General features: G+C 60.1%; 415 protein-coding genes, 2 tRNA genes, 1 other RNA gene and 4 pseudogenes (1 of these 422 running past the window's edge). 207 read left to right on the top strand and 215 right to left on the bottom strand.

The window, feature by feature from the left end; translation table 11 throughout:
• Window positions 1-413 precede the first annotated feature (413 nt).
• The 10 genes from A3OQ_RS0106590 to A3OQ_RS0106540 form a co-directional block, all read right to left on the bottom strand.
• Entirely contained in the window at window positions 414-2,096 is a 1,683-nt protein-coding gene (locus tag A3OQ_RS0106590; protein WP_026595568.1) for an Hsp60 family chaperonin, read from the bottom strand.
• Between the two features lie 177 nt (window positions 2,097-2,273).
• On the bottom strand, window positions 2,274-2,618 hold the full coding sequence (locus A3OQ_RS0106585) for a hypothetical protein (protein WP_020174576.1): 345 nt from the start codon (window positions 2,616-2,618) through the stop codon (window positions 2,274-2,276).
• A 36-nt stretch (window positions 2,619-2,654) separates the two neighbouring features.
• Complete coding sequence (locus A3OQ_RS0106580; protein ID WP_020174575.1) at window positions 2,655-4,751, bottom strand: sigma-54-dependent Fis family transcriptional regulator; 2,097 nt, start codon at window positions 4,749-4,751, stop codon at window positions 2,655-2,657.
• A 33-nt stretch (window positions 4,752-4,784) separates the two neighbouring features.
• Window positions 4,785-5,837, bottom strand: coding sequence for an aromatic/alkene monooxygenase hydroxylase FAD-binding subunit MmoC (gene mmoC / locus A3OQ_RS0106575; protein WP_020174574.1), 1,053 nt, complete (start codon window positions 5,835-5,837; stop codon window positions 4,785-4,787).
• Between the two features lie 207 nt (window positions 5,838-6,044).
• Window positions 6,045-6,353, bottom strand: a complete 309-nt coding sequence (mmoD, locus tag A3OQ_RS23425) for a soluble methane monooxygenase-binding protein MmoD (protein WP_020174573.1) — start codon at window positions 6,351-6,353, stop codon at window positions 6,045-6,047.
• An 82-nt stretch (window positions 6,354-6,435) separates the two neighbouring features.
• Window positions 6,436-6,948: an aromatic/alkene monooxygenase hydroxylase subunit gamma gene (mmoZ, locus tag A3OQ_RS0106565; protein ID WP_020174572.1), complete on the bottom strand. Its 513-nt coding sequence runs from the start codon at window positions 6,946-6,948 to the stop codon at window positions 6,436-6,438.
• A gap of 24 nt (window positions 6,949-6,972) precedes the next feature.
• The gene (gene mmoB, locus A3OQ_RS0106560; protein ID WP_020174571.1) at window positions 6,973-7,386 is read right to left on the bottom strand and encodes a methane monooxygenase regulator MmoB; all 414 of its coding nucleotides are present in this window, start codon (window positions 7,384-7,386) and stop codon (window positions 6,973-6,975) included.
• Between the two features lie 12 nt (window positions 7,387-7,398).
• Window positions 7,399-8,580 (bottom strand): aromatic/alkene monooxygenase hydroxylase subunit beta, encoded by a 1,182-nt coding sequence (mmoY, locus tag A3OQ_RS0106555; protein WP_020174570.1) that lies wholly within the window; start codon window positions 8,578-8,580, stop codon window positions 7,399-7,401.
• A gap of 112 nt (window positions 8,581-8,692) precedes the next feature.
• Window positions 8,693-10,273, bottom strand: a complete 1,581-nt coding sequence (mmoX, locus tag A3OQ_RS0106550) for an aromatic/alkene monooxygenase hydroxylase subunit alpha (protein ID WP_020174569.1) — start codon at window positions 10,271-10,273, stop codon at window positions 8,693-8,695.
• 738 nt (window positions 10,274-11,011) lie between these two features.
• Window positions 11,012-11,386, bottom strand: a complete 375-nt coding sequence (locus A3OQ_RS0106540) for a c-type cytochrome (RefSeq protein WP_020174567.1) — start codon at window positions 11,384-11,386, stop codon at window positions 11,012-11,014.
• 38 nt (window positions 11,387-11,424) lie between these two features.
• Here A3OQ_RS0106540 and A3OQ_RS23420 point away from each other — a divergent pair, with 38 nt between their 5' ends.
• Both A3OQ_RS23420 and A3OQ_RS0106530 read left to right on the top strand, forming a co-directional pair.
• Window positions 11,425-12,027: a TetR/AcrR family transcriptional regulator gene (locus tag A3OQ_RS23420; protein ID WP_020174566.1), complete on the top strand. Its 603-nt coding sequence runs from the start codon at window positions 11,425-11,427 to the stop codon at window positions 12,025-12,027.
• A 1-nt stretch (window position 12,028) separates the two neighbouring features.
• Complete coding sequence (locus A3OQ_RS0106530) at window positions 12,029-12,397, top strand: hypothetical protein (RefSeq protein ID WP_020174565.1); 369 nt, start codon at window positions 12,029-12,031, stop codon at window positions 12,395-12,397.
• Between the two features lie 73 nt (window positions 12,398-12,470).
• On the opposite strand, the pseudogene A3OQ_RS23975 reads toward A3OQ_RS0106530, so the two are convergent.
• Window positions 12,471-12,742, bottom strand: a pseudogene (locus tag A3OQ_RS23975) (SOS response-associated peptidase); the annotation flags it as partial.
• 261 nt (window positions 12,743-13,003) lie between these two features.
• Window positions 13,004-13,080, bottom strand: a tRNA-Arg gene (locus A3OQ_RS0106520).
• A 224-nt stretch (window positions 13,081-13,304) separates the two neighbouring features.
• Between A3OQ_RS0106520 and A3OQ_RS0106515 the strand changes: the two genes are divergently transcribed.
• Window positions 13,305-13,913 carry a DUF938 domain-containing protein gene (locus A3OQ_RS0106515; protein ID WP_020174563.1) on the top strand — a complete coding sequence of 203 codons (609 nt, stop codon included), beginning with the start codon at window positions 13,305-13,307 and terminating at the stop codon, window positions 13,911-13,913.
• A 142-nt stretch (window positions 13,914-14,055) separates the two neighbouring features.
• On the opposite strand, the gene A3OQ_RS0106510 is transcribed toward A3OQ_RS0106515, so the two are convergent.
• The gene (locus tag A3OQ_RS0106510) at window positions 14,056-14,244 is read right to left on the bottom strand and encodes a YdcH family protein (protein WP_020174562.1); all 189 of its coding nucleotides are present in this window, start codon (window positions 14,242-14,244) and stop codon (window positions 14,056-14,058) included.
• A gap of 366 nt (window positions 14,245-14,610) precedes the next feature.
• Here A3OQ_RS0106510 and A3OQ_RS0106505 point away from each other — a divergent pair, with 366 nt between their 5' ends.
• The 6 genes from A3OQ_RS0106505 (at window position 14,611) to A3OQ_RS0106475 (ending at window position 22,193) form a co-directional block, all read left to right on the top strand.
• Window positions 14,611-14,829 carry a YdcH family protein gene (locus A3OQ_RS0106505; RefSeq protein ID WP_026595567.1) on the top strand — a complete coding sequence of 73 codons (219 nt, stop codon included), beginning with the start codon at window positions 14,611-14,613 and terminating at the stop codon, window positions 14,827-14,829.
• 91 nt (window positions 14,830-14,920) lie between these two features.
• A complete protein-coding gene (locus A3OQ_RS21515; RefSeq protein WP_020174560.1) occupies window positions 14,921-17,980 on the top strand; it encodes an O-linked N-acetylglucosamine transferase family protein in 3,060 nt (1,019 codons plus the stop codon).
• A gap of 370 nt (window positions 17,981-18,350) precedes the next feature.
• Window positions 18,351-19,232 carry a helix-turn-helix domain-containing protein gene (locus tag A3OQ_RS23415; RefSeq protein ID WP_161607309.1) on the top strand — a complete coding sequence of 294 codons (882 nt, stop codon included), beginning with the start codon at window positions 18,351-18,353 and terminating at the stop codon, window positions 19,230-19,232.
• Window positions 19,233-19,327: 95 nt separating this feature from the next.
• Entirely contained in the window at window positions 19,328-20,323 is a 996-nt protein-coding gene (locus A3OQ_RS0106485; protein ID WP_020174557.1) for an AraC family transcriptional regulator, read from the top strand.
• 176 nt (window positions 20,324-20,499) lie between these two features.
• Window positions 20,500-21,558: a hypothetical protein gene (locus tag A3OQ_RS21505; RefSeq protein WP_020174556.1), complete on the top strand. Its 1,059-nt coding sequence runs from the start codon at window positions 20,500-20,502 to the stop codon at window positions 21,556-21,558.
• Window positions 21,559-21,587: 29 nt separating this feature from the next.
• Complete coding sequence (locus tag A3OQ_RS0106475; RefSeq protein WP_020174555.1) at window positions 21,588-22,193, top strand: hypothetical protein; 606 nt, start codon at window positions 21,588-21,590, stop codon at window positions 22,191-22,193.
• 90 nt (window positions 22,194-22,283) lie between these two features.
• Here A3OQ_RS0106475 and A3OQ_RS0106470 read toward each other — a convergent pair whose 3' ends face one another.
• The gene (locus tag A3OQ_RS0106470; RefSeq protein WP_020174554.1) at window positions 22,284-23,093 is read right to left on the bottom strand and encodes an alpha/beta fold hydrolase; all 810 of its coding nucleotides are present in this window, start codon (window positions 23,091-23,093) and stop codon (window positions 22,284-22,286) included.
• Window positions 23,094-23,216: 123 nt separating this feature from the next.
• Between A3OQ_RS0106470 and purE the strand changes: the two genes are divergently transcribed.
• From purE to A3OQ_RS0106445, 5 genes are all read left to right on the top strand, one after another.
• The gene (gene purE, locus A3OQ_RS0106465) at window positions 23,217-23,753 is read left to right on the top strand and encodes a 5-(carboxyamino)imidazole ribonucleotide mutase (protein ID WP_020174553.1); all 537 of its coding nucleotides are present in this window, start codon (window positions 23,217-23,219) and stop codon (window positions 23,751-23,753) included.
• Window positions 23,754-23,758: 5 nt separating this feature from the next.
• Entirely contained in the window at window positions 23,759-24,886 is a 1,128-nt protein-coding gene (locus A3OQ_RS0106460) for a 5-(carboxyamino)imidazole ribonucleotide synthase (RefSeq protein ID WP_020174552.1), read from the top strand.
• A 309-nt stretch (window positions 24,887-25,195) separates the two neighbouring features.
• Window positions 25,196-25,438: a 30S ribosomal protein S21 gene (gene rpsU, locus A3OQ_RS0106455; protein ID WP_020174551.1), complete on the top strand. Its 243-nt coding sequence runs from the start codon at window positions 25,196-25,198 to the stop codon at window positions 25,436-25,438.
• A 195-nt stretch (window positions 25,439-25,633) separates the two neighbouring features.
• Complete coding sequence (locus A3OQ_RS0106450; protein ID WP_020174550.1) at window positions 25,634-26,542, top strand: tetratricopeptide repeat protein; 909 nt, start codon at window positions 25,634-25,636, stop codon at window positions 26,540-26,542.
• A gap of 246 nt (window positions 26,543-26,788) precedes the next feature.
• Window positions 26,789-27,064, top strand: a complete 276-nt coding sequence (locus A3OQ_RS0106445; protein ID WP_020174549.1) for a hypothetical protein — start codon at window positions 26,789-26,791, stop codon at window positions 27,062-27,064.
• A gap of 40 nt (window positions 27,065-27,104) precedes the next feature.
• On the opposite strand, the gene folK is transcribed toward A3OQ_RS0106445, so the two are convergent.
• Both folK and folP read right to left on the bottom strand, forming a co-directional pair.
• A complete protein-coding gene (gene folK / locus A3OQ_RS0106440; RefSeq protein WP_020174548.1) occupies window positions 27,105-27,623 on the bottom strand; it encodes a 2-amino-4-hydroxy-6-hydroxymethyldihydropteridine diphosphokinase in 519 nt (172 codons plus the stop codon).
• Window positions 27,604-28,419: a dihydropteroate synthase gene (folP, locus tag A3OQ_RS0106435; protein WP_026595562.1), complete on the bottom strand. Its 816-nt coding sequence runs from the start codon at window positions 28,417-28,419 to the stop codon at window positions 27,604-27,606. The genes folK and folP overlap by 20 nt, the downstream gene beginning before the upstream one ends.
• A gap of 155 nt (window positions 28,420-28,574) precedes the next feature.
• Here folP and A3OQ_RS24665 point away from each other — a divergent pair, with 155 nt between their 5' ends.
• The gene (locus A3OQ_RS24665) at window positions 28,575-28,772 is read left to right on the top strand and encodes a hypothetical protein (RefSeq protein ID WP_161607308.1); all 198 of its coding nucleotides are present in this window, start codon (window positions 28,575-28,577) and stop codon (window positions 28,770-28,772) included.
• A gap of 91 nt (window positions 28,773-28,863) precedes the next feature.
• Here the strand turns inward: A3OQ_RS24665 and A3OQ_RS23410 are convergent, their stop codons facing one another.
• Complete coding sequence (locus A3OQ_RS23410; protein WP_020174545.1) at window positions 28,864-29,667, bottom strand: L,D-transpeptidase; 804 nt, start codon at window positions 29,665-29,667, stop codon at window positions 28,864-28,866.
• Window positions 29,668-29,699: 32 nt separating this feature from the next.
• On the opposite strand from A3OQ_RS23410, the gene A3OQ_RS24660 reads away from it, so the two are divergent.
• A complete protein-coding gene (locus tag A3OQ_RS24660) occupies window positions 29,700-29,867 on the top strand; it encodes a hypothetical protein (RefSeq protein ID WP_020174544.1) in 168 nt (55 codons plus the stop codon).
• A 46-nt stretch (window positions 29,868-29,913) separates the two neighbouring features.
• On the opposite strand, the gene A3OQ_RS0106415 is transcribed toward A3OQ_RS24660, so the two are convergent.
• From A3OQ_RS0106415 to A3OQ_RS24655, 3 genes are all read right to left on the bottom strand, one after another.
• Entirely contained in the window at window positions 29,914-30,537 is a 624-nt protein-coding gene (locus A3OQ_RS0106415) for a L,D-transpeptidase family protein (RefSeq protein WP_020174543.1), read from the bottom strand.
• A 218-nt stretch (window positions 30,538-30,755) separates the two neighbouring features.
• Window positions 30,756-31,913: an SGNH/GDSL hydrolase family protein gene (locus A3OQ_RS21495; RefSeq protein WP_020174542.1), complete on the bottom strand. Its 1,158-nt coding sequence runs from the start codon at window positions 31,911-31,913 to the stop codon at window positions 30,756-30,758.
• 84 nt (window positions 31,914-31,997) lie between these two features.
• A complete protein-coding gene (locus A3OQ_RS24655; RefSeq protein ID WP_020174541.1) occupies window positions 31,998-32,162 on the bottom strand; it encodes a hypothetical protein in 165 nt (54 codons plus the stop codon).
• A 277-nt stretch (window positions 32,163-32,439) separates the two neighbouring features.
• On the opposite strand from A3OQ_RS24655, the gene A3OQ_RS0106400 reads away from it, so the two are divergent.
• The 3 genes from A3OQ_RS0106400 to A3OQ_RS0106390 all read left to right on the top strand — a co-directional run bounded on the left by A3OQ_RS0106400 (window position 32,440) and on the right by A3OQ_RS0106390 (window position 35,560).
• Window positions 32,440-33,873: a circularly permuted type 2 ATP-grasp protein gene (locus A3OQ_RS0106400; RefSeq protein WP_020174540.1), complete on the top strand. Its 1,434-nt coding sequence runs from the start codon at window positions 32,440-32,442 to the stop codon at window positions 33,871-33,873.
• 5 nt (window positions 33,874-33,878) lie between these two features.
• Window positions 33,879-34,838 carry an alpha-E domain-containing protein gene (locus tag A3OQ_RS0106395; RefSeq protein WP_020174539.1) on the top strand — a complete coding sequence of 320 codons (960 nt, stop codon included), beginning with the start codon at window positions 33,879-33,881 and terminating at the stop codon, window positions 34,836-34,838.
• Window positions 34,839-35,260: 422 nt separating this feature from the next.
• A complete protein-coding gene (locus A3OQ_RS0106390) occupies window positions 35,261-35,560 on the top strand; it encodes a septal ring lytic transglycosylase RlpA family protein (RefSeq protein ID WP_152428594.1) in 300 nt (99 codons plus the stop codon).
• A gap of 82 nt (window positions 35,561-35,642) precedes the next feature.
• On the opposite strand, the gene dnaN is transcribed toward A3OQ_RS0106390, so the two are convergent.
• Window positions 35,643-36,761 (bottom strand): DNA polymerase III subunit beta, encoded by a 1,119-nt coding sequence (gene dnaN / locus A3OQ_RS0106385; RefSeq protein ID WP_026595560.1) that lies wholly within the window; start codon window positions 36,759-36,761, stop codon window positions 35,643-35,645.
• A gap of 277 nt (window positions 36,762-37,038) precedes the next feature.
• Here dnaN and A3OQ_RS0106380 point away from each other — a divergent pair, with 277 nt between their 5' ends.
• Window positions 37,039-39,339 carry a transglycosylase domain-containing protein gene (locus tag A3OQ_RS0106380; protein WP_083931511.1) on the top strand — a complete coding sequence of 767 codons (2,301 nt, stop codon included), beginning with the start codon at window positions 37,039-37,041 and terminating at the stop codon, window positions 39,337-39,339.
• Between the two features lie 27 nt (window positions 39,340-39,366).
• Here the strand turns inward: A3OQ_RS0106380 and A3OQ_RS21490 are convergent, their stop codons facing one another.
• From A3OQ_RS21490 to A3OQ_RS0106365, 3 genes are all read right to left on the bottom strand, one after another.
• The gene (locus tag A3OQ_RS21490) at window positions 39,367-40,080 is read right to left on the bottom strand and encodes an EAL domain-containing protein (protein ID WP_244427101.1); all 714 of its coding nucleotides are present in this window, start codon (window positions 40,078-40,080) and stop codon (window positions 39,367-39,369) included.
• A gap of 345 nt (window positions 40,081-40,425) precedes the next feature.
• Entirely contained in the window at window positions 40,426-40,752 is a 327-nt protein-coding gene (locus tag A3OQ_RS0106370) for a BQ00720 family protein (RefSeq protein ID WP_020174534.1), read from the bottom strand.
• 117 nt (window positions 40,753-40,869) lie between these two features.
• On the bottom strand, window positions 40,870-41,298 hold the full coding sequence (locus tag A3OQ_RS0106365) for an Hsp20 family protein (RefSeq protein ID WP_026595558.1): 429 nt from the start codon (window positions 41,296-41,298) through the stop codon (window positions 40,870-40,872).
• A 197-nt stretch (window positions 41,299-41,495) separates the two neighbouring features.
• Between A3OQ_RS0106365 and A3OQ_RS0106360 the strand changes: the two genes are divergently transcribed.
• Window positions 41,496-43,313, top strand: coding sequence for an ATP-dependent nuclease (locus A3OQ_RS0106360; protein ID WP_020174533.1), 1,818 nt, complete (start codon window positions 41,496-41,498; stop codon window positions 43,311-43,313).
• A gap of 35 nt (window positions 43,314-43,348) precedes the next feature.
• Here the strand turns inward: A3OQ_RS0106360 and A3OQ_RS21485 are convergent, their stop codons facing one another.
• Both A3OQ_RS21485 and A3OQ_RS0106350 read right to left on the bottom strand, forming a co-directional pair.
• Window positions 43,349-43,705, bottom strand: a complete 357-nt coding sequence (locus A3OQ_RS21485; RefSeq protein WP_020174532.1) for a PilZ domain-containing protein — start codon at window positions 43,703-43,705, stop codon at window positions 43,349-43,351.
• A 406-nt stretch (window positions 43,706-44,111) separates the two neighbouring features.
• Window positions 44,112-45,107, bottom strand: coding sequence for a 2-hydroxyacid dehydrogenase (locus A3OQ_RS0106350; protein ID WP_020174531.1), 996 nt, complete (start codon window positions 45,105-45,107; stop codon window positions 44,112-44,114).
• 263 nt (window positions 45,108-45,370) lie between these two features.
• Here A3OQ_RS0106350 and A3OQ_RS0106345 point away from each other — a divergent pair, with 263 nt between their 5' ends.
• Window positions 45,371-45,886: an SH3 domain-containing protein gene (locus A3OQ_RS0106345; protein ID WP_020174530.1), complete on the top strand. Its 516-nt coding sequence runs from the start codon at window positions 45,371-45,373 to the stop codon at window positions 45,884-45,886.
• Between the two features lie 50 nt (window positions 45,887-45,936).
• Here A3OQ_RS0106345 and irrA read toward each other — a convergent pair whose 3' ends face one another.
• Entirely contained in the window at window positions 45,937-46,422 is a 486-nt protein-coding gene (irrA, locus tag A3OQ_RS0106340; protein WP_020174529.1) for an iron response transcriptional regulator IrrA, read from the bottom strand.
• Between the two features lie 332 nt (window positions 46,423-46,754).
• Between irrA and fabA the strand changes: the two genes are divergently transcribed.
• From fabA to A3OQ_RS0106320, 4 genes are all read left to right on the top strand, one after another.
• A complete protein-coding gene (gene fabA, locus A3OQ_RS0106335) occupies window positions 46,755-47,312 on the top strand; it encodes a bifunctional 3-hydroxydecanoyl-ACP dehydratase/trans-2-decenoyl-ACP isomerase (protein WP_020174528.1) in 558 nt (185 codons plus the stop codon).
• 86 nt (window positions 47,313-47,398) lie between these two features.
• Window positions 47,399-48,622, top strand: a complete 1,224-nt coding sequence (gene fabB, locus A3OQ_RS0106330) for a beta-ketoacyl-ACP synthase I (RefSeq protein WP_026595556.1) — start codon at window positions 47,399-47,401, stop codon at window positions 48,620-48,622.
• Entirely contained in the window at window positions 48,615-49,472 is an 858-nt protein-coding gene (fabI, locus tag A3OQ_RS0106325) for an enoyl-ACP reductase FabI (RefSeq protein WP_020174526.1), read from the top strand. Before fabB ends, fabI begins: the two co-directional genes overlap by 8 nt.
• Window positions 49,473-49,493: 21 nt before the next feature.
• Complete coding sequence (locus A3OQ_RS0106320) at window positions 49,494-50,147, top strand: alpha/beta hydrolase (protein ID WP_020174525.1); 654 nt, start codon at window positions 49,494-49,496, stop codon at window positions 50,145-50,147.
• Window positions 50,148-50,159: 12 nt separating this feature from the next.
• On the opposite strand, the gene A3OQ_RS23405 is transcribed toward A3OQ_RS0106320, so the two are convergent.
• Together A3OQ_RS23405 and A3OQ_RS0106310 are read right to left on the bottom strand one after the other, a co-directional pair.
• Window positions 50,160-50,723 (bottom strand): energy transducer TonB, encoded by a 564-nt coding sequence (locus tag A3OQ_RS23405; protein WP_020174524.1) that lies wholly within the window; start codon window positions 50,721-50,723, stop codon window positions 50,160-50,162.
• Between the two features lie 278 nt (window positions 50,724-51,001).
• Entirely contained in the window at window positions 51,002-51,304 is a 303-nt protein-coding gene (locus tag A3OQ_RS0106310) for a hypothetical protein (RefSeq protein WP_020174523.1), read from the bottom strand.
• A 394-nt stretch (window positions 51,305-51,698) separates the two neighbouring features.
• Here A3OQ_RS0106310 and ppc point away from each other — a divergent pair, with 394 nt between their 5' ends.
• Window positions 51,699-54,434: a phosphoenolpyruvate carboxylase gene (gene ppc, locus A3OQ_RS0106300; protein ID WP_020174522.1), complete on the top strand. Its 2,736-nt coding sequence runs from the start codon at window positions 51,699-51,701 to the stop codon at window positions 54,432-54,434.
• 261 nt (window positions 54,435-54,695) lie between these two features.
• Here the strand turns inward: ppc and A3OQ_RS0106295 are convergent, their stop codons facing one another.
• The 7 genes from A3OQ_RS0106295 to A3OQ_RS23400 form a co-directional block, all read right to left on the bottom strand.
• On the bottom strand, window positions 54,696-55,160 hold the full coding sequence (locus A3OQ_RS0106295; RefSeq protein WP_020174521.1) for a chemotaxis protein CheW: 465 nt from the start codon (window positions 55,158-55,160) through the stop codon (window positions 54,696-54,698).
• Between the two features lie 74 nt (window positions 55,161-55,234).
• Window positions 55,235-57,070, bottom strand: coding sequence for a methyl-accepting chemotaxis protein (locus A3OQ_RS0106290; protein ID WP_083931659.1), 1,836 nt, complete (start codon window positions 57,068-57,070; stop codon window positions 55,235-55,237).
• A 420-nt stretch (window positions 57,071-57,490) separates the two neighbouring features.
• Window positions 57,491-58,651 carry a phosphoserine transaminase gene (locus tag A3OQ_RS0106285; protein ID WP_020174519.1) on the bottom strand — a complete coding sequence of 387 codons (1,161 nt, stop codon included), beginning with the start codon at window positions 58,649-58,651 and terminating at the stop codon, window positions 57,491-57,493.
• 81 nt (window positions 58,652-58,732) lie between these two features.
• Window positions 58,733-59,575 carry an outer membrane protein gene (locus tag A3OQ_RS0106280; RefSeq protein ID WP_020174518.1) on the bottom strand — a complete coding sequence of 281 codons (843 nt, stop codon included), beginning with the start codon at window positions 59,573-59,575 and terminating at the stop codon, window positions 58,733-58,735.
• Between the two features lie 332 nt (window positions 59,576-59,907).
• Complete coding sequence (locus A3OQ_RS21475) at window positions 59,908-60,726, bottom strand: outer membrane protein (RefSeq protein WP_040580667.1); 819 nt, start codon at window positions 60,724-60,726, stop codon at window positions 59,908-59,910.
• Window positions 60,727-60,874: 148 nt separating this feature from the next.
• Window positions 60,875-62,578 carry a lysine--tRNA ligase gene (locus A3OQ_RS0106270; protein ID WP_040580665.1) on the bottom strand — a complete coding sequence of 568 codons (1,704 nt, stop codon included), beginning with the start codon at window positions 62,576-62,578 and terminating at the stop codon, window positions 60,875-60,877.
• 306 nt (window positions 62,579-62,884) lie between these two features.
• Window positions 62,885-63,718 (bottom strand): AprI/Inh family metalloprotease inhibitor, encoded by an 834-nt coding sequence (locus tag A3OQ_RS23400; protein WP_020174515.1) that lies wholly within the window; start codon window positions 63,716-63,718, stop codon window positions 62,885-62,887.
• Window positions 63,719-64,530: 812 nt separating this feature from the next.
• Between A3OQ_RS23400 and nifK the strand changes: the two genes are divergently transcribed.
• On the top strand, window positions 64,531-66,090 hold the full coding sequence (nifK, locus tag A3OQ_RS0106250; protein ID WP_020174513.1) for a nitrogenase molybdenum-iron protein subunit beta: 1,560 nt from the start codon (window positions 64,531-64,533) through the stop codon (window positions 66,088-66,090).
• A 167-nt stretch (window positions 66,091-66,257) separates the two neighbouring features.
• Here the strand turns inward: nifK and A3OQ_RS0106245 are convergent, their stop codons facing one another.
• The 4 genes from A3OQ_RS0106245 to A3OQ_RS0106230 all read right to left on the bottom strand — a co-directional run bounded on the left by A3OQ_RS0106245 (window position 66,258) and on the right by A3OQ_RS0106230 (window position 70,095).
• Window positions 66,258-67,229, bottom strand: a complete 972-nt coding sequence (locus A3OQ_RS0106245) for a 2-hydroxyacid dehydrogenase (protein ID WP_020174512.1) — start codon at window positions 67,227-67,229, stop codon at window positions 66,258-66,260.
• Between the two features lie 91 nt (window positions 67,230-67,320).
• Window positions 67,321-68,106 carry an ABC transporter permease gene (locus A3OQ_RS0106240; protein ID WP_020174511.1) on the bottom strand — a complete coding sequence of 262 codons (786 nt, stop codon included), beginning with the start codon at window positions 68,104-68,106 and terminating at the stop codon, window positions 67,321-67,323.
• Window positions 68,106-68,885: an ABC transporter ATP-binding protein gene (locus A3OQ_RS0106235; protein WP_020174510.1), complete on the bottom strand. Its 780-nt coding sequence runs from the start codon at window positions 68,883-68,885 to the stop codon at window positions 68,106-68,108. Before A3OQ_RS0106235 ends, A3OQ_RS0106240 begins: the two co-directional genes overlap by 1 nt.
• A gap of 205 nt (window positions 68,886-69,090) precedes the next feature.
• The gene (locus A3OQ_RS0106230) at window positions 69,091-70,095 is read right to left on the bottom strand and encodes an ABC transporter substrate-binding protein (protein WP_020174509.1); all 1,005 of its coding nucleotides are present in this window, start codon (window positions 70,093-70,095) and stop codon (window positions 69,091-69,093) included.
• 107 nt (window positions 70,096-70,202) lie between these two features.
• Between A3OQ_RS0106230 and A3OQ_RS0106225 the strand changes: the two genes are divergently transcribed.
• From A3OQ_RS0106225 to A3OQ_RS0106205, 4 genes are all read left to right on the top strand, one after another.
• Window positions 70,203-71,015 (top strand): creatininase family protein, encoded by an 813-nt coding sequence (locus A3OQ_RS0106225; RefSeq protein ID WP_020174508.1) that lies wholly within the window; start codon window positions 70,203-70,205, stop codon window positions 71,013-71,015.
• 127 nt (window positions 71,016-71,142) lie between these two features.
• Window positions 71,143-72,078, top strand: a complete 936-nt coding sequence (locus A3OQ_RS24310; protein ID WP_152428333.1) for a hypothetical protein — start codon at window positions 71,143-71,145, stop codon at window positions 72,076-72,078.
• Window positions 72,079-72,094: 16 nt separating this feature from the next.
• Window positions 72,095-72,601, top strand: coding sequence for a hypothetical protein (locus tag A3OQ_RS0106210; protein ID WP_020174506.1), 507 nt, complete (start codon window positions 72,095-72,097; stop codon window positions 72,599-72,601).
• 8 nt (window positions 72,602-72,609) lie between these two features.
• Complete coding sequence (locus tag A3OQ_RS0106205; RefSeq protein WP_020174505.1) at window positions 72,610-73,116, top strand: hypothetical protein; 507 nt, start codon at window positions 72,610-72,612, stop codon at window positions 73,114-73,116.
• 58 nt (window positions 73,117-73,174) lie between these two features.
• Here the strand turns inward: A3OQ_RS0106205 and A3OQ_RS0106200 are convergent, their stop codons facing one another.
• Window positions 73,175-73,642 carry a GNAT family N-acetyltransferase gene (locus A3OQ_RS0106200; protein WP_020174504.1) on the bottom strand — a complete coding sequence of 156 codons (468 nt, stop codon included), beginning with the start codon at window positions 73,640-73,642 and terminating at the stop codon, window positions 73,175-73,177.
• A gap of 252 nt (window positions 73,643-73,894) precedes the next feature.
• Window positions 73,895-75,457 (bottom strand): OpgD/OpgG family glucan biosynthesis protein, encoded by a 1,563-nt coding sequence (locus tag A3OQ_RS0106195; protein ID WP_020174503.1) that lies wholly within the window; start codon window positions 75,455-75,457, stop codon window positions 73,895-73,897.
• An 851-nt stretch (window positions 75,458-76,308) separates the two neighbouring features.
• On the opposite strand from A3OQ_RS0106195, the gene A3OQ_RS0106185 reads away from it, so the two are divergent.
• The 3 genes from A3OQ_RS0106185 to A3OQ_RS0106175 all read left to right on the top strand — a co-directional run bounded on the left by A3OQ_RS0106185 (window position 76,309) and on the right by A3OQ_RS0106175 (window position 79,836).
• On the top strand, window positions 76,309-77,439 hold the full coding sequence (locus tag A3OQ_RS0106185) for a type III PLP-dependent enzyme (RefSeq protein ID WP_026595549.1): 1,131 nt from the start codon (window positions 76,309-76,311) through the stop codon (window positions 77,437-77,439).
• A gap of 171 nt (window positions 77,440-77,610) precedes the next feature.
• Window positions 77,611-78,258: a GNAT family N-acetyltransferase gene (locus A3OQ_RS0106180; RefSeq protein WP_020174501.1), complete on the top strand. Its 648-nt coding sequence runs from the start codon at window positions 77,611-77,613 to the stop codon at window positions 78,256-78,258.
• Window positions 78,259-78,399: 141 nt separating this feature from the next.
• On the top strand, window positions 78,400-79,836 hold the full coding sequence (locus A3OQ_RS0106175; protein WP_020174500.1) for a homospermidine synthase: 1,437 nt from the start codon (window positions 78,400-78,402) through the stop codon (window positions 79,834-79,836).
• Between the two features lie 117 nt (window positions 79,837-79,953).
• On the opposite strand, the gene A3OQ_RS0106170 is transcribed toward A3OQ_RS0106175, so the two are convergent.
• The 3 genes from A3OQ_RS0106170 to A3OQ_RS0106160 form a co-directional block, all read right to left on the bottom strand.
• Window positions 79,954-80,832 carry a hypothetical protein gene (locus A3OQ_RS0106170; RefSeq protein ID WP_026595548.1) on the bottom strand — a complete coding sequence of 293 codons (879 nt, stop codon included), beginning with the start codon at window positions 80,830-80,832 and terminating at the stop codon, window positions 79,954-79,956.
• An 83-nt stretch (window positions 80,833-80,915) separates the two neighbouring features.
• Complete coding sequence (locus tag A3OQ_RS0106165; RefSeq protein ID WP_020174498.1) at window positions 80,916-81,818, bottom strand: TauD/TfdA dioxygenase family protein; 903 nt, start codon at window positions 81,816-81,818, stop codon at window positions 80,916-80,918.
• Window positions 81,819-82,013: 195 nt separating this feature from the next.
• On the bottom strand, window positions 82,014-82,880 hold the full coding sequence (locus A3OQ_RS0106160) for a TauD/TfdA dioxygenase family protein (RefSeq protein WP_020174497.1): 867 nt from the start codon (window positions 82,878-82,880) through the stop codon (window positions 82,014-82,016).
• 231 nt (window positions 82,881-83,111) lie between these two features.
• Between A3OQ_RS0106160 and A3OQ_RS0106155 the strand changes: the two genes are divergently transcribed.
• Complete coding sequence (locus A3OQ_RS0106155) at window positions 83,112-83,567, top strand: Lrp/AsnC family transcriptional regulator (RefSeq protein ID WP_026595547.1); 456 nt, start codon at window positions 83,112-83,114, stop codon at window positions 83,565-83,567.
• Window positions 83,568-83,823: 256 nt separating this feature from the next.
• On the opposite strand, the gene A3OQ_RS0106150 is transcribed toward A3OQ_RS0106155, so the two are convergent.
• The 8 genes from A3OQ_RS0106150 to A3OQ_RS0106115 form a co-directional block, all read right to left on the bottom strand.
• Window positions 83,824-86,493 carry a nitrate reductase gene (locus A3OQ_RS0106150; RefSeq protein WP_020174495.1) on the bottom strand — a complete coding sequence of 890 codons (2,670 nt, stop codon included), beginning with the start codon at window positions 86,491-86,493 and terminating at the stop codon, window positions 83,824-83,826.
• Window positions 86,493-88,079 (bottom strand): sulfite reductase subunit alpha, encoded by a 1,587-nt coding sequence (locus tag A3OQ_RS0106145; RefSeq protein WP_020174494.1) that lies wholly within the window; start codon window positions 88,077-88,079, stop codon window positions 86,493-86,495. Before A3OQ_RS0106145 ends, A3OQ_RS0106150 begins: the two co-directional genes overlap by 1 nt.
• The gene (locus A3OQ_RS0106140; RefSeq protein WP_020174493.1) at window positions 88,076-89,839 is read right to left on the bottom strand and encodes a NirA family protein; all 1,764 of its coding nucleotides are present in this window, start codon (window positions 89,837-89,839) and stop codon (window positions 88,076-88,078) included. The genes A3OQ_RS0106145 and A3OQ_RS0106140 overlap by 4 nt, the downstream gene beginning before the upstream one ends.
• Before the next feature lie 8 nt (window positions 89,840-89,847).
• Window positions 89,848-91,050, bottom strand: a complete 1,203-nt coding sequence (locus A3OQ_RS21460) for an NAD(P)/FAD-dependent oxidoreductase (RefSeq protein ID WP_083931507.1) — start codon at window positions 91,048-91,050, stop codon at window positions 89,848-89,850.
• Window positions 91,051-91,098: 48 nt separating this feature from the next.
• Window positions 91,099-92,454, bottom strand: coding sequence for an MFS transporter (locus A3OQ_RS0106130; protein WP_020174491.1), 1,356 nt, complete (start codon window positions 92,452-92,454; stop codon window positions 91,099-91,101).
• Window positions 92,455-92,496: 42 nt separating this feature from the next.
• Complete coding sequence (locus tag A3OQ_RS24650; RefSeq protein ID WP_020174490.1) at window positions 92,497-92,658, bottom strand: hypothetical protein; 162 nt, start codon at window positions 92,656-92,658, stop codon at window positions 92,497-92,499.
• Window positions 92,659-92,871: 213 nt separating this feature from the next.
• Window positions 92,872-93,948: a CmpA/NrtA family ABC transporter substrate-binding protein gene (locus tag A3OQ_RS0106120; protein WP_020174489.1), complete on the bottom strand. Its 1,077-nt coding sequence runs from the start codon at window positions 93,946-93,948 to the stop codon at window positions 92,872-92,874.
• Window positions 93,945-94,529, bottom strand: coding sequence for an ANTAR domain-containing response regulator (locus A3OQ_RS0106115; protein ID WP_026595546.1), 585 nt, complete (start codon window positions 94,527-94,529; stop codon window positions 93,945-93,947). Before A3OQ_RS0106115 ends, A3OQ_RS0106120 begins: the two co-directional genes overlap by 4 nt.
• Window positions 94,530-94,802: 273 nt before the next feature.
• Between A3OQ_RS0106115 and A3OQ_RS0106110 the strand changes: the two genes are divergently transcribed.
• The 7 genes from A3OQ_RS0106110 to A3OQ_RS21455 all read left to right on the top strand — a co-directional run bounded on the left by A3OQ_RS0106110 (window position 94,803) and on the right by A3OQ_RS21455 (window position 99,199).
• Entirely contained in the window at window positions 94,803-95,438 is a 636-nt protein-coding gene (locus tag A3OQ_RS0106110) for a hypothetical protein (protein WP_020174487.1), read from the top strand.
• A gap of 117 nt (window positions 95,439-95,555) precedes the next feature.
• Complete coding sequence (locus A3OQ_RS0106105; RefSeq protein ID WP_020174486.1) at window positions 95,556-95,744, top strand: hypothetical protein; 189 nt, start codon at window positions 95,556-95,558, stop codon at window positions 95,742-95,744.
• Between the two features lie 159 nt (window positions 95,745-95,903).
• Window positions 95,904-96,188, top strand: a complete 285-nt coding sequence (locus A3OQ_RS24805) for a hypothetical protein (protein ID WP_020174485.1) — start codon at window positions 95,904-95,906, stop codon at window positions 96,186-96,188.
• A gap of 203 nt (window positions 96,189-96,391) precedes the next feature.
• Window positions 96,392-97,330 (top strand): metallophosphoesterase family protein, encoded by a 939-nt coding sequence (locus A3OQ_RS0106090; protein ID WP_020174484.1) that lies wholly within the window; start codon window positions 96,392-96,394, stop codon window positions 97,328-97,330.
• Between the two features lie 23 nt (window positions 97,331-97,353).
• The gene (locus tag A3OQ_RS0106085) at window positions 97,354-97,719 is read left to right on the top strand and encodes a c-type cytochrome (RefSeq protein WP_026595545.1); all 366 of its coding nucleotides are present in this window, start codon (window positions 97,354-97,356) and stop codon (window positions 97,717-97,719) included.
• Between the two features lie 134 nt (window positions 97,720-97,853).
• Window positions 97,854-98,393 carry a sigma-70 family RNA polymerase sigma factor gene (locus A3OQ_RS0106080; protein WP_026595544.1) on the top strand — a complete coding sequence of 180 codons (540 nt, stop codon included), beginning with the start codon at window positions 97,854-97,856 and terminating at the stop codon, window positions 98,391-98,393.
• Window positions 98,390-99,199 carry an anti-sigma factor family protein gene (locus tag A3OQ_RS21455; RefSeq protein WP_020174481.1) on the top strand — a complete coding sequence of 270 codons (810 nt, stop codon included), beginning with the start codon at window positions 98,390-98,392 and terminating at the stop codon, window positions 99,197-99,199. Before A3OQ_RS0106080 ends, A3OQ_RS21455 begins: the two co-directional genes overlap by 4 nt.
• A gap of 6 nt (window positions 99,200-99,205) precedes the next feature.
• On the opposite strand, the gene A3OQ_RS0106070 is transcribed toward A3OQ_RS21455, so the two are convergent.
• Both A3OQ_RS0106070 and A3OQ_RS23970 read right to left on the bottom strand, forming a co-directional pair.
• On the bottom strand, window positions 99,206-99,475 hold the full coding sequence (locus tag A3OQ_RS0106070; protein WP_020174480.1) for a BrnA antitoxin family protein: 270 nt from the start codon (window positions 99,473-99,475) through the stop codon (window positions 99,206-99,208).
• Entirely contained in the window at window positions 99,462-99,749 is a 288-nt protein-coding gene (locus A3OQ_RS23970; protein WP_020174479.1) for a BrnT family toxin, read from the bottom strand. Before A3OQ_RS23970 ends, A3OQ_RS0106070 begins: the two co-directional genes overlap by 14 nt.
• 123 nt (window positions 99,750-99,872) lie before the next feature.
• Here A3OQ_RS23970 and uvrB point away from each other — a divergent pair, with 123 nt between their 5' ends.
• Window positions 99,873-102,467: an excinuclease ABC subunit UvrB gene (gene uvrB, locus A3OQ_RS0106060; RefSeq protein ID WP_020174478.1), complete on the top strand. Its 2,595-nt coding sequence runs from the start codon at window positions 99,873-99,875 to the stop codon at window positions 102,465-102,467.
• Window positions 102,468-102,502: 35 nt separating this feature from the next.
• Here the strand turns inward: uvrB and A3OQ_RS0106055 are convergent, their stop codons facing one another.
• The 3 genes from A3OQ_RS0106055 to A3OQ_RS0106040 all read right to left on the bottom strand — a co-directional run bounded on the left by A3OQ_RS0106055 (window position 102,503) and on the right by A3OQ_RS0106040 (window position 105,440).
• Window positions 102,503-103,234, bottom strand: a complete 732-nt coding sequence (locus tag A3OQ_RS0106055) for an Imm52 family immunity protein (protein ID WP_020174477.1) — start codon at window positions 103,232-103,234, stop codon at window positions 102,503-102,505.
• Window positions 103,231-104,058, bottom strand: a complete 828-nt coding sequence (locus A3OQ_RS24645) for a hypothetical protein (protein WP_161607307.1) — start codon at window positions 104,056-104,058, stop codon at window positions 103,231-103,233. The genes A3OQ_RS0106055 and A3OQ_RS24645 overlap by 4 nt, the downstream gene beginning before the upstream one ends.
• Window positions 104,059-105,152: 1,094 nt before the next feature.
• Entirely contained in the window at window positions 105,153-105,440 is a 288-nt protein-coding gene (locus tag A3OQ_RS0106040) for a GIY-YIG nuclease family protein (protein WP_020174474.1), read from the bottom strand.
• A 337-nt stretch (window positions 105,441-105,777) separates the two neighbouring features.
• On the opposite strand from A3OQ_RS0106040, the gene A3OQ_RS0106030 reads away from it, so the two are divergent.
• From A3OQ_RS0106030 to A3OQ_RS0106020, 3 genes are all read left to right on the top strand, one after another.
• On the top strand, window positions 105,778-106,230 hold the full coding sequence (locus tag A3OQ_RS0106030; RefSeq protein WP_020174473.1) for a TIR domain-containing protein: 453 nt from the start codon (window positions 105,778-105,780) through the stop codon (window positions 106,228-106,230).
• Window positions 106,231-106,456: 226 nt separating this feature from the next.
• Window positions 106,457-107,962 carry a S10 family peptidase gene (locus A3OQ_RS21450; RefSeq protein ID WP_020174472.1) on the top strand — a complete coding sequence of 502 codons (1,506 nt, stop codon included), beginning with the start codon at window positions 106,457-106,459 and terminating at the stop codon, window positions 107,960-107,962.
• Window positions 107,963-108,119: 157 nt separating this feature from the next.
• Window positions 108,120-108,404: a hypothetical protein gene (locus tag A3OQ_RS0106020; protein WP_020174471.1), complete on the top strand. Its 285-nt coding sequence runs from the start codon at window positions 108,120-108,122 to the stop codon at window positions 108,402-108,404.
• 115 nt (window positions 108,405-108,519) lie between these two features.
• On the opposite strand, the gene A3OQ_RS0106015 is transcribed toward A3OQ_RS0106020, so the two are convergent.
• The 3 genes from A3OQ_RS0106015 to A3OQ_RS21445 form a co-directional block, all read right to left on the bottom strand.
• On the bottom strand, window positions 108,520-109,506 hold the full coding sequence (locus A3OQ_RS0106015; RefSeq protein WP_020174470.1) for a beta-ketoacyl-ACP synthase 3: 987 nt from the start codon (window positions 109,504-109,506) through the stop codon (window positions 108,520-108,522).
• A gap of 145 nt (window positions 109,507-109,651) precedes the next feature.
• A complete protein-coding gene (locus A3OQ_RS0106010; RefSeq protein ID WP_152428332.1) occupies window positions 109,652-109,924 on the bottom strand; it encodes a hypothetical protein in 273 nt (90 codons plus the stop codon).
• A 64-nt stretch (window positions 109,925-109,988) separates the two neighbouring features.
• The gene (locus A3OQ_RS21445; protein ID WP_020174468.1) at window positions 109,989-110,333 is read right to left on the bottom strand and encodes a CsbD family protein; all 345 of its coding nucleotides are present in this window, start codon (window positions 110,331-110,333) and stop codon (window positions 109,989-109,991) included.
• 360 nt (window positions 110,334-110,693) lie between these two features.
• Here A3OQ_RS21445 and A3OQ_RS0106000 point away from each other — a divergent pair, with 360 nt between their 5' ends.
• The 4 genes from A3OQ_RS0106000 (at window position 110,694) to A3OQ_RS0105985 (ending at window position 114,142) form a co-directional block, all read left to right on the top strand.
• Entirely contained in the window at window positions 110,694-111,677 is a 984-nt protein-coding gene (locus A3OQ_RS0106000; protein WP_020174467.1) for a magnesium transporter CorA family protein, read from the top strand.
• A 61-nt stretch (window positions 111,678-111,738) separates the two neighbouring features.
• Window positions 111,739-112,032, top strand: a complete 294-nt coding sequence (locus tag A3OQ_RS0105995) for a winged helix-turn-helix domain-containing protein (protein ID WP_020174466.1) — start codon at window positions 111,739-111,741, stop codon at window positions 112,030-112,032.
• A gap of 112 nt (window positions 112,033-112,144) precedes the next feature.
• Window positions 112,145-112,894 (top strand): SDR family NAD(P)-dependent oxidoreductase, encoded by a 750-nt coding sequence (locus A3OQ_RS0105990; RefSeq protein ID WP_020174465.1) that lies wholly within the window; start codon window positions 112,145-112,147, stop codon window positions 112,892-112,894.
• A 267-nt stretch (window positions 112,895-113,161) separates the two neighbouring features.
• Complete coding sequence (locus A3OQ_RS0105985; protein ID WP_020174464.1) at window positions 113,162-114,142, top strand: LLM class flavin-dependent oxidoreductase; 981 nt, start codon at window positions 113,162-113,164, stop codon at window positions 114,140-114,142.
• Window positions 114,143-114,222: 80 nt separating this feature from the next.
• On the opposite strand, the gene A3OQ_RS0105980 is transcribed toward A3OQ_RS0105985, so the two are convergent.
• The 3 genes from A3OQ_RS0105980 to rph all read right to left on the bottom strand — a co-directional run bounded on the left by A3OQ_RS0105980 (window position 114,223) and on the right by rph (window position 116,183).
• Complete coding sequence (locus A3OQ_RS0105980) at window positions 114,223-114,522, bottom strand: hypothetical protein (RefSeq protein WP_020174463.1); 300 nt, start codon at window positions 114,520-114,522, stop codon at window positions 114,223-114,225.
• Between the two features lie 166 nt (window positions 114,523-114,688).
• Complete coding sequence (gene rdgB / locus A3OQ_RS0105975; protein ID WP_020174462.1) at window positions 114,689-115,315, bottom strand: RdgB/HAM1 family non-canonical purine NTP pyrophosphatase; 627 nt, start codon at window positions 115,313-115,315, stop codon at window positions 114,689-114,691.
• 154 nt (window positions 115,316-115,469) lie between these two features.
• A complete protein-coding gene (rph, locus tag A3OQ_RS0105970; RefSeq protein ID WP_020174461.1) occupies window positions 115,470-116,183 on the bottom strand; it encodes a ribonuclease PH in 714 nt (237 codons plus the stop codon).
• Window positions 116,184-116,325: 142 nt separating this feature from the next.
• Between rph and A3OQ_RS0105965 the strand changes: the two genes are divergently transcribed.
• Entirely contained in the window at window positions 116,326-116,673 is a 348-nt protein-coding gene (locus A3OQ_RS0105965) for a hypothetical protein (protein ID WP_020174460.1), read from the top strand.
• Window positions 116,674-117,174: 501 nt separating this feature from the next.
• On the opposite strand, the gene pqqE is transcribed toward A3OQ_RS0105965, so the two are convergent.
• The 4 genes and pseudogenes from pqqE to pqqA all read right to left on the bottom strand — a co-directional run bounded on the left by pqqE (window position 117,175) and on the right by pqqA (window position 120,531).
• The gene (gene pqqE / locus A3OQ_RS0105955; RefSeq protein WP_020174458.1) at window positions 117,175-118,308 is read right to left on the bottom strand and encodes a pyrroloquinoline quinone biosynthesis protein PqqE; all 1,134 of its coding nucleotides are present in this window, start codon (window positions 118,306-118,308) and stop codon (window positions 117,175-117,177) included.
• Window positions 118,305-119,362, bottom strand: a pseudogene (gene pqqC / locus A3OQ_RS0105945) (pyrroloquinoline-quinone synthase PqqC). Before pqqC ends, pqqE begins: the two are co-directional and overlap by 4 nt.
• 152 nt (window positions 119,363-119,514) lie before the next feature.
• Window positions 119,515-120,411 (bottom strand): pyrroloquinoline quinone biosynthesis protein PqqB, encoded by an 897-nt coding sequence (gene pqqB, locus A3OQ_RS0105940; protein WP_026595540.1) that lies wholly within the window; start codon window positions 120,409-120,411, stop codon window positions 119,515-119,517.
• Between the two features lie 42 nt (window positions 120,412-120,453).
• Window positions 120,454-120,531, bottom strand: coding sequence for a pyrroloquinoline quinone precursor peptide PqqA (gene pqqA, locus A3OQ_RS25330; protein ID WP_152428592.1), 78 nt, complete (start codon window positions 120,529-120,531; stop codon window positions 120,454-120,456).
• Between the two features lie 288 nt (window positions 120,532-120,819).
• Between pqqA and cysG the strand changes: the two genes are divergently transcribed.
• Complete coding sequence (cysG, locus tag A3OQ_RS0105935; protein ID WP_051116081.1) at window positions 120,820-122,277, top strand: siroheme synthase CysG; 1,458 nt, start codon at window positions 120,820-120,822, stop codon at window positions 122,275-122,277.
• A gap of 37 nt (window positions 122,278-122,314) precedes the next feature.
• A complete protein-coding gene (locus A3OQ_RS21440; protein ID WP_020174453.1) occupies window positions 122,315-123,640 on the top strand; it encodes a TAXI family TRAP transporter solute-binding subunit in 1,326 nt (441 codons plus the stop codon).
• A gap of 6 nt (window positions 123,641-123,646) precedes the next feature.
• Here A3OQ_RS21440 and A3OQ_RS0105925 read toward each other — a convergent pair whose 3' ends face one another.
• On the bottom strand, window positions 123,647-123,865 hold the full coding sequence (locus A3OQ_RS0105925; protein ID WP_020174452.1) for a hypothetical protein: 219 nt from the start codon (window positions 123,863-123,865) through the stop codon (window positions 123,647-123,649).
• A 392-nt stretch (window positions 123,866-124,257) separates the two neighbouring features.
• Here A3OQ_RS0105925 and typA point away from each other — a divergent pair, with 392 nt between their 5' ends.
• On the top strand, window positions 124,258-126,066 hold the full coding sequence (typA, locus tag A3OQ_RS0105915) for a translational GTPase TypA (RefSeq protein ID WP_020174450.1): 1,809 nt from the start codon (window positions 124,258-124,260) through the stop codon (window positions 126,064-126,066).
• A 39-nt stretch (window positions 126,067-126,105) separates the two neighbouring features.
• On the opposite strand, the gene A3OQ_RS0105910 is transcribed toward typA, so the two are convergent.
• The 3 genes from A3OQ_RS0105910 to A3OQ_RS0105900 form a co-directional block, all read right to left on the bottom strand.
• A complete protein-coding gene (locus A3OQ_RS0105910) occupies window positions 126,106-127,314 on the bottom strand; it encodes an NnrS family protein (protein WP_020174449.1) in 1,209 nt (402 codons plus the stop codon).
• 160 nt (window positions 127,315-127,474) lie between these two features.
• The gene (locus tag A3OQ_RS0105905) at window positions 127,475-128,062 is read right to left on the bottom strand and encodes a cupin domain-containing protein (RefSeq protein ID WP_020174448.1); all 588 of its coding nucleotides are present in this window, start codon (window positions 128,060-128,062) and stop codon (window positions 127,475-127,477) included.
• 258 nt (window positions 128,063-128,320) lie between these two features.
• Window positions 128,321-128,950, bottom strand: coding sequence for a PadR family transcriptional regulator (locus tag A3OQ_RS0105900; RefSeq protein ID WP_020174447.1), 630 nt, complete (start codon window positions 128,948-128,950; stop codon window positions 128,321-128,323).
• 226 nt (window positions 128,951-129,176) lie between these two features.
• Between A3OQ_RS0105900 and A3OQ_RS0105895 the strand changes: the two genes are divergently transcribed.
• The 3 genes from A3OQ_RS0105895 to A3OQ_RS25325 all read left to right on the top strand — a co-directional run bounded on the left by A3OQ_RS0105895 (window position 129,177) and on the right by A3OQ_RS25325 (window position 130,543).
• Window positions 129,177-129,929, top strand: coding sequence for a L,D-transpeptidase (locus tag A3OQ_RS0105895; RefSeq protein WP_020174446.1), 753 nt, complete (start codon window positions 129,177-129,179; stop codon window positions 129,927-129,929).
• 81 nt (window positions 129,930-130,010) lie between these two features.
• On the top strand, window positions 130,011-130,244 hold the full coding sequence (locus tag A3OQ_RS0105890) for a type II toxin-antitoxin system ParD family antitoxin (RefSeq protein WP_020174445.1): 234 nt from the start codon (window positions 130,011-130,013) through the stop codon (window positions 130,242-130,244).
• An 8-nt stretch (window positions 130,245-130,252) separates the two neighbouring features.
• Entirely contained in the window at window positions 130,253-130,543 is a 291-nt protein-coding gene (locus tag A3OQ_RS25325) for a type II toxin-antitoxin system RelE/ParE family toxin (protein WP_020174444.1), read from the top strand.
• Between the two features lie 9 nt (window positions 130,544-130,552).
• Here the strand turns inward: A3OQ_RS25325 and mutM are convergent, their stop codons facing one another.
• The 3 genes from mutM to A3OQ_RS0105870 form a co-directional block, all read right to left on the bottom strand.
• Complete coding sequence (gene mutM, locus A3OQ_RS0105880) at window positions 130,553-131,434, bottom strand: bifunctional DNA-formamidopyrimidine glycosylase/DNA-(apurinic or apyrimidinic site) lyase (protein WP_026595538.1); 882 nt, start codon at window positions 131,432-131,434, stop codon at window positions 130,553-130,555.
• 70 nt (window positions 131,435-131,504) lie between these two features.
• Window positions 131,505-131,762, bottom strand: a complete 258-nt coding sequence (locus tag A3OQ_RS0105875; RefSeq protein ID WP_020174442.1) for a hypothetical protein — start codon at window positions 131,760-131,762, stop codon at window positions 131,505-131,507.
• Window positions 131,763-131,891: 129 nt separating this feature from the next.
• On the bottom strand, window positions 131,892-132,326 hold the full coding sequence (locus tag A3OQ_RS0105870; protein ID WP_020174441.1) for a CHRD domain-containing protein: 435 nt from the start codon (window positions 132,324-132,326) through the stop codon (window positions 131,892-131,894).
• 233 nt (window positions 132,327-132,559) lie between these two features.
• Between A3OQ_RS0105870 and ubiE the strand changes: the two genes are divergently transcribed.
• The 7 genes from ubiE (at window position 132,560) to cysK (ending at window position 139,766) form a co-directional block, all read left to right on the top strand.
• A complete protein-coding gene (gene ubiE / locus A3OQ_RS0105865) occupies window positions 132,560-133,339 on the top strand; it encodes a bifunctional demethylmenaquinone methyltransferase/2-methoxy-6-polyprenyl-1,4-benzoquinol methylase UbiE (RefSeq protein WP_020174440.1) in 780 nt (259 codons plus the stop codon).
• 234 nt (window positions 133,340-133,573) lie between these two features.
• Window positions 133,574-135,139, top strand: coding sequence for a 2-polyprenylphenol 6-hydroxylase (gene ubiB / locus A3OQ_RS0105855; protein WP_020174438.1), 1,566 nt, complete (start codon window positions 133,574-133,576; stop codon window positions 135,137-135,139).
• 273 nt (window positions 135,140-135,412) lie between these two features.
• A complete protein-coding gene (gene coaBC / locus A3OQ_RS0105850) occupies window positions 135,413-136,651 on the top strand; it encodes a bifunctional phosphopantothenoylcysteine decarboxylase/phosphopantothenate--cysteine ligase CoaBC (RefSeq protein ID WP_020174437.1) in 1,239 nt (412 codons plus the stop codon).
• Window positions 136,648-137,142, top strand: coding sequence for a dUTP diphosphatase (dut, locus tag A3OQ_RS0105845; protein WP_020174436.1), 495 nt, complete (start codon window positions 136,648-136,650; stop codon window positions 137,140-137,142). Before coaBC ends, dut begins: the two co-directional genes overlap by 4 nt.
• Entirely contained in the window at window positions 137,139-137,582 is a 444-nt protein-coding gene (locus A3OQ_RS0105840; protein WP_020174435.1) for an RrF2 family transcriptional regulator, read from the top strand. The genes dut and A3OQ_RS0105840 overlap by 4 nt, the downstream gene beginning before the upstream one ends.
• A gap of 305 nt (window positions 137,583-137,887) precedes the next feature.
• Complete coding sequence (locus A3OQ_RS0105835; RefSeq protein ID WP_020174434.1) at window positions 137,888-138,523, top strand: peroxiredoxin; 636 nt, start codon at window positions 137,888-137,890, stop codon at window positions 138,521-138,523.
• A 250-nt stretch (window positions 138,524-138,773) separates the two neighbouring features.
• Complete coding sequence (gene cysK, locus A3OQ_RS0105830; protein ID WP_020174433.1) at window positions 138,774-139,766, top strand: cysteine synthase A; 993 nt, start codon at window positions 138,774-138,776, stop codon at window positions 139,764-139,766.
• Between the two features lie 80 nt (window positions 139,767-139,846).
• Here the strand turns inward: cysK and A3OQ_RS25320 are convergent, their stop codons facing one another.
• Window positions 139,847-140,098 carry a DUF2934 domain-containing protein gene (locus tag A3OQ_RS25320; RefSeq protein WP_020174432.1) on the bottom strand — a complete coding sequence of 84 codons (252 nt, stop codon included), beginning with the start codon at window positions 140,096-140,098 and terminating at the stop codon, window positions 139,847-139,849.
• A gap of 180 nt (window positions 140,099-140,278) precedes the next feature.
• On the opposite strand from A3OQ_RS25320, the gene A3OQ_RS0105820 reads away from it, so the two are divergent.
• Window positions 140,279-141,277 carry an adenosine kinase gene (locus A3OQ_RS0105820; RefSeq protein ID WP_020174431.1) on the top strand — a complete coding sequence of 333 codons (999 nt, stop codon included), beginning with the start codon at window positions 140,279-140,281 and terminating at the stop codon, window positions 141,275-141,277.
• 133 nt (window positions 141,278-141,410) lie between these two features.
• Here the strand turns inward: A3OQ_RS0105820 and A3OQ_RS0105815 are convergent, their stop codons facing one another.
• The 5 genes from A3OQ_RS0105815 to A3OQ_RS0105795 all read right to left on the bottom strand — a co-directional run bounded on the left by A3OQ_RS0105815 (window position 141,411) and on the right by A3OQ_RS0105795 (window position 146,395).
• Entirely contained in the window at window positions 141,411-142,217 is an 807-nt protein-coding gene (locus tag A3OQ_RS0105815; protein WP_020174430.1) for a formylmethanofuran dehydrogenase subunit C, read from the bottom strand.
• Entirely contained in the window at window positions 142,214-143,122 is a 909-nt protein-coding gene (gene fhcD, locus A3OQ_RS0105810) for a formylmethanofuran--tetrahydromethanopterin N-formyltransferase (RefSeq protein ID WP_020174429.1), read from the bottom strand. The genes A3OQ_RS0105815 and fhcD overlap by 4 nt, the downstream gene beginning before the upstream one ends.
• Window positions 143,110-144,747: a formylmethanofuran dehydrogenase subunit A gene (locus A3OQ_RS0105805; protein WP_026595536.1), complete on the bottom strand. Its 1,638-nt coding sequence runs from the start codon at window positions 144,745-144,747 to the stop codon at window positions 143,110-143,112. The genes fhcD and A3OQ_RS0105805 overlap by 13 nt, the downstream gene beginning before the upstream one ends.
• Before the next feature lie 2 nt (window positions 144,748-144,749).
• Complete coding sequence (locus tag A3OQ_RS0105800) at window positions 144,750-145,838, bottom strand: molybdopterin-binding domain-containing protein (protein ID WP_020174427.1); 1,089 nt, start codon at window positions 145,836-145,838, stop codon at window positions 144,750-144,752.
• 176 nt (window positions 145,839-146,014) lie between these two features.
• Window positions 146,015-146,395 carry a 4a-hydroxytetrahydrobiopterin dehydratase gene (locus A3OQ_RS0105795; protein WP_020174426.1) on the bottom strand — a complete coding sequence of 127 codons (381 nt, stop codon included), beginning with the start codon at window positions 146,393-146,395 and terminating at the stop codon, window positions 146,015-146,017.
• 130 nt (window positions 146,396-146,525) lie between these two features.
• On the opposite strand from A3OQ_RS0105795, the gene A3OQ_RS0105790 reads away from it, so the two are divergent.
• The 7 genes from A3OQ_RS0105790 (at window position 146,526) to fae (ending at window position 153,055) form a co-directional block, all read left to right on the top strand.
• A complete protein-coding gene (locus A3OQ_RS0105790) occupies window positions 146,526-147,515 on the top strand; it encodes a beta-ribofuranosylaminobenzene 5'-phosphate synthase family protein (RefSeq protein ID WP_020174425.1) in 990 nt (329 codons plus the stop codon).
• Between the two features lie 5 nt (window positions 147,516-147,520).
• On the top strand, window positions 147,521-148,408 hold the full coding sequence (locus A3OQ_RS0105785) for an NAD(P)-dependent methylenetetrahydromethanopterin dehydrogenase (protein ID WP_020174424.1): 888 nt from the start codon (window positions 147,521-147,523) through the stop codon (window positions 148,406-148,408).
• Between the two features lie 13 nt (window positions 148,409-148,421).
• Window positions 148,422-149,546, top strand: coding sequence for an ATP-grasp domain-containing protein (locus A3OQ_RS0105780; RefSeq protein WP_020174423.1), 1,125 nt, complete (start codon window positions 148,422-148,424; stop codon window positions 149,544-149,546).
• Window positions 149,543-150,514 (top strand): methenyltetrahydromethanopterin cyclohydrolase, encoded by a 972-nt coding sequence (gene mch, locus A3OQ_RS0105775; RefSeq protein ID WP_020174422.1) that lies wholly within the window; start codon window positions 149,543-149,545, stop codon window positions 150,512-150,514. Before A3OQ_RS0105780 ends, mch begins: the two co-directional genes overlap by 4 nt.
• Entirely contained in the window at window positions 150,498-151,457 is a 960-nt protein-coding gene (locus A3OQ_RS0105770) for a RimK family alpha-L-glutamate ligase (protein ID WP_020174421.1), read from the top strand. Before mch ends, A3OQ_RS0105770 begins: the two co-directional genes overlap by 17 nt.
• Window positions 151,454-152,314 (top strand): triphosphoribosyl-dephospho-CoA synthase, encoded by an 861-nt coding sequence (locus tag A3OQ_RS0105765; RefSeq protein ID WP_020174420.1) that lies wholly within the window; start codon window positions 151,454-151,456, stop codon window positions 152,312-152,314. The genes A3OQ_RS0105770 and A3OQ_RS0105765 overlap by 4 nt, the downstream gene beginning before the upstream one ends.
• A gap of 231 nt (window positions 152,315-152,545) precedes the next feature.
• Entirely contained in the window at window positions 152,546-153,055 is a 510-nt protein-coding gene (fae, locus tag A3OQ_RS0105760; RefSeq protein ID WP_020174419.1) for a formaldehyde-activating enzyme, read from the top strand.
• Window positions 153,056-153,111: 56 nt separating this feature from the next.
• On the opposite strand, the gene A3OQ_RS0105755 is transcribed toward fae, so the two are convergent.
• Window positions 153,112-153,807 (bottom strand): HisA/HisF-related TIM barrel protein, encoded by a 696-nt coding sequence (locus A3OQ_RS0105755; RefSeq protein WP_026595535.1) that lies wholly within the window; start codon window positions 153,805-153,807, stop codon window positions 153,112-153,114.
• 216 nt (window positions 153,808-154,023) lie between these two features.
• On the opposite strand from A3OQ_RS0105755, the gene A3OQ_RS0105750 reads away from it, so the two are divergent.
• A complete protein-coding gene (locus A3OQ_RS0105750) occupies window positions 154,024-155,064 on the top strand; it encodes a hydantoinase/oxoprolinase family protein (RefSeq protein WP_020174417.1) in 1,041 nt (346 codons plus the stop codon).
• On the opposite strand, the gene A3OQ_RS0105745 is transcribed toward A3OQ_RS0105750, so the two are convergent.
• Genes A3OQ_RS0105745 through ccmA form a run of 5 tightly spaced genes read right to left on the bottom strand, consistent with a single transcriptional unit; the run spans window position 155,058 to window position 157,941 of the window.
• Window positions 155,058-155,681, bottom strand: a complete 624-nt coding sequence (locus A3OQ_RS0105745; protein WP_020174416.1) for a DsbE family thiol:disulfide interchange protein — start codon at window positions 155,679-155,681, stop codon at window positions 155,058-155,060. The two genes, A3OQ_RS0105750 and A3OQ_RS0105745, sit on opposite strands and share 7 nt — an antisense overlap.
• Window positions 155,678-155,833 (bottom strand): heme exporter protein CcmD, encoded by a 156-nt coding sequence (ccmD, locus tag A3OQ_RS0105740; RefSeq protein ID WP_020174415.1) that lies wholly within the window; start codon window positions 155,831-155,833, stop codon window positions 155,678-155,680. Before ccmD ends, A3OQ_RS0105745 begins: the two co-directional genes overlap by 4 nt.
• Window positions 155,830-156,597 carry a heme ABC transporter permease gene (locus A3OQ_RS0105735; protein ID WP_020174414.1) on the bottom strand — a complete coding sequence of 256 codons (768 nt, stop codon included), beginning with the start codon at window positions 156,595-156,597 and terminating at the stop codon, window positions 155,830-155,832. The genes ccmD and A3OQ_RS0105735 overlap by 4 nt, the downstream gene beginning before the upstream one ends.
• 40 nt (window positions 156,598-156,637) lie before the next feature.
• Window positions 156,638-157,327, bottom strand: a complete 690-nt coding sequence (gene ccmB, locus A3OQ_RS0105730; RefSeq protein WP_020174413.1) for a heme exporter protein CcmB — start codon at window positions 157,325-157,327, stop codon at window positions 156,638-156,640.
• The gene (ccmA, locus tag A3OQ_RS0105725; protein ID WP_020174412.1) at window positions 157,324-157,941 is read right to left on the bottom strand and encodes a heme ABC exporter ATP-binding protein CcmA; all 618 of its coding nucleotides are present in this window, start codon (window positions 157,939-157,941) and stop codon (window positions 157,324-157,326) included. The genes ccmB and ccmA overlap by 4 nt, the downstream gene beginning before the upstream one ends.
• Before the next feature lie 140 nt (window positions 157,942-158,081).
• Between ccmA and acnA the strand changes: the two genes are divergently transcribed.
• On the top strand, window positions 158,082-160,814 hold the full coding sequence (acnA, locus tag A3OQ_RS0105720) for an aconitate hydratase AcnA (RefSeq protein ID WP_020174411.1): 2,733 nt from the start codon (window positions 158,082-158,084) through the stop codon (window positions 160,812-160,814).
• A 212-nt stretch (window positions 160,815-161,026) separates the two neighbouring features.
• Here acnA and A3OQ_RS24300 read toward each other — a convergent pair whose 3' ends face one another.
• Window positions 161,027-161,920, bottom strand: coding sequence for a hypothetical protein (locus A3OQ_RS24300; RefSeq protein ID WP_152428329.1), 894 nt, complete (start codon window positions 161,918-161,920; stop codon window positions 161,027-161,029).
• Window positions 161,921-162,407: 487 nt separating this feature from the next.
• Here A3OQ_RS24300 and A3OQ_RS24295 point away from each other — a divergent pair, with 487 nt between their 5' ends.
• On the top strand, window positions 162,408-162,878 hold the full coding sequence (locus A3OQ_RS24295; RefSeq protein WP_152428328.1) for a hypothetical protein: 471 nt from the start codon (window positions 162,408-162,410) through the stop codon (window positions 162,876-162,878).
• A 292-nt stretch (window positions 162,879-163,170) separates the two neighbouring features.
• Here the strand turns inward: A3OQ_RS24295 and A3OQ_RS0105700 are convergent, their stop codons facing one another.
• From A3OQ_RS0105700 to A3OQ_RS0105690, 3 genes are all read right to left on the bottom strand, one after another.
• Window positions 163,171-163,764 carry a TetR/AcrR family transcriptional regulator gene (locus A3OQ_RS0105700; protein ID WP_020174407.1) on the bottom strand — a complete coding sequence of 198 codons (594 nt, stop codon included), beginning with the start codon at window positions 163,762-163,764 and terminating at the stop codon, window positions 163,171-163,173.
• 6 nt (window positions 163,765-163,770) lie between these two features.
• On the bottom strand, window positions 163,771-166,905 hold the full coding sequence (locus A3OQ_RS0105695; protein WP_020174406.1) for an efflux RND transporter permease subunit: 3,135 nt from the start codon (window positions 166,903-166,905) through the stop codon (window positions 163,771-163,773).
• Window positions 166,906-166,988: 83 nt separating this feature from the next.
• Window positions 166,989-168,095, bottom strand: coding sequence for an efflux RND transporter periplasmic adaptor subunit (locus tag A3OQ_RS0105690; protein ID WP_020174405.1), 1,107 nt, complete (start codon window positions 168,093-168,095; stop codon window positions 166,989-166,991).
• Window positions 168,096-168,416: 321 nt separating this feature from the next.
• Between A3OQ_RS0105690 and leuB the strand changes: the two genes are divergently transcribed.
• The gene (leuB, locus tag A3OQ_RS0105685) at window positions 168,417-169,523 is read left to right on the top strand and encodes a 3-isopropylmalate dehydrogenase (protein WP_020174404.1); all 1,107 of its coding nucleotides are present in this window, start codon (window positions 168,417-168,419) and stop codon (window positions 169,521-169,523) included.
• Between the two features lie 237 nt (window positions 169,524-169,760).
• On the top strand, window positions 169,761-170,516 hold the full coding sequence (locus A3OQ_RS0105680) for a TonB-dependent receptor plug domain-containing protein (RefSeq protein WP_020174403.1): 756 nt from the start codon (window positions 169,761-169,763) through the stop codon (window positions 170,514-170,516).
• Between the two features lie 211 nt (window positions 170,517-170,727).
• Here the strand turns inward: A3OQ_RS0105680 and A3OQ_RS0105675 are convergent, their stop codons facing one another.
• The 3 genes from A3OQ_RS0105675 to A3OQ_RS23395 all read right to left on the bottom strand — a co-directional run bounded on the left by A3OQ_RS0105675 (window position 170,728) and on the right by A3OQ_RS23395 (window position 172,624).
• Complete coding sequence (locus A3OQ_RS0105675; RefSeq protein WP_020174402.1) at window positions 170,728-171,159, bottom strand: DUF3597 domain-containing protein; 432 nt, start codon at window positions 171,157-171,159, stop codon at window positions 170,728-170,730.
• Window positions 171,160-171,325: 166 nt separating this feature from the next.
• The gene (locus A3OQ_RS0105670) at window positions 171,326-171,715 is read right to left on the bottom strand and encodes a hypothetical protein (protein WP_020174401.1); all 390 of its coding nucleotides are present in this window, start codon (window positions 171,713-171,715) and stop codon (window positions 171,326-171,328) included.
• Window positions 171,716-171,796: 81 nt separating this feature from the next.
• Entirely contained in the window at window positions 171,797-172,624 is an 828-nt protein-coding gene (locus tag A3OQ_RS23395; RefSeq protein WP_152428327.1) for a hypothetical protein, read from the bottom strand.
• A gap of 300 nt (window positions 172,625-172,924) precedes the next feature.
• Between A3OQ_RS23395 and A3OQ_RS0105660 the strand changes: the two genes are divergently transcribed.
• Entirely contained in the window at window positions 172,925-173,959 is a 1,035-nt protein-coding gene (locus A3OQ_RS0105660) for an aspartate-semialdehyde dehydrogenase (protein WP_020174399.1), read from the top strand.
• Window positions 173,960-174,044: 85 nt separating this feature from the next.
• On the opposite strand, the gene A3OQ_RS0105655 is transcribed toward A3OQ_RS0105660, so the two are convergent.
• Window positions 174,045-174,821, bottom strand: a complete 777-nt coding sequence (locus A3OQ_RS0105655) for a carbonic anhydrase (RefSeq protein WP_020174398.1) — start codon at window positions 174,819-174,821, stop codon at window positions 174,045-174,047.
• A pseudogene (locus A3OQ_RS21430) lies at window positions 174,818-175,564 on the bottom strand (DUF429 domain-containing protein). The gene A3OQ_RS0105655 and the pseudogene A3OQ_RS21430 overlap by 4 nt, the downstream one beginning before the upstream one ends.
• 197 nt (window positions 175,565-175,761) lie before the next feature.
• Between A3OQ_RS21430 and A3OQ_RS0105645 the strand changes: the two are divergent.
• The 4 genes from A3OQ_RS0105645 (at window position 175,762) to A3OQ_RS0105635 (ending at window position 180,018) form a co-directional block, all read left to right on the top strand.
• The gene (locus A3OQ_RS0105645) at window positions 175,762-176,640 is read left to right on the top strand and encodes an HpcH/HpaI aldolase/citrate lyase family protein (protein WP_020174395.1); all 879 of its coding nucleotides are present in this window, start codon (window positions 175,762-175,764) and stop codon (window positions 176,638-176,640) included.
• 34 nt (window positions 176,641-176,674) lie between these two features.
• The gene (locus A3OQ_RS24640; RefSeq protein ID WP_161607306.1) at window positions 176,675-176,848 is read left to right on the top strand and encodes a hypothetical protein; all 174 of its coding nucleotides are present in this window, start codon (window positions 176,675-176,677) and stop codon (window positions 176,846-176,848) included.
• A 58-nt stretch (window positions 176,849-176,906) separates the two neighbouring features.
• Window positions 176,907-178,220, top strand: coding sequence for a COG4223 family protein (locus A3OQ_RS0105640; RefSeq protein WP_020174394.1), 1,314 nt, complete (start codon window positions 176,907-176,909; stop codon window positions 178,218-178,220).
• 211 nt (window positions 178,221-178,431) lie between these two features.
• The gene (locus A3OQ_RS0105635; RefSeq protein WP_020174393.1) at window positions 178,432-180,018 is read left to right on the top strand and encodes a heme biosynthesis protein HemY; all 1,587 of its coding nucleotides are present in this window, start codon (window positions 178,432-178,434) and stop codon (window positions 180,016-180,018) included.
• Window positions 180,019-180,108: 90 nt separating this feature from the next.
• On the opposite strand, the gene A3OQ_RS0105630 is transcribed toward A3OQ_RS0105635, so the two are convergent.
• The 4 genes from A3OQ_RS0105630 to A3OQ_RS0105615 all read right to left on the bottom strand — a co-directional run bounded on the left by A3OQ_RS0105630 (window position 180,109) and on the right by A3OQ_RS0105615 (window position 189,692).
• The gene (locus tag A3OQ_RS0105630) at window positions 180,109-183,435 is read right to left on the bottom strand and encodes an efflux RND transporter permease subunit (protein WP_020174392.1); all 3,327 of its coding nucleotides are present in this window, start codon (window positions 183,433-183,435) and stop codon (window positions 180,109-180,111) included.
• The gene (locus A3OQ_RS0105625; protein ID WP_020174391.1) at window positions 183,432-186,554 is read right to left on the bottom strand and encodes an MdtB/MuxB family multidrug efflux RND transporter permease subunit; all 3,123 of its coding nucleotides are present in this window, start codon (window positions 186,552-186,554) and stop codon (window positions 183,432-183,434) included. The genes A3OQ_RS0105630 and A3OQ_RS0105625 overlap by 4 nt, the downstream gene beginning before the upstream one ends.
• A gap of 27 nt (window positions 186,555-186,581) precedes the next feature.
• On the bottom strand, window positions 186,582-187,925 hold the full coding sequence (locus tag A3OQ_RS0105620) for an MdtA/MuxA family multidrug efflux RND transporter periplasmic adaptor subunit (protein ID WP_152428326.1): 1,344 nt from the start codon (window positions 187,923-187,925) through the stop codon (window positions 186,582-186,584).
• Between the two features lie 243 nt (window positions 187,926-188,168).
• Window positions 188,169-189,692 carry an efflux transporter outer membrane subunit gene (locus A3OQ_RS0105615; protein WP_161607305.1) on the bottom strand — a complete coding sequence of 508 codons (1,524 nt, stop codon included), beginning with the start codon at window positions 189,690-189,692 and terminating at the stop codon, window positions 188,169-188,171.
• Window positions 189,693-190,345: 653 nt separating this feature from the next.
• Between A3OQ_RS0105615 and A3OQ_RS21425 the strand changes: the two genes are divergently transcribed.
• From A3OQ_RS21425 to A3OQ_RS0105595, 4 genes are all read left to right on the top strand, one after another.
• Window positions 190,346-191,452: an FkbM family methyltransferase gene (locus A3OQ_RS21425; RefSeq protein WP_161607304.1), complete on the top strand. Its 1,107-nt coding sequence runs from the start codon at window positions 190,346-190,348 to the stop codon at window positions 191,450-191,452.
• 90 nt (window positions 191,453-191,542) lie between these two features.
• Window positions 191,543-194,530: an autotransporter outer membrane beta-barrel domain-containing protein gene (locus A3OQ_RS0105605; RefSeq protein WP_083931498.1), complete on the top strand. Its 2,988-nt coding sequence runs from the start codon at window positions 191,543-191,545 to the stop codon at window positions 194,528-194,530.
• Window positions 194,531-194,546: 16 nt separating this feature from the next.
• Complete coding sequence (locus A3OQ_RS23390; RefSeq protein WP_020174386.1) at window positions 194,547-195,251, top strand: VIT1/CCC1 transporter family protein; 705 nt, start codon at window positions 194,547-194,549, stop codon at window positions 195,249-195,251.
• Between the two features lie 137 nt (window positions 195,252-195,388).
• Window positions 195,389-196,147 (top strand): hypothetical protein, encoded by a 759-nt coding sequence (locus tag A3OQ_RS0105595; RefSeq protein ID WP_020174385.1) that lies wholly within the window; start codon window positions 195,389-195,391, stop codon window positions 196,145-196,147.
• Between the two features lie 139 nt (window positions 196,148-196,286).
• On the opposite strand, the gene A3OQ_RS0105590 is transcribed toward A3OQ_RS0105595, so the two are convergent.
• From A3OQ_RS0105590 to A3OQ_RS0105575, 4 genes are read right to left on the bottom strand one after another with little or no spacing between them, the layout of a single operon-like run.
• Window positions 196,287-196,487 carry a hypothetical protein gene (locus A3OQ_RS0105590; RefSeq protein ID WP_020174384.1) on the bottom strand — a complete coding sequence of 67 codons (201 nt, stop codon included), beginning with the start codon at window positions 196,485-196,487 and terminating at the stop codon, window positions 196,287-196,289.
• Window positions 196,488-196,506: 19 nt separating this feature from the next.
• Window positions 196,507-196,803 carry a hypothetical protein gene (locus tag A3OQ_RS0105585; protein WP_020174383.1) on the bottom strand — a complete coding sequence of 99 codons (297 nt, stop codon included), beginning with the start codon at window positions 196,801-196,803 and terminating at the stop codon, window positions 196,507-196,509.
• Between the two features lie 40 nt (window positions 196,804-196,843).
• Window positions 196,844-198,214 (bottom strand): allophanate hydrolase, encoded by a 1,371-nt coding sequence (gene atzF / locus A3OQ_RS21415; RefSeq protein ID WP_020174382.1) that lies wholly within the window; start codon window positions 198,212-198,214, stop codon window positions 196,844-196,846.
• 18 nt (window positions 198,215-198,232) lie between these two features.
• A complete protein-coding gene (locus A3OQ_RS0105575) occupies window positions 198,233-199,927 on the bottom strand; it encodes an L-lactate permease (RefSeq protein WP_020174381.1) in 1,695 nt (564 codons plus the stop codon).
• 351 nt (window positions 199,928-200,278) lie between these two features.
• Here A3OQ_RS0105575 and A3OQ_RS0105570 point away from each other — a divergent pair, with 351 nt between their 5' ends.
• Together A3OQ_RS0105570 and A3OQ_RS0105560 are read left to right on the top strand one after the other, a co-directional pair.
• Entirely contained in the window at window positions 200,279-200,581 is a 303-nt protein-coding gene (locus A3OQ_RS0105570; RefSeq protein ID WP_026595530.1) for a hypothetical protein, read from the top strand.
• A 307-nt stretch (window positions 200,582-200,888) separates the two neighbouring features.
• Entirely contained in the window at window positions 200,889-201,725 is an 837-nt protein-coding gene (locus A3OQ_RS0105560; RefSeq protein WP_020174378.1) for a DUF3108 domain-containing protein, read from the top strand.
• A gap of 10 nt (window positions 201,726-201,735) precedes the next feature.
• On the opposite strand, the gene A3OQ_RS0105555 is transcribed toward A3OQ_RS0105560, so the two are convergent.
• A complete protein-coding gene (locus A3OQ_RS0105555) occupies window positions 201,736-202,374 on the bottom strand; it encodes a TetR/AcrR family transcriptional regulator (RefSeq protein WP_020174377.1) in 639 nt (212 codons plus the stop codon).
• Between the two features lie 240 nt (window positions 202,375-202,614).
• Here A3OQ_RS0105555 and A3OQ_RS0105550 point away from each other — a divergent pair, with 240 nt between their 5' ends.
• The 7 genes from A3OQ_RS0105550 to pgi all read left to right on the top strand — a co-directional run bounded on the left by A3OQ_RS0105550 (window position 202,615) and on the right by pgi (window position 212,899).
• Window positions 202,615-203,526, top strand: coding sequence for an NADP-dependent oxidoreductase (locus tag A3OQ_RS0105550; protein WP_020174376.1), 912 nt, complete (start codon window positions 202,615-202,617; stop codon window positions 203,524-203,526).
• 139 nt (window positions 203,527-203,665) lie between these two features.
• The gene (locus A3OQ_RS0105545) at window positions 203,666-204,862 is read left to right on the top strand and encodes a TCR/Tet family MFS transporter (RefSeq protein WP_020174375.1); all 1,197 of its coding nucleotides are present in this window, start codon (window positions 203,666-203,668) and stop codon (window positions 204,860-204,862) included.
• Between the two features lie 138 nt (window positions 204,863-205,000).
• Window positions 205,001-205,741, top strand: coding sequence for a glutathione S-transferase family protein (locus A3OQ_RS0105540; RefSeq protein ID WP_020174374.1), 741 nt, complete (start codon window positions 205,001-205,003; stop codon window positions 205,739-205,741).
• Window positions 205,742-206,120: 379 nt separating this feature from the next.
• Window positions 206,121-209,477, top strand: a complete 3,357-nt coding sequence (locus A3OQ_RS0105535; protein ID WP_020174373.1) for a helicase-related protein — start codon at window positions 206,121-206,123, stop codon at window positions 209,475-209,477.
• 34 nt (window positions 209,478-209,511) lie between these two features.
• Window positions 209,512-209,709, top strand: a complete 198-nt coding sequence (locus A3OQ_RS0105530; protein ID WP_020174372.1) for a DUF3311 domain-containing protein — start codon at window positions 209,512-209,514, stop codon at window positions 209,707-209,709.
• A complete protein-coding gene (mctP, locus tag A3OQ_RS0105525) occupies window positions 209,699-211,183 on the top strand; it encodes a monocarboxylate uptake permease MctP (RefSeq protein ID WP_020174371.1) in 1,485 nt (494 codons plus the stop codon). Before A3OQ_RS0105530 ends, mctP begins: the two co-directional genes overlap by 11 nt.
• Before the next feature lie 66 nt (window positions 211,184-211,249).
• On the top strand, window positions 211,250-212,899 hold the full coding sequence (gene pgi / locus A3OQ_RS0105520) for a glucose-6-phosphate isomerase (protein WP_020174370.1): 1,650 nt from the start codon (window positions 211,250-211,252) through the stop codon (window positions 212,897-212,899).
• 66 nt (window positions 212,900-212,965) lie between these two features.
• Here pgi and A3OQ_RS21410 read toward each other — a convergent pair whose 3' ends face one another.
• A complete protein-coding gene (locus tag A3OQ_RS21410) occupies window positions 212,966-213,586 on the bottom strand; it encodes a Spy/CpxP family protein refolding chaperone (protein WP_020174369.1) in 621 nt (206 codons plus the stop codon).
• A gap of 12 nt (window positions 213,587-213,598) precedes the next feature.
• Window positions 213,599-215,407, bottom strand: a complete 1,809-nt coding sequence (locus tag A3OQ_RS21405; protein WP_020174368.1) for a hypothetical protein — start codon at window positions 215,405-215,407, stop codon at window positions 213,599-213,601.
• Between the two features lie 273 nt (window positions 215,408-215,680).
• Here A3OQ_RS21405 and A3OQ_RS23385 point away from each other — a divergent pair, with 273 nt between their 5' ends.
• The 4 genes from A3OQ_RS23385 (at window position 215,681) to A3OQ_RS0105490 (ending at window position 219,033) form a co-directional block, all read left to right on the top strand.
• On the top strand, window positions 215,681-216,145 hold the full coding sequence (locus A3OQ_RS23385) for a molecular chaperone DnaJ (protein ID WP_020174367.1): 465 nt from the start codon (window positions 215,681-215,683) through the stop codon (window positions 216,143-216,145).
• A gap of 191 nt (window positions 216,146-216,336) precedes the next feature.
• Entirely contained in the window at window positions 216,337-217,101 is a 765-nt protein-coding gene (locus A3OQ_RS0105500; RefSeq protein ID WP_020174366.1) for a LamB/YcsF family protein, read from the top strand.
• Between the two features lie 178 nt (window positions 217,102-217,279).
• The gene (locus A3OQ_RS0105495) at window positions 217,280-218,008 is read left to right on the top strand and encodes a 5-oxoprolinase subunit B family protein (protein ID WP_020174365.1); all 729 of its coding nucleotides are present in this window, start codon (window positions 217,280-217,282) and stop codon (window positions 218,006-218,008) included.
• A complete protein-coding gene (locus A3OQ_RS0105490; RefSeq protein ID WP_020174364.1) occupies window positions 218,008-219,033 on the top strand; it encodes a 5-oxoprolinase subunit C family protein in 1,026 nt (341 codons plus the stop codon). The genes A3OQ_RS0105495 and A3OQ_RS0105490 overlap by 1 nt, the downstream gene beginning before the upstream one ends.
• On the opposite strand, the gene A3OQ_RS24635 is transcribed toward A3OQ_RS0105490, so the two are convergent.
• A complete protein-coding gene (locus A3OQ_RS24635) occupies window positions 219,024-219,467 on the bottom strand; it encodes a hypothetical protein (protein ID WP_020174363.1) in 444 nt (147 codons plus the stop codon). The two genes, A3OQ_RS0105490 and A3OQ_RS24635, sit on opposite strands and share 10 nt — an antisense overlap.
• A gap of 285 nt (window positions 219,468-219,752) precedes the next feature.
• On the opposite strand from A3OQ_RS24635, the gene rpsO reads away from it, so the two are divergent.
• Window positions 219,753-220,022 carry a 30S ribosomal protein S15 gene (gene rpsO / locus A3OQ_RS0105480; protein WP_020174362.1) on the top strand — a complete coding sequence of 90 codons (270 nt, stop codon included), beginning with the start codon at window positions 219,753-219,755 and terminating at the stop codon, window positions 220,020-220,022.
• A gap of 536 nt (window positions 220,023-220,558) precedes the next feature.
• On the opposite strand, the gene A3OQ_RS24630 is transcribed toward rpsO, so the two are convergent.
• Window positions 220,559-220,699: a hypothetical protein gene (locus A3OQ_RS24630; RefSeq protein WP_020174361.1), complete on the bottom strand. Its 141-nt coding sequence runs from the start codon at window positions 220,697-220,699 to the stop codon at window positions 220,559-220,561.
• On the opposite strand from A3OQ_RS24630, the gene pnp reads away from it, so the two are divergent.
• A complete protein-coding gene (gene pnp, locus A3OQ_RS0105470) occupies window positions 220,698-222,845 on the top strand; it encodes a polyribonucleotide nucleotidyltransferase (RefSeq protein ID WP_020174360.1) in 2,148 nt (715 codons plus the stop codon). The genes A3OQ_RS24630 and pnp overlap by 2 nt on opposite strands.
• Before the next feature lie 296 nt (window positions 222,846-223,141).
• The gene (locus A3OQ_RS0105465) at window positions 223,142-223,486 is read left to right on the top strand and encodes a hypothetical protein (RefSeq protein ID WP_020174359.1); all 345 of its coding nucleotides are present in this window, start codon (window positions 223,142-223,144) and stop codon (window positions 223,484-223,486) included.
• Between the two features lie 29 nt (window positions 223,487-223,515).
• On the opposite strand, the gene A3OQ_RS0105460 is transcribed toward A3OQ_RS0105465, so the two are convergent.
• A complete protein-coding gene (locus A3OQ_RS0105460) occupies window positions 223,516-224,292 on the bottom strand; it encodes an AraC family transcriptional regulator (RefSeq protein WP_020174358.1) in 777 nt (258 codons plus the stop codon).
• Window positions 224,293-224,410: 118 nt separating this feature from the next.
• Here A3OQ_RS0105460 and A3OQ_RS21395 point away from each other — a divergent pair, with 118 nt between their 5' ends.
• Window positions 224,411-224,899, top strand: coding sequence for a hypothetical protein (locus A3OQ_RS21395; RefSeq protein ID WP_040579889.1), 489 nt, complete (start codon window positions 224,411-224,413; stop codon window positions 224,897-224,899).
• Window positions 224,900-225,006: 107 nt separating this feature from the next.
• Here the strand turns inward: A3OQ_RS21395 and truB are convergent, their stop codons facing one another.
• From truB to nth, 8 genes are all read right to left on the bottom strand, one after another.
• On the bottom strand, window positions 225,007-225,909 hold the full coding sequence (gene truB / locus A3OQ_RS0105445; protein ID WP_020174356.1) for a tRNA pseudouridine(55) synthase TruB: 903 nt from the start codon (window positions 225,907-225,909) through the stop codon (window positions 225,007-225,009).
• A complete protein-coding gene (rbfA, locus tag A3OQ_RS0105440; protein ID WP_026595527.1) occupies window positions 225,906-226,316 on the bottom strand; it encodes a 30S ribosome-binding factor RbfA in 411 nt (136 codons plus the stop codon). The genes truB and rbfA overlap by 4 nt, the downstream gene beginning before the upstream one ends.
• A 213-nt stretch (window positions 226,317-226,529) precedes the next feature.
• Window positions 226,530-229,241 carry a translation initiation factor IF-2 gene (gene infB, locus A3OQ_RS0105435; RefSeq protein WP_020174354.1) on the bottom strand — a complete coding sequence of 904 codons (2,712 nt, stop codon included), beginning with the start codon at window positions 229,239-229,241 and terminating at the stop codon, window positions 226,530-226,532.
• Between the two features lie 72 nt (window positions 229,242-229,313).
• Window positions 229,314-230,042, bottom strand: coding sequence for an RNA-binding protein (locus tag A3OQ_RS0105430; RefSeq protein ID WP_020174353.1), 729 nt, complete (start codon window positions 230,040-230,042; stop codon window positions 229,314-229,316).
• A gap of 11 nt (window positions 230,043-230,053) precedes the next feature.
• Entirely contained in the window at window positions 230,054-231,646 is a 1,593-nt protein-coding gene (nusA, locus tag A3OQ_RS0105425; RefSeq protein ID WP_020174352.1) for a transcription termination factor NusA, read from the bottom strand.
• 9 nt (window positions 231,647-231,655) lie between these two features.
• Entirely contained in the window at window positions 231,656-232,468 is an 813-nt protein-coding gene (gene rimP, locus A3OQ_RS0105420) for a ribosome maturation factor RimP (protein WP_020174351.1), read from the bottom strand.
• 265 nt (window positions 232,469-232,733) lie between these two features.
• A complete protein-coding gene (locus A3OQ_RS0105415) occupies window positions 232,734-233,858 on the bottom strand; it encodes a hypothetical protein (RefSeq protein ID WP_020174350.1) in 1,125 nt (374 codons plus the stop codon).
• A gap of 127 nt (window positions 233,859-233,985) precedes the next feature.
• Window positions 233,986-234,789, bottom strand: coding sequence for an endonuclease III (nth, locus tag A3OQ_RS0105410; protein ID WP_020174349.1), 804 nt, complete (start codon window positions 234,787-234,789; stop codon window positions 233,986-233,988).
• A gap of 243 nt (window positions 234,790-235,032) precedes the next feature.
• Between nth and A3OQ_RS0105405 the strand changes: the two genes are divergently transcribed.
• Window positions 235,033-235,575, top strand: a complete 543-nt coding sequence (locus A3OQ_RS0105405) for a DUF2244 domain-containing protein (protein ID WP_020174348.1) — start codon at window positions 235,033-235,035, stop codon at window positions 235,573-235,575.
• A 10-nt stretch (window positions 235,576-235,585) separates the two neighbouring features.
• Here the strand turns inward: A3OQ_RS0105405 and A3OQ_RS0105400 are convergent, their stop codons facing one another.
• Window positions 235,586-235,834, bottom strand: coding sequence for a hypothetical protein (locus A3OQ_RS0105400; protein ID WP_152428324.1), 249 nt, complete (start codon window positions 235,832-235,834; stop codon window positions 235,586-235,588).
• A gap of 399 nt (window positions 235,835-236,233) precedes the next feature.
• Entirely contained in the window at window positions 236,234-237,124 is an 891-nt protein-coding gene (locus A3OQ_RS21390) for a hypothetical protein (protein WP_152428323.1), read from the bottom strand.
• A gap of 423 nt (window positions 237,125-237,547) precedes the next feature.
• Here A3OQ_RS21390 and dnaK point away from each other — a divergent pair, with 423 nt between their 5' ends.
• The 8 genes and pseudogenes from dnaK to A3OQ_RS0105355 all read left to right on the top strand — a co-directional run bounded on the left by dnaK (window position 237,548) and on the right by A3OQ_RS0105355 (window position 245,470).
• Window positions 237,548-239,458, top strand: coding sequence for a molecular chaperone DnaK (gene dnaK, locus A3OQ_RS0105390; protein ID WP_020174345.1), 1,911 nt, complete (start codon window positions 237,548-237,550; stop codon window positions 239,456-239,458).
• A 336-nt stretch (window positions 239,459-239,794) separates the two neighbouring features.
• Complete coding sequence (gene dnaJ, locus A3OQ_RS0105385; RefSeq protein WP_020174344.1) at window positions 239,795-240,922, top strand: molecular chaperone DnaJ; 1,128 nt, start codon at window positions 239,795-239,797, stop codon at window positions 240,920-240,922.
• A gap of 214 nt (window positions 240,923-241,136) precedes the next feature.
• A pseudogene (locus tag A3OQ_RS21385) lies at window positions 241,137-241,721 on the top strand (class I SAM-dependent methyltransferase); the annotation flags it as partial.
• A gap of 233 nt (window positions 241,722-241,954) precedes the next feature.
• Window positions 241,955-242,659, top strand: a complete 705-nt coding sequence (gene pyrF, locus A3OQ_RS0105375) for an orotidine-5'-phosphate decarboxylase (RefSeq protein ID WP_020174342.1) — start codon at window positions 241,955-241,957, stop codon at window positions 242,657-242,659.
• A gap of 143 nt (window positions 242,660-242,802) precedes the next feature.
• The gene (dapB, locus tag A3OQ_RS0105370) at window positions 242,803-243,612 is read left to right on the top strand and encodes a 4-hydroxy-tetrahydrodipicolinate reductase (RefSeq protein ID WP_020174341.1); all 810 of its coding nucleotides are present in this window, start codon (window positions 242,803-242,805) and stop codon (window positions 243,610-243,612) included.
• Between the two features lie 40 nt (window positions 243,613-243,652).
• On the top strand, window positions 243,653-244,273 hold the full coding sequence (locus A3OQ_RS0105365; RefSeq protein WP_020174340.1) for a 2,3-bisphosphoglycerate-dependent phosphoglycerate mutase: 621 nt from the start codon (window positions 243,653-243,655) through the stop codon (window positions 244,271-244,273).
• Between the two features lie 63 nt (window positions 244,274-244,336).
• Entirely contained in the window at window positions 244,337-244,819 is a 483-nt protein-coding gene (locus tag A3OQ_RS0105360; RefSeq protein WP_026595525.1) for a response regulator, read from the top strand.
• 3 nt (window positions 244,820-244,822) lie between these two features.
• A complete protein-coding gene (locus tag A3OQ_RS0105355; protein WP_020174338.1) occupies window positions 244,823-245,470 on the top strand; it encodes an alpha-ketoglutarate-dependent dioxygenase AlkB in 648 nt (215 codons plus the stop codon).
• Window positions 245,471-245,669: 199 nt separating this feature from the next.
• Here the strand turns inward: A3OQ_RS0105355 and grpE are convergent, their stop codons facing one another.
• From grpE to gshB, 3 genes are all read right to left on the bottom strand, one after another.
• The gene (gene grpE / locus A3OQ_RS0105350; protein ID WP_026595523.1) at window positions 245,670-246,248 is read right to left on the bottom strand and encodes a nucleotide exchange factor GrpE; all 579 of its coding nucleotides are present in this window, start codon (window positions 246,246-246,248) and stop codon (window positions 245,670-245,672) included.
• A 65-nt stretch (window positions 246,249-246,313) separates the two neighbouring features.
• Window positions 246,314-249,079, bottom strand: a complete 2,766-nt coding sequence (locus tag A3OQ_RS0105345) for a [protein-PII] uridylyltransferase (RefSeq protein WP_020174336.1) — start codon at window positions 249,077-249,079, stop codon at window positions 246,314-246,316.
• An 85-nt stretch (window positions 249,080-249,164) separates the two neighbouring features.
• Window positions 249,165-250,118 carry a glutathione synthase gene (gene gshB, locus A3OQ_RS0105340; protein WP_020174335.1) on the bottom strand — a complete coding sequence of 318 codons (954 nt, stop codon included), beginning with the start codon at window positions 250,116-250,118 and terminating at the stop codon, window positions 249,165-249,167.
• Between the two features lie 230 nt (window positions 250,119-250,348).
• On the opposite strand from gshB, the gene A3OQ_RS0105335 reads away from it, so the two are divergent.
• The 7 genes from A3OQ_RS0105335 (at window position 250,349) to A3OQ_RS0105305 (ending at window position 258,712) form a co-directional block, all read left to right on the top strand.
• Complete coding sequence (locus A3OQ_RS0105335) at window positions 250,349-251,674, top strand: methyl-accepting chemotaxis protein (protein WP_020174334.1); 1,326 nt, start codon at window positions 250,349-250,351, stop codon at window positions 251,672-251,674.
• A gap of 195 nt (window positions 251,675-251,869) precedes the next feature.
• Entirely contained in the window at window positions 251,870-252,697 is an 828-nt protein-coding gene (locus A3OQ_RS0105330; protein WP_026595521.1) for a carbon-nitrogen hydrolase family protein, read from the top strand.
• A gap of 212 nt (window positions 252,698-252,909) precedes the next feature.
• On the top strand, window positions 252,910-254,436 hold the full coding sequence (locus A3OQ_RS0105325; protein WP_020174331.1) for a peptide ABC transporter substrate-binding protein: 1,527 nt from the start codon (window positions 252,910-252,912) through the stop codon (window positions 254,434-254,436).
• Between the two features lie 26 nt (window positions 254,437-254,462).
• The gene (locus A3OQ_RS0105320; protein ID WP_020174330.1) at window positions 254,463-255,383 is read left to right on the top strand and encodes an ABC transporter permease; all 921 of its coding nucleotides are present in this window, start codon (window positions 254,463-254,465) and stop codon (window positions 255,381-255,383) included.
• The gene (locus A3OQ_RS0105315; protein WP_152428321.1) at window positions 255,376-256,470 is read left to right on the top strand and encodes an ABC transporter permease; all 1,095 of its coding nucleotides are present in this window, start codon (window positions 255,376-255,378) and stop codon (window positions 256,468-256,470) included. The genes A3OQ_RS0105320 and A3OQ_RS0105315 overlap by 8 nt, the downstream gene beginning before the upstream one ends.
• Before the next feature lie 100 nt (window positions 256,471-256,570).
• Window positions 256,571-258,169, top strand: a complete 1,599-nt coding sequence (locus A3OQ_RS0105310) for an ABC transporter ATP-binding protein (RefSeq protein WP_020174328.1) — start codon at window positions 256,571-256,573, stop codon at window positions 258,167-258,169.
• A 159-nt stretch (window positions 258,170-258,328) separates the two neighbouring features.
• A complete protein-coding gene (locus A3OQ_RS0105305) occupies window positions 258,329-258,712 on the top strand; it encodes a cysteine rich repeat-containing protein (protein WP_020174327.1) in 384 nt (127 codons plus the stop codon).
• Window positions 258,713-258,860: 148 nt separating this feature from the next.
• Here A3OQ_RS0105305 and hemA read toward each other — a convergent pair whose 3' ends face one another.
• Window positions 258,861-260,153 (bottom strand): 5-aminolevulinate synthase, encoded by a 1,293-nt coding sequence (gene hemA, locus A3OQ_RS0105300; RefSeq protein WP_020174326.1) that lies wholly within the window; start codon window positions 260,151-260,153, stop codon window positions 258,861-258,863.
• 257 nt (window positions 260,154-260,410) lie between these two features.
• Here hemA and A3OQ_RS0105295 point away from each other — a divergent pair, with 257 nt between their 5' ends.
• Entirely contained in the window at window positions 260,411-261,421 is a 1,011-nt protein-coding gene (locus A3OQ_RS0105295; RefSeq protein ID WP_020174325.1) for an NAD-dependent epimerase/dehydratase family protein, read from the top strand.
• Window positions 261,422-261,481: 60 nt separating this feature from the next.
• On the opposite strand, the gene A3OQ_RS23955 is transcribed toward A3OQ_RS0105295, so the two are convergent.
• Both A3OQ_RS23955 and A3OQ_RS21375 read right to left on the bottom strand, forming a co-directional pair.
• Complete coding sequence (locus A3OQ_RS23955; RefSeq protein WP_083931656.1) at window positions 261,482-261,991, bottom strand: hypothetical protein; 510 nt, start codon at window positions 261,989-261,991, stop codon at window positions 261,482-261,484.
• 374 nt (window positions 261,992-262,365) lie between these two features.
• Window positions 262,366-262,824: a hypothetical protein gene (locus A3OQ_RS21375; RefSeq protein WP_020174322.1), complete on the bottom strand. Its 459-nt coding sequence runs from the start codon at window positions 262,822-262,824 to the stop codon at window positions 262,366-262,368.
• 225 nt (window positions 262,825-263,049) lie between these two features.
• On the opposite strand from A3OQ_RS21375, the gene A3OQ_RS0105275 reads away from it, so the two are divergent.
• The gene (locus A3OQ_RS0105275) at window positions 263,050-264,288 is read left to right on the top strand and encodes a cyclopropane fatty acid synthase (RefSeq protein WP_020174321.1); all 1,239 of its coding nucleotides are present in this window, start codon (window positions 263,050-263,052) and stop codon (window positions 264,286-264,288) included.
• Window positions 264,289-264,787: 499 nt separating this feature from the next.
• Window positions 264,788-265,636 carry a lytic murein transglycosylase gene (locus A3OQ_RS0105270; RefSeq protein WP_020174320.1) on the top strand — a complete coding sequence of 283 codons (849 nt, stop codon included), beginning with the start codon at window positions 264,788-264,790 and terminating at the stop codon, window positions 265,634-265,636.
• An 18-nt stretch (window positions 265,637-265,654) separates the two neighbouring features.
• On the opposite strand, the gene A3OQ_RS0105265 is transcribed toward A3OQ_RS0105270, so the two are convergent.
• The 4 genes from A3OQ_RS0105265 to uvrC all read right to left on the bottom strand — a co-directional run bounded on the left by A3OQ_RS0105265 (window position 265,655) and on the right by uvrC (window position 269,467).
• On the bottom strand, window positions 265,655-266,134 hold the full coding sequence (locus tag A3OQ_RS0105265) for a molybdenum cofactor biosynthesis protein MoaE (RefSeq protein WP_020174319.1): 480 nt from the start codon (window positions 266,132-266,134) through the stop codon (window positions 265,655-265,657).
• 4 nt (window positions 266,135-266,138) lie between these two features.
• Window positions 266,139-266,387 carry a molybdopterin converting factor subunit 1 gene (gene moaD / locus A3OQ_RS0105260; RefSeq protein WP_026595519.1) on the bottom strand — a complete coding sequence of 83 codons (249 nt, stop codon included), beginning with the start codon at window positions 266,385-266,387 and terminating at the stop codon, window positions 266,139-266,141.
• A gap of 181 nt (window positions 266,388-266,568) precedes the next feature.
• On the bottom strand, window positions 266,569-267,165 hold the full coding sequence (pgsA, locus tag A3OQ_RS0105255; protein ID WP_020174317.1) for a CDP-diacylglycerol--glycerol-3-phosphate 3-phosphatidyltransferase: 597 nt from the start codon (window positions 267,163-267,165) through the stop codon (window positions 266,569-266,571).
• A 211-nt stretch (window positions 267,166-267,376) separates the two neighbouring features.
• Window positions 267,377-269,467 carry an excinuclease ABC subunit UvrC gene (gene uvrC / locus A3OQ_RS0105250; RefSeq protein WP_026595518.1) on the bottom strand — a complete coding sequence of 697 codons (2,091 nt, stop codon included), beginning with the start codon at window positions 269,465-269,467 and terminating at the stop codon, window positions 267,377-267,379.
• 161 nt (window positions 269,468-269,628) lie between these two features.
• Here uvrC and A3OQ_RS21370 point away from each other — a divergent pair, with 161 nt between their 5' ends.
• From A3OQ_RS21370 to A3OQ_RS0105230, 4 genes are all read left to right on the top strand, one after another.
• The gene (locus tag A3OQ_RS21370) at window positions 269,629-270,279 is read left to right on the top strand and encodes a hypothetical protein (RefSeq protein ID WP_020174315.1); all 651 of its coding nucleotides are present in this window, start codon (window positions 269,629-269,631) and stop codon (window positions 270,277-270,279) included.
• 199 nt (window positions 270,280-270,478) lie between these two features.
• On the top strand, window positions 270,479-270,895 hold the full coding sequence (locus tag A3OQ_RS0105240) for a DUF2147 domain-containing protein (protein WP_020174314.1): 417 nt from the start codon (window positions 270,479-270,481) through the stop codon (window positions 270,893-270,895).
• Window positions 270,896-271,038: 143 nt separating this feature from the next.
• Window positions 271,039-271,971: a ribose-phosphate pyrophosphokinase gene (locus A3OQ_RS0105235; protein ID WP_020174313.1), complete on the top strand. Its 933-nt coding sequence runs from the start codon at window positions 271,039-271,041 to the stop codon at window positions 271,969-271,971.
• A gap of 135 nt (window positions 271,972-272,106) precedes the next feature.
• Window positions 272,107-272,325 (top strand): hypothetical protein, encoded by a 219-nt coding sequence (locus A3OQ_RS0105230; protein ID WP_020174312.1) that lies wholly within the window; start codon window positions 272,107-272,109, stop codon window positions 272,323-272,325.
• Between the two features lie 4 nt (window positions 272,326-272,329).
• Here A3OQ_RS0105230 and A3OQ_RS21365 read toward each other — a convergent pair whose 3' ends face one another.
• Window positions 272,330-273,208: a protein-methionine-sulfoxide reductase heme-binding subunit MsrQ gene (locus tag A3OQ_RS21365; RefSeq protein WP_020174311.1), complete on the bottom strand. Its 879-nt coding sequence runs from the start codon at window positions 273,206-273,208 to the stop codon at window positions 272,330-272,332.
• A gap of 197 nt (window positions 273,209-273,405) precedes the next feature.
• Between A3OQ_RS21365 and A3OQ_RS0105220 the strand changes: the two genes are divergently transcribed.
• Together A3OQ_RS0105220 and A3OQ_RS0105215 are read left to right on the top strand one after the other, a co-directional pair.
• Window positions 273,406-274,359: an acetyl-CoA carboxylase carboxyltransferase subunit alpha gene (locus tag A3OQ_RS0105220; protein ID WP_020174310.1), complete on the top strand. Its 954-nt coding sequence runs from the start codon at window positions 273,406-273,408 to the stop codon at window positions 274,357-274,359.
• Between the two features lie 147 nt (window positions 274,360-274,506).
• Complete coding sequence (locus A3OQ_RS0105215) at window positions 274,507-275,820, top strand: L,D-transpeptidase family protein (protein ID WP_020174309.1); 1,314 nt, start codon at window positions 274,507-274,509, stop codon at window positions 275,818-275,820.
• A 155-nt stretch (window positions 275,821-275,975) separates the two neighbouring features.
• On the opposite strand, the gene A3OQ_RS21360 is transcribed toward A3OQ_RS0105215, so the two are convergent.
• The gene (locus tag A3OQ_RS21360) at window positions 275,976-278,192 is read right to left on the bottom strand and encodes an ATP-binding protein (RefSeq protein ID WP_051116017.1); all 2,217 of its coding nucleotides are present in this window, start codon (window positions 278,190-278,192) and stop codon (window positions 275,976-275,978) included.
• Between the two features lie 522 nt (window positions 278,193-278,714).
• On the opposite strand from A3OQ_RS21360, the gene rpmH reads away from it, so the two are divergent.
• From rpmH to yihA, 4 genes are all read left to right on the top strand, one after another.
• On the top strand, window positions 278,715-278,849 hold the full coding sequence (gene rpmH / locus A3OQ_RS23950; RefSeq protein ID WP_083931494.1) for a 50S ribosomal protein L34: 135 nt from the start codon (window positions 278,715-278,717) through the stop codon (window positions 278,847-278,849).
• 62 nt (window positions 278,850-278,911) lie between these two features.
• Window positions 278,912-279,373: a ribonuclease P protein component gene (gene rnpA / locus A3OQ_RS21355; RefSeq protein WP_020174308.1), complete on the top strand. Its 462-nt coding sequence runs from the start codon at window positions 278,912-278,914 to the stop codon at window positions 279,371-279,373.
• A 111-nt stretch (window positions 279,374-279,484) separates the two neighbouring features.
• Window positions 279,485-281,302 (top strand): membrane protein insertase YidC, encoded by a 1,818-nt coding sequence (gene yidC / locus A3OQ_RS0105200; protein ID WP_020174307.1) that lies wholly within the window; start codon window positions 279,485-279,487, stop codon window positions 281,300-281,302.
• 157 nt (window positions 281,303-281,459) lie between these two features.
• The gene (gene yihA / locus A3OQ_RS0105195) at window positions 281,460-282,137 is read left to right on the top strand and encodes a ribosome biogenesis GTP-binding protein YihA/YsxC (RefSeq protein ID WP_020174306.1); all 678 of its coding nucleotides are present in this window, start codon (window positions 281,460-281,462) and stop codon (window positions 282,135-282,137) included.
• A gap of 180 nt (window positions 282,138-282,317) precedes the next feature.
• Here yihA and rpmE read toward each other — a convergent pair whose 3' ends face one another.
• Window positions 282,318-282,548, bottom strand: coding sequence for a 50S ribosomal protein L31 (gene rpmE, locus A3OQ_RS0105190; RefSeq protein ID WP_020174305.1), 231 nt, complete (start codon window positions 282,546-282,548; stop codon window positions 282,318-282,320).
• Between the two features lie 248 nt (window positions 282,549-282,796).
• Here rpmE and A3OQ_RS0105185 point away from each other — a divergent pair, with 248 nt between their 5' ends.
• Window positions 282,797-283,207, top strand: a complete 411-nt coding sequence (locus A3OQ_RS0105185) for a lysozyme inhibitor LprI family protein (protein ID WP_020174304.1) — start codon at window positions 282,797-282,799, stop codon at window positions 283,205-283,207.
• 12 nt (window positions 283,208-283,219) lie between these two features.
• On the opposite strand, the gene A3OQ_RS0105180 is transcribed toward A3OQ_RS0105185, so the two are convergent.
• Entirely contained in the window at window positions 283,220-284,587 is a 1,368-nt protein-coding gene (locus tag A3OQ_RS0105180) for an aspartate aminotransferase family protein (RefSeq protein ID WP_026595516.1), read from the bottom strand.
• Window positions 284,588-285,233: 646 nt separating this feature from the next.
• Window positions 285,234-287,717 (bottom strand): DNA topoisomerase (ATP-hydrolyzing) subunit B, encoded by a 2,484-nt coding sequence (gene gyrB / locus A3OQ_RS0105170; protein WP_020174302.1) that lies wholly within the window; start codon window positions 287,715-287,717, stop codon window positions 285,234-285,236.
• A gap of 273 nt (window positions 287,718-287,990) precedes the next feature.
• Here gyrB and A3OQ_RS0105165 point away from each other — a divergent pair, with 273 nt between their 5' ends.
• On the top strand, window positions 287,991-288,236 hold the full coding sequence (locus A3OQ_RS0105165; protein WP_020174301.1) for a hypothetical protein: 246 nt from the start codon (window positions 287,991-287,993) through the stop codon (window positions 288,234-288,236).
• A gap of 121 nt (window positions 288,237-288,357) precedes the next feature.
• On the opposite strand, the gene A3OQ_RS0105160 is transcribed toward A3OQ_RS0105165, so the two are convergent.
• The 3 genes from A3OQ_RS0105160 to A3OQ_RS0105150 all read right to left on the bottom strand — a co-directional run bounded on the left by A3OQ_RS0105160 (window position 288,358) and on the right by A3OQ_RS0105150 (window position 292,335).
• Window positions 288,358-288,846 (bottom strand): hypothetical protein, encoded by a 489-nt coding sequence (locus A3OQ_RS0105160; RefSeq protein ID WP_020174300.1) that lies wholly within the window; start codon window positions 288,844-288,846, stop codon window positions 288,358-288,360.
• Window positions 288,847-289,136: 290 nt separating this feature from the next.
• Entirely contained in the window at window positions 289,137-291,767 is a 2,631-nt protein-coding gene (clpB, locus tag A3OQ_RS0105155) for an ATP-dependent chaperone ClpB (protein WP_020174299.1), read from the bottom strand.
• Window positions 291,768-291,957: 190 nt separating this feature from the next.
• Window positions 291,958-292,335, bottom strand: a complete 378-nt coding sequence (locus A3OQ_RS0105150; RefSeq protein ID WP_020174298.1) for a response regulator — start codon at window positions 292,333-292,335, stop codon at window positions 291,958-291,960.
• A gap of 269 nt (window positions 292,336-292,604) precedes the next feature.
• On the opposite strand from A3OQ_RS0105150, the gene A3OQ_RS0105145 reads away from it, so the two are divergent.
• The 4 genes from A3OQ_RS0105145 to tal all read left to right on the top strand — a co-directional run bounded on the left by A3OQ_RS0105145 (window position 292,605) and on the right by tal (window position 297,852).
• Entirely contained in the window at window positions 292,605-294,143 is a 1,539-nt protein-coding gene (locus A3OQ_RS0105145; RefSeq protein ID WP_020174297.1) for a YifB family Mg chelatase-like AAA ATPase, read from the top strand.
• Between the two features lie 242 nt (window positions 294,144-294,385).
• Window positions 294,386-294,799, top strand: coding sequence for a lanmodulin LanM (gene lanM / locus A3OQ_RS0105140; protein ID WP_020174296.1), 414 nt, complete (start codon window positions 294,386-294,388; stop codon window positions 294,797-294,799).
• A 188-nt stretch (window positions 294,800-294,987) separates the two neighbouring features.
• A complete protein-coding gene (locus A3OQ_RS21350) occupies window positions 294,988-296,694 on the top strand; it encodes an ATP-binding protein (RefSeq protein WP_020174295.1) in 1,707 nt (568 codons plus the stop codon).
• A gap of 201 nt (window positions 296,695-296,895) precedes the next feature.
• Window positions 296,896-297,852, top strand: coding sequence for a transaldolase (gene tal / locus A3OQ_RS0105130; protein WP_020174294.1), 957 nt, complete (start codon window positions 296,896-296,898; stop codon window positions 297,850-297,852).
• 132 nt (window positions 297,853-297,984) lie between these two features.
• Here tal and rimI read toward each other — a convergent pair whose 3' ends face one another.
• The 5 genes from rimI to trpS form a co-directional block, all read right to left on the bottom strand.
• Window positions 297,985-298,563: a ribosomal protein S18-alanine N-acetyltransferase gene (gene rimI / locus A3OQ_RS0105125; RefSeq protein ID WP_020174293.1), complete on the bottom strand. Its 579-nt coding sequence runs from the start codon at window positions 298,561-298,563 to the stop codon at window positions 297,985-297,987.
• A 3-nt stretch (window positions 298,564-298,566) separates the two neighbouring features.
• Window positions 298,567-299,256 carry a tRNA (adenosine(37)-N6)-threonylcarbamoyltransferase complex dimerization subunit type 1 TsaB gene (gene tsaB, locus A3OQ_RS0105120; RefSeq protein WP_020174292.1) on the bottom strand — a complete coding sequence of 230 codons (690 nt, stop codon included), beginning with the start codon at window positions 299,254-299,256 and terminating at the stop codon, window positions 298,567-298,569.
• A 120-nt stretch (window positions 299,257-299,376) separates the two neighbouring features.
• Window positions 299,377-299,937 carry a NifU family protein gene (locus A3OQ_RS0105110; protein ID WP_020174290.1) on the bottom strand — a complete coding sequence of 187 codons (561 nt, stop codon included), beginning with the start codon at window positions 299,935-299,937 and terminating at the stop codon, window positions 299,377-299,379.
• Window positions 299,938-300,219: 282 nt separating this feature from the next.
• Window positions 300,220-300,804 (bottom strand): hypothetical protein, encoded by a 585-nt coding sequence (locus A3OQ_RS21345; RefSeq protein WP_020174289.1) that lies wholly within the window; start codon window positions 300,802-300,804, stop codon window positions 300,220-300,222.
• Between the two features lie 36 nt (window positions 300,805-300,840).
• Window positions 300,841-301,875, bottom strand: a complete 1,035-nt coding sequence (trpS, locus tag A3OQ_RS0105100) for a tryptophan--tRNA ligase (RefSeq protein ID WP_020174288.1) — start codon at window positions 301,873-301,875, stop codon at window positions 300,841-300,843.
• A gap of 221 nt (window positions 301,876-302,096) precedes the next feature.
• Here trpS and A3OQ_RS0105095 point away from each other — a divergent pair, with 221 nt between their 5' ends.
• Window positions 302,097-303,518 (top strand): pyridoxal phosphate-dependent decarboxylase family protein, encoded by a 1,422-nt coding sequence (locus A3OQ_RS0105095; protein ID WP_020174287.1) that lies wholly within the window; start codon window positions 302,097-302,099, stop codon window positions 303,516-303,518.
• 165 nt (window positions 303,519-303,683) lie between these two features.
• On the opposite strand, the gene hslU is transcribed toward A3OQ_RS0105095, so the two are convergent.
• Complete coding sequence (gene hslU, locus A3OQ_RS0105090) at window positions 303,684-304,991, bottom strand: ATP-dependent protease ATPase subunit HslU (protein WP_020174286.1); 1,308 nt, start codon at window positions 304,989-304,991, stop codon at window positions 303,684-303,686.
• A gap of 25 nt (window positions 304,992-305,016) precedes the next feature.
• Window positions 305,017-305,646, bottom strand: a complete 630-nt coding sequence (gene hslV, locus A3OQ_RS0105085) for an ATP-dependent protease subunit HslV (RefSeq protein ID WP_020174285.1) — start codon at window positions 305,644-305,646, stop codon at window positions 305,017-305,019.
• Between the two features lie 181 nt (window positions 305,647-305,827).
• Between hslV and hisB the strand changes: the two genes are divergently transcribed.
• The 7 genes from hisB to coaA all read left to right on the top strand — a co-directional run bounded on the left by hisB (window position 305,828) and on the right by coaA (window position 310,616).
• A complete protein-coding gene (gene hisB / locus A3OQ_RS0105080; RefSeq protein ID WP_020174284.1) occupies window positions 305,828-306,415 on the top strand; it encodes an imidazoleglycerol-phosphate dehydratase HisB in 588 nt (195 codons plus the stop codon).
• 204 nt (window positions 306,416-306,619) lie between these two features.
• Window positions 306,620-307,081: a DUF2628 domain-containing protein gene (locus tag A3OQ_RS0105075; protein WP_020174283.1), complete on the top strand. Its 462-nt coding sequence runs from the start codon at window positions 306,620-306,622 to the stop codon at window positions 307,079-307,081.
• A complete protein-coding gene (gene hisH / locus A3OQ_RS0105070; RefSeq protein WP_020174282.1) occupies window positions 307,078-307,728 on the top strand; it encodes an imidazole glycerol phosphate synthase subunit HisH in 651 nt (216 codons plus the stop codon). Before A3OQ_RS0105075 ends, hisH begins: the two co-directional genes overlap by 4 nt.
• Window positions 307,725-308,471: a 1-(5-phosphoribosyl)-5-[(5-phosphoribosylamino)methylideneamino]imidazole-4-carboxamide isomerase gene (gene hisA, locus A3OQ_RS0105065; RefSeq protein WP_026595513.1), complete on the top strand. Its 747-nt coding sequence runs from the start codon at window positions 307,725-307,727 to the stop codon at window positions 308,469-308,471. Before hisH ends, hisA begins: the two co-directional genes overlap by 4 nt.
• Window positions 308,464-309,249, top strand: coding sequence for an imidazole glycerol phosphate synthase subunit HisF (gene hisF / locus A3OQ_RS0105060; RefSeq protein ID WP_026595512.1), 786 nt, complete (start codon window positions 308,464-308,466; stop codon window positions 309,247-309,249). Before hisA ends, hisF begins: the two co-directional genes overlap by 8 nt.
• Window positions 309,250-309,252: 3 nt before the next feature.
• A complete protein-coding gene (locus tag A3OQ_RS0105055; RefSeq protein WP_020174279.1) occupies window positions 309,253-309,582 on the top strand; it encodes a phosphoribosyl-ATP diphosphatase in 330 nt (109 codons plus the stop codon).
• Window positions 309,583-309,653: 71 nt separating this feature from the next.
• The gene (gene coaA / locus A3OQ_RS0105050; RefSeq protein WP_040580604.1) at window positions 309,654-310,616 is read left to right on the top strand and encodes a type I pantothenate kinase; all 963 of its coding nucleotides are present in this window, start codon (window positions 309,654-309,656) and stop codon (window positions 310,614-310,616) included.
• Between the two features lie 522 nt (window positions 310,617-311,138).
• Here the strand turns inward: coaA and A3OQ_RS0105040 are convergent.
• From A3OQ_RS0105040 to A3OQ_RS0105020, 5 genes are all read right to left on the bottom strand, one after another.
• Complete coding sequence (locus A3OQ_RS0105040) at window positions 311,139-311,438, bottom strand: HigA family addiction module antitoxin (RefSeq protein ID WP_020174276.1); 300 nt, start codon at window positions 311,436-311,438, stop codon at window positions 311,139-311,141.
• 9 nt (window positions 311,439-311,447) lie between these two features.
• Entirely contained in the window at window positions 311,448-311,729 is a 282-nt protein-coding gene (locus tag A3OQ_RS0105035) for a type II toxin-antitoxin system RelE/ParE family toxin (RefSeq protein ID WP_020174275.1), read from the bottom strand.
• 62 nt (window positions 311,730-311,791) lie between these two features.
• Window positions 311,792-312,760 carry an Hsp33 family molecular chaperone gene (locus A3OQ_RS0105030; RefSeq protein WP_026595510.1) on the bottom strand — a complete coding sequence of 323 codons (969 nt, stop codon included), beginning with the start codon at window positions 312,758-312,760 and terminating at the stop codon, window positions 311,792-311,794.
• Entirely contained in the window at window positions 312,757-313,716 is a 960-nt protein-coding gene (gene argF / locus A3OQ_RS0105025; RefSeq protein WP_020174273.1) for an ornithine carbamoyltransferase, read from the bottom strand. Before argF ends, A3OQ_RS0105030 begins: the two co-directional genes overlap by 4 nt.
• Window positions 313,713-314,918, bottom strand: a complete 1,206-nt coding sequence (locus A3OQ_RS0105020) for an aspartate aminotransferase family protein (protein ID WP_026595509.1) — start codon at window positions 314,916-314,918, stop codon at window positions 313,713-313,715. Before A3OQ_RS0105020 ends, argF begins: the two co-directional genes overlap by 4 nt.
• Before the next feature lie 698 nt (window positions 314,919-315,616).
• Between A3OQ_RS0105020 and A3OQ_RS0105015 the strand changes: the two genes are divergently transcribed.
• Window positions 315,617-316,156 carry a GcrA family cell cycle regulator gene (locus A3OQ_RS0105015; protein ID WP_020174271.1) on the top strand — a complete coding sequence of 180 codons (540 nt, stop codon included), beginning with the start codon at window positions 315,617-315,619 and terminating at the stop codon, window positions 316,154-316,156.
• 69 nt (window positions 316,157-316,225) lie between these two features.
• On the opposite strand, the gene phoU is transcribed toward A3OQ_RS0105015, so the two are convergent.
• The 5 genes from phoU to A3OQ_RS21340 all read right to left on the bottom strand — a co-directional run bounded on the left by phoU (window position 316,226) and on the right by A3OQ_RS21340 (window position 322,099).
• On the bottom strand, window positions 316,226-316,930 hold the full coding sequence (gene phoU, locus A3OQ_RS0105010) for a phosphate signaling complex protein PhoU (protein ID WP_026595508.1): 705 nt from the start codon (window positions 316,928-316,930) through the stop codon (window positions 316,226-316,228).
• A gap of 22 nt (window positions 316,931-316,952) precedes the next feature.
• The gene (pstB, locus tag A3OQ_RS0105005) at window positions 316,953-317,729 is read right to left on the bottom strand and encodes a phosphate ABC transporter ATP-binding protein PstB (RefSeq protein WP_020174269.1); all 777 of its coding nucleotides are present in this window, start codon (window positions 317,727-317,729) and stop codon (window positions 316,953-316,955) included.
• A gap of 307 nt (window positions 317,730-318,036) precedes the next feature.
• Window positions 318,037-319,095 (bottom strand): ATP-binding protein, encoded by a 1,059-nt coding sequence (locus A3OQ_RS0105000; RefSeq protein ID WP_020174268.1) that lies wholly within the window; start codon window positions 319,093-319,095, stop codon window positions 318,037-318,039.
• An 87-nt stretch (window positions 319,096-319,182) separates the two neighbouring features.
• Complete coding sequence (locus tag A3OQ_RS0104995) at window positions 319,183-320,148, bottom strand: lysylphosphatidylglycerol synthase domain-containing protein (RefSeq protein WP_244427096.1); 966 nt, start codon at window positions 320,146-320,148, stop codon at window positions 319,183-319,185.
• A gap of 490 nt (window positions 320,149-320,638) precedes the next feature.
• A complete protein-coding gene (locus A3OQ_RS21340; protein WP_020174266.1) occupies window positions 320,639-322,099 on the bottom strand; it encodes a peptidoglycan-binding domain-containing protein in 1,461 nt (486 codons plus the stop codon).
• A 190-nt stretch (window positions 322,100-322,289) separates the two neighbouring features.
• On the opposite strand from A3OQ_RS21340, the gene A3OQ_RS0104985 reads away from it, so the two are divergent.
• Together A3OQ_RS0104985 and pbpC are read left to right on the top strand one after the other, a co-directional pair.
• Window positions 322,290-327,518: an alpha-2-macroglobulin family protein gene (locus A3OQ_RS0104985; protein WP_020174265.1), complete on the top strand. Its 5,229-nt coding sequence runs from the start codon at window positions 322,290-322,292 to the stop codon at window positions 327,516-327,518.
• Window positions 327,515-329,677 (top strand): penicillin-binding protein 1C, encoded by a 2,163-nt coding sequence (pbpC, locus tag A3OQ_RS0104980; protein ID WP_020174264.1) that lies wholly within the window; start codon window positions 327,515-327,517, stop codon window positions 329,675-329,677. The genes A3OQ_RS0104985 and pbpC overlap by 4 nt, the downstream gene beginning before the upstream one ends.
• Window positions 329,678-329,851: 174 nt before the next feature.
• Here pbpC and A3OQ_RS0104975 read toward each other — a convergent pair whose 3' ends face one another.
• Both A3OQ_RS0104975 and A3OQ_RS0104965 read right to left on the bottom strand, forming a co-directional pair.
• Window positions 329,852-331,213, bottom strand: a complete 1,362-nt coding sequence (locus tag A3OQ_RS0104975; RefSeq protein WP_020174263.1) for a hypothetical protein — start codon at window positions 331,211-331,213, stop codon at window positions 329,852-329,854.
• Window positions 331,214-331,449: 236 nt separating this feature from the next.
• Entirely contained in the window at window positions 331,450-332,748 is a 1,299-nt protein-coding gene (locus A3OQ_RS0104965; RefSeq protein ID WP_020174261.1) for an adenylosuccinate synthase, read from the bottom strand.
• A gap of 155 nt (window positions 332,749-332,903) precedes the next feature.
• Between A3OQ_RS0104965 and A3OQ_RS0104960 the strand changes: the two genes are divergently transcribed.
• From A3OQ_RS0104960 to A3OQ_RS21335, 3 genes are all read left to right on the top strand, one after another.
• The gene (locus A3OQ_RS0104960) at window positions 332,904-333,719 is read left to right on the top strand and encodes an NAD(+)--dinitrogen-reductase ADP-D-ribosyltransferase (protein ID WP_020174260.1); all 816 of its coding nucleotides are present in this window, start codon (window positions 332,904-332,906) and stop codon (window positions 333,717-333,719) included.
• Between the two features lie 2 nt (window positions 333,720-333,721).
• Window positions 333,722-334,633 carry an ADP-ribosyl-[dinitrogen reductase] hydrolase gene (gene draG / locus A3OQ_RS0104955; protein WP_020174259.1) on the top strand — a complete coding sequence of 304 codons (912 nt, stop codon included), beginning with the start codon at window positions 333,722-333,724 and terminating at the stop codon, window positions 334,631-334,633.
• Window positions 334,634-334,856: 223 nt separating this feature from the next.
• Entirely contained in the window at window positions 334,857-337,163 is a 2,307-nt protein-coding gene (locus A3OQ_RS21335; protein ID WP_020174258.1) for an alpha,alpha-trehalose-phosphate synthase (UDP-forming), read from the top strand.
• A 62-nt stretch (window positions 337,164-337,225) separates the two neighbouring features.
• Here the strand turns inward: A3OQ_RS21335 and A3OQ_RS23380 are convergent, their stop codons facing one another.
• The 5 genes from A3OQ_RS23380 to sdhC all read right to left on the bottom strand — a co-directional run bounded on the left by A3OQ_RS23380 (window position 337,226) and on the right by sdhC (window position 341,720).
• The gene (locus A3OQ_RS23380; protein WP_083931655.1) at window positions 337,226-337,846 is read right to left on the bottom strand and encodes a lytic transglycosylase domain-containing protein; all 621 of its coding nucleotides are present in this window, start codon (window positions 337,844-337,846) and stop codon (window positions 337,226-337,228) included.
• 209 nt (window positions 337,847-338,055) lie between these two features.
• Window positions 338,056-338,835 (bottom strand): succinate dehydrogenase iron-sulfur subunit, encoded by a 780-nt coding sequence (locus tag A3OQ_RS0104940; RefSeq protein ID WP_020174256.1) that lies wholly within the window; start codon window positions 338,833-338,835, stop codon window positions 338,056-338,058.
• 36 nt (window positions 338,836-338,871) lie between these two features.
• Window positions 338,872-340,710 (bottom strand): succinate dehydrogenase flavoprotein subunit, encoded by a 1,839-nt coding sequence (sdhA, locus tag A3OQ_RS0104935; protein ID WP_020174255.1) that lies wholly within the window; start codon window positions 340,708-340,710, stop codon window positions 338,872-338,874.
• A 159-nt stretch (window positions 340,711-340,869) separates the two neighbouring features.
• The gene (sdhD, locus tag A3OQ_RS0104930; protein WP_020174254.1) at window positions 340,870-341,262 is read right to left on the bottom strand and encodes a succinate dehydrogenase, hydrophobic membrane anchor protein; all 393 of its coding nucleotides are present in this window, start codon (window positions 341,260-341,262) and stop codon (window positions 340,870-340,872) included.
• A 44-nt stretch (window positions 341,263-341,306) separates the two neighbouring features.
• Window positions 341,307-341,720, bottom strand: a complete 414-nt coding sequence (sdhC, locus tag A3OQ_RS0104925) for a succinate dehydrogenase, cytochrome b556 subunit (protein ID WP_020174253.1) — start codon at window positions 341,718-341,720, stop codon at window positions 341,307-341,309.
• A 424-nt stretch (window positions 341,721-342,144) separates the two neighbouring features.
• On the opposite strand from sdhC, the gene A3OQ_RS0104920 reads away from it, so the two are divergent.
• On the top strand, window positions 342,145-343,029 hold the full coding sequence (locus A3OQ_RS0104920) for a CE1 family esterase (protein ID WP_161607303.1): 885 nt from the start codon (window positions 342,145-342,147) through the stop codon (window positions 343,027-343,029).
• Between the two features lie 117 nt (window positions 343,030-343,146).
• Here the strand turns inward: A3OQ_RS0104920 and A3OQ_RS0104915 are convergent, their stop codons facing one another.
• Together A3OQ_RS0104915 and A3OQ_RS0104910 are read right to left on the bottom strand one after the other, a co-directional pair.
• Window positions 343,147-343,464, bottom strand: a complete 318-nt coding sequence (locus A3OQ_RS0104915; protein WP_051116079.1) for a DUF167 family protein — start codon at window positions 343,462-343,464, stop codon at window positions 343,147-343,149.
• 8 nt (window positions 343,465-343,472) lie between these two features.
• A complete protein-coding gene (locus A3OQ_RS0104910) occupies window positions 343,473-343,763 on the bottom strand; it encodes a YggT family protein (RefSeq protein ID WP_020174250.1) in 291 nt (96 codons plus the stop codon).
• A gap of 220 nt (window positions 343,764-343,983) precedes the next feature.
• Here A3OQ_RS0104910 and A3OQ_RS0104905 point away from each other — a divergent pair.
• A tRNA-Ala gene (locus A3OQ_RS0104905) sits at window positions 343,984-344,059 on the top strand.
• Window positions 344,060-344,091: 32 nt separating this feature from the next.
• On the opposite strand, the gene A3OQ_RS0104900 is transcribed toward A3OQ_RS0104905, so the two are convergent.
• Both A3OQ_RS0104900 and A3OQ_RS0104895 read right to left on the bottom strand, forming a co-directional pair.
• Window positions 344,092-344,880 (bottom strand): bestrophin-like domain, encoded by a 789-nt coding sequence (locus A3OQ_RS0104900; RefSeq protein ID WP_020174249.1) that lies wholly within the window; start codon window positions 344,878-344,880, stop codon window positions 344,092-344,094.
• A 105-nt stretch (window positions 344,881-344,985) separates the two neighbouring features.
• On the bottom strand, window positions 344,986-345,189 hold the full coding sequence (locus A3OQ_RS0104895) for a hypothetical protein (RefSeq protein ID WP_152428320.1): 204 nt from the start codon (window positions 345,187-345,189) through the stop codon (window positions 344,986-344,988).
• 403 nt (window positions 345,190-345,592) lie between these two features.
• Between A3OQ_RS0104895 and A3OQ_RS0104890 the strand changes: the two genes are divergently transcribed.
• On the top strand, window positions 345,593-347,401 hold the full coding sequence (locus A3OQ_RS0104890; protein ID WP_020174247.1) for a glycoside hydrolase family 15 protein: 1,809 nt from the start codon (window positions 345,593-345,595) through the stop codon (window positions 347,399-347,401).
• Between the two features lie 111 nt (window positions 347,402-347,512).
• Here A3OQ_RS0104890 and A3OQ_RS0104885 read toward each other — a convergent pair whose 3' ends face one another.
• Entirely contained in the window at window positions 347,513-348,196 is a 684-nt protein-coding gene (locus A3OQ_RS0104885) for an OmpW/AlkL family protein (protein WP_161607302.1), read from the bottom strand.
• Window positions 348,197-348,564: 368 nt separating this feature from the next.
• On the opposite strand from A3OQ_RS0104885, the gene mscL reads away from it, so the two are divergent.
• From mscL to A3OQ_RS0104870, 3 genes are all read left to right on the top strand, one after another.
• Window positions 348,565-348,987, top strand: coding sequence for a large conductance mechanosensitive channel protein MscL (mscL, locus tag A3OQ_RS0104880; protein WP_020174244.1), 423 nt, complete (start codon window positions 348,565-348,567; stop codon window positions 348,985-348,987).
• Between the two features lie 92 nt (window positions 348,988-349,079).
• Complete coding sequence (locus A3OQ_RS0104875; protein ID WP_020174243.1) at window positions 349,080-350,321, top strand: pyridoxal phosphate-dependent aminotransferase; 1,242 nt, start codon at window positions 349,080-349,082, stop codon at window positions 350,319-350,321.
• Between the two features lie 80 nt (window positions 350,322-350,401).
• A complete protein-coding gene (locus A3OQ_RS0104870) occupies window positions 350,402-351,181 on the top strand; it encodes a hypothetical protein (RefSeq protein ID WP_020174242.1) in 780 nt (259 codons plus the stop codon).
• A gap of 15 nt (window positions 351,182-351,196) precedes the next feature.
• Here the strand turns inward: A3OQ_RS0104870 and A3OQ_RS0104865 are convergent, their stop codons facing one another.
• Window positions 351,197-352,084: a branched-chain amino acid aminotransferase gene (locus A3OQ_RS0104865; protein WP_020174241.1), complete on the bottom strand. Its 888-nt coding sequence runs from the start codon at window positions 352,082-352,084 to the stop codon at window positions 351,197-351,199.
• A gap of 395 nt (window positions 352,085-352,479) precedes the next feature.
• Here A3OQ_RS0104865 and A3OQ_RS0104860 point away from each other — a divergent pair, with 395 nt between their 5' ends.
• From A3OQ_RS0104860 to A3OQ_RS0104850, 3 genes are all read left to right on the top strand, one after another.
• A complete protein-coding gene (locus A3OQ_RS0104860; RefSeq protein WP_152428584.1) occupies window positions 352,480-352,959 on the top strand; it encodes a MarR family winged helix-turn-helix transcriptional regulator in 480 nt (159 codons plus the stop codon).
• A complete protein-coding gene (locus tag A3OQ_RS0104855; RefSeq protein WP_020174239.1) occupies window positions 352,956-353,696 on the top strand; it encodes a response regulator in 741 nt (246 codons plus the stop codon). Before A3OQ_RS0104860 ends, A3OQ_RS0104855 begins: the two co-directional genes overlap by 4 nt.
• A gap of 110 nt (window positions 353,697-353,806) precedes the next feature.
• Window positions 353,807-355,183: an ATP-binding protein gene (locus tag A3OQ_RS0104850; RefSeq protein WP_020174238.1), complete on the top strand. Its 1,377-nt coding sequence runs from the start codon at window positions 353,807-353,809 to the stop codon at window positions 355,181-355,183.
• Between the two features lie 6 nt (window positions 355,184-355,189).
• Here A3OQ_RS0104850 and A3OQ_RS0104845 read toward each other — a convergent pair whose 3' ends face one another.
• The 7 genes from A3OQ_RS0104845 to A3OQ_RS0104815 all read right to left on the bottom strand — a co-directional run bounded on the left by A3OQ_RS0104845 (window position 355,190) and on the right by A3OQ_RS0104815 (window position 361,893).
• Window positions 355,190-356,092, bottom strand: a complete 903-nt coding sequence (locus A3OQ_RS0104845; protein WP_020174237.1) for a glycosyltransferase family 2 protein — start codon at window positions 356,090-356,092, stop codon at window positions 355,190-355,192.
• Window positions 356,089-357,519, bottom strand: a complete 1,431-nt coding sequence (locus A3OQ_RS0104840) for a lipopolysaccharide biosynthesis protein (RefSeq protein WP_020174236.1) — start codon at window positions 357,517-357,519, stop codon at window positions 356,089-356,091. The genes A3OQ_RS0104845 and A3OQ_RS0104840 overlap by 4 nt, the downstream gene beginning before the upstream one ends.
• A 75-nt stretch (window positions 357,520-357,594) precedes the next feature.
• Window positions 357,595-358,923 (bottom strand): O-antigen ligase family protein, encoded by a 1,329-nt coding sequence (locus tag A3OQ_RS0104835; RefSeq protein ID WP_152428319.1) that lies wholly within the window; start codon window positions 358,921-358,923, stop codon window positions 357,595-357,597.
• Between the two features lie 168 nt (window positions 358,924-359,091).
• Window positions 359,092-359,820, bottom strand: coding sequence for a TetR/AcrR family transcriptional regulator (locus A3OQ_RS0104830; RefSeq protein ID WP_020174234.1), 729 nt, complete (start codon window positions 359,818-359,820; stop codon window positions 359,092-359,094).
• Between the two features lie 96 nt (window positions 359,821-359,916).
• Window positions 359,917-360,741, bottom strand: a complete 825-nt coding sequence (gene proC / locus A3OQ_RS0104825) for a pyrroline-5-carboxylate reductase (protein ID WP_020174233.1) — start codon at window positions 360,739-360,741, stop codon at window positions 359,917-359,919.
• Window position 360,742: 1 nt separating this feature from the next.
• Window positions 360,743-361,243 carry a type III secretion system chaperone family protein gene (locus tag A3OQ_RS0104820; protein WP_020174232.1) on the bottom strand — a complete coding sequence of 167 codons (501 nt, stop codon included), beginning with the start codon at window positions 361,241-361,243 and terminating at the stop codon, window positions 360,743-360,745.
• Window positions 361,244-361,602: 359 nt separating this feature from the next.
• Entirely contained in the window at window positions 361,603-361,893 is a 291-nt protein-coding gene (locus tag A3OQ_RS0104815) for an accessory factor UbiK family protein (RefSeq protein WP_026595504.1), read from the bottom strand.
• Between the two features lie 285 nt (window positions 361,894-362,178).
• On the opposite strand from A3OQ_RS0104815, the gene lgt reads away from it, so the two are divergent.
• From lgt to pgeF, 3 genes are read left to right on the top strand one after another with little or no spacing between them, the layout of a single operon-like run.
• On the top strand, window positions 362,179-363,024 hold the full coding sequence (gene lgt / locus A3OQ_RS0104810; RefSeq protein WP_020174230.1) for a prolipoprotein diacylglyceryl transferase: 846 nt from the start codon (window positions 362,179-362,181) through the stop codon (window positions 363,022-363,024).
• Window positions 363,021-364,118, top strand: coding sequence for a class I SAM-dependent methyltransferase (locus A3OQ_RS0104805; RefSeq protein ID WP_020174229.1), 1,098 nt, complete (start codon window positions 363,021-363,023; stop codon window positions 364,116-364,118). The genes lgt and A3OQ_RS0104805 overlap by 4 nt, the downstream gene beginning before the upstream one ends.
• On the top strand, window positions 364,115-364,888 hold the full coding sequence (pgeF, locus tag A3OQ_RS0104800) for a peptidoglycan editing factor PgeF (protein WP_020174228.1): 774 nt from the start codon (window positions 364,115-364,117) through the stop codon (window positions 364,886-364,888). The genes A3OQ_RS0104805 and pgeF overlap by 4 nt, the downstream gene beginning before the upstream one ends.
• Window positions 364,889-365,023: 135 nt before the next feature.
• Here the strand turns inward: pgeF and A3OQ_RS0104795 are convergent, their stop codons facing one another.
• The 4 genes from A3OQ_RS0104795 to recA form a co-directional block, all read right to left on the bottom strand.
• Window positions 365,024-365,830, bottom strand: a complete 807-nt coding sequence (locus A3OQ_RS0104795) for a class I SAM-dependent methyltransferase (protein ID WP_020174227.1) — start codon at window positions 365,828-365,830, stop codon at window positions 365,024-365,026.
• On the bottom strand, window positions 365,827-366,768 hold the full coding sequence (locus A3OQ_RS0104790) for an alpha/beta hydrolase family protein (protein ID WP_020174226.1): 942 nt from the start codon (window positions 366,766-366,768) through the stop codon (window positions 365,827-365,829). Before A3OQ_RS0104790 ends, A3OQ_RS0104795 begins: the two co-directional genes overlap by 4 nt.
• A 10-nt stretch (window positions 366,769-366,778) precedes the next feature.
• Window positions 366,779-369,454, bottom strand: a complete 2,676-nt coding sequence (gene alaS, locus A3OQ_RS0104785; protein ID WP_020174225.1) for an alanine--tRNA ligase — start codon at window positions 369,452-369,454, stop codon at window positions 366,779-366,781.
• Between the two features lie 172 nt (window positions 369,455-369,626).
• Window positions 369,627-370,700, bottom strand: a complete 1,074-nt coding sequence (gene recA / locus A3OQ_RS0104780; RefSeq protein WP_020174224.1) for a recombinase RecA — start codon at window positions 370,698-370,700, stop codon at window positions 369,627-369,629.
• Between the two features lie 268 nt (window positions 370,701-370,968).
• Here recA and A3OQ_RS0104775 point away from each other — a divergent pair, with 268 nt between their 5' ends.
• The 3 genes from A3OQ_RS0104775 to A3OQ_RS0104765 all read left to right on the top strand — a co-directional run bounded on the left by A3OQ_RS0104775 (window position 370,969) and on the right by A3OQ_RS0104765 (window position 372,839).
• Window positions 370,969-371,412, top strand: coding sequence for a hypothetical protein (locus A3OQ_RS0104775; protein ID WP_152428318.1), 444 nt, complete (start codon window positions 370,969-370,971; stop codon window positions 371,410-371,412).
• Between the two features lie 431 nt (window positions 371,413-371,843).
• Window positions 371,844-372,344, top strand: a complete 501-nt coding sequence (locus A3OQ_RS0104770) for a hypothetical protein (RefSeq protein ID WP_026595503.1) — start codon at window positions 371,844-371,846, stop codon at window positions 372,342-372,344.
• A gap of 180 nt (window positions 372,345-372,524) precedes the next feature.
• The gene (locus A3OQ_RS0104765; RefSeq protein ID WP_026595502.1) at window positions 372,525-372,839 is read left to right on the top strand and encodes a hypothetical protein; all 315 of its coding nucleotides are present in this window, start codon (window positions 372,525-372,527) and stop codon (window positions 372,837-372,839) included.
• Between the two features lie 456 nt (window positions 372,840-373,295).
• On the opposite strand, the gene cckA is transcribed toward A3OQ_RS0104765, so the two are convergent.
• The gene (gene cckA / locus A3OQ_RS0104755) at window positions 373,296-375,809 is read right to left on the bottom strand and encodes a cell cycle histidine kinase CckA (RefSeq protein ID WP_026595501.1); all 2,514 of its coding nucleotides are present in this window, start codon (window positions 375,807-375,809) and stop codon (window positions 373,296-373,298) included.
• A gap of 291 nt (window positions 375,810-376,100) precedes the next feature.
• On the opposite strand from cckA, the gene A3OQ_RS0104750 reads away from it, so the two are divergent.
• Window positions 376,101-376,361 carry a hypothetical protein gene (locus tag A3OQ_RS0104750; RefSeq protein WP_152428317.1) on the top strand — a complete coding sequence of 87 codons (261 nt, stop codon included), beginning with the start codon at window positions 376,101-376,103 and terminating at the stop codon, window positions 376,359-376,361.
• Between the two features lie 163 nt (window positions 376,362-376,524).
• On the top strand, window positions 376,525-377,478 hold the full coding sequence (locus tag A3OQ_RS0104745; RefSeq protein WP_020174217.1) for a flagellar biosynthetic protein FliO: 954 nt from the start codon (window positions 376,525-376,527) through the stop codon (window positions 377,476-377,478).
• 95 nt (window positions 377,479-377,573) lie between these two features.
• On the opposite strand, the gene dksA is transcribed toward A3OQ_RS0104745, so the two are convergent.
• Both dksA and A3OQ_RS0104735 read right to left on the bottom strand, forming a co-directional pair.
• Window positions 377,574-377,993, bottom strand: a complete 420-nt coding sequence (dksA, locus tag A3OQ_RS0104740; RefSeq protein WP_026595500.1) for an RNA polymerase-binding protein DksA — start codon at window positions 377,991-377,993, stop codon at window positions 377,574-377,576.
• 121 nt (window positions 377,994-378,114) lie between these two features.
• Window positions 378,115-379,326 (bottom strand): NADP-dependent isocitrate dehydrogenase, encoded by a 1,212-nt coding sequence (locus A3OQ_RS0104735; protein WP_020174215.1) that lies wholly within the window; start codon window positions 379,324-379,326, stop codon window positions 378,115-378,117.
• A gap of 183 nt (window positions 379,327-379,509) precedes the next feature.
• On the opposite strand from A3OQ_RS0104735, the gene A3OQ_RS0104730 reads away from it, so the two are divergent.
• Both A3OQ_RS0104730 and A3OQ_RS0104720 read left to right on the top strand, forming a co-directional pair.
• A complete protein-coding gene (locus tag A3OQ_RS0104730; RefSeq protein ID WP_020174214.1) occupies window positions 379,510-380,715 on the top strand; it encodes an acetyl-CoA C-acetyltransferase in 1,206 nt (401 codons plus the stop codon).
• A 191-nt stretch (window positions 380,716-380,906) separates the two neighbouring features.
• Window positions 380,907-383,117 carry a 3-hydroxyacyl-CoA dehydrogenase NAD-binding domain-containing protein gene (locus tag A3OQ_RS0104720; RefSeq protein ID WP_020174212.1) on the top strand — a complete coding sequence of 737 codons (2,211 nt, stop codon included), beginning with the start codon at window positions 380,907-380,909 and terminating at the stop codon, window positions 383,115-383,117.
• A 32-nt stretch (window positions 383,118-383,149) separates the two neighbouring features.
• Here A3OQ_RS0104720 and A3OQ_RS0104715 read toward each other — a convergent pair whose 3' ends face one another.
• From A3OQ_RS0104715 to A3OQ_RS0104700, 3 genes are all read right to left on the bottom strand, one after another.
• Window positions 383,150-384,028, bottom strand: coding sequence for an aldo/keto reductase family oxidoreductase (locus tag A3OQ_RS0104715; protein WP_020174211.1), 879 nt, complete (start codon window positions 384,026-384,028; stop codon window positions 383,150-383,152).
• Window positions 384,029-384,245: 217 nt separating this feature from the next.
• Window positions 384,246-384,452, bottom strand: coding sequence for a hypothetical protein (locus A3OQ_RS0104705; protein ID WP_020174209.1), 207 nt, complete (start codon window positions 384,450-384,452; stop codon window positions 384,246-384,248).
• A gap of 104 nt (window positions 384,453-384,556) precedes the next feature.
• Window positions 384,557-384,868 (bottom strand): ArsR/SmtB family transcription factor, encoded by a 312-nt coding sequence (locus A3OQ_RS0104700; protein ID WP_026595498.1) that lies wholly within the window; start codon window positions 384,866-384,868, stop codon window positions 384,557-384,559.
• 111 nt (window positions 384,869-384,979) lie between these two features.
• Here A3OQ_RS0104700 and A3OQ_RS0104695 point away from each other — a divergent pair, with 111 nt between their 5' ends.
• Entirely contained in the window at window positions 384,980-386,044 is a 1,065-nt protein-coding gene (locus A3OQ_RS0104695) for an alkene reductase (protein ID WP_020174207.1), read from the top strand.
• Window positions 386,045-386,126: 82 nt separating this feature from the next.
• Here A3OQ_RS0104695 and A3OQ_RS0104690 read toward each other — a convergent pair whose 3' ends face one another.
• Window positions 386,127-387,389 carry a penicillin-binding protein activator gene (locus A3OQ_RS0104690; protein ID WP_020174206.1) on the bottom strand — a complete coding sequence of 421 codons (1,263 nt, stop codon included), beginning with the start codon at window positions 387,387-387,389 and terminating at the stop codon, window positions 386,127-386,129.
• A gap of 442 nt (window positions 387,390-387,831) precedes the next feature.
• On the opposite strand from A3OQ_RS0104690, the gene rsmI reads away from it, so the two are divergent.
• From rsmI to aqpZ, 8 genes are all read left to right on the top strand, one after another.
• Window positions 387,832-388,743, top strand: coding sequence for a 16S rRNA (cytidine(1402)-2'-O)-methyltransferase (gene rsmI / locus A3OQ_RS0104685; protein ID WP_040580574.1), 912 nt, complete (start codon window positions 387,832-387,834; stop codon window positions 388,741-388,743).
• Window positions 388,706-389,116, top strand: coding sequence for a YraN family protein (locus A3OQ_RS0104680; RefSeq protein WP_020174204.1), 411 nt, complete (start codon window positions 388,706-388,708; stop codon window positions 389,114-389,116). Before rsmI ends, A3OQ_RS0104680 begins: the two co-directional genes overlap by 38 nt.
• A 53-nt stretch (window positions 389,117-389,169) precedes the next feature.
• Entirely contained in the window at window positions 389,170-390,135 is a 966-nt protein-coding gene (locus A3OQ_RS0104675) for an NUDIX hydrolase (RefSeq protein ID WP_020174203.1), read from the top strand.
• 58 nt (window positions 390,136-390,193) lie between these two features.
• Window positions 390,194-391,180 (top strand): quinolinate synthase NadA, encoded by a 987-nt coding sequence (gene nadA, locus A3OQ_RS0104670; RefSeq protein WP_020174202.1) that lies wholly within the window; start codon window positions 390,194-390,196, stop codon window positions 391,178-391,180.
• A gap of 60 nt (window positions 391,181-391,240) precedes the next feature.
• A complete protein-coding gene (locus A3OQ_RS0104665) occupies window positions 391,241-392,770 on the top strand; it encodes an L-aspartate oxidase (RefSeq protein ID WP_020174201.1) in 1,530 nt (509 codons plus the stop codon).
• A gap of 198 nt (window positions 392,771-392,968) precedes the next feature.
• Window positions 392,969-393,820, top strand: a complete 852-nt coding sequence (nadC, locus tag A3OQ_RS0104660) for a carboxylating nicotinate-nucleotide diphosphorylase (RefSeq protein WP_026595496.1) — start codon at window positions 392,969-392,971, stop codon at window positions 393,818-393,820.
• An 89-nt stretch (window positions 393,821-393,909) separates the two neighbouring features.
• On the top strand, window positions 393,910-394,695 hold the full coding sequence (queC, locus tag A3OQ_RS0104655) for a 7-cyano-7-deazaguanine synthase QueC (RefSeq protein ID WP_020174199.1): 786 nt from the start codon (window positions 393,910-393,912) through the stop codon (window positions 394,693-394,695).
• Between the two features lie 145 nt (window positions 394,696-394,840).
• Window positions 394,841-395,578, top strand: a complete 738-nt coding sequence (gene aqpZ, locus A3OQ_RS0104650; RefSeq protein ID WP_020174198.1) for an aquaporin Z — start codon at window positions 394,841-394,843, stop codon at window positions 395,576-395,578.
• Between the two features lie 57 nt (window positions 395,579-395,635).
• On the opposite strand, the gene A3OQ_RS0104645 is transcribed toward aqpZ, so the two are convergent.
• A complete protein-coding gene (locus A3OQ_RS0104645) occupies window positions 395,636-396,676 on the bottom strand; it encodes an LLM class flavin-dependent oxidoreductase (RefSeq protein WP_020174197.1) in 1,041 nt (346 codons plus the stop codon).
• Between the two features lie 132 nt (window positions 396,677-396,808).
• Between A3OQ_RS0104645 and ffs the strand changes: the two genes are divergently transcribed.
• The 4 genes from ffs to recR all read left to right on the top strand — a co-directional run bounded on the left by ffs (window position 396,809) and on the right by recR (window position 400,129).
• Window positions 396,809-396,905, top strand: an RNA gene (gene ffs, locus A3OQ_RS23945) — signal recognition particle sRNA small type.
• A 104-nt stretch (window positions 396,906-397,009) separates the two neighbouring features.
• Entirely contained in the window at window positions 397,010-398,860 is a 1,851-nt protein-coding gene (locus tag A3OQ_RS0104640; protein WP_020174196.1) for a DNA polymerase III subunit gamma/tau, read from the top strand.
• Window positions 398,861-399,031: 171 nt separating this feature from the next.
• Window positions 399,032-399,355, top strand: a complete 324-nt coding sequence (locus tag A3OQ_RS0104635; RefSeq protein WP_020174195.1) for a YbaB/EbfC family nucleoid-associated protein — start codon at window positions 399,032-399,034, stop codon at window positions 399,353-399,355.
• Window positions 399,356-399,523: 168 nt separating this feature from the next.
• Window positions 399,524-400,129: a recombination mediator RecR gene (gene recR / locus A3OQ_RS0104630; RefSeq protein WP_020174194.1), complete on the top strand. Its 606-nt coding sequence runs from the start codon at window positions 399,524-399,526 to the stop codon at window positions 400,127-400,129.
• A gap of 149 nt (window positions 400,130-400,278) precedes the next feature.
• Here the strand turns inward: recR and A3OQ_RS0104625 are convergent, their stop codons facing one another.
• Complete coding sequence (locus A3OQ_RS0104625) at window positions 400,279-401,205, bottom strand: DMT family transporter (protein ID WP_020174193.1); 927 nt, start codon at window positions 401,203-401,205, stop codon at window positions 400,279-400,281.
• 1 nt (window position 401,206) lies between these two features.
• Window positions 401,207-402,415 (bottom strand): DNA recombination protein RmuC, encoded by a 1,209-nt coding sequence (locus A3OQ_RS0104620; RefSeq protein ID WP_020174192.1) that lies wholly within the window; start codon window positions 402,413-402,415, stop codon window positions 401,207-401,209.
• Between the two features lie 184 nt (window positions 402,416-402,599).
• On the opposite strand from A3OQ_RS0104620, the gene A3OQ_RS0104615 reads away from it, so the two are divergent.
• The 4 genes from A3OQ_RS0104615 to A3OQ_RS21325 all read left to right on the top strand — a co-directional run bounded on the left by A3OQ_RS0104615 (window position 402,600) and on the right by A3OQ_RS21325 (window position 407,901).
• On the top strand, window positions 402,600-403,292 hold the full coding sequence (locus tag A3OQ_RS0104615; protein WP_020174191.1) for a glutathione S-transferase family protein: 693 nt from the start codon (window positions 402,600-402,602) through the stop codon (window positions 403,290-403,292).
• Window positions 403,190-404,434 carry a tRNA epoxyqueuosine(34) reductase QueG gene (gene queG, locus A3OQ_RS0104605; protein WP_244427094.1) on the top strand — a complete coding sequence of 415 codons (1,245 nt, stop codon included), beginning with the start codon at window positions 403,190-403,192 and terminating at the stop codon, window positions 404,432-404,434. The genes A3OQ_RS0104615 and queG overlap by 103 nt, the downstream gene beginning before the upstream one ends.
• Window positions 404,431-405,306 (top strand): SDR family oxidoreductase, encoded by an 876-nt coding sequence (locus A3OQ_RS0104600; RefSeq protein ID WP_020174188.1) that lies wholly within the window; start codon window positions 404,431-404,433, stop codon window positions 405,304-405,306. Before queG ends, A3OQ_RS0104600 begins: the two co-directional genes overlap by 4 nt.
• A 141-nt stretch (window positions 405,307-405,447) precedes the next feature.
• Window positions 405,448-407,901 carry a DUF3772 domain-containing protein gene (locus A3OQ_RS21325; protein WP_020174187.1) on the top strand — a complete coding sequence of 818 codons (2,454 nt, stop codon included), beginning with the start codon at window positions 405,448-405,450 and terminating at the stop codon, window positions 407,899-407,901.
• Here A3OQ_RS21325 and A3OQ_RS0104590 read toward each other — a convergent pair.
• The 11 genes from A3OQ_RS0104590 to tsaD all read right to left on the bottom strand — a co-directional run bounded on the left by A3OQ_RS0104590 (window position 407,896) and on the right by tsaD (window position 419,617).
• Window positions 407,896-409,923: a hypothetical protein gene (locus A3OQ_RS0104590; protein WP_020174186.1), complete on the bottom strand. Its 2,028-nt coding sequence runs from the start codon at window positions 409,921-409,923 to the stop codon at window positions 407,896-407,898. The genes A3OQ_RS21325 and A3OQ_RS0104590 overlap by 6 nt on opposite strands.
• Before the next feature lie 3 nt (window positions 409,924-409,926).
• Window positions 409,927-410,379 carry a GtrA family protein gene (locus A3OQ_RS0104585; RefSeq protein WP_161607301.1) on the bottom strand — a complete coding sequence of 151 codons (453 nt, stop codon included), beginning with the start codon at window positions 410,377-410,379 and terminating at the stop codon, window positions 409,927-409,929.
• Window positions 410,380-410,396: 17 nt separating this feature from the next.
• The gene (locus A3OQ_RS0104580) at window positions 410,397-411,893 is read right to left on the bottom strand and encodes an NAD(P)/FAD-dependent oxidoreductase (protein WP_020174184.1); all 1,497 of its coding nucleotides are present in this window, start codon (window positions 411,891-411,893) and stop codon (window positions 410,397-410,399) included.
• A gap of 109 nt (window positions 411,894-412,002) precedes the next feature.
• A complete protein-coding gene (locus tag A3OQ_RS0104575) occupies window positions 412,003-413,031 on the bottom strand; it encodes a peptidoglycan -binding protein (RefSeq protein ID WP_020174183.1) in 1,029 nt (342 codons plus the stop codon).
• Entirely contained in the window at window positions 413,031-414,005 is a 975-nt protein-coding gene (locus A3OQ_RS0104570) for a hypothetical protein (RefSeq protein WP_020174182.1), read from the bottom strand. The genes A3OQ_RS0104575 and A3OQ_RS0104570 overlap by 1 nt, the downstream gene beginning before the upstream one ends.
• A gap of 150 nt (window positions 414,006-414,155) precedes the next feature.
• On the bottom strand, window positions 414,156-414,947 hold the full coding sequence (locus A3OQ_RS0104565; protein ID WP_020174181.1) for an inositol monophosphatase family protein: 792 nt from the start codon (window positions 414,945-414,947) through the stop codon (window positions 414,156-414,158).
• Window positions 414,948-415,131: 184 nt separating this feature from the next.
• Window positions 415,132-415,698: an elongation factor P gene (gene efp / locus A3OQ_RS0104560; protein WP_026595492.1), complete on the bottom strand. Its 567-nt coding sequence runs from the start codon at window positions 415,696-415,698 to the stop codon at window positions 415,132-415,134.
• 166 nt (window positions 415,699-415,864) lie between these two features.
• Complete coding sequence (locus A3OQ_RS0104555; RefSeq protein ID WP_020174179.1) at window positions 415,865-416,857, bottom strand: aldo/keto reductase; 993 nt, start codon at window positions 416,855-416,857, stop codon at window positions 415,865-415,867.
• A gap of 129 nt (window positions 416,858-416,986) precedes the next feature.
• A complete protein-coding gene (locus tag A3OQ_RS0104550; protein WP_020174178.1) occupies window positions 416,987-417,409 on the bottom strand; it encodes an EVE domain-containing protein in 423 nt (140 codons plus the stop codon).
• Window positions 417,410-417,554: 145 nt separating this feature from the next.
• Window positions 417,555-418,559, bottom strand: coding sequence for an NAD(P)H-dependent glycerol-3-phosphate dehydrogenase (locus A3OQ_RS0104545; RefSeq protein WP_020174177.1), 1,005 nt, complete (start codon window positions 418,557-418,559; stop codon window positions 417,555-417,557).
• Window positions 418,556-419,617, bottom strand: coding sequence for a tRNA (adenosine(37)-N6)-threonylcarbamoyltransferase complex transferase subunit TsaD (tsaD, locus tag A3OQ_RS0104540; RefSeq protein ID WP_026595491.1), 1,062 nt, complete (start codon window positions 419,615-419,617; stop codon window positions 418,556-418,558). Before tsaD ends, A3OQ_RS0104545 begins: the two co-directional genes overlap by 4 nt.
• Window positions 419,618-419,743: 126 nt before the next feature.
• Here tsaD and hemC point away from each other — a divergent pair, with 126 nt between their 5' ends.
• The 6 genes from hemC (at window position 419,744) to A3OQ_RS0104510 (ending at window position 425,471) form a co-directional block, all read left to right on the top strand.
• Window positions 419,744-420,682 (top strand): hydroxymethylbilane synthase, encoded by a 939-nt coding sequence (gene hemC, locus A3OQ_RS0104535; protein WP_020174175.1) that lies wholly within the window; start codon window positions 419,744-419,746, stop codon window positions 420,680-420,682.
• 2 nt (window positions 420,683-420,684) lie between these two features.
• The gene (locus tag A3OQ_RS21320; RefSeq protein ID WP_020174174.1) at window positions 420,685-421,395 is read left to right on the top strand and encodes a uroporphyrinogen-III synthase; all 711 of its coding nucleotides are present in this window, start codon (window positions 420,685-420,687) and stop codon (window positions 421,393-421,395) included.
• A gap of 198 nt (window positions 421,396-421,593) precedes the next feature.
• Window positions 421,594-422,787, top strand: coding sequence for an ABC transporter substrate-binding protein (locus tag A3OQ_RS0104525; protein WP_020174172.1), 1,194 nt, complete (start codon window positions 421,594-421,596; stop codon window positions 422,785-422,787).
• Window positions 422,784-423,779: a YVTN family beta-propeller repeat protein gene (locus tag A3OQ_RS0104520; RefSeq protein WP_020174171.1), complete on the top strand. Its 996-nt coding sequence runs from the start codon at window positions 422,784-422,786 to the stop codon at window positions 423,777-423,779. Before A3OQ_RS0104525 ends, A3OQ_RS0104520 begins: the two co-directional genes overlap by 4 nt.
• Before the next feature lie 34 nt (window positions 423,780-423,813).
• Window positions 423,814-424,623, top strand: a complete 810-nt coding sequence (locus A3OQ_RS0104515) for an ABC transporter ATP-binding protein (RefSeq protein WP_020174170.1) — start codon at window positions 423,814-423,816, stop codon at window positions 424,621-424,623.
• Complete coding sequence (locus A3OQ_RS0104510; protein WP_020174169.1) at window positions 424,620-425,471, top strand: ABC transporter permease; 852 nt, start codon at window positions 424,620-424,622, stop codon at window positions 425,469-425,471. Before A3OQ_RS0104515 ends, A3OQ_RS0104510 begins: the two co-directional genes overlap by 4 nt.
• 66 nt (window positions 425,472-425,537) lie before the next feature.
• On the opposite strand, the gene A3OQ_RS0104505 is transcribed toward A3OQ_RS0104510, so the two are convergent.
• A complete protein-coding gene (locus A3OQ_RS0104505) occupies window positions 425,538-425,921 on the bottom strand; it encodes a c-type cytochrome (RefSeq protein WP_020174168.1) in 384 nt (127 codons plus the stop codon).
• A 338-nt stretch (window positions 425,922-426,259) separates the two neighbouring features.
• Here A3OQ_RS0104505 and A3OQ_RS0104500 point away from each other — a divergent pair, with 338 nt between their 5' ends.
• From A3OQ_RS0104500 to A3OQ_RS21315, 4 genes are all read left to right on the top strand, one after another.
• Complete coding sequence (locus tag A3OQ_RS0104500; protein ID WP_020174167.1) at window positions 426,260-427,249, top strand: ABC transporter substrate-binding protein; 990 nt, start codon at window positions 426,260-426,262, stop codon at window positions 427,247-427,249.
• 6 nt (window positions 427,250-427,255) lie between these two features.
• Window positions 427,256-427,993, top strand: coding sequence for an ABC transporter permease (locus A3OQ_RS0104495; RefSeq protein WP_020174166.1), 738 nt, complete (start codon window positions 427,256-427,258; stop codon window positions 427,991-427,993).
• The gene (locus tag A3OQ_RS0104490; RefSeq protein WP_020174165.1) at window positions 427,962-428,696 is read left to right on the top strand and encodes an ABC transporter ATP-binding protein; all 735 of its coding nucleotides are present in this window, start codon (window positions 427,962-427,964) and stop codon (window positions 428,694-428,696) included. The genes A3OQ_RS0104495 and A3OQ_RS0104490 overlap by 32 nt, the downstream gene beginning before the upstream one ends.
• A 385-nt stretch (window positions 428,697-429,081) precedes the next feature.
• Complete coding sequence (locus A3OQ_RS21315) at window positions 429,082-430,086, top strand: crotonase/enoyl-CoA hydratase family protein (RefSeq protein WP_083931487.1); 1,005 nt, start codon at window positions 429,082-429,084, stop codon at window positions 430,084-430,086.
• Between the two features lie 4 nt (window positions 430,087-430,090).
• Here A3OQ_RS21315 and A3OQ_RS0104480 read toward each other — a convergent pair whose 3' ends face one another.
• Both A3OQ_RS0104480 and A3OQ_RS0104475 read right to left on the bottom strand, forming a co-directional pair.
• Complete coding sequence (locus A3OQ_RS0104480; protein WP_020174163.1) at window positions 430,091-432,715, bottom strand: ATP-binding protein; 2,625 nt, start codon at window positions 432,713-432,715, stop codon at window positions 430,091-430,093.
• Between the two features lie 8 nt (window positions 432,716-432,723).
• On the bottom strand, window positions 432,724-434,862 hold the full coding sequence (locus A3OQ_RS0104475) for a two-component system response regulator (protein ID WP_020174162.1): 2,139 nt from the start codon (window positions 434,860-434,862) through the stop codon (window positions 432,724-432,726).
• Between the two features lie 165 nt (window positions 434,863-435,027).
• Between A3OQ_RS0104475 and ggt the strand changes: the two genes are divergently transcribed.
• Window positions 435,028-436,845 carry a gamma-glutamyltransferase gene (gene ggt, locus A3OQ_RS0104470; protein ID WP_020174161.1) on the top strand — a complete coding sequence of 606 codons (1,818 nt, stop codon included), beginning with the start codon at window positions 435,028-435,030 and terminating at the stop codon, window positions 436,843-436,845.
• A gap of 30 nt (window positions 436,846-436,875) precedes the next feature.
• Here ggt and A3OQ_RS0104465 read toward each other — a convergent pair whose 3' ends face one another.
• Window positions 436,876-437,448, bottom strand: a complete 573-nt coding sequence (locus A3OQ_RS0104465; protein ID WP_040579867.1) for a TetR/AcrR family transcriptional regulator — start codon at window positions 437,446-437,448, stop codon at window positions 436,876-436,878.
• A gap of 322 nt (window positions 437,449-437,770) precedes the next feature.
• Between A3OQ_RS0104465 and A3OQ_RS0104460 the strand changes: the two genes are divergently transcribed.
• The 3 genes from A3OQ_RS0104460 (at window position 437,771) to A3OQ_RS0104450 (ending at window position 442,241) form a co-directional block, all read left to right on the top strand.
• Window positions 437,771-438,946 (top strand): HlyD family secretion protein, encoded by a 1,176-nt coding sequence (locus tag A3OQ_RS0104460; RefSeq protein ID WP_020174159.1) that lies wholly within the window; start codon window positions 437,771-437,773, stop codon window positions 438,944-438,946.
• On the top strand, window positions 438,943-440,520 hold the full coding sequence (locus A3OQ_RS0104455; protein WP_020174158.1) for a DHA2 family efflux MFS transporter permease subunit: 1,578 nt from the start codon (window positions 438,943-438,945) through the stop codon (window positions 440,518-440,520). Before A3OQ_RS0104460 ends, A3OQ_RS0104455 begins: the two co-directional genes overlap by 4 nt.
• A gap of 212 nt (window positions 440,521-440,732) precedes the next feature.
• Window positions 440,733-442,241: an efflux transporter outer membrane subunit gene (locus tag A3OQ_RS0104450; RefSeq protein WP_020174157.1), complete on the top strand. Its 1,509-nt coding sequence runs from the start codon at window positions 440,733-440,735 to the stop codon at window positions 442,239-442,241.
• 16 nt (window positions 442,242-442,257) lie between these two features.
• On the opposite strand, the gene A3OQ_RS0104445 is transcribed toward A3OQ_RS0104450, so the two are convergent.
• The 6 genes from A3OQ_RS0104445 to A3OQ_RS0104420 all read right to left on the bottom strand — a co-directional run bounded on the left by A3OQ_RS0104445 (window position 442,258) and on the right by A3OQ_RS0104420 (window position 449,700).
• The gene (locus tag A3OQ_RS0104445) at window positions 442,258-443,031 is read right to left on the bottom strand and encodes a TIGR00266 family protein (RefSeq protein WP_026595486.1); all 774 of its coding nucleotides are present in this window, start codon (window positions 443,029-443,031) and stop codon (window positions 442,258-442,260) included.
• Window positions 443,032-443,096: 65 nt separating this feature from the next.
• The gene (locus A3OQ_RS0104440) at window positions 443,097-444,716 is read right to left on the bottom strand and encodes an ABC transporter ATP-binding protein (protein ID WP_020174155.1); all 1,620 of its coding nucleotides are present in this window, start codon (window positions 444,714-444,716) and stop codon (window positions 443,097-443,099) included.
• Window positions 444,713-445,897 carry an ABC transporter permease gene (locus A3OQ_RS0104435; protein ID WP_020174154.1) on the bottom strand — a complete coding sequence of 395 codons (1,185 nt, stop codon included), beginning with the start codon at window positions 445,895-445,897 and terminating at the stop codon, window positions 444,713-444,715. The genes A3OQ_RS0104440 and A3OQ_RS0104435 overlap by 4 nt, the downstream gene beginning before the upstream one ends.
• Before the next feature lies 1 nt (window position 445,898).
• A complete protein-coding gene (locus A3OQ_RS0104430; protein ID WP_020174153.1) occupies window positions 445,899-446,993 on the bottom strand; it encodes a microcin C ABC transporter permease YejB in 1,095 nt (364 codons plus the stop codon).
• Window positions 446,994-447,175: 182 nt separating this feature from the next.
• Window positions 447,176-449,050 (bottom strand): extracellular solute-binding protein, encoded by a 1,875-nt coding sequence (locus A3OQ_RS0104425; protein ID WP_020174152.1) that lies wholly within the window; start codon window positions 449,048-449,050, stop codon window positions 447,176-447,178.
• A 116-nt stretch (window positions 449,051-449,166) separates the two neighbouring features.
• Window positions 449,167-449,700, bottom strand: a complete 534-nt coding sequence (locus tag A3OQ_RS0104420) for a c-type cytochrome (RefSeq protein WP_020174151.1) — start codon at window positions 449,698-449,700, stop codon at window positions 449,167-449,169.
• Window positions 449,701-449,844: 144 nt separating this feature from the next.
• Between A3OQ_RS0104420 and A3OQ_RS0104415 the strand changes: the two genes are divergently transcribed.
• Genes A3OQ_RS0104415 through A3OQ_RS0104405 form a run of 3 tightly spaced genes read left to right on the top strand, consistent with a single transcriptional unit; the run spans window position 449,845 to window position 451,736 of the window.
• The gene (locus A3OQ_RS0104415) at window positions 449,845-450,579 is read left to right on the top strand and encodes a 3-deoxy-manno-octulosonate cytidylyltransferase (protein ID WP_020174150.1); all 735 of its coding nucleotides are present in this window, start codon (window positions 449,845-449,847) and stop codon (window positions 450,577-450,579) included.
• The gene (locus A3OQ_RS0104410; RefSeq protein WP_020174149.1) at window positions 450,576-451,430 is read left to right on the top strand and encodes a prephenate dehydratase; all 855 of its coding nucleotides are present in this window, start codon (window positions 450,576-450,578) and stop codon (window positions 451,428-451,430) included. Before A3OQ_RS0104415 ends, A3OQ_RS0104410 begins: the two co-directional genes overlap by 4 nt.
• Before the next feature lie 36 nt (window positions 451,431-451,466).
• Complete coding sequence (locus A3OQ_RS0104405; protein WP_020174148.1) at window positions 451,467-451,736, top strand: hypothetical protein; 270 nt, start codon at window positions 451,467-451,469, stop codon at window positions 451,734-451,736.
• Between the two features lie 178 nt (window positions 451,737-451,914).
• On the opposite strand, the gene A3OQ_RS0104400 is transcribed toward A3OQ_RS0104405, so the two are convergent.
• The 5 genes from A3OQ_RS0104400 to A3OQ_RS23375 all read right to left on the bottom strand — a co-directional run bounded on the left by A3OQ_RS0104400 (window position 451,915) and on the right by A3OQ_RS23375 (window position 456,350).
• Window positions 451,915-452,805, bottom strand: coding sequence for an energy transducer TonB (locus A3OQ_RS0104400; protein ID WP_020174147.1), 891 nt, complete (start codon window positions 452,803-452,805; stop codon window positions 451,915-451,917).
• A complete protein-coding gene (gene exbD / locus A3OQ_RS0104395) occupies window positions 452,802-453,287 on the bottom strand; it encodes a TonB system transport protein ExbD (RefSeq protein WP_020174146.1) in 486 nt (161 codons plus the stop codon). Before exbD ends, A3OQ_RS0104400 begins: the two co-directional genes overlap by 4 nt.
• A 5-nt stretch (window positions 453,288-453,292) precedes the next feature.
• Entirely contained in the window at window positions 453,293-454,222 is a 930-nt protein-coding gene (exbB, locus tag A3OQ_RS0104390; protein ID WP_244427092.1) for a tonB-system energizer ExbB, read from the bottom strand.
• A 138-nt stretch (window positions 454,223-454,360) separates the two neighbouring features.
• On the bottom strand, window positions 454,361-455,038 hold the full coding sequence (locus tag A3OQ_RS0104385; protein WP_020174144.1) for a Fe2+-dependent dioxygenase: 678 nt from the start codon (window positions 455,036-455,038) through the stop codon (window positions 454,361-454,363).
• A gap of 49 nt (window positions 455,039-455,087) precedes the next feature.
• A complete protein-coding gene (locus A3OQ_RS23375; RefSeq protein WP_020174143.1) occupies window positions 455,088-456,350 on the bottom strand; it encodes a PepSY-associated TM helix domain-containing protein in 1,263 nt (420 codons plus the stop codon).
• Between the two features lie 324 nt (window positions 456,351-456,674).
• Here A3OQ_RS23375 and A3OQ_RS0104375 point away from each other — a divergent pair, with 324 nt between their 5' ends.
• A protein-coding gene (locus A3OQ_RS0104375; protein WP_020174142.1) for a TonB-dependent receptor crosses the window boundary here: on the top strand, window positions 456,675-456,943 show its 5' end (the start). It continues 2,011 nt past the right edge of the window; the window shows 269 of its 2,280 coding nt (coding positions 1-269); it begins with the start codon at window positions 456,675-456,677; the stop codon falls past the right edge of the window.

The following is a 456,943-nucleotide window of genomic DNA, read 5'->3' as shown; positions in this document are numbered from 1 at the left end:
AATACTATGATTATTATATATGTTGTTGTTATATAATATATTTTTACAAAATTACACGTTAGCAAATTATGTATAGATCCGAGCACGACCTAGAATAGCTCCAAACTGTATAATAAATCGAAGATACACTGTATTCGAAATAAACAGTCTATACGGCGAGCCTTTCGGCTGCTGATCAATCCTCGAATTTCGTTTATCAGCAGAATGACAACGGCGACGCGCACGCGCCGATGGCTCGATTGCTCGACACTCATAGACCCGTGAGCGACAGCGCGCGTCAAAATACAGGAACTAACATCATGGATGTCATGCGCTACGCGGGCCCTGTGGACCGCAACCGAGGTAAACTGTTCCGGCTTGCAATTATAACGGCGCCATAGTCCTCGACTCGCATGCGCGCGATACGATCCCGATCAACGGCGCGGATCTTCTCTAGTTGCCGCCGCCCATTCGGCCGTATAGCCGAATGTAGGATCATCCGGAGGCAGGCTCGCAACGACGCATTCCGTCGTCATCAACGTGCTGGCGGTGGCGGTCGCACTCTGCAAAGCCAAGCGCGTGACTTTCACCGGATCGATGACACCCAGATCGAAGAGATTGCCAAATTGGCCATTTTGGGCATCGAAGCCCCACAATTCATCTTCCGCCGCGACCGTTATGGAGACGACGGCATAAGCGTCCACTCCAGAGTTCTTCGCAATCTGCCGCAAAGGCTCGCCCACGGCATCCGCGATGATGTCGATGCCATGCCGAACGGCGAGATCCGTAGAGGAAAGTCCTTTGAGCGCTTTGCGGCAACGCAATAGGCCGGCGCCACCGCCTGGCAGTCCACCTTCGGCAAGAGCCGCGGACACGGCGTTCCTCGCGTTTTCGACGCGTTGAAGACGCTCCCTTATTTCTGCCTCGCTATTGCCTCCGACCTCAATCGTCGCGGTGACGTTCGACAAATTGCCGATCCTTTCTTCGAGCTGTTCAAGCTCACGCGCGTTTCCTGTCGGAGAGCCCCTGCGCGAATGTCCGTTGCGAAGAAGGTCAGCTTCGGCGCGTAAGCCTTCGAGCCGGGCGGTAATCTGCGCCACATCGCCGGCACCGCCAAACAGCGCCGTGGAACTCTCGCCGATTTGGACCGATTGTGCCCGGCCAAGATCTTCGAGCTTCACTTGGCCGAGAGCATCGCCATTTTCTTCCAACAAGACACGGCCGCCGAGCAAACAAGCGAGGTCCGTCAGGGTTTCTTTCCGGTGATCCCCATAGGCCGGCGGTTTTACGGCAACGGCTTTGAGCACACACCGTATGTGATTGAGCAAAAGTCCGGTCAAGGCCGCATCCTCGACATTTTCGGCTATGATCAGGAGCGAGCCATCGACCTGACGAACCTGCTCCAAAATCGGGATCAACTCCTCGAAATGGCTGATCGTACGATCATAAAGCAGCACATAGGAATTTGAGAGCTCGGCGAGTCTGCGGTTTTTGTCGGTAACGAAATAGGGTGAAAGCCAGCCTTGTTCCCAGCATGCGCCTTCCTGAAAGGCGACGGTATCAGTCACACCATTGCCGGGCTTGATGCTGACGATGCCATTAGGACCGACTTTCGCAAAACTGGAAGCGAGGAGTTTGCCTATGCCGACATCACCATTGGACGCGGTGGCACCAATCTGAACGATCGAACGCTCGTCAGCGCAGTTCCGGGCGCGCCGGCGTAAATCGTCTATGGCGGCTTGGGTCGCAAGCTCAATTCCCATTCGCAACCCATTGGGATCGAGCCCCGCACTCATGGCCTGGAGCACTTTTCTCGCTATATGGCGCGCCAACACGATGGTGGTTGTTGTCCCATCACCACATTCTTTTGACACCGCCGTGGCCATCTGCCCGAACATACTGATTCCAGCGCTTTCGAAGTGATCCTTCACCTCGATCGACCGGGCGACCGTGACCCCATCCTTGGTAACGATCGGCGGAAAGCCCGCGGTACGATGCTCGATCATGACATTGCGACCACGGGGACCGAGCGTCACTTGGACGGCATCGGCCAAAAGATTGGCGCCAGCCAGCATCCTGCGGCGCGCATTGTCGCCGTAGCGAATGTCTTTTTTCATCGTTTCCTCCCATGGCTCGCAGCCATTCATTTTTATATGTTACTTTTACTTCTGGTTGCAGACCGCCGTTCACGCGCCGCCCGATTCCGTCGCATGCTTTCGCGTCCCGACAATCATCTGTCTGTCAACCGCGTCCTGCTGCCCTCGCCGCAGCTATCAGTGAAACAGGTAGAATATTCAGTCGCGTCCGCGAGGCTTGCGCATCGTCTCCCGGGGAGGAACTGATGCACTTGGCTGCTGACTATGAATCATATAGGCGCGGCCCGCGGCGGCTCGGCGCTCGCGCGAGCGTTCAAGGCGAGACCATGTCCAGATCAGCTCTTTATCGTTCCAATCCATGTAGCGCTTGATATCTTCTTCATCTGCGGGATCGAGTTCATTTGCCCAAAGCTGTTTCAGTTCTCCGGCTCTTTCTTGGCCGACGAGCGCGCGGAGTCTCGCCTCCTCTCGCTCAAGCTCCTGAGTGGTGGCATCCGCGCCGCGTGCCATTTCGGTGAGAAACTGCTGGATTTCGTCGCCCATTCCTCTGCCCTTCCATCAGGCCCGACAACCGGCCCTCTATTTTCTCAGTCCGAGACGCGCCATTTTATGATAGAGAGTCGCACGCGTGATTCCGAGTTCGCGTGCCGACTGCGAAATATTGCCGGATGTCTTCGCAAGCGCGGAACGGATCGCCTCAGCCTCCCAAGCAACCAACGCCTTGACCTCAGGTAGGGCGCGCGCCCTTGGCCACGAGACCAGTTCACTTCCGCCATCTTCTTCGCATTGCGTCGAATCATTCATTTCCCGGAGGAAATCTTCTGGTAGGTCCGAAACCTGCGTCTGATCACCAACCGTCATCGCCAAACAGGAGCGCAAAACATTGCGTAATTCACGAATATTACCTGGCCAGGGATGACGCTCGAAAATATCCCAGACCTCAGTGCTGAGCGTCTTGTCATTCTCAATGCTCTGGGCCTTAATCTCCTGGTTCCACATATATTGGACCAAGCCCAATTTATCGGGACGCTCTCGCAGAGAAGGCAACCAAAACTGCGCCCCGTTTAGCCGGTAGTAAAGATCACGCCGGAAGGTGCCTTTTCTCACGCAATCAGCAAGATCACTATTCGTCGCTGCGATCACCTGAACATCTACCGTCACAGGCTTTGATCCACCTACCGGCACAATTTCCGAACTATCCAGTGCACATAAAAGCGCGGTCTGAAGATCAAGAGCCATGTCTCCAATTTCATCGAGGAACAAAACACCCGTATGAGCCTCGACGAATTTGCCGGGTTTGCCGCCATTGCGAGCGCCGGTGAAGCTGCCGGGTGCATAGCCAAACAGTTCGCTCGATATGAGTTCGCGCGGAATTGCCGCGCAGTTGACGAGCACCAGGGGACGACCCTTCCGCATTCCATTCGCATGAATCATACGAACCAAATGATCTTTCCCGACACCCGACTCGCCCGTGATCAGGATCGGGATCTTCTGCTTCTGCAGATTGATCGCTTTCTGCAAGGCGGCCTCACCGACCGCGTCATGCCACGGCTCCTGAGCTGCGCGCTTTGCGACTTGTCCGGGCGCATAATAATTCGCGCGGCGCACAGCCCCTTTTGTCGCCACGAGGTCTCGAACAGGCTGCACGGCTTCGCCTGCGCCAGCTTGTCGAACAATAAGCTCGATCCTTAAACGCCAACCGGAGAATATCTCCAGCTCGACAGGCTCACAGCGGCGTGCGCAGGCACGTAATTCGTCCACTGCCACGCCCAGAACCATTTCTACGGGGCGGAAGAGAATTTCAGAATGGCGTTCGACCCGAAGGAGATTGAGCCCGGCGCGTGTGGCCCCAACGATCTTTCCCGCCGTGTCGAGAGAGATCAGCCCGTCGAGCAGACAATTCTGCTCGTCTGAGCCGACGCAGATTTTGTTTAAGCGGAGCCGGAGCATAAACGCTCCCGGCGCCTGACATTCGAACAGATTGGTTTCGATGAGGTAGCCAGCAATTCTGACAAATCCGAGAAGCGTTTGCGCAGAGGAGCGCTGATCCGTAATCAAGCCGAGTAACGCTACCAGCGAGCCGTCATGAGCGAACAGCGGATGTCCAACCGTCGCAAAAGGATGCAAGACAGAGGAGAAATGTTCCTTTCTTTCAAAGGCCACAGTCTCGCCCAGAACTGCGGCCGTCCCCAATCCATTGTTACCAATGATCCGCTCATTCCAACTTTCGCCGAGCCGGACAAGGCGACGGCCCATTGGCCCGAGGCTCGATCCCGATTCCATCGCATGGATAAGCGTACCCGCTCCATCAGCCAGGAGCAGGCTGACGCTCGTGCCTCGCAAGACAGGTTGCAGATTGAAGGCCATGGTCGCCAAAGCCGTGCGAACGTCCAGGTTAGTGGCAGGAGCGGTGCGCACCCCACTCGCAACGTCAATGATAGCGTGCGGCCATAGCTGGTTGACGCGTGGTATGAGGCCATAATCCTCGATGCATCGATCCCAGGCTTCGGCAACTTGAGGTCGAACCCAATCTGCCCCTTCCGGTGCTTGATTGGTTTGCACCATCCAATCCCAGGCGACGCCCGGGCGATCGACACCGAACAGCCCAGCGTCGAGCTCTGGCTTGTCCGCCTCCCACATTTTGAATTTGTTCGGCAACTCGACCACGGAATTCATCGCTGAAGCAACCTCCGCCTATGAAGCCAGAAGCTATTCTGCGGCCGCGGCTTGCCCACTGGCAAGGAACTTTTCGACATACATTTGTTCTGGGGGAACACCGTATATTGCTGCAGCCGCGAAGGCCGCATCGATCATCGGCGGCGGCCCGCATAAATAAATATCGGGCTTCGCCTTTGCGTCTTGCAATTGCTTGGTCAACTCGTCGACGACTGTGCCGGTGCCGCCCTGCCAGGCCGCGTCAGCTTTGATCACTGTCACGTATACCTTCAAGTTCGGCATTTCGGCTTCGAGCTTTTCCAGTTCGTCGAGATAGAAGAGTTCGTGCTGATGCGTCACGCCGAAAAACAACTTGGCTTCCTGCGGATGTTGCTCACGCTTCATGTAGCGGATCATCGACAGGACTGGGGCCAGACCTGTCCCGCCGGCAACGAAGTACCGGGCACGAAGTCCGTTCTCCCTTATGTTGAAACCGCCAAAAGGACCACGAAGCCTCATCACGATGCCCGGCTCAGCCTCGCTCGACAGAAATTGCGAAAAGCGACCGCCAGGCAAAATCCGGATTAGAAAATCAAGGCGGGGGTCGTCATCGATCGTTGCCATCGAATAGCACCTGCTCGCTTGCGTGCCAGGAATCTCGATGTCTAGATATTGCCCTGGCACGAACGGGATCGTGACAGCCTGACCATTCTCAGGGTCCTTCGGCACAATCTGCAGTTTCGCGACATTCGATGCGATCTTTTCGACCGCAACGATCTCACCCTTCCAGTCCGTGTTGACCTTCTGGAAAGAGATGCGTTCGAACGTATAGGGTACCTTGAACACGAGATCGCTTCGAGGGTAGGTCTGACAGAGAAGAACGACAGCTGCTTCTTCTTCGTCGGGAGGCAGGGCCTGCACGCTGCATCGTCCCAATTCATAGTCGCCTTCAAGGCATTCCGCCTTGCATGTGGCGCAGCCGCCCTCGTGGCAAGACGAAAGGAGAATCACGTCGCTTTTCACACCGGCGGAGATGACGTTCTCGTTCGGTGGACATTCGAACGTTACCTCGAAATCGTCTTCGGTAATAACGGACACTTTGTACATCTTTGCCTCTTCTGAAGTTTAACCGACGGCATTGGTTCGCGCCGGTGTCCAAATTCACGCTGTTTTCGCGTCTTTTAGGACCGCCATTGATGGTGCCGGCGCGCAACTAGAGACCGCCCATGCGAACCCGCATGCGCCATTGACGATTTGTTGATTTTTACCCGACCGGGCGAAACCGGACGCGACCCTAGAGCCGCGGGGCCGCGACTATTCGCAGATTGCCGGCTCGGCAGCCTGCCTCTCGTCGCGCCGCCGATAAAACGACATGACATAACCCACAGCTTCGCGGGATGATCTCTCGCTCAACGAACAGCCTTCCTGAACGAACTGGCCATCCCGGTGAATTTCCCAGCGCCAGACGCATTCAAGATCCTGAACGAAGGCGCTGTATCGGCCGTCGTTGAAGATTTCGACCGGCGCAATTGCCGCTTCTGCGAAGCCCGCGATTGCTGCGGACCCTGCGTTCCCCTGAAACGAACTCACCGATGCCGGGCCATCGGGATCCTCTTCGATCATCAGCCTTTTCATGGACCACCCTGTTTCGGTTTGTTCGGGCGCCTGGCGAAATCGCGCGGGCGCCCGAACGTTCAAGCGCCTGTCAGGCGGCGTTGCCGAGTTTCAACACTTTGACGCCGCGCTTCTTGCGCAACTCTTCCAGGGAATCCGCATAATAATCGGCATTGCGCAGTTCCATCAGGCGGCTTCCGAGATGCGTGTCGACTTTGAAAAACACGTTCACTGGAAGCACCGGCGGCTTATAGAGCTGCCGGAACGTAATCAGGATTTTTTCGGCAGCGAACTTGTCTTTCTCCGCGTCCATTTTGGCGATCCAGGTATCCGCGACCTTTTGGGCCGCTTCCCCGGTGGTAGCCATGGAAAAGAGGTCCGTCGCGGAGTATGTCGAAGTCTTCAGCACGGCCAGCCGCTCCTCGATCTTCGCCTCGATGAAGAGATAGTCGACGTCGAGTGCATAGCTGGTACGAAACGGCGACGTATATTTCTTCCGGAAGTCCTGTATGAACGCAGTAGCATCCTTCACGGACTTCAATTCACCGATCTTCTCCTGCCACTCAGAGCGGACGGGATTGTCGTGGATTTTGTAGTTGGGCATTTTCGTCTCCTCCCTTTCAATCCCTCAGATATCGGTGAGCTTACGATCGAGCCCCATCAATTCGGACGTGATCGTGAACGTGTTGCCAAGCGTGTAGGCCCGGCCGATGGTCGATGAGACATTCACGAGAAAATCGTAAATGCTATAAGTCTTACCGAGCAGATCGGCAGCCTTCTCGGTATCGACTTCGATCTTGCCGTCGGCCTTGATCCACCAGAAGCCGGCTCGATCCTCGACGACGAGAGTCGGGTTGCGCTTCGCCTCCTCACCCAGAATGATGTCTTCCACGATGGCATCGATCTCGTCGCTCTTCATGAGCACCAGAACGACCGTATTGGATTCATGGACGACCTGGTTTTCTTCGGCAAAGAATTCCTTGGCGAAAGCCTCGCCGTTTTTCTTCATGATGCCGGCGTTATATGCATTACGCGCTGTCATTTCAGTTTCCCTTCACTTGACGTCACGAGTGATGCTGGCGACGAGTTGATCGGCATCGACCTTGAAGTCGATTTTCTTGGCATAGTCCTCGACCCAATCGTTCACGACACGGGACACAGCGGCGATGATGCCGGCTTTGTCGCTGAGACCGGGTACTTTCTCGACCTTTGCGTAGATGCCGAGGAAGTCGTGCAAGGAATCCGCGGTCATCTTCAGCCATTTCTCCGTCCAGGCACGGAACCATGTCCGGTTGTGATCGCCGAACTCCGGGTCATCCCCCAAGGAGTAAAAGAAGAGATCGCTCATGGCGGCCTTGGTAGTCTGGAAGTAGGTCTGCGTCTGACTGAGGAAGAACGGCGTCAGCGAGTCGCCGTAATGGGCAGCCATTCGACCGAAGAATTCACGCCGAGCAAACTGACCGAACAACGGATCATAGACACCATGCACCGCCCATAGAATCTCGCTGAAATCCTGGATACCTTGCCAGAACTCTTCTACGGTCGTACGCGCCGACTTGTAGATCGGGTCGCTCAGCCAGATGTTCTTCGGACCTTCCGTGGATTCCGGGAAGCCGGGAACGACCTTGGCCAGGAAGTTGCGCTCTAGCTGAATCATTTGAGCGCAGTCGACCTTGTCGAGCGCGGCAAAGGTCGCCGTGGAGCGGATCGTATCCGAGAGCGCGTCACGCGCCACCGATGAGTGTGCGTTGAACTGTCCATATTCACTGAACAGAAGTGCGCCCCAATATTTGGCGAGAATTTCATCGCGCCATTTCGGATCGATGGAACGCACCGCGCCTTCCGCCGAATAGCCCTCGAGGAAGCGCGTCGTGTAGCGCCATTCTTCGGCTTTGTCCTTAACGTAGGGCGCATGCCACCGGCGCGCCGGATCGCGGTGACGGAACCAATCGGTCGTCCGAAGCTCGGTGCTCTCATTGCCCCACGACGGACGCCCGCCATGAAATTTCTGGGTCCAATCGCCCCAGTCGAGGCCGCCGGCGATCCAATCCGGGTTCGGCTGAGTATAGGACGTCAGGATTTCATATTCGCTGAGCCGCTTCCAACGCGGTTCAACAAAATAATTCATCCTGCGTTGTGTATCGAGTTCATGGTCTGGGATAGCTGCAAGGATCTTCGCGGCCCTTTCAGGGTCCGTGAGCCCACGCTTCGTCGTCGTCGCTGTGGCGATAGCCATCGGTCGTTTCCTCCGTTGATTTCTATTCATGGTCTTATGTCGACCATGCCGTTTATGTGTTTGATGCGTTCGTCAGACCGGCCCAACGCGGCCGGTCTGACGAGATTGTTGCTCAAAGATCGGCGAGCGGATCAGCGAAGACGCAATTGGCGCGCTTGAGATCTTCGACGGTCCACAATTGATCGCCGTGCACATGCGGCTGACCAATCAAGGTCTTGCCATCGGCTCGAACCCCATGACCTTCGACGACCACATCCGAGAGTTCACGGCCGCCATATTGCTCGAAGATGTTCTGGCATTCGTAGCGTTCGGGCTCAGCCAGCCATTGGCGCTCGCCCCAATCATCGGCGAAGGCGTGCTTCTGACCGTTGAACTCGTGTACCCTGAGCGACCCCGAGCACTTGGCGAGAGTCGGGCAGAACGGCACTTGCGACGGGCGATCGATATAAACCTTATGCCCGTGCTCGATGAGCCATTGGATCGGGAGGAAACCGCTCTTGGGATCCTCGCAGCCAAGCGCCTTCCATTCGCGAAGGATCTTGCCGTAATGCTCATCCCAGCCCGGATAATTGGCCTCGAACCATTCCATATCTTCTTCATCCGGCAGCGAAAGCCGGAAGAAGCCGGTCGGCCACAGAGCATAAGCAAGCAAGAACAGATCGTGGTGTGCCCAATAAGCATCCTTCTTTGCATCGCGGAGGCTTGGCGGTGAATTGACGCCGTATTTCGCGAGGCGGCCGATCCAGATCCCACCCCAATCCTCGTAGACCCAGCGATTCCAGGTCTTCACCCAAGGCTCCACCTTGAACTTCGAACCATATTCGAAGAGCATGCCGAGCACCGGCGTGAAATATTTCTGCTGGGTCCAGAATGCATTGTTGAGATCTGTGTTCAGATATTTCTGAGCCGCGGGATCATTGGCAATCGAAACAACCGTCTGATAGCCGTTTGCCATATGGCGCAGCTCGTCTGTTTCAATCGACAAAAACACCGTCGGCGTGATCTCGTCGCCATTGGCCGATGCCCATTCGGTGATAGCGACGATCAAAGGATTGGTGAAGCAAGCTTCGCCGACCAATTGAAGGTTGACCGAGCATTCAACCGCGTCGCCGGATATGAAGCCGTCGGCGAACACCCGCTTCATCCCTTTCCAAAGTGGTCCGATGGCACGGGTGCGACGGGCATCGTTATGTCCAGCCGGGTCATGGTAGTGCTTGGCAAAATAATAGTTGATGAAACCGCATTGATGCGTATGGCGGATCTCGTCGAGCACCTGTGCAAGATAGCCGTTCTTCTGCTCGGCGGCGGTCGCCGAATCCCACAGCATACCGGTGGCGGCGATCGCATTATATTCGCCGACTTCAAGGAAGTTCGACGCGACCTTCATCGTCTCGCCCCAGCGCGGATGCACGCGATTGCCGGCTTCGAGACGGGTCAGCCCATCAAGCAAGGTGCCGAACTGCCGTTCGTCCTTGACCGATTCCATCCGTGCATATTCCTTGGCGATGAGCTTGAACTGTTCCTTCGTGTCATTCGCCATATGATATTTGGTTGGATATTTCGTCCGGTTCTGAGCGAAATCCCAATTGAAACTCTGCAGCCAGCGGTGGACTTCCTGAGGATTGACGCTGGTCGGCGCGCGATTGACGCCGAGCGCGTCCGTCGCCGCTTTGGTTGCGGTACTTATTGCCATGAGTCTGGTTCTCCTCCCTTGCACAGTCATCGCTCTGGTGCTTTGACCAGATGCTTCACCTGTGACGCATCAAATTCAAACGGATGACGCGTACAAAGATTAGCGCAAATGCGGTGCCAATCTCTCGTGACGATGAAGTTCTGCCGACACTTCGAAGCTTGTCAAAGACTTAAACAGAATGCACGGAGAATCGAACGAAAGCGCATAGACGACGATCTGAATCGATCCCATCCATGCACGTGTATAAAAATTTGACACTGAACATGCCGGAAGAATTATTCGAACTCAGCTGCATTGTAACAATCGACTGTGTGCATCGCGGACAATCTTCCGCGTCGCAACAAATTGGGGCGATAGTCGTTACCTGAACACCACGATACTTTTAGACAGCGCCAACATCGATGATCGTGCCTCAAACAATGCCACGCCCGTAAAATAGCTAAGCACGTTAGGCCCCTGTTCGATCTCCTCGTCCAAGACCTCACCGAGTCGTGTGGCTATGGTGTATTGCTCGTCGGAGGCGCCTCGACGGGCGGTGCGGCGCGGTTTCGTCCGCCTGCACCTGCGCCGAAATGGAGCAGTGTTCTGGATGCGACGCGCACGCCAACGATCGCGCTATCGGGAGCCAGTCGTCATGTCGGCATAGCAGATTAGGCGCAGCCATCAGCGGTGCCAACGATGTTGGAAAGGGCGGACAAGCGTACCGGCAAGAATCATGTCGCCAGGCGACGAAGCCCTTCAAAGCGTCTTTAGATATTCGATCAGCGCAGCCCTTTCATCACCCGACAAGGCAGTGCCATATTCATGTCCGCAATTGCTGTCGCCGGAGTTGCGATCCTCGCAGCCAGTCGTTTTGAAAACAAAGCCGCCGGCTTGTTCGGTCGCGAGACCAACTGTCGGCGTATCGTATTTCGCACCCACTCTGAACTCTTTGACGCGTCGTACCGCCGGCTTCAGCAATTCGACAAGGCTGGGGACCGAACCATTATGAAGGTAGGGAGCCGCGGCCCAGATACTTGGCAACGCGCGCGCTTCATAAGCGTAAATGCTGTTCCATTTCTCCCACGTCCCAGCCGAAAAGGGAGCCGCTAAATAGCTCCTGCGCACTTCCATCCCTTGCCATATTAGACCATATGGTCTAATATGGCTTTATGAGAACCAAGACCTTTGATCCTGATGGCGCGACGAAGCGTGCGCTGGAGGCGTTCTGGCAGAACGGTTATGAGGCGACCAACTTGCCCGAGCTGCTGACGACAATGAGCCTCGGAAGGGCGAGCTTCTATAATGCGTTCGGGTCGAAGCATGAGTTATTCGTTCAAACGCTCGACCTCTATTTTCAGACGCTAAGAGAGCATTTCGGGCCGCTGATTTCGCGTGAGCCCACTGCGCGGCGGGCGCTCGAAATGTTGGTGGACGGTATCCTCACCGTCGCGCGAAGAGATGACGGGCAGACAGCGAATTGGCGCGGTTGCTTCATCGGCAATACCGCGCTTGAGCTCGGGTCAAGTGATCCCGACGTCGTGGCACGGCTAACGATTGGCGTCGACACGCTTCGCTCCCTTTTTGCAGCGGCATTGTCGCGCCCAGCGGCTGGGTCCTCGCGATTCTCGGACGTCATCGTTCGTCAACGCGCGCTGCAGTGTGTGGCAAACATCCAAGGAGTGCTGGTCTTAGCGAAATCAGGATTGTCCGACGCTGAGATCACAGAAATGCGCGACGCGATGATCGCGGCGGCGCTTAGAGGGGAGAAGTGAGATGAAGATAATATCAAGTGAAGCGCACGCAGCCCTCGACTATCTGACAGTCGTCATATTCACGCTCGCGCCGACGGTCATTGGATTGACTGGCACATCGGCAATAATTTCTTATGTACTCGCCGTTGTGCATTTGTCGATGACGCTCGTGACCGACATGCCATTTAGCCTGGTCAAAATCGTGCCTATTAGGTTGCATGCCCTTGTCGAATTAGTGGTCGGGCTGGTGCTGGTGATCGGCGGTTTGCTGTTGGAGTTGCCGACACCGGCTCGAATGTTTTTCGTCGCGATGGGCGTCATCATTTTTGCAGTCTGGCTCCTCTCGAGCTACTCCCGCTCGACGGGGCAATCGGGAGCGAAACTCGCATAGGGCGAGAAGTGGTTCGCTAGTATAATCTCGCGCTGGCGGTCCCGAGACCCCGCTCGGTCGTCGGTTTCGTCGGTCAGGCCGCTGGTCCGGCGAGATCTTCCTTGACGCCGCGCGCGACGATCCGAAGCGTCCCATCCGGCAACGGGCGCTGCAGCTTCAAGGCTTCATGCGAAGGCGCCGTCATCCAGGTTTCGACTTCTTCCGGCGTAGCAGGAAGGCGTAGATGTCGTTGGTGGTCTCGCCCTCCTTGACCTTCCGGACCGAGGTCCAGTTGGTCGAGATGCCAGCGAAACAGGCGAGGGGGCGCGATCCGTTCGATCGCGAACCGGATGTCCCACCCTCGGCCACGCTCCGCACTGGTCAGAAGCGTGGCGTCGATGACCGTCGAGCCGGTACGAGATCACTCCACATGTTGGCCGCTGCACAGCGGCCTTTCGTATTTGCATGGAAGCTCGATGAGCGGGGACCGTGTCGTCGACCAGCAAGAGCCGTTTTCCACAGCCTTCGAGGCTCCGCAAAAGCCCGCACCGCTACCCAAAAACAACCCTTGCGCTGCTTCCGTGACCGGTGAGGCGAAAATTTCAGAGTGGCTAAGTCATTGATTTCTGGCGCACCCGAGAGGATTCGAACCTCTGGCCTCTGCCTTCGGAGGGCAGCGCTCTATCCAGCTGAGCTACGGGTGCAAAAAGGCTTGAATAAGCCCCAGCACGTTAGCCGATCCGTCCGGCGGCGGCAACGGTCCAGACCGCGGCTTCGAAAACCCGCCGGATTTTCGCATGGATCCTTGAGGCGAGACATGTCCGCAGACCGCCCGCCGGCCGACCGGAACACACTATAGCGGCCCGTGCGTCATCAACGCGCCTCACTGCCCTGGTTTCCGCCAAAGGACCCCGATAAAACAACACCGATGGAAGAAGACCTTCGCCTCCACGCGCCCGCGGCGCTGCGCAACCGCGATCTCATCGTCGACGTCTTGCAGGATCATCTGCCACCGCACGGGCTTTTGCTCGAAATTGCCAGCGGCTCGGGGCAGCATAGCGTGCGGTTTGGCGAGCGCCTTCCCCGGCATGTGATTCAGCCGAGCGATCCGAGCCCGCAGGCGCGTGCCAGCATCGACGCCTGGGTGGCCTCAAGCGGCGTCACCAATGTGCGCCCTGCCCTCGACATTGATGCCAGCAAGCCCGATTGGCCAATCAGCCAGGCCGACGCAATCGCCTGCATCAATATGATTCATATTTCGCCCTGGGAAGCCACCACGGGGCTTTTCGCCGGCGCCGCCAGAGTGCTTGCGCCGGGCGGGCTGCTTTATACCTATGGGCCCTACATGCGCGACGGCGCGCATATGTCCGAAAGCAACGCGGCTTTCGACGCAGATCTGCGCCGGCAAAATCCGCAATGGGGGGTGAGATCGCTCGAAGCCCTGACCGCGCTTGCAGCGACCTGCGGCTTCGCGGCGCCGCGCACCACGCAAATGCCAGCCAATAACCTATCGCTGATGTTCACGCGCCGCAGCTAAGCGCGTATGGCGCTTGCCTCCCGAAAAGCCACGGCTTTCGGGATGGGTCTTCGGCATTCAAGCCTGGCACAGCGCAGGCGGTATCATCCGAGCCTCGGCCAAAGCCGCCGCCGGACGATCCTGCCCTGGTGGGCTGCTTGATTTAATGAAAGGTCGGGAGAGCGACTTCACATCGCAACTTGGCGATTTCGTCTTTGAGGAGAAGCTTTTTGCGCTTGAGTTCTGCTAGCCGCAGCTCATCCGTGGCCGGATGGATTAGTTCTTTGGAGATTTCCCGGTCCAGCGCGTCGTGACGCCGTTCCAGTTCAGCAAGATGGTTTTGGAGAGCCATGCAATACTCCTTCAAAAGCCTCTTAGAACGTAAGTCTGCCACAGCGCCGGACAAGGGCAAGGGTCGAATGGGGTCTCCACATCACATTTTTTTTAGTCCTTGTTCATAAGGTCAGGCTCACGCCAGCCAGCTCGGCGATTCCGCTCTGCAGCGTGGCTATGACGAGGTCCGCCGGTCGCTGGCGGCACCGCGGCATTTTTGCCTGAAAGTGGTTTTCACTTCGAAGGATTGATGCTTAGTCTGCCGCGCCTCTTTGGCTGGTTCATTGCATGGTCGTCGTGCGGGTTCGGGATCGATGAGTGACGCATGATCTCCTCCGGAAAGTCTGCAACTTTCCGGGATCATGCTGTGGGGGAAATGGGACATATGGCGAATAAGTTGAGCGATGAGGAACGGGCCTCGTTGCAAGCCGAACTCGAACATATGCGTGAGGAGCATCGCGATCTCGACGCGGCGATCGAAGCCCTGACCCACCTTCAGACCGGCGACCGGCTTCAGGTTCAGCGCTTGAAAAAACGCAAACTCGTGCTGCGCGACAAGATCGTCTTCATCGAAGACCAATTGACGCCGGATATCATCGCCTGACCTTGCCCAGGCATCGTCTTTGATCAAGGCAGCCCCGCGCAAGCCTAGGCTTTTAGGCCTTTGAGATGACCGATCATCGGCGATGGAGCCTATGAGCCTTTCTTCTCAGCGCGCGGAACAGGCCGAACAAGAGCCTTCCTCCGCTCAACTCCTGACGATCGCGCTCGACTTCCATCATGCGGGACTATTGCCCAAGGCTCGCGAAATCTACCTTCGCCTCATAGCCGAGGATTCGGCGCATCCTGTCGCCTTGCACCATCTTGGCCTGATCGCCCACCAGACCGGCGACAATGCGACGGCGGCCGGCCTTCTGCGCCAGGCAGTCGCCGCGAAGCCGGATTATTTTGAGGCTTTCTCGAACCTCGCCGCCATTCTACGGACAATGCGGCAGCCCAAGGACGCGATCGAAGCCGGGTTGCAGGCCATAGCGCTTAATCCGGCCTATGCTCAGGCCTATTCCAATATCGGCAGCGCCCATGAAGATTTGGGCAATGATGAAGAAGCGCTCGCCTATTATCAAAAAGCGCTCTCGCTCGAGCCGAATTTCGTGGAAGCTCAGACCAATGCCTCCAATCTCCTGCGCAAAACCGGGCGCTACGAAGAGGCCTTGTCGATCTGCGAGGGCATCATCCTCCGGCGGCCGGATGCCGCCGACCCCTATTTCCATCTCGGCAATATCCTGCGCGAATTGTGCCGCTCCGACGAGGCAATCACGGCCTATCGGCATGCACTCGCGCTCAGGCCGCAATTCGCCGAGGTCTATTGCGGTCTCGGCAATATTCTTCAGCAGCAGCAAAAGTTCGACGACGCGGCAGCCGCCTATCAGGACGCCATTGCCTTAAGGCCGGATCTTGTCGAAGCCCATTACAATCTCGGCGCGACGTTCGAAACCCAAGGCAAGATCGCGGAATCCATCGCCGCCTACCGGGCTGCGCTCGATCTGAAGCCGGACCTTCTCGATGCGCGCATCGAGATGCACCATCAGCGCCGGCATGCCTGCGATTGGGCCGGATTCGACGCGGAAGAAGCCGAACTTCTCGCGCGCATCGCCAATTACGATAAGCCGATACCGCCCTTCAGCATGCTCAGCATGCATGCGCGGCCGGACGAACAATTGCACGTCGCCCGCCGCTGGGCGCATTGCTTCGACAAATATAAAAGCAGGCGCTTCGATCACGCGCACCGGCGGCACAAGAAGGACGCCGCGCAGCGGATCAAGATCGGCTATCTCTCCGGCGACTTCCATCGTCACGCGACCGCGCATCTCATGGTCGAGCTTTTCGAACGCCACGACCGCCGGCATTTCGAACTGATCGCCTATTCGCACGGGATAGACGATCAAAGCGAGATGCGCTGGCGTCTGCGCGACGCCTTCGACCGGTTCGTCGACATCAAGGACATGAGTTTCACCGACGCGGCGCAGATGATCCATGACGATGGGATCGACATATTGGTCGAGCTCAAAGGCTATACGCAGCACGCCCGCAGCGAGATCGCATCGTTGCGGCCGGCGCCGGTGCAAGTGAGCTACATCGGCTTTCCCGGCACGATGGGCGCGGATTTCATCGATTACATCATCGCCGATCCCTTCGTGCTGCCCTTCGACCAGCAGGCTTTCTACGACGAGAAAATCGTTCATCTGCCGCATTGCTATCAGCCAAACGACACGCGCCGCCGGATCGCCGATCAAACGCCGACGCGCGCCTCCTGCGGCCTGCCGGAGAGTGGCTTCGTCTTCTGCTGCTTCAACAATGCCTATAAGATCACGCCGCAGATCTTCAGCATCTGGATGCGGCTCTTGAATGCGCTGCCCGACGCGGTGCTCTGGCTCTTCGACGCCAATCCGCTCGTCAAGGACAATCTGCGCGCCGAGGCCGGCAAACGCGGTGTCAACCCCGACCGCCTCGTCTTCGCGCCGCGTGCACCGAGCCCGGACCATCTGGCGAGGCAGCGCCTCGCCGATCTTTTTCTCGACACGCTTCCCTATAATGCCCATACGACGGCAAGCGACGCGCTCTGGGCCGGGCTGCCGGTCCTGACCTGCACCGGCGAGACTTTCGCGGGGCGCGTCGCCGGCAGTCTTTTGCATGCGGTCGGCCTGCCGGAACTCGTGACCCATTCTTTGCAGGACTATGAAACGCTCGCGCTCCGGCTCGCGAGCGAGCCCATGGCGCTCTTCGCCTTGCGGCAAAGACTTCTCGTCCAAAGGCTCACGGCGCCTCTGTTCGACATCACGCGCACGACGCGCGATCTGGAGACGGCCTATATGCGCATGTGGGACACTTGGACCTCCGGCGCCGAACCGCAGGCTTTCGCGGTCGAGCCCGTCGAAATCGACGCCGACGGAAAGCCGGTGCTGCTGAGAGAGCCGCCGCGTTTCACACGTATCGCATATGAGAGCTGCCCGCTTTGCGGCAGCCACGATATTCCGCAGATGCTCGGCGCCGATTGCACCAAACATCCCCTCTACCGGCCGGGCCTGCCCGAGACCATGATCTGGCATGAATGCGGCGCCTGCCATCATGTGTTTACCGAAGGCTATTTCGGCGACGATGCTCTGGCCGTGATTTTCGGCGACACGCATCAAAATCAGACGGTCGGCCATGACATGGAACGCCAGCGCGCCGTCTCGGCCCGCATGGTCGAGCGCGTCGCGCGCCATGTTTCAAGCGGCGATTGGCTGGATGTCGGATTCGGCAATGGCTCGCTGCTCTTCACGGCGGAAGAATGGGGCTATCGCCCCGTCGGCATCGATCTGCGCAAGGATGGCGTGGCGATGATGCGAAAGCTCGGCTACGAGGCGCATTGCATCGATCTTGAGGCTTTGGCCGAGGACGGACGCTTCAGCATCATCAGCATGGCCGATGTGCTGGAACATATGCCCTTCCCCAAAAACGGGCTCACAGCCGCGCACCGCCTGTTGCGGCCGGGCGGGATCTTGTTTCTCTCCATGCCCAACATGGACAGCATGGTCTGGAAGCTGCTGCACGCCAATAACGTGAACCCCTATTGGGGCGAGATCGAGCATTATCACAATTTCAGCCGCAAGCGGCTTTATGCGCTCTTGGCCGAGCATGGATTCAACGCGCTCGAATATCAGATCAGCGAGCGCTACCGCGTCGGGATGGAAGTGATCGCGGTGAAGGCGTGAGCGGGCAGCCGTGGGACTTCGCTCGGCCGGGTTTGACCCCTAGCACGCCGGTTTGAACGGCCGCTTGGCGCCGATGCCGGTAGAAGTCAGCCTTACCACCGCCCGGAAGTAGAGATCACGGATTGCCATACAGGAAGTTCGCGGTTGCGACTTCGGACAATCTTCAGCCGATGCCAGTTTGCACGGACTGATAGTCGTTTCTGCGCCGAATGAGACGACGACTTCGAATAGCTTGGTCATCATGCGCCTTTTCGCCCTCGCGAGGGCCAGCACCGGGCTGAGGGCGCGATTGCGCAGCATATTGACAACAGCGTCCTTTCGCGTTGCCGATCGATTTGAGGCTTGGGCATCTATCCAGAGCGAGCTGGGTATGAGCGTTGACCCTCCTGCTGGCGCTACCAGCTATCGCGCGAGTCTTTCTGTCTCGATCTTCGCGGCACTTTCCAAGCTCACCTTTAACGCTGACAGTTCCCCAATCCGACGGTTGCAAGCCACTATTCGGAAGGTTGCCTGGGACCAGTACTGGATCTATCGCGAGAACGGGCGTGGCGTCCAGTTTCAGTTCGGCGACCGCGCGTTCAATACGTTGCCCGGCGACATCATGGTCGCGGATGCCGATACGCCGTTCCATGCGCTGGCAACACATAGCTATCATCACGATCTCTGGATGATTCCGCGCCCGGTCCTGGACCGTCATTTGCCGCCGCTACCGCGTCCCCTCGCGATCCATCTGCCGGCATCCGCGGAATTGTCCGTGTTACTCGTCGCTTATCTCGATGCACTGTCACAGATGGATGATCTGTCGGACGAAATGAGCGCGCTGGTCGCGGATCACTTGGCCCGGCTCGTCGCAATCGCCTGCGGGAGCGTGTCGAGGGGTCATGGTGAAGCGCTTGGCGTGGCCAGGCTGGAACAGGCCCGGCAATATATCGAGCAGAACCTTACGTTGCATGATCTCGCTCCGGAAAAGGTCGCGGCGGCGCTCAAGATCTCGGTTCGCCAACTTCATCTCTATTTCGAGCCAAGCGGTGAAACATTCAGCCAATATGCCCGACGACGCCGTCTGGAGGAGTGCCGCGCCACCTTGGAAAACCCGCTGTTCGCCAGACGATCCGTCGCTGAGCTAGCCTTTGCGTCCGGCTTCTCCAGTCTTCCGACGTTCTATCGGGCCTTCCATAAGGCGTTTGGCATTGCGCCGGGTGATGTGCGCGTCATAGCGATGGAGAGCGTCAAACAGCGCGAGGAGGAATGAACTTTGAATATGGCGCCTATTAGATCATAGTTTTAAACAGACGGAACGCTTTTGTCAGTTTCCCGCCGTCGTTTATTCCTTCTGGCTCGTAACGGGTGACGCAATTGCATCAAGATACTGTCAGCCATTGGTCGACAGACGATGTCGATCCGAGCGAGCGCTTTGCCTATTGGCGCGAAACGTTAAGCGCCAATCTGATCGGTATCACGCCGGAGGCCCCGTCCGATCATCGGCGTCACTTCGAAGGATCGATCACCAGGATACCGATCGCCGACACCGGCGTCATGCAACTGCGGATGGATATTTCGCAATTACGAACCGAGCGGACCGCAGCCGATATCCGCAATGCGCCAGGTGACGGGCTTTTTCTCTTCCGGACGATCGACAACCCTATAAACTTCTTGTTCCCCGAACGGGACGGATTCATGACGCATCCCGGGATGACGACGATCGGCGGGCTCGATCGCGAGCGGTTTTCCGTGGCTGAAGAGCCTGTAGTGCACCGGGTCGAGGTGCTGCGCTTGCCGGCGGCGGCGTTTCGCGGAATCCTCGACAATCCGGAGCGTCTCGATCCGCGGCCCGTTGCGGAGGCAACGGGCGCCGACGCTCTCCTGCATGGCTTTTTCCAGTCGTTCATGCGTGAACTTCCACGGCTCGACGCTCAGGATCGCGGCGCGGCGCTTGCGACGCTCGCCAACCTAGCCATATCAGCACTACGGCCCGATCGCAGAACTGAGGAGCCGCAGCGCGAAGCCATACGCCGCGCAAAATTACAATCTGCTCAGGACTATATCGCACGCCATGCGGCAGACCCCGCACTGACGCCAGAGATCGTTGCAGCGGCGTTGGGCATGTCAACGCGCCAATTGCACGGTCTGTTCGAAACGTCCGCCAAGAGCTTTTCGCGCCATCTTGCCGCCGAGCGAGTCGATCGGGCGGTCCGTGCCCTGACATTCGACCCCTCTCGCAGCATTACAGAGATTGCCTTCGCCTGCGGCTTTGAATCGTTACCGACATTTTATAGGGCATTCCGAACGATTGTCGGGATGACGCCCACCGAGCTGCGCATTTCTGCAACTATCGCGCACTAACCGCCTATCTGCGCGGCCTGAGATTCCGCCCTGCGCGGATCGAGACGACAGCAACCCCGACCCTACGCGAATGTCGTCCGGCTTGGTCACGATTCCTGAAATCGCGGCCCGATGGTTTCGCGGGAGCTCGATGACACTCCGTCCGGCGATTTTGTTTGATTATACGAGGTTTCGATATGAAGGTGACGAACCACCTGATTTTAGGCTCGGCCGCTCTGGCTCTGTCCGTCCTAGCCCTGCCGCATTTGTCTTCGCCTGCGCGGGCGCAATTCGTCTGCGGACAAGCGACGACCGGCGACCCTCAGGGCGCTGCGGCGACTGGCGTGAATGCTTTCGCTTGCGGCGCCAATAGCAATGCCAGCGGAGCGGATACTACAGCCATCGGCTCCTTTAGCGCGGCGACGGGCTTGGCCGGCACAGCCACCGGCGCGGCTAGCAAAGCCAGCGGGACAGACAGTACAGCCAGCGGAACAAACAGCCAGGCCAGCGGCTTCAGCAGCACGGCCACTGGTGTATCTAGCACGGCCAGCGGCGATTTTAGCACAGCGACTGGCGCGGCCAGTATTGCCAACGGCAACTCCAGCACGGCCACCGGCTATTCCAGCTCGGCCAGCGGCATCAGCAGCACGGCAACAGGCAATTCGAGCTCGGCTAGCGGAATAGCAAGCACGGCATACGGCGCTGGCAGCTCGGCCGGTGGTGCTGGATCGGTCGCGATCGGCGCTTCAGCCTCCGCCGCGCAAGATAATACGGTGGCGATCGGCCAGAGCGTCGCGACAACGCGCACCAACCAAGTCGCGATTGGTAGCGCAACGAACACCTATACTCTCGCCGGCATCGCCTCAGCCGCGAGCCTCGCAGCGCAAAGCGGCCCAACGAAATATGTGACGACAGACGCCAACGGCAATCTCGCGGCCTCCAGCTTTGGGCCAGCTGACATCGCGGGTCTGAGCAATAGTATTTCGTCCTTGCAAGCCAATGTGGCCGCCCTGCAAGGGTCCGTACGCCGCGCCTATGAAGGCACCGCGATCGCCATGGCCATGTCGGGCGCGGCCCTGCCGGATAATAAGACCTACGCCGTCTCCGCCAATTATGGCACCTTCCGGGGTGAAAACGGCTTCGGTGCTATCGGCCAGGTCCGTATCAACGACTATCTCGTGGCCTCGGGCGGCATGGGTATCGGCACCGCGCGCGGCGGTGTCGGCGGCCGTGCCGGACTGACATTAGCGTGGTAGTTTTGAGGCGTGTTGAACATAGCCGCGTGATGGTCCGGCGCCTCATGTTTGCCGGCCTGCTTGCAAGCTTAGGAGGAAACGCGCTCGCGGAGCCGTCTAAGCAGGCTTTGAAGCCAGCACAGATCGATCGCAATGGTGTTTTGATACTTTTGCGATCCTCGCTGACGGCGCTCGATCAGGCCAACAAGACCGGTAATTACACCGTGCTGCGCGATCTCTCGTCGCCCGGTTTCGCAGCGGCCAATAGCGCCGCGAAACTGGGTGAGATCTTTGCCTCAGAGCGCAGCAGCCATCTCGATCTCTCCGGCACCTTGGTGCTCGATCCGCAGCTCACGGTTCTGCCGGAGACGGATGACATGGGGCACATGCGCTTTGCCGGGTTCTTTCCATCGGCACCGACGCAGGTGGAATTCCATCTGGCTTTCGAGCCAGTGAACGGTCAATGGCGGCTCTTCGAACTCGGCGTCAATCTGGTTCCATCTGGCCCGTCCGCGCCGGTGCCATCGGCTCCACCGCCGACCGCGGCTAATGTGGCGCCGACAGTCAAGGCACCCATTACCACCGTGCGGCAAGCACATCCGGCGATGCCCCCAGTAACGCAACCGCCGCTTGCGAACGCTGAGAAGGCCAAATGAATCACGGGCGCAATATTAGCCACAGGCCACGCATGTGCGCCTGACGTGTTGAGACTTGACCCGTCGCATGCCCCGCCGACTTCGCCTCGATCAACCCACCGCGACCAGCATCTGCGTCAGCTTCTCCGGCTCGATCACCATCGCGTCATGGCCAGATTCGATTTCGAGATATTGCCAGCCCGCCTGCGCCTTGGCATAGGCGCCGCCCGGGTCCATGCCGTGATAGATCGGCTTGACGCAGCGGATATAGGTCACGGGCAGATTATTGCCCGGCGCATGCGCGAGCTTCAACGGCGTCGTGTAGCTCGCGAGCGGATGCGGCACCAGCCTGCGTTCGACCCAGGCGGTGTCGTCCGGGTCGGTGACGCCGAAGGCGCTGGCCTTGGGCGGCGGCAGGATTTTGACGCCATTCACGTCCTGCACTGTCTTTAGACGCGCCTCGCGCGCTTCCGGCGCGATCGTATCGAGAAATGTCTGGCCGTCCTGCAAGATCGCCGCGTCAAGGAAAACGACGCGCTTCAGACGGTCGGGCACGCGGTCGGCGACGCCGATCACGATCGGCCCGGCGAAACTGTGGCCGACGAGATAGACATCCTTGAGTTCTTCGGCCTCGATGACATTGACGATGTCCTGGACGAAAAGATCGAGGGAAATGTCGGGGTAATTGATGAGGTGGTGGCGCTCCCCGAGCCCCGTCAATGTCGGCGCGAAGACGCGATGGCCTTGATCGCGAAGCCGGTCGGCCACTTTCCGCCAGCACCAGCCGCCATGCCAAGTGCCATGCACGAGAACATAAGTCCGGCGCGGCGTTGCCTGCGCGGCGGCGCGTCGAGGCGAGAGCGCCGTGGCAAGCATGGGCCCGATCGCGGCAAGTTGCAGCAGAAAGCGACGCGTAGCCATGCCATCCCCCGAAACGCCGTAATACCGGCCTTTTTTAACTTCTTTACAGGATGAAAGTATTTCGGCCAACCTGAAACGGGGTTCCCGCGGTTTCATCGCTTGCGCGGCTAGGGCGCTTCGTTTATGCCGCTGCCTTCCGAATCGAACCCCCACGGCCAGCCCTTGTCTTCCGCCGAAAAGCCGATCGCCCTCATCATGGGCAGCCAGTCCGATTGGGCGATCATGAAACATGCCGCCGATATTCTGGACGCGCTGGCGGTCGGCCATGAGGCGAAGATCATCTCCGCGCATCGCACCCCGGAGCGGCTCTACGCCTTCGCCAAAGGCGCCGCCGCGGCGGGTTTCAAGATCATCATCGCTGGCGCTGGCGGCGCCGCGCATCTGCCCGGCATGACGGCCTCCCTGACCGCCCTGCCCGTCTTCGGCGTGCCGATCGAAACGAACGGCTTTTCCGGCCAGGATGCGCTTTTATCGATCGTCCAAATGCCGGGCGGGGTACCGGTTGGGACTTTGGCGATCGGCAAGGCCGGCGCCATCAATGCGGCGCTCCTCGCCGCGGCCGTGCTCGCTTTGTCCGATCCGGCGCTCGCCGCGCGCCTTGCCCAATGGCGCGCCGCGCAAACCGCCGCCGTTTCCGAGCTGCCGTCGGACCCAAGCTGACCCACATGGCGCAGGAAATTGCTCCCGGCGCGACGATCGGCATCCTGGGCGGCGGTCAGCTCGGGCGCATGCTGGCGATCGCCGCGGCGCAGCTCGGCCTCAAAACCCATATTTATTCCCCCGACCCCGATAGTCCCGCTTTCGATGTTGCGGCCGCTCGAACAGTCGCCGCCTATGAGGACGAGGCAGCGCTAGCGGCTTTTGCCGGAAGCGTCGATGTCGTCACCTACGAGTTCGAAAACGTCCCGGCCCGCACGGCGGAAGTGCTGGCGGCGATCCGCCCGGTGCGGCCGAACCCGCGGGCTTTGGCGACGAGCCAGGACCGGCTGATCGAGAAGCAGTTTTTGAGCAGCCTCGGCATAGCGACCGCGCCTTTCGCGCAGGTCGACGATGCGGGCGCGCTCGCCCGCGCCGTGGGGCAGCTCGGCCGCCCCTCGATCCTGAAGACGCGGCGTTTCGGCTATGACGGCAAAGGCCAGACGATCGTGCGCGAGGGCTCGGATCTCGCTGTCAGCTTCCGCTCGCTTGGTGGCGTCGAAGCGATCCTCGAGGGCGTCGTGCCTTTCGTCAAAGAGGTCTCGGTCGTCGCAGCGCGGGGATTGGACGGCGCTTTTACGGCTTACGACGTCTGCGAGAACCAGCATGATCATCATATTCTGAGTGTCACCCGCGCGCCGGCGCAAGTGACGCCGGAGGCGGCGCAAACAGCCGTCGGCATCGCCCGGCACATTGCCGAAGCGCTGGATTATGAGGGCGTGATCGGCGTCGAGATGTTCGTCACCGAGGCACCGGATCGCACCGGCGTGTTACGCCAGTCGATCATCGTGAACGAGCTGGCGCCGCGCGTGCATAATTCCGGGCATTGGACGCAAGACGGCGCGGCGACCTCGCAGTTCGAGCAGCATGTCAGGGCGATCTGCGGCTGGCCGCTCGGGTCCACAAAGCGCCGCGGGGCCATGGTCGAGATGCGCAATCTGATCGGCGATGAGGTCAACGCCTGGCGCGATATCCTGCGCGACCCCGACGCCCATCTGCACCTCTACGGAAAGGCCGAAGCGCGGCCGGGCCGCAAGATGGGCCATGTCACCAGACTGATCGCCGCAGCCGAGACGGAAAAGCCGAAGGGCGGCTAGAGCATGCTGCGAAAAAGTGTAAGCGGTTTTTCGCGCAAAGCATGCTCTACATTTTTGAATCTAGATCATCTTGTCTACTTTTAGGTGATTCAACCTAAAAGCAGGATGATCTAGACGAAATAAACCCGCAAAAATAGCGGAAAATGTCCCATTCCAAGCCAGTTTCCACTCTGAACGACCCTGGACAAACCGGCCTTTCTTTGCTAGTTAACCACCCACGTGCAGGTGCTCGTTCAGCGCCCGCTTTTTTATTTCCCCATTCACGTCGGATGCCGCAGTTGCGGTGAGACCACAGATAAGGACTGATGCGTGCAAGTTCTCGTTCGCGACAATAATGTCGACCAGGCCCTGAAGGCGCTCAAAAAGAAGATGCAGCGCGAGGGTATTTTCCGCGAAATGAAATTGCGTGGTCATTACGAAAAGCCTTCCGAAAAGCGCGCTCGTGAAAAGGCCGAGGCTGTCCGCCGGGCCCGCAAGCTCGCCCGCAAGAAAATGCAGCGCGAAGGCCTCCTGCCGATGAAGCCCAAGCCCATGATGGGCGGCGCGCGCTAACGAGCTGCTTGCGCCCATCGGATTGCCTTGGGCCTCCTGAGCAGTTTCATTAAAATCGGCAGGATGAGTTTCCTTTACCTTGGCGATCGATTGGGGCGCTGGCGTCCCAATCTTGCCCGATTGAAGCGGCCTAAAGAGCGGGCTAGCGTGGATTTTAAAGATTCCCACGCCTGACGATAAGGCGGGGACACGAGCATGAATACATCCTCGGCGATCCATATGGCGAAAACGGCCACTCCAAACCTGCGCGCTCTTTCAGGGCGGCTTTCCCCAGCCGTCTTCGTGGCTGTGCTCGTCAGCGCGCTCGGTCTCGCCGGCTGCGAAAGCACCAGCTCGATTACCGGCATTCACGGCCCGGGCGTGGCGGAAGTCGAAACCAATCTCACCCCGGAAGAGCAAACAACCAATCTGAAGTCGTTGACCGATGTCGTGCAGCGCAATCCGACCAGCGTCGAGGCTCTGAACACGCGCGGCACCGCTTACGCCAAACTTGGCCGCTATCAAGAGGCCATCGCCGATTTCACCCAGGCGATCAAGCTCGACCCGAATAATGCGCCGGCCCTGACCAACCGCGCGCTCGCCTATCGGCAGACGCATCATGACGATGCCGCGCTCGCCGATTTCAACCGGGCGATTTCGGCCAATCCCCAGCATGCCCCGGCCTATCTCGGCCGCGCCAATCTCCTGCGCGCGCAAGGCAATCTTGCCGAGGCCCGCAATGACCTCGATCAGGCGATCCGCCTCAATCCGGAAAGCGCCCAGGCCTTTCACGCCCGCGGTCTGATCTTCCAGCGGGAGGGCAATCATGCGATGGCCATCACCGATTTCGACAATGCGATCGATCGCGACCCCTTCGCCAGCGCACCTTATGAGGCTCGCGGCCAAAGCCTGCTTGCCACCGGCAAGAACGACAAAGCGATCGAGGATTTCAACGCGGCGCTCAATGTCGACAATAAGAATGCCGACGCCTGGGCCGGATTGGGCCTCGCCTATGAGCATAGCGGCAATACGGCCAAGGCGATCGAATCCTATCAGCGCGCCTTGATCATCAATCCGAACAATCAGGTCGCCAAGGAAGGCGTCGCCCGCGTCGGACACGCGTAGGCCGTTGCTTCCTTCTCCCTGTGGGAGAAGGTGCCCTGCGAAGCAGGGCGGATGAGGGGTTACTTTCCCTCAATACTAAGACAGCACCCCCTCACCCGGTCAGCTCCGCTGACCACCCTCTCCCGCAGGGAGAGGGTTGGGTTGGCTAGCTCCCCATTCACCAAAGCTTAACCATCACGTGCGCCACAGCACAGCCGGTCTCGTCCCTCTCAGCCAATGTGGCTTCATCGAGAAGGGGAGACCACCATGTCCATCGAAGCCATGTATCCGAGCCGCACCCAGCCCCGGTCGCAGAACCCGCTGTTTGCCCGCGCGTTTCGCCGGCAGAGATTGTGCCTCATGCTGATCCTGGCGACCATTGGTTTCGGCCTGCTGCTGCTTCAGCTCTTCCCGATGACGGCACATGCCGACGCGCGGCAGACAACCGCCGCCGAGCCCGCGTCGATCCTGCCGATCAAGGCCGAAACGCCGAGCGCCAAGACCGTCCGGATGATCCAGATCTATGACGTCCCCGCGCGTTGATCCTGTCACCAAACCGGTATCCATTTCGCTCGAAAACGCTTTATTCCGGCTCCCATTTCCGCACGCTGCCGTCATTCAGTTCGGCAGCGGCTTCCCTGACCAAGCGGCCGCCCACCCGAAGCTCCGGCGCGATTTCAGCCAGAGGCACGAGCACAAAGGCCCGATTGAAAAGCTCCTTGTGCGGCAGAATGAGATCGGGCTCGGCCAGCGGCAGATCGCCGTAAAATAAAATATCGATATCGATCAGGCGCGGTCCCCAGCGGATGGTTTTTTCGCGGCCCATTTCCGCTTCGATTGCTTTTGCTTCCGCCAAAAGCGCGGCGGGAGAAAGCCTGGTCCGCGCCAGCGCGCAGGCATTGGCGAAAGCATCCTGGTCGAGATAGCCCCAAGGCGCGGTGCGATAGATCGACGAGATCGCTACAATTTCGACGGTCTTGCGCGCTTCAAGCAAATCGAGCGCGCGCCTTATATTGGCGGGCTTGTCGCCGATGTTCGAGCCAAGACCCAACCCGATCTCGACGGGAGCGGCGCCGGCCGGATCAGGCCCGCTCGATGGCATCGAAAACTTTAAAGGCCGTGACATGTTCGGCCGCATCATGCACGCGGAAGATCGACGCGCCATGCGCCGCGGCGGTGAGATTGGCGGCCAAAGTGCCGATGAGTTTGATCGCCGGATCATCGCCGAGCAGCGATCCCAAAAGCGACTTGCGCGACAGACCGACGAGAAACGGCAGTCCATAGTCCTGCAGCTTCGTCATGCCGGCGATCGCTTCGAGATTCTGCAGCTTGGTCTTGCCGAAACCGACGCCCGGATCGAGCATGATATGATGGCGCGGGATGCCGGCCTTCTCGGCGAGCCCCAGCGAATGATCGAAGAAGCGGCGCATGTCGTCGACAATGTCGCGCTTTTCATCGACATCCGCCCGGTTGTGCATGATGACGACGGCGGCACCGCCTACGGCGATGACATCGGCCATGGCGGGATCGCGCTGCAGCCCCCAGACATCATTGACGACGCAGACGCCGCGCGAAATGGCGTAACGCGCGATCGCCGCCTTCGACGTATCGATCGATACCGGCGCCTCGACGGCTTGCACCAAACCTTCAAGCAGGGGTTCGAGCCGCCTGAGCTCTTCGTCTTCGGGCACCGGCGTATGGCCGGGCCGTGTCGACTCGGCGCCGACGTCGACGATATCGGCACCCTCCGCGACAAGCTTTTGGGCTTGCGCCTTGGCGTTCTCCAAACTGTTGAAACGGCCGCCGTCGGAAAAAGAATCCGGCGTCACATTGACGATGCCCATGATGATCGACCGCTGGCCGAGAAGCGATAGAAAGCGGTCGCGCTTTTCAAACATCGTCTCTTGTATCGCGGTTTGTCCGTTCAAATCGGCTTGTCTTCCTGGTTCGGATAAGCGCAGCGCCATTTTATAATCTGCTGTCCCGGATGTTCGTTCGACCAAGCCGCCATATAGACAGGCGCCTCCATCTCGCATTGGGTCAAGGAGGCGCCTTGATCGACGAATTGGAGATGTTTTTCCTGACAGCCTCCAGGGTGCGCAAGGCTGCACACCGTCATTATCACTTCGATCAGTCCCATGTCAGTCCCCCCGGCTTGGCTTGCCGGCCCATTTTGATGGGCCTTATCCGTATGGAACAAGCCGAAACCGGGCGCGTCAAGCGCGCGCCGGGAACCATCTCTCAGTTTTAGAGACCAACCAGCCGATCCCTCATCCTGAGGAGCGAGCGCAGCTCGCGTCTCGAAGGACGAGGGAGTTTTTACCGATAATCCAGGTGCGATCCTAAAGAACAACCACGCGCGTTCCGACAGGCACGCGCTTATAAAGATCGATCACGTCGGCGTTCATCATCCTGATGCAGCCGGACGAGACCGCCTTGCCGATCGTGTCCGGCTCATTGGTGCCATGGATGCGGAACAGCGTATCCTTATTGCCCTGATAGAGATAAAGCGCCCGCGCGCCGAGCGGATTGTCGATGCCACCCTGCATTTTTTCGGGCAGATCGGGACGCCGCCTCAGCATGTCCTTCGGCGGATACCAGTCCGGCCATTCCTGCTTGTTGTGGACCTGCGCCTCGCCCTTCCATTCGAAACCCTGACGGCCGACGCCTATGCCATATTGCATCGCGTGGCCGTCGGCCTGCACCAGATAGAGATGCCGGCTATGCGTATCGATGACGATCGTCCCGGCCGGCTCGTGCGTCGGGTTCGGAACCATTTGCGCCGTCCTCCGCGACGTATCGATATTGGCTTCCGACGTGCCCGGGCTGGCAGGCTCTAAATTGGCATTGCTCGGCTCGCGATAGGGCGTTGCGTCATAGCCTTGATCGTAATTGTCCGGCACGCGCCGCGCATTTTGCCGCGTGCGCGGCGGTCCCGCCGGATAGGCTTCGTATCCTTCGCCGTAATAGCCCGAGCCGTCATAGGGCGACGGCGGTGCGGGATAGGCTGGATAGGCGGGATGGCCCGGATAGGGCGGCGGCGCATATTGATAGCCCGAATAATTGGACCATTGCGCCGCAGCGGGCCCGGCGCCCGCCAGAATTCCAACAGCGAGGAAACAGGCAGTCTTCAAATATGCGCGCATGATCTTAAACCCGCTCTTAGAGGCAGATCCCGATGATTTTGGATGAACCCAAAATCATCGTGACGGATTCCAATAGTTTAAAGCGGGATTTTAGCGAAAAACTGGTATCCACTTTTTCGCATCCCGCTTTTGCCAATCCAGCCGATAAAAAAGGCGAAAAAGCGAAGCGCCGCCGGACACATATCCGACGGCGCTCGTAATTTCAATTGCTCCAGATCTGCGAAGAGTCCTCCGCATGAGACCTCTTTAGATCACATTGACCGGAGCGCCGACCTTTACGCGATCGTAGAGGTCGATCACATCCGCGTTAAGAAGGCGGATGCAGCCGGACGAGACGGCCTGACCGATCGAGTCGGGCTCATTGGTGCCGTGGATGCGATACATCGTGTCGCCCTTCTCGTTGAAGAGATACATGGCGCGGGCGCCGAGCGGATTGGCGATTCCGCCTTCCATATGCTCGGGGAGATCGGGGCGGCGCTTCAGCATCTCAGCCGGCGGCGTCCAGGCCGGCCATTCAGCGCGGCGGGCGACGTGGGCGCGGCCCGACCAGGCAAAGCCTTCGCGGCCGACACCGATCCCATAGCGCATCGCCTTGCCCTCGCCGAGCGACAAATAGAGATAGCGGTTTTTGGTATCGATCGTGATCGAGCCCGACTTCTCACCCGTCGGATCGTTGACAACGGTGCGAGTCGGCTGCACGTCCCGGCTGGGATCGCTCGGAAGATTGGCCTGCTGGATCGGTTGGCTCTGCCCCAGGTCCGGCAGAATATTCAACCCCAGAAATTCGAAAGCATGCGCGCCCGTGGTGGCGATAAGGCCGAAGCAAGCGGCGGCAGCAAAAGCATTCACATTGAACTTGAACATGATCATTCCCCCTGAACACGAAAGTTTCGATAGCCCCCATGTACTGAGACTAAAACACGCAAGCTGTGCGTTTTGTTCCATGTGAAGAGAGAGTGTTCGAAAAAATCAAAAACCTAGGGTGAAGGAAGTTTCAACGCGGAACTTTGTTTGGGTTAACGCGTTAACCGCGTGCAGCCGGCGAAATCACGGCTCGCACTTTCTCACCCTTCAGCACATTTTAAACGCTAAGGACTGGGGCTCGTTTCGGGCCGCGGCCATGCGAAATTATCGGCGCGACCGGGCTTGGGGGCCGGCGGCTTTGCGTCGACCAGCGCATGGTCGATCAGAGTTCGATCAGCATCCGCCTTGTTTTTTACCCGCGTCACCAATTGGCCGCCCGGCGCCGAAGTGGGCCCGGTCAAAGGCAGCACTGGACCGGCCACGGGCTTGGGAGCCGGTACCGCCGCCACGGGCTGCGCTGCCGCCCCTGCCGGGGCGTCAGGAGACGGTTCCGCCGGGACCGTCACGACGGCCGGATCGACCTTTGGTTCGGTTGCATCGAGGGCGCGGCGAATATCGCTTTCGACGAAATGCGCCAGTTTGCGGGCGCCGGCCTTGGTGAAATTCACGCCGTCCGCCGTCCTTATCCGCACCGTCTGGCCGTTTACGTCCGGCCCGAACGCATCATATTGGCTGTGGTCATTCTCGAAAGCTTCCCAAATATCCACATAGGCCGCGCCCGCCTTCTCGGCCTGGGCGCGATAAAAATCATTGTAGGTCAGGAATTCCGCCGACAGGCGTTCGCTTTTCACGATGGGCAGTCCGACCCAGATCAGCGGAATGTTCTTTTCCTGGAAGGCCTGCGAGATATCGGCGATGCGCGCCGTATAGGTCTCGATCCACTTGGGCGAGCCCGGCTCATAAGTGACATTGCCGACGCGCATGGGCTGATGGTCGTTGCTGCCGATCAGAATGACCGCCATGTTGATTTTCTCGTTGCCCGCGAGAAGATCGTGCACTGTCTTCGGCCAATCGTAGAAATCGTCACGGACGAGGCCCGAGCTGTCGCGCGTTTTACGCGTAACCGAAACCTCTGGACGATCGGCGAAAGCTTCGACAAGCCCCTGCCCGAGCAGGTCGCCGAGAGCATCGCCCAGCACCGTCACGAAATAGCTCGGCGCCACGGCGGGCCTGTCTGGGGTTGCGACCTGGACGGCAGGTCTTGGTTGCGCCACATGGCGCTTTGGCGGCGCCGCGCGCCGGTAATAGTAATAGCCCGGAGGCGCGGCGGGGCGGCGCGGCTGCGACGGCGTAAACCATTGGTCGAACCAAGTGGAAGGGCCCGCGAATTGGGCATTAGCCGTCGGGCCGCCGGTCGTGAAGATCAGCAGGGCAATCAACAAAAGCTTGCCCAGAGATCTAGGCAGAGGCGAAGATCCGAGGCTCCGGTCCATACCCCCCATTCTAGAGGCATTTGCCGAAAAACTCTAGGTGCCGAGCAAGGACGGCAGGCTCAAGAGGCCTATGGCCAAGCCAAGGATGGTCATGACGCCGAGCATGCGCACGATCTGGCCGATTGAGAGAACTTCTGGGCATTCCGCGCTGCTGGAGTCAGTCAGCGCTAGAAATTTGAAACTCGGAGCAAGACTCATGCGTGCTCACCCGTCGGTTTGAAGATTGACGACCAATTCCGGCCCAGGCCGCCGATTCGATTCGGCCTATGCCGCCTGTCGCCCGTCCAGTGAAGAACCCGACGCTTGAGCCGGGCTTGCGTCCTACGTACGTACTGCTCCCTAGAGACCGTGGCACCGGCAGACAGCACCGGCCGCCTCTGTTATCCTTGCGGCAGAGGCGAGCCACTATTGCGCTCAAGCTTGCCGCAACGCGTATAGGAGACGGATTTTGAAAGCAGGGCCTTGTTTCGACGAGATGACCTTGCCGGACGGCGCCTCGCGTCTTCTGTATCGAAGGATCGCCCATTGGCTTGCCGGCGCTCCGCCCGGTCTCCTGAGCGCGCGCCGTGCCCATGCCGAACTGATGTTCCGCCGGATCGGCATCACCTTCGCCGTCTATGGCGACAAGGACGCGGCCGAACGGTTGATCCCTTTCGACATCATCCCGCGTCTGATCAGCCGCCGCGAATGGAAAAGGCTCGAAGCCGGCCTCGTGCAAAGGGTCAAAGCCATCAATCTCTTTCTGGCGGATATTTACGGCCCGCAGGAGATCATCAAGAGCGGCAAAGTGCCGGCCGACATCATTCTCACCAATCCGCATTTCCGGCGCGAGATGGTCGGCGCAAAGGTGCCGCATAATATTTACGTCCATATCGCAGGTATCGACCTGGTGCGGACCGGCGAGGACGCGTTTTACGTGCTCGAAGATAATGTCCGCACGCCATCCGGCGTCTCCTATATGCTGGAGAACCGCGAAGTCATGATGCGGCTGATCCCGGATCTTTTCGCCGAGCACCAGGTCGCGCCGGTTGAGAATTATCCGGATGCTTTGCTCGCGTCGCTGCGCTCGGTCGCGCCGCCGGCCGTCGGCTCCGAGCCCGTCATCGCGCTTCTGACGCCCGGTCAATATAATTCGGCCTATTACGAACATTCATTCCTGGCCGATAAGCTCGGCGTCGAATTGGTCGAGGGCCGCGATCTCCTCGTCCAGGACGATAAGGTCTATATGCGCACGACGCGCGGGCCGCAGCGCGTCGACGTGATCTACCGGCGCATCGACGATGATTTTCTCGATCCCGAGGCCTTCCGGGCGGATTCCGCGCTTGGCGTTCCGGGCCTGATGCGCGCCTATCTCGCCGGCAATGTCACGCTCGCAAACGCCGTCGGAACCGGCGTCGCCGACGACAAGGCGGTCTATACCTATATGCCCGACATCATCCGTTTTTATCTCGGCGAGACGGCGCTGCTCGACAATGTGCCGACCTGGCGCTGCCGCGAGGCCGACGCGCTGTCCTATGTGCTCGATCATCTGCCCGAACTCGTCGTCAAGGAGGTCAATGGATCGGGCGGCTATGGCATGCTGGTGGGCCCGCACGCCGCCAAAGCACAGATCGACGAATTCGCGGCGAAGCTTCGTGACAATCCCGAAAATTTCATCGCGCAGCCAACCTTGGCGCTCTCCACCTGCCCCGCTGTTTTCGACAAAGGCGTCGCGCCGCGCCACGTCGATCTGCGGCCTTTCGTGCTCTCGGGCGCCGACGGCATTCGCGTCATGCCCGGCGGCTTGACGCGCGTCGCCATGCAGGAAGGCTCGCTCGTCGTCAATTCGAGCCAGGGCGGCGGCACCAAGGACACGTGGATCGTCGAAGAGCCTGCGGCTGGCGGGATCCTCGAAGAGCCTGCGGGATAAAGACAATGCTTTCGCGCACGGCGGATAATCTCTTCTGGCTCGCCCGCTATATGGAACGCGCCGATTTCGTCGCTCGTATCGTCGAGGCGACGCAGCGGCTGGCGGCTCTGCCAAACAACTATTCCGATACGGGCACGGAATGGGAGAGCGCGCTTGAAGCCTCAGGCGCCGCCGAAGGCTTTCACGAAACGAAAGCGGCGATGGAAGAAGCCAACGTCGTCGAATATCTGACCTTCGCTGCCGATAATCCGTCGTCGATCCGCAATTGCATCGAATCCGCGCGGGCCAATGCGCGAGGCGTTCGCACCGCCTTGACGGTGGAAGTCTGGGAATCGATCAACGGCGCCTGGATCGAGCTGAAACGGTTCGAAAAGGGCAATCTCGCCTCCGGCCGCTACGATCGCGAGGATCTCTCGCGCTTCCTCGAATTCGTCAAACGGATCTCGCTCGATTACGATGGCGCGACCCATCGCACCATGTTGCGCAACGAAGCCTATTGGTTCTCGCGCCTCGGCCTCTATATCGAACGCGCCGACAATACGGCCCGTATCCTCGACGTGAAATATCACGTGCTTCTGCCGGAGACGGAAACGATCGGCGGTTCGCTCGACTATTTCCAGTGGACCGCGATCCTGCGTGCCGTCTCGGCGCTGACCGCCTATCATTGGGTCTATCGCGAAAGCATCAAACCCTGGCTCATCGCCGATCTTCTGATCCGCCGGATGGAGATGCCGCGCTCGCTGATCGCCTGCTACGACAATATCGCGCGCTTTCTCGACGAGATCGGTAAAGGCGAAACGGAGCCAGGCCGGGCCCAGCAATTCGCGCATCAGATCATGGCGCGGCTCGAGCAGGCGACGATCAAGGATATTTTCAAGATAGGCCTGCACGAGTTCATCACGGGTTTTGTCGAAGACAATAGTCTTTTGGGCCAGACCATCAGCGAGCAATATCTGCTCGTCTGACCGATATCGGCCGGTCCGACTTTTTCCCGGTAGCGTCGGTGGACTTGATCCGAGCAGCCATGCCGCCCGCATGGCCGGTATTATACAACCTCCTTGTCAAGCATAGCCCCAGAGGCGCGAAACACCCTCGTCTGATCGCCGAGCTTTGAGGCGTGGCCGCCGAATACATGGCCACGCCCACGTTTTGCTTGGTGCCTTTTTCGTTACCAAGTGTAACTCAGCACGTATACATAATTATAAAGTGTAATTAATTTGACATATGTTCGAATATATGTCGTATAGTTATAGACTATTTAAGTCTAGGCGAAACGTCGCAGACAAGAAATAGCCTCGCTTTTTCCACATCAAACCTCCAGAACCGCCACGCTCGGCCAAAACCGGGCGCGGTATAACAGTATGGAGTTGATGTATTGAAAAAAGTAATGCTAGGAGCGCTTGCTCTACTATCCATGTCGGCTGCGGCGGAAGCCCAGAGCTGGACCGGGCAGGCCTCCTACTATCGGGCGCCTCACGAAATGACCTGCGCGCACCGCTCGCTGCCCTTCGGGACGCGTCTGCGTGTGACGAACCTCAGGAACAACCGCACGGCGATCTTGACCGTCGCGGATCGTGGGCCGTTCATCCGGGGCCGGATTGTCGATGTATCCGTCGGCGCCGCCAATGTGCTGGGCTTCCGCTCCGCTGGCGTGGTGCCGGTCAAGATCGAGACGGTCTTGAACTGAAAGACCATTGGGACCGGTCCGGCGCGCCTGCCCTCGCTGTTGCGAGCTGCGCGCGGGATCGGTCCCTTCATTGCCTGGATGATTACACCCGCATCGGCATCAGCACGTAAAGCGCCGCCGCGCCGTCGCGATCGAGCACCAGCGTCGGCGAACCCGCATCGGCCAGTTTGAACAGAGCCGTATCGCTGTCGAGCTGTGCCGTGATGTCCAAAAGATAGCGGGCATTGAAGCCTATATCGATCGGCGCGGAATCATAATCGACCTCGAGTTCCTCGACCGCCGATCCCTGATCCGGATTGGTCACCGACAAAGTGAGCTTGCCATCGGCCAGCGCGAGTTTGACGGCGCGGCCGCGCTCCGAGGAAATCGTCGAGACGCGATCGACCGCGTCGGCAAAGGGCTTACGGTCGACGACGAGCCTTTTGTCGTTGCCGCTCGGAATAACCCGCATGTAGTCCGGGAAGGTCCCGTCGATGAGCTTCGAGGTCAGCACGACCTCACCGAATTTGAAGCGCGCCTTGGTCGCCGAAATCTCGATCGCGACATCCTGACTCGCATCCTCGATGAGCTTCAAGATTTCGGTCACGGCCTTGCGCGGCACGATGACCCCCGGCATGCCGACTGAGCCTTGCGGCGCCGGCATTTCGACGCGCGCGAGCCTGTGCCCGTCGGTTGCGACGGCCCGCAGCATGGCCGTGCCGTCGGCATCGACCGTGTGCATGAAAATACCGTTGAGGTAATAGCGCGTCTCTTCGTTCGAGATCGCGAATTGCGTCTTCTCGATGAGCTTTTTCAATTCCCCCGCGGGAAGGCTGAAGGCGTGGCTGAATTCGCCAGCCGCGAGATCGGGGAAGTCGCTTTCGGGCAGCGATTGCAGGCTGAAGCGCGAACGGCCCGAGCGCAGGGTCAATTGGCCCAATTCGCCGGTCGCCTCCAAGGTCACCTGGGCGCCATCGGGGAGCTTGCGGACGATGTCATAAAGAATATGGGCCGGCAGCGTGGTCGCGCCCTTCTGGCCGACGTCGGCAGCCAATTGCTCGGTCACTTCGAGATCGAGATCGGTTGCCTTGAGGCCGAGCGACTGGCCGTCGGCGCGCAACAGGACATTGGAAAGGATCGGAATCGTCGTCCGGCGCTCGACGACGCGATGCACATGGCCGAGCGATTTAAGCAACGCCGCTCGTTCGAGAGTGACTTTCATAAGGCGGGACCCGTCAGATCGAATAGAGCCAGATGCGCGATCCCGCTCCAAAACGCTTCCGGCCTCGAAGGCGACCGGGCCGGGACTCTGACGCGGCGCGAAAGGAATCGCAAGCTTGCCCCGCAAAAGACAGAGGTTTTCCGCAAGTTTGCGGAAATCTCCGTCCATGACGCCGCACAGCGCCCCTTTACCGGCCCTTAATCCGGCGGATTTAGGCTTCCAAAAGCCGGGCGCGACACCCGGGGAGGCCCTATGACCAGGCGGCGGCGTTAAAGCCATGAAAAAAGGCTCAGAAAACGCCCGTCGCGAACCGACTTTCGCGCCATCCGTGCGAATACCCCCCGTGCGGCCCGATTTCGAGGCCGAGGACGAGGGCCCCCCAGGCAAAACGCCAAGTCGGGCATCAAGCAAGGCGCAAAGCAAGGCCACAAGCCGCAAAAGCGCCGCCAAGCGCCGCGCCCGCAAGCCGGGGCGCTCGCTTTTCGGCCGGCTTTTCTATTGGTGCTTCACGCTCGGCATCTGGGCCCTGATCGGCGGCGGCGCCCTTGTCGCCTATTATGCCACGCAATTGCCGCCGATCGATCAGCTCGCGATCCCGAAACGGCCGCCGAATATCGCGATTCTCGGCGAGGACGGGTCGCCTCTTGCCAATAGAGGCGATACCGGCGGCGCGGCGATCCACCTCGCCGATCTGCCGCCCTATCTGCCGAAAGCTTTCGTCGCGATCGAGGACCGCCGCTTCTATTCGCATTATGGCGTCGACCCCGTCGGCATTTTCCGCGCGCTCACGCGCAATATCATCGGCCATGGCGGGATGCAGGGCGGCTCGACGCTGACGCAGCAGCTCGCCAAAAATCTGTTTCTGACGCAGGAGCGCACTTTCTCGCGCAAGATCCAGGAAGCGATCCTCGCGCTCTATCTCGAACATAAATATTCGAAGGACCAGATCCTCGAACTTTATTTGAACCGCGTCTATTTCGGCTCAGGCACCTATGGCGTCGAGGCGGCGGCGCTCAAATATTTCGGCCATGAGGCAAGCGCGGTCACGCTCCCCGAGGCAGCGATCCTCGCCGGCCTCATGAAAGCGCCGACCAAATATGCGCCGAACCGCAATCCGCAATTGGCGACCGAACGGGCCGCGCAGGTCATCGCCGCGATGGCACAGGAAGGCTACATCACGGAGAACACGGCGAAGATCGCCCTCGCCCTGCCCGCCCGCGCGGTGCACGACCAGCGCAATGGATCGGTCAACTACGCGGCCGATTATGTCGTCGACATGCTGAACGATACGATTGGCGCGATCGACGAGGATATCGTCGTCACCACCACGCTCAATCCCACGCTGCAAACGGCTGCGGAAAAATCCCTGACCGAAGAGCTCGACCGCAAGGGCGCCAAATTTGGCGCGAGCCAAGGCGCGCTCGTCGCCATCAATCCGGACGGCGAGATCAAGGCGCTCGTCGGCGGGCGTAATTACGCCGACAGCCAATTCGACCGCGTCGTCGCTGCGAAGCGGCAGCCGGGTTCCGCCTTCAAGCCTTTCGTCTATCTGGCCGCGCTGGAACGGGGTCTCACGCCCGACACGCTGCGCGAGGATGCGCCGATCAATGTGCGCGGCTGGCAGCCTGAAAATTATTCGCGCGAATATCAGGGCGCCGTATCGCTGACCAAGGCCCTGTCGCAATCGCTGAACACGGTTGCCGTGCGGCTCGGACTCGAGGTCGGCGCGAAGACGGTCGCCAAGGTCGCACACCGGCTCGGCATCACCTCGGATCTTCAGGCCAATGCCTCGATCGCGCTCGGCACGTCGGAAGTGACGCCGCTCGAACTCGTCACGGCTTACGCGCCTTTCGCCAATGGCGGCATCGGCGTGCAGCCGCATATCGTGACCAAGGTGACGACCGCGAACGGCAAACTGCTCTATCTGCGCAAGGGCTCGAGCAATGGCCGCGTCATCGATCCGCAATATGTGCCGATGATGAATACGATGATGCAGGAAACGCTTCTCACCGGCACGGCGCGCAGAGCCGATCTGCCCGGCTGGCAGGCCGCCGGCAAGACCGGCACGAGCCAGGATTTCCGCGACGCCTGGTTCATCGGCTATACGAGCCATATGATCACCGGCGTCTGGGTCGGCAATGACGATAATTCGCCGACGAAACATGCCTCGGGCGGCAGTCTCCCGGTCGAGATCTGGTCGCGCTTCATGAAGGTCGCGCATCAAAACATACCGCCGGATCAGCTGCCTCTCGGCATTTGGCGGGCCGTCCCGGCGCCGTCGGATAATCCGATCGCGTCTCTGCTGCCGAATTTCATGCGGCAGGAAACCGCCGCCAATCCGGCCCCGGCCCCAACGCGGCGCGATATTGATTACGGCAATGCGCCTGTGCCGATTGCGCCTGTGCCACGCGGCGAGCCGGTCTATCGCGATACAGCAGGACGAGATGCCAGCGCACGCGACGCCGCGCATGGCGGACTCATGCCGCCGGAAGGTATTCCCAACACGACGCCCTATCCGCGGCCGCGCCAGGCGCCGCCGGCGGAGCATAATTTCTTCAGCGATTTGTTCGGAGGATAAAGCCAGCTTGCGAGTGGCGCTCAAGCATTAGACCGGCGCCGCGCCTTGCAGATCCGGCCAATAGATTTCGGCATCGCGCGCCACACCCTCGAATACGGGCTTGGCAAAATAGAAACCCTGCATGAAGCGGAGGCCTATCCCGCGCAGCGCCTCGACCTCGTCAACCCGCTCGACGCCTTCGGCAATGATCTTGATTCCGGTGTCTGCCCCGAGCGAGACGAGGCTCGCCAAAACCGCCAGGCGCGTTTTGTCCTGATCGCAATCTTTCACCAGCTCGCGATCGATCTTGAGACTATCCGGCCTCAAAGACACAAGCCTTGCGAGATGCGAATAGCCGATACCGAAATCATCCAGCGAAATCTTGAATCCATGGCCGCGGTAAGCGCCGATGATGTTGAGAATATGCGCCGTATCGATGATCTCCTCGTTCTCGGTGAACTCGAAGGTGATCCGCTCGAGCGGAAATTTCGTCCGCCGCGCCGCATCGAGGGTGAGGCGGATACAGGCTTCCGGATCGTAGACGGCATTGGGCAGGAAATTAATGCTGAGATCGCCCTCGAGCCGAAGTTCCGCGGCCAATTCAATGGCCTTCACGCGGCAGGCTTGATCGAAGGCATAGAGATTGTCGTCATTGACCTGAGCGAGAACGGTGCCGGCCGGTTCGCCGCAAGTTCCGCGCACGAGCGCTTCATGCGCGACGATGCGGTGCTCCACCACGTCGACGATAGGCTGAAACGCCATGGTGAAAGGGAAGATCCGCGCCATATGCTCGCAAGCGCTGCAGCTTTCCGCGGTCTTGCGCAGATGCGTTTTCGAGGGTGCGATGGCGTGCTCTCCCTAATTGCGGTGCTCATGCGTCAAGCTTTGCTGGCTTGCAGCGCATGAAGGCCAAGGAGGCACCCGAATTCGCTAAAGCGACGCGCATCAAAACGCGATAAATTTACCCATCTCAGCAGAGGGCCAAGCAGACGCAGCCAATCAGACAAAGTCATGGCCGGGCGTAACCCGGCCATCCACGTACGAGGATCAGGCTTAAGCGTGGATGCGCGGACAAGTCCGCGCATGATGCACTCTCCAGACTTTGCCTTATTGCAGGCTCATTAGATCGAGATTGGCCTCGCGGGCATTGGCAATCGCCATGTCGCGGGAATCGCTCAAGATAAGCGGCGTGCCGTCGGCGCCGAGCAGCGCGAAGAGCTTGATGCCCGAGTCGATCGCCGGCGCATTCGGAAAGATCCGCTTCACCTCGTCCGAGAGCATGGGCTTGATATAGGCCAGCGTGCCGCCGCCCAAATGCGCGAATTGCTCGTCGGTGAAAAGCTTTTCGGCTTCCGGGGCTTCCGTCAAGGGCACCTCTGTCACGGCCACTTCGGGCGCCGCGGTTTCTGGCTTCTGGGTCTGTTCGTCCAACATGGTCTTTTCCTTTCCGCTCGCGGTTCTTTTCGAACCCGCCAGCTATCGCGAACCTTCAGTCTCGCAATTTCCGCTCTGCCGCCACATGATCTGGATCAGCTTTGGCGCTAAGTCTTTTTACTCTTTCAGCACGATGTCGATCTTCTTCACGGCCTTCTCAGGCTCCGGCCTAATCAGATCTACGGAGAGAAGACCATTCGTCAGATCGGCAGCGAAGACCTGCATTCCGTCGGCAAGAAGGAACACCCGCTGGAACTGGCGCGCCGCGATCCCGCGATGGAGATAGAGGCGTTCCTTATCGTCCTGCTGGCGGCCGCGGATGACGAGCTGCCCCTCTTCCACCGTGACCTCAAGCTGGTCACGTGTGAAACCGGCGACTGCAAGGGTAATGCGCAGGGTCTCGGCTTGGTTGCCCGCCTTGGCAATACGCTCGATATTATAAGGCGGATAGCCGTCGGTCGGGGCGCGTGTGACCCTCTCCAAGGCGCGTTCGATCTCGTCGAAGCCGAGGAGAAAAGGCGAGTTCAAGCTAGGCATTCGTGACATTGCGAAGCCCTCAAGGCACTTCGTGGGTGGGGCCCTCTCAGAGGCGCCCCGGTCCTTAACGATATGGCGATGGCGCCCTGGCGTTCAAGAGGGTTTTAACGGAAAATGCTCAGCTTTTAGGCAGGCGATGGTGCCTTGTCGGAAGCAAGCGCGGACAATACAGTCCTAAATAATTTTAGTCTTAGGCTTTGATCGCTATGCATTTAAAAAAGGTAAGAGTTATTGGATTCCAGTCGTTTGCCGATACAGGAGAAATCGAACTACAAGAAGGTATCAACCTTTTCATCGGCCAAAACAATGCAGGGAAAAGTGCGTTTCTCCGAGCGCTCCGGATCGAGCTACCGGATGACCGCCATAGGACTCCACAACGCTTTTTGGATTTTTCTTTGGCCCTGCCGGAGATCGATTTCTGGATCGACCTAACAGGTCTGGAGCTTTTGGAGGCAATTCTTCGAAAGGGCAGTCAAAGCGCCATTCCTGTTAGAGCATCAAATCCGCAAGCGGCGGCAACTGAGCTCCACAATCTCTTTACTTCTGCTCCCTTGACGGTTGAACTCCGTCATCACGCAGGCCACGCGTTCTCCTCGCAAAATTATTCGTCCCTCGGTCCACGCGATCCCACGGTTCCTCCAAGTAATGCCACCGTCGGTCCCAACGGGCGCGGAGGCTACAATATGCTAGGCTATGTGAATAACATCGCAGACGACGTGCCCGTGCTCATTCGAGAAATCTGGGCGCGGAATACGTTTTTCTTTAATGCAGAACGCTACGCGATAGGGAAGGCTCCGCACGCACACGCAACACGCCTTGACCCTTCTGCAGCCAACTTACCGGCAGTCCTGCATACACTTTCTGGAGATCGAGGCGCTTTGTTTCAAAAGCTAGTCGAGCACCTCCGACAAATTTTCCCTACTGTCGGCAACCTGAGTGTGCGGCCTATTCCGAATATTTCGAATACGAACGAGATACGGGTATGGCCGACAAAAGAGATGAGTCACCCTGAACTCAGTTTTCCGCTCAGTGAAAGTGGCACCGGAGTTGCTCAAGCGGTCGCGATACTTACAGCGATTATGACCATCGAAAAGGCAATTATAATTATAGATGAGATAAACAGCTTTCTTCACCCAGCCGCTGTGAAAGCGCTGCTCAGGATCATCCAAGCTCATTACGCGCATCACCAATATATTATTTCGACACATTCACCGGAAGTGATTGCCTTCAGCAACTGCCGTTCAATGCATATGATTAAACGTGACGGTTACGAGTCAACGATCCAACCTATAGACTTAAAGGATGTAGCAGCGTTTCGCGAGGTAGCCGAACATTTAGGCGTCGCCATGGCCGACGTGTTCGCGGCAGATCGAATCATATGGGTTGAAGGCCAAACGGAGGAAATCTGCTTTCCCTATCTCTACAATGCAACAATCGGCGCTCTTCCTCACGGTTTGATCATGACCTCTGTGATAGCCACTGGCGATTTTAATGCGAAGCGGCGGGATCGGGCACTCGTCTATGAAATCTATCAGCGCCTGAGCGCTGCCACTTCGCAATTAGCTGTATCTGTTGCGTTTAGCTTTGACGCCGAAGGTCTCACACCCGAACAGATGGACAAGATGAAGACTGACTCGAATGGGTTGGTTCATTTCCTGCCACGTCGTCATCTGGAGTCTTATCTCATAGACGCCGACGCTATCGCCGCCTTCGTCAATGACCGCCTTAGTGATGGCGTCTTATCAATTACTGCCGATATCGCAGCGGCTACCATCATTGAAGCAGCGAATGGTTCTGATTTCATCATTGATGATTGGAAAAACGATATACTTGATCCAAATTGGCAGCGCCGAGTTGACGCGGCAAAACTCATCAACAGTGTCTGCGAACGTCTTACCGAATGTCGGCTAACTTTCACGAAGAAGCACGATTCGTTATTTCTGTTAAAGCATATCCATGAGAACAAGCCGGAGCGCATAAAAGAGCTGTCGTCTTACGTAGAAGGCCTCGTCCCTGCGAGGTAGGCAACACCTCCGTCCCCAGAGCCGCTGCCCTCCCCTCACCCCAGGCTGACGGTGTAGGTGAACTGCACGCCGATCTCGTTCTTGTTACGCCAGCGCAGTTCGACCTCGACGAGCGTGCATTCGACGTCGTCGTGAAATTTGAAGACGGTCGGCAGGGAGATGTTGGACATCAGCCGCAGCTTCGCGCCGCCGACGGAGCGGTCGCGGACCTGGCAGTCGCAGAGGAAATTATTGCGCATGTCGTAGAGCTGGCCCGTCCGCAAAGACGTGCGGATGCGCCGCGATCGCCGCTTGTCGGCGCCATTGCCCGCCTTCTCGCCGGGGGCAGGCGCTTCCGCCACGGCGGCGCCAGGAGAATCCGTCTTCGCGGTTGGTTTTCCAAATCCGATCATGAGACAGTTCTGTGCGTTTTTAGGTCAGGTGCAGAGCTTATACCTCAACCGCCCTAAAGATTATATTTGCAATGTTTGCACTGCCTCGAAATTGCAAAGCCAAAGTAAATTATTGATAGATTCACTCGAAGAAAAACAATTAAACCCCGCCTTCCAATACGGCAGACGGACGGAAAATCTTGAAGCCGTTGCATGCGGGATGTTTTTCTTAACGCATTGGTACATGCCGAAAATACTGCCGAATAGGTTTTTAACCCTTCGTCATATTTGGAAAAGGTCTGCAACTTTTCGGACGACGGTTTTGACGGGCGCATCGCCTTATCCGAAAAGTCTGCAACTTTTCGGGGCGATGGTTTTGACGGGCGCATCGCCTTATCCGAAAAGTCTGCAACTTTTCGGGGCGATGCTACAGCATGCTCGGCAGCACGCGGTCGGGCGGGCGATGGCCGTCCATGAAAGCCTTCACGTTGATGATGACCTTCTCGCCCATGTCGACGCGCCCTTCGGTCGTGGCTGAGCCCATATGCGGCAGCAGGGTCACCTTGCCGGCCTGAGCGAGCTTGACCAGCTTGGTGGATACTGCCGGCTCATGCTCGAACACGTCGAGTCCGGCGCCGGCGATCTCGCCTGCGTCGAGCATCTTCGTCAGCGTGACTTCGTCAATGACTTCACCCCGCGCGGTATTCACCAGGATCGCATGCGGCCGCAGATATTTGAGCCGCCGCGCCGATAAGAGATGATAGGTCGCGGGCGTATGCGGGCAATTGACCGAAACGATATCCATCCGCGCCAGCATCTGATCGAGCGAGTCCCAATAGGTGGCCTCAAGCTCTTCTTCGACGGTCGCTGAGAGGCGGCGGCGGTTGTGATAATGTATCTGCAGGCCGAAAGCCTTGGCCCGCCGCGCCACCGCCTGGCCGATGCGGCCCATGCCGACAATGCCGAGCCTTTTGCCGGTGATGCGGCGGCCAAGCATCCAGGTCGGCGACCAGCCGCCCCATTCGCCGCCGGGAATGACTTGCGCCCCTTCGACCAGCCTGCGCGCCACGGCGAGGATCAAAGCCATGGTCATGTCGGCCGTGTCTTCGGTCAGCACGCCCGGCGTATTGGTCACCGTCATGCCGCGCTCATAGGCGGCCAGCACGTCGATATTGTCGACGCCATTGCCGAAATTGGCGATGAGCTTCATTTTGTCGCCCGCGGCGGCGATGAGGGCGGCATCGATCCGGTCGGTGACGGTCGGAACCAGGACATCGGCATTTTTCACGGCTTCGATGATTTCCGCGGCACTCATCGGCCGGTCATCTATGTTGAGGCGCGTGTCGAATAATTCGCACATGCGCGTCTCCACCACGTCCGGCAATTTGCGTGTCACCACAACGAGCGGTTTTTTCTTGGCCATGCGGCTTTCCCGTTTAGTGACGTGCCCGGCCTGTCGTGAGGCGTTGCGGCATTTTAGACGCCGCGAATGACGGCATTTTTCACCCGGCCTTAAACAATGCTCGGCGAAGGTCGCAAGACCTCGTCGATCATGCGTCATCCATACCGAGTCTCCAATCAAAGACAAGAAGTGGCCCACATTGCACTGCACAAGTGTTTTGAGGCCGGAAGCCAATGTCGGGACCCTTGAGAAGAATGTTCGTTCGTCCGCCGGAAAGCCCTGGAATGATCGCGCGTCTCATTTGGGGTTTCGCGACGGCTCTCTTGAGCTTTTTTCTGCTGCTGCCCGCCTGGGCCGACCAGCTCGGCTCGGCGAGCGGCCTGCCGGTGCCGCGCTATGTGAGCCTAAAATCCGACCGGGTGAACCTGCACGAGGGGCCCTCGAAGGATCATCGCACGATCTGGGTGTTTCAACGGGCCGGCCTGCCGGTGGAAATCACCGCCGAATCGGAGACTTGGCGCCGGATCCGCGATTCGGAGGGGACGGAAGGCTGGGTGCTGCACTCGCTTCTGTCGGGCCGCCGGACCGGCCTCGTCGCGCCATGGAAGAAAAACGAGGTTTTCCTTCTCTATAGTAAACCAAGTGATAAATCCGACCCAGTCGCCAAGCTGCAGACCAATGTCATCGCCGGCATCAATAAATGCGACGGGAGCTGGTGCCGGATTTCGGGCGAGGGATTCGACGGCTATATTCAGCAATCGAATCTCTGGGGCGTCTACCCGAACGAGAAGATCGAATAGCTTCAGGGCGAGCTTCTTCTCCCTGTGGGAGAGGGGCAGCACCGACCGGATCAGACGTTCCTGAGCCGGACGACCACGTCGACGGCCGCGATCTTCTTGCCGTCCGGCGGCTCTGGCAATTGCAGAAGATCCACCGAGACTTGCGGAATATCGATCAGCATATGGCTGTCTTCGACGAGAAAATGATGATGGTCCGAGACATTCGTGTCGAAATAGGTTTTCGACCCGTCGATGGCGATTTCGCGCAGCAGCCCGACCTCGGTGAACTGGTGCAGGCTGTTATAAATCGTCGCAAGCGAAATCGGGACGCGCGAGGCCTGAGCCTCTTCGAGCAGCTTTTCCGCCGTCAGATGCCGGTCGCCCTTGCCGAACAGGAGCCAGCCGAGCGCCACGCGCTGCGGGGTCGGCCGCATGCCGGCGGCCCGCAATTTGGTCCGCAATTCATGGACGGGGCACCCGGCGAGAACGGTGCCGAGCGCGCTACGCCGTGCGGCCTCGCGCCGGCGCGTCTTGGGAGTGCGTTTCGATTGCGCCATTTAAGCGACCTCTCGGCATGCCTCGAAAGCGACATGTCCATGACAGACAATATATGAAACCTTGTCCAGATGGGCAACCAATCTCGCTGGAGGACTCTCTTGGGCTTCGCTGCAGTGCGGTATCTCCCGCCGCTCCGAGTTCGGGAATTGGGAGAATTGGCATGGCCCGGAAACAACAGCTTCGCCTTCATTTGCGCCATATGGGACACAAGCGGGCCCTCCCCCGCTTTCAGCCTGCCGGTTGCTGTGATAGAAGGCCGCGTTTTCATGCCTCCGACATATTGTGACCGCGGTGGCTGGTTTTGGACAGCAGGCCGTTGGGCGAGCGTGAGATGGCGAAAGAGTCGATTGGCGAGAGCAATATCAGCATGAGCGAACGACGCTCCAGCTTCACCTACGAGGACTTGATCGCGTGCGCGCGCGGCGATCTTTTCGGACCGGGCAATCCGCAATTGCCTCTGCCGCCGCTCCTCATGTTCGACCATATCGCGGATATTTCCGAGTTAGGCGGCGCCAACGGCAAGGGCGTGATCCGGGCCGAGTTCGAGATCAAGCCCGAACTCTGGTTCTTCGGCTGTCACTTCAAGAATGACCCGGTCATGCCGGGTTGCCTTGGCCTCGACGCTTTGTGGCAGCTATTGGGCTTCTACCTCGGCTGGCTCGGCCTGCAGGGCCGCGGCCGGGCGCTGGGCGTCGGCGAAGTCAAATTTTCCGATCAAATCCTGCCGACTGTCAAAAAGATCATTTATGGTGTCGATCTGAAGCGGGTCTTCAAGACCAAATTGGTGCTCGCCATCGCCGACGGCTGGCTCGAAGCCGATGGTACCCGCGTCTATGAGGCAAAAGATCTGAAGGTCGGATTGTTCAAAGCCGCTGTCCCGACCACTTAACAGTCAGGACCGGCCGGCGCCGGACTCCATAGATCTTCGCATCCACAGGTCTTCGGCTGGCGCCAGGATCCTCCAAGGAGAAATGCATGAGACGGGTCGTCGTCACCGGGATGGGTATTGTTTCGGCTATCGGAAACAATACGCAGGAAGTCCTGGCCTCGCTGCGCGAAGCCAAATCCGGCATCGTAAAGGCTGATCGCTATGCCGAACTCGGGTTTCGCTGCCAAGTCCATGGCGCGCCCACGCTCGATCCCGAGCCCATGATCGACCGGCGCGCCATGCGCTTCCATGGCGGCGGCACGGCCTGGAACCATGTTGCAATGGATCAGGCGATTCTCGATGCGGGCCTTACGCCGGAAGAAATCTCGAGCGAGCGAACCGGCATCATCATGGGATCGGGCGGCCCCTCGACGCGCACGCTGGTCGAAGCGGCCGATACGGCCCGCACCAAAGGCCCGAAGAAAATCGGCCCCTTCGCCGTGCCGAAAGCCATGTCGTCGACGCCGTCCGCCACGCTCGGCACCTGGTTCAAGATCAAGGGCGTCAATTATTCGATCACGTCGGCCTGCGCGACCTCCAATCATTGCATCGGCAACGCCTATGAGATGATCAAATATGGCAAGCAGGATCTGATGTTTGCCGGCGGCTGCGAGGAATTGGATTGGACCTTGTCGGTTCTGTTCGACGCCATGGGCGCCATGTCGTCGTCCTATAACGACCGGCCAACCGTCGCCTCCCGCGCCTACGATAAAAACCGCGACGGCTTCATTATTGCCGGCGGCGCCGGCGTCGTCGTCTTGGAGGATCTCGACCACGCCAAGGCGCGCGGCGCCAAGATCTATGGCGAGATCGCAGGCTACGGCGCGACTTCCGACGGGCACGACATGGTGGCGCCGTCCGGCGAAGGCGCCGTGCGCTGCATGAAGATGGCGCTTGAAGATTTGAAAGTCCCGATCGACTACATCAACCCGCATGCGACTTCGACGCCGATCGGCGATCTCAGGGAGATCGAAGCGATCCGCGAGGTTTTCGGCCCCGGCGAGAAATGTCCCCCGATCTCGGCGACCAAATCGCTCACCGGCCATTCGCTCGGCGCGACCGGCGTACAGGAGGCCATCTATTGCCTGCTGATGATGCAGAACGGCTTCATCGCCGAAAGCGCCAATATCGAGGAACTTGACCCGGCCTTCGCCGACATGAACATTTTGCGCGCCCGCCGCGACAATGTGAAGCTCGGCGCGGTTTTGTCGAATTCCTTCGGTTTCGGCGGCACCAATGCGTCCCTCGTCTTCAAACATCTCGATGCCTGAGACAGCGGCACCTTCGACCGGCACAAGATTGATGGAGGGCAAGCGCGGCCTCATCATGGGCGTCGCGAACGATCATTCGATCGCCTGGGGCATAGCGAAGGCTTTGGCCGATCAAGGCGCCGAACTCGCCTTCACCTATCAGGGCGAGGCCATCGCCAAGCGTGTGAAGCCGCTCGCCAAAGGGCTCGGCTCGACTCTGGTGATGCCCTGCGATGTCGAGGATCTCGCATCGCAGGACACGGTCTTCGCGGCGCTCGCCAAAAGCTGGGACCGGCTCGATTTCGTGGTTCATTGCATCGCCTATTCGGACCGCGCCGAACTCAAGGGCCGATACGCCGATACCACGCGGGAGAATTTTACCCGCACCATGGTGATCTCGGCCTTTTCCTTCACGGAGATCGCGAAGCGCGCGGCGCCCTTGATGACGCAAGGCGGCGCGCTTTTGACGCTCACATTCGGCGGCGCCACCCGCGTCATGCCCAATTACAACGTCATGGGGATCGCCAAAGCGGCGCTGGAGGCAAGCGTGCGCTATCTCGCCGCCGATTTCGGCGCCGACGGTATTAGGGTCAATGCGATCTCCGCTGGTCCCGTGCGGACCCTAGCCGGAGCGGGGATTACAGATGCCCGCGCGATGTTCAATTTCCAGAAGACGCATGCGCCGCTCAAAAGCGAAATCAGCATCGCCGATGTCGGCGGCGCCGCGCTTTATCTTCTGTCGGATTTGTCGCGTGCGGTGACAGGCGAAATCCATTATGTGGATGGCGGCTATAATATTATTTCGATGCCGCGCCCCGAAGCCTTGAACGGCAGCAAAGGCGATTCGCAGCAAGACGAGGCGGCGCAGTAACGTCCGCGAGTGATGAGTCCCATGGCTTTCGCCGAACCGCTTGAACTGGGTGCCGATTGGGCAAAGCCCGACGGAAAGGCACCTGATGCCGTCGTCATGCTGCTGCATGGGGGAGGTCAGACGCCCGAAGAGATGGGCTCGCTTGCCATGGGTCTCGGCTGCCCCGATGTGCGCTATATCCTGCCGCGCGCGCCGGACGGCAGCTGGTATCCGAAGAGCTTTCTGGAGCCCTTCGAGGACAACCAGCCGCAGGTCAATGAAGCGATCGCGCATGTCTCGAGCCTGCTCGAAACCATTCGCGGCAAAGGCATAGCGCTCGACCGCATTCTGCTCGGCGGCTTTGCCGAAGGCGCTTGCATCTTGTCCGAGTTTTTGGTGCGCAATCCGAAATCCTATGGCGGGCTCATGATCCTGACCGGCGGTCTCATGGATCATACGGCCATCGGCAAACGCCCCGGCAGCGGGCTTCTCGCCGTGCCGACATATGTCAGCGGCAGCGAGAACGGCGAAGAGGTGCCGGTGCAGCGCATCCGCGATACGATCCGTACTCTGCAGGCGGGAGGCGCCTTGATCCGCTCGCATATTTTCACCGAGCGGCCGTTTCTCATCAGCGACGAAGAAAAAGTCGAGATGCGCAAGCTGATCTTGGAAGCGATCGCAGCGGCGGAGCCGTAAACATGGTGCGCGCTAATTCGCTTCCTTGGCAGGCGGCTCCGCGGGCGGGCTTGCATCATCCGGCTTCGGCGCTTCGGCTTTAGCCTTCGGCTTCGCCGCGGGCTTGTGCTGCGCGACCTTCGGCTTCGGCTTTGGTTTGTCCTGAACCTGCGCCGGTTGCGGCTTCTCCGCTGTCTTCAGCGAAAAATTGATCGGCAGATTGACGGTGGTCTCAATAGCCGCGCCGTCGCTCGTCGCTGGCGTGAATTGCCAATTCCGCACGGCAGCGACTGCCGCTGCGTCGAGGTCCGGGAAGCTGCTGCTCTTCGCCAGTTTGACATCGAGCGGCGCACCCTGCGCCGAGATCTTCACACTCAAAAGAACGACGCCCTCGCGATGCGCCTGGCGCGCCGCTGGCGGATAGACCGGCCAATTTTTCATGGCGGAGGATGGGATGGCGCGCGGCGCCACGAAACTGGGTTTTGCGGCCGTGCCAGCCGGCGGCACGGCGGCCGGTGCCGTCCATGCCTGGGATTGGAGGCCGGCAAGTCCAAAGGCCGCCACGATGACACGTCCCGTTTGACTCAAAAAGCGCATGCATGCCCCCGACGTCATTTTAACTTCTGTTTATAAACGCTCTATATTTGTGATGTTTTAGATTTATTACAATATAGTTGCGCAACCTTCGCTCATCCAAAGAGTCATTGCTATAAGACTTAAATATAGTCAATTCCTATTTTGTACTTGGCCCGTGCATATGACGCGATCGCGCCTCCAACATCTTCCAAAGGCACGCAAGCCATTTGGTCGAGACTGGAAAACACCCGATATGACCTGGAAAATGTCCCAGCCACCGTCTTAAGAGACGGTTTTGGTTAGACCTTGCTCCACCAGAAATAACGGCGAAGCGTGTAGTGGAAATATTTGAGCTGGGCGTCCTGGACGCTTTTCGCCGAACCCGGATGTTCCGGCCCATACATCACATAATTATCGACCGGCAGGCGCTTGGCTTCCTCCGACATGAAACGCGAGCGCAGGAGATCGGCGGAAATGCCCACATCAAGCGCTTCCGCGAACATAGTCGCGTCATTGTCGAAATTCGCATTCGCCAGCATCTCCCGCAATTGCGGGGGCAGCCGATCGTAGCAATCGAACTGGCGTTTGAGCCTGGCGCTCATGCCTCAAGCCTTCATCTTCGTCCTTGATACCCGCCAAGCAAATTCAAAACCATCGCGGCGCGGATCTGGCTTGCCGCGCCTTTTATGGGTCATTTTTGCAAGAAAGCCAGACACAGCGCGTCCGGCTGCGAGCCCGCAAGGCCCTGATCGTCGCAGTCGCGGCAGTAAAGCACGCTCGCACTGGCATGCCAAACTCGCCGCTTGACCTTGTCAAAACATTGGCTTTTCTACACGGAGTTCGCCTCTGTCAGAGGCCTTTCATGGAAATATGCATGCGTCTCTTCGTCATTCGCATGCGTTGTTCCAAGATTTAAAAGCGACCAGCAGATAGGCTTGCGCGATCAGCGAAGCCTTGATCGGGATTTCATCCGTCGAATTGAAAGCTGCTTAGCCTATGCTCCAAGCCAAACTCGTGACGCCTGCCTCTGAACGTAACGAAGCGGAAGCCGCGGTTTTCCGCACAGAAGTGCGCCGCCTCGGCCGCCTCTTGGGCGATGTCATCCGTGAGCAAGAGGGCGAGGATCTATTTTCCCGAATCGAAGCGATCCGCAGAGGATCGGTCGCGACTTTCCGCGAACATAAGGTCGATGCCGGCGTCGATACGATGCTCGATAAGCTCGCGCCCAAAGAGGTCGTGAAATTCGTCACGGCCTTCACCTATTTTCTGCATCTTGTCACCATCGCCGAAGACCGCCATCTCATCCGTTCGTTGCGCAATACCGCGGACGCCCATTCGGACGGATTGCAGGAAGCCATCCGCACGCTGGCCGAGAATGGCGTCAAGCGCGATTCCGTCATCGCGCTTTTCGAACAAGGCCTGATCTCGCCGGTGCTGACGGCGCATCCGACGGAAGTCCGCCGCCGCTGCATCATCGAGCGGGAAACGGCCGTCGCCGCGCTCGCGGCGCAGATCGAAACGGCTCTGCCGCAAGAGATCGATGCGCTCGAAGATCGATTGCGCGCCGAAATCACCGGCCTGTGGCAAACGCGCCTGCTGCGCCCGAAGCGCATCGCGGTCCAGGACGAAATCCTCAACATCATCGCCACTTTCGCGCGGACATTTCTGCCGGTCATGCCGCAGCTCTACCGGGCCTGGGAAAAACTGCTGCAAGTCGACCGCCTGCCGGCCGTCCTGCGGCTCGGCTCCTGGATCGGTGGCGATCGCGACGGCCATCCGCTGGTGACGGCGGAGGTTTTGGTCTTCGCCTTCGATCAGCAATCGCAATTCATTCTCGATCATTATCTGCATGAGCTGCACCGTCTCGGCGGTGAGCTCTCGACCTGCGTCACGCTGGTTCCGGTGACACCCGAACTTCAGGCTCTGGCCGATGCCTCCGGCGATTGCTCCGACCATCGCCGCGACGAACCCTATCGCCGCGCACTGACCTATATTTATGCGCGGCTCGCGGCGACACGGCTTCGTCTCGTCGGTAAGCCGCCGGCACGCCTGCCGCGCGTCACCGCGCCCGCCTATGTCGATGTCGCGGATCTCCTCGCCGATCTCAACACCGTGGACGCCTCGCTGCGCGCCGATCGCGGCGCACGTCTCGCCGACGGACGGCTCGGCATGTTGATCCGCGCCGCGACCTGTTTCGGCTTCCATCTCTTCACGGTCGATCTGCGTCAGAATGCCGAAGTGCACGAGCGCGTCGTCGCCGAACTTCTCGCCAAAGGTGGCGTACATCACGATTATCTCGCACTCGACGAGACCGCCCGCTGCGCCCTGCTCTGCGAAGAACTTTCGCATCAAAGGCTTCTGCATTCGCGTTTCCTGACCTATGGCGCCGAGACGACGTCGGAACTCGCCATCGTGCGCGAGGCTGCGAAGATTCACCAAAAGCTCGGCGCCGCCGCCATCGCCAATTACGTGATTTCGAAGGCGAGCGATGCCTCCGACATTCTCGAAGTCTTCGTGCTTTTGAAGGAAGTCGGGCTCTTTACCGGCGGCCTCGAGCCCCATTCCGCTCTGATGGTCTCGCCGCTTTTCGAGTCGATCGACGATCTGCGTCATGCCGATCGCATCATGTCGGATTTCCTCGCTCTGCCGCTCGCAGGCTCGATCGTAAGGGCGCAGGGCTATGTGCAGGAAGTGATGCTCGGCTATTCCGACAGCAACAAGGACGGCGGCTATCTGACCTCCGTCTGGGAATTGCGGCAGGCAACCGAACGTCTGATCGCGCTTTACGCCAGCAAGGGAATCAAGCCGCAGCTCTTCCATGGCCGCGGCGGCGCCGTCGGGCGCGGCGGCGGTTCGAACATCGACGCTATTTTGGGCCAGCCCAATCATTCGGTCGAAGGCCGTATCCGCGTGACCGAGCAAGGCGAAGTCATCGAAAGTAAATATGGGACGCCGGAGCTCTGCCAGCATAATCTCGATACGCTCATGGCCGCCACGGTGCAGGCGACCCTTCTGCCGCGCACGGACTCGCAACGGTTCAACGCATTGTTCGAGGCGCTGAGCCGGCGCGCCAACGCCGCCTATCGCGGGCTCGTCTACGAGACGCCGAATTTCCTCACCTATTTCCGGCAAGCGACGCCGATCCTCGAAATCGCCAATCTGCATATCGGCTCGCGGCCGCCGTCGCGTTCGGCGAGCGCGGTCTCGAGCATCGAAGCCTTGCGGGCCATTCCCTGGGTGTTTTCCTGGGCGCAGTCGCGCGTGATGCTGCCGGCCTGGTACGGCTTCGGTACCGCCGTCGAAGATCATATGCGCGAACATCCGGAAGATCGTCCGCTGCTGCGCGACATGTATCAAAAGCTGCGCTTTGCCCGCACCACCGTCGCCAATCTCGAAATGGTTCTGGTGAAATCAGACATGGATATCGGCGAAAGATATGCCGAACTGGTCGAAGATCTGGAACTCCGCCAGACGGTCTTCGGGCGCATCAAGGACGAATGGCAGCGCACGCATGATTGGGTACTGGAATCGACCGGCGCGACGGAGCTTCTTGCAAGCGACCCGATGCTTCTCGACTCGATCCACGGCCGTCTGCCTTATATCGAGCCCCTGAACTATCTGCAGATCGCCTTGATCAAGCGCTTCCGCTCCGGCGACACTCTGCCGGAAGTGCAGCAAGGCATTCATTTGACGATCAACGGCATCGCGGCGGGCTTGCGGAATAGCGGCTAAATCATCAGCAAGGGGGCAAATCTTCTCCCCCGCACGAGAGAGGGTTAGGCTGGGATGCGGGTTCAATAAGCTGATGTGATTTCATGCTCAAAGATTGAGCGCGCTTCCTTCTCCCCGTGGGAGAAGGTGGCCGGCAGAGCCGGCCGGATGAGGGGTTACAGCCTATTTCGGATGAGACCGTAACCCCTCACCCGGCTGCTTCGCAGCCACCCTCTCCCTCTGGGAGAGGGTGCACCCAACCCGCTTTTATGAGTTCATAACCTAAGCCGCCATTTCATCGTGCGGCAGGATGGCGTCGAGCGCGATCAGACTGATCATGCGACCTTCCGTGGCTATGATGCCGCTGACAAAATCCTTGGCAGCCTGCGAGGCGACGTCCGGCGTCGGCTGAATGATGTCCTGGCTGATCGTCAGAATCTCCGAGACTCCTTCCACGAGCAGGCCGATCGTCTGATCGCGGATCTGCACGACCAGAATCGCGTGGCGGGTCGTCGGCTCCGTCGGCTTGAGGCCAAGTCGCGCCGCGAAATCGATGATCGGCAGCACGGTGCCGCGCAGGTTGATCACGCCGCACACGAAGCCCGGCGCATGCGCGACCGGCGTCGCCGGCGCCCACACGCGGATTTCGCGCACCACCATAACGTCGATGCAGAACTCCTGGGTGCCAACCAGGAAGGTGACCATTTCGCGGGTCGCCGCGCCGTCTGTCTTGCCAAAATCTGACATGTTAGTTGACCTGTTGTTCTGGCTCCGCCACGCGAGCCGCACCTCATCCGAGATCATTTGCCGCCCGGCTGGTCTCAGAACTCCTCCCAGCTCGCGTCCTCGCTCACCGGCGCGCCGTTCACCACGGCCTTAAGCATGCCATGCGCGGGCTTTGACTGAAGCTTGCGCGCGCCACTGGCTCCGGCCGGCGCTTTAGCGGCTGGCCGCATCGCGTGCGACACGGCTCTTTGCGGCTCGCGGCGCATGGGTTTCACGTCTTTTCGGCCAATCTTGAACTGGCCGATCAGATTGGACAATTGCTCGGTTTCCAAAGACAGCGAATGGCTGGCCGCCGTCGATTCCTCGACCATCGCCGCATTCTGCTGCGTCACCTGGTCCATCTGATTGATCGCGGTGTTGACCTCGGCAAGCCCGATCGCCTGCTCCTTGGCGCCGGCTGCGATTTCTCCGACGACTTCGTTGATCTCGGCCACCTGAGTCATGATCCGCTCGAGCGATTTGCCGGTTTCGGCGACGAGCTTCACGCCATGATCCACCTGCGTGGTCGATGCCGAAATCAGACCTTTGATCTCTTTGGCCGCTTCCGCCGAACGCTGGGCAAGCGCGCGCACTTCAGATGCGACGACGGCGAAACCTCTGCCCGCATCGCCAGCCCGCGCGGCCTCGACGCCGGCATTCAGCGCGAGCAGATTGGTCTGGAACGCAATCTCGTCGATGACGCCGATGATCTGGCTGATCTGCTGCGAGGATTTGGCGATCGCATCCATCGCGTCGACCGCTTGCCGCACGACCAAGGCGCTTTTTTTGGCATCCTCGTCGGCAGAGGCGACGACCTGCCGCGCATGGCTTGTCCCGTCGGCCGATTTCTTCACGGTCGCGGTGATTTCATCGAGCGCGGCCGCGGTTTCCTCGAGGCTCGCCGCCTGCTGTTCGGTGCGGCGCGACAGATCGTCGGAGGCCGTCGATATTTCGAACGTGCCCGACTGGATCGTGTCGGTACTGTCGGCGATCCGCATCAGAGTCGATTGCAGCTTCTCGAGCGAGCGATTGAAATCGATGCGGAGCGGCTCGAAAGCCGGAATGAATGCCGTGTCGAGGCGGCGTTCGAGATTGTTGTCGGCGAGCTGCGCCAGCCCGCCCGCGATCTCGTTCACGGCCCGCACGCGATCGGTCACGTCGGTCGCGAATTTGACGACCTTGGTCACCTTCTTGTTCAGATCGAAGATCGGATTGTAGGAGGCCTGAATCCAGACTTCTCTGCCGCCTTTGCCGATGCGCTTGAACTCGGCGGCGACATATTCGCCGCTGTTCAGCTTCCTCCAGAACTCCTGGTAATCGGCCGATTGGGCATAGGACGGCTCGACGAACATGCGATGATGCTGGCCCTTGATCTCGTCGAGATGGTAGCCGATGACGCTGAGAAAATTCTCATTCGCGGTAATGACCTCGCCGCGCGGCGTGAATTCGATGATGCCTTGCACGCGCGAGATCGCGCTGAGCTTGCCTTCGAATTCGGCGTTCTTGAGTTTCTCCTCGGTGATGACCGTCGCCGCCTTGACCACCTTGATGACGGTGCCCTTGTCATCTTTCACGGGATTGTAAGAGGCCTGAATCCAAACCTCGCGGCCGCCCTTGCCGATGCGTTTATATTCGCGCGCATCGAACTCGCCGCGGCCGAGCTTCGCCCAGAAGGCTTTATAATCCGGACTGTGCACGTAATCCGGGTCGACAAACATGCTGTGATGCTGCCCCTTGATCTCGGACAGGCTGTAGCCGAGCGCGTTGCAGAAATTCTCGTTCGCCGTGAGAATTTTCCCAGTCGGATCGAACTCGATGATGGCAAGCGACCGGCCGAGAGCCTGAAGGACCCTGTTCGAGTCTGATACGGAACCGATATTAAAACCGAACATGATCATTCCCCCGAAAGCCTGATTTCCGTAGCGTCGCTCAAATAACGATATTGAATTGACGCAAATTCATGCATTACGATGCATAATATAGCTGCTTTTTTACTGACCATATTGGTCGTTTCATTTGTTAAATTTGAATGTAAGAAAGTTAATAGAAAGCTTCACAGTGGCGTGTTTCGAAAAATTATTTTAGGTAGATAGCCTTATGCCATGTATTTGTTTTCTACATTTACGGCAGTTGTGCTTATGCATCTTATTCAATCCATTGAATATTTGAGCAGTGTGTATATCGATCTGCGACCGATCGGTTTGCATTCAGCCGGACGCAACGTTTGATCGCTTCGCGAGAAGCGCAAACGGTCATCGAGGCCGCCCGGCAATGGCGCGGGACGGCTCGTCTCTATCGATTAAGAGCGGGTCTTATGGTGTGGCTTTGATCGTCTCGAAGGCAAAGTCGAGCCAAGGCGTCAGGGCCTCGAGATTGCCTGCCTCGACCGTCGGCCCGCACCATATCCGCAGGCCGGGCGGCGCATCGCGATAGGCGCCGATATCGAAGGCGGCCTTCTCCTGTTCGAGAAGATCGACCATGGCTTTCGTGAAGCGCCCCCGCGCATCGCTCGACTGCGCGGCAACGGCCGGATCGGCAATTTTCAAGCAGACGCTCGTGTTGGAGCGGACCTTTTCGTCGCGAACGAGAAAATCGATCCACAACGTCCGCATCACCCAATCGGATAGGATCTTCGCATTGGCGTCGGCCCGTGTGATGAGCGCTGGAAGACCGCCGATTTCCTTCGCCCAGTGCAGGGCTGCGAGATAATCTTCGACGCAAAGCATCGACGGCGTATTGATGGTCCAGCCCTCAAAAATCTCTTCGTTCAAAACGCCGTCCGAGACCAGCCGAAAGAGCTTCGGCAGCGGCCAGGGCGGCACATAGCTCTTCAGCCGTTCGACCGCGCGCTGGCTCAAAACGAGCATGCCATGGGCCGCCTCGCCGCCAAGCGCTTTCTGCCAGGAAAAGGTGACGGCATCGAGCTTCGCCCAATCGAGCTTCTGCGCGAAGGCAGCAGAGGTCGCATCGCAAATGGTAAGGCCCTTGCGGTCGGCCGCGATCCAATCGCCGTCAGGCACCCGCACGCCGGAGGTCGTGCCGTTCCAAGTGAAGATTACGTCATGCTCGAAATCGACGCCCGCAAGATCGGCGATCTCGCCATAAGGCGCCCGCAAGACGCGGCTGTTTTGAAGCTTCAACTGCGTGGCAATGTCATTTGCCCAAACCTCGCCAAAGGCCTCCCAGGCGAGCACGTCGATGCCGCGCGGACCTAACAAAGACCAGAGCGCCAGTTCCATCGCACCCGTGTCGGAACCGGGCACAATCGCGATGCGATAATCGGCCGGCACGCCCAAGATCTCACGGGTGAGGTCGATCGCCTCTTTCAATTTGGCGCGGCCGGTCTGGCTTCGATGCGAGCGGCCGAGATAGGCATCCTTAAGAGATTGAAGGCTCCAGCCTGGATGTTTCGCGCAGGGGCCGGAGGAAAAACGCGGATCGGCCGGCCGCACGAGCGGCGCTTTCAGCGTCATCGTCTCATCCTTAGTGCCCAGCCAGTCAGTCGCGCTTGATGCGCAAGTTACGCGTCGGCCTCGTGCTTTTGTGACGACCCGCTACATAAGAGAACCCATTCCGTCGATCATATATCTCACGCCGAAACGGAATTCTTGAACATCGTCTCTCTTTTTCGTGACCAGGCCAGTGATACCGGATGTCGTCGTGTATGTGCCGAGATTGACATAGCGGTAGCCAAAATCAAGAAAGGCATTATCGGTCAATTGATAAGCGACACCTGCCATGAGCGCCCAGGCGAATTGATAAGTTACGTTCTGCGTGGCGCTGTCCCAGTTGAAATAGAATCCGTCCGTGTTCACATGGTAAGGTAGGCCATTGCTCATAAACCAGTTGATTGTGCTCTTCGCTTGCGTGAAGCTCAAACCGGCGCCCGCGCCGACATAAGGCGTCAACCCGTACCATGTGCCTAGATCAAAATAGACATTCTGCAGCAAATCCCATCGCCACACGCTTCCCGCTCCCTGCGCGTTGCATAGATCGCTAGCGGTTACCGTCGGAAAATTGGCGATTGTCGTTAGCTGTGTCGTGCAGATCCTCGTGTCAATCGGACCACTCGCCTTATTCGGTTGACGGTAATCGCCAACGAGATCCGCGCGGATCCAATTGTTGAATTTATAGCCCATGCCGAGGCCCGCGCTAAAGGTTGATTGCCTTGCGGTTGAGACTATCGACAAATCCGGAAGGATAGGCGGCAGCGAATCGTTTGCGTAAGCGAGGTCGCCGCGAATATACCAGCCGGTGCCAAATTCAACCTTTGTCTGAGGCGTCGGTTCTTCGTTGAAGAGAGGCATGTCGGCGGCGATACCGGCGGATACACCTGCGCATGCATAGGCTGCCGCGCCAAACCCGGCGGCTCTCATCGCATGTCCCCATTTCGACATCGTCTATCCCTTTGACTGAAAGCCTCTAGAGCGGGACGGGGAAAAATGTGCAGCGGTTTCCGCCCGCATCCCGCTCTAAACTTTTGAATCGATCACGTTTCATCGTGATCGACGCGTAACCGGAGCTTTCGATTGAAAGGAATTGTGAACGTTATTTCTTAAGCACCACTTAACCATAAGAAGCGGTTCGCAATTTTTAACGGCGCATGCTCATGCCGCATGGAATGCTGAAACGCTCGAGCTTTCGGTAAGAAGCAGCGCAAAACAAATCGGCGGGCCAGAGGCCCGCCGATCGATATCTTCAAATGAATGTCTTCGGATGAAAGCGAGCTTCAATATTTGGCGATGAGCGGCGGCACCGGACGCCCAGGATCAGCGAACATATAGCGGAAGCCGATCCGCACATCGTTCGAAGCAAGGTTGAAGGACTGTCTTTCGAAGAAGCACCCGCCGAGCGCTCCGCAGCTGATCGGACCGCTCGTGAGCTTGCCCATATCGAGATAGCGATAGCTGATTTCGAGCTTCAGATTAGGCGTGATGTTGAAATCGAGACCGGCCATCGCCGCCCAGGCGAGGGTGTTTATGTTGCGATCTGATGAGAAACCGCTGCCAAGCCCAATATCCGTCAGCCCGCTGAACTTATGGATCGCACCGCCGACACCGGCGCCGACGAAAGGCGTCACGCCATACCAGGTGCCGATGTCGATATAGGCATTGGCGAGGAAGACGCCGGACGCCACATTGGCCGTATAGGAATCCTGGCAGAAGTTCGCGCCGGTGCAGAAGGCCGTATATGTATTGACCGCCCGATAGGCGGCCGAGGTGCGATATTCGCCAGTGGCGTCGAATCTGATCCAATTGTTGAATTGGTAGCCGAAGCCGACGCCGGCAATCGCCGCGTCGCCAATATTGGTTCCGACGCGCGCAATGACCGGTGCCGGGCCTCCCGCCGGATTGAACGGGTTCAAGGTCGAACGCGGGCTTGAGAGATTGCTGATGCCGACGCCGACATCGCCGCGGATGTACCAGTTGCCGAAAGCGACGGGTTCCGGCGGCGGCGGAGGCGGTGGTAGAAGGTCGGCCGCCTGAGCAAGGTCGGCCGCACCAAGAGCGATAACACCCGCGCAAAGGGTGGCTTTCAAACTGGCCATAACGATCATCCCCTTCTGAAGCTCGAACGAAGCCTTATGGCGTGAGCTCTGACATGATGAAGGAAGATGCCGGAAACGGGTTAAAAGGGGCTTAACCCTACCAATTAACGTTAATCGGGGCCAAAAAAGCTCGATTTTAACCGCTTATTCACGCAACCGCCGCGTGGCGCGAGACGAGTTCGCCGCTCAAGGCTTCGCCGATCAATGCCTGAGTTTCGTTAATGCCGTAAAGCGCGACGAAACTGCCAAAGCGTGGCCCTCGGCTTTCGCCGAGCAGGACGGCATAGAGCATGTTGAACCATTCGTTGGAGACGCCGGGCCGCTCCGGCGTCGCGCCCTTTGCTTTCAAATCCTGATAGCGCGGGATCGGCCGCGCGAGATCGTAAAGCGCGGTTTGAATCGCTTCGGCGCTCGCACCCTCTGGCAGGCGGCCGAGCATGTCGGAGAGCTTTTGCAAGGCCTCCTGCTCGACCTCATCCGGCGCACGATAGACCTTCGCAGGCCGCACGAAATCGCGGAAATAACGCACCGCATAAGTCACGAGCCTGTCGAGGCGCGGATGCGTCTGCGGCGTCACACTCGGCGCGTAGCGGCGCAAAAAGCCCCAAAGAACTTGCGGATCTTCGCTATTGGCAACGGTCGCGAGATTCAAAAGCATGCCGAATGAAATCGTCGTGCCTTTGCCATCGGCCGAAGTCTGCAGCACTTCGGGCGCGGGCGGTGCACCCGAATGAATGTGCCAGACCGGATTGCCCAATTGTTCCTTGATGTCCTGGCGCGGAAAGGCTTCGAGAAAGCCCAGGTAATCATCGACCGTGCGCGGGATGACGTCGAAATAGAGCCGCTTCGCAGCCGTCGGCTTCTGATACATGAAGAGCGACAGGCTCTCGGGGCTGGCATAGGTCAGCCAATCATCGATCGTCAGGCCATTGCCCTTCGACTTCGAGATTTTCTGACCCTTGTCGTCGAGGAACAATTCATAATTGAAGCCCTCCGGTGGCACGCCGCCGAGCGCCTTGACGATCTGGCCGGAGAGCTTGACCGACTCGATCAGATCCTTGCCCGCCATTTCATAATCGACGCCAAGCGCATACCAGCGCATCGCCCAATCGGGCTTCCACTGCAGCTTGCAGGCGCCGCCCGTGACTTTGGTGACGAACACCTCGTTCGTCTCCGGATCGTGCCAGGTGATGGTGCCGGCCGCGGCATCCGTCGCATCGATCGGCACTTGCATGACGATATTGGTCTGCGGATGAATCGGCAGGAAGGGCGAATAGGTCGCGGCGCGCTCCTGCCGGAAGGTCGGCAGCATGATCGCCATCACCTCTTCGTAGCGTTGAAGCAGGCGCAGCAGCGCCGCATCGAAGCGGCCCGACGTATAATATTCGGTCGAGGAGGCAAATTCGTAATCGAAGCCGAAGGCGTCGAGGAAGCCGCGCAGACGCGCATTATTATGCGCACCGAAACTCGGATGCGTGCCGAAGGGATCGGGCACCTGCGTCAGCGGCTTGTTGAGATGCGCTGCGACAAGCTCCTTGTTAGGGATATTGTCCGGCACCTTGCGCAAGCCGTCCATATCGTCCGAGAAGGCCAGAAGACGCGTCTTGATCTTATCTTCGGTCAGCACGCGAAAGGCGTGGCGCACCATTGTCGTGCGCGCCACTTCGCCGAACGTGCCGATATGCGGCAGACCCGAGGGGCCATAGCCGGTCTCGAACAAAACTTCCGTCTGCCCTGTGCGCTCGATCTTTTTGACGAGCTTGCGCGCTTCTTCGAACGGCCAGGCATTCGCCCGGGCGAGGGCCTCGAAAAAGGAAAGCGGCTCCGTGGCCGGCAGTTCGGCAGAGGACATTTTGTTCCCTAAAGATCTGGAAACGCGGAAGATCACCATGATTTTTGATCAAATCAATCAAAAATCATGAACGTGATCGATTTTAAAACCTAGAGCGGGATGCGGGCGGAAAACCGCTTACACTTTTCCTCATCCCGCTCTGCCTGCAAGCAGGCTTCGCGGCAGCGCACACTAAAGCACTTTGCCGTCGAATCAAATCAGGGATTTGCGGAGCCGGATGTCCGTTGACAAGGCCATGCTTGAAACCCTCATGCTTCGAGACGCGCGCCCCGTTTCGGATGCGGGCGGCGTGGACCGTTCGAAGGCTTATTGAAGCTTCTTCAAGCTGAGACCCTTGCCCTCTTTCGGGTCTTTGGCCCAGGTGCTGTTTTGCTGCAGATCGAGATGGGTCGTGTGACCCTTGCGCGCGGTGAGCACCAGCCGTCCGCCCAAGAGCTGCCATCCCATGGGATCAAAGATGACGATGCCTTGATCGCGGCAGGCTGGCGCCAGCGTCGCCCTGAAGCCGCCCTTGGCCGCGCGCGCCTTGTCGTCGAGCGTGATCATGCAGCCCGTGTCTTTATTATCATCGCGCAGCACGGCATAGCGGCCGGCGAGATCGCCGGGTTTCATGGCCGAGGTGATGCGGCTCGGCATGGCGCCCGACTCGGCCGGTTTGGTCTCGACCGTCTGGAAGCCCGGCGGCTTGGGCGCCGCTTGCGCGACGCGCTCGCTCTGCACGAAGGGGCCCGAAATCGCGACGAGATGATAGGTCTCGCCTTCCGGTCCATTGGCAATGAAGGAGAGCTTTCCATCCTCGGCGAAATCCAAGACAGGCTTGCCGGCCTGATCCGCCAAAGCGATGTGATCGGCGCGCGGTATGTCGAACGTGCCGACATTGGCAAGGATGGGCAAAGCGCGCCTGCAGCCGGCCGGCATGGTGACCGCGGGAGAACCCGCCGCCTCCGCCCGTAAGGTCATCCGGCAGCTACGATTGGAATCGGCAAGCGTGATGTCCCATTGGCCGGCTGCCGCCATAGGATTTGCGAGAACGGCGGCCGCATGCGCCGCCCCGACCCAAAATCCGAAGGCGAGGCCCAGACCCAAAAAGCGGGACCGCGCTTTTGGCGAGAGGTTTCGATCTTTCGGCACCCTGCGCATGGTTCACCCCTTCGATCATGGCAGTCATGACGTGATTCGGACTGATTTGGCTAGATCATCCTGCTTTTAGGTCGAAACACCTAAAAGCAGATAAGATGATCTAGATTCAAAAATGTAGAGCATGCTTTGCGCGAAAAACCGCGCACAGTTTTTCGCAGCATGCTCTAAAGCGCCGCGCCCTGCCTTTCCAATTTAACGCCGCGCCGCGCGGGCGGCGTATCGAATCGGAATCGAAAAAGGGAATCGGCTGCGGCAAAGCCCGCGAAAATCCTTGCGGCAAATCGCCTTCCCTCCGCTTTTTCCGCGCAGATGCGTCCGGTTTCTTCCCGTCCTGAAAACGACAGATGAACCGATACGTCCACAGCTTTCGTACCAACCATAACAAGATTGTCGAAATCGACACAGAAATCGCGCCGACGGGACCGGAGCACTTGCAGGCAAGATCACAAAGCCGACGCCACGTCTGTCATTTTACCTTCAAACGAGGCGCCACGCCGGCACCAATGTAGTTCATTCGACAGTACACATCCGACATTTTGAAATAGACTAAACAAAAATGTCAATTTTTGAAGTAAAAATAACATTTTGCGATGTAACTTGACCAAAAAACAGCGTTAGTCGCTATATAGTCATACTACGCCAAAACCGGCGGATACCGTCGAGCGATCAATGATCTACGCCGTTACGACCGGCGCGGTGCTCGATAAACGCGCCCTTTGTGACGCGCGAATATCAGGAAAAGACCGCCCTTCAGCGCCCGCATCGCTTCTGACACCAGGATGTCCCTTCAAGTATAGGATTGGAACTTCATCATGCCTCAGAATTCGGATTACGTACTCGACCATTTCGACTTGTTCAAACAGCCCGAATACAGGGAAATGCTGGCCAATAAGAAGAAGCAATTCGAAAACGCGATTGCCGATGATGAAGTCCAGCGGGTCGTGGAATGGACCAAGACTGTCGAATATCGCGAGAAGAACTTCGCCCGCGAGGCCCTGGTGGTGAACCCGGCCAAGGCCTGCCAACCCTTGGGGGCGGTCTTCGCCTCGTCGGGCTTTGAAGGCACCATGCCCTTCGTGCATGGCTCGCAAGGCTGCGTCGCCTATTATCGCAGCCACCTGTCGCGCCATTTCAAGGAGCCGGCTTCCTGCGTCTCTTCTTCGATGACGGAAGACGCCGCCGTCTTCGGCGGCCTGACCAATATGATCGACGGGCTCGCCAATACCTACAACCTTTACAAGCCCGCGATGATCTCGGTCTCGACGACCTGCATGGCGGAAGTCATCGGCGATGACCTCAACGCCTTCATCAAGACCGCGCGCGAAAAGGGCTCGGTCCCGATGGACTATAATATTCCCTTCGCGCATACGCCCGCCTTCGTCGGCAGCCATATCACCGGCTACGACAATATGCTGAAGGGCATTTTGGAATATTTCTGGGATGGCAAAGCGGGCACTGTTCCCAAACTCGTGCGCGAGCCGGACGAGAGCGTCAATTTCATCGGCGGCTTCGACCCCTATACGGTCGGCAATCTGCGCGAGTTGAAGCGCATCTTCGACTTGATGGGCTTCGACTACACGATCCTCGCCGACAATAGCGACATCTGGGACACGCCGACCGACGGAACCTTCCGCATGTTCGACGGCGGCACCTCGGCCGAGCAGACCGCCGCCGCTTTGAACGCCAAAGCGACGATCTCGCTGCAGGAATATAGCACGATCAAGACCCAGACCTTCGTCAAGGCGCATGGCCAGGATGTCTTGAACTTCAATTGCCCCGTCGGCGTCGGCGCGACCGACCGGCTTCTGCTCGAAATCTCGCGCGTCACGGGCAAGGCCATCCCCGATCAATTGCGCATGGAACGCGGCCGCCTCGTCGATGCGATGGCGGATTCGAGCGCGCATGTTCACGGCAAGAAATTCGCGATCTACGGCGATCCGGATCTCTGCCTCGGCCTCGCGGCTTTCCTCATGGAGCTCGGCGCCGAACCGGTCCACGTTCTGTCGTCGAACGGCGGCAAAGAGTGGGAGGAAAAGGTCCGAGCTCTCTTCGACACCTCGCCTTTCGGTGCGAATTGCCATGTCTACGGCAATCGCGATCTCTGGCACATGCGTTCGCTGCTCTTCACCGAGCCGGTCGATTTCCTGATCGGCAATACTTATGGAAAATATCTTCACCGGGATACGGGCACGCCGCTAATCCGCATCGGCTTCCCGATTTTCGACCGGCATCATCATCACCGCTATCCGCTGTGGGGATATCAGGGCGGGTTGAACGTGCTCGTCCAATTGCTCGACACGATCTTCGCCGAAATCGACAACAATTCCATCGTACCGTCGATGAGCGATTACAGCTTCGATATTATCCGGTAGCACCGCCAATCGCCGGATGATCTGGCGGCCACTTAACAGTGTCATGGCCGTGCTTGTCACGGCCATCCACGTTTAAACGCTTCTCCACCTCTTCGATCGTTGATCAAGGTCTGCGCGTGGATGCCCGGCACAAGGCCGGGCATGACGCTCACATCGATGCCGCCGCCCTAATTCAGCCGCTGCCAAGGCGTTTCCGCGACCGGCGTCAAAGGCCCCTTGCCCGACGTCCATGACGCAACATTGTCGATGACAAGCTGCGCCATGGCTTGGCGCGTGTAATGCGTGGCCGAGCCGACATGCGGCAGCAGCACCGTATTCTGGCAGTCGATCAAAGCCTGCGGAACCTTGGGCTCGAACTCAAAAACATCGAGGCCGGCGGCGAGAATTTTGCCTGTCTGCAAAGCCTCGATCAAAGCCGCTTCGTCGACCAGCGAGCCCCGCGCGACATTAATCAAAATGCCGTCCGGTCCCAACGCTTCGAGCACCGCTTTATTCACAATATGCTTTGTCTCCGCGCCGCCCGGCGCGACGACCATCAAGACATCGCAGGCCGCGGCCAAGGCGATGGGGGTCGCATAATAGGGATAGGCGACGCCTGCCTGCTGCGTGCGGCCGTGATAGGCGATCTTCAGATCGAAAGCCTCTGCCCGCTTGGCGATGGCCTTGCCGATGCGGCCAAGACCTAAAATGCCCATGGTGCGGCCTCGCAAGGTCGCGGTCAGCGGATACGTGCCGGTAAGCCATTTGCCTGAGCGCAGAAAAGCGTCGCTTTGCGGGATCTGGCGCGTCGCATCGAGCAGGAGCGCCATGGCGATGTCGGCCACGTCCTCGTCGAGGACGCCCGGCGTATTGGTGACGATGATCCCATGCGCGCCGGCATAGGCCGCATCGACGAGATCATAGCCGACGCCCATATGGAAGATGGCTTCGAGATTTGGAAATTGCGCGATGAAATCGGCCGTCACCTTGAACCGGCCGATGCCGCCGCTGATCAGAGCCCGCACGCGATCCTTGACCGCGCTGATTTTGGCGGCCGGATCGGGCGCCTCCCAAAGCTTATGAAGCGTGTGGTTCTTGGAAAGCCCATCCACCAGGAAATCGGTGAGGAATGCCGGCATCAAAAGGTCGAACTCGGACAATTTCGAAAACCCTCGCAGTGATGATCGACCATAATGCCGGATCGGCATCCTGAATGGCCGCACATTTTTGTGACCAAATCCGCAGCCAGCTTCAAGCCTCCTCCCGGTCGATCGCGCTCTCGTGCCAGCGCCTGAGCAGAAGCGTCGAGAGCGCCGACAGAACAGCGAAAATGGCGAGGCCCGTCAGGGAGATCAAAGCCAGAGCCGCGAACATGCGCGGGATGTTTACGCGGTAGCCGGCTTCCACGATGCGGAAGGCGAGCCCGGCGCTCTGCCCGGCCGCGCCCGCCGCGAGTTCGGCCGCTATGGCGCCGATCAGCGCCAATCCGCCGCCGATGCGCAAGCCTGTCATGAAAAAGGGTAAGGCTGCCGGAATGCGCAAAAGGACAAGCTCCTGCCAGGGCGAGGCATGGTGCAGCTTGAAGAGATCGACGAGATTATGATTGGTGGAGGCGAGCCCGACGCTCGTATTGGCGAGAATCGGGAAGAAGGCGACGAGAAAGGCGCAGACCAGCACCGCCGTTCCGGCATCGAGCCAGACGAGCAGCAAAGGCGCGATGGCGATGATCGGCGTCACCTGCAAGATCACGGCGAAAGGCAAAAAGCTTCGCTCGACCCAGGTCCAGCGGGCAAAGAGCACGGCAAGGAACGCACCCCCGAAAACGGCGACAGCCAAAGCGCCGAAGGTGATCTTCAAGGTGACGAGCAGCGACGCAAAAAGCGTCGCGCGATCCACATAGAGCGTCGTCGCGATCAGGCTCGGCGCCGGCAATTGATAGGGCGGGATATCGGCGAGCCGCACGATCGCCTCCCAAGCGCCGAGCGCCACAAGGCTGACGATCACCGGCGGGCCATAACGGGTCAGAGATTGGGACATCAGCGTGCCTCCTCCTCACCATAGGCGCCCTGCGCCATGGCGGCCTGCAGGCTCTTGGAAGCTTCGACGCAAAGCGCGCCATATGCGGCGCTCATGCGAAAGCTCTCATTGCGCGGCAGATCGGCCGCGATCGCAATCTCTTTCACGATCCGGCCTGGCCTTGGCGCCATGATCGCGATGCGCGTCGAGAGATAGACGCTTTCATAGACGGAATGGGTGACGAAAACGACGGTCGTCCCGAGTTCCTGTTTCAGCCGGATGAGATCGTCGTTCAGGCGAAACCGCGTGATCTCGTCGAGCGCGGCGAAAGGCTCGTCGAGCAGCAAAAGCGCCGGCTTCAAAACCAGCGCACGCGCGATCGAAACACGCATGCGCATGCCGCCCGAGAGTTCGCGCGGATAGGCCTTTGCAAAGGCCGAAAGCCCGACGAGCGAAAGGGTGGCCTCCACGCGCGATTTGGCCTTGGCCCGGCTTTCCTTTTTGAGGCGCAGCGGCAGATAGACATTGTCGAAGACGCTCGCCCAAGGCATCAGCGTCGGCTCTTGAAACACGAAGCCTATTTCGGCGATCCGCTCCGGAAAGGGCCGCTCGATCGCGCCCGCCGACGGTTTATCGAGACCGGCAATGAGGCGCAGGATCGTGGACTTGCCGCAGCCCGACGGCCCGAGCAGCGTCAGAAACTCGCCCGCTTCGACATCGAGGTCGAGCCCGCTCAGCGCCAAAGTCCCGTTCTTGAAGGTCTTGCCGACGCCGCGCAGGGCAACCAGGTTCTGTGTCATGAGCGCCGCGATGCAAGGATCATGTAAGGGGTGCTTCGACGGTATGGCGCGTCCCTTCTCCCGCTTGCGGGAGAAGGTGGCCCGACGAAGTCGGGTCGGATGAGGGATGGTTGCAGGCTGAGAGACCCCTCATCCGTCATGCTCCGCATGACACCTTCTCCCGCAAGCGGGAGAAGGGTTCGTGCCGTACCATTGTTCATTTGCCCTACGGCTTTGGCCTCTGATCAAGACCGACACCCTTATTCACGAACACCAGCGAATAGCCGCGCTTATAATCGAGATCGGGTTTGAAGAGCCCCGCCGCCACCATTTTGTCGAAGAAGCTTTTCATGCGTTGGTCGGTCATCGCACCTATGCCGAGCGTCAGCGAGTCGCCTGAATCGACAATGCCGGCCTCGCGCAGCTTCTTGACGGAATAGGCGAGGAGCTCATCGTTGATATCCGGATTGTCTTTCTTGATGAGCGCGTTGGCGGCATGATTGTCGCCATAGATATAATGATACCAGCCGATGATCGACGCATCGACGAAGCGCTGCACAAGATCCGGATTTTTTTCGATCAGATCGCGGCGGGCTTCAATCGTCGTCGAATAGGAATCATAGCCGTAATCGGCGAGCAGAAAGACATTCGGCTTGAAATGACCTTCGCGTTCGATCTCATAAGGCTCGGAAGTCGCATAGCCTTGCTCGATCGAATTCTTATCGGCCAAAAAAGGCGCTGCGTTGAAATTATAGGGCTTGATCTTGTCTTCGCTGAATCCGTAAGTCGCCTTCAGCCATTGATAGACGGAGACGAGCGCATCCTTGCCGATGAAGGCCGTCGCCTTCGGCAGATCGGTGAATTTGTCGAAGCCCGCGTCCGGATGCGACAAGAGCACGATCGGATCCTTCTGAAACATCGAGGCGATCGCGACGATCGGAATGCCCTGCTGCGCCGCGTCGAAGGCCTGGATCATATTGGCGCCCATGTCGAAATCGATGCGACCGGCGGCCAGCAAAAGCCGGTTGTTCACCTGCGGGCCACCCTGCAGAATGGTCACGTCGAGCCCGTATTTGGCATAGGTGCCGTCGGCCACGGCCTGATAGAAGCCGCCATGCTCGGCCTCCGCCCGCCAATTTGTGGCGAAGGTCACTTTATCGAGCGCGAAAGCCGGAGCGGAAGAGCACAGGAAGGCCGAGAACAAGACGGCATGGGCGAGCAGGCGGTTCATTTCAGTCCTTTTGGGCCGTTAAGGTGAACGGCTCATATCTCAAGCCATGGATTTGCGGATAGGATACCGATGTTTCAAAATAGTGTCGAATGACGCGAGAGAGATCGATGCCAGCACTCCCTACCCGCTTCTGGGCCGATATGACCTGGACCGATTTTCAGGCGGCCGATATGGCCGAGGTCATCGCTGTGCTGCCCGTCGCCGCGACCGAGCAGCATGGGCCGCATCTGCCGCTCGGCGTCGATACATTCATCACCGAAGGCTATTTGGCCCGCGTGATCGCGCGGCTGCCGGACGATCTGCCGGTTTTGTTTCTGCCGGTGCAGGCGATCGGCGTTTCGATCGAACATAATGATTTTCCGGGCACGCTTAGCCTGTCGGCCACAACCCTCATCCAGACCTGGATCGAACTTGGAGAATGCGTTCACCGCGCCGGCTGCCGCAAATTGGTGCTCGCCAATGCGCATGGCGGCAATGTGCCGATCCTCGATATTGTCGCGCATGAATTGCGCGCCAAGCTCGGCATGTTCGTCGTGATGTCGACCTGGCATCGCTTCGGCTATCCCGATGGGCTTTTTACCGATGCCGAAAAGCTGCATGGCATTCACGCGGGCGATATAGAAACCTCGCTGATGTTGAGCTTTCGTCCCGATCTCGTGCGGCGCGAAGCGGCGGAGAATTTTCCATCCGAAAGCGCGGCCTTCGAGGCCGATTTCGCATGGCTTCGCACAGGACGCCCGACGGGCTTCGGCTGGATGAGCCAGGATTTGTCACGCGCGGGCGCGATGGGCGATGCGACGGCGGCCTCAGCCGATAAGGGCGAGGCCAGCGCCGATTATGGCGCGACGGCCTTTGTCGAATTGCTGCAGGACATCGCCGGGTTCGATCTGAAGCGGCTGGCGGATGGGCCGAGAGACTGAGGCGCGCTTCACCGTTCGAACCCGCTTGACACCGGGCGCTCGTCCGATTTATGTTCCCTTTCTGTTCTAGCCGTGAAATGGCAACCTCATTATCATCCTCCTCTGATCTTTTGCATCAGAGGTACCGGTGCATCCAAACGGCATCTTAGAAAAGCGATTTGAAGAACGGCTCGCGTCCAATGCTTTTTGTTCGGTAGTCGAGCTCAACCAGACGGGGCTGGTCTTCGGTGCGGGGACCGTGCTCGCGCGGATGACGCGGGATCGATACGGCGCATCATTGCTCGCGTGTGAGAGCGACAGAGAACGTGTTTTAGCGCTGCTCTCAGTCGTCTGTCGCCGCTCGGTTTCAGCACATGTGCTGCACCCTATCGAAGCAGCGTCGGAATATTGGAAGCTTGGCGACAAGGCGCTTGCCAACATTCGTTTGGCTCAGGCCGGTCTGCCGCGGCTCGCCGATGTGGAAGATGCCTATCGCCTCTACCTCGCCGGAGATCTTCTTGATCGCGGGAGGACGCCCCGCGATTTGATGAAGGAACTTGGCCTCGATCCGGCGCCGCTCGACCTCATTAAATATCCTGGCCAACCGCGTGATGATCATGGACGTTTCGCTTCAGGATCTGCATCAGACGGAGTGGTCGTTGCAGAGCAAGACAAAAAGGGGGACGCGGATCATGAAGACTTAAATGAACGCGCCTATGAACAGCGACGCCGTCTCGGACTGACGACGCCGCAGGAAGATGTTGAGCACGGTCATCCCAGGCCGCCCCCTGAACCGTTGGTGGCTCCGGCTGAGGTGCCGAAAAATGTGTTGCTAGGACTTCATGCCAGGGGTTCGGGTAGCAAATTCAACACTGATCTGCCTGGAGGGTTGAATGAAGCGCAGAAATTGTTTGAGGCTTTGACGCGTGGACAAACGGTCACGACCGAGGTTACGGAGCGAGGTGTAACCCGGAGTCATGTGCCTGATGGAACGCAGCTTCGTATCAACGCGAACGGCGGCGTGCGTATCGAGAGGCCCATTACGATGGGCGCAAAAACTATGGAAGTTATTCATTTTCGATAGGAAGCGAAGGTGAGGCATGCTGACGGCTTATGATCAAGAGATGGAAAATCTAGTAAAAACGATTGTTCCCCATTGGAAAGAGATGCGCGTCAAGTACGACTTCTTTAGAAAGCCAGATGCTTCGCCCTTCATTGTTACTGACGTGTTTTTCATCGGCGAACCCGGCTTAGTATGCTGTAAAGATGCGAAGACCTGCACAGAAGTTGGAGGATATGATTATTATCCGATCGGTCTAGTGAGCCCGATCGCGAATCCTCGTGCTTTTGATCAATATATCCCCTTTGCAAAGGCTAACGGAACATCAGATCTTGACCAAAGGCTTCAATGGCTTTTCGACCGTCCCTCGTTACGTTTGATCGAAGCTGTAGAGGAATTCGATGACGGGACAGAAGCTAACGCGAATTTTGAGATTCTGCGTTATTATGGCGGCCTTGAATTGACGGATCCAGCCAGCCAGAAGGCTTTGCAAATCATGGTCATGGATTCGATCGGGTTCACCCTGGAGCTGCAAATCATTGATTGAGCAGATGAATGCAGACGGACTATGATCCGAACTTGGAAAATCTCGTAAAATCCTTGACGCCGCATTGGACCGAGATGCGGGTCAAATACGATGTCTTCAAGAAACCGGATGCATCCCCCTTTATAGTGACCGACGTTTTTTTCGTTGGGGAACCGGGCCTTGTATGCTGTGCTGATGCGAAGAGCTGCGCGGACGTAGGCGGCTACGATTATTTTCCGATCGGCTTGGTGAGTCCCATTGCGGTTCCTCATGCTTCCGAAGAATATGTCCCTTTAGCGCGCTCTGGCGGGACATCCGATCTTGATCGAAGACTTCAATGGCTGTTCGATCGTCCATCCTTGCATCTCCTTGAAGCGCAAGAAGAATATTTTGATGGAATGGAGCCCGGTGCAAATAGTCAAATTCTGCATTACTATGGCGGTCTTGAATTGAAAGATTCATCCGGCCAGAAGGCCTTGCAGATCACTATCCTGGACGAGATTTATTTCCTCCTTGAATTGCGGATCCTCGACTGATCAAATGCTTTCAAAATGGTCTCAAAGTATGCTGGACGTATCGCAGGTGTGCGACCGTTTAAGCGAAAGCCTTCTTCAAACAAATCGCCGTCGCGCCATCTTCGTAATAATCCTCGATCTCGTCGTAGCGCTCAAAGCCGTTCTTCTCGTAAAGCGCGATCGCGCGTTTATTGTCGATCCGCACTTCGAGACGCAAGGTTGTGCAGTGAGCCGCGCGCGCATCCTTCTCGCAGGCCTTGAGCAACGCGCGCCCGAGGCCGTAGCCTTCGAACGCCGGATCGACCGCGATCGAATAGAGCCGCGCGATCTTCGAGCCCTTGCGAAAGGCGAGCAGGCTATAGGCGGCGAGCGCGCCGTCCTCTTTCATCACGCGCATGACGACGGTTTCGGCTCTGACGTAATAGCGCAAGGAACGGCGCGACAGGCGGTCGCCGTCGAAGGCCTTATTCTCCAGGCTTTCGAGCGCATCGACATCGGCGAGACGCGCGCGGCGGGCCGGTACAGCCGGTTTACGCTTTGCCGTCATGGGCATCCCCAGATCGCTCTAAGGGCATTAGAATAGGAACGCGCGCTCCTCTCAACCGTCATGCGCGTCCCCGGACTTGATCCGGGGATTGACCCGCGCATCCAAGAACGCAGGTCGTCGCGTGGCGGCGTGCCGCCCGTCATTGATGCCTGGATGGCCGGGTCAAGCCCGGCCATGACGCCCCACAGGTTAGCGCAAGAGCCTTGTTTTGAGACATGCCGCATGGAGCCTGCACCCTTTCGAAACCGGGTGTTATTCGCAGCGGCACGGGAAGGTCCAGGTCTCGGTGAGCGCCCGCGTTCCCGTGCGCAGGAAGACCCGAAGATCGGTCGATTGGCCCGAGTCGAGCTGCAGATCGATCGCGGCACGCAGGCCTTGCGTATGGCTGTTCGGCACCAGGAAGCTCCGCACGATCTTGCCTTGCGTTGTCGTCGGAACGACTTCGACCAGCGCCGGATCCTGCGCATAATAGGCGAGGTCGCCGCCGGCGAAATCGATCAGGAAACGCCGCGTGCCGGGCGTGACGGGCTCCGGCGAGCCCAAGGCCTGGCCCGTCGTCTGATAAGTGTTCACCGTGCGCCCGTTCGGCGACAGACGTGCGAGGTTGAGGCTCGATATGATCCGATAGGAAAAGGTGAAGGGCTTTCCCGGCTCGGGCGAGTCCTTCGGCACCCAGGAGACGACGATATTATCGTTCGACTCGTCCTGCGTCGGCAATTCGACGAGTTCGATATGGCCGTCACCCCAATTTTCGCGCGGCTCGACCCAATAGCTCGGCCGTGACTCATAGGCGAGATCGAGATCCTGATAATGATCGAAATCGCGGTCGCGCTGGAGAAGCCCGAAGCCGTGGATATCGTGATCGAGAAAGGCCGAGATCTGCGGCTGCGCCGGATTGTGCAGCGGCCGCCAGATCCATTCTCCGGTGCCGGAATGGATGAGGAGCCCGTCGGAATCATGCAGCTCCGGCCGGAAGTCGCCCAAGACACGATGGTCGTTTTCGCCGATGAAGAACATGGAGGTCAGCGGCGCCAGACCGAATTTCGTGCCGCTCTGACGCGGGAATAAGGTGACCGACACGTCGAGCAGGCTTTCATTGCCCGGCTGAAGATCGAATCGATAGGCAGCCGTCGCCGACTGCCCATCGAGAAGCGCATAGATCGAGATGCGCATGGCGTTGGGTTCTGGCGTCTCGACCCAGAACTCGCGGAAGAAAGGAAATTCCTCGGCGTCCGTTCCGGCCCCCACGGCAAGGCCCCGCGCGGAAATACCGTAGCGCTGGTTGCGCCCGAGAAAGCGGAAATAGCTGGCGCCCAGAAAGGCGATAACCTCGTCGAAGACTTTCGGATCGTTCAGCGGATAATGCAGCCTGAACCCGGCAAAGCCGACATTCACCGGCAGCGGCTTCTCGAGCTTGGTGCGGCCATAGTCGAAAATATTGGCCGCATAGGGGATCGGCGTCGGGATACCGTCGCGGATCGTGTTCACGATCACCGGGCGCTTGAACAAATGGCCGAGATGGAAGAGCTGCAGGCGAAACAAACTGCCGTTCGCGCCCAGGAAAGCCTTGTCGGGCCGGAAGCGAATGTCCCGCCAGGCATCGAAGTCGAGCTTCGACAGGGCCTCGGGCAGCTCCGGGGGCGTCGGGTCGTAAGGGGCGGTCGCTAAGTCCCGCGCGCGGCGCACCACATCTTCGAAATTGAATTTTGGCGGCGCGTCCGCCGATTGCCCGGATTGGGCCGAGGCATGGCTGGCGGCGGATGCGCCCGCGGCGAGCAGGCATGAGACGAGCGTGCGACGGGTAAGATCGGTCATGGAAGCAACATCGATACGGGCATAGGAGCATTGGGCCTGAGGCAAGAAGTTGGCGCGGCGGGGTCATCGGCAGAGCGGACAGGAGGCAGATGGGCTCACCGCTAGCTCAAGCGTCAGATGGGTAATCACCTTTGCGGGAGACAGCAAGCTCTCTCAAGAACGAGCCTCACGCGCGCTCGTTGCCTCGGTACGTTGGTGTGAACAAAGCTTCACCTTGCATTAAGAATCTGTCCATCAAGCGAACCTGCGCGAACCACAGCAACGGCAAGATGTGACGATCGTGTGGCGAGTCTTTTCGGCAACTCTGTTGCAAATATTTGGCGCGCGATGCCGTTTGATTGAAAAAAACGCTTGTAATGCTGGAGAACGTGATTATTTTCCGCCTTGCCCAAATCGCACGTGCCTGTGGTCGTGTGTCGGTGGACGGGGATCTGGACAAGAGGCCAGTTAACCGCCCGTAAAAACCGGCAGCCGGAGCGAACCGGTGAACCCCGCCAAACGGGGGACACGACTTAAAGCAACGACGGACCGGGCTTTTTCGTCTCTGTCGGCCTCCAACGCCGGCGTCATGAAGAGGCTTGTCTTTCTTGCCGGGCGTGCGGAACGGGACAATCCCAATCCAAGCGATGGCCATTTGAAGCGCTGGACAGCATCTCGCTGTCCGTGCCGATATGTCCAACGGCGCTGCATCAGGCTGCAACGAAGGCTTTTGGTCTTCGCGGCAGTCTCGGACGGCTAACCTACCTCAGCAGACGCGTTTCCACAGCGCGCTGCCGATGGCGTTCGCCCGTCCACCCGAAGCTTGGTTCGTTTCGCGCTGGCTGTGTCCGCGCCTTCGAAGGGATGCCGCGATGACTGATCGTATCCTTGAATTTCTGCGTAACCGCCAAGAGGACGGGCCCTGCATGGTGCTCGATCTCGACGTCGTGCGCGACAACTACTTCTCCTTCGCCAAGGCTCTGCCGGACACGCGTATCTTCTACGCGGTGAAGGCCAACCCTGACCCGCAGGTGCTGAGCCTCCTCGCGGAGCTCGGCTCGTGCTTCGACACGGCCTCCGTCGTCGAGATCGAGCAGGTGCTCGCGGCCGGCGCCAGCGCTGACCGCATCAGCTTCGGCAACACGATCAAGAAGGAACGCGATATCGCCCGCGCCTATGCGCTGGGCGTGCGTCTCTTCGCGGTCGATTGCGAGGCCGAAGTCGAGAAGATCGCCCGCGTCGCGCCCGGCTCGAAGGTGTTCTGCCGCATCCTCTGCGATGCGACCGGCGCCGAATGGCCGCTGTCGCGCAAGTTCGGCTGCGCGCCCGCGATGGCGCCGCGCGTGCTGGAACATGCGCATAGCCTTGGCCTCAACGCCTACGGGCTCTCCTTCCATGTCGGATCGCAGCAGCGCGATCCGCGCATGTGGGACGGCGCACTGAAGGCGGCAGCCGAGATCTTCCGTGATCTCGCCGAGCGCGGCATCAGCCTGCAAATGGTCAATCTCGGCGGCGGCTTCCCGACGAAATATCTGCGCAATGTTCCGGCGGTGAAAGCCTATGGGCAATCGATCTTCAAATCGCTGCGCAAGCATTTCGGCAACCGCATCCCGGAGACGATCATCGAACCCGGCCGCGGCATGGTGGGCAACGCCGGCATCATCGAGGCCGAGGTCGTGCTGATCTCGAAAAAGTCGGACACCGACCAGGTGAAGTGGGTCTATCTCGACATCGGCAAGTTCAACGGACTCGCCGAGACCACCGATGAGATGATCCGCTATCCGATCAAGACCGCCTTCGACCATGACGCGAAGGAGCCCTGCGTGCTCGCGGGCCCCAGCTGCGACTCGGTCGACGTGCTCTATGAAAAGGACCCCTATCTCCTGCCCGTCAGTCTGGAGATAGGCGCCAAAGTGCTGATCGAAGGCACGGGAGCCTATACGACGACGTATTCGTCGGTCGGCTTCAACGGCTTTCCGCCGCTCAAATCCTACGTGATCTGAGCAGCCTGGGTGAGAGGCCAAGACTGAGAAGTCAGACCTCTCACCGCGTGCGTATGGACACATGCGTCCGCGGAAAGTTTGAACCTTTTCCCTGTCACGTCCGACCAACCGAGCAAGGCGTCAGTCTTGCCACGGTGCGAGGCTTCTCTGCCGCGAGCGGAGGGTTTTGAAATGGCTTTTGTTCACGCGATCCAAGATCATACCGGCGGCTTCGATCACGAAGCTTTGGCCGCGCGCGACGCGTTTCATGGTTTCGGCATGGAAAACGCGGTCCTCGTCGGTGACGAGCAGCCGGGCGACGATGCAAGGCGCGAAGCCCTGCTCGATGCCGCCTTCGGCCGCAAGGAACGCTTTGCCAAGACGTGCCACCGCCTGCGCGATGGCCGCATGCCCGCGCAGGGCCTGTCGCTTGCCGCGCGCAAGGACGGCGTCTTCTTCGGCACATTGCGCATGTGGCATGTCGATGCCGGCGGCGTGCCTGCCTTGCTGCTCGGCCCGCTCGCGGTCGACGCCACGCAGCGTTCGCTTGGCATCGGCGGTCTGCTGATGGACGAAGCTTTGGAGCGCGCCGCGGCGTTTGGTCATCGTGCCGTCATCCTTGTCGGCGACGCGCCCTATTATACGCGCTGGGGTTTCTCCCGCGCGCCCATGCAGATGCTCGCCATGCCTGGCCCCGTGGACGAAGCCCGTTTTCTCGGGCTCGAATTGCAGGACGGCGCGTTGCAGAAGGCGCAAGGTCTTGTGAAACCAACGGGCGCGTTCGATCTGCGGGCACATCGTCCGCGCCGGCCTGTGCGCGCCGTTCAACACGCGGCTTGACCTGACCGCCGCGCTTGCCTTTAACCCTACGACGTAATCGCCGGAAATCGGTCTCCCCTCGCCCCTGAAGCCCTCATGCGGAGGAGCAAGCGAAGCTTGCGTCTCGAAGCACGAGGGCGAATTCTATTTGGAGATATGAGAATGGAAGAATGGCCCGTGCATGGCACGATCACAGGCCCGATCGTGATGATCGGCTTCGGCTCGATCGGACGCGGGACGTTGCCGCTCATCGAACGTCATTTCAATTATGACAAGACGCGCTTCACGGTGATCGATCCCGTCGACAAGGATCGTGCGCTCCTCGACGAGCGCGGCATCCGCTACATTCAGGACACCGTCCGGCGCGATAATTTCGTCGATCTCTTGAAGCCGCTGCTGACCGAAGGCGAAGGCCAGGCTTTCGTCGTCAATCTCTCGGTCGATGTGTCGTCCGCGGCCATTATGCGGCTCTGCCATGAGGTCGGCGCGCTTTATATCGATACGGTCGCCGAGCCTTGGCTTGGCTTTTATGCCGACACGCGCCTGACGCCGTCGCAGCGCTCGAATTATGCTTTGCGCGAAGAAGTGCTCGACCTCCGCGATGCGCTCGGCACTGGCCCGACGGCCGTCTCCTGTTGCGGCGCCAATCCGGGCATGGTCTCCTGGTTCGTCAAACAGGCTTTGCTGAATGTCGCAGCCGATTGCGGGCTCGACGCCGGCAATCCGTCATCGCGCGAGGACTGGGCTGCGCTCGCACAGAAGGCCGGCGTGAAAGGCATCCACATCGCCGAACGCGACACGCAACGCGCGCTATCGCCGAAGCCGCATGGCGTCTTCGTGAACACCTGGTCTGTCGAAGGCTTTATTTCCGAAGGCCTGCAGCCGGCCGAACTCGGCTGGGGCACCAATGAGAAGACGATGCCGCCCGAAGGCAAGCGCCATGCCTTCGGTCCCGATTGCGCGATCTATCTGATGCGCCCGGGTGCCGGGACGAAGGTGCGATCCTGGACACCGACGGCCAAAGCGCAGCATGGCTTTCTCGTGACGCATAATGAGGCGATCTCAATTGCCGATTATTATACGGTGCATGGGAATGACGACGAGACAGTGCTCTATCGCCCGACCTGCCACTATGCCTATCACCCGGCCGATGATGCCGTGCTCTCATTGCATGAGATGAGCGGCGCGCAATGGCAGCCTCAGACGAAGAATCACATCCTCGAAGAGGATGAGATTTTGGACGGGATCGATGAGCTCGGCGTGCTGCTCTATGGGCATAAGAAGAATGCCTATTGGTACGGATCGCAGCTCTCGATCGAGGAGACGCGCCGCATCGCGCCCTATCAGAATGCGACCGGGCTTCAGGTGACCTCGGCCGTGCTCGCAGGCATGGTCTGGGCGCTGGAAAATCCCTTTTCCGGAATCGTCGAGGCCGACGAAGTCGATTTCCGCCGCTGCCTCGAGGTGCAAAGCCCCTATCTCGGGCCGATCGTCGGTGAATATACGGATTGGACACCGCTCAAGGATCGCGGCGCGCTCTTCCCCGAGGATCTCGACGAAGAGGATCCCTGGCAGTTCAAGAATGTGATCGTACGGTAATACCCGACCTCCTACATAAAAGACGCGGCCCGGTTGACCTAAGATCAACCGGGCCGTTTTTATGTCCGAAGCCTATCGACGCGAGGGCGCGCCGAATGGCGGCCACTTGATCCAAGCTTAGTTGGAGTCGTGGCGCGCGCGGGCATGGGCCGCGTGAGCCGCTGGCGGATTATCGGTCGCCGCCGCCTTGGCAGGCTTGCCTGTATGCGCCGCCCGGCGGTCCTTCTGAATTTCGTCGCTCAGCGTCTTGATCTCGGAATCGACGATCGTGGAGTTCACGATGTCCTGCGGTCCCCAAATGGGGTAGGTGATCGCGTGAATGCCCACGAATTTATGGCGATGATGCACGTCGCAGAGCACCCAGAGATTGTCGGGGCTGTGATCGACCCAGGCGATGATTTGTTCGGGCGTCATATCGTTTGGATAAAGAGCATCGAACTCATCGTAAATCGGATCGACCGGGCCTTCGGCCTTCCTTTGTTGGGCACGGCGCAAAAGACCTTTGCGTACATGCAGGTTAAACAGTTCAGGGACGATGGCATTGGCCAAGGCCCATTCGATCGTATGATGATGAGTCTCGAGCTGCACCGCCCCGAACGGATTCTTCGCCGGATCGGCCAAGGTGCTGTGCCGGACTTGGCAGACTAGGCACGGCTGATCTTCGGTAATCGTCATTTGCTTATGGACCCGCGCGTAGTCTTTCGATTCCTTGCGCTTGTCGTGCGGCGGATAGAATGCCTTCTCCTGCAAGAACCGTTGCACGACGTGATAATGTGCCAACGGATCGTCCGTGCCATCATTATTAAGGCCCGCTGCCTTTGTCGCCGCGACTGCCTCGTTAATGCGTGCTGGAGCTCTGGCTCGAAGCGTTTCGTTATGTTCGGCAACCGTTTTCACAGTTTGCAGAACGTCGTCGATATATTCATCCCGGGCATCGTTATGGTCGGCGTCGTCGGAATCAGTGACAGACGGCTTATGCGCATGAAGTGAGGTCATTGGAAACACCTTTAAAAAAAGCAAAAATAAGGGAGACAATCTTTTTTATCGAAGACCCATGACAATGTTAATAACGTGTCGGTCTAGCTAAAGGCTGTTGGCTTCGGGCCGCGTACGGTCGTGCGATAGAGCGTACGGCGTAGGTTTGGCTGCGTGCCCGTCGCCAGATGGATCGTCGCACGATTGTCCCAAAAAACAAGATCGCCATTCTGCCAATGATGCCGATAATGGAAACGCGGCTGCTTTTGATGCTCGAAAAGCCCCGCCAAAAGCGCCCTGCCTTCTTCCTCCGGCAGCTCGATAATTCTGGTCGTAAAGCCTTCGCTCACAAAGAGGATTGGCGCACCTGTGACCTCGTGCCGGCGCACGACCGGGTGGATCACCGGCGGTACGGTCTTGGCCTGTTCCGCGCTGAGCACCGGCCGCAACCCATCGCTCTTAGCCGCCTGCGCCTTATTGAGCGTGTTGTAATCATGCACGGCAGTGAGAGGTTTGAGCTTCGCTTTGATGCGCTCGTCGAGCGCTTCATAGGCGGCGGTGAGACTGCCGAACAAAGTATCGCCACCCTCGCTCGGCAATTCGATCGCGTGCAGCAGCGAGCCTAACGACGGTTCGGCGAGATAGCTTAAATCCGAGTGCCAATAGCGACCCGCATCGACAAGCCCGAGCGGCACGCCGTTCTCGATCACATTCGACACGATCAGAACTTCAGGATGATCCTTGAGCAGAAATTTCTTCTGCACATGAATCTCAAGCGGGCCGAAGGCGCGGCTGAAAGCAATATGCTGCTCCGGCGTCACATGCTTTTGATCGCGAAAGACGAGCACGCCATGATGGGCGAGCGCACCGGCGATTGCCGAGATCGCCGCGTCATCGGCCGGGGCGGCTATATCAAACCCGATGATTTCCGCCGCGAAGAGCGGATGCAAAGGGCGCAGCTCGAAGTTTGTCGAAGCTTGATTTGCAATGGATGCTAAAGCAGTCATTAGATCATTTCTCTTATACTCTATTCACTTAGTTTGGTGCGCGGACCTTCTCCCTGTGGGAGAAGGTGCCCTGCGCAGCAGGGCGGATGAGGGGTTACGGTCTTAGGTTTGAGGGGTTGTAACCCCTCACCCGGTCAGCTCCGCTGACCACCCTCTCCCAAAGGGAGAGGGGTCGCACTCCACGATTCTTCGTCGTCACGCGGCGGCTCGCCATTGCTGGCTGAGACGTCGGATTTGGGCGCGGTGCAAGACGCGCCGCGCGCCGGAATCAAATGCATCGCGCCGGTGCATCGTCAAAAGATTGTCCCATAAGACGACGTCGCCCGGCCGCCATTCATGCCGCATGGCGAAGGCCGGATCGGTCGCATGCGCCCAAAGCGCATCGAGCAGCTTCTCGCTTTCCTCGACCGGGAGCCCGACCACATGCGCGTTGAAGCGCCGTCCGAGCAAAAGAAAATCTTCCTGCCAGCTCGGATGCGTCCAGATCAACGCATGGCGCGCACCCGGCCGCGTCTCGGGATCGGCCGAGGGCACGACGCCGTGGCGTAACGTGCCGGCGCTCGTATAGGAATGGTCGTGCAGGATCTTGCGGCCGGCGATCTGCGCGTGCAGCGCATCGGGCAGCGCCGCCGTCGCGGCGCGCAGGCTCGTAAACCAGGTGAAGCCGCCGCCGATCGGCGTCTCGCGCGCATTCAGCACGCAACCGACGGGCGGCTCTTCCTGAAAGGTCATATCCGAATGCCAGGCGAGATCGCCGCTGCCGAGGCCGCCGATCGGCTCGCCGTTTTCGACGACATTGGAGACGACCGCGATTTCCGGAAAAGCCGCGACATGCGCCTTCTTGCTGTCGAGCGCCGGCGCGAGATCAAGATCGCCCAAGGATTTGGCGAAAGCCAGCAGACCGGGATCATCGATCTTCTGGTCGCGGAAAACCAGGACCAGATGCTGCCGCCAAGCCGCGACGATCTCCGCCGAAACCTCCGGATCGAGGGCTCCGTCGAGACGCAGGCCCGAGACCTCCGCCCCCAGCGCGGATGCGAGCTTTTCGACCTTCACCACCATCCCGAACCCTCACGTTTCGCAGAATGTTTGGCCCAACCGCTTGAGGTTTCGCCGTTTCCAGCATAAGCATGCTTAGTCCATAGATATTGTCAATATCTAATAGATAAATCCATAGTTCGGGCGGCAGGGAGTATTTTTCAGGCGAAGCGGCAGCCGGCCGCACCCGAAAATACTCCGCGGCCGGAGCGAGAGCGCAAATTTTACGGGTGGTCGAACATGAGCGAATTGAGATTGGATCAGGTCGATAAACGCATCCTGCAAATCGTCCAGAAGGACGCGTCTCTATCGATCGGAGAGATCGCGGCGCAAGTCGGCCTGTCGCAAACGCCCTGCTGGAAACGGCTGCAGAAACTCGAATCGAATGGCATCATCAGGCGCCGCATCGCCGTGCTCGATCCGATCAAACTCGGCCTCGGCATGACGGTCTTCGTCTCAATCAAGATCGGCGATCACACGACCAGCTCGCTTGAGCAATTCGCCGAGCGCGTCACCGCGATGGGGGAAGTCATGGATTTCTACCGCGTCGCCGGAGACGTCGATTATGTCTTGCGCGTGGTGGTTTCCGATGCCGCGGCTTTCGACGAGTTCTACAAAAGATTGATCGCGCTCAATCCTTTGAAGAATGTCACGTCGCATTTCGCGCTGGAAAACATCAAGGCCGAGACCGCCTTTCCGATTTCGGCATAGATCACAGACCAATTATGCCATTTCTAAAATCGATCGGCGCGACCCTCTCCCCTTGCGGGAGAGGGTGGCTTGCCATAGGGCGAGCTTCCGCACGCCCGTCGCCAGATTAAACGCTCTGCGCATGGCGCAGAGCTGTGGCAAGCCGGGTGAGGGCTTTCAATCATGCGCTCGAAAGTCCAACCCCTCATCCGACCCGACTTCGTCGGGTCACCTTCTCCCACAAGGGGAGAAGGAACGCACACTACCGTTTGAGACTCTAAGTCAGCGCAAGCGCCTGGGTTTTCTGATGGATCACGAGCAGGCGTTTCAATTCCGGCAGGCATGAACCGCAATTGGTTCCGGCCTTGAGTTTCGATTGAATCGCAGCAAGGCTCGAAGCGCCCTCTTCGATCGCTCGCACGATCCGGTCGCGCGGCACGCCAAAACAGGCGCACACATTCGGGCCTTCATCGATCATGCCATCGAGGCTGCGGCCGGACAGCAAAAGTTTGCGCGTCAGGGTATCGAGTGCCTTGGCCGCGAAAGCTTTCTGTACAAGGCTCCAGTGCGGCGCCTCCCGGCGCTTGGCCAGAAAGAGCGCCGTATCGAGACGATTGGCCTTGATCTGCGCCATCCGGTAGATGCCGCGGCTGATATCCGATAGGCTTACTTCCTCGGCTTCGCCTCTCTTGCGCAACAGATCTTGAAAGACGGCATCGGGCTCGTTCGTCTCGATGACCGCGGCAAAGCCCCCTTCGATTGCCTGCCAGGCCCAAAACGTATCGCCCGGCAAGGCAAATCTTTTGCGTGCCACGATGAAGCCGGCGCGGGCCATCACGCGTGCGCGCACGTTGACCGGTGTCGCTTTCGCATCGGGTTGGCCAGACCAGGGATCGACCAGCGAATGAACAAGGCTGCCGATACGCGCCGCCCCTGCCGTTTCCGCGTTCCAATGGATGGGCGCGAAGACGCCGCCCCGCTCTTGCGCCGCCGTGACGGCGACACGCAGAAGCGCATGGCCATGCTCGTTGCTCACTTCGGCAAGACCTCCGTCGCAAAGACCCGCGGCAACGGCGTCGAGCGGATGCACTGCGATGAAAGGTTCGGCAATATGCGATGCCAGACGCGGCGAAAGCCCTGTGCGCGTCATCGTATGCCATTGGTCGCGCACGCGCCCCGTATTGAGAAGCAAAGGCCATGTCACCGAGGGTACATCGGCGAGCTGCGGCGGCGCGATTTCCTGAAATCGCGCTTTGCCGGAAGAGGTGAAAAAGCCGCCGTCGGCAAAAAGCCTTTGCGTGGCAGGACGCTCTTTACGGCAAGGCCATTGCACCGGGGTCATCGAATCATAATCATCCGCCGAGACATGAGCGAGACCGCTCAAGTCGAAGTCGCGGGTGCCTTCATTTTCAAAAGCCGATAAGGCCGCATGTTCGGCAAAGATCGCGGCCGCATTGGCATAGTCGAAGCCCGAAAAGCCGAGCCTTTTGGCGACTTCGCCGATCGCCCACCAATCCTGCCTGGCTTCGCCGGCCGGCGGCAGAAAGGCGCGCTGGCGCGAAATACGCCGCTCGGAATTGGTGACCGTACCGTCCTTCTCGCCCCAGGCGCTCGCCGGCAAAAGCACGGCATCAGCGGGGTACTCTAGTGCGGCGCGCACGGTATCGTTCGAAACGACATTCTCCGAGATCACGCAAAGATCGAGTTTGCGCAGCGCTTGCGCCACTTTGTCGGCGCGCGGCAGGCTCACCGCCGGATTGGTTCCCATGATCCACAGCGCTTTGATCCTGCCTTGATCGACGGCATCGAACAGATCGACTGCCTTCAACCCTTCATGCTGCGCCATATTGGGCGCGTTCCAGAAGCGCCGCACGCGATCGATCTCTTCCGGCGAAAAAGCCATATGGGCCGCAAGCTGATTGGCAAGGCCGCCGACCTCGCGTCCGCCCATGGCATTGGGTTGCCCTGTCAAAGAAAAAGGTCCCATGCCGGCGCGGCCGATGCGCCCCGTCGCGAGATGGCAATTGAGAATAGCCGCGACCTTATCCGTGCCTTGCGCGGATTGATTGACACCCTGGCTATATAGCGTCACGACGCGCTCGGTCGTCGCCCAAAGCTCGTAGAAGCGGCGGATGTCTTCGGGTGGAAGCCTTGTGCGCAAGGAAATCGCGGAAAGGTTCGGTGCGATCTCCTTGGCGCATGCGAGCGCCGCGCCGAAGCCTTCCGTATGCGCGGCGATGAACGCGTGATCGAGATGGCCGTTCTCGGCGAGATAAACCAGGAGGCCGGAAAATAGCGTTCCGTCCTGACCTGGCGCCAAGGACAATTGCAGCGAGGCCGTCTCGGATGTTGCGGTCGCGCGCGGATCGATATTGACGAGCCGGGCAGCCCGCTTTTCCTGCGCGGCCACCATGCGCTGATAAAGCACGGGATGGCACCAGGCCGCGTTGGAGCCGACAAGCACGAAAAGATCGCCTTCGTCCAAATCCTCATAACAGCCAGGCACCGTATCCGAGCCGAAGACGCGTTTATGTCCGGCGACGGAGGAAGCCATGCACAGGCGCGAATTCGTATCGACATTGGCTGAGCCGATGAAGCCTTTCATCAGCTTGTTGGCGATGTAATAATCTTCCGTCAGCAATTGCCCCGAGAGATAGATGGCGATCGCATCCGGCCCATGCTCCGCGATGACACGCCTGAAGCCTGCGGCTATATGATCGAGCGCAGCGTCCCAGCTCACGCGCCTGCCATCCATCATCGGATGGAGAAGCCGCGTCTCGAGCCCGATCGTTTCGCCGAGCGCCGCGCCTTTCGAGCAGAGCCTGCCGAAATTCGACGGATGATCAGCGTCGCCCTCGATTGCCGCGCCACCTTCACCGTCAGGCGTCGCGATCACGCCGCAGCCAACGCCGCAATAAGGACAGGTCGTGCGCACGGAGGCTGCCATCAATAGACATCCGTCTGATAGCGGCCGGCCTTTTTCATACTGACGATAAAGGCTTTCGCCGATATCTCGGTATAGTCGCCATGTTTCGCGATGATCTCCGCCAGCGCCCGCTCGACGTCGCCCGCCATGCGCTTGGCATCGCCGCAGACATAGAAATGCGCGCCGCGCGCGATCCAATCGTAAAGGTCTTCGCTCTCCATGCGCATCTTGTCCTGCACATAGGTCTTGGTGTCGCCGTCGCGCGACCAGGCGAGCGATAATTTGCTTAAGGAGCCATCCTTGAGCATGCCTGAAAACTCTTCCTCGTAGAAGAAATCCGCAGCGCGGCGCTGATGCCCGAAGAAGAGCCAGGCGCCGCCACCAGCCTTCATCGCGCGGCGTTCTTGCAGAAAGGCGCGGAAGGGCGCCACGCCCGTCCCCGGTCCGACCATGATGATCGGAACATCGTTGCTTTCAGGCAAAGCGAAATTATGCGCCTTTTGAATATAGGCCTTGAGCTTCGTATGCGGCGACAACGCTTCGCCGAGCCAAGACGAAGCGACACCGCGACGGATGCGATCGCCGATCACGTAGCGCACATGATCGACGGTGAGCGAGAGATGTTTCGGATTGACCTTGGGCGACGAGGAGATGGAATAAAGCCGCGGCTGCAAAGGATCGAGCGCTTCGATGAAGGCTTCCGGGTCCGGACGCAGACGCGGAAATTTTTCGAGCGCGGCGAGCACATCGAGCGTTGCCGCATCGCCATCCGGATCTTCGCCGATGGAGAGAAGCTTCGCCTTCTGACGCCGCTCGCCGCCCGTCATAAAAGAGATGAATTCGAAGAAACGATCGGGCGGCGATCCAAGCGACAGATCATTGATGAGAATGTCGCGCAAGGTGCGCCCGCCGATCAAGACTTTCGGTTCGGCGCCGATGGTTTTGATCACCGCATCGACGAGATGCGGATCGTTTTGCGGAAAGACGCCAAGGCTATCGCCGACGGAATAGGAGAGGCCGCTGTCCGTCAGATCGAATTCGATATGATAGGTCGCCTTTTCCGAATCCTCTTTGTTGAGGCGGCGCCGCGACGAAAAGCTGATCGTCGCCGGAGCCGCGCGACCATAAGTGCCAGGCGGCAGCGGCTCGCTTGACTCCGTCACGGCAGGCAGCGGCACAGCCAGAGCCTCGGCGACGGGCTGTTCCGCATTCATCTCTTCGGCGAGCAGTTTCACCATGCGAAAGGTCGGCTTTTCGCCGGGCACGCAGAGATTCAGCCGCCCTTCCTTATGATTGATGATCGCATCCGCATAGGATTCGCAATCATAGCCGCATTGACCGCAATCCTGTTGCGCCATGGCCGCCATCATACGGCGGCGCAGGGGTTTGCCTTCTGCGAGCTTCATGCGCTCTTCAAGCGGCATGGCCGGATCATGCCAGGGCGCCTCGCCATCGTTGGCGTCTAGGACAGGCACTTGCCCCTCTTGCACCGCCAGCGTTTCCGGCGCCAAGAGACCGGCAAAAAATCCATTGAGCCAGGCGCGCTGCTCTTCCGAAAAGGGCGCGTTCTCCGGGATCAGAGGCGGGATGGTCGGCGGGTTGCTCATAGGGTGATTTTCATCGCGAATTGTTTGAGCACGGCGACATCGCAACCAGTCGCGAAAGCATGGAAGCTTTCTTCCGGGCTTTCGCGATGTTTGAGATAGGCTTTCAAAAGCCGTTCGACGGTCTGAGGCACATCCTCGGCTTTGACATCGTGGAAAATCTCGCGGCCGATCGTGCCTTCGGTGGAAAAGCCGCCGCCGATGAAGACGTGATAGCCTTCTACCGTATCGCCTTCCTCGTTGACCGGCACGCGCGCGCCCAAAAGGCCAATGTCGCTGATATAATGCTGGGCGCAGGAATTATGGCAGCCGGTCAGATGAATATTGATCGGCTGATCGAGAGCGACGCGCTGTTCGCAATAGCTGGCAATCGCTTCCGCATGGCCCTTCGTGTCGGAAGCCGAGAACCGGCAGCCGCGTGAGCCCGTGCAGGCGACAAGCCCCGCGCGCAAGCTCGACGCGCGCCAATCGAGCCCGGTCTTTTCGATGCGCTCTTGGGCTTCCGCGAGACGCTCTTCGGGAATGCCGGAAATCAAAAGATTCTGCCAGACCGTCAGCCGCAATTCGCCGTCGCCGCAATCATGCGCGATAGCGGCGAGTTCGCGCATTTGCGCGGAGAGCAATTTGCCGACCGGCAGAACCACGCCAATATAAGAAAGTCCGTCCTGCCTTTGCGCATGGACGCCAATATGGGCGTGGCGGTCCTGCTGCGGCCGCGTCGCGATATGATCCGCATCGACGCGCAGGAGCTTATGGCCGAGCTTTTCTTCGACCAGGCTCAAAAATGTCTCGAAACCCAAAGCATCGAGCACATATTTGAGCCGCGCCTTGGCGCGGTTGCTCCGGTCGCCGTGATCGATGAAAGCTTTCACGATCGCATCGCCGACCTTCGTCGCGTCTTTCGGCAAGATAACGACGCCCGTATCCCGGGCGAGATCCTTATGGCCCGTGATGCCCCCGAGCATCAGACGAAAATAAATGCCAGGCTCGACCTCGGCCCCCGGCAAAACCTCGACCGCCTGAAAGCCGATATCATTCGTATCTTCGAGCGTCGGCACGCCGCCGCCGCCGTCGAAGGCAACATTGAACTTGCGCGGCAGGCCGGTCAGCACGCGACTGTTCAAAATATGGAAATGCCATTCGCGCGCGTAAGGGCGCGTATCGATAAGCTCGTGCGGCCAGATGCCTGCCGTCGCATCGCCCGTAACGTTGCGGATATTATCGGCGCCCGCGCCGCGCGAGCAGAGGCCGAGATCGAGAACGGCTTCAAGCACATTCGTCGCGTTCTTTGCCGCGACTTCGCGGATCTGAAGATTGGCCCGCGTCGTCACATGCGCGTAACCGCCCGCGTATCGGTCAGCAAGATCGGCGACACCTGCGAATTGCACGTGAGTCAAAATGCCGTTTGGAATGCGCAACCGGCACATATAGGCCTCTTGCGTCGGCGCGACATAGAAAAGGCCGAGGAAGCGCCAGCGGAAATTATCCGCGGGCGTCGGAAACTCGTCTTTTTCGGCTTGATCCTTCAGCCGCGCATAGCCGTCGAAAGGATGTTCCTCGCGCTTCCATTTTTCCGGATCGGAGAGCTTCTTTCCTTGCGCTTCGAAACGCGCCATGGCTTCGAGGTGCGGCGCATCGGGGCCCGTGGTTTTCGCCGGAACCGTCGCGGGCGCGGCAGCGCTCCGTCCGACGCGCGCGACCTGGAGGCCAGACGAAAAGCCTTCGAGATAACGCTTTTGTTCCGGCGTGAAATCGCCGCTCATATCAGTCCTCATGCTTCCTGTTGTGGGCCGAAGATAAGGTCGTGGCGGAGCGCCGGCACTTCGGCCTTCGAGCGCATGAGACCCAGATAATAAAGGCCATCCGACGTGTCGCCATAGAGAACGGCGCCGGTCAGATGGTCGTTTTCGACCACGAGCTTTTTGTAAATGCCCCGCGCCTCATCCCTGAAGATGATCGCATCCTTGTCTTCGCCCAGAAAGTCGCCTGCGGAAAAGACTGAAACGCCAGAAACCTTCAAATGCGTGGAGAGCACCGATCCCGGATAACGCGCCTTCTCATCTCCGGCGAGCCGCCGGGCCAGAATCCGGGCCTGTTCGTAAGCCGGCTCAACGAGGCCATAGGCGATACCTTGATGTTCAGCGCATTCGCCAAGCGCGAAGACAGAGGGGTCCGATGTCCGCATGCCGTCATCGATGAGGATACCGCGATTGGCCTCAAGCCCGGCGGCACGCGCGAGATCCGCATTGGGACGAATCCCGATCGCGCAAACGACAAGATCCGCCGGAATAAGCTGGCCGTCGGCCAGTTCGACGGCCTCGACCCTGGCATTCCCGACGATGCGCGCGGTCTGAGCCCTGAGGAGAACCTCGACGCCTTTGGTTTCGAGCGTGGCGGCGAGAAGCTCAGCCGCGGATGCATCGAGCTGGCGTTCCATCAGCCGGTCCATCAGATGAATCAAAGTCACTTTCACACCCGCCTGCGCGAGGCCATAGGCCGCCTCGATGCCGAGGAGTCCACCGCCGATAACCACGGCCGGGCGGCCCGGTTGCACGCCTGCGATCATGGCTTCGACGTCGGCCCTGACACGGAAACTGAGCACGCCGGGCAGATTCATGCCCCTAATCGGCAGCATGACAGGATAGGAACCGGTCGCAAGCACGAGCTTTTCATAGCTAAAGATGGTGCCGTCTTCCATCGTCACTTGTTTACCTTCGCGATCGATGGCAGCGACACCTCTGCCGAAGATATTGGTGATACCTTGCCGCTGCCACCAGTCAGCCGGCTTCAACTCGAGATCATTCGAGCCTATTTCGCCGGCCAACAGGGATGACAAAAGCACGCGATTATAGGCCCGGCACGGTTCTTTGCCGATGACGATGATCGAGTAGCGGCCAAGCGCATGCGCCGACAATTCCTCGACGAGTTTCGTCGCAGCCATTCCCTGCCCGATGATGACGAGTGGCTCACTCATCACAAGGGCCAGCCTGACGCGGGGGCAAAGCCGCGGTCGAAACCATGCTTATGCCATCGCCGGGTCTGATCCAGGCGTCGCAGTTATGCTACGTTGCGCGATTGCCTGGTCGTAGAGCACTTGCTCGGCCTCCTTGTGCCGGAGCGAGAAGCGGATCGCCAATGCGCCGAACGCGCAAACGATGGCCGCACATCCAAGGACAAAAAAACAGAATTGCACATTGCCGGTTCCGCGCAGCAAAAACCCGGCTGCGACGCCGCCTATATTGCCACCCGCACCGACGATACCAGTCACGCCGCCCAGGACCTTACGATCGATGAACGGAACCAGCGCATAAATCCCGCCGCAGGCCATATGAGTAAATAACCCGAAGACAAGCATGGTCGTGATCGCCATCGCAACGAAATTCGCTTGCGAAAAGGCGACGAGAAAAATGCCTTCGCTCATCATCAGTCCGGAGAGCATCCAAATGCGCCCGTCGAGACCTTTGAACTTCGCGATACGATCCGAAAATATGCCACCAAGCGCCCTGGCGAAGAGGGCAAGCAAGCCGAACGCGCCGACCGCGAAACCGGCATCTTCCACCGAGAGGTGAAACTTGTTGAAGTAATAGGTGGCCGCGATGCCGTGGACGAATAATTCGACGCCGAAGGACGCAGCGTAGCAGGCGGCCAGCAACCAGACGCGGTAATTCTTGGCAGCCGTCTTCATAACGCCCCAGCCGCCCAGCTTTCCGCTGTCGACCTCGATGCCTTGCCGGCGCAGCTCCAGCACATTGCCTTCAGGCGTATCCTGCGTGAACTTCCAATAGAGCACGGCAACGATAAGCATCAACGTACCGGGCACGATCATCGAATAGCGCCAGCTTATCGCTTGGCTCAAACCAAGCGCCACGACGCCGGCAACGACAAGCGGCATGATGCTCTGCGTTGCGCCGCCGCCCGCGTTGCCCCAGCCACCGACCGCGGCATTGGCGGTGCCCACGACATTCGGCGCGAACATGACCGACGTATGATATTGGGTAATGACAAAGCTCGCGCCGATGATGCCGATCAAAAGGCGAAAGACGAAAAACGATGTGAAGTCCCAGGCAAAGGCGATACCGAAAACGGGAATTGCGCCGAGCGCCAGCAGCAATGTGTAAGTAATGCGCGGGCCGTATTTGTCGCACATGGGACCGATAGCGAAACGCGCCAGGATCGTCGCGAACACGCCGGCGATGGTGATGTTAAAGACCTCGTTATCTGTGAGGTGCAGATCGCCCTTGATTATGGGCATCAACGGAGCGGTCGCAAACCATGCGAAGAAGCAAACGAAGAAAGCGAGCCAGGTCAGATGAAATGCGCGCATCTGTGGTGTCGCTAAGCTGAAGAGATTGATCCGTGTTGCCTTTTGCGAGGTCATTGCAGCAGCTCCAAATGAGGCGATCGCGGGAGATAGGTCAGATCAGATCAAGCCGGATAGGCGCAGACGGTCCTTATGGAATTCATCGGCAGCGGTTGCAGCCAGGACAGCGGCTTCCGAATTCGTCGCGCAAATAGGCGTTCGCTCAGCACCGGCTTTTAAAAAGGCCGAGCCAGTCTCATTGACCGCCGCACCATCGCTCATGAACTCATTCCATCGCTGACAGAGGGACAAAAACGCAAAAAGCCGCTGCTTCACGCTGCCAAAGCTTTATGGCAGGTGAAATCAGCGGCATTGCTGAACGTCTGGCCCCTCGTTGGACAAGACGTGATGTATTTATTGATTAGCCGAGAAAAGCCTTTGAAGTCAATAAGTTATATGCTCATATGCCGAGCATGTAATGCTCAAATCTTAGCCCTATTGCTTAATCCTTAATCCACTAAAGACCTCAATCTTGAGATCATCGGGGTCCGGCGCGGCAGCGTCGCCGGCAAGATCCGGCCGGTAGACCGAGCGCGCCTTCACGTCCTGTCCATCGCCGACCTGGCCGGCCGCGCGCATCTGGGCATAAAGCCAATCGGCATGCGCCGGATAGGCGAAGGTCGCAGCCCGGTCGAGCCTTATCGTCGCCGTTTTGATCTTGGGCTCACGTTCCGGATCGAGGATCGCGCAGAGAAGCTCGATCGGGACATTGAGGCCCGCGTCCTGCGACAGAAGATAGGCGAGATCTTCGACATGGTTTTTGTCGGAAGCCCAGTCGGCGGCGGCTCTGATGGCGCGCGACAAGGCCTTGACCCGATCGGGATCGGCGGAAGCCGCATCGGCACGAAAGACCAGAAGCTTTTCAGGACAATTGCGGACGATGTCGCGACCGCGATGAAGGATGTGCCCGACACCTGCCTCGACTGCGAGACCGTTCCATGGCGCGCCGACGCAGAACCCGTCGATCACACCGCTTCTGAGGCTCTCGACCATGAAGGGAGGCGGCACGACGATGAGATTGACGTCTGTCTTCGATTCAAGTCCGCCGGCCGCGAACCAGAGACGCAATTGATAATGATGCGTGGAAAATGGAAAGACATGCGCGAAAGTCAAAGGCGCCGCGCCTGCGGCGCGCCGTTTCGCGACAAGTTTTGCAAGCGCCTGCGCCGTCACATAAGGATCGGCAGGATCGCCTTCCACGACGGACATTACTTCGGCGTAAAGCGGGCGCGATAAAGTAATGGCATTGCCGTCGAGCCCCAAGGCGACGGGGGCAACAAGCGGAATTTCAATATAGCCGAGACCGATGCAAACAGCCATGGCGGACGGCGCCAGCATATGGGCCGCATCGAAAATGCCGACGCCGAGCTTGTCGCGGATATTCGCCCAAGAGGTCTCTCGAACGAGATCGAGATCGAGTCCTTCTGCCGAGGCGAAATCATAGGCCCGCGCGACATGAAGCAGTGCCGAGTCGACCAGCGGAATATAGCCGATGCGAAGGGTTTTCGTCATCGCAGTAACTCCGCAGCGGTGATAATCGAGCGCGCGATATCCGCGATCTTCTTGTTCTCGTTCATGGCCGTCTTGCGCATCATCGCATAGGCCTGCTCTTCGGGAATGGACTTGGCTTTCATCACGATCGCCTTGGCGCGATCGATCGCCTTGCGATCCTCCAATTGCAGCTTGGTCGATTCCAATTCTTCCTTCAGTTTCATGAAGGCGTTGAAACGGCGGATCGTGACGTCAAGGATCGGCTTAATTCGTTCCTTGCGCAGCCCATCGACAATATAGGCCGAGACGCCGGCATCGATCGCGGCATTGATCATGGACGTATCCGAATTATCGACGAACATGGCGATCGGACGGTCCATCGTGCGGCTGACCTCGAACATTTGCTCGAGCACGTCACGGCTCGGGCTTTCGAGATCGATGATGATGACGTCAGGCGTCAGCGCATTGACGCGGGCGAGAATGTCGGAGGTGTCGTCGATATGAATGACCTCGCAATGACCCGCTTCGCGAAGACCGTCCCGAAGAATGGCCGCACGAAGCGGATTTTTGTCTATGACGACGATTCGAAGATCCACGTCCACGCAGGGTCCTCTGGAGCAATTTCGGATCGAGTGTATAGACTCAATCGATACGAAACTGCCCTCATCTCTAACACCAGGGCATTTTCAGTCGAGTTCGACCGATTTGATAGATTGAAGAATCGCTTCCGGCAACAGGCAGGATCGGCCAAGCGACCTCCCACCTCGCTGAAAAACGAGGCATGCTGGGAAAGAACGGACAAATTTACGGAGAATCGAGCAAAGCCGAGGTTTGGCGTCAAGCCTTCGTTAGATCAATGGGAGCAAACTGACGTCATGCCCGCGCCCGCAAAGCCCTTCGGCAGACGCAATCTGCCGTTCCCCCCTCCTGCCTCACGCCCTGCGGCCGTAGCAGCGGCGAGCGACGCCGCGGGACCGGCAGAGACGCGGACGTGTTTTTCCGATGCCGCCTCGATACCGGAGTCCGAAGCTCTTTTGAAATTCAACGCCGCATTGGCTGAGGAACGGCAAAAAGCGCTGCAAGATAAAACCGCCGGCCGCACTTTGGTCGTCCCGGCTTCCGGGCGTGCGGCGTTTCTGGCCGGGCTTGTCGTCGCCTTCCTTCATGCGGGCCTCGATCTCGGCGCAAGTGTCGCGATGGGTCAGAGGCTCGGCACGCTCTCAATCGACGGGCGGACAATCCCCATCGTGCCGCTCATTCTTCTAGGCAGCCTTTGGTCCGGCGCCGAATCGAGCGCGATCGGTCTCTTCTTCGTTCGCACGCTGCTCGCGCCGTTGCGCGTGACTCATATCGCGGCCTATGCGATCTGCGGCGGTTTCGTCGCTTTGGCCTATGCCGCCATCATGCATACGCTTGGATGGGGCGATTACGAGAACCTGCAGGTCGATATCGTGATGGGCGTCGCCGCGGGCTTCTTCTACCGGCTCTTCGCCGGCACGCGGCCCGCCTGAGATATCGCGCCTTTGCGTCATCAACCTTTATTGGAGCATTGCTTTTATCGCGCCGGCGCGATTGAACTATGAAATCGTATCGCGATTCCCTCGCCCCAATCTGATGAGCCGACCTCCATGCGCAGACGCCTTACACCGCCGACATTCCCCGTCTTCATCATTTCATTGATTCTCGCCGTCCTCGCCGTGGTCAGCATGTTTACGAGCGTACCGGTCGTCGGACATTATCTCGCGGCGCACCGCTTCTGGGTGATGACCGCCGCTTATGTGATCTTGTTCATCGGCGTCGTCTTCGACGGGCTCTGAATCACGTCTTGAATTTGTTACGCATGAAACATTGGATCCCCGATGTTTCACCTTTCTGTGATGCCCGGAATAAGAAGCATCATTGGTGAGTCTCTATCGTAGTTCGCAAATTCGAGGGAGCTCGAACTTGCTGACGTCATTAGCGATAGGAGCAAAACCATGACCATGACTTCTCGCACCGTTGCAAAGCTCGGTTTAATCGCGGCGATCGTCGCGTCCATTTCAGGCAGCGCGTTCGCGCAGCATTATTCGGTTCAGCCTCGCGCCCAAGACTTCAGCGCGGCCTATGGCGGGGTGGGCACATCCGATGCCTTCGCAGCCTATAATCGCGATCTCCAAGGCATTCCTTGCGGCGTCCAGTGCGACGTTTCTGGGACGGCCGGACGTCTTGGCCTCGGCGCCAGCCCGGCCCATCCGGAAGGCCCCGGCAATTTCTCCGACTGAATTTCGGAAAGCTCTTGGCAAGAATGATCGGCCGCGGCGATTCGGCCGATCATTGCGTGTTTTTGCTGCTTCGGCCGCCTTCCGAAGCCTTCAAAAAAAATTAGCAATACCGGGAATAACGGCCGATCCGTCCGAGTCTCTCTTCCGACCCGCGCAAGCAGCCTCCGAGATCCCTCGGAACAAGGCGGGAAAGGCAGGATGGCATGAGCGACGACGACAAGAACAGCGGCCTTAACCGGCGCGGGGCTCTCGAATGCATGGCCTGGGCCGGCGGCGGCCTCTTATGGACCGTGGCCGGTGGCGTTCCAAAAGTCTCCGGTTTTCTTGGAACGCAACCGGCGCACGCGGAGGCGACCAAAGCCTTCACCTTCGCCCAGATCTCCGACAGCCATCTCGGGTTCAACAAACCCGCCAATCCCGATCCGTCCGCGACTTTGGTGGAAGCCATCGGCAAGATCGCCGACGCGCCGGACAAGCCGGCTTTCATGATCCATACCGGCGACATCTCGCATCTGGCAAAGCCCGCACAATTCGACGACGCCGATAAAATCATTTCGGCAGCGCGGCTCGACGTTCACTATGTGCCGGGCGAACATGACCTGATCGACAATGATTCCAAGGCCTATCTCGAGCGCTATGGCAAAAATACCGTCGGCAGAGGCTGGTATTCCTTCGATCAGGAGGGCGTGCATTTCATCGGTCTGGTCAATGCGACCAATACGGTCGACGGCCTGGGCCACCTCGGGCCCGAGCAGATCGCCTGGCTCGCCGCCGATCTCAAGGGTCGTTCGACGTCGACGCCAATCGTGATCTTCGCGCATATCCCTTTGTGGACCGTCTATCAGGATTGGGGATGGACGACCGATGACGGTATGCAGGCCCTCGACATGCTGAAAAGCTTCGGATCGGTCACCATTCTCAACGGCCACATTCATCAGATTTTCCAAAAAGTGGAAGGCAATGTGACGTTCCACACGGCGCGTTCGACGGCGTTTCCGCAAGGCGTGCCGGGTAAGGTCCCTGCTGCGGGGCCGCTGAAAATGCCGGAAGGAACATTGCGCACGGTCCTCGGCGTCGCCTCCATTTCGGTCAAGCAGGGCGTTCACGCACTCGCCATCACCGATACGCCGCTGGCCTCGTGACGGCGCCGGGAGGAATTACGACGATGCGCAACTGCAGGACGGCAGTTTATCTTGCAACAATGCTGATGATGACAGGCACCGCGCATGCGGCCGGCGACGCCACGCGTGGCGAACAGATCTATCAGAGCTGTCAGGACTGTCATTCGCTCGACGAAAACGAGGTCGGACCCATGCACCGCGGCGTCTTCGGCCGCGCCGCCGGCGCAGTGCCCGACTACGATTATTCGGAGGCCCTGAAAAACGCGAAGATCATATGGAACGAGATGACGCTCGATCAATGGCTAAAGAATCCGCAAGGCTTTGTGCCCGGCTCTAGAATGGCCTTTCGCCTAACCGATGCGAAGGACCGGGCCGACGTCATCGAATATTTGAAGGAAAAGGCAAAATGAAACGCCTTCACCGAGCCGGACGAATTTGGCGATTTCCGCGGATTGCATCCGCTCAAGATAGGCAAAATCGTCGTCACGCGGTAAAGCAATGAGCCTAAGGGAGCGACCCGCCGAATTGTACGATACGAGGTCATGTGACAGGCACGACGGCAGAACGACTCTTCGCCGAAACGGTTATGCCGCATCTCGACGATGCATTGACGCTGGCACGCTGGCTGACCGGCAATGCGACCGACGCCCAAGACGTCGTGCAGGAAGCCTGTTTGCGCGCCTTCAAGGCGCTCGAACGGGGCGCGGTCGAAAACCCCCGCGCCTGGCTTCTGGCCATTACGCGCAATGCCGCCTTCACCTGGCTTGCGCGCAATCGCCCGAAAAGCCTGGTTCTGACCGCCGATCCGGATATGGAGGAAACGACCTTCGCGGGCGAAAGACCGGAGACTCCGGAAGAGGCCGTGATCGCGGCGACGGACGTACATAGGATGGAAGAAGCAATGGCGGCTTTGCCGCAAGCCTATAGAGAAACAATCGTCATGCGTGAGATCAACGGTCTGGCCTATCGCGATATCGCCGAGCTGACGGGCGTCCCTATCGGCACCGTGATGTCGCGCCTGGCCCGCGCCCGCAATCTGTTGATCGCCGCCCTCGCCGAGCCCAGGTTGGAATCGAAATCATGACCGACGTCACCGGCGAGCCGCAACCCTCCGGCGATAGAACCCTGCTTTTGCAGGCTGCACTCGACGGCGAGCTCGACGCCACGGCCATGCTGCTGTTCGAGAAGCAATTAGCGGAAGATCCTGCGCTCGCCGCCGAATACCGCAGGCTCGGCGCTCTGCGGCGGGCGATCCATGACAAGCTGCCCAAGACGCAGGCCAGCGACGCCTTCCGCGCCCGCATGGCGGCGATCGCCGCTCCGCAAAAGCCTGCGGCCCAACTGGCTAAAAAATGGTTCGGCGAATGGCAGCAAACAGCCATGGCCGCATCTCTCGCGCTGGTGCTCGGCAGCGGCTTGACCTTCCTCATGCTGCCGCAGCAAGGCTCCAACGTGACGCAGGAGCTCGTCGCCGGGCATGTGCGCGGCATGATCGCTGACCAGCCGACGGATGTTGCCACCTCCGACAAACACACGGTCAAACCCTGGTTCGCCACGCGGGTCACGCAAGCGCCGCAAGTGGTCGATCTCAGCGCCGACGGCTTTGCGCTTGCCGGCGGCCGGGTCGATGTGATCGACGACAAACCCGTGGCGACGCTGGTCTTCCGCCACCTCAAGCATGTGATCAGCGTAAGCGAATTACAGGGTAGCCCGGCGCATTGGGGGATGCTGGAGGGCCACCGCACGATCAAGGGCTATTCGACCGACACTTGGAGCACGGGCGATACGCCGGACAACAAGACCACTTATGTCGCCGTCTCGGACATAGCGCCGGGCGAGCTCGACACTCTGGCCACGGCCTTCCGCAAGGCGGTGGCGGCGGAGCAGTGACGATCGCTAGCGCCGATGGTGCTCGAAATAGCTCCGCAAAATGGCGTTGATTTTGGTCTGATACCCGCGCCCTTGCGCACGAAACCATTCATGCACATCGGCATCGAGCCGCAACGTCATATGTGCCTTGCGCGTGGGCTGGGGCAGCTCGGTGGTCACCCAATCCATCGCAAAGGGCTCGATCGCGTCATCAGGATCGCGTCCGTCGGGCACAGGTTGGCCGGCGGCTTTCCGCCAATCGCTGCCCGCTTCACCGCGCGCCCTACGGCTCTTCATGTTCTGATCCGTGGTGTGCGTGATGCGCTCGTTCTTCGTCTTCATGCGCCCTCCTCATCGAGATCACTCGGACAACGTCCGCGCGCCACGTCCAGACCAGGGTGAAAAATGCTCCTTCGATCCTGGCTACCGTCTTCCATCGCTCCTCACCGCCGCGAATCGACGGGATATGCACAACCGGACGCCCATCGAAAAACAAATCCGCATCGGCAAAATCGAGACGGCGAAGCTTGAGGGTCTCCGCGCGCTTGATCTCGTCCCACTCGAATTTCATGCGCCACTGAAAACGTATTAAAAAGTATGCACATATTGTATGCACACTTATGGTAGCCCGCAAGGGCCTGATTGGCTCGGCTCCAGGCTTTTGCAGAAGCCCGACTCGTCCCATATTGGGCGTATGCCCAAATCTCCCAAAACGCCCCGCTCCAAGGCCTCGAAACCTGACGTGAAGCCGCTCGGCGAGCATCTCGCCGCCCTGCTCAATCCGGCCCTGAACGAGAAACGCCCCGGCCTCGAAGAAGCCCCGCAGTCTCCCTATGACGCCGGCCCAGTCTCGCGCATCGACGCGCAATTGGCCAAGGTTCTGGGCTATGAGGCCGGTCCCGACACGGCTCCGGCACAGCGGCCCCTATCGCATCCGCCGGGCATGACGGGCGCTGCGGCCACGGTCGAATCCCTGAAGGATCTGCTGGAGCACGGCGATCCCAATCTGCGCGAGAAAAAGCCCTGGACGCCGCACCGGCCGGACCGGCCGGATAAGAGTGAGGGCGGCGTTCCCTTCAAGATCGTCTCCGAATATGAGCCGAAGGGCGACCAGCCCGCCGCCATCGACGAGCTTGTCTCCGGCATCAAAGCGCATGAGCGCGATCAGGTGCTGCTCGGCGTCACGGGTTCCGGCAAGACCTTCACCATGGCGCAGGTGATCGCCCGCACGAACCGCCCCGCTCTCGTGCTGGCGCCAAACAAGACGCTTGCCGCGCAGCTTTATGGCGAATTCAAGAGCTTCTTTCCGGACAATGCGGTCGAATATTTCGTCTCTTATTACGATTATTATCAGCCGGAAGCCTATGTGCCGCGCACCGACACCTATATCGAGAAGGAATCATCGATCAACGAGCAGATCGACCGGATGCGCCATGCCGCGACCCGTTCGCTGCTCGAACGCGACGATGTGATCATCGTCGCCTCGGTCTCCTGCATCTACGGTATCGGCTCGGTCGAGACCTATACGGCGATGACCTTCACCGTGAAGGTGGGCGAGAAGATTGATCAGCGCCAGCTCATCGCCGATCTCGTGGCTCTGCAATATAAGCGCTCGGCGGGCGATTTTTCGCGCGGCGTGTTTCGCGTGCGCGGCGATACGATCGAACTATTTCCGGCGCATTACGAAGACCGCGCCTGGCGCGTGTCCTTCTTTGGCGACGAGATCGAATCGATCGTGGAATTCGATCCGCTCACCGGCAGAAAAACGCAGGATCTCGAATTCATCAAGGTCTATGCGAATTCGCATTATGTGACGCCGCGCCCGACGCTTTTGCAATCGATCAAGGGCATTAAGCAGGAGCTGCGGCAGCGGCTCGACGAACTCAACAATGCGAACCGCCTGCTCGAAGCGCAGCGCCTCGAGCAGCGCACGATCTTCGATCTCGAAATGCTGGAGGCCACCGGCTCCTGCGCCGGCATCGAGAATTATTCGCGCTATCTGACCGGCCGCAAGCCGGGCGAGCCGCCGCCGACGCTCTTCGAATATCTGCCCGACAATGCCATCGTCTTCACCGACGAGAGCCATGTCACCGTGCCGCAGATCGGCGGCATGTATCGCGGCGACTTTCGCCGCAAGGCGACGCTCGCCGAATATGGCTTCCGCTTGCCCTCCTGCTTGGACAATCGTCCGCTGCGTTTCGAGGAATGGGACGCCATGCGGCCGCAAACGGTGCATGTCTCGGCAACGCCGGGCTCCTGGGAAATGGAACGCACCGGCGGCGTCTTCGTCGAACAGGTCATTCGCCCGACCGGCCTCATCGATCCGCCGGTCGAAATCAGGCCGGTGCGTACTCAGGTCGACGATCTTCTCGACGAAGTGGGTCTCACGGCGAAGAAAGGCTATCGCAGCCTCGTCACCGTGCTGACCAAGCGCATGGCCGAGGACCTGACCGAATATTTGCACGAGCATGGCGTGCGCGTGCGCTACATGCATTCGGACATAGACACGATTGAGCGCATCGAAATCTTGCGCGACCTGCGGCTCGGCGCCTTCGACGTGCTGGTTGGGATCAATCTGCTGCGCGAGGGCCTCGATATTCCCGAATGCGGCTTGGTCGCCATTCTCGATGCCGACAAGGAAGGGTTTCTGCGCAGCGAGACATCGCTGGTGCAAACCATCGGCCGCGCCGCGCGTAACGTCGACGGCAAGGTGATCCTCTATGCCGATCACGAGACGGGCTCGATGCAGCGCGCCATGGCCGAGACCAACCGGCGGCGCGAGAAGCAGCATGCCTATAATCTCGAGCATGGCATCACGCCGGCGACGATCAAGCGCGACATTCAGGATATTCTGGGCTCGGTCTATGAGCAGGATCACGTCACGGTCGATGCGGGCTTCGCCGAAGCGGAAGCGCTCATCGGGCATAATTTCAAGGCGACCGTCGCCGATCTCGAAAAGAAGATGCGCGAGGCCGCGGCCAATCTGGAGTTTGAAACCGCCGCACGCTTGCGCGACGAGTTGAAGCGTCTACAGGCCGTGGAACTTGCGATCGGCGATGACCCGATGGCGCGTCAAACCGAGGTCGAGGATCAGGCCGGCGGATTCGCCGGCCCGCGCAAATATGGCGCATCGGCCAATGTGCCGGCGAACCGCCCGCACAAGCCGACCGATAGCGAAATGGGGCCGCATAATTTCGGCGGCGGTGAAGCCAAGCCGCGCCTCGGCGCCGCTGGCCGCAGCACGGCGGGCAAAGGCGGCACACGCGCGTGGAAGGGGAAGAAGCGGTGATACTCGACAAACGTCGGTCGCTGTCATGTGCGGACTTAATCCGCGTATCCAGGCGCATTACTCCCCTCGTTCAATGGCGCGGTGGCGTCCGCGATGTCGCATGCCACGGCCACGTGAGACGGATTGTCGACTTTAAAGGTCTCGGTTGTTGCCGACATCAACAGCCCGCCATTGGGAAGGTATTCATTGATGGAAGTCGCGGGAGGCGTAATGAGCCGCGCGAGCGGTGGGCTGAGATATTGCATCCAAACCGCACGAAAATATCCATCTGAATCGATAAGCTTGAGAAGCTCATGCGGGGTCGCACGGCAATCCAGAGGATCCCAGATTTCCACGATCCCAAGCAAAGCCGCCTTGAAGATCTTGTAGGTGATTATTCGGGGATCTGGGATTTCAGCAGAATTTGTGTGGAGGTCAACGTAATTGGTATTGTTCAAACATGAGCCGAGGCTTGTGTTGATTCCAAAAACCAATGGACCTGCTACGTCTCGTGTGCAAGCGAAAGGTCCGTAGCCATATTCCAGTTCGGGATCTCCATCGTCATCGATAGACACACTATCCATGACGATGTCTTCAAAATGATCGCGGACCGTTTCAAATTTTACGGGCCGTTTCATTCCCGTCGTCCAAAGGGAAAATACTGGATCGAGATTGCGCAAAATATCGATGTAGCGCACAAAGCTGGCGGCCATCGCGCTCGGCGTTTCTACGCGTGGCCCCCAGGCGGCTCGAATATGATAGTTTCGCCCAAAAATAAGAGATTTCATAGCATTTTTGCCGGTTCGTAAATGACTTTAATGCGCGTCAGATTTTTATTACCGTCGAAAAGTTCTCTTGCGAATTCCGACGCTTCTCGATCCGCGAAATACCATTCAAGGGGGCGGCCTCCACTCGCCGCAATTTGCCGCGACGCTTGGCGTGTCCATCTATCTGTAAATTTATCTCGAAAATATTGAGAGCCAAGCATTCTTCCATATCCTGGTCCTTTGGCTTCGATCATCGTGCCATCGCTTTCCCGGCAATCGTCATAGACGACCCGCCTTCCTGTTGCTGGGTTGGTCAAGCTGACGGCGATGCCTTCCGGCAAAGGCCTTTGCGGGTTGTTCAAGGCACTGATTTGCTTCTGATAGGCGATCGCGCGTTCCGAGGCGCCATGCGGCGCGTCGGGACTAGGATCCGGGCAAAGCTTGGGTTCATCATCTTTCTGCTGACTTTGAGCCTCGGTCCCCTCATCCCCGGTCGTTTCGGCGAGCGAATCAGAGTCGAAGGCGAGACCGCCTTTGACTTCCCGGGCGATCGGAAGACCCGTTTCTGTCTCAAAGAAAATGCCGTTGGAGCCCCGCTGGGCAATAGCGACCTGCTCTTTCCCGCCGTCTTCCGTCCGCCGGTAAAGTTGTAAGCGACCCGTTGCATCATCGAGCGCATAATGCAGATTGGAATCGCCTGGAATCGGACCCTCAGACAGCGGGTTTTTCTGCCAAGGGACTAAAATGACACCGCCGACGATTACGGCGCCCACGGCTGCCACAAGTGCCGAAAGGCCCGCGATAAAGGTGCTTGTTTCGCCTGCCGTGAAAAGCTCGGTTGCCACTGCACCGCCGACCACCGGAGCGGCGGGCGGGGGCGGAGGAATCGGGGACCTAGCGGCTGATGGCTGCGCTTGTTGCGGCGTGATCCGCGCCTCTGAGATCGTAACTCGAAAAGGATCCGGCTTGTTGGCGGCGGATGGGGTTCCACCTTCACCCGGCCCCCAGCGTCCGCTCTCCCGGCCATTACCGGCTGGCACGCGCGGCTGGTTTTCATCATATTTCAGGAGATCGAGCGCGGCGGGATCGAGCCCGAGTTCCTTCATGAGTTTGTATGGTGAAAAGCCATCGTCAAGAAGTGTCTCAGCGAGCCACAGGCGATATGCGTCTGCGGCTCCGTCAAGCCGCGGCAACCGCGCAAATGCCAAGCGTAGATTGGCAAGCGCTTTGTCGCCGCTATCCCAAACGCGAGAGGCAGCGTCGATGTGGCGAAGCGTATTCTTCGTCATGCTGCGCCCGGCCGCGATCGACAACAGAGCAAGAAGCCGCTCGCGATCCTCTTCAAGCGCGAGATGGGGCACCGCATTAGCAGCAAGCGACATCCTGACAAGGAGCGTGCCCGCCCCCAAGAGAAGCCCGGCATCTGTAATATGCGGAGAAGGCGAAATCGTTTTTGCTCGCAGACGCGCTTCGAACCGCTTTGCGACACTGTCGTTTTGAAGCACCTACAATCCTTGGCCTGTAAAAAGCGTGCCAAAGGATAAAGGTTGCGCTAAAAAATACCTAGATCGCTTCGAGATCTCCAAGAAGACGCGCGCGGCCCGCGTTCAAGTACAAAGGCGAAATTCGTCTATCGAGAGAGTATCTCGAGGCTCGCCGCTGTAGTTTACGTTACGCCATCAAATAAAAAGCATATTGGTCGAGATTTCTATGCTCCTCTCCGCCACCACAGCAAAAGCGCTCTTCGCCATCATCATGATCAGCACGCAAGGCCTGGATGCCTTGAAGCCGGAGCCCTCTCTCCGTCATGCGCGGGCTTGACCCGCGCATCCAGGCGCAAGACGATCAGCGTTGATGCTTGGATGCGCGGGTCAATCCCGCACATGACGCGTCATCATTGATGTTAATCGCTGCGGCATCCAGCCCGTGGGCTTCGCTCTCATTCATTCAGCCGCAGGTAAAGATCATCCCATTCCGGATTCCGCTCATGGATCAAGGCCAGCTTCCAGGCGCGCGGCCAATGTTTCAGGTTTTTCTCACGTTGAATGGCGGCTCTAATGTCATCAAAGGCTTCATAATAGACAAGTCGATGAAGGCCATAGCGGCTCGTAAAACCTTCGACTAGCTTTTCGCGATGCTCATAAACCCGTCGAGACAAGTCGCTGGTCACGCCGATGTACAGCGTGCCCTGTTTCTCGTTGCTCATGATGTAGACATAGCCAGACATGATTTAGTGTCTGTGCCTGGATACGCGGGTCAAGCCCGCGTATGACGGTGCATTATCCCGACGGCACCGACGTCGAGGTCCTGAGCTTCTCGCGCAAGACCGGCAGACTGCTCTCGGGCGATCTGTAGGTCTGGCTTGCTTCCCCAAAACGTTCCAATACATTGAATTTAAAGTCTTTTCAGTCGGCAGAATGCTTCCAGTCAATTGGACCCACGCCGCCCCGATGCCCTCCGCCGCAAGACGTGCTATATGGCGCGGATATTGAATGCTGCCCTGTGCCGGGCCCCGATCCCGCAGACACAGGCGCTTAACACGTCATCGAAGAAGGTCTCGTTCCATGGAAAAGGCACGCGTTTTCGTCAGCTTCAAGCCGGCGGACCAGAAATACATGGACATGCTGCTCGAGTGGAACACGGGCGACTATTTCGAGATCGCCTATGAGACGGATCGCTTCAAAGTGCCGTTCCACAGTCCTCAGGGCGCCATTCTCAAAGAAGAGCTCAAGGCCAAGATCAAGTCTGGCACCCATCTGCTCGTGATCGTCGGCAAGGACACCGGCAACAACGATTGGATCAATTGGGAAATCCAGACGGCGTCCGTCACCGGCAAATGCGTGGTCGCCGTGAAGCTCGACAAAAACTGCAAGGCGCCGGCGGCGGCGCTCAATTTCGGCGCGGCCTGGGCCGATACATTCACCTGGGAGCCGATCAGACACATTATCGACAGCCGCGTCGGCGGCCCGGACGAGATCGTCCAAGGCGCCGTGATGGGCGGCATGATGGAAGGGTGATGGAGTAGCTTCCCCGTCGCCGCAACCTTCATCGTCTTTCTAGGGGCAGAACCTAACCATTGCTTCGTCTGAGGACCGTCATTGCGAGCGAAGCGAAGCAATCCAGGGCAACCTTTCAGACAATGGCATGGATTGCTTCGGCATGGATTGCTTCGGAGCAAAGCTCCTCGCAATGACGGCTCGATGATTGAGTCCAGATCCCAGAATACCTTCTTCGAGTTCCCGCATGGCCGCCGATACGTCCGATACTTCCTCGCCCGACAAAGACAAGAAAGACTATCAGGCGCCGAAGGGCGCGTTCCACAAAGTCACCTGGACGGGCGATCACGGCCAGCTGGCCGATATTGATGTGATCTCGGAATGGATCGTCCTTCGCAAGAAGGACAAGCCCGCCGCCGAGATCTTCTATACCTATTACCGTATGGGCGAGGAGAAGGGCCGCCGCCCGATCAGCTTCGTCTTCAACGGCGGCCCCGGCGCGTCCTCGGCCTATCTGCACATCGGCGGGCTCTCGCCGCGCCGCGCGCTTTTCAAGCCGGACGGCAATCTCGAGCCGCCGCCGGTCCAGATCGTCAATAATCCCGAAAGCTGGATCGGGTTCACCGATCTCGTCTTCGTCGATCCGGTCGGCACCGGCTTTTCGCAGATCATCGAGCCGGAGAAAAAGCCGGACGATAAGGAAAAGCCGGATCCCGCGAAGACCGTCGAAGAGAAGGAATTCTTCGCGCTCAACCGGGATCTTGAATCGCTCGGCGAATTCATCGAGCGGTTCCTGTCGAAATATAAATTATGGGACGTGCCCGTCGCGATCATCGGCGAGAGCTATGGCGGCTTCCGCACCGCGAAACTCGCGCGCCGCCTGCAAGAGACCCATGGCATCGGGCTTTCGACGGCGATCGCCATCTCGCCCGCGCTCGAATGGTCGCTCTTGAATGAAAACGATTATGACGTGCTGCGCAGCATGGACTCCTTCTGCACCATGGCGCTGGCCGCGACCTTCCACGGCCGCTCGCGCGTCTTTGCCGCCGCTACGCCGATCGAGACGCAGCGCCGCGAGATCGAATCTTTTGCGACGCGCGAACTCGCGCATTCTTTTCTGGTCGGCACCGCGCATGACCCGGAGGAGCAGCGCCGCGTCTTTACCCGTGCCGCGGATTTCCTGGGCCTGCCCGAAGATCTTGTGAGACTGGCGCATGGCCGCGTGCCCTTCTGGCGCTTCGCGCGCGAACTCCTGAAATCCGAACAGAAGATTTTGGGCGTCTATGACGCGACCATCACCGGCATCGACCCTTTCCCGGATCGCGAAAATCACGAAGGCCCGGACCCGACCTTCGCCGGGATCGACCGTATCTTCGCGAGCGGCATCAATCATGTGCTGCGCGGTGAGATCGGCATCGACTCGGAACGCCGCTACGAGCTTTTGAGTCTCGCCGTCAATCGCGCCTGGAAGCGCGACGAGCAAAGACATGCGCTCGAAGGCCCCGCCGGCGCCACCGACGATCTGCGCTTTGCGATGAGCATGAACCCCAACATGAAAGTGCTCATCGCGCATGGCTATTACGATATGGTCACGCCCTATTTCTCATCCGAGCGGCTTGTCGAACAGATGAAGCTTCTGCCGCAGCAGCGCGAGATGCTTTTCATTCGGCATTTCGGCGGCGGCCACATGTTCTACACATGGGACGAGTCGCGGCGTGCCTTCCGCGATTGGGCGCAGACATTTTATGCGTGAGGCAGCCGCCTACCAGTTTATGGCGAAGCCTGCTCTGCGCCATATCGCATTTTATAAATCAAAATTCATAAATGCGCGGCCAAGCTGAAACCTTCGCCGTAAAGGGGGCGTTTGCCGCGCGTCACATCCTGTGGCCGCACGAACCCAAGGAGTCCCCATGCGGAAAAGCCTGATTTTGGCCTGCTCGGCCGTAATGATCACCCTACCGTCCTTTGCCTTCGCGCAGGAAGGAGCCGGCGGTGCCGGCGTGGGAAATTCGGATTCGAGTGCCGGCGCCAGAGGTAACGTCCATTCGGGCCCGAATGCGATCAACCCGCCGTCCGCCGGACCTTACGAAGGCCGCAGCTCAGTGACCGACCCCACCATGCAGCCGGAAGGTTTGGGCGATCATCCGAGCATCCGCAACGATAAGAGAGGCAATGACAGCGACGACGCGCACTGACGCGCAAGTCTGCATAGGCATCTTCGCCCGAATATTTCAGTATCGGGCCCGCTCAAGACGCAACGGGCACCATGACAGCTAAATTGTCCGTGGCGTCTTGGAGCTTCGTAAGCAGCTACCAGCGCATCACCGCGCTGCCCCAGGCGATCCCGGCGCCGATCGCCATCATCAGCACCACGTCGCCTTCCTTGAGCCGGCCGGCGCGGCTCGCCTCATCGAGCGAAATCGGCAAAGAGGCGGAGGACGTATTGCCGTAGCGATCGAGATTGATCCAGCATTTCTCCATCGGAATGCCGACCTTGCCGAGCACGGATTCGACGATGCGTATATTGGCCTGATGCGAGACGACATGATCGACATCGCCGGCCGTCATGCCATTGGCCTTTAGCGCTTCCTGAAGCGTCTCAGGCAGGACGCTGACCGCATATTTATAGACCTCGCGGCCGCTCATCGCGATCTTGTTCAGCTTTTGCGCAAGGACCTCTTGCGATTGCGGATGTTTGCTGCCGCCGCCCGGAATGGCGAGCAGGCCAGCACTCGTGCCATCCGAATGGAGGTGGACCGAAAGCAATCCGCGATTTGCATCCGGCGTCGGGCCGACCACCATCGCGCCGGCGGCATCGCCAAACAGCACGCATGTATTGCGATCCTCCCAATCGACAAGCCGGCTCAAAAGCTCGGCGCCGATGACGAGAACGCGCTGCGCGCCGCCGCGGATGAATTTATCGGCGATGTTCAATCCATAAAGGGAGCCCGCGCAGGCAGCGGACAGATCGAAAGCGAATGCGCGCTTGGCGCCAAGCTTTGCCTGCACCATGACGGCGCAAGACGGCATCGGCATATCGGGTGAGATCGTGGCGACAATGATCGCATCGAGATCCTCGGGCTTCGTACCGGCCATATCGAGCGCCTGGCGCGCCGCTGCGACCGCCATATCCGAGGTCACCTCGCCTTCCGCCGCGATCCGCCGGGTCTTGATGCCGGTACGCTCCGTGATCCAGGAATCGGAGGTCGCGACCATTTTTTCGAGATCGTGGTTGGTCAAGATGCGCGCCGGCGCATACATGCCGGTGCCGAGGATATGCGAATAGGTCAAATGCACCGCCCTTCCAGCCAGCCCTCGCTGACAGACGGTTAGGCATAAGCCGAAACGGCGCTTTTCGCTAGAGAGACTGACGGCCATCAAAAGAACAGGCCGGACACAAGGTCCGGCCTGACTGAAACATTACGTGAAGAGGTCTTGCTTATCAGGCGCGCCGCTTCATCTGCCGCGGCAAAACGATGTCGGCCTGATCCAGCTCGTAGGACCGCTGCAGGAAGTTGATGGTGTCGCGCGCACCGCGCAGGACTTTGCCTTCGACGCGGGGCCGCACGGCGGCGAGGGTCCAATTGGTTCCGCCTTCGCAATGTTCGCGCGGCTGGATCATCACCTCATGGATGCCCTCGAAACCGGGACACACTTTCAGGGATTGAAGGATGATGGACTGTAGCTCTGTGCTCGATCTTGTTTCACGGGTCATGAGCGCTCCTTGCGGGAAATGGTCATGGCTGAATGAGGGGTCGAGATTCTGAGGATTGACATGATCAACGCGCAGCCCGATGAACGGCCCAGCCGACGAGATAGCCGAGCGCGCCGACGAGCAATAAAGTCTCGATCGGCTGTTTGCCGACTTGGGTTGCAATCTGGCGCGACCCATCCCTATAAGCGCGCTGGCCGATGTCCGCAGCATCGGATAGCGCGTCGGGAAGGCGGTCCACCGCCTCGTTGAAGCCATCCTTAGTACGGCCGTAAATATTTTGCGCAGCGCCGACCACCTGGTCGGCGAGACCCTGGGCCTCGACACCGGGTTTGTCGCCGATCTTGCCGACCAGCTCCTCGCCCTTGCCGACGGCGTTCTTTAGAGTTCCATCTACGCGATTCATATCCATTAGGCTTTTCCTCGCTTTTCTCTGCCACGATCATGGCAAAACTGTCTGACCTTGGTCTAACGTCGAAGTTTGACTTCCGTTCCAGACAAGTTCACCAAAGCGTGATCGAAAACAGCGGATCAGCATGAGCTAACAGTCGAATTTGCGCTCATTTCCCTTGTGCGAACCTGCCACGGTCAAGAAAACGATGCGCAAACGCACTAAAGCGGAAAAATCTTCACGCTTTCGGCTCGGACGAAGCCATTTTTGTGAAAATCCATTTGCCGTTATTTATTGTCTTCCCTATGGCCTCAACCGGCAGGCCATTCCGGCAAGCGCCAGTTGCAGCGACGTCAATAATGCGTCCTTCGAGGGGACCGAATGCTGGTTTTCCATACTTCAAACGCGCGCATAGAAACGCCGGTCGACCTCGCCAAGGACGCTCTGCCGCAAGAGACGTCGTGGATCGACGCACTCAATCCGAGTGAAAAAGAAATCGCCTTTCTCGAGCGCGCGCTCGCGATCCGCGTACCGAGCTACGACCGGCTCGTCGAAATCGAAAGTTCGAGCCGTCTCGCAACCGAAAACGATCATATTTTTCTGAGCCTGCCGCTTGTGATTCGAACCGCAGAAGGCATGCCGCATACGACGCCGGTCGGTTTCGTCGTATCGCGCGATATTCTGCTCACGCTGCATTTCGAAACGCTGAAGGCCTTCGAGACCTGCTCAGTCCGCGCCGCCCATGCGAACGGGGGGGCACAAGACAGCATGGGGCATTTCCTGACCATCGTCGAAAGCATCATCGACCATGTCGCCGATGTTTTGGAACATGTCGGCACCGATCTCGACGATATTTCGTGGCGCATCTTCAGCGAGGACGCTGCGCGCCGGCACGAGCCGCGCAAGGAGGGCGGCAATCTCCGCAACGTGCTGCGCCAAGTTGGCCGCGCCGGCGATCTGACCGCGAAGATCAGCGACAGCCTTCTCGGCATGGGACGCATGATCCCCTATGTCGTTGCCAATGCGTCTGCCTACCTGACGCCTACGGCGAAGCAGCGGCTCGACAGCCTTTCGCGCGACATCACCTCGCTCAACGATTACGAGACGCATCTCACCGACAAGATTCAGCTTCTCGTCGACGCGACGCTCGGTTTCACCAATGTCGAACAGAATAATGTCTTCAGAGTGCTGACGGTCTTTTCCATCATTGGGATACCGCCGACATTCTTTGCCAGCATGTATGGGATGAACTTCAAGACGATGCCCGAATATGACTGGACCTATGGCTATGCTTACGGCCTCGCCGTGATCGCTTTAAGCGCCATCATCCCGGCGGTCTGGTTCAAATGGCGGGGCTGGTGGTGAACCTTGAAATCCCCATCTCATGGGCCTGGACAATGAATTTGGATGAGGTGTAATTTTATCCATGGCAGGCGCTAAACGCGTTCGACTCACGGACCGGCAATTTGGGTTGATTTCCCGCGCGCTCGCGGAACCGCGACGCTACCGGATCCTCAAAGAGATCAGCAACTACGCCGATCCTATGCCTTGCGTCGTCTTGCATAAAGCTCATCGTATCAGCGCCGCGACGCTCTCCCATCACGTCAAGGAATTGGAGATGGCCGGCCTCATCGAGATCGTCCGCGAAGGCAAATTTGCCAATCTCATCCTCCAGCGCGACATTTTGCAGGCCTATTTGAACCGGCTTTCGGAAATCTGATCCCGCAATCTTTTTGATGCCGCACTCGTGCTTTTGCCATTTTCATACTTATCTAGTTCGATAATTGTCGAAATGACAATTACATGAAAATGATGGGATCAGGAGATATCCGATGGGTAAATTGACGGGCAAGGTCGCCGTGGTGACGGGCGCCTCGAAGGGGATCGGCGCGGGCATTGCCAAAGGTCTCGCGGCCGAAGGCGCTTCCGTGGTGGTGAATTACGCATCGAGCAAGGAAGGCGCCGATCGCGTCGTGGCCGAGATCAAAGGCAAAGGCGGCACAGCCGTCGCCGTTCAAGGCGACGTGTCGAAAGCAGCCGATGTGGAGCGGCTGTTTGCGGAAACAAAGAAGAGCTTCGGAGCGCTCGATATTCTCGTCAACAACGCCGGCGTCTATCAAGTGATGCCGCTCGAGACGGTCACCGAGGAAGAGTTCCATCGCGAGTTCAACACGAATGTGCTGGGCCTCATTCTCGCGACGCGTGAGGCGGTGAAATATTTCGGCCCGGAAGGCGGCAGCGTCATCAACATCGGTTCGAACGCGAGCCAGATCAATCCGCCCGGCATGGTCGTCTACACAGCCACGAAGGGCGCGGTCGATGCCATCACGCATGTGCTTGCCAAAGAGCTCGGCCCAAAGAAAATCCGGGTCAATTCCATCAATCCCGGCGGCGTCGAAACCGAAGGGGTTCATGCAATGGGCATTATCGGGACCGATTTCGAAAAATGGATGGTGAACCAGACTCCGCTCGGGCGCCTCGGCCAGCCGGAAGACATCACGCCTGTCGCGGTGTTTTTAGCGTCGCCTGAGTCCGGCTGGATGACCGGTGAACTTCTCTTGGCCTCGGGCGGCATGCGCTAGCTTGCCGCGCATCGCGGTATATAGCTGGGCTGGACAAGACGTCCGGCTTTCGTTATATAAACTAAATACCAATCGCGGCGCGGTGAGCCCTCGGGCCGCATGGTGGAAAGCGTCGCTGTGCGCCAGCTTGCCGTTCGCAGCCCGGCAAAGCAAGGATGCGCACCGCGCCTGATGGGCAGGTTTGAAAGATGAGGGTTTCCTCGGCCCTACTCTTCCATCTGACAGACCTGCCCATCCTCCCTCTTTCAAAGTTCGCGGGAGTGTTTCATGCGGCTTGGCCTGTTCTGTACCTACGAAAATCCAAGCCGGGACCAGCGCACCGCCTTCGCCGATCAGACAAGGCTCGTCGAGCATAGTGAAGCGCTCGGCTTCGACGAGGCCTGGATCGCCGAACATCATTTCAATCCGGATGCGATAAGCCCGGCCTGCCTCAATATCATTGCCTTTCTCGCCGCGAAAACGCGGCACATCAGGCTCGGCTCGGCTGCCGTGCTTTTACCCTATCATCTGCCGCTCAAGATCGCCGAAGAGGTCGCGACGATCGATATTCTGAGCGATGGCCGCTTCGATTTCGGGGTCGGTAAAGGCGGACCTTTTCCACTTCAGAACAAGCATTTCGGCGTCGATCCCGAGGCTGCCCGCGGCAAGCTTGTCGAAGCGCTCAATCTCGTCACGCGGCTTCTCTATGAAAACGACGTGCATTTCGAAGGGCAATTCTATCGCGCCGAGGGCGTGAGCCTGACGCCGAAACCGTTGCAGCAGCCGATCCCGACCTATATGGCCACCTCCACGCGCGAGACGGTGCTGCTCGCCGCGCATCACGGCTATGGCATCATGGCGGGCCCGCCCTTCCCGCTGGCGCAAGTGCGCGAGAGCGTGAAGATCTATCGCGATCTTGCCGGCGCGCGCGATCCGAACCTCGTGCTGATCCGCTTCTATCATGTCGCGCCGACCGAGGCGCAGGCCTTGGACGAAGCCCGTGCGCTTTTGCATAATTTTGCCGAGCGGATGCAGGTGACGGTCGCCAAACTGCAACCGGCCTGGGCCACATGGTTCGATGTCGAGCGGTTGATCGCCGATTCGCTCATCGGCACGCCGGATACGATCGCGGCGAAAGCGCTGCAGATCGGCCGGGACTTGGCGCCCCGCAGCCTCATCTTGAAGCAGATCGGCCCGGACATGGCCAAACGCGCTCAAGATCTGAGCCTGTTCGTCCATCAGATCCGGCCAGGCCTCAAGGCAGCATGATCCCGAAAAGTTGCAGACTTTTCGGATAAAGATCATGCGTTGAAATAAGACTTTACAGTCGATTCAGAAGAGCCTGTAGATCAGGCGCGCGGCGCAGCGGCGCGGCGCGACGTGCGGCGCTCGACGACCACGGTCCGGCCAACGCCCGCCCGGCCGGATGGCGTCACGATCTGCTGCGACACGGTCCGCATCGGCGCCATGGTCTTCATGACTTCGGCGCGCACCTCATCGACCGGCAGATCCATGAGCGATGCCGCGAGTTCAATCTGCTCGTGCAGTTGATCGGTCAGACCCTGAGCAGCCGCCATGGCTTCCTGCAAGGTCGGCGGATCATGCCGAACCCTGCGACCGCCATATTTCGTGTTCCAAGTCGCGCTCATGACCCGTCCAAGCAATTAACTGTCCATATGAGATAGAGCGCTTTTATTGCGGTGCAATAAATTTAATGCCGCACATCTAATTCAATCGGGTCATGTGTTATTTCTATCAAAGGCCCATGAATGGTGGCCTTTTGCTGCGTCAATCCGTTGTTTTGAGGGCTTTTGCTTATTCGAGGCAGGTCTTTGCGAAGGCTTGGAAGGCGCGGGCGCGATGTGAAAGCGCTTCCGATCCGTCCACCGGAATCGAATGTTTTTCCACAGCCCACATTTCGCCGAAGGTCTTGTCGTGGCCATTTGGCAGAAAGACCGGGTCATAGCCAAAGCCCAATCCGCCGCGCGGCGGAAAGACGAGAGTTCCGAAGACCTTGCCTTCGAAGCTCAGGGTCTTGCCGTCGGGCCAGGCGAGCGAAATCGCCGACACGAAATGCGCATGGAAGGGCGGCGTCGCACCTCTGTCAGCGATTTCCTTTTCGAGCTTCTGCATGGCAAATGCAAAGTCCCGCGACTCACCCGCGTAGCGCGCCGAATAAATCCCGGGCGCGCCGTCCAAGGCATCGACGCAAAGGCCCGAATCATCGGCGATCGCCGGCAGGCCCGAGCCTTTCGCCGAAGCGAGCGCCTTCAATTCGGCATTGGCGATGAAAGTTAAGCCGGTTTCTTCGGGTTCGGGAAGCCCGAGATCGCCCGCCGACACGGCGTCGATACCGTAAGGCTTCAAAAGCGTGGCGATCTCCCAGAGCTTGCCGGGATTATGCGTCGCGATGACGAGCTTGCCCTCGATCAATCGCGGCATTGAATAGACACTCTCTGCACCGCGTCATGGCCGGGCTCGTCCCGGCCATCCACGCCGAGACATCGCTGTGACCATTGCATGGATGGAGCAACCTCTCCGCGTGGATGCCCGTGACAAGCACGGGCATGACGCCGCCGCTGGTTTTCGATGACCTTCAAGCAATCACGCTTTTCTGCAGATCGACGAGCCGCGCGATTCCGGTCTTCGCGAGATCCATCATCGCGTGCAATTCCGTCTCGCTGAACACGGCGGCCTCGGCCGTCGCCTGGATTTCGACGAGCGAACCGCCACCCGTCATGACGAAATTGGCGTCGGTTTCGGCCGCGCTGTCTTCCTCATAATCGAGATCGAGGATCGCCGCGCCTTGCGAAATCCCGCAGGAGATCGCCGCCACATGGTCGCGCAAGGGGTGTTCCTTGATGATCGAACGCCCATGCATCCATTTCAAGCAATCGTGCAAGGCGACCCAGGCGCCGGTGATCGCCGCCGTGCGCGTGCCGCCGTCGGCCTGCAGCACATCGCAATCGAGCGTGATCTGACGTTCGCCCAGTGCTTGAAGATTGGTGACGGCGCGCAGACTGCGCCCGATCAGACGCTGGATCTCCTGCGTGCGCCCGGACTGCTTGCCCGAGGTCGATTCGCGCCGCGTCCGCGTGTGGGTGGCGCGCGGCAGCATGGAATATTCCGCCGTCACCCAGCCGCGACCCTGGCCGCGCAGCCATTGCGGCGGCTTGTCTTCGAGCGAAGCCGTGCAAAGCACATGCGTGCCGCCGAATTTCACAAGGCACGAGCCTTCGGCATAACGCGCGACCGCGCGTTCGAGCGTGACCGCTCGCAGTTCATCGACAGCTCGTTTGGAAGGACGCATGGGGATCTCGGGAAAAACGACTGCCGCTTGTAGGAGTTTGATGCGTTTCGCGCAACTGGTCCGGAATATCCTCCGAACGTCCTTGGCCCGAGACATAAAAATGTTTTAGCCTCGCGGAGTACGAAAGACACGCGAGGACTTCATGATGCGGCGCATTTTCTTACCGATGATTTTGGGTGGTCTCGTGGCGACCGCGGCGCTCGCGGCCGACAAGCCGACGCGCGTCTGGAACCTGACGTCGCAAACCATCACCAATCTGCAATTGGCGCCGGCTGGAACCACGAATTTCGGCGAGAACCAATGTTTGAACGACAAGGACAAAGAGGTCGAGCACGACGAGCGCGTGAGAGTCACCAATGTGGAGACGGGCTCTTATGACGTCAAAGTCGGTTATGAGGATGGCCGCACCTGCCTTGTCAAAGGTGTCGCTGTCGAGGTGGGCAAGGTCTTCTCGATCGAGGACAAGGACCTGACGGGCTGCAAGAAGTGAAGAATGGCGAAGCACGCCCTCGCCCTTCGAGACGCCGCTAACGCGGCTCCTCAGGGTGAGGGCTAAGACGCGCCAAAAAGACCCTCATGCTGAGGAGGCTGCCATGGGGCGTTGCGAAGCGACACCCGTCGCAAGCAACGGGCTATGGCGGCCGTCTCAAAGCACGAGGGTCTTTGATGACCAAAGACAGCCCAGCGGTCAGACTATGCCATTCATCCAACGGCGGGCATCATCGGCGAGACGGATGCGCTTTTGTCAATGACGACCCTTCGGGTCGCCGCCGAAGGCGGTCGCGAAGCGATCATTGACCAAAGCGATCCGCTCGCCAGAATTGCCGCCAAGAGATGAATGGCTAGGTGTGGATGATGTCGTGAAGGTCATCCTTCCCCTAAAAGGGGAAGGTGCCGAGCGTAGTGAGGTGGATGGGGTTAGGAGATAGATGGGTCGCCCCGCCCCGCCGCTTCGCGGCCATCCTCTCCACAAAGGGAGGGATCGCGCACCCTATTCCACCGGCGCGGTCGCCTTGATCCGCCGGTAGACATAATCCGGGATCGGCGCGTCATCGTCGGCGAACATCTCTGTCACCGCCGCGATCTTGTCGTGATGGGGCGAGAGATGGCAGACCGGATCGGCCTCGGTCGCATCGCCCGTGAGAGCAAGCGCCTGACAGCGGCAGCCGCCGTAATCGATCAATTTGCGTTCGCAGGACCGGCAGGGCTCCTTCATCCAATCCGTGCCTCGAAAGGCGTTGAAGGCCGGCGAAGAGGTCCAGATGTCCATCAGCGAATGATCACGGACGCTCCAATGTTCAAGATTGGGGATCGTTTCCGACGCGTGGCAGGGCAGAGCCATGCCAGACGGCGTGACGTTCATCGTGCGCTTGGCCCAGCCGCCCATGCAGGCCTTGGGATGATGCGCATGGTAATCCGGAATGACATGATCGATGACGATCGTGCCCGTATATTTCAGCTTCAGCGCTTCGACCTCGGCGATTGCAGCTTCGGCCTGCGCGCGCGTCGGCATCAGCGCCGCGCGATTGACGAGGCCCCAGCCATAATATTGCGCATGAGCGATTTCCACGCGCCTTGCGCCGAGTTCGACGGCCAGTTCGACCATGCGGCCGGCGCGCGCGACATTGGCGCGATGGATGACGGCATTGACCGTCAGCGGCAGATTATTGTCCGTGACAGCCTTGGCGATGATCTGCTTCTTCGCATAGCCGCCCTCATAATTGCCGATTTTATCGGCCGATTTGGCTTCGGCATCCTGGATCGAGAGCTGGACGTGATCGAGCCCCGCGTCCGCGAGAGCCTTCACTTTTTCAGGCGTCAGTCCGATGCCGGAGGTGATGAGATTGGTATAGAGCCCGACCTTATAGCAATGCGCGACGATCTCGAGGAGATCATGCCGCGCGGCGGGCTCGCCGCCGGACAGATGCGCATGAAGAACGCCGGCCGCCGCGGCTTCCGAGAAAACGCGGAGCCAGGTTTCCGTATCGAGCTCTTCGGCGCGCGCGTCCATTTCGAGCGGGTTCGAGCAATAGGGGCAGCCGAGCGGGCAGCGATGCGTCAGCTCGGCGAGAAGGCCGACGGGCGCGGCGACAGCGGGTTTCGGCGGAACAATGGGAGCGTTCACAGGTCCACCATCCGTTTGGTTGCGAGTTCCGTCAGCATGGCGCGGACATCTTTATCGATGACCGCGCGGTCCGCATTGAAAGTCGCAGCGAGATTATCAACGATCTCACTCAATGTGGCGACGCCGTCGCATCGCTTCAAGATTTCGACGGCGATCGCATCGGTTTTGACGACGCGCTCAGGCGCAAGCAACATCCATTCGTTGCGCGTCTCATCGAGCTTCAGCCGAACGCCGCGCGGTAGATGCGGCTTCGACTGATCCTCGAGTTGGACAGGTCCGCTCACGCCGCCTTGCCTTGCGTCGCGACATGGGTGCCGGGCACCCAGACGCCGGCCGGCGGCAGCTTGTCGATATAGGCGGTCCAGATTGCGTCGAGCTGCGTCCACAGCACATGGCATTTGAATTCGAGCGCGGCGACGACGAGATCCTGCTGCTCGCGCGTCTTGGCGTGCTGCTTGACGTAAGCCAGAGCAAACTCGCTGTCGCGCTTCGCCTGCTCGGGACGCGCCGTGAAATAGGCGAGCGTCTCTTTGCTGACGAAATCATAATGCGCCAGCATGCCGGTGACGCGTTCGCCGATGATCGTCGGCGAGAAGAGTTCGGTGAGAGAAGAAGCCACCGCCTCGAGCAAGGTGCGCTCCTTGCAGAAATTGATATAGGCATCGACCGCGAAACGCGTGCCGGGCAGGATGCCCTCGGTCGATTTCACATAGTCGCGCGAGAAGCCGAGACTATCGGTGAGCTTCAGCCAGCGCTCGATGCCGCCGTCGCCTTCCTTGAGCCCGTCATGATCCTCGATGCGCTTGCGCCAGGCGCGGCGATCGTCGGCATCGTTCATGCGGGTCAGGACGGCCGCGTCCTTGATCGGAATCGAGGCTTGATAATAGTAGCGATTGAGCGCCCAAGCCTGCACCTCTTCGTAAGTGCATTGGCCACTGTATTGGCGCTTATGGAAGCGATGGAGATTATGGTAGCGCTCCGCGCCGGTGCGGCGCAAAACGGCTTCCAATTCGTCGTGGCTCATCAGAGCATCGGACTTGCCCGGCTCGTTCATAGCGTCACCCTCCTCATCAATGTCTGTCTTAAGGCGCATCACTTCGGGGAGCGCTTCCGACCGGAAAATCCGATCGGTTAGAATGTGTTCGAAACGTCTCGGCCGAATTTGTTCTGAATCAAAAAAGCCGGGTTACATTTTCGAAAGAATTCCTAAAGAACGACTTCCATTCCGTCATAGGCGACGTCCCATCCGGCCGCCACCACCTTTGCCCGCTCCGGCGAATCCTCGATCAGAACAGGGTTCGTATTATTGATATGCACGAAGATCTTGCGGCCGATGTTGCAATCGGCCAGCGAATGCAAGGAGCCCTTCTCGCCGCTCATCGCGACATGGCCCATGCGCCAAGCCGTCTTCTGCGACAGCCCGAGATCGACCATTTCGGAATCGGTAAATGTCGTGCCGTCGAAGAACAGGACTTCCGCGCCGGAAATGCGTTCCTTGATGGCGGGCGTGACTTCCGCGCAGCCGGGTATGTAGAAGAACGTCTTCTGCCCGTCGCTGATTTCGAGCCCGACCGTATTTTCGGTCAGGCCGCCGATCTCGACATGATCCTTCTCCATCCAGAGAGGATCCTTGCCGGGAACCGCGAAAGGCGTCACGAAAAGGCCGAGGCCCGTATCGACGCGCTCGTCGAGCGACACCGCGTTGGTATGAACAAGGTTCTTGTTCAGCACGCCGAAAACACCGACCGAGGTCTGCGCCAGCGTGGTTTTACTGCCGAAGAGCGCAAAACTCTGCGACTCTCTCAGCGTCAGCAACCCGGTCAGATGATCCACGTCGCCATTGGTGACATAGACCGCCGAGATGGGTGTTTGCCTGCTCGCACCGCGCGGATGCAGAAACGGCGACGAGAGGATTTGCTGGCGAAGGTCGGGCGAAGCATTGAGCAGAAGCCAACGTTCACCGTCAGCACTGACAGCCAAGCTCGATTGGCTTCTTGGCCGGACCCGCTTGTCGCCGTTCCAGGCCAGCTGGCAGACCGGACAGAGGCAATTCCACTGGGGAAAACCGCCTCCGGCCGCCGAACCGAGCACAAGTACGCGCAAGGCATTGCCTTTCACATGGCCCGAAAACGAAGGGATTAACCCTTAGATTTCGGCAGAAGCGTAGCTGGTGACTTCCATGCCGATGCAGACTTCGGTGATTGCAGGGGTTGTCCAAGCCATCGTATTTCTCCCTAAGTTCAGTTGGCGGACAGGTCTTGCTGTCCGAGACATTATGTATCACCAGCGCTTGTTTGAAACCATATGCTGAACGTCCAAAAGCGCTTTCATTGCCGAAGTTTAATATTGCCGAATGTTAATGTTCGGCCCCGAAATAGAGGTGCCGCGGCCCCGTTCCAGATATCCTTTTGGCGTCGCGTGGCTTTTCATCTTGCAGGACGCGAAACCGACGCGATGTTTGTCAAAACTGGCGTTTTGAGATTAAACGGCAGAAAGCTTTCAAAGCCCGACATGAATGAAAGCGACCCATTGGACGCCCCCCTGCCGATTCCGCAAGTTTTAGCGAGCCTGCCGATCTTTTTCGATCTGGCCGGAAAAAGAGCCGTTCTGGCCGTCTCAGGCGACGGGCTCTGGAAGGCCGAACTGCTCCACGCAACCGGCGCCGAGATCGACCTTTATTGCGCCGCCCCGGGCAAGGAGCTGAAGAGCCTTACTAAACGCTTCTCGCGCCTGCACCTCGCCTCGCGCGCCTGGACGCCGGCCGATCTGAAGGGCGCTTCGCTCGCGATCGGTGTTTTTGGGACCGAGGCCGAGGCCGAGGCGTTCTACGAGGCCGCCCATGCCGCCGGCGTTCCGGTCAATTGCGCCGACCAGCCGGCCTTCTGCGATTTTCAGATCGGCGCAATCATCGACCGCTCGCCGCTTGTCATCGGCATTTCGACCCATGGCGCAGCCCCCGCGCTCGCGCGTGCGATCAGAGGAAGGCTCGATGCCTTTCTGCCGCAAGGCATCCGGCATTGGGCGGCGGCAGCCGCCGTCTGGCGGCCGCGGCTGAAAGCCATCGATCTATCCGCGCGCTTGCGGCAGCGGTTCTGGGATCTTTTCGCGCAGAAGGCGCTCGATACGGGCGACCGGCTTCCGCAGGAAGATGACTTCGCCATGCTTGTGCAAGCGGCCGAAGCCGGCACGACCCATGCGACAGGCTCGGTCACACTCGTCGGCGCCGGACCGGGCGATCCCGAACTCATCACGCTCAAGGCGCTGCGGGCGCTGCACATGGCCGATGTCGTGCTTTACGACGACCTCATCGCGCCAGGCGTCATCGATATGGCCCGCCGCGAGGCGACCAAGATTCCGGTCGGCAAGCGCGGCTATAAGCCGTCCTGCCGCCAGGATGATATCATCGCGCTTCTCGTCACGCTTGCGCGGGAAGGCAAACGCGTCGTCCGTCTCAAGGGCGGCGATCCGTCGATCTTCGGACGCGCCAACGAGGAATTGGCCGCGCTGCGCGCCGCCGACATCCCCGTGGAGATCGTTCCGGGCGTAACGGCGGCATTGGGCGCCGCGGCCTCCTTGCAGATCTCCTTGACCGAACGCGATTTGTCGCGGCGCGTCCAATTCATCACCGCGCATGCGCGGGACGGAAAGCTTCCAGACGATATCGATTGGGCCTCCGTTTGCGATCCGCGCGCTTCGACCGTCGTCTATATGGGGGTTAGAACCCTTGAGGCTCTGTCGCGACGGCTTCTCGCTCAGGGCATCGATCCGGCAACTCCAGCGCTCCTCGTCGAACGTGCCACCTGGCCGGACGAGCACCGGGTTTATGGGACAATCGCCAGTCTTCACGCGAAAGTTGCCGTTATCAGCCCGGACGGCCCTTGTCTCGTCATGATTGGCGCTATCTTCGCGCAGCCGCATGTGTCGGCCGAGTCGTCCGATGTCTCCGACGCGGACATGCTCCATACTTAAACTCGCATCGCGCGGAGCCAAACCAGCGAGGTTAAAGATGCGTCGTCTGGTTCTTCTCTCCATCGCAGGCGCCTTGGCGCTGGCAGCGGCGATCGTTCTTTTCACCTATCTTTACGAAAGACCGACGATCCTGCGCGTCGCCGTGGTGCGCGGCAGCGAAGACCAGGAGATCATGACGGCCGCCGCGCAGGATTTTGTGCATGAGCGCGAAACCATCCATTTGTCGCTTGTACCGGTCGACAGCCTGGCGGCTACCGCCACCGCGCTCGAACATGGGCGCGCCGATCTCGCCATTGTTCGCAGCGACGTCGAAATGCCGACGAACGGTCAGACCGTTCTCATCATGCGCAAAAGCGCGGGCCTGTTTCTGACATCGTCCGGAAGCGGAATCGGCAGCGTCGCCGATTTGCGCGGAAAGAAGATAGGCATCGTGCATGACCCCATGCTGTCGCATGCCGCCAATCTCAATCTGCTCAATACAACCCTTGCCCAATATGACATCCCGGAGTCGGCGGTCGGAACCGTCGCTCTATCTATCGAGCAGATCGAGAAGGCTTTGACCAATAAAGAGGTCGATGCCGTCCTCGCGTTTGGGATGCCTGGTTCCGATAAATTGAGCGAAGCCGTGGCGGCGGTCACGCGCGCCAGCGGCGGCAAAATCATATTCATTTCGGTGCCCGAAGCCGAAGGCATTGCGCAGCGCTCGCCGAATTACGAGTCGGTCGAGATCGTCCGGGGACTCTTCCCAGGCATAGCGCCGCAACCGACGAAATCTTTTCATACGCTCGGGGTTTCGACGCGGCTCGTCGCGCGCAGCACGCTCAGCGACACCGTCGTCGGCGACCTGACCCGGATCCTGCTCGCGGCCCGGCCGCGCATCGCGCTCCGCGTGCCGGTGGCTGCGCGGATTGTCGCACCCGAAACCGACAAGGGAGCGGTCCTGCCCGTCCATCCGGGCGCCGCCGCCTATCTCGACGACGAGGCCGAGAGCTTTTTCGATAAATATAGCGACGCATTTTATATCGGGGCCATGATCCTCTCCGTGTTCGGATCGGCAATCGCCGCTCTGGCGAGCCGCGTCAGCCAGATGCAGCGGGAGGGAACGGGCGAAGCCATACGGCGGCTTCTCGACATTCTGCGCGAGGCGCGGGAGGCCGATCATACCTCCGAACTTGACCTGCTTGAGCGCGAAGCCGACGTGATCTTGGCGCAATCTTTATCCGCGAAAGGGAGTTCCGGCCCGGATCTCGGCGCATTGAGCCTCGCCGTCGATCAGGTCCGCCATGCGATCGAGGAACGCCGCAAAGTGCTGTTGGCGAGCCCGAAAGCCGTTTTCGAGCCGCGTCTGATCCCTAAAATTTAAGTTTATCTAAGCTCGGGGCCGCTTTGCCCAGCGCCGGAACGCGACGAGCGCCCAAATGCCTTCGACGAGGCCGAAGGGCCAGGCGCCCTGCAAAAACCCATAGAGCGAGCCCAGAGCGCAAGCTAGGGCAAAGCCTAAGCTAAACCAGTGGCTCCGGTCCTCGAACGCGTAGCAGACGAGCATCATCGTCACCGCGAACAGACCGAAAAGGCTCAGCGCGTCCATCCGGCCGTCCCTGTCATCGTTTCGTTTTCGTAAGGTGCGACGCCACCGGCCGTTTCCAAATCGTTTGAATTCCTATAAGGGATGCTGCAATTGCGAAGACGGCCGCCTATATGACGAGTCGCATATAAAAGCCATGCGCGTGGACGTTTTCCTGAGCGCGAGCTTCGCTTCAGAGCATCTTCAGGCGAAGTGGAAGCCGGTTCGCCGTTGGAAGATGCTCTAACTCTTTGAAAAGAAACATCGGATATCCGATGTTTCTAAATAAGTTGGTTTCAGATCGAGTGTTCACACTCGATCTGAAACCAACTTCCAACAACTTCGACTTTGACCTCGACTTTGACCGGAGCCCGAATCACTCGGCTCCGCGATTTTGATTACCCTCGGGACCGACCATGAACCTGCGCAATATCGCCATTATCGCTCACGTCGACCACGGCAAGACCACTCTCGTCGACCGCCTTCTCCAGCAATCGGGCGCCTTCCGCGAAAACCAGAAGGTGGCGGAACGAGTCATGGACTCGAACGACATCGAAAAAGAGCGCGGCATCACGATCATGGCCAAGGCGACCTCGATCGCCTGGAAAGACTATCGAATCAATATCGTCGACACCCCCGGCCACGCCGATTTCGGCGGCGAAGTGGAGCGCATTCTCTCCATGGTCGATGGCGCGATCGTTCTCGTCGATGCCTCGGAAGGCCCGATGCCGCAGACAAAGTTCGTCGTCGGCAAGGCGCTCAAAATCGGTTTGAAGCCAATCGTCGCCATCAACAAGGTCGACCGGCCCGACGCTCGCATCCAGGAAGTCGTCAATGAGGTCTTCGATCTCTTCGCGGCGCTCGATGCGACCGACGAACAGCTCGACTTCCCGATCCTTTACGGCTCCTCGAAGCAAGGCTGGATGGCCAATAGCCCCGAGGGTCCGCAGGACGGCATGGCGCCTTTGTTCGACCTGGTCGTGAAGCATGTCCCGCCGCCCACGATCGAAGAGGGCGGCTTTCGCATGCTCGGCACTTTGATCGAGGCCAATGCCTATCTTGGCCGCATCATCACTGGCCGGGTCTTCGCAGGCAGCGTGAAGCCGAACCAGGCCGTCAAGGTTCTCTCCCGCGAGGGCAAGGTCGTCGAACAGGGGCGTGTCTCGAAGATTCTCGCCTTCCGGGGCATTGAGCGTGTGCCGGTCGAAGAAGCCGAAGCCGGTGATATCGTGGCCATTGCCGGTCTCGAGAAATTCAACGTCGCCGATACGCTCTGTGCACCAGAAGTGAACGAGCCTTTGCAGGCGCAGCCGATCGATCCGCCTACCTTGTCGATGACCTTCATGGTGAACGACTCGCCGCTCGCCGGTACCGAAGGCGACAAGGTGACGAGCCGCGTCATTCGCGAACGCCTTTACAAGGAAGCCGAAGGCAATGTCGCCTTGAGGATCGAGGATTCGCCTGAAGCCGATTCTTTCATCGTCTCTGGCCGTGGCGAGTTACAGCTCGCAATCCTGATCGAAAATATGCGCCGTGAAGGTTACGAACTCGGTGTGTCACGTCCGAAAGTCGTCTTTCAGAAGGACGAAAAGGGCGATCTGCTCGAGCCGATCGAAGAGGTTGTGATCGACGTCGATGAGGAACATTCCGGCGTCGTCGTGCAGAAAATGTCGGAGCGTAAATCTGACATGATCGAGATGCGGCCATCTGGCGGCAATCGTCTGCGGCTCGTCTTCCATGCGCCGACGCGCGGTCTCATCGGTTATCAGGGCGAACTTCTGACCGATACCAAGGGCACCGCCATCATGAACCGGCTCTTCCATGAATATGCACCTTGGAAGGGTGCGCTGACGGGCCGCCGCAATGGCGTGCTCATTTCCAATGACCAAGGCGAGTCCGTTGCCTATGCCATGTGGAAACTGGAAGATCGTGGCGCGATGATGATCGGTGCCGGCCAGAAGGTCTATCGCGGCATGATCGTCGGCGAGCACACGCGCGACAATGATCTTGAAATCAATGTCATGAAGGGTAAGCAGCTCACCAACATCCGCACCCATTCGAAGGACGAGGCGGTGAAACTCACCACGCCGATGCAGATGGGGCTGGAACGGGCGCTGGCTTATATCGAGGACGACGAACTTGTCGAAGTGACACCGAAGTCGATCAGGTTGCGCAAGACCTACCTTGATCCGAATGACCGCAAGCGCGCCACGCGCGCTGGCTAAGAAAAGCACCTAAAAGAGCATCATTCCTTAAAAGGTCGATCAGCCCACGTTTCTCTTTGAAAGAAGCGTGGGACTGTAGGCGAAGATGAAGACGGCATAGGCGGCGATCCACAGAATGGCCGCCGCATAGAGCAACAGGCTCGGTCCCGGTGCGGCAGCAAAGGCAGCTATCACCCGGAAGACAGCCGCCAGTGTCACAAGCCCATAGATCCACCGTGTGATGGTGTCGGCAGTGAGGCTTTGGCCGCTGTGGCCGCGGGCGACGCGCGTCATCACCGCGAGAATCATCGTTCCCATAGCTCCGGCTGTCAGTGCGTGAATCGCAGCGCTTTGCGGGACGATATCGAAAGTTGCGAGGCCGAGCAGAAGGACACCGACTACCATCCAAAGGTAGGCGACGTGAAGAATGAAGAGCAAAGGCTCGCTGCCTGTTGCCAGTCCCCGCCATCGCGCGAGCTTTGATATATTCAAGATGCCGCCGATCATGAGGACAGCGCCGAAGGCTTGAGAGTCCGGCAGAGCAGCCCATCCCAAAAGGCCCACGCTCAAAGCGGCTATCGAGGCTGGCGTGAGCCACGCATGTTGCACCGGCATTGGCAAGGCAATATCGCGCTTGGCCAGCCAATTGCCCGTGAAGGTTGGTATGAGTCTGCCCCCCACGACCGCCATCAATACGACCATCGCACCAAGGCCGAGACGCCAGCCAAGGCCTGCAGGGACATGCCCTCCGGTCGCTTCGAGATGCATGAGCAAATCGGCCGCTGCCAAAACCGCCAAAGGTGCGAGCATGACGAGATTGCGCCAATTCCGGCTGGCAATAATCTCGCGCGCCAAAATGGCAATGAGCGCCACCGGAAAGACAAGATCAAGACCGCTTCCCAGCCAAGCCGGCATGAAAGCCGAGAAAGCGCATGCAAGGCGGCCAATGAGCCAAAGGCCGACGAGGCTGGCGAGAACCCTGCCGGAGACGGCGGGTCGTTTCGTCCAATTCGGCACTGCGGTCAGGAGAAAGCCGGCGGCCGCAGCCATGCAGAATCCAAACAGCATCTCATGAACATGCCAGCTCAAAGGGTCGAAAATGCTCGGTAAGGCACGGCCCGTGGCAAGCATCGCGATCCATATGACAAGGGTCCCGATCGACCAAATCGCCGCAGCGAAAAAGAAGGGCCGAAAGCCTTGGGTAAGCCATAGCGGCGGCTCGCTCTTTGATCCCGTATGAATCCTCGAAGCCAACTGTGCCACAGACATGAGAGACATCCCGATCAAGACAATTCTCTATCTTGAACGAGAGATCGCGCTCACTCATTGATCTTCATCAACTCAGGCAATAGCCTGCACGCGAGTCGCGCTTGATCCGAATGACCGCAAGCGCGCCACGCGCGCTGGCTAAGAAAAGCGCCTGACCGATTTAATTGGTCGGCGCTTGGCTGACGGAGTCGGGCACACGCGCCGTGGCGCTTTGCGCATCGCCTGACACTTTCAAGTCGGCGTCCGGGCTCGGCGATTTGGCGTCGCCTGTGATGAGAACCAGAAGCGCCCGCGCGGGTTCGTCCGTGCTTGTGTTTCTGGTTGCGATCTTATTGCCATAGGCTGGAAAGACCCAGGTCTGGCCTTCGCCGTAAGTGCCGACGCCGGCTTCCCAAGCCGTCGCCTTGATCGAACCCGCCAGCACATGCATCAGCACATAGCCGTAGGAAGTGGAGCGAGGGATAACGACCGACCCGCCGGGTGCATATTCGACCATAAAGGTCGAGAGGTTGGCGTCGTGCAAATTCAACACGCGCTTGCGCGAGACGGCGGTGACGGTTGCCCCAGGGCCGGCCGGCCGGTCGTCGGGAAACCGCGGGTAGATGATCGTGTCATGCGATTTGTCGATGCTGCTTTCATCGAGACCTGCGGCGCCCGCAAACCCGGTCATAGCGGCCAGCGCCAAGGCCAGTGCAGCCGGCCCTATCAGCGTCCGCCCGAGATGCACGGAAGACGCAGCATCGTTCATGCGCCTTGAAAGCTCCCGAAGCCTGTTCGCAATCCGCCTCTTGGTCATCATTTGCCTCACTGTTCCGTTGAGCGGGCAGTAAGGGCTCCATGCGCTACGCCATGGTTGCTGATTTGGCCAAATTGGTTACGGCCGAAGCCGGCTTCCGGTCAGATGATTTCAATGTTTCATTTGAAACCCGATGACGCGACTCTCAAAGAATGAGAGTCGCGTTTTCAACATCGGCCGCACGTTCAAACGAAAGACTGCGAGGCACCATTATTTGCTCTCGATGGCTTTCGCCGCATCGTCCAAGACAGCGGCAATTGCATCGATCTGCGCTTGCGTCAAAGGCCCTCGCGCGACGCGCAGGTTCATCGCCATTTTCAGGTTTTCCCAGGCACGCACGAGCTGCGGCGCCTTTTGACCGCCGTGCCGGACGTTGATCTCGGCCATGCGGGCGAAGATCGCGTCGACGATTTCGCGATTCTGCTCCAGCGCCGCTTCGCCTTCGGGCGTGATGGCAAAGAGTTTGCGCGGGCCGTGGGTATCCTGCACCTTGATGTAGCCGAGCTCTTCAAGAAGCGTCAGCGTCGGGTAGACGACGCCCGGGCTTGGCGCATAGGCGCCGGCGAGGCGGTCCTCGATCGCCTTGATGATCTCATAGCCGTAGCTCGGCTTTTCGCCGATCAGCTTCAAGACGACGAAGCGAAGATCGCCTTGTTCGAACATCCTGCCCCCGCCGTGACCGTGATGGCCATGCCGCCCGAAAGCGCGGTGCATGCGGCGCGCGGCATGTTCACCGAAGCCTCGCTCGCCGCCCCGGCCGGATGGCCCGCAGGTCGCGCGATCTTGGTCGTCCCGGCCGCGATGACCTTCGTAATGGTGGAACTGATTGAAAAATCTCATGTTACTCTCCTGAGACATAGCGAACTATCTCGATATATCTGAATTAAAGATATATCTAACTTGTATCTTGTCAAGCGGGTCCGAAACATTCCGCTCGCGCTATGATGCACGGTGAGCACACTTAACGATTGCGAAAGAATTTGTGACGCGCCGCCATATTGTTATGACGGGTGGCGCCTATCATGATGAAGTTATATCCAGCCCAGGTGCCCTCGAGAGCATGCTAATGCCCATGACCCGCCGCTTCCTGATGGCCGCCGCCGCCGCTTTGGCCGGCCTCGGCTTGGCCGGCTGCGTGACCAATTCTCCCGGTCCCGCCGGCTTTCAAGCGGCCGTGCCGCCGCCCGCTGCCGCAGGAGCCGTGGCGCCGAATCCGCAGGTCTCCACTTTGGAGGATGCGCCGGCGGGTCATTACGGCCCCGTGGCTGGCGAACCCTTTCCGGTCCCTGGCATCAAGCTCGCGCAAATCGACAAGGCTTATCTTCGCACCGAAGTCGCCTATGCGACCACCGAGCCGCCGGGCACGATCGTCGTCGATCCACCGCATCACTATCTCTATTTCGTCGAGGCAGGCGGCCGCGCGATGCGCTATGGCGTCGGCGTCGGGCGCGAAGGCTTCGCCTGGTCCGGCGAGGCGGTCATCAAATCGAAGCAGGAATGGCCGGATTGGTATCCGCCGAAAGAGATGATCGAGCGTCAGCCGGAGCTCAAAGCGAAGATGGCGCAATTGCAGAGCGGCATAGGCATGCATGGCGGCCCCGGCAATCCGCTCGGCGCGCGCGCTATGTATCTCTGGCAGGGCAATGCCGATACTTTGTTTCGCATTCACGGGACGACGGAGCCCTGGACGATCGGCAAGAGCGTCTCATCCGGCTGCATCCGCATGATCAATCAGGACGTGATGGATCTTTATCAGCGCACGCCCGCCGGCACGCGCGTCGTGGTGCTCGGCCACGCGAAGGTGGCATCAAACCGGTGAGCCGGCGTGCGCCCGGCTCATTCAAAGTGATTATTGCCACGGATACCAATTCTTGGTACCTTTCTAGAAAAGGAATCCGCCATGGCCAAAAACACATCTGTCGTGATTGGCGATCACTTCGCCTCTTTCATCGAAGAACAAGTCTCGCAGGGACGCTACGGCTCCGCCAGCGATGTCGTCCGTGCGGGCCTGCGTCTGTTGGAAGAGCAAGAAGCAAAACTCGCGGCACTCCGCGCAGCGCTTATTGAAGGCGAGAGGAGTGGTGTTTCGACTTCCTTCGACTTTGAAGCCTTCATCGCTCGCAAACGCGCCTGAACTCATTCGTGAGCAGCGTCAAGCTCTCTCCACGCGCTCAATCCGACATTGAGGACATTTGGGATTATACGGTTTCCCATTGGGGGATCGACCAAGCGGAAGTCTATCTCCGCCAGATCCAAGCGGCGATCAAGATCGTCGCCAATAATCCTAGCTGTGGCAAAAGCTGTGACGACGTACGTGCTGGCTATCAAAAATTTCCTGCAGGCTCGCACCTTCTTTTCTATAGAACGACGCGAGATGGCATAGACATTGTGCGGATTCTCCATCAACGCATGGATTTCGAGCGCCATCTATAAAGCTCGCGCTTATCGCTGGCACGTGCCGCAGTAAAAACTCGCACGGCCCGATTGCACGATGCGTTTGACCAGGCCGCCGCAGCCGTCGCGCGAACAGGCGTCGCCTTCCCGGTCGTAGACGCGGAACGTATGCTGGAAATAGCCGAGCGTTCCATCGGTCAGGCGATGGTCGCGCAAGGTCGAGCCGCCGGCGGCGAGCGCCTCTTCCAAAACCTCGCGGATGACTCGCGCCAGAAGATGCGCGCGCTCCGTCGCGCCTCCATCCTTGCGCGCAAGCGTGCCGGCGGCACGGCGCGGCGAGAGGCCGGCACGATGTAATGCCTCGCAGACATAAATATTGCCGAGCCCCGCGACGAGCGTCTGATCGAGAAGTGCCGCCTTCAACGGCGCTGCTTTTCCGGCAAAGAGCCGCGCCAAGGTATGGCCATCGAGCTCGTTGCCAAGCGGTTCCAATCCAACATTCTTGAAGAGCGCATGTTCGGCAAGATCGGCGCGCGGAATGATCTGCATGAAGCCGAAGCGGCGCGGATCATTATAGACGATGCGTGCGCCGCTCGAGAGTTCGAAGACGACGTGATCGTGGACGGAGTCCTTGGTCGTATCGTGATAATAAGTGCCGAACGCCTCCGTGCCTTCACGTGCCTCGACCCGGAACGAGCCCGACATGCCAAGATGCATCACGAGCACCTGAGCATCGTCGAGATCGGCCAAAAGATATTTGGCCCGGCGTCCGAGCGCCTCTATGCGCCGCCCCGTCAGGCGCTGCGCAAAATCGGTAGGAAATGGGAAGCGCAGATCCGGACGCCGCTGGTCGATCGATTCGAACCTTGCGCCAACCATAGCCGGCGCAAGGCCGCGGCGGACGGTTTCAACTTCCGGAAGTTCGGGCATAGAGCCCAAACTCTAGGAAAGCCCCGAGTCCGTCAAGCGCTTCTCTTTCGAACAATTTTTCGGGATGAGGCTAGTAGCAGCGCCGATAGCCATGACGCCAATAGCAGTGATGGCGGTGATAATAATGCGGGCGGATGCCGAGCGCCCCGTTGACGGTGCCGACACCCGCGCCGATGGCGCCGCCGACGACGGCACCGACCGGTCCCGCCGCGCGGTTGCCTGCATGTGCGCCCTCTTCCGCACCGCCTACCAATCCTTGCGCCTCCGCGATTAGAGGGAAAGACAGACTGGCACAAAGACCAGCGGCAAGAACAAAACCAAGTTTCATTACATTCTCCTTGATGGACACGTTACGGCAACGCCTCGCATCAAGTTTGGTTCTGCACTTTCCGCAGTTAGTTTATGCTGCGCGCCGGTTTAACAGATTGAGGTCTTTTTACGACCCCTTGCCGACTTATTACGACCCCTTGCCGACCTGGCCGCGGATTTCGCCGCCTTTATTGGCCTCCGTGTGGATATTGAAATAGAGATTGCCGTCCAAAAGATCCTTGGCTTGCGCATCGGTCAAAGTCGCGGAGCCAACAATCGGGTTTTTATCTGCGCCGGGAGCCGGCACTTCGACAGGTGCGGCTTTACCGGGCCCGGCGGGTCCATGAAAATGCGCCGCCGTCGCTGGGCCGGTGAGGCCCGAATAGGTCACGCTCCACGTGAGTTTTTTGGTATCCGTGTCATAGGTTGCGCTAAGCGCGCCAGTGCCTTTGGTATCATTCGGCGGCGTCTCCTCCGAGCCTTTCAATTTGGCGGTCAGATTGACCGTTTCCGCGAGGCAGGGGAGACTCGCGGTCAAAAGCGCAGCGGCGGCCAAAACTATCTTTGTCGAAAAATGGGGCATTTCATTCTCCCGAATGGTGGCAAGGCGACGCGTCGCTTGTTGCCTTTCGTCAAACCGGATGGGGACGACCTGACGTTAGATAGTTCACACGCCCGGCATGCCAACTGCAAATCGCATTTCCGTGTAACGCCCCAGATGACAAGTTGCTGAAATGAAAAAGAAGACGAGGTCCATCGCCAGCTTCCATAGCCATAGCAAATATCCCGCGCTATGGTCCCGATTGGAGAAAAAATATGCCCGAACCGCGTTTAAAAAATAAGAGTCCGGCAGAAGAAACCCACTTCGGTTTTTCAACCGTGCCGCTGCGCCAAAAGCAGCATCTGGTCGATGATGTTTTCCATCAGGTCGCAGCCCGCTACGACCTGATGAACGATCTGATGTCAGGCGGTCTGCACCGGCTTTGGAAGGATCGCTTCGTCGCGAAGCTCGCCTTGCCGCGCGCGCGTCGGGCACGCCATCTCGATCTCGCAGGCGGCACCGGCGATATCGCCTTCCGCATTTTAAAAAAGCCCAATTATGCCGGCGACGTCACCATTCTCGACATTAATGGCGACATGCTCGCCGTCGGACGTGAACGCGCCGCCAAACAGCATTTGCCCGCCAGGCTGAATTTCATCGAGGCCAATGCGGAAGACCTGCCTTTTGCATCAAATAGTTTCGACACATGCACGATCGCCTTCGGCATCCGCAATGTGCCGCGGATCGAAAAGGCGCTCACCGAAATCCATCGCGTTTTGAAGCACGGCGGGCAATTTCTCTGCCTCGAATTCTCCAACGTGACGCTTCCGGGTCTTAACCGTATTTATGAAGCCTATTCCTTTCATGCGATTCCACGCATCGGTGGGCTGGTCGCAGGCGATGAAGACGCCTATCGCTATCTCGTCGAATCGATCAGGCAGTTTCCGGCAGCCGACACATTCGCCGCGATGATCGAAAAGGCGGGCTTCGCGCGCGTCTCCTTTTTGCGCATGAGCGGCGGCATCGTTGCAATCCATTCCGGCTGGAAGCTCTAACATTTTATGGAAGAACGCATGTATGAAACCCTCGTGCTTCGAGACGGCGCCTTTTGCGATCTCGCTGTTGCGAAAGATCGCCAGCGATACGCCTCCTCAGCATGAAGGTTCAAGGATCTATCATTCAGCCCTCATCCTGAGGAGCCTCGCGAAGCGAGGTGTCTCAAAGGACGGGGGCCGTTGCTTTGAAAAGTCTGTAACGTTTCGGGACCCCGCCGTAAGCAAAGGCACCGCGTGATTTTTCCCTTCGGATCTTACCTTCGTCTCGCGCGGGCCGGTTTCGTCCTGGCTCGGGCCGGCGTTTTTCGCGACATAGACCCGACCGTGCTGCCGCCCGCCGCACGCTTGCCGCTCGCCATCGCGAAATTCATCGCAAGACGTGACGCGGGCCCAAGCCTTGCGCGTCTGCCGGACGCCTTTAGCGAACTCGGCCCGTCTTATGTAAAACTTGGACAATTTTTGGCGACGCGCCCCGACGTCGTCGGACCCGCGGTCGTGCTCGCGCTCGAACGTCTGCAAGACCGCATGCCGGCCTTTCCGCGAGCCGTCGCGATCGCGACCATCGAAGCCGCTTTCGACCGGAAGATCGATCAGCTTTTCGTGCAGTTCGGCGAGCCCGTCGCCGCCGCCTCGATCGCGCAGGTGCATCGCGGCAAGGTGCGCGATGCGCAAGGCGAACGCGATGTCGCGGTCAAAGTGCTGCGGCCGGGCGTCGAACGGCGTTTCAAGCGTGATTTGGGCGACATGTATGTCGCCGCGCATTTTGCCGAATATTGGTTCGCCGAAGCGCGACGCCTGCGGCTCGTCGAGGTTGTCGATACCTTAGCGCGCACCGTCAAGATGGAGATGGATTTCCGGCTCGAGGCCGCGGCCGCCTCCGAATTCGGCGAGAATGTCGAGCGGGACCATGATTTCCGCGTGCCCGGCATCGACTGGGACCGCACCGCGAAGGATGTGCTGACCCTCGAATGGATCGACGGCGTGCCGCTTTCCGACACGGACCGTCTTATCGCGGCGGGCTTCGATCTGCCCGATCTCGGACGCATCGTCATTCAATCTTTCCTGCGCCATGCGATGCGCGACGGCTTCTTTCATGCCGACATGCATCAGGGCAATCTCTTCGTCGATCGCGAAGGCCGGATCGCCGCCGTCGATTTCGGCATCATGGGCCGGCTCGCCTTCAATGAGCGGCGCTTCTTGGCCGAGATCATCTATGGCTTCATCACACGCGACTATCGCCGCGTCGCGGAAGTGCATTTCGAAGCGGGCTATGTCCCGCGCATCCATAAGGTCGAGGATTTCGCCCAGGCGATCCGCGCCATAGGCGAGCCGATCCATTCGCGCACGGCCGATCAGATCTCGATGGCGAAACTTTTGACGCTTCTCTTCGAGATCACCGCCATCTTCGACATGAAGACGCGCACCGAACTCGTGCTTTTGCAGAAGACCATGGTCGTCGTCGAAGGCGTCGGGCGCAGGCTCGATCCGAAGCTCGACATGTGGTCGACCGCCGAACCCGTCGTGCGCGACTGGATCGAACAGAACCTCGGGCTGCTCGGCAGGGTGCAGGATGGCGCCCGCACGGCCTCGCTTTTGTCGAAGGTCGCGGCCAATCTGCCGCGCGCTCTCCTGCGGGCCGAAAACATCATCGCGAAATTCGAAGATATCGCCGAGGACGGGCTCGATCTGTCGGAAACGGCGCTGCAACAGATCGGCGCGGCTCAAGCCCGGGCCCAGCGCTTCGGCCATGCCGCGCTCTGGGTCATTGCGGTCCTGGTCGCCATCTGGCTGCTGCGATAGAAGCCTCTCCTCCGCAAAAGCGGGCACGTTTCACATTGGCAATTTAACTTTATAGACATTTAACGGATTTTACCCGTGAAATTTGGCCCATATGGATTATAAAAGAGCTGGGGCTCGCCCTCTTCCTTCGAGGCTCGCTTCGCTCGCACCTCAGGGTGAGGGCTAGTGGTAGCTCCTGCCGAAAGCCCCTCATGCTGAGGAGGGTCCGCAGGACCCGTCTCGAAGCACGAGGGCTTTAGTGGGCATGCAAGACCGAAGGCCGCACCAAGACCCATGACCGCGCAAACACAAAAACGCATCCTTCTCGTCATCGGCGGCGGCATAGCGGCCTATAAGGTGCTCGAGCTCATCCGCCGCGCGCAAGAACGCGGCATCGAGATCACGCCAGTGATGACGGCGGCGGCTAAGCATTTCGTCACGCCGCTATCAGTTGCGAGCCTTGCGCGGACCAAAGTTCACGACGCTCTTTTCGCGCTGACCGACGAAGCCGAGATGGGACACATCGAGCTGTCGCGCTCGGCTGATCTCGTCGTCGTCGCGCCCGCCACCGCCGATCTTCTGGCGAAAATGGCGCAAGGGATCGCGAACGATCTCGCCTCCACGCTGCTGCTCGCGACGGATAAGAAAATCCTCGTGGCGCCAGCGATGAATGTCCGCATGTGGCTGCATCCGGCCACCATGCGCAATGTCGAGACTTTGCGCCACGACGGCGTGCTTTTCGTCGGGCCGGAGGATGGCGACATGGCCTGCGGCGAATATGGTCCCGGCCGAATGAGCGAGCCCTTGGCGATCCTCGCGGCGATCGAAAGCGCGCTGGCGACGGAGACCTTTCTGCCGCTGCCATCGGCCACCGCGGCGCTCGCCGGAAAGACGGTCGTCATCACCTCTGGGCCGACGCATGAGCCGATCGATCCGGTGCGCTATCTCGCCAATCGTTCCTCCGGCAAGCAGGGCCATGCGCTCGCCAAAGCAGCCGCTGCCGCCGGCGCGCGCGTGACGCTCATTTCAGGGCCGGTGACGCTCGCCGATCCGGCTGGCGTCACGACGCATCATGTCGAAACGGCGCGGCAAATGCTGGCTGAAACAGAAGCCGCATTGCCCGCCGATATTTTCATCGCCGCCGCCGCCGTCGCCGATTGGCGCGCCGACGAAGAAGCGCATCAGAAGATCAAGAAGGGCGCGGGCGAGGCGCCGGTTCTGCATTTCGTCGAAAACCCCGATATTCTTGCCACCATCGCACAACGGACCACCGCGCGGCCTTCGCTTGTCCTCGGCTTCGCAGCGGAGACTGAAAACCTTCTGGCCAATGCGCAGGAAAAATTGCGCTGCAAAGGCGCCGATCTGATCGTCGCAAACGATGTCGGCAAAGATGGCGTCATGGGCAAGGACGAGACCACGGTGACGATCATCACCGCCGCGAGCACGGAGACCTGGGCCGATCTCTCCAAGGACGAGGTCGCGCGCCGGTTGATCGCGCGGCTCGCGGGCGAGCTCGACGGGCGCACGCGATGAGCGGCACGCCTTCAATCCCGGTCATCTTGAAAGTCCTCACGCATGGCGAGGGCCTGCCCTTGCCATCCTATCAGACGGCGGGCGCCGCCGGCTGCGATCTGCATGCCGCGGTCAGCGAGGCGCTGACACTGATGCCGGGCGCCCGCGATAAAATTCCAACCGGCATCGCGCTCGAATTGCCCGAAGGATATGAGGCGCAGATCCGGCCGCGATCGGGGTTGGCCGCGAAGGATGGCGTCACGGTTCTCAACGCGCCCGGCACGATCGATAGCGATTATCGCGGCGAGATTCTTGTGCTGCTCGTCAATCACGGCGACAGACCTTTCGAGATCATCCGTGGTGCCCGCATCGCGCAACTCGTTGTAGCGCCCGTCGTGCGCGCGGCCTTTGTCGAGAGTGCCGCGCTTAACGAGACCGCGCGCGGCGAGGGCGGTTTCGGATCGACGGAGCCCGCGCAAGCCGAAGCCGCCAAATTGGGAGGCCCGCTTTGATCTTCCTGCCGCGCCGCTGTCTTCTGGCGCTTGCCGCCGTTGCCGATATTGCGATTCATGCGCGGCCGCAGCCGGTCGCGGCCAAAGCGCTCGCAGCGCGTCTCGATCTGCCGCCGCGCCATCTCGAAACGCTTCTGCAGGCGCTGGTGCGCGCCAACATCTTGAAAGGCTTGCGCGGGCCACGCGGCGGCTACGAGCTGACACGCGAGCGCCGTCGCATCACGGCCGCCGAAATCCTGCGTGCCGTGATGGAAGATCTGGAGCCCGCCCCCGACAAGGAATGCGCGCTGGTTTCCGATGTCGTGGTGCCGATGGTGTCGGAAGCCGAGAAAGCTTTTATGAGCCAGCTCGAAACCGTCACGATCGACGATCTCTGCCGGCGCGCCGACGAATATAAGGTCTTCAAGCCTGCGATTCAGGGCGCCGATTTCACGATCTGATCGACGAAGAATATTATTCTATTTTTCTCGTCCGAAACTGCAAATAACTTCTATTAAATATCGTATTTTCAGTTAGTTATGTATTAGTTGACAATATCTGTTGTTTTAATATGCTTCTTATCAGTCACGGGTTGCTTCGCCTCGCCGCCCAAGCCTCGCGAAATGAAATCAAGCCTGAAATGATCGTGAAATACGCCGCCGATAGGGCTTCTTGCACGCGCCGGCTGTCTTCGCTGCGAGCTGGTCAGGCCCCCGACCAATGACGTCCGTCATCCATCCCCTTTAAAGCAGTGCGGAGTTAGACCATGGCACTTCAACTTGGCGATATCGCCCCCGACTTCGAGACCGAAACCACCGAAGGCCCCATCCAATTCCATAAATGGTTGGGCGATTCTTGGGGCATTCTCTTCTCGCATCCGAAGAACTTCACCCCGATCTGCACGACCGAACTCGGCTATACCGCTAAACTGAAGCCCGAATTCGACAAGCGCAACGTCAAGGTCATCGGCCTCTCCGTCGATGAACTCGCCAATCATGACAAATGGGCAGAGGACATCAAGGAAACCCAAGGCCATGCCGTGAATTTCCCGGTCATCGCCGATCCGCAGCGTAAGGTCGCCAACCTCTATGGCATGATCCATCCGAATGCGAACGACACGCTCACCGTGCGCTCCGTCTTCGTCATCGGCCCCGACAAGAAGATCAAGCTCACCCTCACTTATCCGGCGAGCACCGGCCGCAATTTCGATGAGATCTTGCGCGTCATCGACTCTCTGCAACTCACTGCGAAGCATCAGGTCGCAACGCCGGTGAATTGGAAAAATGGCGAAGATGTCGTCATCGTTCCGGCCGTCTCCGACGAAGATGCCAAGAAGAAATACCCGGCCGGCTGGAAGACCTTGAAGCCCTATCTGCGCGTCGTTGCCCAGCCGCAAGGCTGAGCTTCGCCGCGCTGAAAAGCCCTTTCGCGACCCTCGCCGCGAGAGGGCTTTTTCACGTTTTGGAAACAAGCCGATATGGCTCGGCAGCCGGACGCGGACGGCTCAAATAAGCCCGAAATCATTGCGAAACGTACTGCCGATAATGTGTGCTTTGATTTAACACCCTGCTCCGGTAGGATTATTATTCAGTACAGGGCGCGAAAGTGGAATTGTCCTCGCGCTGGATGCAGTCGAGTTTTGGGAGGATCACATGGCACAAGCGGCATTGAAGGCCGAGAGCCCCGCAACGACGCAGGTTCCGGGACGCGGGCGGATTTATGATTCCATCACCGATACGATCGGCAATACGCCCATCGTGCGCCTGAACAAGATCGCCGCCGAAAAGGGCGTGAAGGCCAATCTCCTAGCCAAGCTCGAATTCTTCAATCCGATTGCGAGCGTCAAGGATCGTATCGGCGTTCACATGATCACGGTCCTGGAAGAGACCGGTAAGATCAAGCCCGGCGTCACGACCCTGATCGAGCCGACCTCCGGCAATACCGGCATCGCGCTCGCCTTCGTCGCCGCCGCGCGCGGCTATAAGCTCATTCTGGTCATGCCGGAATCGATGTCGATCGAGCGCCGCAAAATGCTGGCACTGCTCGGCGCCGAACTCGTGCTGACACCTGCTCCGCAAGGAATGAAAGGCGCCGTCGCCAAGGCCGAAGAACTTTCCGCTGCGACGCCAGACTCGGTCGTCCCGCGTCAATTCGACAATCCGGCCAATCCGGAAATCCATCGCCTCACCACGGCCGAAGAAATCTGGAACGACACGAATGGCGAGATCGACGCTTTCGTTGCCGGTGTCGGCACCGGCGGCACGATCACCGGCGTCGCGCAGGTCTTGAAGCCGCGCAAGCCCGGCATCAAGATCGTCGCGATCGAGCCGGAAGACTCGCCGATCCTTTCAGGCGGCCAACCCGGCCCGCATAAGATCCAAGGCATTGGTGCCGGCTTCATTCCCTCGATCCTCGACCGCAGCCTGATCGACGAAGTGGTCACCGTCGGCAATCAGACGGCCTTCGATACGGCTCGCCTGCTCGCCCGGCTCGAAGGCATCCCGGCCGGCATTTCGTCGGGCGCAGCGGTGGCAGCAGCCTGCGAGATCGGGTCGCGTCCGGAATTCGCCGGTAAGAATATCGTCCTGATCATCCCCTCCTTCGCCGAACGCTATCTCTCGACGGCGCTCTTCGAAGGGCTGTGATCCAACAATCGCGAATGCAGAAAACGCGCGGTGCAACAGCATCGCGCGTTTGCATCAGAAGATCCGTCGATCTTCGCGATCTAGTTGAACGTGACCTGCGGCACCCGCGTGCTTTTACGCTTCGGCTGCGCCGGCGTTTTCGAGACTGAGCGGGATACCGGCTTTTTGCTTGCGGCTTTCGCCTTAGCCGGGGCGGCGGAAATATCCGCCGCACAGTCAAGCTGTCTCAGAGCCCGTTCCCAATGCTCATAGGCACGTCCGTCGGGACAGCCTTCCAATTCCCAGATTGCATACGCAAGATGTCTGACCCGCTCTTCCAATTCAATGTTCATCGCATCGCCCCTAGCTGTGCTCGACATGTCTGGCAGGTCCCTGTTGGATAGGGATTTATGGTTAACGAAATCTTAAGACGAGCCAGACCGGAAGCATCCGGAAGGGCAGCTCTGCCTTGACCGGCGGGGCTTGCGATGCGACGAACGACGCGATCTCAAATGCTTTGCTGGGGAACGAAGATGGCCGCGCGCTACGACATTTTGGGTTTTGGCAATGCCATCGTCGATGTGCTCGCATTCGCCGACGACGATCTTCTCGCCAAACATAATCTCAACAAAGGCTCAATGCAGCTCGTCGATGAGAAGACCGCGCAGGTCCTCTACGAGGCCATGGGCCCGACAACCATCGTCTCCGGCGGATCCGCCGCCAATACGATCATCGGCGCCGCGAGCTTTGGATGCCGCACGGCCTTTGTCGGCCGCGTCAAAGCCGATGACCCTGGTAAAATGTTTGCCCATGACATCCAGCGGGCGAAAGTCGATTTCGCGACCCCCGCCTCGCCCGATGGCGCCGCGACCGCGCGCTGCCTCGTCTTCGTGACGCCGGATGGGCAGCGAACGATGAATACATTTCTCGGCGCCTGCCAGAATCTCACAGAGGCCGATGTCGATGAGGCCGTCGTCGCGCAATCTTCCATCATCTATCTCGAAGGCTATTTGTGGGACCCGCCGGCGGCGAAGGCCGCTTTCGTCAAGGCCTCGAAAATCGCCCGCGCCGCAGGCCAGCGCGTGGCTCTCACGCTGTCTGACGCCTTTTGCGTCGATCGGTATCGCGACGAGTTTTTAGCACTGATCCGCGACGGGTCGGTGCAGATCCTGTTTGCCAACGAGCATGAATTGCATTCGCTGTATCAGACCGGCGATTTCGACACCGCGCTCGGCCTCCTGCGCAACGAAGGCCTGCTCGCGGTCGTCACGCGATCCGAAAAAGGCTGCGTCGTGGTCAAGGGCGAGACGAGCGTCGCAGTGCCGGCTTTTCCGGTCGAGAGTGTCGTCGATACGACGGGCGCAGGCGACCTCTTCGCGGCCGGATTTCTGGCTGGCCTCACCAAGGACAAGGATCTTGCGACCTGCGCCAGATTGGGTGCCATGGCGGCGGCCGAAATCATTCAGCACATCGGCGCAAGACCGCAGAAGGATCTGGCGCTGATGGCCGCCGACAACGGGCTCGTTTTGTAAGAGCAAGCTTGGTGGGCGTAAGCCGGGTGAGGGGTTACGATTTTGCATTAAGGGATCTTACCCCCCTCATCCGTCACGCTCCGCGTGACACCTTCTCCCGCAAGGGGAGAAGGACGCCCACCATCATTCGTGCTTACACCGGCACCAGAATCTCGCCCTTGCCGAGCACGGCCATGTCACCCATCACGCGGCGCAGAGGCGTCGCGAAAAGTCTAGAACCGAGGCGGCTATCCGTTTTCAACGCCCGGCTGAAGACGCTGGCGAACGCCGAGTTCAAAGGCCCGCAATCGATGAAGGTCGGCGGCAGCGGCGAGGCATGCCCAAGCACCAAGGTGCCGCGCCGCATCAGATAGCCGGGGTTGATGCCCGATTGCCCTGCCACGACCAAAGTGCCGGCGACGATCCGGCTTGCCGGCCAATCGCCCGCATCGCCTTCGACGATAATGGTGCCGCGCCGCAGCCGGTCGGCCGCGCGATGGCCGGCCGAACCGCGCACGATGAGCAGGCCGCCTTCCATGCCGTGGATTTCGCCTTCGCGCGGGCCACCTATAAAATCGCCGGCATGGCCGAGAATTTCGAGCCTTCCGCCCTTCATGCGCGATCCCGCATAATGGCCGGCGCTACCGGCGATCACGAGCGTGCCGCCTTCGAGCAGGCGCCCGGCATTCATGCCGACGTCGCCATTGATGCGGAGCACGCCACCTTTCATGCCCTGCCCGACGCAGTCGAAACGATCAGAGCCGCCTTCGATGATAATCTCGTCCGAGGCCGCGCCCTTGAGCTTGAACACGTCGCCGACCGTCAGCTTGTCGCGCGTCGTTCCGATCTCGAGCGCCGCGATGTCGGCGAGATTCTTGCCCGCGATCACATGCGGCACAAGCGGGGAAAGATCGAGCCGCTGCACCGGGCTCGACTTGAGGCTGAGTTGCAGCGGCTTCATGCGACGTAATCTTTCAGATGGAAGTGGAACGGTCCGAGCTTGCCGCCATAATTGCCGGCGCCGACGCGTTTTGCGCCGCGTTTTGCGCCAAGCCGGATAATCGCCTTCAGGCCCGCCCGCATGGCGTCGGCGACCGCCTGTTCCGTCAGGCCGTCGATGACGATTTCGAGCACGCAACCGACATCTTCATCGAGAATCGTCTTTGCCGCACCGCGCAAGGTCGGGCAATAGGCATCGTTCGTCGATGCCGACAAGGCCTTATATTTCGAGCCGACTTTCGAGCCCGACCGCACGATTCCGCCTGGAAAGGGCATGATCGCATCGCGCACGCCATGCATAGCTGTGACGGCAGCTTCCGTTGCCCGCATCGTCGCTTCCCAATCGGGCCCCATGATGAGGAGATTGCCGCCGCCGACGGCGCCCTTGGTCAGGCCCGTGGTGGCTTCGCAGAGAAATTCGCCATCCATGACGGGCACGCGCCAATAATGCTTGTCGAGCAGTTTCTTGGAGACCTGCCAGCCGTCGCCGAAATAGCGGATCTGATCGCCGAGCTTGAGCCGGTCTGGCGCATCGAGATCGCCGAAACAGGCCGACCCCGGCGAAGTCAAAACGCATTGGCCGACGCGGTTGACGAGTTGGCTTTGCAAGCCATCGGTGGACATGGCGAAGATCAGCACGCGCACGCCAGGGCGGCCGTCCGGCGTATTGCGCGCATCGACCTCGCAATCGATGCCGGCCTCAGCGCCGCAGCCGATGACCGATGTCGCAAAGCCCGTCATCGTCGTCGCGGCCTGCCGCGCCCACTTCTTGTTCGGCGCGGTGATCAGGATCGCGGTGCCGCGCATCGGAAAGGCTTCGGCGAAGGTCTCGTCGATCCGTACGCCATTCTTGACTATTGGGCGCATGCGACCTCCTCGAAGGCATGCTCGCGCTCCGTAACCGCATGCGGCCGCACTTTGAACACGTCGCGCGAAATGCCGTAGAGATCGTCGAAATAGCCAGACAGCCTCCGGTCCATCGCCGTGTCGTAACCGGGATTGACCTTGAGCGCGCGGCCCCAGCGGTAATGAATGACGTGGCCCTCGCGCACGACGAGATCGCCATCCTTGAAGACGAGATGCGCGGCGCGGAACATTTGCGCGCGGTCCTGGTCGTCGTGATAGACCGCGACATCGGCCAGGGCGCCCGCGCCGAGATGGCCGCGATCGCGAAGGCCGAGCAGTTTGGCCGGCGCCGCGCGGGTCATGGTGGCGACTTCCTGCAGCGTATATTCGCGCGAGATCGAGCGAAGCGTCGTCATGTCGATCGCCGCCGCCGGAAGATCGGCAATCCACTTTTCGCGATAGTTGCGATCCATCAGAAGCGCGAAAATATCCGGATAGGTCGTGAAGGGCGCGCCATTCGGATGATCCGTCGTGAAGAAGACGCGCATCGGATCATTCGTCAGCAAGAACAGTTCGAGACCGCTCGCCCATTGCACGACATTATAGAAATCGTTCGAGCGGTAATCGTAAGGCACGATGCCGCCACCGTTCGAATCGCCGTCGAAGATGACGGATTTTTTGGGCCGCGCCGTGGGCGTCGCATTGTACTGGCGCATCACGTCGCTCGAGATCGTCACCGTCTGGCGGAACATCACCTGGCCGATATCGACCGTGACGTTCTTATTGGCGTTGACCGCTTCGGCAAGCCGCGCCGCCGCGGAGGAGAAGCCTTTCGAGCCCTCCGTTCCGTAAGAATAGAATTGCAGATGCGCGAGATGGAGCGGCAGGCCACGCGCGGCTGCGATCGTCGCCAGCGCCGTATCGACATTGCCCGGAATGCCGAGATTGTTCGAATGAAGATGCAAAGGATGCGGGATCTTCAGCGTGGTCACCGCCTGCTGCAAGGCCTCGACGATCTGGCGCGATGTCATGCCATAGGCCGGCACGACATCGTCAAGACTGAAGGCGCGGACATTATATTTGAACGCCGTCGCCGCACCCGCATTGATGCATTTGATGCCGATCGCATTGGCGGCGTTGAGCGTTGAGCCGACATAATCGGCAATCGCGTTCGGCCCTTCGCCGGAACGCAGCAGCGACAGAAGAAAATCATCATTGCCGAGCACCGACAAAGTGCCCTTGTCGATGATCGGAATATCGGCGAGCTCCAAATGCGCGTGCAGCGCATTTTGCGGCACGATGGCGGGCTCGATGACCGTGGTGAAGCCCATTTGCGCGTAGATCACGCCGGTCTCGAAGGTCGACCATCCCGCCGTCGACAAAGGCGTGCCGGCCGGGCGCGGACGATGCTTGCTATGGGCTTCCGGCAGCAGCATGCGCGCCGTGTTCACATTGCCGCCCGCGATATGGGAATGAATGTCGATCGCACCGGCCATGACGATCTTGCCGCTGACGTCGTGAGTCTGGTCCGGCTGCTCATGCTCGGGCGCATCGATAATGCGCCCGTCTCTGATCCAAAGATCGCCGACCGCGTCGCGATTGTTGACGGGATCGATCACGCGGCCACCCGCAAGGCGTATCAACATGCTCATTCTCCCTTTGCGAGTTCGGCGTCGATGAGGCCAAGGATATGCGCGACGCTTGAAGCCTCGCTGCGGTCCGTCGCCTCGACCGCGACAAGCGTGCCGGCCTGCGGCACATATTCTGTCGAATCATAGTCGACGCCAGGCCTGCCGACGTCGAAGCGCACATGCGGTTCGGCGCCAAAGCGCGTTCCGGGCGCGGTCAAAGCGATGAGCGGAACTTGTTTGGTCCAGGGCGGGGCTTCCGCGCCATAGGCCGAGATCCAGATCGCCGCATCGGCCTCGCCGCTGTCGATCAGCCGCTTCGAATCGAACCGCCACGTATCATGTTCCGGATAGCCGCGGCCGAAACCGGTGCGGACCGGAAAACCCGTCATCCAGCCGGAGGTGAGCACGACGCCAGCCGCGTTCATCGGCGCCACCAGGCGCACGCTCGAAAAACGCGTGTTCTTGTTGAGATCGATGATGAGGCCGGTCAGCATTTCGATCGAGAGCGTATCGGCCGATTCCGCCGACCAGACCGCGACGCCGAAATGCGCGGCCTTCAAAATTTCCGCGACCTCGGTGAGCTTCTTCGTCATCGCCGGACCTTGCGTGGTCTTGCGGCCAAGCACGATGGCTCTGAGAGAGGCGAGTATGTTCGGCAGGGCAGCCGGTGTCGCCGCGACTTCGAGCGTGCCCGCTGGAGCCTCGCCCTTGCCGGCGCCGATCCAGACGATTTTGCGGGCCGTGACCTCGGCTTCGAGGACAGGCGCGAGATCCGGGCGCAGGTACTCCATCAAGGGCGGCCAGGCTTTTGTCAGATTCGAGCCGATGAAAAGCAGCACATCGCCACGCAGGCGCGCTTCGCCGACCGTCGTGATCATGGCGCCGGCCTGACGCAGCACGTCGAGATCGCGAAATACGATCTCCGAGCGCATATGGTCGATGGCGCCATGCAGCTTATCGGCCAGAAGGATGGCCGCGCGTGTGCCGGCGACATCCGTGCCGAGACCGGCAATGGCCGGCAGGCGCGCGGTTTTGAGCACGAGCGCGGCTGCCGCCGCGGCCGTTTCCAAGGAAACGGCGGCTCCGTCAATCCATGCCTTGTCCATTGCCTCCCCGCAGATCGCTTTCAGACCATGAAATCGAAATCGATCGCCCGGCCCAAAGGTTGGTTTCGATCAATATCATGTGAATGATTTGTCACAGTTCCAGTTCAAAACACCGCGAGTCCGTTCACATGAATCGCGTTCTATCGAGGCTTGACCGCCGACGCAATCGAACCGGTTCATTTTCCATATTTGATATAGGCGAAACGCGGATCCTCAGGCGTACCTTCGAGTGCGCCGCCGTCCTTGCCTGGCTGCCATTGCACGACATCCTCGATCTTCTTCGCCAGAGTGAAATCCTTGTCGGTGATTCCCTTGGCCGTATGCGTCTGCAGGCGGACTTCGACCCAGGCATAGGATGCGGTAATGTCCGGGTGGTGCCACGCGGCCTCGGCGAGATGGCCGACCGTATTGATGACCATCAGCGTGCCTTTCCAGCCGGCCGTCTTGAAAGTTCGCCTGATCCAGCCACCTTCATAGGTCCAAAGCGGAATTTCGGCGGCGAGTCGCTCTTTGATTTCGTTTTCGCTATAGGTTTTTTCTTGAGGTTTGTCGCTCATCACCGCCGTCCGGTTAAAAAGCGCGTCTTGGCCGCACTGATTACCAGTTGGCAACGCATATATTTCGTACCAGTCTAGACCGCGCTCCGGCAGACGCAAGGCGCTTCGTCCGTAGAATTGCCGAGGAAACATGCCGAACAACGTCGCAGTGCAGGCCACCGCACGTCTTCACCTAGGATTTCTTGATCTCAATGGAAGTATCGGGCGGCGTTTTGGCAGCATAGGCCTTGCCTTGGATGCGCCCGCGACCACGCTCACTCTGGCCCGGGCCTCGTCGCAGAGGGTCACCGGGCCGGAACATCTGCGCGCCGCCGCGCATCTCGAAAAGATGCAACGGCATCTGGGCCTGACCGGCCATTATGAGCTCGTCCTGCGCGAAGCTATCCCCGCCCATGCGGGCCTGGGCTCCGGCACGCAATTGGCGCTTGCCGTCGCGACCGCGCTGCGCCGCCTCGAAGGCTTCGATCTCGACATACCGGGCGACGCCGAGCAATTGCAGCGCGGCGCGCGATCCGGCGCCGGCGCCGGTCTCTTCACGCAGGGCGGATTGATCGTCGATGGCGGCCATGGTACGCGCAAGGGCACGCCGCCGGTTCTCGCGCGTCTGGCGTTTCCCGAATCCTGGCGGATCGTTCTCGTGATGGACAAAGGCATAAAAGGTGTGCACGGCGAAGACGAACGTGCGGCCTTTGCGACATTGCCTCAGTTTCAGGCATCGGGCGCGGCCGACATTTGCCGGCATGTGCTGATGCAGGCGCTTCCTGCTCTAATTGAGAGCGATATTGGGCAATTCGGCGCGGCAATCGCTCAAATTCAGACAATTCTCGGCGATTATTTTGCACCTGCGCAAGGTGGCCGCTATACAAGCGCCGCTGTCGGAAAAATCATGGCCGCGCTCGGCGAAACCGGGGCCCATGGGCTTGGCCAAAGCTCGTGGGGGCCGACGGGTTTTGCTTTCGCCGAAAGCGAGGGCGAAGCAAGACGCCTGGTCGACCAGGTCGCGCAAGATGCCGCTCTCTTGCATTTGGACGTGTTAATCTGCAAAGGCCTCAATTACGGTGCCAGGATTGAGACCAATACCGAAACAAAAAACCTCGAACACCAAATCCAATCGGGATGAAAAGAATGGCAAAAACCATTTTGCATATGCTGAGCCCTTTGAAACATATGAGCCCTTTCGACGTGAACATGGCGCTCGATGCAGGCTATGATTCGGTCACGCCTTACAGCAACGTGACCTTGGATGAAGTCATGCCGCTGGTGCAGGACGCGATGTTCTCGCGCTCGCCCAAGGATTGCCTGCGCACGGCCATCTTCATCGCCGGCAAGGATGCGATTCTCGCGCTCGACATGGTCGATGTCGCGAAGAAGACTTTGCTGAAGCCCTTCGAGATTTCGATCTTCGCCGACCCGGCGGGCTCTTTTACCACCGCCGCCGCCATGGTCGCCTGCGTCGAGAAATTGCTCAAGACAAAGAAGAACAAGACGCTCGCCGGAACGAAATTCATCATCTACGGCGCAACCGGCGTCGTCGGCTTTTCGTCCGGCGTCATCGCCGCGCTCGAGGGTGCCGAAGTGACATTCGCCGGGCATGACGGCATCGGCCGCGTCGCGAAAAGCGCTGAAGAGGTCAAGAAGCGTTTCGGCGCGACTGTCATTCCGGTCGACGCGAGCACGCCGGAACTGAGACTTGCCGCTCTCACAAAAGCCGATGTCGCGCTTTGCGCCGGACGCGCCGGGTTGCAGATTCTCTCGGCCGAAGATTTGAAGAAGGCCCCGAACCTTCTCGTCGCGGCCGATGTGAACGCCGTGCCGCCCTATGGCGTCGAGGGCCTGGAACTGATGGACAATGGCAAGGAACTTGCCGGCGGCATCCTCGGTGTCGGCCCGCTCGCGATCGGCGACATCAAGTACAAGACGGAGTCTCAGCTCTTCCAAAAAATGGTGACAACCGACAAGGCTCTGTGCCTCGATTTCCGTGATGCTTTCACCCTCGCGCGCACCCTCGTCTGAGCGCGAGTGCGTCTTGATCGCCGCTCCGTCCGGCCGCGCTTTGGCGCAGGCCGCGCGGGCGGCGGGCTATTTGCCGCTGGTCTGTGATTTTTTCGACGATCTCGACACGCGCGAACTCGCCGCAGCCAATCTTTTGGTCGAAGGCGATTTCGCGCATGGCTTCGAAACAGCACCCTTGATGGCGGCTCTGAAAGCGCTCGCCGAAGGCGCGCAAGTGGAAGGCAAGCAGGTGATCGGGCTCGTCTATGGCGCAGGCTTCGAAGACCGCACCGGGCTTTTGGAAGAAATCGCAAAACATTGGCCGCTCCTCGGCAACGCGCCCTCTATCGTGCAGCGCGTGAAAGACCCAGCCGCTCTTGCTGAGCTTTGCGCCGACCTTCGCGTTCCGCATCCGGACATCTCGTTCGAAACGCCAACTGACGGCAGCCGATGGCTCATCAAACATGCGGGCGGATCGGGCGGCGTGCATATAGCCGCCGCCGAGCCGGGCCTTCTCGCTAATGGCGGCTATTATCAACGCCGCGTCGCGGGCCGCCCTGTCTCAAGCCTTTTGCTCGCCGACGGAACCAAAAGTTTGATGCTCGGTCTCAGCGAACAATGGGCCACCCCCGCGCCGGGTCAGCCTTGGCGCTTTGGCGGCGCGGCACGGCCGGTCTCACTCGATGCGACGCTCGCAGAGGCGCTTACGCGCGCATCTTGCGATATAGCAGCGGCAGCGGAACTCGTCGGCCTGAACAGTATCGATTTCCTCGTTGAGGGCCCGGACTTTCACCTGATCGAAATCAACCCGCGACCCGGCGCCACGCTCGATATTTTTCGCGACCATGACGGCCGCCTTCTGCGCGCGCATATCGAAGCCTGCCGCGGAGATTTGCCGGATAAGTCCTTGCGGTTCGAGGCGGCGGAAGCCGCCAGCTTCGTCTATGCGCCGTACGAGATCGCGTCCACGCCCGCTTGCGATTGGCCCATATGGGCCGCCGACCGGCAAAAGCCGGGAAGCGCGGTCGCCGAACATGATCCGCTCTGCACAGTGACGGCGAGCGGACCCGACCTTCATTTCGTGCGGCGCCTTCTCGACGAGCGCGCCGCACAGATTCTGACACTCCTCTCGATCAATCAAAGGGAAGCCGCCGCATGACAGATACTCCGGAGATCAGCGTCAATACGCTGGCAGGCCACTTGGTCGACAGGCTCGTCCATGAGGCCACGAAATTCCGCTGCATCGTCACCAAAGGCGAGCGCGGCGAAACGCTCATCGACGCGGGCTCAGCGGTGGTCGGTGGGATCGACGCCGGGCTTCTCATGGCCGAGGTCTGCCTCGGAGGCCTCGGCACCGTGACTCTCACGCCGTTCAATGCGAGCCCGAACTGGCCGTTTCATTTGACGGTGCGCACAAAGGACCCGGTGATCGCTTGTCTCGGCAGCCAATATGCCGGCTGGAGTCTCCAGCATGGTGAAGGCAAGGGCGCCTTTTTCGCTCTGGGCTCGGGCCCCGCGCGCGCGCTGGCTTTAAAGGAGCCGCTTTTTCACGACCTCGGCTATGCCGATGTTGCCGATCGCGCCACATTGGTGCTCGAGGGCGACCGCCCGCCGCCGCCAGAAGTTGTCGATAAGGTCGCGCAGGCATGCAAGGTCGCAGCCGATCGCGTCGCCTTCATCTACGCGCCGACGCGCAGCCTCGCAGGCGGCGTGCAGGTGGTTGCACGCGTGCTCGAAGTTGCCATGCACAAAGTGCATGAGCTGAAATTCCCCTTGTCGCGCGTAATCGACGGCATTGCGACGGCGCCTCTGTCGCCGCCGCATCCGGATTTCGTCACCGCCATGGGCCGCACCAATGATGCGATCATCTATGGCGGCCAGGCGCATCTTTTCGTAACCGGGCCAGCCAATGAGGCGAAGGAACTCGCAGCGGCCTTGCCGAGCACCACGTCGCGCGATTACGGCCAGCCCTTCGCGCAAATCTTCAAGACGTACAAAGGCGATTTCTACAAAATCGATCCGACGCTCTTCAGTCCGGCCGCGGCCATGGTGACGGCGGTCGAAACCGGCGAAACCTTCCGCGCCGGACATATCGATCTGGCTCTGCTCGATGCCTCCTTCGGCTGAATCATCGGCACTCGCACAGCCGCCGAAAGCGGCGCAAGACGGGCCGCAGATCGCGCTTGCCGTCGACCGGTTCGATTGGCATGCGCGGGCCCTGACCGCGGCTTTTGCGCGCGCGGGTGCGAGAGCCATTCCGATCAGGCTCTCAAGCTGCGGTTTCGATACGAGGCGGCCCTCTGGTCTCGTCATCCCCGGATTTGGCGGACGGCTGCCAGATGCCGTCTTTGCCCGCGCGATCGGCGCCGGCACATTCGAATCGGTGACGACACGGCTCAGCGTCTTGCATGCCTTGGGCGACATAGGCGTGCCTGTCCTGAATTCGGCGCGCACGATCGAACGCTGCGTCGATAAAGCCGCGACGAGCTTTTATCTTGCGGCAAACGCCATTCCCACACCCGCGACCTGGACGGTCCAAACGGCAGCCGCCGCGAGAGTCATCGTGCGGCGTGAATGCGCGCGCGGGGCCCTGGTCCTGAAGCCGCTCTTCGGCGCGCAAGGGCGCGGGCTGAAACTGATCCGGCGCGAGTCCGATCTGCCCGAGATCGAAGCGGTCGAAGGCGTCTATTATCTGCAGCGATTCGTCGGTGTCGAACAGGACGGATTTCGCGATACCCGCGTTCTCGTCTCGCGCGGCGAGATCATCGCGGCCATGAGCCGCCACGCACGGCATTGGATCACCAATGTGAAACTCGGCGCCAAACCCGAGCCGATCGAAATCACCGATGAAATGCGCGATTTGTCGCTGCGCTCGGCAAAAGCCATCGGCGCCGATTTCGCCGGCGTCGATCTTTTATGCGAGCGCGACGGACGTCTGACCGTTCTCGAAGTCAACAGCATGCCCGGCTGGCGCGGCTTGCAAAGCATCACCGGATTTTCGATCGCCGACCGGCTCGCGGGCGATCTTCTGACACGGCTCGATCTCGATCTCGCCAGAACCGCGCGATGAGCCTTGAGGCCGACATCGCCGAGGCTTTTATCGCCTCCTGCCGCGATGAAATCCTGGCCTTGAAACCCGGCAATGTTCATGTCTTCGCCGAAGGCCACGGCATGACGGCGGAGCATTTTCTGGCGAGCGCCGCGGCAGCGGCGCCATCGCTGACGCGGCGGGGTCATACCGTCGGCCAGCGTATCCGCGGCGCGGTGGAAGCGAGTTTCGCCACCGTTGGAATGAATACAAATCTCGGCATTCTGCTTTTATGCGCGCCTCTCGCGGCGGCGGCGGAGCGTGGCATACCTGATCTGCATGGCGGCTTGGCTGAAATTTTAGGCAGGCTTAGCCGCGCCGATGCCGAAGACACGTTTCAAGCAATCGCCCGTGCTTCGCCGGGCGGCCTTGGCGAGACCGCGCGGCATGATGTCCATCAGCCGGCAACCGTGACTTTGCGCGAGGCTATGGCCGAGGCCGCTCCGCGCGACCGCATCGCTTACCAATATGCGTCGAATTTTGAAGATGTTTTCATGACAGGGCTTGCTGCCCTCAAAAGCGCCAGAGACCGTGGATGGAGCGCGCCCTGGACTACCGTTACAACCTATCTCGCTTTCCTGGCGAAATTTCCCGATACGCATATCACCCGCAAATTCGGCCTGGAGGCCGCTGAGGCCGTTCGAATGGAAGCCTTTGACGCCTTTGCGCGATTCGAAGCACGGCCGAAGCCTGAGGAGTCTTTCGACGATCTCATGGCTTTCGACACGCGCCTCAAGGCACATGGTCGCAACCCTGGCACGAGCGCCGATCTGACCGTTGGCACTCTCTTCGCCGATCGGCTATCCAGCATCTTGCTCCGGCCTCGCATAAATGGTTGAGTGGCGCCGCGGAGCGATCCGTGGCTATCTGGCCAACCGGCCCAAGCAAGGGCGCTGACAGCAAGGATAGAGCATTATCAGGCGGGCCTCCCCGGCTTCGCGGTTGAAAATGCGATTAAAAAAGCTGATAGAGCGTGTTTGGACGCAGGGGTTCAATTGCGTTCTATGAATTTATGTCTGTCGAATGCTTCGGCAGCTCATCGAAAAGTCCCCTTTCTGAGGAGTTTGTAAATGGCCGTGATTAATAAGCTTTTGGTCGGCGAGTCGCTTGTCGGCGACGGCAATGAAATCGCTCACATCGATCTCATCATGGGACCGCGCGGCAGCGCGGCCGAATCGGCGTTCGCCAACGCGCTGGTCAACAACAAGGACGGCTTCACGACGCTCCTCGCCGTCGTCGCCCCGAACCTGCTCTGCAAGCCGAACACGATCCTGTTCAACAAGGTCACCATCAAGGGCGCCAAGCAGGCCGTTCAGATGTTCGGACCGGCTCAGCATGCCGTCGGCAAGGCTGTCGCGGACAGCGTCGCAGAAGGCATCATTCCGGTCGCCGAAGCTGATGATATCTTCATCTGCGTCGGCGTGTTCATCCATTGGGAAGCAGCCGACGATCAGAAGATCCAGGACTTCAACTATCGCGCCACCAAGGAAGCCATCGCCCGCGCCGTCAAGGGCGAGCCGAAGGCGACCGAAGTCGTCGCGCAGCGCGACACGGCCAAGCACCCCTTCGCCCCGAACTAAGATTCGGTCCGCAGGTTGGTCAATGTCAGGGGAGCTTTCGGGCTCCCCTTTTCATTTTAAGTTGCCTGCACCAAATCTGCGCTGCCAAGCCGCCCATCATGCAAAGCGGATGCGACAAGAACGCCCGCGGCTCCGGCCGCCTGCAAAAGCCCGAGATCGCCTTTGCCGCGCAGACCGCCAGCCGCATAAATTTTGCGTGACCCTGCTCTTTTGAGGACGGATTGAAGCCGTTCGATATCCGGCCCCGCATCACTGCCGACACGCGAGAGAGTCATGACGATCAGGCGCTGCGGCCAAAGCCTCTCGTCGTCGAGAAGCGCGCGCGGCCCGAGAAATGTCTCGCCACGAAAATCGAGCGAAAGGATGATGCGCGGATCGTCGCGAAGCATTTCGAACGCGGCTGCGTCCTCGAATGATTCGCTTCCGATCACGAGATGAGCCTTATTTTGCGCGAGCCATATCTGCGCTTCGGATAGAGTTCTGACGCCGGCATCGACCCAAAAAGTCAGATGAGGAAAGAGCGCCTGTAATTCGGCAAGAGTAACCTCATGCGAAGCTTGTCCTTCGATCGCATCGAGATCCGCGGCATAGATCGTCTCGAATGGATGCTCCGACAAAAAGCCCTGGATCACGTCGCGCGGCGCGCTGGTCGCGGCGAGCGGTGTTACGAGCGGCGCGTAAAACTGCCGCTCCCCCATTTTGGCGCGCACCACCTGCTTGCCCTTGAGATCGATGACGGGAATGACTTCCACCGAAAACCTCTGCATCATAAGCAAGGCTGCTGAAGGACGTTTCTGCCGCCCTCGCCCTTCGAGACGCGCGCTTTGCGCGCTCCTCAGGGTGAGGGTTTTGGGAAGATTGCATCTTTTCCCTCATCCTGAGGAGCGCTCCTTTGGGAGCGCGTCTCGAAGGACAAGGAAAAGACTTCAGCATCAAGAGCCCATCTGGTTCGCACGCAAGAGACACATATGCAAAGCATCATCGGTTGGGATATAGGCGGCGCGCATTTGAAAGCCTCGCGCTGGGAAGACGGCCGCATCGTCAAGGCCGTGCAAGTTGCCTGCCCGCTCTGGCTTGGGCTCGACGAATTGCATCGGTCCTTTGCCGAGGCAAAGCCGCTTGTCGGATCGGCCGATCTCAATGCCGCGACCATGACCGCCGAACTTTGCGACGCCTTTGCCTCGCGGGAAGAAGGCGTCAATGGTGTCGCAGCGCTCGCGGCGCAGGAATTGGCGCCCGCGCGGGTGCTCTTCTATGCCGGCCCCGAAGGCTTCGTCGAACCGCAGGCGGTTGCCGCCCATGCCACAAAAATCGCTTCCGCCAATTGGCATGCGAGCGCGTCTTTCGCCGGGCTCCACCATCAAAATGCGCTTTTCGTGGATATGGGCTCGACGACCACCGATCTTATTCCGGTCATCGGCGGCAAAGTCAAAACGGCGGGCTATTCGGATGCTTCGCGCCTCGCCAATGGCGAACTCGTCTATGCCGGAGTCGTACGCAGCTATTTGATGTCCTCCGGCCTCAAGCTGGTGCCCTTCGGCGGGCGCTGGGTGCCTTTGATGAACGAATGGTTCGCAGCGACTTGCGATGTCTATCGCCTGCTGGGCGAACTGCCGGAAGATGCCGATGTCATGGAGACCGCCGATGGGCGCGAAAAGACGGTCGAGGCCTCGATGGCCCGGCTCGCCCGCATGCTGGGCTATGATGGGCCCGAAGCCGATCTCGCGACATGGCAGCAGCTCGCGCGCTATTTCGCCGAAGTGCAATTGCGCGATCTGACCGATGCCGCGCATCTCATCCTGTCGCGTGGCGAGATCAGCGCGGAAGCGCCCGTCGTCGGAGCCGGTGCCGGGCGCTTCGTCGTGAAGCGCCTAGCCGAACGGCTCAATCGGCGCTTCATCGATTTTTCCGATCTGATAGAGGCCTTGCCCGAAGTGCGCGCCAAGGCCTGCGATTGCGCGCCGGCTTCGGCAATTGCTTTTCTTGTCGCAAGCCTCGCGGCTCACTGAGCGGAAGCCGGTGCAGCCGCCTTGGCGATTTCCGGCAGAAGCACGCTGCGTATGGCGTCAGCGCTCATCGGCCCGATGAATTTATACGCGATCTTGCCGTCGCCTTTGACGACAAAGCTTTCCGGCACGCCATAGACGCCCCAATCGATCGCGGTGCGTCCCGAACGGTCGGCGCCGATCCGGCTGTAGGGATCGCCAGCCTGGCCGAGAAAACGCCTGATGTTTTCGGGTTCGTCCTTATAGGCGATGCCGACGATCTTCACGCCGAGATCGGCCAATGCCGGATCATTCGAGAGCTGCATCAAAAGCTCATGTTCTTGATGGCAAGGCACGCACCATGAGGCAAAGACATTCACCAAAGTGACATGACCTTGACGCAGATCCGCGTCGGTGAGGCCCGCTCTATTTTCAAGTCCCGCAACGGCTGGCAGATTAAAAGCCGGCACTTCCTTGCCGATCAGCGCAGAGGGCAAGCGCGATGCGTCTCCGCCATAGAGGCGCAGTAGGAAGAGCCCGGCCAACGCCAGAAAAACCAGAAGCGGCAGAAAGATGAGCCAGAGGCGCCGTTGCGGCTTCGGCGTTTCTGCGACGGCGGGATCTGCGTCCTGCGCTGTCATTCCTCGGGTCCGCCTTCGCCGCGTCCCGGCAATTTGGCCAGTGCCCGCTTCAAAATCTTTTGATCGTAAAGGATCGCGGCCACCATTCCGGCGATCACGACAAAGCCCAGACCATAAGCGGCGACGATGAAGCCAAGATGCGGATCGCTCATCGGGCCGGCTCCATCGCGGCACCCGAGAGATCCCTGTCGCCGGCATGGGCCGCGAGGATCGACAGACGCCGCAGGCGGCGGCGATAGATCTCGTTGCGGATCGCCATCATATGCAAAGTCAAAAATAGAAAGGTGAAGGCAAGGGCCATCACGATCAAAGGCCAGAGCAGGCTTGGCGCGATCGTCGGACCGCCGAGCCGGAAGACGGAGGCCGACTGATGCAATGTGTTCCACCAATCGACCGAGAATTTGATGATCGGAATATTGACCGCGCCGACAAGCGTCAGCACGGCGGCCGCGCGCGCGGCACGGCCAGGATCTTCGATCGCCTGCCAGAGCGCAACAAGGCCGAGATAGATCAGAAATAAAACCAGCACCGAGGTCAGCCGCGCATCCCAGACCCACCATGTGCCCCACATGGGCTTGCCCCAGAGCGAGCCGGTCGCGAGGCAAATGAAGGTGAATCCGGCGCCAAGCGGGGCTGCCGCCTTTTGCGCGGCATCGGCGAGCGGATGGCGCCAGACGAGCGTGCCGAGCGCTGCCGAACACATGACCGCATAGATGAACATGGAAAGCCAAGCCGCCGGCACATGCAGATACATGATCTTGACGGTCTCGCCTTGCTGATAGTCCGGCGGGGCGAGGAAGGAAAGATAGAGGCCGATGCCGAACAAAAATAGCGTGATACCGGCGAAAACCGGCACGAGCCAGGAGGCGAGGCGCAGAAAATTGCTCGGATTGGCGAGGTTCAGCATGGCCATCATCTAGGAGCCTCACATGTGAAAGGCAAATTAAAGCCGGTGGCTAAATCCGGGCCTGCCGCAGCGCCAGAGCGGCTGCGAAGGGCGCCGCCGCCAAGGCCCCGAGGCTCAGCGCCAGGAGGATCGCGAAGGGCGTCATGAAAGGCACGGTGCCGCCGGAAGCCGCCTGCGCCGCCGAGACGCCGAAGATCAAAACAGGCACGCAAAGCGGCAAAATCAAGATCGCGAGCAAAAGCCCGCCGCGGCCGAATCCGACGGTCAAAGCCGCCCCGATCGCGCCGATCAAAGTCAACGCCGGCGTCCCGGCCAAAAGCGAGATCGTGACACCGAAAATCGCTTGCGGTTCGAGGCCGAGCATCACGGCAAAGACCGGCGTCGCCACGACAAGCGGCACGCCGGTCAAAAGCCAATGCACGAGGCATTTGACGAGAACGATGGCCTCGAGCGGTATCTCGCTCATCAAGAGAAGGTCGAGCGAGCCATCGTCGTCATCGCCCTGGAACAGCCGATCTAGGCCAAGCAGCGTCGCGAGCAGAGCCGCGATCCATAAAAGCGCCGGGCCGATGCGGGCGAGCAGGACGAGATCGGGCCCGACCGCGAAGGGAATGATCGAGACGAGGATCAGAAAAAACACGACACCCATGCTGCCGGTGCCGCCGACTCTCCGGCCGATCCGCCATTCGCGCGCGAAAAGCGCCTTGAGCGGCGAAGAGCCGCGCTGCGTGGCACTCATGGCTCGCCATCCATCTTGCCGTCCATATTAAGCTCCCGCGCGGCTAGGCCAAGCGTCGCATGGGTGGCAGCTATGATGAGACCGCCGCCCGCCAAATGGTCCTGCATGACCTCGCGCAGCAGGTTCTGGGATGCCAGATCGAGCGCGGTCAGCGGTTCGTCGAGCAGCCAGATCGGCCGCGGCGCGAGCAACAGTCTTGCCAGCGCCCCGCGGCGCCTTTGGCCAGCCGAAAGATAGGCTGCGGGCAGGTCGGCGACGGCTTTAAGGCCAAAGCGCGCCAAAACCGCCTCCACCGCCATTGTGCCCGGCACTGTTGCGAGCATGGCCGACCAGAAGACCAGGTTTTCTCTGAGCGTCAGCACGCCTTTCAGGGCGTCCGCATGGCCGAGATAATGGCTGGCCTCGGCGCGCGGCATGTCGGATCGCGGCGAAAGCTCGATTGTGCCGGACACCGGGCTCAAAAGCCCCGCCAAAGCGCGCAAAAGCGAGGATTTTCCCGCTCCATTGGCCCCGGTGACAGCCAGGGCTTCGCCGCTCTCGAGAGAAAAGCTCAAATGGGAGAAAATCAGGCGGGCGCCGCGTTCGAGCGTCAGATCCGTCGCCGCAAGGCGCATGCAAAACCCTCAGAAACTCTTGACCCTCAAAAACACTTGGGGCGGGGTCAAAAAAACTTCGCCTTTCGACCTGTAGCTCGCGATTTAGAAATTATCTATAAGCCGGACATCTTTTCAGCTCGGTTTCGGAAGTGGATTCCATGGCGTCGCTCGACAGTTTCAAATGCCTGAAAAAGCTCAATGTGGGCGACAAGACCTATCATTATTACTCGCTCAAGACGGCGGAAAAGAACGGTCTCCCAGGCATTGCGAACCTGCCCTTTTCGATGAAGATCCTGCTCGAAAACCTGCTGCGGTTCGAGGACGGCCGCTCGGTGACAAAGGAGGATATTCTCTCCGTCGCACAATGGCTGCAGAACAAGGGCAAGGACGAGCGCGAAATCGCCTTCCGTCCGACGCGGGTCCTGATGCAGGATTTCACCGGCGTTCCGGCCGTCGTCGATCTGGCCGCCATGCGCGATGCGATGACCAAGCTCGGCGGCGATCCGCAAAAGATCAATCCGCTCGTGCCGGTCGATCTCGTCATCGATCATTCCGTGATCGTCGATGCTTTCGGCACCAACAAAGCCTTCAAGACCAATGTCGATCTCGAATATCAGCGCAATGGCGAGCGCTACCGCTTCCTGAAATGGGGGCAGGACTCGTTCAATAATTTCCGTGTCGTGCCGCCCGGGACCGGCATCTGCCATCAGGTCAATCTTGAATATCTCGCGCAGACCGTCTGGACGAAGAAGGAAAAAGTCACAGGCAAGGGCGGTAAGAAGGAAACGATCGAGGTCGCCTATCCCGATTCGCTCGTCGGCACCGATTCGCACACGACCATGGTGAACGGGCTCTCCGTGCTCGGCTGGGGCGTTGGCGGCATCGAGGCCGAAGCCTGCATGCTCGGCCAGCCGCTCTCCATGCTTTTGCCGGAGGTCATCGGCTTCAAATTGACCGGCGCGCTCAACCCCGGCGTGACCGCGACGGATCTTGTGCTCACCGTCACGCAAATGCTGCGCAAGAAGGGCGTCGTCGGCAAATTCGTCGAATTCTACGGGCCGGGCCTGAATGCGCTCTCGCTCGCCGATCGCGCGACCATCGCCAATATGGCGCCGGAATATGGCGCGACCTGCGGCTTCTTCCCGGTCGATGGCGAGACGATCTCCTATCTCACCATGACCGCGCGCTCCAATCCGCGCATCGCGCTGGTCGAGGCCTATGCCAAGGCGCAAGGGCTCTATCGCACCAAGATCTCGCCCGATCCCGTCTTCACCGAGACGCTCGATCTCGATCTCGCCGAGGTCATGCCGTCCATGGCGGGTCCGAAGCGTCCCGAAGGCCGCGTCGCACTCGGCGGTGTCGCCGAAGGCTTCAAGGCCGCGCTCGAATCCGATTACAAGAAGAGCGCCGATGCCGAGACGCGCTATCCCGTCGACGACAAGAATTTCGATCTCGGCCATGGCGATGTGGTGATCGCAGCGATCACGTCTTGCACCAATACGTCGAACCCGAATGTGCTGATCGGCGCGGGCCTTCTCGCGCGGAATGCTTTGGCGAAAGGCCTCACGACGAAGCCTTGGGTCAAAACCTCGCTCGCGCCGGGCAGCCAGGTGGTCGCCGAATATTTGACGGCCTCCGGCCTGCAGAAGGATTTGGACAAGCTCGGCTTCAATCTTGTCGGTTTCGGCTGCACGACCTGCATCGGCAATTCCGGACCTTTGCCGCCTGAGATTTCGAAGACCATCAACGAGAACGGCATCGTCGCCGCGGCTGTGCTCTCGGGCAACCGCAATTTCGAAGGCCGCGTCAGCCCCGACGTGCAGGCGAATTATCTGGCCTCCCCGCCGCTGGTCGTTGCGCATGCCATTGCCGGCACGGTGACGCGCAATCTCGACGAGGAGCCGATCGGCCATAATAAGAAGGGCGAGCCCATCTATCTCAAGGAGATCTGGCCCTCGGGCGAGGAGATCGATGCCTTCATCGAGGATTTCGTGACGCGCAAGGTCTTCAAGTCACGCTATGCCGATGTCTTCGAGGGCGATGCGCATTGGCGCAAGGTGAAGGCGCCATCGGGCGAAACCTATAAGTGGGACATGGGCTCGACCTATGTGCAGAACCCGCCCTATTTCGACGGCATGACGATGACGCCGGACCCCGTCAAAGAGATCGAAGGGGCTCGCATTCTCGCGCTCTTCGGCGACAAAATCACCACCGACCATATTTCGCCCGCAGGCTCGATCAAGGCCGGCTCACCCGCCGGAACCTTCCTCGAAGAGCGGCAGGTCTCGGCCAAGGACTTCAACCAATATGGCACGCGGCGCGGCAATCATGAGATCATGATGCGCGGCACTTTCGCGAATATCCGCATCAAGAATTTCATCCGCGAGAAAAAGCCGGACGGCACGGTGCCGGAAGGCGGGATGACCAAACATTGGCCGGACGGCACCGAAATGCCGATCTACGATGCGGCCATGAAATACAAAGAGGAAGGGGTGCCGCTCGTCATCTTCGCCGGTGCCGAATATGGCAATGGCTCGTCGCGCGACTGGGCCGCGAAAGGTACCAAGCTCCTGGGCGTGCGCGCCGTCATCGCCGAGAGCTTCGAGCGCATCCACCGTTCTAACCTCGTCGGCATGGGCGTACTGCCGCTCACCTTCGAGGCCGGCACGACCTGGGCGTCGCTCGGCCTCAAGGGCGACGAGATCGTCACGATCCATGGTCTTGGCGAGGGCCTGAAGCCACGTCAGATGATGGAGGCGGAAATCAAATATGCCGACGGCGGCGTGAAGACCGTGCCGCTGCTCTGCCGCATCGCGACCGAGGACGAACTCGAATATTTCAAGAATGGCGGCATTCTGCCTTACGTGCTGCGGCAGTTGGCGGTGGCATGAGCGAATCCTTCCCCTGCAAGGGAAAGGTGTCATGCAAAGCATGCCGGATGGGGTAACCCCACCCGGCCGCTAACGCGGCCACCCTCTCCGAACGAGGGAGGGATTGGCACCTACCGAGGCCTCGTGCACGGACGAGATCGCCGCGTGGCGATTGTTGCTTAATTCATCTTTTGATCGGCTCTGCACAGTACTACTTGCGATCCGAGAATTTCCTAAAATAGGAACCCCGTCCGCTCGGTTGGATCAAGCTGGTTTTCGATATCATCAACAATAGCACGCAGCAACTTCGACAGCTCGGCGATATAATTCACCGTAAAAACAGTAAGCGAATTGCCATCAATATCGACACCGTTTCTGTGTACACAATCGTGACGATATCTTATCGCTAACGCAAGTTTGTCGGCAGAAGCTTTCCCATCCAGCAATTTAACTCCGAAAGCCATCTTGTATAGCGCGGAAACTAACTCAATGCGGTGATATACAACGGTCTCTCGAAGATATTTTCTAACTGCTTTCATGACGATGTCGTGATCTTCTAAAATTTCCTTAAGCGAGAATTTTTGGTCTTTTAGATTTCGGTCATATGTCAGAATTTCTCGCACAAGTTTGATATCCTTTGTGACTCTTTGGACCAATGTATCCGCAAGATAGGCTTCGAAGGCCGAAAGGTATTGGGCGAAAACCATTCGATTGATAAGGGCGCCGCCGCTTTCCAAATTTCCATGTTTATGTAAGACATTGCCAATATCGAAGAATGCATTCAAAAAATTTAGGTAAGGTTCTGGAGGCGCGGGTTCTGCAAACCAGCTTACGTAGTAGTCCGGATCTGGCGTAAAGAATGGTATATCAGCCGCCACCAAAACATTCGGGTAATCACGAAAAGTTACTTCGCAGGAAGATCCTGAGTAAAAAACATCTGCTTCAAAACTTGCTCCGCATTCGGTGCAGCTTATTTCACTTACATCATTGGATACAAGATCAGAGGAACTTTCAGCATTACTCCAATCTGGCTCTGGCACCTCGATCGAGGTTCTAATCCGCTCACCGCAACTTGGGCAGCGAAATGAGATGTCCGATTCAAACCGTTGCTCTGGTTCGTCCGTCATGAAATGGGCTATCCTGCCTCTCGTCTTTGCCGATAGTATACTGAATGTCGCTTCAAGGCGTGACCGACCATGGGCTTAGTAGGCACCGGGAGTTATTCGAGCTAACGCCCTGGTTCAACCTGTGAAGTTGCCCGCTAACCACACGTCAGTTTTCGCCATTCATCCGATGGCGGGCAGTTTCAGCGAGGCGGATGCGCTTTTGTCAATGATCTCAGACCGCCTTCGGCGGCGACCCATCTACGATGGGTCGTCATTGACCAAAGCGATCCGCTCGCCATGCTCACTGCCAAAAGATGAATGGCGGTCTTTGAACACCGCGATCAATGGTGAAACAGCGCCGCGTTGTCAGCCGCCGGCGTTCATCTTAAGCAATTCGGATAGACCGCTGTTCACCTTACTGCCGGAAAAGCTGGGCAGACCGGTGCGCCGCGCTAAATTCAGGTCAGCGGGTCGCGGCATTTTCCGGAGGCACGTGAAGGGGCGTCGCATGTCAAAAGCCCTGGTTCTTCTTATTTGTCTGGCATCGATCCCGGCCTTCGCAGCGGACGCCGAGGTCAAGCCCATTGCGCAGGACGAATGCGCGGCACTTGCCAAGGCTGTCAGCGCCGCCATCGGCCTGCCGCTTAAGACGAAGGTCGCTGCACCGAAACTTCCCGATGGGCTGCATGGGAGCGCCTGCCTCCTATCCGGCAAGGCGCGTGGCTTGACGATCGGTTTCGTCGCCGCTCAGGACAAGATCGAGAACAGCCTCGCGGGTTGGAAGCACTTGCCGGAGCAGGATGCTGACGGGCCGTACAGCACCGTCAAGGGATTTGCGAAAGACGCAGAACGGTTTTTCTACAGTCTTGAGTCCGAGCCGGTACGTGGCGCCTGTTCCGACAACAAACCGATCGGCGATTGCAAGGCGCCGCCGCGGCAATGGATCTGGACGCTGGAAGCAAGCGCATTCGTCCAATAGGCAGAGCGTCGCTGCTATGCCTGCGCGTCCGGTGGCGGCATATCGGATTTCGCCATTCATCCGATGGCGGAGATTTTCGGCGAGACGGATGCGCTTTTGTCAATGATCGCTTCGCGACCGCCGAAGGCGGCGAGCCAAAGGCTCGTCATTGACCAGAGCGATCCGCTCGCCATGCTTGCCGCCAAGAGATGAATAGCGGTCTTTGAACTGCGCGGGTTCGGCGCGAAGCTTTAATACCGCCTTCAGCGCTTGGATGGCCGGGTCAAGCCCGGCCATGACGTCCGGAGGAGTATTATTTGGCCAGAGCTCTCAGGCAAAAATCGACCATCTCATCAAGGCTCGGCGAAGGCACATCCGCGCATTCGACCATCAGGCGCGGATGGCAGTAGCGGATTGTCGCGGTATGGACGAGTTTGGCCGCCGTCTCGATATCGCAGGGTTCGAACTCGCCCTTTGCGACGCCGTCAGCGATGATCTTGCCGTAGATCGCGCCCATATGTTCTATATGGCCGACAATGATCGGCCAATTGTCGCTCAATGCGACGGCGACCATTTCATGCAGCTTGCGATCGCCGATATAGCGTTCCCCGCTCATCTGGTTGACGGTGTGGACAAGCTTGCGCAACCGGTCGGACGCACTGGTCTTTTCGGCCGCGATCTCTTCGGCGGCCTGCTCGACCTCGCCCATCAAGAGCCGGCAGACCGCTTCGTTGATCTCGGATTTGGCGCCGAAGAAGCGATAGACATTGGCCGACGACATGCCAAGCTCGCGCGCAATATCGGCGACGGTCGTCTTTTGAAAGCCGAGCTGCCGGAAAAGGCGTTCGGCTGTCTCGACGATGCGCTGGCGCGTATCTTTCTCTTTGGCTTCGGCGGCGACGTTCATGGGACCTTATTTCATGGAAAGGGCCGGGAGGCCGGGAATGGCCTCGCCGGTTCGATGTGAGGGTTCGGTGTCCTGCGCTGCCGGCTGAGAACCGAGGCTCTTGCGAAACCACAACGAATAGAGCGCCGGCAGGAAGAGCAGCGTCAGGAATGTCGCGACGAAGAGCCCGCCCATGATCACCGTCGCCATGGGACCCCAGAAGGCCGAATGCGACAGAGGAATCATGGCGAGGATGGCCGCCAATGCCGTCAGCACGACGGGCCGCGCGCGTCTGACCGTCGCCTCGACGATCGCCTCGCCGCGCGGCAGTCCGCGCTTCACGTCGTCCTCGATCTGATCGACCAAAATCACCGTATTGCGCATGATCATGCCGGCGAGCGCGATGAGACCGAGCAGCGCCACGAAACCGAAGGGCCGATGCGCGAGATTGAGCCCGAGCGATGCGCCGATCAGCCCCAAAGGTGCCGTGAGAAACACCAGGGCCAAGCGCGGAAAGCTTTGCAATTGCAGCATTAGAATCGTCAGCATGGCAACGAGCATATAGGGAAAGACAGCGAAGAGCGACGCATTGGCCTTGGCGGACTCCTCTATAGCGCCGCCGATCTCGATTCTATAGCCGGGCGCAAGCTCGGCGCGGATCTTCACCAGGGCCGGCCAGATTTCATTTGTAACATCGGGCGCTTGGACGCCGTCGACGACATCGGAGCGCACGGTAATCGCCATATCGCGGCTGCGGCGCCAGAGAATCGGCTCCTCGTGGCCGTAGACGATCTTCGCCACCTGCGCGAGCGGAACCGGAACACCATTGCGTGAGGTGATCGCGAGATCGCCTATATGGCCGAGATCGGCACGTTCCGACTTGATCGCCCGCGCCACCACATCGACCTTCTCGATGCCCTCGCGGACCGTGGTCACGGTGACGCCCGATAACAGCATCTGAAGCGTGTTGGCGACGTCTTGCGGATTGAGACCAAGCGCGCGCGCACGATCCTGATCGAGCACCAGGCGCACCGATGGTTCTTGTTCGTTCCAATCGAGCTGCGGCTCGACCACCTTCGGATTGGCGCGCATGACGTCGCGCACTTGATAGGCAACACCGCGGACGGTGTTCGGATCTGGGCCGATGACGCGAAACTGCACCGGGAAACCGACAGGCGGCCCGAAGTTGAAACGATCGACGCGCACGCGTGCCGCATTGAGCGCGCCCGCAGCCGCTGCGGCTTCGAGTTTCGTCTTGAGACGTTCACGCGCCTCTATATCGCGGGCGACGATGACGATCTCCGCATAAGATTCATCGGGAAGCTGCGGGTTCAGCCCCAGCCAGAAACGTGGCGAGCCCTGACCGACATAGGCCGTGTAAGTTTCGATATCGGGATCGTCGGCTATGAGCTTTTCGGCCTCTTTCGTGATGCCGAGGGTTGTGCCAATCGCCGTGCCTTCCGGCAGACGTAATTGCAGGAAGAGCTCGGGCCGTTCCGACAAAGGGAAAAACTGCTGCTGGACATGGCCAAAGCCCACGACCGCGAGCGCGAAAATCCCGCCAGTCGCCGCGACGACGATCATGCGTTGTTTGATGCACCAGCGCACCAATGAGCGCAGCCCGCGATACATCCGCGTGTCATAGATGGCGTCCGGATCGCGATGCCCGTGCTTTGCGAAATCGGGAAGAAGCTTCACGCCGAGATAAGGCGTGAAGACGACCGCGACGATCCAGGAAGCGAGAAGCGCGATCATCACGACCCAGAAAATGCCGCCGGCATATTCCCCGGTCGAGGAGGCCGCGAAGCCGACGGGGAGGAAGCCCGCCGCCGTCACAAGCGTGCCGGTCAGCATGGGGAAAGCGGTCGAGTCCCAGGCGAAAGTCGCAGCCTTCAGGCGATCGACGCCCTGCTCCATTTTGACGACCATCATTTCGACGGCGATGATCGCGTCGTCGACGAGCAGCCCGAGCGCGATAATCAACGCCCCGAGTGTGATGCGATGCAGATCGAGCCCCATCGCGCTCATGATGATGAAGACGATGGCGAGCACGAGAGGCACGGAAACCGCGACCACGATGCCGGTCCGCCAGCCAAGCGAGAGGAAGCTTACGACGAGGACGATGACAAGGGCCTCGGTGAAGGAGCGGGTGAATTCGCCGATAGCGGTCTGGACCACCTTCGGCTGATCGGCGATCTGCTCGATATCGATGCCGACCGGGAGCTGCGCGGTGATCTCCGCCATCGCGCTTTTCAGCGCATCGCCCAGCGTGATGAGATTGCCGCCTTTGGCCATGACGACGCCGAGCGCAAGCGAAGGTTCACCCCTTTGCCGCAAGAGAAAGCTTGGCGGATCTTCAAACCCGTCCGTTACATTCGCTATGTCGCCGAGCCGGAAAACACGCCCATTGGCTTCAACGGGCGTCTCGGCCACGGCCGCCGCGCCGACGAGGGCGCCGGTGATGCGCATAGGCACGCGGGCGGATTGCGTCTCGACGACACCCGACGCATTGACCGCATTCTGCTTCGCAAGCGAGTCGAAGATCGATTGCGGCTGCAAATTGAGATTGGCGAGCTTGGCCTGACTGAAATCCACGAAGATTTTCTGGTCCTGGACGCCATACATATTCACCTTCACGACATCCGGCACTTTGAGAAGCCGCTGGCGCATATTCTCCGCGATCTTCTTCAATTGCGCATAATCGGTGCCCTTGCCGGATATCGTATAGAGGACGGAATCGACGTCGCCATATTCGTCGTTGACGCTCGGGCCGATGAGGCCTTGCGGAAGCGAGCCTTGCGCATCGGCCAGCTTCTTGCGCAACAGATAGAAGAGATAGGGGATCTGTGCCGGCGGCGTCGTGTCCTTGAAAAAGACCTGCATCGCGGTGAAAGACGGTTTCGAATAGGTCTGCACCCTGTCGAAAAAGGGCAGCTCCTGCGCCTTCTTCTCGATCGGATCCGCCACCTGGTTCTGCATTTCCTCGGCCGTCGCGCCGGGCCAAATGGCCGTGACGACGGCGATCTTGATCGTAAAGGACGGATCTTCCGCGCGGCCGAGCTTCATATAAGAGAAGGCGCCGCCAATCCCGAGAACGATAATCAAGAACAGCACGAGAGCTTGATGATGGACGGCCCATTCGGACAGGTTCAGCTTGCGCATGATCCACCTCTAAATATTCAAACGGAAAAACATCGCTGTCGCGCAAGCCCATTCGAAGGGCCCGCGCCTTCAGGGCTCGCGCTTTATGAACCGAGCCGGCTTACGACGCGCACCTTCTCGTGCGGGTCGAGCTTCTGAACGCCGAGCGTGACGATCGACACGCCTTCATCGACACCATCCGCCACATAGGCCCAATCGCCGTCGTAGCGCGTGACAGTGACGTGTTTCAGTTGAAGCGTTCCATCGGCCTCGACCACCCAAAGGGCTGGGCCAGCGCCTTGATTGAACAAGGCGCTGAGGGGAACTTTCGCCGCCGGCGCGCCATGAAGATCGCGCAAGGTGAGCGTCGCGCTCATACCGAGCGCCACCGCGTCATCGGCATCCGGCAATGAAAACCGCGCGGCATAGGTTCGTGTCGTCGCATCGGCAGCCGGCGCAAGCTCGCGCAAACGTGCTTGATAGCTATGGTTCGGTGCGGACCATAAAGTGACGCGTGCCTCGCCGCGACGGACCAGATCGAGCAAGGATTCCGGCGCCGCGATCACGGCTTCCTTTTCGCCGAGCTTGGCGACGCGGATAGCGGCCTGTCCGACGGCGACGACCTGGCCCGGTTCGATGAAAGTTGCCGTAACCACGCCTGCCGAATCGGCCTTTAGAATCGAATAGGCGACCGAATTGGTTGCCAGTTCCACGGCGCGCTGCGCCCGGCGGTCACGCCCGCGCGCCTCTTCGGCGGCGGAGCGCAATTTGTCGAAGGCGGCTTGCGACGTCCAGCCGGCACGGCGCAATTCCGCGCCGCGCGCTTCATCCGCAGCCGCTTGCTCAAGCGAAATTTTGGCGGCGCCGGCTTCCGCTCGTGCCTGCTCGAGCTGCAGATTCAAGTCTGTATCATCGAGCGTGCCGAGCGCCTGGCCCGGGGCGACCGTATCGCCAACGTCCACCAGCCGACGCGCGACCTTGCCCGAAACCCGAAATCCTTGATCGGTTTCGATCCGAGGCCGGACCGAGGCATCGAAGGACCGGGCCGGCGTTTCCGGCGCGTAGTGAACCTGCGTCACCAGAACCGGCCGATCGGGCTTGATCTCAGTGACATCGCTCTTGGCTTCGCCGCAGGCGGAAAGGACTAAAGCAGGAACAATAACAAGGCTAAGGCGAAAGACGATCGCAGCAAAACGAGCTCGTTGGAACATGGCGCCCTCTCCGAAGCAGCCCAGACCATAAGAGCAAAAATAACTAATGACTGATAAATGTCAATATTTATCACTTATAAAAATGACCTTTCCTTCGCTCCTTGAACGGGGCGCCAGCCCGGCGCGACAAAGGCACAATCGGGCGCCTTGCCCACCCGGGCGACGATCGCAGCTTTTCGAAAGGACATGGATCGGGAACAATGCCGCCTGCGCGCGACACCGCAAAAAAACGCGCCCCGAGGCAGGACCGCCGGGCTGGGATGCCGCCTTGCCCCCTTCCCCCCAACCTGCTTAAAAGCCCGCCAAAAGCAGGAGTAAAAATTGGCCACATATAAGCTTCTCATCCTTCCCGGCGACGGCATCGGCGTCGAAGTCATGGCGGAAGTCGAAAAGATCGCCCAATGGTTCACCAAGGAAGGCATTGCCGCGTTCGAATTCGAAAAGGGCCTTGTCGGCGGCTGCGCCTACGATGCGCATGGCAAGGCGATTTCAGATTCCGACGTGGCGCTCGCTCAGGCCGCGGACGCGGTGCTGCTCGGCGCCGTCGGCGGCCCGAAATGGGATGGTGTTCCCTATGACGTGCGCCCCGAGGCCGGCCTTTTGCGCCTGCGCAAGGACATGCAGCTTTTCGCCAATCTGCGTCCCGCCATCTGCTATCCGGCGCTCGCGGATGCCTCATCGCTCAAGCGCGAACTGGTCGACGGGCTCGACATCATGATCGTGCGCGAATTGACCGGCGGCGTCTATTTCGGCGAGCCGAAACAGATCATCGATCTCGGCAATGGCCAGAGGCGCGCCATCGATACCCAGGTCTACGACACTTACGAGATCGAGCGCATCGCCCGCGTCGCCTTCGAGCTCGCGCGCAAGCGCCGCAACAAGGTGACCTCATCCGAAAAGCATAATGTGATGAAGTCCGGCCTTCTCTGGTACGAGACCGTGATCGCGCTGCACGCGCGTGACTATAAGGATGTCGAATGCGAGCATCAGCTTGCCGACTCGCTCGGCATGCAGCTCGTGCGGCGGCCGAAGCAATTCGACGTCATCGTCACGGACAATCTCTTCGGCGACATTCTCTCGGATATCGCCTCGATGCTGACCGGTTCGCTCGGCATGCTGCCGTCGGCTTCGCTGGGCGAGGTCGATCAGAAGACCGGCCAGCGCAAGGCGCTCTACGAGCCCGTGCATGGATCGGCGCCCGATATCGCCGGCAAAGGCATCGCCAATCCGATCGCGATGATCGCATCCTTCGGCATGGCGCTACGCTATTCCTTCGGGCTCATCGAAGCTGCGGATAAGATCGAGAAAGCGATATCGAGCGTTCTCGACAAGGGTCTGCGCACCGCCGACATCAAGGGTGAGAAGGGCGACGCCGTTTCGACCTCTCAGATGGGCGATGCGATCCTCGCCGCGCTGCAAACGGCCTAATATTTAAAGCCGAATTTATGTTTTCTCACATTGTTGCGAGTCGAAGAAGCAAAACCGACTCGCAACAATAATCCGCATATAATCAATATGTTACAAATGCGCTACAATGTGTCATACGGCGCGTCATTGTTGTGTCTATATCACGATAGAAGAAGCTGATCGGTTTTCGAACAGTACACCCGATATATAAAGGTTTTTCTTTTTGGTACGGGGACCTCGAACAAGAGGTTCCCAAAAATGTCGTCCAAAATACATCATCGCGCCTTTCTCAGCCTCGGCACAGCGACCGGTTTTCTAACGGCGCTTTCATTCCCGGCGGTGGCACAACAAGCAAACGCACCTGCGCCTGCCGCCGCGGCCACATTGCCGGCCGTCAATGTGCAAGGCACGGACACAGGTCTCGCCAATGCGGCTATGGCGCCCGATCAACCGCCGCCAGTCGATCTCGGGCCGCTCGGCAAGCAGCCCGTGCTCGACACGCCGCAATCGGTCAATTTTATCCCGGATACTCTGATCCTCAATCAGCAGGTTCAGACCGTCAACGATACGCTGCGCTATTTGCCCTCGGTCGAGATCAGAGATCAGCAGGGGCTCGAAGTGTCGCGGCCGCAATCGCGCGGCTTTCAAAGCAGCATCGTGTCGAACACGCGGCTCGACGGCTTGAACGTCATCGGCACGACGGCGATCCCGGCCGAGAATCTCGCGGGCATCCAGGTGTTGAACGGGCTTGCAGGCGCGCTTTACGGACCTGAATCGCCCTCGGGCGTGTTCAATTACATTTTGAAGGAGCCGACCGACGCACCCTTCTTCCGCTATATCCAAAGCTTCGACTCGCAGAGCCTGTTCGCTGCTCATGGGGCATCGCGTGACGGCCCGCTTCCAGGTCGTCAACGTGACGAACACATTCTATTATGCGTCGATCGCCGACGGATCGAACATCGTCGGCGCCAATGGCGGCGATACCGCCTGGTTCGGCGCCCCGCGGACCTATGAGGCCAGCCTCGAGGTGAATTTCTAGAGCCTACTTTCAATTGCATCATGGCCGGGCTTGACCCGGCCATCCAGGCATCACGGAGCGTTGTGCTTGGATGCGCGGATCAAGTCCGCGCATGACGCCTTCAGACGATTCTATCCGAACGTCCACTGCTTTGGAGCGGGACGGGCAAACGGCGAGCGGCTTTCCAAAACAAAGCCCCGGATGATCTCAATGCTTGAGTTCGTCCGGCACCTTGCCGCCGTTCTCGGCGAGTTTCACCATCACCTGCTTGTGCAGCCAGATGTTCATGGCGGCTGAATCATCCGTGCTGCCCGCGTAATGCAATTCGGCGGCGAGTTCCTTGCGCGCCTCAAGGCTCGAGTCGAGGCCGAGAAGCTTCAAGAGATCGACGATCGATTTCTGCCAATCGAGTTTTTCATGATGATGCGCCGCGAGGTTCGTCAGAACGGCTTCCACGTCGACGCCGGCGATCTGCGCCGTCGCGGACGCGGCATTGATCGGCGTGGCCGCCACTTCCGGCGCGGCAGTCCCGGTGGCAGCGGAAGAAGAGGTTTCCGGCGTCACGACGGGGGGCGTAGCCGCAGCGATCTCTTGATGATGACCGAAAATCTTCGACATGATGTTTCCGAACATGCTCATGGCTTTCCCCTTTCCATTCCGATGTCCCGGCGGGACCGGCCTACACTGGCAGGAAGTTGTGACACAAAAAATGGGGAGCGCCGCACAAAAAAACCGCGTGCCCGACAGCACGCGGTTTTAGCCTTCAGCACATCCGCATACCGGCGGATGCGAAATCAACCTAATCTCAATAGGGATAAGGATAGGGGTACGCGGGAGTCCAAAATTCAAGCACGGGGCTGGGGCGGCCCGGCACTTCGAGCGGCTGGGGCAGAGCCTCGTTGCCGAATTTCGAACGGGCGAAATTCTGGTCGGGCGTCTGCGCGAAATAGGTGTTCTGCACCACGTAATTCGACTCGCTGCCTTGCGGCACGACGGGGCCCGGGTCGAGGAAGCTGCGCTTGTTTACGGTCAGCGGCGGCTGCGCGATGCCTTCGTTATTCACATAAGGCGCCGGATAGCGGGTGTAATGGCGAATCTTTTTCTTAGGGTCCTGGGCACTGGCACTGCCTGCGACCAAAACCAGGCTCGCCACGATTGTCGAACCTAAAACCAGTGAAGTCGCAAAACGGCGCATTTCGAATCCCCTAAAGCCCCCGGGCTGATAACATAATAGGCGTTATTTGGTTCAATAGCTGTGCCTTAAAAGCCGCTGCGCTCAATGTTTTGATAGTCTCAGAGGTGGCGGCGCCTCTTTTTCGTCGAGCCATGCTGCGTGGGCGGAAGCTGGGGTCAAACGGGTCCCCGCGCAGGCCGGATTGCGGCGCAATTCGGCGTCGGCGAAGAATTTCGCCAAAGCCCGGTCGTCTCCGGCGCTATGGAGATCCAAACGGTCGAAAATACATTGGAGCTCCGGGCGCGGCAGCGGCATGCCGCCGCCGCAGGCAAATCCCGTCATGCGCCAGGGCAGAGTCTTGGCGTCCATCCGGAATCCAAGACAGGGCAAGGCCGCACCTTCGGCCGATGCCAGCGAAAGGTCCGCGACCTCTACATCGCCGAACCGCGTCGCGAGAGGAACCGGCGATTGGCTTTTGGTGATGGCAAGCCCGCCATCGGCGGCGCGGCGTGCCAATTCGACGAAAAACGGCACATTTTGCGCGTCCTCATCGCCCATCCGGTAAAGAACCAGGCGAAAATAGGCGCTTCCCGACTTGAGGCTGCCGAAGGTCAGAATATCCTGACGGCCCCCGCCTGTCACATGCCGCCGTGCCTCGTAGGTTCTCGAAAGCTTCGCGACTTCAGACACTTCAAGGCCGTAAAGCTCAAACGGCCGGTTGATCTGGGTCCAGGCGGGCGCCGGAGCCGCCGCTTGTTCCACATGGGCCGATGGAAGCGGCGCGTCGGCTTCGGCCAGAAGTGCCAGACCCAACCCGCCTGCGAGCGTGGCCAGAGCCAGCCCCGCCAAATCCCAGCGAAAGCCTGCGACCCGCGCCGGCTCGGAAAAATTCAACGACCCGTAATGGGCCTTCGACGATCGAAAACGCATGATTCATCTAAAACCTGCCGCGGCAGGCCTCCCCCTTAGATAAAAATCACTATGTAGATACCGGGGTGAGTCGAGCGTTACCGGGGCCGTGCGATCTCGCTTTAGCGTCAACAGGCCCTTTAAATCGCCGGCATAAGGTTAAATTTGAGGAATAGCCGGCACGCACGGCTGATCGGCCCGAGTTCGTTGCGGGCTTAAGGCCCATAGCTTATGAGATCGGTAGTCCATCACTTTTGTTTGACGCATGACTCGTCCGAAAAGTCTGCCAACTTTCCGGGTTCATGCCTTTAGGAGATCAAAATGGGTTTTAAGGTCGCCGTCGTCGGCGCTACCGGCAATGTCGGGCGTGAAATGCTCGATATTTTGGCCGAGCGTCAATTTCCGATCGATGAGATCGTCGCGCTGGCTTCGTCGCGCTCGATCGGCACGGAAGTTTCTTTCGGCGACAAAATCCTCAAATGCAAAGTGCTCGAAAATTATGATTTCACCGGCACCGACATCTGCCTGATGTCGGCTGGCGGCGCCATCTCCAAGGAATGGTCGCCGAAGATCGGCAAGCAAGGCTGCGTCGTCATCGACAATTCCTCCACCTGGCGCATGGACCCCGATGTCCCGCTGATCGTGCCGGAGGTCAATGCCGATGCGATCGTCGGATTTTCGAAGAAGAACATCATCGCCAATCCGAATTGCTCGACGGCGCAGCTCGTCGTCGCCCTGAAGCCCTTGCATGACGTTGCCATCATCAAGCGCGTCATCGTGTCGACCTATCAATCCGTCTCCGGCGCCGGCAAGGAAGCGATGGACGAATTGTTTTCGCAGACGCGCGCGATCTTCGTCTCGGATCCGGTCGAGACCAAGAAATTTGCAAAGCGTATCGCCTTCAATGTGATCCCTGAGATCGACGTCTTCATGGAGGACGGCTACACGAAGGAAGAATGGAAGATGATGGCCGAGACGAAGAAGATGCTCGACCCCAAGATCAAGCTCACCGCGACCTGCGTGCGCGTGCCGGTCTTCGTCGGCCACGCGGAATCGGTGAATGTCGAATTCGAGAAGCCCATCTCAGCCGATGAGGCGCGCGATATTCTGCGCGAAGCGCCCGGCTGTCTCGTCATCGATAAACATGAGCCAGGCGGCTATATGACACCGCATGAGGCGGCGGGCGAGGATGCGACCTTCATCTCGCGCATACGCGAGGACGCGACGGTCGAAAACGGCCTCACCTTCTGGTGCGTCGCCGATAATCTGCGCAAGGGCGCGGCCCTGAATGCCATTCAGATCGCCGAAGTGCTGATCAACCGCAAGCTCATCCAGCCGAAGAAAAAGGCGGCGTGAGATTTTCGCCGGGCATCCAAGGCGCGTGATGCCCGGCTTCAATTCATGAAATGCTCTAATATGTGAGGATCGCGCGCTGACCGTCTCAGGCTTTCGGCTTGGCCGACAGCGCCGGATGGGTTTCCTCGGCGACCGGCAAAAACTGACCCGTCTCCTCGTTGAGCGCCAACAAAAGCCCGTCGGCTATGCCGAAATAGGCGCCATGCAACTTCAACCTGCCATCAGCCTCGCGGTCCTTGATGTATGGAAAACCGCGCAGATTCGCGAGCTGCTGGACGACCGATGCCTTTGCCAGCCTCTCGCTGTAATCGGCGAGCGGCTCGGTTTCTCTCCGCGGCCCGAGCTTCTCCGCGGCAGGTTCGATCAAACTAATCCAATGTCCGATGAAATCGCCTGGCGACAAGGGCGTATAATGCGGATCGGATTCGTGCTGAGCGAAGGCGCGCACGCCTCCGCATAGAGCATGGCCCATCACGACGATATGTTCGACGCCCAACGCCACGACGCCGAATTCAAGCGCCGCCGATGTGCCGTGCAGATCCGTATCCGGCCGATAGGGCGGGATCAGATTGGCGACATTGCGTATGACGAAAATTTCGCCGGGCTCGGCATCGAAGATGACTTCCGGCGAGACGCGCGAATCCGAACAGCCGATGAGCAGGACCTTCGGCTTTTGCCCGGTTTCGGCGAGTTTGCGAAAGCGTCCATGCTCCTGCGCGAAGCGACCATTGAGAAAGGCATCGTAGCCTTTAACCAGCCGGTTCGGCAAAAAGAGATGTCCGGGACAGCAGGCCGTCTCATATCCGGCAGCCGGGCCGTCCTCGAAGTCTTCCGTATCTTGTTTTTTCGGTTCTTGGCTCATGCCCAAATCGCTACTTTCAGTCCCATATCGTCAAGGTCTGGAGGATCCGGCAAGACCAGAGCCTCGCCGTTCAAAATCCGCGCCGCGCTCCAAACTACCGCGCAGGCATCAAGGAGATCGTCAAGCCCCGCGCCGCGGGGCGGGGTCTGGTCGACCAGCTCGGAGGTCAATCCCTGCGCGCGCAAAAGGTCTTTGCGCAGATTCATGCCGTCGGCATGACAGCGGCCAGCCTTCTTTTTCGGCTCATGAAGTGGGGCGCCATGCATCATGCGGAAAGATACTTCCGGATGAATTTCAAAGACACGCCCGGCAAGCTCACCTTCGGCCTGGAGCGCGATATCCACTTCCTGAATCCGAGGGAAGATCTAGAACGCCTGTTTCGACGGCGCCCAGGACGGAGAAGACGTATTTCGGGCAACCGCGCACGCCTGCGGATAGCCCTGCGCGAAAGCGTAGACGGCGGCGCGGGATGGAACGGGAAAGACCGAAGAACGTCTTTGTCCGACCAAGAGCCGCGCGGCGCGGTCCGGCGCGCGGCCGCCGGTCTCAACACGGTCCGGCAGGCCGATCGGCATGTCGACGCCAATCAGCGTTTGGCGCGGCAGAAGCGCGCAGGCCTCTGAAAAGCTTCTGAAAACGCCGGTTTTCGCCAAAGCTCGACGGGCCACCGGATATAAAACGGCGATCCATCCGCCCTTGCATCCGTCGAGGCCCGCGAGCCAAGCGATATCGTCATGAACCATATCCGCACCCGCTTGTTAAAATCATTGGCTCATTCCGCACGGACGGTTATTGTGCGATGCAATAAAAATGTCATTTTGGCTTCTGTCAAAGCGGCCGGAGCGGGATGCGAAAAAGTGTGAGCGGTTTTTCGCACCGATCCCTCTCTGCATTATGAGAATCGATCACGTTCATGAACGTGATCTAATGTAAGGTTCACATGACTGTTCAACCGCGCCGGAGCGTTCTCTTCATGCCGGGGTCCAATCCCCGCGCGCATGAGAAGGCCAAGACGCTCGCAGCCGATACTTTCGTCTTCGATCTGGAAGACACCGTGCGGCCGGAAGACAAGGATAAAGCCCGCGAACGTGTCGCCGCGGCGATCAAGGCCGGCGGCTTTCGCGGCCGTGAGATCGCGGTCAAGATCAATGACCGGATCACGCCCTGGGGCAAGGACGATATCGCGATGATCGCCGCCGTCGGTCCCGCCGCCGTGCTGATTCCCAAGGTCGCGACGCCGGGCGATATCATGCTCGCCGCGAAAGATCTGCGCGATGCCGGCGCGCCCGAGCATACGCGGCTCTGGGCGATGATGGATACGCCGCTCGCCGTTCTCAACGCGGATTCGATTTTGCGCACCGCCGTCGATCCCGCCGCGCGGTTCGAAGTCGCCGTCATGGGCGTCAACGAACTTGCCAAGGAAACGCGCGTGCGATTGGCGCCCGGACGCATGGGCCTGATTCCTTGGCTATCGACCTGCGTCGCCGCCGCCCGCGCCTATGGCCTCGATATTTTGGATGGCGTCTTCAACGAAATTACGAATGAGACAGGCTTCCGCGCCGAATGCGAACAGGGCCGCGAGCTTGGCATGGACGGCAAGGCGTTGATCCATCCCAATCAGATTAAGATCTGCAACGAGGTTTTTGCTCCGCCGCAGGAAGAGATCGCCTGGGCGGCCAAGATCATCCAGGCTTTCGCCGCGCCGGAAAATGCAACCAAGGGCGTGCTTTTGCTCGAAGGCCGCATGATCGAACGCTCGCATGAAGAGACCGCACAACGCACCGTCAAATTCGCAAAGGCGATCGCGGCCATGGCATGACCCCGAAAAGTTGCAGACTTTTCGGAGCAAGGTCATGCCAGTAAGAGATAGGCAATCCCGAAAAGTTGCAGACTTTTTGGGTGAGATCCCGCCAAAAGAAAAATGGCGTGACCCTGAAAAAGTCATAGACTTTATGCCGATGCGGCGCTGCGATGGGCCGGCGGCCTTGCACGAAGCGGCGAGCGGCGAAATTAACCCATGGTCATGAGGCCGTTTGCGATCATGTCCGGCTTCCGCTAAAAACAAAACGAGCGCGAGGAGGCGAAATGGCCGGGCACGACGAGACGGGTTCAGACGCCAATCGAGAGCCCGGTCCGGACTCCGTGACGCCTTTCGGCACACCATCGCCATTGCACCGCGAAAAACCCACCATCGAAGGTGAAGCGATCCACGTGCCGGAAGCGGAAGCCGAAAAGCCCGCATCGCCCGAACCGCTCGCCGAGGTGAAACTCGCCATGGAGGAACTGCTCGCTGGCGACGAACACCCGACAGATCATGAAGCTGCGGCTTCCGCCGAGGCGCATGCCGAAGCCGCCGCGTCCAACGGCGCCGTGCCGCCGCATGTTGCACCGCCGCCGCACCGCGGATTTTCCTTTTTTGCGATCATTCTCGTTGCGCTGATCGGCGCTGCGACCGGATTTGCCAGCGCCTATGTTGCGCGGCTTTTTCTCGACGACAGTCAAAAGACTTTCGCAGCGCTCGATCAACGCATCAGCGCGATGAACGCCAAGCTCGATGCGGATCAAAGGAAGATCGATACGGCAAACGCCAGCAGCCGCGATTTGGTGAGCTCGCTTGAAAAGCGCATCGGTGCGGTAGAAAAATCCGCGAGCGATGCGCTTGGCCTTGCCAAAGCCGCGCAGGCGCAAGCCCAGCAGGTGCAAAGCGCGGCTCCCTCCGATACATCGGCTCCCGCAACCGTCGATCTCGCGCCCGTGCAATCGCGCATCGATGCGCTCGAACACCGCATCGGCCAGCTTGAAGCGGCGTTGAATGCGCCAAAGAGCGCCGTGCGCGCGCCGCAGGAGCCGGAAGCCAAGCCCGATCCGCAAGCGGTCAATGCACCGGCGATTGCGATCATAGCTGAAAACCTCACGCAAAAAATCGCAAGCGGCGCGCCCTTTACAACGGAACTCGCGGCGCTCGAAAAACTCGGCGCCGACAAAGCCAAACTGGCCGTGCTGCAACCTGCCGCGGGCAAGGGCATCGTCACGACGAAGGCGCTCGCCGATCAGTTTGCCGCTTTGACGCCCGCTTTGCTCGCCACCGAAAAGCCTGCGAGCCCGCCGGACGAGAATGTTTTCGACCGGCTGATGAGCCATGCCGCGGGCCTCGTGCGCGTCCGCAAGCTCAACGACCTTTCGGGCGAAGACCTGCCGGCCCGGGTCGCGCGGGTCAAGGATGCACTTGCGCATGACGATCTGGATCGTGCGCTTCAGGAAAGGGCTACCTTTCCCGAAGCTGCGAAAACCGCATCGGCCGCTTGGGCCGAGGCAGCGAAAGCCCGCGTCGCGACGTTGGCTGCGGCCAAAGGCATTGCCGCCGATGCCATGGCCAATCTGGTCAAAGTGAAGTCTTAAGAGCATCGGACCCAAAAGTGGGAACCGGTTTTGGGGAAATCCGATGCGTCGATAAAGAGATATAGCCTGGACGATTCAAGTTGAGCGTCCAATGCAGCCCGAACACGATCCCGGAAAGGCTCGGCCTTTTCGGATAAGATGATGTGTCAAACTAAAGCCCGCCCGGCGCCACCCGGCACCGGTCAATCGGCAGAGGACAAAAACCGAAGACATGATCCGGCTTCTGATTTTCTTCTGCCTTCTGGCGCTCGCGGCTCTCGTCGTTGGTTGGTTTATCGACCAGCCAGGCGATATTGTGCTGACCTGGCAAGGCCGGTCTTATGAGACCACGGTTGGCGTCGGCGTCGGAATCATCCTCGCGATCGCGATCGTAATCTCGCTCTTGTGGGCGATCGTTCGCACCATCTTCCGCCTGCCTTCCGTCGTTGCTTTTGCCTCGCGGCAGAGAAAGCGCGGCAAAGGCTATGCGGCGCTCTCGCGCGGCATGATCGCGGCGGGCGCCGGCGATGTGCGGCTCGCGCGAAAATCCGCGACGGAAGCCGCCAAACATCTGCCTGACGAACCTCTGGCCTTGCTCTTGAAGGCGCAGGCCGCGCAGCTCGCGGGCGACCGCGCCGCCACCGATCTCGCCTTCTCCGACATGGTCGAGCACCCGGCCACGCGCCTGCTCGGATTGCGGGGCCTGCATATTGAAGCACACAGGCGCGGCGATGCTGAAGCCGCGCATCATTTCGCGCAGGAAGCGCATAAGATCGCGCCGCTCGCCTGGTCGGCCAAGGCCGTGCTCGATCATCGCGCGGCGCAAGGCGAGTGGCAAAAGGCGCTCGCCGCGCTCGAAAGCAATATAGCTGCGAAACTCATCGATAGGAAAACCGGCGAACGCCAAAAGGCGGTTCTGGAAACCGCGCTTGCGATCGAGGCCGAAGCCACGAGTCCGGACGAAGCCTTGCGGCTGTCGCGTCTCGCAGCCGGTCGCGAGCCCTCGCTGGTGCCGGCGGTCGCGCTTGCAGCGCGGCTCCTGAGCCGCAAGGGCGACATCCGCAAGGCCGCCAAACTGATCGAGACGGCTTGGGTCAAAAGCCCGCATCCCGATCTCGCCGATGTCTATCTCGATCTGCGGCCGGGCGATTCCAATGCCGACCGTCTCGCCCGCGCGCAAATGCTGATGCGCATCATGCCGAGAGAGCCCGAAAGCCGGATGGCGGTTGCCCGCGCCGCGCTCGCCGCGCGCGATTTCCGCATCGCGCGCCAAGTGATGGCGCCGCTCATCGCGGAAGGCGAGCAACCGACGGTGCGCATGTGTCTCATCATGGCCGACCTCGAAGAGGGGGAACATGGCGCCCTGGGCGATGTGCGCGCCTGGCTGGCACGGGCCTCACGCGCGCCGCGCGATGCCGTCTGGATGGCCGATGGCGTCGCGGCCGGGAGCTGGCAGCCGGCGTCTCCCGTCACCGGCAAGCTCGATGCCTTCGTCTGGCAAAGGCCGCCGGAACGCCCGGGCCTCGCCATTCCGCTGCATCCTGTCGATGAAGCGCCGGAAAGAGCGGCTCCCACGCTCGCTCTCAGCCATGCGGAGCCCGAGACGGCTGTCATCGAAGCGCCGGAAGCGTCCGCGGCCGAGGCCGCCTTCGACGCGGCGGAGGTGGTGACCGCGGAGCCGGCGCGGCCGGCAGATGGCAAAGCCAATCTGAAACCGGTGATTTTTCCTCAACCCGCGCTGCCGGACGACCCCGGATCTCCCGAGGCCATCGATCCGACAGAGCCTTTGGCCCCCGCTCCGGACGGCAGGAAGAAATAAGCTTAAGCCGCTGGCCAAGCTGCCTGGACAGGAAGGATCACATAGACTCGCCGAGCGGCGATCCCTTCGAGTGCTTGAAAGCCCGTTGCTTTAGCCGACATCCGGTGCGGCCAAAGGCGGATGCGCCAAGGGCTGGCGTCCGCGCCTGAACCATTCCTGCAGATTGTCGAGCAGGAGATAGAGCACGGGCGTCGTATAGAGCGTCAGCATCTGGCTGAGGATCAGGCCACCGACGATCGATATGCCGAGCGGCCGGCGAATTTCGCCGCCTTCGCCGAAGCTCAGCGCCAGCGGGATCGCGCCGAGGATCGCGGCGGCCGTGGTCATCATGATCGGACGAAAGCGCAAGATACAGGCCTGGAAGATCGCGTCATGCGCATTCATCCCTTGCAGCCGCCGTGCTTCCAGGGCGAAATCGATCATCATGATCGCGTTTTTCTTCACGATGCCGATCAGGAGAATGACGCCGATCAGCGCGATGATGCTGAAATCGGTCTTGAACGCCATCAAGGCCAAAAGCGCGCCGACGCCAGCAGACGGCAGCGTGGACAGGATCGTGATCGGATGAATATAGCTCTCGTAGAGAATGCCGAGAACGATATAGACCGCCGCCAATGCCGCCGCGATCAGAAGCGGCTCGTTCGACAGCGATTGTTCGAACATCTGCGCTGTGCCCTGCAAACTGCCATGGATCGAGGCCGGCATGCGGATCTCATCGACCACCCTTTGGATCTCCGCAGACGCATCGCTCAGCGAGGCGCCGGGCGCTACGTTGAAGGAGAGCGTCGTCGCGACGAAGAGACCCTGATGGTTGACACCAAGCGGCGTGTTGCCCGGCGCGAAATGCGCGATGGCCGACAGCGGAACCATGGTTTCCTGATTGGTGCTCACGGCGGCCCCGGCCGAGGCGCTTCCCTTACCCGTATTGGCGAGCGCGTTGGTCGCGGCATTGCGGGCCGTATTGATGGTCGTTGCCGTCGAGGATGAGGGACTTGGCGTTATGGTTGGTGCGGGCGCGCCGGAGCCCGTCGGCGCCGCGGTCGTGGCGACCGTTCCGGACGGGAGGGCGCTCGTCTGCGAGCCAGCCGGATTGCCGCCGGCCGTCGAGATATAAATCTCCTTCAGCGTTTCCGGGCTCTGCCAATAGCGCGGCGCGACTTCCATGATCACGTGATATTGGTTGACGGCGCTATAGATCGTCGAGACCTGTCTTTGGCCGAACGCGTCATAAAGCGTGTTGTCGATCTGGCTCGGCGTGATGCCCAGCCGCGAGGCCATGTCGCGATCGATAGTCACCTCGGTCTCAAGCCCCTTTTGCTGCTGGTCCGAACTGACATCGGTCAGGATCTTGCTCTTCTGCAGCGCCTCCAGCAGTTTCGGCCCCCAAGTGTAAAGCTCCTCCGTGCTGTCGCCTTGCAACGTATATTGAAATTGCGCATTGCCCTGCCTGGCGCCGACATTGATGTCCTGCACGGATTGAAGATAGAGCCGCGCGCCGGGGATCGCCGCCAATTGATGACGCAGGCGCCCGACAATCTCATCCGCCGTGCTCTTGCGTTCCGATAAAGGCTTGAGCGCGATATAGACCGAAGCCGTATTGACGCCCGAGCGGCCGCCGCCGCTGCCGGCGCCGGTAAAACCGACGACGCTTTGCACCGCACGGTCGGCCTGAACGATCGACATCAGTTGCGCCATTTTCTTCTGCATGGATTGGAAGGATATGCTCTGGTCGGCCTGGATCGAACCGACAAGCCGGCCCGTGTCCTGCTGCGGAAAAAAGCCCTTCGGTATGGTGATGAAGAGATAGACGGTCGACACCATCGCGCCGGCCAGCATCAGCATGATGAAGGCGCGATGATCGAGCGCCCAGGCAAGACTCCTTTCATAGCCAAGCAGCACGAAGCGAAAGGGGTTTCGGCGCTCCGGCCGGTTTCGGTCGCGCGGCTTGAGCAGCAACGAGCAGAGCATCGGTGTCGTCGTCAAAGATATCAGTAGCGACACGAGGATCGCCATCGACAAAGTCACGGCGAATTCGCGGAACAGACGCCCGAGCAGACCGCCCATCAGCAAGATCGGCGTGAAGACCGCGATGAGCGAAATGCTGATCGAAAGCACGGTAAACCCGACTTCGCGCGCACCGCGAAGCGCCGCCTCATAGCGCGGGATTCCGGCCTCGATATAGCGCGAGATATTTTCCAAAACGACAATCGCGTCATCGACCACGAAGCCCGTCGCGATGGTCAGCGCCATCAAGGAGAGATTGTCCAGGCTATAGCCCAAAAGATACATCGCGCCGAATGTGCCGATGATCGAGACCGGCACCGCGACGGCCGGGATGATCGCCGCACGGGCATTGCCGAGAAACAGAAAGACGATGAAAGTCACCAGCAAGACGGCGATCACCAAAGTGCGCTCGGTATCGGCCAGCGACGCACGGATGGTCAGACTGCGGTCGGAGGCGAAGGTGACCTGAACGTCGCTTGGCATGGCGGCCTGCAATGCAGGCAGCACGGATTTGATCTTATCGACGGTCTCGATGATATTGGCGCCCGGCTGCCGGAACAAAACGACCAGAACCGAGGGCTGCCCATTAGCTAGTCCCTCGTTGCGGAGATCTTCGACCGAATCGACGATCTCGCCGAGGTCGGACAGATGGATCGCATTGCCATTGCGATAGCCGACGATCAGCGGCTGATAATCCGCGGCATGTGTCGCCTGGTCGTTCGTGTAGATCTGATAATGGAAGCCTGAATCCTCGATCGCCCCTTTCGGGCTGTTCGCATTCGCCGACGCCAATGCCGCGCGGACATCTTCAAGCCCTACGCCATATTTGAAAAGCGCCGTCGGGTTCAATTCGACGCGCACCGCCGGCAATGCCGCGCCGCCGATGAGCACCTGCCCGATGCCGTCGAGCTGCGACAGCCGCTGCTGCATGACATTGGCGGCCGCGTCGTAGATCTGGCCGCGCGTCAAGGTTTTGGAGGTCAGGGCCAGGATCAGGATCGGCGCGTCGGCCGGATTGATCTTGCGGTAGGTCGGATTGGTTTTCAAAGCCGCCGGCAAGTCGGCCCGCGCCGCATTGATCGCCGCCTGCACGTCACGCGCGGCGCCGTCAATGTCGCGACTGAGGCCGAATTGCAAATTGATCCGGGTCTGGCCGAGACCGCTCGTAGACGACATCTCGGTCACATCGGCGATCTGGCCGAGCCGCCGCTCGAGCGGGCTCGCAACGCTCGTCGCGACCGTATCGGGGCTCGCACCCGGTAGTGAGGCCTGCACGGAAATCGCCGGAAAATCCACCTGCGGCAAAGGCGAGACCGGCAGTTTCAAGAAGGCCAAAGTGCCGGCAATCGCGATCCCGATCGTGATCAGGGTCGTGGCGACGGGCCGTGCGATGAAAGGTGCCGAAAGGTTCATTCGCCCGGTTCCGGCACAGGCAGTGGACCAGACGGGCGCGACCCGCGCGACAGCCGTTGCGCAAGGCGATCGAAGTAAAGATAGATGACCGGCGTCGAGAACAGAGTAAGGACCTGGCTGAAGGCAAGGCCGCCGACAATGGCGACGCCAAGAGGGTGCCGCAGCTCCGAGCCCGTGCCGGTGCCGAGCATCAAGGGCAGCGCGCCGAGAATCGCCGCCATGGTCGTCATCAGGATCGGGCGGAAACGTAACAGGCAGGCCTGATAGATCGCGTCACGCGGCGCGAGGCCGTCGTTGCGTTCGGCATCAAGCGCGAAATCGATCATCATGATCGCGTTTTTCTTGACGATGCCGATCAGCAAAATAATGCCGATGATCGCGATCACGTCGAGCTCTTCACCGGCGAGCATCAGGGACAGGAGCGCGCCGACGCCGGCCGAAGGCAGAGTGGACAGGATCGTGATCGGATGAATGAAGCTCTCGTAGAGAACCCCGAGGATAATATACATCGTCACGATCGCAGCGACGATCAGCATGACTTCATTGCTGAGCGAAGCGCTGAAGGCAGCCGCGCTGCCCTGCATCAATGAGACGAAACTATCCGGCAGGCCTATGTCTTTTTCAGCCTGTTGAATGGCCGCCACCGCGGAACCGAGAGAAGCGTCCGGCGCGACATCGAAGGAAATATTGGTCGCCGGGAACTGCCCGAAATGCGTAATCAGCAACGGGCCCGAGCGTTGTTCGACATGCACGATCGCCGATAGCGGCACCTGTCCGTTCGTCGTCGACGACGAGGACGGCAGATAGAATGTATTGAGCGATTCGAGCGCGTGCTGCAGATCGGGCGTCACTTCCATGATCACGCGATACTGATTGGACTGGGTGTAGATCGTCGAAACGATACGCTGGCCGAAGGCATCGTAGAGAATATTGTCGACGGTCGCAGGCGTGATGCCGAAACGGCTCGCGGTCTGACGATCGATCACCAAGTCGATCGCTCGTCCCTGGCTTGCCATGTCGCTTGCGACATTGGTGAGTTGGGGCAAGGTCTGAAGTTTCTGAACGAGCTTCGGCACCCAGCTCTGCATTTCGCTGCCGTTCGCATTTTCAAGGACGAAATGATACTGCGCCCGGCTGATGTTCGAATCGATCGTCAGATCCTGCACGGGCTGCATGAAGAGGTGAATGTCTTTGACGTCGGCGGTTTCCTTCTGCAGCCGCCGGACGACCTCGCTGACCGTATGCAGCCGGGCGTCGCGCGGCTTGAGGCTGATGAGGAACCGGCCGCTGTTCAGCGTCATATTGGTGCCATCGACGCCGATGAACGAACTCAAGCTTTCGACGTCCGGGTCCTTGAGGATCACATCGGCAAGCGCACGCTGCTTGTCCGCCATGGCCGCATAGGAAATGCTTTCATTGGCTTGTGAGATCGCCTGAATCATGCCGGTGTCCTGCACCGGGAAAAAGCCCTTCGGGATGACGATATAAAGCAAGACGGTGACGACAAGCGTCGCAATCGCGATCAAAAGCGTCAACGGCTGATGCTCCAGCACCACGGTCAACGCCCGCCCATATTGGCGGATGATCCAGTTGAACGCATGATCCGCGGCAAGGTCGAGCCGGTTGCGCTCGGATTCCGGCCGATGATGAAGCAGCTTGGCGCAGAGCATGGGCACGAGCGTGAGCGACACGATGGCCGAGATCACGATCGTCGCGGCGAGCGTGATTGCGAATTCATGGAAGAGACGCCCGACGACATCGCCCATGAAGAGCAAGGGGATCAGCACCGCGATGAGCGAAACGGTCAGCGATATGATCGTAAAGCCGATCTGCGCCGAACCGCGCAGCGCCGCCTGCAGCGGCTCTTCGCCCTCCTCGACATAACGGGCAATGTTCTCGATCATGACGATGGCGTCGTCGACGACGAAGCCCGTCGATATGGTCAAGGCCATCAGCGACAGATTGTCGAGACTGAAGCCCATCAGAAACATCACGATCAGCGTGCCAACCAAAGACAGCGGCACCGACAGGCTCGGGATGATCGTCGCCGGCAAATTACGCAGGAAAATGAAGATGACGAGAACGACGAGCGCGATCGCGAGGCCAAGCTCGAATTCGACGTCCTCGACGGAGGCCCGGATCGTATTCGTCCGGTCGCTCAGGACCTCGATCTCGACCGCCGCCGGCAGGCTCGCCTCGATCTGCGGGAGCAGTTTCTTGATCCCGTCCACGACCTGGATGACATTGGCGCCGGGCTGGCGCTGAACATTGAGGATGATGGCCGGCGTCTTATTCGCCCAAGCGGCGATCTTGGTGTTTTCCGGTCCGTGGATCGTGGTCGCCACATCCGACAGGCGCACCGGATTGCCGTTGCGATAGGCGATGATGACCTTGTCAAATTGCTCGGCCGAAGTGATCTGGTCGTTGGCATTGATCGTCGAGGACTGCGTCGCGCCGTCGAAATTGCCCTTGGGCGTATTCACATTGACATTGCCGATCGTCGTGCGGACATCGTCGATGTTCAGGCCATAGGCGGCGAGAGCGCGCGGATTGAACTGGATGCGGATGGCCGGCCGGTTGCCGCCGCTGATGCTCACCAGTCCCACGCCCGGCTGCTGCGAAATCTTCTGCGCGATGCGCGTTTCAGCCAGATCTTCAAGCGTGATCAGCGGCAGGGTCTTGGAGGTGATTGCGAGCGCCATGATCGGCGCATCGGCCGGATTGACCTTGGCATAGATCGGCGGCGTCGGCAGATCGCTCGGCAGAAGATTATTGCCCGCATTGATCGCGGCCTGCACCTCCTGCTCGGCGACATCGAGGCTGAGATTGAGGCTGAATTGGAGCGTGATGACGGAAGCGCCGGCCGAACTGGCCGAGGTCATTTGATTGAGGCCCGGCATTTCGCCGAGCTGGCGTTCCAAGGGCGCCGTCACGGATGAGGTCATGACCTCCGGACTGGCGCCGGGATAAAAGGTCTGAACCTGAATGGTCGGATAATCCACTTCCGGCAAAGCCGAGAGCGGCAGAAATTTATAAGCGAAGGCACCGGCAAGCAGGATCGCGATCATCAAAAGCGATGTCGCGACCGGACGAAGGATAAAGATCTCAGACGGATTCATGCAGCCGCCTCAGTTCGGGTTCCCGCCTCATTGGGCGTTTCGTCGATGCGAGCCATTGCCTGGAGTCTTCGGAGCCGCAGGAGCCGCCGGCGCTGCCTTGTCCGGTCCATCGGCGGGAATCGTCACATGGGTGCCGTCGGCGAGCCGGTCGGTTCCATCGATGACGACGCGGTCGCCAGGGTTCAAACCTGAATCGATCTCGACCATTCCCTTATCGGTCGCGCCGACCTTCACCGGTCGAACCGAAACCGTATTGTCCTGATTGACAATATAGACATAGCTGCCCGGCGCGCCTTGCTGGATCGCGGCGGAGGGCGCCGTGACGACGTCGTGCAGCGTCTTGACCAGGACGCGCACATTGACGAATTGGTTCGGAAAGAGAGCCTCGTCGGTGTTTGGAAATTCGGCGCGGAATTTTACCATTCCCGTTGTCGTGTCGATCTGATTGTCGATCGTCGAGATCTTTCCTGTGGCGAGCTCCTTGACATTGGCCCGGTCGAAGGCCCGCGCGCTGAGTTCGGTGCTGCCTTTCATCTGCGCGACGATCTCCGGAATATCGTCTTCCGCGAGTGAGAAAATGACGGAAATAGGCTGCAGTTGCGTGAGAACGGCAAGGCCGGTCGTATCGCTCGTCTGAACGTAATTGCCGGCATCGACGAGTCGCAGACCGACCCGTCCGGTCACCGGCGAGACGATGTGGCAGTAGACGAGGTTCAACTTCTGTGTGGCGATCTGCGCCTGGTCGGAGATCACCGAGCCTTCGTTTTGTTTCACGATGAAGGCTTGGTCCTCGGCCTGCTGGCGGGCGATCGAATTCTGCTGGACTAGCGTCTGATAGCGGGTGAGATCGGTCCGGGCCTGGTCGAGGAGACCTTGGTCATGCGCCAATTGTCCCTCGGCCTGCTGTTCGGCCAATTGATAGGGCCGCGGGTCGATCTGGGCGAGAAAATCCCCCTTATTGACTCTTTGGCCTTCGGTGAAGGCGACTTCGGTCAATTGCCCGTTGATCTGGGTTCTGACCGTCACAGTCGCAAGCGGCGTGACCGTTCCGAGTCCATTGAAGATAATCCGGATGTCGCCCTTGGCGATCGTTGCGACGCCGACGGACTGCGGCGCGCCGGCAGCGGCGCCCCGATTGCCATGTGCCGGCGTGGGCTGAGGACTTGGGGCGGCCACGCGATAGACGGCATAACCAAGACCGGCAAGGATGATAAGGCCAAGCACAAAGCCGACGGGCGACCGTTTCCTTTTCACCGGCGACGGTTTTACAGGCGGCGGCGCATAGGGGCGGCCCTGCGGCGCTTGCGGCTCCGCGGGTACTTTCGGCTGATAAGTCTTGCCGACTTTTTCATCCATCTTTTTTTCATCCATCCGGTCTTGTCCGAGCGATGCAACCGTGCCGGCAGAGAAGCCACCGCTCACAAGCAACGGTTAAGACAAGTAACTATTACCCGTTATTATACGCAGCACGCCGCTGTTCCACCCGCTCGCCGTTCCTTCGGCGGCCTAGCCTGCCGCTTTCACGAAAGCCTGTATCGAAAATCTACTTTCAAGATTAAAACGCAAATTACTTCTTAGTGAGTTTCAAAACCCTCCAGCGTGCGAATTTATACATCAAAGCGGCGGGGTAATCGTCGGCACCTTGGAGAGGCCTTCAAGATCGGGCAAAAGCGAGGCATCCCACCCGCCTCCGAGCGCCTCGATCAAGGCGACGCTCGCGATAAAGAGCTCCTGCCGGATGGTCAGCGCAGTTTCTTCGTCCGAGAGCAATATTGCCTCGGCCTGGACGACCGTCGTGAAAGAGATGGTGCCTGCCTTGTATTGATTCAAATTAATCTCCACGGCCTGGCGCGCCGCCCTGACGGCCTGATCCTGCTTGGCCGCTTCCAGCGTCAAAATCCGAATCGCGGCAAGTTCGTCCTCGACTTGCTGAAAAGCCGTTAGGGTTGTTTGCCTATAGCTTGCAACGCTTTGTTCATAGACCGCCTTGGCCGAGGCAAGCTGAGCGCTGAGCAAACCGCCGTCGAAGATTGTCTGGGTCAGGGTACCCGCCAGCGACCAGACTTCGTTTGCGGCCGAGATCGGCAAAGGTGTTCCGCCGGCAAATCCGAACATGCCGGTCAGGTTGACCGTCGGATAGAAGGCCGCGACCGCAACGCCGATCAGAGCATTCTGCTCCTGGACAAGCCTTTCGGCCGCGGCGATGTCTGGTCGCCGTTCCAGCAAAGCGGAAGGCACGGTCACGGGAATAGTCGGAATCCTTCGCGCCAGAAGCCCCTTCCTTAAAGACAAGTCGGACGGCGGCCTGCCGATAAGAACCGCTATGGCATGCTCGAACTGCGCACGCGCGACGCCGACATTGATCAGCTGCGCCTCCGTCGTCAGCACCTGCGTCTCGGCGGTGATCACGTCGGCCTGCGAAACCACGCCGCTCTTATATTGATTGCGGGTGATCTCGAGCGTCTTCTTAAATTCGACGACCGTATCGGCGAGCAGCTTCTCGAGGGAATCGCTCGCCCTCAGATTGAAATAGGCGGTCGCCAATGTCGCCTGCGCGGAGAGCTTGGCATTCTGCAGATCGGCGGCGCTGACCTGGGTGGCCGCGGCATTGCTCTCGACCTGGCGGCGGATCTTGCCCCAGACATCGATATTCCAGGTCATATTCGCGACGGGATTGTAGAGAACGCTCGAGCGGTTGAGGACGGTGGTCGAGGTCGAACTCGTCCCGGCGGACGAATAAGTTCCTGTGCCACTCCAGCCATTCGTCACCGTCGGAAAATAGCCGGCCTGCGTCTCCCGGATGATCGCGCGCGCCTGTTCGTAGCTGGCGGCAGCGGCCACGACCGTCTGATTCGAGATCTCGACCTGGCTCAGGAGCGACGAAAGTTGCGGATCGTTATAGACGGACCACCACGGGCCGCGATCGAATTCATCCGCCGGCGTCGCGATCTTCCAGCCCTTCTTCGCCTCTTTGAATTCCGCCGACGGCGGCGCCGGAGGACGGATATAATCCGGGCCGACTGTGCAAGCGCAAAGCGACACTGCCGCCAGCGCGGCAAGTGGCGCCAGCGGTCGCAAACCCGTGCCGCGAAGAGGGTGGAAAAACGATCGCAGAGCCAAGAGGTCTAACTCGTCCACGTCAAGACGCGCCCTGAAATGCCGTGACAGCACCCGAAGCCGTCCTCCTTGGCACTCTCTGGAACTGCTTGGCAAGGTGAGCTGACTGTGGAATACGCGGGCTTACATGGCGGGTCAGGATGCAGTTTCCCTTCAAACCTCTGTGACTATTCCGCTTTTGCACGCGAAACACGTATTTGGCAGAACCACTCGTCTCAAATGCCGGTCCGCGATTGCGCACCGAAAACTCGAAGCTCCCACCTCGGGGCATTGCACCTTTTGGAGGCGGTGGCGTGCCGTGCTCATGACGTTTTCATGGCCGGACCGTATGATCTCGGACATCCCAACGTAATCTTCTTACGCGCGAACCCGCATTTTCCCCCGCGGCGCGCGCCGGATATATTGCGTCGCTGCGGATCAAATCGCACGGGCCGGAGGACTTCGGGCCTATAGGACTATTAGGACCATACGGTGCCCAGATGACCATAGACATCTCCGGCCAAGTGCTTCAAGGATGAGCGGATGAGGCGCGGCGCCGTGCGGCACGATCGCCATCCGTGCGAGGCGGCTTGGAGGGAGGCGATGCACAGTAACACCAAGATCGCTCCATGCGCGGGGGCCATAGATCACGATCCCGCTCTAGGGGCGCAGGACCTATTGCAGGATCGACCAGCGTGACGGATTCCGATAGCGCCCTTTCGGCGGACGGGCACACCGCGGACCGGTCATCGGAGGATATTCAATCTCCCCCCGAGCGGCGGTTGCAGCGGCTCGCCGCGCATGTGGCCGAGCGGGCCACCGCGGCCCGGACATGGCTCATCGCGCGCGGCATCCAGATCATGTGCGGGTCCTCGGCGACCATCGATCCGGCGGGCTTAGCGGACATTCCTTTGATCAGCGCCGGACTTCGGCTCGCGTGGCTGAGGTGCCTACGGTTTGTCGGCATCAGGCAGATCGTGAGCAAAAGCGGCCTTGGCTATCCTTTCGTCTGCCGCATCGGCGATCTGTCCGAACATCCTTTTTATCATCGCCGCGCCTATCAAAAGGAGCTGGAGCTCTGTGCCGCTTGGCTACGGCAAGATGGCAAAGAGGCGATCGTCTATGATGTCGGCGCGAATGACGGTTTCTTTTCGTGTCAGCTCGCCCAGATGCTCGGCCGCGAACGGGCAAGGCTCTATGCCTTCGAGCCGGTGCCTTCGACCTTTGCCGGACTCGTGACATCGGTTCAGCGGCTGCGTTTGCAGGACAGCGTCCACCCCATCTCCGCCGCCGTGATGGATCATCTCGGGCCGACCCGGATCAGCTATTCGGACCAAAACTCGCTCTGCGCGCAAGTCACGCCGGACGGCCTCAACGATCGCATCGGCGACACCCTCGCGCATGCGGCGGGCATGACCCTCGACAAGTTTCATTCGTTCATCGGCGACATGCCTGGCTTGCTGAAGATCGACGTCGAAGGCAGCGAGCCTTCCGTCCTGCGCGGTGCGGCCGCCCTGCTCTCGCGCCAGGATCGCCCGGCGCTCCTTTTCGAATATAACCCGCTGACGCTTGCCGAACGCGGCGAGACGCCCTCTGCCTTTCCCGAACTGCTTTCGGGCTACAGGCTGCATTACGTCGACGATCTCGAGCGGCAGAAATTTCCTTTCGGCAGCCCGGTCGGCGATCTCACGAACATTCATTGGATCTGCAATCTGTTTGCCGTACCCCTCGGCGCAGAGCCCGAAGCCCGCTTCGCAGCGGCGCTCGCCGAAGCGCAGAGACGGATAGAGCCCAGGGCGTAATCCCGCCGATGTTGCCGGAATGTCACGGACACCAGCGCCGGACCATGCAATCTATTTAGAGTTGTAGCGAGTTGGCCAAGCGAGGGCTTCATGAAGAAGTCTCTGCCGGCAAGCGTCATCGTGCGGGGCTTACCCGACGCGAGCGGGGCGCGGGCGCGTCGGAGTGCAAGCGCATGCGGGTTTCGCATGATGCTCGCGCTATGCGGTTTCGGCGCCGTGCTGCTGCCAACGTCTTATGCGCGAGCCGCTTGCCTGCCGGCCGGCAGCATCGTCACCTGCACCGGCACGACGACTAACCAGGATGCGCCTAACGGTTTTGGCACCGGCGCGGAAACCGGCATCACGATCAATCTTCAGCCGACAGCCCCTCTGCCCGCTCCCGTGGTCAGCGGCGACGCAACGGGCATTTTCATCGCCGATGGCACCGTCAATATTCCGGTCTCCGGAACGGTGACGTCGCCCGGCATCGGCATTGAAGCCACCAGCGGAACCCTCAATCTCACCAATTCCGGCGTTGTCAGCGGGACGGGGCCGGTCGGGTCCGGATCCATCGGCATCTCGGGCGGGACGCTGAACATCACAAATGCCGCCACTGGCACCATATCGGGCGGCGATTTCGGCATTGTCGGCGGCGACAATGGCACAATCGTCAATGCAGGAACCATCAGCGGCGCAAGGGCGATAACGCTCGGCAGCGACAATTCGATTTCCAACAGCGGCACGGTCATAGCCGCAGACGGCGGCTTTGGTTCCGGCGTCGGCATTTTTGCGCTGAGCAACAACATCATCACCAATTCGGGCAAAATCCTGCTGGGGAATTCCGATACGGGCATCGTTGTCGTCGGCGGCCACAACGCGATAACCAATAATGGGACGATCACTGACTATGGGGCCGGCAGCGCAATTATCGGCGTCGAGTTGGGCGTGTCGTCCCATAATCATTTCACCAATAACGGGTCCATTCTCGTCGGCGACACGTCGGTCGGAGTTGACGGCTCGTCAAGTGCGTTCAGCACGATCGTCAATAATGGAACGATCGTCACGGGCTCAGCAACCTTTGGCGTGAGCTTTGGCATCGGCGCCGGTTATCAAGGCCGCGTCACCAATAATGGCACGATTACCGTCGGCAACGACGCGTTTGGAATCGTCGTCGGCGGCGGCGGCAACGCGACGATCGTCAACAATGGGACGATCATCGCTGGCGATGGCGTCCTCGATTACAGTGCTGGCATCGATGCGAGCTTCTTGGGCCAAAATAATGTCACCAATAACGGCCGGATCACGGTCGGCGCCAACGGCATCGGCATCAATACGGGCGATTCGAACACCATCACCAACAATGGCACGATCGTCGCTGGTGCCAATGGCATCAGTATCGGCCATTGCATCTGCGTGGTTTCAACAAACAATATCGTCAACAATAATGGCACGCTTGACGGTCGTATCTATCTCGACAGCGGCGGCGGACCTGGCAACACATTCCTCAACGCGGGCCTCATCACGATTACCGATACGGGCACGCCTGTCGGCGCCAATCACATTATCGATGGCACGTTCACGCAAACCGCGAGCGGCACGCTGGCGCTGCGGGTGAATAATGCCGCGGTGAGCGATGTCCTCTCCAACAGCGGGGCAGGCACGCTGACAGCCACGCTCGGCGGCAGGCTCGGCGCCGTCGTGCAGCCGGGACTCTACGCCAATTCGACGACCTATATCGGCGTGGTGAGCGCGACCGATCCGATCACCACACAATTCAGCCAGGTTCAGGCGTTCGCGGCGGGCACGACCGCGCCCCTGGCATTCTTCACCGCGACCGCGACCTATAATCCGACATCGGTCGACCTTACACTTACCCGTATCGGCTTCGGCGCCGTGCCGGGCGAGACGTTCAACGAACGCGCCGTTGGCAATGCGCTCAACGCGCTCTATTCGACGGGTCTTACCGGCAATCAAGCGCTTTTCTTTTCCGATCTGCTCCAGGCAACATCGGCCGGCGTTCTCGATCAGCTCTCCGGCGAAGGCACCAGCGCGACGCAGCAGACGGCGTTCAGCGCCGCCGAAACGTTTCTGACGTCCATGATGGACCAAGGCAATTTCTGGCTCAGCGGCGGCACGCTCGACACGAACGGCACATCGTTCACGGCGATGAATTATGCGCCGAGCCTCGCGCAAACACCGGTGTTCAAGGCCATGCCCGGCGCGGCGCCCATCTTCGAACAACATTGGCGCGCCTGGACGGCCGGCTTCGACACCGCGTCATCGGTGAACGCCGATATTTCGACCGGAGCCGCGAGTTCGAGCTTTCGCACGGCGGGCGGCGTCGCCGGCTTCGACGTTCAAGTCACCCCGGATTTGCTGCTCGGCGCCGCGGCGGGCGGAAGCGCGTCGAATTTTTCTGTCGACGCCCGTGCGACGAGTGGCAGGCTCGACGGCGCGCATGTAGGCATCTATGGCGTCGCACGAAACGGCCCATGGTACGCCCAAGGTGCGCTCGGCTACGCGAATTTCGACACCACGACCACGCGCACCGTGGCAGGTGTCGGCGCCGCCGAGATCCTGAACGGGCATTTCAACAGCAATCTCTTCAACGGGCGCTTTGAAGGCGGCTATAGACAGGTCTTCGGCAACGTCGCGGTCACACCCTTCGCCGCGATCGAATTCGCCGAACTGTGGCAGCCGGGCTATGGCGAGACCAATCCCACATTCAGCGCGGCGCCGCTCGGCCTATTCGGCCTCAGCTATGCGGCACGAACGACGTCCTCGCTGCCGACATTCCTCGGAGCGCAATTCGACGCGCGTAGCGAGCTGCCAAACGGCTGGATCGTGTCGCCCTATCTGCGGCTCTCATGGGTGCATGAGTTCGAACCCAACCGCAACATCGCCGCTTCTTTCATCGTGCTGCCCGGCAGCGATTTCAGCGTCAACGGTCCGCGTGCGGCAGCCGATGCCGCGCGGATCAACGCCGGAATAAGGCTGGCCGTCGCACATAATATTTCGCTCTTTGCGAGCGTGACCGGCGAGTTCTCCGACCGCAGCGACATGTATGCGGGCAAAGGCGGCCTTAAGGTCTATTGGTAGAAAGGGCCTTCCTGAGATGACGACAGCATCGATTCTGCCGGGGCTGAAGCGTTCGCTCATCGCCTCCGCCGGTACGATCGTTTTCGGCATGGAAGACGGCACCGTCTCCATCTTCGGGCTGATCTTCGGCGTCGCGGCGACGACCACGAGCAGCAGCGCCGTGCTGGTTGCCGGCGCCTCGGGGGCAGCCGCCGCCGCCGTCTCCATGATGGCCGGCGCCTATCTCGATGCCGAGACGAGCCAGGCCGAGCTGAGACAGAACCATGAGCGCCGGAAGGCCGATCTCGCACGCGATCCGGCCGCCCTCGCCGCCGAATTGCCGGACCGGCTGGCAGAGGCTGGCCTGACGCCCGACCTCTCCGCCGCCCTGGCTGGCGCGGTGAGAGACAGCCCGGAAGCGCTGAAAGCCGTGCTTTTCACGCTGCAGGCTGATCCCGAGGTGCCGCTTGAGCCGCGCGAGCAGGCCCTATGGATGCTGCTCGCGGACTTTCTTTCCGCCGCCGTCCCGATCGTGCCCTTTATCCTGCTTCCGATTCCGCAGGCAAGGGTGGTTTCGGCGGTGGTGACCCTTTCTCTGCTGGTCGTACTCGGCGTCGGACGTGCGCTCATCGCAAAACGCAGCATTGCACGGACGGTCGCGGAGACCGTTTCAATCGGCATCGCTGCCGCGCTGGCGGGCGTTGCGATCGGCGTGCTGATCAATCGGTGCTTCACCGCTTAAAGCAGGGCCTGACCATAAAAACGGTTGAGAATCCAAGACCACGCTTTTCTCCCGCTTGAAGTCGGCCGCCTCTCATCCTTTAGTGAACGATCCGGGTCGGCGGGTTCGAAAATTATGCGCTCATCGGACGTTTTATTTTGAGCCCATCGGGCCGGCCCATCGTCCTTCTGGCGACGCCTTGCTACGGCGGGCAGGTCAATCAAGCCTATATGCTGTCGGTCTGCAAATTGTTGCAGGCAGCCTCGGACGGCGGCTTCACGCTCGATCTCGCGCTTCTCGCCAATGACGCCTTGATCCCGCGGGCGCGCAGCACGCTTGTCGCGGCCTTCCTGGATCAACCGCGCGCGACGCATCTTTTATTCGTCGATTCGGACATCGCTTTCGCGACCGAGCAATTCGAGCGGATGCTTGCCTTCGACAAGGATTTCGTCGCCGGGCTTTATCCATTGAAGACGATCGATTGGGACGCCGTACCGAAACGCGTTGTCGGCGGCGAAAAATTGGATGCCGCCGGGCTCTCCTATGTCGGCACCCTGCTCGATCCGGCGCAACGAAAGGTCGTCGATGGTTTCGCGACGGCAAAATATGCCGGCACCGGATTTCAATTGATCAAGCGCGTGGTGTTCGAACGGCTGATCGCGGCCCATCCAGAGCTTCGGTTTACTTCCATCCACGCGCTCGCACGAGAAGCGCCGAAGAGTTCCAATCTCTATGCTTTATTCGATTGCCTGATCGATCCGGACACCGGCACTTATCTCAGCGAAGATTATGCCTTCTGCCAAAGATGGCGGGCGCTTGGCGGCGACATCTGGCTCGATCTGAAAAGCAAGCTCACCCATGTCGGTCCCGATCATTTCAAGGGCGACGCTGCGACGCGCTATCGCGAGATCGGATAGGATCGGGTCGCAATTAAATCGCAGCCGCCGTCATTGCGAGGAGCGAGGCTCCGAAGCAATCCAGAGGCAAAGGCGCGTGCGGCTGCACTGGATTGCTTCGCTACGCTCGCAATGACGTCCAAATAATCGTGTCCTAATCCTAGGCTGGCGCGAGTTCCAACTCTTCCGCTGGAATGGCAGGAACGTCGCGCGACGGAAAGCGCACATGGAGCAAGATGCGCGCATCGCCCGATGGGTGGTTCATCGTGCCGGTCACTTCGCCGACTTCATCCGGCCTAATCTTGGACGTCACGCGCAGACGCGAACCTTCCTTGAACCGCACTTTGTCGCCTTGTTTCATGAAAGCCTCTTCCTTCGATTCATGAACTCGGCGGCGTGCCGAAAGGCGGCCCTGCCGGCGCACGATGCAAAAATGTGAGCGAGGCATAGGCGCCGATCCAGGAGCCTGCCGCCGCGAAGCATACGTAAATCCAATTGTTGGTATAGCTGATGACCGCGAATGAGGAGAGCAGATACCAGATGCTGCTCCAATTGGCCGCGGGCACGCGTTTACGGGCAACGACGGCGGACGTAAACATCACATAGACGGCGTCCGTCGCCGCTGTCGCGACCACGACTCCGGCGGCGACCCAGGGATCAATCTGAGAGATGAGCATGGCGCATCCTAACGAGGGAGAGCGCGCACTATGCCCGCAATCAGCCTGCCGCCAAAGCGCCGCGCGGCAGATTGAGAAATGCCTCATAACGCGCGCCGAATTCGCAAAGTCTGCGTTCGGCCCAGGCAGGTCCGATCAAAGTCACGCCGAGCGGCAGGCCATCGGCGCGAAATCCGGCCGGCAATGCCAAAGCGCTGAAGTCCAGAATATTGACGAAATTCGAATAGCGGCTCATCAGGCTGTTGAGCCGGATCGGATCGGCCTCGACATCGGCGATGCGCAGATGCACCGGCGCGGTCGGCACGAGAAGCGCATCGACTCCCGCCATGATCGTATCCGCCTTACGCTTCAGATCGGCCTGCTTGTAGATCGCGCGAAAGGCGTCCGCGGCCGAATATTTTTTCGCGGCGGAGATGATCTCCAAAATGATCGGCAGCATGGCGTCGGGTTGTTTGGTCGCAACCTCCTCAAGTGCCGCATAGCGCTCGCCGACGAAGGCATCGGCATAGAAGAGCGCATTGGCCGCATCGAAGATATCCCAAGGCAGCGGCACCAAAGAAACGCCGAAAGCCTCAAGCTTCTTCAAGGCGGCTTCATAGGCGGCCTGCGTCTGCGTATCGCCGCAAAAATCCGGCACGGCGGGAACACCGAAACGCGGATGCTCCGGCCATGGCTCCGATGCGGTCTCGGGCTTTTGCCGCGAATAGGCATCGGCAACGTCATATCCGGCGACAATATCATCGACGGTGCAAGCATCCTCGACCGTCGTCGTGAGCACGGAGACGCAATCGAGCGTGCGCGAAGCGGGCACCACGCCCGTCGTGCTCCAGGCGCCGCGCGTCGGCTTGAAGCCGATAATATTGTTCAGGCCCGCCGGCACCCGCACCGAGCCAGCCGTATCGCTGGCAAGCGCGAAAGGCACAAGGCCGCGCGCGACGACGGAGGCCGAGCCCGCGCTGGAGCCGCCGGACACATAGGCCGGATCGATCGCGTTGGGCACCGCGCCATAAGGCGTACGCACGCCGCAAAGCCCGGTCGCGAATTGATCGAGATTGGTCTTGCCTATGACAATGGCGCCCGCCTCGATCAGCCTTTGCACGACAAAGGCATGGACTGCGGGTCTATAGGCAAAACCGGGGCAGGCCGCGGTGGTCGGCAGACCGCAGAAGTCGATATTGTCCTTGACCGCGAAGGGCACGCCATAGAGCGGCAGGTCGGCCCCGCTGCGTCTCGCGACCTCACGCCGCGCGGTTGCGGCGGCAAGCTGAGTTCTTAAACCCTCCCGATCGACCCGGCTGATCCAAGCCACATCATTTGGCGGCAGACGATCGAGGAGATCGAAAAGCAAATTCTCCGGCGCCGCACCTTCTTCATAGGCGCGGCGCCAGTCCTTAATCGTCCAACCGATCATGTCAGATACGCAACCTTCTTAGTTGACCTTGAGAACCATTTCCGTGAACGGCCAGACATAGGCCTGCAGCATCACGAGAACGCCGACCAAGGCGGCAAGCAAGATCGAATGCTTGAACACATAGCGCAGAATGTCGCCCTCGTGCCCATACCAGCCGGTCGCGGTCGAGGCGACGACGATCGATTGCGCATCGATCATCTTGCCCATGACGCCGCCCGACGAGTTCGCCGCGCCCATGAGAACGGCGGAGAGTCCGAGCTGTTGGGCGGAGACTTTCTGCAAGCCGCCGAAGAGCACGTTCGAGGCCGTATCCGATCCCGTCAAGGCGACACCGAGCCAACCGAGCATGGTGCCGAAGAAGGGATAGAAGAAAGCGCTATGGGCAAAGGCAAGACCGAGGGTCGCATCAAGGCCCGAATAGCGGGTGACCGTTCCAAGCGCCAGCATGGCCGAGATCGTGATCAAGGAGTAGCGGACGACCCAGAGCGTGCGTACATATTCTTTGACGAGTTTCACCGGCGAATATTTCATCACGATGCCGGAAACGATGGCCGCGAGCAGAATCGCCGTGCCGCTCATGGTTAGAATATTGAAGGCAAAGACAGCGCCTTCCTTTGCCGGTGCCGGCACAACGGGCGGAACTTTCTGAATGAGATTGTTCAGCCCGTCGATCGGCCATTTCGGCAGGAAGAAGGGATTGACGATATCCTTGAAAGTTTGCGTGCCCCAGACAAGAACGAAAAGACACAGAATGATCCACGGCGTCCAGGCGCCGATCAATTGGTTCCGGCTGGCGGCCTTGGGGGTCACAACCGGGAGCTCTTGATCCGGATTGACGTGGGAATGATCGACATGCCCGCGCAATTTGGGCGAATGCCAGATCTCCTTCGGCTGCCAAACTTTCAAGAAGGCGACGAGCGCCGCCATGGAACAAAGGGCCGCGCCCACATCGACGAGCCAAGGGCCGTGATAATTCGAAATCACGAATTGCGGGACCGCGAAGGAGATACCGCAGACCAGGATCGCCGGCCAGACACCCATCATGCCGCGCCATCCGGCGAAGGCATAGATCAGCCAGAACGGCACGATGAAGGAGAACAGCGGCAATTGCCGGCCGACCATCGCGCCGAGCATGATGGCGTCATGATCGACATTGTCGGTCAGTTTCATAACGGCGGCGAGCGTCACGATCGGAGTGCCGAGCGCGCCAAACGCGACCGGCGCCGTGTTGGCGATCAGCGCCAGGCCGGAGGCAGCGAGCGGCGAGAAGCCCAAGCCGATCAGGATCGCGCCGGTCACGGCGACCGGCGTTCCGAATCCGGCAGCTCCCTCGAAAAACGCGCCGAAGGAAAAAGCGATCAAAAGAAGCTGGAGACGTCTGTCCGGGGTCACGGCCCCGAGCGAGTCCTGAACGATCGTCAAAGCGCCTTTGTCGACGCAGAGCCGGTAAAGAAAAATAACATTGAGAATGATCCAACCGATCGGGAAGAACCCGCTCAAAAAGCCGAGGAAAGCGGCCCTCAACGCCATGTCGGCCGGCATCGTAAAACCAATGACCGCGATGGTGAGAGCGAATGCCAGGGAAATCAAAGCCGCCCAATGCGCTTTGACATGCAAAAAGGCGAGCATGACGAGCATGGCAACGACGGGGATCGACGCGACAAGCGTCGACAACACCGCGTTGTCAAACGGATTATAGACTTGCGACCACATGGTGTTTCCTATCCCCGAGACCCTTATTTTGATTTTGGAGTTTCACTCCCCTCGCCCCAGCCGGGTCCTCAACTCATGGCACACCAAACTTAGCCGAATAACTAAGCAGGCTGCCATAGGCTTTTCGCGTCAAATTCCAAGGAATTTGCCTGGACATGGCTCTGCCACGACCGCAAAGGCGGGTTTTGCCGCACCGCGACGGATAATCCCATGCAACGGACAGCGGCCTTTGCATCCAAAATCTGCATTGGAAAATATGACGAACGTGACATGATGGGAGGAGTTTCGCCGATGTCTTGGACTTCTGGGGCATTGGCCTTTCCACATCAATCCGGTGGTTTGGAGCGCTCCATGACGATCATCGAGCATGATTTCGGGAAAAAGGAAAAAGATAAGGTCCGGCGCTTTACCAAGCTCGTGACCCTCGAAGCCCAGCACGAAGCCAATGTTCTCGCCAATCCCCTGCCCTATCTCGAACGGGCGGAGGAACGCATCACCCAGATCGAAATGGCCCTGACCGAGGCGGCCAATGCGGCGGCCTACGATCCGCCGGGCTATGTCCAAACCGGCGAAAAGATCGAAATCGACCGCGCGGAATATGAACGCCTGCTGCGGTGCAAGCAGATTCTGGACGCCGCAATCGCAAAAATGTGATCCTTCCGCCGCGAGCCCGCGCGTCCGCCCAGCGGCTTGCCTGGCATGCGCCGATCTGTGATGAAAGCAGACTTGGCTCTGATTCGGCTTGTCGGTTCGATATCGTCGGCCCTAAAAGGCCGGCCATGAAAGCGGCGGATTTCGGCCTCTACATCACGGGTGACACACGCGTTTTCCGGAGCACGGCCGGAAAGGCCGAATGGTCTTTCCAAAAACCGGCATGTTCCGGCCTCTTGATCCCGCGCGATTTCGGCCGGTCAGATGTGTGTCTGGCCGGCAAACGCGCTTAAAGTCCGGTGCTCTTCGCATGATCTCACCCCTATCGGTCAGACGCTGGTTTGCGCTTCTCGGATGCCTCGCAGCCGGTCTCGACGCCAGTGCGGCAGCGGCCCAGGCCGATCTGATCAGGGCGCGCTATTCCGTGACGCTCGTCGGACTCCACATCGGCGATGCGTCGGCGAGCGGGCTTCTGCAACCGGACGGGTATAAAATCGATCTCAATGCGCAATTGAGCGGCCTCGCGGCCATGGTCTCACGCCTCCAAATGGCGCTTGCCTCCTCGGGCAGCATTCATAAGGGGACGGTCGTGCCGGCGACCTATGCGACGACATCGGCCAATGCCTATGAGACGCGGACGGTGCGCATGTCCTTGCACAGCGGCGCCGTGACCGCCGTCGATGTGTCACCGCCCTTCGAAGATAGAGAAGGCCGGGTCCCGGTCACCGAAGCGCTGAAGCGCAATATCCTCGATCCGACCAGCGCACTGATCATGGCCGTTCCGCCGGGACAATCTCTCGTCGGGCCGGCGGCCTGCAATCGCACGATCCCCGTCTATGACGGCTTCACCCGCTTCGACATCACTTTATATTACGCCGGGATGCGAACCGTTTCGGTGCCGGGCTATGTCGGGCCGGTTTCGGTCTGCTCGGCGCGCTATAAGCCGGTCGCCGGTCACAAGGTCGATTCGAAGTCGACGGCCTTCATGGCGGCCAATCGCGATATCGAAGTCTGGCTCGCACCGGTCGAGCACGCCCATGTGGTTGTGCCCTTCCGGGTATCGTTGCGGACGATGGCCGGCATGGCCGTTGTCGACGCCGTGGAATTCAATATCGCTCCGACGGAACAGACCGCCACCACGCATTGATGCCGGGCGCTCAAGCGTAAGGCGTGCCTGCCATTGCGGCTTTCAGGCCGATGGTTCCCTTATCGACAAGGGCGAGAAATACGGCGTTTGCTTTCTCTGTATCGTGACTCTGCCGAAAGGTCCGGTGCGCCTGGATGAAGGCCACGGTCCACGCCGCCAAGAGCAGGCCGGCCGCGAGATAAGCGTCGGGATCGGCAGGGTCTCGCCCAACGCATTCGGCGAGCGCCACTGTCACGACCTGCGCGAGTTCGTCACGGATCGCCCTCGCCCGCGCCTTGAGGACCTCGCTGCGCTCGATCGTCTCTATGAAGCTTTGGCTCCGGGCAGAAAATTCGACGTAGGGGCGTTGTTCGGCAATCGACCTATGCGCGAGCAGGCGGTACGTCTCGATCGGAGCAATGCCGGGATCGCGCTGCGCTAAGGCGTCGCGCAGGATCTCGCGGCCTTCTTCGTCGCGATCGAAGAACATGTCCTCCTTGCGGGGAAAGTGGTTGAACACCGTCATCCGCCCGACGTCGGCGGCCTCAGCGATCTCGTCCACCGTCACATGATCGAAGCCCCGTTCGATGAAGAGGAGCGTGGCGGCGTCGGAGATCGCTTGTCGCGTGGCGAGGCGCTTGCGGGATCGCCGGTCGGAGAGCGCTGGCATAGAACTCATAATATCACAATCTATGTACTCAGTATATATTTGTATTGACAATACATCCGATAGCTCACATTAAATGTACTGAGTACAAATTTGAGTGCGGTATATGGCAGATCCAATTGATATTGTGATGGTGGAGGCGGGACCGGTCGGACTCCTGACGGCCGTCGAGGTGGCGCGCGCGTCCTTGTGCTGGAGCGTCTGGGCCACGAGTGGCAGAGGACGGGCCGAAAGGAAAGGCTCGTGAAAGCCGCGCAATTCAGCCGGTTCGGGGGTCCCGAGGTCCTCGAGATCGTGGATCTTCCCGACCCGCATCCGGGTCCCGGACAGGTCCGCATCGCCGTGCGCGCGGCCGGCATCAACACAACCGAGTGGAAGCTGCGCAAGGGGCTGTTGAGCTTCGGCGCAGGGTTGCCGCAGACGACGGGTCGCGACGTGGCAGGCGTCGTCGACGAAGTCGGAGAGGGTGTTACAGATGTTTCCGTCGGCGACCGGGTCTTCGGTGTCTCCGACGATGGTGCCGGAGCGGCCGAACTGGCGCTGCTGACCTATCGGGCGCCGATCCCGCTCTTTCTCGGTTTCGTCGACGCCGCCGGCCTCCCCGTCGCGCTCGAAACGGCGACGCGCAGCCTGGACCAACTCGGCGTCGGTCGTGGAATCAGACTGCTCATCAATGGCGCCGCGGGTGGGATCGGCAGCGCCGCTGTTCAACTCGCCATCGCCCGCGGCGCGCGCGTGATCGGCACCGCCGGCCCTGCCAACCACGACTATCTTCGGCTCCTCGGCGCGGAGCCTGTGACCTACGGCGAAGGCATGGCCGACCGAGTCCGCGCCCTCGCGCCCGATGGCGTCGACGCCGCGCTCGACGTTGCCGGAAGTGGCGTGCTGCCCGAGTTGATCGATCTTGCCGGCGGCCCGCAGAACGTGGTGACACTTGCCGACATCGACGGAGCGAAACAGCACGAGGTACGCTTCAGCAGCGGCTTTCTTCACGGTCACGCCTTTCACGCGCTGACTGAAATAGCTGCGCTCATCGAAGCCGGACGTTTTTGGCTTCCCGTCGAGCGAACCTACCCGCTCGACAAGATCTCGGACGCGCACCGCGTCAGTGAGAATGGGCACGTGCGAGGCAGGCTCGTGCTGGTCATCGGCTGAAGGCCCGCTTCGGATCTGTTGCCGATGAAGCTCGATGTCAGCGCTGATTGGCACGGTTTCGGCCGCGCTAAATGGCACGCTGGGATCGACGGCCACTGGTGAATTAACCGATAGTCTTGTGTGGATGGCTCCCGCCACTATGAACAAACCCCTTGTTGTCATCTTCGTCGCAATCGGTCTCGACGCAGCGGGCATAGGCCTCATCTTCCCCATTCTCCCGCAACTTCTTGAGGATGTGACGCACACCCAGAATATCGCGCCCACCATCGGGATCATGATCGCGCTCTATGCGGTCATGCAGTTCATCTTTGCGCCCGTGCTCGGCGCTTTGAGCGACAACCTGGGCAGGCGTCCCGTACTGCTCATTTCCCTAGCGGGAGCGGCGCTCAATTATGTCGTCATGGCCTTCGCGCCGCAGCTTTGGATGTTGTTCCTCGGCCGCGCCATTGCTGGCCTGACCAGCGCCAATGTCTCCGTTGCAACGGCCTACATCACCGACATTTCGCCCGAGGACAAGCGAGCCCGTCGCTTCGGCCTGTCCAACGCCATGTTTGGCATCGGCTTCATCATCGGTCCGGTTCTCGGCGGACTGCTCGGCGACACCTGGGTGCGGCTCCCTTTCATCGCCGCCGCCGTGCTGAACGCCTGCAATCTCCTGCTGGCTTTGTTCATCCTGCCGGAGTCTCACATACCGGGGCACCAGAAGATCGATCTGGCCGCGCTCAACCCGCTTCAGCCGCTGCGTTGGGTCTTCTCGATGAAAGGGCTTCTGCCTATCATCCTTGTGTATTTCTTCTTAAGCGCCGCTGGAGAGGCCTATGGCACCTGCTGGGCACTGTGGGGCTTCGACACGTTCCAGTGGAATGGCCTTTGGATCGGCCTTTCGCTAGGCACGTTCGGTGTCTGCCAAACGCTGGTGCAGGCTCTCTTGCCCGGTCCAGCTACCAAACTGCTCGGGGAACGCTTTGCCATTGTCGTCGGGATTGCCTGCTCCTGCATTGCTCTCGTCGCCATGGCCTTCGCCAACCAAGGCTGGATCGTGTTCGCCATCATGCCGATCTTCGCTCTCGGCAGCATCGGTACACCCGCGTTTCAGGCCCTGGCCACCCGGCAGGTTGACCCGGCATGCCAAGGCCAGCTCCAAGGCGTACTGGCATCGGCCGTCAGCTTGGCCTCCATCATCGCCCCGCTGGCTTTCTCGACATTCTACTTTGCCGTTCAGAAGGAGTGGCCCGGAGCCATCTGGCTCTCTGTGGCCGTCATAAATGCAATCGCGGTCCCGCTGGTTTTTCTCGGCACCCGGACTGCACGCTCTAAGCAGCCTGCAAGCGTGTAATTACGCCTCGACCGAGGAGAAGGCGTCCAAGCTCGGTAACTCCGTAGCCCTCTACCAGGCGAGGGCATTATCGCTGCGGCGATGACAAAACCTCATATCTGGTGGCATGTTGGCCGGACCTTGATCTGAGGCCCACCTATGATCACGCTTTATACGTTTGGACCTCTGTTCGATCTGCCCGACGCGAGCCCCTTCGTCGTCAAGGCCATGCTGCTTTTGAAATTCGCAGGCCTTCCTTACAAGGAAGAGCGCGGCGGCTTTCGAAAGGCGCCGAAAGGCAAGCTGCCTTTTATCGTCGATGATGGCGCAGCGATTGCCGATTCGACCTTCATCCGCTTTCATATCGAGACCAAATATGGCGTCGACTTCGATGCCGGTTTGAGCCCTGGCGCCAGAGCCACTGCCTGGGCGCTCGAGAAAATGTGCGAGGATCATCTTTATTGGGCGCTCGTCGACATGCGCTGGTGCGACATGGGCAATTTCGAACGCAGCGTGGCGCGGTTCTTTGATTGGCTTCCGGCGCCGGTGCGGCCTCTCGCCAAAATCATGATCCGCCGCATGGTCGTCCGCCGCCTGAACGTTCAAGGCATGGGCCGCCATAGAAAAGAAGAGATCGCTGAGCTCGCGATCCGCGACCTCGAGGCTCTCGCCGCAGTCCTCGGCGAGAAAGCATTTTTGATGGGCGACGCGCCCTGCGGCGCGGACGCGACGGTCTTCGGCTTCGTCGGCTGCCTTTTATCGCCTGCCTGCCAATCGCCGATCCGCGCGGCGGCGGAAAATCACGCCAATCTTGTCGCCTATCGCGACCGGCTTTTGGGCCTTTATTTTCCCGGCTTTTCCGGAGGAAATTTACCAATTGGCCAGCAGGCCGAAGTGTAAAAACTCCTGCTAGCCCCTAGACGCCGGCGAAAAAACCTTCGCAGGCGCGCATTTCGAAAGTGAAGTCCTATATGAATCAAGGATGCCACCTTGTTGACAAAAAGCCCGTCCGGAGTCCGCAACGATCGGCGTTTTGAACGCTTTCCACAGGCCATGAAAAACCCCCAGAAAAGCCCAATTTCACCGCATCCTGTGGTCGCGTCATGCTAAGCCACATGATCTTGTCGGGAACAAAGCGGGATCTTGGCTCGTGTCGGCGATTCGGCCGCGATTCGTTCGTGACTCGTTCAGAACGTAAAGAACGGCTGGGCGCGCGATGCCATTGTGATACAGAGAACCCTTCTCCGCCCCTCTCTCATGACGGTGCCGGCCTGCGTCGATGAATGTCTTAGTTCCGGCGGCCCATCTGCATCCAAGCGATCGCGCGAAAAGCGTCAGCGTGCTGCTCGGGCCGACCAATACCGGCAAGACCCATTATGCGATCGAGCGCATGCTTTCGCATGCGAGCGGCATCATCGGCCTGCCACTGCGGCTGCTCGCCCGCGAGGTCTATAATCGCGTCGCTGAAAAGGTTGGCGCTTCGGCGGTCGCGCTCATCACCGGCGAGGAAAAGATCAAACCCAAAAATCCGCGCTATTGGATATCGACGGTCGAGGCTATGCCACGCGATCTCGACGTCGCCTTTGTGGCGATCGATGAAATCCAACTCGCTGCCGATCTCGACCGCGGCCATATTTTCACCGACCGGCTGCTCAACCGGCGCGGCTCCGAAGAGACTTTGCTGATCGGCGCCTCGACGATGGAACGCGCATTGCGCGAGCTTTTGCCGGGCGCGCCCATCTTCTCGCGCCCGCGCCTGTCGAAATTGACCTTCGCCGGAGAGAAAAAGATTGCGCGGCTGCCGCCCCGCTCGGCCATCGTCGCCTTCTCGGCCGAGGAAGTCTATGCGATCGCAGAATGGATCAGGCGCCAACGCGGTGGGGCGGCGGTTGTTCTTGGAGCTCTATCGCCGCGCACCCGCAATGCCCAAGTCGAAATGTTTCAAAACGGCGACATAGATTATATCGTTGCGACGGACGCGATCGGCATGGGCCTCAATCTCGATGTCGATCACATTGCCTTCGCGTCCGACCGGAAATTCGACGGCTGGCATTATCGCCGCCTCATTCCAGCCGAATTCGGCCAGATTGCCGGGCGCGCCGGACGCCATATGCGCGATGGGACATTCGGGACCACCGGCCGTTGTCCGCCGTTTGACCCGGAACTGGTCGAAGCCTTGGAAGATCATCGCTTTGAACCGGTCCGTATGCTGCAATGGCGCAACACCGATCTCGATTTCGCGTCTCTGACGGCGCTCGCGGCCTCGCTCGATATCACGCCGAAAGAGCCCGGTTTGACACGCGCGCCTGTCGCGCAAGACCAATTGGTGCTGGAAATCGCCTCCCGCGACGAAAAAGTGATCCGCGCCGCCAAGACGAAAGCCGATATCGCGCGGCTATGGGAAACTTGCCAGATCCCCGATTACCGGAAATTATCCCCGGCGGCTCACGCGGAATTGGCGCTTTCGATCTTCCACTTTATTGTGCGGGCGGGCCATATTCCACAGGATTGGTTCGCCCGGCATGTGAGTGTATTGGATCGGGTCGACGGCGACCTCGATACCCTATCCGCACGAATTGCTCAGGTTCGCACCTGGACCTTCATTGCGAATAGAACGGACTGGCTTGATGACCCCGAGCATTGGCAGGGGGTCACGCGTCGGGTAGAGGACATATTGTCGGACGCTTTGCACGAGCGTCTCGCCCAAAGGTTTGTGGACCGGCGGACGAGCGTGCTCATGCGTCGTTTGAGAGAGAACGTGATGTTGGAAGCGGAAGTAACGAGCAGCGGCGATGTGATGGTCGAAGGCCAGCATGTCGGTCATCTCAACGGTTTTCGCTTCACAGCCGACCCGCAGGCCGGCGGCGAAGCGGCGCGCACCTTGAATGCCGCCGCGCAAAAGGCGCTCGCGAGCGAAATCGAAGGACGCGCGACACGCGTTCACGAGGCGGTCGACGAAGCCTTCGTTCTCGCCAATGACGGGTTGATCCGCTGGCTCGGCGAGCCGGTCGCGAAACTCGTCGATGGAGCGCATATACTCGAACCACGCGCGCGCATCCTGTCAGACGAGCAATTGACCGGCGCCGACCTCGAAAAGGTGCAAAGGCGGCTCGATCTCTGGACGGCGCAACATATTAAGAAGCTTCTCGGCCCGCTGGCGGAGCTCGAAAAAGGCGAAGGGCTCGAAGGCATTGCACGCGGCATCGCCTTCCAAGTGGCGGAGTCGCTCGGCATTCTCGAACGCGCCCGCGTCGCGGAAGATGTCAAAGGCCTGTCGCAGGAAGCGCGCGCGGCTCTGCGCAAATTCGGCGTGCGCTTCGGCGCCTTTCATCTCTATCTGCCGCAACTCGTCAAGCCGGCGCCGCGTGCGCTCGCCGCGCAACTCTGGGCCTTGCGCCATGGCGGCGTCGAAGAGATGAAAGGCCTCGATGAAGTCCCGCATCTCGCCTCTTCGGGACGCACGTCTTTCGTCGCCGACAAGGATGTGCCGAAGGGCCTTTATCGCGCGGCGGGCTTTCGCGTCTGCGGCGACCGCGCGGTGCGCGTCGATATTCTGGAACGTCTCGCCGATCTCATCCGCCCCGCCGTCGCCTATCGGCCCGGCACCACGCCCGGCGATCCGCCGCCAGGCTCTGCCGATGGCGATGGATTCGTCGTGACCGTCAATATGACATCGCTTGCGGGTTGCTCTGGCGAAAGTTTCGCCTCGATCCTGCGCTCGCTCGGCTATCAGTCGGAGCAACGCAAAGGTCCAGCGATCACCTTGCCTTTGATTCCCAAAGCCTCGACCGAACCTGTGCATGTGACCGAGCCCGCGGCAACGCAAGAGACACCGGCGCCGGAAGCAGACGCAAGCGCGGGCGAGGCGAAGCCGGAGGCTGTCGAGGAAACAGTTGTCCAAGAAGCAATTGCCGAAGAGACAGTTGCCGAAGAGACGCCTGTTGAAGTGATAACTGCCGAACCATCGGCGGAAGCACCCGCCGAAGTCCCGATGGAGGTCCAAGCCGAAATATCGGCAGAAGCTCCGGCGGAGAGCCCGGCGGACACCGCCGCTGAGGCGGCAAGCGAGCCCGTCGCGGCAGCGCCCGATCAAATCGAGGCCGCTGAGCCGGCTGCCGAAGCCGAACCCCAACTCATCGAAGTCTGGCATCCGCATCGCCAGCACCACCAAAAACATACTGCGCCGCGTAATCAACGCAACCGGCCCGCAAGACATGCGCATGCCGGCGCTCCTGGTGCACCGGCCAACGCAGCGACAACCCCTGAAACGGTCGAGGCCGGTGCCGCGGCGGCACTGAACCACGAGGGCCGCGACGACGCCCACAGAGGCGAGCGGCATAGAAACGACAATCGCAGACATCAGCCGCGCCGCGAAAACCAAAAACAAAATCAAGAAGCTGGTGCTGCGCCAGCGGCAGGCGAAGGCAACGAACAATCCGCCAAGCCGCATTTCGACAATCGGCGCGGCAAGTCCGGGCCCAAGGGTCCAAGGCAGGATGAGCATCGCCAGGATCGCCAGAACAAACCGGCAAATGCGCCGCGTCCGCCGCGCGAGCGCCAGCCCGACCCCAATTCGCCCTTTGCAAAACTTCTAGAACTAAAGGCAAGGCTCGAAAATAACGCGGATTCCAAATAAGCTCGGCGGTCTCGATCTTATTTGGACTGGAAACATGCCGAAATCCCGCCCGAGCCCGCTGTGGTTCCTGTTGCTGCTTCCCTATCTCGGACTGCTTATCGTCGGCCCCTATAACAGGGCGGCTCCCGATCTTTTCGGCTTTCCCTTTTTCTATTGGTATCAGCTCGCTTGGGTGCCGCTGACCTCGATCCTGATCTACATCGTCTATCGGAGTCTGCCCGATGACGAGTGAGCTCGACTATCCGGCGATCGCCGTCTTCGTCTTCTTCTTTCTGCTCGTGACCGTCATGGGCTTCGTCGCCGCGAAATGGCGGCGGCCCGCGACGCTCGCCCATATCGACGAATGGGGATTGGGCGGTCGCCAATTCGGTACCTGGATCACCTGGTTCCTGGTCGGCGGCGATTTTTACACCGCCTATACGGTGATCGCGGTTCCGGCGCTCGTCTTCGGCGTCGGCGCCTACGGCTTCTTTGCCTTGCCCTATACGATCATCGTCTATCCTTTCGTCTTCGCGGTCATGCCGCTGCTCTGGCGCCGCGCCAAGGACGGAGCTCACGTCACCGCCGCCGATATTGTTCACGATCAATATCAATCGCGCGGGCTCGAACTTGCCGTCGCCCTGACGGGCATCATCGCGACCATGCCCTATATCGCCTTGCAGCTCATCGGCATGGCGGCTGTCATCAAGGCTCTTGGCCTTACCGGCGAAATCCCGCTGATTCTGGCCTTCCTCGTACTCGCGCTCTACACTTATTCGTCCGGCCTGCGGGCGCCGGCCCTGATCGCCTTCGTCAAGGATGCGATGATCTACATCATCGTGATCGTCGCGATCGCCATCATCCCGATCAAGCTCGGCGGCTATGGCGCGATCTTTTCGGCGGCCGACGAGGCCTTCAAGGCCAAGGGATCGGGCGGCATCCTGCTCGCGCCTTCGCAATATATGGCCTATGCGACGCTCGCCTTCGGATCGGCGCTCGCCGCCTTCATGTATCCGCATACGCTGACCGGGATTTTTGCGAGCAAGAGCGCCCAGACGATTCGCAAAAACGCGATGCTGCTGCCGGCCTATACATTGCTCCTCGGCCTTATCGCCCTGCTCGGCTATATGGGCCATGCGGCGCATTTGAAGGTCGCGAGCAATAATGACGTCGTCCCGATGCTCTTCAAGACCTTGTTCCCCGGATGGTTCGCGGGCTTTGCCTTCGCTGCCATCGGGATTGGCGCGCTGGTGCCCGCCGCCGTGATGTCGATTGGCGCCGCCAATCTTTTCACGCGCAATGTCTGGAAGGCCTATGTCGATCCGAACGTCAGCCATGCGGGCGAGGCCAAGGTCGCGAAAGTCACTTCCTTGGTCGTCAAGGTCGGCGCATTGCTGGTCATCCTGTTTCTGCCGACGCAATTCGCACTCGATCTGCAATTGCTCGGCGGATTGTGGATCTTGCAGACCTTTCCCGCGGTAGTCTTCGGCCTATTTACAAACTGGTTCCGCGCGCCGGCTTTGCTCGCGGGCTGGGCGTCCGGCTTGGCCGTCGGCACCTATTTCTCTTGGATGGACGGGTTGAAGCCGCTTCATACGCTGGTCTTCGGCGACACGAAGATCACGCTTTATGTCGGACTTCTGGCGCTTGTTCTCAATATTGTCGTGACGCTCGCCGTCAATGCCTTATTGGCGCAACGCAAGCCCGTGATAAGCACGGCCGAATAGCGGCGAATGGGGGAGCCGCGGACCGCGGCTCCCGATGCGTCGCGATCCTTTTCTCGCGAGGCATCAATGGACCAAACAAAGCTGACGGACGCCTGGGACGCTCTCGCCGCGCATCGGGCCGAAATGGAAAATCAAAAGATCGCGGATTTCTTCGCCGCCGATCCGGAACGCTACGCGAAGTTCCATATTCAGCTCGACGACGTTCTCTTCGATTTCTCGAAACATCGCGTCACCCGGAAAACCCTCGATCTGCTTGTAGCGCTTGCCCGCGCGGCGGGGCTTGAAGAGAAACGCGCGGCGCTTTTTGCGGGCGATCTCGTCAACGTGACGGAACATCGAAGCGCCATGCATATGGCGCTGCGCAATCTGACCGATCGGCCGATGATCGCCGAAGGCCGCGACGTGATGCCGGAAGTGCTCGCGGAGCGTAAAAAGGTCCTCGCCTTCGCCGAAGCGATCCGCAAGGGCGAAATCAAATCGGCGAGCGGCGCGCCCTTCACCGATATCATCAATATAGGCATCGGCGGCTCGGACCTCGGCCCCGCCATGGCGGGACGCGCCTTGTCGCCCTTCGTTTCGCCGAAGCTCAAATTGCATTTCGTCGCCAATGTCGATGGCGCCGATCTCGGCGACACATTGGCCGGCGTGCCTTTGGCGACGACGCTCTTCATCATCTGCTCCAAGACCTTCACGACCTTGGAGACGATGACGAATGCCGCATCCGCACGCGCCATCGTCGCGGAAAAATTGGGCGAGGCCGCCGTCGCCGATCATTTCTGCGCGGTCTCGACGGCGCTCGACAAGGTTGCCGCCTTCGGCATCAAGCCCGACCGCATCTTCGGCTTTTGGGATTATGTCGGCGGACGGCTCTCGGTCTGGTCGTCGATCGGGCTCTCGCTCGCGATCGGCATAGGCGCGGAGAAATTCGAGAAGTTCCTGCTTGGCGGTCAGGATATAGACACGCATTTCCGCGAGACGCCGTTAGAGCAAAACGGCCCCGTGATCATGGCGCTTATCGGTATCTGGTATCGCAACCTCTGGGACTACCGGACTCAGGCGGTGATCCCCTATGATCAGCGGATGGCGCGCTTTCCCGCCTATCTGCAACAGCTCGAAATGGAGTCGAACGGCAAGTCTGTGCGCCTCAACGGCGAGCCGGTCACGCATGAAACGGCGCCGGTCATTTTCGGCGAGCCCGGCACCAATGGCCAGCACGCCTTCTTCCAGATGCTGCATCAAGGCACCGACATCGTGCCGATCGATTTTCTGATCGCGGCACAACCCAATGCGGCCGACGCCAAGCATCATCAATTGCTATTCGCCAATTGCCTCGCCCAGAGCGAAGCCTTGATGCGCGGACGCTCGCTCGCGGAAGTCGAGACGCAATTGCAAAAGCAGGGTCTCGATGCGGCTGCGATCAAGGCGCTGGCGCCGCACAAGGTCTTTGCGGGCAACAGACCATCGAGCACATTCATCTATAAGAAACTATCGCCGCGCGTGCTCGGCCAGTTGATCGCGCTTTATGAGCACAAGGTCTTCGTGCAATCGGTGATCTGGAACATCAATGCCTTCGATCAATGGGGCGTCGAACTCGGCAAGGAATTGGCGCTTCGGCTGGCGCCGATCATCGCCGACAAGAGCGCATCGACCGCGGGACTCGACTCATCCACCGCCGGATTGATCGCCGAGATGCGCAAACTCAACAAAGGATCTTGAATAAAAAGGCGGCGCGAAAGCGCCGCCAGCATGGAGCCCGTAAGACGTAGCTAAAGTCGAATATCTTCAGTGGTCCGATTGATCGTCATGGTCGTCGTGATCGGAATGATCATGCGACCACCAGCCGTGATGTTCACCTTCCGGCCCGGAGCGATGTTCGCCCTGGCCCATCATCGCAGAATGCATTCCGTGCGGATGCAGATGTTCGAGCAGGATCGGCAGCCGGTGTTTCTGCTCGTCGCTCAAGGTCGCATAAAGCGGCCCCGCGGCGTCGGCGAGTTTCTTCAGCGCTTCGCCGCGCGCGAGCGCGCCCTCGCTGACCCGCTTCAGGAATTGCACCGGATCGGCGGGACGCGGTTCGTCGTGCCAGATCTTGCGCCGGTCGGCCATGGTCTGAGCGGCCCCGCGCAACGCGGTTTCGACCGGCGGCCAAAGCTTCTCCTGATCCGGCGTCAGAGTGAGGCCAGCATGCAGAGCCGCGACGCGCGCATCGAGAAAAGCCGCCCGGTCCGCCGGCGAGAGTTCATGCGAGGATTCATGATCTCGATCATGCCCCATCATCATCATTTTCGAGGCCGGATCATCATGCGGCGCCTGCTGCGCCTGAGCATTGATCGCGGCGGCGATACCGCCTGCACTGATGAGTCCTGCTAGAACGAGGGCTAGGGGGAAACGGTTCTTCATCATCTCTTCTCCGGGTCACGGGCGGACTGCGAAAATCCTATACGGCGTATGTGGTGCCGGAATTGGTACGAGCCAATCGGGCACATCCCCCGCCGATAAATTGGCGGAGAGAGACTGAGGCTTGCGCTCGCCAAGAATTTTGGTCTCTCCAAAATCCGGACAAATCGCGACATAATTCGCGCCGCTTGCCATCACAATCGCGCGAGACTCATCCGGCGGAGCGAGGAAGGCCTTAAGCGCAAGCACGTTACCGTGATTGTTGCGATGATAAGGGGCAGCCAGAACGCTATGCGACGTAAAGGCAAGGAGATGCGAGCCCGAGTCGATCGGTGCGAGAATGAGTCCGGACGGCAAAGCCTTGAAGGCTTCGAAGGCAGCCGTAGCATGACAGTTTTCGGACGCTTTCTTCGTATCTGTCTCGGCACTGCCGATCGCCAGAGCCCAGGGGATCGATGCGAAAGGCAAAAGCAAAGCGAAAGACCAAAGCGCTGCCTTGCGCCTGCCTGACTGCATGAGCCACGTGTTGAGTTTCATCACGGCCCAGACACCGCCCAAAGGTGCGATGGGGCCGACGGATGACAGAACCCGAACGAGCCAGAGGCTCATCAAAACGCCGATCAGGATCGTCGCCGAAACGAGCATCCATTGCAGGCGAAGCGGGCCTTTTTCAACGCATGCCGCAGCGAGTGACCCGGCAAGGCCGAGCACCAAAGGCAGCATGAAGATCGCCGCGGTTTCGGGCTCCTGCCGCGACAGCCGCAAGAAAGACCAGGCCTCGTGGACATTCGACAGCCAGACATCGCGCACAAGCGGGTCCAAGCCTGCAAAGGGCTCGCGGAGGGCGCCGGGGCCGAACAGAGCCACAAGGCCCAAAGCGGCCGCGGCGCCAGCCAAGGCGAGGATCAGTCTGACCGGCAAAAGGTCGAAGCGCTCCGGCAAAAAGGCGAGCGCGAGACACACCGAAGCGCCGGCCATTCCGGCAATCAACTGCCCGAAGGAAAACGCATCGGGGACCGAGAGAAGCCAACGCGCCGGACCGACGGTTGCGAGAAAGCAGAGCGGCAGGCCGATCAGAAGACCAAGTGCGAAGCCCGCCATCACAAAGCGCATCGCCCGGCCCTGCCAAAGCCAGAGGCCGCCGGCAAGGCTCCAAAGCATGAAGATGAAGGGCATGTTTTCGAGGCTGATCGCTAGCGAAAGCGCTGCCAATCCGCCGGCAATGGCGCCCGGCAGCATGCGCCGCGCTTTCACCGCTTCGACAAGTCCGCCCAGCATGAAGGCCAAAAGGACGATTTGCGGCGCATGATGATCGATCCGTCCCGGCTGGAATTGCCCGAAGGCAATGCCGGAGAGAAGCACCATGAAAATCGCCGGCATGATCGCGTCGCGGCCGAGCAGGTTTTTCGCAAGCCGTGCGATCGCCGCATAAAGAGCAACCTGCAGCAGCAGGGGAAAGACGATGCGCGTCAGGCGCTCGGCTTCTTCGACCGGCAGAACGAGACCGAAGGCCTTGATCAGAATCGCGAGCGGAATATCGACGACCCGCGACCAATGCATGAAGACACCGCCCGGCGGATCGAGGCGATAGACGGTCATGTCGAACCAATTTTGGCCGGCGAGCAGCGCACGAACCTGTTCGAGCCGCATGGCATCGTCGGGATCGTGAATGGAACCCGTCTGCCAGACGGCCACGATCCGCGCCCAGGTAAGGATAAGCCCAAGGCTCATCACAAATAAGATGAGCAGCGGAACGAAGGCTTTATGTGCGGCAGGGTCCTGCGCGTCGCGCAGAGCTTTCACATGGTCTGCCGTAACGCTGGTCAAAGCCTGGGTCCTTCGTGAGAAGAGCGCACGGCTGGAACATTCAGGCGCGCGTTTCTTTGTCCGGGAAATTCTTTGACGGATGGTTACATGAAGCGCTTAAAGCCGCGCGCAAGCCCGAGCGGTATTGCCTCACCCATTTTAATCTTTTGTTCATTTTAAAAAAAATCCGCGGTTCACGCGAAAGTATTGGCTTTGTTAGTGCCCGATTAATGGCCCCCGCTCCATATTCGCTTTGACTGGGATAAAAGGCAGACCGTTCGGTCTGATAAAATAATGTTCGGATTCAAAAAGACGAAGCCTCAGGCTTTCGCGGACGTCCTCGATCAGATCCGCCCATCCGAGACGGATGCGGATACTGAGATGGCGGCGCCCATCGCCCCGTCTCAGGCGCATCAGCCGCATGATTGGCTGCTGCAAATGCTGTCGGGATTGGCGCCTTCCGGTCACGGCGAAAGAGCCCAAGCGACGCCGCCCGTCTTCGAGGCCTCCTATCTCGAAGATGCCGTCGAGCCTCTGCTCGAAGCCATCGCGAGCTGCGAGCAGGATGCAATCGCTGAAGAACTCGGCCTCAGCGAAAATCTCAGTGCGAATGATCTCAAAAAGCTCCGCCGTGCTTTTGCGCGCGCCAATCATCCGGATCGTCTCGCGCCCTCGCAAAGAGAGATCGCGACGCATCGGATGACCATCGCCAATATGCTGATCGACCGAGAGCTCCAGCAGAAGATGGTCGCGAAGTAGATAAGGCGTCTAGCCATCAATTGCCATGCCGTCATTGCGAGCGAAGCGAAGCAATCCAGGAGCGGCTGTTCAACTATGGCATAGATTGCTTCGCTTCGCTCGCAATGACGGCTTTCAATTCGCGCCCTCGAACCGATTGGCTTTCGTGCTCCCACCGCGCTAAACTTGGCGCGGGAAGGACAGCGGACCAAATGCGCAGCGTGGATTTGAATTGCGATTGCGGCGAAGGTTTCGGCGCCTATGCGATGGGCGATGACGAAGCCATGCTCGACATCGTGACGAGCGCCAATGTCGCTTGCGGCTTTCATGCCGGCGATCCCAATATCATGGCGGAAACCTTCCGGCTCGCCAAAGCCAAGGGCGTCGCCGTCGGCGCGCATCCGAGCTTTCCCGACCTGCAGGGCTTCGGGCGCCGGCGCATGTCTTATACGACTGCCGAAATCGAGCGGCTCGTCGCCTATCAGATCGGCGCGGCGCAGGCACTCGCAGCCTTGGCCGGACACAAGTTGACGCATGTGAAGGTCCATGGCGCCTTGAGCAATATGGCGATGGAAGATCATGCAATGGCGCAGGCCATTGCGCGCGCGGCTAAAGCGGTCGACCGCAATCTCGTCTTTCTCGCCATAGCTGGCACTGAGCTCGAACGGGCCGGCGAAAAGGAAAATCTCGCCGTCGCACGCGAAATTTTTGCCGATCGCGCCTATACGGATCAAGGCCTTTTGGTGCCGCGATCGGCCGAAGGCGCGGTCATCCGCGACGCCGAGGTCGCCGCCGCGCGCGCGCTCGACATGGTGGCTGAGAATGCCGTCATCGCGCAATCCGGCAAGCGTATCCCCGTCGGGATCGATTCGATCTGCGTGCATGGCGATACGCCGGACGCCGTCGCCATGGCAAAGACCCTGCGGCAAAGACTCGAAGCCGCGAGCTTTCAGGTGAAGGCTTTCGCTTCGGTTTAGCCCTCATCTGAGGAGCCGCCATTCCAAATCGAACAATCGCGATTTGGAATGGCGGCGTCTCGAAGGACGAGGGCGGCAGGCACCACTTAAATCAAATGACGCTCCCTCGTGCTTCGAGACGGCCCCTTCGGGGCCTCCTCAGCATGAGGAAGCTTGGTAACGGGGGACAGGACCACTTATGAGTAACGACATCCCCCCGCGCTTTCTACCGGCCGGCGAGAGCGCGCTTGTCGTCGAATATGGCCGCGCGATCGATCCCTTGATTCACGACCGCGTGCTGGCGCTTGACGCCGCCATCGCCGCCGCGCCCATCGAAGGCGTCATCGAGACGGTACCGACCTATCGTTCGCTCATGATTCATTTCGATCCGCGCGCGACGACACCCGAAGCTTTGATCGAAACGCTCGGCGGACTCGACACGACGCCACGGCGCGACATGGGTAAGCCAAAGCGCTGGCGCATCCCCGTCTGCTACGATCCCGCGCTCGCTGAGGATCTGGCCGAAGTCTCCGAAACGCTTCGTCTGCCGCAGGAGCGCATCGCGGATTTGCACGCGGATGCGCTTTATCGCGTCTATATGTATGGCTTCGCACCCGGCTTCACCTTTCTCGGCGGGCTGCCGGACGCGCTTGCGATTTCGCGCCGCGCCACGCCGCGTCCCCCCGCGCCGGAAGGCGCACTGCTGATCGCGGGCGGTCAGGCGCTCATCACCACGATCGCTATGCCGACCGGCTGGTATGTCATCGCGCAGACGCCGGTGCGCATGTTCGACTCGTCCCGCGCGCGCGCCTTTTTCGCGGATGTCGGAGACGAGGTCACGTTCGAGCGCATCGATCTTGCGACATTCGAGGCTTTGCGACGCGACGCGGCGGCGGGCGCGCTCATCGCGCGCGAAGAGATGGCATAATGGCCGCGCATCTTAAAGTGGTCCGCGCCGGGCCCGGCACCACGATCCAGGACAGCGGCCGTTTTCACTGGCGGCGTTTTGGCGTCACGCCGTCCGGACCGATGGACTGGGCCGCCTTTCGGACGGTCAATCGGGTCTTGGGCAATGCGCATGACGCGGGAACAATCGAGATTTCCGTCGGCGGCTTTGAGGCAGGCACGCAAGTCCCGCTCGATCTTGCTTTTGGCGGCGGCGGATTTCTCTGGACCCGCGACGGCAGAGCATTGCCTTCGCCCATACGGATCACGCTTCGCCCGGGTGAAAGATTGGCGGCGAAGCCTGGCGCCTGGGGCGCCTGGGCCTATCTCGCCGTTAAGGGCGGCTTCGACACAGCCATCGAGATGGGCAGCCGCTCGACGCATCTGCGCTCCGGCATCGGCGGCCGGATGATCGAAGCGGGCGACAGCCTGCCCGCCTTGAGCCAACCAGACGCGGCGATGCGGCGCGACGCAAGGATTGAAGCCCCCTGGCTCGATCGCGATATGCGGCCGATCCGCATCCTGCTCGGCCCACAGGACGATTATTTTACCGCCGACGCGCTTGCGCTGCTTTTTTCCGAAGCTTTCAGTCTGACGGCCTCGGCCGACCGCATGGCCTATCGGCTCAAGGGGCCGAAGATCGAGCATGCTTCAGGGTTCAATATAGTGTCGGATGGGATCGCGCTCGGCGCCGTCCAAATCGGCGGCGACGGACAACCACTCGTCCTGATGGCCGATCATCAGCCGACCGGCGGCTATCCGAAGATCGGTTCAGTCATCAAGGCCGATATTGGACGGCTTGCGCAAATGCGTCCGGGCGAAACGTGCCGCTTTGTCCTCTGCGGCATGGCCGAGGCCCGCGCGGCGCTTTTCGCGCTTGAAGACAAGATCGCCGCGGTCACCTCGAAGGCAACCGCGGCGGGATTTTCCAGCGAGATATTACGCTCGCTCAATCTGATCGACGGCGTGGTCGATACACGCCGCGATGCCTCGGATGATCAATGGTGACCGCCGTGGCCACCACCGTGGCCGCCACCGCCATGGAACCCGCCATGCCCGCCGCCATGGAACCCGCCATGGAACCCGCCGCCATGGAACCCGCCACCGGGGAAGCCGCCGCCATGGAAACCACCACCATGGAAACCGCCGCCACCGCCGTGGCCGCCATGCCAACCGTGCCAGCCATAGCCGCCGCCCCAGCCAAAGCCGCGACGCCACGCATAGCCGCACCAATAAAATCCGGGTCCACGCCAGCCGTTGTCATACCAGCAGTAATTTTGGCCGCCGTATAAGAACTGCGTCTGTTGCACCGGCAAGGCATCGCCGATGACAGGTGCCAGATTGCCGATCGGAACCGCTGCGGCGGAAGCTTCTTGGATAGCCGGACTCATTCCGGCCACGACCGCAGCACCCGCCACGAGTTTCTTGATCAGAAGACGCATTTTCCCTCCTTTTTTCACGGAATAGCTTCCGTGCGCGAGGCAAACGCAGCTTGAGTGCCGCGCGTTCCCTGGCCGCGGCGAGCCTATAGAGGCGGCCGCGGGCTCGCAACGCCGCGGCGCTTGATCTTCGAATCGATTGATCTTAAAGGAGAGCCCTCACCCTCCCGTTTCGACTTGGCTGGACGACATCCCGGCTTTGCCCATGCGGGTTGATTTTCACAAAGTCTCAATCCGCTCAAGCCGCGCGAAAGCGTCTGGCTGCGAGCCGGTTCGAAAGGAACGCCGATGTCGATTACGCCGGAGCGTAAGCAGACGCTCGTCAAAGAATATGCCACAAAGCCGAGCGATACGGGTTCGCCCGAGGTGCAGGTCGCGATCCTGACCGAACGGATCGCCAATCTCACCGAGCACTTCAAGACGCATGCGAAAGACAATCATTCGCGTCGCGGCCTGCTCAAAATGGTCTCGCAGCGCCGCAGCCTCTTGGACTATGTGAAAGCGCGGGACGAACCACGCTATAAGTCCCTGATCGAGCGCCTCGGCATCCGCCGCTAGACCCAAAACTGCCTGAAAAATGGTCCGATTCGCTCGAATTGGACCATTTTGCCGGATTGCGGGCGGCATCCGCCGCCTCGTTCCGCCCGGCGTTCCATTGACTCCGGCGGCGCGGCCCGCAACATAAGGGCAGGCCGCTGCCGGTCTTGGCCCCCTCGCCCACCTCGGCCTCGGCCGCATTAGGCTGGGCCCTCCCCGAAATCTGTCAATTTCTGGGGCCGGTGCCAAGTTTAGGGCCGAAATTGGGGTGAAATCCCCTATAAAGAACTGGTGTTCCCGGCGGACAAAACGGGAAGGCCAAGGCAAGGATCACGCTCATCCTTCATGATGCTGTCTCTTTGAAGCGGATATCCCGCTTCGACCGTTTCGAAGCCGAAGGCGGCTCTCCGGGCGGCGAGGCAGCTTCTCAAAATTCGTACTATAGTTCCTTTGAAATTTTAGAAGCGCCGTCCCTGATCGGCCGGCGCCAACAAACAGAAGGGTGCCGCGTCAGCAGCGCATCTTTTTCCTGGCACCGGCGGCATAGGGCTGCCGGGTCAGACCTCGGTGACGACACCGAGCCATGGCAGGATCGCCAGAAGCTGTCTTTTACGGCTTTTAGCCTTGCCTCGCGACAGCTTCTCGCCGTCTTGCACATGGCCCCTCGTCTTCGCCGCATCATGAAAGACGAAACACATGTTCGATATCCATCGCGAAGAAATAGACTGGGCCGGTCATAAGCTCGTTCTAGAAACAGGGAAAATCGCCAGGCAGGCGGATGGCGCGGTTCTCGCGACCTACGGCGAGACCACGGTTCTCGCCACGGTCGTCTCCGCCAAGACACCGAAGGCCGGCATCGATTTTTTCCCGCTCACCGTCAATTATCAGGAAAAGGCTTTCGCGGCCGGCCGCATTCCCGGCGGCTATTTCAAGCGCGAAGGCCGCCCGTCGGAAAAAGAGACGCTCGTCTCGCGCCTGATCGACCGGCCGATCCGGCCTCTGTTTCCGGACGGCTACCGCAACGACACGCAGGTCGTCGTGACCGTGCTCTCGCATGATCTCGACAATGATCCGGACATTCTGTCGATGGTCGCGACCTCCGCCGCACTGACGCTTTCGGGAGTTCCCTTCATGGGACCGGTCGGCGCGGCGCGCGTCGGCTATATCAACGGCGAATTCAAGGTCAATCCGACCACCTCCGAGATCAAGGAGTCGGCGCTCGAACTCGTCGTTGCCGGCACGGCCGATGCCGTGCTCATGGTCGAATCCGAGGCCAAGGAATTATCCGAAGAGATCATGCTCGCCGCCGTCATGGCCGGGCATCGCGGTTTCCAGCCGGTCATCGAGGCGATCATCCGGCTCGCCGAAAAGGCTGCCAAGGAGCCGCGCGACCTCGTCATTGCCGACAAGACGGAGATCGAGGCCGCGGTTCTCGGCATCGCCGAAACGGATCTCCGCGAGGCCTATAAGATTACCGCCAAGCAGGAGCGCTATAAGGCCGTCGACGCCGTCAAGGTGAAGGTCATGGGCGCGATGTTCCCGGAGGGCGTCGAACCGAAATTTTCCAAGGAGGCAGTCGGCGAAGTCTTCCACGACCTGCAAGCCAAGGTGGTGCGCTGGAACGTGCTCGACACCGGCATCCGCATCGACGGCCGCGACGTCAAAACCGTGCGCCCGATCCTCGCCGAAGTCGGCATCCTGCCGCGCACCCATGGCTCCGCCTTGTTTACCCGCGGCGAAACCCAGGCGCTGGTCGTTGCAACGCTCGGCACCGGCGAGGACGAACAATTCATCGACAGTCTCGAAGGCACGTACAAAGAGCGCTTCCTGCTGCATTATAATTTCCCGCCCTATTCGGTCGGCGAAACGGGCCGCATGGGTTCGCCCGGCCGCCGCGAAATCGGCCATGGCAAGCTCGCCTGGCGCGCCATTCGTCCGATGCTGCCGACAGCGGCGGAATTCCCGTATACGATCCGCGTTGTGTCGGAGATCACCGAGTCGAACGGATCGTCGTCGATGGCAACCGTCTGCGGTTCGTCGCTTGCCTTGATGGATGCGGGCGTCCCGCTGAAGCGCCCGACCGCCGGCATCGCCATGGGCTTGATCCTCGAAGGCAGCCGCTACGCGGTGCTCTCGGATATTCTCGGCGACGAGGATCATCTGGGCGACATGGACTTCAAGGTCGCCGGCACGGAGCTCGGCGTCACCTCGCTGCAAATGGACATCAAGATCACCGGCATCAACGAGGAGATCATGCGCGTCGCGCTTGGCCAGGCCAAGGAAGGACGCCTCCATATTCTTGGCGAGATGGCCAAGGCCCTGACCGGCGCCCGCGCCGAACTCGGCGAATTTGCGCCGCGTATCGAGACCTTGAAGATTGCGACCGACAAGATCCGCGAAGTGATCGGCACCGGCGGCAAGGTCATTCGCGAGATCGTCGAAAAGACCGGCGCCAAGATCAACATCGAGGATGACGGCACGATCAAGGTGGCATCCTCCGACGCCAATTCGATCAAGGCCGCCATCGCCTGGATCAAGTCGATCGCGACCGACCCGGAAGTCGGCCAGATCTACGAAGGAACGGTCGTCAAGGTCGTGGACTTCGGCGCCTTCGTGAATTTCTACGGATCGAAGGATGGCCTCGTGCATATTTCGCAGCTCGCCAAGGGCCGGGTTGCGAAGACGGGCGATGTCGTCAAGGACGGCGACAAGGTCAAGGTGAAACTGCTCGGCTTCGACGAACGCGGCAAGGTGCGCCTCTCCATGCGCTCTGTCGATCAGGAGACGGGCGAGGATCTCGACCTGAAAGAAAAGACGATGGAACAGCAGGAAGCGGGCGAATAGCTTCGTCCGTCACATTGCCGGCACAAAAAATCCCCGGAGGTTCAGACCTCCGGGGATTTGTGTTTATGGACCGGCGGTGGCGCGAGAAATCTCGTCGTCCCGGGCATGGACAGTAAAAATTCGTCTTTCGGCGATCCAGGAATTGATCATCGTCAAATCCAAACGCGATCGCGAGTGGCTTGATGCGGACTACGGGAACCCGCACGTCGGAACCTTCTCCGGCACAGTTTGTTCTCGTCGTTGATGCGGACGTGTCTGCAGAATGACTTAAGAACGAGGCGAACGTGAATAACATCATGCGCGGTTTCGCATGTGCGCTTTTGGGCGCGCTTGCCGTGTCCTCCCTGCCGGAAACGGCTTCCGCAGGCCCGATGAGCATTTCTTCCGGGCCCGCGATATTGGCGGCTTCGCCAGCTCAAATCGAAGATGTCCGCTACTATGCGCGGCGGCGATATGTCCACCGTCGCTACAATCCCGGGCCAGCCATTGCCGGCGCGGCTCTCGGCCTTATGGGAGCGGCTGCCTTAGGTGCCATGAGTGGCGGCGGCTATGGCTATGGCTACGGTTACCCCGCATATGGCGGCTACCCTTATGGCTATGGCTACGGTTATCCCTACGGATACGGATATAGGGGCTGGTAGGCGTTATCATCGTGATACCATCAATCCGCTCATGCCTGCCCGCTTGTCCGCACCATTCGGCGAAGTCCGTTTGAAGCCGCCCTGCCGAAGGTTCGCCGATATTCATGAGCGAAATGTGCTGAATCGAAAAAGCCGGCCATATGGGCGGCTTCGGTAATGGTGGCACCCTTTGCGACCTGCAGCCACGCCGTCCGCAATCTGTTCCAAGCCCGATAGCGCCGGAATGGCACGCCGAATTGCTGCGTAAATAAATGTTGGAATCGAGACGTGGAAAGGCCCGCGGCCCGCGCGAATTCACTCACCGGCCTGGGATCGGCGCAGCTCTCAATGAGAAGATCCGCGACTCTTACCAGGCGCGGCTCAATCGATTCCGTCTCTGCCGTTCGACGGCTGAAGGCCAATAGGTCGCTTAAGGCGTTCTCCACCCATTGCTCACTGAACGGGTCTTCATAGAACGTCCGCAGCAATGGGATCGTGTCTGAATCTCCCATCGACACGTTTTGAACATTCGAAGACACGCGCAACAATGGTGACATGGCGTTCAAACCGCCATGTTTGGGCTCGATGTAGAGGGCAGCGAACGGCTCGCCGGCGAAGTCGAGCTCGTGCCATACGCCCGGGGGAATAAGCGCGGCGCGGCACAGCATCCATGGCTGCCCAAACAGGCGAAGCCGGAATTTTCCATAGAGGCCCGTGAGAAAAACCGGCGCCCCGCCTTGATGTCCGGCAAGATAATCCGCGCTCCCCGCCCAGAAGGTACACTCGCTTCCGGCATGCAGGAGCGGGCTCGGCTTTTCGTTCGGCATAGCATGTTCCTACAAGCGCACGGGCTGCCGCATCACTAATCTTTCAGTCTCTGTTCGAAGCTACGCAGACCAGATGGCTCGATCAATATCGCAGCAGCCTCTCCGCGAAGGAAGATCAATGCGCTACACTTTTCTGCTGGGCTTTGCCGGACTGTGTTTGGGAATAGCCCTCGTTCTCGCTTGGGTGCTGGGGATAACGCTCTTCTTCCCACACAGCTATCTGGCTGGCCTCATCGCCGATCGTCGAGCCTTCGTCAGAGCACACATAGACTTTCTCATGATGGCGCAATTCCTCTTCATCTTTGCGCTCCTGTTTCGCCAATACCTCATCAAACCGCCGATCTGGGTCATCGCATCCGCCTGTTATGGCGCTTTTTTTAATCCCCTCGGATTTCTGAAAGTGGCATTGACGCCAAAGCCTCCCGCCGATGCGCCACCGATTCCTTATGAAGCTCATTTTCCGGTTCCAGCGGCGGCAAGCTTCGCTCTCACCACAATCGGCTTCCTCGCCGCCACCGCTTTGATTATCCGGGCGGCGTGGAGATCAAGGTCCCGCGCGGATTTCAAATCCCGAGACGCTGAGCCGTCTCCCGCAGGCGCGGAATAGCCAAAGGCTCTGGAAGCGCCACGTGGCCGTTCCAGAGCGCTCATGTTCAGAAAGATAAGAAGAAGAAAGACGCGGTAAGACGATGAACGCCTTAAAGCCGGCTCACCTCAGAACGGCAGATTGAACACGCGTCCGGGGACGAGTTCGCCCTTCTCGATGGCGCCGACCGCGATGACGACGCCGCCGCAAGCCGCATAGGCCGGCCCCTGCAGCGGGCTATCTTGCCCGCGCAACAGAATGGGCTGTCCCCGCCGCAGCCGCGCGGCCGCATCGCGATCGACCGCGATGCGCTGCATTTCCGTGAGACCGGCTTCGACGCATTGCAGCGCGAGCGGCACATCCGCGCCTTCCATCAAGGCGGCGAGCGTCACGGCTTCACCTTCGCTAAAGGGACCGACGCGCGTCCGGCGCAAAGCCGTCACATGCCCGAGACATTGCAGCTCGCGTCCGAGGTCGCGCGCCAGCGCGCGGACATAAGTGCCCTTGCTGCATCTGGCTTCGAGGACAGCTTCTTCCGCCGTCGCCGACACCAGATCGAGCGCATGGATCGTGACCGGCCGCTCCGCGAGATCGACCACCTCACCTGCGCGCGCCAGATCATAGGCGCGTTCGCCATCGACCTTGATCGCCGAAAAGGCCGGCGGACGCTGCGAGATCAGGCCCGTGAATCGCGGCAGAAGCCGCGCAATCTGTTCAACCGTCGGACGCTGCTCGGATTGGCTCACGACGATGCCGTCCGAATCATCCGTATTGGTCTCGGCGCCCCAGCGCACCGTAAAGCGATAGGCCTTTTCGCCGTCCTGGACGAAAGGCACCGTCTTCGTTGCCTCGCCGAAGGCGATCGGCAAGACGCCCGAGGCCAAAGGATCGAGCGTGCCGGCATGGCCGGCCTTCTTCGCGTTGAAGATGCGTTTGAGACGCGACACGGCATGGGTCGAAGTCATGCCGACTGGCTTATCGAGGATGACCCAGCCATTGACCTCGACACGATTGGACCGCGGCGCGCTCACTCCGCCTCGTCCTTCTTCCCGTCGAGATCGCGCTTGACTTCCGGCTTCTCGAACAAGGCATTGATTTTAGCGCTGGCCTCGAAGCTTTGATCGGCTTTGAAACGCACTTCGGGCGCGAATTTGAGATTGACGTTGCGCGCAATCTCGGCGCGCACGAATTTCTTATGGCGTTCGAGCGCCGCGACGACGCCTGCCACATCCTTGCCGCCGAGCGGCAGCACATAGACGGTCGCGAGCTTCAAATCGGGGCTCATGCGCACGTCGGGAATGGTTATGACGCGGCCTTCGAGCTCGGGGTCATTGATAGCGGCACGGGTCAGCAAATCCGACACGGTGTGACGGATGAGTTCAGCGACACGCAACACGCGATGTGAAGGCTCGCCGCCCTGTTGATGAGCTCTTGGCATTGGATGAACGCAGGTTCCTCGTCACTTAGCCGGTCCGGAAATCATGTCATGCGCGGTCCCCGGATCAAGTCGGGGACGCCCGCGCATCCAGGCACTGAGGCCGGACCGAATGAAGTGAGCTATATCGATAAATCATTCCGTGGATGCGCGGACCAAGCCCGCGCATGACACTGCTTAAAGCCGGATGCTTTGGCTTTCCCTGACGGGAGAGCCTTAAAGCGAGCGCTTGATCTCCGTGACCGTGTAGCACTCGATCACGTCACCGACGCGCATGTCCTGGTAGTTCTCGAAGGCCATGCCGCATTCCTGTCCGGCCACGACTTCCTTGACCTCGTCCTTGAAGCGCTTCAGCGTCGAGAGCTTGCCTTCATGCACGACGACATTGTCGCGGATCAGGCGGACATTGGCGCCGCGCTGGACGATGCCGTCGGTGACGCGGCAGCCAGCGACCTTGCCGACCTTCGAAATGTTGAACACTTCGAGGATCTGCGCATTGCCGAGCATGTCTTCGCGCAGCGTCGGGTCGAGCATGCCCGACATGGCCGCTTTCACATCATCCACGAGATTATAGATGATGTTGTAATAGCGGATCTCGATGCCGTCCTGTTCGGCGAGCGCCCGCGCCTCTTTATGAGCGCGCACGTTGAAGCCGAGCACGGCCGCATGCGACGCGGCCGCCAGGGTGATGTCGGATTCGGTGATGCCGCCGACACCCGCATGAAGGACACGCGCCGCGACTTCTTCGGTATTGAGCTTTTCGAGCGTCGCGATAATGGCTTCGACCGAGCCCTGCACGTCGCCCTTGATGACAAGCGGGAATTCCTTGCGGCCCGCCGTCTTCAATTGGCTCATCATATCGGCCAGAGAGCCGCGGGCGGCGCCGCGTGCAGCGGCCTTGTCGCGCCTCTGACGCTCGCGATATTCGGTGATTTCGCGCGCTCTGGCTTCCGTCTCGACCACAGCCACACGGTCGCCTGCCTCAGGCGAGCCGCCGAAGCCCAAAACTTCGACAGGCATAGACGGACCGGCGGACTGGCAATTCGCGCCCTTGTCGTCGATGAGCGCCCGCACATGGCCCCAATGCGAGCCGCCGACGATCACGTCGCCGACCTTGAGCGTGCCACGCTGAACGAGCACGGTCGCGACGGGGCCGCGGCCGCGATCGAGACTGGCCTCGATCACCGTGCCTTCGGCGCTGCGGTCTGGGTTCGCCTTCAAGTCGAGCAGTTCGGCCTGCAGCGCGATCAGATCGAGCAGCTTGTCGAGATTGGTCCTCTGCATGGCGGAGACTTCGACTTCGAGCGTCTCGCCGCCCATGGACTCGACCTGCACTTCATATTGCAGCAGTTCGGAGCGCACGCGCTCCGGCTTCGCGTCGGGCTTGTCAATTTTGTTGATCGCCACGATCATCGGCACATGCGCGGCGCGCGCATGGGCGATGGCTTCGATGGTCTGCGGCATGACGCCGTCATCGGCCGCTACGACGAGCACCACGATATCCGTCACCTTGGCGCCGCGCGCGCGCATCGCGGTAAAGGCGGCGTGGCCGGGCGTATCGATGAAGGTCACGGGCAGGCCGTTCGGCGCCACGACCTGATAGGCGCCGATATGCTGGGTGATGCCGCCGGCTTCGCCGGAGACCACGTTGGCATGGCGGATGGCATCGAGAAGCGAAGTCTTGCCATGATCGACATGGCCCATGATCGTGACCACGGGCGGCCGGGGTACGAGATGATCGTCGATATCCGGCGTATCGAAAAGGCCCTCTTCGACATCCGCTTCGGCGACGCGCTTGACCGTATGGCCCAATTCCTCGGCGAGGAGCTGCGCGGTATCGGCATCGATCACATCGGTGATCTTAGCCATCTGACCCTGCTTCATCAGAAGCTTGATCACATCGACGCCACGCTCCGACATGCGGTTGGCGAGTTCCTGGACCGTGATCGTCTCGGGCAGGATCACTTCGCGCGATAGTTTTTCCTTCGGCTCGTCGAAATGCCCTTTGAGCCTTTGCGTACGGCGGCGGAAAGCGGCAACCGAGCGCGTGCGCTCGTCCTCTTCGCCCGTCGCGCTCGAAACGGTGAGACGGCCGCGGCTTTTCTGTTCGGCGCCACGCACGGGACGGGCCACCACGACTTTGGGCGCAACGCCGGGCCGGCGGATGATGCGCGTCGCGGCTTCTTCTTCGGCCGGAGCACCGGCCGGCCGCGCGGCGACTGGCACCAAGGGCGCGGCGGTTGCGGGCGCGGACGAGATCGGTCTGCGGACGCCCGGAGCCGAACCCGGCGCGGGCGGTGCCGGGGGCTCGCCCGCCAGACGGCGCTTGGCCTCGGTTTCGGAACGGCGCTTGGCTTCGGATTCCTGGGCGCGGCGTGCATCTTCCTCGCGTTTGCGGGCTTCCGCAGCGGCACGTTCGATCGCCTCGGCCGCCTCGCGCTCGGCGCGGGCCTTGGCATCGATCTCGGCGCGCTTGCGATCCTCGTCTTCGCGGATGCGCGATTCGGACAAGGCGCGGGCACGCGCCTCGCGTTCTTCTTCCGTCAATGTCCGCAATACGACGCCGCTCGACGAACGCTGCTGGCGGCTTTGTTCCACACGCGCCGGAGCCTGGGATTGTTTCGCGGCGGGTTGCGGCCGTGCGGCGGCGGCAGGCGCTACCTGTTTCGGCGCGGGAGCCGGCGCGGCGGCGGCGGCAGCCGGCGGTGGCACCGCGGGAGCAGCAGGTGCGGGCGCCGGCGCGGCAGGCGCATGCGCTTCGCCAGGAGCGATTGCCCGGCGCTTGACCTTTTCGACTACGACGGCCTTGGAACGACCATGCGAAAAACTCTGGCGCACGATACCCGCTTCGACCGGCCGCTTCAGCGACAGGGTTTTGGTGGGCGTGACGCTCAAAGTTGTATCGCCGGTATTCTTGGTTTCACTCATTCGTTATCTGTCCCAGGGCCAAGCCCGCTTATAATCTAGTGCCAACCCCGCCGGATCGTTAAGGCCGGGCCCTCATTCCTGATTGTCTTCCAAACCCGCCCTGTCTTGAGGACCGGTCAAGTCTTCCGCGCTAGCAAGAACGCTTCCATCTTGCTCGGGCAAGGCATCGGATCGATAAGCCGTCAACCGGCGGCACCGCGTCACGAAAGCCTCGCTCGTCGCGCCCGCCAGAAGCGCAGCATGTATCACATTTGTCCGGCCTAAAGCCAAATCCAATTGCTCGCCCGTAAAGAGTTTAATTTGCGGCCGGTGCCCGGCATCCCCAAAGCGGCGGTGCAAAGCCTGTCCGAGCTTGCGCACACCATCGGCGCCGCCATCGGCCGCATGCAACAGACCGGCAATGTGACCGGCTTCGATGGCAGCCTCGACCTTGGCAAAGCCAGCGACAAGCAAACCCGCTTTATTCACCAAAGATAAAAACTGTAGACAATCTTGACGCAAAAGCATTTCAAGATCGTCAGGCAGTGTGACGGAGACCACGGCTTTCACCTTGAATCCCCTTGAAAAAGCCTGTCGCTTCACGGCTTCCGCGACCTTATCGGCGCGGCCCGTGACCCAGACGCCACGCCCCGGCAATTTTTGCCTTATGTCCGGGACGACCGCCAGATCCGGCCCAAGGACGAACCGGATCATATTCTCCGGCGAACCCTTCGCCCGCGTGACGATGCAGGTCCGTTCCGGCCCCGTTTCAGGCGCTAGCGTATCCGGCGCAAGGTCTTGATCGTCCCGCGCCTTCTTCACTGCGCCACCCCTCAAGCGGTCGCCTGTTCCGGCTCGCCCTCTTCGGCGGGCTCCGGCGCAGCCTCAATCCAACCGGCCTTGACCCGCGCCGCCATGATGATCGCCTCTGCGTCCTCGCGCGAGACTTCAAGCCCGTCCAAGTAGCCTGCATTTTTGACGGTCTCGCCGTCCTTGCGTTCGGTCCAGCCGACGAGATCGTCGGTGGCGCATCCGGCGAGATCCTCGACGCTTTTGACCTCGTTTTCGCCAAGCTTGACAAGCATGGCCGTGGTCACGCCCGGCACATCCTTCACTTCATCTTCGACGCCAAGCTCGATGCGCTTTGCATCCTGCTCGGCTTCGAGCTTGGCCAGATAGGCCCGCGCCCGATTTTGGATTTCGGCCGCCGTGTCTTCGTCGAAGCCCTCGATTCCGGCGAGTTCCGCCGGTTCCACGAAGGCCAATTCTTCGACCGAGCGGAAGCCTTCCGAGGCCAGAAGCTGGCCGACGACCTCGTCGACGTCCAGCGCATTCATGAACACATTGGTGCGGTCGAGAAATTCTTTCTGCCGCCGTTCGGATTCCTCAGCCTCGGTCAAAATGTCGATATCCCATCCTGTGAGCTGAGACGCGAGCCTCACGTTCTGACCGCGGCGGCCGATCGCTAACGATAATTGGTCATCCGGCACCACGACTTCAATGCGTTCGGCATCTTCGTCGAGAACGACTTTCACGACTTCCGCCGGTTGCAGCGCATTGACGATGAAGGTCGCCTCATCCGGCGACCACGGAATGATGTCGATCTTCTCGCCCTGCAATTCATTGACCACGGCCTGCACGCGCGAACCGCGCATACCGACGCAGGCACCGACCGGATCGATCGAGGAATCGCGCGAGATCACCGCGATTTTCGCGCGTGAGCCGGGATCGCGTGCGACTGCCTTCACCTCGATCACGCCATCGTAGATTTCCGGCACTTCCTGCTTGAAAAGCTTGGACATGAACTGCGGATGCGTGCGCGACAAGAAGATCTGCGGTCCGCGCTGCTCGCGGCGGACATCATAGACATAGGCGCGGACCCGGTCGCCGGCGCGAAACATTTCGCGCGGGATCATTTCGTCGCGGCGGATGGTCGCCTCGCCGCGGCCGAGATCGACGATCACATTGCCATATTCGACGCGCTTGACGACACCGTTGACGATGTCGCCGATGCGATCCTTATATTCCTGATATTGCCGGTCGCGTTCCGCCTCGCGGACTTTTTGCACGATGACCTGCTTCGCCGATTGCGCGGCGATGCGGCCGAAATCGAAAGGCGGCAAGGTCTCGGCGATCCAATCGCCTGTTTGCGCCGCCGGGTTTTTCTTGCGGGCATCGGTGACGCTGATCTGCGTCGCGTCATTCTCGATCTCGTCGACAACCAGCAGCAGGCGGGAGAAATGCACTTCGCCCGTCTTCGGGTTGATCTCGGCGCGGACTTCCGTCTCCTGCCCGTAGCGGGAGCGCGCCGCCTTTTGCATCGCATCCTCCATGGAAGCGAGCACGATCTGCCGGTCGATCGATTTTTCTCGCGCGACCGCGTCGGCGATCTGCAGGAGTTCGAGTTTATTGGCGCTGACGGCCATGAAATTCTCCTATTTCGCTGGCGGCTTTGCCGCAGGACGTGCGTCGCCCTGCACGGGCCTTCCAGTCTTGGCCTTCTTGAATTCTGTCCTGACTCCGGACGGAATCAGGGGTTTGCTCTTACCCGTCGTCTTGCTCATATCGACCTTGGCGCCGCGGGCGAAACGGCCCGGTCCGCGCCGCGCAGGCGCCACGGACGAAGCCTCGTCATCCGGCTCCGCGCCGTCCGTCTCCGGCGCCGCCGCTTCGGCCGCTTTCGCGGCTTTGAGCGCGGCACGAATCAAATCCTCGGTTAGAACCAGCCGCGCCTCGCCGATGTCGCGCAAGGGAAGAAGCGCCTCTTCGCTTTCGCCGGGCTTGGCATCCGTCCGCGTCAGCTTGATATGGGCAGAAGAGCCTTCGCCCTCCACCGCGCCGATGAGACCGCGAAACCTTTTGCGCCCATCGGCGCCGACGCCATGATTCATCTCAACCCGCGCTTCGAGCCCGAGCGCCCGGCCGAAATCCGAGATGCGCACCAAGGGCCTGTCGATCCCAGGCGATGAGATTTCAAGCCTATAGGCCTGTTTGACTGGGTCTTCCACATCGAGCACGGGCGACAGAGCCTGGCTCACCTTCTCGCAATCATCGACCGTCATGGTGCCGTCCGGCCGCTCGGCCATGATCTGCACTGTCGTGCCCGCCTGCGCCGAAAGCTTGACGCGCACGAGGCGAAATCCGAGATCGGCCAAAACGGGCCCGGCAACATGCGCCACCCGGGCGGCGACGCCCGTCTCGTCGATCAGCCTTGGCTCTTGAAGTGCGTGATCCAGGGTTTGCTCCATGGATGAGGTGAAATCTCGATCGGTGCCGGTACGGACTGTCCGCCGGAGCGAAAAGCACGAAGACTTAAACACACAAAGGCGGCGACAATAAAAAAGAGCGGGTCCACTGGGCCCACTCCGTAACAGGATCGAAGCTGATCCGTACATGAAGCATTGAAGATATGTAATTATATGGCAAAACCTCCGCGTCCCGCAAGTCGCGAGGCAAGAAATTTAGCCCCCGGCCGATTAGGCGCGCGAATCTATTGTGTGGCTTAGGCTGGATTCAGGGCCGCGCCGGCTGCGGTCCCCGCGGCATGGCCGCCAATTGCGGGCCAAGCGTCTCCCAAACGGTCAGATAATTCTGAATTTGCTCGGCGACCGGGGCGCTCCAAAGCGACAGATAGGCATTCGCATTGAGCTGGAAGCCGCGCAACCGGCAGACGAGGCGTTCGGCCTCGAGGCCGGCTTCGCTTGCGACGCGCTCCCATTCGGTTGGGTTCAGCCGCGACCAGCCCTGCCGCGCGCAAACCGCTGCGACCGAGGTGACGAGGCAGGCTTGCCGCAAAGCCGCCGGCGGATGCGTCCATTGCGGCAGATCGGCCGCCTCGCAGGATTCGTCGAAAAGCCGGAACACCGCATAGATCGAAAACCAGGTGAAATACCAAGTCGTCGAATGGTCGCCGTCGAGCGGGATCTTGTGATCCTTCAAAAAGCCCTCGGAATATTCGGCGAAAGGGTTGAGCCGATAGGCGCGCGCGAAAGCCTGCTGAATGGCGAAAGCATCGGCATCATATTCGAGCGTCTGCACCGTGGAAATATCGAGGCCACCGTCGACGAGACGCATTTCCTGAAACGCCGCGGAGCCTTCCTTCGCATGCAGCAATTCGACATGCCCGTTCCACAAGTGCGCGACTTCATGTTTGAGCATGAAGTCGAGGGCGGTGTCGAAAAGGGCGACGGCCAATTTGCGGCGGATCTCGATCTCTTCATTCGCAGGCTTATCCGGTGGCCGGACGAAGAAAAGATCGCCCTTCGACTGCGGCGGCTGCCCTTCGAAACGGCCGGTATCGTCGATCCAGGGGAAGAGCTCGCGCTGGCCCATCAGCCCATGGAAGAAGGCCCAGAGGCTGCGAATGGCCGGAACATAAAGGCAGATCATGTCGCGCGACGTGCGCTGCGCGAAAGCGTTGAACTCGCGATGATCGGCAAAACCGAAGGCGATCCCGCCTTCCGACGCATATTCATCCGCCATATCGGCCAGCGTCGCGAGACAGCGCTCGCGCACCACTTCGAAAAGGCTGACATTGCCGTTCAACTTCGGCTTCGGCATCTCGAAGCGCTTGAGCCCCATATGCGCCAGGGCTTCGTCGAAGGCTTCGTCGCTGCCGGTGATGACCGTGTCACTCACTTCAACCTGCTCCTTCGCCCCGGCGAGCCGCCAGGGCGCTTTCGCTCTTAAGTTCTCGTCGGGGCCGACTTATAGCGTCATTACGGGAGAATGCAGCAATGATTTCATGGCGGCGGCAGGCTCCGCCTCAGACCCGCTTCTCGGGCGAGGTGCAAAGATCAGAAATGATGCAGCGCTCGCACTCGGGGCGGCGCGCCTTGCACACATAACGACCATGCAGAATGAGCCAATGATGGGCATGCTGCTTGAATTCGTCCGGAATGATCTTTTCGAGCCCGAGTTCCACGGCAAGCGGCGTCTTGCCGCGCGCCAATGGAATCCGGTTGGACACCCGGAAGAGATGCGTATCGACCGCGATGGTCGGCGCACCGAAGGCATTGTTCATCACGACATTGGCCGTCTTGCGGCCGACGCCCGGCAAGGTTTGCAGCTCCTCCCGCGTTTCGGGGATTTTCCCGCCATAGACATCGAGCAGGCGCTTCGACAATAAAATCACGTTCTTCGCCTTGCCGCGGAAAAGCCCGATCGTCTTGATCATGTCGCGGACTTTGTCTTCGCCGAGCGCCAGCATTTTTTGCGGGCTGTCGGCCGCGGCGAAAAGCGCCCGCGTCGCCTTGTTGACGCCCGCATCCGTCGCCTGCGCCGACAAAACGACGGCGACAAGAAACGTAAACGCGTTGACGTGTTCGAGTTCACCTTTGGGATGCGGTTCGGCGGCCCGAAAGCGCTCGAAAATCTCGCGGACGATTTTGGGATCGGGCTTTTTTTGGCGCGGCCGCTTTGCGGATGCGGGTGTCGGCACCCCCGGTTTGGATTTGGACCCTTCGCCCTTGGAACTTTGGCCCTGGGTCAGCGCTTTGCCAAGGCTGGAGGCCCGTGGTTTCGCCGAAGGCGCCGGTATCTTGTTCCCACGCGTTGAAATTTTTTCCACGCTACCGTCGCCTTAGATCACGATGATTTTGGATCGAATCGATCCAAAATCATGAACATGATCGATTCTGATGAGTTAGAGCGGGATAGAGCAGATAAACTTGCGCAATCTGCGTAAACTTGAATGCGCCCGAAAAACCGCTGCACACTTTTCCTCATCCCGCTCTAGGTTCATATATAGTCAGCGAAGCTTATAAATTGACGTAAGGGGCGAGAGAAGGGCTGGCATCGCGTGGACGAAGAGATGATCACACCCAAATGGAGCGCGCCGGGGCAGGATGCTGCTCATTCCGACGTTTCCGAAAACTGTGATCCGCCGATCCTCTCTTTGCGTCTGCAGCCGCATCGGTCGCTGACGAAAGGCAATTTCCGTCTGCTTTTGATGATTTTCTCAGGCGCGAGTTTTTTCACGAGCCTGCCCTTCATCATGCTCGGGGCCTGGCCTGTCGCGGGCTTCATGGGGCTCGATGTCGCCGCCTTCTATTTTGCCTTCCGGGCCAATTTTCGCGCCGCGCGCGCCTATGAAGACGTGTTGTTGACGCCTTTCGAACTGCGCTTCGCCAAGGTCAGCGCGAAGGGCGCGCGGGCCGAATGGCGCTTCAATCCCGCCTGGGTCCGGCTCGACCGTGAGGAACACGAAGAGTTCGGCACCCAGAGGCTCGCCTTCGTCTCGCGCGGCCGCAGCGTGGAGGTCGGGCCTTTTCTCGGCCCGGCGGAAAAAGCGAAGCTCGCCGTCAGCCTGTCACGCGCGCTGGCCGAAGCACGCCGCGGACCGCGCTTTTCTTAAAGACGCAGCATCAATGGCGATAGCGGGGATGCGGCGGCGGCACCACACCCCAACGGACCTGAGCCCTGTAGGTGCATTCGACGCCGCACGGAACACCCCAAATATCCCTGCTGAAATCGGCAAGGCTATCATAGGTGCCATCGGGTCCCTGATAATGCGGCACGCTCGGACCGTAACTCGGCCCGACATACCAAGGCACGTAAACCGGCACCGGCGCGTAATAGACCGCTCCGGGCTGCGCCAGGGCCGGCAATGCCATCGTACTCGTCAGACAAACAGCGATTCCGCCAATCAAAATTTGGGCTCTCATAGTCATGTCACTAACTCCGGCGTGGCCGAGGCGACGATGCGTCGTGCTGCAGCCTTGACTATAGCAACTTATTAAACCGTTGCCGGGTTTCATAATTTCGAGTTTAGCAACCGGTCGCAGAGAGCGGGATCAGAAGCCCCGGAACAAGAAAAGGCCGACCACCCCGGGGGAAGGGCGGCCGGCCAGGAAGTCCCGCGCGGGCTGGTTGGGGGGCTAAACGAGCGCGGAACTCAAACCAACGCCTGCTGGGAACGTTGGTTCCACAACCTGTCGTCTGGCGCCGGCTAAAATATGTCCCGACCACTTAAATAGACGTCTATGCTTAACGGGAGCTTGCCGATCCCATATTTATTGCGGCGGCGCCGGTGCGGGCTCGGCCGCGACGGACGGGGGTCTCGGCTTTTTCTTGACCGGCGGCGGCCTTACTTCGTCCTGCTTATTGGAGATGGCGCCGAGCTGCGCCAGAAGCGCCAGAACGCGCGCCCTGGTTATTTCCAAGGCGCAAAAGCCGTGCACCGATTCCAGCGCATAGGAATGGCAAAGGGTTTCGCGTTCCGACGAAAATCCCGCCTGCTCGCCGGCAATTCGCTTGATCGAGGCTTTATCCTTGCCCGCATGCGACAGCAAAACCCGGAAATTGGCGCGCATGTCGGTTTCAATATGCAGCCGCGTCTGTTCCATCTCATGCGCGCGGGTCTGGCTGATCGTATTGCCTTGCGGCCCCCAAAGCCCCGCCGGATCGACATGGCAATCGGCGGCGGCGAAATCGCAGGCATGGCCCTTCGGGATAAGGATGGCGCCTTCGAGCACATCGAAGGAAAACGGGCAGGCCTGCAGGTCCACCTGATAGCGGCTAAGACCCATGGGGCGCCCGTCGAAACGCGCGGCGATCGGCAGGCCGGCATTGACCTCGACATGGCACGGCTCGCCGGGCTTCGAAATTTCTTCGCCTTCGAGAGAAAGCTTTGCGACTGCCAGGTCTTTTCCCTGGCGCGACAGCGCAATGGCGCCGACCGCGCCGTCGCGCAAGAGGGTCTGCCCGATCACGCTATCGTCCGCCGGCGGTTTCATGGGAATGGGTTTCGCCTTTTGCGGTTCCTGCGCAGCATCCGAACCAGCGGGTGCGGGTTCGCCGCCCTCGCCCGGCGCGGCATCCGTACCATTATGCAGCATGAGCTGCGCCATCGCGGGGACCGCGAAGGCCATCACAAAAACCAGTGCCGCAACCAGGACTCGCATCTCAAAGACCGCTCTTACGGAACGAAACGCCCGTTTCGGATCGGATCCGAGGTTTTGCGCATCCCGAATCCTGAAACCCGGCATGCAAAATGGTTTTGCCGCCAGAACAGCGAAAAACAGACTGAAATCTGTTTGAGCTGACTTTACCGGCAAATCAACCTTCATGCTGCCTCGGCAAAAGCCTGAACTGTCGGCTTTGGCGGAGCTGGGACCGACGCCGACGCCAGAGTCAAGCCGGCGCGGGTTTGAAAGCAGACAGTTTCTCGTCTTGCACGCTTTCCAGCCTCGCTTATATACGGCTCATCTTGCGTTTACGCGCAATCAAACCAATTTGAACTTATCGGGGACCGGGCGGACAGCCGTCCTCCCACAGGCCAGGATCGCTTCGGGGTCCGGCGGTCTTGCGAATCGAAAGGAAACAACATGGCAAAAGTCATCGGCATCGATCTTGGCACCACAAATTCCTGCGTGGCGGTCATGGAGGGTACGACGCCGAAGGTGATCGAAAACGCCGAAGGGGCACGCACGACGCCTTCCATCGTCGCTTTCACGGATGACGGCGAACGCCTCGTCGGCCAGCCGGCGAAACGGCAGGCCGTTACCAATCCGGAACGGACATTCTTCGCAATCAAGCGTCTCATCGGGCGCACCTATAATGATCCGATGACTCAGAAGGATCTGAGTCTCGTCCCCTATAAGATCATCAAGGCCGCCAATGGCGACGCCTGGGTCGAGGCGGACGGCAAGCAATATTCCCCCTCGCAGATTTCAGCCTTCATCCTGCAAAAGATGAAGGAGACGGCCGAGGCCTATCTCGGTCAGGGCGTCTCCCAGGCAGTCATCACGGTTCCGGCCTATTTCAACGACGCCCAGCGTCAGGCCACCAAGGATGCCGGCAAGATCGCCGGGCTTGAAGTGCTCCGCATCATCAACGAGCCGACCGCCGCGGCGCTCGCCTACGGCCTCGACAAGAAGAGTTCCGGCACGATCGCCGTCTATGACTTGGGCGGCGGCACCTTCGACGTGTCGATCCTCGAGATCGGCGACGGCGTCTTCGAAGTGAAGTCGACGAACGGCGATACGTTCCTCGGCGGTGAAGACTTCGACATGCGCCTCGTCGAATATCTCGCGGACGAATTCAAGAAGGAAAGCGGCATCGATCTGAAGAAGGACAAGCTTGCCCTTCAGCGCCTGAAAGAGGCGGCTGAGAAGGCCAAGATGGAATTGTCCTCGGCGACCCAGACCGAGATCAACCTGCCCTACATCACCGCCGACGCCTCGGGTCCGAAACATCTGACCTTGAAGCTGACGCGGGCGAAGTTCGAAGCCCTCGTCGACGACCTGATCCAGAAGACCGTCGAGCCCTGCCGCAAGGCCTTGAAGGATGCCGGCCTCACGGCTGCTGAAATCTCGGAAGTCGTTCTCGTCGGCGGCATGACCCGCATGCCGAAGGTCCAGGAAGTCGTGAAGCAGTTCTTCGGCAAGGAGCCCCATAAGGGCGTCAACCCGGACGAAGTGGTCGCCATCGGCGCCGCGGTCCAGGCCGGCGTGCTGCAGGGCGACGTCAAGGACGTGCTGCTGCTCGACGTGACGCCGCTGTCGCTCGGCATCGAAACTTTGGGCGGCGTGTTCACGCGGCTCATCGACCGCAACACGACGATCCCGACGAAGAAGAGCCAGGTGTTCTCGACGGCCGAAGACACGCAGACGGCTGTCACCATCCGCGTCTTCCAAGGCGAGCGCGAAATGGCGGCCGACAACAAGCTCTTGGGCCAGTTCGACCTCGTCGGCATTCCGCCAGCGCCGCGCGGCGTACCTCAGATCGAAGTCACCTTCGATATCGACGCCAATGGCATCGTGAATGTGACGGCGAAGGACAAGGCCACGAACAAAGAGCAGCAGATCCGCATCCAGGCCTCCGGCGGCCTTTCGGACGCCGACATCGACAAGATGGTCAAGGACGCGGAGATGCACGCGGCCGAGGACAAGAAACGCCGCGAACTGGTCGATGCCAAGAACGAGGCGGAAGCCTTGATCCACTCGACCGAGAAGTCGGTCGCCGAATATGGCGACAAGGTCTCGGCCGCGGATAAGAGCGCTGTCGAAGCGGCCATCGACGCCGTGAAAGCGGTGCTCGGAACCGAGGACGTCGACGGCATCAAAGCGAAGGTCAATGACCTTATGCAGGCCTCGATGAAGCTCGGCGAGGCCATGTATAAGGCCCAGCAGTCCGACGGCGCCGCGGCTGCCGGCGGCGAGGAAGAGAAGAAGGACGACGTCATCGACGCCGACTTCAAAGAGGTCGGCCCCGACGACAAGAAGAAATCGGCCTAAAGCCGGTTTCCTTTCCTCGCTCGGTAGCGGCACCAATCTCGGGTTTACCGGGATTGGCATTCTCAATGTCCCAAGTCGTGCAAGCACGATTTGGGAAGCCGCCGTCTAAGGCGAGGGTGTGGGGCCGTCGCGCGCCAGCGGAGCGGTTCGAAGGGCTCAGCCCGAACATTCGGGCTGAACCGCGTTGAGGGGGCTTGGAGATGGCGGCCGCGCCACATCTGGAACCACTCTTGCTTCGACCTGGCTGCCGCGCGGCCTTGAGCGCGCCCGGCGGCTGGCGTCTATCTTCTGGGGCTAAGACGATGATTTCAGGCAAGGATTGGAACGCGGACCGCCATGGCTAAACGTTGCTATTACGAAGTCTTGGGCGTTACAAAGACGTGCACCGAAGTCGAGATGAAGACCGCTTTCCGCAAGGCGGCGATGCAACACCATCCCGACCGCAATCCCGGCAATGCCGACGCCGAAGTCAAATTCAAGGAATTGAACGAGGCCTATCAAATCCTGTCCGACGGGCAGAAGCGCGCTGCCTATGACCGCTACGGCCATGCCGCCTTCGAGCAAGGCGGCTTCGGCGGCGGAGGCGGCGACGGCTTCTCCTCCTCCATGGCCGATATTTTCGACGATCTCTTCGGCGACGTCATGGGACGCCGCGGCGGCCGCGCCAATGCCAATCGCGGTTCGGATCTTCGCTATAATCTCGAAATCACCCTCGAAGACGCATTCAACGGCAAGACCGCCAGCCTGAAAGTGCCGACCTCGATTTCCTGCGAGGCCTGTTCGGGCACCGGCGCCAAGCCCGGCGCCAAACCCCGCGTCTGCCCGACCTGCGGCGGCCAGGGCCGCGTGCGGGCGCAGCAGGGCTTCTTTGCGATCGAACGCACCTGCCCGCATTGTTACGGACGCGGCGAGATCATCGACGATCCCTGCACCTCTTGCAGCGGCACCGGCCGCACGACGCGCGAGCGCGCCTTGCAGGTCAATGTCCCGGCCGGCGTCGAAGACGGCACGCGTATCCGCCTGACCGGCGAGGGCGAAGCCGGGTTGCGCGGCGGCCCCCCCGGCGATCTTTATATTTTCGTCTCGACCAAGCCGCATCCCTTCTTCCAGCGCGATGGGGCGGATCTTTTCTGCCGCGTGCCGATTTCCATGGTGCAGGCGTCACTCGGCGGCGAAGTCCAGGTCCATACCGTCGATGGCGGCGAGTCGCGGGTCAAAATTCCGGAAGGCACCCAATCCGGCAAGCAATTCAAGCTGAAAAGCAAAGGCATGCCGGTTTTGCGATCGCGCGACGTCGGCGACCTCTATATCCAGGTCACGGTGGAAACGCCGCAGAACCTCACCAAGCGCCAGCGCGAATTGCTCACCGAATTCGAAGCCGAATCATCGACGAAGACGCATCCCGAATCCTCCGGCTTTTTTGCCAAGATGAAGGATTTCTTCGAAAATTTGGGCGGCCAATAGCCCAATCCGGCGAAAACGCGGAGCGCCCGCCGCGTTGCGCTCGCCGGCCAATTGAATGGCTTTTGGCTGGCACAATATGTCAGTTTCTTGACGCCTCGGCTTTTGTCGGCTTTGGTGCCAAGGCCTCGCCCGCTTTTGGGCGCTCCACACGATTCGCGTTGTGTTTCTTGAGGGACGATCTTTGCACAGTCACACGCCGCGCCCGGCCCGGGGCCTGAAGTCCACGACCCGGATCGACGAGCGTCTCGCGGACGAAGCCCGATTCATCAAGTCCTGGTTCGATAATCCTTCGCTTGCCGGCGCCGTGTCGCCGTCGGGCCGCTTTCTCGCGCGGATGATGGCCCGCTATGTCGATCCGCATGGAACGGGGCCGGTGGTCGAGCTCGGCCCCGGCACAGGCGCCATTACCGAGGCGCTCCTGCAACGCGGCATCGCGCCTGCCCGCCTCGTGCTGCTCGAATATGACGCCGCGTTCTGCGCGCTTCTGCGCCGCCGCTTTCCGGGCGTACGCGTCATCCAGGGCGACGCTTATCATCTGGCCCTCAGCCTGCGCACCATGCTCGACGAGCCCGCCGCCGCCGTCGTCTCGAGCCTGCCGCTTTTGAATAAGCCGGAGCGCGAGCGCCTCAGGCTGCTTACCGAAGCCTTCGGCATGATGGCGCCCGGCGGCGCTTTCATCCAATTTACTTATGGCGTGATGTCGCCGGTTCCGCGCAAGAATGCGAAACTCGCATTTCATGCCGAAGTGTCGCCGCCGGTCTGGCTCAACCTGCCGCCGGCGCGCGTCTGGGTCTATAGGCCTGTGGAGGACCAGGCCGAGCAACCGCTTCCGCCGCAAAAGCCTGCTATCGTTTTCCTGGGCAAGCTCAAAATGGGCACGGAAAAAATGCAGCAGGATTTAAAGCGCGAAATCGCGCTCGCCAAGGCACGCCTCTGCCGGCCGGATAATGCGCATAAGACGCGCGCGGCAAAACCGAGCCCCCCGGCGGCGGCGCTGCGCAAATTTCCCGATTTCGATAAATTGCGCCGCCCATGAACGCCGCGCTTTCCGCGCGCGATAAACTGATCGTGGCGCTGGATGTCGCCAGCGTCGCGGAAGCCGAAGCCATGGTGGCGCGGCTCGGCGACAGCGTGACATTCTATAAGGTCGGGATGGAGCTCGCCTATGCGAGCGGCGGGTTTTTGTTCGCCGAGCAACTGATCAAAAGCGGCAAAAAAGTTTTTCTCGACCTCAAACTGCATGACATTCCAACGACCGTCACGCGCGCGACGGCGCAGGTGGCGCGATTGGGCGCAAGCTTCCTCACCGTTCACGCCTTTCCGCAGACGATGGCCGCCGCAAAAGCAGGCGTCGCGGGCTCCGGCCTGAAGCTTCTCGCCGTTACCGTGATGACGTCTTATGACGATGCCGATCTCGCCGCGGCCGGCTATGCGTTCGGCGTGAAGGATCTCGTCGCCCGCCGCGCCGCCCAGGCCGAAGCCGCCGGTATCGACGGCCTCATCCTTTCGGCGGAAGAAGTCTCCGCCATGCGCGCCGCTTTCGGCACAAAACTCATCCTGGTTACGCCCGGCATCAGGCCGGCCGGTGCGGAAGCGGCGGATCAGAAAAGAATTATGACACCGAAATCGGCGATCGCGGCCGGCGCCGACCATCTCGTCATCGGCCGGCCCGTCACGCAAGCGCCGGACCCCAAGGCCGCCGCTGAAGCTATCGTCGCCGAAACCGCATCTGCGTGAGCGAAGAGTCCCAGCCTTTCAAATATCGGCTCCGCCCTTTATAGACAGAGGTGGTCTCGAAGCATGATCCCGAAAAGTTGGAGACTTTTCGGACTAAAGATCATGCGGGAATTTAAGACCATGCGTTGAAATAAGGAGCGCGGATGAGCGACATGCGGCTCGTGGTGGCCGGCGCTTCGGGACGCATGGGCCGGGCCCTCGTCCAATTGATTCACGAGACAGAAGGCGCGAGCCTCGTCGCCGCTTTGGAACAGCCGGATTCGATCGCGATCGGCCAGGATGCCGGGCTTCTCGCCGGATGTGGCCGCATGGGTGTCGATATCAGCGGCGACGCCTTGAAAGCGGCCTCGATCGCCGACGGTATTTTGGATTTTACCTCGCCCCGGGCGAGCGTCGAAATGGCCGGGCTCGCCGCCCAGGCCCGCATCGTTCATGTGATCGGTACAACGGGGTTTTCTCCTGAGGATCAGGCGCGGCTCGACGCGGCGGCGCGCCATGCCGTGATCGTCAAATCCGGCAATATGAGCCTTGGCGTCAATCTTCTGGCGGCTCTTGTCGAAAAGGTCGCCCGCACGCTCGGGCCCGACTATGACATCGAGATCGTCGAGATGCACCATCGCTTGAAGGTCGATGCACCCTCTGGTACCGCACTTTTGCTCGGCGCTTCCGCCGCGCGCGGGCGCGATGTGCCGCTCGACGATCATTCCGTGCGCGGCCGCGACGGCCACACTGGCGTGCGCGAGAAAGGCGCGATCGGTTTTGCCGCGCTGCGCGGCGGCACCGTCGTCGGCGATCACAGCGTGATTTTCGCTGGCCCCGGCGAGCGCATCGAACTCACCCATAAAGCCGAGGATCGCCGCATCTTCGCGAGAGGCGCCCTCCAAGCCGCACTGTGGGGACGCTCCCGCAAGCCCGGACTTTATTCCATGACCGACGTCTTGGACCTCGCTTGATAAGACTGGCCCGATAGATCGCCCCATCAAGGACAGACACATGGAACGGATTCTCGTGCTCGTCAGGCACGGCCAAAGCGAGTGGAACAAGAACAACCTCTTCACCGGCCTGAGGGACCCGGAGCTGACGCCGCAAGGCATCGAAGAAGGCCGCGCCGCTGGGCACGTGCTCAAGGCGCAAGGTCTCAGCTTCGATCGCGCCTTCACCTCCAATCTCATCCGCGCGCAAGACACGCTGAAGCTCATTTTGGGCGAATTGGGCACGCCTGGCATTCCGACAATCACCGATGCGGCGCTGAACGAGCGCGATTACGGCGACCTCTCCGGTCTCAACAAGGATGACGCAAGGCAGAAATGGGGTGAGGAGCAGGTCCTGATCTGGCGGCGCTCCTATGCCGTGGCGCCACCCGGCGGCGAAAGCCTGCAGGACACGGTGGCCCGGGTTCTGACCTATTATTGCCAGACGCTCCTGCCCTGCGTGCTGCGCGGCGAGCGGGTCATCGTCGTCGCGCATGGCAATTCGCTGCGCTCGCTGGTGATGGCGCTCGATCAATTGACGCCCGAGACGGTCCCCACGGTCGAGCTGGCGACCGGGATTCCGATCATTTACCGGCTGAAAACCGACTCAACCGTCGAGAGCAAAGAAATTCTTGCGCCCTGAGGGGTAGCGTGGAACCATGATGGCCAGAACGCGTTAAGCTTTGTTGGTCTCATGGAGACTGTCATGCGTTACGAGATTCTTCTCGTGGATGACGATCTTCTCGTGCGTCAGGTTGTAGCCGAGGAAATCGAGGAAGCCGGTCACATCGTCATGACAGCGGGCAGCGGCGCCGCGGCGGTGGCGATTCTCGCCGCCAACCGGGCCTTCGATCTGGTTCTCGTCGATTATTCCATGCCGGATATGACTGGACTTGAGGTCATCCGCCTTATTCGCGCGAATTTGCCCGACCTCAAAGTCAATTTCGCGCTCTTTACCGCCTATGACGAGATTCCGGGCGGGCAGAGCCCGTCGGAACCCTGGCCGATCGTCGGCAAGGCCACCCGCTCGGCCGAACTCATTAAGGCCGTCGAAGCGGCGGCACGGGGCGAACCCTTGGACCTCGCGGCCGATGCGAAACTCTCGCGCGTCGAACAGATGCTGGCGCAAAATGAGAGCGAAATCACAGACGACACCCTGAATCATCCGGTCGATGACCCTATCTCCTAGCGCATGACGGCTGACATATTGCATCGCACACAGCCGGGCTTCTTTTTGCAGCCCGGCCTTTTTTATGTCCCCGGCTATCTCGACCGGGCGGCGCAGGAAACGCTTTTGGCCGATCTGCGCGCGTGCCTCGCAGAGGCTCCGCTCTATACCGCGCATATGCCGAAAAGCGGCTTGCCTCTGTCGGTTCAGATGAGCAATTGCGGCGAACTTGGCTGGTTCACGGATCGCGACAAGGGCTATCGCTACGAGGCGCTCGATCCGCAAACCGGACGGCCCTGGCCGCCGATCCCGGCGCTCGCTGAACAGGCTTGGTGGGAGCTTGGAGATTACCCGCAGCCGCCGCAGGCCTGTCTCATCAATTATTACGGGTCCTCGGCCAAGATGGGGCTGCATCAGGATCGCGACGAGACTGCGCTGAAGGCGCCCGTCGTGTCGCTGTCGCTCGGCGACACCTGTCTCTTCCGCTTCGGCGGCTGCAGCCGGCGCGATAAGACGCGCACGATCAAGCTCCAATCCGGCGACGCGATCGTGCTTGGCGGCGAGGCGCGTCTCGCCTTCCACGGCGTCGACCGCATCCTGCCCGGCTCATCGACGCTTCTGCCCGAGGGCGGACGGTTCAACCTCACTCTGCGGCGGGTGAGCGAGGGTTAAACGCACCGAGCGCGCCTACCCTCTCCCTGTGGGAGAGGGTGGCTTGCCAAAGGGCGTTGCCACAGCCCGTCGCAAGCAACGGGCTATGGCAAGCCGGGTGAGGGGTTACAATCACAGAATTGAGGGATTGAAACCCCTCATCCGCCCCGCTTCGCGGGGCACCTTCTCCCACAGGGAGAAGGACCGCCATCGATTCAAATTACCCTTTCGGGCCGCCTTTCGAGATCCCGACCTTTGCCGGCCGCAAAACCCGGTCGCCGATCCCATAGCCCGCCTCGACCACCTGCAAGACCGTGCCTGCCGGCACGCTCTCGTCCGGGATTTCGAACAGGGCCTCGTGCATATTCGGGTCGAACTTGGCGCCCTGCGGTTCGAGCTTCTTGATCCCGTGACGGGTCAGCCGCGACAGGAAATCCTTTTGGGTGAGCTCGATGCCTTCGATGAAGGCCTTGGCCGCCGGTTCGGCTTTTTCGCGCACCTCGGCCGGTATGTTTTCGAGGGCCCGTGTCAGGTTATCGGCGAAGACCAGCATGTCGCGGGCGAAGGACGTGACGCCATAAATCTTGGCATCGGCGATTTCGCGCTCCGTCCGGCGCCGGAGATTTTCCATCTCCGCCAAAGTGCGCAGAAGCTTGTCCTTCGCATCAGCATTCTCGGCTTTGAGCTTTTCGAGGACCACGAAGGGATCCGGCTCGCCGGCAGGATCGCCAGCCTCCGGCGCAAGACCCGGTTCCAAAGCTTCCGCCATGTCGTTTTCCGCTTTCTTGGGTTCAGTCATGATCTGATCTGGTTATGGAAAGGAATGCGCTGGATATCAGGTCCGGCGGCAAAAAAATCAAGCGATCATGCCACCTTGGCCTCAGACTCGTTAACTGGTTCGAATTTCTCGAGAATCCGGCGCCTGATCGCGGCTTTATGGCTGGCCGAGGTAATCTTGGCGCCATGGAAGTCCGTGACGTAGAAAACGTCCGCCGCTTTTTCGCCGAATGTGACGATATGGGCGGAGCCGATGTTGAGCTCGAGTTTCGATAAAATCGTCGTCAAATCGAAGAGCAGACCCGGCCGGTCGAGCCCCGAGACCTCGACCACCGTGAAGCGCTTCGATAAATTATTGTCGATCGTGACACGTGCCGGGACCTGGAAGGTTTTGCCGCGCTCCTGACGCTGATCGCGGCGCCCAGCGATCACATCCTGCAGCCGGATTTCGCCGAGCAAAGACCGCTCGATCGCCAAAGCGATCTTATTGGCGCGCCGCAACTCGTCTTCGTCGAAGTCGAAGGCGCGCGAAATGAAGATCGTGTCGAGCGCCAATCCGTCCGCCGTGGTGAAGACCTGCGCATCGACGATATTGGCGCCGGATGCCGCGCAAGCCCCCGCGATGATCGACAGAAGCCGCGGGTGGTCGGGCGCGATCACAGTCAATTCGGTGACGCCGCGCGCGGCATCGATCGCAATGTCGGTGATCGGCGCCGGCATCTCGACCTCGGTCATGTTGAGAAGCTTGGCGTGCTGGATCTTGTGGGCGAGATCGACCTTCAGCCAATAGGCCTGCTGATGGCGCGCCGCATAGGCCTCGAAATCCAGATCCGACCAATTGGGCAAGGCCTCCCGTAGATCCTTGCGCGCCATCGCCACCCGCCTGTCGCGTTTGACCGCCGAATGGCCGCCGGTCAGCACCACTTCGGTTTCCCAATAGAGCGTCCGCAAAAGTTCGCCCTTCCAGGCGTTCCAGACGCCCGGCCCGACCGCGCGAATGTCGCAAATCGTCAGGATGAAAAGCATCTTCAGCCGTTCGAGCGTCTGCACGGTCGCCGCGAAAGTCTCGATGGTGCGGCGGTCGGCCAAGTCGCGGCGCTGCGCGGTATCGGACATCAGCAAATGGTTTTCGACGAGCCAGGCGACCGTTTCCGTTTCGGCCGGATCAAGCCCAAGTCTTTTGCCGAGCTTGAGCGCGACTTCCATGCCGGCCAGCGAATGGTCCTCCTCGCGGCCCTTGGCGACATCATGCAGAAACAAAGCGAGATAGACGACGCGCCGGTCGGCAAGCGACGACAGGATTTCATTGGGGAGAGGATGATCCTCAACCTTGCGCCGGCTCTCGAGATCGGCCAGCACGCCGACTGCCCGCAACAGATGCTCGTCGACCGTGAAATGATGATACATGTTGAATTGCATCAAGGCGACGACGCGGCCGAACTCCGGAATGAAGCGGCCGAGCACGCCCGCCTCGTTCATCAGCCGGAGCACGACCTCGGTCGCATGATGCGACGTGAGAATGTCGAGAAACAATGCATTGGCCGCGGGATCGCTGCGCAATTCATTATCGATCCGTTTCAACGACAAAGTGACGAGCCGCGTCGCGTCTGGATGAATGGCGACGCCGTTTCGATCCGCGATCCAGAAGAGCCTGATGAGATTGACGGGGTCGCGCTCGAAGACATCCGGTCTCGTCACCGTCACGCGGCCGTTTTCGATGGCAAAGTCTTGGCTGTTGACGCGCTTCTTGCGTGGCGTGCTCCGGCGCTCGAAGCGATCGATCACCGCTTCGGGCATGGTCTGGCGTTCTTCGAGCGCGGCGCAAAGGATCGTCGTCAGATTGCCGACATCCTTCGTCACCAGGAAATAATGCTTCATGAAACGTTCGACGCTGGCGAGACCGGCCCGCGCCGAATAGCCGAGCCTGGCCGCCATGATCGGCTGCAGGTCGAAGCTCAGCCGTTCTTCCGCCCTGCCGGTCACGAAATGCATGTGGCAGCGCACGCGCCAGAGGAATTCCTCGCAGCGGCAGAAGAGCTGATATTCCTGCCGCGAGAAGAGGCCCGCCTCGACGAGCTCGGCCGTCGTGCGCACGCGATAGACATATTTGGCGATCCAAAACAACGTATTGAGATCGCGCAGCCCGCCTTTGCCTTCCTTCACATTGGGCTCGACCAGATAGCGCGTGCGGCCCGATTGCGTAAGACGGCGGTCGCGCTCTGCAAGCTTGGCCGTGACGAATTCGATCGCCGTCTTGCTGACGATCTCCTGATCGAACCGCGTCCGCATGTCCTCGAACAGAACTTCGTCGCCGAGAATGAACCGCGCCTCGAAAAGCGCGGTGCGGATCGTCATGTCCTCGCGCGCCAGGGCGAGGCAATCCTCGATGGAACGTGTCGAATGGCCGACCTTCTGCCGCAGATCCCACAGCACATAGAGCATGGCCTCGACCACGCGCTCGCCCCATTTGGACTCCTCGGTCGGCAGCAGAAAGAGCAGATCAATGTCGGAGCCGGGCGCCAGAGTGCCGCGCCCGTAGCCGCCGACGGCGGCAATGACCAGCCGCTTTTGCGTCGCGGCATCGGGCGCCGGATGTATATAGGTCACGACATAGGCGTGAATGGCGCGGATCAGCTCGTCTTCGGCATGCGAAAGATAGCGCGCGCAGGCAAGCCCGCCGCGCTTGGCTTCCAAAGCCTCCCGCGCGATCTGATGGCCCTGCTCCAAGGCGTTGCGGAAGAGCGCAATGACCCCTTTGCGAAGCTCGGCCGGGGGCTCACCCGCGGCGTAGAGCGCCGCTATGGCCTCAGCCAGACTCGACCGGTCGAAAGCATGGATATTCTGGACGTTCACTGTGACCTGTCCCGGCGCACTCGCAGCGTGCCCGATAGTCTATCATATGGCACGAATCGGGGCGAATTCAGCACCCGGGTAGGTCTCAAGCCGCTGCCGCCCGCTTTTTCGCTTCGATCGCATCCCAGACCGCGACCGCGAGATCGGGGCCGCCGGTCTTTTTGATGGCCCTTATGCCGGTCGGCGAGGTGACATTGATTTCCGTCAAATAGCCGTCGATCACATCGATGCCGACGAGAAGCAGGCCGCGGCGCTTCAGTTCCGGCCCGATGGTCTCGCAGATTTCGCGTTCGCGCGGGGTGAATTCCGTCGCCGCGGCGGCACCGCCGCGCACCATATTCGAGCGGATATCGTTTTCCGCCGGCACGCGATTAATGGCGCCGGCCGCCACCCCATCGATAAGAACGATCCTCTTATCGCCCTTGACGACGGCCGGGAGAAACCGCTGCACGACCCAGGGCTCGCGAAAGGTGACGGAGAAAAGATCGAAGAGGGAGCCGAAATTCGGATCTTGAAGCCCGACCTTGAACACCGAGGCGCCGCCATGTCCATGCAACGGCTTCATCACGACTTCGCCATGCTCGGCCCGGAAGGCTTCGATCGCGCCTTTGCTGCGGGTGATCAAGGTCGGCGGCATGAGTTCGGGATAGTTCATCACGAAGAGCTTTTCCGGCGCATTGCGGACGCTTGCCGGATCATTGACGACGAGCACTTTCGGCTGAAGCTGCTCCAGAAGATGCGTCGAGGTGATATAGGCAAGATCGAAGGGTGGATCTTGCCGGAGAAGCACCACATCGACGCCCGACAGGTCGACAATTTCGGGCGTGCCCAGACTGAAATGGTCGCCTTCTATGTCGCGCACCTCGATTGGCGACGCTTCGGCGAAGACGTCCCTGCCCCGCATCGAAAGCCGGTCCGGCGTGTAATAGAGGAGCCGATGCCCGCGCCGCACGGCCTCCAGCATCAAAGCAAAGGTCGTATCGCCCGCGATCCTGATCTTTTCCACCGGGTCCATCTGCACAGCGACGGTCAGCGACATGTAAAACCCTGTTTTAGGCGGCAAGACCGCGGCTGCATTCACCCCGCCGGCATCGGTCGATCCGGAAGAGCCTGATCATATCACCGATTACGCTGCGGGCAGGCCTATGGAAACCCGGCCGAGCCCGGCCGGAAGGCTGCGCCAAGCCATGCGTTAACCTCCCGTGAAGAGCGTACTGCTAGGTTTTCGGCATCCCCATACGGGTCGAAAGACACCGATCAGGTGGTTCAATGCCGAATTTATCAGTTGGCCGGAGCCTTGCGCTGCGGCAAATTCTCTTCCTTGGGCTGCTGCTTGCCCTCGGCATCGCTGCCTATATCGCTGTCGTCAACCTGCATGATCTTGCACACGCGGTCACGATCGCCGCGCCCGATCGGATCGTCGCCGAGGCAAGCCGCCTCGAAAACGCGGCCGACACTTACGCCAACAGCCTGCTCATCGAACTGGGCTTGAGCTGCATCGTCGTGCTCTGCGTGTCCTTGCCCGTCATCCATTTCACGACGACGAGGCCGATCGAGACTCTCGCGCACCAGATGACGCAGCTTGCCAATGGCGATACCAATATCGAGATCAGTGGCGACAAGCGGTCCGACGAGATCGGACAGATCGCGAGATCGCTGGGTGTGCTGCGCGACGCCGTCAAGACCAATAATGCGCTCGCTCAGGAGATCCAGGCGCGCGATGACCGCGAAGCCAAACTGGTGCATGAAGTCGCCATTCATACGCGGATCGAGAAATTCTCGGCCGAGCTTTCCGCCGCCATGAAGCGTTTCGGCACCATGGCGAAACGCATGGCCGAGGCCTCCGAGACCATGATCCTCACGGCTCGCAATGCCAGCGAAGGCACGAGCCAAGCCAAGATCGCTTCCGCCAATGCGGCCGGAGACGTGTCTTCAGTCGCCAATGCATCCGAACAATTGCTGATCTCGATCGAGGAAATCAGCCAGCAGGTCGTGCAATCGACAACCGTCGTCCAAAAGGCGGTGACGGAAGCGGTCGCGACCAATGCCGGCATGGCAAGGCTATCCGCCGCGGCCCGCCGAGTCGGCGATGTCGTGAGCCTGATTTCGAGAATCGCGGCCCAGACCAATCTTCTCGCGCTCAACGCGACCATCGAAGCAGCCCGGGCGGGCGAGGCCGGCCGCGGCTTTGCCGTCGTTGCGCAAGAGGTAAAGACACTTGCCACCCAGACCGCGAAAGCGACGCAGGAAATCTCCGGCCTAATCGCCGATATGCAGGGCGCCACCGAAACCTCGGTGCAGGCCATCGACCTCATCGCCCGCAAGATCAATGAAGTCGAACATATTTCGATGATCATCGCCTCGGCGGTTCACGAGCAGGGTGCCTCGACGCAGGAGATCACCCGCAATGTGCGCTCGGCCGCTTCCGGCACGGCTGCCATGTCGTCCTTTGTCGAGAATGTCGCGACCGCCGTCACGGAAACCAATGAGAGCGTCGATTCGGTCGTCAATCTCGTGCGCGAGCTGAACGATCTCGCCGCGTCCATGAGCGACCGGATGAAGAGCTTCGCGGAAGGCTTGCAGATCGCGGTCTGAACCGTCATTGCGAGCAAAGCGAAGCAGTCCAGACGGCATGGATTGCTTTGTCGCTACGCTCCTCGCAATGACGGCATAGGCGCGGCGTTTCGATCCTTGTTCCGCGAAGCGCCGCTCTGCTAAGATCAGGTCTTGAGGCAAAGCGATCCGGCTTTGCCGTTTGCGCGTAAGCTTGAGCGCGCTTCAGAGCCTGCGATGAAAATCTCCCTCATTCAAATGAACTCGATCAGCGACAAAGCCGCCAATATAGCGGCCGCCGTGAAGCTCATCGAGCAGGCCGTGGCGGAAGAGAAGCCCGATTGGGTCTGCCTGCCCGAATGTTTCGATTTTCTCGGCGGCGCCAGGGCCGATAAATTCGCCGCTGCCGAACGCCTGCCGGATGGGCCGGCCTATAACGCCATGCAGGCGCTCGCCAAACGCCACAAGATCTTCATCCATGCCGGCTCGATGCTGGAGCGCGCGGAAGGCGAAGACCGCATCCATAATACGACGGTTGCCTTCGACCGCGAAGGGCGCGAGATCGCCCGCTATCGCAAGATCCATATGTTCGACATTACTGCGCCGGACGGCACGCGCTATGAGGAAAGCGCCTCTTTCAAGCCGGGCGATGCCATCGCGACATATGCTTGCGAAGACATGACCGTCGGCTGCTCGATTTGCTACGATCTGCGGTTTCCGGATCTGTTTCAGGCGCTTGTCGCCAAGGGAGCCGAAATGATCGCGCTGCCTTCGGCCTTCACCTTGCAAACCGGCAAGGATCATTGGGAAGTGCTGTGCCGCGCCCGCGCGATCGAAACCGAAACCTATTTTTGCGCGGCGGCGCAGACCGGCACGCATCTATCCGGCAATGAACCGCGCCAGACCTATGGCCATTCGCTGGTCGCAGACCCCTGGGGTCATGTGATCGCGAAAGCTTCCGACGGCGTCGGCATCGTCTCGGCGCGGCTCGATCCGACGCTCGTCAAGAAAGTCCGCGCGCAGATCCCGGTGGCGCAGCATAAAGTGAAATTGTCGGAGGGATGACCGCCGCCAGCGCGTCATGCGCGGGCTTGACCCGCGCATCCAGGAATAATGTTTTGAGAGTGGTCTCGACGATTAAGTTCAATGCCTGGATGCCCGGCTCAAGGCCGGGCATGACGCGCCTTATATGTGATGGTTTGCAACCACGTCGCCTTCTGCGTGCTTGCATTCTTCTCCTTTGCCTCTCCGCCCTTGCCCCGCAAGCCCACGCCGAGATGGTCTGGCATCGCGGCGAATATGGCGATCCGGGTTCGCTCGATCCGCATAAGGCGACGACCGTTCTCGAAGGCAATGTCTTCACCGAACTCTATGAAGGGCTCGTCATCCATGACGGGCGCGGCGAGCTGCAGCCGGGCGTCGCCCAAAGCTGGGACGTGAATAAGGATAAGACCGTCTATCTCTTCCATTTGCGGCCGGACGCGAAATGGTCGAATGGCGATCCGGTCACGGCCGACGATTTCGTCTTCGCCTTTCGGCGCCTGATGGATCCGGCGACCGGCGCGCCCTATGCCAATATTTTCTACACGCTGAAAGATGCCGAGGAGATCAACAAACACCACGCGCCGGTCGAGACGCTCGGCGTGCGCGCGCTGAGCCCGATCGAACTCGAAATCACCCTGGAACGGCCGGTCCCCTATTTCATCGAGCAGCTCACCCATCTGACGGCCTATCCGCTCCACCGCCAATCGGTCGAGGCCTATGGCAACGCATTCGTGAAGCCGGGCCATTTGGTCAGCAACGGCGCCTTCATGCTGAAATCCTTCATGCCGAACGACCGGCTCGTGCTGGTGAAGAACCCTTATTTCCACGACGCGGCGCATGTCGCGCTCGACAAGGAGATCATCACGCCGATCGAAGACCGGGCCGCTGCCTTGCGGCAGTTCTTGGCCGGCGAAATCGATTCCTATGACGATGTACCGCTCGATCAGATCGCCTTTGTCCGGGCGCGGCTTGGCGATGAATTCAAGGTTGCGCCCTATCTCGGCGGCTATTATTTCGCCTTCGATACGAGACGCCCGCCTTTCGACGATGTCCGCGTGCGCCAAGCGCTCTCCATGGTCGTCGATCGCGAATTTCTGGCCGGCCGAATCTGGGGCGGGACGATGACGCCCGGCTATAGTTTCGTCCCGCCGGGCATCGAGTCCTATGGTGAACCTTCAATGGTCACATGGAAGGACATGAGCCCTTTCGATCGCGAAGACGAAGCCAAGCGCCTGTTGCAGGAGGCCGGTTTCGGGCCGGGCGGCAAAAAGCTCGAGGTCGAGTTTCGCTATAATACGTCGGAGAACCATAAGGCGACCGCCGTCGCGGTCGCCGATATGTGGCGGCGGATCGGCGTCGAGACGCGGCTCATCAATACGGATGCGACGAGCTTCTACGCTTTCATGCGCTCAAAGGCGCCGTTCGAGATCATGCGCTTCTCCTGGCTCGGCGATTATCCGGACGCGCAGAATTTTTTGTTTCTGGCCGAAAGCAACAACCCCGGTTTGAATGTCGCGAATTTCAACAATCGCGATTATGATGCCTTGATGCAGGCTGCCGCCACCGAACCCTTGCCCGAAAAACGCCAGGAGATCTTGCATCAGGCGGAGACGCTTCTTTTGGCCGAACAGCCCTATCTCGTGCTGCTCTCCTATGAATCGCATAATATTGTCTCGAAGAAAGTTCAGGGCTGGGAGACCAATGTGATCGATCATCATCCCGGCCGCTATATTTCGATCGCGCCGGCGGTCACGCAATGACTTATCTGCGGGCGCGGATCTGATCCATGTTGCGTCTGATCCTCGCCCGCATCGCCGCCGCCGTCCCCACACTTCTCGCGATCGTGACGCTCTCCTTCTTCGTGATGCGGCTCGCGCCCGGCGGTCCCTTCGACAGCGAGCGCGGGCTCGATCCGGAGATTTTGAAAAACGTCCAGCACGCCTATGGGCTCGATCTGCCGCTCTATAAGCAATATGGGCTCTATCTGTGGAATCTCCTTCACGGCGACCTTGGCCCAAGCCTGCATTGGCGCGATTTCAGCGTGAACGATATTTTCAAAGTGGCCCTGCCGATTTCCATGCAGATCGGCGCCGAAGCGCTCGCCTTCGCTCTGCTCGTCGGCGTGCCGCTCGGCATGGCTGCGGCGATCAGGCCGCATGGGACAGTGCTTTGGCTGGCGCGTATCGTGACGCTTTGCGGCATAGCCGTGCCGGCTTTTGTCGTCGCGCCGCTGCTGCAAGTCAGTTTCGGGTTGGATTTGCGATGGCTGCCCGTCGCCGGCTGGGACGATGGCGATTGGCGCCATCAGATCCTGCCCGTCTTCACATTGGCCCTGCCACAGATCGCCGTGATTCTACGCCTTACTCAAGCCGCCATGCGCGATACGCTGTCGGCGCCGTTCATCCGCACGTTGCGCGCCTTCGGGCATTCGCCGTCATATATTTATCTTCATGCCTTTCGCGGTGCCTGTCTGCCGGTTCTCTCTTATCTCGGTCCGGCGGCGGCGGGACTTCTCACCGGAACCGTGGTGGTTGAAACGATCTTCTCGATCCCCGGCCTCGGCCGCTATTTCGTCGATGGCGCGCTCGGGCGCGACTATACGATCGTGATGGGCACTGTCGTCACCGTCGCCGTCTTCATCATCGTCTTCAATCTTCTCGTCGATCTCGCCTATGGGCTCGTCGATCCGCGAGTCCGGCATGATTGAGCCCGCCATGATGGAGACCCTGCGCGGCGCAAGGCTCTCGACCACAAGGCTCTCGACGATTGCGAGCCTCGCCATTCTTATCGCGATTACCCTCGCCTGTTTTCTGGGCCCATGGCTTTCGCCGCATGCCTATGACCGCGTCTATCGCGATTATGTCTTGACCGGGCCATCCCTCGTCGCGCATCCGAGCCCGGAAGAGCTCGACATGTCGCTCTCGGCGCTGACGCAGCGCATTCATACCGAAGCCGCCTACACGATCGAAGGCGACACGCTGCATCTAACGCTGAAAAGCGAAGCCCCGATCGATCCACGCGTCGCACGCTACTTCGATCATTCCGATCTTTTCGGCACGGCGAAGATCATCGGGCAGGCCGCGGGCGATCATAACCTCGCGCTCGACCTGCCCATCCGCCAGATTTATTTTCTCTTCGGCACCGATGCCAATGGCCGCGATCTTCTCACCCGCACGCTGATCGCCGGGCGCATCTCGCTCGCCGTCGGCATTCTGGCGTCGCTCGTCGCTCTTCTCGTCGGCGTCGCCTGGGGCGCGACGGCCGGCTATCTCGGCGGCAGCGTGGACGCGATCATGATGCGCATCGTCGAAGTCGTCTATGCGCTGCCCTTCATCTTTCTCGTCATCGTTCTCGTCGTCGTCTTCGGCCGCAATTTCGTTTTGATCTTCGTCGCGATCGGCGCGGTCGAATGGCTCGACATGGCGCGCATCGTGCGCGGCCAGACGCTTTCGATCAAACGCCGCGATTATGTGGCCGCGGCGGAAGCGCTCGGCGCGACGACGCCGGCCATCCTCTGGCGCCACATTCTTCCCAATGCGGCCGGGCCGATCGTCGCCTATCTCACCGTGCTCGTGCCGCGCGTGATCCTGCTCGAAAGCTTCGTGTCTTTCTTAGGGTTAGGCGTACAGGAGCCTTTGACGAGCTGGGGCATTCTCATTGCCGACGGCGCGCGCAATATCCAAGCCTCGATCCATCTCCTTGTCTTTCCCGCGCTGTTTTTGGGCCTGACTTTGGCCGCGCTCAACCAGCTCGGCGAGAATTGGCGCGACAGGCTCGGCGTGGGAAGCGCCTAGAGCATGATCCCAAAAAGTTGCAGACTTTTTGGACAAGATCATGCGTCAATACATAAGATTAGAACGTGATCATGATTCAACTTAAGGCGACAACGTTCTAATGGAAGATCCTTCGATCCTCAGCTTCGACGATCTTCACGTCCGCTACGGCGCGCATGAGGCCGTCAAAGGTGTGAGCTTCAATCTGGCACGCGGCGAAGTCGCAGCCATCGTCGGCGAATCGGGATCTGGCAAATCCCAGACCGTGCTTGCCGCCATGCGCCTGCTCGGGCCCGACGCTCAAGTGGAAGGCCAGGTCCTTTTCGAGGGCAAGGATCTCCTCCGCCTGCCGACCAAAGAGTTGGATGCCATTCGCGGGCGGCGGATCGCCATGATCTTCCAGGAGCCCATGTCGGCGCTCGACCCTTTCGTGCCGGTCGGCGCCCAGATCGCAGCGGTGCTGCGCCAGCATTTGGGCCTCTCCCGCGCAGCGGCGAAAGCAAGGGCCATCGAACTCATCGATCTCGTCGGTATCCCCGATCCAGCGCGCCGCGCCAGGGCCTATGTCCATGAACTCTCGGGCGGCCAGCGCCAGCGCGTCGCCATCGCCATGGCGGTTGCCTGCAATCCCGAAATCCTGATCGCCGACGAACCGACGACAGCGCTCGACGTGACGGTCGAAGCCCGCATTCTCGATCTCATCACCGAACTCAAGACGCGGCTCGGCATGGCGATGATCTTCATCAGCCATGATCTCGGTCTCGTCCGGCGTTTCGCCGATGTGATCCATGTCATGCAGGCCGGCGAAATCGTCGAAAGCGGTCCGGCGCACAAGATTTTAACGGCGCCCGAACATGATTATACGAAGATGCTTCTCGCCGCGGCGCCCCAAAGCCTGAGCCGCGCACCGCAAAGAGATGCGCCGACGCTTCTCGAAGCGCGCGATCTCTGCGTGCAGTTTTCCTTACGCGGTGGGCTCTTCGCCACGCGTAAAGAAATCAAGGCCGTCGATCATGTCGATCTCACCTTGCGGCAAGGCCAGACGCTCGGATTGGTTGGCGAATCGGGCTCCGGCAAATCGACGCTCGGGCGTGCCTTGTTGAAGCTGGTCCCGGCGAGCGGCCATATCAGTTTCGAAGACCGCGACCTGACCCCGCTCGATCGGCGAGCCATGCGGCCATTGCGGCATAAGATGCAGCTCGTCTTCCAAGATCCTTACGGCTCGCTGTCGCCGCGCATGACGATCGGCGACACCGTGACCGAAGGCCTGCGCGTGCATGAACTTCACCTTTCACGCGCGGACCGCGATACCAGAGCCGCGCAGGCCTTGGACGAGGTCAGGCTTGATGCGGCCCTGCGATACCGCTTTCCAAACGAACTCTCCGGCGGTCAGCGCCAGCGCGTCGCGATCGCCCGCGCCATGATCTTGAAGCCAAAGCTCGTCGTTCTCGACGAACCGACATCAGCCCTCGATCGGTCGGTTCAGGCCGATATTCTCGACCTGCTTGCCAAGCTGCAAAGGGATCACGGGCTTTCCTATGTCTTCATCAGCCATGATCTCTCCGTCGTACGCGCCATGGCCGAGGAGATTGCCGTGATGAAAGATGGCCGCATCGTCGAGCGCGGCAAGGCCGCGGACCTGCTGACGCAGCCAAAAGACCCCTATACGCAAGGGCTGATCGCCGCAGCAGCGCTTAAAGCATTGCAAGTAATTGCATGAATCTTGCAACCTTTTCGCTCGAGTTAAGTTGATCTAGCGAATCACTCCCTTTTGTTTCACTCTGGAACACAAGGTGCGGGCTCGCACATTGTATGCGTTCGCATTGCGTTACGAATTGGCGCAGCGAGCGAATCACGGCTGTTCCCGGGGAAGAACATTATGTCATCTCGTTTATTTTCGTCTGCCCTTGCCGCTGCCCTTGTTGTTGGTCTCGGAACGATCAATGTCGCAGCGGATGGCCTCGCAGCCCGGCTCCAAGCCATCGCGAGATCCTGCGATTCCGATATCCAGACCTATTGCTCCGGCACGCCGGCGGGCGGTGGTCGTGTCGTCCGCTGTCTCGGCTCGAATTACATGAACGTGTCGGCAACCTGCCGCGGCACGATGGCCTCGGCCATGCACGACGTTTGCAGTTCGGATCTTGCCCGGCTTTGCCCCGGCAGCAGGCTCGGCGCCGGCGAAGCGGAGGCCTGCTTGCAGGCACATATCGCCGAGTTGACGGGTGGCTGCAAATCGGCCGCCGATCGTCTCGCGGCCCGCTGATCGCGCCGTCCGACCGAACGCTTCCTTCAATCTAAGGTTGAAATCAGCCAGTGCGTGTCGCCCTTCTCCCACGGGAGAAGGAAGTGCCGTACGTCTGCGGCTGCTTTGTTCCACCCGCCTGCAACGTCAGCCAGATCAACGGCCTGCCTTATTCGGCAGCGCGTTTGAATTCCGGGAAGGTGCAGCGGGCGTCCACCGTCTCGCGCTTGAATTCGACGATCTTCGGCTCGACGACGAAAGGCAGCTTCAGCGCCTTCCAGACATCGACGAGCGATTCGACGAGATGCACGATATGCGCGTCCGTGTGCAAAGGCGTCGGCGTGATGCGCAGGCGCTCGGTGGTTTTCGGAATCGTCGGATAATTGATCGGCTGGATATAGATGCCGTGGCGTTCGAGCAGCATGTCGGACGCGGCTTTGCACCGCTCTGCGTCGCCGACGAACACTGGCACGATATGCGAGTGGTTCGGCATCACAGGGAGGCCCGCCGCGCTCAGAGCATGTTTCGTCAGCATCGACTGACGCTGATGCTGGGCCCGCCATTCGGCGCCGTTCTTCAGGAGCTTGACGGCCGTGCAGGCCGCTTTTGCGACGGCCGGAGGCAGCGCGGTCGTGAAAATAAAGGACGGCGCATAGGAACGCACCGCATCGATGATCATGCTGTCGGCGGCGATATAGCCGCCGAGCGTGCCAAAGCCCTTGGCGAGCGTGCCTTCGATAACGTCGATGCGATGCATCACGCCGTCGCGCTCGGCAATACCGCCGCCATGCGCGCCATAGAGGCCGACGGCATGAACCTCGTCCATATAGGTCATCGCATTATAGCGCTCGGCGAGATCGGCGATCTTGCCGATCGGCGCGATATCGCCATTCATGGAATAAAGGCTTTCGAAGACGATCAGCTTGTTGCGCTCGGGCCCGGCGGCCTGCAGCAATTCTTCGAGATGATCGAGATCGTTGTGGCGGAAGATCTTGCGCTCGGCCGAGGACCGCTTGATGCCCTCGATCATCGAATTATGGTTCAAGGCATCCGACAGGATGAGACAATTCGGCAGACAATCCGCGATCGTCGAAATGGCCGCGAGATTGGAAATCCAGCCGGAGGTGAAGACCAGCGCGTTATCCTTGCCATGCAGCTGCGCCAGCTCCGACTCGAGTTCGACGAGCGGATGGTTGGTACCCGAAATATTGCGGGTGCCGCCGGCGCCGACGCCATAATGCGCCGCGGCTTCCGCCATGGCGCCGATCACTTCGGGATGCCGGCCCATGCACAAGTAGTCGTTGGAACACCAGATGACGACATCTTCTATCTGGCCGGGGCTGCGATGCCAGTGGGCGAGCGGAAACAGCTCGGCGTCGCGTTCAAGATCGGCAAAGACGCGATAGCGCTGTTCGGTTTTCAGGCGGCCAATCGCGTCCTCGAAGAAGTGCCGGTACCCCATGCGGAATTTATCCTCGAAAGTCTCCGGCCAGCGTAGCCGGTGGTGGGCCGAAAGCGGGCTTTGGCGACCAAGCCTGCCTTACTATACAATTTCGATCCGTTCCAAAAGCGGCAGAAAGTCTCATTTCGTGAAGAAATGGGCCATTTCGGAAAGATCGGAGATAAAACCTTGACGGCGGACCCAAAAAAGCCCCGCCTCCGGGCTCTTTCTGACATGTCTCACATATCGTGCCTTTGATCTGGAGCAATTCCAAACCCATGCACATTCTCGTGACCGGAACGGCCGGTTTCATCGGTTTTCACGTCGCCCGGCGGCTCTTGGACGAAGGCCATGAGGTCACCGGCATCGACGGCTTCACGCCTTATTACGACCTCGCCCTCAAGGAGAAGCGTCAGGCGCTCCTCGCCGGCAAGCCGGGATTTCACGCCCATCGGCTGCTGCTTGAGGATATGGAGACGTTGCAGGGCGCCTATGGCACGGGATTCGACCTCGTCTTCCATTTCGCCGCGCAGGCGGGCGTGCGCTACAGCCTCGACAATCCGCGCGCCTATGTCGACGCCAATCTCACCGGCACCTTCAACCTTCTCGAATGCATGCGCCGCGCGCCGCCACGCCATGCGCTGCTGGCCTCGACCTCCTCGGTCTATGGCGCCAATCGCTCCATCCCCTTCCGGGAGATAGATCGCGCCGATCATCCGCTGACGCTTTATGCCGCGACGAAAAAGGCCAATGAGGAGATGGCGCATGCCTATGCGCATCTCTTCGCAATTCCGGTGACGATGCTGCGTTTCTTCACGGTTTACGGCCCCTGGGGCCGTCCGGACATGGCGCTTTATAAATTCGTGTCGGCGCTCTTCGAGGACCGGCCGATCGATCTCTATAATCATGGCGACATGCGGCGCGACTTCACCTTTATCGACGATCTCGCCGCGGCGATCCTACGCCTTTCGGCGGTGATCCCACCGGCTCCCGGGCCGCAGCGGCAAAAGACGACGGAAGGCGACTCGCTTTCGCCCGAAGCACCATGGCGCGTGGTGAACATAGGCGCCGGAAGCCCAGTCTCGCTGCCAGATTTCGTCAGCGCCATCGAGGCGGCGACCGGCAGATGCGCCAAACGCCATTTGATGGATATGCAGCCCGGCGATGTGCCCGAAACCTATGCCAACACCGATCTTCTTGCGCATCTGACCGGATACCGGCCATCGACACCACTGAGTATTGGTGTTCCGGCCTTCGTCGACTGGTACCGCGGCTATTACGGAATGTGAAAAGCCCGCGGCGATGAGCATCGCCACGGGCCAATGAAAATAATCCAAACGTGGTTTAGGTTACGGCGTCACGGCTCCATGAGCCCGGCCACCAGCCACCTTACACGAGCAGCCTGCGCCCATGTTGGCGGGATCGTAGAGAAGACAGCTCTTGATCGGCGTCGTGCAATATCTGCCGAGGCCGCCCATCGCCGCGCTGCGGCCCGTCTGCAAGACGGGCACAGCCGCATAAGTTACGCCATAGCCGGGATAGCCATAACCGTAACCATAGGCTGCCGGATAACCATAACCATATCCGTACCCGTCACCATAGCCGCCCCAACCATAACCGTCGGTAGCTGCTGCCAAACCAAGACCGAGACCGAGACCAGCGCCAGCCAGACCCCATCCGAGTCCGCTACCACCCCAACCCCGGCCACCCCAACCCCGGCCACCCCAGCCGCCGCCATGCCAGCCGCCGCCATGGAAACCGCCGCCATGCCAGCCGCCAAACCCTGCCGCGTCCGCCGAAAATGTTCCCGCCGCGAGAATCGCCGCGGTCGAAACCGCCAAAACTCCGATACGTCTCATGATTGCATCCTTCGTTGTCAGGCTGAAAAACTCAGCGCCTGTTTTCACTTTGGATCATCAACCGCTGAACCAACGTTCACTTAGATCGCTGTCAAGGTGTCGAAATTTCCACCTGAGCAACGTGACGTCAGAGGAGGAGTTCCATCACTATTCTCAAGCGCACGGACGCCTCACTTTCGAACGGTCAAGTTCATTAAAATCATCGAAGGATTGCGAACCAACCATTGATGATGTGAAAAGTTTTCGGCCGCGCTTCTGCCTTGCAGCAGCGCAAGGACGGCACGAAAAAGGCCTCCGCGCGATTGCCGGAGGCCCTTTGAAACCCTATCCGAAAAGCGATGCTCAAGACTCGTTTTTCGAGCCCGCGCCTAGCGTCACTTCTTGGACGCTTTGTGCGTTTTCCGATGATGATAATGATGGTAGTGCCGGACGGTTCTAACGATCACCGGCGGTGCGTAGTCCTGGCTGTAATAGACGCCTTGACCGTAAGGATAGCCGTAAGGTCCAAAGGGATAGCCGTACGGATATCCATATCCATAATCATAAGCGTAATCGGGATAGTCCCAGCCGCCGTCATACAGACCATAGCCGAAGCCGCCGCCGAATCCGCGGCCGACGAATCTATGCCCGCCAAATCCACCAAAATGACCGCCGCCGAATCCGTGTCCAAAGCCCCCAAAATGACCGCCGCCGAATCCATGTCCGAAGCCGCCGAAATGCCCCCCGCCAAAATGGCCACCGCCGTGGCCGCCGAAAGCGAAAGCCGCCGGTGAATAGGCGCCGGCAGCGAGAAGAGCGGCGACCGAAAGTGTTATCCTTCCAATTCGTTTCATGACTTCCATCCTCCATTACGCTCGGGCAATTCGGCGCTGGCGTAAGCCTCGCATCGGTGAACTAACGCGCGCCTTGAGCGTTATCAAAGGGCTGTAACGCAAAGGTGAAACATTGTAACCGCGCTCGGCCTTTTCGTTGGAAGCATCAATGAAAAGGCTCAGGCTTTCGCTTCCATAGGAACCGCGCGGTCACGTTATCGTGAATTCTAAAATAGGATTCCGGTCATGCTCCGATCGTTTCTTTCCGCCCTCATCAGACAAGGCCGCATCGAGATTGAGACTGCGAACGGCGAAACGTTCGAAGTCGGCGACGGCTCTGGCGATTTGATCGCGATCCGGTTCAACGATGCCTTGGGTCAACTGAGATTCATTCTCACTCCCGAGCTGGCCTTCGGCGAATTGTACATGGATGGCCACGTCGATGTGACCAAAGGCACGATCTATGACGTGCTTGCGCTTGCCGCGCGCAATTACGATCTCAGGCCGCGCTGGTTGAATCGCCTGCAGGCGTTGCGGAGCGGGTGGTTCCGGCGGCGGGATCGCAATGACGCGCAGCGGTCGCTGCGCAATGTCGCCCACCATTATGATCTCGACAGCCGTCTTTATGCGCTCTTCCTCGATTCCGACCGGCAATATTCCTGTGCCTATTTCGAACGTCCCGACGATGATCTCGACCGGGCGCAACTGGCCAAGAAACGTCATATCGCCGCGAAACTTCTCATCGAAGCCGGTCAGACCGTGCTGGACATCGGCTGCGGCTGGGGCGGTCTTGGACTCTATCTCGCGCAGGTCTGCGGCGCGCAGGTAACCGGCATCACCTTGTCGAAGGAGCAGCTCGCCATCGCGCAAGGCCGCGCGAAAGAAGCCGGGCTCGCCGGGAGAGTGACGTTTCAACGGCAAGACTATCGCGATCTCGACGCGCATTTCGATCGCATCGTCTCAATTGGAATGTTCGAACATGTCGGACGCGATTATTACGACGCCTATTTCAGCGGAATCGCCCGCCTCCTCGATACCAAAGGCATCGCCGTTGTCCATACGATCGGGCGCTCGACCGAGCCTTCCCCGACCAATCCCTGGGTTGAAAAATATATTTTCCCGGGAGGCTATCTTCCGTCGCTGTCCGAGATCATGCCATCGATCGAACGGGCCGGCCTCATCGTGACCGATATCGAAGTCCTGCGCCTGCATTATGCGGAAACGCTGCGGGTCTGGCGCGAAAGGTTTCGAGCGAGGCGGGACGAAGCCAAGGCGCTTTATGACGAACGCTTCTGCCGGATGTGGGAATTTTATCTTGCCGGCTCGGAAGCGACCTTCCGCTATGAAGGCCAGGTCGTGTTCCAGATTCAGCTCGCCAAATGCATGGATGCCGTGCCCTTGACGCGCGACTATATCGAGGCTGCGGAAGCCAGTTTGAAAGAGATTGAATCGCCTGCACCTCAATGGCGGATGGCGGGCGAATGAACGCGGCGGAACAGATTCGGCCAAGCTCAAAAACAGGCACAAAAAAACGCCGAACGGATAAGGTTCGGCGTTGAAGTCGTGCAGTCGTGGGTAACTGATGCGATAGCGCCGTGTGCCGACCGAATGTCGTGGGAATCAAAATCCGATCAACGACTCTATCTGAGCTAACGATAAATCGTTCCACGAACTTTGCCATTTTGAAATGACGATTGCCGCAGTTCTCAACCGCTGTGTGACTTTTGAGAGACAAAATTCGCTGTTTCAAAATGCCTAAAAACCAAGTCGTTTTCTCTTATGCCGGTGAAATCACGGCGCTTTGAAGCAGGCTGCACTTTACCTTCGGGATTTTCACAATACGGTCAAGGTCGCGCCTGTTATGCACCGGCACGGCGTACCAACCAGCGAAACGACTCAATTTCGGCGCGTCCGCATGAGATGAAACCGTCGCCGTCTTCCGGCTATCCTATTACGATGCAAGACACTCAACGGAGTATGCGCGATGCAGAAGCGGAAACATCGGCTAGGTCTTTGGACCGGTCTCCTTATCGGCGCATCTTTGCTTGGCCTTATCGGCGAGCCGGCTTTGGCAGCTCCATGCCATGATCCCGCGGGCTTCGATGCATGGCTCCGCGATATAAAAAAAGAAGCCGCGGCCCAGGGTATTTCCGAAGCCGCTATCAGTGCCGGTCTCAATAATGTGGCCTATGATCCAAGCATCGTGTCGCGCGATCATGGCCAGCATGTTTTCGATCAAAGCTTCGAGCAATTCTCCGGCCGCATGATCAATAAAGACCGGCTCCGCAAGGGTGCGCTTCTCTTGAAGCAATATGCCGATACATTCGACCGCATCGAGCAGCAATATGGCGTGCCGCCCGCGGTCATCGTCGCAGTCTGGGGATTGGAAAGCGATTTCGGTGCGGTCACCGGCAATTTCGATACAATCAGATCGATCGCGACGCTGGCCTATGATTGCCGCCGCTCGGATATGTTCAAGGCGGAATTGTTCGATGCCTTGCGTCTCGTCGAACGCGGCGACCTTACGCCTGCGACCATGCGCGGCGCCTGGGCCGGCGAAATCGGCCAGACGCAATTCATGCCCTCGTCCTACCTTAAATTCGCGGTCGATTTCGATTCAAACAGCCATCGCGACCTGATCCACGACGTACGCGACGTGCTCGCCTCGACCGCCAATTATTTCAAAAGCTATGGCTGGCAGAAGGGCGCTGGCTGGGCGCCGGGCCAGCCGAATTTCGCGGTAATCCAGCAATGGAACAAAGCGGATGTCTATGCGCGTACCATCGCTCTCTTCGCGACCAAACTCGCAGGCGGCGACAGCGCCGAGCGGTAAGCTTTGCCTGGTAGGGGCTCACGCTTTCCAGCGTCCGGCCGCAGCCTCGTCCTGATCCTTCGCAGCGACCCAGCCGCCTGAGCTTTGATCGGCAAGATGCTCCTTCTTCCAGAAAGGCGCGCGGGTTTTCAGATAATCCATGAGGAAGGCGGCGGCCTCGAAGGCCTCGGTGCGATGCGTGCTCGTGGTGACGACAAGGACGATCGGCTCGCCCGGTTTGATCTTGCCGAAGCGATGGATGACGAGCGCGCCTTGCAGCGGCCAGCGGCTACGGGCTTCTTCGACGACGCGTAAAATCTCGGCTTCAGCCATGCCCGGATAATGTTCGATCTCGAGCGCTGCGAGCGTTCCGCTTTCGTCACGGCAAAGGCCGGTGAAGGTGACGATGGCGCCGAGATCCGTGCGCCCCTCCGTCAGGCGCTGTGCTTCGGCCGCCGCATCGAAGGTCTCGGCCTGTACGCGCACGCTGACTTCGCAAAACTGCGCCGGATGAGTCACGGGGTCAGCCTCCGGTCATCGGCGGAAAGAAAGCGATCTCGCAGGCTTTGCCGATGATGGCATCGTGCTTTGCATGCGCCCGGTCGATCGCGACGCGCACCGTGCCGGTCGAGAAGGCTTCCGCATATTCCTCGCCACGGCGGCTCATCCAGGCGACGAGTTCGCCGACCGTCTTGATCTCGTCCGGCAGGGCGATCTCTTCTTCGGCCTTGCCGATCTTCTCGCGCACCCAGGCGAAATAAAGCGCCTTCATCGGACTTGCCTTTGTTTGACGCATGATCTTATCCGAAAAGTCCGCAACTTTTCGGGATTATGCATCGTTCTTTATCGCATTTTCTTCTATCAAATCAGGCCTGCCTGATTTGATCATTAAAGACGGATTTCGGCAAAAGCCGAATCCGCGAACCGGTGACCACTTCGCTTGAAAATGCTCTCTACTCCTCAATCACATGCCTCAACCCGGCGACGAGATAATCCCCGCCCGTGTAAAGCGTCAGCAAAGCCGAGAGCCAGAGCAGGACAAGACCCGTCGTGGTGATGCCGCCGATTGCATAGTCACCGGCCGAGCCCGCGATCAGAAAGCCGAGCGCGACGAGCTGCAGCACGGTCTTCCATTTGGCGATCCGGCTGACCGGCAGAGGCACTTTGAGTTCGGCCAGGAACTCGCGCAGGCCGGATACGAGAATCTCCCGGCACAGGATGATGATCGCGGCCCAGATCGAATAGCTCGCTATCGTGTGATTGGCGACGAGCATCAAAAGCACCGCCGACACGAGAAGCTTGTCGGCGATCGGATCGAGCATGCGGCCTAAGGCCGATTGCTGCGACCAGGCGCGCGCGAGATAGCCGTCGAGGAAATCCGTGATGCCCGCGACGATGAAAATGCCGAGCGCCAGCCAGCGCATGAAGAACGTATCCGGCCAGAACAGGCAGGCAACGACGAAAGGCACCGCCAGCATCCGGCCAAGCGTCAGGATATTGGGAAGGTTCCAAGACCGGGACGAGCCGGAAGAAAAGGTTGTAATGGCCATGATCCGAGGGAATAGGTTCGACGTGCGTCCGTCAATAGATGGGGCTTATTAGATCACGATGAGTTTGGGTAGGTTCAAGTCGGTTTGACCGACTTGAACCTACCCAAACTCATGAACGTGATCGATTCTGGTAATTTAGAGCGGGATTTTAGCGAAAAACCGGTATCCACTTTTTCGCATCCCGCTCTACGTTTGAGGCAAAGTGCCTCGCTTACGTCTGGCGATCGTGGAAGAAGTCATAGACGAGTTTGGCCGTCGCGGCATTGATGCCAGGGACCTTTTCGAGGTCCGAGAGCGCCGCGCGGGAAATGGCTTTGGCCGTCCCGAAGGCGTGAAGGAGAGCGCGTTTCCGCGCCGGACCGATCCCGGCGATTTCGTCGAGCGGGCTTTTGGTGAATTCTTTCTTGCGCTTCGCCCTATGGGTGCCGATCGCGAAACGATGCGCCTCGTCGCGCAGGCGCTGGATGAAATAAAGCGCCGGATCGCGCGGCGACAGGCGGAAGGGCTCGCGGCCGTCGATGAAAAAACTCTCGCGCCCGGCATTGCGGTCGGGCCCTTTGGCGATCGAGACGATGGTCACGCCCTTGACGCCGAGCTCCTCGAAAATCTTGTGGGCTGCTTCGAATTGCCCCAGACCGCCGTCGATGACGATCAGATCGGGCTTTTGCGGGAAGGCTGCGAATTCCGGTTCCTCCGGCTCCGCATCCTGATCGAGAAGCGCGGTCTCCTGTTCGACATCGGCAGATGCTGTGACGCTCCCTTCTTTCAGCAGCCGGGTGAAACGCCGCCGCAAAACCTCGCGCATCATGCCGTAATCGTCGCCAGGCGTGAGCTCCTCGCCCTTGATGTTGAACGTGCGGTAATGGCTTTTCATGAAACCGTCGGCACCTGCGACGATCATCGCGCCGACCGCATTGGTGCCCATAATGTGGGAATTGTCGTAGACCTCGATACGGCGCGGCACTTTTTCGAGGCCAAAAGCCTCGGCGAGCGCGCAGAGAAGCTTTTCCTGCGACGCGCTTTCGGAGAGCTTGCGCCCCAGAGCCTCGCGCCCGTTATGGGCCGCATGCTCGACGAGTTCCTTCTTTTCGCCGCGCTGCGGAACGAGGATTTCGACCTTGCGGCCGGCCCGCGCGCTCAAAGCCTCGGCGAGAACGGCATGGTTTTCAATTTCATGCGACAGCAGCACGAGGCGCGGCGGCGGCATGTCCGAATAGAATTGCGCCAGAAAGGCATCGAGCACTTCGGCAGGCTCAAAGCTTCTGTCGGCGCGCGGAAAATAGGCGCGATTGCCCCAGTTCTGATAGGTGCGGAAGAAGAAGACTTCGATGCAGAACTGCCCGGCCTGATCGGCGATCGCAAAGACATCCGCCTCTTCCACCGTCTTCGGATTGACGCCCTGGGCGCCTTGAATGGCCGAAAGCGCCGCGATGCGGTCACGCAATCTGGCAGCGCGTTCGAATTCGAGATCGTCGGCGGCAAGCGCCATTTCTTGCGCCAGCGTATCGCGCACAGCGCGGCTCTTGCCCGATAGAAAATCATGCGCCTCGCGCACGAGTTCCGCATAATCCTCGGCATTGATCTCGCCCGTGCAGGGCGCCGAGCAGCGCTTGATCTGATAGAGCAAACAAGGCCTCGTGCGATTCTCGAAATAGGAATCCGAGCAGGACCGCAAAAGAAAGGCCCGCTCGAGCGCGTTCAAGGTGCGGTTGACTGCCCAGACGCTGGCGAAAGGCCCGAAATAATCGCCCTTGCGGCTCCTCGCCCCGCGATGCTTGGTGATCTGCGGCGCCAGATGATCCTTGGTGAGCAGAATATAGGGAAAGGATTTGTCGTCGCGCATCAGAACGTTGAAGCGCGGCTTCATCTGCTTGATGTAATTGGTCTCGAGCAGCAGGGCTTCGGCCTCGGTCCCGGTCGAGACGAAGACCATCGAGGTCGTCAGCGCGATCATCCGCGCGATGCGGTTCGTATGACCTGCCGCCCGCGCATAGCTCGCGATGCGCTTGCGGACGCTTTTCGCCTTGCCGACATAGAGCACTTCGCCGTCGGCGCCTAACATCCGATAGACGCCGGGTCCGACCGGCGCATGTTTCCAGAATGCGCGAATAGTGGCTGCGCCTTGCCGGACCGTCGCAGGCAGCGACGGGTCATCGGCTTGCAGGTCGAGCTCGGCCAGATCGCCCGGTTCGTCCGAACCGGCCAAAGCATCCGCAGCCTGTTCCGGCTCCGGGACCGCGCCGGCTGTCTCGTCGAGCTTTGGGCTTTCAGGCGCCACGGCGCTTTTTGGAGATGGGCTCATGGTCCTGATTTAAGCAGGCGCGCGGAGCGAGGAAAGGCTCGTCGCGCGGGGCCTCGTTGTTTCGGACACCTTATTAAGCAAAGCGGAAGCCTGGCGCTGGCCTCTCTGGACCTCACACCGGATTCGGTTTAGCTCTAGAGGTGATGGTTAGCAAAATATCAATGCCGGCCCGCGCCGCGAAACTTCTGATCATCTGCGGCCTGACGGCGCTCGCTGCGGGCTGCGTCGAGACGACAGCCCAGCGCGAACCCCAGCCGCAACTGCCGCAGCGGACCAATATGGTCCAGCGCGAGGGCGTGAGCCCGCACGGAGCAAGCGTTGCCATAGCCGATATTCAAGGGGTCTCGGCACCGGTGTCTGGGCACCTCTCGGCCATTTTCACACAAGCGGCACGGGAGCGGGACATCAATCTGACGGACGCGAAAGCCGCCAATTATCTCGTGCGCGGCTATTTGAGCGCATCGCCCGCCGAGGGCGGAGCGACATTCGCGCTCATCTGGGACGTCTATGATGCCAAAAAGCGGCGGACGCAAAGAATCGACGATCTGGTCTTCGTCAAAGGCGCGTCGGGGAGCCTGGAGGCGGTCGACGACGCCGCGCTGACGCAGATCGCCGCGAAAAGCGCCGGCGATCTCGCCGCGGTTCTGTCGAATATGCCGGAAGCGATCGCCGCCGCGTCGTCGCCCTCCGCCAAGGCATTCGTGGCCAAGGCCTCGGAGGACGGCACCACAAGCGTCCCGGGTACGCCGCCGGCCATGGCCGCTTCGGTACCACAAGAGCCCGCCCCCGGCGCCGCCGCAGCGCTGCGTTGACCAAAAGACTTCATTGATTACGCAGGTGAAACGCAAATCCTACATGGCCGAGAGACAAAATCGCCGCATCGCGCCAAAAACGATGGGCAATCTCGCGTATGTGTCCAGGTTTGACGCATGATGGCGAGGGCGAAGCCTTTTCGAGACGGCGATCATGCTCTATGACCCCCACAAAGATGGATTCGGAAGAGGATTAATCATGAAATTTATGCCGACCCTGATCGTTCTCGCTTCGACCGCTACGATATTCGCAGCCTCTGCTGCCTTGGCCGATCCTGTGGGCGACTGGCGCGTGGCCGATGGCACAGCCACGGTCCGCATCAAACATTGCGGTGCGGCGCTTTGCGGCTTTATCGCGAGCACTTCGACGCCGGCCGGCAAGGACGACCACAATCCCGACCCGAGCAAGCGCAGCCGGTCGGTGATGGGCATCGAAGTCCTGATCAATATGCAGAAAGCCGGCGAGAACGTTTGGTCGGGTTGGACCTATAATGCCGAAGACGGCCAGACCTATTCGGCGAAAATTTCCCAGCAAGGCGAGCAGGCCTTACAGATCCAAGGCTGCTCTCCGGGCGGCGGCGCTTGCGGCTCCGAAACATGGGCGCGCGTAAAATAAGAAGTGGACTGCGGCCTTGGAGCGCATCCGGGCGTCAGCCGCCTTATTGTTCAGCCTGCCTGTCGCTGCTAAGAGGCAGCGAACTCGGATCCGTTTTCCGGGCCGGCAAGCACGGGTGGCGAATACCCTGATGGACAAGCACGATGAAGATCCTGGCGGGTAATTCAAATCGTGCTTTGACCGAGGCCATTGCCGCCTACCTCGGCGTACCTCTCACGAAATGTCAGGTGCGCCGCTTCGCGGACATGGAGATCTTCGTCGAGATTCTTGAAAATGTCCGCGGCCAGGACGCGTTCATCGTTCAATCGACGTCGTTTCCGGCCAATGATCATCTGATGGAAGTCCTGATCATGACGGATGCCTTGCGGCGTGCCTCGGCGCGGCGCATCACCGCCGTCATGCCCTATTTCGGCTATGCGAGGCAGGATCGCAAAGCCGGGCCGCGCACGCCGATTTCGGCGAAACTCGTCGCCAATCTCATCACAAGGGCCGGCGCCGACCGGGTTCTGACGGTCGACCTGCATGCCGGCCAGATCCAGGGCTTTTTCGATATCCCGACAGATAATCTTTTCGCCGCCCCCGTCATGGTGCACGACATCAAGCAGAGATTGCCGCTCGAAAATCTCATGGTCGTCTCGCCCGACGTCGGCGGCGTGGTGCGCGCCCGCGCGCTCGCCAAACGCATCGATGCGCCCTTGGCGATCGTCGACAAGCGCCGCGAACGCGCCGGCGAATCGGAAGTGATGCACATCATCGGCGACGTCGCCGGCCGGACCTGCATTCTGATCGACGATATCGTCGATTCAGGCGGCACGCTCTGCAATGCGGCGGAAGCCCTGCTGCGTGAGGGCGCACTCGAAGTCTACGCCTATATCACGCACGGTGTCTTGTCGGGCGGCGCGGTCGCCCGCATCTCCGCCTCCTGTCTCAAGGAAATGGTGCTGACCGACACGATTCAGGCGACCGAAGCCGTGCGCGTCGCCAATAATATAAGGGTGATCTCGATCGCGCCGCTGATCGGCGAGGCCATCGCCCGCACCGCCAAGGAAGAAAGCGTCTCCAGCCTGTTCGACTGAGAGAGCACAATCCCATGAAGCTGCGGACTTTTGGCATCAGATTGCGTGTCAAAATAACGTCGTATCAAAGTCTTAGCATCGCTTGACTTATAGTCTATAAAATTACTAGACTAAAAAAGTTGAGGGGAGCAAATCATGCCCGACGCCTATGTGATCGAAGTTTCAGGCCATACCGTTGGAATCGTCGCCAGAGAACACGGGCAGGACGGTTTCAAGTTTTTCTCGGCCTCGCGGGATTTCAACGCGATGGAAGGCGGCAATTTCGCCGATCCTTCGGCTGCGGAACGGGTTGCGCGCCACCTCGCCAGACACGGCAATTTGCCGGGGCCGCAGAAGACGCAAACGCAGAGCTAGCGCATCAGACGGCCTCGGCGGCCTGCCGCGTCTGCGCCGGAGGCTGGCGGTCGCGCGAGGCCGCCGTGCCGCCGATCCAAACCCGCAAGATGCGGGCTGCCACCAGCGTCATGCCGGCCGCGAGAACGAACCATGCTGGCCGAATCGCGAATGAAAAGTCGAGATTGGCGTCGAGCACGAACAGGAAGGGCGCGCCCTTCGCGAGCGAATACCAGCCTGCCTCGAAAAGCGCCGTCGCCAGGCTGATGCCTATGGCCAGAGCAGCAAGCGCCCAAGGCGCCGGGTCTCTGACAAAGCGCATGAGCGCGCGATCGGCCAGAAGAAGCGCGAATATGCCGCCCATCATGATGGGTTCGCTCACATCGAGCTTCGACTGCATGAAGAAATGGATCGTGCCGAGCGCCGCCGCCGCATAGACCCATTTATGCAGGCGCGTCCATCTCTGAGCGCCGAGCCGCTTGATCATGCCGTCGGTCGAGGTCGCGGCCAGCGCGGAGAGAATGACGAGGGTCGCAAAGCCGATCGTCAGATAGATCCGCAGCGCGATCTCGGAGGCAACATGCAAAAGCGCGAAATGCTGATCGAGGACATAGAGCGAAAGATGCAAAGCGGCATAGGCAAAAGACGCCACGCCGATCATGCGCCGCACACCGATCAGTTTTGAAGCGCGGGTCGCGGCGCGCAAAGGCGTGATCGCCAAGGACAATGCGAGCAGGCGAATGGCCCAAAGCCCGGATTGGTGAATGGCCTCGGTGACGGGCCGCGGACCGAACCAGTCCATGACCGCCTCGGTTCCGAGCCAGACGGCCGGCGCGATGACGAGAGCGAATGTCAGGGCGCGCAGCGCCGAAAAACGTCCCGTCCGGTCTAACCATGGCCACATGCTCGAAATCCTGTCCTTTTCAGCTTGTTCGCTCAGGCCCGTATATTTGGTACAGCGTCAGGGTTCACAACCCAGTGACGCGCCCGGCTTGGCGTGCCATTTACCTTTCCCGCGCTGCTTTTGCCGCTTTTCTTGACTTGGTGCAGTAAAATGGCGAGGGTCCGCCGCTCTAAATTGGCCCTTGGCCCTTGAGGCGCATGCGCAGTTATCTCGATTTCGAAAAACCCGTCGCGGAACTGGAGGCCAAGGTCGAAGAATTGCGCGAACTCGCCACCCGCGGTGACGTCGCAGCAATCGGCGAAGAATTGACGCGCCTTGAACTCAAGACGGTCAAGGCGCTCTCCGAACTCTACGCGAACCTCACGCCCTGGCAGAAAACCCAGGTCGCACGGCATCCGCAACGGCCGCATTTCAGCGATTATGTCTCAGCCCTCATCACCGATTTCACCCCGCTCGCAGGCGACAGGGCGTTCGGCGAGGATGCCGCGATCGTCGGCGGCTTCGGCCGGTTCCGGGGCCGTTCCATCTGCGTGATCGGCCAGGAAAAAGGCTCCGATACGGAGAGCCGGCTTGTGCATAATTTCGGCATGGCAAGGCCCGAAGGCTATCGCAAGGCGGCGCGCCTGATGGAGCTCGCCGACCGGTTCGGCCTGCCGGTTCTGTCGCTCGTCGACACGGCGGGCGCCTTTCCGGGTGTCGAAGCCGAAGCCCGCGGCCAGGCCGAGGCCATCGCGCGATCGACGGATGTGACGCTCTCTCTCGGCGTCCCGAATGTGGCGGTGATTATTGGCGAAGGCGGCTCTGGCGGCGCGATCGCAATCGCCGCCTGCAACCGCGTGCTGATGCTCGAAAACGCAATCTATACTGTGGCTTCGCCGGAAGCCTCGGCGACGATTCTCTGGCGCGACGCGGGTCGCGCACAGGACGCTGCGACCACGATGAAAATCACAGCCCAAGATTTGCTCAAATTCGGGATCATCGATGGGATCATCCAGGAACCGCTCGGCGGCGCCCACCGCGATGCCGAGGCCGCCATTGCCTGGACGGGCGAAGCGATCGCGGCGGCGCTGACGCCGTTCGACTCCATGACGAGCGAAGCCATCCGTGTGGCTCGAACCGATAAGTTCTTGAATCTAGGCCGAAAAATATAAGGCTAAGCTTGGAAGCATAAGGCTTTGTGAACCATAGCAAGCAATGCCGCAGCCTTGCAGTAACCTTGCTATAAGGATAACGCTTATATTCAATCTCATTCATCCGGATCGCCGCCGGTTTGGGCCGGCAACACCGAGACGAGGCTGATGCGGTTTAAAAGAGCTTTCCTCGCGCGTTTGGGCGGCCTCGCGTTGGCCATTGGCGCCGCGTCGCTGCTTGCCGGCTGCGAGGATTCGATGACGGGCTCCGCGATGCGGGCCTATTATCCGGTGCCGCCCGAGACCTTGGCGCTGATGCGCAACAAAGGCACCTCGCAGAATGCCCCGGTTCTGATTCGCACCTATAAAAAAGAAGCCGAACTCGAAATCTGGAAGATGAAGGCCGATGGGCATTATACCCATCTGAAGACCTTCCCGATGTGCCGCTGGTCGGGTCAGCTCGGGCCGAAGGTGCGCGAGGGCGACCGTCAGGTTCCGGAAGGATTCTATTCGATCACGCCGGGTCAGATGAACCCGAATTCCGCCTATTATCTTTCGTTCAACGTCGGCTATCCAAACGCCTATGACCGGGCCTTGGGTCACAGCGGCGGTTCGATCATGGTGCATGGCGTCTGTTCGTCGGCGGGGTGCTTCTCGATGACGGACCAGCAGATCGCCGAGATCTATGCGCTCGCGCGCGATGCCTTCAATGGCGGCCAGCGCGAGATCCAGATGCAATCCTACCCCTTCCACATGAACGCGGAGAACATGGCCAAGTACCGGGCCGATCCGAATATCGCGTTCTGGAAGCAGTTGAAGGAAGGCTCGGATAATTTCGAGGTGACCGAGGCCGAGGTCAATGTCGGCGTGTGCGACAAGCATTACGTCTTCAACGAAACGCCAGTCGGCAACGGAAGAATGGAACCGACCGAGGCCTGCCCGGCGCTGAAACATGATGACGCCGTTCAGGCACAGGTCGAGGCCAAGGAAACCGAGGACGGCGCCCGCGTCGCCGAACTCATCAGCCAGGGCGTCAAGCCGATTCGCACCGTCTATGCGGATGGCGGCCAGCATCCGTCTTTCGCCAATGCCAGTCTTCCCGAAGTCAGCCGTCCGGAGGCCTTGGCGCAAGGGCCCGTCGATATAGCGCTCGACGAGGGCAAAGGCGGCAAGAAGAAGCCGGTGCCGCCGGCCGTCCAGATCGCACAGGCGAAAGCCGATGCCACCAAACAGGCCCAAACTCAGCTCCTGGCCGCGCCGGCGAAGCCGCAGTCGGTTGCGAGCTATGCCGCGGCGCCCGCGGAAAAATCGGGCGGCGATTCCGTGTTGAGCCGCGTCATGTGGTGGAAATCTTCAGATCCGCAACCGACCGCCTCGACGACGCCGGCAGAGGCTGCGCCAACGGACGCACAATCGGCGAATGTGCCGTTGCCGCCGCGCCGTCAGATCTCGCAGGCCTCGGCCATCTCGGACCAGCGTTAAGTCACGCCGGCCTTTGAGGCGTCGCTTTAAAACACAATGCCAGAGCGCGGACTTAGGGTCCAGCCTTACCCGCCGATCCCTCATCCCCTGAGGAGCGAGCGAAGCTCGCGTCTCGAAGGATCGAGGGTTTTAAACTGCGGTAATCAAGTAAGGCCTTAAGAGGCCGTGCCGCCCGTCGCCACGTCGCGGCAGAGCATTTCGCGGACGCGGGTCGCAAGCGCATCGACTGTGAATGGCTTCGTGATCATTTCCATGCCGGTTTCGAGGAAGCCGCCCCGCATGGCGGCTGCCTGTGTGTAGCCGGTCATGAAGAGCACTCTCAAGCCAGGCCTCTGCTCGCGCGCGATTTCGGCGAGCTGACGGCCGTTGAGGCCCGGCAATCCGACATCGGTGACGAGCAGATCGATCCGCTGATCGCCCGCGAAAATCGGCAGAGCGGTTTTCGAGTCGATGGCTTCGATGACGGTATAGCCGAGCTCCTCCAAGACCTCGATGACGAGCATGCGCACGGCATCTTCGTCTTCGATCACGAGCACGGTCTCGCCCGTCTGCGCGCGCGGCGCTTCGCTCGGCGCGGCGCTGCTGCTGACCTCGTCTTCGGCCTCGTGATGGCGCGGCAGGTAAAGCGTGATCATGGTGCCTTGCCCGACCGTGCTGTCGACGCTGATATGGCCATTCGATTGACGAACGAAGCCATAGATCATTGAAAGGCCGAGGCCGGTGCCCTGCCCGATCGGCTTCGTCGTGAAGAAGGGATCGAAGACTTTTTCGAGCACTTCCGGCGCCATGCCGGTGCCCGTATCGGCGATCGAAATCTCGACGTAATCGCCAGGCGAAAAGCCGTCATCGTCGCTTGTGCCCGAACCGATCAGCTCGGCATTGCGGGTGCTGATCGTGAGCTTGCCGCCGTCCGGCATCGCATCGCGCGAATTGATGACGAGATTCAAAAGCGCGCTTTCGAGCTGATTGGCGTCCGAGAAGGCGGGCCAGAGCGCCGGTTCGAGCGCGGTCGAAATCGCGATATTCTCACCGAGCGTGCGGCGGAGCAGATCCTCCATCGAGACGACAAGGTGATTGACGTCGATCGGTTTGGGATCGAGCGATTGCCGCCGCGCAAAAGCAAGAAGCCTATGCGTCAGCGCCGCGGCGCGATTGGCCGAGGTGATGGCCGCGTTCACATAGCGGCCGATTTCGCCCGTCCGGCCCGCGGCGATGCGCCTTTGCATCAATTCGAGCGAACCCACAATGCCGGTCAGGATATTGTTGAAGTCATGCGCGATGCCGCCGGTCAATTGGCCGATGGCTTCCATTTTCTGCGATTGGCGCAAGGCTTCTTCGGCGCGCTGCAAGGCCTGGGCGGTTTCATGCTCGGGCGTGATGTCGCGCCCGATGGCATGGATGAACCCGTCATCCGCGATATTCGTCCATGACAAAAGCCGGTGCGTGCCATTGGCATGACGATGGCGGAGCGCGACGCGCGTGCCGGACAGGCCTTGCAGGATCTGATTGTGCTCTTCCTGCGCGACGGTGCGGTCCTCCGCGTGGATGAAATCGAAAACCGATCTTTCGAGAAGATCTTCTTCGCGCCAGCCGAGCGTTTTGTGCCAAGCCGGGTTGGCTGCGACGATGGTCCCGTCGAAACGGGCGACGAGCAGCAGGTCCTGGCTCAAAAACCACATGCGATCGCGTTCGCGCGTGCGTTCTGCGATCTGCTGTTCCAAAGTTTCATTGAGTTCGCGGCGGAATTCTTCCGTCTTGCGCAGAAATTCTTCCGTGCGGCGCAATTGCGCGACGTCGCTTTCCTGCCAGACCAGCGCCCGGCGCAATTCGAGCTGGTTCATGATCTGCCGCCCCAGCGCTTCGAGGGCCGAGGCTTCGTCCGGCGACAGGCTGCGCGGCTTATGATCGAGGACGCAAAGCGTGCCGATCGGATAGCTGTTTTCGGCGATCAAAGGCAGACCGGCGTAAAACCGCAAATGCGGCTCGCCGATGACGTAGGGATGATTGGCGAAGCGTTCGTCTTTGGAAAGATCCTCCACCACGAAGAGGCTCTGCTGCTGAATGGCGGTCAGGCAGATCGACCCTTCCAGCGGCGCCTCATGAAAGACGTTTCCGACCTCGGCCTTGAACCATTGCCGGTCCTGCGCAACCAGACTGAAGCTCGCCATCGGCGTCTTGCAGATTTGCGCGGCGAGCCAGACGATGTCGTCGAAGGCCCGTTCCGGCGGCGTATCGAGAATCCTGTAGCGGTCGAGCGCGGCAAGACGATCGGCCTCGGTCCAACTCGCCTGCGGGAAGGCACAGGTGTTCGCCTCGCCGTCCGCCCCGGCAGGCGCAACGGAGTCGACCTTCGCCGAAGGCGAATTGGTCATGGAGGTGAGCACACTCTCGTTTATAGATAGCTCCTCGAATTCAAGCTTTTATGTCACGCCTCTCATGCCGGCCGAAGTCTCGTGCAGCAAATAACCGGTCAAAGGGCGGTCTAAAATGGATATCTAATTTGCTAGCTTCGGCTGAAAAGCGCCGTTTTTTATCGGCAATCGTTGTTGCAAGTCAAAGAGCTAACAACTTTTCTATCTTTATGGAATAGCCCGGTTTTGGCGGCCAGCCCCCGGCTTTGTTCAATACCGCTACGCATCATCGCTTCGAATACGATTGAGACGGCGCATTAAGTTTTTGTTTCAACTTGGAATATCGTTCAAAAAATCCAAATTGCCTCGGGTTCGTGTCAGGCAAGGCTTCGTTGACTTGCAGCCTATATTGCCGCATAAGGCAGCCGGTTTCGAGCCCGCTTATTTCAGCTTGACCCCGGTTTACCGGGCTGGCTTAAAGCAAGACCAAACCCGCCGCATGCGCGAAAACGCCGGACGGGGTTTTCGACATGGAGCAATAAGGTGAAACGTACTTACCAGCCGAGCAAGCTCGTTCGCAAGCGCCGGCACGGTTTTCGGGCCCGCATGGCGACGGTCGGTGGCCGCAAGATTATCGCGGCAAGGCGTACGCGGGGCCGCAAGCGTCTTTCCGCTTAAAGCCAATCGCGTTTCAGCCGCCCCGCATGGCTTTCTCTTTTCGCTAAGGGCCTGACCGGAAGATGCGGGAGCTTCCCGAAGCCATCGACCGCCAAATTCCTCAAAAGCCCCTGCCTGCGCCACGGCTGAAGCGGCGGGCGGATTTTTTGCGGGCGGCCAAGGGCGAACGGTTTCACGCCCGGGCTTTCACTCTTCAGGCCACAGCGCTGACCGAGGCGGCTGAGCCCGCTCAAATCGCGGCACCGGCGCGGTTCGGGATCACTGTGACAAAGCGTATCGGGGGCGCCGTCCAGCGAAACCGGATCAAACGCCGCTTAAAGGAAGCTTTGCGGCTCTCCCCGGACCTTTCGGCCTGCCCCGGCCGTGATTATGTCATCGTGGCTAAAGCCGAAGCTCTCACGACGGATTTTCAAGCTTTGCAGGCCGATCTTGCGAATGCCATTCGCAAGATCCAGCGGCTGGCACGGCAGCGGCCTTCGACGGGCAAGCCGGCACGCCGCAAAGCCTCTCCGGGACGTTCCTAGAAAGAAGCTCGATCTCGAAAAGGCGGCTCGACTTTTCGGCCAAGATCATGCGTAAAACGGCCTGATCGCTATTTCCGTAAAAATCATCCTTAAGGACCAGACGCAAACGTCATGACGCAGGATAATCGGAATTTCTTTCTGGCGATCGCCTTGTCGATTCTCGTGATCGTCGGATGGCAATATTTCTTCGCCCAGCCGCAATTCGAAAAGACCCGTCAGACGCAGGCGGAACTCGCGAAGCCCGCTACCCCGCCGGCGCCAGGTTCGCCGGACGCCATACCTGCTCCAAGCCCGACGGCGCCGCCGCAAGGCGGGGTGACGCCGAGCGCGCCCGCCGTTGGCGTTCAGTTGAGCCGTGCCGAGGCGCTTGCCGCAAGTCCCAGGGTTAAGCTCGACTCGAAAAGCCTTTTCGGCTCGATCGCGCTCAAGGGCGCACGGATCGACGACGTTTCGCTGAAGGCCTATCGCGAGACGACCAATCCCAATAGTCCGAACATCATCTTGCTGTCGCCGTCCGGCGGACCGTCTCCCTTTTATGCGGAGCTTGGATTTGTCGGCGGAAGTCAGCCGCTTCCGAAGTTCGATACGCTCTGGACCGCCGACGGCGACGTGCTTTCCGAGGCCAAGCCTCTGACGCTCACCTATGACAATGGGCAAGGACTTGTCTTTCACCGCACGATAGCGGTCGACGACCGCTACATGTTCACGGTGACGGACACGGTCGAGAACAAGAGCGCCCAGCCGGTGACGCTCAATCCCTATGCGCTGGTGTCGCGCCACGGCAAACCGAAGACGTCGGGCTATGCCGTGCTGCATGAAGGCATGGTCGGCATTATCGGCGATTCAGGTGTGCAGGAACTGACCTATGACGGGATCGAGAAAGAGACCCGTGCGCAAAAGTCTTTGAGCGGGACCGGCGGCTGGCTCGGCTTCACCGATAAATATTGGGCGGCGGTAATCGTGCCCGATCAGACAGAGCCTTTCGAGGGTCGCTTCTCGGCAAGTGGCACGGTGGAGAAGAGCTATCAGACCGATACTCTGGAGCCTGCCCAAACCATCGCACCAGGTGCTTCGGCCACCGTCGCGACGCGCGTCTTCGCGGGCGCCAAGGAAACCCAGACGCTCGACTATTACAAAGACAATCTCGGCATCAAGAAGTTCGATCTTCTGATCGATTGGGGATGGTTCTATTTCATCACCAAGCCGATGTTCGCCCTGCTCGATCTGATCTACCGCTACGTCGGCAATTTCGGCGTCTCGATCCTCATCACGACGGTGCTTGTCAAGCTCGTCTTCTTCCCGCTGGCCAATCGCAGCTATCTCTCGATGGCCAAGATGAAAGCGCTGCAGCCGCAGATGGCGGCGATCCGCGAGCGCTATGCCGACGACAAAATAAAGCAGCAGCAAGAGACGATGGAGCTCTACAAGCGGGATAAGATCAATCCCGTCGCCGGCTGTCTGCCGATGCTCATTCAGATCCCGGTGTTCTTCGCGCTCTACAAGGTTCTGTTCATCACGATCGAAATGCGCCAGGCGCCTTTCTTCGGCTGGATCAAGGATCTGTCGCAGCCGGACCCGACAAATGTCTTCAATCTCTTCGGGCTCCTGCCTTACGATCCGACAACGCTTCCGCTTGTCGGGCATTTCCTCGCCATCGGCATCTGGCCCTTGATCATGGGCGTGTCGATGTTCGTGCAGATGAAGATGAATCCGGAACCGCCGGATCCGATCCAACGTCAGATGTTCACCTGGATGCCGGTGATCTTCACCTTCATGCTCGGCACGTTTCCCTCGGGCCTTGTCATCTACTGGACCTGGAACAATACGCTTTCCGTCATCCAGCAGACGTTCATCATGCGCCGCGCCGGCGTGAAGGTGGAACTATGGGACAATCTGGCGGGCATGTTCCGCAAGAAGGCAGTGACTTAGAACTCTTCCTTCTCCCGCTTGCGGGAGAAGGTGTCGACGCAAAGCGGCGACGGATGAGGGTTGGTGCATATTGATGACGTCCCCTCATCCGACCCTCGCTGAGGCGAGGGCCACCCACCTTCTCCCGCAAGCGGGAGAAGGGCGAACCGTGCAAGGTATGATCTTGGAAACGGACGGAGCAAAGCTCGAAGACGATTTTCATGAGATCGGCCGCAAGCTTTTTGCCGGCGAATGCGATTTCATATGGGCGGCGCCAAGCTTGGGCAATCTGCCGCCGCAAGGCGCGCCCGAGATCGCCTTTGCCGGCCGCTCCAATGTCGGCAAATCCTCGCTTTTGAACGCACTCACCAATCGCAAGGCGCTCGCCCGGACGTCGAATACGCCGGGCCGTACGCGCGAATTGAACTTCTTTGCTTTAAGCGGAACGGTGGAGGCGGCGCGACTGCGGCTTGTCGATATGCCAGGCTATGGCTATGCGGCGGCGGGCAAGGAGAAGGTTGCGGCCTGGACGAAGCTCATGCAGAACTATCTGCGCGGACGGCCGACGCTGTTGCGGGTCTTCGTCCTCATCGATGGCCGGCATGGATTGAAGGCGATCGACGACGAGATGCTCGATCTCCTCGATAAGTCCGCCGTGTCCTATCAGATCGTCTTGACGAAGCGCGACGAGGTGAAACCCTCGGATGCCGCGCAATGCCTGGCACGCACGATAGACGCAATCAGCAAGAGGCCGGCGGCTTTCCCGCAAGTGATCTTCACATCGTCGCAGACCGGCGAAGGCATCGCCGAGCTGCGCGAAGCGATTGCGCGGCTTTTGGCCGAGCGGGGATTTTAGATTCAATTGAGATGAGGCGTTAAGCGGCGTCGTGCACACCCTCTCCCTGTGGGAGAGGGCGGTCAGCGGAGCTGACCGGGCGAGGGGTTTCGGTCCTCAGTTCAGAAATTGTAACCCCTCATCCGCTGCCTCCGGCGGCACCTTCTCCCACAGGGAGAAGGTTCGCTCGCCGCGCCGCGCTTACTTCTTCCCGAAGGCCATGTTGCCGAAGCGCGAGTTGAAGCGCGACAGGCGGCCGCCGCGGTCGAGCAATTGCTGCGAGCCGCCGGTCCAGGCCGGATGGGTCTTGGGATCGATGTCGAGGTTCAGCGTGTCGCCCTCGCTGCCATAGGTCGAGCGGGTCATGAATTCGGTCCCGTCCGTCATCACGACTTTGATCAGGTGATATTGCGGATGGATATCGGCTTTCATAGAACTGACCTTCTGACCCTGTCGCAAAGCCCATTGGAAACAGGCATTTGGCGCGACATTAAATCTACATTGGCGGCGGAGCGCTGCATATAGCGCAATGTGGGAGGCGACACAAGCGGCCGTCGTTCAGGCCTCAGGCTAGAACCGAGCGTGAACCTTTCCGCAGGCTCTTGCCACTCATGACTGAAACCGGCTGAACTCGGGCCAAAGCGATCCCGGTTGAGCCTCCATTTCAAAGGAAAATCGTCATGCGCCTTTCATTTGCATTCATAGGATTTCTCACGGCCCTCCCTCTCGGACCCGCTCAGGCGACGGACTGCAGTCCAAATGGCCAGCGCGACCAGACGACGATGAATATTTGCGCCAATGAATCTTACATGAAAGCGGATGCCGAGCTGAACAGCCTTTACAAACAGATCAGCGAGCGCCTGAAGGGCGATGCGGACACGCTCAAACTTCTGGTCGGGGCAGAGAAGGCCTGGCTCGCCTTCCGGGACGCCGAATGCACATTCGCCGCCTCCGGCGTTGCGCAAGGCACGGTCTATCCGATGATTATGTCGGAGTGCAAAGAAGGCGTGACGAGCAAACGCGTCGAGGTGCTCAAATATTACCTCAAATGCGAAGAGGGCGACTTGTGCTGCCCGGTTCCGGCGAAATAGGACGAGCCGGTCCTACTTCGCCGCGCGGGACTTGATCGCGTTCTCGGCCAGAGTCTTGCCAAGCGACCAGACGGCGCCCGGCACCTTATGGCTGTCGGCGATCACCTGCTCGAACGATTGCTCGATCCAATCGCAATCCGTGTCGGTCAGGATCATGGCCGGCAGAAGCTTGATCGTATGGATGCCATGCCCCGCGACCTGCGCCAGGATTTTGTGATCCTTGAACAAAGGCACGGTGATGAGCTGGCAGAAGAGGCCGGCATTGGCCGCCTCGAGCAAGGTCCACGAGGCTTTCAACTTCAAGCTCTTCGGCGGCCCGAATTCGATGCCGATCATGAGCCCTTTGCCGCGGACGGCCTTCAAAAGCTCGTAGCGCGGCACCATGGCCTCGAAGGCGGCGAGAAGCCGCGCCCCGGTCTTCGCCGCGTTTTGGATGAGGCGTTCCTGCTCGATGACTTCGAGCGTCGCCAGACCCGCCGCCATGGCGAGATCGTTCTTGGCGAAAGTCGAGCCATGCACCACGGCCTTGTCCATTCGGGTGAAGACCTTGTCGAAGACTGCCTTGCGCGTCAGTACCGCGCCGACCGGCACGTGCCCGCCGGAGAGCGTCTTGGCGAGGAGCACCATGTCGGGCTCGACATTCCAATGTTCGACGGCGAGGAACCGCCCGGTGCGGCCCATGCCGGTCTGAATCTCGTCGGCGATGAAGAGCGTGCCGTATTTGCGGCATAGCGCCTGGGCGCCGCGCAAATAGAGGTCGTCCGGCATATTCACGCCCTTGCCCTGGATGGGCTCGACGATGAAACCCGCGATCTGGCGAGTGCGCAGCGCCTTTTCCAGAGCTGCGAGATCGTTGAACGGGATCTCGTGGCAGTCGGGCAGCAAGGGCCCGAAGCCCTCGCGAAACGTATTGTCACCGTTCAGAGCCAAGGCGCCGTAGGAGAGACCATGGAAGGCATGGTCGCAGTAGACGATGCCTGAGCGGCCGGTCGCGCGGCGGGCGAATTTGATCGCCGATTCGACTGCCTCCGAACCGGAATTGGCGAAGAACACCTTGTCGAGATAAGGCACGTAGCGCAGCAGGCGTTCGGCGAGAAGACCGGCCAGCAGCGGCAGATCCATCTGCACCAGGCCCGGCAGATCCGCGTCGAGCACGGTTTTCAAAGCATCCCGCACCGTCGGATGATTGCGGCCCAAGCCGAAAACGCCCCAGCCACTCAGCAGGTCGAGATAGCGGTCGCCCTTGCGATCCCAGAGATATTGACCGCGGCCGCTTTTGAAGCCGACATCGAAGCCGATGGTTTGCAGAACGCGCACCATCATTTCGTTCAGATGCTGCGTGTGCAGGCTATAGCGTTCAGCCTCACGCTCTACGAGCATTGAGCCGATGTCGAAGGTCTGATGTTCTCCTTCGCCTGGCTCAACCTTGTGTAGCTGCGTGTTTCTCATGCGTGACGCTCCACGTGACAAGGTCTCTTGTGCGGGGCCATTCTTTGCCCGCCGACCGATGATTAGGCCTCGACGAAACCGCGATGCCCGAGCCTGATCTTTTAGAAAAGCCTGCGCGACTTTTCGCAAGTGAGATCACGCGAAAAGAAGAAACCGAAAGGCGACCCCGATTCAATCTCGTCCATGCCGCACGAAGACCAAAACGACCGCCTCAGATTGCAACTTGCAGGATAGACGAGTCAAACGGCAATCGCCATGGCCTGGAGCATCGAAATGACTTTCTCACCCGAAAACAAGGGCTTGTGAAGGGGGCTGCCAAGCCTCGCGCGCGGGACCGCCGGGCCGCCGTGGGACGAAGGGAGGCAGGACTTGCACGATACGCCGCCATACAGGGAAAATCACCTCCGAAAGCCCCAAACGCAGCCTTCCGAACCTCCTTTTCGAAAGAGTTCACACTGAGGCAAGCGCCATAAACCTTGCGAAGATTATGGTGCGCGGCTGCGGCCTTTTCGACAGCAGCCGGTGGAATCCCGCCGCTTGTGGCGCAAAAGCAACGTTTTCATGAAGCAGATGAATCCTAGACGTCGAGATTGGCGACGCTCAGCGCATTTTCCTGGATGAATTCACGCCGCGGCTCGACGACATCGCCCATCAGCTTGACGAAGACATCGTCGGCCTCGTCACCTTCCTTGATCTTCACTTGCAGCAGCGAGCGCGCATCGCGATCGAGCGTCGTCTCCCAGAGCTGTTCGGGGTTCATTTCGCCGAGGCCTTTATAGCGCTGCATCTGCGAAATGCCCTTCTGTCCGGCCGCCATGACGGCTTCGAGAAGATCGTCTGGTCCAGCCACTTGGCGTTCGTCGTTTTTGCGCACGAAAGTCGCAGGCTCCGCGAAGACCTCGCGCAAAGGAGAGGCATGTTCGTGCAGACGCCGCGCCTCGGCGGAGGCCAACAGACCGGCGTCGAGGGTCGCTACCTGCCGCACGCCGCGCACTTCACGGGTGAAGACATAGCCGCCATTATCGACATGGCCCTCCCAGCCGCGCTCGGTCTCCTCGGCACGACGGTCGAGGCGCGCGGCGATGACTTGCGCCAAAGCGGCAGACTCGGCCTCATCTTGCGCGCCAATCGGACGCAGCGCTCCGGCGATGGCCGCCTGCTCGACGATTCCGCGATCGTAGCGCGAATGAAGGCTCGCAAGGATCTTACGCACCAGGCGCGCCTCTTCGATCATGGCGCGGAGATCCGCGCCGGCGCGTTCCTCGCCTCTTCCTGAGTTCTGGCCTGCCGCGAGCCGCAGCACGGCGGAATCGAGCCCATTGTTGATGAGATAATCTTCGCGGGCCGCTTCGTCCTTCAAATATTGTTCGGAAGAGCCCCGCTTGACCTTATAGAGCGGCGGCTGCGCGATATAGAGATGGCCGCGCTCGATCAATTCCCGCATCTGCCGGAAGAAGAAGGTCAAGAGAAGCGTACGGATATGCGAGCCGTCGACATCGGCATCCGTCATGATGATGATCTTGTGATAGCGCAGCTTCGAGACGTTGAAATCGTCGCGCCCGACGCCCGTGCCGAGCGCCGTGATCAGCGTGCCGATCTCCTGAGAGGAGAGCATTTTATCGAAGCGCGCACGTTCCACATTGAGGATCTTGCCGCGCAGCGGCAGAACCGCCTGATATTCACGATTGCGGCCCTGCTTGGCCGAGCCGCCGGCGGAATCGCCCTCGACGAGAAAGAGTTCGGCCTTGGCCGGATCGCGTTCCTGGCAATCGGCAAGCTTGCCCGGCAGATTGGCTATATCGAGCGCGCCTTTGCGGCGCGTCAGTTCGCGCGCCTTGCGGGCTGCTTCGCGGGCTTGGCCCGCCTCGATGACTTTGCCGACGACCGTCTTGGCGTCCTGCGGGTGCTCCTCGAACCATTGTCCGAGCATTTCATTGACGAGGCTCTCGACAACCGGCCGCACTTCGGATGAGACGAGCTTGTCCTTCGTCTGCGACGAGAATTTCGGGTCCGGCACTTTGACCGACAGCACGCAGGTGAGACCCTCACGGCAATCGTCGCCGGTCAGATCCACTTTTTCGCGCTTGGTCATGCCGGAGCGCTCGGCGTAGCCCGTCACTTGGCGCGTCAAGGCGCCGCGAAACCCGGCGAGATGCGTGCCGCCGTCGCGTTGCGGGATGTTATTCGTAAATGCGAGCACATGCTCGTGGTAGGAATCGTTCCACCAGAGCGCGACCTCGACGGTGATCATGTCGCGCTCGCCGCGGATCATGATCGGCTTTTGGATCAACGGCGCCTTGGCACGGTCGAGATAACGCACGAAAGCCTCAAGGCCGCCTTCGTAATAAAGCTCTTCGGTCTTCACCTCCGCGCCGCGCGCATCGGTGAGTTCGATGCGGACGCCGGAATTCAGGAAGGCCAATTCGCGCAGCCGGTGCTCGATCGTCGCATAGTCGTAATCGAGCATGGTGAAGGTTTCGGGGGACGCCAGAAAGGTGACCTCGGTCCCGCGCTTGACGCGGCCGTTCTCGACCGGCGCCGGCCCCGTTACGGCGAGAGGCGCCACGACATCGCCATGCGCGAAAGCGACCGCATGTTCCTTGCCGTCGCGCCAGATCCTGAGCTTCAGCCAGGTCGAGAGCGCATTGACGACGGAAACGCCGACGCCGTGCAGTCCCCCCGACACCTTGTAGGAATTCTGGTCGAATTTTCCGCCGGCATGAAGCTGGGTCATGATGACTTCGGCGGCCGAAACCCCTTCCTCGCTATGGATATCGGTCGGGATGCCGCGCCCATCGTCGGTGACCGTGACAGAACCGTCGGAATTGAGCGTCACGGTGACGCGTGTCGCATGGCCGGCGAGAGCCTCGTCGATCGCATTATCGACGACCTCGTAGACCATGTGATGGAGGCCCGAGCCATCATCCGTATCGCCGATATACATGCCCGGGCGCTTGCGCACCGCATCGAGCCCGCGCAGGACCTTGATGGAATCCGCACCATAATAGGCATCGGCATCCGGGGGCATGGACGCAGGGTTGATGGGGGCTGGTTCGCCCATAGGTTTGGGGGCTTTCTTGGGTTCGAAGCGAGGGGTAAAATCGCGCGTCAATTTCTCTTCACAATATAAGCCAAAACCAACCCGATTGCACCCTTTGATCCAGTTTTTCCAAGCTGTTATCGCATCTATCCACGGCCGTCTTAAGGTCTTCGCGAGACTGGACTTTCAAACCCGCCCAAAGCGGCCTTCAGGCCCAGGCGCGAGGCTAGACGCGACGCCTCCGCTGGCTTAAAACCGGGCCGACAAGAAGCTATTGTTCGAGGGGATAAAGCCATGAGCGACCAACCCGTAGGCTGGTTCATCGATTGGGAAAGCAAGATGCGGCCGACCGACAATCCCGGCAAGGGTCTGCGCTGCGAAGTGGATTATAAGTCGAAATATGTTCAGGTTCTGAACAAATACGACATGCTGGACCATGAATCGACCTGGTATCCCGATGAAGCGGCGGTCATCAAGGCCGGTCTCAAGGTCGAATATGCCGACCTGACGGCGCCGATCAAAATCGGCTCGGTCAAGTAGCAGAACCAGCCCGCAAAGCCTGCGGAGCGGTCGTTTCCGGCCCGCAGAGAAAACCAAAAAGCCCGGCCTTTTGGACCGGGCTTTTTAATTGGCATCCAGCTCGTAGCCGGAGACGGAAACCTTACTTCGTCTTACGGGCTTCGAAGTCGTGGTTCCAGTGATAGGTGTTCTCGTGCGAGAGCTGGCTGATGTTGAACTGCTCAACCATCTTGTCGCGCGGCGAGAGCGGCTGCTTGCCGTTGTCGACGCCGGGACGGATCTGAAGCTGGGTGAGCGTCACGATCGCGTCCTTGGAGCAGGACACTTCCTTCAGCTTGATGTCGGAATCGCCAGGGCCGGCGCTGAAATCGCCGATCACTGCGCCATCAGGGGTCGTCGCGCGTGAGAACAGAGGCGTGCCAACGTTCTTCGCCGGAACCGGCTCGGCAAGGATCTCGTCGCCATTGAAGGCCGGGGATGAGAGCGTGAATTCGGCCAGAAAACCATTCCGGATGATCGGATGATCCGGGGTTTTGGGCTGAGGGCAGGAATAGACCCGCAAGGTCGCGCCAGCGAGCGCTGCCTTGATTTCATCGACGCTCTTTTCGGCATAGGCCGCAGCCAGCTGCATTTCTTTCTCTCCTCTATTTCTAATATTTCTAATTGCGAAACCCACTTCCCGATAGCAGACCGCGCTTTCCAGCTCAAGAGCGCGAAAAAGCGCAGATTACCGCTCAGCTTGGGCTAAAAGCGAGGCGATTCCGGTCAACAATTCTGTCGAGTGGGTCGCTGACATGGGGCCGCTTCTTCCAGCAGCCCCATCGCGCCTTTAGCCTGCCCGACCCCGAGCAAGAGTCAAGCCAAACTTTTGGGCAGTCTGGCTTTCTCCCTTCGGAACCATGCTCTTCGGCTACCTTTGGTTCAGGCGCCTTTGGCGAAATTCACCACGGTCGCGCCGCGCTCGCCCGTAGGACGATGCGGTTCGAGCACGAGCCCATTGCCGCCGACACTGATCGTCACCCGGTCGCCGTCGTGGATCTCGCCAGCGAGGATCTTCTCCGCCAACAGATCCTGGACCGCCTTCTGAATGACGCGCTTCAAAGGCCTTGCGCCATAGGCCGGATCGTAACCCTTTTCGGCAAGCCAGGCGCGGGCGCCAGGATGCAGGTCGAGGGTGATGTCGCGATCCGCCAGCAATTTGCCGAGCCGCCGCATCTGGATGTCGACGATCGCCGCCATATCCTCGCGCCGCAGCCGGTGGAAGAGGATGATTTCGTCGATCCGGTTCAAGAACTCCGGCCGGAAATGAGCCCGTACCACCTGCATGACTTCATCATGCACGGCAGCCGAATCCTCGCCCTCCTTCTGCATGACGAGGAAATCGGCACCGAGATTGGACGTCATGACGATAAGCACATTACGGAAATCGACGGTGCGGCCCTGACCATCGGTCAGCCGGCCGTCGTCAAGCACCTGCAACAGCACGTTGAAGACATCCGGATGCGCCTTTTCGATCTCGTCGAAGAGTATGACCTGATAGGGCCTACGCCGCACGGCCTCGGTGAGCGCGCCGCCCTCCTCATAGCCGACATAGCCGGGCGGTGCGCCAATCAGGCGGGCGACCGAATGTTTCTCCATATATTCCGACATATCGATGCGCAGCAGCGCGCTCTCGTCATCGAAGAGGAAGCCCGCGAGCGCCTTGGTGAGCTCGGTCTTGCCAACACCGGTCGGGCCGAGGAACATGAAGGAACCGATCGGACGATTGGGATCCTGCAATCCTGCCCGAGCACGCCTGATCGCGGTCGAGACCGCTTTCACTGCCTCGTCCTGGCCAACGACCGATTTTTCGAGCACTTCTTCCATGCGCAAAAGCTTGTCGCGCTCGCCCTCGAGCATTTTATCGACGGGCACGCCGGTCCAGCGCGAGACCACCTGCGCGACGTCGTTCGGCGTGACCTCTTCAGCCACGAGATCGCTGCCACCGCCCCGGGCTTCCGTCTCGGCGAGCTTCTTTTCGAGGTCGGGAATGACGCCATAGGTCAATTCGCCGGCGCGCTGATATTCGCCGCGCCTTTGCGCCTGGACGAGCTCGTTGCGCGCCGCATCCAACTGTTCCTTGATCTTCTGCGCGCTGCCGAGTTTGTCTTTCTCGGCCCGCCAACGAGTCGTGAGAACAGCCGATTTATCTTCGAGCTCGGCCAATTCGCCTTCGAGTTTGCCCAAGCGATCCTTGGAGGCCTGATCGGTCTCCTTTTTCAAGGCTTCCTGTTCGATCTTGAGCTGGATGATCCTGCGGTCGAGTTCGTCCAATTCCTCCGGCTTCGAATCGACCTGCATGCGCAGGCGCGAAGCCGCTTCGTCGATGAGATCGATCGCCTTATCCGGCAGAAACCGGTCGGCGATATAACGATTCGACAACGTGGCCGCCGCGACGATCGCGCTGTCGGTGATGCGCACGCCGTGATGCAGCTCGTATTTTTCCTTGAGGCCGCGCAGGATCGAGATCGTATCCTCGACCGTCGGCTCCGACACATAGATCGGCTGGAAGCGCCGTGCGAGCGCCGCGTCCTTCTCGATATATTTACGGTATTCGTCGAGCGTGGTCGCGCCGATGCAATGCAATTCGCCACGCGACAAGGCGGGCTTCAAGAGGTTAGAGGCATCCATCGCGCCATCGGTCTTGCCGGCGCCGACGAGCGTGTGCATTTCATCGATGAATAGGATGATTCCGCCGGCCGCCGAGGTAACTTCGTTCAAGATGGCCTTCAGCCGCTCTTCGAATTCGCCGCGGAATTTCGTACCGGCGATCAAAGCGCCCATGTCGAGAGCAAGTAGCTTCTTGTCCTTAAGGCTTTCCGGCACGTCTTCGTTGACGATGCGCAAGGCAAGGCCTTCGACGATGGCCGTCTTGCCGACGCCCGGCTCGCCGATCAGCACCGGATTATTCTTGGTGCGGCGTGAGAGGACCTGGATCGAACGGCGGATTTCCTCGTCGCGGCCGATGACCGGATCGAGCTTGCCGTTACGTGCGGCCTCGGTGATGTCGCGTGTATATTTCTTCAAGGCGTCGTAGGCATTCTCGGCCGTGGCATTATCGGCGGTGCGGCCCTTGCGCAGATCTTCAATCGCGGCATTGAGATTTTGCGGCGTGAGGCCCGCCTTTTCGAGAATCTTGCCGGTTTCGGCGCTTTTCTCCATGGCGAGCGCCAGCAAAAGCCGCTCGACGGTCACATAGGAATCGCCCGCCTTCTCGGCGATCTTTTCGGCATTGTCGAAAATGCGCGCCGTGGTCGGAGCAAGGTAAACCTGCCCGGCGCCGGAGCCCTGGACCTTCGGCAATTTTGCAAGCGCGAGCTCTGTCGCAGCCAGCGCATCCTTGGCGCGGCCGCCTGCTTTATTGATGAGGCCCGCGGCGAGCCCTTCCGGATCGTCGAGCAGAACCTTCAAAATATGTTCGGGCGTGAACTGCTGATGGCCTTCGCGCACGGCGAGCGACTGGGCGCTCTGAACGAAGCCGCGCGTGCGTTCGGTATATTTATCGAAATTCATCTCTTCTCCCTCCCCACGCCTGCCCCGAAGCGGCGAACGCGCGGCTACACAACCAGGGCCCCGTTACGGCGGCCCTCAGGTCGAATGTAGTCAAGTGATCGTGAACTGGTAGTGGCTGGGAGGGAAGAAAACGCAAATCATTCCGCTTGGAAATGATTTGGCTCAAATGAAAGATCAACGGCCGCAGCCGTTACGATGCATCCGCATCCAAGAGCAAGGCCCGCTTCAAAGCTGTTTCGAGATCGTTCTGCTGAAACGGCTTTTGCAGAACATCCGCATTTTTATAGTTTCCGTCGAGGCCCTTGGCGCCATAGCCGGACAAGAAGACGAAGGGCCGGCCATGCCCACGCAACGCATCCGCGACGGGATAACTGCGGCTGCCGTGGAGATTGAGATCGAGGATGGCAAAATCGGGCTTCTTGGCTGCGAGGGCCTCGAGCGCCCGGTCAATCGACGGCGCCACTTCGACGCTCTTGCAACCGATGTCGAGAAGCGTGTCCTCGATCAACATGGCGATAATGGCCTCGTCTTCGACGACGAGGACGTGGAGATCTTGGATTTTTTTCAATTGGGCACGCTTTCATTCGCCTGCACGTTAGGCAAGCTAGACCAAAAACGGCCCATCAGGGAATTTGGTTCCAACTCCGCGGGTAATAAAATGCCACGGCTGGTTTTCAGCGACGCTGAAACAAACTGTTGTCTTGAAAGGATAATCAGAATTCCGTGGCAGACATCGGTGAAACCGGCAGACGATTTTGGTTAGATGTTCTCTGATTGTTCTTGATGGAATGCAGCAAATTCATTAACCTTGACCTAGCGCGGATCTGAGGGGTTTGCATGGTCGTCCGGGTGGCAACGGTCGCATTCGAGGGTATCGAAGCCCGGCCGGTCGATGTGCAGGTGCAGATCGCCAATGGCAATGTGGCTTTTACCGTCGTCGGGCTCGGCGACAAGGCCGTGGCGGAATCGCGCGAGCGCGTCCGTGCGGCGCTCACGGCCTCGGGCCTGGCTTTGCCGGCCAAGCGCATCACCGTCAATCTCGCGCCGGCCGACCTGCCGAAGGAAGGCAGCCATTACGATCTGCCGATCGCACTCGGCATCATGGCGGCGATCGGCGCCGTGCCCACCGATGCGCTGCAAGGCTTCACGGTACTCGGTGAATTGGGCCTCGACGGGCGGATTGCCTCGGTCGCCGGCGTGCTTCCGGCCGCGATTGCCGCCAATGCCCGCAACCATGGCTTGATCTGTCCCGCGGATTGCGGCGCGGAAGCGGCCTGGGCCTCGAGCGACATCGAAGTGCTGGCGCCTATTTCGCTCATTCAGCTCGCCAACCATTTCAGGGGGACGCAGGTGATGGTACGGCCGCAGCCCGCCATGCGCCCAGCGCCCGGGCTTTTGCCCGATCTGCGCGACATCAAGGGCCAGGAGAGCGCCAAGCGGGCGCTCGAAATCGCCGCCGCGGGCGGTCATAATCTGCTCATGAACGGGCCGCCCGGCGCCGGAAAATCCATGCTGGCCGCGCGGTTGCCGTCGATTTTGCCGCCGCTCACCGCGGCCGAACTTCTCGAAGTCTCGCTCATCCATTCGGTGGCCGGCGCCTTGTCCGGCGGTCAACTCACCGACCGGCGGCCGTTCCGGGCACCGCATCATTCGGCCTCGACTGCGGCTTTGGTCGGCGGCGGCACAAGGGCTCTGCCCGGCGAAATCTCGCTCGCCCATCATGGCGTGCTCTTTCTCGACGAATTGCCGGAGTTTCAACCCCAGGTCCTGGACAGCCTGCGCCAGCCGTTGGAGACGGGTGAGGTGCTGATTGCCCGCGCGAACCACCGGGCGCTTTATCCGGCCAGGGTTCAATTGATCGCGGCGATGAATCCATGCCGCTGCGGCCATGCGCTCGATCCGGGCTTTGCCTGCAACCGCCAGCCCAATCGGCGCTGCATGGCGCAATATCAAGCGCGCCTATCGGGGCCTCTGCTCGACCGCATGGATCTTTCGATCGAAGTTCCCGCCGTGAGCGCCGCCGATCTGATGCTGCCGCCGCCGGCCGAATCTTCCGCCGATGTCGCGGCGCGGGTCGCGCTTGCCCGCGCGATCCAGCACAAGCGCTATAAGGATCTCGGTCTGCCGGGCGTCGGCTCGAATGCGGCGGCACCGGCTTCCGTCATCGAGGCGGTCGCGCGGCCCGACGCAGCCGGTTTGAAACTCGTGCGGGACGCGTCGGAACGGCTGCATCTTTCCGCGCGAGGCTTCCATCGCGTTTTGAAGCTCGCGCGCACCATCGCCGATCTCGATCAAGCCCGCGAGGTCGGCCATGTGCATCTTGCTGAAGCTTTGTCCTACCGCGGCGATTTCTGCGCCCAATTGCAAGCCGCGTGATTCCGAGACGCCTCGGACGAGTCATGCGGTAGATCGCGACCATTAAGCCTGAAATCTTGGAGGGTATTCGGGATTAAGTGCGTGTGTGCGAAGTATTTGTCCGAATTTGACCCGGCAGCGCTTCCCTTTCGATGGAAATCACCCATATTTTTTGCGACTTCCATCTCTGTGTCGAAACGGATGGAGCTTAAAAAAGGGATTTTTCCAAAAAATTCCTAGAAACAATCCTGAAGGAGTTCAAAATGATCGACAGCCGGAAGATGATTATTGGTTTTGGTCTTTGTGCATTTGCCGCTTTTCCCGCAAGTTTGACGGTTTCGGTTCCGACCTTCGCGGCCACGGCCGCCGTCCCCTTCGACACCGATAAGGACGGCACGCTCGATCTGGCCGAAGCCAAGGCCGCGGCCTCTGCAACTTTCGACAAGCTCGACAAGGATAGCGAAGGGACGGTCGACGCCAAGGAAGCCAAGGGTCACGTCAGCAAAAGCGATTTCACGGCCGGCGATCCCGATAGCGACAAGACTCTCACCAAGGACGAATATCTCGGCATTGTCGAAAAGCTGTTCAAAGCCGCCGATCCGGACAGCGACGGCACTTTGACTGCCAAGGAATTGAAGAGCAAGGCCGGCAAAGCTTTGGTGAAACTCCTCAAATAAACCTTCCATCTCCATTTTCTGACGAGCTTGCCCCGCCCTTGGATGTGCCAAGGCGGGGCAAATTGATTGTAGCGACCCGGTCGCACCCTGTTTCCTCGGTCAAGGAAACGGAAAAGCAAGCCCTTACCGCCATGTTTGCAGGCAAACCTTCCCCCGGAAGGACCCCTTGGCTGCACTGATGTCTTGCGATGCTTGAAGTGTTTTCCGGCCTTTTTCTCAGCGCCGTAGCCGTGATCCTCGGCTGCGCGGGCCTCGTCGTCGCTTTGCGGTTCGGGCAAAGAGCGCGCGCCATGCAGGCCGAAATCGCCCATCTGAAAGAAGCCGCCGCCGCGCTCGATCGCGCCGAAGCCATGAGCGAAGCCAAGTCGCGGTTCGTGGCGACAGTCAGCCATGAAATCAGGACGCCGCTCAACGGCATCCTCGGCATGGCGGAGCTTTTGCTGGAGACGGGTCTCGACGGCGAACAGACGACCTATGTCGAGGCGATCCGCACGTCGGGCACGGCGCTCGCCTCCCTCATCGAGGAAATTCTGGATTTCTCCAAGATCGAGGCCGGCAAGCTCGATCTGGTCGAGGAAGCCTTCGATCTCGAACCGCTCGTCGAAGGTGTCGCCGAGCTTCTTGCCCCGCGCGCGCAGGGCAAAGGGTTGGAAATCGCTTGCCTGGTCGCAGCCGACCTTCCCACGAAAATCATCGGCGACGCTGGGCGATTGCGGCAAATTCTGTTCAATCTCGCGGGCAATGCGGTCAAATTCGCCGACGCGGGCGGCGTAGGCTTGCGCGTTTCGAAGGCGGAGGGCCCGGCGATCCGGTTCGAGATCGCCGATACCGGGCCGGGCGTTCCAGCAGCCCAGCGCGCGCGCATTTTCGAGGATTTCGAACAAGGCGGCGGCGCAACCCGAAGACCCGCAGGAACGGGGCTTGGCCTTGCCATCTCGCGCCGCATCGCCATGCGGATGGGCGGATCGCTCGAACTCGAAGCGACGAGCCCCGAGGGCTCGGTTTTCGCGATGCATCTGCCATTGCGCGCGGCAGCCGGAAAAGAGCCGGTGGAAACCCTTCCCTCGCTCGCCGGACGCAATGCCCTCATCGTCGCGTCGTCGCCTTTCGAAGCCCCATATCTAGCCGAACGTCTCGCAGCCGCCGGAATCCATGTCCAGCAGGCCGACACCGAGGAAGCGGCGCTCGCCGCTCTGGCACCAGCTCTGCCCGGCGCCCTTCCAGATATTGTCATTGTCGATTGCGCGCTCGGTCCGGAGGAAACCAAAAGAGTGGGAGCCGCGGCCCGCGCGGCAGGTGTGGGCCGCGCACTCGTTTTGTTTTCGCCTTTCGAGCGCCGCGCTTTCGGACAGGCGACGATCCAGGGATTTGACGGCTGGCTCGTGAAGCCTGTGCGCTCGCGGTCTCTGTTCGCACGGTTCGGCGCAACGCAAGAGCCTGCCGCCAGCACCGCCACGCAACGGCGCAGCCCCGAACAGAGCGAGCTTGGCCGATTTGAGATCCTGCTCGCCGAAGATAATGACATCAATGCCCTGCTTGCGACGCGCCATCTCGAACGGCTCGGCGGGCGCGTGACGCGCTGCCGCGATGGCTTGGCGGCGACGGCCCTCGCCGAAGCGGCGATCACCGGAATGGGCCCGGCTTTCGACGCGATTTTTCTCGATATTCGCATGCCGGTACGAGATGGTTTTGAGGCCGCCCGGTTGATCAGGCAGGCGGAACAGCGGGCCGGAGCCCGGCGGACGCCGCTCGTCGCGCTGACAGCCGATCTATACGATGCCGCGCAAAACCGTGCGACGGAAGCCGGTATAGACGTGGTCTTGGCGAAACCCGTCGATTTCCGCCGGATCAGCCGGGTGCTCGAAACGCTCGTGGCGGCACGGCCGGCGGCTTGATCGAGGACAAACGCGCGGCAAGCTAAGCATAGTAGCGGTTGCGCTTAAACCATCGCCGGGCTTGAGGGCGCGAAGGATCTGTCACAGATTAGGCCTAAACCACCTTGATGGTTGGCTGGCCGAGGCCAATCTTCTCTGGGCGTCCAGACGTCATAAAATCCCAAACTTCAAAACCTCAAGCCAGGAAACCCGGATCGCATCATGTCTTCAAAACTCGATCAGCTGAAATCCATGACGGTCATCGTCGCCGACACCGGCGACATGGACGCGATCAAGGCCTTCGCGCCGGTGGATTGCACGACGAATCCGACCTTGATCCTCAAAGCGGCGCAAATGCCCGCCTATGCGCATCTCGTCGAGGAAGCGATCGTCTGGGGACGCAGCCATAACGAAGTGACGAGCCGCGTTACGGATAGGCTCGCGGTCAATTTCGGTGCCGAGCTGACGCGCATCGTGCCCGGCCGCGTATCGACGGAGGTCGATGCCGATCTCTCCTTCGATACGCAAGGAACCATCGCCAAGGCGCATTCGATCATTGCCGATTACGAGAGCCGCGGGATTTCGCGCAACCGGATCCTCATCAAGATCGCGGCGACCTGGGAAGGCATTCAGGCGGCGGCCAAGCTGCAAGCCGATGGCATAGACTGCAACATGACGCTCTGCTTTTCGCTGACCCAGGCGGTCGCCTGCGCCGAAGCCGGCGCTTTTCTGATTTCGCCTTTCGTCGGCCGTATCCTCGATTGGCATATGAAGGCCGAGGGCAAGACCTTCACGCCCGAGACCGATCCGGGCGTCGCCTCGGTGCGGCAAATCTATGCTTATTATAAAGCCTATGACGTGAAGACGGTGATCATGGGCGCTTCCTTCCGCAATAAGGGCGAGATCGAAGCTCTCGCCGGCTGCGACCGGCTGACCATCGCCCCCGCGCTTCTCGACGAGCTGTCGAAGGACATGGGCGAGCTGCCGCGCCGGCTCGATCCGCAGGCAACAGCCAGTGAGGCGCCAGCGAAATTCTCGCTCGACGAGAAGACCTTCCGCTTCCTCATCAACGAAGACGCGATGACGACGGAAAAACTCGCCGAAGGCATCCGCACCTTCGCGCGCGACCTTGGCACCTTGCGCGAACTCGTCTCGCAAAACCTGATGAAGGCGGCGTGACCTGAGGTTGAACCTGATTGCATGATCCCTCACACTGAGGTGCGCGCGAAGCGCGCCTCGAAGGGCGAGGGATCAGCTCACCCTGCGCCGTTCAAAACTCTCGTCCTTCGAGACGCTTGCTACGCAAGCTCCTCAGGATGAGGGTTTTGAGTTTGAGCGTAATGGGTCATGTCTCTCGCGCGAAGACAATCGCTCATCCAAATCCAACCGCATGACGAGCGCCGTCGCGCGGCTGCCGTCCGCGGTGCGATAATAGGCCTTGCGCTCGCCGACCTGCCGGAAGCCGAAACGCGCGTAAAGCGCCCGCGCCGCCACGTTGTTCTGATCGACTTCGAGAAATAGGGTTTTCACCCGCGCGGCGGCGAGCTTGGCGAGATGCGCGGCTAAAAGCTTTGCGCCGATGCCGGCCTTGCGATGCGCCGGATCGACCGCGATCGTCAGGATCTCGGCCTCGTCCGCGGCTTGCCGCGACAAGACGAATCCGAAAAGCATCTGACCTTTGCCGTCGAGCGCACCATCGGCCAAACTCTCCTTGGCGCCGAGCAATTGTTCGAGTTCGGCGACAGACCAAGGATGCGCGAAGGACAGCGCATGCAGCGCCGCGCAATCGGCGGCGCGCTCGCGACCGATACGGCGGACGACAGGCAATGCAGGCGCTTGGCCCCTCAGCTTTGAAAGGGCAGAGCGCGCGCCTTCGAAAAAACGCGACATGATTTATGGCGTCTCAAGTGGAATCCGCCCGGCCTGCTGCGGTTTGGCGTCCGGCGGCTTCAGATAGAGCGGCCGGGCGGGCGCCAAAGCCGGGTCGGCGAGAAGGCCGAGCCGCGCGACATAGGTGATGTCGGGCGCGATCGTCGCGCCGGCGACTTCGGCGGAAATCCCGATCGACCAGGCTTCGATCGCAAGCATGGGCGCGCCGGAGCCAGCAAGCCGGATCGGCCCGGCACCGAGGCTGCGAATGGCCTCGCGGACGGAGGTGAGATGCGGCGGCTGGTAGGTCCGCCCATCCGCCTCGAAGGCGGCGAAATAGACATTGCCGTGCCTTGCATCGATGGCGACGCCGACGAGGCCCGGCTTTTCATCGAGGATCAAGGGCGCCGCAAGAGCTGCCAGCGTCGAAACGCCGACCGTCGGGATTCCGCAGGCGATGCCGATGGCGCGTCCCGCCGCGATCCCGACGCGCAACCCGGTGAAAGAACCAGGACCGACCGTCACAGCGACGCGATCGAGCGCCGGAAAGCCGCCTTCGACGCGGGCCATGACTCGGTCGATCATCGGCAGAAGCGCTTCCGCATGGCCGCGTTCCATCGCAACCGTCTCCGTTGCTTCGGGAGCGGCCGCGCCGTCTTCCAGCACGCAAACGGAAACAGCGGGCAATGCCGTATCGATCGCCAGGATTTTCATGGCGCTACAGTGATCGTTTTATTGCAAACGATCAATGACGATCGCGAAAGACGGTTTCTGTAGTTTGCTTTTGACACGTTTTCTTCACGCGAAGCATGATCCACTTCGCTTGAAAACGCTTTAGATCTGCTCGACAGCGCGAATATCCGGCAAATAATGCTTGAGCAGATTTTGAATGCCATGCTTCAGCGTCTGCGAAGACGACGGGCAGCCCGAGCATGAGCCCTTCATCGCGAGATAGACAGTGCCATCGCGGAAGCCGCGAAACTTGATGTCGCCGCCATCATTGGCGACCGACGGGCGCACGCGGGTCTCGAGCAATTCCTTGATCGTCGCCACGGTCTCGGCATCGGCGGGAGCGAAAAACTCTTCGCCCTCCTTCGGATCGCCGCCGACCGCTTCGCTCAGCAAAGACGCACCCGACAGGAAATGCTCCATGATGGCGCCGAGGATCTGCGGATTGAGCTCGGCCCAATCGCCCGATGCCTTGGTCACCGAAATGAAGTCGCTGCCGAAAAACACGCCGCTGACGCCATCGATCGAAAACAGAGCTTCCGCCAAAGGCGATTGCCGCGCGCCCTCGGCGCCGCGGATATCGAGCGTGCCCAGGCTCATGACTTTGCAGCCGGGCAGGAACTTCAATGTATTGGGATTGGGCGTGGCTTCGGTTTGGATGAACATACATTTTCTCCCGGGCGGCCTGCGCACGCGGGCGGCCGCCTAAGATCACGATGGCCTCGACACAGCCAGGACGTGATCGACCTCAAAAGCCGGTACGGGACAGGCAGCTCGTCCTGCAAAGCATCCCGCCGGCTTCTAACTCATTGTAGCACATAGAACGTTTCCAACATATGCGCACAAGAGCGGCAGACGGCAAGGTTTTAAGCGTAAAGTTTAGGCGAAGCGCTGAAGCCAAGGCCCCTGCCTCAGCCCCGCTGAGGCTTTCGGCCATCTTCATGAAGCTTACTTGGTCTCATGGCGCTTGGCGGTGAACCAGGCCTCGAGCCCATCGGCCGCGGCTTCGATCTCTGCGGCACGCTGGCGCAGCAAGGAAACCACATCTTTGAAGACGCCATAACTCGCATCGATCGGCACCGAACCATTGACCCATCCCGCAACGAAAGCCGGATCGAGCTTCGCCGCGCGGGCCAATGGCGCTGTCCATTCGGCACCATAGAGAAGCCGTGCCGCTTCAGTGAGACGCTGATGCGCCTCGCTGAGATGGGGCGCATCTCCCATTGCCGCATCGGCGGCGCGGCGCTCAGCAACTTGTGTGTCGTCGAGCTCTTGCGCCGCGTCGGCGAGACGCGTGATTTCGGGCAGGACGGAGCGAATGGCATTGGCTCCGGCGAAGGGAACGTGCCAGCGCCTTTTGTCCGGACGATATTTGGCCTGCGGCACCCAGCGTAAAAGCCGCATCAGCGCCTCGCTGAAACCAGTGTTGATGGCTATGCCGTCGGGCTCGACCGTGACCCAAGACGTCTGCGGCAAGGGATTTTTGGCAAGCGCCTCGCGCGCCTCGTCTTCGCTCTGCTTTATCTTCGGCATGCGCTTGTCGCCCGATTGAAGGCCGCCATCATAGGCTCAGCCCACGAAGCCGACGATATTTTTCACCGCGATCATATTGGCGGCCGCGATCTCACGGGCCCGCGCGGCGCCATCTGCCAGAACGTCGTCGATATAGGCGCTATCGGCGCAGAGACGCTTCATTTCACTGGCGATCGGTTCGAGCTTGGCGACCGCGAGATCGACCAGCGCGTTTTTGAAGGTCGAAAATTGGCCGCCGCCGAATGTTTGCAACACATCCGCCTTGCTGCGATTTTCAAGCGCCGCATAAATGCCGATGAGATTATCGGCCTCCGGCCGGTTGCCCAGCCCTTCGATCTCGGACGGAAGCGGTTCGGGATCGGTCTTCGCCTTGCGGATTTTTTGCGCGATCGTATCGGCATCGTCGGTGAAATTGATGCGCGAATAATCGGACGGGTCCGATTTCGACATTTTCTTGGTGCCGTCACGCAGGCTCATCACGCGTGTCGCCGGGCCCTGAATCAGCGGTTCCGGCAGCGGGAAAAACGCCTCGCCATGGCCCGTCGCCGCGATCGATTCGCCATAATCGAGATTGAATTTCTGGGCGATGTCGCGGGCAAGTTCGAGATGTTGTTTCTGGTCTTCGCCGACCGGCACCTGCGTCGCCTTATAGAGCAGAATATCGGCGGCCATCAGGATCGGATAGACATAGAGCCCGATCGAGACATTCTCGCGATCCTTGCCGGCCTTCTCCTTGAACTGCGTCATCCGGTTCAGCCATCCGACGCGCGCAACGCAATTCAACACCCAGGCAAGTTCCGCATGTTCGGCGACCTGGCTCTGATTGAAGATGATATGTTTCTTCGGATCGATGCCGACGGCGATATAGGCCGCGGTGACTTCGCGGATGCTCGCGCGTAAGGTCTCGGGCTTTTGCGGCACGGTGATCGCATGCAGATCGACGATGCAATAGACGCATTCATGGGTCTTTTGCAGTTCGACGAATTTGGCGATCGCGCCAAGGTAATTTCCAAGATGCAGATTGCCGGTCGGCTGCACGCCGGAAAAAACGCGTTGTACGAATTGGGTCATTTAAGGAGAAAACTCCGGGGGACATAACTCTAGGCATTTGCTTCGAGCGCGGCCTTATTCGAAAAGTCGAGCCAACTTTTCGGGCCGTGCTCCGGCGCGCTTTATCCCGCAGCGGGCCAAGGGTTGCAAGCGCGTGTTGCAAGACATCATGTTGTAACCTGGTTTCTATGAAACATGTTTGTTTCCGTCGCAACATCGGTTGAAAGAGAATCCCGTAAACCATGACGCCTGACGAATTTCGCCGCTATGGCCATCAACTCGTCGATTGGATCGCCGATTATCGCGAAAGCCTCTCGAAAAGGCCGGTTTCGCAGGCAATCGAGCCGGGCGCCATCAAGGCCACCCTGCCTACGGCGCCGCCCGAACAGCCGGAGCCCATGGAGGCGCTTATCGCGGATCTCGACCGCGTCGTCATGCCAGGGCTGACGCATTGGCAGCATAAAATGTTCTTCGGCTATTTTCCGGCCAATGCGCTTTTGTCTGGCGTCTTGGCCGATCTCGTCTCGACCGGCCTCGGCGTGATCGGTCTTTCCTGGCAAGCTTCCCCAGCGCTCACCGAGATCGAGGAACGCGTCACCGATTGGCTGCGCCAGATGCTCGGCCTCAGCCCCGCCTGGAGCGGCGTCATCCAGGACACCGCCTCGACCTCGACATTGATCGCGCTGATTTGCGCACGCGAGCGTGCAACCTCCTATGCTCTAGCACGCGGCGGCCTGCAAGCCGAAGGCCCACTTGCCATTTATATCTCCTCGCAAAGCCATAGTTCCGTCGATAAGGCCGCGCTTCTCGCGGGCCTCGGCCGCGACAATCTGCGCGCCGTCGCCTGCGACGAAAATTTCGCGATGCGCCCCGATGCGCTGGCGGAGTTGATCGAGCAAGACCTCGCCGCGGGCGTGATCCCTTGCGCCATCGTCGCCACGACGGGCAGCACGGCGGTAACCGCGTTCGATCCCTTGGCGCCGATCGCCGCGATAGCCGCGCGCCATAATATCTGGCTGCATGTCGATGCGGCCATGGCCGGCAGCGCAATGATCCTGCCCGAATGCCGCTTCATGTGGGAGGGCATCGAAGGCGCCGACAGCCTCATCGTCAATGCGCATAAATGGCTCGGCGCGCCTTTCGACTGCTCGCTTTATTATGTGCGCGACCCCGAGCATCTGATGCGCGTGATGTCGACCAATCCGAGCTTTCTGCAATCATCCGCCGACGGCCGCGTGAAAAACTTGCGCGATTGGGGCATTCCGCTCGGCCGGCGGTTTCGCGCGTTGAAACTCTGGTTCGTCCTGCGCGAGCAGGGCATGGAGGCTTTGCGCGAGCGATTACGGCGCGATATGGCCAACGCGCAATGGCTTGCAGCAGAGGTCGCCTCGACACCCAATTGGCGCGTGCTGGCGCCGGTGCATCTGCAGACCGTCTGCGTGAAGCACGAACCGGGTGGAGTCGAAGGCGAGGCCTTGGATGCGCATACGAAACAATGGGCAGAAGCCATCAATCGCTCGGGCCGCGCCTATGTCACGCCGGCCACGATCGACGGGCATTGGATGGTGCGCGTCTCGATCGGAGCTTTGCCGACAGAACGCGAAGATGTCGCGGCGCTATGGGCGGTGATGCGCGAGATGGCGGAAGCCGCTTCAAGCGGCTGACAACAGCCTCCATCGCCCTCGTCCTTCGAGACGGCCGCTTATCGCGGCCTCCTCAGGATGAGGGCTCAGTTTCAGCGCACCTATTGTCCTCATCCTGAGGAGCTGGCGAAGCCAGCGTCTCGAAGGACGAGGACAATCGTTAATGTTGCAAAACGAACGGCCGCTTCACAAAATAAACCGGCTCAAATCCGCGTTCTTGGCGAGATCGCCGACATTCTTTTCGACATAGGCCGCGTCGATCGTAACCGTCTGGCCGGATTTGTCCGGCGCGGTGAAGCTCACTTCGTCCAAGACACGCTCCATCACGGTTTGCAACCGCCGCGCGCCGATATTCTCGACCGTGGAATTCACCTGGACCGCGATGCGCGCGATCGCCTTGATCGCCTCGGGATCGAAATTGAGCTCGACGCCCTCGGTTTGCAGCAGAGCCTCATATTGCTTGATGAGGCTTGCCTCCGTTTCGGTGAGGATGCGGCGGAAATCATCCTCGTTCAAAGGCTGAAGCTCGACGCGGATCGGCAGGCGGCCTTGCAACTCGGGCAAGAGATCCGACGGCTTCGACACATGAAAAGCGCCCGACGCTATAAACAGAATATGATCGGTTTTCACCGCGCCATGTTTGGTCGCAACCGTCGTGCCTTCGATCAAAGGCAGAAGATCGCGCTGCACGCCTTCGCGCGAAACGTCGGCGCCGCCGCGCCCCTCGCGCGCGCAGATCTTGTCGATCTCGTCCAGGAAGACGATCCCATTGTTCTCGACCTCGCGCAGCGCCTCCTGCACGATCTGATCCTGATCGATCAGCTTGTCGCTTTCTTCGTGGATCAGAGGCTCGTAGGCATCCTTTACCGTCGTGCGGCGTATAGTCTGCCGGCTGCCCATGGATTTGCCGAAAATATCGCCGAGCGAGATCGTGCCGACCGAAGCGCCCGGCATATTGGGCAGATCGAACATCGGCAGCGAAGGGCTTGGCTGGGACACCTCGATTTCGATTTCCTTATCGTTCATCTCGCCGGCGCGGAGTTTCTTGCGGAAGGCGTCGCGCGTCGTCTGCGAGGCATTGGCACCGACGAGCGCGTTCAAGACACGCTCTTCCGCAGCCTGTTCGGCCCGCGCGCGCAGGGTCTTGCGCTTTTCCTCCTTGACCATGGCAAGCGCCGTCTCGACGAGATCGCGGATGATCTGTTCGACATCGCGCCCGACATAGCCGACTTCGGTGAATTTGGTGGCTTCGACCTTTAGGAAAGGCGCGCCCGCGAGCTTCGCCAGACGCCGCGCGATTTCGGTCTTGCCGCAGCCGGTGGGGCCGATCATCAAGATGTTTTTCGGCAGGACTTCTTCCCGCATCGTGCCTTCGAGACGCAGCCGCCGCCAGCGATTGCGCAAGGCAATGGCGACAGCGCGCTTGGCCGCGTTCTGCCCGACGATGAAACGATCGAGTTCGGAGACGATCTCGCGCGGAGAAAAATCGGTCATGGATGAGCTTTCGGTCGCGCCACTATTATGGTTCGATGGTTTCGATGACCACATTGCGGTTGGTATAGACGCAGATTTCTGAGGCGATTTCGAGCGAACGGCGAGCGATCGCCTCCGCATCGAGATCCATTGGCATAAGGGCGCGAGCGGCAGCCAAGGCATAATTGCCGCCGGAGCCGATCCCCATCACGCTGCCGCCGTCTGTGCCTTCGGGTTCGAGCACATCGCCCGTGCCGGTCAAGACCAAGCCGACGTCCTTGTCGGCAACGAGCATCATGGCCTCGAGCCGGCGCAAATAGCGGTCGGTCCGCCAATCCTTGGCAAGTTCGACGCAGGCGCGGGTGAGTTGCCCCGGATATTGCTCCAGCTTGCTTTCGAGCCGCTCGAAGAGCGTGAAGGCATCGGCCGTCGCGCCGGCGAAACCGCCGATGACGTCGCCCTTGGCAAGCCGCCGCACTTTTTTGGCATTGCCCTTCACGATCGTTTGTCCGATCGAAACTTGGCCATCGCCGCCGATCACGGTACGGCCGCCCTTGCGAACCATGATGATCGTCGTCGCATGCCAGCTCTCGCGGCCGGGCGTTTGGTCCTGCAATCGGAACTCCCAAGGAAACAGACTATATAAAAGGACATTTCGGCAGGGCAGCGTCACCATATCCTTGCTCGACGCCTCCCATCTATGGAGAAGGCCACGCCGATGCAAGACCGGGCTTGGAAGAGACGGAAAGCAAAAATCTTTAGATTTCGTGGCTAGTTTAAGCCTAAAACCCCCTCAGGGTGGTCAAGCAAGGCCTAACTTGCTAGAAGCCGCCGAATGAAAGCGACCTCAAAAACCCATGCGTAAAGCCGAAATCTCCCGCAAAACGAAAGAAACCGAGATCGACGTCGCCGTTAATCTCGACGGCAGCGGCGCGGCCAAAATCTCGACGGGCATCGGCTTTTTCGACCATATGCTGGAACAACTCGCCAAACATTCCCTGATCGATATGGCGATTTCAGCCAAGGGCGACCTGCATATCGATTATCATCATACCGTCGAGGACACGGGCATCGCGCTCGGCCAAGCCGTAAAAAAGGCTTTGGGCGACATGCGCGGCATCACCCGCTTCGCCGATGTGCTCCTGCCGATGGACGAGACCTTGACCCGCGTCGCCGTCGATGTCTCGGGGCGGCCTTATCTCGTGTTCCGGACGACCTTCGACCGGCCGAAGATCGGCGAATTCGATACGGATCTCGTGCGCGAGTTCTTTCAGGCCTTTTCGACCCATGTCGGCATGAATCTGCATATCGAGACCCTTTACGGCGTCAATGCACACCATATTTCGGAATCTTCGTTCAAGGGTCTGGCCAGGGCGCTGCGCGTGGCCCTGCAAGTGGACGAGCGGGCGAAGGGCGAGATTCCATCGACCAAGGGCACGTTGTAATCGGCGCTTTGGGCTGGGCAAGAAAACGTGAAACGCCCTCGCCCTTCGAGGCTCGCCATGCGTTGCTTTGCAACGATGGCTCACACCTCAGGGTGAGGGCTTTGGCTTGATCGTCGGGGCCCTCATCCTGAGGAGCCGCGAAGCGGTGTCTCGAAGGACGAGGGCCTGAACAGCGGATTAGCGCAACAAGCGTAGAGTTGATCAATGACCGTCTATACTGTTCATGCGCAAGGCCAGGATGTGCAAGACGCGGCTTTCGTGCCGGAGGGCTTCTCCTGGGGCGCCTTTATCTTCGCGCCGCTTTGGCTCTTGTGGCATCGGCTCTGGCTGCCTCTCCTCGCGTGGTGCGCGGCCATGGCGATCCTCTTTGCCGTGCCTCTGGGGCTTTCGTTTTTCGCGAAGGAATTCGCCGCGTTTCTGATCGCGCTTCTCTGCGGCTTCGAAGGCCAGCAATGGCGCCGGCAAAAGCTGACGAGCGAGGGCAAAGCTCTGACCGATATCGTCAGCGGTGACACGCGGGACGACGCGGAAATTCATTTCTTCCATCGCTGGCAGGAAGCCGCATCGCCATCGCCCGTGCCGCCGCCGCTTCCTCCGCGCGCGCCACAGGCCTCGGCCGCCGAGACGGCCTTCGGCCTTTTTCCGGAACCGGAGACTCGCCCTTGAGCCTTGCCATCGTCGATTACGGGTCCGGAAACCTGCATTCCGCGCATAAGGCACTTGAACGCGCGGCAGGCGAGGCCGGCTTCAGAGGCGAGATCAAAGTGACCTCGAAGCCTGACGATATTTTATCGGCCGAGCGGATCGTCCTGCCGGGCGTCGGCGCCTTCGCCGATTGCCGCCGCGGGCTTGAGTCCGTGCCGGGATTGCTCGATGCCTTGACGCAAGCCGTGCATGAAAAGGCGCGGCCCTTCTTGGGTATTTGCGTCGGCATGCAGCTCATGGCCGAGCGCGGCCTCGAACATGAAACGACGCAAGGCTTGGGATGGATCGAAGGCGAAGTCGCGGCCCTGGAGCCCGCCGATCCTCAGCTTAAGATCCCGCATATGGGCTGGAATACGCTCGATGTCGCGATCGCGCATCCGCTGCTCGAAGGCATCCCGACCGGGCGCGACGGATGGCACGCCTATTTCGTCCATTCCTACGGGTTTCGCTCCGTGCCGGGCGCCTCGATGATCGCCGCCACCGATTACGGCGGCCCGGTCACAGCCATGGTCGGCCAGGACAATATGGCCGGCACGCAATTTCATCCCGAGAAGAGCCAAAACCTTGGTCTGGCGCTACTCGCCAATTTTCTGAGGTGGAAGCCGTGATCCTTTTTCCGGCGATCGATCTCAAGGAAGGTCAATGCGTGCGCCTCGTTCAGGGCGACATGCAGGCTGCGACCGTGTTCAACGCCGATCCGGCGGCGCAGGCGCAAAGCTTCGAGCGCCAAGGTTTCACGCATCTTCATGTGGTCGATCTCGACGGCGCCTTCGCCGGCAAACCGATGAATGCGCAAGCCGTCGAAGGCATATTGGCGAAAGTCAAAATGCCGGTGCAGCTTGGCGGCGGCATCCGCGATCTTTCGACCATCGAAGCCTGGCTCGGCAAAGGCGTCTCGCGCGTCATCATCGGGACGGCGGCCGTGCGCGATCCGGATTTCGTCCGCGCCGCGGCGAAAGCCCATCCGGGCCGCGTCGCGGTCGGCATCGACGCGCGCGATGGCTATGTGGCCGTCGAAGGCTGGGCCAAAACGTCGGAACTCTCCGCCGCCGATCTCGGCAAGCGGTTCGAGGATGCCGGCGTCGCGGCGGTGATCTATACCGACATCGCCCGCGACGGCGTGCTGAAGGGTCTCAACATCGAAGCCACCCTGGCATTGGCCGATGCGATTGCGATTCCGGTGATCGCCTCGGGCGGGCTCGCCTCGTTAGCGGACATCGAGCGGCTGATTCAGCCCGATTGCGCCAAGCTCGCAGGCGCAATCACCGGCCGGGCGCTCTATGATGGACGGATCGATCCCGGCGAAGCTCTGGCTCTGCTGCGCGGCGCGCGGGAGGCATCGCTTGCTTAAGTCGCGCATCATCCCCTGCCTCGACGTGAAGGATGGCCGCGTCGTCAAGGGCATTAATTTCCTCGACCTGCGCGATGCCGGCGATCCGGTCGAATGCGCCATCGCCTATGATGCGGCGGGCGCCGACGAACTTTGCTTTCTCGACATTACGGCGAGCCATGAAGATCGCGGCATCATGCTCGATGTCGTGCGCCGCACGGCGGAAGCCTGTTTCATGCCGCTCACCGTCGGCGGCGGCGTCAGGGTTCTCGACGATATCCGCAAGCTGTTGCTGGCAGGTGCCGACAAGGTCTCGATCAATACGGCGGCCGTCTCCGATCGCGCTTTCGTGAAGGCCGCGGCGGAGAAATTCGGCAATCAATGCATTGTCGTCGCCATAGATGCGAAGGCCACGGCCCCAGGCAAATGGGAGATCTTCACCCATGGCGGCCGTAAGCCTACCGGCATCGACGCGATCCAATATGCCCGCGAAGTGGTTGCGCTCGGCGCGGGCGAACTGCTTTTGACCTCGATGGACCGCGACGGCACCAAGAGCGGCTTCGACCTCGCGCTAACCCGCGCCGTGACCGATGCGGTCTCGGTGCCCGTCATCGCGTCCGGCGGTGTCGGCACGCTCGCTCATCTCGTCGAAGGCATCCGGGAAGGCGGCGCAACCGCCGTGCTCGCCGCCTCGATCTTCCACTTCGGCACATTTTCAATCGGCGAGGCGAAGCATTATATGGCCGAGCATGGTGTCGCGATCCGGTTGGATACGCCCTCCAATAAGCCAGTGGGATAGGCGATGACCACCTTCACTTTGACGGATCTTGCCGCGATCATCAGTGCACGCGCAGGTGCGGCGGCTGCATCCTCCTATACGAAGTCCCTTCTGGAGGCGGGTCCCGCGCGGGTCGCAAAGAAACTCGGCGAAGAGGCCGTCGAAACGGTCATCGCGGCTGTCCAAAGTGATAGGGCGGCACTCATTTGCGAAAGCGCCGATCTCCTCTATCATCTGCTCGTGCTTTTCCAGGCGAGCGGAATCTCCATGCAAGAGGTTTTGGCCGAACTCGAGCGGCGGACGCAGCAATCGGGGCATGAGGAAAAGGCCGCCCGCACGACGGCCGGCGTTTAGAGCTGAGTGACGCCGGAAGACGCGGCGGAAAGGATGAGATGAGCACCAACACATTGGTGATCGACGAATTCATGGAAAAACAGGCCGAGCTCGGCCCGGCGCTTCCGTCACCCTATCATCGCTTCAGCCGCCATGAATGGGCGGCTTTGCGCGCCGACACGCCGCTCACCTTGACGATGGAAGATCTGGCGCGGCTGCAATCGATCGACGATCCGATTTCGCTCGAAGAAGTCATCGCGATCTACCTGCCGCTGTCGCGTCTTCTCGCGCTTTACGTCGCAGCCACGCAAGGGCTCTTCAAAGCGACCCAGCGCTTCCTCGATGCGGAAGACGGCAAGGTGCCTTATATCATTGGCGTCGGCGGCTCTGTCGCCGCTGGCAAATCGACTTTGTCGCGCGTGATGCAGGCGCTTTTGTCGCGCTGGCACAATACGCCCAAGGTCGAGCTCGTGACGACGGACGGCTTTCTCCATGACAATGCCTTTCTCCAGCGCGAAGGCTTGATGGACAAGAAAGGCTTTCCGGAGAGCTATGACGGCGCCGAGCTTTTGCACTTTCTGTCGAACATCAAAGCCGGCCAGCGCCACGTCCCCGCGCCGGTCTATTCGCATCTGACTTACGACATCGTGCCGGGCGAGAGCGTTGCCGTCGACCGGCCGGATATTCTCATCGTCGAGGGGCTCAACGTGCTCTTGCCGAACCGGGCGATGAAGGACGGCCGCGCCATCCCCTTCGTCTCGGATTTCTTCGATTTTTCGATCTATCTTCATGCCGAGGAAGACGATCTCGAAAAATGGTACGTGTCGCGTTTCATGCGGCTGCGGCAGACGGCGTTCCGCGATCCGCGCTCCTATTTCCGGAAATATGCGGAGCTGAGCGATACAGAGGCCGAGGCCGTCGCGCGCTCGATCTGGCAGCGCATCAATCTCGCCAATCTGCGCGAGAACATCTTGCCGACACGGCCGCGCGCCGATCTCATCCTCACCAAGGGTCCGAGCCACCGCATCGAGCAGGTGGAGCTGCGGAAGCTTTAGGTGTTAGTTGTTACGACGCATGAATTCTATGCATCCATTTAAGTTGTCGCGGAGCCGGATCGCGGCTTCCAGGTCAAAACTGATGTAGTTTGTTGGGCTGCCCTCCGGTCCCGCATAACTATCCGCTTTCATGGCAACCGATATATAAGTAGCCGTGTCATCAAGTGATCTTTTGACTCTCCATTCGAAAAAAGAACTAGAGTATATGCCGTGCTCTCTTGGAGTATGGAAAATGACCTCGCCCAGCGCGGCATTTAGACCTTTAGAGCGAGCGAAAAGATTTTTAAATGATGTCCACATAACAACTCATTTACGATCGATGCAATAATTTGGTTTTGTAAAATAAGGATTTGTCTCATCGACTTATGCGATCATTAGGCTAAATCGCGATGACCACTCATCGAAATCCTTCGGATCGAACTCCGGAAGGTCGAGCAGAATTCGCAGGTGACGCCGATCTTGCCATTGTCGCCGATCATATCGCGGCGCTCGATAGCATCGGATGGACGAGTTTCTGGTCCATCAATCGGCGATATCGATCGGTTCGATCTCTTCGATTTTCTCGCCGATCTCACGTTTGGCAACCTGCACTTCGTAAAGAGATTGCAGGTTCATCCAGAATTCGGGAGACGTCCGGAAAAACTTAGCAAGCCTTAAAGCCGTATCACCGCTGAGGCCTTTTTCTTCATTCACGATGCGTTCGATGCGGGTCCTGGGCACGCCGCAAGCCTTGGCGACTTTTCCGGCGGTGAGACCGTAAGGCAGGATGAATTCCTCGCGAAGAATTTCGCCCGGGTGGAGGGGCGGCAGTTGCTTGGTCATGGCATCATCCTAATGGTAATCGGTAATTTCGATGTCGTTGGCGCCCTTGTCCGTCCAGCAGAAGCAGATGCGGTATTGATCGTTGATCCAAATCGCCCATTGCCCTGACCTGTCACCGACCAAGGGATGAAGTTTATTTCCTGGCGGCGCTTTCAAGTCTTCGAGAAAAGCGGCGGCTTTCACGATGGCAAGTTTCCGTCGAGCGACTTTGAGAATTGAAGCCGGAAATCCCTTCGGACACCTGCCGTCAAGAATTTCATCAAGCTGCTTGCCTTTGAAAATCGCCGACATGAACTTCCCTACAGGAAATAATGTATCATGATATGATACATTATCAAGGGAAGATTAAGCTCTCACCCCTCGTCGAAATCCTTCGGATCGAACTCCCGGAAGGTCGAGCAGAATTCGCAGGTGACGCCGATCTTGCCATTGTCGCCGATCATGTCGCGGCGCTCCTGGGCTGAAAAATTCCGCAGCATATTGGCAATGCCGTCGCGCGAACAACGACACGAGTCCCGCACTTCTTGCGGTTCGAAGACTTTGACGCCACGCTCATGGAACAGGCGATAGAGCAGGCGTTCGCTCGACAATGTCGGATCGACAAGCTCATGATCCTCGATGGTCGAGGCGAGCAATTTGGCCTCCGTCCAGGCATCGTCTTCTTCCTGGGCGGGCGGCGCGGTGCCGGCCGGCGCATCGCCTGGATCGAGATCGATCTGGCGCTGCCGCTCGGGCGAGGTCGGCAAGAACTGCACCATCAACCCGCCGGCGCGCCAATTGGCGCCGGCGCCCGTCACGCTTTCGGCCACCGCGAGGCGCACGCGCGTCGGGATCTGTTCGGACTGGCGGAAATATTGATGCGCCGCTTCCTCCAACCCCTGCCCTTCGAGCGCCACGACGCCCTGATAGCGCGACATGTCATTGCCCTGATCGATCGTAAAGGCCAAATGGCCTTTGCCGAGAAGCTCGGTCTCGGCATCGATCTCGGCCAGCCGCTCGGAATCATAGCGCGCGAAAGCCCGTAGCCGATCGGGCGCATCGAAATCGACGACGAGCATGCCGATCAGCCCATCGCTGCGGGTCTGCAATTGAAAGCGGCCCTCCATTTTGAGCGAGGTGCCGAGCAGCACGGTCAAGGCCGCCGCTTCGCCGACGAGCCGCGCGACCGGCGGCGGATATTTATGCTGGCCCAAAATGTGATCGACCGCGGGCCCAAGCCGTACGACACGGCCGCGCACGTCGAGCGGTTCGACCGAAAAGGGCAAAACGACATCGTCGAGTCCGCGATCCGAGACCGGGCGGGAAGGTTCGGAACCGCTCATGCGCCGCTCGCCCCCAAACACCAGGCAAGAATGCCCTTTTGCGCATGCAGCCGGTTTTCCGCCTCGTCGAAGACAACGGATTGCGGTCCATCGATCACTTCATCGGTGACTTCTTCGCCGCGATGCGCCGGCAGACAATGCATGAAGATCGCGTCCTTGGCGGCGGCGGCCATGAGTTTCGCGTTCACCTGATAGGGCGCGAGAAGATTATGCCGAAAAGTTTCATCCTCGTCGCCCATCGAAACCCAGCAATCCGAAATCACCGCATCGGCACGGCGCACCGCCTCGAAGGGATCGCGCGTGACATTCAAACGCGTTTTTGAACGCTTCGCCCATTCGACCAGTTCCGCCGGCATGGCGAGTTCGGCGGGCGTTGCGACATTGATCTCGAAGTCGAACCGCTGCGCTGCGTGAACCCAACTTGCGAGCACGTTATTGGCATCGCCCGTCCAGGCGACGGTGCGGCCCTTGATTGGACCGCGATGTTCCTCGAAGGTGAGCACGTCGGCCATCACCTGGCAGGGATGCGTCTTCTTGGTGAGGCCATTGATGACGGGGATGCTCGCGTGATCGGCCAATTCCTGCATGTCCGTATGGCTCAGGATGCGGATGACGACCGCGTCGACGAAACGCGAGAGAACGCGCGCCGTATCGGCGATGGTCTCGCCGCGTCCGAGCTGCATCTCCTGCCCTGTCAGCATGATCGTCTCGCCGCCCAATTCGCGCATGCCGACGTCGAAGGAGACGCGCGTCCGCGTCGACGGCTTGTCGAATATCATCGCAAGCATCTTGCCTGCCAGCGGGCGCTCAGCCGCGATCTGACCCTTGCGGCGGCCTGCCTTGATGCGAGCCGCAGCATCGAGAATATGCCGCAGATCGGGGGCCGGTATCTCCGAAAGATCGAGGAAATGGCGGGCCGTCGCCGTGCCGTTCAGGCCGGAATGAGATGCCGTCATAGCGCGGCTCTCTTCTGCGCGAGGCCCATTTCGGCCTCGAGCCGCAGGCAGGTTGCATCCAATCGCCGGATCGCTTCCGCGATCTCGTCTTCCGTGATGATCAGCGGCGGCAAGAGGCGCGCGACATTGTCGGCCGCCGGAATGACCAGAATTTTCTCCTGGCGGGCGGCGGCGACAAAATTTGCGACGGGCCCATGCAAAGCGAGCCCAAGCATCAAACCAAGCCCGCGCACATCTGCGATCACGTCGGGATGGGCGTCCTGGAGCTCGGCCAGACGCTGCTTGAGCAAAAGCCCCATCGCCTTCACATGATCGAGAAAGCCGGGTCCAAGCACGATATCGAGCACGGCCATGCCGACGGTGGTTGCGAGCGGATTGCCGCCATAAGTCGTGCCATGCGTGCCGACCTGCATGCCTTTGCCGGCGTCTCGCGTGGTCAAAAAGGCACCGAGCGGGAAACCGCCGCCGAGCCCTTTGGCAATGGCCATGATGTCCGGCACGACACCGTAATGCTCGTAGGAAAACAGCGTGCCGACGCGCCCGACGCCCGTTTGCACTTCGTCGAAGATCAAGAGCAACCCGTGTTCGTCGCAGAGCTGGCGCATCGTTTCGAGGAATTCGCGCGTCGCCATGCGAATGCCGCCCTCGCCCTGAATGGGCTCGACGAGGATTGCCCCCGTATGCGGCCCGACGGCGGCCTTCAGAGCCTCGATATCATTCAACGGGATTTGAACGAAGCCTTCGAGCTTGGGACCGAAACCTTCGAGATATTTGGGATTGCCGCCGGCAGCGATCGTCGCCAGCGTACGGCCATGAAAGGCGCCTTCGCAGGTGATGATCTCAAACTTTTCAGGATGACCGCTCGCCGATTGAAATTTGCGCGCGGTCTTCAGCGCGCCTTCGACGGCTTCGGCGCCCGAATTCGTAAAGAAGACGAGATCGGCGAAGGTCACTTCGGTCAGGCGTTTGGCCAGCCGCTCGGCTTCTGGGATCTCGAAGAGGTTCGAGGTATGCCAGAGCTTTTGCGCTTGACGGGTCAGAGCTTCGACAAGCGCCGGATTGGCATGGCCGAGCGAGGCCACGGCAATGCCCGCGCCAAAATCGAGGAAACGCTCGCCTTTGGTCGAGATGAGCCATGCGCCCTCACCGCGCTCGAAAGCGAGATCCGCACGCGCATAGGTCGGAAGCAGCGACGAGCCCACATTCTCCTCCAAGTGTCGACGCAGTCCTCAAAAATCAAACTGCCGCCCCACAGGGGACGGCAATGGCAAGAAAAGCCATTCTAGGAAGCCTCGCCGTTTCGGTCAATTCCGGACTATTTCGAAGCCTTGCGCCCCCTGGCGCGCCTGCGCATCAACGCGGAGGGCTTGTCTTATATAAGCATCAGCTCATTCCGCATCGGTCCGCGTGTCAACAAGCTTGGCTGATCTCTCAACAAACCAGCCGATCCTAAGATCACTATTGCTCACGTACCAATCAAATGACCTTCGCCGCAACATCAATGCACAAGGCATGAGTCATATAGCTATCGCATACCCAAAAATGATTCCGTTTTGTTCACGTTTGAAACGTTTGGTCTGTGGCTTTTGTGCAAGCTCCTGTTGAAAACACGGGTCTCGTCATCGTGACTCTTGCGCGTGATTCAAGTGCTAGTGTAGCCTCCTTTTTGTCGGCTACGACATCTCGTGCGGCGATTTACCTTTGAAGCGTGTGCGTTTAAACGACACCGGTTTCCGGTGCTGCGGTACGCATTGGATTCCTCAAAGTCTTCGCCACAGGCGGTGGTACAGGTTCAAGCGTTATCGAGTGGGATCAAGTCATGCGTGGCTCGATTTTACTGAAGGCCGGATGCCTCAGCTGCGCACGAACCATGCGGCGGCCAGTTCGAAGGAGGACATGAATGTCCTGGACGGATGAACGAGTTGAGCTCCTGCGGAAGCTCTGGCTCGAAGGATTAAGCGCCAGCCAGATTGCTGGTGAACTTGCGAATGGGATCACGCGCAACGCCGTCATCGGCAAGGTTCATCGCCTCGGTCTTTCCGGACGCGTCAAAGCGCAGGCGGCACCCAGTACCAGAGTGAGGCTGAAACAGCCGCAACGCCCGATGATGACGCGGTCCAGCGGCGGTCCGGTCATCCGGGGCAATACGGCCTTGGCGATGAAAGCGGAGCCATTCGAATATCTGGCACCGAAGCCGATCGAAAACATCGTCATTCCGATGACCGAGCGTGTCACGATCATGGAATTGAAGGAATCCATGTGCCGCTGGCCGCATGGCGATCCGACAAGCGCGGAGTTCCGCTATTGCGGGGCGCACAAAACAACCGCGTCCGAAGGGCCCTATTGCGCCTATCACACGCGCATGGCCTATCAGCCCGTGCAGGAACGCCGCCGCGAACGTGAGCGCGAAAGGCGAATGCAGAATTCGGCGGAAGGGTAACCACACAAGAAAGGCGAATGCATTTGAAGCATTCGCCTTCTTGATAAATGCGCTCGCCGGCCGCGCGCCTTAAGCCGATTGCGGTGCCAGGACCTGGCCGCCTTTCGGCCGATCCATCGGCAAGGCCTCACCCGTCACCAGATAAACGACGGTTTCCGCTATATTGGTCGAATGATCGCCGATCCGCTCGATGTTCTTCGAGCAGAATAAAAGATGCGCACAAAACGAAATGTTGCGCGGATCTTCCATCATGAAGGTGAGAAGATCGCGGAAGACGGAATCTTCCAGGGCATCGAGCTGCATGTCGCGCGTCCAGACGCTGCGGGCGCGTTCGACATCGCGCTGTGCATAGGCGTCGAGAACATCCTTCAAAAGCATGGCCGCGGTTTCATACATTGTTTTGAGGCCGACGATCGCGCGCGGAATGCGCGGCTCGGCCGCGATTTTCAGGGTCCGCTTTGCGATGTTCTTTGCGAGGTCACCGACGCGCTCAAGATCGCCCGAGACCCTGATGGCGGCAACAATCTCGCGCAAATCGACGGCCATCGGCTGGCGCCGCGCGATCGTCAAAATGGCCTGCTCTTCGATATCGCGTTGCAGAATATCGAGGCGCGGGTCGGCGGCGACCGTTCTCTCGGCAAGATCGAGATCGAAATTCGCAAGCGCGTCCATGGCATCTGACGCCATTTTCTCGGCGATACCGCCCATTTCGGCGATCTTGCGGCCGAGAACTTCGAGTTCCTTGTCGTAGGCTCTGACGGTGTGGTCGGACATAGAATGATCCTCGAAGGCGCTGTCAGCCAAACCGGCCGGTGATATAATTTTGTGTTTGAGGCTTTTCCGGCTGCGTGAAAATCCGCGACGTGTCGCCATATTCGACCAATTCGCCGAGATACATGAATGCCGTAAACTCGGAGACTCGCGCCGCCTGCTGCATATTATGCGTCACGATGACGATCGTGTAAGCTTCCTTGAGCTCATCGATCAATTCTTCGATCTTCGCGGTGGATATCGGATCTAGCGCCGAGCAGGGCTCGTCGAACAGGATGACTTCCGGATGAATGGCGATAGTACGCGCAATGCAAAGCCTTTGCTGCTGGCCACCCGACAAGGACAAGCCGCTCGTATGAAGCTTGCCCGAAACTTCGTCCCATAAAGCAGCGCCCTTCAAGGCCGCTTCGATGCGATCGTCGAGTTCCTTCTTCGGCACCTTCTCGTAAAGTTTGATGCCGAAGGCGATGTTATCATAGATCGTCATCGGAAAGGGGGTCGGTTTCTGGAACACCATGCCGACCCGCGCCCGCAGCATATTGAGATCCTGGTCGGGCTTGAGAATATTGACGCCATCGAGAAGGACTTCGCCTTCCGCGCGCTGCCTCGGATAGAGATCATACATCCGGTTCAAGACGCGCAGCAGCGTCGACTTCCCGCAGCCGGAAGGACCGATCAAAGCCGTCACCTTATGGGCGTGGAACGGCAGGTTGACGGATTTCAGGGCAAGCGTGTCGCCATAAAAGAAATTGAGATCCTTGATCGACATCTTCAGGGTCAAGCCAGAGCTCGTCTCATTCATGACCGCATCCTTTGCGTGGGATTATCATCTTGCCTGATGAGGCGATCGTTGGTTCTGGCTTTGAGACGCACTCTGGACCTTTCCGATGATATGGCGATGACCTAGGGCATGTCATGGAAAAACTGAATAGTTTTTCCGCTCGTCTGAATTAAGACCCCCGATGCTGGATCGGCGTTAGTCTATGTCAATTGGCATGAACGAGGGTTTGATTAAACATCTCCCTTCTCGACTGTCCTAATCTGACGACAGGCAGATAACATCTATATGACGTTATGATGAATCTTTCGCCAGCCCGCAATGCAAGGCCTCAGCGCGGATGAAGCGGAAGAGCGACGCTGAAGGTGGCGCCTTCGCCGAGTTTTGACTCGATATTCAAGCGGCCCCGATGGCGCGCGATAATATGCTTGACGATCGCGAGGCCAAGACCCGTTCCGCCCTTCGCCCGGCTCTGCCCGGCATCGACACGATAGAAGCGTTCGGTCAGACGCGGCAGATGTTCCGGCGCGATGCCCGGACCGTGGTCGCGGACCATCAACAAGCCCTCGCCTTTCGGCGCCAGAACCGAAATATCGACGCTCTTATCGGCATTGGTGGGATATGAGGCCCCATATTTGATCGCGTTCTCGACGAGATTTTCCGCCACGCGCAGCAATTCGTCACGATCGCCCGCGACGATGACCGGCGCGGAAGCGTCCAATTTCAAAGCCACTTCATTTTCCCGCGCCAGGGGCCCAAGCGTATCGACGATATGGCGGCATACGGCCGTCAGATCGACCGCCTCCTGCGGCCGCAGATGCAAATTCTGCTCGATCCGCGACAAGGACAAAAGATCGTCGACGAGGCGCGACATGCGCTGCGCCTGCTCGCGCATGATGATCAGAAATTTGGTGCGGGCTTGCGCGTCCTCCCGCGCCGGCCCCATCAAGGTCTCGACGAAGCCGAGCAGAGATGCGAGCGGCGTGCGCAATTCATGGCTGGCATTGGCGACGAAATCGGCGCGCATCCGTTCGATGCGCCGCGTTTCGCTCAAGTCGCGCAATGTGAGAACGAGCGTCGGCTTGATATCGGCGCCGGCGAGCGGCGCGACATTGACCTCGAAGACGCGTTCGACCGGCACGCGTTCAAGCCAGGTCACCCGCTCCGACCGGCCAGTCGAACGCACGCGTCCAAGGGAATCGAGCACGTCCGGAGAGCGCAGGCTCCGGGCCAGGAGATCGCCGGGGCGCAGCGTCGGAAACAGCGTATGCGCCGGCTCGTTGAACAGGAGAACCCGGTCATCGGCGGCGATGACCAGGACGGCTTCGGGCAGAGCCTCGATGAGACCGCCGACCAGCTTGAGCGTGTTGAAATCGCGTTTTTGATCCATCGGGCCTAGTATACCCGATGTGTCAGAAATGCGATCCATGCAATCGCAGCCGGTGATTTACGTTATAAAACTGTCATCAACACGGTTTCATTCGATCTCGTCGAATTTCCCGTTTTCGCTGCGGATCATCGCCTCGCGGAGACTCTTCCAACGCCGGAAGGCTTCATGCGCCCCGATAAAGGCGAGCGCGAGAACGAAGGGAATGAGATAGTAGATCACTCGGAAGAGAAGCAGCGAGGCGAGAAGCTCCGCCTCGGACGTCACCGGCACGACCTTGATCATGGCCGCCTCGAAAACGCCGATTCCGCCCGGCGCATTGCTGGCGATGCCAAGGACGCAAGCAAAGACATAGGTCGCCGCGAAAGTGAAAAAATCGAGCAGCCGATGCGACGGCAGCAAGACGTAAAGCACGCCCGCCGCCGAACAAAGATCGATGACGCCCAAAACGATCTGGCCAAGACTGACGCCAAGCCCCGGCAGTTCCAGGCGCAAGCCTTGAATGCGCGTGCGGCGGTGTCCGATGGAGACCCAAACGAGATAGACGAGCAGCGCCGCGATCACGCCGAAGCCGATCAGCCGGTTGGCCGTCGGATCGAGATGATTGAGCGTGCTGATCGTATGCCCCTCTATCGCCAGGGCGACGCCGATCACCAGGGCCATGCCGAGCCAGAAGGTAACGCCCGCGATGACGGTGAGGCTCGCGACCTTGCTCGCCGTAAGGCCCGCTTGCGAATAGATCCAATAGCGAACTGTGCCTGCCGTGATGAGCGGAAAGCCCAAGGTGAAGGAGATGGCATAGCTCGTAAACGAGGCCAGAGCCGTCGTCCGGTAAGGCACGCGCAAACGCAATTGCCGCAGAGCCAAGCCGTCATAGCCCGTCAAAGCCAGGAAGGAGAGAGCCGTCAACAGAAAGGCCGAGGTGATCTGCTCGCCGCTCGTGGCAGCGATGGCGCCGCGCAAGGCGTTGATATCCACGCCGGCCAGGGTGCGCGTCAAAACGAAGAGCGAGAGCCCCGCGATCACGAGGCTCAGCGCGATGCCAAGTTTTTTCAAAAGGCCTTCACGACGCGTGGCGGTCTTCCTTTTGCTCGTTAAATCCGGGGATATCGGCTTTGGATGATTGTCCTGAAGCGTTGCTGCTGGCTGAGATGCGGACGTATCAGGACCGGTCCCAATCTTACGTCCTTTGATCAAAGCGCGGTTTTCAACTAAGGCGCGTTTGGCAGTTCTGCGCGAAAGCCGTGTCAAATTCGAATCCTGCAAGTCGTTTTGGCGGGTGGCTTTGGATTGACCCAACTCGGGCCTGCCCGCGTCGGGCTTTCGAAAGGTTTAAGTCAGGCAAGCCTTGACTTGAACCCATCCAAAATCATCGTGATCTATGAACGGGCAAGACTCGATCTCCCGATCGGTTGCACCCGCGCTATTCCGGCGGGTTATGCGGCGTGACGGTGACAAGGGCAAGAGCCAGCTCTGATTTTGTCCCTGCCGCGCCGCGCAGCAGGCTTTTGCACCCAAAAACGCTCTCAATTTGACCAGCAGAGGGTCAATGTGGGCAATAGATGGGAACCATGGCTGGCCGCCCCATAGCCACAATTTCGCCCGCTGTGCGGGGGTCGGCGTGCTCTGCCGGCTTTGGCCGCGCATCGCCGAGAAAACTCGCAAGTTTGGAAGCCGGAAGCGCCGCCCGGTTCATCTGCGGCAAGACGCCGGCAATCGGCTTGCCCGGACTTGCCTCAACGGGGACGAGGCCGGCCAGCGCCCCACTGCGATCGAATATGGCAGCGCCCGCCACAGGGCTTTGCAGCGGTGCCAGAAGACGCCAGGCGCTTGTCGCGTCGGCCTTATGAAAATCGCCCGAGGCGCCGGTCAATTCATCGGCATTGCTATGCGGCACGAAAGACAAGATCACCACTTGCGCCGGACTCGCAGGATCGGTGACGCGCAAGGGAAGGCTCGCTGCCGGAGCACCCGGAAGGGACAGCAGAGTCAAGCCGTCCGCATCATCCTGCTTCGCGACTTTGGCCTTTTTCGTGCCGACCAGCGGCTCACTGCATGTTTTGGGCAGGCTTGTCAGGATCAGGCCGGGAGCAATGGCGATGCCGCTTGCCGTCAAAACAGGTTTTGCCGCCCCGTTCTCAACATTGGGTACGGCAGGATTGGCCGCCGCAGGCGCGCTTGGACTCGCGTTTGGGCTCGCATTCGGACCGGCAGTTGGAGCAGGCGCGGTTGCCGCCGCCTCGGGGAAAGCCACGAAGGAATTGGCGATCGCGATCGAGACCGGATCGAGGCGCGCTTTCGCGCTCGCCGGATAGGTGATGGTGAACCCCGCAAGGCCGCGTTCGCCGCGCGTCATCCGCGTATAGAAGGTGTTGGCGCCCGCCTCGCCCGTGACGACGAAGAAATCCGGTCGCAGCACTTTATAGGTCACCTTGCGGCCCGGCGCGTCGGCGATCGCCACATTGAAGCTATCCTGTAACGGAACGGCGCCCGCGATATGCGTGGTCTCGACGGAAAAGCTCTCATCCGCGCTGCTGTAGCGCGTGCCCGAAGCCAAAGGCTTTGCCTTGGTCAGAAGTTTCTGCGGCAGCCCGATGCGGACGCCTGCGCGTTCATCCGCCTTGACGCTGAAATTCACCGCGTCCTTCGCCTTGATGGCGGCCGCGGCGAGCGCGGCACGCCCTTTGGCGTCCAACGTGCCATCGGCCGGAAATTTGTTGCGGGCAGCGAAAGCCGCGATGGCATCGCGCGTGCCTTTACCGAATTTACCGTCAGCTATGCCCTTATAATCGCCCGTCCAGATCAGTCCGTCCTGGATCGCCACGCGATCGGCCTCGGGGAGAGCCTCGAACGCACGTTTGGCCGCGTCCTGCGCCGGATCGACGAGGGGCGCCGCCGGGCTTGGTGCCGCCGCTGTCTGCGCATAGGCGGGCGTCATGGCGGCAAGGCCGCCGGCACAAAGGCCGAACGCCAGGGCGGATCGAAACAATTTTAAGCGCAAAGGCATGCCATGTCTCCAAGCGCATGGGAGCGGTCCCGCGCTTAATTAGAAAATGATCTATTTTGACGAAACTAATGTCACTACAAAGTGCATGATGACACAGAGCGGACGTAATTTGCAGGATCATAGTTGGATCGATTGCTTAATCACGTTGCTGCAAATAATTGGCCGCAATAATTGCCCCGAGGAGAGGACAATGCGCAAGCTGATCTTTATTTATCTGATGTTTGCGTTAGCCTGTTTTTCCAGCGCGGCATTTTTTTCAAATAGTGCCTATGCGCAAAAGGCCTTCACCAACGACGATCTCGCCAGCGACGCGATCCGTCTCGAAGATCAGGTCAAGAAGGACGCGGGCGCGCTCGCTGCGAAAACGCCCGATCAATTGCGCAAGGATACGCAAGCGGCGGTCGCTCGCAAGGACTGGACGGCCGCCAGCAAAATCTATGCGGCGATCCTCGTGCCGAACGTCAAGGATGGGCAAGCATGGCTCACCTATTCGCACGCCCTGCTCGGGATGAACGATTCCTACACTTGGAGCCTGAATGCGACGACGGCGGCCTATATCGCCTATCAGCGGGCCGCGACGAAACAAGATGAGGCAACCGCGCTCGCCTGGCTTGGCGAAGTCTATGCCCGGCGCGAACTGTGGCGGCCGTCGCTGAACGCCTACCATGCCAGCCTCGATCTCGTCGACTTGCCCGGCGTGCGCAAGACCTATGAGCAAGAGCGCGAGAAATACGGCTTCCGGATTCTCGATTATAAGGTCGACAACGAATCCGCTGCGCCCCGCGCGTGTTTCCAGTTCTCCGATCCGCTTGCACGCGGCAAGGTCGATTTCGCGCCTTACATCGCGGTCTCCGGTGCCTCCAATGCCGCGATTACGACGGAAGACCAGCAGCTTTGCGTCGAAGGCCTGAAACATGGCGAGCATTATGCCGTCGTGCTGCGCCAGGGGCTGCCTTCCGCCGTCGGCGAAAATCTTTTGAAATCGGCGGATTATGAAATCTACGTGCGGGATCGTTCGCCGCAGGTTCATTTCACCGGCAAGAATTACGTTTTGCCGCGCGTCGGCCAAGAGGGCATTCCGGTCGTTTCCGTCAATACGCAGAAGGTGCAAGTCGATGTGCTGCGCGTCGGCGACCGCAATCTTTTGCCAACCGTGCGCTCCGACGATTTCCTCGGACAAATGTCCTCCTATCGCATCAAGCGCTATATCGACGAGGACGGCGTCAAGATCTGGTCCGGCACACTCGAGACGAAATCGGCGCTGAACCAGGATGTGACGACCGCGTTTCCGGTGCTCGAAGCCGTCGGCAAGCTCGAACCCGGCATTTATATCATGGCGGCGAAGCCCGCCGACGGGCAGCCGATCGCCAGCGATGACGATGAGGTCGGCGGCGGCTCTACCGCGACGCAATGGTTCGTCGTTTCCGATCTCGGCCTGACCGCTTTCAGCGGCACGGACGGCGTGCATGTCTTCGTGCGCTCGCTCGCGAGTGCCGCGCCGCTCGATCAGATCGAGTTGCGGCTGATTGCCCGCAACAATGAAGTGCTCGCCACCAAATCGACCGGCGGCGACGGCCATGTGCGCTTCGACCCGGGTCTGTCGCGCGGCACCGGCGGCCTTGCGCCGAACCTCGTCGTCGCGCAGGACGGCAAAGGCGATTACGGGTTTCTCGATCTGGGCCAGACGCCGTTCGATCTGACCGATCGCGGAGTCAAGGGCCGCGTCGCGCCAAGCGCTCTCGACGCAGAGGTTTTCACCGAACGCGGCGTCTATCGCGCCGGCGAAACGGTTTACACCACCATGCTGCTGCGCGATGCCAAGGGCGTCGCCGCGACGGGCCTGCCTTTGACCTTCGTCGTCAAGCGGCCGGACGGCGTCGAATATAGACGCACGCAGGTCGAAGATCAGGGCGCGGGCGGGCGCAGCTATGCGCTGGCGCTGTTGTCGGATGCCTCGACCGGCACCTGGCATATCAATGTCTATGCCGACCCGAAGCAGCAGGCGATCGGCGAGACGAGCTTCCTTGTCGAAGATTACGTGCCCGAGCGCCTCGATTTCACGGTGACCGCCGCGGCCGAAGCCGTGCGCGCGAACGAGCCGGTCGAGATCGCGGCGCAAACCCGCTACCTCTACGGCGCGCCCGGCGCCAATCTCGAAATTTCCGGCGAGGTGCAGGTTCACGCGACGGATACGTCGGGACTGCCGGCCTTGAAAGGCTATGAGGTCGGGCTCGCCGACGAGACCTTCGAGAATGTGAACAACGATATCGAAGAGCCGGCGACGACGGATGCCAAGGGCAATGCCAAATTATCCGTGCCGATCCCAGACGTCACGGCCTCGCGGCCGCTCGAAGCCAAGATCATTCTGCGCGCCGGCGAGCCAGGAGGCCGCGCGGTCGAGCGCGTGCTCACCCTGCCGATTCTGCCGAAAGGCGGGTTGATCGGCGTTAAAAAGAATTTCGACAGCCTCGGCGAAGGTGCGATCGCGACATTCGACGTGATCGCCGTCGGCGCCGACGGTCATCGCGCCATGCGCAAAGGCGTTACCTGGTCGCTCTATAAGGTCAACAATGATTATCAATGGTATAATCAGGACGGCCGCTGGGGCTTCGAGCGGGTCAAATCCTCGAAGCGCGTCGCACAAGGCAAGATCGATCTCGCAACCGATGCGGCGGCGAAGATTTCATCGCCCGTCGCGCTCGGCCAATATAGGCTCGATGTCGCAAGCGACGCGGGCACGGATGCGCCAACGAGCGTGAGCTTTTACGTTGGCTGGTCGGGCGATGCCTCGGCCGATACGCCCGATCTTCTCGACGTCACGATCGACAAGACAAATTATAAGCCGGGCGAAGATTTGAAGCTCAATATCGCCTCGCGCTTCGCCGGCAAGGCGACGGTCGCGATCCTCAGCGAGAAGCTCGAATATCTGACCACATTCGATCTTCAGACCGGCGACAATCACGCGACGATCCCCGTCGGCAAGGATTGGGGAACCGGCGCCTATGTCGTGGCGCTGGCGCATCGCCCGCTCGACAAGGCTGCAAACCGCATGCCGGGCCGTGCGCTTGGGCTAGCCTGGTTCGGCCTCGACGAGGAGGGACATAAGATCGGTGTGACGCTCGCAGCTCCCGAAAAGGTGACGCCGCGCGGGCCTCTAACCATTCCCATCGAACTCAAGGGTCTCGCATCCGGCGAAGAGGCTTATGTGACTCTCGCCGCCGTCGATATCGGCATATTGAATCTCACCCATTACGAGACGCCGGACCCTTACGCCTATTTCGACGGCCAGAAGCAATTGTCCGCGGAGATCCGCGATCTTTACGGACTTCTGATCGACGGCATGCAAGGCACGCGCGGCGCCATCCGCTCCGGCGGCGACGGCGCGGGCGCGATGGAAGGCAATCGCCCCACGCAGGAGCCGTTGGCGCGCTATTCCGGCGTCGTCAAGGTCGGGGCCGACGGCAAGGCGCAGATCACCTTCGATCTGCCAGCCTTCAACGGATCGGTTCGGTTGATGGCCGCCGCCTGGTCGAAGGGCAAGGTCGGCAATGCCAGCATGGATGTGATCGTCCGCGATAATGTCGTGATGCAGGCGACCGTGCCGCGCTTCCTCGCGCTCGGCGACCGCTCGCAGTTCCATCTGCAGCTCGACAATGTCGAAGGCAAGCCAGGCGATTACACGCTCGATCTCGATCTGCATGGACCGCTGACGATCGCCGCCGATTCTTTGCACAAGACCATCAAGCTCGACGCGGGTGCGCGGGCCTCCGTCGCGATCCCGGTGACGGCGGCGGGCGTCGGCGAGGCCTCCGTCGATGTGAGGCTGACGGGCCCCGGCCTCGACGCGCCGCAGACCCTTGCCTTCAATCTGGAGCCCGGCTCGTCGCGGCTCTATCGCCGCGAGGTCCGGACATTGGCTTCGGGCGCGAGCCTCAAGATCAGCGATGATCTCGTCGCCGATGTGGTGCCCGGCACCGGCGCGATCTCCGTCTCGGTCTCGCCTTTCGCGGGGCTCGACGTGCCGGCGCTGTTGCAGGAACTCGACCGCTATCCTTACGGCTGTTCGGAACAGACGGTCAGCCGCGCCATGCCGCTCCTCTATGTCAATAAGATCGCGAGCGCCGCGGCGCTGGCGCTCGACACCAGCATAGATGAGCGCATCCGCGACGCCATCCAGCGCGAATTGGCGCGGCAGGATTCGACCGGCGCCTTCGGCCTTTGGTCGGCCGATAGCGCCGAAGACATGTGGCTCAACGCCTATGTCACCGACTTCCTGACGCGGGCGCGGGAAAACAACTTCGCGGTACCGCAAAAGGCCTTCGATCTCGCACTCGAAAAGCTGCGCAATCACGTTGCCAATGCGACGACGATCGAAGCCGGTCAAAGCGCCTCGATCGCCTATGCAGCCTATGTGCTGGCGCGCAACGGGCGGCCGGTGATGGGCGATCTGCGTTATCTTGCCGATACGCAGCTCGATAAGTTCGACAGCCCCTTGGCCCGTGCGCAATTGGCCGCCGCCCTGGCGCTTTTGGGCGATCGCGGCCGCGCGCTCGCCGTCTTCACCAAGGCGAACGAGAGCCTAGCCTCCGCACGAGACATCGTCTATTCGCGCGAGGATTACGGCTCGCGGCTTCGCGACGGCGCGGGGCTCCTGGCGCTCGCCGTCGAGACCGGCGCGTCCGAAGCCGCCATCCATAATGCGTCGAACATTGTCGAGGCCGCGCGTGCAGCCTCGACCTATACGAGCACGCAGGAAAACGCCTGGATGGTGCTCGCCGCCGAAGCCTTGGCGAAAGAGGCCGATTCGATGGTGCTCTCGATCGACGGCGCACCGCATAAGGGCTCCTTCTACCAGACCTGGAAAGGCAACGCGCTCGACGGCAAAAGCGTCACGATCGGCAATAGTGGACAGGCGCCGGTGCGCCTTGTCTTGACGACTGCCGGCAATCCGTCCTCGCCGGAGCCTGCGGCCAGCCAAGGCTATCAGGTCGAGCGCGCCTATTATTCGCTGGCGGGCAAGAAAATCGATCCCGCCACGATCAAGCAGAACGACCGGCTCGTCGTGACCTTGAAGGTCACCGAGATGGAAGCGGCCTATGCGCGGCTTCTGCTCGTCGATCCTTTGCCCGCCGGCCTCGAAATCGACAATCCCGATCTGTTTCAAGGCGGTTCCATCGAGGCCCTGTCCTGGCTCAAGAAGGATGTCGAGCCGGTGCATACGGAATATCGCGACGATCGTTTCGTCGCGGCCTTCCAGCGCGACGGCGCGGACAAGGCGACTTTCTCGGTTGCTTATATCGTCCGCGCGGTGACGCCCGGCCATTACGTGCTGCCGCCCGCGACCATCGAAGACATGTACCGGCCGCAGAGATTCGGCCGCACCGCCTTCGGGTCCGTCGATATCGCGGAGACGAAATGACAGAAGGCCGCCAGACGACCGGGCGCCGCAAGATCGCTATCGCGATGCTTGCGGTGGCGGGCCTCGGGCTCGGCATTCCCGCGGCCGCGATCCATTATCGCCAGTCGATCGGACCGCTTGATCTCAGCGAAGCACAGCGCGGCTCCGTTGTCGTCGTCGATCGTGACGGCAAGCTTCTGCGCGCCTTCACGACGCAAGACGGCCGCTGGCGCCTGCCCGTCTTGGCGAAAGATGTCGATCCGCGCTTTCTATCCATGCTGCTGGCGTTTGAGGATAGGCGGTTCGAGACCCATCACGGCGTCGATTACAAAGCTCTCGGCCGCGCCGCCGTGCAATGGATGACGACGGGCCATATCGTGTCGGGCGGCTCGACACTCACCATGCAGGTGGCGCGGCTGCTGGCGCGGACTCAAAGCACGGCGGTTGAGCTCCCGCGTGACGACGACGCTAGTCCGAAGCCGCGCGACCGCGAGGAGCGTTCGCTCGCCGTCAAATTGCGCCAGATCGTTCGCGCCTTGGAGATCGAGCGGCACGCGACAAAGACCCAGGTGCTCGATGTCTATCTGGCGCTCGCACCCTATGGCGGCAATCTCGAAGGCATACGCGCCGCGAGCCTCGCCTATTTCGGCAAGGAGCCGAAGCGCTTGTCGGTTGCCGAAGCCGCATTGCTCGTCGCCTTACCGCAATCGCCCGAGACGCGGCGGCCGGATCATTTCGGCGAAGCGGCTCGCATTGCGCGCGACAAGGTTCTCGTCCGCGCGGCCGAGGCAGGCGTGATTACCAACGCCGAACAAGAGATGGCGAGCGCCGAGCCCGTACCGCAGCAAAGGCGCGCCTTTCCAGCCTTCGCGCCACACGCGAGCGAAGAGGCATTGCGTGGAGATCCTACGAGCCGCGTTATCAAGCTCACCCTCGATGCCAAGCTGCAAGCCTCTTTGGAAGGCCTCGCGCATGATGGCGCGGCACGGCTCGGGCCCAAATTATCGGCGGCGATCCTCGTCGTCGACAATGCGACGGGCGCGGTGCTCGCGCATGTCGGCGCCGCCGATTATCTCTCGCAGGATCGCGCTGGCGCCATCGACATGACGCAAGCCATGCGTTCGCCGGGCTCGGCGCTGAAGCCCTTCATCTATGCCTTGGCTTTCGAAAACGGCATCGCGCATCCGGAAACCATTCTGGACGACCGCCCGTCGCGTTATGGGCTTTATGCGCCGCAAAATTTCGATCTCTCCTATCAGGGCACGGTCACGGCGCGGCGCGCCTTGCAGCTTTCCTTGAACGTCCCTGCGATCGAGCTTCTCTCCGAAGTCGGCGCGCCGCAATTTCTCGCACGCCTGCGCAATGCCGGCGCGACCATCGCGCTTTCGCCCGATGCGGCGCCGGGATTGGCGGTCGGCCTTGGCGGGCTCGGCATTACATTGTCCGATCTCGCGCGGCTCTATGCCGGGCTCGCGCGCGGCGGCAGCGTGCCGGACCTGATCGAAAAATCGGACCAGATAAAAGGGCAGGATTTAGAGGACCATCGCATCGCAGAGCCGGTCGCTGCCTGGTATGTCGCCGATATTCTGCGCGGCGCCCCGCCGCCGCTCAACGCGCCTGCCGGACGCATCGCCTATAAGACCGGGACGTCTTACGGCTTTCGCGATGCTTTCGCAGTCGGCTTCGACAAGGCCTATACGATCGCGGTCTGGATCGGCCGGCCCGACAATGCGGCCGTGCCAGGTCTTGTCGGGCGGCAGGTCGCGGCACCCATCCTTTTCGACGCTTTCGCGCGGCTTGGCGACGATTATGAATTTCTCGCTGCACCGCGCAATGCCTTGATCACTACGACAAGCCTTTTGCCACCGCCTTTGCGGCATTTGCGCAAGGACGCGCCGAAAACATTCGCGGCGGCGGCGATGGCGCCCTTGAAGATCGCCTATCCGCCGGATGGCGCCAGAGTCGATCTCGGGCTGACCAAAGGCGACACTTCAACCGCTTTGGCTTTGAAGGCGCAAGGCGGGGTGCCACCCTTGACCTGGATCGTCAATGGCACGCCACTCGGCGCTGCCGATCTGCGCCGTCAATCCGCCTGGACGCCGGATGGCGCGGGCTTCGCGCGGGTTTCGGTCATCGATGCCAAGGGTGCATCGGACAGCGTGCTCGTACGGCTGGAATAGAATTAGCGCTGTGCGCTGACCCTCTCCCTGTGGGAGAGGGTGGCTGCGAAGCAGCCGGGTGAGGGGTTACAATCACACCATGAGGGGGCGTAACCCCCTCATCCGCCGAGCATTCGCTCGGCACCTTCTCCCACAGGGAGAAGGTTCGCGCACGATGGATTGTGCATCACGTTTTTACTGCGCCTGCCAGGATGTGATGGCATCATCTATGGCACGTTGCCCGGCGACACCTTTTTCAAAGGTGAGTTTCGCAATGCGTCCGTTGGCAAGTTGGATCGGAATATCGATCCATTGCCGCGTCTTCAAAAGATCGAGATTATTGGCCTCCGATGTCCCCTTGGCGAGGCCGATCAAGAAGGAATTCTCCATGATCGGCACAGGCAGACCGGAGAGCGCTTCGCCATTAGGCGTATCTTCCTTGCGCAATTGCGGAAGGCCGATCTGCTTGACGGCGCCGGTCGGCGTCGATGGCTGAATGGTGAAGACGATCGTCATCGTATGCGTGGCCGGAAGGCTGGCATCGATGTTTTTCTGCAAAGTCATCGCGATCTGAAGCTTGTCCTCAGGAATATCGATATTGGCGTGAATGGCGGTCCCCAAGGGTTCGCCCGGACCATTGCTGACATTGTCGAGACGCCAGATCACGGTGCCGAAATAGGTCTTCACCTTGTTCTGCTCCTCCGGCGCCTGAACGAGCAAAGCCGCGCGATAGGTGACCGGAACATTGGTGTCTGTTGCAGATTGCGCCGCGCTGCCGGCAGCCGGAGCCGCCGCCTTCGATTGCTCGCTGTCGCCGACGCGGCCGACAATCTTGCCGCTCGTCTCGGTCTGTTGGGCCTGGATGGTCTTGAGCTTCGCCAGATCCTCGGGCTTGTCGCGCAATTTCCACGCGGTCGCGGCGACGCCCGCGACAATAAGCCCGATGACCACGAGCACGATCCACAGGCCTTTTGAATTCGGTTTGACGCTCGGGGCCTGCGGCGCGATCGGCCTTTGCCGTTCCGGACGTATCTTGGCGACGCCGGGGATCGGGCCTTGAGCGCCCGCTTGCGGGAACGAGGATGTATTCGCAGCCGCGAAAGCCCGGTCTTTCGGCTCTTCGGCCGGTTCGTCCTTTTTCGCCTCATCGAAACCGGCGGGCGGCGGGGCTGGCGCGACTTTGGCGATACGCGGCCGGATCGGCATGCTCGGCGGCGGCGCGCTCGGGACTTGCCGGGGCTCGGCAGGCCGTAGTGGAGGCGGAGCCTGGGTCGCTGGCGGAGCCGGCGCTTGCCCGGCAGGGGGCGAAGCGAGCGGCGCTTCCTTCACCTCATCCGGCACTGGTGCGGCGGCATATTCCGCTTCGAGCCGGGCGACGGCCACGTCGAGCGCCTGACTCTCTTTTTCGATATCGGCTTCGGGGACCGGCGGCTGAAGCGCGCGCAATTGCCCAAGCAGCGCCTTGCGCGCCCGTTCATAGACGGCGTGACGCATCGCCGGTGTGGAATCCGGCAGGCCAGAGACAGCCTTGGCAAGCAACGGATAATATTCAGCCATTCGGTTTCAGAGCATCCCCTGTTTGATCCGTCAATCCCATGGACGCAGACTATAATTTTTTCAAGACGTTAGGAGCAGGCACCGAAAAGCCGCAAAATCCCCGCGCCATGTCATCCGCCCCTACGGCTACAGACCGGATCGCGGCGGCCTCGCCGGTCTGGAAGGGCTTCGCGTTCCGCTCTTTGTTTTGACGCATGATCTTGTCCAAAAAGTCTGCAACTTTTCGGGATCCTGCTCTAGCGATCCTGAAAAGGATTGTGGACGAGAATTGTATCCAGACGTTCCGGGCTTGTCGAAAGAAGCGCGACCGGCGCCTCGATCAATTCCTCGATGCGGCGCACATATTTGATCGCCTGCGCCGGAAGATCGGCCCAAGACCTTGCGCCTGCCGTCGTACCTTCCCACCCTTCGATCGTCTCATAAACCGGCTCGATTCGCGCCTGCGCCGCCTGGCTCGCCGGCAGGTGATCGATGAAAGCGCCATCGAGCTTGTAATTGACGCAAACTTTGATCTCTTCGAAACCATCCAGAATATCGAGTTTGGTCAGTGCGATTCCATCAATCCCCGAGGTCTTCACGGCTTGCCGCACAAGCACGGCGTCGAACCAGCCGCAGCGCCGCCGCCGTCCCGTATTGGTGCCGAATTCATGGCCGCGATCGCCGATCAGTTCGCCGGTCTTATCGGTGAGTTCGGTCGGGAAAGGACCGCCGCCGACGCGCGTCGTATAGGCTTTGGCAATGCCCAGCACATAGCCGATCGCCTTCGGCCCCAGGCCTGAGCCTGTCGCGGCATTGGCGGCGACCGTGTTCGATGACGTGACGAAAGGATAGGTGCCGTGATCGACATCGAGCAGCGCGCCCTGCGCACCCTCGAACAAAATGCGCTTGCCGTCGCGCCGTGCGGTTTCGAGAAGGTCCCAGGTCGTGTCCATGAAGGGAAGTACTTTGGGGGCGACGCAGGTCAGTTCATCGCGGATGGTCTGCGCCGTCACCGGTTCCAAGCCGAGACCGCGGCGCAGAGGTTCGTGATGGGCGAGAAGCCGCGCGATTTTTTCATCGAGCGTATCGAGCTCGGCCAGATCCATGAGCCGGATGGCCCGGCGGCCGACCTTGTCCTCATAGGCCGGCCCGATGCCGCGCTTCGTCGTGCCGATCTTGACGGCGTCGGTCGAGGCCTGTTCGCGATGCGCATCTAGCTCGCGATGCAGGCTCAGGATCAGCGTGACATTCTCGGCGATCTTGAGATTGGCCGGGCTGACCTCTATGCCCTGGCCCGCGAGCTTGGCAATTTCATCGACAAGGTGATGCGGATCGAGCACGACGCCATTGCCGATGACCGAAAGCTTGCCCGGCCGCACGATGCCCGACGGCAGGAGCGCGAGCTTATAGGTCTGATTGCCGATGACGAGCGTATGCCCGGCATTATGACCGCCTTGAAAGCGCACGACGACATCGGCTTCAAGCGACAGCCAATCGACGATCTTGCCCTTGCCTTCGTCACCCCATTGGGCGCCGACCACCACCACATTCGCCATGTATTTTTAGACTCTTTCAATCCCTGCGGAAAAGCGCGAAAAGCCCGGCACAGCAATGCTGCACCGGGCTCATTGCGGAAAAGAGGTACACGAAGGCAGGAGGCGAGTAAAGACCGGGGCTTGACCCGTCTCGCGATGCCGTGGCAGCGATAGGCATGGCAAGCATATTGAAAGCGGTGGGGCATTCTTCAAACCTCGTGGGCCTGCCCACGGATTTTCTGGCCAGTTGCGACTTCAACGACCAGCCTATGCCGGTGCATATTTCCGGCGCCCGCGAGATGAACGACAATCTCTTCAAAATGCTTCAGCTCGCGGCCGATCTGAAGGAGGCGGGCGAAGCTTTCAACTCTTATATGTATGCGATGTTCGGTCTCGACCCGCAGCAGCGCGACGACAAGAACCGCAGCCAGGCCCGGCGCTACCGCTCGTCCTTTCTGCAATTGATCAAAGGCTGGGGCATAGACAGCAATGGACCCGAAGGCGCCGTGCTCAAGGGCTGGGTCGAAAGCCGCTTCGGCATTTTCCCAACCTACCACAAGGAAATGATCAGCCGGATTTCGGGCGGCGCCTGGGCCACCTATGTCATGGAAAAAATGTCGAGCCGGTTCCACAATAATACGATCTATACTCAGCTCGATCTTCTCTATGAATTTTGCCAATGGACTCTGGAAAACATGGTCGCCCCGAACCAGACTCACATCACGCTCTATCGCGGCATCAATGCCTTCGACGAACATCAAATCCAGGTGGAAAACGACAAGGATCGCGTGGTGATGCGGCTCAACAATCTCGCCTCTTTTTCGAGCGACCGCGAAGTTGCCTGCTGCTTCGGCGACATTATCCTGACCGTGGACGTGCCGCTCGCCAAGCTTGTCTTTTTCAATACGCTTCTCCCGATGCATGGCCTGAAGGGCGAAGCCGAATATCTCGTGATCGGCGGCGAATATCGCGTCGCGGCGAGTCATCTCTAATTATGCCGGCGCATCAGGGCGATGCGAATGTGATGGAGCGCGCACTCGCTGCGTTTTTAGGCTTTGCCGTCGGCGATGCGCTTGGCGCAACCGTCGAATTCATGAGCAAGGCCGAGATCGTCGCACGCCACGGAGAGCTCAAGAAGATCGTCGGCGGCGGGTGGCTGCGTCTGAGACCCGGACAGGTGACCGATGACACGGAACTGGCACTCGCGCTCGGCCGATCCCTGGTGCGGCGCGCCGGTTTCGACACGCAGGATATTTGCGAGGAATTCGCGACCTGGCTGAAGGCCGGGCCGGTCGATGTCGGCAATACATGCCGGCGCGGTATCCGCCGCTATATCACGCAAGGCACGATGAACGGGGTATTTTCGGAAGGCGATGCCGGCAATGGCGCGGCAATGCGCGTGCTCCCCGTTGCGCTTGCGACGCTTGGCCATCCCGTCGAAGCCGAAGCCTGGACGCTTACGCAATGCCGCATCACCCATCACCACCCCTTGTCGGATGAAGCTTCGCTCACACTCGTTCATATGATGCAGGCTTTGCTCGCCGGACAAGACAAAGACGCCCTGCGTAGCATGGCGGCTGCGTTGCAGCACCGCTGTCCGGCGCTTGCCTTCGAGCCCTACGAGGGCAAGTCTTCGGCCTATGTGGTCGAGACCTTGCAAACAGTGCTGCATTTTTATTTCGGCACGGCGAGCTTCGCCGAATGTCTGATTGCCACCGTCAACCAGGGCGGCGATGCCGATACGACGGGCGCCATCGCCGGCATGCTGGCCGGCGCCACCTATGGGCTCACGGCGATCCCGCGCGAATGGCTCAATCGTCTCGACCGCCGCGTCGCAGCGGAGATTCACGCGCAGGTTCCGCAATTGCTCGCCATCGCGAAAAAGAAATCAGCGACGACGCTCTAAGACGCTTGGTTTATAATCAACGGCTTAAGCGTCAAAGGAAAGCCGCATCGGTCCAAAATGCGACAAGTTTTGCTTATCTAAGACATAATTGAGCGCGGTCTTTAATACGCGGACTTCTTTATTTTACGGGCGGCGGCCTTCGTGCGGTGAAACAGAGGGGGCCGAGATACATAAATATCCAATGCGTCGACTTTCGCGAATTTGGCACCAAAGCGGAGTGCCCATGATTTTCGTTCGCTTCTTGATGCCTTTGGCTCTTGTTCTGGGTCTGGTCGCTTATCTACTCTTGCCTTGGACGGACGGGCTTTTCCTGCGTTGGTCGGAAACCGATCTCCAAATGCGCTCGAAGCTGGTTTTTTCTTCCATCCAGGATGATTTGCCCGATATTTTCACCGATCGCGCCGATCGTCTGACGCGGCGTTTTACCCAATTGGCCGAAGACGAACGTCTGATCGGCATCGGTTATTGCGAATCCACGGGCACGCCGACATATCGCAACAAAAATTTTCCCGATGACATTTCCTGTCCCGATATTTCAAGGATTACCAAGCCGAAATTCACGATGAAGACCATTAAAGGCGGCCCGGTGATGGTGGCGACATTCCCTGTCGCAAACGCTCCGCCTGCGGGCGGCTCTGCTGTGCATGCCGGGCTCATCATCGTTCACGACATGTCGTTTGCTGAGCACCGCAGCGAACAAACCCGGCGTTACGTCCTTTGGGTCGTGTTCGGCATCAGTCTGCTTGCAGCGCTGATAACTCTGATCGTTGCCCGTATAACGTTAAGTCGCTGGGTTCTCGAATTGCGGGATTATATCCGTACCGGAAAACGCGGGCCCGGATTGCCCCGTGAGGTCTTGGGACTCACAAGCGACATCCAGCAGCGCATACGCCAGATCGAGCGCGAGCAGCCGCGCCCGCTATTGACCGGTCCGCAATGGTCGGCGGCCACCTTGTTTGAATTCGTCCGCAGCCACTTGCCGTCTGAACAGCTGATCGCTGTTTCATTCCGCCAGCCTTACGCACATTACAAAACGGGTGACGGTATCGCATGGTCGACGCCGGCGAGCGGCCTTGTGACCGCGATCGAACCGATCATGAAAGCATGCCGCGGCACATGGATCGCCGTTGCGACGAGCGAAACCGATCGGATCGTCGCCGACGATCAAGGCGCGATCATGGTGCCTCCCGACGATCCCAGCTACCGATTGAAGAGGCTGTGGATCTCCGAGGCGGAGGAAGCGGGGTTCTATGCCGGATGCGCAAACGAAGGAATTTGGCCGCTTTGCAATATGGCCTATATCAAACCTCGTTTCCGCGCCTCCGACTGGGAAATGTATCAAACGGTCAACCGGAAATTTGCGTCGGCGGTCGTCGCTGAATCCAAATCCGATGCGCCGATCGTCTTCATTCAGGACTATCATTTCGGGCTTCTGCCGAAACTTATTCGCGAGAAGTTGCCGAACGCCCTGATCATCTGCTTCTGGCACATCCCCTGGCCCAACAGCGAAACCTTCGGGATTCTACCGTGGCGCAGTGAGTTTCTGGACGGCATGCTGGCAGCCGACATCGTTGGGTTTCACACACAACTGCTTTGCAATAATTTTCTCGATAGCGTCGATACCTATGTGGAGGCCTTGATCGATCGCGAGCGCAACACAGTCAAACGCGGCCAGGACTTCTGCATGGTGAGGCCCTATCCTATCTCGATTGCCTGGCCCGATTTCGACGCCTTGGGTGTTTCGAGCCTTGCTACTTGTCGTGAACAGCTTGTCGCTCAGCTTAAAATCGATCCATCCATCAAAATTATCTTAGGCGTCGCAGGGCTCGACTATATTAAAGGCATTCCCGAGAGGCTGAGAGCTTTCAGCATATTCCTCGAAAGACATCCGGATTGGCGCGGCAAGGTCTGTTTCGTTCAGGTCGCGGCGCCCTCTCGGTCCATCATTCCCGCCTATGCCGATATCGACCGGCAAATTGACGATATCGTCGCCGAAGTGAACCAGAAATTCGGGACTGAGACATGGACACCCGTGCATCTGCTCAAGCGCGGTTTCAGCCAGCCTGAAGTCTATCGATTCTATCGAGCCGCCGACGTCTGCGTCGTGTCGTCTTTGCATGAAGGCATGAATCTCGTGGCAAAAGAGTTCATCGCCGCCCGCGACGACAAACACGGCGTTCTTATCCTCAGCCAGTTTGCCGGCTCTTCGCATGAGCTTGTCGATGCGATCATCGTCAACCCTTATGACGAAGAAGGGATGGCTAACAGTATCTTGCGTTCATTGACCATGAACGAAGACGAACAAATGGCCCGCATGGAAAGTATGCGCAATCATGTAAATTCACATAATATCTTTGCATGGGCCGCCGAAATCCTCGGCGACGCAGCCAAACTTCATCGCCGCCGGCAACTCAACAGCTTGTTGCAGCAAATGCATGCAGCGCCTTATGAAAGCGCTGTGCCGGACGAAACGGCTCAAGAGAATATTATCGCGTGGCCGGCTCTCCCGAAGACAATCTCCAAAAGCTGATCGATGAACCGTCCCGCGCCAAGTGTGCGTGCGAGATCGGGCTGATCGCAGATAGGGGCTGATCAGCGGGCTGCGGGGCTGGTCGAGGCTGCGTCGGTCGGGAAAGCCGGCGGCACTGGTTCCCGGTTTCCGGCCAGAGCGTGGAAAATCTGCACCACCGGATTGGGCGGCGGCTCCGGCGCTTGCGCGACCGGCTTCGGCGGCGGTTCGAGCGACGGCGAATCCGCCGTGCGCATCAAGGCAAGCCGATGCTTGCGCTTGGCCTCGAAATAGTAGCCCTTCGAATAAAGCGCGACGGCGCGATCTTCTTTCTTATCAGCGACAATGAAAGCATTGGCGAGGTAAGGCACGCCATAGGTGAGATTGGTCTCCGCGTCGAGCAGGCCTTTCGGCTCGCCTTTGTAGCCCATGCTGCGCGCGGTCTGATAGGTGATCTGCATCAGACCGTAATAGCGCTTGTGCATTGCGTCGGGATGATAGCGGCTCTCGCGCATGACGACGCGGTGGATCAAAGCCTCCGGAACGTCGTGATATTTTGCCTGTTTGGCAATCAAGCCATCGTAGGTATCGGGAGGCGGCGCGGGCTCATTATGAGCCCTCTCACCATGTGCTTTACCGGCGGCTTGCGCACATGTGCCATAGGCCAGTAGCACGGCCGATACGAAGATAAGGTTTGTCTTCATGCAGACCGGCGTGCCGGTCAAATGTGGCCGCAGCGGGGCACGGCGGCCGCCGCGTCCCGAGGTACCACAAGCTCAGGACTCATTACCCGATTGTCATTGCGAGGAGCTTTGCTCCGAAGCAATCCAGAAGCAAATGCCAGAATGGTCCCTGGATTGCTTCGCTTCGCTCGCAATGACGGCTCGATGATTGAGCCCCGCCCTGATGCCAATCAGAGTTCGCGTTCGATCATCATGTTCTTGATGTCGGCGATCGCCTCGGCCGGATTGAGTCCTTTGGGGCAGGCCTTGGCGCAATTCATGATCGTGTGACAGCGATAGAGTTTGAACGGATCTTCGACATTGTCGAGCCGCGCTTCGAGCGTCTCGTCGCGAGAATCGCTCATCCAGCGGAAGGCCTGCAGCAAAGCGGCTGGCCCCAAATAGCGATCGCCATTCCACCAATAGCTCGGGCAAGACGTCGAGCAGCAGGCGCACAGAATGCACTCGTAAAGCCCGTCGAGCTTAGAGCGTTCCTCGGGCGACTGACGCCATTCCTTTTCGGGCTCGGGGCTCACCGTCTTCAGCCAAGGCTGAATGGAGGCATGCTGCGCATAGAAGGTCGTGAGATCGGGAATGAGATCCTTCACCACCTGCATATGGGGCAGCGGATAGATGCGCACCGCGCCGTTGATATCGTCCATGCCTTTGGTGCAGGCGAGCGTGTTGGTCCCGTCGATATTCATCGCGCAGGAGCCGCAGATGCCTTCGCGGCAGGAGCGGCGGAAGGTCAGAGTCGGATCGATCTTGGATTTGATCCAGATGATCGCATCGAGCACCATGGGTCCGCAATCGTCGCGATCGACATAATAAGTATCGATGCGCGGGTTCTGCCCGTCCTCCGGGTTCCAGCGATAAATGCGGAACTCGGTGACGTTGTTCGCACCGGCGGTTTTCGGCCAGACCTTGCCTTTGCCGATCTTGGAGTTTTTAGGCAACGTCAGTTGCACCATATCATCGTCTCCGCATTCCGTTCGCCCAAAGCGGCCTCAGTACACCCGCGCCTTCGGCTCGATATAGGCCATCTCATTCGTCATCGTGTAGCTATGCACCGGGCGGTAATCGATTTCGACCTTGCGCGCATGATCGTCGATCGAGGCCAAAGTGTGCTTCATCCAAGTCTTGTCGTCGCGCTCGGTGAAATCTTCCCGCGCGTGAGCGCCGCGCGACTCTGTGCGGTTCAAGGCGCCGTCCATCGTAACGACGGCCTGCACGATCAGATTGTCGAATTCAAGCGTCTCGACGAGATCGGAGTTCCAGATGAGCGAACGGTCGGTTACTCCGACGCGGTCCCGCGCCGCCCAGACTTCGTGGATGAGCTTCGAGCCTTCTTCGAGAGTCTCGCCGGTGCGATAGACCGCGCAATTGTTCTGCATGCACTTTTGCATGGCGAGCCGCAGTTCCGCCGTCGGCGCGTCCCCCTTGGCGTAGCGATAGCGGTCGAGTCGAGCCAAGGCATGATCGGCGGAATTGGCCGGCAGATCGTCCTGCTTCAAGCCGGGGGTCACGACGTCGGCGGCGCGCAAGGCGGCGGCGCGGCCGAAGACGACGAGATCGATCAGCGAATTCGAGCCGAGCCTGTTCGCGCCATGGACCGAGACGCAGGCGGCTTCGCCGATCGCCATCAAGCCGGGCACCACGACATCCGGATCACCGCCCTGCTTGGTCAAAACCTCGCCGTGATAATTCGTTGGTATCCCGCCCATATTGTAATGCACGGTCGGCAATACCGGGATCGGCTCTTTGGTGACATCGACGCCTGCGAAAATCTTGGCGCTTTCCGAAATGCCGGGCAGGCGTTCATGCAGGATCGCCGGATCGAGGTGGTCGAGATGAAGGTTGATATGATCCTTTTGCTTGCCGACACCGCGGCCCTCGCGGATCTCGAGCGTCATCGCGCGTGAGACCATGTCGCGCGGCGCCAGATCCTTCACCGAAGGCGCATAGCGTTCCATGAAGCGCTCGCCCTCGGCATTGGTGAGATAGCCGCCTTCGCCGCGCGCGCCCTCGGTGATGAGGCAGCCCGCGCCGTAAATGCCGGTCGGGTGGAATTGCACGAATTCCATGTCCTGCAGCGGCAGACCTGCGCGCAGCACCATGGCATTGCCGTCGCCGGTGCATGTATGCGCCGAGGTCGCCGAGAAATAGGCGCGGCCGTAGCCGCCGGTTGCGAGGATCACGAGCTGCGAGCGGAAGCGGTGGATCGTGCCGTCATCGAGCTTGAGGCAGACCACGCCGCGGCAGCGGCCCTCCTCCATGATGAGATCGATGGCGAAATATTCGATGAAGAATTCCGTATTGTAGCGCAGCGCCTGGCCATAGAGCGTGTGCAGGATCGCATGTCCGGTACGGTCGGCGGCGGCGCAAGTGCGCTGCGCCGGCGGCCCTTTGCCGAAATCCGTCGTCATGCCGCCGAAGGGGCGCTGATAGATGCGGCCGTCCTCGGTGCGCGAAAAGGGCACGCCCCAATGTTCGAGCTCATAGACGGCGGCAGGCGCGTTGCGCACCATATATTCGATCGAATCCTGATCGCCGAGCCAATCCGACCCTTTCACGGTGTCGTACATGTGCCATTTCCAATTGTCGGGGCCCATGTTGGCAAGCGAAGCCGCGACGCCGCCTTGCGCCGCGACCGTATGCGAGCGCGTCGGAAAGACCTTGCTGATGCAGGCGGTCTTGAGGCCTGCCTGCGAACAGCCGACGGTTGCGCGCAGGCCCGCGCCGCCCGCGCCGACAATCACCACATCGAAAGTGTGATCAATGATCGGGTAGGCTTGCCCGTTGATCCCGGGTGCGGCGCCATTTTGCGCACCGCCGTTCGTGGCCATGGTCTTATTCCTTCAACCGACGATTTTACAAAATCGTCTCAGTGATTAGAGCGGGATGCGAAAAAGTGGATACCGGTTTTTCGCTAGAATCGCGCTCTAAATTATTGAATCGATCACGTTTCATGATTTTGGACTGAGGCAGTCCAAAATCATCGTGATCTACGTGAAACTGATCTTCAAGACGGCGTAGACGCAGGCAATGCCGATGACGACCGAAAAGAAAAGATTGCCCATCAACGCCGCTTCTTTCCAACGCGCCACATGAACATAATCATCGATGATCGATTGCATGCCGATCTTCATGTGGATGATGCCGGCCAGGAGAAAAAGCAGGATCAGGATGGCCGGGCCGGTATGGCCGAGTTGTGCATGCGCGGCCGCGTAATCCTTGCCGATCAGATTGAGGATCACGAACACGAAGGCGATTGCGAGCGGCACCAGGGCGATCGAGGTCACCCGCATGCGCCAAGCGTCGGTCGTCGCGTCTTTGGCGGCGCTTTGCGTCGGCAGGCGGGTTTGAACGGAGCCAGATGACGGTCCTGATTTCAGCATGATGATTTAAACTCTCTCCCATGCCCTGCGGCACCATCCGCACGCTAGAGGACGAAATAGGCGATGCACCAGACGATAGCGGTCAGCAGCAAGCCGCCGATCAATGTCGCCAGCGCCAGATATTCGCGCATCGGATGTGCGAAGCCATAACCCGCGTCCCAGACCATATGGCGCAGACCGCCGAGAAAATGATGGAACAGGGCCCAACTGAATCCCAAGAGAATCAATTGGCCGATGAATGAGCGCAAAAACCACGAGGCGGTTTCGAAAGCTTCGGGACCGCTCGCCAAAGCTATAAGATACCAGGCGAGCAAGAGCGTTCCGGCATAAAGCGCAGCCCCGGTGATGCGATGCGCGATCGACATCATCATCGTCAGCATCGGGCGGTAGATCTGCAAATGTGGGGACAGCGGTCGCCGTTTCGCGAGACTGTCCTGATAGAGATCGACGCCGGCCATAATCGCGTTTATCCCTCTTGCAATTGAACCATTCTCAAGTAATCCAAACCTTGTTGCGGTGCAACGCAAGCCGCCTTAGACCTTTGATAGAGGCCAAATCCGATCGTTGATCCGATCGTTTCCGGATGGGACCGCGATGTTTGAAAATAACCAAACCGCGGTTTGCGCGACAAAAGCCGGCTCGCTTCCGCAAAAGTCCATGCGATCACCTTCACAATCTGGTCTTTTTGCGCGGCTTGGCGGCACCGGCCAAGGGCTGGTCCGCACCGCGGCGCGGCGCTTTTTTCTAGGCGTATGGCATGCCAAAAATGGCGCAAGCTTTGCTCCTTCGGAACGCAAAGCCAGGGTCGGTTCGCCGCAGGTCATGTTTCCGTCACGTCAAAGTTTTCGGGTTTTTCTGAGCCTGTGGACAGGGCTTGTTATCATGGCCTGCCCAGCTACGGCCTATGCCGTCTCGGGGCGCGTCACGATCCAGTCCGGCGGCGTCACGCGTTCGGCCATTCTCGTCGAACATGCGCGGCTCAAAAAGAGCCGCAGGCCTGTCGTCATTATCCTGCATTCGGGCAATGGCAACGCTGGACAGGTCAGGCATATTCTCGGCCTCGAAGAGAAGGCCCGCTCGGCGAGCCCCGTCATGGTTTATCCGGAGGCAATCGACAAGCATTGGAGCGACGCGGCCAAACCAGGCGAGACCCGCGATGCCGCTTTCATTCATGACCTGATCGCGAAACTCATCAACGAAGGTATCGCCGACCGGCACCGGATTTTTATCGTCGGCGGATCGAGCGGCGGCGTCATGGCGTTGAAACTGGCCTGCGCTGGGAACGACGATTTCGCCGGTGTCGTCGCGATCTTTGCGAGCCTGCCCGCCGATCTCGCTGCGACCTGCAAGCCCTCCCGCCCCGTGCCGTTCTTGCTGGTGCTTGGGACGGCGGACCCCTTCGTTCCGTTTAATGGCGGAGACGCCAATCTCGTCGACGTCAAGGCAGCGCTTTTGCCCGGCCACGCGACGCTCGATCTTTTCGCCAAAGCGGCCGGTTGCGGCGACGGCCATACGACGACGGCTTTCGCGGACCACGAAACCAGAGACAATTCCCGCGCCTATCTCGAAAAATTGAACGGCTGCAAAGTGCCCGTCGAACTCTTACGGATCGAAGGCGGCGGTCATCTCCTGCCGCGCATCGGTGCGCTCGGGGCCGGCGCCCGCGCGCCTGAAGGCAGCGATCGCGCGGTGGCACCCGGCATGCGCAACCGCGACGTGGACGCCCCCTCGCTGATTTGGGACTTTCTACGCCATCTCGGTGCGTGAACCATTAGATCACGATGATTTTTGATTCAATCAATCAAAAATCATGAGCGTGATCGATTCCAATAAGTTGGAGCGGGATGCGAGCGGAAAACCGCTCACACTTTTCCTCATCCCGCTCTAGCAGAGGGCAGCGAGCTTTGCCGCCAAGGCCGCCGCATCGCCGGAAATGGCCAAAATCTTCACTCGCGCCGTCGCGCCGCTTTCAAGCTCCACGGCCGAAGCACCGACCGCCAGCGATTTGGCGAGCAGCTGGCACAACGCGCGATTGGCCTCGCCGTCCTGCGGAACCGCGCGCACGCGGACCTTCAATACCGAGCTTCCGTCCGACAGGTGCTCTATGCCTTCGATCCGGTCGAAAGCGCTTTTCGGGCTGAGCCTCACGCGAACCGCCAAAAGATCGGCGCTCCGCTCGGACCAGGGAAGCGCTTGCGGTATCCCCTGCCTCAAAAGACGTTGGGATAGATATAGCGCTGAATGATGTCTTGGATGAGAATGATCAGCAGCAGCAGAATGATCGGCGAAATATCGATGCCGCCGAGGCTCGGAAGCATGTTCCGGATCGGCCGCAGAAGCGGCTCGGTCACGGCGTTCAACCCATTCCAGATCGAGCGCACCAGATCATTGTAGATATTGATGACATTGAACGCGATCAGCCACGACATGATCGCCACGATGATGATGACGTAGCTGTAGAGCTGCAAAACGAGCAGGATGACATCGAGTACGGCGCGCATGAACTCTCCGACGTGCCAGGAAAGGATGGAGAAATCAGGAAATGGTGCAAATGGTCAAGCTGGTTTCGCCCACGGCACCCAAGAGTTGATCGGTTTTTACGATCATATCACACGTTAAAACAAAAGCTTAAAGCCTTCCGGCGGGGGCCGGCCTGTCCCTGCCCCGCGTCTTCCCCTCATTGACAGTCGCGCTGGCGAAGACGTACACAGCGCTTCGGACGGGGCTGTAGCTCAGATGGGAGAGCGCTGCAATCGCACTGCAGAGGTCGTGAGTTCGAATCTCATCAGCTCCACCACTCAAATCAGGCCCTAAAAGCTGCCCCGGGGTTCAGGGAGCGAGGCCGGATGTCATGATCCGGCTCGCTGTTTCCAGGGCAAATGGTTTGATCGCGGACGGCCCGTCGAAGGGCCATTCATGAATGGCGATCAGCCCCAAAGTCGAAACGAGCCCCGCGCTGAAAAGCAGCAACGCGACCAATTGGGCGCGCGGCCGGTCGAGATGGACCACGCCGATCGCCAATTGGGTCAAAAGCCCCAAAATCAGCAGCCCCAGCCATTTTGTATCGTCGACGCTATGTTCGTTGATCGCGATCCGCGCGCCGCGATCGCTGCGAATCCGTAAAACCAGGTTCAAAAGGGCCGCTTGTACGGGGTTACCCGCCACCGTGGCGATTTCAGGCTTGGCCACTTCCTGCAGAAGAAGCCCCAGAGCTTCGTCGGTTTTCGTGGAGAGCTGAACTTTGGCCATATGCGGCCACTCGTCCGTAATGACCGCATCGACATAGACTTTGAGGGCCTTTCGAATGGCCGACATATCGGAGACAGCGGCGATGCTCAAATCATAGACGGCAAGCACATTGTCGCTTTCCGACTGGACGATACGGTCCGCCTGTCTTTGCCGTTCCCACGTGTCGCTCGCGACAAAGCCGGTCATCAAGGCAAGCAGCACGGACAAAGCGGTGAAATAAGGAGCGACGACGCCACTGAAACTCAAGGCGGCCGATCGCGTCCATGGGGCGAAGGACCAAGCGAAAATCAACCCGCCGGTGATGAGAAAAGCTGCTGCTAAAATGAGAAACATCAGCCAAATTGGCTGATTGAGCCAAAAGCTAAGCATCGTCCTGCCTTCAAAGATCTGGTCGAAGGCAGGATGACGGCAATCGTTTTTTATTCGGTAAAAGCCACAGCGCCTTTGCAAGAGGCGCGGGAGTTTCCGCCTTCTTTAGGTCGCGTGCCCCGTCAGCCGGTTCCAGCCGTCCTGCACAGCGGTCGACAGGGTCTTGCATTTCTCACCGACGACGTCCCAATTGACCATCGGCTTGACTTCGACCCCATCAGGCCCCGGTGCCGGACGCAAACCATCCGCGATAAAGGCGCCGCCAATGGTCAAGATAATCCCCAAAATAATCCCAATGAACATCCGCATCGAAATCTCCTAACGGCGTCTCACAGGCCCCGCAGAGGCAGCCGGTGGAAAAGGAAGCAGAACCTGAACTCGGAAAGACACGGGTCGCAAAGAAGGCCGCATGGTGGATCTAAAGATTAGCACAACCTACGCAATTCGATCGCATTGAGTCCAGATGGGAAGAGCGAAAGCCTCTCTGCGTTATTCTTTATCATGAGAAACGGCTGAGAGCGGCCCGTCAACGCATGAATTTGAAAGCTGTTCCTTGGTTTTATAGGTGCCCGAGCCCCGGCGATATGCGACCGTCCCTCGCAAAGTTGCATGAAACACCGGTGACATGTCGGACGAAAGAGTCAGAGGACGCGGATAAAACCGGTCCGACGCGACTAAAAGGCTGATGTCTCCAAAAATGATGTCTCCAAGAATGTCTCCAAGAATTGAGGACTACGCCCTCATCGGCGATTGCACCACGGCGGCCCTCGTCAGCCGCGACGGCTCGATCGATTGGCTGTGCTGGCCCCGTTTCGATTCGGGCGCCTGTTTCGCACGTCTTCTCGGCACGCCCGATAATGGCCGCTGGCTGCTCGGCGCAGCCGATCCCCATGCCAAGGTGACACGCGCCTATCGCGACCGCACGCTGACCCTGGAGACCCGCATCGAAACCAGCGACGGCATCGCGATCGTGCGGGATTTCATGCCTGCCAATATCCCCGGCTCGCATATCGTGCGTCTCGTGTGCGGGGTCAAAGGCACGGTGCGGCTGCGGACCGAACTCATCATCAGGTTCGATTATGGTGCTGTCGTACCTTGGGTCCGGCGCCGTGACGACGGCTCGCTGCATGCCGTCGCAGGCCCCGATCGCGTGGTTTTGCGGACGCCCGTCAATCTGCAGCCCTGCGGCCGGACCCATGCCGGCGAATTTATCGTCTCGGAGGGCGAGACGATCGATTTCACCTTGAGTTATGCGCCGTCCTACCAAGATCCGCCGCCGCAAGCGATCGATCCACTGACCGTGCTCGCGCAAACCGAGCGGAGCTGGCGCGCTTGGGCGGAAAATCTGGAGCATGCCGGCCCCTGGACCGATATCGTCATGCGCTCGCTGATCACGCTCAGGGCTTTGATCTATCAGCCGAGCGGCGCGATGGTTGCGGCACCGACGACCTCCTTGCCGGAATATCCGGGCGGCAACCGCAATTGGGATTATCGTTTCTGCTGGCTGCGCGATGCGACCTTCACCCTGATCGCGCTGATGAGCGCCGGCTGCGCGGATGAAGCCAAGAGATGGCGGACCTGGCTTTTGCGCGCCGTCGGCGGTGAGCCGGGACTGGTGCAGATCCTCTATGGTCTCGGCGGAGAGCGCCGCCTCACGGAACTGACCCTGCCTTGGCTCGCGGGCTATGAGGGCGCGCAGCCGGTGCGCATCGGCAATGCGGCGGCCGATCAAATCCAGCTCGATATTTATGGCGAAGTGCTCGACGTGCTCTACCAAAGCCGCAAGCGCGGCCTTGTGGAGGACGGCAATGATTGGATGGTGCAACACGAGTTGTTGAAACATCTCGAAATGGTCTGGAACGCGCCCGATCAAGGCATTTGGGAAATGCGCAGCGGCCCGCAGCATTTCACCTATTCGAAGGTGATGGTCTGGGTGGCTTTCGATCGCGCGGTCAAAAGCATCGAAGAGTTCGGCCTCGAAGGCCCGCTCGATCATTGGCGGACATTGCGTCAGCGCATTCACGACGATATCTGCGACAAGGCCTATGATCCGAAGCTTGGCTCCTTCACGCAAAGCTATGGGTCGAAGGACCTCGATGCGAGCCTTCTGCTCATCGCGCTTGTCGGTTTTCTGCCACCCGACGACAAACGCATCATAGGCACGGTCGAGGCCATCGAGCGCGATTTGATGCAGGATGGATTCGTGCTGCGCTATCGCAGCGAGATCGTTTCGGACGGTCTACCACCCGGCGACAGTCCGTTTCTCGCTTGCAGTTTCTGGCTTGCAGATAATTTCGTTCTGCTCGGGCGAAGGCAGGATGCCATTGCCTTGTTCGAACGGCTTTTGAGCGTCTGCAACGATCTCGGGCTTCTGGCGGAAGAATATGACGTCGAAACGCAGAGTCTCGCTGGTAATTTTCCGCAAGCCTTCTCGCATATCGCGCTGATCAATACGGCCTATAATCTCGCGCGTTCGGAAAAACCCGCCGAGCAGCGCTCGGGCAACCTCGTTTGCGACTGAGCCTCATGCGGCGTTCATGACCTCGCCCAAAAAGTCTGCAACTTTTTGGGATCATGTTTTGTCTCGCCGCATGGTCTTATCCAAAAAGTCTGCAACTTTTTGGGATCATGCTCAAAAACTCAAACTGACGCCGCCGGTGAGCAATGTCGGGTCCGATCTGATTCGAGCCGACACGGGCAGAAACAGGGTTGGGCCGGGAGCGCCGGAAAGACCCGTGAGGTCCTGGGTCAGCCAAGCCCTTTTGACGTCGACAAAGACACCGAACGAATCGGTTATCGCGTAATCGACACCCGCCTGAAGGACCAAGGCCAGATTATTTGCGAGGTAAGGGTTGATCGTCGCCGGCAGCCCGATATCGCGGAAGACGACGGCATAGCCGATACCTCCGCCGACGTAGGGTTTGACCGGCCCGAAATAATCGAAGTGATAATGGCCCGTGATCGTCGTCAATCCGCTCTGGGCTTTGACGAGTATGCCTTGCGGCGCAAAGACGCCGATCCCTTTGAGGCTCAGAACGGGCGGAAAACCGCCGGCCACGGAAAAGGCGATATGCGGCAAGACGAATATGCCCATCTCGACGGTTCCGGTGACGGCCGAGGCGATCGTGCCGCCGCTGCCGGCAACCGGCACGCCGCCGATTTGGGTCTCAACCCCCGTATCGAAAATGGCGCCGGTGACGCCGATCTTCAGAAAGAATGGCTTTTGAGCATGCGCCGGAGCCGCTGGCGTGAGCACCGGCTGCGTGAGATCGGCAGCCCGAGCAGGCGCAAGCGAGCCAAGACTCAGGATCGTCAAAAACGCCAAACCGGCTTGGTAAAGGGCCCCGCGACTAAGACTCGGAACCCTCTTGTTCAAGAAATGCCGAATCAACTTCGCCCCCCGGGAAGATAAGCATCAGCCACAATCACTATGGCAACGAACGAGACGCGGAGCAAACTTCAATTGAGATGCTTGAGATACTCGTCTTGTTTTTCGGGATGTGTTGCATAAAAGAGCTTAAGCCCATCGTTACCTACGGTTCAGCTCAGGAAGTCTAGGTGGAACGGCAAGCTCAATCTGCGGTTATTCAACAGCAAGCAGCTTTCCCATAGCTTAACGAGGGCAAATTTCAGCCGGGTTCGCCGGAGCTATTGGACGGCAGGGGAAAATCTAAAGGGGGCTTGATGCTAAAGGAGTTTCGAGATTTCGCCATGCGCGGCAATGTTGTCGATCTCGCGATCGGCGTCATCATCGGCGCGGCCTTCGGCAAAATCATCGACTCGATCGTCAATGATCTCATCATGCCGGTGATCGGCGCCGCAACTGGCGGTCTCGATTTTTCGAATTATTTCACGCCGCTATCGAAAGCCGTGACGGCAACCTCTTTGGCCGAGGCCCGCAGGCAGGGTGCGGTTTTGGCCTGGGGTAGTTTTTTGACCGTGTCGGTCAACTTTCTCATCGTGGCTTTCATCCTGTTTCTCCTGGTGCGCAGCATCAACAGCTTGAGACATTCGGTCCTTCACGAAGAGGACGCAGCGCCTGTAAAACCACGCCAGGAAGTTCTTCTCGAAGAGATTCGCGATCTTCTCGCCAAACGTGCGGTGTGACCGCGCGCCACCTTTATTTCCTCATGCTGCACCGCCATATGACGGCTGCTCGCGACCTGCTTTGCAGCGCGGTGTGAAGGACTCTATTTGCTATGGCTGCACCGACGCCGGCGAGGGTCGCGGAGGACCTGACGCAAACCGCGCTGCGCTCGCTCCGCGGCGAGGCCTTGGCTGCGCCGTCGAGCGGCATCGTCGAAGTCTTCAATCATGGGCGCGGTCGCGATGGCCTGATCCCGCTCTGGGTCGGCGAAGGCGATCTGCCAGCGCCCGGCTTCGTCGTGGAGGCCATGATCGGCTCGATTGAAGCCGGCGAAACTTTTTACACGCATCAGCGCGGCATCCCTGAATTGCGCGAGGCGATCGCGCGCTACATGGCGCGGATCCACAGTAAGCCCTTTGCCAATAGCGCCGAACCTTTCACGCCAAAGCGTTTCTTCGTGACCGTCGGCGGCATGCATGCCGTGCAGATTGCGATCCGGCTTCTGGCAGGCGCAGGCGACGACGTACTCGTGCTGACGCCGGCTTGGCCGAACTTCGAAGGCGCCCTGAAAGTATCCGGCGCACGCCTTATCGAAATACCTCTTCAGACCAAAATGGATTCGACTGGACGCCAGATCTGGTCGCTCGATCTCGATCAATTGACGGCCGCGGTGACCCCCGCCGCGAAAGTGCTCGTCGTCAATTCGCCCTCCAATCCCACCGGCTGGGTTGCAACACGCGAGGATCTTTCGGCGCTTTTGGCTTTTGCGCGGCGTCACGATCTTTGGATCATCGCCGACGAAATCTATGGACGCATCAGTTTCGACGGCGGGCGGGCTCCATCCTTTCACGATGTCATGGATGAAGAGGATCGCGTGCTCTTCATCCAGAGCTTCTCGAAAAACTGGGCGATGACCGGGCTTCGCATCGGCTGGCTCGAAGCGCCGCCCTGCTTCGGCGAGATCATCGAAAATCTCATTCAATATTCGACATCGGGTGTGGCTGTGCCCTTGCAGCGGGCAGCCATCGCGGCGCTTGAAGAAGGAGAAGCCTTCTTCCAAAACCAATTGAAACGCCTTGCAGAAAGCCGGGCTATTCTCTGCGACGGCTTGCGCCGGATCGACCGCGTGCGCTTCGCCGAGCCGCAAGGGGCATTTTATCTGTTTTGCACGATCGAAGGCGTGACCGATACCCGCGAACTCGCGTTTCGATGGGTCGATGAGGCAGGCGTCGGCGTGGCGCCAGGCACGGCCTTTGGGGCTGGCGGGCGCGACTACGTGCGGATTTGCTTCGCCCGCGACCCGGCCCGCATCGCAGAGGCCGTGCGGCGGATCGAGACCTGGTTCAAAGCCTGAAATCAGCGGAAACTAAAGAGGACACCGGCGCTTGCGCGCGGTAAGCTTTGTCCTCACGGTTTCGGCTGGCTGGGGCATCCATGAAAACCAATATTTTCGAGATCGGAAAGAATCGCGGAGGGGGCACCGAAAGAGGCCCCGACGATGCCGCCAAGAAATTCAATGTGGAGCTCATCAATCAAGATTGGCACCAAAGGGAATTACGCCACCGCCATCTCGAAAAGTTCTACTGGATCTCCTCGGTTATCTTGTCGATCGGCGTCGTCGTGGCGGCCGGAATGAGCGCTTATTTCGCGCGGAGTGCATGGCAAGACAGCCATAGGGCCGTGATCGAGGCGAGACAAACCACCCGCGAAGTCCAGCGCCAGACGGCGGTCGCCGAGACGCAATTGCGCTTGGCCTATCCGGCCAAACTCAGATTGACCAATATCCAGATTTTCGAGGGCTCCGATCCTCGCGACGAAGTTACCTCGTTCAAAGCCGGGACGACGGTCCATGGCCGGGCCTTTTTCACAAACCTCGGGCGGGAAGAACCGATCGTCAAGGAGACGAGATGCCTGCCCTATTGGCATATCGGCAATCTGCCGATGAACCGGCCGCATCTCGATCCGACCTTCAAATGCGATTGGAACTGGGCCAAGGACGAGAACGGGCGAACCAAGTCGAATGAAATCCGCGTGGATTTCTCGACGACGGTTCCAGACGATTATACGCCCGACATGGATTTCTATTTTCTCGGCTTCATCCAATATGAAGACGAGGTTTCCCGTAACCTTTTCACCCGATTCGCCCGGCGTTTCGATCCGGGCAAAGGCCGCTTCGTCCCTGTCGACAATCCCGACTACGAAGACGAAAGATGAGACAGGCTCGCGGGATTACGCCGCCTTTTGTTTCGGCTGCACTTCGGCGGAATAATCGTCGATCAGCGCGCGGGAGATGGCGCCCGGCGTAAACTTATAGGGGCCGATCTCCGAGACGGGCGTGACTTCGGCGCCAGTGCCGCAGATGAAAGCTTCATCGAAGCCCGCAAGCTCCTCCGGCATGATGCGGCGCTCGATCACTTCGAGGCCGCGGCGTCTGGCGAGGTCGATCACGGTTTTCCGCGTGATGCCGTCGAGAAAACAATCGGCGATCGGTGTATGCACGACGCCCTTGGCCGTGAAGAATATATTGGCGCCCGTGCATTCCGCGACACGGCCGAGCCAATCGAGCATCATCGCATCGGCATAACCGCGCCGCTCGGCGCGATGCTTCGAGATGGTGCAGATCATATAGAGTCCGGCGGCTTTGGCCCCGCTCGGCGCCGTCATCGGGTCGGGCCGGCGGTAGTCGGCGATGTCGAGGCGGATGCCTTTCATCTTCTCGTTGACGTCGAACATGCTCGGCCAATTCCAAGCCGCGATGGCGACATTGATGGTCGAATTCTGCGCTGCGACCGCCATCATCTCGCTGCCGCGCCAGGCCACAGGCCGCACGTAGCAACTGGTGAAATTGTTCTTGTCGACGACGAGCTGCTTGAAGGCATCGAGATCGGCCACGGAATAGGGAATTTCAAAATCGAGCAAGGCCGCCGAAGTGCGGAACCGTTCCGAATGTTCGCTCGACTTGAAGATGCGGCCGCCGTAGGCGCGCTCGCCTTCGAACACGCAGGAGGCATAGTGCAAGCCATGCGAGAGCACATGCAGCTTTGCGTCCTTCCAGGGGACGAGCTCACCATTCATCCAAATGAAGCCGTCGCGCTGGTCGAAAGGCAAGACGGACATGTTGGCTTCCCTCCGCTAATCGATATCGATAGAACCAGGGCCTCGCGAGACGATCGCTTTGCAAGGCCATGTTTTACGAGATCATGGCTGTAGCGGGGCGGTCCTGGCGGGATCGACGTTTGACGTCGGGCGCGGCGCCCCATCTTGGTCTTGACGCGTAACAAGCTTCCTGAAATATGTCAACAATGCTGACTTAATAAATGGGCCCAAAGAAAATAATTGGATAAGGAAAAAACGTTTTCATTTAACCCATTTCGGCGACCGACCGGTTAGACTGCCGCCGGTCCATCATCCGCCGGCAGGTGACGTTCGTGGATGTATTTGTATCGAAGAAGACTGGTTCGCAAGAGGCCGCGCGCGCCAAGCCGCAGGCGGGCGAGGCCGAACCCGCGCCGATGTTCGATCTCATCGAACTTCTGTTTTTCGCCTATCGCGATTTCGTCCGGGACGCCGACCGGCTGCTTGAAAATTACGGATTTGGCCGCGCCCATCACCGGGTTCTGCATTTCGTCAGCCGCCGTCCCGGCCTCACGATTGCCGAATTGCTCGACATATTGAAGATCACCAAGCAGAGCCTCAACCGCGTGCTCAAGGAATTGCTAGGCCAAGGCTATGTCGAAGTCAGCATGGGCGTGAACGATCGCCGCCAGCGTCTTCTCTACCCGACCGCGAAAGGCAATGACCTCGCGCTTGAGATCGCACGCCTTCAATCGCGCCGGTTCAGCCGCGTTCTCGGCCAATTGCCGCCGGGCGCGCGGGCGGGCGCCATCGATTTCCTTCTCGCCATGGTCGATGCCGGCGAACGCGACAAGGTCGCGGCCTTCATTGCCACGGGGGCGCCAGGCGCCGCGCCACGGACAAGGACCAAGACGTGAGCCAGACCGAGGCCGCCGTCTCCGGCACCGATGCACCGGCCGACGATGCCGCGCATCTTCTCGTCGTCGATGACGACCGGCGCATCCGCCAGCTTCTCTCGCGCTATCTGTCCGAGCAGGGTTATCGCGTCACGACGGCCGGTACCGCCGCCGATGCCGCGGCCTGCCTGAAAAGCATCTCCTTCGATCTCATCGTGCTCGATGTGATGATGCCCGGCGAAAACGGATTTGATTTTGCCGCGAAACTGCGGGCCGATGCGTCCGATCGCGGCCAGGTGCCGATCTTGATGCTCACCGCCCGCTCCGAGACGGAGGACCGCGTGCGCGGCTTCGAGACCGGCGTCGACGACTTTCTGGCCAAGCCTTTCGAACCGCGCGAGCTCTCGCTGCGGATCGCCTCGATTTTGAAGCGGACCAAACAGTTCATCGCCTCCGAGACCGTGACGCAGGTGCGCTTCGGCGATTTCACCTTCGATCTCGGCCGCAGCGAATTGCGGACCGGCACGGAGATGATAAGGCTGACCGATCGCGAACGTGAGATGCTCAGGCTGCTCGCCGAAAACGCCGGCGAAACCGTATCGCGCGATACTTTGGCCGGCCCGACGGCGGCCGGTAATGAACGGACGATCGATGTGCAGGTCAACCGGCTGCGCCATAAGATCGAGCGCGATCCGGCCAACCCGCAGCATCTGCAAACGGTGCGCGGCGCCGGCTATCGCCTGCTGATTGATCGTTAAAGCATGATCCCGAAAAGTTGCGGGCTTTTCGGATGAGATTATGCGTTAAAGAAAGATAGAACATGATCGTCGGCCCATATTTATTCGTGATGGTTTAACGAGGCGAGGACATGGCCTATCTGTCCCTGCCCGCCTATATCCAAAAGCCCCGCGCGGTTTGGCGTACCTTCGCCCGCAGGCTCGCAGGCATCTGGCCGAAGGGGCTTTATGCCCGCTCGCTCCTCATCGTCATCCTGCCGATGGTGATTTTGCAATGCGTGGTCACCTATGTGTTCATGGAGCGGCATTGGCAGCTCGTGACGACGCGCCTTTCGATGGATCTGACGCAGGACATCGCGGCTCTCATCGATCTGTCGAAAAGCTATCCGACGGACAGCGACCGCGAAACGCTCACGCGCATCGCGCAGGACCGTCTGAAGATGGATGTGGAGTTTCTGCCGAAAGGTCCCCTGCCGCCGACTTTGCCGAAACCGTTTTTTTCGATCATCGACATTGCGCTCTCGAATGAGATCCGCAAGCAAATCGGGAGGCCCTTCTGGCTCGATACGGTCGGGCGCTCGAACTTCATCGAAGTCAGGATTCTGCTCGACGATGCGATTTTGCGCGTCGTCGCCTTGCGCAGCGCGGCCTATGCCTCGAATTCCTATATTTTCATCCTCTGGATGACCGGCACCTCGGCCGTGCTGCTCATCGTCGCCATCGCCTTCCTGCGCAATCAGATCCGGCCAATCCTGCGGCTTGTCGGCGCGGCCGAAGCATTCGGCAAGGGGCGCGAGGTCGATTTCCGGCCGCGCGGCGCTAGAGAAGTCCGCCAAGCCGGCTATGCCTTCATCGAGATGAAGCGCCGCATCGAGCGCGCCATCGAGCAGCGTACAACGATGTTGAATGGCGTCAGCCACGACCTGCGCACGATTCTCACGAGGTTCAAGCTTTCGCTCGCCCTGATGGGCGGCGAAGACTCCGACGAGATGCAAAAAGACGTCGACGAAATGCAGCGCATGCTCGAGGCCTATCTGGCCTTTGCGCGCGGCGATGCCGGCGAATCGTCGGTCAAAGTCGACATGCGGCATTTCCTGGAGGATATCTGCGCCGACGCGCAACGCCACGGCCATGACGTCAAAATGTCCTTCACGGGCGACCCCGACGTCGCCGTCCGCGCCGATGCGTTCAAACGCTGCCTGACGAATCTCGTCGGCAATGCCTGCCGTCACGCGAAGACGACCTGGATCGAAGCCACCCGCGACGCGCGCTTCCTGACGATCCATATCGACGACGACGGGCCGGGCATTCCGGCCGATCGGCGCGAAGACGTTTTCCGGCCCTTCTTCCGCCTCGACGAAGCCCGCAATCAGGATGAAGGCATCAATGATGGCACCGGCCTTGGCCTTGCGATAGCACGCGATATCGCAAGCTCACACGGCGGCGACATTACGCTTTCCGACAGCCGCTTCGGAGGGCTGCGCGCGACGGTGCGGGTCCCAGTCTAACCGACCTCACAAGTCCGCGGCGCGTTCCGGCGTGATGCGGCCGCGCATGATATCGGCGAGCGCGATGAAATTGCCGTAGAGCCGCCCGCGGCGGTCTACGAACGGCTCCGGACGCACGGTCCCCAGCAGGTTGCTCAGAAGATTGCGGAGGGCGATATTCGCGAGGAACCTCTTTGAGAGCGTGCCCTTGCGGGCCAAATAAACCGCGTTGGTCATTTGCGAATAGCCCAAAGTGACCCCCCGCGTCCGCGCCACCTTATGCCCGAGATGAACGCCCCAGAGCGCATCGGCGCGGGCCTGTCGTCCGCGATGCTTGATCTGGCCGCCGAAGTCGCAATCCTCCAGCCAGCCATAGAGCGGGAGACGTTCGTCGAAGGCGACATCGCCGATCGCAGCATATCGGAAGGCCATATTGCATCCATAGGGACCAAATCCATCGTGCAGGCCATTGTCGCCCGGCGGGCTCGCGTCACGCGCCTGGACGAGCCTTTCAGCCTCTTCTTGCGGGATTCCCGCGGTCTTGATGCCATCTGCGAGGACGGTGCCCGTGAGGCTGACGAGATCCGGATTTGCCTTGAAAAGCTCCACCATCGTCTCGATCCAATAGCGAGACGGGACGAAGTCGTCGTCGAAAAAGACCACGTAGGAGAAGCGTCCCGCAGCCAATGCCAGGCCATCGTTGCGCTGTTTGGGTAGGCCGCGCCGTCCAAGGCTGACGGTGAGACCCGGCTGGTCTTTGTCGAATCCGGCGACGTCTTCGTCGCGGCACGCAACCACGAAGATCGCGTCCGGCGGACGCGTCTGATCGCGAAGGGCGCGCACGAGGCTCTTTGCGAGTTCGGGGCGTCCGCATGTCGCGATCACGACCGCGACGCTGTCTTGCCCGATCCCGGTTTCGAGATCGTTCATTTCGCGAACATCCCCAGAGCTCTGAGCTGAAGGGTCAGACTATTTCGAAGGTCCGCGACGTTGAAGACCAGGACCGAAGCAGCGTAAACGATGCCGCCGATGACGATGGAGCTCGATAAGGCAAGCCATGGCAGGCCGATCGTCCGCAACGGCCATATCGAGGCCACCATCAAGCCCGTTGCGATCACGATCGCCGCGAGATCGCGAAGGGACGGAATGCAGTCGCGCAGTCTAAACGCATAGAATCCGACAGCGACGCTGGAGACCAACAGGCTCACGGAATGCACGATAGCGAAAGCGACCGGGCCGGACCCGGGCGGCAAGGATACCAAGAGCACGACGTCGCAGGCGGCACCGGCAACGGCTGCGAAGACGAGCGGACCCGTCCGATGCGCCAATTGAAGCACCGGGCCGAAGGCAAATTGCGCGAGGCAGAAGGAAAGCACGCCCGGTATCAGCACCAAGCTGACCTGAGAGAACAGACCGCGATAGGCCGAAGGTACGAAAAGCGCCTCGAAGAATGGCAGCACCACGGCGTAACCAGCGGCGGCGGGAAGCAGAGCCGCCACAACGAACACCATGTTTTTTGCGATCTGCCGCTTGGCCGCCGGAACGCCCTGCGTGGCTTCAAGCCGCATCGCATTCTGAAAGAGGAACACGTCGAAGCCGGCGCCCAAGGACAGAAAAATCCGGATGGTGACATCGGTCGGCAGAGAGAGCTGACCGGCATCGCCATAGCCCAATTGCGCCGCCAGCGCCCATCGATTTGCGAGGATGATGATCTGGTAAAACACATTCGCGACGACGATCGGGACGCCATATTTGGCGAAGCCGAAGATCCTGTCGCTTTTGGCGAGTGCGAGCCTCGCGTTCGAGTCGCGCAGCCGCGGCCAGACGGATGCAATTGCGATGACGATGCTCAAGGTCAGCGCTGCGAGGACCGAGATCGTGCTGTGAAAGACGCGGCCGGCGATCACCATCAAGGCGAGTGCCAGGACGTTTTTGCAGACGACCAGTTGAATATAGGTCTTGTCAAGAAAACGGGCCCGCGCCAGCGCCGACCAATATTCGAATTGGCCGGTCGCAAAACTCGTCGCGGCGACGGCGACGACAAGCATCGCCGACAACCATGGCGTCAACCCGAAGGTCGTGACGATCAAAACGCAGGCCGCGAGAAGCAGTCCGCCGACGAGATAGACGGAATCAAGGCTGGAGCGGAGGTCGGGGTGGGTTATCCGCGCGTGTTCGCTATAGTGGCGCGTCGCCGACAGGCGCAGCCAGTCGAACAGGCTGGTGCTGAGCACGATAGCAATCATCGAGGCCACGGCGAATTGCCCGAATTCCTGCGGACCGAGCACGGCCGCGACGGCGAGGCCCGTCGCGAAATTCAGGGCCGCGTTCAGGAAGAAGGTTAAGACAAGCGTCATGTGTCAATTCGGATAGGGGCTCTCCGCGTAGCGCAGCTTCGATGAAAATATTTAAAATATATACCGCGGAGGAGGTTATGGCGGTCTCGCGGAGGCTAGCGCCTGACGTGGCTGCGGCGAGCCTGATTGGAGCCATCTGATGCGCGCGGCCTCGATCCCCCAGACCGCGCCCAAGGTAATGTAGAACATGCGCCAGTGATCGATGTCGATTTGCAGCGCTTGCAGGAAGAACACGAAGGTCGCGCACCAGATGATCTGCATTTCGCGCAGATAGGGCGAGCGCAAAAACGAACCTCTGAACCCGACATAGGCCGTCGTCAGGACCATGCCGATGAAGACGAAGCCGCCGAGCCAGCCGTTCGATGCGAAGGCATTGATAAAGGCATTATGCGGCTCGATCCCGAAGACCAGCCGGAAGCGCAGCGGACCAAAGCCGTTCGGCAGTTCGAGCAGCATGGGGATCGAACGCAATTGATTGCCGAAGCGGCCGGTCGGTCCTTCGTCATATTCCTGGGTCACCGTCGCGCGCATAAAAAAGAATTCGCGGATCTGGGCGTTGCTGAGCGCAATGAGCAGCGCGATGACGGCGGCCGCCGCGACAAAGAAGGCGGCGAAGATGATGCGCCGCCGCATACGCCGCGAATCCGCCGTATAGAGCGACATGGCGGTCAGCAGGAAAATCGAGACGATGGCGGCGCCCCAGGAGCCGCGCGAGAAGGATAGGAAAAGCGCCGTGACCGAGAGCGCCAGGGAAACCAAGGTCAGCAGCAGAAATCGCGTGCGGCCTAAGAGAAGCTTTTGCACCAGGTAGAGAATGCCCGGCACCATATAGGACCCGAGCACGTTCGGATCCTTGAACGGGATCATCGCGCGACCGTCCTTGATGAGCTCCTCGCCCGAACCGAAAGTGCCCATCCATGTCACGATGGCGATCACCGCGGCCAGAACGCAACTGATCGTATATCCCTTGAGGCAGATATCGATGCGCTGCTTCGAATTCTCCGAAAAGAACAGCGCATAGAAGACGCCGGTCGTCGAGATGAACAGCGTATGCCACATGAAGCTCTGCGGGTCGGGCTCGTTCCAATAGGGGATAAGCCCAATGAAGCCGCCAAGCACCCACATTTCGAGCAGGATAATGAAGGGCAATACGGCGCGATGAATCGAAAATCCGCCGATGATCCATAAAAGGAGCGTGAGAAGGATCAAAAAGTCATAAGGCGAAGGCTCGATGAAAACGATCGAGCCGCTGATCGAGCAAACCAAAAAGACAGCGTTCAGGAGCCGCTTGTAATTCAGCGTCCAGGCAGCTCTCGGCTCCGGAACAAGCTGAGAATCGACCGCACCGATCTTGGGCGGGCGCGATCCAAAATCGTCGCGATTGAGGGCGGAGGCTTCGGTCATCGCAACCCGCATGCGTGGTAACAGCATCCAGGTTTATGCATACGTCGTTAATAAACTATTAGGGTCTTTGCGCACAAACGGGGCCATCGCTTCAGATTGAATCGCGGCCTGCGCTTGGCTTTAACGCATGATCTTATCCGAAAACTCTGCAACTTTCGGGATCATGCTTTACAATACGACCCGCTCCGGCTTTTCATCGTCCCACTTCGTGTCGCGCGAGCCGCGGGTCGTGCGCCGCCGCTCCCAAAGCGCGCGGGCGAGCGAAAAGAGCGGCGAAGCGAGACGGTTCAGATCTTCGGCGCGCGCGACGAATTTGCCGCCATTCGTCAATTCGCGATCGAGCGCCGCCATGGTCGGCGCGAAGCCCGGATCGTCATCCGTGAACCAAGTGCGCAGCACCCGCGCCCAGGCGAGCACCAGGCCTTGCAGCTTCAAGGCGCCGACGGTCCCTTCGGAGTCGATACCGGCCGCCTCCAGCATGAAGCGCATGGAGTTGAGTTCGAGCCCATTGATCGCGGTCGCGGCGATCGGATCGCGGCGCAGCCATTCGGCGATGCCTTCGAGGCCGAGCTTATAAGGCGCCAGCGCGTCGAGGCGCCGCATCAAGACATCGAACAAGCGTTCCTTGGCCGGCTCGTCGGCAAGATCGCCGGTCGTGCCATCAAGCACGACCTTGTCGATCTTGCGCAGAAAGGCGGAAAGCACCGCGCCTTTCGAGGGGAAAAGATCGCGGAAGGCCGACAGCGAGACATTGGCCCGCGTGGCGACATCGGTAATGGTGATGTCTTCCCAGCTCCGTTCGCCGGCCAATTCCAAAAGCGCGTCGATGATCGCCGATTTCGCATCCGCCGGCGGCATGGCCGTGCCCTGTGCCCCATTCTCGTGGCTCTGCGCCATCACGCTCTCCTCACACGCTCCGGACGAAGATTTGGCCGGATGAAGCAGTTTAGGCCGCCAAGGCGGCACTTCCAAGGCCTGCATGAAAAAGAGAGTTTAGCCCGCCAGTTCCCCGGCGCGGCGCTTGGCGGCGAGAACGGCTTTTTTTAGCAGGGGTAAAAGCCCGTCCTCCGCCATCAAAACCTCCAGCGCGGCGGCCGTCGTCCCGCCAGGCGAGGTCACATTGCGGCGCAAGGTGCCCGGATCGAGCTCGCTGGCGGCCAGCAATTCGCCCGCACCTTCGAGCGTCGCCCGCGCGAGACGCGCTGCGAGATCTGGCGGCAGACCCGCTTCGACACCCGCCTCCGCAAGGCATTCCACAAGGTAGAAAACATAAGCGGGGCCGGACCCGGAAATAGCGGTTAGCGCATCGATTAGGCTTTCGTCCTCGAGCCATTCGACGCGGCCGACCGCTGCGAGCAGCGCATCGGCCTTTTTCCGTTGCGCCGGCGTGACGGCCGCGTTTGCGACGGCGCCGGTGATGCCGTGTCCGACAGAGGCCGGCAGATTGGGCATGGCCCGCACGATGGGCCTCCCGTCTCCCAAACGCGCTTCCAGATTGGCGAGCGTCTTCCCGGCGAGAATGGATAGAATGAGCGTGCCCTGCGTCATGACGCGCAACATGCTCGGCATTGCCGTCTCGAGCATTTGCGGCTTTACGGCCAGAACGAGCGCCTCGGGAGGCGATGCGGGCGCGCCGAGGCCGAGGCCTTTTTCTCGCGCGAGAGCGACGATCCGCGGATCGGGCTCCGGATCAATGATGCTGATATGCCGCGGATCGAAACCGAGCCGGAGCCAGCCATCGAGCAGAGCGCCGCCCATCTTCCCGGCGCCGATGAGAAGCAGAGAGGCGGGAAACTGATCCGCGCCTTGCTCCGCCATATCAGGCTTCGCCTTGTGTTTCGATCATCGCCGTATCCAATGCCTCGCGTCCCGATTTACCGGCCCAGACGACGAATTGGAAGGCTTGATAATAGCGCTCGCAGGCCATGACCGCCTGGCTCAAAGCCGCCTCGCACTGGCTGCTGTTGAGTTCGGCGCCGCCGGTCAGCAGAAACGAATGCCGGAACATCACGACGCCCTCTTTCGGCCAGATGTCGAAATGGCCGATCCAAAGCTGTTCGTTGACGAGCGAGACGAGCGACAAAACTTCGTTGCGGCGCACCTGAGGCACTTTGAGATCGAAGGAACAGGCCAGATGCAACGCTTCGAGTTCAGCGAGCCAGGTGAAGGCGAGATTATAATCCGTCCATCCGCCCGAAACGGAAATCGAGATTTCATCCTCTTCGTCGCGATCGAAGGACCATTCGTTATGGGCGGCAAATCTTTCGATAATATCCACGGGATGTTCGTTGCGCTCGAGCTCGATTTGAGAAAGCGACATTACCATGTGCCCCGAGACATGCAGCCCCCGGCTTTGCCAAGAGGATGCGAAAAGCAGAACGCGGCGAAACCCTGCACAGCTATATGGCCATGCTGTCCGACCAAGACTTAAGGCGAAGCGGCAGCCCCTGAGTCATGCGACTCAAACTCGCTTCGTCTGACTGCACGGAATCACAACGAAGCCCTCCAATGCAACAGGCCCGCCGTACTTTATCGGTGGAGGAAAAAACCGCTCACAGTTCATTGAATCGTAACATCTGATTCGCGCGCTACGCGAATCACTCGCGCCTTTCGGCGTTCCGGTTTGGCAATGCTCTTTGATTCAATGCGCTCAGAAAAATGCGGCCTGCGGGCGCCGTCTCAATCGGTGGAATCGCCCGAGCCGGATGGGGTATTTTGAGCGCCGCCGAGCTTGGCTTCGAGCGCCGCCAACCTTGCCTCAAGCTTGTCGTTCTCATCGCGGGCGCGCGCGGCCATCTCTTTGACCGCCTCGAATTCTTCGCGGCTCACCACGTCGAGCGTCGAAAGCCAGCGCTCGAACTGGCCCTTGACCACCTGTTCGAATTCGCGGCGAACCCCTTGGGCCATACCCGCCGCATCGCCCATCAGGCGGGTGAAGTCGTCAAAGACACGGCCGCGAGTCTCACGCATGACGCACTCCTGATATTAAGGTTCCAGCCGCTGTTTAGACTGGTGCTTCAGGATCATTTATCATATCGCCCCGGCTTTGACAGCGTTGGATTCGTCGGGGCATTAGATCACGATGATTTTGGATAACCCAACTCGGGCATACCAGAATTGGGTTATCCAAAATCATGAACGTGATCGACTCTAATAGTTTTAGAGCAGGATGCGGGCGGAAAACCGCTCACACTTTTCCTCATCCCGATCTAGAGCGGCGCGAGGACGCGACAAAATTCGAAAAGGCTGGTCTTGATGGGTTTCTCCGCATTGCTTTGGCCGCTCTTGATCGCCTATCCGACGATCGACCCCGTGCTCGTCAATATCGGGCCGCTTCCGATCAGATGGTATGCGCTCGCCTATATCGCGGGCCTCATCCTGGGCTGGGCCTATGCGCGCTACCTTGTCGGACATGACGCGTTCTGGGCCAAAGTGCCACGCCCGTCGGTCACCAGCATCGACGACCTCATCGTCTATATAGCCGTCGGCATTATCCTGGGCGGCAGGCTTGGCTATGTGATCTTCTACAATCCCGGCTTCTACGCTGAAAATCTTGCCGAGATCCCGGCGGTCTGGAAAGGCGGCATGTCGTTTCATGGCGGCCTCGTCGGCGCCGCGCTCGGGGTGATTATGTTCGCACGGCGGCACAAGGTCGCCATCATGAGCGTCGCCGATATCGCGTCCGCCGCGACGCCGATCGGCCTTTGTCTCGGCCGTATCGCGAATTTCATCAAGCCGGAGCTTTGGGGCCGCCCGACCGACGTGCCATGGGCGATGATCTTTCCAGGCGCAGGTCCGCTGCCGCGCCATCCAAGCCAGCTTTATGAGGCGGGCCTCGAAGGCCTTGCGCTCTTCATTCTGCTTTATATCGCGATCCGTCTCGGCGCCTTGCGCCATCCGGGCCTCGTGGCGGGTCTTTTTGCCATAGGCTATGGGACGGCGCGAATCTTCTGCGAGTTTTTTCGCGAACCGGATCCGCAATTGGGCTTTCTTTTCGGCGGCGCGACCATGGGCATGTTCTTGTCCTTGCCTTTGATCGTCGCAGGCCTTCTCTGTCTTCTCTATGCTTGGCAGAAGAACCGCGTGAAAGCCGCGACGTGAACGCACTCCACCAAGAAATCGCAGCGATGATCGCCGAGGCTGGCCCGATCAGCCTTGAACTCTATATGAAGCTCGCGCTCGCCCATCCGATCCACGGCTATTACCGCAGCAGGCTCCCGATCGGCGCGGAGGGCGACTTCATCACCGCGCCGGAAGTGCATCAAATGTTCGGCGAATTGATAGGGCTCTGGGCCGCCGAGGTCTGGCGCCTGATGGGCGAACCGCCGCATCTTCATCTGGTCGAGCTTGGACCCGGACGCGGCACCTTGATGGCGGATGCCTTGCGCGCCGCGCGCGTCGTGCCCACGTTCTTCGACGCGCTCGACGTTCATCTCGTCGAGACGAGCGAGACATTTACGGCTGTGCAGCGCGAAACGCTTTCCACATGCGGCGTAGCCCCGGCATGGCACTTGGCATGGGACGATGTCCCGAAAGGACCGATGATTGTCATTGCAAACGAGTTCTTCGACGCCTTGCCGGTGCGCCACTATGTTTTCGATGGCGGCTGGCGCGAGCGGCTCGTCGGTCTGGCGCCCGATGGTGGACTCGCTTTCGGTCTCGCGCCCGAGCCCAGTCCGGAGATCGGCGTGAAAGCTGCGCCCGGCACAATTCTCGAACTTGGCCTCGCGGCGCAGGAGATGATGAGCGAGATCGCTGCGCGCTTCACCGCTGAGGCCTCTGTGCTCCTTGCGCTCGATTATGGCTCGGATGCGTTTCACTTCGGCGAAACCTTGCAGGCGGTCCGCGATCATCGCTTTGCGAATGTGCTCGAAGATCCGGGACAAGCCGATCTCACGGCGCATGTCGATTTCGCCGGGCTCGCGCGAGCGGCGTATAAAGCGGGCGCGGCGGTGCATGGTCCGATATCGCAGGGCCTGTTTTTGACGCGGCTCGGCATTTTTACGCGCGCTGCGCAGCTCGTTCAGAGAGCCGATGCGCGGCAAAAGACAGAGATCGATGCGGCGCTCGACCGGCTGGCGCGTCCTGGTCCGCAAGCGGGTCCGCGCGCGAGCATGGCAGAGCTTTTCAAAGTGCTGGTGGTGACGAGCCCCGGCCTTGCCATTCCTCCAGGCTTCGAGGCAGATGCCGCATGAGCGATGTTTTGGCCCTTCACGCGACCGAGCTTGAAACGCAAGGCGTCCGGCACGGTTTCTTCACGCGCCAAGGCGGCGTCTCGACCGGCGTCTATGCCTCGCTGAATGGCGGCGTCGGATCGAAGGACGATCCCGAAGCCGTCGCCGAGAATCGCCGCCGCATGGCGCTGCATCTCGGCGTCGAACCGGCCCATCTTCTAGTGCCCTATCAGATCCATTCGCCGGATGCCCTGATTGTCGAGGCGCCCTTCGGCGATGAGCGGCCCCGTTGCGACGGGCTCGTGACCGCGACGCGCGGCCTCGCGCTTGGCGTCACCGGCGCCGATTGCGGGATCACGCTTTTCGTCGAACCCGAAGCCCACGTGATCGGCGCCGCGCATGCCGGCTGGAAGGGTGCGCTCGACGGCATTTTGGAAGCAACCCTGGCGCAGATGGAAAAGCTCGGCGCAAAGCGGGAGAAGATCAAAGCCGTACTCGGTCCGACGATCGGCCCAAATTCATATGAGGTCGGGCCGGAATTTGTCGCGCGCTTCGCCGGGATGGCTGAATCCTACAGCGCCTTCTTCAAGCCGTCACCGCGCGAGGGCCATGCCTATTTCGATCTGCCTGGCTTCATCGGCCTGCGTCTGACAAAAGCCGGCGTCGGGAGCTTCACCAATCTGGCGCTCGACACCTATGCCGACGAGACGCGCTTCTTCAGCTATCGCCGTTGCACGCATCGGCAAGATGCCGATTACGGCCGTCAGATCGCCGCGATCGCTTTGGTGTGAGCCGATCTAATTGGAGTTAGGCCCCGCGTCATTGCGAGCGCAGCGAAGCAATCCAGAGCCGCGCTCCGGCCTTATTCTGGATTGCTTCGTCGCTCCGCTCCTCGCAATGACGGAGGTGTTGAATGACCAGAGTCGTTAAATTTTTGTCGCGACGAATGTCATGCGCGCCTGATGATGGCCGATATTACGGTCGGCACGTTTGGCGGCGAAGCCATGCGATGACAGCAAGGCGAGCATATCTTCTTGCGTATAGGTCGTGAGCCCGATCGCCTCGCGTAGCGCGCGATAGTTCGAAAAGAATGTCGCGACGAGCCCGCGCAAGGCCGCGAATAGAAAGCCGCCCTCGAAAGCGAAGGTCAGCAACGCTTTCACGTCATCCACTGTTCCAAGATCGGGCGGAATCACATCGCCCAGAACGAGCCTTCCGCCCTGCTTTATCTTGTCATGCCAGATTTCAATGAGGCGCGCGGCTTCGTCCGCACGCAAATATTGCAAAACCGAATTGCAGACCACCATGTCGAGACTGCCATCGGGCAAACCGAGAAAGCCGTCCTCGTCCAAGACCGAGATCCTGGGCTCTTCTTCGAACCGCCGGCGCAATTTATCCCGCACATTCGGCGCGGCGTCGAGAAGATAGAGCTTCGCACATTTTTGCGCGACGAGATCGGCGGACCAGGCCTCGCCGCATCCATAATCGAGCACCAGAGCGGGATGAGGAAAAGTGTGCAGCGGTTTTCCGCCCGCATCCCGCTCTAAATTAGTAGAATCGATCACGTTCATGATTTTGGATCGATTCGATCCAAAATCATGAACGTGATCTAGCGCATCGGGTGATGGAACGAGCGCCGCTATATCCTTGGCGATGCGATCGTAATGCAAGAGCCTATGGCGGGCGCTGACATAGATCGAATGCGGTTCGTTCCAGAATTCGCGCCAGCTCAAAAGGCACCTCGAAGCCGGGCGGCGACCGCGCTCAAGGGATCGCGCGTCCAAGCCTGCGACATGAAATCATTATGCACGAGAGAGTCGCCTGCGGCCAAAAACGCGATCTCGCCCGGCGCGAAATGCTGCGGCAATTGTTGATGCACGGCAATGCTCTTTTCGGCAAGACGGTTTTCGAGATCGAGATTTTGGGCCTTCGTCGAAACAGAATAGGCGCTGAAGAAAAACGTCTGCGCTCTTTGCCGGGCGATCCAATCGGCGAATGTGTCGATCTCGCCATAAAGCGCATCGAAGAGAAGCACGCCTTTCAATCTGTCATTGCCGCGCGCCTGAAGAATGGCGGACGCCGGCATATAGCCGCCGCTATAGGCGGCAAGCACCACCGGGCAGGCATGAAAAAGATGCCGCGTGCCGGGATCGCCTGCGAGCGCCGCCAGACGTTCGGCGGCCTCATCGAGAAATTGCGGAAAGACACCCGGGTCCCAAAACCGGCCGGCGCTTGAATCCAAGGCATCGGCTGCGAATTGCGGCGCGACCAGAACGGCGTTGAGGCCGGAGGCGGCCACTTGCTGCGGGATTTGCTGGCGCATGACGACATCGCGCATCAGCAAGGATTTATTGCCGTGCAGGAACATCAAGATCGCCGCCGGCCGTTTCGGATCGAAGCCCGGCGGCACATAAAGCAGAACGCGCCGGTCGCTATAGGTCTCGTCTTCCCAATAAACGCCGCCGCGCGGCGAGGTATGGCCGCGCCGCGCGCCGGAGGCGACATCGAGAAACGGCTTGTTTTGACCCGGAATGTCGCCGGCATAAGGAAAAGGCGACGTCTCGAAGGCGATGATCTGCATATGCGCGGCGCCTGCGGCCGATGGAGCGGTTTGCGCCATGGCGGCTACAAGTGGCGCGCCCAGCACGGTGCGGCGCGTGATCTCGCGCATCGCCGTGACCTCAATCGACGCCTGCCTTTTCGCGCAAAGCCTGGCTGACAGCTTCGAGTGCCGCTTCGGCTGCAGCGCCATTCGGGCCGCCCGCCTGTGCGAGATCGCGGCGGCCGCCGCCGCCCTTGCCGCCGAGCGCAACCGAGGCCGCTTGCACAAGCGCGACCGCATCGAAGCGCGCGGTCAAATCCTGAGTCACGCCGACGACCACACCGGCCTTGCCGTCCGGCGCAACGCCGACGATGGCGACGACGCCGGAGCCGATGCTTTGCTTGGCCTCATCGGCCAGCGGCTTCAGATCCTTCATGTCTACGCCTGAGACGCTGCGCCCCAGAAACTTGACGCCGTCGATGTCCTGCGCCGACGGCGCGCCGCCTTCGCCGCCGCCCATGGCAAGCTTGCGGCGCGCTTCGGTCAATTCGCGTTCGAGCTTGCGGCGCTCGTCGATGAGACTCGCGAGACGCTGACTAAGCTCGTCTTCCGGCGCCTTCAGCAAAGACGCAAGATCGTGCAGGCGATGCGCCTGCTCGTTCAGATGATGGCGCGCTTCGCTCGCCGTTTTCGCCTCGATGCGGCGCACGCCGGCGGCCACAGCGCCTTCGGAGACGATCGAGATCAGGCCGATATCGCCCGTGCGAGACACATGCGTGCCGCCGCAAAGCTCGGTCGAGAAGGCAGCCTGGGCCGCGGCCTCCGGCTCGAACGCGCGGCCCATCGAGACGACGCGGACTTCGTCGCCATATTTTTCACCAAACAAGGCGCGTGCGCCGGATTCGATCGCCGCCTCCTGGCTCATCAGCCGCGTCGAGACCGGCGCGTTCTGCAACACGGCCGCATTGGCGATCTCTTCGACCCGCGTCAGTTCCTCCGGCGAGATCGGCTTCGGATGCGCGAAATCGAAGCGCAGACGATCCGGCGCAACGAGCGAACCCTTCTGGGCGACATGATCGCCGAGCACTTGCCGCAAAGCCTCGTGGAGAAGATGCGTCGCCGAATGATTGGCGCGGACGGCGGCACGGCGCGAATGATCGACGATGAGTTCAAGCTCCTGTCCGACCACGAGCTCGCCGCGCTCGACGGTGGCGTCGTGCACGAAGAGATCGCCGAGCTTCTTTTGCACATTGGCGATCTTCACCGCGACCGAGGCCGCGATCATGAATCCATGGTCGCCGACCTGACCGCCCGATTCGCCGTAAAAGGGCGTCTGATTGAGAATGATGAGGCCGGACTCGTCTTCCTTGAGGCTTTGCACCTCTTGGCCATCCTTCACGATGGCAGCGACAATGCCGACCGCCTGTTCGGTCTCATAGCCCAAAAACTCGGTCGCGCCGATGCGCTCCTTGAGTCCGAACCAGATCGCATCTGTCGCGGCTTCGCCGGAGCCTGTCCAGGCCTTGCGGGCCTCGGCGCGCTGGCGCTCCATCGCCTGATTATAGACCTCGTGATCGACGCTATTTTGCGTGGCTTTCAGCGCGTCCTCGGTGAGGTCGAGCGGGAAGCCGTATGTATCGTAGAGTTTGAACGCGATATTGCCGTCGAGCCGGTCGCCGGGCTGCAACGACGCTTTCGCCTCGTCCAGAATTTCGAGGCCCTTCTTGAGCGTCGTGCGGAAGCGCGTCTCCTCGAGCCGGAAGGTTTCGATGATCAAGGCTTCGGCGCGCAGCAGTTCCGGATAGGCCTGACCCATTTCGCGCGACAGCACCGGCACGAGCTTCCACATCAAAGGCTCGGCCGCGCCCAGAAGCTGCGCATGGCGCATGGCGCGGCGCATGATCCGGCGCAGCACATAGCCGCGCCCCTCGTTCGAGGGCAAAACGCCGTCGGCGACAAGAAAAGCGCAAGCGCGCAGGTGATCGGCGATGACGCGATGGCTCGCCTTCTGCGGCCCGTCGGGATCGACGCCGGTCGCAGAGGCGACTGCGAGAATCAAAGCGCGCATCAGATCGATGTCGTAATTGGACGTCTTGCCTTGCAGAAGTGCTGCGATGCGCTCGAGCCCCATGCCAGTATCGATCGACGGGCGCGGCAAAGCGAGCCGTTCGCCCGGCGAGACCTGCTCGAATTGCATGAAAACGAGATTCCAGAATTCCAGGAACCTGTCGCCGTCTTCGTCCGCACTGCCGGGCGGCCCGCCGAACAGTTTGTCGCCCTGATCGTAGAAAATTTCGGAACAGGGACCGCAAGGCCCGGTGTCACCCATGGCCCAGAAATTGTCGCTTGTCGGGATGCGGATGATTTTCGATTCGGGAAAACCCGCGATCTTCTTCCACAGATCGAAGGCCTCATCGTCGGTGTGATAGACGGTGACGAGAAGCCTATCGACGGGCAGCGAAAATTCCTTGGTGATCAGATTCCAGGCGAGCGTGATCGCTTCTTCCTTGAAATAATCACCGAAGGAAAAATTGCCGAGCATTTCGAAAAACGTGTGGTGGCGCGCGGTATAGCCGACATTGTCGAGATCATTGTGCTTGCCGCCGGCGCGGACGCATTTTTGCGCGGTCGAAGCACGGGTATAAGGGCGCTTCTCGATGCCGGTGAAGACATTCTTGAATTGGACCATGCCGGCGTTAGTGAACATCAAGGTCGGGTCATTGCGCGGCACGAGCGGCGACGAGGGCACGATCTCGTGGCCGTTCTTTTTGAAATAATCGAGAAAGGTCGATCTGATCTCGCTGACGCCGGTCATTTTCCCAAATCCATCATCACGCTTTTTTGCATCCTAAGGCCGCGGGCCCGAGACGACAACGAGTGGACAACAACAAAGGCCCGCGCATGGCGCGAGCCTCAAATCTTTATTCGTTTGGCCGAACCAGACGGCTCAGGTTCCAGGCTTTACTGGCGCATGATCCTCTTCGGCTTCATGCGTCTTCGGCATCTTTCGGATCCGTATCGTTCAGAATCCGGTCAGCGATGAGCCCCGAATTCTCACGGATCGCCTGTTCGATCCGGGCGGCCATCTCGGGATTGCCCTGCAGAAAGGCTTTGGCGTTCTCGCGGCCCTGGCCGAGCCTCTGGCTGTCGTAGGAAAACCAAGCGCCGGATTTCTCGACGATCCCGGCCTTGACGCCCAGATCGATCAATTCGCCGGTCTTCGAGATGCCCTGACCGTACATAATGTCGAATTCGACCTGTTTGAAGGGCGGCGCAACCTTGTTCTTGACCACTTTGACGCGAGTCTCGTTGCCGGTGATTTCCTCATGCGCCTTGATCGAGCCGATGCGGCGGATGTCGAGCCGGACGGAAGCGTAGAATTTCAAGGCATGGCCGCCCGTCGTCGTCTCCGGGCTGCCATACATCACGCCGATCTTCATGCGGATCTGATTGATGAAGATCACCATGGTGTGCGAGCGCGAGATCGAGGCGGTGAGCTTGCGCAAAGCCTGGCTCATGAGACGGGCTTGGAGGCCTGGCTGGCTGTCACCCATTTCGCCGTCGATTTCGGCCCGCGGCGTGAGCGCGGCGACCGAATCGATCACGAGCACGTCGATCGCGCCGGAGCGCACCAAAGTATCCGTGATTTCAAGCGCCTGCTCGCCGGTGTCGGGCTGCGAGATCAAAAGGTCGTCGAGATTGACGCCGAGCTTGCGGGCATAGATCGGGTCGAGCGCATGTTCGGCATCGATAAAGGCGCAAACGCCGCCCTTTTTCTGCGCTTCGGCGATGACGTGGAGCGTAAGCGTGGTCTTGCCCGACGACTCAGGTCCGTAAATCTCGATCACCCGGCCGCGCGGCAGGCCGCCGACGCCAAGCGCGATATCGAGGCCGAGCGAGCCCGTCGAAATGGTCTCGATCTCCACCGCCTGCTGGTTCTTGCCGAGGCGCATGATCGAACCTTTGCCGAAGGCCCGTTCGATTTGCGACAGAGCGGCGTCGAGCGCCTTCGTCTTGTCCACGGAGGTTCCTTCTACGAGGCGGAGATTCGCTTGAGACATCGCGGGCTTTCCTTCTGACACGGGGGCGGGCGGCGTTGCAATGACGGTGGGGCGCTTTGACATGGATGCGGCAATTCCGTTGTGAGAATGCGCCAATGTACCCCGTTTGTTCCGATTTGAAAAGTTCTTTTTTCGTTCCAATTAGGCCCTTACAAACTGACAGTCGTGAAGCTTTGCTGTTCACAGTTTAAGCTGTGCTTGTTTCCCTATAAGTGCAAAACACAAACACATTTGCCAGTTTGCAGAATCGTGATACATGACAATTGCCATGACCGATTCCCCCAAAGAGACACTCGAAAAAAGCCGCGCCGATCTACTCGCTGCGCTGGATTCCAAAATCGGCGAAATGCCGGAATGGAAAGCATTCCGGGCCATTGATAGCGCTCTCATGGCCTGGCAGCCGACTATTGCCGTCAAGAATATTCGGATTGTGGAGAAGGTCCCGCCTCGTAGGGCGCAGTCTTACACAGATCTCGCTGTGCAAGCGCTGGAAGCCGCTAAGCGTCCTCTTTCCAGTGATGAATATATGGATTTTGTACGCAGTCGCCGCGTGATTGGAGGGGATCTGAAGCAGATCAAAATCAGCGCGACCTCGGCCCTCAGTAAGGATCCACGATTCGTTAATATCCCTTGGCGCAACGGGCGGGCTTGGTGGCTTTCTGGACAGCCAATCCCCCTCGATGGACCTTCATTGGAAGAGCTTATGAGGTAGAGAAATTCCGGCTGCATCGGGCCGTGTACACCGTTGCAGTCGGCAGCCGCCACGAAGGCGGCATGGTAAGTGGTCGCCACGGCCACGCTGCGTACCATCGGGGCGGTCACGGTAAGCCCCTTTGGAATTCGGAGGACCTGTCGATGCAACAACGACGATAGGCACTCACGGCGCGCCGCTAGTTCGAGCTGGCGGCGCGCCATTTATATACTAACTCCTTGAGTCCGTTGCAATATCTCTTTATTTTGAGTCGAAAGATTCGCTTTATCAAGGACTTGAGTCATGGCATCCAAGCCTCCGAGCAACCGAACCGGATAAAGCCGAAATCGCTTTTTCGTTCTCATTGCTCCTTTTTCCGGCTTCTCTTATTGCTCCGCCCATGGCGCAGAATTTGCTTTATTTTCGCGCACATTCACTCGATCGGGGCGGGCATGGCCGAACCTTACAAAGTCCGCGTCGTCCAGGACGATCTCATCAATTTCGGCGAAGTGCCGCCCGAGGTGAACGAGATCTTGCAGAAGGGCGTCGCTCTCTACCGGCATGATCGCGACGGCGCCGATATCGCTTTTCGTCAGGCGCTGGCGCTCGCGCCTGACTGTCTCCCATCGTATCTCTGCCTCTATAAAATCCACACCTATCAGGGTAATCTCGACGCGGCGCTGGACATTGCCCAGGAAGGCCTCGCGGAGGCTGCGCGCCAAGCCTGCCTCAATCCCGATTGGCAGATGTGGAAGGCCGAGCAGTTCTCGGAAGACGTCAACAGCCCCGGCCATTTCGCGCTCTATACGCTTAAAGCGCTGGCCTTCATCCATCTGCGCCGCGACGAAGCGGAGATGTCGCGCCGGCTTCTGGCCAAGCTCGGCGATCTCGGCGCCATGGAGAAAGTCGGCGGCACGGTGATCGCGGCGCTCGCCGACGGCAGCAGCGCATAGCGCTGAAAAGCCAAGCCTTTCCGCCTCGGCGGGAGGGCTCTATTCAGCAAAGAACCGGGTTTTTGTTGCCGAAGCTCCGAGCCGGGCTTATGGAATGAAACTTGAATGAGTCCCGCGGCGGAGGCTGAGATCGCCTCTCCGCCGGCCGAGATCGGTTATCATCGAAAGACGAGAGCACAGATGGAACGCGTATTCATCAGAGAAACTTCGGATGGCCGCAAAATCGAAGTGATCGACGGTTGGGTCTGCCTCGACGGCAAGCAGATCGCCGATACGCTTATCGATGTGAAGAATCACCCGAACAAAGAAGCGATCTATTTCTCGCTGCCGAATGCCGCCTTTATGGCAGGCCCGATCGTGCTGACAGCCGAGGAAGCCTCGGTGGCGCGCGGAGCGATCAATATTGCGAAACCGCTGAAGAACGATCGCGTCCAGATCGAAGAGCGCTTCCGCAAGGCCTGGAACGCCCGCAACCACGAAGCGGGTATCGAATAAGGGCCAAGCCCTTCTTGCCAATCCTTCTGCAATAGGCCCGGGCATGACCTGGGCCTATTCGTTTTGGATAGGCCCGGTGAAATGTTCGGCGGCACGCGGGAAAGGGCATTGCGAAGCGGGCTGTCTATCTGCATGACGCAGTCACACCTCGCCATTCATCTCTTGGCGGCGAGTGTGGCGAGCGGATCGCTTTAGTCAACGATCGCTTCGCGACCGCCTATGGCGGCGAGCCGGAGGCTCGTCATTGACAAAAACGGGTCCGCCTCGCCGAAAATGTCCGCCGTTGGATGAATGGGTTCGAAAATGAGGCTCGATGGACCGCTTCCGCCCGCGCATGGTGCCGGCATCCACGCCTAGACGCTGATCAATAAGACGTGGATGGCCGGGTCAAGCCCGGCCATGACACAATTGAAAGTCAGTTGTTCTCGAAGTGAGCAAGGTGAAAGCCGCCTCGCCTCACCCCTTATGCTCCTTCACAGCTTCAATGAGCTGTTTCAGCGAGAAGGGCTTGGGCAAAAAGCCGAAGGCTTCGCCTTCGGGCAGGTTTTTCGCAAAGGCGTCCTCGGCATAGCCCGAGACGAAAATGACTTTCGCGGTGACTCCGCGCTTGCGCAATTCGCCGAGCATGGTCGGTCCGTCCATCTCGGGCATGACGACGTCCGAGACGATGAGATCGATGGCAGTTGGGTCCTTATCGACGATCTCCAAAGCATCCATGCCCGTCGCGGCCTCGATGACGGTATAGCCGCGTGCCGTCAGCGCCCGCGCGCCGAAGGCACGCACGGCCTCTTCGTCCTCGACGAGCAGAATGGTGCCATGGCCGGTGAGATCGGCGGACGGCGCCTTTGCGACCTCCTTCTTGACCGGCTCTTCGTTCTCGTCGGGGATATGGCGCGGCAGAAGAATATGGAAGGTCGTGCCTTCGCCGACGGTCGAATCGCAAAACACAAAGCCGCCCGTCTGCTTGACGATGCCATAGACCATGGCAAGCCCAAGCCCCGTGCCTTTGCCGACCTCCTTGGTGGTGAAGAAGGGCTCGAAGATCTTGTCCTTCACCTCGGGCGAAATGCCCGAGCCATTATCCTCGACATCGACCGCGACGTAATCGCCGGGCACCAGCGATTTCTCGTTGAAGACGGCGCAATCCTCCGGCGTGATATTGCGCGTGCGCAAGACGATCTGGCCGCCATTCGGCATGGCATCACGCGCATTGACGATGAGATTGACGATCACCTGCTCGAATTGATTGAGATCGGCTTTCACGAGCCAGAGATCGCGGCCGTAGCGCAGATCGAGCGTCACCTTCTCGCCGACAAGGCGCAGGAGAAGCATCTGAAGGTCGGAGAGCACGTCGCCGAGCTGGAGGACCTGCGGCCGCAATGTCTGGCGGCGTGAGAAAGCCAGAAGCTGACGCACCAGACCCGCGGCCCTGTTGGCGTTCTGCTTGATCTGCATAATGTCCTGAAAGGACGGATCGGTCGGCCTGTGATTGGCAAGCAGCAGGTCCGAATAGCCGATGATCGCGGTCAGAACATTGTTGAAATCATGCGCGACGCCGCCGGCAAGCTGGCCGATCGCCTGCATCTTCTGCGATTGGGCGAAATTTTCCTGCAGCGTTCTTTGCTCGGTCGTGTCGAGCGCATAGACGGTCGCACCGGTGCCATTGAGCTCTTCGGACGGCGACACGAAGAGCCTCGCCGAATGCTGACCCTCGCCTTTGAGACCGACATCGATCGGCGCTATGTCGCTCTTGGCTTCAATCGCCGCCGTCACGGCGGCGGCGACCGCCGGATGATCGCGATCGACGACGCCCGCATAGATCGAGCGGTCGAAGCCGCTGTCGCCGCGCTTCAATGCTTCCGGAATGAGCCGTGCGAAAGCGGCGTTGGAGCGCGTGATGCGGCCGGAGGCATCGACGGTCGCGATCGCAACGGGCGTCGAATTGAACACCCGCGCGAAACGCACTTCGGCGGCGCGCAGATCCTCGGCGGGCTCTTCGCCCGAAGCCCGGTTCAAAACGAGCGTGCGCGAAATGCCGGGCGTGCCGTCATGCGCGAAGGCGACGCGATGCAGGAGCCGCACCGGAATGCTTTGACCGCCGCGGTTCTTGAGATCGATATCGAAGCGCTCGGTGCGGACTTCGCCGGGGCTGCCGATGACGGAAGATAAAAGCGAGGCCCCGCCGCCCGCGATGAAATCCGACAGGCTCAAGCCGCCGGAGCCGACCTGCGCCAGATCGTAATCGAGCCAGTCGGCGAGCGTCGCGTTCATATAGGAGACGTCGCCATATTGGTCGCAGGAGAAAAAACCGGCCGGCGCGTGATCGAGGAAATCGATCGCATGCTGGAGTTCCTGGAACACGTTTTCGTGACGTTCGCGCTCGCGCGTAATGTCGGCGACCGTCCAAAGCGTCACCCTTCGCCCGCGTGCGAAAGAAAGAGGCCTGACCCTGATGCGATACCAGCCGACCCAGCCCTCGCCCGTCAAAGGCGGGCTGAGGCGGAGCTCCTCGCTATTGCGTTTGCCTTCGCGCGCGGCCTGGGCGAGGCGATAGATGGCTTCGGACACTTCCGGCGTCCCGGTAAACAAGCGTTCGACGGCGCGCAGATCGGCGGTATCTCTGGCGCCGGACAGCGTCATATAGGCATCGTTTGCATAGAGCATCTTGCCGTCGGCCTCGGTGACGACAAGGCCTTCCTGGCCGCTGTCGCAGACGAGTTTGGTGACGTCGTTGCGCGTCGCCTGCCCGGCAAATTGCAGGAAACCGACGGCATAGGCGAAAAGTGCGAAAATGCCGATGACGGCGAGGAAAGCCAAAAGCCCGATGATGAGATTGGCCGCTTGCTCGCGCGGCAGCAGCGAAAAGGCGGCCGCGATCGCGACGAGAAAGGCCGCGAACAGAAGCACGAGGCCGGGGCTTCCGGAACGTTCCGTCCGGTCAAGGACGGCGGGAATCGGCTGGTCGCTCATGCGGTCACCCACGCCTTTGCGGCGTTCTTCGGACGCAACGTGCCGCCCGTCCGGCGAATCGTCTTTCATCTATAATCGATTTGGCCGCGGTGTGCCCCTGTTCCTTCACGGCTTCTGACATTATTTCGAAACCTGACCTGTGCACGCATGACCCGTTTTGATCGACGTCATCGACGAAGATTAAACCATGGGGGAGACCAATACTGGCTCCGCAACGAAACATGCTATAGCGCGTTGAAGAACCATCATATGTCCGATTGCCTTTCGGACGAATCGCTCTTGGAGGCGGCAATGAAAGTGACCTTGATGCTCGGCCTCGCGATGGCTGCCGTCCTCGGCGCTCTCCCGGCTGGAGCACAGCCCTTTTATCAATATACTACCGTCTACGGTGCGCCAGTACCTTATTCGCCTTGGGCGCCGGGTGCCCGCGGGCCTTCGGCGGAGCAATGGACGCAAGAGGAATATCATCAGTCCGGAACTTTGGGACGGATGGGACTCGGTGCGAGTCCCTATCATCCCGAGGGGCCCGGCAATTTTTCGTCTCCCCGCTGAATTGCGATTCACTGGCCGGCGGTCCGATCCGTCGGCCGGTAGTGCTCAAGCTGGGGACGGCACCCACTTAGAGAATCGTTAACCATTGATTTACCTTGTTTGCACGGATAGCAGAATGTCGTGTTAATGTTATCGTAGTCGAGTTTTTGAGTGAGCCGACCCTATGTTGGGGTTTGACAAGTTTTTCGAGAATAAGACGCTGATGTTTTCGGCGGGAGCGGTCGCATTTCTCGTTGCGGCTCTGCTCATCTTATTCATTTTCCGCTTGGCCTTCGGCCGCAGGCTTCATATGCCGGGCGGCAGGACGCGTCAGCCGCGCCTCGGCGTGGTCGATGCCTTCGACCTCGACAGGCAACGCCAGCTCGTCCTCATACGCCGGGACAATGTCGAACATCTCGTGATGATCGGCGGTCCCAATGACGTTTTGATCGAATCGGAGATCGTCAGGGCCGAGGCGCGGGAAGCTGCGCGGCCACGCGACGAAGCTGTGCGACCGCGCGACAAAGAGCCGACGGTTGCGCCTCTGTCATGGCCAGGTGGCCAGACCCCGCCACCCGCCGCGCCCCCGCCTTCCATCCCCGCCGAACCGAAACTCGTGCCGGAAGAGCCCGTCGCCGCGCGGGAGCAGGCAACGCCGCCCCCTCCAACTCAGGCTCCGACCGTGGCTCCCTCGCCGACGCCGGCGGTTGGCCCGGCTGCACCCGCTCGGCCGCCCTTCCTGCCGCTGCCGCCCCGCCGGACCACGGTTTCGCCGCCGTCTTTCGGCCCGAAACCCGCCGCTCCACCCCTTGGGTCAGCGGCCGAGGGCACCACTGTAGCGCCTAGCGCGCCCTCGGTGGCGCCAAGAACGCCGACCACTCCACCGTCATTTTTACGGCCGCGCCCCGTGCCTAATCCCGTGACCGCCGCACCTGCGCCCAGCGGACCTGCCGCCGGGCCCGGGGGCCAGGTCCCCCCCGTCGCGGCGCCCGCTGCGGCAGCAGGCCCGTCGGAAGCGCCAGCTGTGGCCTCTCCGCCGTCTGACAAATCCGACAAGGCGCCGACGCCATTGGACGCTCTCGAATCGCTCGAAGAGGAAATGGCGAAATTGCTCGGCCGCAATATGAAGGAATCTTGAGCCGGAGACCGTATTCGGCTCAGGCGCATCGCCTCTCCGGTTTTTCGCGCCCCATCTGATTCGAAAAGTTCGCAACTTTTCCGATCAGGACATGCTCACGGATCCCGATAGACCTTTTCGCGCCGCTCGTGGCGCTCTTGCGCCTCGACCGACAAAGTCGCGATCGGCCGGGCATCAAGCCGTTTGAGAGAGATGGGCTCGCCCGTCTCCTCGCAATAGCCGTAAGTGCCTTCGTCCAGGCGCTCGAGCGCTGCCTCTATCTTGGAGATCAGTTTGCGTTGCCGGTCTCGGGCGCGCAGCTCGATGGCACGGTCGGTTTCCGACGATGCCCGGTCGGCGAGATCTGGATGGTTTTCGTTTTCGCTCTGCAAAACGACCAGCGTTTCGCGGCTTTCCTTCAGAAGATCTTCTTTCCACGCGAGCAGCTTGCGACGAAAATATTCGCGCTGCCGATCATTCATGAAGGGCTCGTCTTCGGATGGCCTGTAGTTAGTGTCGAACGTATCCGCCGCCATCGTGTTGAGTATCCGAATAACCCAAACGCCGGTCCTTATAGCGACACGCGCGGCGGCATACAATCATTTCGAGCACCCCCAAAAGGCTTATTTACTTGATTTTTGGGGCTTCATCCCCGAATCAGGCCATCGCTTTGCGCAAGTTTTCATCGATCTTGTCGAGAAAGCCGGTGGTCGAGAGCCATTTCTGGTCGGCGCCGACAAGCAGGGCTAGGTCTTTCGTCATGAATCCGTCCTCGACGGTGGCGACGCAGACTTTTTCCAGCGTGTTGGCGAATCGTGCCAGTCCCTCGTTTCCATCGAGTTTCGCCCGATGCGCCAGGCCGCGGGTCCAGGCGAAAATCGAGGCGATCGAATTGGTCGAGGTCTCTTTGCCCTTTTGGTGCTCGCGATAGTGCCGTGTCACGGTGCCATGCGCCGCCTCCGCCTCGACGGTCTGGCCATCCGGCGTCATCAAAACCGAGGTCATAAGACCGAGCGATCCGAAGCCTTGCGCGACCGTGTCGGACTGCACGTCGCCGTCATAATTCTTACAGGCCCAGACATAGCCGCCGGACCATTTCAGCGCCGAGGCGACCATGTCGTCGATCAGCCTATGCTCATAGGTGATGCCGGCTTCGGTGAATTTCGCCTTGAACTCGTTTTGGTAGATTTCCTCGAACAGATCCTTGAAGCGGCCGTCATAGGCCTTGAGAATCGTATTCTTGGTCGAAAGATAGACCGGATATTTGCGATTGAGCCCGTAATTCATAGAGGCGCGGGCAAAATCCTTGATCGAATCGTCGAGATTATACATGGAGAGCGACACACCCGGGCCGGGGAAGTTGAAAACCTCCTTCTCGATAACGGTGCCGTCCTCGCCCTCGAATTTGATCGTCAGCCGGCCCTTGCCGGGTACCTTGAAATCGGTCGCGCGATATTGATCGCCGAAGGCGTGGCGGCCGATGACGATCGGCTGCGTCCAGCCAGGCACCAAGCGCGGCACGTTCTTGCAGATGATCGGCTCGCGGAAAATGACGCCACCCAGAATGTTGCGGATCGTGCCGTTCGGCGATTTCCACATTTCTTTCAGCTTGAATTCCTCGACACGCGCCTCGTCCGGCGTGATCGTGGCGCATTTGACGCCGACGCCGTATTTTTTGACCGCATTGGCGCAATCCACCGTCACCTGATCGCGCGTCGCGTCGCGATTTTCGATCGAAAGATCGTAATAATCGAGATTGATATCGAGATAGGGATGGATCAGCTTATCGCGGATATAGTGCCAGATGATCCGGGTCATCTCATCGCCATCGATCTCGACGACGGGATTTTCGACCTTGATCTTGCTCATGCGGACGGCCTCTAAAAAACAGCTGGAAAGGCGAAGTGCTCCCTTAGCACCGCTCCAAAGTTAGGCAAAGCAGTCCATTCAGGGGAGCCTCATAAGATCGGCTTTTAGACCGGCTCGCCCTCCCAAAAACGTGATTATCACCTATTTCCTATTGCAGCGCCTATCCCGAGCTGGAGAATGACCATGGATGCTTTCATCTTCGATCATGTCCGCACGCCGCGCGGGCGCGGCAAACCGGATGGCGCGCTGCACGAAGTCTCCACATTGGGCCTTGCCGCGACGGTGCTAGCCGCACTCAAGTCCCGCAATCATCTCGACACCAAGCTTGTGGACGATGTGGTGCTGGGCTGCGTCGATCCGGTCGGCGAAGCCGGCGGCGACATCGCTCGCGCGGCAGCGCTTACGGCCGATTACGGCGATCACGTGCCGGGCGTCCAGATCAACCGCTTCTGCGCCTCGGGCCTCGACGCGGTCAATTTCGCCGCCGCGCAGGTGATGGCCGGGCAACATGATCTGACGATCGGCGGCGGCGTCGAGTCGATGAGCCGCGTCGGTCTTTCAGCCTCTGGCGCCGCCTGGCCGGTCGATCCGGCAATCGCGATCAAATCCTATTTCATGCCGCAGGGAATCTCCGCCGATCTCATCGCGACGAAATATGGCTTCTCCCGCGACGATGTGGACGCCTATGCCGTGCAGTCGCAGCAGCGCGCGGCCGCTGCCTGGGAAAAAGGCTATTTCACCAAGGCGATCGCGCCGGTGCGCGACATCAACGGCATGCTGATCCTCGACCGCGACGAACATATGCGGCCTTCGACCGATATGCAGTCGCTCGCGGCTTTGAAACCCTCGTTCACCATGATGGGCGAACAAGGCGGTTTCGATGCCGTCGCGGTCGACGCGCATCCCGAGATCGAAGCGGTGAAACATGTGCATCACGCCGGCAATTCGTCGGGCATCGTCGATGGCGCCGGTGCTGTGCTGATCGGCTCGAAGGCAGGCGGCGAGGCGGCTGCGTTGAAACCGCGTGGGCGCATTCGCGCTTTTGCGACGATCGGCTCGGAGCCCGCTTTGATGCTGACCGGCCCCATCGATGTGACCAGGAAAGTGCTTGCACGCGCGGGCATGAATCTTTCCGATATCGATCTTTTGGAGGTCAACGAGGCCTTTTCGGCGGTGGTGCTGCGCTTCTGTCAGGCTTTCGACATCGGCACCGACCGGCTCAATGTGAATGGCGGTGCCATTGCCATGGGTCATCCCTTGGGCGCAACGGGGGCCATGCTGATCGGCACCGCGCTCGACGAATTGGAACGCAGCGGCAAGGCCACGGCGCTCGTCACAATGTGCATCGGCGCCGGCATGGGCACGGCGACCATCATCGAGCGGGTATGACGGATTTTTGGATAGCGCACATTTAAAGCAGTGAACGTTTATGAAGAATCATCGAGCGGCGTCATGCGCGGACTTGATCCGCGCATCCAAGCACAACTCTTTTCAAGGCGCCTGGATGGCCGGGTCAAGCCCGGCCATGACGCGGTTGAAAGTTTGATGTTCTAGGACCGAAAAAAGTGGAGCGACAGAACATGGACATCAAAAACTTCCGCTTCGACGTCGACGCCGACGGCATCGCGCTTCTCTCCTGGGACATGCCCGAGCGCTCGATGAATCTCATCACCGAGCCTGCGATGCGGGAAGTGGATTCCGTCATCGATCATGTTGTTGCCGACGCCGCGATCAAAGGCTGTGTGATCACCTCGGCCAAGGACACGTTTTCCGGCGGCGCCGATCTCTCCATGCTGCAGGCCATCGCCGAAGCCTATAAGCAGGCGCTGGCCGCGCACGGCGAAGACGAAGCGATGAAAGGTTTCTTCGAGGCCTCGCGTAGTCTTTCCGTGCTCTACCGGAAACTGGAGACCTGCGGAAAGCCCTTCGTCGCGGCGATTAACGGCCTTTGCCTCGGCGGCGCTTTCGAGATGGCGCTTGCCTGCCATCATCGCGTAATGGCCGACGGCGACAAGGTCCGCGTCGGGCTGCCCGAGATCAAGATCGGACTTTTTCCAGGCGCCGGCGGCACGCAGCGCGTCGCGCGCCTCATGCAGACGGGCGATGCCTTGCAGATGATGTTTCGCGGCGAGCAATTGCGCCCCGCCGCCGCCAAGGCCATGGGCCTCGTGCATGAGGTCGTGCCCGCCGCCGAGCTGATCGATAAGGCGAAAGCCTGGATCAAGGGTGGCGGCAAAGCCGTCGCGCCGTGGGACGAACCCAATTTCAAACCGCCGTCGGGAAAAGTCTTCTCGCCGCAAGGCATGATGGTCTGGTCGGCGGCGAATGCCATCTACCGGCGCGAGACGCATGATAATTATCCAGCCGCCAAAGCGATCCTTCATGCGGTCTATGAGGGGCTGCAAGTGCCCTTCGACATTGGCCTCAGAATCGAATCGCGCTGGTTTGCGAAGATCCTGCGCTCGCCCGAAGCCAAGGCGATGATCCGCACGCTCTTCGTCTCCATGGGCGAATTGAACAAGGGCGCGCGGCGGCCGGCGCATGTACCGCCCTCGGCGCCCAAAAAACTTGGCGTTCTCGGCGCGGGTTTCATGGGCGCGGGGATTGCGTATGTCACGGCTCTCGCCGGTATCGATGTCGTTTTGATCGATAAGGACCAGGCGACCGCAGACAAGGGTAAAGCCTATGCGGAAGCCTCGATTTCGGGGCAGGTCTTGAAGGGCAAGGCGAAGACAGCAGACAAGGAAAAACTCCTGTCGCATATCAAGCCCTCAGCCGATTACGCCGATCTCGCAGGCTGCGATCTCGTGATCGAAGCCGTGTTCGAGGATCGCGCCATCAAGGCCGAGGTCACGCAAAAGGCGCAGGCCGCGATGAGCGAGAGCGCGATCTTTGCGTCGAACACCTCCACCTTGCCGATCACTTCGCTCGCCGAGACTTTCGCGAGTCCGCAAGATTTCATCGGCATTCATTTCTTCTCGCCGGTCGAGAAAATGCTCCTGGTCGAAGTCATCCTCGGCGCGAAGACGGGCGACCGCGCGCTGGCTGTCGCGCTCGATTATGTCCGCGCGATCAAGAAGACGCCCATCGTCGTCAACGACGGGCATGGGTTCTTCGCCAATCGCTGCGTCAATAATTATCTGCGCGAAGGTCATCTCATGCTGCTCGAAGGCGTGCCGCCGGCGCTGATCGAAAACGCCGCGAAAATGGCGGGCATGCCGGTCGGACCTTTGGCGCTCTCCGACGAGGTTGCGATCGACCTCGTCTATAAGATTCTGAAGGCGATGAAGAATGACCTCGGTGCCCTGGCCGTCGATGCGGCTCAGGAAAAACTGCTTGAGGCCATGGTCGTGACGCATGGGCGGCAGGGCCGTAAGAACCGCAAAGGCTTTTACGACTATCCCGAAAAGGCCACGAAGAGCCTCTGGCCTGGCCTTGCCGATTTGCAGAACGTGAAGCGTGATCCCGAGACAGTCAGCTTGGATGAATTGAAGCAGCGCTTTCTTGCCGTACAGGCGGTCGAAGCGATCCGGACCATGGAAGAAGGCATTGTGACGGACCCGCGCGAGGCCGATGTCGGTTCGATCATCGGCTTCGGTTTCGCGCCTTTTACAGGCGGCGTGCTGAGCTATGTCGACGGGATGGGCGCGGCAGCATTTCTTGCGCTGTGCGAGACGCTAGCCGCCAAACATGGCGCGCGCTTCGCGCCGCCGCAGCTCTTGAAAGATCTCGCCGTCACAGGCGAGAGTTTTTACGGACGCTTTGCAAGCAAGGCGAAGGCCGCGGCGTAGCCCGGGCCAGGAGAGGCGTCTCGCCCGCCCCGTCAGGCGGACTCGGCGTTCGCTATATGATCCAACTCCTTGAGCGCGTCATCCGGCAACGCCCAGTTCGCCGCGGCGAGGTTCTCTTTCAAATGCGCGACAGACGCAGTGCCGGGAATGAGAAGAATGTTGGGCGCGCGATGCAGGAGCCACGCAAGCGCGATCTGCATCGGCGTGGCACCGAGGCGCGCCGCGACGTCGGACAAGGTGGACGATTGTAGCGGATTAAAGCCGCCGAGCGGAAAGAACGGCACATAGGCGATACCGTCGCGAGCGAGGTCGTCGATCATGGCATCGTCATCGCGATGCGCGAGATTATAGTAGTTCTGCACGCAGACGATCTCGCAGATGCGGCGGCCTTCCGCGATCTGCGTTGGCGTGACATTGCTCAGCCCGATGTGACGGACCAAACCTTTTTGCTGCAACTCGGCCAAAACCGTCAGCGGCGCTTCGATCGACCCCTCGGCAGGGCCATGTATGCTGAACATGCTCCGCAGATTGACCACGTCGAGCACATCCAGACCAAGATTGCGGAGATTGTCGTGGACGGCCTGCGTCAGCTCCTCCGGCGAGAAAGCCGGGATCCAGGATCCATCCGCGCCGCGTTTTGCGCTGATCTTGGTGACGATGGTGAGATCGCCGGGATAGGGGTGCAGCGCTTCGCGGATGAGCCGATTGGTGACATGCGGGCCGTAGAAGTCGCTCGTGTCGATATGGTTCACCCCGCTCGCCACCGCTTCGCGCAAGACCGCCAGCGCCGCGTCACGATCCTTGGGAGGCCCGAACACGCCAGGCCCTGCGAGCTGCATGGCGCCATAGCCGAGCCGCTTCACGCTACGGCTGCCGAGCGGGAACACACGGGACGGGTCAATGCTGTCCATGGGCCATCTCCTTTAAAGATGGCCTTTATTAGAGGTTACCGACATATGCGAAAATCGCATAGATCTGCACGGGCTGTGCGGAAATGCGAACAGTGAAGATAAGATCGGAGGAATCTCAACGCGCGGTCGCGGTCGCGCGTGGAGGTTTCGTGGCGGCGCGCGAACGGCGGCAGCGTGCCGTCATCACGCGCGCGATGCGCCAAAAACGCTCTTCGATTTAATAGTTGCCGCTTCCGACCAAGGGATGGATGCCATTGTCGGCGCGGCCGTGACGGTGTGCGGGCGGCGCGTGGTTGCGCTTCGCGGCTTGCACGACGGCGGCCGCTTTCGACACCGAAACCGTATGGGGGCCAACCATCGGCAGAGCGGAGGCCGCGCCGCTTCCGATCGCGCAAATGAAGATCACGGCAAGACCATATCGCATGGGTCACCTCTTTCGAGCCGGGCCGCCCTTGGCGTTCGGCACCGCCTGGATATTTAGCACGGTTTGGTCCGGCGGCGAGGAGGTGCTCGGCTTATTCGCGCGGCCTAACCCCGATCCTTCGGCGCGAAGTCCAGCACGGTTTTCAAAAGCCCGGGGAAAACCTGGTCGAGCTCCGGCCGCAAGGACACGAAGCAGCGTGTGCCTTCCTTGCGATGGCTGATGACGCCGGCCTCGCGCAACACCTTCAGATGATGGCTCAAGGTCGAGCTCGCGATGTCGCAATCGAAGGCGCTGGCGCTGTGCTCGCCCTCATCGCTAAGCGACGCGACGATGGAAAGCCGCACCGGGTCGGCCAGCGCCGCCAGCACCGCTTCGAGCCTGATCCCGTTCACATCCGGGTGATCCAATTGTTTCATCTGAAACAGAGCCTATATTCTAAATTCGACGAACATCGAAATAGATGGGTGGCGCGAGCGATCTGTCCAAGATGGTCGGCAAAATCTTAATCCAACTGAGGCACCCCGCTTATGCCCACGCTTTTCGATCCGCTGACAGTCGGCGATCTCACCCTTTCCAATCGCATCGTCATGGCGCCGCTGACGCGGACGCGCGCTGTCGACCGCCGCATCCCCAATGCGCTGATGCGCGATTATTACGTACAGCGCGCCTCCGCCGGCCTCATTCTCAGCGAAGCGACGTCCGTCACGCCGATGGGCGTCGGCTATCCGGATACGCCCGGCATCTGGTCGCCGGAGCAGGTCGCGGGCTGGAAAGAGATTACCGATGGCGTCCGGGCCGCGGGCGGAAAAATGTTCCTGCAACTCTGGCATGTCGGCCGGGTCTCCGATCCCGTCTATCTCGACGGGGCGCTGCCGGTCGCGCCAAGCGCCATCGCGCCCGGCGGCCATGTCAACTTGCTCCGGCCGGAAAAGCCATTTGTGACACCACGCGCGCTCGAACTCGACGAGATCCCCGGCATTATCGAGGCCTATCGCAAGGGCGCCGAAAACGCCAAGACGGCCGGTTTCGACGGCGTCGAGCTCCACTGTGCCAACGGCTATCTGCTCGACCAGTTCTTGCAGGATTCGACCAATAAGCGCACCGACATCTATGGCGGCTCGCTCGAAAACCGCGCCCGCCTGCTGCTTGAGGTGACCGATGCCGTCGTCGCGGTCTGGGGCGCCAATCGCACCGGCATGCATCTTTCGCCGCGCGGTGACCTGATGAGCATGGGCGACAGCGATCCGGCCAAAACCTTCGGCTATGTCGCAAGCGAACTCGGCAAGCGCAAGCTCGCCTTCATCTGCGCCCGCGAACATTTGGGCGACGACCGGCTCGGGCCGCAGCTCAAGAAGGCCTTTGGCGGCGTCTTCATCGCGAATGAAGGCTTCACCAAGGAGACGGCGGAAGAGGTCTTGGCCAAAGGCGAAGCCGATGCCGTCGCCTTCGGCAAGGACTTCATCTCGAACCCGGATCTCGTCGAGCGGTTCAAGGCCAATGCGCCGCTAAACAAATGGAATCCGGCGACCTTCTACGCCTCGGGACCCGAGGGCTATATCGATTATCCCGTGCTCGACCGCGCCGCGGCGTGAAGTTGGTTCAGCGTCATGGCCGGGCTTGACCCGGCCATGACGATCCTAGAGCTGCGCGCTTTTGCTGCTTCCGATCCTTCCGCTAAGTCGCGGATGGAATGCCGGCGAAGCTCTTGGGTGCCGGGCTTAAAGGCACGGCGCCGCCGTTGTTGATCTGCAGCACCGACAGGCCGCGCTCGTTTTCGCCATTGGTGCGGAAGCGGAACACGCCGTCGGCGCCGTTGAATCCGGAATGATTGGTCAGCACCGTTTCGGAAAAGCGTTGCGAGCCCTGCATGCGCGCCAAGGCGGCGGCGAGCGAGACGGCATCATAGGACAGAGTTGCGATGCGGGTCGGATCCGAGCCGAATTTGGCGCGATAGCGTTCGGCGAAGGAATTGAATCCGTTATTTTCCGGCGCAGCGAACCAGGCATCCTGCAAGGCCGGCAGTTTCATGACCCGCGCGTCGTTCCAAATGCCGGTTCCGAGGATCTGGATCTTCTTGCCGTCTATGCCGGCAGCGACCAAGGCCTGCGACATGGCCGGCATGGCATCGGCCTGTTCGGGAATGAAGAGCGAATCGATCTGACCGCCGAGCGCCGCGATCTTCTGAACGGCGGCATTGAGCGTTTGCGCATTATAATGCTCGATCTCCATCACGCGCATGCCGCGGCGCGCTGCTGCCTGCTGGAATTCGGCTTCGGCGACGCGGCCGTAATCATTATCCGGGATCAGAGCCGCAATCGATTTCTTGCCCCGGGACGCCGCGAAATCGATGACCCGGTCGACGTAATTCTCAATGAGGAAAGACAAGAGATAGAGGTTCGGTCCCGCCGCCGAGGCATCCGTCGAAAAGGCGATGACGGGTTTGCCCGCGGCGCGCGCCACCTGCGCGACCTCGCGCACATTGGGCGCAAAGAGCGGCCCTAGAAACAACTCGGCGCCATCGGCAACCGCCGCCTGTGCCGCCGCACGCGCGCCATCCGGCGTCGAATGATCGTCTTTGATCAAAAGCGTCAGGTCATTGTTGCCGGCTTCGGCCATGGCGAGTTCCGCCGCATTGCGCAGCGACGTCCCGACCACGCTCGGACCCGAGGACTGGGTCAAAGGCACAATCAGCGCGACTTTGACGGGGCCCGAGCCGATCGTGTCCGGCCCGGCGGTTCCGGGCAAAGGTTGCGACTCGACTTTCGATGTCGGCGCCGAGAGCGAAAAATCGCCGGCCTGATTGCCGCCCCCGCCGCCCGTCGGCAGGCAGGCGGCCAGCATCGAAGCTGCGCCGGTGATCGCAAGGGCAGCCAAGAGCCGCCGCAAGATCAGGGGAAAAATGGAAGGTCTGGACCCGCCCCGCGGAAAACCCTTCATGAAATTCTTTCTATATGCCGATGGAGACGCCCTTCCACCGCATCCGATGCGAGACCACTGGCTGATGTCAATCTTTCGAATCCGACGCAGCCGCCAATCTCACTATCAAGATCAAATCGGGCAAGTTCTTGCTGAACCCTCGCGGACCGCCCTTTTGCTAGGCCATATTATCGCGCCGCCGCCAACCGAAAGTAAATTACACCGGTTTCCACCGAATCCTATCTACGGAGCAAATCCGGGCCCGCCGCCCGGCCAAAATCGTTTGGCACGGCCTCGGATGAAAATCCGTGTGTTGATTTCCTCCCGGAACGTTCTATAAATAGAACGAATGGATGATTTATCGAACAGTGTCCATAGCGCCCATTGAACATATCTGATCGTTGACACCCACCCTTTGTTGCGGGAGCGGGATTTGGCCCAGGGCAATCGTCTTTTCACTTCGATCCAGCCGGGGGAGAAATCTCCCGAGACGCAGAGTTTCACCGCCTTTGGCCTGCGCGCCGAGGCTGAACCGCTTCAGCCAGGCCTGCACGTGGTTGCGACCCCCATCGGCAATCTCGGCGATATTTCGTTCCGGGCGCTCGCGACCCTGGCCGCCGCCGACGCGGTGATCGCCGAAGATACGCGGGTCACGAAGACCCTTCTCGCCCATTACGGGATTTCGACCCCGCTCGTCGCCTATCACGAGCACAACGCCGCCGTGATGCGGCCGCATCTTTTGGCGCGCCTCGCGGAGGGGGCCGCTCTGGCGCTCGTCTCCGATGCCGGCACGCCGCTTGTCTCCGACCCGGGGTTCAAGCTCGTGGCCGAGGCCGTCGCCGCCAATATAGCGGTCACCTCGATCCCCGGCGCCTCAGCCGTGCTGGCGGCGCTCGTCGTCGCGGGCCTGCCGACTGATCGCTTCTTTTTCGAAGGCTTTTTACCGGCGAAAAGCGCCGCGCGGCGCCAGCGCATCGCCGAACTTGCGTCGATCCCCGGCACGCTTGTGTTTTTCGAATCGCCCCGCCGCGTCGCCGAATGTCTCGCCGATCTGACCGCCGTCCTCGGCCAGCGGGAGGCGGCGCTCGCCCGCGAACTGACAAAACATTACGAGACGGTCCGGCGCGGCAAGCTCGGAGAGCTCGCCGAAGCGCTTGCCGCCGAGCCTGCACCGAAAGGCGAGATTGTCTTGCTAGTCGGGCCGCCTCTCGACGATGAACCCTTATTGCTTCAAAGCAATCTCGATGATCTGATCGGCAAGGCTCTCGAAACGCATTCGGTCAAAGATGCTGCCGCCCTTGTCTCCGCCGAAACCGGTCAGCCCCGCCGCAAAGTCTATGCGCGCGCGCTCGAACTCAACGCGCGCGAAAAGTGACACCGGACGGTCGAAACGCTTCGCGGCGCTGAAATCCGGCTTTCGGGCCGAACGGATCGCCGCTCTGGCGCTGCGGCTCAAGGGCTATCGGATTCTGGCCCTGCGGTTTTTGGCCAAGGGCGGCGAAATTGACATCATCGCGCAACGCGGCGCGACCATCGCTTTTGTCGAAGTGAAAACGCGGCCGGATCTGCTCGCGGCCATGACGGCGATCGATCCGGCAAAACAGAGGCGGATGTCCCGCGCAGCGCGATTTTGGCTTGTAAAGCATCCTTGGGCAGCGCGATTGACGCTACGCGGCGATGCTATCTATGTCGTGCCCTGGCACTGGCCGCGTCATATCGTTGCCGCACTTCCTCTGGATTTGGAGTAAGCAATCTTTATCCGGCGCGATTTGCGCCGATGCCCTCGGAAAATATTTGGTAAATGGACGTTATCGATAAAAAAGAGCCGCGGCACGCCGGGTCCGCCCCGGGGCCGGCCCATTCAGGCCGTGGGATCGAAGCCGATCTCATCGCGGTGCTCGTCGCCGTGACCGCGGGCGAGCCGAGGGTTTTGACGATTCAGGACTCGCGCGCTTTGCCGTCCGGCCTTTTCGAAATGTCGCATCGTTCTCTGCAATCTGGCCTGCGCGCCTGGGTCGAACGCCAGACCCATCATCCGCTCGGCTATGTCGAACAGCTTTACACATTTGCCGATCGCGATCGCGCCGGCAGCGGCCCGCCCGCTATTTCGATCTCCTATCTCGGCCTTACCCATGAGCTTCCGGCGGCGGGAGAATATGAAGCGAGCTGGCGCAGCTGGTACGCCTATTTTCCCTGGGAAGATCATCGCATCGGGACGCCGGCCATCCTCGAAACCCACCTTCTGCCGAAATTGAAAGCCTGGGCGCAAGGCGCGCAGAGTGAGGCGCTTACAGCCGCGCGCTTGCAGCGGATTGCGATCACATTCGGCGCCGACGGGCGCAAATGGAACGAGGAATTGGTGCTGCAGCGCTACGAGCTTCTTTACGAGGCTGGCCTCATTCCGGAAGCTGCGCATTCAGCTGCGACGCCGGTGCCGGGGCAAGCGATGATCCTCGATCACCGGCGCATTTTGGCAACCGGCATCGCGAGGCTGCGAGCCAAGATCAAATATCATCCCGTCGTCTTCGAGCTCATGCCCGAGACCTTCACGCTTTTGCAATTGCAGCGCTGCGTCGAGGCCTTGGCCGGGCGGCTCGTCCATAAGCAAAATTTCAGGCGGCTGATCGAGCAGCAGGAACTTGTCGAGGAAACCGGCGAAATGAGCCAGGATACAGGGGGAAGGCCGGCCAAGCTTTTCCGCTTCCGGCGCGACGTTCTGGCCGAGCGGGCCGTCGTCGGCACGAAGCTCCCACTTTCGCGCACTTGACAAAACTTATACTCAACCCCAGCATATACTCCAATAATGCTCAAAGGGAGTATATGCCATGGAAGCAACGGGGTTGTTGGAGCGGACCGAGGGCCTTTATGCCAAGGTCCAGCATGCGATTCCCGCAATCGAATGGCCGCTTCTAGCAAGGGATATTGACGCTATTATGGCTCTGAAAAAGAGCCATAACGCAGTCATTCTCGCGCATAATTATCAGACGCCTGAGATCTACCATTGCGTCGCCGATCTCGTCGGCGACAGCTTGGCCTTGGCGCGCGAGGCGATGAATGTCGAGGCCGACGTCATCGTTCTGGCCGGCGTCCATTTCATGGCCGAAACGGCCAAGCTTCTGAACCCGTCGAAAAAAGTTTTGATCCCGGATCTCGCCGCCGGCTGCTCGCTGGCGGAATCGATCACGCCCGCCGATGTCCGCAACCTGCGCAAGCGCTATCCGGGCGTGCCGATCGTGACTTATGTGAATACGTCCGCCGCGGTGAAAGCCGAGTCCGATATTTGCTGCACGTCGGGCAATGCCAAGGCGATCATCGAATCCTTGGGCGTCAAGCGCGTCATCATGATCCCCGACGAATATCTCGCAAAAAACATCGCCGCCGAGACGGGCGTCGAGATCATCACCTGGAAGGGTCATTGCGAAGTCCATGAGCGCTTCAGCGCCGCCGAGGTCGCGGAATTACGCGACGATTATCCGGGCGTCGTGATCCTGGCGCATCCCGAATGCCCGCCGGACGTCGTCGGCGCTTCGGATTTCTCAGGCTCCACCGCGGCGATTGCTTCCTACATCGCGAAAGAACGCCCGCCGCGCGTCGCGCTTCTGACCGAATGCTCGATGAGCGACAATGTCGCGATCCAGTATCCGGAACTCGAATTCGTGCGGCCGTGCAATCTCTGTCCGCATATGAAGCGCATCACCCTGCCGAAGATCCGGCATGCGCTGGAAACCATGACGCATGAAGTGACGATCGATCCGGCAGTCGCCGAGCGCGCCCGTCTCTCGGTCGAGCGCATGCTGGCCGTGAAAGCATAATCCCAAAAAGTCGGAGACTTTTTGGATCAAGATTATGCGTAAAACGAAAGCGTAGAGAATATGGAACAACGCGACCTCGGCGGCAGCCCGATCATCATCGGCGGCGGGCTTGCCGGGCTCATGACGGCGCTTTATCTGGCGCCGGAACCTGTCGTGCTTTTGAGCAAGGCGCCGCTCGGCATCGAGACATCAAGCGCCTGGGCGCAAGGCGGCATCGCCGCCTGCATCGGTCCTGACGATCGTCCGGCGCTGCAAATCGAAGACACGCTCAAGGCTGGCGACGGCATTTGCGACGAAGCCGCCGTGAAGCGGATCGTTTCCGCCGCGGGCGAGGCCATCGCCGAATTGATCCGGCTCGGCGTGCCCTTCGACCGCGACGGGGACGGCAATCTCGCTTTCGGCTTAGAGGCCGCGCATAGCCGCCGCCGTATCGTCCATGCGGGCGGCGACGGCAGCGGCCGCGAAATCATGAACGCATTGACGCGCGCGGTTCTGGCGACGCCTTCGATCACTGTCGTCAAGGGCTGCGCCGCGCGGCGCCTGATCGTCGAAGACAACAGAATCGTGGGCGTCCTCGGCAATACGAATTGCGGGCCGGTCTTGTTTGCGACCGGTCGCGTCATCATCGCGACGGGCGGCATCGGCAGCCTTTATCTGGCAAGCACCAATCCGGCCGGCTCTTTCGGGCAAGGCCTCGCGCTAGCCGCCCGCGCGGGCGCAACGATGGCCGATCTCGAATTCGTGCAATTCCACCCGACCGCGCTCAACATCGGCGCATCGCCTTTGCCTTTGGTGAGCGAGGCCGTGCGCGGCGAAGGCGCGATCATCATCGATGAGCATGGCGAGCGTTTCATGGCGAATGTGCCCGGCGCCGAACTTGCGCCGCGCGATGTCGTCGCACGCGCCATCTGGCATCATATGCAGGGCGGCCATCAGGTCTTCCTCGACGCGCGCCAGGCCTTGGGCAAAAGCTTCCCGCAACACTTTCCAGGCATCACCGAAAAATGCCGCGCCGCCGGCATCGACCCCGTGACGCAGCCGATCCCGATCCGTCCCGCCGCGCATTATCACATGGGCGGCATCGCGGTGGACGCCGCGGGCCGCAGCTCGGTCGAAGGACTTTGGGCCTGCGGCGAAGCGGCTTCAACAGGGCTCCACGGCGCCAACCGGCTCGCCAGCAATTCTCTGCTTGAGGCTGCCGTCTGCGCCCGTTTTGTCGCGGAGAGCGTCGCCGCGACGATCTCGCGTCGCACGAGCCCCCGTTTCGATGAAGAGATTGCGCGCTCCAGCGATCCCGCGCCGGTGCGTAAAATCATGTCCGAGGCCGCAGGCGTGTTGCGCAACGGCCCCGGTTTGCGCGACGCAATCGCAGCGCTCTATCCGATGATCGAGGCCAATGCGCCGGAAAGCGACGCGGCGCTGGTCGGCCTCATGATCGCCGCCGCGGCATTGAAGCGGCAGGAAAGCCGCGGCGCGCATACGCGGACCGATTTCCCGGATCATGATCCGGCCTTGGCGCATCGCAGCTTCCTGAAGTTCGGTGAAGCAGTCGAGATCGCGCGAGAGCTGGTGCCGGAAGCGGTGGGCTAGAGCAGTTCAAAATTGATGGTGCGCGAACCTTCTCCCTGTGGGAGAAGGTGCCGAGCGAATGCGAGGCGGATGAGGGGTTACGGTCTCTCAATGAAAAGATCGTAACCCCTCACCCGGTTGGCTCCGCCAACCACCCTCTCCCTCAGGGAGAGGGTTTACGCCAGCACTTCGCTATCCTCCTTTAAGGAAAGAGGAGCCATGCCCCTCACCCCTCTCCCGCGCATCATGATCGAGCCTTTGGTTCGCGCGACGCTGCTCGAAGATCTCGGCCGGGCCGGCGACATCACGACGGATGCGATCGTCCCGCCCGATCTCACGGTGAAATGTGTTTTCGCCGCACGGCAGCCGGGCGTCGTCGCGGGGCTCGATCTGGCGCGCGTTGCTTTCGCTCTGATCGATCCTGCGATCAGACTTGAGGCAATGAAAGAGGACGGCGCGACGGTTGCAAAGGGCGACATTATCGCGCGCGTCGAAGGTCCGGCGCGCGGCATTCTCACGGCCGAGCGCACGGCGCTTAATTTTCTGGGCCATCTTTCGGGTGTCGCCAGCGCGACGGCTTCGATCGTCGCGGCGGTCAAGGGTACGAAGGCGCATATTGTCTGCACCCGCAAGACGACGCCGGGCCTGCGCACGATCGAAAAATATGCGGTGCGCGCTGGCGGCGGCTCCAATCATCGCTTCGGCCTCAATGACGCGGTGCTCATCAAGGACAATCATGTCGCGATCGCAGGAAGCATCTCTGAGGCCTTGCGGCGGGCCCGCGCCAGAGCCGGTCATCTCGTGAAGATCGAGATCGAAGTCGATACGCTGGCTCAATTGGCCGAGGCGCTCGATCAAAAGGCCGATGCCGTGCTGCTCGACAATATGAGCCCGCAGATGCTGGCGGAGGCGGTTAAAATGGTCGCTGGCCGCGCGGTCACGGAAGCATCGGGCGGCATCACGCTGCAGAACGCGGCCGAGATCGCAGCCTCTGGCGTCGATCTGATGTCGGTCGGCTGGCTCACCCATAGCGCGGCTGTTTTGGATATTGGGCTCGATTTTCTAGAATAATTGGCTCAAGCAAGTCAGCGCCCTCGTCCTTCGAGACGGCGCTAACGCGCCTCCTCAGGATGAGGGCTCCGCTTGTGCCCTAAGCCCTCATGCTGAGGAGCGGATCGCGTAGCGAGACGCGTCTCGAAGCACGAGGGTTCATAAACAAAGGTTTTGCTCCACTGTCCGCTACAAAAGCCCTCGTCCTTTTTTCTGGTGGCCAGGATTCGACGACCTGCCTTGCCTGGGCGCTCGACCGCTACGACCATGTCGAGACGGTCGGCTTCGACTATGGCCAAAGGCATCATATCGAATTGGCGCAACGCCCGCTGATCCGCGAAAAGCTCATCCGCGGCTTTCCGCAATGGGCGCCGCGCCTCAGCGCGGACCATCTCATTTCGCTCAGCGCGCTTGGAGCCATCTCCGAGACCGCGATGACGCGCGAGACCAAAATCGTCGCCGATGAAAAGGGCCTACCGAACACATTCGTGCCCGGCCGCAACCTGATGTTTCTGACTTTCGCGGCAGCGCTCGCCTATCGCCGCGGCATCACCCATATCGTCGGCGGCATGTGCGAGACGGATTTTTCCGGCTATCCGGATTGCCGCGACGCGACGATCAAGGCCATGCAGACAGCGCTCAATCTCGGGATGGATACGCAATTCATCATCGAGACGCCGCTGATGTGGATCGACAAGGCTACGACCTGGCAGCTTGCGAAAAATCTCGGCGGCCAAAAGCTCGTCGACATCATCATCGAGGACAGCCACACATGTTATATCGGCGATCGCACGACGAAACATGAGTGGGGCTATGGCTGCGGTACCTGCCCCGCCTGTGAATTGCGTGCCGTGGGTTGGGAGAGGTTCAACGCTACCACCTCTCAAGACCATTAGGGCTTGATCGAAACATTGGAGGCAATTCGCATTAACCGTTGACACAGTTTTGACGTGGATAAGGCGAATGGGCGTTTGCGCGCCTGCCGCATCCCGCTAGCTTCACCGTGGTAGGGTTGAATCGATTCAGCCACGGGAGGGTGAGATGGGGAGCGATATTACGCGCCGCGCTGCAGCAGAATTCTTCGGCACATTCTGGTTGACCTTTGGCGGTTGCGGCGCCGCCGTCCTCGCAGCGGGTTTTCCCAATCTCGGCATCGGCTTTCTAGGCGTCGCCTTTGCCTTCGGCCTGACGGTTCTGACCATGGCCTATGCGGTCGGTCACATTTCCGGCGGCCATTTCAATCCCGCCGTGACGGCGGGGCTCTGGTCGGCGAACCGCTTCCCGTCGAAAGACGTGATCCCTTACATTATCGCGCAGGTCATAGGCGCAATCGCCGCGGCGGGGATCCTCTATTTCATCGCTTCCGGCCAGGCGGGCTGGGTCGCGAAGGGCTTTGCCTCGAATGGCTTCGGCGACCTGAGCCCCGGCAAATATAGTCTGGCAGCCTGCTTCGTGACCGAAGTTCTCGCCACCTTCTTCTTTCTCTACATCATCATCGGAACGACATCGAAGGGCGCCGCGGCGGGCTTTGCGGGCATTCCGATCGGCCTCGCTTTGACGCTCATTCATCTCATCACGATTCCGGTGACGAACACCTCGGTCAATCCGGCGCGCAGCACCGGACCGGCGCTCTTCGCGGGCGGCGATTATATCGGCCAGCTCTGGCTCTTCTGGCTCGCGCCGATTCTCGGCGCGATCATAGCCGGCCTTTTCGCCCGCTGGCTCTTCGAGCCCGAGCCGCTCGACGATACGGTCGTCGTCGAAGAACGCACCGTGTAGAACAATCGTCATTGCGAGGAGCGCAAGCTCCGAAGCAATCCAGGGATAAGGCTAAACTCAATCGGCGTTTCTGGATTGCTTCGCTTCGCTCGCAATGACAGCCAAAGGGCGTTCAATGTCCCTCGCCGCACCGGCGATGAGTTCGAACGAGCGCAGCCGCGCGGCATGATCGAAGATATCGGACACGATCATCAACTCATCGGCCGCTGTCTGCTCCAGGAATCGCTCCATTCCGGCCCGCAGCTTGTCCGGGCCGCCTATGATCGAGCAGGCCAGCATATGCTGCGCCTGCGCTTTTTCCCGCGCCGTCCAATAGGTGTCTATGTCGTCGATTGGCGGCTTGCTGAGACCGCGCACCCCGCGATGCAGATCGGTGAATGACATTTGCTGCGTCGTCGCCAGATGCCGCGCCTCCGCATCGCTGTCGGCCGCGATAATATTGACGCCGACCATGGCATAGGGCTTTTCAAGCTGTTTCGAGGGTTTGAACCGGGCCCGGTAGATGTCGAGCGCCGCATCGAGGGCGTCGGGCGCGAAATGCGAAGCGAAGGCATAGGGCAGTCCGAATTCCGCCGCGAGTTGCGCGCCAAAGGTGCTGGAGCCCAAAATCCATAAAGGCACCTCCGTGCCGGCGCCCGGGACGGCCTGGATCATCTGGCCCGGCTGCACCGGCGCCAGCAGAGACTGCAATTCGAGCACGTCATTTGGAAAGCGGTCGGCACTCGCCGGATCGCGCCGCAAGGCCCGCAAGGTCAGCTGGTCGGTGCCCGGCGCGCGGCCGAGACCGAGATCGATCCGGTCCGGAAACAGGCTCGCCAAGGTCCCGAATTGCTCGGCTATGATCAAAGGCGCGTGGTTCGGCAGCATAATGCCGCCGGAGCCTACGCGGATCGTCGAGGTTCCTGCCGCGATATGCGCGATCACCACGGATGTCGCGGCGCTGGCGATGCCTGGCATATTATGATGCTCGGCGACCCAAAAACGGCGATAGCCGAGGCCTTCGGCGAAGGCCGCGAGGTCGCGGGCATGGTCGAGCGCATCGCGCGGCGTCGAACCCTGGCGGACCCGCACGAGGTCAAGAATCGAGATGGGGGTCATGGGAGCTCCTATTCCCCCATATCTGGGAAGCGAAAAGCGTCGCGGTAGAGACCGGCGGCCTCTGCTCTCGGCACTGTGAGCGGGACGCCATCGCTGCTTGCGGAAACGCCCGCCATGGTCCACATAAGGGGCGGGAGGTTGGCGGTGGACGTTCCACTCGCCAACCGGGTCAGGTCCGGAAGGAAGCAGCCCCAACGAGACCGGGCGGGTTTCTGTCCAACCTCCCACCTCACCGCTGCGCCAAGCCGATGTTTTAAGGGCGCGCAGCCGGAGAAATCGTCCTTTTCCGTCCCCCAGCCTGGGTTTTGCGGCCTTGGTTTTGAACGAGGACCGATGAACGAAGACCATCTCGACGAAAAGCCCGAAGCCGCCGGCATGGCTGGCTTCGACTTCGGCGAGACTCCGCCTGTTGCCGGCAAAGGCGAGACGCAAGCCGCCTATCGGGTGCTGGCGCGGAAATATAGGCCGTCGCGCTTCGCCGATCTGATCGGCCAGGAGGCCATGGTCAAGACGCTGTCGCATGCCTTCGAACTCGACCGCATCCATCAAGCCTATATTCTGACCGGCGTGCGCGGGGTGGGCAAAACCACGACCGCGCGCATTCTGGCGCGCGCCTTCAATTACGAGCTGCCGGCACGCGACGGGCGCCCCGCCGTCACCCGCCCGACGATCGACATGCCCGAGCTTGGCGTCCATTGCCAGGCGATCATGGATTCGCGCCATGTCGATGTGATCGAAATGGATGCCGCCTCGCATACCGGCATTGACGACATTCGCGAGATCATCGACAGCGCCCGCTACCGCCCGGTGATGGCGCGCACCAAGGTCTATATCATCGACGAAGTGCATATGCTCTCGAAACAGGCCTTCAACGGCCTGTTGAAGACATTGGAAGAGCCGCCGGACCATGTGAAATTTCTCTTTGCCACGACGGAGATCGAGAAGGTCCCGATCACCGTGCGTTCGCGCTGCCAGAGATTCGATCTCAGGCGCATCGATGCCAATGTGCTGGCAACGCATCTCGCCGCGATCGCCGCTAAGGAAAATGTTTCCGTCGAACCCGAAGCGCTCGCCTTGATCGCGCGCGCGGCGGAAGGCTCCGTGCGCGATGCGCTGTCTTTGCTCGATCAGGCAATCGCGGCGAGTGCGGACAGAGCCGCGCGGGCCGAAGATCTGCGGATCATGCTCGGGCTTGCCGACCGCACCCGCATCATCGATCTTTTCGAAGATGTCATGGCCGGACGCATCGCGGAAGCCTTGCGGGCGCTGAAGGATTTGCACAATAGCGGCGCCGATCCGGGACAGATCCTGGTCGAGCTCGCCGAGTTCGCGCATTTCGTCACGCGGCTGAAGCTCGTTCCGGAAGCGGCGCAGGATGTCTCCATCACCCAGGAAGAGCATCGCCGCGGCGCCGAATTCGCCAAGGCGCTCGGCATGGCGGTTTTGACACGCGCCTGGCAATTGCTGCTGAAAGGCGTGCAGGAGGTGAAGGAGTCGCCACGGCCGCTCGCCTCGGCCGATATGATTTTGGTGCGGCTTGCCTATGCGGCCGAATTGCCGACGCCGGACGAGGCCTTGCGCAAGCTCGCGTCTGGCACGATGGAGACGAGCCCTGCTTCGTCTTCGTCAGGGGTGTCGAGAGGCCGCACAAATGCCATTGGCGGCGGCGGTGCCGTGGCCCGCGCAGCAGAGTCCTTGCCGCAGTCCGCGCCGCGTGCCGTGGCCGATCAGGCGCCGCTTTTGCGGCTCGGGCGATTTGAAGATCTCGTCGCGCTCGCTGCGAAGAACCGCGACATTCAGTTGAAGCTTGCGCTCGAACGCGATGTGCGCCTGATCCGTTTCGAGGAAGGCTCGATCGAATTTTCGCTGGCGCCGGGCGCGTCGGTGCAGCTCGCGCAGCATTTGATGAAGCGCCTGCAAGAATGGACGGGCCAGCGCTGGATGGTCGCCATCTCGAAGACGGAGGGCGCGCCGAGCTTAAAAGAACAGGCCGCTGCAAAGGAGAAAGACGCGCGAAGCGGGGTCGAAGCCGATCCGCTGGTGCAAAGCGTGCTCGCCGCTTTCCCAGGTGCGAAAATTGTCGATGTGCGATCGACAGCCGCGCCCGAGCCTACGGCGGATATGGTGGAAACCAATGACGAAATCGCCTATGCCGATCAAATCTTCACTGAGGATGATTTATAGGCGGAAAGGTTAGGCGCGTCCTTCTCCCAGTGGGAGAAGGTGCCGAGCGAATGCGAGGCGGATGAGGGGTTACGATCTTTCAATTGCTCGATTGAATCCCCTCACCCGGTCAGCTCCGCTGACCACCCTCTCCCACAGGGAGAGGGTTCTCGCGACCCAAAAGGAGCGCATATGAAAGACATGATGGGCCTGATGAAACAGGCGCAAGCCATGCAGGCCAAAATGCAGGATATGCAGGCCGAAATGGAACGGCTCGAAGTCGAGGGCCAGTCCGGCGGCGGTCTGGTGCGCGTCACCCTGACCGCCAAGGGCGCGTTGAAGGGTCTCGTGATCGACGACAGCTTGATGAAGCCGGACGAAAAAGAGATTTTGGAAGATCTCATCGTCACGGCACATGAAGACGCACGCAAGAAAGCCGAGCGCCTCATGGAGGAAAAGATGAAGGCGGTGACGGCCGGACTGCCTCTGCCGCCCGGCATGAAGCTGCCGTTTTAATTCCTCTTTGAAGGACTTATTTTGCGGCCCTCGCCCTTCGAGGCTCGCTTCGCTCGCACCTCAGGGTGAGGGAGAACGTGGGCTTCTCCCAAAGCCCTCATGCTGAGGAGCGCTCCTTAAGGAGCGCGTCTCGAAGCACGAGGGCTTCAACAACAGGTGGGAAGATTTATGGGTGAGCGCGTCGCGGGCGCAGAGATCGAACGCCTCATCCAATTGCTGGCGCGCCTTCCGGGTCTTGGGCCGCGTTCGGCGCGCCGCGCGGCTCTGCATCTGATCCGCAAGCGCGACGAGCTTTTGGGTCCTCTTTCAGAGGCCCTGCAAAATGCACGCGACAAAATCGTCACCTGCAAAATCTGCGGCAATGTCGATACATCCGATCCCTGCACCGTCTGCCGCGACGAGAAGCGCGACCCGCATGTGCTCGTTGTCGTCGAGACCGTCGCCGATCTCTGGGCGCTGGAGCGCGCCGCGGCGTTGAAAGCGCGCTATCATGTGCTGGGGGGGACGCTTTCGCCGCTCGATGGCGTCGGGCCCGACGATCTCAATCTCACGACGCTGGTCGAGCGGGTCGCAACCGGCGAGGTGAAAGAGGTGATTCTCGCCGTCAATGCGACCGTCGACGGACAGACGACGGCGCATTACGTGACGGACCTTATCTCGCATCTCCCGGTCAAGACGACGCGCCTCGCGCATGGCGTGCCGGTCGGCGGCGAACTCGATTATCTCGATGAAGGCACGCTGGCAGCCGCGATCCGCAGCCGCACGGACTTCTGACGTTGCTAGCCGCCATCTCTTCGAGCGTCATGCGCGGGCTTGACCCGCGCATCCAGGTGCCGACCTAGCAATCTTTCGCGGCAACCTTAGGCGCAATGATCACGAAAGCTTTGTGCTTGGATGCGCGGGTCAAGCCCGCGCATGACGCGTCAAGGTTTAGGGAAAGGATGCAATCCGCCCCGGTTCACCAGCCATAGGCTCAAACCGATCAAGACTCCGCCCGCGGCCTGTTGCAGGGTGAGGCTCGTTCCGAAGATCAGATCGGACAGCAGCACGGTGAAGAACGGCGCGAGAAAAAGATAGCCGCTCGAGCGCGTCGCACCGCCTTTGCGCAAGGCGAGAAACCAGAGGCCAAAGGATGCAGCCGAGCCCGGAATGGCGAGCCACAGAAACCAGGCCCATTGCACCGCTCCGACACCGGCCGGCCAATGTTCGCCCTGCCCATAGGCCAAGGCCAAGAGCACGAGCGCGCCGATCAGCATTTGCCAGAAACTCAAAGTCCAGGTGCCGATCGGCAATTGCGCACGCTTGTTGATGATGGTCGACAGGCTCCAGCACAAGGCGCCGCCGAGACCGACAATATCGCCCTGCAGGAAATTCTCCGATCCCGTGAGCGCGCCGCCGAGCGCCAGCGCTACGCCCGAGATCCCACAGATCAGGCCGAGCACCCTGATCTTCGACAAGGATTCGCCCAGCGCCCAAGGCGCAAGCAAAGCAACCCAGATCGGATTGGTGAAGAGCAAAATGCCGGAGGTCGCGGCCGAAACATACCGCAATGAGAGAAAGGTCAGGCCGAGCGTGCCGGTCGTCTGCAAAAGCCCGATGAGCACGACCGTCGCTTTCTGCGGCAGCGTGAGGCGCGGAAACAAAGGCTCGTGCGAGATCACCGCCAAAGGCAAAAGCGCGAAGGCCGCGACGATAAAACGCCAGCCGACGAGCAAAAGCGCCGAGAAGCCGAAATTCAGGAGAAGCTTGCCGGTGATGAAACCCGACGCCATCAAAAAGGTCGCGACGACCAAGGCCGCGTAATAGCCGGCGCCTGGGGCGCCGGGCGTCTCTTGCCTGTTCTCGGTCAATCTACTCTGCCGCCTTGATGAAGGACGCCGCGAGAAGGCCGCTTTGCTTCGGCGCGTCGGCGTGATCGGAGAAGTCGAGAAGGTCGATCCGCTCGCCGCGCTTGGTGATCTTATCGGCGGAGGTCGTGATCTGCCCGATATCCTCTTGCGCCTGACGGAAATGCGCGTCGAGCTTGGCCACGCGGGCCCGAAGCCGCGAGACATCTTCCACCAGAAGCCGCACTTCATCCTGGATGAGATGCGCCTGTTCACGGACATTGGCATCGCGCACGATTGCCTGCATCACCTGCACTGCCATCATCAAAAGCGACGGCGACACGATGATCACACGGGCCTTATGCGCCTTTTGGACGAGATCCTCGAAATGCTCGTTCAAATCGGCATAAAGCGATTCCGACGGCACGAAGAGCACGGCGATATCCTGCGTTTCGCCGGGCACGAAATATTTCTCGGCAATATCCTTAATATGTTTGCCGACATCGCCGCGTACGCGGGCTTGCGCTTGTTTCAAGGCCTCTTCGCTCGCGGCGTCTTTCAGCGCGGTGAAGGATTCAAGCGGAAATTTCGCATCCACCACCATCACGCGATCGTCGCCCGGCAGGCGGATGATGCAATCGGGTCTGTTGCGGTTCGACAATGTATATTGAAACTCGAAGGCCGCGGGCGGCAGGCAATCGCGGATGATCGCCTCCATCCGGCCCTGTCCGAAGGCGCCGCGCGATTGCTTATTGGCGAGAATATCCTTCAAGCCCACGACCTCTTGCGTGAGACCCGTCAGCCTTGCCTGCGCCGCATCGATGACGGCCAGCCGCTCGTTGAGCTTGGTCAGATGTTCGCCCGTCGTCAGGCTCGAGGCTTCGAGATTCTGCCCCATGCGGTGGCTGACATTGTCGAGCCGTTCCGACACGAGCCGCGCAAGATCGGCCTGGCGCGAGCCGAGATGTTCGCTCATCGCGCGCAGACGGCCGGTGAGCTCCGCGCCCTGGCGCGCGATCTCGGCCATTTTTTCATCCATGTCGTGCTGGCGCGCGGCCTCGACCAAGACCGCTTCGCGCCGCTCTTTGCGGGCGCGGAGAAGTCCGACAAAACCGGCCGTCAAAAGCAAAATGATGACGGAGGCGACGATGAGGCCAGCCGCTACCACATGAAACAATGTGATCGGCACATTGAACAGCCGGTAGCCTATGAAGGTGGAGAGCGCATGATCCATGCGCGCATCTTAAACGATTCTCCCGGACCTGGGAACAAAGCAGGAATATTTATCCCATCCTCTCTTCGGCGGAGGGGCGCGATGACTGCTTGGCTTTAGAATTCCGTAACCATCAAGGCTCCTGCGCGCAGGGCCTCTGTTTCGGCGTTTGCTTCTTCCATGAGCCTCCCGTAAACCGGCCCTGATGCCGATTCTTTATCATCACCCGCTGTGCCCGCATTCGCGTTTCGTCCGGCTTCTTCTTGGCGAATTTGGCGTCGAACCGGAGCTCATCGAAGAAAAGATCTTCGAGCGGCGCGAGGGTTTTCTGATTCTCAATCCAGCCGGACAGACGCCAGTCTTCATCGAAGATTCCGGCGCGGTGGTGCCGGGCGCCGGCACGATCGCCGAATATTTCGACGAGGTTTACGGGCAGGTTTTAGGCGATCATCGCCTGATGCCCGACGAACCTTACGAGCGCGTCGAAGTGCGCCGCCTCATCGACTGGTTTCACCATAAATTCTTCGCCGAAGTCTCGCAGTGGCTTGTGACCGAAAAAATCTATAAGAGATTCATGCCGGCGATAGCTGGCGGCGGCGCACCGGATATGGAGCTCGTCCGCGCGGCGCGCACGAATATCCGGTACCATCTGCGCTATATCGGCTATCTGATCGGCCACAGAAACTGGCTCGCGGGCAATCGCCTGACCTATGCCGATCTCGCGGCCGCGGCGCATCTTTCCTCGGTGGATTTTCTGGGCGACGTGCCATGGGACGAGGACGAAACGGCGAAGCATTGGTACGCGCGGGTGAAATCGCGTCCGGCCTTTCGCGCGCTTCTGGCCGACCGGCTGCCGGGCTTCGTTCCGGCGGAGGTCTACGCGGATCTCGATTTCTAGAGCCGAGCTTCAAACCCGCGCTTGCCGCCAAAGCGCGCGAGCTTGGCTTCGAGCTTTGCCGTATCGCCGATCCCGGCTCGCTTGGCGAGGCTGGTCTTCGATTGGATCAATGGCTCGCCGCGGGCTCAGCCGGCGACATGAATTGGATGGGCGAGACGCAGGCGCGACGATCCGATCCAAGACGTCTCTGGCCCGAGGTGAAAAGCATCATTCTGCTCGGCATGAATTATGGCCCTGCTGAGGATCCGCTCGCCAATCTCGTCGATAGAGGCGCGGCCAATCTTTCCGTCTATGCGCGCAACCGCGACTATCACGATCTGATCAAGGGACGGCTGAAACTGCTCGCATCATGGCTTTGCGCCGGGACACAAGAGGCGGAGGTCAAGGTCTTCGTCGATACCGCGCCCGTGATGGAAAAGCCGCTGGCGCAACAGGCGGGTCTTGGCTGGCAAGGCAAGCACACCAATCTCGTCTCGCGCGGCTATGGCTCCTGGCTGTTTCTCGGCTCGATCTTCACGAATCTGCCGCTTGCCGCCGACGCGGGCGAGGCCGATCATTGCGGCACCTGCCGGGCCTGTCTCGACATTTGCCCGACAAAGGCCTTTCCCGCGCCCTATGTGCTCGATGCGCGGCGCTGCATTTCCTATCTGACGATCGAGCATAAGGGCTTTATTCCGCGCGAATTTCGCAAGGCGATCGGCAACCGCGTCTATGGATGCGACGATTGTCTGGCGGTCTGCCCTTGGAATAAATACGCGCAAAGCGCAGGCGAGGCCAAGCTTCAGGCCCGACCGGATCTGATAAGCCCCGCCATTGCGGAATGGCTTACCTTTGACGAGCCTAAATTCCGCAGCTTTTTTGTTGGCAGCCCCATCAAGCGGATTGGCTTTTCTCGCTTCATGCGCAATCTCCTGATCGCAGTCGGCAACTCAAGTGAGTCGGGCTTGATCCCGCTTGTCGAAGCGCGGCTCGCCGACGCGTCGCCTTTGGTGCGGGGCATGGCGGTCTGGGCACTCAGCCAACTCGCTACGCCGGAGATATTCGCGCATCTGGCACAGCACTGGCTAGGCCATGAAAGCGACGATCTTGTCATGGCAGAATGGAAACAGGACGCATGCAAAGAGGAGGCGTTTAAAGCATGAAACTCTTCGCCTTCGGTCTCGGCTATAGCGCGCTTCATTTCATCAATCGCTATGGCGATCTTTTCGACGATGTCGCAGGCACGGTCCGGTCGGCCGATAAAGCAGAGGCCTTGGCGCAAACGCACGTGCAGCCATTGGTCTTTAATACAGACCATGAAGACCCGGCCATCGCAGACCATCTGAAAAGCGCGGATGCCCTGCTCGTTTCGATTCCGCCGGGCACATCGGCCGATCCGGTGCTGGCGCGCTTCGGCCGGCTTATCTCCGGCCTGCGCCGCCCGCTTCGCATCGTCTATCTCTCGACGGTGGGCGTCTATGGCGACCGGCAGGGGGCGTGGGTCGACGAGGATCGCCTGCCTACGCCGGCAAGCCCGCGCTCGACGGCACGTCTTCAGGCTGAGAAGGCCTGGGCTTCCATCGGCAAGGATGCGGACAAGGCCACACATATCCTGCGCCTTGCCGGGATCTATGGGCCCGAACGCAATGCGCTCGCCAATCTGGCAGCGGGCAAGGCGAAGCGCATCGTGAAGCCGGATCAGGTCTTTAACCGCATTCACGTTGAGGATGTGGCGCTGACGATCGCAAGCGCGCTGATGCAGGAAGGCAAGGGCCAGATCTGGAATGTCAGCGACGACGAGCCCGCGCCGCCGCAAGATGTCGTGACTTACGCCGCCGAACTGATGGGCATTACGCCGCCACCCGAGCAGGATGTGGACGCGGCCGATCTCACGCCCATGGCGCGCAGCTTCTATGCGGAGAACAAACGCGCGTCCAATCGCAAGCTGAAGGAAGAGCTCGGCGTCTCGCTCGCCTTTCCGACCTATCGCGAAGGCCTGCGGGCGCTCTGGGAGGCCGGCGAGGGCCGCAACTAGGCCATCCACGCTTTTGCAGATAATGGCCATGACAGAGTCTTCGCCGTTGCGAATGGATCTTTCGCTCACCCCTTGCTTCGCCGCATTGACGCCGCCATGCTGTGGTGAACCCGGCCCGCCATTCGCGATGGGAAAAGCCTTTTGATCCGCACCTTTGTCCGCTGGCTTTGCATCGCCCTCCTTCTGTCGATTTCGATCGCGGTTCATGCCCAGGAACCCGAGGCAAAACCGCCGCCCGAGCCCATTCCGCAGCGGATCGACCGGCTCAACACGGCCCTGCAGGCCATCGACACAGCTTTGCAAAACGGCGAGCTCACCGATGCGACGCTTGCCGATCTGCGCAAACAGACGGAGCCCATTTCGGCGGAATTGCAGAATGTGATCGAGCATTTGGGCCCGGCGCTCGCCTCGGCCAAGACGCGCCTCGATCAGCTTGGCCCCAAACCTGACGACAAGGCGCCGCCCGAAAGCCCGGCGGTGACGGCCGAGCGTTTCACCCAGCAGGATACCTATAATCAGACGGATGAGCTGATCAAACGGGCGAAGCTCCTTGCCGTGCAGGCCGATCAGACGATCAACCGGATCGCGACGCGGCGGCATCTTCTGTTTACCCGGCTCTTGTTCCAATCGACCACCGGCATCGCCAGTCCGTCCCTATGGCTCAAGGTGATCAAAGAACTGCCGCGCGATTTTTCCAATGTGCGGGACGTGTTCGCCGACTGGACCTTCGGCCTCAACATGCACCTCGAAGGCTGGCGCATGCCGGCCTTCTGGGGTCTTGTCGCTCTGATCCTCATTCTCTCATGGCCGCTCGGGCGCCTTTCCAGGGCCGTGCTGTCGCGCTCGCCGCAGATCGCGAACCCAACCCGCTACCAGAAGATTCGTGCCGCCTGGCGAGTCGCGATGGGCTTCGTCGGCCTCCCTCTCGCGGCCATGTTCGCCATAGCCGTCGTGTTCGAGACCTTCGAGCTTCCCAATGACCGGCTGCAGCCTTTCATCTATGCGCTTGGCATAAGCGTCATCCGCATAGCGCTCGCGGCAGGCATAACACGCGGACTTTTTGCACCGACGCATCCCAATTGGCGTCTGCCACAAGTCAGCGACGCAACGGCCTGGCGCATCCTGCGGCTGGCGCTCTGGGTCGCGATCACCGTCTCGCTCACCCGGCTTTTCGAATCCTTATACGATATCGTCTCGGCATCCTTGCCAGTCTCCGTCGCCTTGCGGGGCGTCGGCGCCTTGATCGTCGCGATCCTCATCGGCTTCTCATTGCGGGGCGTGATCACGGAGGAAAACCCCAGCGACGAATGTCTGGGACCGCCCGTCACGATGGGCAACCGCTGGGTGCGGATCCTGCGCATATTTGCTTGGGCCGTAGTGCTCGCCATCGTCGTTTCGGTGTTCATCGGCTATGTCGCGCTCGGCGCATTCATCGTCGATCAGATCGTCTGGGTCAGCGGCGTCGTCGCACTTTTCTACATGTTGAACGTCCTGATCGAAGAGTTCATCGCGGCCAGCATGCATCCCGATGCACGCGTCAGCCAGGCTCTCGCCGTCAATATCGGGATCGAGCATCAATCCATCAGTCTCTTCGGCGTGCTTTTGTCGGGCATTGCCCATGTCGTTCTCTTCATCCTGGCCGTTCTTTTGATCCTGGCGCCTTGGGGCCTTCAATCGACGGATGTGCCGAGCGGGCTCAAAGCCGTGTTTTTCGGCCTGCAGGTCGGCGGCATTACCTTGTCGCTGTCCGGCGTCGCAGCGGCGCTCATTATTTTTGCTGTCTGCTATGGCGCGACCCATGTCACGCAGCGCTGGCTCGACACGCGCCTCCTGCCGCAGACGCATCTCGATATCGGCCTGCGCAATTCGATCAGGACGAGCCTTGGCTATCTCGGCTTCATCGTGGCCCTGCTGCTCGCGCTCTCCTATCTTGGATTAAATTTCGAAAGGCTCGCGATCGTCGCCGGTGCGCTGTCGGTCGGCATCGGCTTCGGCCTGCAGACCATCGTCAATAATTTCTTGTCCGGCCTGATTCTCCTTTGGGAACGTGCGATCCGCGTCGGCGATTGGATCGTCGTCGGCGACGAGCAAGGGCTTGTGCGCCGGATCAATGTCCGGGCGACAGAGATCGAAACCTTCGATCGCGCTTTGGTCATCGTGCCAAATGCCAATCTCGTCTCGGGCGTCGTGAAGAACTGGGTGCGGACCGATCGTGGCGGCCGCTTGAGCATTCCGCTCGGCCTCGGCCACACGGCAGAGCCTGAAAAAGTGCGCGATATTCTGATCGCCGCCGCCAAGGCCCATAGGCTCGTCGTCGCCGATCCGCCGCCGCAGGTCTTCTTCACGAGCATCACGCTCACCGCCCTCAATTTCGAGCTGTTTGCTTATGTCGAGGATGTCTCGACGATCGGCGGCGTCAAAAGCGATCTCTATTTCGATATCATCAAGCGCTTCGCGGCGGCCGGAATCGAGATCGCGCCCGCCGCCGCGCCGCCCGTCGTCACGATTGCCGGGCTCGAAAAGCTGGGGGCCTTGCTGAAGACGGACGAGCCGGACCCCGCTCGCGAGCGAGCCGAACGAAAAGACGCCTTATAGCTCCGGCACATGGTCGGTGCAGGACAGGACGAGAAATTTTTCGACCCTGTGCCAGGTCACGGTCTCGCCCTTTTGCGTCAGCCGGAATTGCGGCGCGGGCGGCTGCCAGATCTTGAATTTGAGATCGCTCGGCTCAGCCATACCCTCTTCCAACGGCGCGACAATGGCGCCCGGTGCATCTTTCCGCGCGCAGAGGCCATCTATGGCAGCGCGCCTCAATGGGACCGCATCTTCGCGCGGCGCAAGGGTTTGCGCGCCGCGCAAGGATTGATCTGCGAGGCCTGAGGATATCAGCGCCTCGACCCGGTCCCGCCACACCATGGCAAGCGGGCGCGAAAATACGCTTCCGGCCCCTTGGATGTAGAGCGCCCAGCCCGGTCGCCCCGCATAAAACCACGGCTCGACAACCCCGCCCATCCAATAGATTTCGCTGTGGTCCGCGGGAAGCAGCGCCGCGAGCGCTGCTTGATGACGGCCGCTATCCAAAACTTTATGGCGGGGATCGCGATCGTCCCATAGGCCGATGACGCAGAGCACCGTGACGGCTGCGAAAGCGCCCGTGACTTTTGGTGAGATAAGCGCCGGACGCCAAACATAAAGAACCGCGAAAACCACAATCGGAATCGAGACGAGATAAATATTCCAGAAAAGCGAGACGGCTGGATGAAAATCCGCCGGGCTCGACGCCGCATATTTGATGAAAGCCATGGTTGGACCAAGCCGAACCAGGATGCCGATCGAAAGCACGGCGCCCCAAATCATATTGAGGACCGGACGGCGCAGCGCGAATGTCAGGCCGCTAAGATGATGGAGAATGAGAGCCGCGCAGGCAGCCAATAGAGCAGGCAGAGGCTCGTCCCATAGGAGCCAGCCCAAGGCCAGAAAGGCGCTCGCGAGTTCGACGCGCGGTCCTCTTTCCGGCAGGCGCAAAAGGCAAAGCGCGAGGGCGATGCCGGCTGCAATGCCCAGGAGCCAGCTCATGCGCCAGAGCTGCGCCTGTACGACGAGCAGCAAAGGCCACAGATCGCCAAAGAGCACCGAGATCGCAAGGCCGGCCGCGCCGAGGGCCGCCGCTGCCAGAAATATCCAGCGGACGCGCGGCGCGAGAAGATCGGCCGCGACAAGGACCGTTGCGATCTGAAGCGCCAAAAAGGCGAAGGCCTCGAACGGCCAGAGGGTCGGAAAAAGATAGGCATTGCGCAGGCGTAAAAGCGCCAGCCAATCCGGATCGATCGTAGTGGCAAGGCGATCGAAGAGAGGCAGGCCGGTGGCCACGGCAATCGCGCCGATCAGCGCAAGCCCAAGACCGGCCGCGATCCAGCGGCGGTCGGCGCGACAAAGATCGATCCAAAAGATCAACAGACCCGGCAAAGCCATGATCGGATGAAGCGCGAAGGCTAGCGCCAGAAGGGCAAGCGCGAGCACGCGGCGGCGATCGATGAGAAAGCCCAAAGCCGCCAACACGCAAGCCTCGGCGAAAGGCCGCGGCGTCGCAAATTGTTCGGCAAAGCGCAGCAGATGAAAGGCGCCGTAAAAGCCCGGAAGGGCGGCCAGGATCATCAAGATCGCCCATTTCATCCGGCCCTCGGCGAAGCGGCCGATAAAAAACTGCGCGGCTGCGAACCAGCAGGCGATGCTCAAAAGCGCAAGGAGAAGCGACGTATTGGCGGGATTAAGCGCCGCGACGAGTCTCGCTGCGATGAAGGGAAAGATGCTGAACTGCGACTGCCCGTCGTGGACGAACATGATATCGCGGCCGATCCCCATGGCATCCTGATCGGCCAAGGCGCGCGCCATATAGATCTGGCCATCGCCTTCTATGCCCTCGAAGGGCCGGCTCAACATAAAGACGGCGATCGTCGCGATGCCGAAAAAAAGAGATCCGTCGGCGAGCGCCTGCCGCAACTTGCCGAACCAAAGCTTTACGTCGCCGCGTCCCTTAAGCCAACCGATGCGCGAAGCCGACACATGAACCGCGCTTGCCGCGATTCCGGCTGGCGGCATCGGGTCCGCCGCGGCCATGCCTCAAGCCTTTTCCGGCGAAGCGTCCGGCGAAAACAAGACGCTGCGCCGCGCCGCGAAATTGAATAGGAAAACGCAGAGGGTCGTGAGCCCCTTGGCGGCCACCAAGGAGAGATCCAGTCCGTCGACAAATCCAAACAACAGGATTTGATTGAGCACAAGGCCGGCCATCCCGATGATGAAGAAGCCGACGGCCTCCCATGTGTGATTGGGGCTGCGGCGGTCGGCATAGACGAAGCGGATGCTCAAGACATAGGCGAGCAGCATGCCGGAAAAAAATCCGATCGCCGCCGCTGGCAGATAATTCAAGCCCGCGGAGGTGAGGCCGAACAAAAGTCCGCAATCCAAAACGAGAGCCGCGGCGCTGCAAAGCCCGTAGCCCACGAGATCCTTCAAAAAGACCGGCAGGCGCGGCAGGGTCGCGGGAGCATCGTCACGCGCGGGACGGGTTTTCATCGACAAGGTGATGATCATCAGGCGGCACGCTGCGGCACGAGACGTTCGCTCTTCAAGGCTTCCTTGGCGCCCGACAGTCCCTCTTCGCCATATTCGGCATCTTCATTGACCTGCCAGACGTCGTAGCGCTGTTCGCCCGCGAGAATATTCGCCGCCGTGAGCATGCCGGTCATCATCGCATGATCCTGATTGTTATATTTATGCATGCCGTTGCGCCCGACGAGATGGAGGCTCGGAAAGCTCGTCTGCAGATCGCGCCTGATGACGGCGACATTGTCGGCATAGGCATCGTCGTAAACCGGATAGGCTTTCTTCTGCCGGACGACGCAGGCATCGACGATATCCTCGGACCGCATCAGGCCGATATGCTCGATCTCCTGCCGGGCAAGCGCGATCAGCTCGGCGTCGGAGGAGGTCCAAAGGCCGTCGCCCTCGAAGCAGAAATATTCAAGTCCGAGACAGGTCGAGACATCGTCTGGAATCATGTCGGGCGACCAGGAGCGGAAATTCTGAACGCGGCCGACCTTGACCTGCGGGTCATGGATATAGATCCAATTGTCCGGCAGAGCCTTCTCGCTCCGGCCGATCAGCACGACGGTCAGGAAGTCGCGATATTTGAGCTGGCGCGCGTGGAAAAGGCTGAGCGGCGTCGGGCTCAGCCGGCCCATCAGATCGCGGATCGCGGCGGATGAAACGACGTTGCGCGCGGCATAGGTTTCTTCAACGCCATCGCCCGTCTCGACCTTGATCGTCCAGAGGCCTTTGCGCTCGTCCCAATGCAGCGAGGAGAGCTTGCGATCCATCAGCACGTTGCCGCCCAGGGCTTTGATCTTGGCGGTCGCGGCTTCCCACATCATGCCCGGACCGCGGCGTGGATAGCGAAAGGATTCGATCAGGGTTTTGGCGACCGCGCCGCCGCTTGACTTGCGCTTCGTCCCCAACGAACGGCGAAGCCCGTCGAGAATGGCGCTTCCGAGGCTCAGGCCCTTGATGCGCTGGGCGGCCCAATCGGCCGAAATCTCGTCGCAGCCCATGCCCCAGACCTTTTCGGTATAGGTCTTGAAGAAGATCGAGAAGAGCCTTTCGCCAAACTGGTTGCGGACCCACTGATGGAAGGTCTTCGGCGCATGAATCGGAAAGGCCTGCGCATAGGCGAAAGAGGCCATGCAAGCCGTGCTTTGCCAAAGCCCGAGATTGCGCAAGGCTTCGAACGCCTTCAGCGGATAGGCATAGAATTTGTTCTTGTAGAAAATGCGCGACAGGCGCGGGCGGTCGATGAAATCATCGGGCAGGATCTCGTTCCAGAGCGCCACGACTTCCTTGGATTTCGAAAAGAAGCGATGGCCGCCGATGTCGAAGAGAAAGCCCTTGTAATTGACGGTCCGGCTGATGCCGCCGACATAGACAGGATCTTGTTCGATCACGAGAACGTCGCGATGGGCCTTGGCGAGCGTATAGGCCGTCGTCAATCCCGCGGGCCCGGCGCCAACCACGAAAGTGTCGATAATTTCCAAGGCTGGGCCACTCCACGCTCGAGTCCGAGCCTGAAATTAGCCAGCAAAGGGTTAAAACCGCCCTACCCCGAGCGGAGAAATAGGGCGATGCCGCGCGGTTACGCTTTGTTTATTTTTCGGTGAGTTTCAATTCGATACGCCGGTTGCGGCGATAGGCATCTTCATTATCGGCCTGATCGATGGGCTGGAACTCGCCGAAACCCGCTGCAACCAAGCGCTGCGGCGAGACGCCCTTCGAGATCAAATATTGCACTACGGCGATGGCTCGGGCCGAGGACAGCTCCCAATTCGAGTGGAACTGCGCCGATTGGATCGGCCTCTTGTCGGTATGGCCGTCAACCCGCATCACCCAGGGGATTTCCGGCGGAATTTCGCGTTCGAGTTCGGTCAAGGCAGAGGCGAGCTTATCAAGTTCGGTTTTGCCCGCCGGATTGAGCGCCGCCTGGCCCGTATCGAAGAGGACTTCCGATTGAAACACGAATCGGTCGCCGACGACACGCACGCCGGGACGATCGCCCAAAATCTCGCGCAGACGGCCGAAGAAATCCGAGCGATAGCGCGATAATTCCTGAACCTTCTGCGCCAGAGCCACATTAAGGCGCGAGCCGAGATCGGCGATCTTGGCTTGCGATTCACGATCCCGGCTTTCGGACGCCGACAAAGCGTCTTCAAGCGCCGCCAATTGACGGCGCAATGCCGAGATCTGCTGGTTCAGAATTTCGACCTGAGCCAAGGCCCGCGCCGAGACCTGCTTTTCGGCGTCGATCTGTTGCTGAGCGGCGGTGACACGCGCATCGGCGGCGGCGGAGCCGGCGCCATTCGCATCGATCAGACTTTGCAGCTTGGATTTATCTTTTTGCGCCGTATCGAGCGTCGCAGACAGCGAGGCGACATTGGATTCAGCCTCGGCCTTGCCGGCGCGCTCAAGCGCGAGAAGCGAGGTCAATTCCTCGATCTGGTGATTGAGCTTGGTCAAGGCCGTGTCCTTGCCGGTCACTTCGCGCGCGAGAAAGAATTGCGCCATCATGAAGACCGACAGAAGAAAGATGATCACGAGCAGCATGGTCGACAAAGCGTCGACGAAGCCCGGCCAATAATCGATCGTGCGCTGCGTGCGGCGTGCCCGCGCGAAGGCCATCAGCGCCGCTCCGAAGGCTCAACCGAAAAGCGTTTCAGGAGGTTTTTGATCTCCTGATTCTGCGCCGCCTGCGCCTCGACCCAATCGCGGATCATCTGCTGTTCGGACCGCATATGATGGACGAGATTTTGGATGCCGTCCGCCAGATTGGCGATTGCAATCGAGGTCGCCCGCGCATGGCTTTGGTCGCCCGCGAGAGCAATCTTGTCGATGGCCGCGCGCAGATCGAGCACGATTCCATCGCGGCTGGAGAATTGCTCCGTCGCGCTATCGGCCGAGGTGCTGGCCGTGAGATTGTCTTCAAGCTCGTTATAGAAGCGGTTTTGCGCCTGTCCCGCTTGAAGATCGAGAAAGCCCAGGATGAGCGATCCGGCGAGGCCGAAGAGCGATGAGGTGAAGGACACTTTCATGCCGGCAAGCGGCAGCGCCAGACCGTTCTTGAGATCGTCGAACATGACGGCCGCGTCGGCGCCCGTCTGCATGGAGTTGATCACGCCGCCGATCGAACCCACGGTCTCGAGCAGGCCCCAAAACGTGCCGAGCAGGCCGAGAAAGATCAAAAGCCCGGTCAGGTAGCGGGCCACTTCGCGCGCCTCGTCAAGCCTTGAACCGACCGAATCGAGAATGGTCCGCAATGTATGGGTCGACATGGCCGAGCGCGGCTTGTCGCCGAGCAAAGTTGCCATGGGGGCGAGAAGAATCGGCTGTGGGACCTTGGCCGCGTCGCCACGCGTCAAAGCATTGACCCAGCGCACTTCGCGAAACAGCCGGACGACCTGCCGGAGGCCAAGCCCGATGCCGAAGAGGAGGACGAAGCCGATCAACCCGTTCAGGCCCGGATTGGCAAAAAAAGCCGTCTGAATCTGTTTGTAGAGGATCAGCGCGACGAAGCCGACCAGAATAAGAAAGATGATCATCCGCGCGAGAAAGATGCGCGGCGAAGACAGTCTGTAGGGGTCGACCTCGGCTGCCATGGCGAAATCCGGTGACGTGATGACTCTATGCTAGAGTATTTTTCGGTACAGTGAACCGGCTCTCCATCAAAATTACGACGAATATGGCAGAAGGCGCTTTTTTCGCCGTAATTCCACACGGGCGCGCCCGCACCGCCGGAAAGTCCTAGGTCAGGCGCTCCGGATCAAATCCAGCAAATGCTGCTGGACGAATTCATTGCCGGCGCAAATCGATCCCTTGGTCAGCATATCGGTCCCGCCATCGGCATCGGTGACGTATCCGCCTGCCTCCCGGATGATATGAACGCCAGCCGCCATGTCCCAGGATTGCAGGCCGCGCTCCCAAAACCCATCGTAGCGGCCGCTCGCGACATAGCAAAGATCGATGGCGGCCGCGCCGAGACGCCGGATATTGACCACTTTTGCCGTCACAGCCGCGAATTCGGCCTGGAAGCGCGGATGTTCCTTGATCTTGCCTATATGCGGTGCGCCGCAGCCGATCAAAGCATCAGCCATGTTGCGCCTCGCTGCGACGCGCAAACGGTGACTATTGCCCCAGGCGCCCTGGCCCTTTTCGGCAACGAACATATCATCTGTCGCCGGATTATAGACGAGGCCCGCCACCAATTGGCCTTCCCGCGCGAGCCCGATCGAGATCGCGAAAATCGGCAGGCCGTGGAGAAAATTGGTCGTCCCGTCGAGCGGATCTATGTACCAGACGTGGCTTTTGTCGCTGCCCTCGACGATGCCGCTTTCCTCGAGCACGAAACCGTAGCCGGGCCGCGCCTTCGACAACTCTTCGAACAGGGTTTTCTCGGATTTCTTATCCGCGGCCGAAACGAAATCGCCGGGTCCCTTGATCGAGACCTGCAGGTTTTCGACTTCGCCGAAATCGCGTTTCAGACCGCGTCCGGCCTTCAAGGCCGCCGCCGTCATCACATTCATCAAAGCCGAACGGATCATAGGGAACTCATGAAAAGGGAGGGCCTTTGCGAACCAAAGCCCTTGTAAAGAGGCGTTTTACCAATGGTGTTGGTTACGCGTCATGCCCGCGCTTATCGCGGGCATCCACGTCTGCAAATCAAAATCTACCGAGAGACGTGGATGGCCGGGACAAGCCCGGCCATGACGGCGTGCATAGAGATGTTCAGTCCGCCCGCCTTAGATAGGCGACCTCGGTCGTATCGACAACGATGCGCTCGCCCGGCTCGATGAAGGGCGGCACAAGGACACGCAAACCGTTTTCGAGCTTCGCCGGCTTATAGGACGAGGCGGCCGTCTGGCCGCGCACGACAGGATCGGCTTCGACCACCTGCAAGATGACATGGACCGGGAAACGGATACTGATCGGCCGGCCTTCATGCATTTGCAACGTGACTTTCATCCCGTCCTGCAAAAAAGCCGCGCGCTCACCCACCCAATCGGTAGCAAGATCGATCTGTTCATAGGATTCGAGATCCATGAAGACCAGCGACTCGCCCTCCGCATAGAGAAAGCTGAAATCCTTCAGTTCGAGCTCGATCATCTCGACCGTCGCGTCGGCGCGGAATCGCTCGTTGAGCTTGCGCCCGTCGATCAGGTTTTTCAGCTCGACCTGGTTGAAGGCGCCGCCCTTGCCGGGCTTCACCGTATTGGACTTCACCGCGACCCAGAGGCCGCCTTGATGTTCAATGACGGTGCCGGGGGTGATTTGGTTTCCATCGATTTTGGGCATGGGCTCGCGGGCGGTTGGGAAAAGCGGCGCCATCTGGCAAGGGAGTGTGGCGCCGGTCAAGGGGAAATGACCAGCTCTCACCAAACCTTTGGAATAAGGCTGAAATTCGCTTTCCCGCCGTGACGTCGCGACCGGTCGATTTCCACCCGGCCGTTCCCGTCCGCGGCTAACGGTCGACCATCGCCATCATCGTCTCGCCGTAGCGGGGCCCTGAGATCTTCTCCGGCGCGAGCGCGTCATCGAGAGCCTTCATCTGCTCGGGCGACAGGCTGATCGAGGCGGCGGCGACGTTTTCTTCGAGATAGCTGCGGCGCTTCGTGCCGGGAATGGGGACAATGTGGCCGCTCTTCCCAAGCAGCCAGGCCAGCGCAATCTGCCCCGGCTTCGCATTAAGGCTTTTCGCGATGTCACGGACAACCTGCGCCGCCCGCATGTTCGCGTCGTAATTTTCGCCTTGATAGCGCGGATCGGTTCGGCGGTAATCGTCCGCCGGATAATCTTCGGCCCGCTTGACCTCGCCCGTCAAAAAGCCGCGTCCGAGCGGCGAAAAAGCGACAAGCCCGATCTGAAGCTCGGCCAGGACCGGAATCACATCTTTTTCGAGATTGCGCTCCCAAAGCGAATATTCGCTTTGCAGCGCCGAGACCGGATACGCTGCATGTGCCCGCCGGATGGTCGCAGCGCCGGCTTCGGAGAGACCGAAGAAACGAACCTTGCCGGCCTTGACGAGGTCCCCGACGGTGCCCGCAACATCCTCGATCGGGACATTACGATCGACGCGATGCTGATAGAGAAGATCGATATGGTCCGTCTTCAACCGCTTGAGGGAGCCCTCGACGGCCTCCACGATATGTGCCGGACGGCTATCGGTGCCGTTCATCCGGCTGCCGTTCTCGATATGAAAGCCGAATTTCGTCGCGATCACGACTTTGTCGCGCTTGCCGGTCAGCGCTTTGCCGAGAAGCTCCTCGTTCTTGTACGGACCATAGACCTCGGCCGTGTCGAGAAAGGTGCAACCAAGCTCTATCGCGCGGTGCAGCGTCGCAATCGATTCAGCCTCGTCCGCGGGGCCGTAGGATTGGCTCATTCCCATGCAGCCGAGGCCGACGGAAGAAACCTCGAGACCCTGGGTGCCGAGCTTGCGTTTGCTTAAAGACATAAGATCTCCTCACGATCGACCGTAGCGCTCCAATGGGTTGTGGCGCGTTCATGGGCGACCGTAAAGGCACTCACGAAGACGTGAGGCGCGGCTTAAACGCGGCCTTCGCGTTTCGAAGGCGTTTGGGCGTCACTCCTTCGCGAGGCCGCCGAGCTGGCAAATCAAGGCCCATTCTTCGTCCGTCACGGGCTGGACCGAGAGGCGCGAATTATTGACGAGGATCATGTCTTTCAGCCGCTCGTCACTTTTGATCTCTTCGAGTGTCACGGGGCGTTTCAGAGGCTTCACCGCCGCGAAGTCGCACATGCCGAATTTGCCGCTTTCATCGCTCGGATCGGGGTAAAAGGTCTTGATGACCTTGACGATGCCGACGACCTCCTTGCCGACATTCGAATGGTAGAAAAAGGCCTCCTCGCCTTTCTTCATCGCCATGAGATATTGTTTCGCGGTGTGGTTGCGCACGCCGTTCCAGAACGTGCCTTTCGCCCCGGCCTCGACCTGCATCTCCCAAGACCATTTATTCGGTTCGCTTTTGATCAGCCAATGCGCCATTGAACTACTCGGAATAGAATTGCTCTTGCGCCCTCGTGCTTCGAGACGGGTCCTGCGGACCCCCCTCAGCATGAGGGCTCAAACCCAAGCTCTCACCCTGAGGTGCGAGCCATAAGGCGAGCCTCGAAGGGCGAGGGCGTTGCGATCACGATAAGCGTTCCGGCTTCGCCGGCCTAGCGAGCAAAGCCTCGATCGCGGCATCAATCGACAGCTTTTGTGTGAGCACGGCGTCCACCGCGGTCGCGATCGGCATATCGACGCCCTTGCGCTGCGCCAGGCTCACGAGCACCGCGCTCGTATAGGCGCCCTCGACGAGCCCCGCAGCCGCGACCGCCTGATCCATCGGCGTGCCGCGTCCAAGCGCGAGACCAAAGGCATAATTGCGCGATTGCGCCGAGCCGCAGGTGAGCACGAGATCGCCGAGGCCGGAGAGGCCCATCAGCGTGCCGGGTTCGGCCCCGAAGGCCGCGCCGAAACGGGTCAATTCCGCGAAGCCCCGCGCGATCAAGGCCGCGCAGGCCGACGCTCCAAGCCCGCGGCCGGCAGCTATGCCGACCGCGATGGCAAGAACGTTTTTCGCAGCCCCGCCAATCTCGACGCCGCGCACATCGCTCGAATGATAGAAGCGCACCCAAGGCACGGCGAGCCTTTGTCCGAGGCGTTCGGCCAGCGCGGCATCTTTCGCGGCAAGCGTGATCGCCGTCGGCAGACCCTTGCCGACATCCTGCGCGAAACCCGGCCCCGAAAGCACCGCCGCGGGGTTTTGCGGCAGGACTTCGGCCAGAACGTCGCTCAGAAAAAGCCCGCTCGTGCGCTCGATGCCCTTGGCGCAAATGATCACGGGCACGCCCGCCGAGATATGCGGCGCGGCAAGCCGCATGGCCCCGCGCAGCGCCTGTGCCGGCACAGCGGCAAGGATGAGACTGGCGCCGGCAATCGCCGCGAGGTCGGCGGTGACGTCAAGGCTTGGCGCCAATGGCACGCCCGGCAAATGCCGCGCATTGACGTGCTCGGCCGCCATCGCCGCGATCTGTTGCGGATCGCGGCCCCAAAGCACCACTTTGGTCCCATGATATGCGGCGAGATTGGCGAGCGCCGTGCCCCAGGCGCCCGCGCCGAGGACCGCGATCGGGCTGTTGCTCTCGCTCACGCTTTGCCGTGATGCGCGGCATCCGCGTCGGCATCGAGCGGCCAGCGCGGCCGCGCCGCGAAGGTCAGATCGTCCGTCAGTCCCAAGGACAGGCGCTCGATTCCGGCCCAGGCGATCATCGCACCATTATCGGTACAGAGCGCCGCCGGCGGCAGGACGAGTTTCAGACCCGTCTCCCCGCTGAACCGTAAAAGCGCCCGCCTGATTCCACCATTGGCCGCGGCACCACCCGCGACCACCAGAGCCTGTGGCGTCCGCGCGATGCGCTCGCGAAACAATTTCAGCCCGGCGCGGCAGCGATCGACGATCGTATCGACGACGGCCGCCTGGAACGAGGCGCAGAGATCGGCGACATCTGTCGCCGTCAAAGGCGCGATTCTTTCGGCTTCGAGCCGCACCGCCGTCTTGAGGCCGGAAAACGAGAAATCGGCCTTGGCGCGACCGAGCATGGGGCGCGGAAAATTAAACCGCAACGCATCGCCTTTTTCGGCCTCTTGCTCGACCTGTGGGCCGCCCGGATAGGGTAGACCCAGCATTTTAGCGACCTTATCGAAAGCTTCGCCGACCGCGTCATCCACGGTCGAGCCAAGTCGTACATAATCGCCGACGCCCTTGACCGCGACGAGCTGCGTATGGCCGCCCGAAACGAGCAGCAGCAGAAAGGGAAAATCGATCCCGTCCGTCAGCCGCGCGGTCAGCGCGTGGGCTTCGAGATGATTGACGGCGATGAAGGGTTTGCGCGTCGCGAGCGCCAGGGCTTTGGCCGTCGTCAGGCCGACGATGACGCCGCCGATGAGGCCGGGTCCCGCCGCGGCGGCGATCCCATCCAATTCGTCGAGCCGCAGACCGGCATGAATGAGCGCCCTCTCGACCAGCCGGTCGATCACGTCGATATGGGCTCTGGCGGCGATTTCCGGCACCACGCCGCCATAGGCGGCATGTTCGGCAATCTGGCTCATGATCTCGTTCGACAATATGTCGCCACCGCCCTCCGGGCGCAGTTGCACCACGGCGGCGGCCGTCTCGTCGCAAGTCGTTTCAATTCCAAGAACGCGCATCATGTGTCTTTGAACGCCGGGCCGTCCTAGATATATGGAGACGAACCTGGCCAGCTTGAGATCTCACCTTATAGCCTAAGGTTTAAGCTATTTCCCAATCTTCCTTGAGAGAAATCACCCACTTATATGAACAGTTCGCACCAAGGACCCTTCAAGCTGAAACTCGGCACGCGCGGTAGCCCCCTCGCCTTGGCCCAGGCGCATATGGTTCAAAAGGGCCTCGCGGAAGCGCATGGGGTTGAGCCCAGCGCCATCGAGATCGTCGTCATCAAGACCACCGGCGATCAGATTCAGGACCGCTCGCTGGAAGAAGCCGGCGGCAAGGGCCTCTTCACCAAGGAACTCGACATCGCGTTGATGAACGGCGGCATCGATTTCGCCGTTCATTCGTCGAAGGATCTGCCGACGCTTCTGCCGCCCGAGATCGCGATTGCCGGCTATTTGCCGCGCGAGGATGCGCGGGATGTATGGATCTCCCCCGTTGCCAGCCATCCGCGCGATTTGCCGAAGGGCGCCAAGGTCGGTACGGCCTCTCTTCGCCGTGGCGCCATGCTGAAACGGCTGCGGCCCGACCTCGAGATTTTGCTGTTGCGCGGCAATGTCGAGACGCGGCTTGCCAAGGTCGCCTCCGGCGCATTCGCCGGCACATTGCTGGCGCTCGCCGGGCTGAAGCGGCTTGGGCTCGAGGCGCGGGCAACGACGATTCTCGGCATTGACGAATTTCTGCCTGCCGCCGGGCAAGGCGCAATCGGGCTAACTGCGCGGCAGGGCGACGGCAAAGTGCTGAATGAGCTCGCACCCATTCTCGATCCAGCCACTGGTATAGCGCTCGCGGCGGAACGCGCCTTTCTCGCTGTGCTCGACGGCTCCTGCAAGACGCCTATCGGCGCCTATGCGCAGGTGCAGGGCGACCATCTCGCCTTCCAAGGGCTTTTGCTGCGTCCGGACGGCGGCGATGCCGTCGATGTCTCGGCCTCGGGGCCGGTTGCCGAGGCCGTAAAAATCGGCGAAGACGCCGCGCGCTCGATTCTGGCAGAGCTTCCAGCCCATGGGTTCAAGGTCTAGCCATGCGGATATTGTTGTTACGCGCGGCACCCGATGCCGCCCGCAGCGCGGCGGAGCTTCAACAGCGCGGCCATCGTCCCCTGATTTCGCCGGTCATCGAGATCGTGCCGACGGGCCTACCTCTGCCATCGGGATCATTCGACGCCGTCATCGCGTCGAGTGCGCAGGCTTTCAAATTTTTGGCGCCCGAAGAGGTGCAGCTGCTGCGGGATCTGCCCCTGCTTTGCGTTGGATCGCGCGCCGCGGCGGCGGCTCTCAAAAGCGGCTTTCGAGCCGCCTCGATCGTTGCGCCCGACGCGAAAAGCCTCGCGCCGCTGATCGCGGCGAAATATCCAGCCCCGGCGCATTTTATCTATTTGGCTGGCGAAGACCGCAAGCCGGATCTCGAAGAGGCCCTAAACGCCGCGCAATACGCGTTGACGTTGCACGAAACCTATAGCGCCGAAGCTGCCGAAAAGCTGGTTCCGGCCGCCGTTTCCGCGCTCGAATATCGGGAAATCGATGCGATCTTGCATTATTCCCGCCGCAGCGCGGAAATCTTCCTCGACTTGGCGGCGGAGGCCAAACTCGATCTCGAACAAATCGCGCATTTCTGCCTTTCGGCCGATGTCGCGGCTCCGCTTGTCGAAGCGGGCCAGCCGCATGTGATCATCGCCGACACGCCGGAGGAAACCGCGCTTTTTCGAAAACTTACCGGCTTTTCACTTTCCTGACATGGGGGAGAGGTCCATTCTCCCTGAGCATTTTCAGCAAAAGTGGACCCCGGTTTTGCGCCCGAAAATGCTCTGAATTTGTAATAACGACAGCGGTTTCGGATCGAGTACACTCGATCCGAAACCGTCTGCCTTGATATGACCCCACCGCGCGTCCATCATAATGGCGCAGGCGTGGGTGCAGGAGTTCGTCATCGCATGAGATTTTGGACCCTGGTCGCCGCCGCCCTTCTCCTCGCAAACGTTTGGACACCGCAAGCAAGAGCCGACGATCCGATGCAGATCAAGGTCGGCTTTATCCGGCAGACGCATTCGCGCGAGACGATCTCGATCCTCGACATTCCCGCCAAGGACGACGGTCTCGCCGGCGCGCAGCTTGCCGCCGAGGACAATAATACGACCGGCAAATTCCTCAATCAGGTCTTCACGATCGACGACATTCACCTGAAGGAAGGCGACGATCCGATCGCGGCGCTCAACACTTTGCTCGCCAAGGGCATCAATCTGATCATGCTCGATCTGCCGCCCGATCAAATGCTCGCCGTCGCCGATGCTGCGAAAGGCAAGCCCGTCATCTTCTTCAATACGAGCGCGCCGGAAGATTCTTTGCGCGAAGAAAATTGCCGCGCCAATGTGTTTCACATCGCGCCGACCTATTCGATGCTCGCCGACGGGCTCGCCGAATATTTGATCTGGAAGAAATGGAACAAATGGTTCCTGATCCAGGGCTCGCATCCGGAAGACAAGCTCTTCGGCGATGCCATCCGCCGCTCGGCGAAGAAATTCGGCGCCAAGATCGTCGAGGAACGCACTTATGAGGATACCGGCGGCGGCCGCCGCTCGGATTCAGGCAGCGTCCAGACACAAAGGCTGATTCCGGTCGCCACGCAAAACGCCCCGGCCTATGATGTGCTCGTCGCCGCCGACGAAAGCGAAGTCTTCGGCGGCTATCTGCCCTATCGAACCTATGATGCGCGGCCCGTCGCGGGCTCGGGCGGATTGAAACCGACGAGCTGGGACCCCTCGCATGAACAATGGGGCGCCGCGCAATTGCAGAACCGCTTCTTCAAATTGGCCTCGCGCGGCATGAATGCCCGGGACAATCAGGCCTGGGTTGCGATGCGCGTGATCGGCGAAGCGGCGTCGCGCACCAAATCGAACGATCCGAAAGTGCTCAAGGCCTTCCTCGTCAGCCCCGACTTTTCGGTCGCGGCCTTCAAGAGCCAGAGATTGACATGGCGGCTCTGGAACCAGCAATTGCGTCAGCCGATCCTGCTTGGCGACGGGCGGATGATCGCCTCCGTCTCGCCGCAGGAAGGATTTCTGCATCAGACCTCGGAATTGGATACGCTTGGCTACGACAAGCCCGAAACAAAGTGCAAATTGCAATGACGCAACTCTTCAAACATTCATTCTTCCGCTCGGCCCTTGCAACAGGCGGCATCGCCCTGGCGCTCGTGTTTCCAAAGCCTGGCCTTGCGTTTACGGCCTATGTGTCCAACGAAAAGGGCAATTCGATCTCGGTCATCGACACCGACAAGCTCGAAGTGATCAAGACCGTCAAAGTCGGACAAAGGCCGCGCGGCATCGCGCTCACCAAGGACAATAGCCAGCTCTTCATCTGCGCGGGCGACGACGACACGATCAACATTGTCGATACCAAGACGTTCGAGATCGTGGGCGATCTGCCATCGGGACCGGACCCCGAGCTTTTGATCCTCAGCCCGGACGGCAAACTCGTCTATGTGTCGAATGAAAACGACAATCTCGTCACGGCGATCGATATAGCGACCAAAAAAGAAGTGTTCGACGTTCCGGTCGGCGTCGAGCCGGAGGGCATGGCGGTCAGCCCCGACGGCAAGACCATCGTCAATACGTCCGAAACCACGAATATGGCGCATTTCATCGATTTGGAGAAACGCGAGATCGTCGCCAATGTGCTCGTCGATTCCAGGCCGCGTTATGCCGCCTTCACGGCGGACGGCAAGGAGCTTTGGGTCTCGGCCGAAGTGGGCGGGACGGTCAGCGTCATCGATGTCGCGACCCATACGATCAAGCAGAAGATCACTTTCGATGTGCCGGGCCTTGCCAAGGAAGCGATCCAGCCCGTCGGGCTCGAGTTCACCGCGGACGGTAAGAAGGTCTATGTCGCGCTTGGGCCAGCGAACCGCGTCGCGGTCATCGACGTGGCGACGAAAAAGGTCGAAAAATATCTCCTCGTCGGCCAACGCGTGTGGCATCTGGCTTTGACGCCCGACGGCAAATATTTCTATACGACGAACGGTGTCTCGAACGATGTCTCCGTCATCGATGTCGCCAACGAGAAAGTCATCAAATCGATCCACGTCGGCTCTTTTCCCTGGGGCGTGGTGATCGGCAAATGATGAAACAACCGCACCGCATGGCGTGGGCTGCAATATGAGCGCCGTGCCGCAAGACACTACCGTTGCCGAGCCCGCCCTGGCGCCGCCGCCAGCCGAGGGGCCAGCGGCGCTCTCCGTCGAAGGCGTCAGCCATTCCTACGGCAAGCGCAAAGCCCTCGACAATGTGTCGTTCTCGGTAAAGCCGTCGAGCTTCACGGTTCTTCTGGGCCTCAACGGCGCCGGCAAAAGCACGCTTTTCTCGCTCATCACGCGCCTCTACAGCACCCAGACCGGCAAGATCAAAATCTTCGGCTATGAGGTCGGCCAAGACCCCGGCGAGGCCTTGCGGCGGCTGGGCGTCGTCTTCCAGGCGCGCACACTCGACATGGATCTGTCGATCCAGCAAAACCTGCTTTATCACGCGGCGCTGCACGGCATTGGCGCGGCCGAAACCAAAGCGCGCGCAGCCGCCGTCCTGGAGCAGATCGCAATGACCGACCGCACCAAAGACAAGGTGCGCGATCTTTCCGGCGGCCAGATGCGGCGCGTCGAGATCGCCAGAGCGCTTCTCCACCATCCGCAAATGCTGCTGCTCGACGAGCCGACCGTCGGCCTGGACATCAAGGCCCGCGCCGATATCCTCAAACATGTGCGCGATCTCGTCGCGCATTCAGGCATAGGCGTGCTCTGGACCACGCATCTGATCGACGAAGTGAACCCCGATGACGATGTCGTCGTCCTGCATCAGGGCAAGATTCTCGACAAAGGCCGTGTCTCCGACGTCGTCGCCCGCGCCGGTGTCGCCGATATGCGCGCGGCCTTCACCAAATTGACGGGGACGGGCCCCATGGGCGGTGAGTCATGACAAGCATCGCGAGCAACGACGTCCCGCTGCGCAAAGGCTTCGGCCTTCTGCAATATGCGATCTGCCTCAAAGGCATCGTCTGGCGCGAGGCGCTTCGCTATTTGCATCAGCGCGAGCGTTTCGTCTCCGCACTGGTGCGCCCGCTCGTCTGGCTCTTCATTTTCGCCGCTGGTTTTCGCTCGGTGCTCGGCGTCTCGATCATCCCGCCTTACGAGACCTATATTCTCTATCCGGTCTATATCACGCCTGGCCTCATGGCGATGATCCAGCTTTTCAACGGCATGCAATCCTCCCTCTCCATGGTCTACGACCGTGAGATGGGAAATATGCGCACGCTGCTTGTCAGCCCTCTGCCGCGCTGGTTTCTATTGACGTCGAAACTGATCGCCGGCGTCGCGGTGTCTCTGCTGCAGGTCTACGCCTATCTGCTCATCGCCTATTTGTGGGATATCGCGCCCGACAATTATTGGGGCTATCTCACGGTATTGCCGGCGCTGATTTTGTCGGGCCTCATGCTCGGCGCGCTCGGCATGCTTTTATCGTCGGTGATCAAGCAGCTCGAGAATTTCGCGGGCGTCATGAATTTCGTGATCTTCCCGATGTTTTTCGCCTCATCCGCGCTCTATCCGCTCTGGCGTGTCGAGGAAGGCAGCCCCTGGCTTGCCTTGGTCTGTGAGCTGAACCCGTTCACCCATGCGGTCGAACTGATCCGCTTCGCCTTCTATCTCCAAGTGAACTGGCTTTCGCTCGGAGTCGTCACCGGCTGCACGGTGGTCTTTTTGGGCGCGGCGATTATCGCCTATGACCCATCGCGCGGCATGCTGGTCCGGCGCGGCGGCCCGGAATAAAAACGGCGGGACCAAGGGTCGCCGCCGTTCTCAAAACCGATCTACCGCAGCTATGCCGCGTGGCGATTATTTGCTGCCGTCCGCCTTGAACTGGGCAAGGTAGGCATAAAGATTTTCCTGGTCCGTCTCCTTCGGGAGACCGGCAAAGATCATCTTGATGCCAGGAACCTTTGCCTTCGGATCCTTGATATATTCCTTGAAGGTCGCCTCATCCCAGGTGAGGCCGGAGGCCTTCATCGCGTCGGAATAAGAATAGCCCTCGGCAGTGCCGGCCTTGCGGCCGATCACGGCATTGAGATCGGGGCCGACGAAGTTCTTGGCGCCCGGCCCGATTTGATGACAAACCTTGCACTTGGTGTTGAATATCTTCTCACCGGCAGCCGCATCTCCGTCGGCCGCGGCCGGGAACGTCGTGAAAGCCGTCAAAGCAAGAGTACTCGCAGCAACCATACCAAATGTACTGAACTTCATCTTTCGACCTTTCTTTAGTAAGGCACGCCTTCCTACAAACCGACGGGGCGCATTCATATTCGTTCTCTCGGCTTGACGATAGGCCCCGACCTTACCTTTTTTTAATGCGCAATGGCGAGACGGCACCTTTGCCGTCTGTCATCATAGCGCACTTTATTTTGAAGCTGGAAGCCCCCCAGGAAAGACCGATATCGTATGGCTCCCCAAAGGTGTATCCTATTCAAATGACACGAGACACCCGCACGAGACCCTTTCCGCTCGCAGGCAAGCCAGGTTTGTGTCGGCAGGTCAAAACGTCTGCGGCCAAACCGGCCCCAATGAGGGCCACCCGCCGCCTCGGCCTGGTTTTTGGCCAAATCGCGGCCCTCTGGCTCGCGACCTCGCTTCCGGCAGCCGCTGCGGACCATCTTCGCCTCGCCGTGCAAAAGACCGGCACTTTCGCCTGGGAGCTCGCGATCATCAAAGAACACGGCCTCGACAAGAAGGCCGATCTCGATCTCGAAATCACGCAGCTCGCCTCAACCGAAGCCGAGAAGATCGCCATCCAAGGCAATTCGGCCGATCTCATTCTTTCCGACTGGCTTTGGGTGTCGCGCGAGCGCAGCCTCGGAAGCAAGCTCACCTTCTATCCCTATTCGAGTTCGCTTGGCGCCGTGGTGGTGCCGGCACAGGCGCCCTTCAAAGATCTCGCCGATCTCAAAGGCAAGAAGCTCGCGGTCGCCGGCGGCCCGCTCGACAAGAGCTGGCTCCTGCTGCAGGCGTTTGCCAAACGCTCGAACTTCGATCTCAAAAGACAGACGGAGATTCTTTACGGCGCGCCCGCCCTTCTTTCAGCCAAGATGGTGCAAGGAGAAGTCGACGCCAATCTCAACTTCTGGAATTTTTGCGTCGATCTGGAGAGCCGCGGGTTTCGCCGCCTGATCGGTATGGACGCTGTCGAAAAGGAGCTTGGCGCAAAGGCGCCGGTCGCCATGGTCGGCTATGTCTTCAGCGAAGATTTCGCGGCAAAACATCCGAAGGTCATCGAGCGATTCCTGGAAATCGCGCGTCAGGCCAAAGTGATTCTGGCGCAGTCGGATGAAGATTGGCAGCGCCTTGGACCTCAGATCGGCATCAAGTCGGCCGCCGAACTTGCCCTCTACCGGCAGCGCTATCTCGACGGCATTCCGCATCGGCCCATCGCCGAGGAAGCCGCCGACGCGAAGCTGCTTTACCACATCCTCGCCGAGACCGGCGGCCCCGAGCTCGTCGGACCCGGCACCGAACTCGCCGAGGGGACTTTCTTCAGACCCCAAATGGAAAATTGACCGCCCGTGCTGAGGCTGGCGTCTCTTCTTCTGCTCTTCCTGCTGTGGCAATCGGCTTCGATTTTCGCCGGTCCTCGCGTCGTGCCGGAACCGCTGATCGTGCTGACCACGATGTGGCGGGAAATCCGCTCTGGCGCGCTTCCGTTCAATTTCAGCATCACGCTTCTGCGGGTCGCAGCCTCCTTTGCCGTCGCCATGGTGCTCGGCACGGCGCTCGGCCTCGTCATGGGCCGCAACAAGACCGTGGACCGGCTGTTCGATCCATGGCTTATCGTGCTTCTCAATCTGCCGGCGCTTGTCATCATCGTGCTGGCCTATATTTGGGTCGGGCTGACGGAAGCCGCCGCGATCGGCGCCGTCGCCTTGAACAAGCTTCCCATCACGACGGCGACGATCCGCGAAGGTGCCCGCGCGCTCGACAATAATCTGCAGGAGATGGCGCAGGTTTTCCGCATGCCTTTCAAAACGAGGCTGCGGCATGTCCTGATCCCGCAACTGACCCCCTATATCGCGGCGGCGACGCGGGCCGGTCTTTCGCTCGTTTGGAAAATCGTTCTTGTGGTCGAGCTGCTCGGCCGCTCCAACGGCGTCGGGTTTGAAATCGGAATTGCTTTTCAGCTTTTCGATGTCGCCCTGCTGCTTGCCTATGCGCTTCCCTTCGTCGGTGTCATGCTGGCGATTGAAACTTTCCTGGTTCAACCCATCGAGCGACATGTCTCCCGTTGGCGCCCTCACCCAGCTTGACGTTTCCGTCCTTCGCAAGACCTATCAGACGGCGTCGGGGGAAACACGCGTCGTGCTGCGCGATCTCGCGTTCACGCTGCAGGCGGGCGAGGTCTGCGCGCTGATCGGCCCGTCGGGCAGCGGCAAGACGACTTTGCTGCGCATCATGGCCGGCCTCGACACGGATTTCGAGGGCACGATTACGCATCCGCCGGACCAGAAGCTCGCGATGGTTTTCCAGGAGCCGCGGCTTCTGCCTTGGCGCAGCGTCTTGCAAAACATCCGTCTCGCCGCGCCGCATGCCGATCCGGCCGATCTGAAACAAATCACGGACAGCCTCGGCCTCGCCGACCATCTCACCTTCTTTCCCGGTGAATTGTCGCTTGGCCTCGCACGGCGCGTCTCCTTCGCACGGGCTTTGGCCATCAAGCCCGATATTTTGATGCTCGATGAACCTTTTGTGTCGCTCGATAATAGCTTGGCGGCCCGGCTCCGCGACGAGCTTGCGACATTGGTCGAAGCCCGCCACATCACCACGCTGCTCGTCACGCATGATGTCGAAGAGGCGATCTACCTCGCCGACCGGATCTTGATGCTTTCGACTAAGCCCGCCCGCGTTATAGTCGAGATCAGGATCGACAAGCCGCGGCATGCAATGACCGAGGCCTCCGCGGCCCGGATCAAGGGCGAGGTCATCCAGCTTCTGACAAAATCGACCGCTTGATCTTTGCTGTAGGCGCTCTGCTAAATCGACGCAGGTACAGATCGGCGGAGGTATGCGGATAAAGCTCGGCCGTTGCCCAAGATGCGGTCGCGTCACGCAATATAAAGCCGGCTTTCACTCTCAATCTACATAGCTAACCAGACGTCATTCGAAAAAGCATTTCGATTTTTCGGTTCGAAAAAACGATCAGGCCGCCTTAACCATGACCGGTGTCCTATTTACCAAGATTGATTGTTCCGATTTTTTTGATTGGTAAAAAAAGCCTTAACACCCCATCATAATGTTTAGGCAACGGTGCATGATTGTTACATTCCAACGTTATGTGGCTCGTTGCAGTGCCGTCGTTCGTCGATGACGGCAATAGGCAAGCGTGGGGCTATACCTAATGCGCGTTCTTGCTACTGAGTCCAATGCCCTCGGGGACCGGCGCCAAGCCGACGATATTTCACTGCTCGGTAGAGCCCATTCCGCTACCGACGCACTTCGGCAATTGAGCGAGACGGCCCCGCTTCCGTTGAATCTGCGACTTCTGTCGCGGCCTTATTCGGAAATCGAAGTCTCGCTCGATCCGAATGAAAAAGCCCTCTGGATGTATTGGAAGCCGAAGGGACCGGCCAGCGTAACCCTGGCTCTGCTCGATGATCTCAACGAGATGCATCGCGACATTCAGAAGCTTTTCGAAACGCGCGACCCGTCCGAAGAGCAGCCTTTTCTGTTTTCCGTCGCCGTCTCGAATGTGCAAGGCATCTTCAACCTCGGCGGAGACCTCGGCTTTTTCCTCGAGAAAATTCGCGAGCAGGACCGCAACGCCTTGCTTCTTTACGCCTATGGATGCGTCGACGCCGTCTACAATAACGCTTTCGGTTTTGACGTTCCGGTGGTTTCGATCGGGATCGTCGAAGGCGATGCGCTCGGCGGCGGGCTCGAATGCGCCTTGTCCTATAACGTTCTCATCGCTGAGCGCGGCACGAAAATGGGCTTTCCGGAAGTGCTCTTCAATTCGTTTCCCGGCATGGGCGCATTCAGCTTGCTGTCGCGCAAACTTGATCCGGCTCGCGCCAAAAAAATCATCATGAGCGGGCGGATATACAGCTCCGAGGAATTTTACGAAATGGGCCTGATCGATGTTCTTGCCGAGAAAGGCAGAGCGCGGGAAGCGGCCCACAAATTCATTCGCGAAAATACGCGGCGCCATCCGTTGCTCCATGCGATGAACAAAGTGCAGAATAGAGTGAATATGCTGACCAAGGCCGAGCTGCGCGAGGTGACGGAAATCTGGGTCGACTCGGTCATGAAGATCGATACTCAGGATCTGCGCCGGATGGAGCTTCTGGTTTCGGCACAACAAAGGCGGCTGGGATCTTCCAATTCAGCGGCCGTCTCAGTCTGAGATGCTATTCGCCTGCACCCTGCGGATGGAAGGGCTTCACTGCGGGAGCGGTTCCGTCTTCTTCATAAAGATCCATAGCCGAACGCGCTTTGGCAAATTCGGCTTCGAGCACTTTCATGTGGTCCTCGCCTCGTAAGGCGAGGTCATAGGCATCGACCTCGCGCCAAGACAGACAGAGATTGTAAATCGCCTTGGCTCCGACATTGGCCGAACAGCTCCGCAAAGCGTGGATGCTGTCTTGGAATTTCGGCAGATTTTCCTCGGCGACAGCATTGCTGAGTTCGCGTAGCATGCGGGCCGCATCGCTCACATATTGATCGAGGAGGTCGGAAACGAACTCCTTGCCACCGAGCTTCTGCAAATACGTCAATTTATCGGTATCGATGATCGGCTCATCATCCACGGCCGCGGTTTCGCGATTGGCATCGGCTACCTGAACCGGCTTTGTCTCGATCCCGGAGAGATCCGCTTCTTCCGGCGGCCAACCGCCCGCGAAACTATTCAGCACGTTCAACAGATGAGCCGGCTCGATTGGCTTCGTCAGGCAATCGTCCATCCCGGCTTCGGTACAGCGCACTTTCGTTTCGGCGGTCACATCGGCCGTCAAGGCGATGATCGGCAGATGCGCACGGCCCGCGGCAACGAAGCGATAAAGCTTCGTCATCTCGATCCCGTTCAACACAGGCATGTTGAGATCGATCAGCGCAATATCGAAACTCTTGTCGATCATGGCTTCGAGAGCCACTTCGCCATTGTCGACAAGATGAACGCAATGTCCGGCTCTTTCGAGAATTTTGGCGATCACCTTCTGATTTGTCTTATTGTCTTCCGCGACCAGGATTGACAGGGGCCGATAGGCCATATGCGCCACCGCGCGGCGCGCCATGCTCTTGCGTTTGCTCCAGGATACATGCTGCCACATGTTCATGATGGAGGCTGCATCGAGGGGACGCGGCAAGGTCGTCAGATAGAGTTCACGCGACTGGATATCGACCGACTCATTCTCCTTCAAAGCGATCAGCATAGGCCCGCGAGCCGGATCGCTTCCACGCAATCGGCGGGCAATCTCTTCCAAATTCGCACCGAATGCGCGCTGATCGAGGATGATGACGGGCCGGTGATGCGCGCGCGTCCATTCCGGAGCCTGCATCGTCTTGGCCAGATCCGCCATGGTCGAGACCTGCTCGACTGTCACACCCTGCTGCTCGATCAACGGCCCAATCGCACGATCCTCCGACAAGAGGAGCCATGGCAGCATCTGAGACGGAAGCGCAAGCGGCTTCGCCGTTCCGGCAAGACATTCGAATTCGAGCCAGAACGTGCTGCCCGCGCCGACAATGCTTTCGACGCCGACCTTGCCGCCCTTGGCTTCGACAAGCTGCTTGACGATGGCGAGACCAAGACCGCTGCCCCCGAACCGGTCGATGATTGTTTCATCGGCCTGCGTAAAGCTCTCGAAGATCCGGGCCTGCGCCTCGGGCGCTATGCCAATGCCTGTATCGGAAACTTCGATGCGCAATTTGACTCGGCCCGGCGCCATCTCAATCGCGTCGGCGAAAATGGTGACATGACCGGCTTGCGTGAATTTCAGAGCATTGCCGGTAAGATTGACGAGAATCTGTTCGAGGCCGCGGGAATCGCTTGTGACGAATTGCGGTACCCGCGGCGTGATATGAAGGGTCAGCCATAGTCCGCGTGCATTCGCTTGCACGGCCAACATGTCGCGCGTGCTCGCGAGCAAGGAGAATAGATCGACCTCCTCCTCCCGTTCCGGGGACTTCGTCACCTCCTTTTGAGAGAAGTCGAGTATGGAGGTGATCAAGGCCAATAGAGAGCGCCCGGCCGTCGCGATGGTCCGCGACATGTCTCCTTGCTCTTCGTCAGTGGTCATATCGCTCAAGAGATCGCTCAAACCGATGATCGCGTTGAGAGGCGTGCGCAACTCGTGGCTGACACTCGCCAAAAACAGACTCTTGGCCCGGTTTGCTTCTTCCGCCTGGCGCTTGGCTTCCGATAATTTCCGGATCAGAATCGAAACATAGGCCGGCAGAACGATCTGCCCGACGATGAGGCCGAGCGACAAGGAAATATTATCCCGCCAGAACGGCGTGGTGATCACGACCGCCGAGAACGTAAAGGTCGCAACCGCCGCGGCGATGGCCAGATAGCGCACGCCGAAGCGAAAGCCATTGCCGAAAATGATCCAGAGAAGCAGCGGATAGAACAAGGCCGTCGCGGCGCCCCCCATGTGGATGAGGTAGGAGACGCAGCCGGCATCGACGCAGATCGAGACGAAACGCCGGAGCGGCGATACGCCCGAGTCGCGTAGAATCAGAATAAATATGACCACCGCGAAGAAGTTGAAGATGGCGAAATTGACGGCCAGTTCCGCCAGCGTGCGATGCGCCTCGGCATCGCCGAAGAAACTCGCTCCGATGAGATAAAGCAGCGCGCAGGCGCAGAGCGCGAACCGGTTGAAGGCCGTCTCATGCTCCGAGTCGGGCCGGCGCGCCAAATGGTTTCGCATGCGCGCGAACAGGCCGGGTTTTGCGTCAAGACCGCGGCTTTCGGAAGGACGCTGAGGTGCGCTTCGGCCGGCTTGGCGCGACGTGATATCGACCTCAGCCATGGGTGGCCTCAAGCCGAGCGGAGTGCGATCGGCGAACCGCCTCGGATCAAATCCGCAAAATCGGCAGCCGGCATGGGTTTGCCGAAATAATAGCCCTGGATTTCGTCGCAGTTCTCTGCGCGCAAACGGGCCAATTGATCGGCGGTCTCGACGCCTTCCGCAACGACCGTGACATTGAGGCTATGGCCGAGCGTGATGATGGCCCGGACGATTGCGGCATCGTTCACGTCATCCACCATGTTGCGGACGAAGCTCTGGTCGATCTTGATCCGGTCGACGGGAAAACGTTTCACATAGGCCAGAGACGAATAGCCGGTTCCGAAATCGTCGATCGCAAGATGCACGCCGAGATCGACGAGTTGATGCAGATCCCGCTCGACCGCGTTCATATCTTGCATCATGATGCTTTCGGTCAATTCAAGATCGAGATATTGGCCCTCAAGCCCCGACTCGGCCAGAACTTTGGCGACGAGCAGAGGCACGGTGCGTTTGCGGAATTGAACCGGCGACAGATTGACCGCGATCCGGATGCGCGGAAGACCGGCATCGTGCCAGGCTTTGAGTTCGCGGCAGGCCTCACGAAGAACCCATTCGTTGATCGGGAGGATGAGACCATTCTCCTCGGCGCGCGCCAGAAAGGCGCCGGGCGTCGTGATCCCCTTGCCGGGGCGGTTCCAGCGCAAAAGCGCCTCCGCGCCGACGATCTGGCCTGTCGAAAGATCGACCTGCGGTTGATAATAGAGCAGGAATTGATTTTCCGCCAAAGCATGACGCAATTCCGCATCGAGACCCGCGGCGTGTTTGGCACGCGCCTGCAAATCCGCCGCATAGAAACAGAAGCTGTTGCCGCCCTCGGCCTTGGCTTTGTACATGGCGAGATCGACGTTGCGCAAAAGATCTTCGGCGTCGCTCCCGTCCGACGGGTGCATGGCGATGCCTATGCTGGCGCTGGTGACAAGGCCGTCATGGTCCTGGCATTTGAAACGCCCGACGGTCTCAAGGATACGAGTCGCGAAGACGGCTGCATCTTCGCTCGAGCCGACATCTCTCTGAAGAACGGCGAATTCGTCGCCACCAAGCCGCGCGATCATATCCGCTTCGCGGATCGAATGGCGCAAATGTTTGGCGAGTGCCTTCAAAAACCGATCGCCGGCCGTATGACCCAGGAGATCATTAACGCGCTTGAAGCCATCGAGATCGATGAGGTGCAGCGCAAAAAGATGATCGCCGCGGCGCGAGCGCGCAATCAGGCTCCGCAATCTCTCGCGCAGCATCATGCGGTTCGGCAGATCCGTCAGAGCGTCATGCTGCGCCGTATAGCGGAGATGCGCTTCGGTCTGCTTGCGCGCCGAAATGTCGAGCGAGCTCGTCAGGACCCCGATGACTTTGTTGTCGAGATCGTGCAACGGTGCCTTGGAGGTCAAAAAGACCCTCTTCACAGCCGCATGATCGACGATCTCTTCTTCATAGGTCGGCATGGCCTTGCCGGTTTCAAACACCATGCGGTCGAGCGCATAGGAATTCGACCAGGCTTCCTCTCCGAGCAGGACCGATCCCTGCTTGCCGATGACGGAGGCCGGATCGACGGCGAAAAACCGGGTTTCATAGGCGTTGACGAACAAGACGCTTCCATCGTAGCCGACCGCCCTGATCATGATCGGCAAAGTGTCGATGACCTGCGCCAGTCGTTCGCTTGAATCGCGCAGCGAACGCTCGCTGTCCTTCAATTCGCGCTCCAGCGTATCGGCGCGTTGTGCAAGCAGAAGTTGATGCTTGCGCAGATCGAGCAGATTGCGTGCGCGGGTCAGGAATTCGTGGTGATCGACCGGCGAGGTCAGAAAATCCGTCGCGCCCGCCTCAAGCGCCTGCAGGCGGAAGGAGCGCTCTTCGTAAACGGTGATGACGATGACCGGGACATTGTCAGAATTGCGGAAGGCACGGAAACGTCGGATGAATTCCGCGGCGTCCATCTGCGGCATTTTATAGTCGGTGATAATGAGGTAAGGCGTATTGTCCGAAAGCCAGACCAATGCTTCGGCCGGATCGCCAAAGGTTTTGACAGTGATATCGGGCGCAAGGGACTGAGCCAGCAAACCGAAAATATTGCGATTGGTCGCACTGTCATCAATGATCACTACGAGAGACATGAACGTTCCATTGCCACGATGGGAAACGCCTTTCCGAACCCGGATTTCGCCGGCATCCGGTATGCCGCGAGACGGGGGCATGTTGTGCTGGCACAATCGCTTAATTTCGTTAAGTAATTGCCTACGATCCGAGTCGTGATGTCAGGGTTCTTTTGGTACCACCGCATGAGATGCAAGGCGCCGCACGCCTTGGCTCACGCCGAAAGCCGGGCTTGGTCGGACCTCATTTACTCTGGCCGAAGGACGGCTTTTTTTGCCGCCTTATACTTAAGCATTGGCTTATGCGCGGCGGCTTGCGCGGAGCCGGCTTATGCGGAGCCGGCCGGGCAATCTTTCGCCGCCCAAGGCCGCCGCATCCTGCCTGTGCTCGCCACGCATGGCATGGTCGCCAGTCAAGAGACGCAGGCGACAGAAGTCGGGGTCGATATTCTCAAGCGCGGCGGCAATGCCGTGGATGCCGCCGTCGCGGTCGGCTTCGCCTTGGCGGTGACTCTCCCGCAGGCCGGCAATCTTGGCGGCGGCGGCTTCATGCTTGTTCATCTCGCTGCCCCCAATAAGACCGTCGTCATCGATTATCGGGAAGCGGCACCCGCCGATACGAAGCCGGATGTCTTTCTCGACAACAATGGTGTGGCAGTACCGGCAAAATCGCGCGCCAGCGGATTGGGGGTCGGCGTGCCCGGGACGGTCGCGGGCCTGGCGCTGGCTTTGCGCAAATATGGATCGGGCAAATTCAGCCTCGCCAATCTCGCGGCGCCCGCGGTCGCACTCGCCCGCCAGGGTCTGACGGTCAATGACGGCCTCGCCGATTCACTCGCCTCAAGCGCATCGTGGCTGCGCCGCTGGCCATCGACGCAAGCGATTTTTCTGCACTCGGACGCGACGCCTTTGACACGCGGTGAGCGTCTCGTCCAAACCGATCTCGCCAATGCGCTTGAAGCCATAGGCCGTGATGGGGAGCGCGGCTTCTATCAGGGACCCATTGCCGAAAAGCTTGTTGCCGCGGTGCAGGCGGCCGGCGGTCACATGACGCTCGAGGATCTCAGCGCCTATCGGGCCATCGAGCGCGAGCCTTTGCACGGAACCTATCGCGGCTATGAGATTGCTTCCGTGCCGCCGCCGTCGTCGGGCGGCGTGCATATCATCGAGCTTCTCAATATTCTCGAAGGTTTTCCGCTGGCTGATCTTGGCGCCAATTCGGCCGCGACGATCCACGATCTCGCCGAAGCCATGAAGCTTGCTTATGCGGACCGGGCCGAATATCTGGGCGATCCGGCGTTCACGGATATTCCCGTCAAAGGTCTTATTTCAAAAGCCTATGCCGCGAAATTGCGGGCCGAGATTCCGGCCGATCACATACGCGACCCCGCGTCGATCAAACCACTCGATCCTGCGCCTTACGAAAGCGATCAGACGACGCATTTTTCGATCGTCGACGAGGCCGGCGATGCGGTGTCGAACACTTACACATTGAATTTCTCTTATGGGCTTGGCCTCGTCGCCGATGGCACGGGCATCCTCCTCAACAACGAGCTCGACGATTTCGCGGCCAAACCCGGTGCCCCCAATGCCTATGGTCTTGTCGGCGGCGCGGCCAATGCGCCTGGACCGCGCAAACGGCCTTTGTCGTCCATGGCCCCGACCATGGTCTTCGATAAGGACGGGCTCCTCCTCGTCACTGGCTCGCCCGGCGGCTCGCGCATCATCACGATTGTGCTTGAAATCGTACTGAACGTCCTCGACTTCGGGATGAATATCGCCGAGGCGACCGAAGCGCCGCGCATTCATCATCAAGGCCTTCCGGATGAATTGCGGGTCGAGCGCGGCCTTTCGCCCGACACGATCCATGCGCTCGAGGCGCAGGGCTATAGAGTGACCGTGGCCAATGCCTGGGGCTCGGCGCAAACCATCGGACGCATCAAAAATCTTTTGATCGGCGCCTCCGATCCGCGCCAGCGCGATACGCGCGCGGACGGGTATTAAGCCCCCCGAAAAGATGTGGACGTCTGCCGATCAGGCTTTGACGGGATAGCGGTACCGCGCGAGAAACATGGCAACGGCGGCGTCAACCTGTTCGCGGATCTCAGCTTCACCTATGTCTTTGACGCCAAGGGTGAGAGCCCGCAGATGGATGTCCGCGAGGATCGAGCCTAAAAAGATTTTCGTCGCCAAAATAGGATTGTCGCAACACAGAACCTTCTGTTCCGTGGCGCGTTCGAGATAGGTTTTCAATTTGGCCCGCACCATAGCCGGGCCGAGCTCATAGAAAATGCGGCCGAGCTCGGGCGCCCGCGGCGTTTCGGCGACGATCCACCCGTAAAAGGACAAGACGTCGTCGCAACTCAAGGTCTTCAAAAGGCTGGTGCCGACATGGGTCAGGACCTCGTCGGGAGAGGCATGCAGAGTGATTTCCTCGTCGAGACGTGTCGCGATTTGCGCCGATTTCGCGCGCACGATTTCGGTAAAAAGCCCTTCCTTGCTGCCGAAATGACGATAAAGCGTTTCTTTCGAGGCCCCCGCCTCTTCGGCGATGGACTGCATGGTCGTTTGGCTATAGCCACGCTCAAGGAAAATTCGCTGCGCCACCTCAGCCACCTCGCAGCGGCGGGTTTCCCCGCGGCGGACCCGCCGTTTTTCCTCCACGCACTGTTCCGGGTCGTTCAGCACTGTTGACGAAGCCATAGACATCCTGCTTTAAGCGAACTAGATAGTTCGGATCAGTTCGGCGCACAATACGGATTTATTCATATTGTGACCCAGTCTCTACCCTAGGCGCAATGGAAATGACTTTTGATGTTCCCGCGCATGTCCGCTTTTGGGCCACGAGAGGCAAAAACGCCCATGCTGACTCCTTCGTCCGCGCGGGTAAAACCGGCTGCGCCGGCGCAAAAAACGGGGGCCGCGAGCGATGACCGTCACATCGGCGAAAAAGCCCGGTCCCGTTGCCGAAGCCGAACCGCCGCAGGTTCCGCCTCCGGGGCCTGTGGCGCGCGACGACAAGCCCAAAGAAGATAAGTCGCAGGCTCCAGGCGGCCCGGCGAAACCGCGCAAGCGCCGCCCCTTGCTTTGGATCGGGATCTTTCTCGGTGTGATTCTGGGCGCCGGTGCGGGCTATCATTATTGGCAGGTGCAATCGCATCTTGAGAGCACCGACGACGCCTTTATCGATGGCCGCGCCATCTCCATAGCGCCGCAGGTATCGGGACTCGTCGTCTCCCTCGATGTGACGGACAACCAGTTCGTTCACAAGGGCCAGCCGCTCATTCATATCGACCCTCGGCAATATACAAACGATCGCATTCAGGCCGAGGGCGCGCTCGCGACGGCCAAATCGCAGCTCGAAGGCTTCAAGTTCGCGGTAGCGATTGCCCAGAAGAATTTTCCGGCCGAACTGCAGGCGGCGCAAGCGCAGCTCGCCACGGCGAAAGCCAATCTCGTCAAAGCCCAAGCCGATTATGAGCGGCAAAAATCTTTGACGAAACTCGCGACCTCGCAACAGGAAGTCGACCAGGCGACAGCCGCCTATAATCAGGCGCAAGCCCAGGTGGCGCTGGCAGAAGCGCGCGTGAAACAGGCCGAGCCGGTGCAGGAACAAATTGGCCAGGCGCGGACGCAGGTCGGCCAGCTCTCGGGCCAGGTCGGACAGGCACAGGCGCGCCTCGATCAAGCCGATCTCAACCTGTCCTGGACGGTCGTGACCGCGCCGCAGGATGGCTGGATCACCAAACGCAATGTCGAGGTCGGCACTTATGTGACTCCCGGCCAGCAGATTTTCTCGATCGTCTCGCCGGACATTTGGGTCACGGCGAATTTCAAGGAGAGCCAATTGACCCTGATGCGCCCGGGCCAGCCCGCCGAGATCAGCGTCGATGCCTATCCAAATCTGCATTTGAAAGGCCATGTCGATTCGATCCAGCTCGGGTCCGGCTCGAAATTCACCGCCTTCCCGCCTGAAAATGCGACCGGCAATTTCGTGAAGATCGTCCAGCGCGTTCCGGTCAAGATCGTCATCGACAGCGGTCTCGATCCCAATATTCCCTTGCCGCTTGGTCTCTCCGTCGTTCCCTCGGTGACGGTCAGATGATCGAACCGCCGAATCCGAATTCGGATTGGAGGCCCGCGCATAATCCATGGCTGATCGCGGTCGTGGTGACGAGCGCGGCTTTCATGGAAATCTTGGATACCACGATCGTCAACGTCGCCCTGCCCCATATAGCGGGCAGTCTGTCGGCGAGCAGCGACGAGGCCACCTGGGCTTTGACCTCCTATCTCGTCGCCAATGCCATCGTGCTGACGATTTCCGGATGGCTGAGCGACCTTTTGGGACGCAAACGCTATTTCCTGATCTGCATCGCGATGTTCACGGTCTGCTCGTTTCTATGCGGCACGGCGACGAGCCTCGGGCAGCTCGTGGTCTTCCGGCTGGCGCAGGGGTTTTTCGGCGGCGGCCTGCAACCCAATCAGCAATCGATCATCCTCGATACGTTTCCGCCGGCAAAACGCGGCGCCGCCTTCGGCGTGGTCGCCATCGCGACCATCGTCGCGCCGGTACTGGGCCCGACGCTCGGCGGTATCATCACCGACCAGACCACATGGCGGTGGATCTTCTTCATCAATGTGCCGGTCGGTATCGCCGCCGTCTTTCTTGTGTCGCTTCTGGTCCAAGACCCGCCGTGGATTCAAGAGAGAAAGAGCCGCGGAATCGACTATATCGGCCTGTCGCTCATCACGCTCGGCCTCGGCTGCCTGCAGGTCATGCTCGACCGCGGCGAGGACGACGATTGGTTCAGCTCCGTTTTCATTCAGCTCATGGGGCTTTTGGCCGTCGCCGGGATCATCGGCTCGATCATCTGGCTGCTGATCGCGAAAAAGCCGATCGTCAATCTGCGGGTTTTCGCGGACCGTAATTTCGCCGGCGGCTGCATCATGATCGGCGCCACCGGCGCTCTCCTCTATGCGAGCGCGGTGATCATTCCGCAATTCGCGCAACAAGTCATCGGCTATGACGCGACCTGGTCGGGCCTGATCCTGTCGCCGGGCGGCGTGGTCATCATTCTTCTCATCCCCTTCGTGACGAGACTGCTCAAATACGTGCAAACGCGCTACGTGATCGCGGCCGGTTTTTTCATCATGGGATGTTCGATGATCTATTCGAACCGGCTTGTTCCGAATATCGATTTCATGACGCTCGTGGAGATGCGTGCCTTCCAGACCACGGCGCTGGCTTTCCTCTTCGTGCCGATCAGCACGATCTCCTATACGACCTTGCCGCGCGAACTCAACGGCGATGCGACCGCGCTCTTTTCCATGTTCCGGAACGTGTTCGGCTCGATCGGCATTTCGCTGTCCACGGCCTTCGTCACGCAAAGAGCGCAGACCCATCAATTCTATCTGTCACAATGGGCGACGCCCTCCCATCAGCCCTTCAACGATCTTATCGCGAGCTATCAGGCGGCCTGGATCGCCATGGGCCATGCGGCGGCCACGGCGCATCAATACGCGCTCGGTCAAGTCTATCAGGTCTTTCTGAAGCAGGTCCAAGTCCTGGCCTATGCCGACGTGTTTTTATATTGCGCGGTCATTGCCTTCGCCGTCGTACCCGTCTGTTTTCTCCTGTCGCCTCAGATAGGCAGCCGGGCGCCGGCCGGAGGGCATTAGAGCCATCGGACCCGAAAGTGCTGATGCAATAAGTTCAAAGGTGTTCCCGAAAAGTCGCAGCCTTTTCGGTTAAGATCATACGGTGAATGGCGCGTCCGATCATATCGAGCGCAATGGCACTAGATAGTTTAGAGCGGGATGCGGGCGGAAAACCGCTGCACACTTTTCCTCATCCCGCTCTAGCCCAATAAGCGTAGCGTTCGGACGGGCCAATGGGGTTGAAAACGGTCAAATTATTCAGTCTGCTGGCGGCGTCGAGCCTGTCGGGCTGTTATTCCGTTGGCCCGGATTTCGTTCCGCCCACCCCCGGGCTCCCAGCGGTTTCGTTCTTTGGCAAACCGACGCCTGCGGTTCCCCCGAATCCGCCCTTCCTCCCTGCGGCGCCAGACCCGCATTGGTGGGCGACATTCCGCGACCCCGCCCTGACGCGGCTCGAGGAGGAGGCGGTAGCCACCAATCTCGATTTGCAGACGGCCACAGTCAAATTGGCCGAAAGCCGGTTCCAGCGCGGCGTGACGGCCTCGGCCGCTTTCCCGACGCTGAACGGCAACGCAACCTATACGCGCGAGCTTTTGAGCCAGAACGGCATCGTCAGCCTGGGCAAGGCCCTTACCAACGGACAACCCTTCGTCGTCCCACCGATCAGCATCTATCAGCCGACCTTCGATGCCGCATGGGAAGTCGATATTTGGGGCCATGTCCGCCGCCAGATCGAGGCTGGCGACGCGCAGATCCACCTGAGCGAAGACCAGCGCCGCGATGTTCTCGTGTCGCTCCTCGCCGAAGTGGCGCGCGACTACATCGAATTGCGCGGCGTGCAGGAGCAGATCGCCATCGCGAACGACAATCTGAAAAGCGCGACCGAGATCATGGAGCTGACGCGCGCGCGCGTCGAGAAAGGTCTCGTCACCGGGCTCGATGTCGAGAATGCCGCGGCCGAAGTCGAAAGCATCAAGGCGCAGATACCGCAATTGCACACGCAAGAGACGGTGCAGATGAATGCGCTGGCCCTCTTGCTCGACGAACCGCCCGGCTCATTGGAAGGCAAGCTCGCGCGCGCCAAGCCGATCCCGCCGGCTCCCGCCCGCGTGCCGCTCGGCATTCCCTCCGAGCTCGCGCGCAGGCGCCCAGACATAAGGCAGGCGGAAGCGCAGCTCCATGCCGCGACGGCCGATATCGGTGTCGCCGTCGCCGAATTCTATCCGAGCGTGAAACTGAACGGCAGCGTCGGCTTCAACTCCCTCGATTTGAAGAATCTGTGGAAGGGCAGCTCGCTGCAATACACCTTCGGCCCGAGCATTTCTTTGCCGATCTTCGAAGGCGGCCGCCTGAGATCGACTTTGGAACTGCGCGAGGCGCAGCAGCAAGAGGCGGCGATCGCCTATCAAAAGGCGGTGCTGCAAGCCTGGCATGACGTCGTCAACGCGCTGGTCTCCTTCCGCAACGAGCAGAAACGGCGCGAAGCGCTCAAGGCGCAGATCGGGCATTCCGCACAGGCGCTCACATTGTCCCGCGCGCGCTATGTCGATGGGGTCACTGAATTCATCACGGTTCTCAACGCGGAGCAGACTCTGTTCGCCGCCAAGCAGCAATATGCGCAAAGCGCGACGAATGTCTCGACCGATCTCGTCCAGCTCTATAAGGCGCTCGGCGGCGGCTGGGAGACGACACTGCCGACCGAGCCTTTGCCGAGCATCGTGTCCGAACTCGGGCCGGAGTGAACCGTCTCAGGCGCGATCAGGCACGGTCGTTCCGCGAACCGAACAGACTGCCAAGGACGGCGCCGACCGCGCTTGCCGCGACGCCGGTCGCGACATTGCCGGACGTCGAGGCTTCCCCATTGCCTGGAAGATAGCGGCCGATCTCTTCCGCGAGATTCATGATCGGCATGCTCTGCAATGCGACGTGACCAGGCCCGGTGAGGGTCGCGAGGAAGAGGCCGTCGCCACCAAACAGGATATTTTTAAATCCGGGCACCAATTGAATGTCGAATCCGATGCTCGGGTCCATGACGCCGACATGGCCGGCATGAACCAGGAGGCGCTCGCCCATGGCAAGGTCGCGGTGGACCACTTCGCCTGAGAGATCGAGCCAGACCATGCCGGGGCCCATGACCTTTTGCAGTATGAAGCCTTGGCCGCCGAAAAACCCCGCGCCGAGGCGCTTCTGCAAGGCCACATCGAGGGTCACCGATTTTTCCGCGCAGAGAAAAGTCTCCTTGCGGCAGATCAAGGCCTGAGCGGCGTTGAGCTGCACAGGCAGAATCGTGCCGGGAAAGCGCGGGGCGAACGCGACATGCCCTGGTCCCTGCGCCGTAAAATCGGTGATGAAAAAGCTGCCGCCGCCGAAGCTGCGCTTGATGCCGGCGAGAAAACCGCCTCCCGTATGGGTCGACATGGCGATCGCATCATTCATCCAGCACATGCAATTGGTCTGGCTGAATACGGTTTCGCCGGGATCGAGATCGACCGCCAGGGTTTGCATCACGGTACCGGATAGTTCGTAACGCATCGAATGTCTCCAAATTGGATAAGTATAAGGCGGACCTTACCAGGGTCAGCGTTTAAAACAGAAATCTATTGGCTGACGGCGTTGCTGACATCGGCCTTGATATGGAACGCCGCGGCGAAGAGCGCCCGCGTATAATCGCTTTGCGGATTGCCGAAAATCTTCGCCGCCTCGCCCGCCTCGACCACTTTGCCGTAGCGCATGACGATGATCTCGCTCGCCAAGGCGCGCACGACCTTGAGATCATGGCTGATGAAGAGAAAGGCGAGGCCGCGCTTCTTCTGCAGTTCGCGCAAGAGCTCGACGATCTGCGCCTGCACCGACATGTCGAGCGCCGAGGTCGGCTCGTCGAGCACCACGAATTTCGGATCGAGCACCATGGCGCGCGCAATCGCGATGCGCTGGCGCTGCCCGCCTGAAAATTCATGCGGGTAACGATCCATGTCTTTCGGATCGAGCCCCATATCGTCCAAGGCGCGGGCGACGATCTCGCGCCTTTGCAGGAAGCTCAGGCCCTTGTCCTGGACGATCAGCCCTTCGGCGACGATATCAGCAACTGACAGACGCGGCGAGAGAGATCCATAAGGGTCCTGGAAGACCACCTGCATCTCGCGGCGCAAGGGACGCATCGCCTTGAAGCCCAGACCCTCGATCGCCCGGCCGAGATAAAGGATCTTGCCTTGCGAGGAAATCAGCCGCAGAAGCGCCAGGCCCAATGTCGTCTTGCCGGAGCCGGACTCGCCAACGATGCCGAGCGTCTGGCCTTCGCGCACCGACAGCGAAATGCCGTCGACCGCCTTTACCACACCGACGGTGCGGCGAAAAAAACCCCGCTTGATCGGAAAATGAACTTTGATGTCCTCGGCGGTGAGGATCACTTTCGCGGAGAGATCGAGCGCCGGCGGCTCGCCCTTCGGTTCGGCCGCAAGCAGCATTTGCGTATAGGGATGCTGCGGCTTTGAAAAAATCGTCTCGACCGGACCCGCCTCGACGATCTTGCCATGCTGCATGACGGCGACGTCATCGGCGAGGCGGCGCACGATTCCAAGATCATGCGTAATGAAGAGCATCGCCATGTTGTGGCGCTTTTGAAGATCCTTCAAGAGCGTCAGGATCTGCGCCTGCACGGTGACATCAAGCGCCGTCGTCGGCTCGTCGGCAATGAAAAGCTTCGGACGATTGGCGAGCGCCATGGCAATCATGACGCGCTGGCGCTGGCCGCCCGACAATTGATGCGGATAGGCATTTAGCCTCTCCGAGGGATCGGGAATGCCGACTTCCTGCAAAAGCTCGATGATGCGGGCACGTATCTTTACCGCGCCACGCATCCCGTGCAACTGCAGGATCTCGCCGATCTGCCGCTCGATCGTGTGGAGCGGATTGAGCGAGGTCATCGGCTCCTGGAAAACCATCGTGATGGCTTCGCCGCGCAGGCTTTGCAGCCGCGCTTCGCTGCAGGCCGATATGTCCTCGCCATTGAACAGGACCTGTCCGCGCAAGTCCGCGCCCGGCGGCAGAAGTTTGACGATGGAAAGCGCCGTCAGACTTTTGCCGGAGCCGGATTCGCCGACCAGCGCCAGCGTGCGGCCTTCCGTCAGCGTAAAGGAGATTTTGTCGACCGCCGCGAAGTCGCGATCGCCTTGATGAAAGGTGACCGAGAGATCGCGAACGTCGAGAAGCGGACTCACGCGAGTGTCTTCCTGGGGTCGAAAGCATCGCGCACGGCTTCGCCGATGAAGATCAAAAGCGAGAGCATGGCCGCGATGACGATGAACCCGGTGAGGCCGAGCCACGGCGCCTGAAGATTGGATTTGCCTTGCAGCAGAAGTTCGCCGAGCGACGGCGAGCCCGGCGGCAGGCCGAAGCCCAGAAAATCAAGCGCCGTCAGTGTCGTGATCGATTCATTCAAGACGAAGGGCAGAAAGGTCAAGGTCGCGACCATCGCATTCGGCAGAATATGTTTCACCATGATCTTGCCATTGCTCAATCCAAGCGCGCGGGCCGCATTCACATATTCAAAATTGCGTGCCCGCAAGAATTCGGCGCGGACCACGTGAACGAGCGAGACCCAGGAGAAGATCAGAAGAATGCCGAGCAACACGAAAAAGCCCGGCACGATAAAGGATGACACGATGATGAGCAGATAAAGCCGCGGCAGCGACGACCAGATCTCGATGAACCGTTGCATCAAAAGATCGGTCCAGCCGCCGAAATAGCCCTGCACCGCACCGGCTGCTATGCCGATGACCGATGAAATCGCGGCAAGGATCAGTCCGAACAGGATCGAAAGCCGGAACCCGTAAATGAGCCGCGCCAGCACATCGCGGCCCTGATCGTCTGTGCCGAGCCAGTTCCATTCGATGTCGCGGCAGCCGCGATTGGGCTCGCCCGGCTTCAAGAGTTTGGCGGCCGCGGCCTGACATTGCGCGTCGGAGAGCATCCAGGTCGGCGGCGAGGGCGCCGGGACCGGCAAAGCCCGATTGATGGTACGGTAGGAATAGCGGATCGGCGGCCACAGGATCCAGCCATGCGATTGGATCTCATCGGAGATGACCGAGTCCCGATAATCCGTCTGGGCCAGGAAGCCGCCGAATTTTTCTTCCGGATAATCGTGGAAAATCGGAAACAGCAGCTCGCCCTTATAGGACACGATGAGCGGCCTATCGTTCGCGATGAATTCGGCAAAAAGCGACAGGCCGAAGAGAACGATAAAGATCCAGAACGACCAATGGCCTCTGTTATGGGCTTTAAAATTGGCGAGCCGTCTGCGGTTGATCGGCGAGAGCGCGATCAGGCCTTGCGCTGGAAGCACCGGTGCGAGCGCCGGACCCTCGTAGATCAATTCGCGTTCGAAGCCGGCACTGCTCACCTCAAACCTCCCTCGTCTCGAAATCGATGCGCGGATCGATCCAGGTATAGGTGAGGTCGGAGAGGAGATTCACGAAAAGGCCAAGCAGAGCGAAAATATAGAGATTGGCGAAGACCACCGGATAGTCGCGATTGACGATCGATTCAAACGACAGAAGGCCGAGGCCGTTCAGCGAAAAAATCGTCTCGATCAACAAAGAGCCGCCGAAAAAGGCGGCGATGAAAGCGCCCGGAAAGCCCGCGACGACAATCATCATCGCATTGCGGAAGACATGCCCGTAGAGCACCCGCGTTTCGCTCAGGCCCTTCATACGCGCGGTCTGCACATAGAGCTTGCGAATCTCGTCCAAGAAAGAATTCTTGGTGAGAAAAGTGATCGTGGCGAAGGCGCCGAGCGTCATCGAGAGCACCGGCAAGGTGATGTGCCAGAGATAATCCGTGACCTTTCCGAAGGGCGAAAGATCGTTCCAATTGTCCGAGGTGAGCCCTCGCAGCGGAAAGATCTGCCAGAATGAGCCGCCACAAAAAAGCACGATCAAAAGGATGGCGAAGAGAAAGCTCGGCACCGCATAGCCGATGATGACCACGGCCGATGTCCAAACGTCGAAGCGCGATCCCTCTTTCATCGCCTTGCGGATGCCGAGCGGAATCGAGATCGCGTAGGACATGAGCGTCATCCAAAGGCCGAGCGAGATCGAAACCGGCAGCCTTTGCTTGATAAGCTGCATGACGGATACGTCGCGAAAATAGGACCGGCCGAAATCGAAGACGAGATAGTTCTTCAGCATCTGAAAGAAGCGTTCATAGGCCGGCTTGTCGAAACCGAACTGCTTATTGAGCTCGGCGATGAATTTCGGATCGAGCCCTTGCGCGCCGCGATATTTCGAGTCGAGCCCGCCGCCGCGGCTCGCGCCCGCGCCGAGATCGGTGCCCCCACTGAAACTCGAGGTCGCGCCCGAATCCTGGCCCTGCAATTGCGCGAGGATGCGCTCGACCGGGCCGCCCGGCGCGAATTGCACGATGACGAAGGAAATGAACAGGATTCCGAAAATCGTCGGAATCATGAAAAGGAGGCGTCGCGCGATATAAGCAGCCATCGCTAGAGTTTAATCGCTTTGGGTTGAATTGCCATTGCTCTTAATCTCTTTTCCCAAGGCGGGATGAGAACCAAAGACCCGTCATTGCGAGCGAAGCGAAGCAATCCAGAAAGAGCGGCCCAAACCGTAGCATGGATTGCTTCGTCGCTTTGCTCCTCGCAATGACGGCTCGTTGCGCTGGATCAGCCCGCGAATTTGATTCGTTTGGCCTTGCTCTCGTCGTACCACCAGGTCGAGACGATGCCCGGATCATAGCGCGGCGTCTTATCCGGCCGGCTGAACACGTCCCAATGCGCGATCCAATGGGTCGGCTTGTACCAATGCGGCACCCAATAGCGTCCGGCCCGCAACACGCGATCGAGCGCCCGGCAAATATGCACGAGCTCGTCGCGCGAATTCGCAACCAGGGCCTTGGCGATCAGCGCATCGACGACGGGATCCTGGATGCCGACGACATTGCTCGACCCATGCACGCTCGCCAATTCCGATCCGAACCGGCTGCGTAATTCTTCGCCCGGCGAAAAAGACATGACGAGCCGCTCGGTCGTCACATCGAAGTCGAAATCGTCCATGCGCTGCTTATATTGCGCGGCATCGACGACACGGATATTCGCATCTATGCCGAGCTGACGCAGATTGCGGATGAACGACTGCGTATGCGGCTCAAGCCCGCGTTCGTCGTACAGAAACTCGAACTTGAACGGCTTGCCGTCGGGCAAAAGCAGGAGCGTATCCTGACGCTTGCAGCCGGCCGAGAGCAACAGCTCATTGGCCTTGCGCAACAGATCGCGCGGCTGGCCTGGCTCGGTCGATTCCGGCGGCACATAGGGTTGGCCGAACACCTCCGCGGGCACCTTGTCGCGGAAGGGCTCAAGCAGCGCGAGCTCTTCCGCATCGGGGAGGCCCTTGGCCTCCATGTCGGAATTTTCGAAATAGGACGTCGTGCGCTCGTAGGAGCCATACATCAGATTGGCATTCGTCCATTTGAAGTCGAAAGCCGTACCGATCGCCTCGCGGATGCGCGGGTCCTTGAAGGCGGGGCGCCTGATGTTGAAGAACCAGCCCTGAATGCCTGAAATATTCTCGTCCGGAATCGTCTCGCGGATCACGCGCCCGTCGCGCATCGCGGGAAAATCATAGCCCTTCGCCCAATTGGCCGAGGTGAACTCCTCATGCACGGTGAAGGCGCCGGCCTTGAAGGCCTCGAAGGCGACCGAGCGGTCGGAATAATAATCAAAGCGGATCAGATCGAAATTCGACTGGCCGCGATTGACCGGCAGGTCCTTCGCCCAATAATCCGCGACCCGTTCGAAGCTGATGAAATGGCCCTGTTCGAGGCGGCCGACCTTATAGGGGCCGGAGCCGAGCGGCGGATCGAGAGTCGTTTCTTCGAACGGATGCTTGGCATAATAGGCGGCCGAAAAGATCGGATAGCCAGCAACCAGAAGCGGCAGATCGCGGCTGCGGCCCTTCGCCAAGGTCACGACGACGGTATCATCAGCTTCGGCGACGGCGCTGACGAGATCGCGCAAATATTGGCGGATTCGCGGATGCCCCTTCGCCTTTAACGTCTCAAGCGAAAAGACGACATCCTTGGCGGTCAGCGGCGAGCCATCGTGGAAGCGGGCTTCCTTGCGCAGGAGAAAACGATAGGTGAGTTTGTCGGGCGAGATACGCACGGCGCGCGCGACGAGCCCATAGAGCGCATCATGCTCGTCGAGGCTCGACTTCATCAGGCTGTCGAAGGTCATGTCCATGCCCGCGGCCGGATCGCCGCGCAGGATGAAGTCGTTCAGCGAATCGAACGTGCCGAAGAGTTCGCGCGAGACAGTGCCGCCCTTCGGGGCCTCCGGATTCACATAAGGAAAGTAGGGAAAGTCCGCCGGCAAGGCCAAATCGCCAAAAACCGATACACCATGGGTTTCGGTCTCCGCCGTTTCGGCTTCCGCCGCGAAACTCTTTCGCGCCCAAGGTGAGGTAAGACTGGGCAGCGTCAGACCGGCGAGAGCTGCGGTACCAAGATGGAGCGCGGAACGGCGCGAAACGAGCAAAGCCATAAGCGAGACAAATCCAATCGAGCCAGACGGCACGCGTCAACGCGTACCCACTAAGGTCTGGCATAACATAGGTGGATTATGTCGCTTTTTCAGGCGGTCGCCAGCTTTAACCAAGCTTATTTGGGCAAAGCCTCGGGCTTATCCGAAAGCGTATGCAGATAATCGACGATATCAGCCCGCTTATGCGCATTGGCTTCGCCGCCAAAGGCCATTTTGGTGCCCGGCACGAAAGCTTTCGGACTTGTAATGAAGGTATTCAAATCCTCGAAGGTCCAAGTGCCGCCTTTGGCTTTCATCGCATCCGAATAATCGAAGCCGGCAAACGAGCCCTTGGCGCGGCCGACAATGCCATAAAGCGGCGGGCCGACTTTGACGCCCGCTCCCTTTTCGAAATTATGACAGGCTTGGCAGGGCTTGATGTCCGCCTCGCCTTTGGCGACATCGGCCTTGGCCAGAAGCTCGGGCAAGGGTTCCGCGGCAGGTGCCGCCTCGGTTTTGCCGCCGGCTTCCGGCGCGCCCGGCAAATCATAGCCGGGCTTAGCCAGCGGCGGATGCGAAAAAATCATGTCGGAGACGAGGGTTAAGCCAAGCGTCAACCCGAGCGCCCCTAAAACGCCACCCGCTATCTTGTTGAACTCGAAGGAATCCATGATCCTAGCGGCCTCGCCTGCGTCAAATTGGTGCCGTTGCTTAGCTGCTTTGCTCCGGACTTGGCAACACGTATAAACTCACCCCCTTGCTACTTTTTGCCGCCTTCGGCCACCCGCCCGCCGGGCGGCTGAACGAAAAGGCCTATGGCCCAGCCGATCATTCTCATACCGGCCCGGATGGATGCGCGCCGCCTGCCGGGCAAGCCTTTGGCCGATATCAACGGCAAACCCATGATCGTGCATGTCTGGGAGCGTGCCATCGCGGCAGACGTAGGCCCCGTCCTGGTCGCAGCGGGTGATCCGGCCATCGCCGCCGCGATTACCGATGCCGGCGGCGAGGCCATGCTGACGCGCTCCGACCATGTTTCGGGCTCCGACCGCATATACGAGGCGATCGAACGCTATGATCCGGCGCGGCATTTCGATATCATCATCAACCTGCAAGGAGATCTTCCGGTCATCGCACCCCAGTCCATCAAGGCGGCACTGGCGCCTCTCGCCGAATCAGCGGCCGACATCGCGACGCTTGCCGCCGAAATCCGCGACGCGGCGGATGGCGCCGATCCCAATGTGGTAAAACTCGCCGGGCCCATGCTTGCGTCGGGTCATATGCGGGCCCTCAGCTTCAGCCGGGCTCCCGTTCCATGGGGTGCCGGGCCGCACTATCAGCATATCGGCATTTATGCTTATAGACGCGCGGCGCTCGATCGCTTTGTTGGACTTGAGCCTTCACCGCTTGAGATGCGCGAAAGGCTCGAACAATTGCGGGCGATCGAAGCCGGCATGCGCATCGACGCCGCGCTTGTCGATGAATGTCCGATCGGGGTCGATACGGAAGACCAGTTGGAGCGGGTTAGAAATATGTTGAGGCCGAAATGACCCCGTTGAGAATAGCCTATCAGGGAGAGCCCGGGGCCAATTCGCATATTGCCTGCCTCAACGTCTATCCGGATTGCACGCCTCTGCCTTGTCCGACCTTCGAGGATGCGCTTTCGGCGGTTTCCGAGGGCGCGGCGGAACTCGCCATGATTCCGATCGAGAATTCGCTAGCCGGCAGGGTCGCCGATATTCATCATCTTTTGCCGACGACGAGTCTTTACATCACTGGCGAGTATTTTCTGCCGATCCGGTTTCAGTTGCTGGCGGCGGAAGGCGCATCCCTTGAGACGATAAAATCGGTCTATAGCCACGTTCATGCGCTTGGCCAATGCCGCAAGATCATCAAGAAATATGGCCTCACCGCGCATGTTGCCGCCGACACGGCGGGCGCCGCGCGCGAAGTTTCCGAATGGAAAGATCCAACCAAAGCCGCGCTCGCGACAAGTCTCGCCGCCGATGTCTACGGGTTGAAAGTGCTCGCCACCGATGCCGAGGACGAAGCGCATAACGCCACGCGCTTCGTCATTTTGTCGAAACAGGCAAAGTGGAGCGCGATCGGCCCTTCGACGATCACGAGCTTCATCTTCCGCGTCCGCAATGTGCCGGCGGCGCTCTATAAGGCGCTCGGCGGCTTTGCCACGAATGGCGTCAATATGACCAAGCTCGAAAGCTATATGGTCGAAGGCGAATTTATCGCCACGCAGTTTCTGGCGGATGTCGACGGCCATCCAGATCAGCCGCCGCTTGCCCGGGCCTTGGAAGAGCTCGCCTTCTATTGCAAGGAAATGAAGATCATCGGCGTCTATCCGGCGCATCCCTACCGAGCCGAGAATAAAGCCGTGCCGCGTTAGAGCGAGCGAAACCCAGTCGAACCGCGATTGACCCCGATGGCCTCAAGTCCAGATGACGATCAAGACACGCCGGCCGAAGCTGAAATCACCGTATTTCCGCTGATCGGCTTCGCCACTCACACGCTGCCGAACCAGGGCGTGATGCTGACCTTGGAACTGCCGGTCGATTCGGAAGCGCCGGACGGCGCGCGCTATTATCTTCACGTCGGATTGCGCGCCAATGGCACACGGCAATTGGCGGCAAGTCTTTTACGTGCGGCGGAAGCCTCCGAAATGGGTCAGGCACCGACCAAGACGAAAAGCTGAATTCTAACCTGGCTCGAAACCCTCGTGCTTCGAGACGCGGCTCCAAAGGAGCGGCTCCTCAGCATGAGCATTTCTCGGGTTAAGCCCTCATCCTGAGGAGCTTGCATTCCAAGTCGCGTAAGCGCGTGGAATGCGAGCGTCTCGAAGGACGTGGGCCGATGAAAAGCCGCAATAAACCTCAGCAGCCGAAATGGATCGGCACGGAGAGCGAGACTGCGCCGCCCGACGGCGTCGGCGGATAGGGACTCGCCCGATGCACCATGCCGACGGCTTCCTGATCGAAGGCCGAATTACCCGAACTCCTCGCAAGATGCGCCCCGCCAACGCCACCACCGCCGGTGATCGTGAAGGAGACGGTTGCCGTACCGCTGCCATTGCCACCCGCGGGACAATGCTTGACGCTGTTCAACCGCGCCGAGACTTGCGCCTGCCAGGCCGAAGACGACATGGTGGGCGCCCCCGATTGACTCTGCGGCGACGCGGCATTGCGTGACGGCGCGGCATCGATGTGCCTCGGCGCGGCAGTGCGCTCCGCCGGTGGTTTATGCTCGTGCTTGACGGGCTTTTCGATCTTTTTTTCGACCTTGGGAGCGGGCTTCGGCGGCGGCGCCGGTTTGGGCGGCGGAGCGAGCACCACTTCGGGCTTCGGTGCGAGTGGCGCTTCCGGCACCACGACAGCCGGCGGCTGCTCTATCGGCGGAGGCGGCGGTGTATCCGGAGGCGGAGGTTCGACCGGTTGAACCATTTGCGGCGGTTCCGGCGGCGGCTCGACAGGCGGCGTAACGTCGGGCGTCGGCGGCTTCACCTCCTCGGGTGGCGCCTCTTCCATTTTTTCGGGTGCTTCCGGCACGTCCATCTTTTCCTCGGCCGGCGGCGCGACGGCGAGAGGCGCGAGATCGATCATGATCGCGGGCGGCTCCGCGGAACCGTTCGGCGCCTCGTCGCGCGTGTAGAGGATGACCAGGCCGAGAATCACATGCGCTGCGACAACGACAAGAGCAGCGGCGATCCAGCCGGCCAGATGAGGGCGGTCGTCTTCCGGAAAAATCGTAGCGGCGGCGGTCGTCACTTCGGCGCGGCCTCTTGCGCTGGGGCCGGCGCGCTCTCACTCGGCAGCGTGCCGTTGGCGGCCGTCTGACCGGCGTCGAGACCGACGAGCCCGATCTTGAGATAGCCCGCGGCGCGCAGGAGATTCATGACCTCCATGACATCGCCATAGGGAACGGTTTTATCGGCCCGCACGAAAACACGCTGCTCGCGGTCTGACCCCGTCGCAGTGTCGAGCGCGCTTTGCAGCGCGTCTCTGGCGATCGGATCGTCGCCGAGCGCTAGCCCGAGATCCGCTTTGACCGTCAGGAACAGCGGCTTTTCGGGACGCGGCGCCGGCGCAGCCGTAGACGTCGGCAAATCGACATTGACGTCGACTGTCGAGAGCGGCGCGGCGACCATGAAAATGATGAGAAGAACCAGGATCACGTCGATGAAAGGCGTGACGTTAATCTCGTGGTTTTCTTCGAGTTCGTCTTCGGTGGAGGCAAGACGTGCGGCCATGGCGCCTACTCCGCCCCGCGCCGCATCGCGACGATGCGCTCGTTTTCCTCGTGCGGCACGAAGAGCTGTCTGTCGAGATCGCGCGACAGATGCCGCATCACTTCGGTCGAGGCATCGGCAAGCATGGCGCGATAGGTCGTAATCGACCGCGCAAACAGATTATAGATCACGACGGCGGGAATGGCGGCGACGAGACCGATCGCGGTTGCAAGCAGCGCTTCGGCGATGCCAGGCGCGACGACGGCGAGATTGGTGGTGTTTGCTTTCGAAATGCCGATGAAGCTGTTCATGATGCCCCAGACGGTACCGAACAAACCGACGAAAGGTGCCGTCGCGCCGATGGTCGCAAGCACGCCGGTGCCGCGCGTCATCGAACGGCCGGCACGCAGTTCGATGCGCGTCAGCAAGGCGGCGGCGCGATCCTTGACGCCTTCGAAGGGAAGGCCGGCGGAACGCTCGGCCTCGTGAAAAGCCGCGTTCACCATTTGCCGGACAGGGCCGCGCTTATGTTCGAAAGCCTCCGAGGCCGTCTGCAAGGTCGGCTCCGACGCGAGCTTTCGCAATGCGCTGAGCACGCGCCGCTTGGCCGTCACCAATTCAATGCCTTTGGCGATGCCGACTGTCCACGTCACGAGCGAGGCGAAAGCCAAGCCGACCATCACCACTTTGACGATGATATCGGCGGCAAGGAACATGCCCCAAGGCGAAAGATCATGCGGCAGGTTGCCCGGACCATGGCCCGCGGCTTCGGGAGCCGGCGCCGGTTTATTCGCGGTCTCGCCGGCAGATGGTGTTTCATTTGCAGGAGGCGGCGCGGGCGGTGTGGAAGAGTTCATGTCAGGATGTGGAATTTGTCCCGTCACCGGCTGCGTTTGCGCGGCAGGCGAAGCTTGATCGGTCTGCGCATGCGCGATGCCGGCAGGGACAAGCGCCATGCCCCATCCAAGCACCGCGATCACGGAAGCTGCTCGAAAAACAGGCTGAGATTTCAATGTGGACCACGGGGTTGCGGCTCGGAATATCATCCTCTTTGCCTCTTCAAAGTTACGCCTACTCTCGAACAGCAGCGATGTTCAAACCTCTGCCCATAGCCGGAGCAGATTATGATAAGTTGCGGTGAGTGAAACAAGAGCTGGATTGTCCGGCACTTCACGCGTCAAACGCATGATCGACGCGTCGAGATCGAAAAGCAGAGCCCGCTGGCGTGTATCGCGGATCAGGCTTTGAATCCAGAAAAACGATGCAATACGTGAACCGCGCGTGATCGGCGTGACATAATGAAGACTGTCGGACGGATAGACGACAAGATCGCCGGCAGGCAGCTTGACGCTATGGCTGCCATAGGTGTCTTCGACCGTCAGCTCGCCGCCGTCGTAATCGTCGGGACCTGACAGAAACAGCGTCGCAGAAACATCCGTGCGGATGCGCGTGCCGTCGCGCGATTGACGTATGGAATTGTCGACATGCGTGCCGAATTTCATGCCTGCATCGTAGCGATTGAAGAGCGGCGGAAAGATCGTGTGCGGCAGGACCGCCGAGATAAACAGAGGATTTTTCTGCAAAGCCTGACAGACCATATCGCCGAGCTTTTCATGCTCAAGGCTATCCTCGGGCAATTGCAGATTATATTTCACCCGCATCGATTGATGACCGGCCGTCGCACGCCCGTCGATCCAAGCGGCCCTTTCCATCACGCCGCGGCAATGGGCTATCTGATCCTTGTCGAGAACCTCTGGAATATGAACAATCATTAAAAACGCCCAATATCTAAACGGCTATGAACCGCAAACGTGAACCGACTTATGCCGCGATATGATCTTGATCCAAGGCTCGTGTCGATATCGAGGCGATGGGTTCATCCGTCGCCCGATTGGCCGCACCGCGCGATTCGTTGCGGCGGCGGCGCAACCACATCATGATGCCCGTCACGAAAAGGAGCGGCGGCGACAATCCGGCGAGAAGGACGATGACATTCCAGATCGGACCATCGTGAGTTCCGTCATGAATGCGGCGCATGAAGGCCAGGAACGCGTCGCCTTGCAAAGCTTGAGGGGTAGAGACGGCCTTGGTCGCATCCTCGACCAGAACCGTTTTCGCGTCGCCGTCGGCACCTGACACTTGCACCCGCCATGTCTTATCCGGCTCGCTCGGCAAAGCGAGAAGGACCGGGTGCATGGAGCCGCCATTAGAGAGAACCGTATCGAGCACCTGCTGCGGCTCGAGATTGGGTTTCGGCAAAGGCGCGCCGCCACGCGCCCGCTGCAACATCTGCTGCGGCGTGGTCGGTGCGAAGAGACCGATGAAAGCGCGGCCTTGCGGTTGAAACGCTTGAAATATGCCGGTGAAGGCCATGACCGCCAAAGGCACTACGATCCAAAACCCGACGCGATGGTGAAGGTTGATGCTGATCGCGGGTCCGCGCCGCCACCCCAGGGCCCGTAGAAGAGACGCCCCGCGCGGCCACCAGAGATAAAGGCCCGTCAGGCACAGGACGAAAAGTCCTACCCCGTCCCAGCCGACGATCGAGCGCCCGCCAAATGCAGGGATAAGCAAATCCTCATGCAGGGACCGGAACCAGCCGACGACGGATGCGCGCGGGTCGGCCGTCCCCAAAACCTCGCCTGTCGGCGGGTCGAGATAGACCATGGTGATGCGCGGCCTTCCAGCGGGCACCCCCGGCTCGGCTCCGCCACGCGGCGATGCATTGCGGTCGGCACGATGTTCTGACGCAGCTTGTTCGGGCGCATTGGCGTGCGGCGCGCCTTGCCGGCCCGCCCTGTCGGTCAGCCGCATGAGGACTGTCAGCGGGAAGCCTGCTTCCTCCGGCCAGCGTAATTGCGTCGGCTCACCATTGGGCACAGCCGCTTTGGCCTTAGCCAAATAGACATCGGCCGGCTGCGCCGCCGCAGGGCCAGTGACTGCATAAAGCCCGGGATGGAGAACCCGATCCAGTTTCGCGCCAAACAGCAAAACCGTACCTGAAAGCGCCATGGTCACAAGAAAAAGCCCGCAGGCCACGCCGGTCCAGAGGTGAAACCGGCGCCAGAAAAGGCGGAGAGTCATTTAGCGTTCTTCAGTTTGTGACGAGTTCTGAACGGAGATCGAGTTCAGATTTGAGTAGAGTAATATAATTACCACGCAAAGCAAATAACTCTTTAGTTTTGAACCATTCTAATTTCAATATAGATAAATCAGCAAAGTAAATATTGCGTGAAATTAATCTCAGATGATACTGTTCAATAGTTGAATACATACTTTAGATACATTCTAAAGTAGAATAATACTTCGGGGCTGCCAGAAATGCGTAAGTGTAATTTAGAACTCTTCGAAAGAGCTGCCACCGGCCGGCGGACTTCAAGGTCGGAATTCATTCGCTCCAAAGCCCGCGTGCCGGCGACGAGCGCCGCGGTTGGATTCTGTTCCTTGATGCTGGGCGAGGGTTTCGCGCATGCGCAACAAGCCGCGCCCGCTACGGAAACCATCACGCTCGAGCAGATCGATATTAATGGCGGCGAAGGCGGCGGCAGTCCTTATAATCCGCGCCAAAGCCAAATAACGCGCCTGCCGACACCGATCCTCGACACGCCGCAAACGATTACTGTCATTCCGCAACAGGTCATCCAAGATCAGCACACGTCGACATTGGTTGAAGCCCT

The organism is Methyloferula stellata AR4, assembly GCF_000385335.1.
In the GTDB taxonomy this organism is placed as follows: Bacteria; Pseudomonadota; Alphaproteobacteria; order Rhizobiales; family Beijerinckiaceae; genus Methyloferula; species Methyloferula stellata.
This window is presented reverse-complemented; position numbering and strand designations above follow the sequence as displayed.

Bases quoted from the DNA above. Each gene is read 5' to 3' on its own strand.
- lanM (WP_020174296.1), top strand. From the start codon at position 294,386: ATGATCGACAGCCGGAAGATGATTATTGGTTTTGGTCTTTGTGCATTT.
- A3OQ_RS0105995 (WP_020174466.1), top strand. From the start codon at position 111,739: ATGGCAGGCGCTAAACGCGTTCGACTCACGGACCGGCAATTTGGGTTG.
- mmoY (WP_020174570.1), bottom strand. From the start codon at position 8,580: ATGGCTATCGCCACAGCGACGACGACGAAGCGTGGGCTCACGGACCCT.
- A3OQ_RS0104615 (WP_020174191.1), top strand. From the start codon at position 402,600: ATGCCGATTCTTTATCATCACCCGCTGTGCCCGCATTCGCGTTTCGTC.
- pbpC (WP_020174264.1), top strand. From the start codon at position 327,515: ATGACAGAAGGCCGCCAGACGACCGGGCGCCGCAAGATCGCTATCGCG.
- A3OQ_RS21370 (WP_020174315.1), top strand. From the start codon at position 269,629: ATGCCGGCCCGCGCCGCGAAACTTCTGATCATCTGCGGCCTGACGGCG.
- A3OQ_RS0105655 (WP_020174398.1), bottom strand. From the start codon at position 174,821: ATGAGCCAAGAACCGAAAAAACAAGATACGGAAGACTTCGAGGACGGC.
- A3OQ_RS0104790 (WP_020174226.1), bottom strand. From the start codon at position 366,768: ATGCGCGAGATCACGCGCCGCACCGTGCTGGGCGCGCCACTTGTAGCC.
- A3OQ_RS0106350 (WP_020174531.1), bottom strand. From the start codon at position 45,107: ATGGCCAAGAAAAAACCGCTCGTTGTGGTGACACGCAAATTGCCGGAC.
- A3OQ_RS0105035 (WP_020174275.1), bottom strand. From the start codon at position 311,729: ATGTCGGCGATTTTCAAAGGCAAGCAGCTTGATGAAATTCTTGACGGC.
- A3OQ_RS23970 (WP_020174479.1), bottom strand. From the start codon at position 99,749: ATGAAATTCGAGTGGGACGAGATCAAGCGCGCGGAGACCCTCAAGCTT.
- dnaJ (WP_020174344.1), top strand. From the start codon at position 239,795: ATGGCTAAACGTTGCTATTACGAAGTCTTGGGCGTTACAAAGACGTGC.
- A3OQ_RS21360 (WP_051116017.1), bottom strand. From the start codon at position 278,192: ATGACCAATTCGCCTTCGGCGAAGGTCGACTCCGTTGCGCCTGCCGGG.
- A3OQ_RS0105220 (WP_020174310.1), top strand. From the start codon at position 273,406: ATGCGCAGTTATCTCGATTTCGAAAAACCCGTCGCGGAACTGGAGGCC.
- mmoC (WP_020174574.1), bottom strand. From the start codon at position 5,837: ATGTACAAAGTGTCCGTTATTACCGAAGACGATTTCGAGGTAACGTTC.
- A3OQ_RS0104445 (WP_026595486.1), bottom strand. From the start codon at position 443,031: ATGCGTTACGAACTATCCGGTACCGTGATGCAAACCCTGGCGGTCGAT.
- A3OQ_RS0106590 (WP_026595568.1), bottom strand. From the start codon at position 2,096: ATGAAAAAAGACATTCGCTACGGCGACAATGCGCGCCGCAGGATGCTG.
- clpB (WP_020174299.1), bottom strand. From the start codon at position 291,767: ATGAATTTCGATAAATATACCGAACGCACGCGCGGCTTCGTTCAGAGC.
- A3OQ_RS0106240 (WP_020174511.1), bottom strand. From the start codon at position 68,106: ATGTCCCAATCTCTGACCCGTTATGGCCCGCCGGTGATCGTCAGCCTT.
- rpmE (WP_020174305.1), bottom strand. From the start codon at position 282,548: ATGAAAGCCGATATCCATCCGCAATATCACCTGATCAAAGTCGTGATG.
- A3OQ_RS0104460 (WP_020174159.1), top strand. From the start codon at position 437,771: ATGACCGTCACATCGGCGAAAAAGCCCGGTCCCGTTGCCGAAGCCGAA.
- A3OQ_RS0104475 (WP_020174162.1), bottom strand. From the start codon at position 434,862: ATGTCTCTCGTAGTGATCATTGATGACAGTGCGACCAATCGCAATATT.
- A3OQ_RS0106380 (WP_083931511.1), top strand. From the start codon at position 37,039: ATGAAAAAAGGCTCAGAAAACGCCCGTCGCGAACCGACTTTCGCGCCA.
- A3OQ_RS0105360 (WP_026595525.1), top strand. From the start codon at position 244,337: ATGCGTTACGAGATTCTTCTCGTGGATGACGATCTTCTCGTGCGTCAG.
- gyrB (WP_020174302.1), bottom strand. From the start codon at position 287,717: ATGGGCGAACCAGCCCCCATCAACCCTGCGTCCATGCCCCCGGATGCC.
- fabA (WP_020174528.1), top strand. From the start codon at position 46,755: ATGGCGAAAGAGTCGATTGGCGAGAGCAATATCAGCATGAGCGAACGA.
- A3OQ_RS0106365 (WP_026595558.1), bottom strand. From the start codon at position 41,298: ATGTCACGAATGCCTAGCTTGAACTCGCCTTTTCTCCTCGGCTTCGAC.
- A3OQ_RS0105240 (WP_020174314.1), top strand. From the start codon at position 270,479: ATGAAATTTATGCCGACCCTGATCGTTCTCGCTTCGACCGCTACGATA.
- A3OQ_RS0104820 (WP_020174232.1), bottom strand. From the start codon at position 361,243: ATGTCGCTTTCTCAAATCGAGCTCGAGCGCAACGAACATCCCGTGGAT.
- A3OQ_RS0106070 (WP_020174480.1), bottom strand. From the start codon at position 99,475: ATGAAGAGCCGTAGGGCGCGCGGTGAAGCGGGCAGCGATTGGCGGAAA.
- A3OQ_RS0106295 (WP_020174521.1), bottom strand. From the start codon at position 55,160: ATGTCAGATTTTGGCAAGACAGACGGCGCGGCGACCCGCGAAATGGTC.
- A3OQ_RS0106320 (WP_020174525.1), top strand. From the start codon at position 49,494: ATGGCTTTCGCCGAACCGCTTGAACTGGGTGCCGATTGGGCAAAGCCC.
- exbD (WP_020174146.1), bottom strand. From the start codon at position 453,287: ATGGCCGCACGTCTTGCCTCCACCGAAGACGAACTCGAAGAAAACCAC.
- tsaD (WP_026595491.1), bottom strand. From the start codon at position 419,617: ATGCGCGTTCTTGGAATTGAAACGACTTGCGACGAGACGGCCGCCGCC.
- mmoD (WP_020174573.1), bottom strand. From the start codon at position 6,353: ATGATCGAAGAGGATCCCGATGGCCCGGCATCGGTGAGTTCGTTTCAG.
- A3OQ_RS21350 (WP_020174295.1), top strand. From the start codon at position 294,988: ATGCTTGAAGTGTTTTCCGGCCTTTTTCTCAGCGCCGTAGCCGTGATC.
- A3OQ_RS23375 (WP_020174143.1), bottom strand. From the start codon at position 456,350: ATGACTCTCCGCCTTTTCTGGCGCCGGTTTCACCTCTGGACCGGCGTG.
- A3OQ_RS0106345 (WP_020174530.1), top strand. From the start codon at position 45,371: ATGATCGCGCGTCTCATTTGGGGTTTCGCGACGGCTCTCTTGAGCTTT.
- A3OQ_RS21315 (WP_083931487.1), top strand. From the start codon at position 429,082: ATGCGCGTTCTTGCTACTGAGTCCAATGCCCTCGGGGACCGGCGCCAA.
- A3OQ_RS24630 (WP_020174361.1), bottom strand. From the start codon at position 220,699: ATGTGTTTCGTCTTTCATGATGCGGCGAAGACGAGGGGCCATGTGCAA.
- A3OQ_RS0104510 (WP_020174169.1), top strand. From the start codon at position 424,620: ATGACAAGCATCGCGAGCAACGACGTCCCGCTGCGCAAAGGCTTCGGC.
- A3OQ_RS0105015 (WP_020174271.1), top strand. From the start codon at position 315,617: ATGTCCTGGACGGATGAACGAGTTGAGCTCCTGCGGAAGCTCTGGCTC.
- A3OQ_RS0105355 (WP_020174338.1), top strand. From the start codon at position 244,823: ATGACGGCTGACATATTGCATCGCACACAGCCGGGCTTCTTTTTGCAG.
- A3OQ_RS0106285 (WP_020174519.1), bottom strand. From the start codon at position 58,651: ATGACGCTGAAAGCGCCGCTCGTGCGGCCGGCCGATCCGCGTTTTTCC.
- A3OQ_RS0105875 (WP_020174442.1), bottom strand. From the start codon at position 131,762: ATGAAACTTGGTTTTGTTCTTGCCGCTGGTCTTTGTGCCAGTCTGTCT.
- A3OQ_RS23380 (WP_083931655.1), bottom strand. From the start codon at position 337,846: ATGAAGACAAACCTTATCTTCGTATCGGCCGTGCTACTGGCCTATGGC.
- nadA (WP_020174202.1), top strand. From the start codon at position 390,194: ATGGAAGCAACGGGGTTGTTGGAGCGGACCGAGGGCCTTTATGCCAAG.
- A3OQ_RS0105745 (WP_020174416.1), bottom strand. From the start codon at position 155,681: ATGACAGCGCAGGACGCAGATCCCGCCGTCGCAGAAACGCCGAAGCCG.
- argF (WP_020174273.1), bottom strand. From the start codon at position 313,716: ATGACGGCATCTCATTCCGGCCTGAACGGCACGGCGACGGCCCGCCAT.
- A3OQ_RS25320 (WP_020174432.1), bottom strand. From the start codon at position 140,098: ATGAACATTGAATTGGAAGAGCGGGTCAGACATCTTGCGTATGCAATC.
- A3OQ_RS0106450 (WP_020174550.1), top strand. From the start codon at position 25,634: ATGAATACATCCTCGGCGATCCATATGGCGAAAACGGCCACTCCAAAC.
- A3OQ_RS0105870 (WP_020174441.1), bottom strand. From the start codon at position 132,326: ATGCCCCATTTTTCGACAAAGATAGTTTTGGCCGCCGCTGCGCTTTTG.
- A3OQ_RS0106165 (WP_020174498.1), bottom strand. From the start codon at position 81,818: ATGACTGCTTTAGCATCCATTGCAAATCAAGCTTCGACAAACTTCGAG.
- A3OQ_RS0105315 (WP_152428321.1), top strand. From the start codon at position 255,376: ATGATTGAGCCCGCCATGATGGAGACCCTGCGCGGCGCAAGGCTCTCG.
- A3OQ_RS0105790 (WP_020174425.1), top strand. From the start codon at position 146,526: ATGCCGAACAACGTCGCAGTGCAGGCCACCGCACGTCTTCACCTAGGA.
- A3OQ_RS21455 (WP_020174481.1), top strand. From the start codon at position 98,390: ATGACCGACGTCACCGGCGAGCCGCAACCCTCCGGCGATAGAACCCTG.
- A3OQ_RS0106280 (WP_020174518.1), bottom strand. From the start codon at position 59,575: ATGTCGAAATGGGGACATGCGATGAGAGCCGCCGGGTTTGGCGCGGCA.
- A3OQ_RS0105640 (WP_020174394.1), top strand. From the start codon at position 176,907: ATGGCCGGGCACGACGAGACGGGTTCAGACGCCAATCGAGAGCCCGGT.
- rnpA (WP_020174308.1), top strand. From the start codon at position 278,912: ATGCGGGAGCTTCCCGAAGCCATCGACCGCCAAATTCCTCAAAAGCCC.
- A3OQ_RS0104750 (WP_152428317.1), top strand. From the start codon at position 376,101: ATGAAAGTGACCTTGATGCTCGGCCTCGCGATGGCTGCCGTCCTCGGC.
- A3OQ_RS24805 (WP_020174485.1), top strand. From the start codon at position 95,904: ATGACCATGACTTCTCGCACCGTTGCAAAGCTCGGTTTAATCGCGGCG.
- A3OQ_RS0106010 (WP_152428332.1), bottom strand. From the start codon at position 109,924: ATGACCCGTGAAACAAGATCGAGCACAGAGCTACAGTCCATCATCCTT.
- A3OQ_RS0106180 (WP_020174501.1), top strand. From the start codon at position 77,611: ATGGCTTTTGTTCACGCGATCCAAGATCATACCGGCGGCTTCGATCAC.
- A3OQ_RS23420 (WP_020174566.1), top strand. From the start codon at position 11,425: ATGAGAACCAAGACCTTTGATCCTGATGGCGCGACGAAGCGTGCGCTG.
- A3OQ_RS0105670 (WP_020174401.1), bottom strand. From the start codon at position 171,715: ATGCGCCGTTTTGCGACTTCACTGGTTTTAGGTTCGACAATCGTGGCG.
- A3OQ_RS0104520 (WP_020174171.1), top strand. From the start codon at position 422,784: ATGACGCAACTCTTCAAACATTCATTCTTCCGCTCGGCCCTTGCAACA.
- A3OQ_RS0106030 (WP_020174473.1), top strand. From the start codon at position 105,778: ATGGAAAAGGCACGCGTTTTCGTCAGCTTCAAGCCGGCGGACCAGAAA.
- A3OQ_RS0104575 (WP_020174183.1), bottom strand. From the start codon at position 413,031: ATGGCCTTCGCGCGGGCACGCCGCACGCAGCGCACGATCGATTATTGG.
- fae (WP_020174419.1), top strand. From the start codon at position 152,546: ATGGCCGTGATTAATAAGCTTTTGGTCGGCGAGTCGCTTGTCGGCGAC.
- hemA (WP_020174326.1), bottom strand. From the start codon at position 260,153: ATGGGGTACCGGCACTTCTTCGAGGACGCGATTGGCCGCCTGAAAACC.
- gshB (WP_020174335.1), bottom strand. From the start codon at position 250,118: ATGTCGCTGACCGTCGCTGTGCAGATGGACCCGGTGGAAAAGATCAGG.
- A3OQ_RS0105630 (WP_020174392.1), bottom strand. From the start codon at position 183,435: ATGAACCTTTCGGCACCTTTCATCGCACGGCCCGTCGCCACGACCCTG.
- A3OQ_RS0106000 (WP_020174467.1), top strand. From the start codon at position 110,694: ATGCTGGTTTTCCATACTTCAAACGCGCGCATAGAAACGCCGGTCGAC.
- A3OQ_RS0104490 (WP_020174165.1), top strand. From the start codon at position 427,962: ATGTCTCCCGTTGGCGCCCTCACCCAGCTTGACGTTTCCGTCCTTCGC.
- A3OQ_RS0106105 (WP_020174486.1), top strand. From the start codon at position 95,556: ATGCGCAGACGCCTTACACCGCCGACATTCCCCGTCTTCATCATTTCA.
- mmoB (WP_020174571.1), bottom strand. From the start codon at position 7,386: ATGACAGCGCGTAATGCATATAACGCCGGCATCATGAAGAAAAACGGC.
- sdhA (WP_020174255.1), bottom strand. From the start codon at position 340,710: ATGGCCACGAACGGCGGTGCGCAAAATGGCGCCGCACCCGGGATCAAC.
- A3OQ_RS0105795 (WP_020174426.1), bottom strand. From the start codon at position 146,395: ATGAGCGACAAACCTCAAGAAAAAACCTATAGCGAAAACGAAATCAAA.
- rpsO (WP_020174362.1), top strand. From the start codon at position 219,753: ATGTCGATTACGCCGGAGCGTAAGCAGACGCTCGTCAAAGAATATGCC.
- A3OQ_RS0105645 (WP_020174395.1), top strand. From the start codon at position 175,762: ATGACTGTTCAACCGCGCCGGAGCGTTCTCTTCATGCCGGGGTCCAAT.
- A3OQ_RS0105605 (WP_083931498.1), top strand. From the start codon at position 191,543: ATGAAGAAGTCTCTGCCGGCAAGCGTCATCGTGCGGGGCTTACCCGAC.
- A3OQ_RS0105905 (WP_020174448.1), bottom strand. From the start codon at position 128,062: ATGAACGATGCTGCGTCTTCCGTGCATCTCGGGCGGACGCTGATAGGG.
- moaD (WP_026595519.1), bottom strand. From the start codon at position 266,387: ATGAAGGCGCTTTATTTCGCCTGGGTGCGCGAGAAGATCGGCAAGGCC.
- draG (WP_020174259.1), top strand. From the start codon at position 333,722: ATGCCGGCGCATCAGGGCGATGCGAATGTGATGGAGCGCGCACTCGCT.
- A3OQ_RS0104965 (WP_020174261.1), bottom strand. From the start codon at position 332,748: ATGGCGAATGTGGTGGTGGTCGGCGCCCAATGGGGTGACGAAGGCAAG.
- A3OQ_RS0104745 (WP_020174217.1), top strand. From the start codon at position 376,525: ATGTTGGGGTTTGACAAGTTTTTCGAGAATAAGACGCTGATGTTTTCG.
- A3OQ_RS21410 (WP_020174369.1), bottom strand. From the start codon at position 213,586: ATGATGAAGAACCGTTTCCCCCTAGCCCTCGTTCTAGCAGGACTCATC.
- A3OQ_RS0106360 (WP_020174533.1), top strand. From the start codon at position 41,496: ATGCATTTAAAAAAGGTAAGAGTTATTGGATTCCAGTCGTTTGCCGAT.
- exbB (WP_244427092.1), bottom strand. From the start codon at position 454,222: ATGGCGCTTGTCCCTGCCGGCATCGCGCATGCGCAGACCGATCAAGCT.
- A3OQ_RS0105235 (WP_020174313.1), top strand. From the start codon at position 271,039: ATGAAGATCCTGGCGGGTAATTCAAATCGTGCTTTGACCGAGGCCATT.
- mch (WP_020174422.1), top strand. From the start codon at position 149,543: ATGACAGATACTCCGGAGATCAGCGTCAATACGCTGGCAGGCCACTTG.
- A3OQ_RS24660 (WP_020174544.1), top strand. From the start codon at position 29,700: ATGATTTTGGATGAACCCAAAATCATCGTGACGGATTCCAATAGTTTA.
- A3OQ_RS23955 (WP_083931656.1), bottom strand. From the start codon at position 261,991: ATGAGACGTATCGGAGTTTTGGCGGTTTCGACCGCGGCGATTCTCGCG.
- A3OQ_RS0106160 (WP_020174497.1), bottom strand. From the start codon at position 82,880: ATGGTGGTGAAGGTCGAAAAGCTCGCATCCGCGCTGGGGGCGGAGGTC.
- A3OQ_RS0106120 (WP_020174489.1), bottom strand. From the start codon at position 93,948: ATGACGAAAACCCTTCGCATCGGCTATATTCCGCTGGTCGACTCGGCA.
- A3OQ_RS0105230 (WP_020174312.1), top strand. From the start codon at position 272,107: ATGCCCGACGCCTATGTGATCGAAGTTTCAGGCCATACCGTTGGAATC.
- A3OQ_RS0104500 (WP_020174167.1), top strand. From the start codon at position 426,260: ATGAGGGCCACCCGCCGCCTCGGCCTGGTTTTTGGCCAAATCGCGGCC.
- A3OQ_RS0105690 (WP_020174405.1), bottom strand. From the start codon at position 168,095: ATGTTCCAACGAGCTCGTTTTGCTGCGATCGTCTTTCGCCTTAGCCTT.
- fabB (WP_026595556.1), top strand. From the start codon at position 47,399: ATGAGACGGGTCGTCGTCACCGGGATGGGTATTGTTTCGGCTATCGGA.
- A3OQ_RS0106395 (WP_020174539.1), top strand. From the start codon at position 33,879: ATGCTTTCGCGCACGGCGGATAATCTCTTCTGGCTCGCCCGCTATATG.
- nadC (WP_026595496.1), top strand. From the start codon at position 392,969: ATGCCCCTCACCCCTCTCCCGCGCATCATGATCGAGCCTTTGGTTCGC.
- A3OQ_RS0105335 (WP_020174334.1), top strand. From the start codon at position 250,349: ATGCCGAATTTATCAGTTGGCCGGAGCCTTGCGCTGCGGCAAATTCTC.
- A3OQ_RS0106310 (WP_020174523.1), bottom strand. From the start codon at position 51,304: ATGAGCGCCAGGCTCAAACGCCAGTTCGATTGCTACGATCGGCTGCCC.
- uvrC (WP_026595518.1), bottom strand. From the start codon at position 269,467: ATGAGCCCATCTCCAAAAAGCGCCGTGGCGCCTGAAAGCCCAAAGCTC.
- pgsA (WP_020174317.1), bottom strand. From the start codon at position 267,165: ATGGCCATTACAACCTTTTCTTCCGGCTCGTCCCGGTCTTGGAACCTT.
- A3OQ_RS0105185 (WP_020174304.1), top strand. From the start codon at position 282,797: ATGCGCCTTTCATTTGCATTCATAGGATTTCTCACGGCCCTCCCTCTC.
- A3OQ_RS0106370 (WP_020174534.1), bottom strand. From the start codon at position 40,752: ATGTTGGACGAACAGACCCAGAAGCCAGAAACCGCGGCGCCCGAAGTG.
- A3OQ_RS0105460 (WP_020174358.1), bottom strand. From the start codon at position 224,292: ATGCCGAACGAAAAGCCGAGCCCGCTCCTGCATGCCGGAAGCGAGTGT.
- A3OQ_RS0106170 (WP_026595548.1), bottom strand. From the start codon at position 80,832: ATGACCTCACTTCATGCGCATAAGCCGTCTGTCACTGATTCCGACGAC.
- A3OQ_RS0104705 (WP_020174209.1), bottom strand. From the start codon at position 384,452: ATGCGATATGGTCTTGCCGTGATCTTCATTTGCGCGATCGGAAGCGGC.
- ubiE (WP_020174440.1), top strand. From the start codon at position 132,560: ATGCCCGAACCGCGTTTAAAAAATAAGAGTCCGGCAGAAGAAACCCAC.
- A3OQ_RS0104565 (WP_020174181.1), bottom strand. From the start codon at position 414,947: ATGATCCGTTCGGCTTTGATGAATGTGATGACGGCGGCGGCCTTGAAG.
- A3OQ_RS0104480 (WP_020174163.1), bottom strand. From the start codon at position 432,715: ATGGCTGAGGTCGATATCACGTCGCGCCAAGCCGGCCGAAGCGCACCT.
- A3OQ_RS0106530 (WP_020174565.1), top strand. From the start codon at position 12,029: ATGAAGATAATATCAAGTGAAGCGCACGCAGCCCTCGACTATCTGACA.
- A3OQ_RS0105620 (WP_152428326.1), bottom strand. From the start codon at position 187,925: ATGGATGAAAAAAAGATGGATGAAAAAGTCGGCAAGACTTATCAGCCG.
- A3OQ_RS0105815 (WP_020174430.1), bottom strand. From the start codon at position 142,217: ATGAAGCCGCTGCAACTCAGCCTCAAGTCGAGCCCGGTGCAGCGGCTC.
- A3OQ_RS0106540 (WP_020174567.1), bottom strand. From the start codon at position 11,386: ATGGAAGTGCGCAGGAGCTATTTAGCGGCTCCCTTTTCGGCTGGGACG.
- A3OQ_RS0104385 (WP_020174144.1), bottom strand. From the start codon at position 455,038: ATGATTGTTCATATTCCAGAGGTTCTCGACAAGGATCAGATAGCCCAT.
- A3OQ_RS0106580 (WP_020174575.1), bottom strand. From the start codon at position 4,751: ATGAATTCCGTGGTCGAGTTGCCGAACAAATTCAAAATGTGGGAGGCG.
- A3OQ_RS0105095 (WP_020174287.1), top strand. From the start codon at position 302,097: ATGACGCCTGACGAATTTCGCCGCTATGGCCATCAACTCGTCGATTGG.
- A3OQ_RS0105040 (WP_020174276.1), bottom strand. From the start codon at position 311,438: ATGACCAAGCAACTGCCGCCCCTCCACCCGGGCGAAATTCTTCGCGAG.
- A3OQ_RS24650 (WP_020174490.1), bottom strand. From the start codon at position 92,658: ATGAGCGATGGTGCGGCGGTCAATGAGACTGGCTCGGCCTTTTTAAAA.
- ppc (WP_020174522.1), top strand. From the start codon at position 51,699: ATGCTCCAAGCCAAACTCGTGACGCCTGCCTCTGAACGTAACGAAGCG.
- A3OQ_RS0104600 (WP_020174188.1), top strand. From the start codon at position 404,431: ATGAAACTCTTCGCCTTCGGTCTCGGCTATAGCGCGCTTCATTTCATC.
- aqpZ (WP_020174198.1), top strand. From the start codon at position 394,841: ATGGGGAGCGATATTACGCGCCGCGCTGCAGCAGAATTCTTCGGCACA.
- queC (WP_020174199.1), top strand. From the start codon at position 393,910: ATGCTGAGGAGCGGATCGCGTAGCGAGACGCGTCTCGAAGCACGAGGG.
- A3OQ_RS21445 (WP_020174468.1), bottom strand. From the start codon at position 110,333: ATGGATATGAATCGCGTAGATGGAACTCTAAAGAACGCCGTCGGCAAG.
- A3OQ_RS21460 (WP_083931507.1), bottom strand. From the start codon at position 91,050: ATGAGTGAGCCACTCGTCATCATCGGGCAGGGAATGGCTGCGACGAAA.
- A3OQ_RS0104695 (WP_020174207.1), top strand. From the start codon at position 384,980: ATGCCCACGCTTTTCGATCCGCTGACAGTCGGCGATCTCACCCTTTCC.
- A3OQ_RS21475 (WP_040580667.1), bottom strand. From the start codon at position 60,726: ATGGCCAGTTTGAAAGCCACCCTTTGCGCGGGTGTTATCGCTCTTGGT.
- typA (WP_020174450.1), top strand. From the start codon at position 124,258: ATGAACCTGCGCAATATCGCCATTATCGCTCACGTCGACCACGGCAAG.
- A3OQ_RS0105295 (WP_020174325.1), top strand. From the start codon at position 260,411: ATGCACATTCTCGTGACCGGAACGGCCGGTTTCATCGGTTTTCACGTC.
- A3OQ_RS0106460 (WP_020174552.1), top strand. From the start codon at position 23,759: ATGGCGCAGGAAATTGCTCCCGGCGCGACGATCGGCATCCTGGGCGGC.
- A3OQ_RS23385 (WP_020174367.1), top strand. From the start codon at position 215,681: ATGTTCGGATTCAAAAAGACGAAGCCTCAGGCTTTCGCGGACGTCCTC.
- A3OQ_RS0105770 (WP_020174421.1), top strand. From the start codon at position 150,498: ATGCCTCCTTCGGCTGAATCATCGGCACTCGCACAGCCGCCGAAAGCG.
- A3OQ_RS0104770 (WP_026595503.1), top strand. From the start codon at position 371,844: ATGGCCGAACCTTACAAAGTCCGCGTCGTCCAGGACGATCTCATCAAT.
- A3OQ_RS0105055 (WP_020174279.1), top strand. From the start codon at position 309,253: ATGACCACCTTCACTTTGACGGATCTTGCCGCGATCATCAGTGCACGC.
- A3OQ_RS0104890 (WP_020174247.1), top strand. From the start codon at position 345,593: ATGTCTCCAAGAATTGAGGACTACGCCCTCATCGGCGATTGCACCACG.
- A3OQ_RS0105735 (WP_020174414.1), bottom strand. From the start codon at position 156,597: ATGATGGCCATGCTGAACCTCGCCAATCCGAGCAATTTTCTGCGCCTC.
- A3OQ_RS0104985 (WP_020174265.1), top strand. From the start codon at position 322,290: ATGCGCAAGCTGATCTTTATTTATCTGATGTTTGCGTTAGCCTGTTTT.
- A3OQ_RS0105990 (WP_020174465.1), top strand. From the start codon at position 112,145: ATGGGTAAATTGACGGGCAAGGTCGCCGTGGTGACGGGCGCCTCGAAG.
- rimP (WP_020174351.1), bottom strand. From the start codon at position 232,468: ATGGAGCAAACCCTGGATCACGCACTTCAAGAGCCAAGGCTGATCGAC.
- A3OQ_RS0104940 (WP_020174256.1), bottom strand. From the start codon at position 338,835: ATGGTGCAACTGACGTTGCCTAAAAACTCCAAGATCGGCAAAGGCAAG.
- hemC (WP_020174175.1), top strand. From the start codon at position 419,744: ATGAACAGTTCGCACCAAGGACCCTTCAAGCTGAAACTCGGCACGCGC.
- A3OQ_RS0104640 (WP_020174196.1), top strand. From the start codon at position 397,010: ATGAACGAAGACCATCTCGACGAAAAGCCCGAAGCCGCCGGCATGGCT.
- A3OQ_RS21375 (WP_020174322.1), bottom strand. From the start codon at position 262,824: ATGAAACGAATTGGAAGGATAACACTTTCGGTCGCCGCTCTTCTCGCT.
- A3OQ_RS0105110 (WP_020174290.1), bottom strand. From the start codon at position 299,937: ATGTTCATCCAAACCGAAGCCACGCCCAATCCCAATACATTGAAGTTC.
- pgeF (WP_020174228.1), top strand. From the start codon at position 364,115: ATGAGCGATGTTTTGGCCCTTCACGCGACCGAGCTTGAAACGCAAGGC.
- A3OQ_RS0104410 (WP_020174149.1), top strand. From the start codon at position 450,576: ATGACCCCGTTGAGAATAGCCTATCAGGGAGAGCCCGGGGCCAATTCG.
- grpE (WP_026595523.1), bottom strand. From the start codon at position 246,248: ATGACTGAACCCAAGAAAGCGGAAAACGACATGGCGGAAGCTTTGGAA.
- A3OQ_RS0104870 (WP_020174242.1), top strand. From the start codon at position 350,402: ATGAAAACCAATATTTTCGAGATCGGAAAGAATCGCGGAGGGGGCACC.
- A3OQ_RS0104420 (WP_020174151.1), bottom strand. From the start codon at position 449,700: ATGGATTCCTTCGAGTTCAACAAGATAGCGGGTGGCGTTTTAGGGGCG.
- A3OQ_RS0106090 (WP_020174484.1), top strand. From the start codon at position 96,392: ATGAGCGACGACGACAAGAACAGCGGCCTTAACCGGCGCGGGGCTCTC.
- A3OQ_RS0104425 (WP_020174152.1), bottom strand. From the start codon at position 449,050: ATGGCTTTGCTCGTTTCGCGCCGTTCCGCGCTCCATCTTGGTACCGCA.
- A3OQ_RS0105700 (WP_020174407.1), bottom strand. From the start codon at position 163,764: ATGAACGTCGCCGCCGAAGCCAAAGAGAAAGATACGCGCCAGCGCATC.
- hslV (WP_020174285.1), bottom strand. From the start codon at position 305,646: ATGGTGACGCTGCCCTGCCGAAATGTCCTTTTATATAGTCTGTTTCCT.
- A3OQ_RS0106085 (WP_026595545.1), top strand. From the start codon at position 97,354: ATGCGCAACTGCAGGACGGCAGTTTATCTTGCAACAATGCTGATGATG.
- A3OQ_RS0105560 (WP_020174378.1), top strand. From the start codon at position 200,889: ATGATCTCACCCCTATCGGTCAGACGCTGGTTTGCGCTTCTCGGATGC.
- A3OQ_RS0105985 (WP_020174464.1), top strand. From the start codon at position 113,162: ATGCGGCTTGGCCTGTTCTGTACCTACGAAAATCCAAGCCGGGACCAG.
- A3OQ_RS0104430 (WP_020174153.1), bottom strand. From the start codon at position 446,993: ATGGCTGCTTATATCGCGCGACGCCTCCTTTTCATGATTCCGACGATT.
- A3OQ_RS0106140 (WP_020174493.1), bottom strand. From the start codon at position 89,839: ATGAGCGGCGATTTCACGCCGGAACAAAAGCGTTATCTCGAAGGCTTT.
- A3OQ_RS0106130 (WP_020174491.1), bottom strand. From the start codon at position 92,454: ATGACCTCGCAAAAGGCAACACGGATCAATCTCTTCAGCTTAGCGACA.
- A3OQ_RS0105500 (WP_020174366.1), top strand. From the start codon at position 216,337: ATGCGCAGCGTGGATTTGAATTGCGATTGCGGCGAAGGTTTCGGCGCC.
- A3OQ_RS0104550 (WP_020174178.1), bottom strand. From the start codon at position 417,409: ATGGCGCATTGGCTGATCAAAAGCGAACCGAATAAATGGTCTTGGGAG.
- cckA (WP_026595501.1), bottom strand. From the start codon at position 375,809: ATGAGCGACCAGCCGATTCCCGCCGTCCTTGACCGGACGGAACGTTCC.
- A3OQ_RS0105695 (WP_020174406.1), bottom strand. From the start codon at position 166,905: ATGCGCAAGCTGAACCTGTCCGAATGGGCCGTCCATCATCAAGCTCTC.
- dnaK (WP_020174345.1), top strand. From the start codon at position 237,548: ATGGCAAAAGTCATCGGCATCGATCTTGGCACCACAAATTCCTGCGTG.
- A3OQ_RS0105180 (WP_026595516.1), bottom strand. From the start codon at position 284,587: ATGCTCGTAGAGCGTGAGGCTGAACGCTATAGCCTGCACACGCAGCAT.
- A3OQ_RS0105820 (WP_020174431.1), top strand. From the start codon at position 140,279: ATGGCCGCGCGCTACGACATTTTGGGTTTTGGCAATGCCATCGTCGAT.
- nifK (WP_020174513.1), top strand. From the start codon at position 64,531: ATGCCTCAGAATTCGGATTACGTACTCGACCATTTCGACTTGTTCAAA.
- dksA (WP_026595500.1), bottom strand. From the start codon at position 377,993: ATGGCGGCGGATACGTTCGACACTAACTACAGGCCATCCGAAGACGAG.
- A3OQ_RS0105625 (WP_020174391.1), bottom strand. From the start codon at position 186,554: ATGAATCCGTCTGAGATCTTTATCCTTCGTCCGGTCGCGACATCGCTT.
- A3OQ_RS0105895 (WP_020174446.1), top strand. From the start codon at position 129,177: ATGCCCATGACCCGCCGCTTCCTGATGGCCGCCGCCGCCGCTTTGGCC.
- coaA (WP_040580604.1), top strand. From the start codon at position 309,654: ATGGAAAAACAGGCCGAGCTCGGCCCGGCGCTTCCGTCACCCTATCAT.
- A3OQ_RS0104715 (WP_020174211.1), bottom strand. From the start codon at position 384,028: ATGGACAGCATTGACCCGTCCCGTGTGTTCCCGCTCGGCAGCCGTAGC.
- A3OQ_RS0104555 (WP_020174179.1), bottom strand. From the start codon at position 416,857: ATGTCTTTAAGCAAACGCAAGCTCGGCACCCAGGGTCTCGAGGTTTCT.
- A3OQ_RS21505 (WP_020174556.1), top strand. From the start codon at position 20,500: ATGAAGGTGACGAACCACCTGATTTTAGGCTCGGCCGCTCTGGCTCTG.
- A3OQ_RS0105305 (WP_020174327.1), top strand. From the start codon at position 258,329: ATGTCATCTCGTTTATTTTCGTCTGCCCTTGCCGCTGCCCTTGTTGTT.
- A3OQ_RS0105925 (WP_020174452.1), bottom strand. From the start codon at position 123,865: ATGGACGCGCTGAGCCTTTTCGGTCTGTTCGCGGTGACGATGATGCTC.
- A3OQ_RS0105900 (WP_020174447.1), bottom strand. From the start codon at position 128,950: ATGAGATTTTTCAATCAGTTCCACCATTACGAAGGTCATCGCGGCCGG.
- alaS (WP_020174225.1), bottom strand. From the start codon at position 369,454: ATGACCGGCGTCAGCGAGATCAGATCGACCTTTCTCGATTATTTCAAA.
- cysK (WP_020174433.1), top strand. From the start codon at position 138,774: ATGGCACAAGCGGCATTGAAGGCCGAGAGCCCCGCAACGACGCAGGTT.
- yihA (WP_020174306.1), top strand. From the start codon at position 281,460: ATGATCTTGGAAACGGACGGAGCAAAGCTCGAAGACGATTTTCATGAG.
- A3OQ_RS0104635 (WP_020174195.1), top strand. From the start codon at position 399,032: ATGAAAGACATGATGGGCCTGATGAAACAGGCGCAAGCCATGCAGGCC.
- A3OQ_RS0104405 (WP_020174148.1), top strand. From the start codon at position 451,467: ATGGCCTCAAGTCCAGATGACGATCAAGACACGCCGGCCGAAGCTGAA.
- A3OQ_RS0106200 (WP_020174504.1), bottom strand. From the start codon at position 73,642: ATGACGGCAAAGCGTAAACCGGCTGTACCGGCCCGCCGCGCGCGTCTC.
- A3OQ_RS0104910 (WP_020174250.1), bottom strand. From the start codon at position 343,763: ATGCGCGCCGTACTCGATGTCATCCTGCTCGTTTTGCAGCTCTACAGC.
- folP (WP_026595562.1), bottom strand. From the start codon at position 28,419: ATGTTTGAAAAGCGCGACCGCTTTCTATCGCTTCTCGGCCAGCGGTCG.
- A3OQ_RS0104570 (WP_020174182.1), bottom strand. From the start codon at position 414,005: ATGGCAGCCGAGGTCGACCCCTACAGACTGTCTTCGCCGCGCATCTTT.
- pgi (WP_020174370.1), top strand. From the start codon at position 211,250: ATGGACCAAACAAAGCTGACGGACGCCTGGGACGCTCTCGCCGCGCAT.
- A3OQ_RS0104620 (WP_020174192.1), bottom strand. From the start codon at position 402,415: ATGGATCATGCGCTCTCCACCTTCATAGGCTACCGGCTGTTCAATGTG.
- A3OQ_RS0106225 (WP_020174508.1), top strand. From the start codon at position 70,203: ATGCCAGCACTCCCTACCCGCTTCTGGGCCGATATGACCTGGACCGAT.
- A3OQ_RS0105400 (WP_152428324.1), bottom strand. From the start codon at position 235,834: ATGGCATTGCCGGCCCTGGCGCAGCCCGGAGCGGTCTATTACGCGCCG.
- A3OQ_RS0106145 (WP_020174494.1), bottom strand. From the start codon at position 88,079: ATGAGCAACCCGCCGACCATCCCGCCTCTGATCCCGGAGAACGCGCCC.
- purE (WP_020174553.1), top strand. From the start codon at position 23,217: ATGCCGCTGCCTTCCGAATCGAACCCCCACGGCCAGCCCTTGTCTTCC.
- A3OQ_RS23400 (WP_020174515.1), bottom strand. From the start codon at position 63,718: ATGCGCAGGGTGCCGAAAGATCGAAACCTCTCGCCAAAAGCGCGGTCC.
- A3OQ_RS0104515 (WP_020174170.1), top strand. From the start codon at position 423,814: ATGAGCGCCGTGCCGCAAGACACTACCGTTGCCGAGCCCGCCCTGGCG.
- A3OQ_RS0106150 (WP_020174495.1), bottom strand. From the start codon at position 86,493: ATGGCAGCCTCCGTGCGCACGACCTGTCCTTATTGCGGCGTTGGCTGC.
- A3OQ_RS0105910 (WP_020174449.1), bottom strand. From the start codon at position 127,314: ATGTCTGTGGCACAGTTGGCTTCGAGGATTCATACGGGATCAAAGAGC.
- A3OQ_RS21335 (WP_020174258.1), top strand. From the start codon at position 334,857: ATGATTTTCGTTCGCTTCTTGATGCCTTTGGCTCTTGTTCTGGGTCTG.
- A3OQ_RS0105635 (WP_020174393.1), top strand. From the start codon at position 178,432: ATGATCCGGCTTCTGATTTTCTTCTGCCTTCTGGCGCTCGCGGCTCTC.
- atzF (WP_020174382.1), bottom strand. From the start codon at position 198,214: ATGATCGGTTGGACGATTAAGGACTGGCGCCGCGCCTATGAAGAAGGT.
- pqqA (WP_152428592.1), bottom strand. From the start codon at position 120,531: ATGGCTTGGACAACCCCTGCAATCACCGAAGTCTGCATCGGCATGGAA.
- mscL (WP_020174244.1), top strand. From the start codon at position 348,565: ATGCTAAAGGAGTTTCGAGATTTCGCCATGCGCGGCAATGTTGTCGAT.
- A3OQ_RS24655 (WP_020174541.1), bottom strand. From the start codon at position 32,162: ATGAGTCTTGCTCCGAGTTTCAAATTTCTAGCGCTGACTGACTCCAGC.
- A3OQ_RS0105405 (WP_020174348.1), top strand. From the start codon at position 235,033: ATGATCACACCCAAATGGAGCGCGCCGGGGCAGGATGCTGCTCATTCC.
- A3OQ_RS0105495 (WP_020174365.1), top strand. From the start codon at position 217,280: ATGAGTAACGACATCCCCCCGCGCTTTCTACCGGCCGGCGAGAGCGCG.
- A3OQ_RS0105540 (WP_020174374.1), top strand. From the start codon at position 205,001: ATGATCACGCTTTATACGTTTGGACCTCTGTTCGATCTGCCCGACGCG.
- pnp (WP_020174360.1), top strand. From the start codon at position 220,698: ATGTTCGATATCCATCGCGAAGAAATAGACTGGGCCGGTCATAAGCTC.
- A3OQ_RS0105270 (WP_020174320.1), top strand. From the start codon at position 264,788: ATGCAGAAGCGGAAACATCGGCTAGGTCTTTGGACCGGTCTCCTTATC.
- A3OQ_RS0104720 (WP_020174212.1), top strand. From the start codon at position 380,907: ATGGACATCAAAAACTTCCGCTTCGACGTCGACGCCGACGGCATCGCG.
- A3OQ_RS24300 (WP_152428329.1), bottom strand. From the start codon at position 161,920: ATGACGGACGAACCAGAGCAACGGTTTGAATCGGACATCTCATTTCGC.
- A3OQ_RS0104775 (WP_152428318.1), top strand. From the start codon at position 370,969: ATGACCGATTCCCCCAAAGAGACACTCGAAAAAAGCCGCGCCGATCTA.
- A3OQ_RS0105890 (WP_020174445.1), top strand. From the start codon at position 130,011: ATGGCCAAAAACACATCTGTCGTGATTGGCGATCACTTCGCCTCTTTC.
- rph (WP_020174461.1), bottom strand. From the start codon at position 116,183: ATGCGTCCTTCCAAACGAGCTGTCGATGAACTGCGAGCGGTCACGCTC.
- A3OQ_RS0106510 (WP_020174562.1), bottom strand. From the start codon at position 14,244: ATGGCTCTCCAAAACCATCTTGCTGAACTGGAACGGCGTCACGACGCG.
- A3OQ_RS0104920 (WP_161607303.1), top strand. From the start codon at position 342,145: ATGGCCTGCCCAGCTACGGCCTATGCCGTCTCGGGGCGCGTCACGATC.
- yidC (WP_020174307.1), top strand. From the start codon at position 279,485: ATGACGCAGGATAATCGGAATTTCTTTCTGGCGATCGCCTTGTCGATT.
- A3OQ_RS0105570 (WP_026595530.1), top strand. From the start codon at position 200,279: ATGACGATCATCGAGCATGATTTCGGGAAAAAGGAAAAAGATAAGGTC.
- A3OQ_RS0104525 (WP_020174172.1), top strand. From the start codon at position 421,594: ATGAGATTTTGGACCCTGGTCGCCGCCGCCCTTCTCCTCGCAAACGTT.
- sdhC (WP_020174253.1), bottom strand. From the start codon at position 341,720: ATGGCCGGCGTCGATCTCTATCAGGACAGTCTCGCGAAACGGCGACCG.
- efp (WP_026595492.1), bottom strand. From the start codon at position 415,698: ATGCCCAAAATCGATGGAAACCAAATCACCCCCGGCACCGTCATTGAA.
- mmoZ (WP_020174572.1), bottom strand. From the start codon at position 6,948: ATGCCCAACTACAAAATCCACGACAATCCCGTCCGCTCTGAGTGGCAG.
- A3OQ_RS21390 (WP_152428323.1), bottom strand. From the start codon at position 237,124: ATGCGAGTCCTGGTTGCGGCACTGGTTTTTGTGATGGCCTTCGCGGTC.
- A3OQ_RS0106475 (WP_020174555.1), top strand. From the start codon at position 21,588: ATGGTCCGGCGCCTCATGTTTGCCGGCCTGCTTGCAAGCTTAGGAGGA.
- pyrF (WP_020174342.1), top strand. From the start codon at position 241,955: ATGAACGCCGCGCTTTCCGCGCGCGATAAACTGATCGTGGCGCTGGAT.
- A3OQ_RS0104875 (WP_020174243.1), top strand. From the start codon at position 349,080: ATGGCTGCACCGACGCCGGCGAGGGTCGCGGAGGACCTGACGCAAACC.
- A3OQ_RS0104645 (WP_020174197.1), bottom strand. From the start codon at position 396,676: ATGACCCCCATCTCGATTCTTGACCTCGTGCGGGTCCGCCAGGGTTCG.
- ggt (WP_020174161.1), top strand. From the start codon at position 435,028: ATGAGATGCAAGGCGCCGCACGCCTTGGCTCACGCCGAAAGCCGGGCT.
- A3OQ_RS0105145 (WP_020174297.1), top strand. From the start codon at position 292,605: ATGGTCGTCCGGGTGGCAACGGTCGCATTCGAGGGTATCGAAGCCCGG.
- A3OQ_RS24640 (WP_161607306.1), top strand. From the start codon at position 176,675: ATGCCAGTAAGAGATAGGCAATCCCGAAAAGTTGCAGACTTTTTGGGT.
- mctP (WP_020174371.1), top strand. From the start codon at position 209,699: ATGACGAGTGAGCTCGACTATCCGGCGATCGCCGTCTTCGTCTTCTTC.
- dut (WP_020174436.1), top strand. From the start codon at position 136,648: ATGAGCGGCACGCCTTCAATCCCGGTCATCTTGAAAGTCCTCACGCAT.
- A3OQ_RS0105325 (WP_020174331.1), top strand. From the start codon at position 252,910: ATGGTCTGGCATCGCGGCGAATATGGCGATCCGGGTTCGCTCGATCCG.
- A3OQ_RS21340 (WP_020174266.1), bottom strand. From the start codon at position 322,099: ATGCCTTTGCGCTTAAAATTGTTTCGATCCGCCCTGGCGTTCGGCCTT.
- dapB (WP_020174341.1), top strand. From the start codon at position 242,803: ATGAGCGACATGCGGCTCGTGGTGGCCGGCGCTTCGGGACGCATGGGC.
- A3OQ_RS0104415 (WP_020174150.1), top strand. From the start codon at position 449,845: ATGGCCCAGCCGATCATTCTCATACCGGCCCGGATGGATGCGCGCCGC.
- ccmD (WP_020174415.1), bottom strand. From the start codon at position 155,833: ATGAGCGATCCGCATCTTGGCTTCATCGTCGCCGCTTATGGTCTGGGC.
- A3OQ_RS0105575 (WP_020174381.1), bottom strand. From the start codon at position 199,927: ATGTGGTCGCAAGTCTATAATCCGTTTGACAACGCGGTGTTGTCGACG.
- A3OQ_RS0104735 (WP_020174215.1), bottom strand. From the start codon at position 379,326: ATGAGCAAGATCAAGGTCGAAAATCCCGTCGTCGAGATCGATGGCGAT.
- A3OQ_RS0104730 (WP_020174214.1), top strand. From the start codon at position 379,510: ATGGATGCTTTCATCTTCGATCATGTCCGCACGCCGCGCGGGCGCGGC.
- A3OQ_RS0106230 (WP_020174509.1), bottom strand. From the start codon at position 70,095: ATGAACCGCCTGCTCGCCCATGCCGTCTTGTTCTCGGCCTTCCTGTGC.
- A3OQ_RS0105165 (WP_020174301.1), top strand. From the start codon at position 287,991: ATGAGCGACCAACCCGTAGGCTGGTTCATCGATTGGGAAAGCAAGATG.
- A3OQ_RS0106175 (WP_020174500.1), top strand. From the start codon at position 78,400: ATGGAAGAATGGCCCGTGCATGGCACGATCACAGGCCCGATCGTGATG.
- A3OQ_RS0105275 (WP_020174321.1), top strand. From the start codon at position 263,050: ATGCTCCGATCGTTTCTTTCCGCCCTCATCAGACAAGGCCGCATCGAG.
- A3OQ_RS0104895 (WP_152428320.1), bottom strand. From the start codon at position 345,189: ATGCGGATGTTCATTGGGATTATTTTGGGGATTATCTTGACCATTGGC.
- A3OQ_RS0106040 (WP_020174474.1), bottom strand. From the start codon at position 105,440: ATGTCTGGCTATGTCTACATCATGAGCAACGAGAAACAGGGCACGCTG.
- A3OQ_RS24635 (WP_020174363.1), bottom strand. From the start codon at position 219,467: ATGCGTCTTCTGATCAAGAAACTCGTGGCGGGTGCTGCGGTCGTGGCC.
- A3OQ_RS0105590 (WP_020174384.1), bottom strand. From the start codon at position 196,487: ATGAAACAAGGCGACAAAGTGCGGTTCAAGGAAGGTTCGCGTCTGCGC.
- A3OQ_RS0104680 (WP_020174204.1), top strand. From the start codon at position 388,706: ATGCGCGCGCGCTCGAACTCAACGCGCGCGAAAAGTGACACCGGACGG.
- A3OQ_RS21440 (WP_020174453.1), top strand. From the start codon at position 122,315: ATGCGTCGTCTGGTTCTTCTCTCCATCGCAGGCGCCTTGGCGCTGGCA.
- phoU (WP_026595508.1), bottom strand. From the start codon at position 316,930: ATGTCCGACCACACCGTCAGAGCCTACGACAAGGAACTCGAAGTTCTC.
- infB (WP_020174354.1), bottom strand. From the start codon at position 229,241: ATGAGTGAAACCAAGAATACCGGCGATACAACTTTGAGCGTCACGCCC.
- A3OQ_RS0106195 (WP_020174503.1), bottom strand. From the start codon at position 75,457: ATGACCGATCTTACCCGTCGCACGCTCGTCTCATGCCTGCTCGCCGCG.
- A3OQ_RS0104850 (WP_020174238.1), top strand. From the start codon at position 353,807: ATGGCCTATCTGTCCCTGCCCGCCTATATCCAAAAGCCCCGCGCGGTT.
- A3OQ_RS0106185 (WP_026595549.1), top strand. From the start codon at position 76,309: ATGACTGATCGTATCCTTGAATTTCTGCGTAACCGCCAAGAGGACGGG.
- A3OQ_RS0105490 (WP_020174364.1), top strand. From the start codon at position 218,008: ATGGCCGCGCATCTTAAAGTGGTCCGCGCCGGGCCCGGCACCACGATC.
- A3OQ_RS21490 (WP_244427101.1), bottom strand. From the start codon at position 40,080: ATGGCGTTTCAGCCTATCGTCGACGTGGTGGAGCACCGCATCGTCGCG.
- A3OQ_RS0105765 (WP_020174420.1), top strand. From the start codon at position 151,454: ATGAGCCTTGAGGCCGACATCGCCGAGGCTTTTATCGCCTCCTGCCGC.
- rimI (WP_020174293.1), bottom strand. From the start codon at position 298,563: ATGTCGCGTTTTTTCGAAGGCGCGCGCTCTGCCCTTTCAAAGCTGAGG.
- A3OQ_RS0104845 (WP_020174237.1), bottom strand. From the start codon at position 356,092: ATGAACGATCTCGAAACCGGGATCGGGCAAGACAGCGTCGCGGTCGTG.
- ccmA (WP_020174412.1), bottom strand. From the start codon at position 157,941: ATGCGCCTTGCGGCGACGGATCTGACGCTCGAACGCGGCGCCCGCCTG.
- A3OQ_RS0104765 (WP_026595502.1), top strand. From the start codon at position 372,525: ATGGAACGCGTATTCATCAGAGAAACTTCGGATGGCCGCAAAATCGAA.
- A3OQ_RS0105980 (WP_020174463.1), bottom strand. From the start codon at position 114,522: ATGAGCGCGACTTGGAACACGAAATATGGCGGTCGCAGGGTTCGGCAT.
- mutM (WP_026595538.1), bottom strand. From the start codon at position 131,434: ATGCCCGAACTTCCGGAAGTTGAAACCGTCCGCCGCGGCCTTGCGCCG.
- trpS (WP_020174288.1), bottom strand. From the start codon at position 301,875: ATGACCCAATTCGTACAACGCGTTTTTTCCGGCGTGCAGCCGACCGGC.
- coaBC (WP_020174437.1), top strand. From the start codon at position 135,413: ATGACCGCGCAAACACAAAAACGCATCCTTCTCGTCATCGGCGGCGGC.
- A3OQ_RS0105750 (WP_020174417.1), top strand. From the start codon at position 154,024: ATGCAAAGCATCATCGGTTGGGATATAGGCGGCGCGCATTTGAAAGCC.
- hslU (WP_020174286.1), bottom strand. From the start codon at position 304,991: ATGACCGATTTTTCTCCGCGCGAGATCGTCTCCGAACTCGATCGTTTC.
- A3OQ_RS23415 (WP_161607309.1), top strand. From the start codon at position 18,351: ATGAGCGTTGACCCTCCTGCTGGCGCTACCAGCTATCGCGCGAGTCTT.
- A3OQ_RS0104960 (WP_020174260.1), top strand. From the start codon at position 332,904: ATGGCAAGCATATTGAAAGCGGTGGGGCATTCTTCAAACCTCGTGGGC.
- A3OQ_RS23390 (WP_020174386.1), top strand. From the start codon at position 194,547: ATGACGACAGCATCGATTCTGCCGGGGCTGAAGCGTTCGCTCATCGCC.
- A3OQ_RS0105835 (WP_020174434.1), top strand. From the start codon at position 137,888: ATGGCACTTCAACTTGGCGATATCGCCCCCGACTTCGAGACCGAAACC.
- A3OQ_RS0104975 (WP_020174263.1), bottom strand. From the start codon at position 331,213: ATGGCTGAATATTATCCGTTGCTTGCCAAGGCTGTCTCTGGCCTGCCG.
- A3OQ_RS0106235 (WP_020174510.1), bottom strand. From the start codon at position 68,885: ATGACACAGAACCTGGTTGCCCTGCGCGGCGTCGGCAAGACCTTCAAG.
- A3OQ_RS0104840 (WP_020174236.1), bottom strand. From the start codon at position 357,519: ATGACGCTTGTCTTAACCTTCTTCCTGAACGCGGCCCTGAATTTCGCG.
- A3OQ_RS0105160 (WP_020174300.1), bottom strand. From the start codon at position 288,846: ATGCAGCTGGCTGCGGCCTATGCCGAAAAGAGCGTCGATGAAATCAAG.
- fabI (WP_020174526.1), top strand. From the start codon at position 48,615: ATGCCTGAGACAGCGGCACCTTCGACCGGCACAAGATTGATGGAGGGC.
- A3OQ_RS21485 (WP_020174532.1), bottom strand. From the start codon at position 43,705: ATGATCGGATTTGGAAAACCAACCGCGAAGACGGATTCTCCTGGCGCC.
- fhcD (WP_020174429.1), bottom strand. From the start codon at position 143,122: ATGCGCCCAATAGTCAAGAATGGCGTACGGATCGACGAGACCTTCGCC.
- A3OQ_RS0105545 (WP_020174375.1), top strand. From the start codon at position 203,666: ATGAACAAACCCCTTGTTGTCATCTTCGTCGCAATCGGTCTCGACGCA.
- A3OQ_RS0105465 (WP_020174359.1), top strand. From the start codon at position 223,142: ATGCGCGGTTTCGCATGTGCGCTTTTGGGCGCGCTTGCCGTGTCCTCC.
- cysG (WP_051116081.1), top strand. From the start codon at position 120,820: ATGAATGAAAGCGACCCATTGGACGCCCCCCTGCCGATTCCGCAAGTT.
- A3OQ_RS0105075 (WP_020174283.1), top strand. From the start codon at position 306,620: ATGACCGTCTATACTGTTCATGCGCAAGGCCAGGATGTGCAAGACGCG.
- A3OQ_RS0104505 (WP_020174168.1), bottom strand. From the start codon at position 425,921: ATGGTTGCTGCGAGTACTCTTGCTTTGACGGCTTTCACGACGTTCCCG.
- A3OQ_RS0105965 (WP_020174460.1), top strand. From the start codon at position 116,326: ATGATGCGGCGCATTTTCTTACCGATGATTTTGGGTGGTCTCGTGGCG.
- rbfA (WP_026595527.1), bottom strand. From the start codon at position 226,316: ATGCCAAGAGCTCATCAACAGGGCGGCGAGCCTTCACATCGCGTGTTG.
- A3OQ_RS0105530 (WP_020174372.1), top strand. From the start codon at position 209,512: ATGCCGAAATCCCGCCCGAGCCCGCTGTGGTTCCTGTTGCTGCTTCCC.
- A3OQ_RS0106390 (WP_152428594.1), top strand. From the start codon at position 35,261: ATGCTAGGAGCGCTTGCTCTACTATCCATGTCGGCTGCGGCGGAAGCC.
- A3OQ_RS0106470 (WP_020174554.1), bottom strand. From the start codon at position 23,093: ATGGCTACGCGTCGCTTTCTGCTGCAACTTGCCGCGATCGGGCCCATG.
- hisB (WP_020174284.1), top strand. From the start codon at position 305,828: ATGCGTAAAGCCGAAATCTCCCGCAAAACGAAAGAAACCGAGATCGAC.
- A3OQ_RS0105215 (WP_020174309.1), top strand. From the start codon at position 274,507: ATGCGGTTTAAAAGAGCTTTCCTCGCGCGTTTGGGCGGCCTCGCGTTG.
- A3OQ_RS0104860 (WP_152428584.1), top strand. From the start codon at position 352,480: ATGTTCGATCTCATCGAACTTCTGTTTTTCGCCTATCGCGATTTCGTC.
- A3OQ_RS0106270 (WP_040580665.1), bottom strand. From the start codon at position 62,578: ATGTCCTCTGCCGAACTGCCGGCCACGGAGCCGCTTTCCTTTTTCGAG.
- A3OQ_RS0104665 (WP_020174201.1), top strand. From the start codon at position 391,241: ATGGAACAACGCGACCTCGGCGGCAGCCCGATCATCATCGGCGGCGGG.
- A3OQ_RS0104455 (WP_020174158.1), top strand. From the start codon at position 438,943: ATGATCGAACCGCCGAATCCGAATTCGGATTGGAGGCCCGCGCATAAT.
- mmoX (WP_020174569.1), bottom strand. From the start codon at position 10,273: ATGGCAATAAGTACCGCAACCAAAGCGGCGACGGACGCGCTCGGCGTC.
- A3OQ_RS0104675 (WP_020174203.1), top strand. From the start codon at position 389,170: ATGGACGTTATCGATAAAAAAGAGCCGCGGCACGCCGGGTCCGCCCCG.
- folK (WP_020174548.1), bottom strand. From the start codon at position 27,623: ATGCCATCGAGCGGGCCTGATCCGGCCGGCGCCGCTCCCGTCGAGATC.
- A3OQ_RS0106020 (WP_020174471.1), top strand. From the start codon at position 108,120: ATGCGGAAAAGCCTGATTTTGGCCTGCTCGGCCGTAATGATCACCCTA.
- A3OQ_RS0105320 (WP_020174330.1), top strand. From the start codon at position 254,463: ATGTTGCGTCTGATCCTCGCCCGCATCGCCGCCGCCGTCCCCACACTT.
- A3OQ_RS0104900 (WP_020174249.1), bottom strand. From the start codon at position 344,880: ATGCTTAGCTTTTGGCTCAATCAGCCAATTTGGCTGATGTTTCTCATT.
- A3OQ_RS0105805 (WP_026595536.1), bottom strand. From the start codon at position 144,747: ATGTTGATACGCCTTGCGGGTGGCCGCGTGATCGATCCCGTCAACAAT.
- A3OQ_RS0105000 (WP_020174268.1), bottom strand. From the start codon at position 319,095: ATGGATCAAAAACGCGATTTCAACACGCTCAAGCTGGTCGGCGGTCTC.
- A3OQ_RS0104690 (WP_020174206.1), bottom strand. From the start codon at position 387,389: ATGAAGGGTTTTCCGCGGGGCGGGTCCAGACCTTCCATTTTTCCCCTG.
- A3OQ_RS0105660 (WP_020174399.1), top strand. From the start codon at position 172,925: ATGGGTTTTAAGGTCGCCGTCGTCGGCGCTACCGGCAATGTCGGGCGT.
- A3OQ_RS21450 (WP_020174472.1), top strand. From the start codon at position 106,457: ATGGCCGCCGATACGTCCGATACTTCCTCGCCCGACAAAGACAAGAAA.
- A3OQ_RS23395 (WP_152428327.1), bottom strand. From the start codon at position 172,624: ATGCGTTTTCGATCGTCGAAGGCCCATTACGGGTCGTTGAATTTTTCC.
- A3OQ_RS21365 (WP_020174311.1), bottom strand. From the start codon at position 273,208: ATGTGGCCATGGTTAGACCGGACGGGACGTTTTTCGGCGCTGCGCGCC.
- pstB (WP_020174269.1), bottom strand. From the start codon at position 317,729: ATGAATGAGACGAGCTCTGGCTTGACCCTGAAGATGTCGATCAAGGAT.
- A3OQ_RS0106505 (WP_026595567.1), top strand. From the start codon at position 14,611: ATGGCGAATAAGTTGAGCGATGAGGAACGGGCCTCGTTGCAAGCCGAA.
- A3OQ_RS21345 (WP_020174289.1), bottom strand. From the start codon at position 300,804: ATGCCGAAGATAAAGCAGAGCGAAGACGAGGCGCGCGAGGCGCTTGCC.
- sdhD (WP_020174254.1), bottom strand. From the start codon at position 341,262: ATGCTGAAATCAGGACCGTCATCTGGCTCCGTTCAAACCCGCCTGCCG.
- A3OQ_RS0105310 (WP_020174328.1), top strand. From the start codon at position 256,571: ATGGAAGATCCTTCGATCCTCAGCTTCGACGATCTTCACGTCCGCTAC.
- rdgB (WP_020174462.1), bottom strand. From the start codon at position 115,315: ATGCCGCGATTGATCGAGGGCAAGCTCGTCATCGCGACGCATAATCCC.
- A3OQ_RS0104450 (WP_020174157.1), top strand. From the start codon at position 440,733: ATGGGGTTGAAAACGGTCAAATTATTCAGTCTGCTGGCGGCGTCGAGC.
- A3OQ_RS0105800 (WP_020174427.1), bottom strand. From the start codon at position 145,838: ATGGACAAGGCATGGATTGACGGAGCCGCCGTTTCCTTGGAAACGGCC.
- lgt (WP_020174230.1), top strand. From the start codon at position 362,179: ATGGGTTTCTCCGCATTGCTTTGGCCGCTCTTGATCGCCTATCCGACG.
- uvrB (WP_020174478.1), top strand. From the start codon at position 99,873: ATGCCCAAATCTCCCAAAACGCCCCGCTCCAAGGCCTCGAAACCTGAC.
- A3OQ_RS21515 (WP_020174560.1), top strand. From the start codon at position 14,921: ATGAGCCTTTCTTCTCAGCGCGCGGAACAGGCCGAACAAGAGCCTTCC.
- tal (WP_020174294.1), top strand. From the start codon at position 296,896: ATGTCTTCAAAACTCGATCAGCTGAAATCCATGACGGTCATCGTCGCC.
- proC (WP_020174233.1), bottom strand. From the start codon at position 360,741: ATGGCGGAGCAAGGCGCGGATCAGTTTCCCGCCTCTCTGCTTCTCATC.
- A3OQ_RS23410 (WP_020174545.1), bottom strand. From the start codon at position 29,667: ATGCGCGCATATTTGAAGACTGCCTGTTTCCTCGCTGTTGGAATTCTG.
- irrA (WP_020174529.1), bottom strand. From the start codon at position 46,422: ATGGCGCAATCGAAACGCACTCCCAAGACGCGCCGGCGCGAGGCCGCA.
- A3OQ_RS0105030 (WP_026595510.1), bottom strand. From the start codon at position 312,760: ATGAGCGGTTCCGAACCTTCCCGCCCGGTCTCGGATCGCGGACTCGAC.
- A3OQ_RS0105680 (WP_020174403.1), top strand. From the start codon at position 169,761: ATGTCGTCCAAAATACATCATCGCGCCTTTCTCAGCCTCGGCACAGCG.
- A3OQ_RS21395 (WP_040579889.1), top strand. From the start codon at position 224,411: ATGCGCTACACTTTTCTGCTGGGCTTTGCCGGACTGTGTTTGGGAATA.
- A3OQ_RS0105785 (WP_020174424.1), top strand. From the start codon at position 147,521: ATGGCAAAAACCATTTTGCATATGCTGAGCCCTTTGAAACATATGAGC.
- A3OQ_RS0104835 (WP_152428319.1), bottom strand. From the start codon at position 358,923: ATGACCGAAGCCTCCGCCCTCAATCGCGACGATTTTGGATCGCGCCCG.
- A3OQ_RS0104700 (WP_026595498.1), bottom strand. From the start codon at position 384,868: ATGAAACAATTGGATCACCCGGATGTGAACGGGATCAGGCTCGAAGCG.
- acnA (WP_020174411.1), top strand. From the start codon at position 158,082: ATGGCGTCGCTCGACAGTTTCAAATGCCTGAAAAAGCTCAATGTGGGC.
- A3OQ_RS0105535 (WP_020174373.1), top strand. From the start codon at position 206,121: ATGAATGTCTTAGTTCCGGCGGCCCATCTGCATCCAAGCGATCGCGCG.
- A3OQ_RS0106515 (WP_020174563.1), top strand. From the start codon at position 13,305: ATGGAAGAAGACCTTCGCCTCCACGCGCCCGCGGCGCTGCGCAACCGC.
- A3OQ_RS0104585 (WP_161607301.1), bottom strand. From the start codon at position 410,379: ATGAAAACCCGTCCCGCGCGTGACGATGCTCCCGCGACCCTGCCGCGC.
- recA (WP_020174224.1), bottom strand. From the start codon at position 370,700: ATGTCTCAAGCGAATCTCCGCCTCGTAGAAGGAACCTCCGTGGACAAG.
- A3OQ_RS0105675 (WP_020174402.1), bottom strand. From the start codon at position 171,159: ATGAGCATGTTCGGAAACATCATGTCGAAGATTTTCGGTCATCATCAA.
- A3OQ_RS0106205 (WP_020174505.1), top strand. From the start codon at position 72,610: ATGCAGACGGACTATGATCCGAACTTGGAAAATCTCGTAAAATCCTTG.
- A3OQ_RS0104590 (WP_020174186.1), bottom strand. From the start codon at position 409,923: ATGGCCGCGGCGGACCCGATGCCGCCAGCCGGAATCGCGGCAAGCGCG.
- A3OQ_RS21320 (WP_020174174.1), top strand. From the start codon at position 420,685: ATGCGGATATTGTTGTTACGCGCGGCACCCGATGCCGCCCGCAGCGCG.
- A3OQ_RS0105330 (WP_026595521.1), top strand. From the start codon at position 251,870: ATGAAAATCTCCCTCATTCAAATGAACTCGATCAGCGACAAAGCCGCC.
- A3OQ_RS0106445 (WP_020174549.1), top strand. From the start codon at position 26,789: ATGTCCATCGAAGCCATGTATCCGAGCCGCACCCAGCCCCGGTCGCAG.
- ccmB (WP_020174413.1), bottom strand. From the start codon at position 157,327: ATGAGTGCCACGCAGCGCGGCTCTTCGCCGCTCAAGGCGCTTTTCGCG.
- A3OQ_RS0106210 (WP_020174506.1), top strand. From the start codon at position 72,095: ATGCTGACGGCTTATGATCAAGAGATGGAAAATCTAGTAAAAACGATT.
- A3OQ_RS0106585 (WP_020174576.1), bottom strand. From the start codon at position 2,618: ATGGGCGACGAAATCCAGCAGTTTCTCACCGAAATGGCACGCGGCGCG.
- A3OQ_RS0105365 (WP_020174340.1), top strand. From the start codon at position 243,653: ATGGAACGGATTCTCGTGCTCGTCAGGCACGGCCAAAGCGAGTGGAAC.
- nusA (WP_020174352.1), bottom strand. From the start codon at position 231,646: ATGGCCGTCAGCGCCAATAAACTCGAACTCCTGCAGATCGCCGACGCG.
- A3OQ_RS0106110 (WP_020174487.1), top strand. From the start codon at position 94,803: ATGCCCGCGCCCGCAAAGCCCTTCGGCAGACGCAATCTGCCGTTCCCC.
- dnaN (WP_026595560.1), bottom strand. From the start codon at position 36,761: ATGAAAGTCACTCTCGAACGAGCGGCGTTGCTTAAATCGCTCGGCCAT.
- A3OQ_RS0104815 (WP_026595504.1), bottom strand. From the start codon at position 361,893: ATGCGTGAGACTCGCGGCCGTGTCTTTGACGACTTCACCCGCCTGATG.
- A3OQ_RS24295 (WP_152428328.1), top strand. From the start codon at position 162,408: ATGTCAAAAGCCCTGGTTCTTCTTATTTGTCTGGCATCGATCCCGGCC.
- A3OQ_RS0106055 (WP_020174477.1), bottom strand. From the start codon at position 103,234: ATGAAATCTCTTATTTTTGGGCGAAACTATCATATTCGAGCCGCCTGG.
- A3OQ_RS23405 (WP_020174524.1), bottom strand. From the start codon at position 50,723: ATGCGCTTTTTGAGTCAAACGGGACGTGTCATCGTGGCGGCCTTTGGA.
- A3OQ_RS0106290 (WP_083931659.1), bottom strand. From the start codon at position 57,070: ATGTTCGGTTTTAATATCGGTTCCGTATCAGACTCGAACAGGGTCCTT.
- A3OQ_RS0106415 (WP_020174543.1), bottom strand. From the start codon at position 30,537: ATGATCATGTTCAAGTTCAATGTGAATGCTTTTGCTGCCGCCGCTTGC.
- tsaB (WP_020174292.1), bottom strand. From the start codon at position 299,256: ATGAAAATCCTGGCGATCGATACGGCATTGCCCGCTGTTTCCGTTTGC.
- recR (WP_020174194.1), top strand. From the start codon at position 399,524: ATGGGTGAGCGCGTCGCGGGCGCAGAGATCGAACGCCTCATCCAATTG.
- A3OQ_RS0104830 (WP_020174234.1), bottom strand. From the start codon at position 359,820: ATGGCGCAGAGCCACGAGAATGGGGCACAGGGCACGGCCATGCCGCCG.
- A3OQ_RS0105555 (WP_020174377.1), bottom strand. From the start codon at position 202,374: ATGCCAGCGCTCTCCGACCGGCGATCCCGCAAGCGCCTCGCCACGCGA.
- A3OQ_RS0105585 (WP_020174383.1), bottom strand. From the start codon at position 196,803: ATGCTCATCTCTCAGATTGATCCCTGGGTCGCCGCCGGAGTCGTGGTC.
- A3OQ_RS0106400 (WP_020174540.1), top strand. From the start codon at position 32,440: ATGACCTTGCCGGACGGCGCCTCGCGTCTTCTGTATCGAAGGATCGCC.
- A3OQ_RS0104865 (WP_020174241.1), bottom strand. From the start codon at position 352,084: ATGTCCGTCTTGCCTTTCGACCAGCGCGACGGCTTCATTTGGATGAAT.